The organism is Methanopyrus sp. KOL6, from assembly GCF_002201915.1.
Lineage (GTDB): Archaea > JAADCQ01 > Methanopyri > Methanopyrales > Methanopyraceae > Methanopyrus.
In genome coordinates, this window is record NZ_CP019470.1 from 1,092,247 (window position 1) to 1,430,209 (window position 337,963).

At 58.6% G+C, this 337,963-nt stretch carries 344 protein-coding genes, 4 tRNA genes and 2 pseudogenes (1 of these 350 cut by a window edge); 197 read left to right on the top strand and 153 right to left on the bottom strand.

Annotation, left to right across the window (positions count from 1 at the left end; all coding sequences use genetic code 11):
• The 13 genes from BW919_RS06005 to BW919_RS06080 all read left to right on the top strand — a co-directional run.
• On the top strand, positions 1-201 hold the 3' end of the coding sequence (locus tag BW919_RS06005; protein WP_157666113.1) for a hypothetical protein. Its footprint begins 618 nt before the window's first position; only the last 201 of its 819 coding nucleotides appear in the window; its start codon lies beyond the left edge, outside the window; the stop codon is at positions 199-201.
• Between the two features lie 3 nt (positions 202-204).
• Entirely contained in the window at positions 205-1,416 is a 1,212-nt protein-coding gene (locus BW919_RS06010) for a preprotein translocase subunit SecD (protein ID WP_088336122.1), read from the top strand.
• Positions 1,417-1,440: 24 nt separating this feature from the next.
• Complete coding sequence (locus BW919_RS06015) at positions 1,441-2,913, top strand: TrkH family potassium uptake protein (RefSeq protein ID WP_088336123.1); 1,473 nt, start codon at positions 1,441-1,443, stop codon at positions 2,911-2,913.
• A 40-nt stretch (positions 2,914-2,953) separates the two neighbouring features.
• Entirely contained in the window at positions 2,954-3,622 is a 669-nt protein-coding gene (locus BW919_RS06020) for a TrkA family potassium uptake protein (protein ID WP_088336124.1), read from the top strand.
• A 5-nt stretch (positions 3,623-3,627) separates the two neighbouring features.
• A complete protein-coding gene (gene ahaH, locus BW919_RS06025; protein ID WP_088336125.1) occupies positions 3,628-3,948 on the top strand; it encodes an ATP synthase archaeal subunit H in 321 nt (106 codons plus the stop codon).
• A gap of 3 nt (positions 3,949-3,951) precedes the next feature.
• Positions 3,952-5,922 carry a V-type ATP synthase subunit I gene (locus BW919_RS06030; protein ID WP_088336126.1) on the top strand — a complete coding sequence of 657 codons (1,971 nt, stop codon included), beginning with the start codon at positions 3,952-3,954 and terminating at the stop codon, positions 5,920-5,922.
• A 14-nt stretch (positions 5,923-5,936) separates the two neighbouring features.
• A complete protein-coding gene (locus BW919_RS07995) occupies positions 5,937-9,002 on the top strand; it encodes a hypothetical protein (protein WP_198324583.1) in 3,066 nt (1,021 codons plus the stop codon).
• A 41-nt stretch (positions 9,003-9,043) separates the two neighbouring features.
• Entirely contained in the window at positions 9,044-9,646 is a 603-nt protein-coding gene (locus BW919_RS06055) for a V-type ATP synthase subunit E (protein WP_088336127.1), read from the top strand.
• Between the two features lie 3 nt (positions 9,647-9,649).
• Positions 9,650-10,774 (top strand): V-type ATPase subunit, encoded by a 1,125-nt coding sequence (locus tag BW919_RS06060; protein WP_088336128.1) that lies wholly within the window; start codon positions 9,650-9,652, stop codon positions 10,772-10,774.
• A 12-nt stretch (positions 10,775-10,786) separates the two neighbouring features.
• Positions 10,787-11,125 carry a V-type ATP synthase subunit F gene (locus BW919_RS06065; protein WP_088336129.1) on the top strand — a complete coding sequence of 113 codons (339 nt, stop codon included), beginning with the start codon at positions 10,787-10,789 and terminating at the stop codon, positions 11,123-11,125.
• An 11-nt stretch (positions 11,126-11,136) separates the two neighbouring features.
• On the top strand, positions 11,137-12,915 hold the full coding sequence (locus tag BW919_RS06070; RefSeq protein WP_198324584.1) for an ATP synthase subunit A: 1,779 nt from the start codon (positions 11,137-11,139) through the stop codon (positions 12,913-12,915).
• 37 nt (positions 12,916-12,952) lie between these two features.
• Positions 12,953-13,564 carry a tRNA (pseudouridine(54)-N(1))-methyltransferase TrmY gene (gene trmY / locus BW919_RS06075; RefSeq protein WP_088336130.1) on the top strand — a complete coding sequence of 204 codons (612 nt, stop codon included), beginning with the start codon at positions 12,953-12,955 and terminating at the stop codon, positions 13,562-13,564.
• Positions 13,565-13,658: 94 nt separating this feature from the next.
• Positions 13,659-14,105, top strand: a complete 447-nt coding sequence (locus BW919_RS06080; RefSeq protein ID WP_088336131.1) for a hypothetical protein — start codon at positions 13,659-13,661, stop codon at positions 14,103-14,105.
• On the opposite strand, the gene BW919_RS06085 is transcribed toward BW919_RS06080, so the two are convergent.
• Positions 14,096-14,401: an MTH1187 family thiamine-binding protein gene (locus BW919_RS06085; RefSeq protein WP_198324585.1), complete on the bottom strand. Its 306-nt coding sequence runs from the start codon at positions 14,399-14,401 to the stop codon at positions 14,096-14,098. The two genes, BW919_RS06080 and BW919_RS06085, sit on opposite strands and share 10 nt — an antisense overlap.
• A gap of 140 nt (positions 14,402-14,541) precedes the next feature.
• Between BW919_RS06085 and BW919_RS06090 the strand changes: the two genes are divergently transcribed.
• Complete coding sequence (locus BW919_RS06090) at positions 14,542-14,973, top strand: hypothetical protein (RefSeq protein WP_088336132.1); 432 nt, start codon at positions 14,542-14,544, stop codon at positions 14,971-14,973.
• Between the two features lie 35 nt (positions 14,974-15,008).
• Here the strand turns inward: BW919_RS06090 and BW919_RS06095 are convergent, their stop codons facing one another.
• From BW919_RS06095 to BW919_RS06105, 3 genes are all read right to left on the bottom strand, one after another.
• Positions 15,009-15,209: a TRAM domain-containing protein gene (locus BW919_RS06095; RefSeq protein WP_088336133.1), complete on the bottom strand. Its 201-nt coding sequence runs from the start codon at positions 15,207-15,209 to the stop codon at positions 15,009-15,011.
• A gap of 189 nt (positions 15,210-15,398) precedes the next feature.
• The gene (locus BW919_RS06100) at positions 15,399-16,022 is read right to left on the bottom strand and encodes an acetate--CoA ligase family protein (RefSeq protein WP_088336134.1); all 624 of its coding nucleotides are present in this window, start codon (positions 16,020-16,022) and stop codon (positions 15,399-15,401) included.
• Positions 16,019-17,149: a pyridoxal phosphate-dependent aminotransferase gene (locus tag BW919_RS06105; RefSeq protein ID WP_157666114.1), complete on the bottom strand. Its 1,131-nt coding sequence runs from the start codon at positions 17,147-17,149 to the stop codon at positions 16,019-16,021. Before BW919_RS06105 ends, BW919_RS06100 begins: the two co-directional genes overlap by 4 nt.
• A 93-nt stretch (positions 17,150-17,242) precedes the next feature.
• On the opposite strand from BW919_RS06105, the pseudogene BW919_RS08155 reads away from it, so the two are divergent.
• From BW919_RS08155 to pcn, 7 genes and pseudogenes are all read left to right on the top strand, one after another.
• Positions 17,243-17,701 (top strand): annotated as a pseudogene (locus BW919_RS08155) (HTH domain-containing protein); the annotation flags it as partial.
• Positions 17,673-18,692, top strand: coding sequence for a hypothetical protein (locus BW919_RS06115; protein WP_088336137.1), 1,020 nt, complete (start codon positions 17,673-17,675; stop codon positions 18,690-18,692). The pseudogene BW919_RS08155 and the gene BW919_RS06115, both read left to right, overlap by 29 nt.
• Entirely contained in the window at positions 18,673-19,635 is a 963-nt protein-coding gene (locus tag BW919_RS06120; RefSeq protein ID WP_232452868.1) for a radical SAM protein, read from the top strand. The genes BW919_RS06115 and BW919_RS06120 overlap by 20 nt, the downstream gene beginning before the upstream one ends.
• Before the next feature lie 86 nt (positions 19,636-19,721).
• The gene (locus tag BW919_RS06125) at positions 19,722-20,165 is read left to right on the top strand and encodes an NUDIX hydrolase (RefSeq protein WP_088336139.1); all 444 of its coding nucleotides are present in this window, start codon (positions 19,722-19,724) and stop codon (positions 20,163-20,165) included.
• The gene (locus BW919_RS06130) at positions 20,162-20,803 is read left to right on the top strand and encodes a hypothetical protein (protein WP_088336140.1); all 642 of its coding nucleotides are present in this window, start codon (positions 20,162-20,164) and stop codon (positions 20,801-20,803) included. Before BW919_RS06125 ends, BW919_RS06130 begins: the two co-directional genes overlap by 4 nt.
• Positions 20,766-20,945, top strand: coding sequence for a hypothetical protein (locus BW919_RS07940; RefSeq protein WP_157666115.1), 180 nt, complete (start codon positions 20,766-20,768; stop codon positions 20,943-20,945). The genes BW919_RS06130 and BW919_RS07940 overlap by 38 nt, the downstream gene beginning before the upstream one ends.
• Before the next feature lie 52 nt (positions 20,946-20,997).
• Positions 20,998-21,756, top strand: coding sequence for a proliferating cell nuclear antigen (pcna) (gene pcn, locus BW919_RS06135; protein WP_232452969.1), 759 nt, complete (start codon positions 20,998-21,000; stop codon positions 21,754-21,756).
• A gap of 59 nt (positions 21,757-21,815) precedes the next feature.
• Here pcn and BW919_RS06140 read toward each other — a convergent pair whose 3' ends face one another.
• Positions 21,816-22,268 carry a signal peptidase I gene (locus tag BW919_RS06140; RefSeq protein ID WP_157666117.1) on the bottom strand — a complete coding sequence of 151 codons (453 nt, stop codon included), beginning with the start codon at positions 22,266-22,268 and terminating at the stop codon, positions 21,816-21,818.
• A 181-nt stretch (positions 22,269-22,449) separates the two neighbouring features.
• Here BW919_RS06140 and BW919_RS06145 point away from each other — a divergent pair, with 181 nt between their 5' ends.
• Positions 22,450-23,400, top strand: a complete 951-nt coding sequence (locus tag BW919_RS06145; RefSeq protein WP_088336143.1) for an ATPase domain-containing protein — start codon at positions 22,450-22,452, stop codon at positions 23,398-23,400.
• 75 nt (positions 23,401-23,475) lie between these two features.
• Here the strand turns inward: BW919_RS06145 and BW919_RS06150 are convergent, their stop codons facing one another.
• A complete protein-coding gene (locus BW919_RS06150) occupies positions 23,476-24,315 on the bottom strand; it encodes a ribonuclease Z (protein ID WP_088336144.1) in 840 nt (279 codons plus the stop codon).
• A gap of 499 nt (positions 24,316-24,814) precedes the next feature.
• Between BW919_RS06150 and BW919_RS06155 the strand changes: the two genes are divergently transcribed.
• The gene (locus BW919_RS06155; protein WP_088336145.1) at positions 24,815-27,547 is read left to right on the top strand and encodes a DEAD/DEAH box helicase; all 2,733 of its coding nucleotides are present in this window, start codon (positions 24,815-24,817) and stop codon (positions 27,545-27,547) included.
• Here the strand turns inward: BW919_RS06155 and BW919_RS06160 are convergent.
• Positions 27,544-28,506: a hypothetical protein gene (locus tag BW919_RS06160; RefSeq protein WP_088336146.1), complete on the bottom strand. Its 963-nt coding sequence runs from the start codon at positions 28,504-28,506 to the stop codon at positions 27,544-27,546. The two genes, BW919_RS06155 and BW919_RS06160, sit on opposite strands and share 4 nt — an antisense overlap.
• Before the next feature lie 6 nt (positions 28,507-28,512).
• The gene (gene cbiT / locus BW919_RS06165; protein WP_157666118.1) at positions 28,513-29,079 is read right to left on the bottom strand and encodes a precorrin-6Y C5,15-methyltransferase (decarboxylating) subunit CbiT; all 567 of its coding nucleotides are present in this window, start codon (positions 29,077-29,079) and stop codon (positions 28,513-28,515) included.
• On the opposite strand from cbiT, the gene BW919_RS06170 reads away from it, so the two are divergent.
• The 3 genes from BW919_RS06170 to BW919_RS06180 all read left to right on the top strand — a co-directional run bounded on the left by BW919_RS06170 (position 29,072) and on the right by BW919_RS06180 (position 33,992).
• Positions 29,072-29,734 (top strand): precorrin-2 C(20)-methyltransferase, encoded by a 663-nt coding sequence (locus tag BW919_RS06170; protein WP_157666119.1) that lies wholly within the window; start codon positions 29,072-29,074, stop codon positions 29,732-29,734. The two genes, cbiT and BW919_RS06170, sit on opposite strands and share 8 nt — an antisense overlap.
• Before the next feature lie 56 nt (positions 29,735-29,790).
• Positions 29,791-32,283 (top strand): DNA-directed DNA polymerase, encoded by a 2,493-nt coding sequence (locus BW919_RS06175; RefSeq protein WP_198324586.1) that lies wholly within the window; start codon positions 29,791-29,793, stop codon positions 32,281-32,283.
• A gap of 74 nt (positions 32,284-32,357) precedes the next feature.
• Positions 32,358-33,992: a radical SAM protein gene (locus tag BW919_RS06180; protein ID WP_232452970.1), complete on the top strand. Its 1,635-nt coding sequence runs from the start codon at positions 32,358-32,360 to the stop codon at positions 33,990-33,992.
• Positions 33,993-34,000: 8 nt separating this feature from the next.
• Here BW919_RS06180 and BW919_RS06185 read toward each other — a convergent pair whose 3' ends face one another.
• Positions 34,001-39,106: a cobaltochelatase subunit CobN gene (locus BW919_RS06185; RefSeq protein ID WP_157666120.1), complete on the bottom strand. Its 5,106-nt coding sequence runs from the start codon at positions 39,104-39,106 to the stop codon at positions 34,001-34,003.
• 189 nt (positions 39,107-39,295) lie between these two features.
• Between BW919_RS06185 and BW919_RS06190 the strand changes: the two genes are divergently transcribed.
• Both BW919_RS06190 and BW919_RS06195 read left to right on the top strand, forming a co-directional pair.
• Entirely contained in the window at positions 39,296-40,720 is a 1,425-nt protein-coding gene (locus tag BW919_RS06190; RefSeq protein ID WP_088336152.1) for a prenyltransferase/squalene oxidase repeat-containing protein, read from the top strand.
• Positions 40,721-40,912: 192 nt separating this feature from the next.
• Positions 40,913-42,412, top strand: a complete 1,500-nt coding sequence (locus BW919_RS06195; protein WP_088336153.1) for a hypothetical protein — start codon at positions 40,913-40,915, stop codon at positions 42,410-42,412.
• Positions 42,413-42,477: 65 nt separating this feature from the next.
• On the opposite strand, the gene BW919_RS06200 is transcribed toward BW919_RS06195, so the two are convergent.
• A complete protein-coding gene (locus BW919_RS06200; RefSeq protein WP_088336154.1) occupies positions 42,478-43,299 on the bottom strand; it encodes a mandelate racemase/muconate lactonizing enzyme family protein in 822 nt (273 codons plus the stop codon).
• A 33-nt stretch (positions 43,300-43,332) separates the two neighbouring features.
• Here BW919_RS06200 and BW919_RS06205 point away from each other — a divergent pair, with 33 nt between their 5' ends.
• From BW919_RS06205 to BW919_RS06225, 5 genes are read left to right on the top strand one after another with little or no spacing between them, the layout of a single operon-like run.
• A complete protein-coding gene (locus tag BW919_RS06205) occupies positions 43,333-44,745 on the top strand; it encodes a Mur ligase family protein (protein WP_198324587.1) in 1,413 nt (470 codons plus the stop codon).
• Complete coding sequence (locus BW919_RS06210) at positions 44,735-46,276, top strand: hydantoinase B/oxoprolinase family protein (protein WP_088336156.1); 1,542 nt, start codon at positions 44,735-44,737, stop codon at positions 46,274-46,276. The genes BW919_RS06205 and BW919_RS06210 overlap by 11 nt, the downstream gene beginning before the upstream one ends.
• An 8-nt stretch (positions 46,277-46,284) precedes the next feature.
• Complete coding sequence (locus BW919_RS06215) at positions 46,285-46,572, top strand: MazG nucleotide pyrophosphohydrolase domain-containing protein (protein ID WP_088336519.1); 288 nt, start codon at positions 46,285-46,287, stop codon at positions 46,570-46,572.
• A complete protein-coding gene (locus BW919_RS06220; protein WP_232452971.1) occupies positions 46,569-47,678 on the top strand; it encodes an amidohydrolase family protein in 1,110 nt (369 codons plus the stop codon). The genes BW919_RS06215 and BW919_RS06220 overlap by 4 nt, the downstream gene beginning before the upstream one ends.
• Positions 47,675-48,064, top strand: coding sequence for a universal stress protein (locus tag BW919_RS06225; protein WP_157666121.1), 390 nt, complete (start codon positions 47,675-47,677; stop codon positions 48,062-48,064). Before BW919_RS06220 ends, BW919_RS06225 begins: the two co-directional genes overlap by 4 nt.
• Here the strand turns inward: BW919_RS06225 and BW919_RS06230 are convergent.
• Positions 48,056-49,657 carry a tRNA uridine(34) 5-carboxymethylaminomethyl modification radical SAM/GNAT enzyme Elp3 gene (locus BW919_RS06230; protein WP_088336159.1) on the bottom strand — a complete coding sequence of 534 codons (1,602 nt, stop codon included), beginning with the start codon at positions 49,655-49,657 and terminating at the stop codon, positions 48,056-48,058. The genes BW919_RS06225 and BW919_RS06230 overlap by 9 nt on opposite strands.
• 132 nt (positions 49,658-49,789) lie before the next feature.
• Here BW919_RS06230 and BW919_RS06235 point away from each other — a divergent pair.
• Positions 49,790-49,867, top strand: a tRNA-Thr gene (locus BW919_RS06235).
• Positions 49,868-50,065: 198 nt separating this feature from the next.
• Complete coding sequence (locus tag BW919_RS06240) at positions 50,066-50,593, top strand: site-2 protease family protein (RefSeq protein ID WP_088336160.1); 528 nt, start codon at positions 50,066-50,068, stop codon at positions 50,591-50,593.
• Between the two features lie 166 nt (positions 50,594-50,759).
• On the opposite strand, the gene BW919_RS06245 is transcribed toward BW919_RS06240, so the two are convergent.
• Both BW919_RS06245 and BW919_RS06250 read right to left on the bottom strand, forming a co-directional pair.
• Complete coding sequence (locus tag BW919_RS06245) at positions 50,760-51,341, bottom strand: hypothetical protein (RefSeq protein ID WP_088336161.1); 582 nt, start codon at positions 51,339-51,341, stop codon at positions 50,760-50,762.
• A gap of 19 nt (positions 51,342-51,360) precedes the next feature.
• Positions 51,361-51,627: a hypothetical protein gene (locus tag BW919_RS06250; protein ID WP_157666122.1), complete on the bottom strand. Its 267-nt coding sequence runs from the start codon at positions 51,625-51,627 to the stop codon at positions 51,361-51,363.
• A 355-nt stretch (positions 51,628-51,982) separates the two neighbouring features.
• Between BW919_RS06250 and BW919_RS06260 the strand changes: the two genes are divergently transcribed.
• Positions 51,983-53,062 (top strand): histone deacetylase, encoded by a 1,080-nt coding sequence (locus tag BW919_RS06260; protein WP_232452869.1) that lies wholly within the window; start codon positions 51,983-51,985, stop codon positions 53,060-53,062.
• A 469-nt stretch (positions 53,063-53,531) separates the two neighbouring features.
• On the opposite strand, the gene BW919_RS06265 is transcribed toward BW919_RS06260, so the two are convergent.
• Positions 53,532-55,688 carry a hydrophobe/amphiphile efflux-3 (HAE3) family transporter gene (locus tag BW919_RS06265; RefSeq protein WP_088336164.1) on the bottom strand — a complete coding sequence of 719 codons (2,157 nt, stop codon included), beginning with the start codon at positions 55,686-55,688 and terminating at the stop codon, positions 53,532-53,534.
• A gap of 285 nt (positions 55,689-55,973) precedes the next feature.
• Here BW919_RS06265 and BW919_RS06270 point away from each other — a divergent pair, with 285 nt between their 5' ends.
• Both BW919_RS06270 and BW919_RS06275 read left to right on the top strand, forming a co-directional pair.
• Positions 55,974-56,675 (top strand): hypothetical protein, encoded by a 702-nt coding sequence (locus BW919_RS06270; RefSeq protein ID WP_088336165.1) that lies wholly within the window; start codon positions 55,974-55,976, stop codon positions 56,673-56,675.
• 3 nt (positions 56,676-56,678) lie between these two features.
• Positions 56,679-57,647: a radical SAM protein gene (locus tag BW919_RS06275; RefSeq protein WP_088336166.1), complete on the top strand. Its 969-nt coding sequence runs from the start codon at positions 56,679-56,681 to the stop codon at positions 57,645-57,647.
• Here the strand turns inward: BW919_RS06275 and BW919_RS06280 are convergent.
• Positions 57,638-58,039, bottom strand: a complete 402-nt coding sequence (locus BW919_RS06280) for a hypothetical protein (RefSeq protein ID WP_088336167.1) — start codon at positions 58,037-58,039, stop codon at positions 57,638-57,640. The two genes, BW919_RS06275 and BW919_RS06280, sit on opposite strands and share 10 nt — an antisense overlap.
• Before the next feature lie 67 nt (positions 58,040-58,106).
• On the opposite strand from BW919_RS06280, the gene BW919_RS06285 reads away from it, so the two are divergent.
• From BW919_RS06285 to BW919_RS06315, 7 genes are all read left to right on the top strand, one after another.
• Entirely contained in the window at positions 58,107-58,673 is a 567-nt protein-coding gene (locus BW919_RS06285) for an adenylate kinase family protein (RefSeq protein ID WP_232452972.1), read from the top strand.
• A 12-nt stretch (positions 58,674-58,685) separates the two neighbouring features.
• Positions 58,686-59,630, top strand: a complete 945-nt coding sequence (locus BW919_RS08120; RefSeq protein ID WP_088336169.1) for a DapH/DapD/GlmU-related protein — start codon at positions 58,686-58,688, stop codon at positions 59,628-59,630.
• Between the two features lie 31 nt (positions 59,631-59,661).
• Entirely contained in the window at positions 59,662-60,297 is a 636-nt protein-coding gene (gene pdxT, locus BW919_RS06295) for a pyridoxal 5'-phosphate synthase glutaminase subunit PdxT (RefSeq protein ID WP_343224380.1), read from the top strand.
• Positions 60,298-60,309: 12 nt separating this feature from the next.
• A complete protein-coding gene (locus tag BW919_RS06300; RefSeq protein ID WP_198324588.1) occupies positions 60,310-61,251 on the top strand; it encodes a class II glutamine amidotransferase in 942 nt (313 codons plus the stop codon).
• A complete protein-coding gene (locus BW919_RS06305) occupies positions 61,248-61,940 on the top strand; it encodes a GXGXG domain-containing protein (RefSeq protein WP_088336171.1) in 693 nt (230 codons plus the stop codon). The genes BW919_RS06300 and BW919_RS06305 overlap by 4 nt, the downstream gene beginning before the upstream one ends.
• 6 nt (positions 61,941-61,946) lie before the next feature.
• A complete protein-coding gene (locus BW919_RS06310) occupies positions 61,947-62,666 on the top strand; it encodes a 7-cyano-7-deazaguanine synthase (RefSeq protein ID WP_088336172.1) in 720 nt (239 codons plus the stop codon).
• 431 nt (positions 62,667-63,097) lie between these two features.
• Positions 63,098-64,309, top strand: a complete 1,212-nt coding sequence (locus BW919_RS06315) for a class I SAM-dependent rRNA methyltransferase (RefSeq protein WP_257789236.1) — start codon at positions 63,098-63,100, stop codon at positions 64,307-64,309.
• Here BW919_RS06315 and BW919_RS06320 read toward each other — a convergent pair.
• Genes BW919_RS06320 through BW919_RS06345 form a run of 6 tightly spaced genes read right to left on the bottom strand, consistent with a single transcriptional unit; the run spans position 64,306 to position 70,018 of the window.
• Positions 64,306-65,724 (bottom strand): glycosyltransferase family 87 protein, encoded by a 1,419-nt coding sequence (locus tag BW919_RS06320; protein ID WP_088336174.1) that lies wholly within the window; start codon positions 65,722-65,724, stop codon positions 64,306-64,308. The genes BW919_RS06315 and BW919_RS06320 overlap by 4 nt on opposite strands.
• Before the next feature lie 13 nt (positions 65,725-65,737).
• Positions 65,738-66,691, bottom strand: a complete 954-nt coding sequence (locus BW919_RS06325; protein WP_088336175.1) for a malate dehydrogenase — start codon at positions 66,689-66,691, stop codon at positions 65,738-65,740.
• A 7-nt stretch (positions 66,692-66,698) separates the two neighbouring features.
• Positions 66,699-67,637 (bottom strand): ornithine carbamoyltransferase, encoded by a 939-nt coding sequence (gene argF / locus BW919_RS06330; protein WP_198324589.1) that lies wholly within the window; start codon positions 67,635-67,637, stop codon positions 66,699-66,701.
• Positions 67,637-68,983: a phosphoribosylamine--glycine ligase gene (gene purD, locus BW919_RS06335; RefSeq protein ID WP_343224397.1), complete on the bottom strand. Its 1,347-nt coding sequence runs from the start codon at positions 68,981-68,983 to the stop codon at positions 67,637-67,639. The genes argF and purD overlap by 1 nt, the downstream gene beginning before the upstream one ends.
• Positions 68,961-69,506 (bottom strand): orotate phosphoribosyltransferase, encoded by a 546-nt coding sequence (gene pyrE / locus BW919_RS06340; protein WP_232452974.1) that lies wholly within the window; start codon positions 69,504-69,506, stop codon positions 68,961-68,963. The genes purD and pyrE overlap by 23 nt, the downstream gene beginning before the upstream one ends.
• Positions 69,506-70,018, bottom strand: a complete 513-nt coding sequence (locus BW919_RS06345; protein WP_088336178.1) for a CDP-2,3-bis-(O-geranylgeranyl)-sn-glycerol synthase — start codon at positions 70,016-70,018, stop codon at positions 69,506-69,508. Before BW919_RS06345 ends, pyrE begins: the two co-directional genes overlap by 1 nt.
• A 27-nt stretch (positions 70,019-70,045) precedes the next feature.
• Between BW919_RS06345 and tes the strand changes: the two genes are divergently transcribed.
• Positions 70,046-71,545 carry a tetraether lipid synthase Tes gene (tes, locus tag BW919_RS06350; protein WP_198324590.1) on the top strand — a complete coding sequence of 500 codons (1,500 nt, stop codon included), beginning with the start codon at positions 70,046-70,048 and terminating at the stop codon, positions 71,543-71,545.
• Positions 71,546-71,550: 5 nt separating this feature from the next.
• Positions 71,551-72,303: an NAD-dependent deacylase gene (locus BW919_RS06355; RefSeq protein ID WP_088336179.1), complete on the top strand. Its 753-nt coding sequence runs from the start codon at positions 71,551-71,553 to the stop codon at positions 72,301-72,303.
• A gap of 502 nt (positions 72,304-72,805) precedes the next feature.
• On the opposite strand, the gene BW919_RS06360 is transcribed toward BW919_RS06355, so the two are convergent.
• Positions 72,806-73,510: a 6-hydroxymethylpterin diphosphokinase MptE-like protein gene (locus BW919_RS06360; RefSeq protein WP_088336180.1), complete on the bottom strand. Its 705-nt coding sequence runs from the start codon at positions 73,508-73,510 to the stop codon at positions 72,806-72,808.
• Between the two features lie 15 nt (positions 73,511-73,525).
• On the opposite strand from BW919_RS06360, the gene argC reads away from it, so the two are divergent.
• On the top strand, positions 73,526-74,557 hold the full coding sequence (gene argC / locus BW919_RS06365) for an N-acetyl-gamma-glutamyl-phosphate reductase (RefSeq protein ID WP_088336181.1): 1,032 nt from the start codon (positions 73,526-73,528) through the stop codon (positions 74,555-74,557).
• Here argC and BW919_RS06370 read toward each other — a convergent pair.
• Entirely contained in the window at positions 74,548-75,069 is a 522-nt protein-coding gene (locus BW919_RS06370; protein ID WP_088336182.1) for a V4R domain-containing protein, read from the bottom strand. The genes argC and BW919_RS06370 overlap by 10 nt on opposite strands.
• A 157-nt stretch (positions 75,070-75,226) precedes the next feature.
• On the opposite strand from BW919_RS06370, the gene BW919_RS06375 reads away from it, so the two are divergent.
• Both BW919_RS06375 and BW919_RS06380 read left to right on the top strand, forming a co-directional pair.
• On the top strand, positions 75,227-75,700 hold the full coding sequence (locus BW919_RS06375) for a hypothetical protein (RefSeq protein ID WP_088336183.1): 474 nt from the start codon (positions 75,227-75,229) through the stop codon (positions 75,698-75,700).
• A gap of 51 nt (positions 75,701-75,751) precedes the next feature.
• On the top strand, positions 75,752-76,393 hold the full coding sequence (locus BW919_RS06380) for a molybdopterin-guanine dinucleotide biosynthesis protein MobB (RefSeq protein WP_088336184.1): 642 nt from the start codon (positions 75,752-75,754) through the stop codon (positions 76,391-76,393).
• Positions 76,394-76,534: 141 nt separating this feature from the next.
• On the opposite strand, the gene BW919_RS06385 is transcribed toward BW919_RS06380, so the two are convergent.
• The 8 genes from BW919_RS06385 to BW919_RS06420 all read right to left on the bottom strand — a co-directional run bounded on the left by BW919_RS06385 (position 76,535) and on the right by BW919_RS06420 (position 86,846).
• Positions 76,535-77,806 (bottom strand): tRNA (N(6)-L-threonylcarbamoyladenosine(37)-C(2))-methylthiotransferase, encoded by a 1,272-nt coding sequence (locus BW919_RS06385; RefSeq protein ID WP_157666125.1) that lies wholly within the window; start codon positions 77,804-77,806, stop codon positions 76,535-76,537.
• A gap of 5 nt (positions 77,807-77,811) precedes the next feature.
• Positions 77,812-78,792: a hypothetical protein gene (locus BW919_RS06390; protein ID WP_198324591.1), complete on the bottom strand. Its 981-nt coding sequence runs from the start codon at positions 78,790-78,792 to the stop codon at positions 77,812-77,814.
• A gap of 514 nt (positions 78,793-79,306) precedes the next feature.
• On the bottom strand, positions 79,307-80,833 hold the full coding sequence (pelF, locus tag BW919_RS06395; RefSeq protein ID WP_232452870.1) for a GT4 family glycosyltransferase PelF: 1,527 nt from the start codon (positions 80,831-80,833) through the stop codon (positions 79,307-79,309).
• A gap of 102 nt (positions 80,834-80,935) precedes the next feature.
• A complete protein-coding gene (locus tag BW919_RS06400; protein ID WP_088336188.1) occupies positions 80,936-82,489 on the bottom strand; it encodes a DUF5591 domain-containing protein in 1,554 nt (517 codons plus the stop codon).
• Positions 82,473-83,891: an adenylosuccinate lyase gene (gene purB / locus BW919_RS06405; protein ID WP_088336189.1), complete on the bottom strand. Its 1,419-nt coding sequence runs from the start codon at positions 83,889-83,891 to the stop codon at positions 82,473-82,475. The genes BW919_RS06400 and purB overlap by 17 nt, the downstream gene beginning before the upstream one ends.
• A gap of 93 nt (positions 83,892-83,984) precedes the next feature.
• On the bottom strand, positions 83,985-85,157 hold the full coding sequence (locus BW919_RS06410; RefSeq protein WP_088336190.1) for a radical SAM protein: 1,173 nt from the start codon (positions 85,155-85,157) through the stop codon (positions 83,985-83,987).
• A 42-nt stretch (positions 85,158-85,199) separates the two neighbouring features.
• Positions 85,200-85,541, bottom strand: coding sequence for a P-II family nitrogen regulator (locus BW919_RS06415; RefSeq protein ID WP_088336524.1), 342 nt, complete (start codon positions 85,539-85,541; stop codon positions 85,200-85,202).
• A gap of 66 nt (positions 85,542-85,607) precedes the next feature.
• Positions 85,608-86,846 carry an ammonium transporter gene (locus BW919_RS06420; protein ID WP_157666128.1) on the bottom strand — a complete coding sequence of 413 codons (1,239 nt, stop codon included), beginning with the start codon at positions 86,844-86,846 and terminating at the stop codon, positions 85,608-85,610.
• 168 nt (positions 86,847-87,014) lie between these two features.
• On the opposite strand from BW919_RS06420, the gene BW919_RS06425 reads away from it, so the two are divergent.
• From BW919_RS06425 to BW919_RS06445, 4 genes are all read left to right on the top strand, one after another.
• A complete protein-coding gene (locus tag BW919_RS06425; protein ID WP_088336192.1) occupies positions 87,015-87,599 on the top strand; it encodes a nucleoside recognition domain-containing protein in 585 nt (194 codons plus the stop codon).
• Positions 87,596-87,925 (top strand): hypothetical protein, encoded by a 330-nt coding sequence (locus tag BW919_RS06430; RefSeq protein ID WP_088336193.1) that lies wholly within the window; start codon positions 87,596-87,598, stop codon positions 87,923-87,925. Before BW919_RS06425 ends, BW919_RS06430 begins: the two co-directional genes overlap by 4 nt.
• Before the next feature lie 99 nt (positions 87,926-88,024).
• Positions 88,025-88,306 carry a DNA-binding protein Alba gene (albA, locus tag BW919_RS06435; RefSeq protein WP_088336194.1) on the top strand — a complete coding sequence of 94 codons (282 nt, stop codon included), beginning with the start codon at positions 88,025-88,027 and terminating at the stop codon, positions 88,304-88,306.
• 674 nt (positions 88,307-88,980) lie between these two features.
• On the top strand, positions 88,981-91,023 hold the full coding sequence (locus BW919_RS06445) for a hydantoinase/oxoprolinase family protein (RefSeq protein WP_088336196.1): 2,043 nt from the start codon (positions 88,981-88,983) through the stop codon (positions 91,021-91,023).
• A 392-nt stretch (positions 91,024-91,415) separates the two neighbouring features.
• On the opposite strand, the gene BW919_RS06450 is transcribed toward BW919_RS06445, so the two are convergent.
• From BW919_RS06450 to BW919_RS06475, 7 genes are all read right to left on the bottom strand, one after another.
• Positions 91,416-91,512, bottom strand: a tRNA-Cys gene (locus BW919_RS06450).
• Between the two features lie 45 nt (positions 91,513-91,557).
• A complete protein-coding gene (locus tag BW919_RS06455) occupies positions 91,558-93,015 on the bottom strand; it encodes a hydantoinase/oxoprolinase family protein (protein ID WP_088336197.1) in 1,458 nt (485 codons plus the stop codon).
• Positions 93,016-93,084: 69 nt separating this feature from the next.
• Positions 93,085-93,510 (bottom strand): hypothetical protein, encoded by a 426-nt coding sequence (locus tag BW919_RS06460; RefSeq protein ID WP_088336198.1) that lies wholly within the window; start codon positions 93,508-93,510, stop codon positions 93,085-93,087.
• A 1,227-nt stretch (positions 93,511-94,737) separates the two neighbouring features.
• Positions 94,738-95,865 (bottom strand): hypothetical protein, encoded by a 1,128-nt coding sequence (locus BW919_RS06465; RefSeq protein WP_088336199.1) that lies wholly within the window; start codon positions 95,863-95,865, stop codon positions 94,738-94,740.
• A gap of 464 nt (positions 95,866-96,329) precedes the next feature.
• Positions 96,330-96,617 (bottom strand): hypothetical protein, encoded by a 288-nt coding sequence (locus tag BW919_RS07945; protein WP_157666129.1) that lies wholly within the window; start codon positions 96,615-96,617, stop codon positions 96,330-96,332.
• Positions 96,595-96,837 (bottom strand): hypothetical protein, encoded by a 243-nt coding sequence (locus BW919_RS08000; RefSeq protein ID WP_198324592.1) that lies wholly within the window; start codon positions 96,835-96,837, stop codon positions 96,595-96,597. The genes BW919_RS07945 and BW919_RS08000 overlap by 23 nt, the downstream gene beginning before the upstream one ends.
• Before the next feature lie 262 nt (positions 96,838-97,099).
• A complete protein-coding gene (locus BW919_RS06475) occupies positions 97,100-98,233 on the bottom strand; it encodes a hypothetical protein (protein ID WP_088336201.1) in 1,134 nt (377 codons plus the stop codon).
• Between the two features lie 397 nt (positions 98,234-98,630).
• Between BW919_RS06475 and BW919_RS06480 the strand changes: the two genes are divergently transcribed.
• A complete protein-coding gene (locus BW919_RS06480; protein ID WP_232452871.1) occupies positions 98,631-99,698 on the top strand; it encodes an endo alpha-1,4 polygalactosaminidase in 1,068 nt (355 codons plus the stop codon).
• 130 nt (positions 99,699-99,828) lie between these two features.
• A complete protein-coding gene (locus BW919_RS06485) occupies positions 99,829-101,118 on the top strand; it encodes a hypothetical protein (RefSeq protein ID WP_088336203.1) in 1,290 nt (429 codons plus the stop codon).
• A 230-nt stretch (positions 101,119-101,348) separates the two neighbouring features.
• Here the strand turns inward: BW919_RS06485 and BW919_RS06490 are convergent, their stop codons facing one another.
• Positions 101,349-101,702 carry a hypothetical protein gene (locus BW919_RS06490; RefSeq protein WP_088336204.1) on the bottom strand — a complete coding sequence of 118 codons (354 nt, stop codon included), beginning with the start codon at positions 101,700-101,702 and terminating at the stop codon, positions 101,349-101,351.
• 400 nt (positions 101,703-102,102) lie between these two features.
• Here BW919_RS06490 and BW919_RS06495 point away from each other — a divergent pair, with 400 nt between their 5' ends.
• Positions 102,103-103,020 (top strand): TIGR00269 family protein, encoded by a 918-nt coding sequence (locus BW919_RS06495; protein ID WP_157666130.1) that lies wholly within the window; start codon positions 102,103-102,105, stop codon positions 103,018-103,020.
• Here the strand turns inward: BW919_RS06495 and BW919_RS06500 are convergent.
• Both BW919_RS06500 and larC read right to left on the bottom strand, forming a co-directional pair.
• On the bottom strand, positions 103,012-103,752 hold the full coding sequence (locus BW919_RS06500; protein WP_088336206.1) for a DUF4234 domain-containing protein: 741 nt from the start codon (positions 103,750-103,752) through the stop codon (positions 103,012-103,014). The two genes, BW919_RS06495 and BW919_RS06500, sit on opposite strands and share 9 nt — an antisense overlap.
• Before the next feature lie 3 nt (positions 103,753-103,755).
• Complete coding sequence (gene larC, locus BW919_RS06505) at positions 103,756-104,943, bottom strand: nickel pincer cofactor biosynthesis protein LarC (RefSeq protein ID WP_088336207.1); 1,188 nt, start codon at positions 104,941-104,943, stop codon at positions 103,756-103,758.
• 72 nt (positions 104,944-105,015) lie between these two features.
• On the opposite strand from larC, the gene BW919_RS06510 reads away from it, so the two are divergent.
• Entirely contained in the window at positions 105,016-105,342 is a 327-nt protein-coding gene (locus BW919_RS06510) for an MJ1244 family protein (RefSeq protein WP_088336208.1), read from the top strand.
• Here BW919_RS06510 and BW919_RS06515 read toward each other — a convergent pair.
• The 8 genes from BW919_RS06515 to BW919_RS06550 all read right to left on the bottom strand — a co-directional run bounded on the left by BW919_RS06515 (position 105,339) and on the right by BW919_RS06550 (position 114,588).
• Entirely contained in the window at positions 105,339-106,310 is a 972-nt protein-coding gene (locus tag BW919_RS06515; protein ID WP_088336209.1) for a V4R domain-containing protein, read from the bottom strand. The two genes, BW919_RS06510 and BW919_RS06515, sit on opposite strands and share 4 nt — an antisense overlap.
• 177 nt (positions 106,311-106,487) lie before the next feature.
• Positions 106,488-107,903 carry an aldehyde dehydrogenase family protein gene (locus BW919_RS06520; RefSeq protein ID WP_088336210.1) on the bottom strand — a complete coding sequence of 472 codons (1,416 nt, stop codon included), beginning with the start codon at positions 107,901-107,903 and terminating at the stop codon, positions 106,488-106,490.
• 33 nt (positions 107,904-107,936) lie between these two features.
• A complete protein-coding gene (locus BW919_RS06525) occupies positions 107,937-108,779 on the bottom strand; it encodes a hypothetical protein (protein WP_157666131.1) in 843 nt (280 codons plus the stop codon).
• A gap of 314 nt (positions 108,780-109,093) precedes the next feature.
• A complete protein-coding gene (locus BW919_RS06530) occupies positions 109,094-110,041 on the bottom strand; it encodes a hypothetical protein (protein ID WP_157666132.1) in 948 nt (315 codons plus the stop codon).
• The gene (locus BW919_RS06535) at positions 109,959-110,591 is read right to left on the bottom strand and encodes a hypothetical protein (RefSeq protein ID WP_088336213.1); all 633 of its coding nucleotides are present in this window, start codon (positions 110,589-110,591) and stop codon (positions 109,959-109,961) included. The genes BW919_RS06530 and BW919_RS06535 overlap by 83 nt, the downstream gene beginning before the upstream one ends.
• A 195-nt stretch (positions 110,592-110,786) precedes the next feature.
• Positions 110,787-111,362 carry a hypothetical protein gene (locus BW919_RS06540; RefSeq protein ID WP_088336214.1) on the bottom strand — a complete coding sequence of 192 codons (576 nt, stop codon included), beginning with the start codon at positions 111,360-111,362 and terminating at the stop codon, positions 110,787-110,789.
• 346 nt (positions 111,363-111,708) lie between these two features.
• Positions 111,709-111,879: a hypothetical protein gene (locus BW919_RS07950; RefSeq protein WP_157666133.1), complete on the bottom strand. Its 171-nt coding sequence runs from the start codon at positions 111,877-111,879 to the stop codon at positions 111,709-111,711.
• 1,623 nt (positions 111,880-113,502) lie between these two features.
• Entirely contained in the window at positions 113,503-114,588 is a 1,086-nt protein-coding gene (locus BW919_RS06550) for an MFS transporter (protein WP_157666134.1), read from the bottom strand.
• A 762-nt stretch (positions 114,589-115,350) separates the two neighbouring features.
• On the opposite strand from BW919_RS06550, the gene BW919_RS06555 reads away from it, so the two are divergent.
• On the top strand, positions 115,351-115,992 hold the full coding sequence (locus BW919_RS06555) for a DJ-1/PfpI family protein (protein ID WP_157666135.1): 642 nt from the start codon (positions 115,351-115,353) through the stop codon (positions 115,990-115,992).
• Positions 115,993-116,238: 246 nt separating this feature from the next.
• Here the strand turns inward: BW919_RS06555 and BW919_RS06560 are convergent, their stop codons facing one another.
• Together BW919_RS06560 and BW919_RS06570 are read right to left on the bottom strand one after the other, a co-directional pair.
• Positions 116,239-116,628, bottom strand: coding sequence for a hypothetical protein (locus BW919_RS06560; protein ID WP_088336218.1), 390 nt, complete (start codon positions 116,626-116,628; stop codon positions 116,239-116,241).
• A gap of 2,433 nt (positions 116,629-119,061) precedes the next feature.
• Complete coding sequence (locus tag BW919_RS06570) at positions 119,062-120,450, bottom strand: B12-binding domain-containing radical SAM protein (RefSeq protein ID WP_088336220.1); 1,389 nt, start codon at positions 120,448-120,450, stop codon at positions 119,062-119,064.
• Positions 120,451-120,926: 476 nt separating this feature from the next.
• On the opposite strand from BW919_RS06570, the gene pelF (BW919_RS06575) reads away from it, so the two are divergent.
• Together pelF (BW919_RS06575) and BW919_RS06580 are read left to right on the top strand one after the other, a co-directional pair.
• Positions 120,927-122,402 (top strand): GT4 family glycosyltransferase PelF, encoded by a 1,476-nt coding sequence (gene pelF / locus BW919_RS06575; RefSeq protein ID WP_088336221.1) that lies wholly within the window; start codon positions 120,927-120,929, stop codon positions 122,400-122,402.
• Between the two features lie 6 nt (positions 122,403-122,408).
• A complete protein-coding gene (locus tag BW919_RS06580; protein WP_088336222.1) occupies positions 122,409-123,926 on the top strand; it encodes a hypothetical protein in 1,518 nt (505 codons plus the stop codon).
• 848 nt (positions 123,927-124,774) lie between these two features.
• On the opposite strand, the gene BW919_RS06585 is transcribed toward BW919_RS06580, so the two are convergent.
• Complete coding sequence (locus tag BW919_RS06585; RefSeq protein WP_088336223.1) at positions 124,775-124,972, bottom strand: hypothetical protein; 198 nt, start codon at positions 124,970-124,972, stop codon at positions 124,775-124,777.
• 1,906 nt (positions 124,973-126,878) lie between these two features.
• Between BW919_RS06585 and BW919_RS06590 the strand changes: the two genes are divergently transcribed.
• Positions 126,879-127,406: a hypothetical protein gene (locus tag BW919_RS06590; protein WP_088336224.1), complete on the top strand. Its 528-nt coding sequence runs from the start codon at positions 126,879-126,881 to the stop codon at positions 127,404-127,406.
• Between the two features lie 294 nt (positions 127,407-127,700).
• Complete coding sequence (locus tag BW919_RS06595) at positions 127,701-128,150, top strand: ferritin family protein (protein ID WP_088336225.1); 450 nt, start codon at positions 127,701-127,703, stop codon at positions 128,148-128,150.
• Between the two features lie 526 nt (positions 128,151-128,676).
• Here the strand turns inward: BW919_RS06595 and feoB are convergent.
• Genes feoB through BW919_RS06615 form a run of 4 tightly spaced genes read right to left on the bottom strand, consistent with a single transcriptional unit; the run spans position 128,677 to position 132,622 of the window.
• Entirely contained in the window at positions 128,677-130,629 is a 1,953-nt protein-coding gene (feoB, locus tag BW919_RS06600) for a ferrous iron transport protein B (RefSeq protein WP_088336226.1), read from the bottom strand.
• Positions 130,630-130,633: 4 nt separating this feature from the next.
• A complete protein-coding gene (locus tag BW919_RS06605) occupies positions 130,634-130,861 on the bottom strand; it encodes a ferrous iron transport protein A (protein WP_232452872.1) in 228 nt (75 codons plus the stop codon).
• 44 nt (positions 130,862-130,905) lie between these two features.
• Positions 130,906-132,246, bottom strand: a complete 1,341-nt coding sequence (locus tag BW919_RS06610) for an acetate--CoA ligase family protein (RefSeq protein ID WP_088336228.1) — start codon at positions 132,244-132,246, stop codon at positions 130,906-130,908.
• A gap of 4 nt (positions 132,247-132,250) precedes the next feature.
• Positions 132,251-132,622 carry a CBS domain-containing protein gene (locus tag BW919_RS06615; protein WP_088336229.1) on the bottom strand — a complete coding sequence of 124 codons (372 nt, stop codon included), beginning with the start codon at positions 132,620-132,622 and terminating at the stop codon, positions 132,251-132,253.
• Positions 132,623-132,702: 80 nt separating this feature from the next.
• Here BW919_RS06615 and BW919_RS06620 point away from each other — a divergent pair, with 80 nt between their 5' ends.
• From BW919_RS06620 to BW919_RS06665, 10 genes are all read left to right on the top strand, one after another.
• Positions 132,703-133,107 carry a hypothetical protein gene (locus BW919_RS06620; protein ID WP_088336230.1) on the top strand — a complete coding sequence of 135 codons (405 nt, stop codon included), beginning with the start codon at positions 132,703-132,705 and terminating at the stop codon, positions 133,105-133,107.
• A gap of 39 nt (positions 133,108-133,146) precedes the next feature.
• Positions 133,147-133,329 (top strand): 4Fe-4S binding protein, encoded by a 183-nt coding sequence (locus tag BW919_RS06625; RefSeq protein ID WP_088336231.1) that lies wholly within the window; start codon positions 133,147-133,149, stop codon positions 133,327-133,329.
• Positions 133,330-133,335: 6 nt separating this feature from the next.
• Positions 133,336-133,575 carry a hypothetical protein gene (locus BW919_RS06630; protein ID WP_198324593.1) on the top strand — a complete coding sequence of 80 codons (240 nt, stop codon included), beginning with the start codon at positions 133,336-133,338 and terminating at the stop codon, positions 133,573-133,575.
• Positions 133,576-133,905, top strand: a complete 330-nt coding sequence (locus tag BW919_RS06635; RefSeq protein ID WP_088336232.1) for a NifB/NifX family molybdenum-iron cluster-binding protein — start codon at positions 133,576-133,578, stop codon at positions 133,903-133,905. It begins immediately after the preceding gene.
• Positions 133,906-133,912: 7 nt separating this feature from the next.
• Positions 133,913-134,701, top strand: a complete 789-nt coding sequence (locus tag BW919_RS06640) for a 4Fe-4S binding protein (protein WP_088336233.1) — start codon at positions 133,913-133,915, stop codon at positions 134,699-134,701.
• A 15-nt stretch (positions 134,702-134,716) separates the two neighbouring features.
• Entirely contained in the window at positions 134,717-135,505 is a 789-nt protein-coding gene (locus BW919_RS06645) for a 4Fe-4S binding protein (RefSeq protein WP_088336234.1), read from the top strand.
• Positions 135,506-135,595: 90 nt separating this feature from the next.
• Positions 135,596-136,270, top strand: a complete 675-nt coding sequence (locus BW919_RS06650) for a hypothetical protein (RefSeq protein ID WP_148689205.1) — start codon at positions 135,596-135,598, stop codon at positions 136,268-136,270.
• A gap of 3 nt (positions 136,271-136,273) precedes the next feature.
• Positions 136,274-136,954: an RNA ligase partner protein gene (locus BW919_RS06655; RefSeq protein WP_088336236.1), complete on the top strand. Its 681-nt coding sequence runs from the start codon at positions 136,274-136,276 to the stop codon at positions 136,952-136,954.
• Positions 136,951-138,387 (top strand): thiamine pyrophosphate-dependent enzyme, encoded by a 1,437-nt coding sequence (locus BW919_RS06660; protein ID WP_088336237.1) that lies wholly within the window; start codon positions 136,951-136,953, stop codon positions 138,385-138,387. Before BW919_RS06655 ends, BW919_RS06660 begins: the two co-directional genes overlap by 4 nt.
• Before the next feature lie 113 nt (positions 138,388-138,500).
• Complete coding sequence (locus BW919_RS06665) at positions 138,501-139,316, top strand: YraN family protein (RefSeq protein WP_088336238.1); 816 nt, start codon at positions 138,501-138,503, stop codon at positions 139,314-139,316.
• Here the strand turns inward: BW919_RS06665 and BW919_RS06670 are convergent.
• A complete protein-coding gene (locus BW919_RS06670) occupies positions 139,292-140,326 on the bottom strand; it encodes a hypothetical protein (protein WP_157666136.1) in 1,035 nt (344 codons plus the stop codon). The genes BW919_RS06665 and BW919_RS06670 overlap by 25 nt on opposite strands.
• Before the next feature lie 222 nt (positions 140,327-140,548).
• On the opposite strand from BW919_RS06670, the gene BW919_RS07955 reads away from it, so the two are divergent.
• From BW919_RS07955 to BW919_RS06685, 3 genes are read left to right on the top strand one after another with little or no spacing between them, the layout of a single operon-like run.
• Complete coding sequence (locus BW919_RS07955) at positions 140,549-141,262, top strand: ABC transporter ATP-binding protein (RefSeq protein WP_157666137.1); 714 nt, start codon at positions 140,549-140,551, stop codon at positions 141,260-141,262.
• Positions 141,247-142,170, top strand: coding sequence for a SufD family Fe-S cluster assembly protein (locus tag BW919_RS06680; protein WP_088336241.1), 924 nt, complete (start codon positions 141,247-141,249; stop codon positions 142,168-142,170). Before BW919_RS07955 ends, BW919_RS06680 begins: the two co-directional genes overlap by 16 nt.
• A gap of 5 nt (positions 142,171-142,175) precedes the next feature.
• Positions 142,176-142,835 (top strand): peptidylprolyl isomerase, encoded by a 660-nt coding sequence (locus BW919_RS06685; protein ID WP_088336242.1) that lies wholly within the window; start codon positions 142,176-142,178, stop codon positions 142,833-142,835.
• Here BW919_RS06685 and BW919_RS06690 read toward each other — a convergent pair.
• Positions 142,825-143,886, bottom strand: coding sequence for an NAD(P)-dependent glycerol-1-phosphate dehydrogenase (locus BW919_RS06690; RefSeq protein WP_198324594.1), 1,062 nt, complete (start codon positions 143,884-143,886; stop codon positions 142,825-142,827). The genes BW919_RS06685 and BW919_RS06690 overlap by 11 nt on opposite strands.
• Before the next feature lie 29 nt (positions 143,887-143,915).
• Between BW919_RS06690 and proS the strand changes: the two genes are divergently transcribed.
• The 4 genes from proS to purM all read left to right on the top strand — a co-directional run bounded on the left by proS (position 143,916) and on the right by purM (position 149,071).
• Positions 143,916-145,319 carry a proline--tRNA ligase gene (gene proS, locus BW919_RS06695; protein WP_088336243.1) on the top strand — a complete coding sequence of 468 codons (1,404 nt, stop codon included), beginning with the start codon at positions 143,916-143,918 and terminating at the stop codon, positions 145,317-145,319.
• A 43-nt stretch (positions 145,320-145,362) separates the two neighbouring features.
• Positions 145,363-145,995: an archaeal proteasome endopeptidase complex subunit beta gene (psmB, locus tag BW919_RS06700; RefSeq protein WP_088336527.1), complete on the top strand. Its 633-nt coding sequence runs from the start codon at positions 145,363-145,365 to the stop codon at positions 145,993-145,995.
• Positions 145,996-146,058: 63 nt separating this feature from the next.
• Positions 146,059-148,017, top strand: coding sequence for a beta-CASP ribonuclease aCPSF1 (locus tag BW919_RS06705; protein WP_088336244.1), 1,959 nt, complete (start codon positions 146,059-146,061; stop codon positions 148,015-148,017).
• A gap of 22 nt (positions 148,018-148,039) precedes the next feature.
• Positions 148,040-149,071: a phosphoribosylformylglycinamidine cyclo-ligase gene (gene purM / locus BW919_RS06710; protein WP_088336528.1), complete on the top strand. Its 1,032-nt coding sequence runs from the start codon at positions 148,040-148,042 to the stop codon at positions 149,069-149,071.
• 10 nt (positions 149,072-149,081) lie between these two features.
• Here the strand turns inward: purM and BW919_RS06715 are convergent, their stop codons facing one another.
• The 10 genes from BW919_RS06715 to BW919_RS06760 are packed head-to-tail and all read right to left on the bottom strand — an operon-like array spanning position 149,082 to position 153,607.
• Complete coding sequence (locus BW919_RS06715; protein ID WP_088336245.1) at positions 149,082-149,477, bottom strand: 50S ribosomal protein L32e; 396 nt, start codon at positions 149,475-149,477, stop codon at positions 149,082-149,084.
• A 12-nt stretch (positions 149,478-149,489) separates the two neighbouring features.
• Positions 149,490-150,068 (bottom strand): 50S ribosomal protein L6, encoded by a 579-nt coding sequence (locus BW919_RS06720; protein WP_394334949.1) that lies wholly within the window; start codon positions 150,066-150,068, stop codon positions 149,490-149,492.
• A 49-nt stretch (positions 150,069-150,117) separates the two neighbouring features.
• Positions 150,118-150,510: a 30S ribosomal protein S8 gene (locus tag BW919_RS06725; RefSeq protein WP_088336246.1), complete on the bottom strand. Its 393-nt coding sequence runs from the start codon at positions 150,508-150,510 to the stop codon at positions 150,118-150,120.
• A gap of 15 nt (positions 150,511-150,525) precedes the next feature.
• Positions 150,526-150,672 carry a 30S ribosomal protein S14 gene (locus tag BW919_RS06730; RefSeq protein ID WP_011019590.1) on the bottom strand — a complete coding sequence of 49 codons (147 nt, stop codon included), beginning with the start codon at positions 150,670-150,672 and terminating at the stop codon, positions 150,526-150,528.
• 14 nt (positions 150,673-150,686) lie between these two features.
• Positions 150,687-151,247 (bottom strand): 50S ribosomal protein L5, encoded by a 561-nt coding sequence (locus tag BW919_RS06735; protein WP_088336247.1) that lies wholly within the window; start codon positions 151,245-151,247, stop codon positions 150,687-150,689.
• A gap of 11 nt (positions 151,248-151,258) precedes the next feature.
• On the bottom strand, positions 151,259-152,041 hold the full coding sequence (locus tag BW919_RS06740) for a 30S ribosomal protein S4e (protein ID WP_088336248.1): 783 nt from the start codon (positions 152,039-152,041) through the stop codon (positions 151,259-151,261).
• 14 nt (positions 152,042-152,055) lie between these two features.
• Entirely contained in the window at positions 152,056-152,502 is a 447-nt protein-coding gene (rplX, locus tag BW919_RS06745) for a 50S ribosomal protein L24 (RefSeq protein ID WP_088336249.1), read from the bottom strand.
• 13 nt (positions 152,503-152,515) lie between these two features.
• Complete coding sequence (locus BW919_RS06750) at positions 152,516-152,917, bottom strand: 50S ribosomal protein L14 (protein ID WP_088336250.1); 402 nt, start codon at positions 152,915-152,917, stop codon at positions 152,516-152,518.
• Between the two features lie 19 nt (positions 152,918-152,936).
• Entirely contained in the window at positions 152,937-153,269 is a 333-nt protein-coding gene (locus BW919_RS06755; protein ID WP_088336251.1) for a 30S ribosomal protein S17, read from the bottom strand.
• Positions 153,270-153,283: 14 nt separating this feature from the next.
• Positions 153,284-153,607 (bottom strand): ribonuclease P protein component 1, encoded by a 324-nt coding sequence (locus tag BW919_RS06760; protein WP_088336252.1) that lies wholly within the window; start codon positions 153,605-153,607, stop codon positions 153,284-153,286.
• Between BW919_RS06760 and BW919_RS06765 the strand changes: the two genes are divergently transcribed.
• Complete coding sequence (locus tag BW919_RS06765; RefSeq protein ID WP_088336253.1) at positions 153,607-154,038, top strand: hypothetical protein; 432 nt, start codon at positions 153,607-153,609, stop codon at positions 154,036-154,038. The two genes, BW919_RS06760 and BW919_RS06765, sit on opposite strands and share 1 nt — an antisense overlap.
• On the opposite strand, the gene BW919_RS06770 is transcribed toward BW919_RS06765, so the two are convergent.
• The 3 genes from BW919_RS06770 to BW919_RS06780 all read right to left on the bottom strand — a co-directional run bounded on the left by BW919_RS06770 (position 154,028) and on the right by BW919_RS06780 (position 156,734).
• Positions 154,028-155,035 (bottom strand): isocitrate/isopropylmalate dehydrogenase family protein, encoded by a 1,008-nt coding sequence (locus BW919_RS06770; RefSeq protein ID WP_088336530.1) that lies wholly within the window; start codon positions 155,033-155,035, stop codon positions 154,028-154,030. The genes BW919_RS06765 and BW919_RS06770 overlap by 11 nt on opposite strands.
• A 68-nt stretch (positions 155,036-155,103) precedes the next feature.
• Positions 155,104-156,456 carry a PFL family protein gene (locus BW919_RS06775; protein WP_088336254.1) on the bottom strand — a complete coding sequence of 451 codons (1,353 nt, stop codon included), beginning with the start codon at positions 156,454-156,456 and terminating at the stop codon, positions 155,104-155,106.
• A 5-nt stretch (positions 156,457-156,461) separates the two neighbouring features.
• Entirely contained in the window at positions 156,462-156,734 is a 273-nt protein-coding gene (locus tag BW919_RS06780) for an ACT domain-containing protein (RefSeq protein WP_088336255.1), read from the bottom strand.
• 224 nt (positions 156,735-156,958) lie between these two features.
• Between BW919_RS06780 and BW919_RS06785 the strand changes: the two genes are divergently transcribed.
• Genes BW919_RS06785 through BW919_RS06800 form a run of 4 tightly spaced genes read left to right on the top strand, consistent with a single transcriptional unit; the run spans position 156,959 to position 159,699 of the window.
• A complete protein-coding gene (locus tag BW919_RS06785; protein WP_157666138.1) occupies positions 156,959-157,768 on the top strand; it encodes an undecaprenyl-diphosphate phosphatase in 810 nt (269 codons plus the stop codon).
• Between the two features lie 8 nt (positions 157,769-157,776).
• The gene (gene crcB / locus BW919_RS06790; RefSeq protein ID WP_198324597.1) at positions 157,777-158,166 is read left to right on the top strand and encodes a fluoride efflux transporter CrcB; all 390 of its coding nucleotides are present in this window, start codon (positions 157,777-157,779) and stop codon (positions 158,164-158,166) included.
• 2 nt (positions 158,167-158,168) lie between these two features.
• A complete protein-coding gene (locus tag BW919_RS06795; RefSeq protein WP_157666139.1) occupies positions 158,169-158,501 on the top strand; it encodes a DUF190 domain-containing protein in 333 nt (110 codons plus the stop codon).
• A gap of 4 nt (positions 158,502-158,505) precedes the next feature.
• Positions 158,506-159,699: a homocitrate synthase family protein gene (locus BW919_RS06800; protein ID WP_088336258.1), complete on the top strand. Its 1,194-nt coding sequence runs from the start codon at positions 158,506-158,508 to the stop codon at positions 159,697-159,699.
• Here BW919_RS06800 and BW919_RS07960 read toward each other — a convergent pair.
• A complete protein-coding gene (locus BW919_RS07960) occupies positions 159,620-160,186 on the bottom strand; it encodes a hypothetical protein (RefSeq protein WP_198324683.1) in 567 nt (188 codons plus the stop codon). The genes BW919_RS06800 and BW919_RS07960 overlap by 80 nt on opposite strands.
• Positions 160,187-160,215: 29 nt before the next feature.
• On the opposite strand from BW919_RS07960, the gene BW919_RS06805 reads away from it, so the two are divergent.
• The 9 genes and pseudogenes from BW919_RS06805 (at position 160,216) to BW919_RS08160 (ending at position 166,302) form a co-directional block, all read left to right on the top strand.
• The gene (locus BW919_RS06805; RefSeq protein WP_232452874.1) at positions 160,216-161,424 is read left to right on the top strand and encodes a 3-isopropylmalate dehydratase/homoaconitate hydratase family large subunit; all 1,209 of its coding nucleotides are present in this window, start codon (positions 160,216-160,218) and stop codon (positions 161,422-161,424) included.
• 5 nt (positions 161,425-161,429) lie between these two features.
• Positions 161,430-161,903 carry a phosphate-starvation-inducible PsiE family protein gene (locus BW919_RS06810; RefSeq protein ID WP_157666141.1) on the top strand — a complete coding sequence of 158 codons (474 nt, stop codon included), beginning with the start codon at positions 161,430-161,432 and terminating at the stop codon, positions 161,901-161,903.
• On the top strand, positions 161,887-162,393 hold the full coding sequence (locus tag BW919_RS06815) for a 3-isopropylmalate dehydratase (protein ID WP_088336261.1): 507 nt from the start codon (positions 161,887-161,889) through the stop codon (positions 162,391-162,393). The genes BW919_RS06810 and BW919_RS06815 overlap by 17 nt, the downstream gene beginning before the upstream one ends.
• A 92-nt stretch (positions 162,394-162,485) precedes the next feature.
• The gene (locus BW919_RS06820; protein WP_088336262.1) at positions 162,486-162,902 is read left to right on the top strand and encodes a UPF0146 family protein; all 417 of its coding nucleotides are present in this window, start codon (positions 162,486-162,488) and stop codon (positions 162,900-162,902) included.
• Between the two features lie 57 nt (positions 162,903-162,959).
• Positions 162,960-163,601: a hypothetical protein gene (locus tag BW919_RS06825; RefSeq protein ID WP_088336263.1), complete on the top strand. Its 642-nt coding sequence runs from the start codon at positions 162,960-162,962 to the stop codon at positions 163,599-163,601.
• Complete coding sequence (locus BW919_RS06830) at positions 163,591-163,914, top strand: hypothetical protein (protein WP_157666142.1); 324 nt, start codon at positions 163,591-163,593, stop codon at positions 163,912-163,914. The genes BW919_RS06825 and BW919_RS06830 overlap by 11 nt, the downstream gene beginning before the upstream one ends.
• A 15-nt stretch (positions 163,915-163,929) precedes the next feature.
• Positions 163,930-164,463 carry a nickel-dependent hydrogenase large subunit gene (locus BW919_RS06835; RefSeq protein WP_088336265.1) on the top strand — a complete coding sequence of 178 codons (534 nt, stop codon included), beginning with the start codon at positions 163,930-163,932 and terminating at the stop codon, positions 164,461-164,463.
• 137 nt (positions 164,464-164,600) lie between these two features.
• Positions 164,601-165,965: pseudogene (locus tag BW919_RS08005) on the top strand (twin-arginine translocase subunit TatC); the annotation flags it as partial.
• A gap of 241 nt (positions 165,966-166,206) precedes the next feature.
• A complete protein-coding gene (locus BW919_RS08160; protein WP_343224398.1) occupies positions 166,207-166,302 on the top strand; it encodes a hypothetical protein in 96 nt (31 codons plus the stop codon).
• On the opposite strand, the gene BW919_RS06850 is transcribed toward BW919_RS08160, so the two are convergent.
• The 3 genes from BW919_RS06850 to BW919_RS06860 are packed head-to-tail and all read right to left on the bottom strand — an operon-like array spanning position 166,299 to position 168,755.
• Positions 166,299-166,985, bottom strand: a complete 687-nt coding sequence (locus tag BW919_RS06850; protein ID WP_157666143.1) for an NTP transferase domain-containing protein — start codon at positions 166,983-166,985, stop codon at positions 166,299-166,301. The genes BW919_RS08160 and BW919_RS06850 overlap by 4 nt on opposite strands.
• 5 nt (positions 166,986-166,990) lie before the next feature.
• Positions 166,991-168,157: a GTP-binding protein gene (locus BW919_RS06855; RefSeq protein WP_088336268.1), complete on the bottom strand. Its 1,167-nt coding sequence runs from the start codon at positions 168,155-168,157 to the stop codon at positions 166,991-166,993.
• 4 nt (positions 168,158-168,161) lie between these two features.
• Entirely contained in the window at positions 168,162-168,755 is a 594-nt protein-coding gene (locus tag BW919_RS06860; protein ID WP_157666144.1) for a MarC family protein, read from the bottom strand.
• Between the two features lie 63 nt (positions 168,756-168,818).
• Here BW919_RS06860 and ilvD point away from each other — a divergent pair, with 63 nt between their 5' ends.
• Positions 168,819-170,468 carry a dihydroxy-acid dehydratase gene (gene ilvD, locus BW919_RS06865; protein ID WP_088336269.1) on the top strand — a complete coding sequence of 550 codons (1,650 nt, stop codon included), beginning with the start codon at positions 168,819-168,821 and terminating at the stop codon, positions 170,466-170,468.
• Positions 170,465-171,064 carry a precorrin-8X methylmutase gene (locus BW919_RS06870; RefSeq protein ID WP_088336270.1) on the top strand — a complete coding sequence of 200 codons (600 nt, stop codon included), beginning with the start codon at positions 170,465-170,467 and terminating at the stop codon, positions 171,062-171,064. Before ilvD ends, BW919_RS06870 begins: the two co-directional genes overlap by 4 nt.
• Here BW919_RS06870 and purE read toward each other — a convergent pair.
• The 5 genes from purE to BW919_RS06895 form a co-directional block, all read right to left on the bottom strand.
• Complete coding sequence (gene purE, locus BW919_RS06875; protein ID WP_088336271.1) at positions 171,045-171,530, bottom strand: 5-(carboxyamino)imidazole ribonucleotide mutase; 486 nt, start codon at positions 171,528-171,530, stop codon at positions 171,045-171,047. The genes BW919_RS06870 and purE overlap by 20 nt on opposite strands.
• A gap of 6 nt (positions 171,531-171,536) precedes the next feature.
• Complete coding sequence (locus tag BW919_RS06880) at positions 171,537-172,079, bottom strand: YqaA family protein (protein WP_088336272.1); 543 nt, start codon at positions 172,077-172,079, stop codon at positions 171,537-171,539.
• 4 nt (positions 172,080-172,083) lie between these two features.
• On the bottom strand, positions 172,084-173,352 hold the full coding sequence (locus BW919_RS06885; RefSeq protein ID WP_088336273.1) for a 2,3-bisphosphoglycerate-independent phosphoglycerate mutase: 1,269 nt from the start codon (positions 173,350-173,352) through the stop codon (positions 172,084-172,086).
• Positions 173,353-173,567: 215 nt separating this feature from the next.
• Positions 173,568-174,314, bottom strand: coding sequence for a Nif3-like dinuclear metal center hexameric protein (locus tag BW919_RS06890; RefSeq protein WP_157666145.1), 747 nt, complete (start codon positions 174,312-174,314; stop codon positions 173,568-173,570).
• Positions 174,311-174,856, bottom strand: a complete 546-nt coding sequence (locus BW919_RS06895) for a phosphatase PAP2 family protein (protein ID WP_088336275.1) — start codon at positions 174,854-174,856, stop codon at positions 174,311-174,313. Before BW919_RS06895 ends, BW919_RS06890 begins: the two co-directional genes overlap by 4 nt.
• Before the next feature lie 153 nt (positions 174,857-175,009).
• Here BW919_RS06895 and BW919_RS06900 point away from each other — a divergent pair, with 153 nt between their 5' ends.
• The 4 genes from BW919_RS06900 to BW919_RS08115 all read left to right on the top strand — a co-directional run bounded on the left by BW919_RS06900 (position 175,010) and on the right by BW919_RS08115 (position 177,510).
• Complete coding sequence (locus tag BW919_RS06900) at positions 175,010-175,297, top strand: ribbon-helix-helix protein, CopG family (RefSeq protein ID WP_232452876.1); 288 nt, start codon at positions 175,010-175,012, stop codon at positions 175,295-175,297.
• 4 nt (positions 175,298-175,301) lie between these two features.
• Positions 175,302-177,008 (top strand): ATP-binding cassette domain-containing protein, encoded by a 1,707-nt coding sequence (locus tag BW919_RS06905; RefSeq protein ID WP_088336277.1) that lies wholly within the window; start codon positions 175,302-175,304, stop codon positions 177,006-177,008.
• Between the two features lie 124 nt (positions 177,009-177,132).
• Entirely contained in the window at positions 177,133-177,348 is a 216-nt protein-coding gene (locus tag BW919_RS06910; RefSeq protein ID WP_088336278.1) for a hypothetical protein, read from the top strand.
• A gap of 27 nt (positions 177,349-177,375) precedes the next feature.
• The gene (locus tag BW919_RS08115; protein WP_257789214.1) at positions 177,376-177,510 is read left to right on the top strand and encodes a hypothetical protein; all 135 of its coding nucleotides are present in this window, start codon (positions 177,376-177,378) and stop codon (positions 177,508-177,510) included.
• A 96-nt stretch (positions 177,511-177,606) separates the two neighbouring features.
• On the opposite strand, the gene BW919_RS06915 is transcribed toward BW919_RS08115, so the two are convergent.
• A complete protein-coding gene (locus tag BW919_RS06915; protein WP_088336279.1) occupies positions 177,607-178,584 on the bottom strand; it encodes an endo alpha-1,4 polygalactosaminidase in 978 nt (325 codons plus the stop codon).
• Between the two features lie 422 nt (positions 178,585-179,006).
• On the bottom strand, positions 179,007-179,243 hold the full coding sequence (locus tag BW919_RS06920) for a hypothetical protein (protein WP_088336280.1): 237 nt from the start codon (positions 179,241-179,243) through the stop codon (positions 179,007-179,009).
• A gap of 1,402 nt (positions 179,244-180,645) precedes the next feature.
• Here BW919_RS06920 and BW919_RS06925 point away from each other — a divergent pair.
• The 4 genes from BW919_RS06925 to BW919_RS06945 all read left to right on the top strand — a co-directional run bounded on the left by BW919_RS06925 (position 180,646) and on the right by BW919_RS06945 (position 184,193).
• On the top strand, positions 180,646-181,008 hold the full coding sequence (locus tag BW919_RS06925) for a hypothetical protein (protein ID WP_088336281.1): 363 nt from the start codon (positions 180,646-180,648) through the stop codon (positions 181,006-181,008).
• 450 nt (positions 181,009-181,458) lie between these two features.
• The gene (locus BW919_RS06930) at positions 181,459-182,247 is read left to right on the top strand and encodes a 4Fe-4S binding protein (protein ID WP_088336282.1); all 789 of its coding nucleotides are present in this window, start codon (positions 181,459-181,461) and stop codon (positions 182,245-182,247) included.
• 494 nt (positions 182,248-182,741) lie between these two features.
• Positions 182,742-183,149, top strand: coding sequence for a hypothetical protein (locus tag BW919_RS06940; RefSeq protein ID WP_088336284.1), 408 nt, complete (start codon positions 182,742-182,744; stop codon positions 183,147-183,149).
• Between the two features lie 594 nt (positions 183,150-183,743).
• Positions 183,744-184,193 carry a hypothetical protein gene (locus BW919_RS06945; RefSeq protein ID WP_088336285.1) on the top strand — a complete coding sequence of 150 codons (450 nt, stop codon included), beginning with the start codon at positions 183,744-183,746 and terminating at the stop codon, positions 184,191-184,193.
• A gap of 331 nt (positions 184,194-184,524) precedes the next feature.
• Here the strand turns inward: BW919_RS06945 and BW919_RS06950 are convergent, their stop codons facing one another.
• Both BW919_RS06950 and fdhF read right to left on the bottom strand, forming a co-directional pair.
• Positions 184,525-185,688: a Coenzyme F420 hydrogenase/dehydrogenase, beta subunit C-terminal domain gene (locus BW919_RS06950; RefSeq protein WP_088336286.1), complete on the bottom strand. Its 1,164-nt coding sequence runs from the start codon at positions 185,686-185,688 to the stop codon at positions 184,525-184,527.
• Positions 185,689-185,700: 12 nt separating this feature from the next.
• The gene (gene fdhF, locus BW919_RS06955) at positions 185,701-187,737 is read right to left on the bottom strand and encodes a formate dehydrogenase subunit alpha (protein ID WP_232452976.1); all 2,037 of its coding nucleotides are present in this window, start codon (positions 187,735-187,737) and stop codon (positions 185,701-185,703) included.
• Positions 187,738-188,312: 575 nt separating this feature from the next.
• Between fdhF and BW919_RS06965 the strand changes: the two genes are divergently transcribed.
• Positions 188,313-188,828 carry a hypothetical protein gene (locus tag BW919_RS06965; RefSeq protein WP_157666148.1) on the top strand — a complete coding sequence of 172 codons (516 nt, stop codon included), beginning with the start codon at positions 188,313-188,315 and terminating at the stop codon, positions 188,826-188,828.
• A gap of 693 nt (positions 188,829-189,521) precedes the next feature.
• Here the strand turns inward: BW919_RS06965 and BW919_RS06970 are convergent.
• Positions 189,522-190,106 carry a hypothetical protein gene (locus tag BW919_RS06970; protein ID WP_088336290.1) on the bottom strand — a complete coding sequence of 195 codons (585 nt, stop codon included), beginning with the start codon at positions 190,104-190,106 and terminating at the stop codon, positions 189,522-189,524.
• Positions 190,107-192,098: 1,992 nt separating this feature from the next.
• On the opposite strand from BW919_RS06970, the gene BW919_RS06980 reads away from it, so the two are divergent.
• Positions 192,099-192,263, top strand: a complete 165-nt coding sequence (locus tag BW919_RS06980) for a hypothetical protein (RefSeq protein ID WP_198324599.1) — start codon at positions 192,099-192,101, stop codon at positions 192,261-192,263.
• Positions 192,264-192,614: 351 nt separating this feature from the next.
• Here BW919_RS06980 and BW919_RS06985 read toward each other — a convergent pair whose 3' ends face one another.
• Positions 192,615-192,875: a hypothetical protein gene (locus BW919_RS06985; RefSeq protein WP_088336293.1), complete on the bottom strand. Its 261-nt coding sequence runs from the start codon at positions 192,873-192,875 to the stop codon at positions 192,615-192,617.
• A gap of 171 nt (positions 192,876-193,046) precedes the next feature.
• Between BW919_RS06985 and BW919_RS06990 the strand changes: the two genes are divergently transcribed.
• Together BW919_RS06990 and BW919_RS06995 are read left to right on the top strand one after the other, a co-directional pair.
• A complete protein-coding gene (locus tag BW919_RS06990) occupies positions 193,047-193,907 on the top strand; it encodes a hypothetical protein (protein ID WP_157666150.1) in 861 nt (286 codons plus the stop codon).
• Positions 193,908-194,042: 135 nt separating this feature from the next.
• Positions 194,043-194,360, top strand: coding sequence for a hypothetical protein (locus BW919_RS06995; RefSeq protein WP_088336295.1), 318 nt, complete (start codon positions 194,043-194,045; stop codon positions 194,358-194,360).
• A 376-nt stretch (positions 194,361-194,736) separates the two neighbouring features.
• Here BW919_RS06995 and BW919_RS07000 read toward each other — a convergent pair whose 3' ends face one another.
• The gene (locus tag BW919_RS07000; protein WP_157666151.1) at positions 194,737-195,657 is read right to left on the bottom strand and encodes a hypothetical protein; all 921 of its coding nucleotides are present in this window, start codon (positions 195,655-195,657) and stop codon (positions 194,737-194,739) included.
• A gap of 404 nt (positions 195,658-196,061) precedes the next feature.
• Here BW919_RS07000 and BW919_RS07005 point away from each other — a divergent pair, with 404 nt between their 5' ends.
• The 3 genes from BW919_RS07005 to BW919_RS07015 all read left to right on the top strand — a co-directional run bounded on the left by BW919_RS07005 (position 196,062) and on the right by BW919_RS07015 (position 199,270).
• Positions 196,062-196,499, top strand: a complete 438-nt coding sequence (locus BW919_RS07005) for a hypothetical protein (protein WP_088336297.1) — start codon at positions 196,062-196,064, stop codon at positions 196,497-196,499.
• Positions 196,500-196,700: 201 nt separating this feature from the next.
• Positions 196,701-197,948, top strand: coding sequence for an FIST signal transduction protein (locus BW919_RS07010; RefSeq protein WP_198324600.1), 1,248 nt, complete (start codon positions 196,701-196,703; stop codon positions 197,946-197,948).
• 605 nt (positions 197,949-198,553) lie between these two features.
• Positions 198,554-199,270, top strand: coding sequence for a thermonuclease family protein (locus BW919_RS07015; RefSeq protein ID WP_088336299.1), 717 nt, complete (start codon positions 198,554-198,556; stop codon positions 199,268-199,270).
• Between the two features lie 243 nt (positions 199,271-199,513).
• Here the strand turns inward: BW919_RS07015 and BW919_RS07020 are convergent, their stop codons facing one another.
• The 4 genes from BW919_RS07020 to BW919_RS07035 all read right to left on the bottom strand — a co-directional run bounded on the left by BW919_RS07020 (position 199,514) and on the right by BW919_RS07035 (position 203,899).
• Positions 199,514-200,899, bottom strand: a complete 1,386-nt coding sequence (locus tag BW919_RS07020; protein ID WP_157666152.1) for a hypothetical protein — start codon at positions 200,897-200,899, stop codon at positions 199,514-199,516.
• Between the two features lie 173 nt (positions 200,900-201,072).
• Positions 201,073-201,426 carry a hypothetical protein gene (locus BW919_RS07025; RefSeq protein WP_088336301.1) on the bottom strand — a complete coding sequence of 118 codons (354 nt, stop codon included), beginning with the start codon at positions 201,424-201,426 and terminating at the stop codon, positions 201,073-201,075.
• Between the two features lie 1,319 nt (positions 201,427-202,745).
• Entirely contained in the window at positions 202,746-202,886 is a 141-nt protein-coding gene (locus BW919_RS07975) for a hypothetical protein (protein ID WP_157666153.1), read from the bottom strand.
• A gap of 755 nt (positions 202,887-203,641) precedes the next feature.
• Positions 203,642-203,899 carry a hypothetical protein gene (locus tag BW919_RS07035; protein WP_088336303.1) on the bottom strand — a complete coding sequence of 86 codons (258 nt, stop codon included), beginning with the start codon at positions 203,897-203,899 and terminating at the stop codon, positions 203,642-203,644.
• A 669-nt stretch (positions 203,900-204,568) separates the two neighbouring features.
• Between BW919_RS07035 and BW919_RS07040 the strand changes: the two genes are divergently transcribed.
• Both BW919_RS07040 and BW919_RS07045 read left to right on the top strand, forming a co-directional pair.
• The gene (locus BW919_RS07040; RefSeq protein WP_157666154.1) at positions 204,569-205,549 is read left to right on the top strand and encodes a polysaccharide deacetylase family protein; all 981 of its coding nucleotides are present in this window, start codon (positions 204,569-204,571) and stop codon (positions 205,547-205,549) included.
• Positions 205,550-205,585: 36 nt separating this feature from the next.
• Positions 205,586-205,978, top strand: coding sequence for a hypothetical protein (locus tag BW919_RS07045; RefSeq protein WP_088336305.1), 393 nt, complete (start codon positions 205,586-205,588; stop codon positions 205,976-205,978).
• A 39-nt stretch (positions 205,979-206,017) separates the two neighbouring features.
• Here BW919_RS07045 and BW919_RS07050 read toward each other — a convergent pair whose 3' ends face one another.
• The 4 genes from BW919_RS07050 to BW919_RS07065 form a co-directional block, all read right to left on the bottom strand.
• Entirely contained in the window at positions 206,018-207,064 is a 1,047-nt protein-coding gene (locus tag BW919_RS07050) for a metal-dependent hydrolase (protein ID WP_088336306.1), read from the bottom strand.
• Between the two features lie 5 nt (positions 207,065-207,069).
• Positions 207,070-207,579: a hypothetical protein gene (locus tag BW919_RS07055; protein ID WP_157666155.1), complete on the bottom strand. Its 510-nt coding sequence runs from the start codon at positions 207,577-207,579 to the stop codon at positions 207,070-207,072.
• A 66-nt stretch (positions 207,580-207,645) separates the two neighbouring features.
• A complete protein-coding gene (locus BW919_RS07060) occupies positions 207,646-207,876 on the bottom strand; it encodes a hypothetical protein (protein ID WP_088336308.1) in 231 nt (76 codons plus the stop codon).
• Positions 207,877-209,157: a hypothetical protein gene (locus tag BW919_RS07065; RefSeq protein ID WP_157666156.1), complete on the bottom strand. Its 1,281-nt coding sequence runs from the start codon at positions 209,155-209,157 to the stop codon at positions 207,877-207,879.
• A 286-nt stretch (positions 209,158-209,443) separates the two neighbouring features.
• Between BW919_RS07065 and BW919_RS07070 the strand changes: the two genes are divergently transcribed.
• The 4 genes from BW919_RS07070 (at position 209,444) to BW919_RS07085 (ending at position 211,862) form a co-directional block, all read left to right on the top strand.
• A complete protein-coding gene (locus tag BW919_RS07070; RefSeq protein WP_157666157.1) occupies positions 209,444-209,869 on the top strand; it encodes a hypothetical protein in 426 nt (141 codons plus the stop codon).
• A gap of 1 nt (position 209,870) precedes the next feature.
• The gene (locus BW919_RS07075) at positions 209,871-211,070 is read left to right on the top strand and encodes a hypothetical protein (RefSeq protein ID WP_088336311.1); all 1,200 of its coding nucleotides are present in this window, start codon (positions 209,871-209,873) and stop codon (positions 211,068-211,070) included.
• 241 nt (positions 211,071-211,311) lie between these two features.
• Positions 211,312-211,566 (top strand): hypothetical protein, encoded by a 255-nt coding sequence (locus tag BW919_RS07080; protein WP_157666158.1) that lies wholly within the window; start codon positions 211,312-211,314, stop codon positions 211,564-211,566.
• Positions 211,545-211,862 (top strand): hypothetical protein, encoded by a 318-nt coding sequence (locus BW919_RS07085; protein WP_088336313.1) that lies wholly within the window; start codon positions 211,545-211,547, stop codon positions 211,860-211,862. The genes BW919_RS07080 and BW919_RS07085 overlap by 22 nt, the downstream gene beginning before the upstream one ends.
• A 408-nt stretch (positions 211,863-212,270) precedes the next feature.
• Here the strand turns inward: BW919_RS07085 and BW919_RS07090 are convergent, their stop codons facing one another.
• The 3 genes from BW919_RS07090 to BW919_RS07105 form a co-directional block, all read right to left on the bottom strand.
• Positions 212,271-213,011, bottom strand: a complete 741-nt coding sequence (locus BW919_RS07090; RefSeq protein ID WP_088336314.1) for a hypothetical protein — start codon at positions 213,009-213,011, stop codon at positions 212,271-212,273.
• A 195-nt stretch (positions 213,012-213,206) separates the two neighbouring features.
• Positions 213,207-213,569, bottom strand: a complete 363-nt coding sequence (locus BW919_RS07095) for a hypothetical protein (RefSeq protein ID WP_157666159.1) — start codon at positions 213,567-213,569, stop codon at positions 213,207-213,209.
• A 322-nt stretch (positions 213,570-213,891) separates the two neighbouring features.
• A complete protein-coding gene (locus BW919_RS07105; protein WP_088336317.1) occupies positions 213,892-214,380 on the bottom strand; it encodes a hypothetical protein in 489 nt (162 codons plus the stop codon).
• Positions 214,381-214,833: 453 nt separating this feature from the next.
• Between BW919_RS07105 and BW919_RS07110 the strand changes: the two genes are divergently transcribed.
• On the top strand, positions 214,834-215,325 hold the full coding sequence (locus BW919_RS07110) for a hypothetical protein (protein ID WP_088336318.1): 492 nt from the start codon (positions 214,834-214,836) through the stop codon (positions 215,323-215,325).
• A gap of 114 nt (positions 215,326-215,439) precedes the next feature.
• Complete coding sequence (locus tag BW919_RS07115; protein ID WP_088336319.1) at positions 215,440-216,063, top strand: hypothetical protein; 624 nt, start codon at positions 215,440-215,442, stop codon at positions 216,061-216,063.
• A gap of 8 nt (positions 216,064-216,071) precedes the next feature.
• Here BW919_RS07115 and BW919_RS07120 read toward each other — a convergent pair whose 3' ends face one another.
• Positions 216,072-219,587, bottom strand: coding sequence for a cobaltochelatase subunit CobN (locus tag BW919_RS07120; protein ID WP_088336320.1), 3,516 nt, complete (start codon positions 219,585-219,587; stop codon positions 216,072-216,074).
• A 195-nt stretch (positions 219,588-219,782) separates the two neighbouring features.
• Between BW919_RS07120 and BW919_RS07125 the strand changes: the two genes are divergently transcribed.
• The 5 genes from BW919_RS07125 to leuS all read left to right on the top strand — a co-directional run bounded on the left by BW919_RS07125 (position 219,783) and on the right by leuS (position 226,044).
• On the top strand, positions 219,783-220,349 hold the full coding sequence (locus BW919_RS07125) for a hypothetical protein (protein WP_088336321.1): 567 nt from the start codon (positions 219,783-219,785) through the stop codon (positions 220,347-220,349).
• On the top strand, positions 220,316-221,197 hold the full coding sequence (locus BW919_RS07130) for a hypothetical protein (RefSeq protein ID WP_088336322.1): 882 nt from the start codon (positions 220,316-220,318) through the stop codon (positions 221,195-221,197). The genes BW919_RS07125 and BW919_RS07130 overlap by 34 nt, the downstream gene beginning before the upstream one ends.
• Positions 221,198-221,408: 211 nt before the next feature.
• The gene (locus tag BW919_RS07135; protein ID WP_232452877.1) at positions 221,409-221,939 is read left to right on the top strand and encodes a hypothetical protein; all 531 of its coding nucleotides are present in this window, start codon (positions 221,409-221,411) and stop codon (positions 221,937-221,939) included.
• Positions 221,940-222,022: 83 nt separating this feature from the next.
• Positions 222,023-222,625 carry a LysE family transporter gene (locus tag BW919_RS07140; protein ID WP_088336324.1) on the top strand — a complete coding sequence of 201 codons (603 nt, stop codon included), beginning with the start codon at positions 222,023-222,025 and terminating at the stop codon, positions 222,623-222,625.
• A 581-nt stretch (positions 222,626-223,206) separates the two neighbouring features.
• The gene (gene leuS / locus BW919_RS07145) at positions 223,207-226,044 is read left to right on the top strand and encodes a leucine--tRNA ligase (protein WP_232452878.1); all 2,838 of its coding nucleotides are present in this window, start codon (positions 223,207-223,209) and stop codon (positions 226,042-226,044) included.
• A 53-nt stretch (positions 226,045-226,097) separates the two neighbouring features.
• Here leuS and BW919_RS07150 read toward each other — a convergent pair whose 3' ends face one another.
• From BW919_RS07150 to thpR, 3 genes are all read right to left on the bottom strand, one after another.
• Positions 226,098-227,078 (bottom strand): H(2)-dependent methylenetetrahydromethanopterin dehydrogenase-related protein, encoded by a 981-nt coding sequence (locus tag BW919_RS07150; RefSeq protein ID WP_232452977.1) that lies wholly within the window; start codon positions 227,076-227,078, stop codon positions 226,098-226,100.
• A gap of 92 nt (positions 227,079-227,170) precedes the next feature.
• Positions 227,171-228,628, bottom strand: a complete 1,458-nt coding sequence (cca, locus tag BW919_RS07155; protein WP_088336327.1) for a CCA tRNA nucleotidyltransferase — start codon at positions 228,626-228,628, stop codon at positions 227,171-227,173.
• Positions 228,629-228,708: 80 nt separating this feature from the next.
• The gene (thpR, locus tag BW919_RS07160; RefSeq protein ID WP_157666162.1) at positions 228,709-229,275 is read right to left on the bottom strand and encodes an RNA 2',3'-cyclic phosphodiesterase; all 567 of its coding nucleotides are present in this window, start codon (positions 229,273-229,275) and stop codon (positions 228,709-228,711) included.
• A gap of 158 nt (positions 229,276-229,433) precedes the next feature.
• On the opposite strand from thpR, the gene BW919_RS07165 reads away from it, so the two are divergent.
• Positions 229,434-230,417, top strand: a complete 984-nt coding sequence (locus tag BW919_RS07165) for an AAA family ATPase (RefSeq protein WP_157666163.1) — start codon at positions 229,434-229,436, stop codon at positions 230,415-230,417.
• A 64-nt stretch (positions 230,418-230,481) separates the two neighbouring features.
• Here BW919_RS07165 and selD read toward each other — a convergent pair whose 3' ends face one another.
• The 3 genes from selD to pdxS all read right to left on the bottom strand — a co-directional run bounded on the left by selD (position 230,482) and on the right by pdxS (position 233,285).
• Positions 230,482-231,486, bottom strand: a complete 1,005-nt coding sequence (gene selD / locus BW919_RS07170; protein WP_088336330.1) for a selenide, water dikinase SelD — start codon at positions 231,484-231,486, stop codon at positions 230,482-230,484.
• Positions 231,487-231,671: 185 nt separating this feature from the next.
• Complete coding sequence (locus BW919_RS07175) at positions 231,672-232,301, bottom strand: thymidylate synthase (protein WP_157666164.1); 630 nt, start codon at positions 232,299-232,301, stop codon at positions 231,672-231,674.
• 96 nt (positions 232,302-232,397) lie between these two features.
• Positions 232,398-233,285 carry a pyridoxal 5'-phosphate synthase lyase subunit PdxS gene (gene pdxS, locus BW919_RS07180; protein ID WP_088336332.1) on the bottom strand — a complete coding sequence of 296 codons (888 nt, stop codon included), beginning with the start codon at positions 233,283-233,285 and terminating at the stop codon, positions 232,398-232,400.
• Between the two features lie 69 nt (positions 233,286-233,354).
• Between pdxS and BW919_RS07185 the strand changes: the two genes are divergently transcribed.
• Genes BW919_RS07185 through cobJ form a run of 6 tightly spaced genes read left to right on the top strand, consistent with a single transcriptional unit; the run spans position 233,355 to position 237,518 of the window.
• The gene (locus tag BW919_RS07185; RefSeq protein ID WP_088336333.1) at positions 233,355-233,903 is read left to right on the top strand and encodes an ATP/GTP-binding protein; all 549 of its coding nucleotides are present in this window, start codon (positions 233,355-233,357) and stop codon (positions 233,901-233,903) included.
• Between the two features lie 21 nt (positions 233,904-233,924).
• On the top strand, positions 233,925-234,866 hold the full coding sequence (locus tag BW919_RS07190) for a hypothetical protein (RefSeq protein ID WP_088336334.1): 942 nt from the start codon (positions 233,925-233,927) through the stop codon (positions 234,864-234,866).
• Positions 234,867-234,885: 19 nt separating this feature from the next.
• Positions 234,886-235,353 (top strand): hypothetical protein, encoded by a 468-nt coding sequence (locus BW919_RS07195; RefSeq protein WP_088336335.1) that lies wholly within the window; start codon positions 234,886-234,888, stop codon positions 235,351-235,353.
• 47 nt (positions 235,354-235,400) lie between these two features.
• The gene (gene cobM / locus BW919_RS07200) at positions 235,401-236,159 is read left to right on the top strand and encodes a precorrin-4 C(11)-methyltransferase (RefSeq protein ID WP_088336336.1); all 759 of its coding nucleotides are present in this window, start codon (positions 235,401-235,403) and stop codon (positions 236,157-236,159) included.
• Positions 236,156-236,818, top strand: coding sequence for a hypothetical protein (locus BW919_RS07205; RefSeq protein ID WP_088336337.1), 663 nt, complete (start codon positions 236,156-236,158; stop codon positions 236,816-236,818). Before cobM ends, BW919_RS07205 begins: the two co-directional genes overlap by 4 nt.
• On the top strand, positions 236,760-237,518 hold the full coding sequence (gene cobJ, locus BW919_RS07210; protein ID WP_088336338.1) for a precorrin-3B C(17)-methyltransferase: 759 nt from the start codon (positions 236,760-236,762) through the stop codon (positions 237,516-237,518). The genes BW919_RS07205 and cobJ overlap by 59 nt, the downstream gene beginning before the upstream one ends.
• Here cobJ and BW919_RS07215 read toward each other — a convergent pair.
• Genes BW919_RS07215 through BW919_RS07230 form a run of 4 tightly spaced genes read right to left on the bottom strand, consistent with a single transcriptional unit; the run spans position 237,482 to position 240,856 of the window.
• Positions 237,482-237,886: a Zn-ribbon domain-containing OB-fold protein gene (locus BW919_RS07215; protein WP_088336339.1), complete on the bottom strand. Its 405-nt coding sequence runs from the start codon at positions 237,884-237,886 to the stop codon at positions 237,482-237,484. The two genes, cobJ and BW919_RS07215, sit on opposite strands and share 37 nt — an antisense overlap.
• Before the next feature lie 12 nt (positions 237,887-237,898).
• A complete protein-coding gene (locus BW919_RS07220) occupies positions 237,899-239,071 on the bottom strand; it encodes a thiolase domain-containing protein (protein WP_394334947.1) in 1,173 nt (390 codons plus the stop codon).
• 13 nt (positions 239,072-239,084) lie between these two features.
• Positions 239,085-240,137 (bottom strand): hydroxymethylglutaryl-CoA synthase, encoded by a 1,053-nt coding sequence (locus BW919_RS07225; RefSeq protein ID WP_088336341.1) that lies wholly within the window; start codon positions 240,135-240,137, stop codon positions 239,085-239,087.
• Complete coding sequence (locus BW919_RS07230; protein ID WP_088336342.1) at positions 240,134-240,856, bottom strand: helix-turn-helix domain-containing protein; 723 nt, start codon at positions 240,854-240,856, stop codon at positions 240,134-240,136. Before BW919_RS07230 ends, BW919_RS07225 begins: the two co-directional genes overlap by 4 nt.
• Before the next feature lie 29 nt (positions 240,857-240,885).
• Between BW919_RS07230 and BW919_RS07235 the strand changes: the two genes are divergently transcribed.
• Complete coding sequence (locus BW919_RS07235; protein WP_088336343.1) at positions 240,886-242,553, top strand: glycosyltransferase; 1,668 nt, start codon at positions 240,886-240,888, stop codon at positions 242,551-242,553.
• Complete coding sequence (locus BW919_RS07240; protein ID WP_088336344.1) at positions 242,550-244,094, top strand: radical SAM protein; 1,545 nt, start codon at positions 242,550-242,552, stop codon at positions 244,092-244,094. Before BW919_RS07235 ends, BW919_RS07240 begins: the two co-directional genes overlap by 4 nt.
• On the opposite strand, the gene BW919_RS07245 is transcribed toward BW919_RS07240, so the two are convergent.
• Positions 244,073-244,651 carry a VIT1/CCC1 transporter family protein gene (locus BW919_RS07245; protein WP_088336345.1) on the bottom strand — a complete coding sequence of 193 codons (579 nt, stop codon included), beginning with the start codon at positions 244,649-244,651 and terminating at the stop codon, positions 244,073-244,075. The two genes, BW919_RS07240 and BW919_RS07245, sit on opposite strands and share 22 nt — an antisense overlap.
• A gap of 13 nt (positions 244,652-244,664) precedes the next feature.
• Positions 244,665-244,955 carry a DUF211 domain-containing protein gene (locus BW919_RS07250; protein WP_011019752.1) on the bottom strand — a complete coding sequence of 97 codons (291 nt, stop codon included), beginning with the start codon at positions 244,953-244,955 and terminating at the stop codon, positions 244,665-244,667.
• A 31-nt stretch (positions 244,956-244,986) separates the two neighbouring features.
• Here BW919_RS07250 and cfbD point away from each other — a divergent pair, with 31 nt between their 5' ends.
• Positions 244,987-246,036 (top strand): Ni-sirohydrochlorin a,c-diamide reductive cyclase catalytic subunit, encoded by a 1,050-nt coding sequence (cfbD, locus tag BW919_RS07255; protein ID WP_198324604.1) that lies wholly within the window; start codon positions 244,987-244,989, stop codon positions 246,034-246,036.
• Here cfbD and BW919_RS07260 read toward each other — a convergent pair.
• Together BW919_RS07260 and BW919_RS07265 are read right to left on the bottom strand one after the other, a co-directional pair.
• On the bottom strand, positions 246,021-246,479 hold the full coding sequence (locus BW919_RS07260; protein WP_157666165.1) for a hypothetical protein: 459 nt from the start codon (positions 246,477-246,479) through the stop codon (positions 246,021-246,023). The two genes, cfbD and BW919_RS07260, sit on opposite strands and share 16 nt — an antisense overlap.
• Positions 246,476-246,799 carry a hypothetical protein gene (locus BW919_RS07265; RefSeq protein WP_088336348.1) on the bottom strand — a complete coding sequence of 108 codons (324 nt, stop codon included), beginning with the start codon at positions 246,797-246,799 and terminating at the stop codon, positions 246,476-246,478. Before BW919_RS07265 ends, BW919_RS07260 begins: the two co-directional genes overlap by 4 nt.
• Positions 246,800-246,859: 60 nt before the next feature.
• Here BW919_RS07265 and BW919_RS07980 point away from each other — a divergent pair.
• The 4 genes from BW919_RS07980 to asd all read left to right on the top strand — a co-directional run bounded on the left by BW919_RS07980 (position 246,860) and on the right by asd (position 249,912).
• Positions 246,860-246,989, top strand: a tRNA-Glu gene (locus tag BW919_RS07980).
• A gap of 44 nt (positions 246,990-247,033) precedes the next feature.
• Positions 247,034-248,017, top strand: a complete 984-nt coding sequence (locus BW919_RS07270) for a YbhN family protein (RefSeq protein WP_157666166.1) — start codon at positions 247,034-247,036, stop codon at positions 248,015-248,017.
• Positions 248,018-248,022: 5 nt separating this feature from the next.
• Positions 248,023-248,718 carry a metallophosphoesterase gene (locus BW919_RS07275; RefSeq protein WP_088336350.1) on the top strand — a complete coding sequence of 232 codons (696 nt, stop codon included), beginning with the start codon at positions 248,023-248,025 and terminating at the stop codon, positions 248,716-248,718.
• A gap of 129 nt (positions 248,719-248,847) precedes the next feature.
• Positions 248,848-249,912, top strand: a complete 1,065-nt coding sequence (gene asd / locus BW919_RS07280; RefSeq protein WP_088336351.1) for an aspartate-semialdehyde dehydrogenase — start codon at positions 248,848-248,850, stop codon at positions 249,910-249,912.
• Here asd and BW919_RS07285 read toward each other — a convergent pair.
• Positions 249,903-250,376: a TIGR00725 family protein gene (locus tag BW919_RS07285; RefSeq protein ID WP_088336352.1), complete on the bottom strand. Its 474-nt coding sequence runs from the start codon at positions 250,374-250,376 to the stop codon at positions 249,903-249,905. The two genes, asd and BW919_RS07285, sit on opposite strands and share 10 nt — an antisense overlap.
• A 35-nt stretch (positions 250,377-250,411) precedes the next feature.
• Between BW919_RS07285 and BW919_RS07290 the strand changes: the two genes are divergently transcribed.
• Together BW919_RS07290 and BW919_RS07295 are read left to right on the top strand one after the other, a co-directional pair.
• On the top strand, positions 250,412-251,401 hold the full coding sequence (locus BW919_RS07290; RefSeq protein WP_394334950.1) for an indole-3-glycerol-phosphate synthase: 990 nt from the start codon (positions 250,412-250,414) through the stop codon (positions 251,399-251,401).
• Positions 251,398-252,219 (top strand): hypothetical protein, encoded by an 822-nt coding sequence (locus tag BW919_RS07295; RefSeq protein ID WP_088336354.1) that lies wholly within the window; start codon positions 251,398-251,400, stop codon positions 252,217-252,219. Before BW919_RS07290 ends, BW919_RS07295 begins: the two co-directional genes overlap by 4 nt.
• A 183-nt stretch (positions 252,220-252,402) precedes the next feature.
• On the opposite strand, the gene BW919_RS07300 is transcribed toward BW919_RS07295, so the two are convergent.
• Positions 252,403-252,975 carry a DUF2119 domain-containing protein gene (locus tag BW919_RS07300; RefSeq protein ID WP_148688074.1) on the bottom strand — a complete coding sequence of 191 codons (573 nt, stop codon included), beginning with the start codon at positions 252,973-252,975 and terminating at the stop codon, positions 252,403-252,405.
• Between BW919_RS07300 and priL the strand changes: the two genes are divergently transcribed.
• A complete protein-coding gene (priL, locus tag BW919_RS07305; protein ID WP_157666168.1) occupies positions 252,966-254,186 on the top strand; it encodes a DNA primase regulatory subunit PriL in 1,221 nt (406 codons plus the stop codon). The genes BW919_RS07300 and priL overlap by 10 nt on opposite strands.
• Here the strand turns inward: priL and BW919_RS07310 are convergent.
• The 7 genes from BW919_RS07310 to BW919_RS07340 are packed head-to-tail and all read right to left on the bottom strand — an operon-like array spanning position 254,156 to position 258,277.
• Positions 254,156-254,542: a hypothetical protein gene (locus BW919_RS07310; protein ID WP_088336357.1), complete on the bottom strand. Its 387-nt coding sequence runs from the start codon at positions 254,540-254,542 to the stop codon at positions 254,156-254,158. The genes priL and BW919_RS07310 overlap by 31 nt on opposite strands.
• Position 254,543: 1 nt before the next feature.
• Positions 254,544-254,768, bottom strand: coding sequence for a hypothetical protein (locus tag BW919_RS07315; protein WP_088336358.1), 225 nt, complete (start codon positions 254,766-254,768; stop codon positions 254,544-254,546).
• 14 nt (positions 254,769-254,782) lie between these two features.
• Positions 254,783-255,115, bottom strand: a complete 333-nt coding sequence (locus BW919_RS07320) for a hypothetical protein (protein WP_088336359.1) — start codon at positions 255,113-255,115, stop codon at positions 254,783-254,785.
• Positions 255,112-255,786, bottom strand: coding sequence for a 3,4-dihydroxy-2-butanone-4-phosphate synthase (gene ribB / locus BW919_RS07325; RefSeq protein ID WP_088336360.1), 675 nt, complete (start codon positions 255,784-255,786; stop codon positions 255,112-255,114). Before ribB ends, BW919_RS07320 begins: the two co-directional genes overlap by 4 nt.
• On the bottom strand, positions 255,762-256,205 hold the full coding sequence (locus BW919_RS07330; RefSeq protein ID WP_088336361.1) for a DUF120 domain-containing protein: 444 nt from the start codon (positions 256,203-256,205) through the stop codon (positions 255,762-255,764). Before BW919_RS07330 ends, ribB begins: the two co-directional genes overlap by 25 nt.
• Complete coding sequence (locus BW919_RS07335) at positions 256,174-257,049, bottom strand: RIO1 family regulatory kinase/ATPase (RefSeq protein ID WP_088336362.1); 876 nt, start codon at positions 257,047-257,049, stop codon at positions 256,174-256,176. Before BW919_RS07335 ends, BW919_RS07330 begins: the two co-directional genes overlap by 32 nt.
• Before the next feature lie 43 nt (positions 257,050-257,092).
• Entirely contained in the window at positions 257,093-258,277 is a 1,185-nt protein-coding gene (locus BW919_RS07340; RefSeq protein ID WP_088336363.1) for a nicotinate phosphoribosyltransferase, read from the bottom strand.
• A gap of 121 nt (positions 258,278-258,398) precedes the next feature.
• Here BW919_RS07340 and BW919_RS07345 point away from each other — a divergent pair, with 121 nt between their 5' ends.
• Entirely contained in the window at positions 258,399-258,764 is a 366-nt protein-coding gene (locus BW919_RS07345; protein ID WP_157666169.1) for a putative zinc-binding protein, read from the top strand.
• Between the two features lie 196 nt (positions 258,765-258,960).
• Here the strand turns inward: BW919_RS07345 and BW919_RS07350 are convergent, their stop codons facing one another.
• The 10 genes from BW919_RS07350 to BW919_RS07395 form a co-directional block, all read right to left on the bottom strand.
• Positions 258,961-259,746: a hypothetical protein gene (locus tag BW919_RS07350; protein ID WP_088336365.1), complete on the bottom strand. Its 786-nt coding sequence runs from the start codon at positions 259,744-259,746 to the stop codon at positions 258,961-258,963.
• Positions 259,743-261,014, bottom strand: a complete 1,272-nt coding sequence (locus BW919_RS07355) for a hypothetical protein (protein ID WP_088336366.1) — start codon at positions 261,012-261,014, stop codon at positions 259,743-259,745. Before BW919_RS07355 ends, BW919_RS07350 begins: the two co-directional genes overlap by 4 nt.
• Positions 261,011-262,063, bottom strand: a complete 1,053-nt coding sequence (locus BW919_RS07360) for a GTP-binding protein (protein WP_157666170.1) — start codon at positions 262,061-262,063, stop codon at positions 261,011-261,013. The genes BW919_RS07355 and BW919_RS07360 overlap by 4 nt, the downstream gene beginning before the upstream one ends.
• A 68-nt stretch (positions 262,064-262,131) precedes the next feature.
• A complete protein-coding gene (locus BW919_RS07365) occupies positions 262,132-267,972 on the bottom strand; it encodes a cobaltochelatase subunit CobN (RefSeq protein WP_088336368.1) in 5,841 nt (1,946 codons plus the stop codon).
• A 13-nt stretch (positions 267,973-267,985) separates the two neighbouring features.
• Positions 267,986-269,356 (bottom strand): prenyltransferase/squalene oxidase repeat-containing protein, encoded by a 1,371-nt coding sequence (locus BW919_RS07370; RefSeq protein ID WP_088336369.1) that lies wholly within the window; start codon positions 269,354-269,356, stop codon positions 267,986-267,988.
• A gap of 53 nt (positions 269,357-269,409) precedes the next feature.
• On the bottom strand, positions 269,410-270,393 hold the full coding sequence (locus BW919_RS07375; RefSeq protein ID WP_157666171.1) for a permease: 984 nt from the start codon (positions 270,391-270,393) through the stop codon (positions 269,410-269,412).
• Between the two features lie 115 nt (positions 270,394-270,508).
• A complete protein-coding gene (locus BW919_RS07380) occupies positions 270,509-271,714 on the bottom strand; it encodes a 3-dehydroquinate synthase II (RefSeq protein WP_088336371.1) in 1,206 nt (401 codons plus the stop codon).
• A 6-nt stretch (positions 271,715-271,720) separates the two neighbouring features.
• A complete protein-coding gene (locus BW919_RS07385; RefSeq protein ID WP_088336372.1) occupies positions 271,721-272,533 on the bottom strand; it encodes a 2-amino-3,7-dideoxy-D-threo-hept-6-ulosonate synthase in 813 nt (270 codons plus the stop codon).
• Between the two features lie 6 nt (positions 272,534-272,539).
• A complete protein-coding gene (locus tag BW919_RS07390; protein ID WP_198324605.1) occupies positions 272,540-272,857 on the bottom strand; it encodes a hypothetical protein in 318 nt (105 codons plus the stop codon).
• A gap of 46 nt (positions 272,858-272,903) precedes the next feature.
• On the bottom strand, positions 272,904-273,881 hold the full coding sequence (locus tag BW919_RS07395; RefSeq protein WP_157666172.1) for an ornithine cyclodeaminase family protein: 978 nt from the start codon (positions 273,879-273,881) through the stop codon (positions 272,904-272,906).
• Between the two features lie 142 nt (positions 273,882-274,023).
• Between BW919_RS07395 and BW919_RS07400 the strand changes: the two genes are divergently transcribed.
• Complete coding sequence (locus tag BW919_RS07400) at positions 274,024-275,076, top strand: NAD-binding protein (RefSeq protein WP_088336374.1); 1,053 nt, start codon at positions 274,024-274,026, stop codon at positions 275,074-275,076.
• Here the strand turns inward: BW919_RS07400 and BW919_RS07405 are convergent.
• Positions 275,073-275,582 (bottom strand): hypothetical protein, encoded by a 510-nt coding sequence (locus BW919_RS07405; RefSeq protein WP_088336375.1) that lies wholly within the window; start codon positions 275,580-275,582, stop codon positions 275,073-275,075. The genes BW919_RS07400 and BW919_RS07405 overlap by 4 nt on opposite strands.
• A gap of 26 nt (positions 275,583-275,608) precedes the next feature.
• Here BW919_RS07405 and BW919_RS07410 point away from each other — a divergent pair, with 26 nt between their 5' ends.
• Both BW919_RS07410 and BW919_RS07415 read left to right on the top strand, forming a co-directional pair.
• On the top strand, positions 275,609-277,093 hold the full coding sequence (locus BW919_RS07410; protein WP_157666173.1) for a cobyric acid synthase: 1,485 nt from the start codon (positions 275,609-275,611) through the stop codon (positions 277,091-277,093).
• A 2-nt stretch (positions 277,094-277,095) separates the two neighbouring features.
• Entirely contained in the window at positions 277,096-277,677 is a 582-nt protein-coding gene (locus tag BW919_RS07415) for a methyltransferase domain-containing protein (RefSeq protein WP_157666174.1), read from the top strand.
• Positions 277,678-277,743: 66 nt separating this feature from the next.
• Here BW919_RS07415 and BW919_RS07420 read toward each other — a convergent pair whose 3' ends face one another.
• Positions 277,744-278,568, bottom strand: coding sequence for a P-loop NTPase (locus BW919_RS07420; RefSeq protein WP_088336378.1), 825 nt, complete (start codon positions 278,566-278,568; stop codon positions 277,744-277,746).
• A gap of 32 nt (positions 278,569-278,600) precedes the next feature.
• Here BW919_RS07420 and BW919_RS07425 point away from each other — a divergent pair, with 32 nt between their 5' ends.
• From BW919_RS07425 to BW919_RS07455, 7 genes are all read left to right on the top strand, one after another.
• The gene (locus BW919_RS07425) at positions 278,601-279,404 is read left to right on the top strand and encodes a DUF1002 domain-containing protein (RefSeq protein ID WP_157666175.1); all 804 of its coding nucleotides are present in this window, start codon (positions 278,601-278,603) and stop codon (positions 279,402-279,404) included.
• Between the two features lie 119 nt (positions 279,405-279,523).
• The gene (locus BW919_RS07430) at positions 279,524-280,378 is read left to right on the top strand and encodes an NAD+ synthase (protein ID WP_088336380.1); all 855 of its coding nucleotides are present in this window, start codon (positions 279,524-279,526) and stop codon (positions 280,376-280,378) included.
• 17 nt (positions 280,379-280,395) lie between these two features.
• Entirely contained in the window at positions 280,396-280,779 is a 384-nt protein-coding gene (locus BW919_RS07435; RefSeq protein ID WP_088336381.1) for a hypothetical protein, read from the top strand.
• Positions 280,776-281,519, top strand: coding sequence for a hypothetical protein (locus tag BW919_RS07440; protein WP_088336382.1), 744 nt, complete (start codon positions 280,776-280,778; stop codon positions 281,517-281,519). The genes BW919_RS07435 and BW919_RS07440 overlap by 4 nt, the downstream gene beginning before the upstream one ends.
• A 12-nt stretch (positions 281,520-281,531) precedes the next feature.
• Positions 281,532-282,569 carry a hypothetical protein gene (locus tag BW919_RS07445; protein ID WP_088336383.1) on the top strand — a complete coding sequence of 346 codons (1,038 nt, stop codon included), beginning with the start codon at positions 281,532-281,534 and terminating at the stop codon, positions 282,567-282,569.
• A complete protein-coding gene (dapB, locus tag BW919_RS07450) occupies positions 282,566-283,393 on the top strand; it encodes a 4-hydroxy-tetrahydrodipicolinate reductase (protein WP_088336384.1) in 828 nt (275 codons plus the stop codon). The genes BW919_RS07445 and dapB overlap by 4 nt, the downstream gene beginning before the upstream one ends.
• A gap of 35 nt (positions 283,394-283,428) precedes the next feature.
• Positions 283,429-284,310 carry a hypothetical protein gene (locus BW919_RS07455; RefSeq protein ID WP_088336385.1) on the top strand — a complete coding sequence of 294 codons (882 nt, stop codon included), beginning with the start codon at positions 283,429-283,431 and terminating at the stop codon, positions 284,308-284,310.
• 476 nt (positions 284,311-284,786) lie between these two features.
• Here BW919_RS07455 and BW919_RS07460 read toward each other — a convergent pair whose 3' ends face one another.
• Positions 284,787-287,513, bottom strand: coding sequence for a valine--tRNA ligase (locus BW919_RS07460; RefSeq protein ID WP_232452880.1), 2,727 nt, complete (start codon positions 287,511-287,513; stop codon positions 284,787-284,789).
• 75 nt (positions 287,514-287,588) lie between these two features.
• Here BW919_RS07460 and BW919_RS07465 point away from each other — a divergent pair, with 75 nt between their 5' ends.
• Positions 287,589-288,305 carry a DUF1614 domain-containing protein gene (locus BW919_RS07465; protein WP_088336387.1) on the top strand — a complete coding sequence of 239 codons (717 nt, stop codon included), beginning with the start codon at positions 287,589-287,591 and terminating at the stop codon, positions 288,303-288,305.
• Entirely contained in the window at positions 288,266-289,444 is a 1,179-nt protein-coding gene (gene hisC, locus BW919_RS07470; protein ID WP_088336388.1) for a histidinol-phosphate transaminase, read from the top strand. Before BW919_RS07465 ends, hisC begins: the two co-directional genes overlap by 40 nt.
• A gap of 69 nt (positions 289,445-289,513) precedes the next feature.
• On the opposite strand, the gene BW919_RS07475 is transcribed toward hisC, so the two are convergent.
• Positions 289,514-290,356: a hypothetical protein gene (locus tag BW919_RS07475; RefSeq protein WP_157666176.1), complete on the bottom strand. Its 843-nt coding sequence runs from the start codon at positions 290,354-290,356 to the stop codon at positions 289,514-289,516.
• Positions 290,357-290,382: 26 nt separating this feature from the next.
• Between BW919_RS07475 and BW919_RS07480 the strand changes: the two genes are divergently transcribed.
• From BW919_RS07480 to BW919_RS07490, 3 genes are read left to right on the top strand one after another with little or no spacing between them, the layout of a single operon-like run.
• Positions 290,383-291,024, top strand: coding sequence for an SAM-dependent methyltransferase (locus tag BW919_RS07480; RefSeq protein WP_157666177.1), 642 nt, complete (start codon positions 290,383-290,385; stop codon positions 291,022-291,024).
• 31 nt (positions 291,025-291,055) lie between these two features.
• A complete protein-coding gene (locus BW919_RS07485; RefSeq protein WP_088336391.1) occupies positions 291,056-292,564 on the top strand; it encodes a radical SAM protein in 1,509 nt (502 codons plus the stop codon).
• Positions 292,565-292,882: a winged helix-turn-helix domain-containing protein gene (locus BW919_RS07490; protein WP_088336392.1), complete on the top strand. Its 318-nt coding sequence runs from the start codon at positions 292,565-292,567 to the stop codon at positions 292,880-292,882.
• Here the strand turns inward: BW919_RS07490 and BW919_RS07495 are convergent.
• Genes BW919_RS07495 through atwA form a run of 3 tightly spaced genes read right to left on the bottom strand, consistent with a single transcriptional unit; the run spans position 292,866 to position 295,818 of the window.
• Positions 292,866-293,678, bottom strand: a complete 813-nt coding sequence (locus BW919_RS07495; protein WP_088336393.1) for a metallophosphoesterase — start codon at positions 293,676-293,678, stop codon at positions 292,866-292,868. The genes BW919_RS07490 and BW919_RS07495 overlap by 17 nt on opposite strands.
• Positions 293,675-294,199 (bottom strand): methanogenesis marker 9 domain-containing protein, encoded by a 525-nt coding sequence (locus BW919_RS07500; RefSeq protein ID WP_088336534.1) that lies wholly within the window; start codon positions 294,197-294,199, stop codon positions 293,675-293,677. The genes BW919_RS07495 and BW919_RS07500 overlap by 4 nt, the downstream gene beginning before the upstream one ends.
• Positions 294,200-294,204: 5 nt before the next feature.
• Positions 294,205-295,818, bottom strand: a complete 1,614-nt coding sequence (gene atwA / locus BW919_RS07505; RefSeq protein ID WP_394334951.1) for a methyl coenzyme M reductase system, component A2 — start codon at positions 295,816-295,818, stop codon at positions 294,205-294,207.
• 67 nt (positions 295,819-295,885) lie between these two features.
• Here atwA and BW919_RS07510 point away from each other — a divergent pair, with 67 nt between their 5' ends.
• Genes BW919_RS07510 through BW919_RS07520 form a run of 3 tightly spaced genes read left to right on the top strand, consistent with a single transcriptional unit; the run spans position 295,886 to position 300,203 of the window.
• On the top strand, positions 295,886-296,581 hold the full coding sequence (locus BW919_RS07510; RefSeq protein ID WP_088336395.1) for an RNA 2'-phosphotransferase: 696 nt from the start codon (positions 295,886-295,888) through the stop codon (positions 296,579-296,581).
• Positions 296,578-297,219, top strand: coding sequence for an endonuclease V (locus BW919_RS07515; protein ID WP_088336396.1), 642 nt, complete (start codon positions 296,578-296,580; stop codon positions 297,217-297,219). The genes BW919_RS07510 and BW919_RS07515 overlap by 4 nt, the downstream gene beginning before the upstream one ends.
• 29 nt (positions 297,220-297,248) lie before the next feature.
• A complete protein-coding gene (locus BW919_RS07520) occupies positions 297,249-300,203 on the top strand; it encodes a helix-hairpin-helix domain-containing protein (protein ID WP_088336397.1) in 2,955 nt (984 codons plus the stop codon).
• Positions 300,204-300,210: 7 nt separating this feature from the next.
• Here the strand turns inward: BW919_RS07520 and BW919_RS07525 are convergent, their stop codons facing one another.
• From BW919_RS07525 to hacA, 3 genes are all read right to left on the bottom strand, one after another.
• On the bottom strand, positions 300,211-301,395 hold the full coding sequence (locus BW919_RS07525; RefSeq protein ID WP_088336398.1) for an aminotransferase class V-fold PLP-dependent enzyme: 1,185 nt from the start codon (positions 301,393-301,395) through the stop codon (positions 300,211-300,213).
• Positions 301,396-301,495: 100 nt separating this feature from the next.
• A complete protein-coding gene (locus BW919_RS07530; protein WP_088336399.1) occupies positions 301,496-302,284 on the bottom strand; it encodes a hypothetical protein in 789 nt (262 codons plus the stop codon).
• 471 nt (positions 302,285-302,755) lie between these two features.
• Positions 302,756-304,012, bottom strand: a complete 1,257-nt coding sequence (gene hacA, locus BW919_RS07535; RefSeq protein WP_088336400.1) for a homoaconitase large subunit — start codon at positions 304,010-304,012, stop codon at positions 302,756-302,758.
• A 76-nt stretch (positions 304,013-304,088) separates the two neighbouring features.
• Between hacA and BW919_RS07540 the strand changes: the two genes are divergently transcribed.
• The 3 genes from BW919_RS07540 (at position 304,089) to BW919_RS07550 (ending at position 307,515) form a co-directional block, all read left to right on the top strand.
• Positions 304,089-305,387, top strand: a complete 1,299-nt coding sequence (locus tag BW919_RS07540; RefSeq protein ID WP_157666178.1) for an OB-fold nucleic acid binding domain-containing protein — start codon at positions 304,089-304,091, stop codon at positions 305,385-305,387.
• Positions 305,365-306,318, top strand: coding sequence for a DNA repair and recombination protein RadA (radA, locus tag BW919_RS07545; protein WP_088336402.1), 954 nt, complete (start codon positions 305,365-305,367; stop codon positions 306,316-306,318). The genes BW919_RS07540 and radA overlap by 23 nt, the downstream gene beginning before the upstream one ends.
• A gap of 69 nt (positions 306,319-306,387) precedes the next feature.
• Positions 306,388-307,515, top strand: coding sequence for an NAD(P)/FAD-dependent oxidoreductase (locus BW919_RS07550; protein ID WP_088336403.1), 1,128 nt, complete (start codon positions 306,388-306,390; stop codon positions 307,513-307,515).
• On the opposite strand, the gene BW919_RS07555 is transcribed toward BW919_RS07550, so the two are convergent.
• Both BW919_RS07555 and BW919_RS07560 read right to left on the bottom strand, forming a co-directional pair.
• A complete protein-coding gene (locus tag BW919_RS07555; protein ID WP_088336404.1) occupies positions 307,512-307,718 on the bottom strand; it encodes a 50S ribosomal protein L24e in 207 nt (68 codons plus the stop codon). The two genes, BW919_RS07550 and BW919_RS07555, sit on opposite strands and share 4 nt — an antisense overlap.
• A 13-nt stretch (positions 307,719-307,731) precedes the next feature.
• Positions 307,732-307,956, bottom strand: a complete 225-nt coding sequence (locus tag BW919_RS07560) for a 30S ribosomal protein S28e (RefSeq protein WP_011019813.1) — start codon at positions 307,954-307,956, stop codon at positions 307,732-307,734.
• Positions 307,957-308,071: 115 nt separating this feature from the next.
• Here BW919_RS07560 and BW919_RS07565 point away from each other — a divergent pair, with 115 nt between their 5' ends.
• From BW919_RS07565 to BW919_RS07615, 11 genes are all read left to right on the top strand, one after another.
• Entirely contained in the window at positions 308,072-308,467 is a 396-nt protein-coding gene (locus tag BW919_RS07565; protein ID WP_088336405.1) for a 30S ribosomal protein S6e, read from the top strand.
• Positions 308,468-308,503: 36 nt separating this feature from the next.
• Positions 308,504-309,742 (top strand): translation initiation factor IF-2 subunit gamma, encoded by a 1,239-nt coding sequence (eif2g, locus tag BW919_RS07570; RefSeq protein ID WP_088336535.1) that lies wholly within the window; start codon positions 308,504-308,506, stop codon positions 309,740-309,742.
• A 6-nt stretch (positions 309,743-309,748) separates the two neighbouring features.
• Entirely contained in the window at positions 309,749-310,144 is a 396-nt protein-coding gene (locus BW919_RS07575) for a nucleotide-binding protein (protein WP_088336406.1), read from the top strand.
• Positions 310,145-310,148: 4 nt separating this feature from the next.
• Entirely contained in the window at positions 310,149-310,739 is a 591-nt protein-coding gene (locus BW919_RS07580) for an RraA family protein (RefSeq protein ID WP_088336407.1), read from the top strand.
• A 9-nt stretch (positions 310,740-310,748) separates the two neighbouring features.
• Positions 310,749-311,276 (top strand): inorganic diphosphatase, encoded by a 528-nt coding sequence (locus BW919_RS07585; RefSeq protein ID WP_088336536.1) that lies wholly within the window; start codon positions 310,749-310,751, stop codon positions 311,274-311,276.
• Positions 311,277-311,282: 6 nt separating this feature from the next.
• Positions 311,283-311,834 carry a DNA-directed RNA polymerase gene (locus tag BW919_RS07590; protein ID WP_157666179.1) on the top strand — a complete coding sequence of 184 codons (552 nt, stop codon included), beginning with the start codon at positions 311,283-311,285 and terminating at the stop codon, positions 311,832-311,834.
• 242 nt (positions 311,835-312,076) lie between these two features.
• Positions 312,077-312,271, top strand: coding sequence for a transcription elongation factor subunit Spt4 (spt4, locus tag BW919_RS07595; RefSeq protein WP_088336409.1), 195 nt, complete (start codon positions 312,077-312,079; stop codon positions 312,269-312,271).
• On the top strand, positions 312,268-312,843 hold the full coding sequence (locus BW919_RS07600; RefSeq protein ID WP_088336410.1) for a GTP-dependent dephospho-CoA kinase family protein: 576 nt from the start codon (positions 312,268-312,270) through the stop codon (positions 312,841-312,843). Before spt4 ends, BW919_RS07600 begins: the two co-directional genes overlap by 4 nt.
• Positions 312,786-313,136: a 30S ribosomal protein S24e gene (locus BW919_RS07605; protein ID WP_088336411.1), complete on the top strand. Its 351-nt coding sequence runs from the start codon at positions 312,786-312,788 to the stop codon at positions 313,134-313,136. Before BW919_RS07600 ends, BW919_RS07605 begins: the two co-directional genes overlap by 58 nt.
• A 14-nt stretch (positions 313,137-313,150) precedes the next feature.
• Positions 313,151-313,333, top strand: a complete 183-nt coding sequence (locus BW919_RS07610) for a 30S ribosomal protein S27ae (RefSeq protein ID WP_011019823.1) — start codon at positions 313,151-313,153, stop codon at positions 313,331-313,333.
• A 36-nt stretch (positions 313,334-313,369) separates the two neighbouring features.
• Positions 313,370-314,026, top strand: coding sequence for a KEOPS complex kinase/ATPase Bud32 (locus BW919_RS07615; protein WP_088336412.1), 657 nt, complete (start codon positions 313,370-313,372; stop codon positions 314,024-314,026).
• Here the strand turns inward: BW919_RS07615 and BW919_RS07620 are convergent.
• Positions 314,023-314,883, bottom strand: a complete 861-nt coding sequence (locus BW919_RS07620) for a hypothetical protein (protein WP_088336413.1) — start codon at positions 314,881-314,883, stop codon at positions 314,023-314,025. The two genes, BW919_RS07615 and BW919_RS07620, sit on opposite strands and share 4 nt — an antisense overlap.
• A gap of 30 nt (positions 314,884-314,913) precedes the next feature.
• Between BW919_RS07620 and kae1 the strand changes: the two genes are divergently transcribed.
• The 6 genes from kae1 to BW919_RS07655 all read left to right on the top strand — a co-directional run bounded on the left by kae1 (position 314,914) and on the right by BW919_RS07655 (position 322,210).
• Positions 314,914-315,963 carry a KEOPS complex N(6)-L-threonylcarbamoyladenine synthase Kae1 gene (kae1, locus tag BW919_RS07625; RefSeq protein WP_232452883.1) on the top strand — a complete coding sequence of 350 codons (1,050 nt, stop codon included), beginning with the start codon at positions 314,914-314,916 and terminating at the stop codon, positions 315,961-315,963.
• A gap of 1,054 nt (positions 315,964-317,017) precedes the next feature.
• Entirely contained in the window at positions 317,018-318,601 is a 1,584-nt protein-coding gene (locus BW919_RS07635; protein WP_088336415.1) for a serine--tRNA ligase, read from the top strand.
• 57 nt (positions 318,602-318,658) lie between these two features.
• The gene (locus BW919_RS07640) at positions 318,659-319,294 is read left to right on the top strand and encodes a 30S ribosomal protein S3ae (protein ID WP_088336416.1); all 636 of its coding nucleotides are present in this window, start codon (positions 318,659-318,661) and stop codon (positions 319,292-319,294) included.
• A gap of 35 nt (positions 319,295-319,329) precedes the next feature.
• Positions 319,330-320,373, top strand: a complete 1,044-nt coding sequence (locus BW919_RS07645) for an SPOUT family RNA methylase (RefSeq protein WP_088336417.1) — start codon at positions 319,330-319,332, stop codon at positions 320,371-320,373.
• Between the two features lie 386 nt (positions 320,374-320,759).
• Positions 320,760-321,539, top strand: coding sequence for a BtpA/SgcQ family protein (locus BW919_RS07650; RefSeq protein ID WP_198324607.1), 780 nt, complete (start codon positions 320,760-320,762; stop codon positions 321,537-321,539).
• The gene (locus BW919_RS07655; protein WP_088336418.1) at positions 321,536-322,210 is read left to right on the top strand and encodes a nucleotidyltransferase domain-containing protein; all 675 of its coding nucleotides are present in this window, start codon (positions 321,536-321,538) and stop codon (positions 322,208-322,210) included. The genes BW919_RS07650 and BW919_RS07655 overlap by 4 nt, the downstream gene beginning before the upstream one ends.
• Here BW919_RS07655 and BW919_RS07660 read toward each other — a convergent pair.
• Both BW919_RS07660 and BW919_RS07665 read right to left on the bottom strand, forming a co-directional pair.
• The gene (locus BW919_RS07660) at positions 322,201-322,737 is read right to left on the bottom strand and encodes a UbiX family flavin prenyltransferase (RefSeq protein WP_088336419.1); all 537 of its coding nucleotides are present in this window, start codon (positions 322,735-322,737) and stop codon (positions 322,201-322,203) included. The two genes, BW919_RS07655 and BW919_RS07660, sit on opposite strands and share 10 nt — an antisense overlap.
• A 69-nt stretch (positions 322,738-322,806) precedes the next feature.
• A complete protein-coding gene (locus BW919_RS07665; RefSeq protein WP_088336420.1) occupies positions 322,807-323,421 on the bottom strand; it encodes a PrsW family glutamic-type intramembrane protease in 615 nt (204 codons plus the stop codon).
• Between the two features lie 121 nt (positions 323,422-323,542).
• Here BW919_RS07665 and BW919_RS07670 point away from each other — a divergent pair, with 121 nt between their 5' ends.
• The 17 genes from BW919_RS07670 (at position 323,543) to BW919_RS07750 (ending at position 333,870) form a co-directional block, all read left to right on the top strand.
• Positions 323,543-323,818: a DUF749 family protein gene (locus BW919_RS07670; RefSeq protein WP_157666180.1), complete on the top strand. Its 276-nt coding sequence runs from the start codon at positions 323,543-323,545 to the stop codon at positions 323,816-323,818.
• A gap of 17 nt (positions 323,819-323,835) precedes the next feature.
• On the top strand, positions 323,836-324,369 hold the full coding sequence (locus tag BW919_RS07675; RefSeq protein ID WP_232452979.1) for a DUF2096 family protein: 534 nt from the start codon (positions 323,836-323,838) through the stop codon (positions 324,367-324,369).
• A gap of 51 nt (positions 324,370-324,420) precedes the next feature.
• Positions 324,421-325,041, top strand: coding sequence for a metallophosphoesterase (locus BW919_RS07680; RefSeq protein ID WP_088336423.1), 621 nt, complete (start codon positions 324,421-324,423; stop codon positions 325,039-325,041).
• Positions 325,038-325,640: an HD domain-containing protein gene (locus tag BW919_RS07685; protein WP_088336424.1), complete on the top strand. Its 603-nt coding sequence runs from the start codon at positions 325,038-325,040 to the stop codon at positions 325,638-325,640. The genes BW919_RS07680 and BW919_RS07685 overlap by 4 nt, the downstream gene beginning before the upstream one ends.
• 95 nt (positions 325,641-325,735) lie before the next feature.
• On the top strand, positions 325,736-326,191 hold the full coding sequence (locus BW919_RS07690) for a 30S ribosomal protein S13 (protein ID WP_088336425.1): 456 nt from the start codon (positions 325,736-325,738) through the stop codon (positions 326,189-326,191).
• Between the two features lie 12 nt (positions 326,192-326,203).
• Positions 326,204-326,764, top strand: coding sequence for a 30S ribosomal protein S4 (locus tag BW919_RS07695; RefSeq protein ID WP_088336426.1), 561 nt, complete (start codon positions 326,204-326,206; stop codon positions 326,762-326,764).
• A 17-nt stretch (positions 326,765-326,781) separates the two neighbouring features.
• Positions 326,782-327,195 (top strand): 30S ribosomal protein S11, encoded by a 414-nt coding sequence (locus BW919_RS07700; protein WP_088336427.1) that lies wholly within the window; start codon positions 326,782-326,784, stop codon positions 327,193-327,195.
• 5 nt (positions 327,196-327,200) lie between these two features.
• Positions 327,201-328,019 (top strand): DNA-directed RNA polymerase subunit D, encoded by an 819-nt coding sequence (locus BW919_RS07705; RefSeq protein ID WP_157666181.1) that lies wholly within the window; start codon positions 327,201-327,203, stop codon positions 328,017-328,019.
• Positions 328,016-328,399, top strand: a complete 384-nt coding sequence (locus BW919_RS07710) for a 50S ribosomal protein L18e (protein WP_088336429.1) — start codon at positions 328,016-328,018, stop codon at positions 328,397-328,399. The genes BW919_RS07705 and BW919_RS07710 overlap by 4 nt, the downstream gene beginning before the upstream one ends.
• A gap of 16 nt (positions 328,400-328,415) precedes the next feature.
• Positions 328,416-328,895, top strand: a complete 480-nt coding sequence (locus BW919_RS07715; RefSeq protein ID WP_088336430.1) for a 50S ribosomal protein L13 — start codon at positions 328,416-328,418, stop codon at positions 328,893-328,895.
• A complete protein-coding gene (locus BW919_RS07720; RefSeq protein WP_088336431.1) occupies positions 328,896-329,300 on the top strand; it encodes a 30S ribosomal protein S9 in 405 nt (134 codons plus the stop codon).
• A 15-nt stretch (positions 329,301-329,315) separates the two neighbouring features.
• Complete coding sequence (locus BW919_RS07725; protein WP_088336432.1) at positions 329,316-329,534, top strand: DNA-directed RNA polymerase subunit N; 219 nt, start codon at positions 329,316-329,318, stop codon at positions 329,532-329,534.
• A gap of 44 nt (positions 329,535-329,578) precedes the next feature.
• Positions 329,579-329,668: transfer RNA gene (locus tag BW919_RS07730), tRNA-Pro, on the top strand.
• 148 nt (positions 329,669-329,816) lie between these two features.
• Positions 329,817-331,178 (top strand): hypothetical protein, encoded by a 1,362-nt coding sequence (locus BW919_RS07735; RefSeq protein ID WP_088336433.1) that lies wholly within the window; start codon positions 329,817-329,819, stop codon positions 331,176-331,178.
• 291 nt (positions 331,179-331,469) lie between these two features.
• Positions 331,470-332,399 carry an aspartate carbamoyltransferase gene (gene pyrB / locus BW919_RS07740; RefSeq protein WP_088336540.1) on the top strand — a complete coding sequence of 310 codons (930 nt, stop codon included), beginning with the start codon at positions 331,470-331,472 and terminating at the stop codon, positions 332,397-332,399.
• Positions 332,399-332,866, top strand: a complete 468-nt coding sequence (pyrI, locus tag BW919_RS07745; protein ID WP_088336541.1) for an aspartate carbamoyltransferase regulatory subunit — start codon at positions 332,399-332,401, stop codon at positions 332,864-332,866. The genes pyrB and pyrI overlap by 1 nt, the downstream gene beginning before the upstream one ends.
• Positions 332,867-332,955: 89 nt before the next feature.
• Entirely contained in the window at positions 332,956-333,870 is a 915-nt protein-coding gene (locus tag BW919_RS07750; RefSeq protein WP_088336434.1) for a selenium metabolism-associated LysR family transcriptional regulator, read from the top strand.
• Here BW919_RS07750 and BW919_RS07755 read toward each other — a convergent pair.
• From BW919_RS07755 to BW919_RS08065, 6 genes are all read right to left on the bottom strand, one after another.
• Positions 333,845-334,348 (bottom strand): hypothetical protein, encoded by a 504-nt coding sequence (locus BW919_RS07755; RefSeq protein WP_088336435.1) that lies wholly within the window; start codon positions 334,346-334,348, stop codon positions 333,845-333,847. The genes BW919_RS07750 and BW919_RS07755 overlap by 26 nt on opposite strands.
• A complete protein-coding gene (locus BW919_RS07760; protein ID WP_157666182.1) occupies positions 334,345-335,889 on the bottom strand; it encodes a dihydropteroate synthase-like protein in 1,545 nt (514 codons plus the stop codon). Before BW919_RS07760 ends, BW919_RS07755 begins: the two co-directional genes overlap by 4 nt.
• A complete protein-coding gene (locus BW919_RS07765; RefSeq protein WP_088336437.1) occupies positions 335,864-336,604 on the bottom strand; it encodes a dihydromethanopterin reductase (acceptor) in 741 nt (246 codons plus the stop codon). The genes BW919_RS07760 and BW919_RS07765 overlap by 26 nt, the downstream gene beginning before the upstream one ends.
• Before the next feature lie 38 nt (positions 336,605-336,642).
• The gene (gene mtrF / locus BW919_RS07770; RefSeq protein ID WP_088336438.1) at positions 336,643-336,870 is read right to left on the bottom strand and encodes a tetrahydromethanopterin S-methyltransferase subunit F; all 228 of its coding nucleotides are present in this window, start codon (positions 336,868-336,870) and stop codon (positions 336,643-336,645) included.
• Between the two features lie 124 nt (positions 336,871-336,994).
• Positions 336,995-337,396, bottom strand: coding sequence for an aconitase X swivel domain-containing protein (locus BW919_RS07775; protein ID WP_088336542.1), 402 nt, complete (start codon positions 337,394-337,396; stop codon positions 336,995-336,997).
• Positions 337,397-337,640: 244 nt separating this feature from the next.
• On the bottom strand, positions 337,641-337,963 hold a 323-nt coding region (locus BW919_RS08065; protein ID WP_232452887.1), incomplete at its 5' end, for a hypothetical protein.

Genomic DNA, 337,963 nt, shown 5'->3' on the forward strand with positions numbered 1-337,963 from the left:
CGGGCGATCGCGGACTCGTTTAAGACTGGTATCGTCATGGTAGCCACTACCGCAGCGGCCGCGTGCGCACTGTTCTTACTATCTATGTCCCAAGCCATGTTCGAAATCGCCGCCGTCGTGATCTTCGGGCTAATTGCGGACGTCCTCAACACTTGGATCTTCAACGCTTGGGTCATCCGCGAGAAGATCGTGGGGAGGTGATCTTTGTCCGGGCTGAGATGGATGAAGGAGAACTGGAGACTACTCGTGATAATCGCCGTATGGGTCGTAGCGGCGACGTCCCTCGCGGTGAAAGGTGTGAACCTGGGTCTGGAGCTTAAAGGTGGCACCATGGTCATAGCCAAGACGGACCATCCGCTTAGTAAGAGAGAGATCGACCAGACCGTAACGGTGCTCGAAAGTCGTCTCTCTACCTTTGGCTTCAAGGGCATCAAGATCCAACCGGTCGGACACGACCATATCATCGTGATGCTTCCGGGCACACCGCCCAAGGAGGCGGTCGAACTTATTACCAAGCCGGGACGTTTCGAGGCCAAATACAAGGGTAGAACGGTCATCACCGGCCAGGATATAGAGTCAGTGGAGTCTCCGAGGATAGAACGCGTCGAAGGCGGTTACCAATGGTCGGTCCCGTTCAGGCTGACAGCAGAGGGCGCCCGCAAGTTCGCGGAGGTGGTCAAGAACGCTCCGGGCCAGCCGATCGACATGTACCTAGACAACAAAAAGGTGTCAAGCCCGCGAATCTCCGAGGATCTAGCCATGGCTGCGGCATCCGGTCACATGGAGCGGGAGATCGAGATCGTAGGTGGTGCCAAGACTAAGGAGCATGCGGAACGTGAAGCCAAGGAGATAATGGCGGTTCTACGTTCCGGTCAGCTTCCGGCGAAGCTCGTTCCAGAGGGTGTTTACTCCGTGTCCGCCACGTTGGGTCAGAACTTCCTCAAGATGGCGATGATCGCCGGAGCGATCGCGTTCGCGGCAGTGTCGGTGATCATCGCGCTGAGGTACAGGGACATCAGGATCTCTGGTCCGATACTGTTTACTGGATTCTCCGAGGTAGTCTTCCTCATAGGTCTTGCCTCGCTAACGGGTTTTACGATCGACCTGCCCGCGTTAGCGGGAATCATCCTATCGATAGGTAGCGGCGTGGACGATCTCATAGTGATCACTGACGAGATCGTCCGCGGTGAGCGTAGGAAGGAAGAGGTCGCACTCCGTCAACGGATCAAGCGGGCTTTCAGCGTAGTACTGGCGTCGTTCGCGACGCTGGCGGCGGCGATGGCGGTATTGTTCGTCGCCGGTATGGGTCTCCTGAAGGGGTTCGCGATAATGACCATCGCCGGAGCGTTTTACGGTGTCGTCATCACCAGACCGGTGTACGCGGACCTACTGAAGAAGGTACTCGGAGTGGAGTAGGGGGGGATAGAAACGGATCCGATCGTGGATGTGAAGCTGGTAAGCAAGATCCTGGGAACCGTCGTGAAAGTCGCCGCCGTGCTCCCGCTACTACCTCTCCCGATTTCGCTACTTTACGGGGAATTAGATTGCATCGCTCCTCTCCTCTTGACTTCCACCCTCATGTTCGTCTTCGGGATCACCCTCGAGCGGATCGCGAGGGTTGAGCGTCACGTCCGTCCGAGACATGCGATCGTCGCCGTGCCCATAATTTGGCTCGTTATTCCACTCTTCACATCGCTTCCTTACCGGTTCTGCGAACACATGTCGTGGCTAGACGCTTACTTCGAAAGCATGTCCGGATGGACTACGACAGGTCTCACCGTACTCCCTGACATCGATCACGCGCATCGTACGATCCTGTTCTGGAGAAGCCTCGAGCAGTGGGTAGGAGGATTAGGCATCGTCGTGTCGATTATCAGTATCCTCAGGTTCGAAACACCGAGCCTTCTGTACGTCGCCGAGGCCCGTGAGGAGCGGATCAGACCGAACGTCGTTAACACAGCGAAAGAGATGTGGAAGATTTACATTACGATCACCGCGGTGGGTTTCCTAGCCCTGTGGGCCGCGGGAATGAATCCATTCGACGCGCTAAACCACTCCATGACCGCTGTTGCCACCGGAGGGTTCTCCACGCGGTCCGAGAGCGTCGCCGCGTGGCACTCACCGGCCGTTGAACTAATCACGGTTGTTCTCATGGTGCTCGGAGCCACCAGCTTCGTAACTCACTACAGGGTAGCCAAGACCTTCCGTACGTCCTCCATTGAACTTCCAGCGCGGATCATTAAGGCACTTCGACAGTACCTCCAAGATCGACAGTTCCTCACCATGATCGGTCTCGTCATCGCTGTCACCGCGTATGCGAGCTCGGTATCCGGCGACCGAGCGTGGGACATCGTCCGATACTACGGGTATCAGGCGGTGTCCGCCATCACCTGCTGCGGATTTTCCAATGCGGACGTTCAATCGTTTCCCGAATACGTCAAGCTGGCCATAACCGTACTCATGATAATCGGAGGATCCACGGCCTCTACGGCAGGAGCCATCAAGATTCTGCGCTTCCTGATCATGGCGGAAGCCGTGAAGGCGGCCATAGCACGCAGGACTCAACCTATCCGAGGCATCGTCGTTCCTCGCATCGGCAGTAGGGTGCTCTCTTATGATGAGATCTCCGACGCGTTCGCGATCGCCTCAGCGTACTTGCTCTTCCTGCTCATAGGCACGCTGCTGCTCACGGCGTACGGGTACCCTCTGGTCGACGCCCTGTTCGAGGTCGCGTCAGCACAGGGCGGCGTCGGGCTGTCCTCGGGGATCACGGCGCCTAATGCGCCGGCGTTCGTGAAAATCCTGCTTATCTTCCATATGTGGATAGGTAGATTGGAAGTCCTTCCGTGCCTAGCGGCCCTCTACTGGCTGGCTTTGATCCCGAAAAGGCTCGTCGTCAAGGGTAAGGACTGACCCTTCGCCCTCCAGGGTGAGGTTCTCCGGGGGCAGTGTCATGTACGTAGTTGTCGTGGGGGGCGGACGCGTCGGTAGGATACTGGCCGAGTTGCTGATAGCTCACGGTCATGACGTCGTCGTGATAGAAAAGGATAAAAGGAGAGCCAGGGAACTCGCGCAGTCCGAACTGGACATCCTGGTCATCCAGGGAGACGCCACCGATCTCGACGTGTTGCAGGACGCCGAGATCGAGACCGCGGACGTCGTCGCGGCCGTGACCGATAAGGATGAGGTCAATCTCGCCGTATCCCTAATAGCTAAGGAGGAATTCGGTGTCGAGCGGGTCGTATCCCGTGTGACTGATGACAGGTTCGTGGACGTATTCCGACGCCTAGGAGTAGACGCAGTCGTAAACCCCGATCGCAGTGCCGCGCAACTTATAGAGAAGGCGATTACGAGGCCTAATCTCGTAGATATGATTATGTTCGGGCGCGGCGAGGCCGAGCTCTTGGAGTTCGAGGTAACCGAAGACTCTCAAGTATCCGGGAAGAAAATCTCGGAGATTCCGGCCGACTGCGTGATAGTAGCTATATATCGGGATGATGAGCTGGAGCTGCCCCGCGGCGACACGGAAATAAACCCTGGTGATCGGGTCCTCGTGCTCGCGCTACGTGACAAACTCAAGAAGGTCGAGAAGCTCTTCAAAGGCCGCGACGAAGGGGAGTGACTCACATGGCGTCCGTCGCTCAGGTCCTAGACCGCATCCGATCCGCCGAAACTGAGGCGCAGCGTAAGGTCGAGGAAGCTCGTGAGAAGGCCGAGAAGATCGTCGAGGAGGCCGAGAAGGAAGTCGAGGAAATCGTCAGGAAGGCTCGCGTGGAGGCCGAAGAGGAGGCAGAGAAGATCCTCCAGCAGGCGTTGAAGGAAGCCCGTGAGGAGGCTCGTAAAGTCCGCGAGGAGGGTGAGCGGGAGATCGAGAAACTTCGAAGTCAGGCCGAGGAGAGACTGGATGAAGCCGCAGATGCCGTCGTCGGGCTAGTTCTGGGGGAGTGAGTAGTGGCCATCGAACCTATGCGTGAGGTCTTCGTGTTCTGCTTGGACGAGAAAGTGTCGGACCTACTCAAGCGGGTTCAGCTCGAGGGTTGCCTCCATGTCGAGGATTTCTGGGAGGCTCATGGAGTCGAGAAGTTCTACGGTGTGAAGCGCCCGGAGGTACCTCAGGAACTGATGAAGCTCACAGACGTACTCACACGGCTCGCTAGGATCGAGGAATCGCTCCGTCGCATCCATGAGGAGGTTCGGTCCACTGGGTTACTCGACGCATTGAGACCGATGTTCAGTGCGGAGCGGCCCGAAACCGTGGAGTTCGAGCTCAAGCCGACCGAAGAGATCGTAGAGGACGCGAACGAGTTCCTCGAGGAACTGGAGTCCAAGGCCATGGAGAAACTGAATCGGCTGAACGAGCTTAAGGACGAGCTCGAGCGACTCAAGGAGGCGCGTTCCTTCCTGGAATATGTCGAGGAGGATTTCGACGTCTCCAATTTGGGAGAAGGACCGCGTGTGGTCGCTCGACTCTACACCGTACGGGCCGACTCTTGGGACGATCTAGTCCAGGAGCTCGACGGCGGACCCGCGTACGTGGGTAAGGTAGGGGAAACCGAAGACGGTGACCCCATAGCAGTGATAGTGTTCCCGAAGGGTAGCAGGATAGAGTCCGAAATCCGCAGGTTCGGAGCCATGGAAGAGGAGGTAGTGAACGAGGTTCTAGAAGGTCGTGAAGGTTCCGTTCAGATAGTCCACGAGGAGTTGGCTGAGGAGATCGAAGAAGTCAAAGACGAGCTCGAGCGAACGAAGCATGAACTCGCGGAATTCTACGAGGAGCATGGTACGGAGATCCGGGCGTGGGTGGAGCTTCTGGAGAACGAGCGCGAGCTGTTCGACGTGTTGCCTAAGCTCGCCATGACTGACAGAACCTACTTGATCTACGGCTGGGTGCCGGAGAAGGAAATAGACAGGTTCAAGGAGGTCGTGAAGGAGGCTACCGAGGGACTATGCGAGATAGTAGTACGAAAGCCATCGGACCTCGAGAACATGCCCGTACGCCTACGAAACCCGAGGTTCATCCAGCCTTTCGAAACCCTCGTGGAGATGTTCTCCCTGCCGAAGCCTACTGAGATCGATCCAACACCGATAGTGGCGGTATTCTTCCCGATATACTTCGGTTTCATCCTGACGGATGCCGCCTACGGAGCCATTCTCACGGCGCTGGCCGCAGCGATCCGTATCGGAGCAGGACGGGTCGACGAGAGCATCCGGAAGTTCTCCGAGATACTGATGTACGCTGGTATCGTCACGATCATCCTAGGTGTACTCACCGGCGGTTACTTCGGGAACCTGTTAGGGATCAAGCCCCTATGGATAGACCCGATGAAGGACCCGATCACGATACTCATCGTGGCGTTGGGCTTCGGAGTTCTCCATGTCGGTATCGGGTTGATACTCGGAATGTACATCTCCCTCAGAAAGCAGCGTGACATGAGATCCTTTATGCTCGACTACCTGTGCTGGTTCCTGATCCTTCTCGGCGGTTTGCTGGTGGCGGTAGCGTACAAGACGGGTGGTATTTACACACCACTCGGATACACCGGAATCGCCATCGCGGTAATGGGCTTCGTCCTCGTACTGGCCGGTCACAATCTCCTGGGTGTTCTGGACACTATCGGGTTCATGGGCGACATACTGTCCTACTCACGACTGCTAGCCGGGTGTCTGTCAACCGCCGGTATTGCGCTGGTGGTTAACCTGCTGGCTAAAATGGTCGAAGGACTCGGCGTGGCAGGGTATGTGATCGCAAGTATCATCCTCATTGGTGGACACGTGTTCAACATGGCAATGAACGGGCTTGGAGCCTTCGTGCACAGTCTACGATTGCACTACGTCGAGTTCTTCAGCAAGTTCTACGAAGGAGGTGGAAAGCCGTTCGAGCCGCTAGAACTCAAGGGTGAGCACGTAAAAATACGCGCTTGAGGGGGAAATCCGGTATGGTGAGTACCGAACTCATGATCGCCGCCATCGGAGCGGGTCTGGCGGCCGGCGTCGCGGGTGTGGGTTCCGGTATAGGTCAGGGTATCGCCGCTGCCGCCGGTGCCGGGGCGGTAGCTGAAGACGAAGCGACGTTCGGTAAAGCGATCGTGTTCTCGGTGCTCCCGGAGACTCAAGCGATCTACGGACTACTCACCGCGATCCTGATCATGGTCGGAGTTGGATTGCTCGGAGCTGTGAAGGCCGTTACCGTGGGTGCCGCACTGGCGGCCCTGGGTGCTGGTCTCGCCGTGGGACTCGCCGGCATATCCGGTATCGGTCAGGGTATCGCCGCAGCCAGCGGAATAGGGGCAGTACTCAAGGATGAATCCCTCTTCGGTCGAGCCATCGTCTACGCCGTATTGCCTGAAACCCAAGCCATCTACGGACTGCTGGTGTCGATCATCATCATGGTCGGCTCCGGCCTGCTCGGCGGAGCCGGTGGCAAGGTCTCACTGGGAGCGGGACTGTCGGCGATCGGTGCTGGACTGGCTGTAGGGCTTGCCGGTACTTCTGGTATCGGTCAGGGTATCGCGGCTGCCAGTGGGATCGCGGGGGTCCTACGTAAGGAGGAGCTTTTCGGTAGGTTAATAGTCTTCTCGGTGCTCCCGGAGACTCAAGCGATCTACGGACTACTCACCGCGATCCTTATCGTCAACTTCGTCGGTCTGCTGGGAGGCTCCGCCAGCGTTTCAGTCGGTGCGGGTCTCGCGGCGATCGGTGCTGGACTGGCTGTAGGGCTTGCCGGTACTTCTGGTATTGGTCAAGGTATCGCCGCGGCCAGCGGGATCAAGTCCCTGATCGAGGAGGAAGGAGTGTTCGGCCGGGCGATCGTATTCTCGGTGTTGCCGGAGACTCAGGCCATTTACGGGCTGCTAGTAGCGATTTTAACGCTGTTCTCATTGCTCAAGCCGGATCTAAGTCTAGCGGCGGGACTCGCGGCTTTAGGAATGGGTCTCGCAGTCGGAATCGCTGGTACTTCTGGTATCGGTCAGGGTATCGCGGCTGCCAGTGGGATCGCGGGGGTCCTACGTAAGGAGGAGCTTTTCGGTAGGTTAATAGTCTTCTCGGTGCTCCCGGAGACTCAAGCGATCTACGGACTACTCACCGCGATCCTGGCGATGTTCTTCTTGGGCTCCGGAAAGCCGACACTGGCCGCGGGACTAGCTGCCGTCGGCGCGGGTCTCGCCGTGGGCTTCGGAGGAACGTCTGGTATCGGTCAGGGTATCGCCGCGGCCAGCGGGATCAGGGCGATGATAGAGCGTGCCGAACTTTTCGTACGGGGGATGGTCCTCTCTGTACTCCCGGAGACGCGAGCCATCTACGGGCTGTTAGTGGCGATACTGGCGCTCTTCATGATGAAGTCGGGCTCCGTCGGTGCCGGCTTGGCGCTCATCGGAGCTGGTATGGCGGTAGGTCTCGTGGGTGTTTCTGGAATCGGTCAGGGCTTCACCGCGGCGACGGGCGCCTCCACCCTAGTGAAGAACGAGGGCTTCTTCGGTCGAGCTATCATCTTCTCGGTGCTCCCGGAGACTCAAGCGATCTACGGACTACTCACCGCGATCCTGATCATGATGTTCGCCGGAATACTTGGTGGATCGGGAGCTAACATCGGACTGGGAGCGGGCCTCGCCGCGGTCGGTGCCGGTTTGGCGGTCGGACTGGCGGGTAGCTCCGCGATCGGTCAGGGTATCTCCGCGGCGGGCGGTATAGGAACGTCCGCGGAGATGGAGGAACTCTTCGGCAGATCGGTGGTGTTCTCGATCCTGCCGGAGACACAGTCCATATACGGACTACTTATCGGCATCCTATTAGCAGTGTTCGCGATGAAGGCCGGTTCCCCGGTAGGCGCGGGACTCGCGGCTCTTGGAGCGGGATTGGCTGTCGGAATCGCCGGCTTTTCCGGTATCGGTCAGGGTATCGCCGCGGCAGCTGGTATTGGAGCATTGAAACAGGATCCGGGCTCGTTCGGTCGCTCGCTGATCTTCTCGATCCTGCCGGAGACGCGATCCATTTACGGGTTGTTAGTGGCGATACTAGTAATGGTCGGACTCGGCCTGATGGGAGGAGCTTTCAGCGGTAATGAGGCCGTCGGCCTAGCGGCCCTCGGCGCCGGTCTGGCCATCGGTTTAGCGGGTCTATCGGGAGTCGGTCAGGGAGTTACGGCCGCCACGGGTATCAGCAGCGTGGTGAAGGACCCAGGGATGTTCGGCCGTTCATTGCTATTCTCGGTGTTCCCTGAGACTCAGGCGATCTACGGACTGCTGATCGCCATCCTGATCATGATGTTCGCCGGCATACTCGGAGGTCCCAAGAACCCGGCCTTGGGTGTGGGACTCGCTACCCTCGGTGCCGGCCTAGCCGTCGGAATGGCCGGTAGTTCGGGTATCGGTCAGGGTATCTCCGCGGCAGCGGGAGCTCGGGCGACCGCCGAAGATCCAGGTAACTTCGGCCGGTCCATCGTGTTCTCGATCCTGCCGGAGACACAGTCCATATACGGACTGTTAGCTGGGATCTTGGCTCTAACACCGGTGCTGACAGGGGCCGGAGCTCATCTGGCGGCCGCAGCCGGTCTGATCGGTATAGGCGCCGGCTTAGCCGTCGGAATCGCTGGTACTTCGGGTATCGGTCAGGGTATCGCGGCAGCAGGAGGTACCGGTGCACTCGCGGAACGTACGGAGATGTTCGCCAGGTCACTGATCCTGTCCATCTTACCGGAGACACGATCCATCTACGGACTGCTGATCGCCATCCTGAGCATGTCACTAGCTGGAGTGCTTGGAGGTGCTGGCAAGGTGAGCATAGCCGTAGGCTTCGCAGCCGTCGCCGCTGGAATTGCAGTAGGTTTCTCGGGACTATCCGGAGTCGGACAGGGTATCACGGCAGCCCGCGGTTCCGCCTCGATGGTGAGGCGGGAGCAGGTGTTCGGAAAATCCCTTGTGTTCTCGGTGCTCCCGGAGACTCAAGCGATCTACGGACTACTCACCGCGATCCTGATCGTGTTCGCCGCCCTCGCGGCTTCCTAATCACCATATATTATATTCTTCGCTAAGTTGGGGTGTCACACATGGGTGTAGAGGAGCTCGAGCGTAAGATCCTGGAAGATGCCGAGAAGGAGGCCGAAGAGATACTAGAGGAGGCGAGACGAGACGCGGAACGTATCCGTGAAAAGGCGGAGCGTGAAGCCGAGGAGGTGCGTCGAGAGATTTTGGACCGTGCTCGGCGTGAAGCCGAGACCAGACGGAGACGCGAGATAGCACAGGCAAGGCTGGAGATCCGTCAGGAGAGGCTTCGGGTTAAGGAGGAGTACATCGAGAAGGCGATCGAGCTGGCCGAGAAGAAGATCAGGGAGCTGGCGGAGGAGGGTCGGAAGGAGTACCTAGAGTTCCTCAAGCGTTCCGCCATCGAGGCCGTGAACGCGATTTCCTCCGATGAAGTCATGCTCCGAGCCAACGAGAACGATCTGATGCTGCTGGACGAGATGCTCTCGGAGATCCGTGACGAGACCGGTAAAGACGTCGAGCTGGGCGAGCCGGTGGAGGCCGTGGGTGGTGTGATCGCGGAGAGTAAGGACGGCTCCGAGGTGTACGACAACACCGTCGATGCTCGGCTCCGTCGCAGACGCTCCGAGATAGTTAGACGAGTCTCGGAGACGCTCTTCGGGGGATAATCCTTGCTAGGACTGACCGGCCTGCAAGATTATGTCCTTCTTGCCGTCGGGATCATCGCGCTGGTTACGGTGCTCTCGATAATCTTGTCCATACCGATCACCGACGTCGTTTGGCGGTACGCCCCCTACGCTTACCCGCTCCCCAGGGCCAAGGCCGTCGAGGCGGAGACACTATCAGATGAGGATTACGAGGAACTCAAGGACGCTTCGATGCGGGACCTGGTCACAAGGCTCGAGGAACTCGGAGTCGAGCCCGAAGCGGCTCGGTCAGTACTCGACGGGAACACGGCCCCCCTCGAGATAGAGCTCAAGCGCCGTGCTGTCGAGTCTGTGATGGGGAGGATCGTCGAGACCAGCCCGGAGGACGTTTCCGAGCTAGCACGGGCCCTGATGGCCAAGTACGAGCTAGAGGACATCAAGGCGGTACTGCGTGCGCGTCATGCGGGTGAGGAACCAAAATACCTCGTGGACGCGCCCGTACTGCTCGAGGAAGAAGCCTGGCGAGAGCTAAAGGAAGCGCGTTCAGTTCCGGAGGTCGTAGACCATTTACGCGGAACTCCGTACGACTGCGGATTAGAGGAAGCCCTGCGTGAGTACGAGGAGTCGGGTCTTCTACTACCGCTAGAGTTGGCCCTCGATAGGGCTTACTACGAGCATTTGTGGGATCTGGTGGTGAGCGAGAAGGTTGACGAGGAACTGGCCAGACTGGTCGGTCTTGAGATCGACCTATACAACGTGGAGGTTGCGCTTCGAGGTGCGATCCTGAACCTGGACCCGGAACGTGTGCTCGAGGCTATGGCGGAAGGCGGTTGGGAGCTAGCCGAGTGGAGGAAGCGGGAGCTGGCGGAAGCAGAAGATCCACTAGAGGTCGTTGAGAGACTCTCAGGGACCTCCCTCGGGTCGTACCTGGAGGAGGCCGCCGAGGAGTACTCAGAAGGACGTGGAGTCCAAGTTTTCGATGAAGCCCTCCGTAAAGCCCGCTATGAGCTAGCCCGAGAGGTGGCGGGATCCGATCTCATCGGAGCACCGGCCGTAGTACATGCGGTGTACGAAAAGCAGCGTGAGGTCGATAACGTGATCTCCCTCGTCAACTCCAAGGTGGCGGACGTCGAGACCATGTTAGTGTAGGGGGAACGACCCGTGTACGTAGTGGCCGCCGTGGTGAACGGGTCTGTCGCCCCTGGGTTCAGACTCGTTGGTGTGCGAACGATCGACGCGGACCGTGAGGATCCTAAGGAGGCCGTGAAAAAGCTAGCTTCAGACCCTGAAGTCGGGATAATCATTCTCACCGAAGATGTGGCCGAAAAGGTGAAGGAAGAAGTAGAGGAGATTCAACGGGAGAAGGTCTCTCGAGGTGAGGCTACTCCTATTTTCGTGACCGTTCCCGGACCGGAAGGCCCGGCCGAGGAGTTCGAGATCGAGGAGATAGTTAAAAAGGCCGTAGGGGTGGAGATCGACCTCGAACGCATCGAGCGTTAGGGGGATCTTCCGTGTCCAACGGCGTGAAAGGTGAGATAGTTAAAATCGCGGGACCCGTCGTGGAAGCGGTGGGTTGTGAGGGCGCGAAGATGTACGAGGTATTCCGGGTCGGCGACGAGGGTCTAATCGGTGAGGTCATCAACATCGAAGGTGACCGGGCTACCATACAGGTCTACGAGGAGACTACCGGTCTGCAGCCCGGTGAGCCCGTCAAGGGGACTGGAGAGCTCCTGTCCGTGGAGCTAGGCCCCGGACTGCTTACTCAGATCTTCGACGGAATCCAGCGTCCGCTGCCCGAGATCCGTAAGGAGGTTGGTGACTTCGTCGAGCGTGGTATCCTCGTGCCGGCCTTGGACCGGAAGAAAAAGTGGGAGTTCACTCCTAAGGTCAAGGAAGGAGAGAAAGTCGAAGGTGGCGACATCCTCGGAACCGTGCCGGAGACGGAGCTCATCGAGCACAAGATCATGGTTCCACCAGGAATATCCGGTGAAGTAATCGAGATCGCGGCCGACGGAGAGTACACTGTGGAGGATACCATCGCCGTCATCGAGGACGAGGAAGGTGAGGAGCACGAAGTCACAATGATGCAGGAGTGGCCCGTGCGGAAGCCGCGACCTTACAAGCGCAAGCTCGACCCAGAGGAGCCCATGATCACGGGTCAACGTGTCATTGATACATTCTTCCCCGTAGCCAAAGGTGGAACCGCCGCCATTCCGGGGCCGTTCGGGAGCGGTAAGACGGTTACTCAGCAGCAGCTGGCGAAGTGGGCGGACGCCCATGTAGTGGTGTACATCGGATGCGGAGAGCGTGGTAACGAGATGACCGAGGTGCTTGAGGACTTCCCGGAGCTCGAGGACCCACGAACGGGTAGACCCCTGATGGAGCGTACGGTCCTGGTAGCGAACACCTCCAACATGCCGGTGGCGGCCCGTGAGGCCTGTATCTACACCGGTATCACAATAGCGGAGTACTACCGGGACATGGGATACGACGTGGCGCTCATGGCTGACTCCACGTCGCGGTGGGCTGAGGCGCTGCGTGAGATTTCGGGTCGACTGGAGGAAATGCCGGGTGAGGAAGGTTATCCGGCGTACCTAGCCTCCAGATTGGCCGAGTTCTACGAGCGTGCGGGTCGAGTCGTCTGTCTGGGTTCCGACGACAGAGTAGGTTCGGTCACCGTGGTAGGAGCTGTATCCCCACCGGGTGGCGACTTCTCGGAGCCAGTGACGCAGAACACTCTCCGTATCGTGAAGGTCTTCTGGGCGCTCGACTCTAAGCTGGCGGACCGTCGGCACTTTCCGGCGATCAACTGGTTGCAGTCGTACTCGCTGTACTTGGACGACGTAGAAAACTGGTGGCACGAGGAAGTCGGCAACGATTGGAGGGAACTACGCGACGAAGCCATGGAGATACTTCAGCGCGAATCGGAGCTGGAGGAGATCGTGCAGTTGGTAGGGCCTGACGCGCTACCGGAGAGCGAGCGCTTGATCCTGGAGGTAGCGAGGATGATCCGTGAGGATTTCCTGCAGCAGAACGCGTTCCACGAGGTTGACACGTACTGCCCGCCCGAGAAGCAGTACGAGATGCTCAAGACCATCCTACACTTCAAGGAGAGGGCCGAGGAGGCCGTGGACAAGGGAGTACCGGTGGACGAGATCCTCAAGCTCGACGTCATCGACGACATCGCCAGGATGAAGGTGATATCCAACGAGGAAGCGGAGGATAAGATACAGGAGATCCGGAAGAAGATCGATGAGCAGTTCAAGGAGCTTATAGAGGAGGCCTCGTGAACCCCCCTCCCACCTAGATCGTTACGGGGGTCGTAACGTGAGAGAGTTCCTCGTACTGTTCAACCACGCACCTACGTCACCCGATCGTGTACGGCTCAAGGATCTTCCCGGCTCCGGACGCTTCGATCTGGTGTGTCGCGTTACGACCCAATCTCTACTGTATTCCCACGGGGTTCGTACGGATACGGTGGTACATCTCCTACTGCGCGGTCCTAACGATCCCCCGAAAACCATCACCGTGACGGGTCGTCGTGTGCGCCGTTTGTACCCTGACGAGCGTACCACTGCGATCCATCTTCGGCGCGCCCTCGCGGCAGACCCGGACACCGAACCTCATCCCGGGATCTTCGTCCGCCGCGCGGACCTCCAGGACTTGCTCGATGAGATGAAAGGTACCAAGCTCTACTATATGAGTGAGGACGGCCGGGATTTAGAGGAAGTGGAACCGGAGCCCGATGCCGTGTTCGTCCTCGGAGATCATGAAGGTCCTACGCCGGAGCAGGATCGACTGTTGAGACGGCGTGCCGATGCTGTGATATCGGTTGGGCCGATCCCCTATCACTCCGACCAATGCATCGTGATCTTGCACCGGTACCTGGACGTAAAACGGCCGCCTGAATACGCTCACAGCACCTCTAACGTTATGTAATCCGTGACGTACCTCAATGCGCTTTCGCAAAACTCTGTCGGGAAAATTGCTAACAATCGGTGACCGGCACGGTAGTTTAGATACGGGGGCGCAGATGCGACACCTTTACCTCACGGCTCTCCCTGATCGCACCCTCTTCGCGGCTCTAGACGAAGAGTCCTTGCCGGAACGTACCTACCTCAGCCACCGCGGTGACAAGCTCAAGTTCTCTACGGAGAAGACCGAACTCAGCCGCGAGATCGAAGACGAAATTCTGTTGGAGGCCCGCAAGACGCTGGAGCGTAGCGTGGGGAACATCTTGGGGGAGAAACCGAGGCTACTGCGCGTCGAAGAGAGAGAAGACTTACCCAAAGGACATGCGGTGGAGGTGTACGGTCGGGGAAGGACTAAGGAGGTCTTCGCTGGAAAGGTGAAGTTGGGAGAGAAGGTTCTACTGGCCTCGCACGGTACGGACTCCGAGGAGGCCAAAGAGGTCACGGAAGTCGCGGAACGTGTACTTAGTGATCTGCTCGGTCGCGTTATCGACCTCTACTACTCCTGAATCTTCTGTTCCACAGACCGCACTTTACCCTCCGCGGTTAGCTCCTTATCCCTGCGCTCGTCTATCTTGACAACGAACACGGCACGGTCCACCGCGCGCAATGCGGCCTTCCTAGCGATGCGGAGAGCCTCTAAAGTGTCCTCGAAGGTTTCCACCTCCACTACGGTGCTCATCGGGCCTACCTGCGGCTCGAATCCGGCTTCCTTCAGAGCTTTCACTACCTCGGCTATCTCATCGCTAACGCTCGGTGATCCGGTCCCGATCGGGTAGAACGAAATCTCCATTACTACCGCCACGGGTTCCGCCCCCTCAGCATCAGAATCGACGGGAGCAATATTGAAACTACCGGGCGGTCCCTAGCTATCATCACCATGAGTACATCCTGGAGGGCATGCCGAGCTCGCCGCGGAGTTGGATACGGTTCAGTCCCTAACACTTGACACTGGTTGACGATCCCGACCTAATAGTCATCGAGCTCACCATCGAGACCTTGGGAGAACTCGCCGATGAGGTCCGCTCGTTCGGTGCCGAGCCGCTCGTTGAGAACATGCCGGATCACTCGATACTGCTGGGCACCAGCGCGGATGAGATGGAGGAGATATTCCGGGCGTCGGGATATGGGTTCACGGACGTCGGTCACGCTCTAACCGCGGAGGGTAGCCTTCGTACGTACTTACAGCCCGATCTCCTCCGTTCACGACAACTCGGGCGATGGCGACAAGCACCTATAGTCCGGGACGAAATCTTAGATTTCGAGGAGTTACGGAGGGCACTGCACCAACGGGTGCTGTCCGTGGTGGGAATCCGGGAGAAGGAACGTGAGGTCGTGAAGACGATTCGCGAGATCATTGAACGTCCTGAGGATTGAAACTATACGTGCGGGTGGCAGAGAAAATTGCCCCGCTAGATTTCAACAATTCTGCCTATGGCGTACGTGTCACGTACTGACACTATCCTCACTAGCACCTTATCACCCTTCTCCGCTTCTGGCACGAATATTACGAACCCATTGACCTTCGCGACACCATCACCTCGCTTCCCTACGTCCTCGATTTTCACCTCGTAAACGTCCCCAACATCCACGGGCTTGTCCTTCCCTTCCAAGCTTTCACACCTCCTTCACCTAGAACATACATCTCCCGCGAACCCACATTACTTATAGTTTTCCCCAGTGTGTCTCCCGACGGCTCGGATGCGGACGCGGAACGTATTCCGACGTTAGCGCTCGCCATCCGCTACTTGGCAGCAATGGATGGGAAGACTCGATATGCCGATCCATCGTAGGGTGAGCGGTCAGTCGGCTTTCTTGGCCAGACCGTCTAACGCTATCGCTTCACCGTCGATCAGAAGGAGTGGGTTCACGTCGAGTTCGGACCATCCTTTCCCCTTGTACACCTCGTGGGCCGCGTTGACGACTTCGGCGAGTCGGTTAGGACATATCTCGGAGAGTAATCGTTCACCTCCGGGCACTCTGCAGAGACCTCTCTCGACGTCCTCGCCGTCAACCGGTGGTCGCCGAACGATGTAGGCTCGAAGTTCTTCGACGAGTTTCCCTCCGAGGCCGAGCAGTACGACGGTACCGAAGGTGTCGTCCTCCTTTATACCCAAGAAGGCCTCTATACCCTCGACGACGTTTAAATGCTCTTGAACGATGACACCGACTGCGTCGGGCCAGCGCTCTAACAGTTCGGCCACACGTCGTTCGAGTCGCTTCTTGGATGGTACGGCCGTGTATATGGCACCGACACGGGCCCGATGCGTGACTCCAGGATGAAGGAGCTTGACTGTGTAGGGTGGATCGAACGGTACGTCGGATGCCTCCTCGGGGCGTTTGAGGACAGTGAATCGTGGCGTTTCGAGACCGCCCTCACGAAGTGCAGTGAGTACATCGTGCTCCAGAACGATCTCAGAGCTCACGACTTGATCAACTCCCCCATAACCTCGTTGAAGGCTTCACAGAACTGCTCTATGTCCTCCCGTGGAGCCGAAAACGCCACTCGGATGAACCCCTTACCGCGGCGTGGGCTGGTGTAGTAGCCCGTTCTCACGAAGATACCGTACTCGGAGTACAGTTTACCCACGACGGTTTTCGAGTCGATGTGCCCGTACTCGGAGAAGTCGATCACGAGACAGTTAGCGTGCGATGGATACACTGGTATCTTTATTCCGTCCCCTTCACACTCACGCTTGATCAGACGCTGATTCCGCGTGACCTCCCTGAGCAGTCTCGGGATCCATCGATCACGAACTCTCAAGGCGGTGATGGCGGCCTCCTGAGCTATCATGTTTATCCCTAGCTTGCTCACCTTGTATTTAGATATCTGCTCCAGCAGTTTCCGCTCTCCGATCACAGCCCCGATCCGAAGACCGGCGAGTCCGTACGTCTTGGAGAAACTGTACAAGTCGACGCAGCGTTCCGGGTCCATTTCACAGGCTACTGGCTGTTCCGGAGCGAAGTCCCTGTACGTACAGTCGTGTACTAGGAACGCGTCCGAGTCTTGGGCGAGCTCCACGAGACTCCGGAGCTCTCGATCGGACATGGAGCTGCCGAGCGGGTTGGAAGGGTTTATTACGAAAATGAGATCGAGCTCCCGGAGGTTGCCATCGAACTCCTCCATCACGGCGTCTGCAGTCATCTGATAGTTGAATTCCTCGGAATATATATCGACCTCCTGGACGTGAACTCCCTCCGCCATCATCATACTGTCAATAGTCTTGTACCCTGGATCCGGAGTTACGGCCACACCGTTGCTAGCGAACGCCCTGATGACGGCGTGGACGCCTTCGATAGCGCCGTTGGTTATCACAGCGTCGAAATCGTCGTCGAGTTCGAAGTACTCCAGGAGTCCCTCTCGAAGTCGACGGTCGCCCTGCGGGTGTGCGTACACGTTGTACGGTGCCTCCAGTACGGCGCGCACCACCGCCCTGCGTACCTCCTCGGGCGGTCCCAGCCGGTTGGTGTTCTGGCCGAGCTCTATCACTTCGCCGGAATGTATCTTCCGAAATAGTTCGTCCGGTGAATCGGGAATCCAGTCGGCTGACACCGGCCTCACCCCGAGGACTTTAGACCGCCAGACTTTTGTGTAAATACCGAAAGGTATTGGGGGGTATCGGGATCGCGCCTTAGCGGCCGCGCCCGTGACATCTTGGAACTGGTGGTGAATAACTCCGGGATTACCGTCTCAGAGATCTCGAGACAGTTAGGACTCCATAGGAGTACGCTGGACCGATACATCAAGATCCTCAAAGATCTAGGACTCGTCGAGACTAAACCGGGGCGCGGGGGTGGTGTTTATCCGACCAAGGACGCCGTTCTTCTCGTGCGATCGGGTGGTAGAGTCACAATCGCCCGACGCGGCGGCGGTCATGCTAGGATATTGATCGAGGCAGAAGATCGGCCGGGATTACTCGCAGACGTCACCAACCGGTTGGCGAGCGCCGGCGTTAACATCTTAGAAACCGAGCTCAAGGTGGAGGATGGAATCGCCATCATGGAATTCGAAGCGGAGAACGTCGTTCATGAGGAAGTCCTTCAGGAACTCGATGGGCTGAAAGGTCTGATCCGCGTTGAAGTCGAACCGCGGGGGCGAAAGTAATCTGCCGCTCACTCCCTCCGAGGCGCTTCTGGAGATCTTAGGGGCGGCTAACGTCCTAGTTCCGAGATCGTACAAACCCGGGAGAGCTACAGGCCGCGCGGCGGTGAACAGGTTCGTACTGTACGCAGTCCGCAAGGGGCTAGGATTCGAGGCCGAAGAGAGACCCGTCAGAATCTACACCTCCTGGCGTGGGCTGTCGCTCGCGGTTCCCGGCGATGAGATTACCTCCGATTACCGGGCGACGCCGAGTGGTCAGGATGTACCTCCTGAAGAGCTCGCGGAAGCAGTACCGGACTACCCAGCCCGTCCACATTTCGTGGTAGACTACCGGTTCTGGGGTGAGCATTCCGACTTCGGCCGTACCAACCTGATACGTCAAACCGCCGTGACGGCTTCGACGCTCCGATTGTACCTTTCGGACCATCATATGAGCTTGGTCAACGTCACCCCCGAAGCCGAGGAGAGGTTCCTGAAGGCTTTTCCCTCCTTCGAGGGAGGGTTGTACAAGGACTGGGAGGACTTGATCGCCGAACTCAGTGTGGATAGAGTCATCCTCTTAGATCCCAACGCCGAGGAAGAACTCGACGAGAACGAAATACGGGAGGATACCGTCTTCGTACTGGGTGGGATCGTCGACGAGAATATGCGCGGATGGACTGCGAAGCTAGCTCCCGGCATCCCATGCGATGTCGAGCGACGTCGTATCACGCTCGGTGGTAGCATCGTCGGAGTTCCGGACAGGATCAACGCGCTCGTGGAGGCACTCTCTCGCGTAATCGTTGATGGTGAGTCACTGGAGCGGGCGATCCTACGGGTACAATCACCACGGTTTGCCAGACGACGTCTGAACATGGAACTGCGTAGGCTCGATGAGCTCACAGGGGAGGAGTTGCGCCGGCTGCGAGAAGTGGTTAACCTCCCGAAGCGTGAGATACTGCTCGAGGCGCGCCGCCGGGGGATCGAGCTGAAGGTTGACCTGCAGGATGACTGAGCTCGGGTACGGAAAGGCCGAGAGATGCGAGATCGGGGACAAACCCGCCTGTAAGGTCGGCTTACGCGATGGGAAGCGATTGATACACGACGCCCACCTGTCGCGACCCGAGCATTACTACTCCGTGTACCAGAGCTGCTGCAATTGGGAATGCTTGTTCTGTCATTCTTGGAAGTTCACGCAGCGTCCCGTAGGTACGTGGTGGAGCTCCGAGGACTTCGTCCGACACGCCCTGGAGTACCGCGAAACAGTCACAGTCTGGGAACCGCGGAGTCGCGCCACGTCGTTCCACGCTATAGATCTGTGCCTGGGATGTGGTCAATGTGTGACGCTAGATGAGAGGCCGGAGTGGTGTCCGGGCGAATTGGACCCGGATCAAGTAGTCCCCAGTCCCCAAGGGTGGGGGCCCGCGCGCAACATCGTGGCGTTCACGGGCGGTGACATCGTGTGTCGTCCCGAATTCTACGTTGAATCGATAAGGGGGCTCAAGTCCAAGACAGACGATCTCTGGGTTCTTCTCGAGACGAACGGGTTCGGATTGGTCCGAGAGAACGTGGAAGAGCTAGTCGCGGCTGGCTTAGACGCCGTCTGGCTCGATGTGAAGGCGTGGAAGGAAGACGTGCATCGAAAACTGACGGGGGCGACGAACCGCTATACCCTCGAGGCAATCGAGTTACTCGTCGAGCACGATGTGGTCCTCGAGGTGTGTACACTATACATTCCCGGCTACGTGGAGGCCGATCAGATCCTCAGAATCGCCGAGTACGTGGCGGACGTTGACCGGAACATTCCGTTCACGATCCTGGCATACTTCCCCGAGTACAAGCTCTCCGTGAGACCTCCAAAACGCTCTGAACTCGAGACAGCCGAGCGGTTGGCACGGGATGTGGCCGGACTGAAAAACGTGAAGATAGGCAACGAAGGCGTGGCCCTACCGGGTTAATTGGGAAACGCGTCCCAGGAAGGAATAAACGTAATCTGCTCCCCGACGAGTGTAGCCCCGACTAACGTGGGGGGTGTTCGAAGGGATTGTCCGAATCCGAGATCCGGTGTCCGTGCATCTGCAACGGGAAGTACCCGGCACCTGCGCTTACCGTGGACGGCATAGTAGCCTATCGTGAGGGCATCGTGCTAGTACGACGGGGAAAGAAACCCTTCAAGGGCAAGCTGGCGCTGCCCGGAGGATTCGTGGAGTGCGGTGAAACGGTAGAAGAAGCGGTGGCTCGTGAGGTTAGGGAGGAAACGGGGCTCAAGGTCCGGCCTGTCGAGTTGGTGGGAGTGTACTCGGACCCAGAGCGTGATCCGCGAGGTCACGTCGTATCGGTGTGCTTCAAATGTGAGGTGGTAGGGGGTGAGTTACGAGCGGGCTCGGACGCGGCGGATGTGAAGGTCGTAGACCCTTCGGACTTAACTCCCGACGACCTCGCGTTCGACCACTACGATATGCTTCGGGATGCGGGGATCGTGCGTTGAGGAGGGGGTTGAAGATAGTAGCTTACGTAGCCGGCGGTCTGCTTCTGTGTACGGTGTCCGCGAACGCACTATTCGGCATACGTGAGCCCCCTAGGTTCGCCGAGATCGACAACCCGAGCTTCGGAGACCGAGTATTTCTTGCGATTTCAGGCCTGGTGGTGGGCGTCATGGGGGTCAGTAGGGGCATCTGGGAACTGAGGAACGTCGAACGAGTTCGGGCGGCGCTCGGTCTCCTGAAGAAGGCCGAGCGTTACCTAGAGGAGGGTTCAGAGAGGATCCCGGCGAAGTACAACGCCGTGACTTACGCGCTGAGAGCTCTAAGATGTGTGAAAAACGCCGTCGGAATCCTGGAGGAGATTGAAGAGGAATTGGAGAGTCAGGAGAGAGAGCTGAAGGAAAAAAAGGAGAAAGAGGAAGAAAAGTCGGAAAAAGAGTGGAAGAAGGAGAAAGTCGAGAATCGGGGTAGTTCCGATGTACGAACCGCTGAAAGAGGGGACGGAATCGGGGACGAGGATAGTGACGGTGGGTGTAGTCGTGGGGACGGAACCGTTGACAGTGGACGACGGGAAGAGGATCGTGGAGTGTCCGACAGTGGGGAAAGTGAAGGTTCTGGACGAGCGAGGTGTGGAGATCGATGATCCGCCTGAGACAGGTGAGGTAGTGCGGGTCTTCGGTTCGATTACCGAGATCGGCGAGACCGTCAAGGTTGAGCCTCACGCGGTGCAGCGGCTGGGGATAGACCTGAAGTTGTGGAAGGACATCCGGGAGGTTTTGAGGTAAGAGTTTATCTCTTACATCGTTCGCGTCAGAATGCATTGGGGTGCTCAAGTTGGTGGAGTTCAGAGCCTACCAGGAGGAGGCTAGATACTTCAAGTACGCGTTCAACGCGGCGGGCAAGGTGGTCGAAGAGGCCCCCTTGATCGTGACGGAGAACGGGATCGTGTCTAGGGCGATGGACGCCTCTCACATCGCTATGGCCGTGCTAGAGATGCCCTGGGAGATGTTCGACGAGTACGAACCTCCGAGCGACGAGCTGATGTACGGTCTCGACATGGAGGAGGTGACACGGATAGTGCGGCGTGCGCGAGTTACGGACGAGATCACCTTGGAGGGTGAGGACGAAGATGAGGTGATAATAAAACTCGGATCCAGCGGCTACGAACGTGAGTTCAGGCTCCGGAGCATCGACGTCGATGACATTCCAGACGAGCCCGAGCTGGATTTCGCGGTCGAGGTTACCGTGGTGCCTGACTTCATCCAAGATGCCGTACGGGACGCAGATCTCGTCAGTGACACGGTCAAGGTCGGGGCGAAGGGTAACACGTTCTACTTCAAGGCAGAAGGAGAGCGTGGTCGCGTAATCCCGAAGGTCCAGGAAGGTGCGGAAGCGTTACTGACGTTCGAAGTCGAAGAGAATGTCGAGACCGCTTACCCGTTGGACTACTTGAAGGATATGATCCAGGCCGCTCAAGGTGCGGAGAGTGTTAGGATCAGGCTAGGTCAGGACATGCCTTTGGAAATGACATTCAGGATCGGTCCCGCAGGTGAAGGTAAGTTGACGTTTTACCTCGCGCCGAGAGTGGAGGAGTGAACTCTTCTTCCTTCTCGTCAGAATTCCGCATTGTCCGGGACAGGACTCTGGGCGGGGGGTTAGCCCCCGTACAGGTACCTGTCGATGAGCGCTTTCGGGTACCCTACGTATGGTATTCTGAGAACTACCTTACCGCTGATCTCCTTGGGCCGGATTGGGCACCATGGGTCGGGCAACGGGTTGTTGTCTCCCTTGGTGATGACACCTTCCGGTGTTTTGGCTATCACCCTGTGGACAATGGGAATCGGTTTCCCCGGCAGTCGGTATACGATGACGTCTCCGACTTTGATGTCCCGGTACGGGACCCCAACGACCAGGAGCACGTCGCCGACGTTGTAGTACGGATACATACTCTCGGAGATCACTGTAACCACCGGATCGGGCGTATCCAGTACGAATCCGAGCCCGTACCTAAAGCCGTACCCCAGGGCCACTCCTAGGACCACGTAGAAGATCGCGGCTTTCCAGCCCCTGAGTTCTCTCACTTTCCTCCAAGCCCTCTTGACGTCCAACGCGGACCACCCCATGGACCACCGAGACGGGTCGAGAAATAGCCACCGGACCGTGTGAAACCCTTACATACCGTTCCATTGCTGAAACTCTGCCACTTCAAACATATTTCATAGCTGATATCAATCGAAGATAAGCTTAATATCTCGCTCGAAGCTTACCGAGGTGTGAGGGGGTGATAACGTGGTCGAAGAGGACGTCGTCGAGATAACCTCGCGCTATCTGCGTAGGGATCCCGAAAAGATCGTCGAGATCTACGAGGCCCTCGGAATCGAGACGCTCTCGGATCTGGCCGCTGTCGATCCATCCACTATTTCGGACGCTTTCGGTGTGAAGGATAGTACAGCCAAGAAGATCGTCGCAGACGCCCGCGAGGAAGCCAGTAAGGGTATCATGGAAGCTAAGACCCTGGCGGATCTCCTGGAGGAAGAGAAGAAGCGTGACGTCATTCCCACGGGTATACAAGGTTTCGACGAGAGGATGGGTGGCGGACTGCCGACCGGCGTTATCGTCGGAATGTACGGACCGCCGGGTGCCGGTAAGTCACAGTTTGCCACTCAGGTGGCCGCGCACGCACTTAAGGAGGGAGAGTCGGTGCTCTACATCGACACCGAGAACGCCTTCCGACCGCAGCGTCTCTTAGAGATCGGAGGATTCAAAAAGGATGAACTGAAAGAAGTCTCCGATAGGTTCGTGCTGCGGCGCGTCATCGACGCTGCTGCGCTAAGACAGTACTTCGACGAGAAAGAGGGAGAGTTCATCAGCGAAGCTTACGAACTGACACCGAAGGTCGTAGTTATCGATTCCATATCACAGCCGTTCCGTCCGTACAGCGCCCGCGACAAGCTACCGGAGCGATCGCGGATGATCGCCCATATTTTGAACACACTGCTCAAGTACTGCACTGCTTACAACTCCCTCGGCATGGTCACCACCCACGTCCAGGCGAACCCGGATGCTTGGGGTAAGCGCTGGCAAGACGTGGCTCCAACGGTGCTCAAGCACATCGCCACGTATCGGTTCAGCATCGATTACAAGGGTAGGACTGAGCGGGTTATCACGCTCGAAGACGCCCCAGACAAGCCACCATTCGAGGTCGAAGTGGAGCTCACGGACCGTGGCTTAGTGGGTTAACCGCGCGATCCCCGGATGAGGATACAGCCGGGACCCCGAGGACCGATGCGGAGTGTGGCCGTAGCTGACGGGCCTTCACCTCCGCACACGCACTCTGAGCCCGTCGTGCGCTACGACTACCACTGGAAACACCTCTCGAGCCTCCTCCCTCATTCTTTCCGGATCTGCCTTAGTGGACAGGTGCGTCAACACCAGTAGGTCGACTCCCGCCTTTCGAGCGACCTCGGCAGCCTCTAAGTGGGTCGAGTGCGAGTATCTTACAGCTTCCTCCTTGTTTTCGAAGCATGCCTCGTGCACCAACACCTGACAACCGCGGACGTTCTCGGGGTTGGCCGGACGACCGTCTCCCTTCACGTATACGGATATCTTACCGGGTTTCGTCAGTGAGTAAGGGCGCTCACCACGTAAAAGTACTTCACGCCGCTTCCATGTGGGTACCTTCCGTATATACTTCGGATCCGCCTTCCCGGGTATCTTCGGTGTTTCGATCCGATAGTCAACCGTGGGAACCTCATGTTCCGACTCGTACACCAGCACCCGGAGGTCACCGATCTCCACCTCATCTCCCGGATTCACCTCCCGGTACTCAATCATCTCAAAGTCGGAAATGTCCAAAGTGGACTCAGAATCCGCGGCGGGACCGTAGACCCTCAACCTACGCCCGTGAAGAAGGTCCACGGTAGTCGCTAGGGGTAAGAGGCCCGCGACGTGATCGATGTGACAGTGGGTGAGCAGCACAGCGTCCACGTCGTAAATCGAGACACCTTGCTCCATAGCCTGACGCTGGGCGCCCTCCCCGCAGTCAATCAGGAGTTTAGTTCCGGAGAACTTCACCAACAGTCCCGGATGGTTCCGGTCCTTCGACGGGACAGCGCCGCCCGTTCCCAGAAAGTGCATCACCAGCTCACGGTCCACGACACATCCCCCGAACCTGTAGGGAAGACAAATCGATGTCCTCCTCCAGAAGCAGCGATTGATAAATCGTCTCAAAGTTCACTCCCTACATGGCCTTACCGTCGCTTTCATTACCCGCTCGGTCCTTCCTCGAAACGCCTCGCCCTCCGTTAGTTCTCGTAAAATGAATTGGCCGCGTAATCTGCGTAGAGCCGTTTAGCCTCCTCGTGTTGAAGAACTCTGAATCCCGAGCCTTGAGATACGCTGGCTCCATCCCGTAGACGCGGAAGACCGTCAACTACCCGGCGACTACAACCCGGTGCTCGGACCCTAGGATGCCGGCCTGTACAGAATCCAGGCTTCTTGGGGGTAAGTTTCCACCATCGACGATCGATCGAACCCCGAAGTCTCGCTGGAAATAGCGTTGCGGTTTCTGCATGACGTCTACCGAAGGCAACATGAGTCCGCCGTTCGGCTGGTATTGAGGGTTGCCGTACCGATTCGGTCGGGGTCAACGGCTATGACCGAAGGGTTCGAGGCGCTACCGGACGACGTACAGAGAGTGGTGTACTCGAGGTTTAAGGAGCCCACTCCACCCCAACGCGTAGCGATACCCGAGATTATTGACGGGAAGAACGTCTTGGTAATAGCCCCTACCAGCTCCGGCAAGACCGAGACCGCAGTGCTACCTGTATTCTCCATGGTACGTGAACTCGACGAGCCTGGAATCAAGGCGCTCTACATCACTCCGTTGCGGGCCCTTAACAGGGACATACTACGAAGGATTCGATGGTGGGGGGAAAAGCTGGGTCTCGAGGTCGCGGTGCGCCACGGCGACACCCCGCAGAGCGAGCGGAGGCGTCAGGCGGAGGACCCACCGGACGTACTGCTCACGACTCCCGAGACCCTCCAAGCTATACTACCGGGTAAGCGCATGCGTGAGCACCTCTCCCACGTACGTCACGTTATCGTGGATGAAGTTAACGAGCTCGCCATGGACAAGCGCGGTGTACAACTGACGCTCGGACTGGAACGACTCGCCGAAGTGGCGGGTGATTTCCAACGTATCGGCCTCTCCGCCGCAGTAGGCTCGCCCGACCGCGTGGGTAAGTTCCTCGTAGGTGATCGCGATGTCGAGGTGTTGGAGATCGAGGCCGAGCGTTACCTGGACGTTTCCGTAGCTCACCCGACCGGACCGCACGAGGTTAAGGAACGGCTGGAACTGATCCACGAACTGGCGAAGGAACGTGACTCCGTTCTCGTGTTCACCAATACCAGACAGATGGCCGAGCTACTCGCAACTCGTCTAAAAACTGAGTATGATGACGTTGAGGTGGAGATACATCACAGCTCAATATCGAGAGAGAAGCGCATGGAGGTCGAAAAAAGGTTCAAAAAAGGTGAGATCGACATCCTCGTATGCACCAGCTCACTGGAGCTCGGTATCGACATAGGTCACGTGGACTTGGTGATCCAGTACGGCTCGCCGCGTCAAGTAACACGACTCACGCAGCGAGTGGGGCGCGCGGGCCGTCGGCGTAAACGGGCTGAAGGTCTCGTGATAACGTCGAACCCCGACGATCTTGCGGAAGCTGCAGTGATATGTCGTCGGGCTCTGAAGGGATCTTTGGAGCCCACTGATATCCCTGAAGGTTGCTTGGACGTCCTCGCCCACCAGCTCGTGGGGTTGTGCCTGGACGGGCACCAAGTCACCATAGATTACACGCTGGAGGTGTTCAGACGCGCTTACCCATACCGCCACCTCGACGCTGAGACGCTCCGAGAGGTGGCCGAGTTCCTGGATGATATCGAGGTGCTCCGGGTGCGCGGTGACCGAGTGTACCGGACGAAGGACGCCTGGAAGTACTACTACTCGAACTTGAGCATGATCCCCGACGAGCGACACTACAGAGTGGTTACGGAGAACGGTGGACACGTTAGCGTCCTCGACGAGCCGTTCGTCCTCGAGTATTTAAAACCCGGTATCAAATTCATCTGCGCCGGTAGACCGTGGATCGTGCAGGACGTGGATCACGACCGCTACGAGGTGTTGGTGACGCCGGCCGAGGCTGTGGAGGGCGCCATACCCTCATGGGTTGGCGAGGAGATCCCCGTCCCGTACGAGGTGGCGCGCGAGGTGGGGGAAGGAATCGGGCGGGTCGAGGCGGCGCTGGAGGAGGGGTTCACCGAGGCCGTCGAGGTTGCGGCCGAAACCTTCGGTCTAGGACGTCGCGAGGCCAAGGTACTAGCCGACCTAGTCCGTAGACAGCGGGATCACTCATCGGTGCCGCTTCCAGGGAGGCCCGTCATCGAGGATCTGGGTGGGACCCTGGTTATCCACGTGTACGGTGGCACGAACCCCAACCGCACCCTGGAGAAGGTCCTCGGGACTCTGATCTCGGGACGTCTGGGGACGACGGTCAGAACGTACTCGACTCCGTACAAGATCGTGATCTCGGCGGAGAAGCGGGCGGGACTCGACGCGGACCTCCTAGTGGAGTGTTTGGAGACGCTGCCTTCCGACGAACGCGGGTTCCACACCCTCACGCTCAGAATCGTCGAGAAATCCGAGGTCTTCAAGCGTCGACTGGTGCATGTCCTGAAGCGCTTCGGCGCGATAGAGCCGGACGCCGACTACAGGGACGTCTCACCACGACGTCTACTGAAGGCGTTCAGGGGAACTCCCCCGTACTACGAGACAGTCTCGGAAGTTGAGCGGGATCTCGACACCTCCGTGGCGTTCCGACTGGTGAAGGAGTTGGAGGAGAAGGCGGAGATCGTTCGAGTGCGTGACCCTTCCCCATTCGCTGAGCACGTGTTGGAGGGACTCGGAGAGGTGGGGCGCGTGACCTCAGGACTCCTAGCCGCGCAGGTTGAGACACTCAAGCGGGATCTGGAACGACGCAAGCTGTGGCTCGGCTGCCCGAACTGCGGCTGGCGTGGTCGACGCTCCGTCAGGACCGTCAAGGAGGAGGGTCTTAAATGTCCCGACTGCGGCGCCACGTACCTGATCGCCGCCAAGACAGAGGAGGGCTTAGAAAAGCTGCTGAAGAACCCCGAGCGCGCCCAGCGGGTGGCCGATCTACTTGAGTCATACGGTGTCAAGGCTCTGGAAGCCCTCGCGGTGCCTGGTGTCGGGCCCGAGGCCGCGGCCAAGGTGCTCCGATCGACCGGCGGACGTGAGCCGCACTTCTATCGTGAGCTGCTGCAGGAGCGTCTCCGTTACCTCCGCACCCGTCGGTTCTGGAACTAGATCGGTAGGTAAGAGAGCCCGAGAAACGTCAGCAGAAGGAAGAACAATCCCGCAATCCCGACGGTCCCGATGAAAGGTACCGGTATCCCTATAGGAGGTGATGGGCCTTCCCCGCTCTCCACACCGTTCAGCGGTGTCCGTGTCTCAACGTCTCCCGTTACCGGTTCGTCGTAGCTGATTCGGGTTACACCGCCGAGATCCATGAACGGTTTGGAAACCGTGACGGCGACGGGATACCCTTCCAGAACGGCCTTCCACAGCTCTTCCGTGAACGCCACCAGGGAGTCGTCGGGTAGGCCGGTCAACAAGACGACCGTTAGGGTACGACCCAGCTTAGAGGACACGACAACCGTCAATGGGGAGATAGCGCCGGAGATTGCCGAGTACAACCTGTTCACGACCTCCACGGGCCCGAAGAACTCCAAGATTCCGGGGTGAAGGTTGGAAAGGAAGAGGTCGTAAGGGACTAGCAAAAGCCTCCCTACACTGCTCGTGGACTCGTCGTCCACGACGAAGTATCGACTAGATCCCTGTTGAACGACCCCTAGGACGAGTACCGCGTGGTACGCCGGAGGACGACTCAACAGCGAGACCACAGTTACCTCGAACACCTTCGAGATGGCATCCGGGCTCGCGATCGCCTGAAAGGCGTTGATGATGTCGAGGTTATCGTCGTCGTGTTCCCCCGTGGCCGAATTCTCGTACTGTAGTGGGGTCACGGGGTCTCCGTTCCACCATCCCATGGCGACGCCTAGGTTATACAAGTCCACAGCACACGCCTCCGCACACCAGATCCTGTCGACGCGCCCATCCCCGTCGATATCGGACCCAAAAGAGGTGTTCGGAGCGTCGAACTCCGGGTCCAAGTAGTAATGACCGGAGATGAATCCTCCCACTCGAGCGTGAGCGGGCGTCATCGCGATGGATACTGCGACTATTAGCACTAGGGTGGGCAACATTCGTGTTCACCTCTCGGGTTCGAAGAGCGCCAGATAGGACGTTCTCATCCTCGAGAACAGCGTCCCTCGTCGGAGGACCTTTCCTTCCCCCCACACCATGCATATGCAGGATCGTCGCCAGCCGTCGAGCGCCTTGACAGCCACGGAGAAGGTCTCGGGCGTGACAGCGTTTAGCAGTATCGCGCGTCGCACGCGCTCGGCGAGGGCGAGGAGAACTTCTTCTAGCCGCTCGGAACCGGATACGACGGCGGCATCCACCTTGCTCACATCCTCCAGGACCTCTGGGGCCCACCCGCGTACTATCTCTATACGATCCTTCAGGCAGAAGTCTCGAACGTTCCGCTCCAACGATCGGATCGCTTCCTCGTCTCCTTCCACCGCGTACACGCGGCCCAGAGGCCCTACCGCCCGGGCCAGCTCGAGGGTTAGCGAGCCCGACCCCGCGCCGATCTCGAGGATTCTCTCGCCCGGCCGCGGTCGAAGTACGGCTAGCACCGTCGCTTTCATCACCGGCTTGGTGGGGCCTGGGACACCCTCTATGATCAAGTCGGAGGGGTCTACGATATTGAACACTGGAGCACCCACCCTATACGGAGTGGGATTGGGCCCTGGGGATCCCGACCTGCTGACTCGTAAGGCGATTAAGATTATAAAGAAGGTACCTGTCGTGATGGTGCCCTTCGTAGGCTCGGAGAGTCGAGCCGCCAGGATAGTGCGTGCCGTCGACCCGGAAGCTACAGTGGTCGGTTACTACGCACCGATGACCAGAGACCCGGAGGAACATGACCGAGCGTACTCGAAGGCCGCTAAAACCCTGGCGAAACTGCTCGAGCGGTTTCACGAGGTGGCGGTCTGTAATCTCGGAGATCCTACCCTATACGCCACATTCTGGCACATCGTGGAGCGGATCCCGCTAAAGAACTTCGAGATAGAGCTGATCCCTGGGATTCCCGCGGGACTCCTTTGTGCGGCCCGCATTGGCCGTCCCTTAGCGATGGAGAGTGATAAGGTACTCATCTGTACTCGGGAACCGCCGGAAGACCTTGAAAGCACGGACACGGTGATACTCTATAAACCGACCCGGCGAGGCATCGAGAGGCTCCTCCGGAAGGGGTTCGAGGTCTACGCGTGCCGGGATCTGGGGTTCAAGGGAGAGCGAGTGGAGCGTGTAAGCGCGGCCGAGTTCGAGCCCAATTACCTGTGCACGATAGTCGCCCTCCGACCTTGAGGTGGCGGGGGCCGGATTTTTACACGGTGACTACCCGAGAAGTTCGGGGGCGAGTGTTGCTCCGTACGGTGTGGGTAGATTACGCCAGGAAGGGCGAACCCGATGTCATCTTAGTAGGTCGTCGGGAGGACGGGAACCCGGCTGCCCTCGTCGTTAAGGGGTTTCGTCCTTACTTCTACGCGGAGGTGGAGGATGGGCTCGATCCGTACGAGGTGGAGCGTCTGAGTGGGGTAGTGGAGGTCGAAGAAGCCCTGTTGAAGCACCCCTACGGCGTCGACCAGGTGGAGCTCCTACGGATCGTCGCCACGCACCCTAAGGTCGTTCCCAAACTGCGCGAGCAGGTCAAGAAGCTGGACGGTGTGAAGGAAATCTACGAAGCGGATATCCCCTTCGTACGCCGTGCCGCCGTCGACCTCAATCTGCCGCCCGCGTCCGAGGTCGACGTCTCTGACCTGGACAAGGGATCCTGGTCCGGACTTCCATCGTACTTCGCGGACGTCGAGGACGCCCGTGAGTTGGACCACCGCCCCTATCCGATTGAAAACCTCGTCGTCGCCAGCTTCGACCTCGAGGTGTTGGCGGAACCTGGAACGACGATTAAGGGAGCTTCGGGCCCTATCATCGCCATCAGCTTCGCGTACAGGACGCCTGATGGGGAGCGCCATAACTACGTGATTACCTGGAAGGGAGAAGACGAGTCGTTCGAAGTGGACGGAGTGGAAACCGAGGTCATCGTGTGCAGGTCGGAAGCCGCCGCACTGCGGAGGTTCTTCGACGAGTTCCGCCGTGTCGATCCCGACGTAGTGTTCACCTACAACGGGGACGAGTTCGACCTGCCGTACCTGCAACATCGGGCCAGGAAGCTGGGTATCGACGTCTCTCCCCTGGCGCGGCCGGCGGGCAAGCGTGGGATCATACTGAAACACGGGGGTGGCCGTTACGCCTCCGATATTTTCGGACGGGCTCACGTCGATCTTTACCACACGGCGAGGAAGAACCTCAAGCTGGAACGCTTCACGCTTGAGGAGGCCGTCAAGGACGTGCTCGGTGTGGAGAAGGGGGAGATGGAGCTAGCCGACATCAACGAGGCCTGGAAGCGCGGTGATCTGGACGAACTGATGAGGTATTCGGCCGAGGACGCTCACTACACCCTCGAGCTGGGACTCGAGCTGGCACAGGTCGAGCTGGAGCTCTCCTACCTGACACGACTGCCGCTGCCGGATGCGACTCGCTTCAGCTTCGGGCAGCTTGCGGAATGGAGGGCCATTTATAAAGCGCGCAAGGAGGATATCCTGGTACCGAACAAGCCGACTCGAGACGAGTACAAGCGGCGGCGTCGCAAGGCGTACAAGGGAGCGATAGTGTTCGAGCCCGAGATAGGGCTCCACGAGAACGTGGTCTGCGTGGACTTTGCCAGTCTGTATCCCAACGTGATGGTCGCACACAACATCTCGCCCGACACGTTCGACTGCGACTGTTGTCCGCGCGTGACCGTCGAGGATGTGGACAACCCTACGGACGCGACTGTGGCGCCGGACGTGGGTCATAAGTTCTGTAGTCGGTGTAAGGGTTTCTTCCCCCGGCTCGTGGAAAGACTCATCGAACGCCGGCGTGAACTCAAACGCCGTCTCCGGAAGCTCGACACTGAGCCGCATCCTCACGAGGCTAAGATCCTCGACGTACGACAGCAGGCGTACAAGGTCCTGGCCAACAGCTACTACGGCTACATGGGCTGGGCTAACGCGCGCTGGTACTGCCGTGAGTGCGCCGAGAGCGTCACTGCTTGGGGTCGCTACTACATCAGCGAGGTTCGAAGGATCGCGGAGGAGAAGTACGGGTTGAAGGTCGTGTACGGGGACACGGACTCGCTGTTCGTGAAGTTGCCTGATGCGGACTTGGAGGAAACCATCGATCGGGTAAAGGAGTTCCTGAAAGACGTCAACGGCCGCCTCTCCGTGGAACTGGAGCTGGAGGACGCCTACAAAAGGATCCTGTTCGTGACTAAGAAGAAGTACGCTGGGTACACCAAGGACGGGAAGATCGTTACGAAAGGTCTGGAAATGGTACGACGGGACTGGGCGCCCGTCGCCAGGGAGACGCAGCATCGAGTCTTGAAGCGGATCTTAGCCGACAACGACCCTGAGGCGGCACTGAAGGAGATTCACGAAGTACTCGAGAGGCTGAAGTCAGGCGACGTCGACATCGAGGAGCTCGCGGTTACGTCCCAGCTCACGAAGAAGCCCTCGGAGTACGTTCAGAAGGGTCCCCATGTTAGGGCCGCGTTACGGCTCGCTCGGCATCTCGGAGTGGAGCCCGAACCGGGCACCATCGTGAGGTACGTCATCGTCCGCGGTCCAGGTAGTGTCAGCGACAAGGCGTATCCTGTGGAGCTGGTGCGGGAGGGGGAGAAGGAACCCGACGTCGATTACTACATCGAGCACCAGATACTACCGGCCGTGGAGCGTATCATGCAGGCGATAGGTTATTCCCGCGGACAGATCGTCGGTGAGACGGCCTCGCAGAAGACGCTGGATCAGTTCTTCGGCTGACGGGATGACGAGAGCGCCCCTAAGTGATCCGTGATCGGCTTCACCCTGGCCGACCGTGGGTGTTCTCCTTGCGAGTGGCCATTCTAGACGGATACACGGACGAGCCGGCGGGTTTAGGTGTACCACCCTACCTCGGTACTCACCCCAGGTACGCTTACGGCGCGGCTCGGGCCGCGGGAGCCACTGAGGTGCGGTACGTACCCATCGAGCGGGTGAGGTCAGGTGACGTCGATCCGAACAGATTCGACGTCGTGGTAGGTATCTGCGGAGTGCACACGCCTGGGAAGTACCTCGGCGCCCGACCGGCGGACCTCTCCGAGATGCTTCGTATCCTCATCGAGGTCGATGCCGTCACAGTTCTAGGCGGACCCGCGGCTCAGTCCGGGCACGGTCGAGTCGGCGGTAAGCTACCCGAGACCGAGGTCGAGGGCGTGGATATAATCGCCAGAGGTGACGTCGAGGCCGTGGTGTACGATCTGGTTTCCGAGGGCTCGCCTGAAGCCGTCGATCCCGATCGGAGGAGATCGATCGAGGAACTTCGGGAATACTCCGTGAAGGGGGCACTCGCAGCCCGCGAGCACTTGGACTATCCGGACGCGGTGATCGCTGAGCTAGAAACGTACCGTGGTTGCCCACGTTTCATATCTGGTGGGTGCTCGTTCTGCACCGAGGTTCCTAGGTACGGTAAGCCCGATTTCAGACCGCCGGAGGACGTTGTCAAGGAGGTGAAGGCACTGTACAGAGTGGGTGTCCGCAGGTTCCGAGTCGGACGACAACCTTGCGTGTTCTCTTATATGGCAGAAGGGATCGGAGAGACCGAGCGACCTCGACCGAACCCCGAGGCATTGAGGAAGCTCTTCAGAGGAATCTGCACCGTCGCCCCCGACCTCGTGACACTTCACGTGGACAATGCGAACCCGGCAGTGATAGCGGAGCACCCCGTCGAATCCCGTGAGATCGCGAAGGTGCTCGTCCGCTATGGCACTCCCGGCAACGTCGTGGCATTCGGCGTCGAAACATTCGACGAGCGGGTGGCGAGGAAGAACAACTTGAACGTGGAGTCCAAAGAGGAGGTGTTCCGGGCCATCGAGGTAATAACATCCGTAGGCGGGCACCGCGGCTGGAACGGGATGCCGTACCTCCTGCCGGGGCTCAACTTCGTGTGCGGTCTCATCGGTGAAGACAGGGAGCGTTACCGTCGCGACGAAGATGTCCTCCGAGAGATAGTGAAACGTGGTCTCCGGGTGCGCCGGATCAACGTCAGGAACGTTGTACCCTTCCCGGGTACGAAGATGGAAGAGCACGGTACGAAGTGGCTCGAGCGCAACAGAGAGCGAGTGACCGCGTTCAAGCGCTTCGTCCGGGAGGAGGTGGATCCCGTCCTGCTCCGCCGAGTGCTACCGAAGGGCACCGTCTTGAGGCGCCTCCGAGTGGAACCCAGAGAACCAGAGTTCGCGCGGCAGGTGGGCTCTTACCCCGTGGCTTGCAGGTTGCTCGCAGAGCGGAAACCCGGTGAATGGATAGACGGCTTGGTGGTAGATCACGGGGCCCGTTCCGTCGAGGTGATCCCGATACCGATACGTCGAGAGGACGGTCCGGACGTCCTAGCGAAGTTACCAGGAGTTGGTGATAGGGAGGCCCTGAATGCGTTCCTAAAGGGTCGGAGACCGCGAGTTCCCTACGCCTTGCGATCCTGGTTCACGTTCTGAATCACGAATCACCAATTCCACCCACGGAATCTCCACCTAAACCAGATGGCCACAATCAAGGAAGTAGCGAGTAATCCGATCACCCACTCCCATATCACCTTATGTGATGGCGCCTGGGAGCTTTCCCTTACCATGGTCACAGGGTTCGACCTCCTGACGGCGTTCGACCCGGGAGTGGACTCTCCGCCCGCGTGTCTAGTCTTCACTAGTTCGTGAGTGAGCTCGGTCGTGACCCTTCCTCCGGAAGGTATCCGACCGTAAAAGACCTCACCAACCGTCGACACCACTGTCTTGCACATCGACTTAAAGTTCGACCCGACCACTGTAGGACCGATCCCTAGTAGTGGGGATTTAGTGAACATCGACCGTTGTGATTTGGACAGGTTACGTCGTCCTACCGGGGTTCGGGATGCCCAACTTTCTGTCGCTTTGGCCACATTTGTCGTCGTAATCTTCACCGAGGTGATCCACACACTTCTGGTAGACTGCTCTGGCACATTATTATTGGAGTTCCTAGACGTAACTAACCTCGACGATGCCATCTCCCTAACAATCTCAGAAGCTATCCGTGAATTGTCCAGTGTGCGGTATGTCTTGATTATCTTCGGAATCATGTTCAAGACATCATTGAGACCCAAGTACTCCGCCAAGTTTCGGACGAACGGCACTGTAGACGGGTTAGGACTCGTGTGGTGGCATGTGGATGGACCGTATCGGGCCGTAACCCCAGCCCAAGTCCTGATCAGGGCTCCAAGGGTGTTTCGGTCAGGTCTCCATAGACCTACACGTATTGCCTCCACTAGCCACGATAGTGTCGACTGTACCGCGGCCCATCCATTCGGAGTGGTTGGCCTGTATCGTTCTAGAGCCGAAAGTACTGTCGATGCCACTTCTGTTAACAGCGTTTGAACCATCGGTCTGGCCTGAGCCATCGTCACCGCGGTGCCGACGATATTCTGGACGCGCTTCATCACTTCGTGCCATCCCACATCCGGTCCGTGTGACATCAACGCCTTCCACCAGCTAGGACTCAACAGTTCCGTTCTTACTTCGATCGCCAGTCGCTCCGCCAGTGTCTGGACGTGCGCGGTGGTCGGGTCGCGTGCGACTGTGAGAAACACCGTCGGCTCCTTCCCTCGGATTGACCTCACGTACGTAGCTATCCCGCCGATCCACGAGTAGTAGTCGTTCACGTCTATCACGTTGAACGCGTTTACTACTTGATCGATAACGGCGTCAATAGTGCCGGCCAGGTACCTGAAGACCTTCACTGCCCTAACAGCTGCCTCATAACCTTCCAGATCCTCCATACGCAGCCCAGGTCCGCTCGAATTACCTAGAACTGAGAAGGCGTACGCCACTCTGGACTCGAACGTCCTCACGATACGCTCTGAGAACCTTTCGTCTACCGACTCCGCTTTCGATACTCCCAGCCCCTCAGTGAGTTCGGACCAGCCCATTTCCACTAACCTGTTAACACCAGTCCCCTGGACGTCACCTGGGGGCTCCCCGAACACCCCAGTGACCGCCAACGGCTCTGGTACCCCGGATCTCAGGAGTTCTAGGTAGTGCTTCCTCCGGTAATTGTACTCGATTGGTTCTTCGGCTCTGGAGACCAGCCGGAACGCGGCCGCCAGTAGCTGGACTACCGGTTCGATAGAATCCAATACAGCGGTACACAGCGCCACCACATCTATCCTCGGCCTGTTGATCCACCTACCGTCGACTTTCACCTTCAACTCGCTAATCGGTATCAACCTGATTCCCAAAACCTTTCCACCGTCCGGGTCCCACACGGGTTCGACACCAAGTAGGTACAGGACTTCAGCTATACCGAGTCCGCCGGATGTCAGCTCGTGTGAGGCGAAGAGGATCACTGAAACCGTCTCGGGCCATCTGCCGTGTTCTCTGTAGTATCTGGCTAGCATGTCGTCTACCAGGCGCTTCGCGATCTCCCACGCCTCCGGCGTTGGGAGGGTATACGGGTTGAACGTTACACCGTTCCTACCGGTCGGGTAAGCTTTGGGGTTCCACAGAGGTTCTCCGAAACCTCCCGTCGGGACATGGCCGCCCCTCAAGAAGTTGATCAGGCTGTCGAGCTCATATTCACCGGATTTGTACACATGAACGAACTCTCTGAATGCCTCGGCTATGAGTTTAATGATATTCTGATCGTACTGATCCGTAGTCTTTAGTAGCCCTATTTCAGATAGAACTGATCGATACAATGCCAGTAAACTAGGTTTAAGCTGCTGCAGTATACTATCGGCTTTCGACAGTAATGACGCGTCATCTTTCAACTCTCCCTCGTCCTTGAGTTCAACCCACTGCAACAGAACGGATCGCATGAATGGGTCCGTCCATATCCTGAGGACGATCGATCGAAGAAGCTCGTACGTCCTCATCTTGACCTCATGATAAAAGTCCGGATCCTCGTCCGCCAACCTCCGAAACAGCTCGAGATCGGCCTTTGGGATCAACCCCGAGGTGACCGCTAAGTAGGGAGCGAATTTCGGAGCGAAAAGCAGCGCGGCTTGATCTACTGCTACTCCTGTCGGGAGATTCCCCCCTATCACGTGTAGACCGTAGAACACTTTCTCGTCCCGAAGTGCTAGCAGGTAATCGTGCAGGCCGTCGAGGAACTCCTCCAAGTGTCTTTTTGCCCAAGATTCAGGGTCCTTCGGGGTACTCTCCCCGCGCTCCGCGAAGATAGACTTCACAACGTCCTCGAGGATCCCCAGGTCCCTCGTCTTTTTCAGGATCTTCTCCGCAATGAGTTCTCGCACGGTTTCGTCGTACACCGAGGAACTCACGTACTGCGACCACAACCTCTCCAGCTCCGCGTATCTGTGGAAGTCCCTGAAATATCCTGACGGTGGTGACGGATAAGTGATGATAACGGACCCGCCTCGGTACTTAGCCAACGTCCCCTCGCCAGGGTTACTTACGATGTAGAAGTACGCCTGGGGAACGTCCGGGAGCAGTAGGTACGTCCAGTCGGTGATCGTGAGCCCGCGGTCGTGACCCGGAAGGAACTCGAAAGTGCCGTGGGTCCCCACGTAAACTACGGCGTCCGCGTGGAAGACCTTACGTAGCCATTCGTACGTGGCGATGTACTGCCAGTGCGGAGGCAGTTCCCGGGAATGGTACACTAGCTCGGGACTCCCCGACCAACCACGGACTGGCTGCAGTACTACCGCTACATTGCCGAACCTGAGGGCGGGGACGAGGTACCGGTGGCCGTCCGTCATGATTCCAAGATTGTCGGTCACACTCTTCCATGTTCTCAGGAATCCCTCGATCATTTCCTCCACGGTAGCTCTGGCCGCTTCGTACCGATCGGGATCCAACCTGCGGACGATGTCTAGGTATGCGTTCAGCCGCTTTACGACGTCTTCCTCGAACCATTCTCGGACGTTTTCGGCCGGAATCAGTTGGTCACGGGAGACGGAGCATAGCACGAACGAGCGACCGTCGAACCTTATCACCACATTTCCATCACGCACCTCGATTTCTACATCACGTCCGTCGACGTTTAGAGACCACTCACCGTACCCTCCCTCGTACAGATCGAACATCCGTCGAAGCTCTCCCCTGGCCCACGGCCCTACGTTAGCGAGCAGCAGCACCGACCGACGTGGATCGTTAGGATCTATCGCTGAGGATAGCGCGTTGAACACCGCGACGAACACGTCCTCGAGGAACCGTGCCGTCTGCGAACTCTCTCTGTACTCCACGTAGAGTTCCCGAAAGAACCCAGTTCCTGGACCCAGGTCAAAACCTTCGCCGGCCAGCCTGGCCAGGATCCGCGCGAGACTTCTCGGGACATCTAAATACGCCGCTCCCAGCTCCGAGCGTCCAGGGGGGTAGCAATAAACGACGAGCGCTACCCTCTTCTCACGATCCGGCAGCAGCCTGAGTCGGAGCAGGTGTTCGATCAGCCTCCCGAGATCGTCCAGTGTCCCTGGTAACAGCACTGGCTCATCGTCCTTCCCGTTCAACCACAACACACGGTACCAGAAGGACCCCTCCATCTCGGAACCTAGCTGCACCTGGTAGGTCCACTCGAGTGAGGGTCCCGATTTATTGGTCACGTACTCCCCCAGCCCCATGCTGGCGTCCCCGGTGAACGGGAACACCACCTGAATCATCGGTACGTTCAACCTGATGACGGCGTACTCTGCCGGTTTCGGGAAGTTCAGTGTGAACGCACGAACACTGATCACAGCCTCCACGCGCTTGCCCTGCTTTTCCAGCTCGGAAAGTATCTCGAAGGGTTTCACGAACGACGACTCGCAGAAGACGGCGACGGTCCTGACTCCGTACCTCCTCGTGATGCCGTCTAACGCCTCCGTGAGCCGTAGGATCGCTTTCCTCCTAGGACTAACGGCGTCGATCCCGTGGGCGAGCACCAAAACTAGGTCGTTTGGAAGATGAGACGCGAACGCACTCAGATTCATCCCATGAAGGGTATCTATTACCCAACTCGGTAACTTCCGCCTGTATCCGAAGAGTACTACGGTCCCCTTGACTTCCCCGCGAGTCAGACGTTGTAACCAACTCCGGAAGGTCGCGATGTCGGGGCGTGGAATCCCATCTATCCATCCGGTCCCAGGGACGTAAGCTGAGAGGACAGTCCTGGAGATCGTCCTAGGCGGTTCCACGGCGTCCGTCGGGAAGGATGGATTCGCTAGCCATAGTAGGAACGTCACAAGGGCGCGCGTATCTCCCGCCGCTAAACACAGCCAGATGTGCGCCGCGACGGCAACTTTGGACTTTACGGGCCGACCGCGGATGACGACCAACGCGCGCTCCGGATCGGACGTCGCAACCACGACCACGCGCTTCGTTGAGGCCAGGGTTTCTGCCAGCACGTCGAGGTTGTCTAGGGCAGCCCCCAGTGTCCTCTTAGACAACTCTCGGACGAAGGACGCTGGAACCGTACCCATACGCTGGATCACCAGTACATCTGCTGATATAACATCCTTCGAGATCTCCTCCCAGTTTAAGTTTCCAATGCTTACCGGATTCTTCGGAATCCGATGAACGTGGACTTGGACTCCCAGCTCCTTACCTACTTCATCGGCGTTCGGTATCGGTGTGATACTCAGCACCGTTATCTCGAAGGCGGAAGCGGGGCCGGAATATAAAATTTGAATTAATACGATTGACATGAAGAATAACACAGCTAACGTGGTTCGTAAATGTTTTAACATTCCCTTGAGTACCCCTGAGCCGAAGTGAGGACTATCTAAATAGATAACCGTTTCGGTGGGGGGTGGGAGGGTCTGCGCACGATATCGATGACGGCCCTTATCGTTGCCCTGATGGTGCCGACGTCCGCGTATGCGGTTAGTTGGGGAGAGATCATCGACAAATCGGTTAGGTTCTACTTCGCGATCGATAAGGCAAGGGAACTTGATGTACCCGTTAAGGAGTTAAAAATGGTTCAGGAAGGCGATTCACTGTACTGGAAAGGTAAGTTCGGAAGATCTAAGTGGGAGACGTCAGGAGAGGTAATTTACGGTAACATGTCGGCCTTATCTGGGATATATCTTGGATTACTTAGCGGAGAAGTAACACCGAAGACGTGGCCCGAACCAGAACGATCTAGGTTTGAGAAAGGCATCACCACCGGGCTAGCTAAGATTCTATCACTTCAACAAGAAGATGGTGGTTGGGGATGGAAAGTAGTTTTAACTGAAGGTAAAACTAGATTTCCATCTGGTAAGGGTCACGTCCTGCGTACTTCTCAGGTGTTAGTTCGAGTGTTAATACCGGCACTGAGGTTGAACATTAAGAACGTAAATTACGATGGTACTACCTACGACGTAGTTGAACACGCGCGTTCAGCTGTGAGGTTTCTGATCGACCAGCAGTTGGAAGACGGCGGATATAGCGCCAACAAAGAGTGGTCCACGACCGGAGATCCACTGTACACTGGATGGGCATTGCGTGCGCTGTGCGAGGCATACCGGTACAGGGACCTTCTTAAACTCGACGACGCGACCGTCCAACAGGTAAAAGAGGCGATCCGTAGGGCGGTTGACTGGTTACTCTCTCACCAGGAGAGAGAAGGTGAGCACGTCGGGCTGTGGAAGATGGAGTCTTCAGCCATCATGGGGTCCTCGTACGCACCACCTTCGGAAGCCCAGGTAGTGCTCGCGTTGATCGACGCTTACTCGATATCGGAGGAACTGGGGCTGAATAGGGCCGAGCTTAAGGAGTCGATAGACAGGGCGTTGGAGGCTATCGTGGACTGGGCGCTCAAATACAAGGACATTTCAGTAGTGGAGTTCGACGGGAAGAAGGTCTTAGGGTGGGCCTACTCGTCGACGCGACTGGAGAGTTGCGGTCCGTACCTCGGGTACACGGCTCTCATAGCGGCCACTCTGAAGTTGGCGCGGGAGTTAGGCCTTGGATCAAGAGCCGTAGATAAGATGAAATCAGTCGGAGTAACATTGGAGAACGAGGCGGAGTGGGTAGCTCACGAGTGGAGGGAGACTGACGGGATCGGATACTTCCCGTACCCGAACTCGGAAGTGTTCAAGTACGTGACACCGTCGAGCCAGCTTTTCGGACTGATCGGCGCGGTGGCGTTCTCGCACCCCGAAGTGCTGTTGAAGCGTACGACGGCGGACGTCTGGAAGTTGGTGCCTAAAACGAAAACGTCGAAGGTTCCTGTGTGGCCGGTGTTGGCTTTGCTATTCGCACGACGACGCCGCTGATTCCTTCCTTTTATCCGCACTTCTCCCTAACAAGCGGCCGCTGGTAAAATAGGTCCGACAATTTCTCCAGTCACCGTGTTCACAAATTTGAATTACTATTTCTCACATACAGTGTAGAAGTTTAGTTGACGAAAATTCATATTATTTTAATTTAAAAAAATCTGTATGGGCTCCCGAGTCGGGGGTCAGGCATTGAGAACCCACGCGCTCATAGTCGGACTGCTGGTGGCACTGAGTCCAGTTACGGCAAGCGAAAGTCCTAAAATCGCCGTAGTGATGCCGTATCACGGTAGTTACGATCCGCACTGGGTCTACATGGCTCACGAACTTCCAAGTAAAGTCCAGGAGATCTTGAGTTTGACCTACGACGAATACAAAATCCAAGTGTACCCAGGCAGTTTCGAAACCTTCGACACGACCATGGTACAGCTTCAGGGCGGTAAGGAGTACGTCATTCATCAGGAGGAAGTGAACACGGGTGAGGAGGTTTTGAAGACAGAGTTCGGCTACGCTCTCAAGCAGGCTGAGGAGTTCACGAACTCCGGTAAGGATGGTCTGATCGTTGTGCTACCGGCTTTCGTGAATGAGGGAGGACAGCACCAATGCGTGGAAATCCCGGAAGTTATCGATATCGTGCTCAGAGATAAGGTACCTAAATGCGCGATCCACTACGAGCCATTCGGTATCACGGATTGGGATCGCAAAAACGACATCGGTATCGTACCGGAACTGTTCTTCATGAACATCCAAGAAGAGGCCGATAAGGACCTGGTAGGACCGAACGGACAGGGTGACCCCGAAGACGTGTTCTCGACGTACAAGGGCAAGAAACTCCTGGATTTCCTGAGAGACCACAAGGATGAGGTCGGTCTCCTCGAGTTAATGTTCGGTACTCTACGGATAGGTTACTGGGACGATTTCAAGGCGAACGCAATGTACGTGCTGCGTGGCGTCGCCGAGAGGCTCGGTGACTTCCTGGGGACGACAATTCCGGTAGGTGAGGTCGATTGGGCGTTGAGGAACCCGTTCGTAAAGGAGGGTAAGGCTTACTTCTTCGCGTTCCAAAACCCGGAGATCGGTCCGGAGAAGTGGGAAAAGTCGCGCTGGGAGATCCGGTACGAGCAGTTCCAGAAGTTGATGCAGAGTCTCTGCAAGCATGGCGTTAGGTACGTGATCGCGTTCCCGTACACCACAGTGACTGGTATCACAGATCGCAAGCTGTTCGAGGGTAACCCTGAGCACGGCCCCGAGGGTGACGAACCCGAGGCTTACGACTACTCGGAGGCTATTCTACGGCACTTCGGTGCGGAGTTAGTGGCGGAGACTGTGGCCGATGTGAAGAAGTACACGTACGTACAAGGCGGTCGGAAGAAGACTCGAACGGTGTACATCAACACGAGAATTTACAGGATTCCAAAGGATAAGCTGGGCACTGACGCTGACATGTACGTGATTTACGTGAGGCGCGGTTTGTTGGATGCTCCGAATGCTGTGGAGAAAGTGGCCCGTGTGTACGCCAACTACATCGCCGTTCACCTGCCGACGTGGATGATGGAGTACGAGGCGGCGAAGCAAGGAGCTGGGAAGTACAATCAAGAAACTGGCGCTCAAAGGGAGAGGAAGAAACTTTCAGTGTATCCCTTGATGCTCGCTCTGGCGTTAGCGGTATGCCGACGGCTCGGGTGCCGCTAATGTTTCTCTCCCACGCCCACATCTAGGTAAATGTTACGAACACATTAACGATTTGACTGAGGGCGTCAAGGAGCTTCCGCGAGCTCGTAAGGATCATGATTCACCCTGACTTCCCGTCCCGGACCCGTCAACTCCACCTCGGGTGCGTACCCTAGGGACTCCAAATCTTCGTACAGGGCTAGATGTCCTGAGAGGTCGCAGTATTCGGCCTCCAGTGCGCCCGCCACGTGAGCCGCCGCCTTTACGGAGATAGCACTTTCCACTTCCGTTAACACGATGATCTTGAACCCGAGCTCTCTAGCCTTGCGTCCAAGCAGCACCACGTCCAAGAAACCCACCTCTTGAACGCTCAAGGCTACCCCCTCGGCTGAGCTCAGCCCGTGGATGTCTCCTTCCGACGTCACGCGGACGTAAGTGGGAACATCCGCGTCGAACTCCTCCGGCGAGATCACGACTATCTCCGCATCGGACACGGACCGCACTTCCTCGAGGATCCGCTCGGAAGGTTTGTCCGTGAACTCTAGGAGTACGGTTTCGAAGTCCAGAGCGGACACCGAGGACAACCCCGCCGAGTCGGCGCGTACACGGACCACGGTGTACCCGACGGAGAGGTTGTCACGCGCCTCCCGAAGTGCCCCGTGCTTCCCGATCTCGTGAACGGAACACGCGGACTCGATGGTTCTCGGTTCTCCTCCCAGTAGTTCCGCGAGCGGGAGGCCTTGGGACCGGGCCTCGGCGTCCATCACGGCTATCTCGTGGGCCACGGTCGGGTCGAACCCGAAACCGGTCCCATAATGACCCTCCGATGAATAAACTCGGCACACGTAGCCGTCGACGCGACCGGCGGCACCGTTTAAGGTGACACGACGAGTCTCGATAGGTCTCAAGGTAAATCCTGCCCCGCTGGGAGGGTGAGAGAGTTGAGCCGGGTTATAGTTGTCGGAGCCGGCAGTGCTGGACGGTCGGTGGCGCGGCTGCTGAACCACGCGGGGTACGACGTCGTAATCAACGATGTCCGCGATTGGGAAGACTTCACCACGGAGGAGCGCGAGTATCTTGAGATTCTAGAGCGCGAGGGCGTCGAAGTGGTTCTCGGGGGACACTATCGAGATCTCTTCGAGTCGGCCGATGCGGCTTTCGTATCTCCTGCGATACCCGAAGATGCCGAAGGTAGGAAGCTCGCGGAGCTGGTTCCTGAGGAGATCACCGTCGAAGATGTTGCCGGACTGTTGAGGGACCTGTTCCCCGTGCCCGCTATCGGGATCACCGGGACGAACGGGAAGACCACCACGACATGGGCGGTGGCACATCTCCTGGAAGCCTCCGGGTACGAGGTTTGGCGGTGCTCGTCTCTCGATAGACACCTCGTCATCGAGGCGATAGTGGAGGGCGTGGTAACGGGCGAGATCGAGGATTACGATGTGGCCGTCGTGGAGCTCCCGCATGGAACGATCAGACTGGCTGCCGGCATCGAGCTGGACGTCGGCGTGTTGACGAACGTCTCACCGGAGCACCTGGACGAGTTCGGAGGTTCCTTCGAGAGGTACGTCCGTCGGAAGCTCACGATAACCGAGATGAGCGAAGTACTGGTGGCCTGCTACGACTGCGAGGAGCTGCGGAAGCGCCTGAACGACGCAGTCTGGTACTCCGTGCGGGATCCCGACGCCGATTATTACGGGAGTAGGGAGAACGGACGCCTTGTGGTAAGAGGTCCTGATGTCTCGGTGGAGGCCGACTTCCATCTGATCGGTTACTACGTCGAGAACTGCACTGGGGCCGTCGCCGCCTGCCTAGAGTTCGGTGTCGATCCTGAGTGCCTCGTCGATGGTCTCGCCACGTTCGAGGGTGTTCCCGGACGCATGGAACTGCTTGGAGAACTCTCGGGCCGTGTCGCCTATATCGACGCGGCGCACAACCCAGACGGTCTGAAGGCGTCGCTTCCATCGTTCCGGGAGCTCGCGGACGAACGGGACAGAAGACTGCTCGTCAGCGTAGATAATCCAGACACTGTGACTGAGCGCGATAAGTTCGAATTCGGGCGGATAGTGGGGAAATACGCGGACTTTGTGGCGGCCAGCGGGTACAACGAGACCCTGGAACGGCTCGACCGGTCGGCCGCCGAGGAGGTAGTGAAGGGTGCCGAGTCGGCAGGTTGCGAGGGGGTGGCTGTGGACTCGGTCCGAGAGGCCGCTGAGGAGGTGGCCACACGGTCCGAGGAGGGAGATGTACTGCTCCACGTAGGACCAGGAGTGGTGAACGCGTACGACCGGGTCAAGCGCGCCTTCTTGCGTGGTCTGACTTCGGTGCTGGGGGGACCTTCGGATGAAGCATGAGATCGTACGGCAAGCTCTCATATACGCCTGCGAGGAGATGGGGGCCCTGCTCCGTCGTAGCTCCTTCTCCCCGAACATTCGCGAGCGGGAGGACTTCTCCTGCGCGATCTACGATGCGGACGGTGAGCTAATAGCCCAAGCGGAACACATTCCGGTGCATCTCGGATCGATGAGGTGGGCCGTACGAGCCGTCTTAGATGAATTCAAGCCCTCAGAGATGGAACCGGGAGACGCCTTCTTGCTCAACGACCCGTACTCCGGAGGTACCCATCTTCCCGACCTCACCATCGTAGCTCCCGCGTTCCACGACGACGAGCTCATGGCGTTCGCCGTGGTTCGTGCGCACCACGCCGACGTAGGTGGAAAGGTCCCAGGGAGCATGCCTCACGACGCCGAGGACGTATACTCGGAAGGGCTCCGAATCCCTCCGATCAAGGTCGCAGAGGACGGTGAGACCCGAGATGACGTGCTACGTCTCCTCGAGGCGAACTCCCGTGGCGGTGAGGAGCGACGATACGATCTCACCGCTCAGATCGCCGCGGCGTTTCGAGGATGTCGTCAGGTAAGGAGGATCATCGACGAGCACGGATGTGAGGCCTGGGAGAGGGCTTGCGAGTGGTGTAAGGACTACGCCGAGCGTCGAATGCGCGTCGTTATCGAGCGGGTTCCCGACGGAGAGTACACCGGGGAAGATTACCTGGAGGGCGATGGAATCTCGGAGGACCCTGTGCGTATATCCGTGACCGTGCTTGTGGAAGGGGATGAGGTGACCGTCGACTTCACTGGGACTGACGAGCAGACCCGGGGTCCCGTGAACGCGCCTCTGCCTGTCACATACTCCGCGGTCTTTTTCGCTCTCAAGGCGGCTTTAGACCCGGAGACACCCGTTTCAGAGGGTACGTATAGACCGATCGAGGTGATAGCACCGCGCGGGACGGTAGTTAATCCCGAGCCGCCGGCTCCGGTATGTGCGGGCAACGTTGAGACTTCTCAGCGAATAGTGGATGCCATCTTAGACGCACTACGCGAAGCAATCTCGAACTTACCGGCCCACTCGCACGGTTCCATGAACAACGTAGTTATCGGTGGGGTAGGGTTCGCGTACTACGAGACGGTAGGCGGTGGAGCCGGCGCGTCCCCGGACGGTGACGGGGAGAGCGCCGTGCACGTGTATATGACTAACACCGCGAGCACTCCGGTCGAGCACGTGGAGCGCGAGTACCCGATTCGGATCCTCGAGCATACGGTCCGGCGTGGGAGTGGAGGCGAAGGTAAGTACCGCGGTGGTGACGGTATCGTCAAGCGATACCTCGCCTTGGAGCGCTGTCGCGTGACCGTGATAGGTGACCGGACCATGCACCCGCCGCGCGGCGTCGACGGTGGGAAGCCTGGGAAGACCTCTGAGTACGAGGTCGAGCGATCGAACGGGGAGGTGGAGAGGCTCGGCCCGAAAGATTCGACCGTGCTCGAGCCCGGTGACATGTTGGTCGTGCGCACAGCTGGCGGTGGAGGTTACGGGAGCGGGGAGTGACATTGAGAATGGAGATCTCGGAGTTTCAGCGTCTGATGGATGAGTTGTACGGGGAGAAGGATCGGAAGCGCGGTCCCGAGCGGACGTTGCTCTGGCTCGTGGAGGAGATCGGTGAGCTGGCGGAGGCCGTGCGCAAGAACGATCGACGGGCGGTGCGTGAGGAGTTGGCGGACGTGGTGGCGTGGACGTTCTCGCTGGCCAACGTTCTCGGGATTGACGTGGAGGAGATATTGAAGGAGAAGTACCCAGGTCGGTGTCCCAAGTGTGGTGAGAAACCGTGTCGTTGCGGCGAGTGAAGGACGGTGTGCTGACCGCGGATGCGGGACTCGTCGGTGAGGATCTGGAGTTACTGTCCCCGATAACGATCGAAGTCGAGGATGGTAAGGTACGACGGATCGAGGAGGGACGCGAACACGGTGCGGACGACTTCGACGTCGTTCTGCCCGCACCGTTCAACGCACACGTCCACGCCGCTGACTGGGCGTTCCGACACGCTGGCCTCGGGATGCCGCTCGAGAAAGTCGTTGCTCCGCCCGACGGCCTGAAACATCGGCTACTCGAAAAGGTCGGGGAGAGGGAGCTCGAAGCCTCGATCCGGGACTTCCTCCGGACCTCGTTGAGGTTCGGGTGTCCTGGAGTCGCCGATTTTCGGGAGGGTGGTGTCGAGGGCCTGAAGCTGGGCCTTAAGGCGGCCAAGGGCTTCCCGACCTACGTTCCAATGGGCCGGCCGAAAGCCCTCGACGATCCTGAGAGGGTCGAGAAGGAACTTCGAGCCTTGTCAGAGCTGACGGAGTTCGTCGGGGTTCCAGATGTGCACTTGCCGGACGACGTGTTGGAGGCCGTGAGGGACTCCGGTCTCCGGGTGTACGTGCATGCGAACGAGAACTGGCGATCCGTCCGAAAGTGCATCCGTGAACACGGCGTCACCGAGATCGAGCGGGCCGTAGAGCTGCTCGAACCGGAGGGTATCGTCCACTGTGTGATCCTCACGGACCGCGACCGTGAGCTACTGGAGGGCTTGGATCCCGTCGTGGTACTCTGTCCAAGATCCAACGACTACTACAGGCTCGGGAACCCGGATCCCAAGCGATTTCGGGATCTTCGAGTGCTCCTAGGGACCGACAACGGGATGTCCGTGGAACCTGACCCGTGGGCGGAGGCTTACCACGCGTGGATTCGTACTGGCCTCTCACCGCTCAGGGCGCTTCGGGCGCTGACCGTTGAAGCCGCATCCGTCTTCGACCTGCCGATCTTGGAGGAAGGACGGCAACTCTCGGCGGTTGGGTTAAAGGGTCTCCCGCTCCCGGAAACAGTGCTCGAGTCCAGACAGCGTCTAGCCGCTCACGTCCTCCAGTTGATCAAAACGTCGAGGGTCCACGTGCTGTTGGGGGTCGAGAGTTGACCAGATATGTCGTGCTCCTCGACGGATCCGAGGCGTCTTTCGAGGCGCTGGAGCACGCGCTGGAGGAGGCGGATGAGGTGATAGGAGTCTACTTAATCGACTGTCGGGCGTTCAAGGGACTGAACGAGGACATGGCGAGAGCGCTGGAGGAATTCATGCGGCAGGAGGCGGAGCTGATCCGGGAGACTGTCGAGAGGCGCGGTGGGGAGTTCGAGATAGTGCGAGGTGAGGGTCCCGAGGCCGTGATGGAGTACGCCAGGGAAGTGGGTGCGGATGCCGTGGTGGTAGGCGTGGGTCACATCCCAGGGTTTGAGGATATAACGTTCCGACGGGGGATCGAAGGGCACGTGAAGGACGTCCCCGTGATCCTGGTACCTTCACGTTAACTCCTTACCCATGTAAGGGCCGACGCGCTCGTACCCGAGCTTCCGGTAGTACTCGCGCGTTCCGATGGCGCTGATCACGATGATCTTGTCCGCATCCAGCTCGCTGGCGGCGAGCTCCTCCGCCTTCCTCATCAGTCGCTCGCCGAGACCACGATGTTGAACTGCGTCCGTGTCCCGCTCGCCGATAGGCACCGTCGGTCCGACTACCTTAAGCTCGCGTACGACGGCTGTCTCGGGGTCGATCTCCGGTCTGTGTGCTAGTTCCGTTGGCCTCCTGAGCCTCAGATAACCGAGTATAGCATCTGCCTCCGGGTCCTCGTACATTAGGAAGTAATCCACACCTCCCTTCCACGCACGTTCTCTGATGATCCTGAGCTCGGCTCGCCTTGGATCCACCTCAACGCCTTGACGCATCTTGTGGCCCGCCTCTCGGCAACGGATACACCGGCACTCCCAGCCCTTCTCCTCTAGGTAATCTTGAACTAGTTGGCGTAAGTTCGTCTTCCGGATGCCGGCGGCGGCCAGATGGGCTGGAATATCACGCTGAACCCGCATGATGCGGCAATACTCCGGTACGTAGCGGTTTTTCGCCTCGGCGATGACTTTCACCGCGGTTTCCTCATCGTACGGCTCGTACTCGCCACGTTTCCACGCGTCGTACAGGGGCGTATCCTCGAAGACCATACACGGGTAAATCTTCAGCATGTCCGGCTTGAACCGGGGGTCTTTGAACAGCCGCTTGAACATCCTGAGGTCGCGTTCGGGGTTCGAGCCCGGAAGACCTGGCATAATGTGGTAACATACCTTCAGACCGGCGTCCTTGAGGATACGTGTCGCCTCGACGGTGTCTTTCACGGTGTGACCGCGGTCCACGCGCTTCAATATGAAGTCGTAGATAGTCTGGACTCCCACCTCAACCCTGGTAGCACCCAGCTTGAGCATGCGGTCTACATGTTCCTCCTTACAATAGTCGGGCCTCGTTTCGAAGGTGATCCCCACGGGTCGGCGTTCTGAAGTCTCCGCGTACTTCTGCGCTTCCTCGATCGTGAGAGCGTCCTTCCCGGTCATCGCGTTTAGACACTCCCGCACGAACCACTCCTGGTAACACAATGGTGTCGCGGGGAACGTACCTCCCATCACGATCAGCTCGATCTTGTCGGTTGGGTGGCCTGAGATCTCCAACTGCCGTATACGCGCCTCGACTTGCCTTCTCGGGTGGAACTCGTGCTCCTTAGCCCGACGGCCGGCCGGCTCCTTACCCGTGTAGCTCTGTGGCACGCCCTTCTCGGGTCCACCCGGACAGTACGCACAGCGGCCATGTGGACACGGATAAGGCTTCGCCATCACCGCGACGACGGCCACGCCCGAGATAGATCGGACTGGTTTCTTCACGACGATCTCTCGGAGCTCTTCGCGCTCCTCGGGAGTTGCGCGTTCCAGGATGTCCGCATCTGTAGGGAACTTCGAAAGACCGTATTCCCTGCAGACTTCGCGTTTGGCCTCCTGTAGCTCACCTTTCGTCCGGATCTCACCTGACAGCATCTTCTCCACGAGTTCGCGGCACGCTCTGTCAAAGGCGTCGTCCTCGGACATGTCTCTCACCCCCCGCGCGGTTCTACGGTACCGTAGTGGGCGCAACACATTTAATCGATCGTCGGGTGGAGTACGGCTGGCTCGGGTGGAACTAGTGAAATCCACCAGTGAAATCCGGCGTTTGTGGGGATCGCCGCGGCAGCTCAGCCTGGTTAGAGCGCCGCCTTGGTAAGGCGGTGGTCCCGGGTTCAAATCCCGGCCGCGGCTCCAGCTCGGTTCGTTATGAATTTTATAACGTTCACCGGAGCGGTGGGGCGCGGTTCCGTTAAGGTTGTGTGGAATCCCACGTGCTGTTTCCCGAGATGATGGTGCCTACCTCACCCGACCATAGGTGTGCGCCTTGATGCGCCCGCTGTCTATATCGTGATTTCGACGATGACCTTGGATCCCCATCGGGGGTCGCTGTCCATGGTCCCTATCGGCTTAGGGTACAAGCTGGCGTATAAGGGCGCTAAACTGGGATTCTGGAAGTGGGGAACCACGGTGAAGACTGGGTTCTTCTCATTGGTACTCCACTCCTTGATCTTCGGACCTCTGGGTGTGGCGATTGTCATCGCCACACTCTTCCATGAATTAGGCCACTACCTGGCGTGCAAACTGCTCGACGTTCCCGCATATCCTCCGGTGTTCCTTCCTTTCGGAGGTGCGTTCGTTCAGCACGGGTGGACGGATCCGGATAAGGAAGTGTTCATCGCGGCGGCCGGGCCCTTCGGTGGGGCTCTGGCCGGAATCCCGCTTCTGGTAATCTATCCGAAGGCGGCCGTGTGGAATGGAATGATACAGCTGTTTAACTTGCTTCCCATACCACCCCTGGATGGGAGCAAGGTGCTGCGTGGGCTTTGGACGCCCAGTCCGACAGCGTGGATCGGCGTGTTGACGGCGGTACTCGCCGCAGCCATCTCGATGGTATGCATCCTCATGGGTTTGCACGCGTAGTATCCGCCCGAGGTAACCGATCCGTTCGAGGATACGTCCCCGGTACGGTTCGGATCTCCACTGTTTCCCCGATCGCACAAACCCGACATCCAGCCCTGATGAACTGACGCTCGTCACGGTACCGTCCCTCGTCCAGAACTTCCGCCCGTATTTCCTCAAGGAGGTATCACGAGGTAGGTATCTTGAGCCTCTCACGCCCACAGAGGACGTCTGCGAGCGTCATCCTAGCCAGACCACGGGCCAAGTTCTCGACGGCCAGCTCGTCACGAACCTTGGCCATTTCACGTAGTCTCTTTACCAGCTCCGAAGCCGTACGCCTGGGTGAGTCCGAGCTCCGGTACCGCTTCGCGTAAGGGCATTCGGGCTCAACCTTTGGGAGACCAAGTCTGGAAGTCACATCATGATACACTCGGACAGTCCGAAGCTCGCTCACAACGTACAACGGTCGCAGTAGTAGGGCGTCGTCCTCCTCCAGCAGGTCCGCCGGCGGGAAGGTGCCGGCGTCCTGCTTTCGGTTCACGCTCATCATCAGGGTCTCGATCGCGTCTTCGGCAGTGTGACCGTAGACTACCACGTCATGTCGCTCCGCGAGGATTCTACGCCTAATCGCCGAGCAGATTTTGCACGGTGGCTTGTTCAGCTCCTCCGACAGCTCAGCCACATTCTCTTCGGCATGGACCAGCTCGAACTCGTATCCAAGAGCCTTCGCCATTCGATTGATCTCCTCTCCTTCTGATAAGGTCGCCAAACGCCCACTCCTCAGACTCTCACGTCCACCGTGACGAGCTTTGGGGGTTCACGTCCCACTCCCGGAGGAACGGCTCGAGTGCAAGGGCGCAGGTGAAGCTATCCTTCCCGCCGCTGAACCCTATCGCCAAGTCACCCTTTGGCTCGTCGAACGCCTTCTGAACGATCTTCAGCAGGCTAGCCACGTTCCAGTATTTTCTCATATAATCCTCACCGTAAATCGAGTCGGGAGCGAGAGGGCGTGCATCCCACGATATCGTCAGCCCTTCCAGCTCGGTCACCTCCATTGTCCCGCCCCCCTCGAACCGCACGACCGCCCCGGAGCCGACCTCCATACGCTCGAGAACGGGGCTCAACCTAACCACATTACCTCCTGTCGTGACGAATGGTTCCGACGCTTACAAGGCAGCCGGCGGGAAGAAAACGATGTGTCGACCGAGGGCCGTTGGTGGAAGTGCACCTCCTCCCGCGGCCGGTAGTCGGTATCGAGCGGGGCTTCCTCATCGAGTCGGTCGCCACCACCATCCCCATCATCGTTTCCACAGCGCTCGGCAGCGGTCTCCTCGATCATCCTACCAGCCGGTCTCTCCCGCCTGCTCCTCATAGCCCCCGGGATTACCTGACGTTGGGTGGTGATACACCTTGTGGGAGGCTGAGAGGACGCTGGCCTTAGTATACCATGAGGATTACCTACGGCACGAACAGTATCCCACGCACCCGGAGCGTCGTGAACGTCTCTCCTACACGGTGGACAGGTTCTGGGAGGAGGGATTGTTCGAGATCGAGGGGGTCGATCTCGTCGAGCCCGAGCCCGTCGATCGCGAAGTGATCGAACTCGTCCACGATCCCGAGCACGTGGAGTTAATCAGACGGATGAGCGAATCCGGTGGTGGTACGATCGATCCGGATACCGCCGTCGCTCCGGAGACTTACGATCAGGCTCTGCTAGCGGCCGGAGGCTCCGTTCTCGCCGTCGAGCTAGTTATGCGGAAGGAGTACGACACGGCTTTCGCGATGGTCCGACCGCCGGGTCATCATGCCGGCCGCGCCAAGGCCGCAGGTTTCTGCTACTTCAACAACGCGGCGATCGCTGCAGAGTACGCGATACGCGAACTGGGCGCGGATTCTGTCGCCATCCTGGATTGGGACGCCCACCACGGTGACGGGACTCAGGAGATCTTCTACGACCGTGATGACGTGCTCTACGTCTCGATACACCAGGACGGGCGTACCCTATATCCCGGCACGGGCTTCCCGTACGAGGCGGGTGATGGGCCAGGTGAGGGGTACACCGTGAATATCCCAGTGCTCCCACGTTCCGGTGATCGGACGTACTGTGAAGCCTTCCAACGGATTGTGGAGCCCGTGGTGTGGGAGTTCGACCCCGATCTGATCCTGATCTCTGCGGGTCAGGACTGCCACTTCACGGACCCGATCACGGACCTCGCGGTCACGGCCGAGGGATATCGGTGGATGATGGAACGGGCGACCGAGCTCGCGGAAGACCTTGGGGCTTTGGGACCAGTCGCCGTACTGGAAGGGGGTTACTCCGTCGAGGACGGGCTCCCGTACACTAACTTGGGCGTCGTGTGTGGTATGTCGGGTGTCCCAGCCGATCTGCGGGAGCCTATTGATCCACCGGAGGAGAACCCGAGGGGGCTAGAGAGGATTCGAAAGGTAGCCCGTGAGTACTCCAGGTACTGGACTTCCGTGAAGGCGTGAAACCTTCGGGTGGTTTCTAGGACTTATGTCAGGCGATATAACTCGAGCGTAGCTCAGCTACAACCGGTGATGTCCGGCAGTTCGTAGTCGATCTCACGCGGTAACTCGCGCCGGCGCCGACGCTTACTCCGACGCTTCTTCGCCACATTTATTACCCCCCTCAGGCGATGAGGACCGGTAGATAGGGTGAGTGGATGACCGGGACCGCCGTTGCCGAGCCAGGTCCTGGAAGTTAAGGTTGATACTCGTAAGTCCTTTAACCACCCTTCTTCGAAAATCCAAGCGAACCGAATCGATCGGAGCTAGGATTTCGGATCGTTCCTAGGACGACGGCTAGATACGGCACATCGACGCTCGTTCCGGACGTTTACTTGCCCGGCTTGATCTTGAGGTCCCTATTCATCCCTGCGGTTCTGGGTAGGGCGTAGCTTGAGTGGGGTGGAGGGTCGAGCGCCGGGGATGCTGACGGTCAATGGACTTCACCGCTCCGACTGAACATGCGGCTGATTACCACGTACATCGCCGGGAAACCTATAATCACCAGGGTCAGCGTCGAAAGTACTCCTATCCCTTGATAGAGGCCCATGTTCCTCATGATGCCCGTGTGGGATAGTAGCAACGAGAGGAAACCGATCGCCGAGGTCAGTCCGCTGAACAGTACACCGGGTCCTGCTCGCTCCATCGTACGGGTCCAAGCTTCCTCGACTCCGTGCTTCTTTCGCTCTTCCCTGTAACGTGAGGCCATGAACACACAGTAATCCATCCCGATACCAAGGAGTATACACATCGTGGTTTGCATGGCCAGGAACGACGGCACTATCCGCAGTATGCCACCCAGGAGTCCGATGGCCCACAGGATGCCCGAGCCGATGGCGACGAGTCCGAAAACCGGCGGTATCGGGCTTCGAAGAGCGATCGTCGGTATCGCCAATACGCCGATCGCCGACGCGATGGTGGACCGACGCATATCCTCGTTCACCTGTGCGTACATCTCAGCGAACGCCACCGGGAGACCCGTGGCCCCTACCTTCACGCCCTCGGGTGGGTGTTCGTGCCGAACCACGTCCATAATCTTCCGGCCTTGTACCTTCGGGTCCCCTGGTTTCAGTTGTACCTGAATCACCGCGACTTTTCCGTCCCCAGAAATAACCCCTTCCTCCATGTCCTTAACTTTCGGTTCGAGGGATGATCGGACCGGCGCCGGCAGACGCTCTACGGTCTTCTCCATCCAGATCACGTCGGGGGCCCCGAACACGCGGGCGACCACGCCGGTGCTCTTCGCGTCTCGCTCCAACTTCTCCATGAAGCGGACCACCTTAGGGTTCCGGATGTCCCGCGCTTCCACGACGATCGTGGCGAAGTGATGGCTCACGTCCATGTGCTTCTCGAGCATATCCCGAGCTTTCAGGGACGGTAAATCGTGTCCTAGGAACTTCTCGATGTTGACTTCCGGCTTCACTCCGGCTGCTCCGTACCCGAGCAGGCCCGTGATGGCGAGCAGCGCGGCGATCGCCGGGAGCGGATACTTAACTGGCACCGAGAGTGCCTTCCATCCCTCCTCCTTCTCGGAGTTCCTCCCCCCGATCGGTACCGACTGAAGTAAGCTCGGTAGGACGAGCAGTGTCAGCGCGACGGCCGTGAGAATACCGGCTACGATACCGAACCCTATCTCCGATACCATCCTGAACTCCGACAGGGTCAAGGCGGCGAAACCCGCGGACGCCGTGAGACCTGTGATCAGCACAGCTCGACCCGCGCGTCGAACCGCCGTAAGAATGGCTTCACTCTTAGCGCGTCCCTTGATATCGTACTCCTCATGGAAGCGTGTCAGCGTAAATATCACGTAGTCTATACCGACACCGAGCATCAGTACCACGGTCAGCAGAACCGTCGCGTAGAACGGGGAGAACCCCATCCAGTACATGATCCCTAGAACCCATGCCACGGCGGATAGGATGATCGTGAGTCCAAGGATCGGAGCCCACCATCGTCGGAAGTCAACGTACAGAACTGCGGCAACGGCGGCGGATACGAGGGCGGTCACCTCGACTACATCCTTTAGGAAACTTCGATAGAAGTCGTAGTTGATGGCAGGAGAACCCGTGACGTCGGCGAACTTGACGGACTTCGGTTTGCCGCGCCCGAGTGATCGTCGAACGTCTGGCACGACCTTACGGTAGTCCGCGTCCGACTTCAGTCCCACTCTGATAATAGCGATCTTGCGGTCTTTGCTGACGAACATCTCCTTCGACCGTTCCATCTCCGATATCAGAGGTCGAAGACCCTGAATGTTGACGGTGGTCGTGAAGTTCGTCGAGCTCTCCCGGAGAACGTCCGGAGCTCCTCTGACGTACTCGACGTAAGGCTTGGAGCGCAACCTGTTCTCTACACAGCGCATGTAATCGAGGACTGGTTTTCGGGTGACGTCGTCTGCTTCGACGACGATCAGCAGTGTCTTCGTTGAAGTACCAAGCTCACGCTCCACAACGTGCTGCCATTTCATGGACTCGAACCGATCCGGTAAGTACTTCGTTTGATCTACCTCCACGTTCAGGTGGAGCGCTCCGTACGCCATGACGGCAGTCAGAGCCAGGAAGGACAGTATTATCGTTGTCCTGAATCTCAAGTTGACGACCCTCGAGCCGGGAGACCATACCGTGCTTTCATCCCTTCACCCAGTCACCTCGGATGCATCGAGGTTAGTTACGGGTTCCGTGACGATTCGACTGAGGGGGGACGACCGTTACGCGTCGTAACGTACCTCGGTACCTATCCCACGGAGCCACAGTCTCGAGTCCATCTTCAATGTGGTAGTCCCCTTTCCCTACGCAGTCACTCGGATTGCGGTTGGTGTGCGCGTCCCGCGTCTCTCAAGATGATCTCAGACTAAGCCTTCTTAGGGGAGGATCGGTTGTCTCTCGTAGCGGCCAGAAATCCCAAAGATCCACAGAAATTGGGATCCTTCAAGGTGCGTCGGTGCGCAGCCTGCGGGCGGTTGATGCGGATAGAGCTGTCGGAGTGCAACTGCGTCCGCTGCAACGACCTCCGCGGTGAATCCCTGGAGGAAGGTCCTTACGTCGAGAACTCGGGTCCGTACTGCGATCGGTGCCGAGGCAAGGTCGAACCCACGAGCCGGTTGTCGGAGGTAGCCGTCGCGGTGTGTTTCCTCACGGATCGCAGGAACCACGATGTCCTGTACCGGGTGGCGAGTGCACTGACCGAGGTGGTCCAGAGACTCCGGGAAGAACGTCGGTTCGTGGCGGTGGGGACACCAGTCGACGATCTGTACTTCAACCTCCGTTGCGGGATGGAAGCCGGGATCGACTTCGGAATCCGTGCGCAGATGTCCTCGATTTTCACGCATATGGAGCCCGAGTACCTCGTGATCGCCCACAATCCCGTGCGTAAGCTGCGAGGTCGGCCACGGGAGCGCTTCAGGTACACACTCGAGAGTAACATCGAGGAGCTACGTCGCGTGATCGTCCTCGAAGACGTCGTCCGTAATACCGACTTTAAGTCCGTATACCGGGACCTGGGTCGGGAGTACCCGGGCGTGTTCGTTTTCGTGAGCTCCGAGTGGGTGGAAAAGCTCGTGAACGAACTCCGGAAGTAGGGGGTGATCCCGACGCTTACCGGTCGCACGGACAACCCGGACCGGTTGATACGCGGTCTGGTGGAACTGGGTTGGACCGTCCGCGAGGAGGGTGACCGACTGATCGCGATCTCACCCGCGGGTCAGCAGGTGGAGGCGAATCGGGAGACCGGTGAACTCAGGATCACAGGACGGGGAGAGGGAACGGCGGCCCGGGCCCTCGTCAAGTTAGCGGTCAAGCTCGGAGCCGAGGTCGAGCTCGAGGGACTAACCTTCGAAGACCGGCGCCCCTTAGTGTACGGCCCGGTACCCTCGCGCAGGCTCGGCACATCTCTGGGCATCGACCTACCGCGTGGAGTGTGCACGCATGACTGTGAATACTGCAGTGTTGGGGTCTCGAGGCGCGTTTCACCTCACAAGCGGTTTACGGTAGACCCGATCACGGTCAGGGAGGAGTTGTCCGAGACACTGCGGCGCTGCGACCCTGATGCTGTTACCTTCGCCGGAGTGGGTGAGCCGACGCTCTGCGCGAACCTTCGGGAGATAGCCGAGGAGATCCGCCCGCTCGTGGAAGGTGTCGGGGCGGAGATGGTGCTTTTGACCAACTCAACTTGGGTTTCGGAGTGCGCGGACGTAGTGGACGTGGCCGTGGCTAGCCTCGATTGCGCCCGTGAGGACCTGTACCGGACGATCAACCGACCGCATCCGAACATGTCGTTGGAAGACCTAGTGGAGGAGCTGGGCCGGTGCGACCCCGGAGACGTGGTGGTCGAAGTGTTGCTATGTCGAGTAGGAAGGGTGACGAACGCTGACCCGGACCACCTGAAGGAGCTGGCGGGTCTACTCGGTTCCATCGGTCTCGAAAGGGTACAGCTCAACACCGTGGCGAGACCTCCGGCGCGGGGTAGGGCGGAGCCGGTGAGTCGTGAAGAGTTGCTCTCGGCTCGTCGGACCTTGGAGTTGTGCGGACTCGACGTCTCGGTCTACGAATAACTCAGGACGCACCACACGACGGCGGTCGTGGGTAACGACGCGATCAGCGATGATACGAACACCGTTTTAGCCATGCTTTCGGAGCGCCCCAGCGCGTAGGAGAGGAACAGCATTACGGGAGGGGTGAAGACGAGCGCGAGCCCGGTCCACGCGGCGAGCTCCGGGCGTCGGGGCAGGGTGGATCCCACGGGTAGCGTGTACGCGGCCGCTACGCCGGTACACGGTGAGGCGAGCCCCAGGTAGAGACTCGCCCGCCTGGCGACAGCACGCGCCTCGCCCTCGGAGGTCACTCGGGATCGGAGGATGATCCTCAACCCGGGTAGACCGAGAAGCGCCAACGCCGGCACTAGCACTGGTAACCACTCCAGCACGCGTTCGGTTAACACCTGCATTCCGGGAACCCCCGTGATTTAATCCACCTTAATCGGTTACGTTAGTCCGGGGATGGTCCGATTGAAGGTGGCGATCACGGGAACACCGGGTGTCGGGAAAACGACGGTGTGTAGGGCACTCCGTGAACTCGAGTTCGACGTGGTTCACTTGAACAGGGTCGCGCGGGAAATGGGCGCGATACTGGAGGAGGACGAGCAACGCCAGGTTAAGGTGGTGGACGTTCATGCGCTTAGACGGTACGTGGAGGAGTGGGAACCCGAGTCCGATCCGGCGTTTGTGGAGTCCCATTACGCTCATTTAATGCCGACGGACCTCGTAGTCGTCCTCCGACTTCATCCCTCTGAGTTGGAGCGACGATTGAAGGACAGGGGTTATCCTCCCGAAAAGATAGCGGAGAATCTGGAGGCGGAGTTCGTCGGTGTATGCTACGGGGAGGCCGTGGAGGTGAGGTCCGAAGGGTGCCTCATCCGACCGCCAGAAGACGTAGTTCAAGTGGACGTCACGGGCTTGAGCCTCGCCGAGGCGGCCGATCGAATCCTCGAAGCAGTGAACTACCGTCGAGGTGACGACGTGGACTGGCTTTCAGACGAAGAGGCGCAACGGACCGTCGAGCGTTACCTCAAGTACCGTTAAGGGGGTAGGGACTTGCGCCGACGAGAGGTGTTGCGTCCGCTGAGAGAGGACGACAAATACCGCCATCCGGCGGTGTTGGACGAAGAGGTCAGAGTGATCGGGGACAACTTGGCCGACGTGACGGCTGAGATCGGTGCGTACGCCGAGATAGGTCCGTCGGTGGTAATCCGGAGGAAAGCCGCAATCTACGGGTTCTGTCGGGTGTTCGACTCGGACGTGGGTGAGCGAGTGAGCGTATCCCCATTCTCCGTTGTGCGCGCGGACGTTGGTAACGACGCGTTCATAGGCGACGGGTCCATGATAGGGGTGATCGGCGGGGATAGGGCTAGGTTGGGTTACGATTGTTTCGTCGGTATGAGGTGTGTTGTGTACGGCGGCGTGAAGGTGGGTGACGGAGCGATCGTAGGGGCGGGATCGGTCGTTGAAGAAGATGTTGAACCTTATACGGTCGTGATGGGGCGACCGGCCGAGTACGCTGGTGATACAGTCAGGATAAGCGCCAACACGTTCGTGGGCGGCGAGGAGACGTTGGCGGAGGTTCGAATGGTCACGAGAGGTTACGACACGGGTTGGGAGACGTTGGGGTGTACGGAGAGTCGCGGTGTGAACCTGACGGTCGTAACCTTCGACCGTGAAGTGTGGGAGAGGCTGATGGGACTGCTCGGGAGGTTCCGTGGCGAGGTGGACCACGGAACGTTTCGGTTCGAAAGTGCGGAGTACTTCGGGATCGCGGCGTCGTCTGAACGACCACCTCGTCGAGTGGTGGATAAAATCCGTGAACTGCTACTAGAGCGGGCCGAGCGGTTGGTGGCATGCATCCTGGATTGCCCTAAGGGGTACGGTAGAGACGTGGTAGTTCGGAGCGGCCGAATCAGCGATGAACGGGTGGCCGGTCCGTTACGCGCCCGCGGATCTAGGTACTACCGGCGCACCGAGGTGGGCTTACGTACCGTTTGAACCCGTGGCCGGTGCGTATTATATCTCCTCGATGTCGGACACCTGGGGGTCGTCTGATTTGAAGATAGCCGTCGTTGCCGTTCAGGGAGGCGTAGAAGAGCACGAATCGATCCTGAAGGCGGCCGGTGAGCGAGTCGGCGAAGACGTCGATGTGGTGTGGGCGAGGTACCCTGAAGATCTCGAGGACGTGGATGCCGTCGTGATTCCAGGAGGAGAGAGCACTACGATAGGACGTCTGATGGAGCGGCACGACCTGGTTAAGCCGCTGCTGGAGCTGTCGGAGTCGGATACTCCCATCTTAGGGACCTGCTCGGGGATGGTCCTCCTCGCGCGTGAGGTCGTTCCGCAAGCTCATCCAGGGGCTGAGGTGGAGATCGAGCAGCCTTTACTAGGTTTGATGGACGTTCGGGTGATCCGGAACGCGTTCGGCCGTCAGCGTGAATCGTTCGAAGCGGATGTCGAGATCGAGGGGTTCGAGGACAGGTTCCGTGCTGTCTTCATCCGGGCCCCCGCCGTGGACGAAGTTCTGTCCGACGACGTGAAAGTACTCGCGGAGTACGGGGATCACATCGTGGCAGTGGAGCAGGATCACCTGCTCGCCACAGCTTTCCACCCGGAGCTCACCGACGATCCGCGTCTTCACGCTTACTTCCTGGAGAAGGTGTGAGGGGAACTGACCTTGGCGTGCGGCATCGCCGGTATCGTGCTGCCCGAGCCGGGGCCCGTCGGCGCTATCCTTACGGAGATGCTGGACGCGCTGCAGCACCGGGGTCCCGACTCGGCAGGTTACGGTCTGTATTTAGACGTCGACACGGCGGTTTTCGTCCTCGAGCTGCCGGCCGAAGACGGGGAAATGGAGATACTAGGTGAGGTCGAGCGAGCGCTGGAAGGGCGTCAACTGAAACGAGTAGAGCGGATCGCCGAAGACACGAGTACACGGGTGTACCGACTGTTCGTGGAGGGATTCTCGACGGGACGACAGGGTCAGCGAGAGCTGGCGGAGGTAGTGGAGAGGATCGAGAACTCGGATATCACCGTATTGAGCGCGGGTCACGGCTTCGAGATCCTGAAGGACGTGGGTACGGCAGCAGAAGTCTCGGAGCAGTACGGGGTCGAGGCGATCGAAGGTACCCATGGGATCGGACATGTGAGGTTCTCGACGGAATCGGAGGTCGATAGATATCACGCTCACCCGTTTCAAAGTCACATGGTACCTAACATGGCAGTGGTTCATAATGGTCAAATCACCAACTACTACACGATCAGAGAGCAACTCGAAATTAAAGGATACCAGTTTAAGACCAACAACGACTCGGAATGCATAGTGGTGTACGTAGCGGACAAGTTGCGGGATGGGTACTCGCTGGAGGAGGCGATGGAGGAGGCCATTCGTGACCTCGACGGGCCGTTCTGCTTTATTATCAGCACTCCGAACGCGATCGCGGTTGCGAGGGATCCGCTGGGGCTCCGTCCCGGTGTGATCGGATTCGGTAAGGACGGGGCCGTCGCCGTCGCCTCGGAGGAGGTCGCGCTGCGTCGGATCTTCGGCGACGAGCTCGAAGGTATCGAGCAGATCGAACCGGGCGAGTACGAGGTGTTCGAGGTGGGTGGCCGGAGTTGAAGGAGAAAATTATCGACTGTCGCGACAAGGAACCCCGAGACATCAACAGTGCGCTGAAAACCTACGCTCGAGAGTACGACCGGATCGTGCTCGAGAACCCCGGCGCCAAGCACTACATCGCGGCCGGACTGACCGAGGAGGTCGAGGTGATCATCAAAGGAAGTGTCGGCTATTACGTGGGCACGATGATCCACGGGCCGCGGATCCTCGTCGAGGGGAACGCGGGTTGGTACCCGGGCGATAACGTCACGAAGGGAGAGATCGTGATCGAGGGTCACGCGGGTGACGGAGTAGGTCAAGGAATGTACGGTGGTACCGTCGTCGTCCGTGGCGACGCAGGTTCACGAGTTGGTCAGATAATGAAGAACGGGACGGTGATCGTGGGCGGCGATGTGGAGATCATGATAGGCATGTACATGATGGGCGGAACGATCATCGTACTGGGCGACGCCGGTACGTACACCGGAGAGAGCATGCTCCGCGGCGAGATCTACGTGTTGGGCGAGGTCGAGGGTCTGGGTAAGAACGCCGAAGCCGTCGATCCCGACGGCGAGGATATCGATCGCGTCTGGGAGCTCGTCCGCGCGTACGACTTCGACGTGACCCGTGACGACTTAAAAGCGTTGACGAAGATAGTACCCAGGTCGAAGCGCCCGTTCTACGGCCCCGAAGAGATGGAGGAGGGGTAAGAACCCGTGGCCACGACCGTTGTGTTGTGTAGCGGCGGGCTGGACTCCTCGGTTATCGCCAAGTGGGCGGCAGAGGAGCTTGGAGGGCGCGTGATATGTCTTTTCGTTGACTACGGGCAGCGGAACGCACCCTTCGAGCGGAAGGCTGCGGAACGTATAGCCAAGGCGGTGGGGGCTGAGTTCGAAACTGTCGGCACGTTCTGGCTGAGGCGCCTCTGCCCGGATAACCCAATGTTCGCCGGTGGACTGCCGCGTGAGGCCGGGACCGAAGACCTCTCGGCGAACTGGCTTCCGGCGAGGAACTGGAACCTCCTGGGGATCGCGGCAGCGCTCTGTGACCATCTGTACCTCAAGGGGGAAGACGACGAGTTCCACATCGTTTGGGGTATCAACGCTGAGGAGGCTGAACGATTTCCGGACAACACCAAGGAGTTCGCCGATGCTGTAGCCGAGGCGCTGAAGCGTGGACTGCCATCGCGGCCGCGGCTCCACAGTCCGTTGGCCGAGTTGTACAAGCCAGGTATAGTGCGTCTGGGCTCGGAGCTCGGTGCCCCTATGGACCTCTCCGTAAGTTGCTACAACCCGATCTGGGAGGACGACACGCCGGTGCACTGCGGAGAGTGTGAGGCGTGTTACCACCGTAAGCGGGCTTTCGAGAGGGCTGGGATCGAAGATCCCACAGAGTATTCTGGAGTGACCTCGCCTCCCTCGAGACCATCGCCCTGATCGTGGCGATCCACATCGGCTACTGGACCGCCATCGCCTATGGGCTCGCTCACGGCCTTCCCGACCCTGTTTATCGTGGTACCTGGCACGGTGCCGGTTGGACTGTGCCGATTCGTGCGCAACCCCCGGCTGAATACGTCCGGTAAGCGCGCCGAGCAGCTAGTACGACGATACGACCCGTACCTGGGCGTGCTGGTTTTCGGATCTTACATCACAACAACACTAGACACGATGGCGGTCGCGGGACTCGGTGGTGACCGGCGAGCCCACTCTCGGTCTTGATTCCATGCTCTGATGGGATACAGGTTAGACCAACATGACGTTAAGGGCGCTACAGCCGTGGTTAAAGTGGGGAAGAACTCCTCCGACGGTTCGATACACGTCGAGGTGCTACGAAGGGGGGAGTAACCGTCAGACGAGACGTACCCTCCATAGTAGTCGACAAGCACGCTCGGGACGCGATTCGGTCGGGAGCCCTCTCGGTTTTCGCGCCGGCCGTTCGGAGAGTCAGGGGACGGTTCCGACCCGGTGATGTGGTGAAGATCGAAACCGCGACCGGCGACTTCCTGGGCTACGCCTTCGCCCAGACTTCGGACCGCGACGTGCGTAGGGGTCGGGCCCCGGGCATCGTGGCTAGGATCTTCGATCGGAAGGGAGAGTATCCAGAACGCTCACCGGACGAGATCGTGCTGGAGCGTATCGAGAGTAGATATCGGTTCAGGAAGCAGTGGAAGATCGACGTGCATAGGAACCACATGAGAGTGGTGTTCTCGGAAGCCGACGATGTTCCCGGCCTCATCCTGGACAAGTTCAACGACATCGCAGTGTTTCAAACCACGTGCCCGGCCATCGAGAGGATTATCCTGAGGAACGCAGCCGAACTGCTGGAGGTATTGGATGTGGACACGCTCTACGAGAAGAACGATTCGAGAAAGCGGCGACAATTGGGTATGGGGGTGCGAAAGAGAGTGGTGTCCGGAGAGGAGCGGGTCGAGACCGTCGTGGAAGAGTACGGGGTGCGCTTCGCGGTCAACGTCGAGGAGGGTCAGAAGACGGGGTTCTACATCGACCAGGTGGAGAACCGCGCGAAGGTGCAGGAGCTGGTGGATGGAGGCAGGGTCCTCGACACCTTCACGTACGTGGGTGGGTTCGCGATTCACGCTGCGGTAGGTGGCGCTGAGGAGGTAATAGGTATCGACAAGTTTGACAGGGTAGTCCAGGCCGCGTACCGTAACGCCGATATCAACGATGTCCGGGACCGCGTGAAGTTCCTCGTAGGGGACGCGTTCGCCCTGCTCGAGAAATTCGAGCGGCGTGGGGAGAAGTTCGACGTCGTGGTCTTGGATCCGCCAGCGTTCGTCACGTCCAAGGAGCACCTGAACAAAGGACGTAGGGCGTACTTCGACGTGAATTATAAGGCCTTGGGGTTGGTCCGGGACGGTGGCCTCTTCGTGACCTGCTCGTGCAGCCACTTCTTGGAACCCTCCGACTTCGTGAGACTGGTTAACGAGGCGGCGGCCCGGCGAGGTGTGAAGCTCAGGATGCTCGGTCCGCTGCGAGGCCAACCCCCATGCCATCCGATAGTGCCAGGGAACCCCGACACCAGGTACCTTAAGGCAATGTTCTGTGTAGTAGAGCACTAGCCGATCGGTAGTGCGATGTAGAGCGCGAAGATGTATGCGGGCAAAGTGAACACGAGGAGCATCGGGTGGATAGCCCAATCGTGGGGACGCTCGTCGGCTGGTTTCGGATCTTTCATCCACCTCAGTAGATCTAATAGCGTCTTCGTAACCACGAGTGTATATGCAATGACTAATACTAGTTCCACTTGATGCATATGATAGTACCATAATCGCATGAAATTGGGTGCGACTAGATACAGCTGGCGAGCCTTCTCTACAGCTAATGGTGTGGAAAAGTTCAGTAATTGAAGCGCATGGTACCATCGCACATCTTCAGGTACGAATACGGGAGCGTTACATACAGCGGCAGGAAGTCTGCTAAGTGCGAGGAGGAACGGGGCGACGTTGAGGAACCCGACACGCCATGATGGCAGTAACCAGACGGCGAATGGGAACACCCATAAGTAGATCCAGGAGATGTAGTAAGGGTTTCCTACTTTGGTAGTTAGGGCAAACCATAACATGAATAGAGCCGCAGAACCCCAAATAGAGTATTTTAAGTTAGATATCCTAATGGATTCTCGTAGGATTTCATGACGTTTCCAAAGCCACAAAGCTAGGGTTATAAACCCGAGAATTATAAGTGGCCCTGATAGCTTCCCTATGGTGAAGTGGTAGGGGTACACGTGCCATCTAGTTAGGAGTAATGGAATGTTTAGAGGAGTGAGGTCTTGAGGAAGTCTAAGCATATGAAACAGAAATGCCTGTTTCCAAAAGGCTTCCGGATCGTATAATATAAAGGGTGACCAAAGTAATGCAGTGGTGATTGAGGAAGTTAATAAAAATATCCTTGCTGGGTGTGAACCGTACTTTTCTTTGAGAATTAGAGTGAATGGAATCACGAGTATTCCAGGTACATACTTGAAACTAGAAGCTAAAGCTAATGATACTCCAGCGGCGATGGGTCGACCACGGTGTATGCATATAGCAGTAAGTGCTAGGAAAAACGCGATAATAGTATCGAACTGGTAGCCCCACACGACCACGCCCATAGGTACTGATATGATTCCCCACTGAGCTATCGGCCACTCGAACTCCCGAATTATTACCAGACATATAAGCAAGTAGAATATGACTAAAAATACCTTAAGAGAAAATTGGAACGTCCATGGGTTAGAGTCTAAACCTAAGTTATGGATAAGATCGCGCGTGATTACGTAGAAGACTACGGCCATCGGTGGGTAGTGTACTTTCTCGCACTCCGGGTATACGTGTAGGAGGCCTTTAGACGTCGCGACGCGGTACCACTCCTCGAAATAGTGGACGTCGTACCAGTTCATCATCACTGGGGAGGATATCAGGAGGAAGACCGTCACAAGGAGTGAAACCGCTACCGCTAGGTACCGCTCGTGCCGCTCGTCACGGATTCGAAACAACTTCCGCCCTCCTTTATCCTTCCGAAATCGTTTCCATCGCTTCTTTCGTGGCCTCCTTGACGACTTTAACCGACCGTCTGAACGCTTCCATCTCGTCCTCTTCGAGCTCTATCGGTACTATCTCTAGGACACCCTCCCGGCCTAGTCTGGCTGGGACCCCGATGCAGACGTCGCGAATGCCGTCGATCTCCCCATCCAGGTACGCGGAGACCGTCAGCACGCGGCGTTCGTCTTGCAGTATCGTCCGGACGAGGTTGGTGATCGCCTGTGCCGGCCCGAACTGTGATCCTCCCCAGGTCTCGATGATGCGCTGACCAGACTCCTTCACCTCTCTCACGGCCTCTTCCACATCGAAATCCTCCCACTCCGGCATCCTAGTGACCGGAATACCCCCGACACTCGTAGAACTGATTACCGGTACCATGGTGTCGCCGTGCTCACCGATTATGCGGGTGTGCACCTCACTCATATGCACGTTGAAGTGCTTGGCGATGAGGACTTTGAACCGCATAGAGTCAAGGTGAGTACCGAGGCCTATCACGCGATTCTTGGGTAGCCCGGAAACCTTCAGAGCTACATAAGTGAGCACGTCGACGGGGTTCGTAACCACGAGCACTATCGCTTCTGGATTCTCCTCTGCGACATTTTCCAGGTACTTCTTGATGATCGCGACGTTGTCCTTGGTGAGGTCGAGACGGGTCTGGCCGGGCTTCCTCGGGATTCCTGCCGTCATCACGATGACGTCCGCATCGACGTAGTCGTCGCGCTCGCACCCGATGATGATTTCGGCGTCTTTTTGTGCGGCCGCTAGCGAGTCCAGGATATCTCGCCGGAGTCCGCGCAGCTTATCTACGCTTTTAGGTCTAGCGATGAGGGCGACCTCGTTTACGCAGTCCAGTAACGCGAGGCGGGCGGCCGCGGTCGAACCGACACGTCCGGTCGCACCGATCACTGCCACTTTAGACACTGTTCAGTCACCCCATGAGGAGAGCCAGGATAGCCTTCTGCACGTGCAATCGGTTTTCGGCCTGGTCGTAGATAACGCTCCGCTCCGAGTCCGCCACGTCGTCCGTGAGCTCGTACCCACGTTGTATGGGCATACAGTGCATTACGATCGCGTGTTCGGGGGCGTATGACATCAGTTTCTCGTTGACCTGGTACGATCGGAATACAGACAATCGTTTCTCCCGTTCGTCTTCGTCGCCCATGCTCACCCAAACGTCGGTGTACACGACATCGGCCTCGCGTACGGCTTCCTTAGGATCTCTAACTACCCGAATCTCCGACCCCGACTCCTCGGCGCGACGCTCCGCTTCCCGCCAGACTCTGTCCGGACACTCATACCCTTCGGGCACTGCGTGCACGAAATCCCAACCCAAAGTGGCACACACGAGGGCCAAGGACGAACAGACGTTGTTCCCGTCTCCGACGAAGACCACCGTGTGGGGACCCCGACCGAGCTTCTCCCGGATCGTGAATGCGTCCGTAAGAGCTTGACATGGGTGTTCGAGATCACTCAGGCCGTTGATGACGGGTACTTCCGAGTACCTGGCGAACTCCTCGATATCTTCGTGGCGGTGCGCTCGGATCATGACTCCGTCTAAGTATCTGCTCAACACGGCCGCCGTGTCCTTGATAGCCTCGCCTCGACCCAACTGCAGCTCTTGTTTCGTGTACGTGAAGGACTGCCCGCCCAACTGATGCATGGCCACCTCGAAGGAGACACGGGTGCGGGTGGAAGGCTTCTCGAAGATTAGGCCGAGCGTCTTGCCTTTCAGTACCGGTATTACCCTCTCGCCCGCTAGGTAGCGCTCCTTGAACTGTTCGGCTACGCGGAGGACGGTCTCGACTTCCTCCTGATTTAAATCCATAATGGAGAGTAAGTGGTCGATGTTGAGGCGCTTCAACCTCACTACTCCCCACGGATTCGCTCCATACGGCGCACCCGCTTCTCGACGGTCTCACGCCTCCCGATGTCCGACCGGTGCCGAATCCTTTCCCCGCTCACGCACTCACGGATCGCACTCTCCGCGGCTTCTTCCGCCCGCTCGAGCTCATCACCTATACCCACGATCGCCAGGGCGCGGGAGGAGGTCATTCGGATCTTTCCGTCCTCGTCAAGGTTCACGGAGGCGTAGTATGGGATAGCGTCGTACCTATGGATGCACTCCTCGTCCACCTCGATGACGTCTCCCTCCCCTTCCGACGACTCCGGGTACCCCTCGGGTACGACGTACTTGCACACGGTGGCCTTCTCGAGGAACTCGACCTCTCCCTCCATCGATCCTTCTGCGATCGACGCGTGAAGTGTTACGATGTCGCCTTCGGCGATCGGGAGGATGTTCATGGCCTCGGGATCTCCGTACCGGCAGTTGAACTCGATGACGACGGGACCTTCTGAGGTCAGCATGAACTGCCCGTACAGGACCCCCCGGTACGGCTCACCGGTTTCCTCCTTGATCGCTTCGACAGCACGTTCCAGGATCTCGACGGAACGTTCGTAATCCTCCTTGGTCATGAACGGCAACAGACCGTCGGGACACGAGTACGAGCCCATTCCACCGGTGATAGGTCCCTTATCACCCTCGTACGCGTGTGGGTGATCCTGTACGGCCGGTGTGGGAATCACCTTTTCCCCGTCCGTGTAGGCCTGGATTGTGTACTCTTCACCCACGCACTTCTCCTCGATAATCACCTTGGGGATCCCGCCGATATCTTCCTCGAAGATCTCCCTCACGTATTCCTTCGCCTCGTCGAGGTTCTTCAGCTGGTCGCCGACTACCTTCACTCCCTTACCACCGGTTAGACCCGCCGGCTTGACGGCCACGGGTTTACCGAGCTCGTCGATGAAGTCGCAAGCTTCATCTGGATCCTCGAATATCCCGAACTCCGGACAGCCCGGGATGTCGTACTTCTCCATCAGCTCGCGCGCGAAGCCCTTATCCCACTCGATCCGAGCCGGACCCCGCTTCGGGCCGAACGTAGGGACACCTTCCTCCTCTAGGCGGTCTGCCACTCCCTCGGCCAGCGGGTCCTCCGGTCCCACCACTGCGAAGTCCACGTTCCAGTCCGCGGCGGCTCGAGCCACCGCTTCTACGTCGGTCGGATTTCCTACGATGTAGTCCTCGGCTAATCGGATGATGCCCGGGTTCCGGTTTCCCATGAACGCGTAAAGCTGTACGTCCTCGTCCGGAGCTCCGCAAAGCGCCTCTGCGATCGCATGTTCTCGGGCGCCACTACCCACGAGCAGTACTTTCAGCATCCCGCAGCCCCCGCAGGTCGTCGGCCGTCAGCACGCTCGAGAGCCTCACACCCCGCTCTTTAAGCGCTTCTTCCGCACCCTCCTGTCGATCAACCACGACGACGGCGTCCCGCACCTCTCCCCCCTCCTCCTCGATGGTTTCCAGAGCGTTCAATAGTGACCCCCCGGTCGTTGCGACGTCGTCGACGAGTACGACCTCCTGTCCCCTCACGTCCCCTATAATCTGCTCTCCGATTCCGTACTCCTTCTTCCGCTTCCGAACTATCGCCATGGGTAGTCCGGCCTTCACTGAGAGCACCGAAACCAGCGGAACCGCTCCGAGTTCCGGTCCAGCTAGTACATCTCCATCCGGTAGGACCTCGAGGAGGGCGTCCGTGAGCACGTCGAGAACTTTCGGGTGTGTGCAGGCCTCCTTGATATCCACGTAATAGTCGCTTCGCTTACCGGAGGAGAGCACGAAATCCCCGAACTTCAATGCCCCTACCTCCAACAACATCTCGGCGAGTTCCTCCCGATCCATCACCACGGCACCTCCTTCAGCTTCAGGAGGTATCCGATGACGTTGGTCAGCCAGTGGAGTGCCAGGGTCAGGATAGCCAGACTGACCAGTACCCAACCCGGTGGGTGCCACCCGTACAGCAGGTAGTACAGTAGCACCGCCCCAGCGAAGAAGTCGAGCTGATCGAGAACTGGAGCCGGTGCCCCGCGTTCGAGCCCGATCCTGCGCTTCACGAAGCTGCCTACCGCGTCGCCGACCATTGCACCGAGTCCTAGGATAAACCCATCACCGGCCTTCCAAGGATCCCCAACCACGAACCCCTCTCCGAGTCCCACTACAGCTCCCGCCAAGACACCCACGATAAAGCCACGGATCGTTACACCACCACCCAGCAGTCGGCGCCCGTCGGAAAGCTTTTTACCGAAATCGAGCGGTCTTCCGCCGCCGAAAAGACACGCGCTCAAGTTCGCGATGTACGCCGGTAGGATGAACCAGAGACCCTTTCCGAGTTCCAACCATGCCCCGCTTCCCATTTCAACCATCCCCTCGGGGGTCCGGTAGTGAGCGACACCCTGTACGAGACCGAGAGCCTCTGCCCAGAATGTCTCCGAGCTGTACCGGCGAGACTCGTTCGGACTGCTGAAGGTTCCGTGGAAATAGTTAAGAAATGCCCGGAACACGGTGAGTTCCGCGAAGTCGTATGGTCCGATGCCGAGTTCTTCAAACGCGCCCTCGAGTACGAGTTCAATGGTCTCGGAGTGGAGAATCCACAAACGGACAACGAGAATGGCTGTCCGTTCGACTGCGGTCTCTGCCCGTACCACGAGAGTACTACCGCTCTCGGTATCATCGACGTCACGAACCGGTGTAACCTGAACTGTCCCGTATGTTTCGCCAACGCAGAGGCTAAAGGTTACGTGTACGAGCCGCCCCTCGAGCAGATCGAGGAGATGCTCGACTTACTACGCTCGGAGCGCCCCGTGCCGGCTCCAGCGGTGCAGTTCGCAGGCGGTGAGCCGCTAGTTCGCGAGGATATCGTCGAGATCGTCGCCGCCGCGGACGAGCGCGGCTTCCACGTACAGATCGCGACGAACGGTGTGGAGTTTGCTCGGAACCCGGAGCTCGCGGAGGATCTCCACGCCGCCGGACTGAACGTCGTGTACCTGCAGTTCGACGGGCTGAGCCCCGATATCTACGAGGAGATACGAGGTTCCAGAAAGATCCTCGAGTTGAAGAAGGAGGCGATTAAGGTCCTCGAACGCGAAGGTATCTCCACGGTCCTCGTACCCACACTGGCCCGCGGGGTTAACGACGATCAGATTCGGCCCATGCTGGACTTCGCCCGAGAGTTCGAGGTCATCCGCGGGATCAACGTGCAGCCTATCTCGTTCACGGGTCGAACGCCGCGCGAGGAGCGGGAGCGCATGCGCATCACCATACCTGACTTCGTTAAGCTCGTCGAGGAACAGACGGACGGCCGTATACCAGCCGAAAGCTTCTATCCGGTCCCGATCGCGGCGAAGATATCCCGGTTGATAGGACAACTCCACGGGGAGCGGAAGCCGGAGTTCTCCGCGCACCCCATCTGCGGAGTCGCCACTTATCTACTTGACGAAGGGGATTGGTACCACCCCATCACCGACTACGTCGACCCGGACGCGTTCATCGATGCGCTGGAAGAGGTCGCGGAGAAGGTGGGCGCGTTGGGTCGAAAGCGGGATCGAGCGAAGGCCGCTTGGATCGTGACCAAGCATCTACGTCGCGTCTTCAAGGGCCTCACCGGCAAACGCAAGCTGGCCCGACTGGTCCTCGACGTCGTGACTAAGGGAACCTACGACGCCCTCGCGGACTTCCACTGGAACGCGCTGCTATTGGGTTGCATGCATTTCATGGACCCGTACAACTTCCAGACGGACCGTGTGCGACGGTGCGTGATCCACTACGCGACACCTGACGGACGGATCATACCGTTCTGCGCCTATAACTCCATACACCGTGAAGAGATCGAGCAGAAGTTCGGCGTGCCGCTAAAGGAGTGGAAGGAACGCAGGAACGGGTGACACGGTTGTCCCTCCGCGAGACAGCCGAAAGGTTGGTAGAGGCCGAGACAGTCGTCGCGCTCACCGGGGCCGGCGCATCGGCGGACTCCGATATCCCAACGTTCCGAGGGAAGGATGGACTCTGGAACAAGTACGACCCTCGGGAACTGGCCACACCCGAGGCCTTCGCACGTGATCCGGAGAGGGTTTGGGAGTGGTATCTTTGGCGTCGTCGTAAGATCGCTGAGGCCGAACCTAACCCTACTCACACGGTCCTAGCGCTCATGGAGCGAGACGGCCTCCTCGAAGCCGTCATCACGCAGAACGTGGACGGACTCCACCAACGTGCCGGATCCCGTCGCGTGATAGAGCTCCACGGCAACATCTGGCGGGATGAGTGCGTATCTTGCGAATATCAGAGGGTGAACGATCCAGAGCGCGGCGAGGGACTCGAGTACGACAAACTGCCACCTAAGTGCCCCGATTGCGGAGACCCGCTGCGCCCCGGCGTCGTCTGGTTCGGTGAGCCACTGCCCTATGACGCGCTCGTGGAGGCGGAGAACCTCGCACGATCCTGTGACGTGATGCTCGTGATCGGAACCTCGGGCGAAGTCCGGCCCGCCGCCGATCTTCCGCTCGTGGCTAAATCCTGCGGAGCCACCTTGATAGAGATCAACCCGAGTGAGACCGCGCTCAGCTCCCACATGGACGTTATCATCCGAGAACGAGCATCCTCTGCCATGGAAGCCCTATGGGGCGAGATCAAACGACTCTCGTGATTGTACGTGGATTTTCTTCCGGATATAGACCCTACCGGCAGGTTTCCATGTTCCTGCGCGATGATTTGTGCGACAACCGCTTCGCAACTTCTGCTCTCAGATCGCCCGAAGACGTCGAGGTCTGCCAGATGTGGGTACTTCTTGCCGGCAATCCGCTAGGACATGATTTCTTCGTGCTATCACGATCTACGAGAAGGAACCGCACGGAGTTCCGAGTTCTCCGTTGAACATCCGTAGTAGAGCGCGTGGGGAGACTCAATCTCCCCGACGAGTCCGCCTACCTCGAGTACCGGCACGGTGATACGGTCCGAGGAGCGTCCTAGGCGTCGCACAGATCCGTGGGAAGGGCTCGTTCCTCCCCGAGAGTTCGCAGCGGTCATCCTCGCCTCTACGGTGCTCCAGCACTCACTCGTGATCGCACTGAGTAAAGTTGCACCATGTAATATGACAAGCAGGGGACCCAAAGCGCTCACCCACCTCCGGCATCCGCTCATCACTCCGATCATCGCCGGGCCGTGTGGGACTCCACCTCGACACCTAACTCCCGCGCCACGAGCTTTAGCACGCGTTCGCCCCAGGCCAGCTTCTTCCTCTTCACGGGGTCTGCCCGGAAAACCCCCTCACCTTCACCGGGTCGGGAGTATTCAGTCGTTAGATCCCCGAAGTCCATCCCCACGGTGAGTACGCGCTCCGCACCCAATCTCGCCGCCATGACCACCGCCCGATCTCCGTCCGTGAAACCACCGAAGTTGTGCAGAAGATCACACGGTGGCTCGACTTGACACGTTCCCAGAACCCTGCCAAGAGTGGGTACAAGTTCCGCCATCTGGGTCACGTTATCCCCGTGGGCGTGTACGACCGTGATGGAACCGCACTCGCTGGACATCAGTAGGTACTCCTTCGGCCCGTCGAGATCCGTCACTACGACATCCGGTACGATTCCGAGCTCGAGGAGGGCTTTACAGGCGCCGTCGGCGGCGTAGACGACACTGTCCTCCAGCTCTTCGACTATCCCAGGCAACTCGACTATCGAAGGACCTGCTCCCACCACGACCACTTCTTCTTCGACTGGCAGGTCCTCCGGGCGTAAGACGTGAGGATGATCGTGGAGAAGCTCGCACAAGAACGAGGCGGCCAACATATCCTCGGACTCCTTATAACCTAAATCCGCCCGGATTTCCTCGATTATCCCCTTCAGCGGGTCCAACAGGGGGGACCCCACGTGGTTGTGGTAGGTGTCGTGGGTGCATCGGGTTACACCGGCGGTGAACTCCTTAGATTCCTCGCCCGACACCCGGAGGTGGAGGAGGTCCGCTACGCGACCTCCAGGAGGCTCGAGGGAGAACCCGTCTGGAAGGCACATCCGAACCTGCGGCGTGACTACCCCGATCTCGAGTTCTCGGATCCCGATCCAGTTGAAATCGGAGAAGACTGTGACGTCGTGTTCACAGCCGTCCCACACACCGCCGCCATGGAGATAGTCCCTGATCTACTGGAAGGAGGAGCCGTGGTGATCGATCTCAGCGCCGATTTCCGGTTCGATGATGTGGAGGTCTACGAGGAATGGTACGGTGTCGAACACGCGGCCCCGGAGCTGAACGCCAAGGCCGTTTACGGGCTGCCCGAGCTACACCGCGACGAAATACGGAGCACGGATCTCATCGCCAACCCGGGATGCTACCCGACCGGTGCGATTCTGGCCGCCGCGCCGCTCGTCGAGAAAGGGCTTGTCGACGTCGTGATCTTCGACTCCAAGAGCGGTACCTCCGGGGCCGGTGCGAAACCTTCGGAGATCACTCACCATCCGGAGTGCGCCGAGGACTTGACACCCTACAACCCGACGGATCACCGTCACTTGCCCGAAATACGACAGGAACTGGGGAAGTTAGGCGACGTCGAGGTTCACTTCACCCCACACCTAGCACCGCTCGTCCGGGGTATTGAGACCACGGCCCACGGTCTAGGGGACGTAGAAATCGAGTCGGAGGAACTCCGGGAGCTCTACGTGGAATACTACGACGGTGAACCTTTCGTCCGCATCTGCGAGGTCGGTGAAACCCCGAGGCTCTGGGCCGTCCGTGGGACCAACTACTGCGACGTGGGTATCTTCGCGGTCGGTGATGGCAGGATCGTCGTAGCGTCGGCGATCGATAACCTCGCCAAGGGCGCGTCCGGCCAGGCAGTTCAGAACATGAACGTGAGGTTCGGGTTCGAGGAAACCTCTGGATTAGAGGAACCCGGGTATCACCCATGAACCCGCTCCCTTACGAGCTCATGGACCCTTCGACACCCTCCATCGTCTTCCTTCGGTACTAAGGCGAAGGCACAGCGCCCGTCCCCGAGCCCCCAACACGCGTACTCGATCGCGTAGTACTCCCGGCCTTCAACGGCGGCGACCATCCCCTGAATCAGGCCACCTTCCAGCGCACACAGAGTCTTACCAGTCTCCGGTGCTCCACAACACGAGATGCAGTCGTACACGACGACGTTATCGTAACCCATGTCCGCGACGAGCTCGTCCTCTTCGTCCTCCTGGACGTCAACTTGAACCTCACCGCACCCTATCCCTTGCAGCCACTCACACACGTCCTCCACGTCCGAGAACCCCATCCGCCCGACGATCTCGTGTCCGAGTTGTTCCGCTCGCTTCCTGACCTCACCGTCCGCTTCGAGGTCCCAGATCGCCGACCTCACGATCAAAAACGCCGTACGATCGATCCTCCGGCTACACGTTTCCGCCATCTGTAGAATTGTCTTCAGCCTCACGCTAGCCCCGCGGAGTCCGAGGTGATCATGGTGATATCATTTACCTACGGGACGTTGCGCTCACACGCGTATCACCGGCCCGGGATCGAGCTAATTTTTCCTTACCCTGAGGGAAAGAAAGATGTCTTCCCGGTAAGAGACGCCGGGGGACAGTGAGGTGAGAGGAGATGGGCGGATGGAGAAGTTGCGTGAGGATATCGCCGAAGAGCTCAAGTCCCAGCCGAAAGATAGGAAACTGGCGTTCGTGTTACTCAGCGCGTTCAGGACTGCTGTGCTGAGACACTTGGGCGAATCGTGGGAACCGATCATCATGGAGGCCGGTAGACAGTTCCTTAAGATCGTCGAGATCGCGGAGGGTAGGGAAATAGAAAGTATTGAGGACGCTTTGAACGTCGCCACGAAGTACGGACTAATCAGCGGTTTCGAGATGGACGAGGATAGCGTCACACTGGAGGGCGTGTTAGAGAGCCTCGGCTGGGACGAGCGAACGCATCGCGGCGAGGCAGCCTGCGTAGTGACCAAAGGGATCGTCTTGGAGGGACTCCGCCGAGAAGGCTTGGACGTGGTAGAGCTGGAGGAGGACTCGGACGGAGACAGTGTCACGTTCCGGTGGAAGTCTCGCCCCCCTTAACTTTTCACCGTTCCGATTTCCATCTCACAGTTCGGGGGATTCACGCTGCGTGTGCTTCAAGTCGTAGGACCAAAGGACTCCGGTAAAACGTCGTTCTGTGAAGAGGCAGTGGAAGGATTACGTGTTAGTGGTTACAGGGTCGGGTACGTGAAGTCCGTGGGCGAACATCACTTGGACCTCCGGGATCGAGACACGGGTCGCGTTCCAGCGGACGTGCGGGTCGGTATGGCTAAAAAGGAAACAGTTCTGCTTCTCGATTTGGATATAGATTCCGTCCTCGGACTCCTCGCACTGTTGGGGTTCGACTACGTACTGATCGAGGGATTCAAGTCCCGTGAGCTCGGTGTCAGGGTGGGGTTCGGCGGCTACACGGAGGGTCCCACCGTACCCGCGGAGGAACTCGATACTCCACCTGCGGACGTGGTCGAACGTTACGCGGTGAAGTACACAGCCGATATCAACTGCGGGAAGTGCAGTCCGGGGTCCTGTAGTGATTTCAGGCGGGCGGTGGCACGAGGGAAAGAAGACCCGGACGGATGCGCCGTCCCGGAGGACGTCACTGTGCTCGTCGACGGGAAACCCCTAGGCCTCAATCCGTTCGTGGGTGACTTGGTTAAGAGCGTGGTGGAGGCACTGGTTGGGAATCTGAAGGGCGGAGATGGGAACGAAGTTATCGTATCGATCCGTCGTTGAAATAGGGCTCCCGTCGGAACCGCTCCTATTTAATGAGCGCCGCCCGGACGCCAACCGACACGGATCGACTACGTGTCGGAATCGGATGACGATCGGTTGCGAACGGAGCGTTCGCGATGAAGAGGGCTGTACTCGCCGACCTCATACCTCTGCCACGAGTCGCGCGTGAGACGCACCCACGATACGACACTCCAACCGCTCGCCTGGTTCCGGAACTTCACCCCGAAACACCGTCTTCTTCGCGTGCTCGTCTCGTCCCCATCTCTCCATTACCATCGTCACCTCTACGGTCTCTCCGATCAGCTCGCGGTTCGCCTCTTCAGCCCACTCGAGGCGCTTACTGTGAAGGATCCGGCTCCTCCGTAGCTTTACATCTTCCGGTACCTGATCTTCAAACCGCGCCGCCTGGGTCCCTGGACGTCGGCAGAACCTGGAAGCGTGCAGGATATGTGGTCTGGTTCTCTCCAGGAACTCGAGGGTGTTACGGAAGGCCTCCTCAGTCTCCCCCGGGAACCCCACAATAACGTCCGTGATGAAGGAGAAGTACCCGAGTCGGCGCTCGAAGGCACGGTACACCTCCAAGGCCTCTTCGACCGTATAGTTCCTGTTCATGCGACGCAACACTTCGTTGTCACCGCTCTGCACGGGCATGTGGATGGAGCGGTACAGCACGTCGTCTCGGCTCGCGAAGAGATCGGCGAGGTCGTCCGCGATAGGGTAAGCGTGACCGGGGTTGAACATACCCAGGCGAACCCGGGCTCCGTAGCGCGAGCAGAGATCGACCACGTCCTCCAGTAGATCGACGACGTTTGTCCCCCTGTCCAGTCCGTACGTCGCGGTGTCCTGTGCGGTGAGGTGAATCTCAACGGCCCCACGCTCTAGCTCCCGCCTCACACGCCTCAGAATGCGTTCCGGTGGAAAACTGCGGAGGTTCCCACGTGCGAGCTTCACGGCGCAGTACGCGCATTTATTCGGACAGCCCTCCGCAATCGGCACGATGGCGGCGAGGTTAGGTAGCTCACGTGGAGCGTCGGCCTTCCAATCGAGGTCATCGCGTTCGCCCAGGAATTCCACTCGATCGCCGCGCAGCACGGCTCGAACGGCTTCCGGTACTCGGTCGAGGTGTCGAGGACCTACGAGGGCGGCGTCTGGGCGAAGCTTGCGGGCGCGCTCTGGGTAGGCTTCCGGGAAGCATCCGGCTACGACGGTCGGCACACGCTCCAGCTCACACATCTTATTCACCATTCTGGCGTCTACGCTGTCCCGAACGATGCAGGTCAGGAGGACGACAACGTCCGCGTTCTCAGCGTCTTCGACAATCTCGAAACCTTCTCGGCGTAACAGCTCCCTCACCAATCTACCGTCGTCATGGTTGGCAGCACATCCGTACACTTCGACGGTGACTCTAATCACCGTTATCACCCCCAGCGTCTAGGTATTTCCGTGACGTACGAAACGAATGCGTTGTAAGCCAGTACCCGGTAAGCCTCCCTGCTGATCCTCCGGTACATCCTAATCGAGAAGATCATGGAAAGCCCGGCTGCCAAAGTGGCTCCCGTCAGGTAGCTCATCGGGAGAAAACCTTCCCCGAAGTACTTCCATACTAGCAGTTCCGTAGCCGGTACTGCAGATGTTACGAGCAGTGCCTCGAAGTCCTTACGGAAGGTGAGGAGCTGCGGGTAAGTGTAGACGATGATAGCTCCCGGCAAACTCCCGATTAAATACGTCGTCAGGACACTCACGCTTGGGACATTGACTTTTAAGAACAACGCGCCGGTGGCCGTGAGCAGTAACGGTATCGCGTACTTCTTAGGCAACTTCACCGCCCCGAGTCCCATGAAGAACGACAGGGCGCCGAGAACGGCCATCGAGATGTACCCTAGAGTCCGATGCGCGGAGATGCCGATCGCGAGCATGATCGAAGCCGTGATCAGGCCGGCGAGCACGAGCGTCCAGGCGAGGCCTCGCCAGTACGCCTTCATGACGAACTCGCGGAGTGCGTACATCCCGTCCCAGTCCACGCGGTACAGGAGGTCTAGTTTCCCCTCCACGGAGTCCCAGAACCTGATCGCTGCCAGGGTACCGGCGAACAGTGGCATCATGCCGATGAACGACGGGGAGTCTAGCGGGAAGTACGGGAACCCGTACTTGGACCAAATCAAGAACTTGTCGAGGAACATCACCGAGTAATACGCGATTGCGGACATCATCATGAGCGAGTAGTCCACGACCGCTGCGATGGCTATTTTTAGGCTTTTAGTCAGTAAGTTACTACGTGTGAATATGGAGATCCTAGAGACTCTACTCACGCCTTGTATGACATCTATAAAAGACAGTAACATTGTGAATACTAGTATAGCGGAGGCTATTAAATACGCCTGGTTCGCCTCTGTTATCATCAAAGAGACTATGAATGAAATCACGAAAAGTGTCCATGGTATTGCTACTCGACGAGCAATTAATTCCGGACGAGTCCAAGAAACGGCGGAATGGGCGGCCGTAAATATGTACGCTAATGCGGCCATAGGGGTCGCTATAGTGGCTGCTAGTGATATTTTTATGCTGAACAGCCGAGCTAGTTCGTCGTAAAGAACAATTGAACATACGGTACAAAGAATGGTCGATAATATTATGATTCCAGGTATGGGTATGAACGTTTCTAGAAACAGAGCGTCTAAAATCACGCGTGAAACAAGCACTTGAAAGGGGGCAGAAGTGAGAACAGCTGCGATTAGTGAAAGGCTTACTGGAGCTAGTTTCATCGATCCTAAAGCTGTGAGTGTAGACAGCACGAAAATAACTCCGAGTACAGGGGAAGTTCCCAGGACGATTTTTATGAGCACAACTGAGTTACTGGTAGCTCCACCTATTGAGCGAATTATCGTTACTAGTGTGTCAGATATTGCACCCAATTCAGTCACCACCGGTGTATTTATAGTACTCCTGGAAGTAGTTATGACACATGCGCATTACATCGTACTGTTTGGCACGTTCGACTGCATGATGAGCCATATCGAGCATCAACTCGGGATCGTAGAGTAGGCGTACTAGGTGCTTAGCGGCTTCGTCTGTGTCCTCGGACCGGAAGGTGCGACCGAAGTTCCTGTCAACTATGTACGGCACTGCGCCGACCTCGGAGGCTACTACCGGGCACCCACAGCTCATCGCCTCGAGGAGTGCCATCGGTAGTCCTTCCGAGCGGCTCGGTAAGAGGAAGACGTGGAATCTACGAAGCCATTTGACTACTTCATCTGGGTTGCAGGGACCGTGGAACCTCACGATGTCTTCCAGGCCGTATTCCTTCACGAGTTTCCTACACTTCTCATAGTACGCTTTGTCTTCCACTGGACCTACCACGTGGAACACTACGTTACCTATGTGCTCGACTGTGCGGGCCGCGATCTCGATGAGTACGTCGATGCCTTTAACACGTTCGATCCTCGTGATCGTGCCGACTTCGAGAATCTCCGGTTCGCTGTATTTCCTCTCCAGGTCGCCTGGGGAATACTTCCAGGTCTCTATCCCCGAGTAAATGACTTTAATTTTATCTTCGGGGGCTCCCTGCTTCAGTGCCAACTCCGCGTGGTAATCCGAGATTTCTATTATCTCTTCGCACTGCTCATACGACGTGAACATCATCGAACGGAAGCATTCCTTGAATAACTCGCGTGCCGTCTTCCCGAACCCCTGCAGTCGCATGTCGAGCTCTCTAAGCAATATCCCGTGCTCGGTGATGATGAAGGGGACGCCTCGCGCGGCCTTCGCCACCGAACACAGGAATCCGCATACTCCCGAGTTCTGTGCGTGTGCAACGTCACAGTTCGGTAGTCGTCTAGCGCCGGCAGCCGCTCCCAGCACGAAGGAAACTACGTTCATGGCTACCCAGAACACGTCGCTGAACGGGTTATTCTCGCACTCGTCCTCGTACTGGGAAGTTAGGTAGTGAACGTATCGTGCGAGCTCGTACATTGTGGAGCTGGCGAGTATATTCGTGGGTGACTTGGAGGCTTTCCATAGCTCCTTCAACATCGGCTCCGAAAGCGGTTCACCCTCCACCATCCTTTCGAAGACAATCCGGAGCGTTTTCGATACTGTAGACCACCTGAGGCGGTGTGCTGGCGTCATCCTATCGAGCCACCGGCGCAGTTTGTTCACCTTAGGGGTGATCTCCTGAATTACAACGTCCCGGACATTCGCCGGAATTTCCACGACTGGTTCGGTCCTTCCCTGCCCCGTCATGCATAACACGTTGAACACAACGTCCGGTGAGTACTTGATGAGGCGATGGACCCAGGTAGTGACCCCGCCTAAAGCTACGGGATATGTAGCTTCAGTTACCACGGTGACGGTGGGCCGTCTGTACGCCTCGATTCTCCGAAATCCCGTCATAGTGGTTAGCCCTGAAACTAGATACGCGCCTCTTCCGTTTCTTACTGTCACCTCATAGCCCCGGCAATATGAGTTACTCCATTCCGGCGCACTTATCGCCAGGTGAGGAAACGACACCGAGTACTCTATTCTTTGACTGGTGGAAGTATGGGACTACCTGGTCTCGACTACCGTTGTGTCGGGTGGAACGTCTTCGGGCCGGGCGATCACTCGACACGGTCGGATCTCGTCACCGAGGTCGACCGGCCAGTGGAACCCAGGGAGCACGTCTTCGGGAACATCCACCACCTCGGCTTTCGTTCCCTCCTCGGCGTGGACCGGCGGTACCCGGGAGCTCACACACAGTTCGGCGCCTAACTGAGATAAGGTCAGGAGACCAGAAGTGGGGGGGACCGAAAAGGCCCTCTCCCCGTCGATGAGTACGCGCTGTCCGTCGAATCGGTAGTCCACGTCCTCCAACACGTCGACACCGAATTGAAACTTCGAAACGGCTCGGGGTACGTGCTCACGGAGATCCCCGGGTTCACCTTCCGTGAGATCCTTTAGGGTCCGTCGGAGCTCCTCGAGCGCCCCTCTGGAGGCAGGGTTCCCCTCGGGACGGCACGTGTAAACGACGTCGTATCCTCTTTCTTCCAACTCTTCTCCAACTTTCCGGTAACCGTACGAAGCGTGGCATACTATCGGGAGATCTTCCACTATCTTCTCAATAAGCACCGCCGAGCGCTCGATCTCTTCCCGACTCCACTCCCCGGTGACTCGGACGTCATAGTGGGCAGCTGGAAACGTCCTCTCCAGCGTCCTCGGCACGGCACCTAGTGGGCTGGTGATAATTATCTCGTCCACGGGGAAATTCCACGTTATCCGAGTGATACGTCGGTGCGTGGGCGATCGTGAGTAGGGTTTCCGGGCGGAGCACGGGAGCAGAACGACTGCCTCCGCCCAATCCGGTGGTTCGTACCGACGGACGCGATGGAGCCACTCGGTGACCTCCGGACGATCGAACGATAGGTCGGTAGCGCAGGCGATCTTGGTGTTCCGGTTCAGGTTCACGTATCGGGCAATGACACGTTTCCGATCACAGAATCGCAGGACTTCGGCGATCCTGGGGTGTCTCGCGGCCACGGACTCGACCAGTTCCCTCAAAGTGCCCTCACGGATCGCTTCGCGGAGCCTCAGCAGGCAGAACTGTAGCTGTGTCCAGTTTTCCCTGAGCAACTCTTCGCGGTCCTCCGTCTCTACGGTCTCGGTCGAGAAATCATCCAATAGCAACCGGTCCTCCAGCGTCAGACGTAGACACAGTGCGGCGTCGAAGAGGTCGAACCCGAGGTAGAATAGTACGGGTATCCATTCAGGATCCCGCACCGTCACGGCACGAACCGAGCCGCTCCGACGTATCTTGCTCACTACCTCCGCGAACTCCCGGGCATCTGGGATCGACTCGAGCCTGTACACCGTGATCGATCCGCCCGAGGGGGCTTCGGCAGGGTTCGTCCACGGGGACGGTAGATCGACCGGCGTGAGTCGTACGGAGTACGGCCGTGCCAGTTCCTCGAGCTCCTTCACGAGTTCTCGCACTTCTGGGACATTCTCCACAGCGATGGACAGTCGTTCGGGGATGAAGAAGAGGGCCGGGGTTTCTACGCCCTTTACCTCGAGGACGCGCGCGCAATCACACCGAATTGCCCTGACTTTATCCGGCACCGACACTCAACACCTCCTTCATCTCGCGATCGATCTCTTCCAGGTCGCGTCGGGTCTTCTCAGCGGCCCCACGCGCCAGGTCGGGAGCCACTCCCAAGTACTTCTCGGGGTTCAACACCTCTTCCAACTCCTCTCCCTTGAACAGCTCACGGATGCGCTCTTCCTCCTTAACTACTTCCGCGAAGTCGCGTCCTTCTTCCCAAGCCCTCATCGCGAGCCGTCTCACGAGCTCGTGCGCCTCCTGTCGCCCCATTCCTCGCTTAACCAGTTCGACCATCAGCGCCTCCGCCATGTTAAGCCCATTCGTCAGCCGAAGGTTCTCCCGTATGTTTTCCTCGTAAACGCGTAATCCCTCCAAGTTGTGGATCGTCAGCCGTAGCATTTCGTCCAACAGCAGGAACTGTTCTGGGAGGATCACTCGCTCACTCGCGGAGTTCGTGAGGTCCCGCTCGTGTTCGAGCGGCACGTTCTCGAGCGCTACCTGCACGTTCGACCGTAGTACCCTCGCCAGACTACACACCCGCTCGGAACGGATTGGATTCCGCTTGTGTGGCATCGTCGAGGATCCGACCTGCTTCTTGGGATCGAACGGTTCCTCGACTTCCCGGATCTCCGTCCGCTGGAGATTTCTGATCTCGCGGCCGATCTTATCCAGCGTCGAACCGATCAGCGCGAGTAATGCGATCAACTCCGCGTAGCGATCACGCTGAATGACCTGGTTGGATACTGTCACCGGCCTGAGGTTCAGCAATTCCATCACCCTACGCTGCACCTCGGGACCCTTCTCGCCCAGCGCCGCCATCGTTCCGACGGCGCCGGACAGCTGCCCCACCAGTACCCGGTCCGCGCACTCCCGGAGTCGCTTCAGGTGTCTCACGATCTCCCGTGCCCAGATCGCGAACTTCATACCGAGCGTCGTGGGGACCGCGTGCTGACCGTGCGTACGACCCACCATTGGGAGGTCGGCGTACTCTTCAGCCCGCTCCGCTAGCACTTCCGCCAGACGATGCAGCCTGCGGTAGATTATCGATAGTGCCTCCCTCAGTACCAACGCGTGCGCGGTGTCTATCACGTCGTTACTGGTAGCGCCCAGGTGCACGTAGTCCCCTCCCACCTCGCACCGCTCCGAGAGCGCCTTCACTAGGGCCATCACGTCGTGTTTGATCTCCGCTTCGATCTCCTTGACGCGTTCCACGAACCGTCGTAGCTCTCCCTCGTCGCCGGTGATCTCCTCGACGACGCGTTCCACCTCATCCGCTGCCTCCTTCGGTACGAAGTCGAACACCTCGGAGAGCGCCCGTACCAGGGCCGCCTCCACCTCGAGCATCTTCGCTACTTTGTTCTCCTCCGAGAACACCCGGCGGAGCTCGTCCGACCCGTACCGTGACTCGATCGGATGAACAGGCAACTCAGAGCCCCCCTCCGGTCGGGACGGCTCTCCGCATCCATTCTCGTAGTCGACGGCAACCTACCCTTTCGTCATCGGGGGTAAGTTATCCCTTCACCGGCGCACCGAGACCTTCTGGGCGTGCACCCTACGGAAACCCAAAGATCTGGCGTACTCTTCCAGCTCGACCATGTCCTCGTACTTGGGAAGTGGCAGATCTCTACGCCGAAACTCCGGTCGATAGTCCAGGTAACACACCTGGACGTCCTCTCCCAGGCGCTCGTATAACCAATCCGTCAGCGCGAAGACCTCCTCCTTGTCGACCAGTTCGGGGTTGTACGGTATCCCGACACCTACGAAGACTCCCTCCAGGTATTCGTCCGCCAGGTACTTCAGGATCCGTAGCACCCTATCTACGTACTCGTCCGCCTCCTTCACGTCTATCCCGGCCACCTCTGCGAACGTCTCGGGACGGAACCCCTTCACGTCTATCCCTATATCCGTCATGCCCGCCTCGACAAGCTCGTCAACGTAGTCTGGGGAGAGGACCGTACCGTTCGTGTCGACGTGCACGCGGAGATCGGGCCCGCCGTACTCACGGCACTTCCTGACGAATTCCACGAGGAACTCTCGGTTCAGCGTCGGCTCCCCACCGGAGATCGCGACGCGGTTCACGCCGTACTCTCGGGCCGTCCCGAGCAGCAGTCGGGCCGCTTCCTCCGGCCGCATCCGCGCGCCCATTGCTGCTCCGAAGGCGATCGAGTGGTTCTGACATTGGGGGCATCTAAGGTTACAACCGTGCGCGAAGCACGCCGCCTCGACATAGCCCGGCTTGTCTTTCAGTTCGACCGGTGTTCCTACACCTCCTACTGGATGCGGCTGGAAACCGCTGACGACCCGGATCCTCCGGTCGACGTCCTCCGACTCGACTTCGTCACCCTCGGTGAGCTTGGAGTTACAGGCCGGAACCACCTCGCCGTTGATCCGGACAGCGCACGCGTAACAACCTCCCACACCGCACGGGGCATCTACTTCATGTCCTATCTCCTGGAGGGCCCCCTCCACCCACTGGGATTCAACATCCACTTCTTCTCCGTCCATCCGCACCGTGATCGGCTCTTCCTCGACTTCGACTAATCTGCGGGCGCCGTACGGGCAGGCCGGAACGCACGCGCCACATCCGACACAGTCCTCACGGTTCCACACAGGATCACCGGCGGGGCAGTCTACAACCTGGGAGCAATAGCCGCAGTGTTTGCACCCGACCAGTCGGACCTTCCGGGCCAATCCATACCCTTGAATTATGAGGGGTGTAAGGGAAGAAGTTCGTTACGACAGTGCGTCCTCACCGCGCTCTCCGGTGCGCACGCGGACGGCGTCCTCGATTGGGATGACGAAAATCTTACCGTCACCTGGCCTACCCGTTCTCGCGTGCTCGCAGATGATGTCGATGACCTTCTCGACGTCCTCGTCGTCCACTACGATCTCGATCATCACCTTATCCAACAGATCGATCCGGTACTCCTCGTCACGGTACCGGTGTACGATTCCCCGCTGTCGACCACGACCCTTCACGTCGATCACGGTCATACCCGGGTAGCCGGCCTCATCCAACGCCTCCTTCACCTCGTCCAACTTCTCCGGCCTGATAACGGCCTGTATCATCTTCAACCCCATTCGCCTCCCCCGGTCCCTGGACCCGCAGGGGACGGTATATAAGGGAAGACAAGGCGCGGTTTACCGGACTTCGAATTCCGGATAAGGTGACGTGGAGAAGAGCGCGTCGTCCAAGCCCTCCCTCTCCGCCTTCTCTGACACTCTCAGACCCACAATCGCGTCGATTGCCTTGTAGACTATCAACGCCGTTACCGCTGAGTACGCCATACACACCAGTACGCCGGCGATCTGCGCCGTGAGGCTCACGCTACCGACACCTTCGAGCACCTTGGCACCAAAGATTCCGGCTGCGATACCTCCCCAGGCACCGCACACTCCGTGTACCGGGAACGCTGCGACCACGTCGTCGATCTCCAGCTTCTCCAGCATCCGGAACGCCGGCTTAATGATCAATCCCGCCACGATGCCGGTGATCAGGGCTCCGATGGGGCTCATGACGTCGGCTCCCGCACAAATGGCCACGGCTCCCGCCAGGATACCGTTTGCAGTCCATAGCGGGTCGAACCGCGAAACCAGACCCGCCGACAGCAGGGCACCACACATCGCCAGCGTGGTGTTCGCGGCTACCAGCGAGCTGATCCACGACTCGTTCGTTGGGTCGTAGAGCACCGCCGAGCTACCCACGTTGAAACCGTACCAACCTACTACCAGCATCAGCGTACCAAGGAACACGTGTGGGATGTTGTGTCCCGGGATCGGTACCGGCTTACCGTCCTTGAACCTCCCGATCCTCGGACCAAGCAGCCATGCCGCGATCAGGGCGACGGTGCCTCCGAAGGCGTGAACCACGGTCGAACCGGCGAAGTCGTGGTACGGTTGGCCGAAGACCTTGGCGAACAAGCCGGTGTCGCCGCCCATCCAGCCGCCGCCCCAAGTCCACAGCACGAAAATCGGGTACACCACCGCCGAGAGGACCAGTGATCCCAGCATGTAGGCCTTGAAGTCCATCCTTTCGGCGACGGATCCCGAGATGATTGTCACTGCCTTGTTGCAGAACGACCATTGAAACAGTGCGAACGCCAAAGCGTAAGGTAATATCGACTTCATCGGGTCGGCAGCCCATGCTTTGGCCGAGAATAGGTTCGACAGCCACCACCCGAATCCCTTTGAGTACTCGGGGAACGCGATCACGAAACCCAGTAGCATGAACGCGATGGCTGTGATCCCCACATCTACCAGACACTTCATGAAAATCGAGGTTATGTTCTTGCTACGGATCTGACCTGATTCTAAGAACATGAAACCTACTTGCATCATTACGACGAGTACCATTGCCCAGATCAGGGAAAAAGATCGCACCCGGTCCCTGAGCTCCCCACGTCGCGAGTACTCGGTATAAATCGCCCATGTCTGCCGGCAACGATCTCCCCCCAAGAATTTCCGGCTCTTCCCTCCGGATGGGCTTGACTATTGGATTTATCCTACGATCATTTACCGGAAAAATTGACCGGAAAGAGGGTGCCGGTAATGGACGTCATAGGGCTCGTCGTACACTACCTACTGGTGATCGCGAAGGTGGCACCTCTCGTATTCTTGGGGTTCTTTTTGGCTTCAATGATGATAATCCTCCGAGTACACGAAAGGTTAGGAAAACTGATGGGTAGGAGGCTAGCGAGGCTGGGATTGACCCCCGAAGCCGCTTCCGCGATGGCGGCCTCGCTCGTGAGTCCCAGCGCGGGATATCCCGTATTAGCCGAGTTCCGGCGTGAAGGTCGCCTGGACGATCGTGACGTGGTGTTGCTAGTCGTCGCTACCACGTTCCCTACTACGGTGGGCGAAATGTTCCTGAAGGGGCCGTTCTTCGCGGCCCTGGCAATACTCGGCCCGAAGCTAGGAACGGAGTACATGGGTGCGCTCTTCGTCACCGCGCTGCTCCAGACGCTCCCCGCCCTGATACTGTACGGAGTGCGCTCCGGCGACGGTCCCGATATCCGTCTGCCGTCGACGTCTCGTGACGACATCCCACCCTTCCGCGAGGCCGTGATCGAGGGGCTACGGCGTGCGGCCCGGAGGATGAAATACGTCCTACCCAGGATGATCGGGATCGGGTGATCCTGGCGGAAGTCCTTCGGTCGTGGGTCCACGGAGGCCTCGGTCCGGTGGTGGCGATCATCCTCGCCAACGTCGGTCACTACACGGTCGGATACGCCACGGCGGCGGAGCTGGTCCACAGAGGAGTGCTCTCGGATAGCGAAGCGGTGGCGGCCCTGCTCATCGCGGGATGCGCCAACGTCCTGATGATATTCTTGAAGGCGTCGTTAGCGACGTACATATCGATCTTCGGCTCCAAGCTTGGTCTTCGGGCGTGGGCCGCGAACTTAGGATCCAGTATCGGGGCCCGGCTCCTAATGGCGTACGCGATACTGAGGTGGTCGTAGCTGGGGAGTCAACTTTATAGGACCGAACGCGGCGGCTCGGTCCGCCTGCGAAAGACACCGCCTGCGGTGATAGGGAAGAGATGCAAGCGGGGTGTTCTCGTGGCTGAGGAGAACGTAATCTACGTCGGCAACAAGCCCGTAACCAACTACGTCCTGGCGGTGATGACGCAGTTCAGTGAAGGCGCCGACGAAGTGAAACTCGTCGCTCGTGGTCGTGCGATCAGCCGTGCAGTCGACGTCGCTGAGTTCATCAGGAACAACGTCATGCCGGAGGTCGAAGTCAAGGACATCGAGATCGGCACCGAAGAGATCGAAACGGAAGAAGGTGATACCATCAGTGTGTCCACGATCGCCATCACCCTGGCTAAGCCGCCCGAATAACGCCCCTCCTTCCCCTCCCATGAGAGTACCCGATTCACCTGATCTCCCATCCGTAAAGGACCTGATAACGCGAAGTCAGGTCACAATGGACGCCGATCAGCCCCTCAAGTTCACCCGAAGACCATACACGGACGCAAGGTGAACAGGTTGCCCGTCGCCGAGCGTGTCTCGACTCGGTCTTGGACGTCGCAAATGCTACGTTCGTGGACCTTCATCCTGGGGAATTGAGGTCTCGTAGGCCATGTCATCGTCCGTGATCATCTCATCCAGAATCATCTCATCAAGAGCCACTGTCTTCGACGCCACCCAGACCATGCTAACCCACGATATCTCCGGGCTTCTTGATGGCGACCGCCTCGTCGGGACAATCAATGAGACCGACTTACCGGAGCTCGTGCGGTCCGAGGACACGGCACTTCACATGGTCAATGGTCCGATCACGGTGTAGGACGGTACCAGCCTGCTTCAAGCACGTCGACTCATGTTCGACGTGATGAGAACGCCGATCTCCGCACGGACCGACTATGGTCTGATCGACGCCGCCGAGCTCATCGCCCGGAAACGGGTCCTCGGGTCCGGTGATCAACTACCAGGACTGATCTCCTGCACCTATTTGGAGGTGGCCGGCTAATTCTTAACCTCCACCAACCGCTCGTCGGACGGGCTCACCCGGGATGGTCGAGCGCGCCGTCGGCATCGATGTAGGAGGAACTTTTACCGACTTGGTGGAGTACGACGGACAGGAGCTCCGTGTCCGGAAGGTCCTGTCGTCCCCCCGGCGGCCCGAACGGGGCTTCACGGAAGCTCTTAAAACCATCGAAGCTAGTCCAAGTATCGTCCTCCACGCTACGACTATCGGAACCAACGCGTTTCTGGGTCAGAAGGGAATTGAGTTGCCAGAAGTTGCTCTTGTGACGACACTCGGGTTTCGCGACGCGATCGAGATAGGACGGCAGGTTCGTCCCCAGACCTACTCGTTGTCACCTCAAAAACCAGAACCGCTCGTACCTCGACGACTCAGGTTCGAGGTCAAGGAGCGTACCTCACCCGACGGCGAGATTATAGTACCTGTCGACGAGGACGAGCTCCGCCGCATCGCCCGCCGCATCTCGGTCGAGGGCGTCGATGTGGTAGTTATCGCCTTCCTCCACGCCTACGCTAATCCGGCCAACGAGTGCAAGGCGAAAGAGATCTTGGAGGAGGAGCTCGATGATGTCGAGGTAGTATGTTCACACGAGGTATGTAACGAATACCGCGAGTACGAGCGGACTTCGACGACCCTCGTCAACGCGGTCTTACGGCCGATCGTCACGGAGTACGTCGAAAGGACTTGGGACGTCGTCCGCGACGCCGGTGCCTCTGAGTACTTCCTGATGCAGTCGGACGGGTACGCCGTGCCGGCCGAGCTCACCCTCCATACTCCGGCCAAGCTCATCGAGTCGGGTCCCGCCGCCGGAGTCGTCGCAGCCCGATACCTGGGTGAAACACTGGGCAGGGATCGCTTGGTCTCGTTCGACATGGGAGGAACGACGGCCAAGGCCGGTACGGTTGTTGAAGGTCGTTACGAGGTGACTAAGGAGTACGAGGTGGGTGGTGAGGTACACAGGGGTCGTAGGATTCGTGGTTCGGGGTATCCCGTTCTTCATCGCTTCATAGACCTGACGGAGTGTAGCGCCGGCGGCGGTACGATACTTTGGATCGACGAGGCCGGCGCGCTCCGGGTGGGACCGCTGAGCGCCGGAGCCGACCCGGGTCCGGTTTGCTACGGGAAGGGAGGTACGGACCCTACGATAACCGACGCCAACGTCGTCCTGGGACGCCTCAACCGACGTGCCCTTCTCGGCGGCGAGATGCCCATCGACGCCGAAGCCGCCGATCGTGCGCTCTCGGAGCTCGCGGACGAGCTCGGGCTCGAGCCGGAGGAAGCCGCGTATCAGGCCCTGCGCCTCGCCGTCGAGGAGATGGCTCGGATCGTGCGTATAGTCACGGTGGAGCGCGGCCACGATCCCCGCGAGTTCTCGATGGTCGCTTTCGGTGGTGCGGGACCATTACACGCGGCGGAGCTGGCCGAGATCTTGGAGGTCGAGGAAGTAATAGTGCCCTTGCACCCTGGCGTGTTCTCGGCGTACGGACTCCTCGCGGCTGAGGTCGCCTGGGAACACGTTACCCCTATCATGAGGACGCTCGAGGAGCTCGACGATGAGGAGTTGCGCGCGGTCGTGAGGAGCACAGCGGAGAATGCGGCTAAGCGCCTACCGAAGGAGCCGGACGACGTTCGGATCGTGGTGGAAGCGAGGTACCGCGGGCAGGCGCATGAGCTCGAGGTTCAGACGGGGCCGGACGTGACGACAGACGAGCTCGATGAAGCTTTCCACGAGCGGCATCGCAACGTTCACGGGTTCCAACTCGATGCTCCAGTAGAGATCGTCAACGTCCGCGCCATCGCAGTGATTGAACGGAAACCACCCGAACCGAGTCCGCTCAAGAAAGGTGGGGAAGGGAACCCCGAGCGTGCACTCTCCGGAACCCGGGAGGTGTACTTCAAAGAGGAAGGTTACCTGGAAACTCCTGTGTTCGACAGAAACACCCTGAGAGCTGGTGATATCATCGAAGGACCGGCGGTAATCGAGCAGTACGATTCGACCACTCTCATACCGCCCGGCTGGAAGGCGCGTGTTCACGAGTCAGGTGCTATTCTGCTCCGCCGGATCGAGTGATACGAGAACACCCTGAACGTGCTCTCACACCCTCTCATCCATAACCATCGGATGCGTCGGAGTCCTGGTGGACCCTTGAGGTCATCCCCGCACCGCCGATCGTTTCAGTGATGATGATCCTAGGTGAGGTAGCACTGTGCGTGATCTACGGCCACAGGGTGGCCGATGCTGTATCGGAAGTAAGTCAGTCTCTATCCTCGCACTGGCATGGACACGTGCGATCCATGGAGGACCTAGCTGTGAGGATCGTAGAGGAACTCGGGAGATCGCTCGGCTGGGAATCGGAAGAAGTGCGACGATGGCAGGCGATCGTGCGGACCATTGGTGATCTCGCAAGGAGGGGGACTTATCTGATTCCTGGATATTGTTACGCCTTCCATAACGATTCCGGATGGAGCCGCGGCCGGGATTTGAACCCGGGTAACGGGATATCCGCCGGGACTGTGCCTGGCTGCAGTCCCGCGCCCAGCCAGGCTAGGCTGCCGCGGCGACCATCCGAACCGTGGAACCTGTCCACCCACCAGTTTTTAAGCCTTACCCTGGTGAGGGTGGCTCAACGCCGGGTGTTCTGTACAAGTATACCTCGGCCCACTGGCCCACGCGAACGCCCCCTCGTACGATCTCGAAGGCACGGACCCTGATCTCGTCGGGCTCGAAGCCGGCAGCTTCGGTGGCGAGCTCAACCAATTCTTCGCGACTGTACACGCGACCCCGATCGACTTTGAACTTCTCCCCCGCGGGAGCGACGTGTCCGTACCCTCGCTCGGTATGTACGTAGACGACGGCTTCGCGGGCGCGGCGGGCGACGGCGCAGCCGACGGCGTTGCAGACATCGTGGTAGGGAACCACTTCGCCGACTCCGGTTAGCTCGCGGAGGGCGGGCGCGAGGGCACCGGCCCAGAGGACGGGACCGTCGTACGTCTCGAACCTCCGAAGCAACTCCCGACGTAGAGTTTCGAGAGTATCCTCGGCTACCTCGTGGGGATCGCCAAGCTCGCGAAGAACGCGACGAGACTTACATGGATCGCCGTCTGGCTCTGGATCGTGGTACCCGGCGACGACCAGGGTGTCGGTCAAGGTGGGTTCGGAACCGCCGTAGCAGGCCGGGGTGGCAGTGTCGTCTGTGATTCTCTCACCGGTGAGGACGACGTTGCCGCCGTACGGGAGAGAGCGGACGTTGGCGGCTCGGACGGCGGTCGGGTACCCGAAGAGCTCGGCACCTTCCTCGATGGCCGGGCGCCCGTCACGGGCCTTTGTAATGTCGATGGTAGCACCACCTACGTCGGCGAGTAGGAAGTCATCGAGACCTGTGAGGTAAGCAGCACCTAGGACGCCGGCAGCTGGTCCTGAGTGAAGGACGTTGACAGGAACGCGGAGAGCCTCTTCGGGGGTCTGGAGTCCACCGTCACCACGAAGCACGCCGTCGACGCGACCAAGGGCTTCGAGAAATCGGCGGGTGATCCGTTTGACGCGGGCGCTGAGTACCGCTGTGGCGACGCGGCGTGGGAAGTTACCGTAAGGTATGTGGTAGCCGGGGATCGTCTCGACGTAGGCATTTCGGTGAGCTTCGATAATCTTCCGCTCCAGATCCGCGTTACGATGGGAGTACTTCGCGACGACGGCTAGGGCGTAGCCCCTTTCTGGAGGCTCCACAGCGTCTAGGTCTGGTTCCTCGACGACTTCACCTCGATGGTCGACGTAACCGGGAAGAACGTCGGTACGGTCGGCTAAGTCGAGGAGGGGGTCGGGGTCTAGGCCAGGACCGGGGATAAGGACGAGGTGAACGGGGTCGGTACGACCGCGTGTAAGGGCGTTGATCGGAAGGGTGGTACTAACACGTCGCTCGTCGGCGTCAAGCGTACGGAGAGCGTGGCGGGTCGGTTCGAGGAGCTTACCGTCTCGCGGTACCTTGACGCGATCCTCGACTTCTCCGTCCTCGAGGACGACGGCGTCGACGTGAGTGCTGCCAGTGTCGAGACCGAGGATGCGCATGCTCAGTCCCCCGGTGACGGGGAGTCTCGGTGCGTGACTGTGAGCGTAGTGTGCGTCTGGGCCGGTAGACTAATCATCGATCTGGAGCTGGAACTCCTCCTTGACTGTGCCGTAAGGACCCTCGTAGCGAACTACGAGCCGGTACTTGCCAGGTTCTTCCGGTGTGTGGAACTCAAACTCCACCCAATCGTCGGCCCAAACCTCGGGCTCGCTCAGGTCGATACGACCTAGTCCGGAGTTTTCGGCACCGTTAAGACTGAATTCTAGAGTACCCTCCCACAGAGGACCGCCGCCGCGAAGAGTGAGTAAATAAGGTCGAATGAACACTATTGCTGACGAACCGGCCGGGGCCGAGACTGGTGCGAAGATCTCGAGCATCAGCGCTACTCCTCGGACGCGTGAGATGACGACGGTCGGAACGTACTTAAAACCCAGTCGAGCCATCACTCTTTCCCACTCCAGCCACGCGTCCTCCTCTGGATCGATTGGAGTCAATCTCCGGCCCCCTTCGACCCCGTTTGGGCGACGGCGCTGGCCCTTGGGCTCCGCCCTGTTTCTCCAAGAAAAAGCCTTGCGGACAGTCAAAGCGATCACAAAGCGATCACAATCCGCGTTTAGTGTACAAATGGCCGCATGATGTTCGCACGGCAGTTCGCCCCACGGTAACTGGTCGTGCCCGCATGACGCTGCGAGAGTTATGGGGAACCCGTTCGGTCGACGGTGGATCTTGATCCGCAGTTGTTCGTCCCTATTCTCAGCGACACCGATGCAATGTACCGACGGAACACCCACGTCCGCGCAGCTTCCGAGGCCGATGAGAGACACTGCGAGCGACGCACGTGCGATATGATCCAGTTCATACCGTGGATGTAGTCCATCACAACCCATCGACTAGGACGGCGAGCTGGACTGGAAGCATCGAACTTTCGGCACCGGGGCTTCCGTCATCCGCGCGGACTTCCTCATGACCTCTGTGGTACCACGGTCTATACCCCGCCGTTCGAAGCCAGCCGTGTTCTGACCTCGAGTATCGAGATCAAGAAGGCCGCCACGAGCTCCGATGGTCCGTTGCGCAGCGCGCTATGTACCCGAAGCTGCTCCCAGCTCGGATGCGTGCCTCTCGAACTCCTGTGGGCCGTGACGCGCGTCCCACGTGGCGACGAACATCAGCCCACGATTCAGAGGGCCCCCGAATCGGCTCAAGATGCGATGGTCGGCCTCGGATCCTCGTCGTGGACGTGCGGATCGGCACCACGAGTTCCGGATCATCCACGTCCACTAGACCGGCAGGTCGGTCGGAGAATAGGAGTAAGTGCCTATGTTCCCCTTCCACGGTAGTCCTCACAAGGTAAATACTTCGACTGCTAGGACGCGGGATTGAGAGTGTGACGGGATGTCGGAGGTCGAAGCGAGGTTGGCTCGCAGTCCCGGCTATGAGTAACTGGGTACGCACGCCACTCGACGCCTCAGCAATAAGGGACGTCCTCACCTGTCGGTAAGCCGACCTGTCATCGGAATGTGCTTCCGCGGAAGTTACGGCTTCGGAAATTCGGGCATGCGGGTGGGTGGTTGTCACTCCACGATCCTGGTCGGCGCCTAGTGACCTTTCGATGCGGGGTGCGGCGCACGAGATCGGACCGGCGCTTGGACTGAAGGTTAAAGTTCAAGTGAGTTTTAAGTAGCATAAGCTGTCGCGGCCGCACTGTCGGTGAGGCGGTCATGTCAGCCGATCATCCTCCGAAGTGTCTCGACCGATGACCTTACCTCCTCCCCTCCACCGGCCGGGAGTTCCACACCACCCAAACCTAGCGCCGAGGCACGCTCGATAACCTCGTCCGCATGTTCCACTCCGATGAGGTTCTGAATCCTCTTGATCCTCGAGTACAGACTCTTCTGAGCACCTTTCTCTTCCCACAGGGGGTCGTACTCCTTTGGCTCTATCTCGATCCATCCCACCCTTACCGTCGCTCCCGAGTTCAGGATGTTCCCAGCAAGCTCCGTCGGCCGTGACAGAACCTGTACAAATTCCGCGGCCCTCTCCACGGTGTCTACGAGTATGTCCGATATCCATTTCTCCACCTGCTTGTCCTCGATTTCTAGGGCTGCGATGACTTCCTCCAGGTGTCCGTTGAGGAGCTCCAGTTCCTCTACGGGGCCGAGCTCGAGGTCCTCCAGAGGCTCGACCAGCTCTTCGAGTGAGAGAATCCTGTTCGCGCACGTGTGGCAGAGGAGTGCGAAGATAGCCCAAACCCGAGCCGGTGATGCGAACCTCGGGACGATGTCCCCGTATTGAATCTCCAGCGACGAGAGCGCCTCGACGATGCATGGATCCGTATCTACCGCCTTGGCTACGAGCTCTGCGGCTTTCCCGAGGTCCTCGTCCTCCAGTAACCCCTCCGTACACGCTATGAGCGCGGCTTCTACCATCAATGGACCCGCTACGGTTTCTAAGCAGGGTTTTTCGAGGTACCTAGGTACTGCCGACAGGAAGGTACGGCGTAGCTCCAGTAGGTATCCGAGTGCGACGTCCGGTGTTTCTGTAACTTCCTTGAGGGCTACGTGAAGCTCGAACACACCGCTCAACGACCATCGGGTGACTCGCTCCACGGCATCGACTAGCGTATCGGGGTTATCCAGGACCTCTTCTAAAAGGAACCGAATCGGATGAACGTGATGGATTTCTTCCCCCCGAAGTACGCGGACGAGCGGTTCGTCCGAGCCGAGCGTCGAAATCATCACGCACCGAAAGAGCTCGAAGTCCTCGAGCACCTCACAGGGTTCCGATACCGCGGCGTGTAACTTCTCCAGCACCGACGGTTTCGGACGGATCGGAACCTCCCACCACTTCAACCGACATTCCCCGGTACTCCGGTCGACGTATTAGGGTATAAGATATTACAACAAAAATTACAACAATTAAGTTTACAGGAACGTTCGGTCGGGTGGTCGTGGTCTTAAGAGAGATATCATGTGCGGGTAGGAAGCTGGTACGATCCCTCGACTGGTGAAGTCAGCCTCTGGAGGCAGGCGCCTCCTCATCCCTTCAGCGTCTGGGACGTTCTTCATCCGTGGAGAATTACCTTGAACCGAGCGACCTCTCGAGTAGGTTCAGTAAATTGGACCACTTCTTGTAACCCGAGCTCTCGGACGAGCTCCCAGAAGGCGGGTTGGATCTGAGCCTTACCACTTCGGACCCACCCCACAAGCGCCTCACGGACCGGTGGAACGAGATTTGGCCCCCTTATAACCTGTGAGATGAGATAATCCGTCGAAAATCTTTCGGGCTTCACACTACAGTGCTCATATACATGGTCTCATATGCGAGTTCGGGATGGTTGGCTATCCCATAGCAGTACTCGCGCACACCGAACGGTGGTTAGGCTCGGAAAGCTTTCAGGGCCCCGGAACGTTAGGGTAATCTCCCGGTCGTCGACGCGCTCCCTGAACTCGGCGATCAAACCCACTGAGAGCGTCTGCATGGCCGATCTCAAGGCGACGAGTTCCCAGAACTCCGCGAGTGTCCCATCGTCCTTGAATAGATCGGCGGCTAGCCAGGGACACGATATCCCCACCAGAAACCTAGATCTTCCGAGTCCTTCCACAACTTCCGTGCCACTGAAGCAGCGTCCGAGATGAGGCTACGTCTCGAGGGTAGTCTCTCACACGGTCGTCGAAATCGGATGCACCGTATACGGTCGTGGGAATGGTGACCTCGGAGAGCACCTGTAAACCGTGCTCCGGACCTACTAGGTCTTCACTCAGACGTTCCCAGCGGCCGGAGATGAGCTCCCACGTGGCGGCTCCGAACGCGGTCAGGTTCATTACCACCGTACCGGGAGCCCGCGGTCCCCATAGCGGCCGGGGCAGGACTATATGACATAAACCACCAATAGCCCCACTTAGGATGGTACGGAGGCACACTGAGTGGCTTCCATTACATCCAACGCTACCGCGCCTATATCGACGCTGCGTCGCGTGGTGTAAGGTACGCGGCCGTACTCCCACCCTCATGGCGCGATATCGGTTAAGACCTTCCCTCGGTGATCCGGGATCCTCGTTTGCAGTCCTCTAAGTGGAGCGTGGTTCACTTCATCCTCCTCTTCCTGAGCTCCTCGATAGAGTCGTTGAGGAGGTCGTCAAGTGCGTCGTCACCCACTAACTCAACCGCTTCCACAGTATCCAAATCGTACAACCGCTTGACCGCTTCGCTCGCTTCCTCCTCCATGAACTCACGAACACGCTCCACGACCGACTCGTGTACGTCCTCCTGTGGACCCGGTTCCCAGAGTGGGTCGTACTCGCTCGGTTGTATCTCTACTTCGTCCAAACGGATCACGGCACCCGCTCCTAGCATCTTCACCGCCAGCTCCTCCCATCGGGAAAGGGTGTTCGCGAGCTCCAACGCATGTTCCACGCTGTCCACTAGAATCGAGCTCACCCATCGCAGAACCTCCTCGTCGTCGACCCTCAACCCGCCTACCACTTCGTGAAGTACTTCCCGCACCGAGTACTCTATTTCATCTATCGGCCCTGATTTGAGCTTTTTCAGCGGTTCCACCAGTTCCTCCGGTGGGATGGCACGGTTCACGCATGTGTGACATAGCAGTGCGAAGATAGCCCAAACCCGAGCCGGTGATGCAAACCTCGGGACCAAGCTCTCGTACCGTACCCCCAACTCCGGAAGGAGCTCTAAAACACGCTCGTCCACACCCACTCCGTCGGCCACGTACTCGGATGCTTCCTTCAGATCTTCACGTTCCAAGAGTCCTCCCGCGCACGCCATGAGCGCGACTTCTACCGATAGTGGTTCCAGCACGCCCTTCAGACCCGGGTCCTCCAGGTATTTCGGGGTCTTCCGCGCGAAGAACCGCCGTAGCTGAAGTAAATGTAGGAAGACTATTTCCGCAGGATCGACGGTGCTCCTCAGTACCTCCCAGAGCCTAGATACGTCGCTTATCGCATAGTGTATCAGCCGCTTTGCGGTTTCCGCCATCGTACTCGGGGTATCCAATACCTTTAGGAGAAACCGGACAGGATGTGTCTCCTCGATCCCACCACCATTCAGCAGTCTTGCGAGACCCTCACGGGACCCGAGCGTCGAGAGCACTACCCGTCGGAAAATCTCGAAGTCCCCAAGGGCCTCGCATGGCTTCGGCATCGCCACGTGTAGCTTCTCCAATGCGGATTCTTCCGGTTGGAACGGGTCGTTCCGATCCAACACGATCCCCCGTAGACCTATGGTAGCACGTTCAGCTTACAAAGCTTCGAAAGCCCCGCCTCCCGAGGCTGAACTCGATCGCCGGAGATGGAATCGGAAGAGTGGGAGTACCGGCTTCCAATCGCTGATTATCGGTTATAGCATTGAAGTCTCGGGACAACTCGGACTTAAGATTGTTGAAACCGATTGAAAGACTTTGGATGCGATCTCGGTTCCCGGGACCCGGTTCAGGAGAGGGTCGGAGACCGACTCGGAGCTAAACTCGGGAACTTTTCCGTCACCTTACGGGTTCCTAATCTAGGGTGATGGGATTAACCTCCGGAAAGTACCGTCACGCCGTGAGAGAGTCACATCGTGGAGTCCAGGACCGCCGGATCATCGAAGGGTTTAACCTTCCGTGGGAGCGGCGTGTATAGGGGTCTCCGAAGTGCTCGGTACCGTACTCCTGGCTACTATCGCTTGGACGATCCAGGACCACGATCAACCCTTCGCCACGTACTGGCAGGAGGTGAATTTTCGGGAGATCCTGGAGCGACACCCGCGCACGCTTGTCGTCGATCCTTACTGCGGTCCCGAGGATAGACCTTGGACCGAGGATGAGCTCCGTGTCCTTCGAGAGCATGGCGTGAAGCCCGTCGCGTACTTGTCGCTCGCCATGGTCGGTGAGCACCAGACGGACTTGTACCATCTCGCGGAGGAAAAGGGGCTTCTCGGTCCGTGGGACCCGTACTGGGAAGGTGACCGTGCGGTTCGGTTCTGGGAGCGTACTTGGCTCGACGCCCTCTGCACTAAGCTCGAAGAACTGCGACATCTAGGTTATGAAGGGGTGTTCATCGACATTGTGGATCCGTGGACTCTGGACTGGTACGTTAAGTGGTTCTGTCGTGAGACCGGTGAGGACGCGGAGAAACTGCGTGAGCTAACTTACGATGCACTCGAAGAACTCGTTCAGGTGGCACTACACCTCGGCCTCGAAGTCTACGTGAACGCCGGGGGCGCGATCTTCGACCTTGAACTCGCCGAGCTCAAGGAACGTTACGGGTTCAAGGTCGTCGTTGAGGACGTGATCACCGACGACGAAGGTAATTTCGTCCCGGACGACGTATTCCGTGATTACCTGCGCGCCCTCGCACACTTAGGCTCGGGTGCGTACGTGATCGAGTACGACCTGATGGTGACGCCCGAGGTGAACGAGCGGCTCGAAGAACTCTTCACGGAGACGGAAGTGGAGGCGGTGTACGTGACCTCTCTCGACCACGATCGACTCGGGATCGATATAGTCCCAGTCAAGGTCCCGGTGAACTCGTCGGACACCTCGAGGGAGGAGAAAGTGTCGTACACGCGGGAGAGCGAGGAAGGCGTGGAGAAAACCACCATAGAGGAGCTCGTGGAAGAGGGTAAGGAGAGACTGCCGGTGATCCCGATAGTTCTATCGGCGCGTCGACGATGCCTATCGCATGAGTAACACCATGGCTCCTTCCACTTCACGAAAAATCCCCCTCCGAAGCGCGGTGCGTCTCGGAACTCGACGGCACCAATGTGCCTCGAGGAGACGCGAGATGGGTCGCACTGTGACACGGTCCTGGGGTTCGGGCATGTGGTCGCCGGGGGCTCCGGTCCGTCGGCTCACCGGCTCGTTGTGTTTGGTGCTCGTAGAAGAGGCTACTACCGTGCCCACGTTCCCAGGCGCGCTGTACGTTCTGGACCCACCCAGTGAACCGGGACGACTCCGTGAGGGTCCCGAGCTCACCGACGAAGAGGGAAGATCCGTCGTCCCGTTCGTGGCCCTCATCGAGCCGCCGCTACGAGAAGTCATCCGGGTCGAAGGGATAACTCTCCAAGTACACCCGGACGCCGCCGTTCACGTGGACCCTGATCAACCGGTCGTACTAACAGGATACGCGTGCGACAATCGCTACACCGTCACCGCCTCCCTTCCGTTTCGCTCCTTCCTCGTAGCACTGGATCACGCCCGCCACGGACCACCTGATCCCTACGAACTTTTCGAGGCTTTTGCGATCCTGTACGATCCGATTCAGGCAGCTGCCTTCACTCTGAACGCCCGTGGTCATGCACTCTTGATCGACGAGCACGGGGTGAACGAACATAGTGTACTCTACACGACCCCGCCGGGTCACCCCGGACCCGACTGCGTCTCATCCCGGTACGCGCGGCCGAGTGACTTGCAGGGGACTCCGAAGCACGTCACCGGCAACGAGCCACCCATCCTCCCACGCGACAGTTACCTCGATCTACTCGCCAGGACTCAGTTGATCACCGGTGTTCCGGAACTCGGACGCGTCGACTTCCGTATGCTCGAGAGCGTGCACGAGTACGTTAGGCCACTCCTTACCACGATCCACCTAGCACACCATTGGGAAACGAGACAGGTTCACGAAGAAATCGGACGCCTCGTCGCCGATGTTCTCAGGGAACATCTTCACAGAGAAGTCGCCGATGCTCACAAGCGGGCGGTACGCGCCCTCGGGTCCAGATATCCAACTCCGGCTTACACTCCCGACGCCCGTGTCCGCTGGGCTCGTCAGCTTGCCGGGCTAGCCTCTGACCGCGTCCTCACGAAGGTGCAGGATTTCGCCCGTCTCGTCGCCCACCATCGACTCGTTAACCGTCTTTGGACGTTAGCCGATACCGTAACGCTTCTCGGATACGAGAAGTGCGTGGATCTCGTCGAGATGGCATACAGCTACACTGAACACGACCTCCCAGGACACGAGATCGAGAGGCTTCTCCGGCCCTGGATCGACGTACTTCGAGACCCCCACTATCGACGTTTGGAGCGAGGAACCTCACCGCCACCCAAGTTGCGGCTCGTCGAACCCGAGAGGCCCGAGGACTTGCTCGTGTGTTACGATCGTCTGCTGTGATCCGGCTACCGGAGGCTCGGGCCGGATCGTGGGAAGGGGGATCTAGAAAACCTTTACCGATAGAGTTCCGATAGAGCTGGTGTGCTCCCGACACCGTCAGGGCCGTCGACGCTCGTGAGCGGTCCCTTGCGACACGTCCGTCCGCTAAACCTGGCTTCCTTAATACCCCCCTCATACGGTGCAATGCGAACCATCGTAAGATAGTTTGCATTAGACCGAAATCTCCAGTATTAAACTTCTTCTAAGGCTTTCAGTAAATTCTCCGCCTCAACTGACTTCGTCTTCCCTAACACCCTCTCAATGGCTTCATCCTCGTCTTTGATAGTATAGATGGCACGTCCAGAGACCCGGTTCGACTCTATTAATCCTTCTTTTTTGAGTCTACTTGCTAAGGAATAGATCTTGTGTTTGGTCACGTTATCGTAACCTAACTCACGGAGAACTTTTACGATTTCATCACATGTCATTCCCATATTAAATTCCATACATGCCACACATATAGTCGCTAAGACAGCATCAGTTAATGATAACTTACCGCTTTTTAACGCTTCTTTGACCTTTATTAGTCTCTCATCTTCTGACAAGTGGGTGGCCCCCCCATAACTCCAGATTCCGACGCGGAGCCACCTATCCTCGTAATGTTGCTGTGGGATGTTCCATATATAAATCCCGCGGAATGTCTGTTGGCTATTTGTAATGGGTTGGAAAATAGCAGGATAAAGTGTGTGATTGTGTGGTCGAACGTTTTCTCGACGGAGTGTAACATCTGCTTACTATTCCATCAAACCTTCATGATGGGGTAGGTTACCGTCAATGTTGTAGGATCGAGGGAAGCTCGGCCCTGCCCAGTCCTGTCATCCCCTAGTGGGTCGACGTTACAACCCTTCCCCATCGCCGGCGGATACGTATACTCGCGTAGATAGAGTTTAACCGATTCCGCCCATCGTTTCGTCCGTCGTAACGGCGGGGGAGGGGGAGGGTTCGGTGCGTTGTACGCGTTGCGGCGAGCGGAGCGCCGAGTACAAGCGTCCGTACGCGGGTGACGCGGTCTGCGGTCGGTGTTTGGTTGGACTGGTTCGGGATAGGGTGTTCCGCGAGATCAGACGGTGGAGGTGGTTCCGACCGGGACAGCGGATCGTAGTGGCCCTTTCTGGTGGTAAGGACAGTTCCCTAGCCCTGCGGCTCGTGACTGAGTACGTGGAACCGTTACCGGACATCGAGGTGATCGCGTTAACGGTGGATGAGGGAATCCCGGAGTTCCGGGAAGCGTGTATATGGGCGGCGGAGCGGGTCGCAGACGAGCTCGAGGTGGAGCACGAGGTTGTCTCGTTCGAGGAGGAGTACGGGTTCGCGCTGGAGGAGGTCGTGGAAGATGTGGACGTACCCGCGTGCACGTTGTGTGGCGTCCTGCGGCGACGATTGCTGAACAGGCGGGCTCGGGAATTAGGGGCGGATGTCGTGGTGACAGGTCACAACCTGGACGACGAGGCGCAGGCAGCCCTGATGAACTTCGTGAAGGCCGACCTGGCGCAGCTGGCGCGGTTACACCCGGAGGTGAGGCCGGAGGACGGCCTGATCGTGCCTCGGGTGAAGCCGCTGCGAAGAGTGCTGGAGCGTGAGGTGCGATGGGTGGCGGAGGAACTCGGTCTACCGTTCCACGCCGACCCGTGCCCGTACGCGCACTCCTCGGTGCGATCGTTTTTCAGGGAAATACTCGACGAGATGGAAGAGAGAATACCGGACGTGAAGTTCGGGTTGGTGCGGGCGTTGGACAGGGCTGGTCCGGTATTGGCTGAGGAGTTTCTGGAGGATAGACTCGGACGTTGCGAGCGATGTGGCGAGCCGGCAGCTGGAGATATCTGCAAGGCGTGTGAACTGCTAGAACGAGTTGGGTTAGTCTGATAACGCTAGCTCGATGCTCTCGATCAGGTCGCGCTCGAGACGGCGGTGGGTTCGGAAATGACGGTTGGGATCCTGAACGACGGTGTACCACCAGTAGAGGCCGAAAATGCCGGCTGTTAGTATGGTGAGCACGGAGTACAGGAAGGTATTGCGGCGGGGTACAACGTAGAACGTCTCGAGCTCAAACGGTGGCTCGTACGGGTTCATGTCGAGTAGACGTGCGATACTCTCGAGGAAATCCCGCTCTCGGACCGAGTGTTCGTGGAAGTCTCTGTTCAGGAAGTGGTAGATGTAGAGAGCCACGAGCCACCCTATGGGCGGGACTAGGGTGAGGAGTGCGTAGATCACGGGGTTCCGGTGCTCGGTGCGGAGACGCATCTCCTCGAGTTCTGATCTCAGGATATCGACGTCGTACCCCACTCCGGCGAGGAGCTCCGTGAGGTATCGTAGGAACCCCATGGACCTCATCAAGTGCTCGTTCCTACGCTTGATCATGAGGTACACCATGTATACGGCAATCGGGTACCCGACGAGCATCTCAAAGAAGCCCAAGACGGCCAGGAACGCCCCGACAGCGTATCCTTGGAACGTTTTAGCTACTACGATAGTGGACAATCCCAGAAACGTGAGTACCTGCGGGAAGAAAGCGAACCACACCGGTACTATCCTGTCTTCTTCGCCGTAAACCGTGCTGTGTCCTCGGAGACCCTGGAGCGCTATCTCTGGGTCCACGGTTCATTCCCCGACCCCGTTCTCGTCATTACCATCATAACGCTTCCGAAGACCCCAGACTAAGCGGGCTCGGGTCAGCGGAGCGGATTCCCGATCGACCTCCCGGCGTACGTCCTCCCACTCGGGTTTCGCGTGATGCACGTCCTCGAACCGCGAGACCTTGACGCGGATCCCGTCGACGTCCACGACCCTCCGGTCGGCCGTGACGCGCGTGCACCGGTACACGCGGGCTCCTAACGTACCCGTCCAACGGAAGAGCTCCCGGAAGACTTCTCGTTCGATCCCTGGCCGATCCTCCGTCACGACTCGGATCACGAACCTCGGACGCCCTTTCTTCCCGAACCCGTGGAGGATCTCCACGTCACGCACACCTTCGAGCTGTAGCACGGCCTCGATCAGCTCACCGACCGCTTCCCCATCGACGTCGTCCACGGAAGTTTCGACGATCCGAACGTGCTCGTCGGATCCCCCGGGCTCGCAGATGAGCGCCCGGAGGACGTTCGGACGGTCTGGTAAGTCCCTGGCACCGGCCCCGAACCCCTGTCGCTTCACCATGTAAGGAGGTGACGGATCCGGGAGGAGCTCGTCGATCGTTCTGAGTAGAGCGGCGCCCGTGGGTGTGAGGAGCTCCCCCTCCCCCTCCCAGACTATCCCCACGTCCCATCCGGACAGTACTTCGACAACCGCCGGAGCTGGGACGGGAAGACGGCCGTGCTCCGCTTCCACAGTTCCGGAACCCACGTTCGGGGGGAGGACCTCGGAGGCTTTGGGATTAAGATCCTCGAGGAGCGCGGCCGTCCCGACGAGGTCCACGACGGTGTCAGACGAGCCGAGCTCATGAAGATGGTAGAGGTCACCGTGAACGCGTTCTTCGGCCCTCAGCAGGTACTTCAGGGCGAGTTCAGGAAGCTCGCGCCAGCGATCCTCGAGTACGTTCTCGGCGACCGTTTTCACGGATTCTCGGAGCTCGTCCGGATCGCGGAGATCTCCCTCAGCATCGACCTCCACCCTGACGGCGCGGACTCCGCGCTTCCGGATCTCGTGGACGTGCACGTCGACCTCGTGACCTAGAGAGGAGACCTCGTGCACGACCTCCTCGAGACGGTTCGGGTCCGCGCCTACGGCGATCAGAGCCCCCAGGACCATGTCCCCTGAGGCACCGGCCACCTGCGGGTCGAGTGTGAGGATCATCGGGAACACCCCGCGCCGCAGATCATAACGTTGTAAACCGATCGGTAACCTATCACGGTGGGGGTATCCGGAGTGAAGGAGGTGCGCCTCTTTGTGGATCCTGAAAACGTAGGACGCGTCATGAACGCGATGGCGGACGTCGGTGTGACGGGTTTCTACGCGATCGAATACCGGGGTGTGGCCCCGGATCGATGGGCCGGTTTCGAGATCCGTGAGGATCCCGAGAGTGCGATCAAAGCGCTAAACGACCTGTCGGAGCGGGCGGTGATGATCGTGACGGTGGTCCCGGAGGAGTGCGTCGAGAAGTTGAAGGACGCCGTCGCGGAGCGCCTGGCGGGTGAGCGATACACGACGATAGTAACCGACGTGGAGGAGATCCACGTGGAGTACGGGCGTTAGTGGAACGCACGCTTCACGGCATCGACGACACGTTTCGCCTTCCAAATGGCTCCTTTCGCCTTGACCACGCAAGTCCCCACGACCTCGCCTTCCTCGGCCGCACATCTCGCCTCCACAAGGCCCTTGAATGGTACTTCCCAGTGCTCTAGGATCTCGGCGAGTGCACCGCGGACCGCGTGACAAATCGGTCCCTTGAACGGCATTCCCGCGCACTCCAGGCACTTTTCGACGATGAACCTGTCACCTTCGAGGGAGTACGAAGATCCGCTTATCCCTTCGACGTACCCGATGAGCTCGTCTGGGTCTTCTGGATCTAACGCGTTGATGAACGCGCGGGCGTACAACCGACCCGCACGGAAGAACATGGGTCGGGCTACATCGCCGAGGGCGCACCGCAGGAGACCCTCAGAGACTATCTTGAACGCCGCAACCTCGACGGCGTCACGACCGTCGGCGCTCATGACGATCTCGATGTCCTCCGCCGTCATCTGGTCGACTTCGGTGCAGAAACCACCGACCTCACCCCGCTCGCCTAGGATGAACTCGCATCGCCTATCCCCTGTCGCCTCGCACGCCACTTGCGCTACGGACACTACTTCACCCAATTCGTGTTCCGCCGCCCGTGAGATGAAGCCCCGTAGGAAGTTGCAGACCGCTCCCTCGGCGTTCACGTATCCGAGGCATTCTGGACAGCTTTCGATGGCCACGTAATCTCGGTCCAAGTCGTAGTCCGCTCCGGTAAGCTCACAGAAGATGTGGAGGGCGTTCTCGAGTGTTTCAGCACCGAAGGAGCCTGCGAGCATCCTACCAGCTCTGAACACAGAGGCGCAGCTCCGTTCGCCCCCGAGCGAGTAGAGGGCCATCATCACCATCTTATTCGTCGCCAGAAGCTCCTCCGCGGTGAACACCGAGCCGACCTCCTCCGCACGTTCCCGCAAACTCTCTGGACTGAATCCGTCGTCTATCATGCTGCGAGTATCCCCCCTGTGTGCCGCGGCGCGATCACTCTGAAACGGTGAAATTTCCACCGAGCCGGACCGACCGCGCGACAGCTGTGAGCTTTCCAGGAAAAGACTTACCTCTTCCGGGATGGGGAGAACCCTTGGGGTGGAGGCACGCCAGTGACGTGAGGCCGGCTTTCTTACCTACCTCCGACCGACCACCACGGTCTTCTCCTCCGTGAACCTCCGGATCGCCTGCGGTACACCTTCCCTGCCCACGCCGCTCGCCTTCACTCCACCGAACGGCATGTAGTCGGCCCGGTAGATGGTGGACTCGTTGACGATCACACCACCCGTCTCGAGCTCCCTCGCGGCCTTCACGGCCCTGTCCAGACGTTCCGTAAACACGGCGGCGTGCAACCCGTAGTCGGTCGAGTTCGCGATCCGGATCGCCTCCTCGAAGTCCTCCGCCCGGATGACCGGGAGGACGGGTCCGAACGTTTCCTCCCGGGCCACGAGTGCGTCCTCCGGCACATCGGCCAGCACTGTCGGCGGGAAGAGCCTACCCTCCGGCTCGCCACCTGTCAGGATCCTCGCTCCCCGCCCCACGGCGTCCTCGACGTGTTGTCGGACCTTCTCCACCGCACCGTCGTCGATGAGCGGTCCCACATCCGTGTCCTCGTCGAGCGGGTCTCCTACCTTCAGCGACTCCGCCACTTCGACGGCGGCCTCCAGAAACTCCTCGTACACGTCTTCCACCACTATCGCCCTCTCGACCGCGATGCAGACTTGGCCCGCGTGGTAGCAAGCCCCGCGGACCGCCGCCTCGGCGGCCACCTCCACGTCCGCAGTCTCGTCCACGATCACCGGGTCGTTGCCGCCCAGCTCCAGTGTGATCCTGGGAATCGAGGAGATCTCACGCAGGCGCTTTCCAACCGACCGGCTCCCCGTGAACGAGAGCGCGTCGAAATCCGCCCGAGCGAGTTCCTCACCGAGCTCGGACCCAGGGCCGACCACGACCTGCAGCGCCAGCGGTTCCACGCCCGCATCGAGCAGAATCTCGGCCAGTCTGAGCGAGGAGAGCGGGGTCACGGTCGCGGGCTTGTGTACCACTGAACACCGGGCGGCGAGGGCCGGTCCGAGCTTATGTGTCGGCAGTAGGAGCGGGAAGTTGTACGGAGTGATCGACAGTACCACGCCGACCGGCTCACGGACTGTGAGAATCAGCTCGGCCGTCCGACCGCGCTGCGCGTCGCCCGGTAGCGTCTCACCGTACAACCGCTCCGCTTCGGCCGCGCTCAGTCGTAGGACCTCCCGCGTCCGGTAGACCTCGTACCGCGCGTCCCGGATCGGTTTGCCGCCCTCGAGTGAGATCAGCTCCGCCAGCTCGTCCTCGTACTTCTTCAGAAGGTGTGCGGCCTCCGCCAATGCCTCGCGTACTTCGTACGTGGGTCGATCTCTCCACCGCCGTTGGCCTTCTTTGGCGTCCTTCAATAGCGCCTCGACGTCCACTTCCGGAGCGAGGATGCGGCCTACTTCCGAACCGTCGTACGGGTTCTCCACTACGATCTCTCGGTCACCTTCGACCCACTCTCCCCCGATCAGGCACCCGTACTCCAACGAGGACCCCGCCGCTCAGGCCGGACCCACACCTTAGAAGCGGATCGGTCTCGATCGACGGCTCGACTCCGCCGCTAAATCGAGCAACTTCGGGAGTGTCTCCCAGCCTACGTCCGAAAACGTTACCGCGGCCCGTTGCAGTTCGACTCGTTCCCGTGCGTGACGCGCGAACATCACGGCAACTGGGAAATGGAGCCCGTCACGCGTCCGCTTCACCTGGAGTATCAGTCGGAACCGGGCCCGTGCGAGCCTGTTGTAAACGTCTTCCACACGACTCAGTACCTCGTATAGGTCCCCCGTGGGACCGACCGCGATGAGGAAGTAACCGTCCCGGAACGCCGAGAACTTCGGTGGTCGGTTCGACACGTCCCCGAACCTCGCTTCCACCCACCTCAACGCAGCGTCCGTTCGCGAGAGTACGTCCCCGGGACGACGTGGTTCCCGACCCTCCCATAAGAGCGAACCCGCGCAGAGGTCCGATTGTGCGCCGACTCCTCCAATCAGTGATAGGAGCTCTAGCGCCCAACCCAGACACTCAGACGCGAATTCCACGGGATCGTCCGAGTAACGACCCAGAATTGACCATGGTAATTCTCGATTCTCGATCCTTACCTCCAACTCGAACACCGAGCCGGGCGAGTATCTAGGGAGCTCGTCCCCGATCAGCCGAAACTCCACCGCAGGGAAGATCGTTTCACCCTTTACCGTCCCACCGAACAGTGCGGTCTCCACCAGGCGTACTTCTTCTCGCCCCAAACACCGCCCCAGAAGCGCTCGAAGGTACCGACGCAGGTCTTCCCGGAGATCGACCACGACTGACTCGCCAGTACGGGATATGACGGGGCTGACGGCCCGCAACCGTACAGTCCCTGACAACCCCGCCACCCTATGTCACGTTTGTTACGTTCCTGAAAGTAAAGGACCCTAGACGCGAGTCTGACGCCGTCCCGGTAATGCGTTCTGACGGTGCTTAGAACTCCCACTTATCTCTTATCATCCACGTGTCCCTCGGTGGGCGCAGTGGCTAAGTGTGCCGACCTATCTAACTAAGCTTTAGGAAAAGTTTCCGGTACCTGGAGGCGTTTCGTTAGTGATTAGGGACTAAATTCGGTATTCATTGGGTAATGGTGTGGGACGCCGAGCTGAGTACGGCCTCGTGCCGTTGGGTAATAAATTTCGGCTAGTTCTGGTTACTGATACCTTTCACTGAACCGTCTAAGTCTCAGACTACGTCTCAACCGGAGTGGGGAGGGCAGCACCGGCAGTCCGCGTTTCGACTCCTCTTTTTCAGCCCCCTGAAGCTCCCGTTCTAACGACCCGATCCGACGTTCCAGGTCTTGTTGTTTCTCGTTCAGCCGACCCACCATCTCGGCGTGAAGTGTTAGTATCTCCCGATAAGCGGTGTCAAGAGATTTCCGCTCTTTGAGGAGGATCCAACGGGACGAGCTCGGGTCACTGTACTTCAGATAGTCCTCGAGGAGTGCTTCGTCCCAAACCCACTTCACGGCACGGTATAGATCCTCCAGGATGGAATCATTGATGACACTGTTCACGGTGAGGTCCCAGAGAGCGGGGTCTAAAAACCACCACCGTGATACCGTGTCCAGCCACTCCCACACGATCTCCGACCTATCCGGGTACAGATCGATGAGTTCCCACCAATGATGGTGGCTGGTCGCGTGCAAGATGCTGGAGTAATCGGGCTCCGGAAGTGCGACGAGTTCAATGTTGGTGCCCTTCTGAATAGCGTCGACCACCTCACGAGGGTCGCTGAGTTCGAACGTTACCGCGATACCTTGGTATTCGAAGTTGAATGATCCACTTCCGACTTCCGAGAGGAAGTTCTCGAACTCACTGCGGATGTTGGCGTCCGCGAGCTCCCAGGGATGTACGAGTATCCATAGGACCAGATGCACGTCGCCGGCCGTGCTTATGGCACCGCCGTCGATGAGATTTCTAACTGCGTTCTGGAGGAGCTCTCGAACCGTCGTCCCGCGATCTTCCGCCCCTTGCACCAGGTCTGATACGTAGCTCAAGGCGGGTACGTAGTATATCTTACCCCCACAAACGTTGAAGTACCCTACCAGCATGTGTCTGGCTATAGGATCCAGTCGATCCCATGTTGGATCGTGATCCACAAACGTTGAAGTACCCTACCAGCATGTGTCTGGCTATAGGATCCAGTCGATCCCATGTTGGATCGTGATCGGGATTGATCGCCGTGATATCAACGCCACAAACCATCACCCGTATCCCGAGCTTATGGCAGGCGTATAGGGTGTTGGCGTCGAATGTCCACGAAGGGACCGATAGAACTTTAGAGACGTTGCTTCCCACTCGGTTCCTGAGGAACCGTAGGTTGAACTCTAGTTCCCAGTATTGAAGGCTGAGTGGGAGACCTCCTAGGGCGTGAGATGTTGAGTGCAATCCGACCAGGCTGATTGTACCCCGCCCGGCGTACTCCCGGATCAAATCCGTGATACCCGGCGCCGCATCCTCACAGACGTTGTAGTGGAACACCGCGACTTTGATGCCCCGCCCCTCGCACCACGAGAGGAACTCTTTCAGTGCGGTGACATGGTCTTTGGACCACGCATCACTGTCGATGTAGGGAACTACGTGCACGTATACCGTAGCGGTGGAGGGCGACAGCATACCGCCTATGATGAACACCAACGATGGGAGCATCGCCGAGCCCCGGTACATATCCGAAGGACCCAGGGTTAACACGTGTTGTCTGAATTCATGCAAATCTTCTTCGTGGAATCAAGCTTCGTAGATGTTCCCGCAGATATCGTAACTCACTGAGTTCGAAAAGTACGGAGAGGGAGGAGTTGAGAAGTTGCTGCGACTCATCGTGTGACGGAGGAACCATGCGAGGCCTCATCTGTACCTGTGTACCTTACGATCCCAATCGTGCGCCGCCCAATAGGTGTATTCGTAATAAGTCCCTCCCTCGGTCCAACGTACGCTCACGATGGACTTCCGAGCTGTCTCGAAGGAGATTTCTAGGACGAACGGGCCACTGTATCGGTGGATCCGAATGCGTTCACCCAGGAGCGCGTGCGCACCTTCGGGTAGGGGACCGCCCTCCAAGAACGTGGAGTCCTCGGTCACGGGAACTCCGTCTTCACTGGGTACTAGTAGAAGTACTTCCGCGAACTTAGGGCACTGAACGTGGAGGTACCCATCGTTCCACCGGATCCGAACACCTGTGAACCATCGAGAAAGTCCGGATTGGACACCGATTTCTCCCATCGTCTCCCTCCAACTGTCACCCTTCCGCACGAACACTGCTCCCTCATCCAGTTCAGGTGTAGTTAAGAATGCCCTAATGACGTTCCACTGGACAACGACTCCCGTGTGGCCTGACGTCAGACACATTAGGCCGTCGTCGACGAATCCTGCTACGATGATTGTGGAAAGTACAATCAGGAGGAGTCCGAGTAATTCGTTCAATTCGATTCCCTCCTTTTGCCGGATAGTGCCGTCATTGTCATCACACGTCCCAGCAAGTCATGATAAATCTCATGATAAATCCAATAGTACAATTCGGGGCTCGTCCGTCAGCCAACATTTGATTACGTTCCACAAAGCGAACCGTGTCGACAACTTCGAGTGTGTTGGGTGACAACGAACATCGACCCTCGGCACGTGTTGACTGGCTAGAACATAACTTATCACACTCATGCCTGCGATTTAGGATATCCTGCATAGGAGCCACCGTATCGATTCCAAAGTTCGCAGCGTTCTAAAGGATTAAAGTGAAAGAAGGGTTAGCCGTATCGGCGTCGTATAATTGGGACTATCGATAAGATCGGAGAATCTTAGTGATCTCGTCGGTAGGGATCCACCCATTGTACATTACCCTGTGCTCGTCACCCTCCATACACAGATTAGGCAATTGGGTGAAGTCTACGTCAATGAATTTCTTGATGTTCGAAGCGATCTCATTATGCTCCCTCTCGTTAGCCATCCAGTTGTCCACCATAACGAACAGTGAATATCTGGCATTATTAGCGCTTATCAACCATTTGAATTGGTCGTGCACTAGTCTACTCTCATCCTCCTTGAGAGAGGGAACTATACAATGGTTAATAGTCGCGATTTTATCCATAAGTATCCTAGCTGTTGCAGTCCCAACCGCTCCATCTAACCCGAATACTACATGTATTGGCTTTTTAGTCTCGCTGACGTACGAACATCCTGCTTTAACAATTTTCTTAACTCTTATATCATTCTTTATTTGTCTATAAGCACGCTTGTAATCGCGATGAGCGCCAGTCGAGCTGCCCGCATCTACCACAATCTTCGCCACACCCTTCCTCTTACACCTCTTGACGTCCAACTTTGATCCAATAACTATCTCCTTTTACCTTACAGGTACGTCTACGTAGTTTGACTCAGCACATCCATGCTTTCCAGCATATATTACCATTACTTCTTTCATATTCCCTCCCCCATGAATTTACAACACGATCAAACATATAAACTCTTCCCCCCTCACAAAGTACGGACGCATAAAAGGATATTTAATTCAAGCAATTTAATTATTGATAATTGGCGCTATACTTACGATGTTAGTTATCCTTCCTACGGATTCAAATCGCACATCTACACTTATCTTAGATGTAGTTATAATTTAGTTAGTTTACCACTAATACTCACTTTAAGTGTCGGAATAAGAATATCTAAGATTATCTCTTCTTAACCTTACACTTTTGCCTTTAATATGAATCGTACAAAGCTAGTCTATTTATCACTCTTAAGTCTAATTGTAATACTACTTTTGAGATTATCCAATTTAGAATGAACTTTTGTAATAGTATCTTCGTTTTCGTCATCAACAGTAATATCAACTTTATCGGTTATTACATTTAACCCTACTAGGACTATTTCACCTTTAACTACAAGATTACTTACCTTACCGCATGAGTATCTAAACATTACTATAGTTTTGTATTGCTCATTCTGTTTGACAAGGATAGGGTGAGCTTGTCCATATAGGTAATCGTATAATAACTCTATTTTAATCCCTATAGGCTGTCAAAATGATTCAACTACATTCTTATTATTACTCATTATTTTCATAATCTGTAACTTATTAAGCGAGCCAAGTAACGTATCTCTAACCAGTAGTTTCACGTTTTCATCCGCAACTTTTTGCAACCTCGAGCTTACCAAGCTTAAAAGATTTAGGCACTTTTTCCATAGTTTTTTCAACGTTACTGTCGTTAATTCTAACATCCTCATATGTCGAAATTTTTCCATGCTCGTAGGTATGAGTCTTGTCTATGTTACTTACTTCCTCAACAAGCTGTCACTGGTGGACTAGTATGAATATAACCAGTGTCCCGCACCCATAAATGAACCCGTCATCAAGTAGTTCTTTAATTGCTTTTTCTTCGAACACCCCGATGTACTATTTTTTATTAGTTTTTTCCCTTTCCGAGGTGTTAGATCCCCGACTAAGTAGTATTAACTGGTACCACTTCAGCAGTACGATCGCGACTAACCGTGCTGCATTGGCTCTCTCCGGCTAGCTTAGCTCTTGTGGTCATCGATTCACTCCAGGCAATGTTGTGCCTGCGTGTTTGAATTACTTTGGACTTCTGAGTATCAAAGGGACGCTCGCCAGTGGTATTATACCGGAGACGTAGAACACGTAATCCAACGAGACGTCCGCCATCAGTCCTGGTAGTGAGCCTATCATTCTACCTAGGGACATGATCGATCCCCACCATCCCATTCCAAGTCCTCGTCTTTCTCCCGAGATCATAGCCACCAGTTTGAGTGACGACGGTTGGGCTAGCGAGTACCCGAGCCCTCCAACGCACAGTAGGGTTACCGCGACGGGAACGCTCTTCACGGTAGGCAACGCCAACACTCCGGTGGCGGCGAGCACGCACCCGGACGCGGCCAGGACGACCGGACTGTACCTGTCGGCCAACCACCCGCAAGGTGTCTGCATGATCACAGCCACGGCGTTACGGACCGCCAGTACCAGTCCGATCTGTGCCGGGTCCGCGCCGAGCTTCTTCAGGAATAGTGGGACGAACGATTCGATCGTGGGCTGTACGGCCGCGGTCGCGAACGCCGGTAGCGAGGTTCGGAAGAGCTCCCGGTCGACTTCTAGTGACCCCTTCAACGCCTCCGTGAGTGGGACTTTCTCCCGGAACGCTTGAACGTCGGGAAGACGTACAGCTATCGGAACGACGAACAGTGCCGGTAGTGCCAGGATGGCGAAGGCCAAGGGTCCGACGCTCCGGTAGAGGTAACCACCTAAAGGAGGTGCCAGGATCATCGGGAGCTGGGTGACCGTGTTAAAGATTCCCAAGGAGCGTCCGCTGTCCGCAACGATGTACAGGAGCGGAGGCCAGAGCGCGCCCATACCGAGACCCAGCGAAATCCGGCTAACCAACAGTGTCCCCGGATGCGGAAGTAGGATCAGGAGGTCGGACAGTGCGTATCCAAGTGCACCGATCGGTGCGAGCCTCCTGGGACCGTACGCGTCCGTCAGGGACCCTCCGACGGGTCTGGCTAGGAGTTGCGTGACGTTGTGTACTAGATTCATGACGCCGACGAACGAGCCGGGGTAACCGGAGTCCACCACGTAAAGAGGTAGGATCGGTAGGACGGAGGCCAAGGACACCGCGCACGCGACTCCCACGACGTGTGCGATCAATCGACACACCCCGTGTTACGGGCGAAGCCGATCTGGGCACTCTGCTACCGTGTCCATACGTGGTCCGTCAGTCTGTGTTTCTTTCGCACGCAGTGCCAGGTTGGGGTGCTATGCATACATAAAAGTGTAATTCCGAACGGGTGGCGACGGTGCGGTAATCCCGATGTTACCGTTCATCGTCACGGTCGTCCGGAGGTACCGACGCGACTACGGTCGTTTCGACACCTAAAGTGGTAGGTCCGCCGCAGATAACATCGAAACTATAACGATTCCACTTTTTCTGCAGGGAGCTCGAACTTGATTTTCGGCAAGTGAATACAGGTTTTCTGGCCTTCTGGGCCTTGACGATACCAGAAACTTTTAAGTACTATGAGCTCGCCATGTGTTCGTGAGAGATCCGGTAGTAGAGGTGAAGATGACTCCACCCGCACGGCACAATCGTTACAATCATCGTAACGTTCCTGCCGGAACTAGTTGAGAAGCACCGATTGGTGTCCATCCGCGGGTGTCGGCAATGGACGGTTCGATCATCGGGGATATCACCGCTCACCCGTCTCCTCATCCCGTACGCGCACGTTGGGTATCTCATGGGGACCTTCCACACCGGTTTCGTGCCAACCTCCAGTTTTCGGCGGGTAGCACCGTCCTCCGATAGGTACTTCGGTCGTCCACTTCCGGTACTAAGCCAGATGGAGGCCCGGTGGTTCCAGCATCTCGAAACGCACAAGTGCTTCGTCGTCCTTCGACCGACTCGGGGGGCCTTTGAGGCTTGCTGCGGTCGCATCCGGACTGCTGGTACTCCTCTCCCAGCCGGCAAGCTGCTTGAAGGTGGCTGTGTTCGCGGTCGATGACGTGGAACCCACGTGCCTCAAAGCCATCGAGAAGGTGCTTAAGGACGCTGGCGTATCATTCGACGAGGTCAATGAGAAGGACATAGTCGACGGGACCATCGTCGGGAAGTACGACGTCTTGATCTTACCAGGTGGCGCGTATTCCGAGCGCGTCGTACATCATCCCGGATTCATCGAGGGACTCAAGGAGTTCGCGAGGGCGGGAGGCAAGATCGTAGGTATCTGCGCGGACGCGATCACACTGGTGAAGGGAGGACTGGTCAGAGCTAGGGTAGAAGAGGCGGGTCTCGGAGTCGGCAGGGTGACGTTGAAATTGAAGCGCTGTTCGCTCACGGAGGAGTTGCCCGACCACCTCGACGTTACGTACATCAACGGACCTGTGATGTGGTCCCAAGGGGCCGAGGTAGTGGCCCGGTACGCTGGAGGTATCGTGGGTCGTGGGGACGCGATCCTCGTGGACCGTTACGGTAAGGGAGAGGTGATCGCGATCGGACCGCACCAATGTCACGACGAGAGTGGACCCGGGGCGCCAAGCTACTGCTCAACGCTTTAGGAGTGAAGAAGCGGATCGAGAGTCGAGGGTGGGGGTGGCTCCCGACACCGGTTCCGGTAGCGGCGGTGATCTTGGGATCGGTAGCGGCCTTGGTGGTCCGCGGGCTGATCTGTGGATCCTAACGCTAACGGTTACCTCACCAGATGTCGACCTGAATCAAGAACTATAGAATTTGGTTGATGTCAATACGACCGTTGGCGGGAGTTCAAGTTAGTAACGATATTCCTCGGCGCACACACCGGAATTTCATTCTTTGGAGATTACGATCTTGCATCCACTATCACCTAACCTACGGTACCCCGTAACATCGCCATCGAAGACGTACTCCAGGAGACCCACCACCACGCACATAACGTCTCTCACTTCACCCTCGAGCAGCTCCCGTACGGAGCAGAACGGGCACGTCGGGATACGCACGGTCACCCTATCTCCCTCCTCCTCGATCTCCACATCCTCTCCGAAGATCAAGCGTAGCTGCTCCTCGGGAGTTTCGTAACCCATATCCTGGAGCTTCCGCGCCAGTGTCCTGGAGAAGCACCGAATAAAGGCGTCACGACCCTTGCCGAGAACGACCCACGAGGACTCCTCTAGGGAAGCTATGGCGGCAGTCAGGAGATCTATGGGTTCTTCTTTCAACCCCCCAAGTTGGGGCCGGTGCGGCACTAAAAAAGCCTAAGGTCTTGCTAGCAAGTGTCCACGTGCACTCTACGTGTGCCCACTTAAGCTCGGTCAGTTATCGGGTGGTGGGTACCTAGATACACTCACATATACCTGAGTCGTCCCGTGGATGTGTTAATGTGTTCTCACGGAGGACGACAGGACCGAAAGAGATGATAAAGAGACGACACGCGAGAGACATCTAAGGACCGACGTCGTCTTATGTTCAATGTTTTTTCCAACAGTTGCCGCCATTTTATAATAGTGTTGACATCCCTAGTCTAATCTCCGATCCGTGTGTAATCCTACGCAGAACGAGAGCTAGCACTCCTAGTGTGAACCCTACGACCCCCACCGAGTACAGCTATGTCGGGAATGAGAAATACAGAATTACCCGTGACAGAGATGAATTTACTAAGATAACCATCGTTCCGCCAGGTCCAATGAATGCCCTTCCATTCCGTCATGCCATGCCGGAAAATGCTTTACTTTAATTAAGACCCATCTATAACCGCGTGTATCCACATCAATCGTACACCAGTTAACTTTCGCAGGTAGTGGTGATAGATTAGTTCTAAACTTCTCAAGTATTTTAGAGTATAAACAGCGCTCACGCTTACCAGGAAGTGGTGGAATACAACTACACGGGATTATTGTTACTGAGTGTGGTCGTACCGCTACCATTGGTAAGTCTATTCCGACCACTCTAATTATCCCAGCACCTGCTTTAATGTCCTTGAACCATCTTCCGTTTACCATATACACTTTCGGCAACTTCCTCGACTGTCGCACAGGTAAATTCCATTGATTACCGGCGTTAGAATACCTAAGATGTAGCCTAATATTTACCTTTATTAATTTTATTTTGAGTACTTTAGACAATTTTTTGGTAGTCCTACTATCCAGTTGTAATGGTAGTATTAAAATAACTTACCTGCTTTCGCTCGCTAGCTTCACCGCCAGTTTGACATCTTTGTAAGATTTCGGTCTAACTATTATCTTGTGGAACATACTGAGATCTTTTGGTTTCTGTACTGTGGCAAAAATGTACTCGTATCCATACTTAGGTACAATGTTAAGGGCAGTAGTGTAGTCTCGTGCTAATGATCGTACGTCGTTATAGTTCGGGTCGCACACTCCGATAGGATCTACAGCTTCCGCATCAGACACTTTACTGTTCTCTAACACCAGCACATGTCCTACTCGATATACTAGTGCCATTCCGGCGCGACGACTGACCTCAGAAACTTGAGACGTTGCGGTCACTAAGTATTGAATGTTGGCTAATCGACATATTGTTCTTACGAATTCCTTGTCATACCACTAGAATACCTCCCATTCTGATCTTTCAGTCAGTGCGTGGAAGTATGGATCCCTTGTGCGAAGTATCCAGTGAACCTAGGTCCAATTCGTATGGAACTATGTGGGGATAGATTGGCCTCGTTATACATCCTAAGCAGCGGTCCCACTCCTATCCTTACCATGGGGCCCTTCATACGATGCTTAGAAATCCAAACAGATACCATTTTGGTCTCAGGTATTTCCATAACATGAATAGTTAAAATGTGGTTCCATGATATCAAGATCGTAGTTACCACAGATAATATGGCTGAAAGATACGCTCCCTTATAGCCGTGCTCCAGTAAATAACATGCAGGTAATGCCGTCAGAGGCGTTAGAAGTGCACACGTGAATCTATCTAGAAGTATATTTACCCAGTGGCAGCCTGGTTATTATTCCGGTTATACAAGTGACTGCCAGTCCATACGCAATCACCCAGCATATAAAAACTATTCGCATCCACGACTCTCGACGTGCTTTCCATAAACCTAACACTCCTAACGTGAGTAGAAATATTACAGGAGACATAATCACCAGATCTTCTTTTGAATCCAAAGCTCATGGTAAGCTTATATATACTGTAAGAAAATAATATAGAGGCTGCTAGTAATCCCAAAGCGAATGCGTGTGGTCCATCGGTCAGCCTAGCTAATGGAGCTATTAAATAATAAGGTAAAAAACAGTAGAAGATGGGGTATGGAAACCATGCGTACCAATAATAACATAGGTTTGGCGGAGTGCGCCCTATCAGGATCTCCCATGCGTACTCTGCCCCGAACGCGTGTGCTGGTGCGTCTCTCGGGGCCAGTGGTTTCAACAGCACCGGTCCTGACGCCATCATCGCGGCTACTAGTGGTATCAACCACCTGGTCCGGACAGACATCAACTATCTCTTCTGGTCAATTAGGACTCCCGTATGGGGACTCCGGATGTAGCGCCGGTACGTTAATTTCCTTTACCCTCCGTGTGGCGTGATCGTCCGGTAAGATATAGGTCCGGATGGCCACTCCACACTGAACGAACCGGCCGGTGGGCGCGTCTTTGACATAGGTCAGTTCGGAGTCACGCGGGTTAGAGGAGCCAATCCCTAACGTAATGAAACAGCGCTGAAACGGTCGACCTGAGGACGTTCTTACCGATCCTGAAGCCCGAGTCCTTAGCTATCTTCAGGAACCGGAGATCGTCGAGGTAGAACCTCACGTACGCCTTCCTGAGTAATTTCTTCAGTTCTTTCCTCGAGAGGTACAGCGTCCTCATCACAGGGTGTAGCGTGGTGTATTTAGACCAGTCCTTGGTTTCTATCAGGCCTTTCCTCTCAGCCAGGTCGTAGAGTGGTGTCCCTGGGTACGGAGTGCACACCGTGAACTGGGCGTAGTCCGGCTTCAAGTCGATGGCGAACCGGATGGTCCTCTTGATGTCATCCCGATCCTCCCACGGGAACCCGAGTATGAACGAGAACAAAACCCCGAGCCCGTACCTGGCTGCTACTTTCCTACACGCGTACACGTCGCCCGTGGTGATCTGTTTATTGATCTTCCTTAGCGTCTCGTCACTCGCGGATTCGGCGCCCACGTACACGTACCGACATCCGTACTCCTGGAGCGCTTTCGCCATTTCCGGTGTCATAAGGTTGGCCCGGGTCCCGCAGTCCCAAGGTACGTCGATTCCTTCCTTCCGTAATTTCTCCCCTATCTCCTCTACCCTGGAGACCGTGATCGCGAACACGTCATCCACGAACTCTATACGCTCCACGCCTTTTTCCTCCACAAGGTACTCTATTTCACGGACCACGTGGTCCGCGCTCCTGGCCCTCCATTCCCTCCCTAATAACCTAGAAGAAGCGCAGAACGCGCACTGGAACGGGCAACCTCGACTCGTGATCACCGGGGCGTACGGCTCGTCGGGATCAGGAGCGTACAACGAGATATCGATCTTGTCGTACGCCGGTAGGGGGAGCGAGTCTAGGTCCTCGATGGGTCTCCGGTCGTCGTTTCGTATCAATTTACCGCGCTCGTCTAGGTACGAAATGCCCGGCACATCCGACATGTCAGGATCCTCCCAGCCGTCCACGTGGTCCAACAGGTCGGCGGTCGTGAGCTCACCTTCTCCCCTCACCACGGCGTCCGCGTGACTCTCCCGAAGGGCCTCTCCGTCCATGAACGTCGGATGCGGACCGCCTAGAAACACGAACACACCCTTTTCCTTGACGCGCCTGGCGATCTCGTACGCGTACGGGGCGGCGGGCGTCGTGACGGTGATCCCTACGGCGTCGTACCCTGAGGCCATCTTCACCACTTCCTCGACGTCCAACCCCTCGGCTGGGCAATCCACGATATCGACCGAGAACCCCTCTCGCTCCAGGTAAGCTGATAAGTACAGTAGCCCGACGGGAAACGCCGTAGCACCTAGGACTTTCCTGATATCGTCGTTATACGGGGGTTGAACCAGTAAGACCTTCAACGCTTAGGACTCCCCTGGAGGGTTCGGGCAGGGGTCAGTGAATCCTAGACGATCCCTTGAACGTTTCGCGTTCGCATAAACGCGACTCGTAACCCCAGATCATGGTTTACGAATAAATACGATGCACGACTGCGGTCACCCCGTCCATCATGCGGTACCCTACTCGACTGAATTAGTCGAGCGTACGGAAAGTTGAATGTCGTTAGCGGGACATTGGGTTAGACCCCGCACGACCGGTTACAGGTACGTACGCGTCAAGGGATCTCTTCTCTCTCGGTGGATCCGGGGACGGTAATGTGCCACGTCGGGCGTCACCCGAGGGAACCAGTACGTACCTACCTATCGACGATCCTACAGGTTGATGTTTTCGAAACATTAGCTCAGTTTAGCCCAGGTGAGTTAACGTTAGTTTAGTAGAACTTGCACGAGAAATGCATATTATCGGGTTGTACGCTCGGCAACAGACACCGGGGACCATGTTGGGCAAGCCTGAGGTCACCATTGTAACGGAGGGAACGTATCCCATCACTCTCGGCGGGGTCACCACCTGGGTACAGCGTCTCATCGAGCACTCCTCAAACGTCAGGTTCAACGTGCTCTGTCTGGCGCCCTCAGGGAAAGCGGAACCTGTCGTTGATATCCCGGAGAACGTCCGGGACGTGGTCGTTCGAGAGCTGGTACCGAGACGAGTTGGGAAGCGCCGCTGGGTGGCCCGCGTGTTCCCCGTCCACAGGATACGGTGGCTACTTGGGCGACGGGGTGAGCGGGCTCCTGAGGGCTTCCACGTCCTGGAGCGAGCCTTCGAGTACATATTGGAGGGCGAGCCACTGGAGGGGGAGATGCTAGAACGGTTGTACGAGGTCTCGGAGAACCCAGTGAGAGTGTTAGAAGGGCCCACGGTTTACACGCTGGCTCAGTACGTGGAGGACCAGTTGGGTTCGGATGAGCGGTTCAGCGACTTGTACTGGGCGGTGGCGAACGTCTGCTCATTCGTCATGGGGGCGGCCTCTGGCGCCCGCCACATGCCAGAGTGTGACGTGGCTCACCCTCAGAACTGCGGCGTGTGCGGCTTCCTGTGCGCCGTCAGGAAGGTTGTCAAGGGAACTCCGTACATCATCACGGAGCACGGCGTCCTGGTCCGAGAGCTGGACACTCGCCTCGAGGGGCTCGGGGATACAGTCCGGGAGCTGTACCGGAGATGCTTCGAGTCAATGATCAAAACCTCTTACCAGTACTGCGATGAAGTTCTTGCGATCTCCGATTACCACCGGGAACACGCCGTGGAGCAGGGTGCGCCGGAGGACCGTGTCGACGTGATCTACTCTGGGATCGAGACCTGGAAGTTCCCACCACCCTCGGACGTAGAGAAGAAATTCTGCGAGGCGGACAAGTTCCACGTGGGGACGGTCGCCCGGGTCGAACCCATCAAAGGGATCGACGTGTTCGTCCGGATGGCGGCGAAGGTGGTTGAGGAGGTAGGGAAGAACCGGGTCCGATTCCACGTGGTGGGGCCCATCGACGACCGGGAGCACTACGAGAGGTGTCAGGAGATCATCGAGCGGCAAGGGCTAGAGCAGGTCGTGAGGTTCCACGGGTCTCGACCTCCGGAGGAAATCCTGAGGTTCTACCACAAGTTCCACGTGTTCGTGCTCTCGAGCAGGTCCGAAGGGCTCCCCATGGCCCTTCTCGAAGCGATGAGCGCCGGATGTCCCGTGGTGGCGTCTGAGGTAGGTGCGGTCCCCTACATCGTCGAGGAGGAGATAGGGCGGACGTTCCCTTCGGAGGATCACGAGGCCGGCGCGCGGGTCCTCCTGGAACTGCTTCAGGACCCGGAGGCCCTCCTCCAAATGTCTTACACGGCGACTAGGAAGGCTCGGAAGTTCGACATCACCCGGATGTGTGATGAGTACGTGCGACGATACGTGAAGTACGCGATCCCCGGTCCTGGGTGAGGTCGAATGGGGTTCCTGTCGGATGCTATCGACAAGACCATTCGGGACGTGAAGAAGGGGAGGGCGGACCTCAAATCTGTCGTTAGATCGGCGCTACTCTTCACCCCCGTCTGGAGCGTCATCACGCTGTTGACGCTGTTAGAGTCGATGTCCATGAACGATCTACCCGAGCTCGGCTTCAGCCTAATCGTGGGTTTGCTCTCGTCATCACCTTTCCAGGTCCTGGGTTCGCGAATGGTGGCGGACGCTAGGTACCTACGGGTGCTGTCCCCCGTCATCGGCGTTCTCGCGTTGGTGGCGGTTGTCTACCCGCCCGTGCCGTGCCTTCTGAGCTGGTTGCTCTCGGCATCTTTCGGCGTGAAGCTCTCGCACGACGTCGTCCTGGCTGCCGAGTTGACGGGTATCGTTTACACCCTGACCTGTATGGTAGAGGCCAGCTGTGGGGAGTGCCGGTGGAGGTCCGTCCTGCAGATCGTGATCTCGTGGATGGCGTTCTCGGTGTCGTTCGCGGTCCTCTCGGCGCTAACTTCCGACGTCCTGAGGTCGTTCGTGCTCTCGTCGTCCCTCCTGGCGGTCGCCCTGACGGTGAGCCTCGTCGCGAACGCGCGGAAGCACCTCGAGAACAATCCCGAAATCACCAAGGAGTACCTGGTAGGGTGCTTGGTCGTGGCCGTCGCTGCGGCGCTGGACTACTTCGTAATCATGCTATCCTCGATCGCGTACTACGCCATGATGTTCCTCGACAAGATCGTCATCTGGTGCTGTCGGGGATTCCCGTACCCACCACTTGACGTCCCGGCGTTCGTGGGGATGGTCCCCTTACTGGCCGGTACGTTCGCGGCCGGGGTCTTCTGGACCGACGTCGGGAACGATCTGGATATGATCTACAGAGTCGAGTCGAGGGAGCTCGAGGGGATAGGGCGTCGGATGTTCTTCCGGTTCCTCAAAGGTACCTGGATAGCCCTCGCACTCTCAGGCGTCCTGGCACTGGTGCCCGCCTCGTTCGTGAAACCATGGTTCCATCACTGGATGTCGGAGGGCGCCATGTACCTCCTCGGACCGGCCCTGAAGGCGTCGTCCACCCTGATCCACACACTGAGCCACGCCCCAGTCCCGACGTTCGGGATCCTGGCAACGTTGATGAAGTGGATCGAATGGAAACTTGCCGGTGCGAACCCGGACCTCCTGATCCTATACCTGTTGGGGAGCGTCCCGGGGGCGCTGGTGGTCTACACGTACCCGCAATTGATCATGTTCCGCCGAGAGATCGAGGCGACGGTGGCGCTATCCCTCGTCTCCGTCGCGGAGATCCTGGCGTGGCATCGATGGGGTGTGGAGTGGCTCGCCCTCGGCTACCTGATTGGGACTTGCATCTCTGCGACCGTATGCGCGCTGACCGCGGTCCGCATGTGGCTCAACCTGCACACGGAGGCGTACCGGGTGCTCTCCTACAACAACTTCGTTTCCTACGTGATCGAAATCCGGCGACGCGGGATCGAAGAGGTCCGCCCACGGGGTCTGTAAACGGTCCGGGGAGCAGGACAACGGTCCGCCCGGCAGGTCGCGTTCGTGTCCTGGGTACTCCCACGGTCGTAGTTGTTCGGCTCCCATCCGAGTGGTCGGTTTCCCGATTCACCTGAACATTGCGAAAAGAGTCTCCATCACCGCACCTCGGCCGTGGTCTTCCCGCATGGAGGGGGTTGAAGATCCTCTTACCGGTTCTGCCGGGCTGGCCCTGCAGGCCTCGGCGTGAGACGGACTACTCATACCCAATCACTCCCGGTTCAGGACCCTTCGAACTCTCACTAACTCCCCTTCGCATCCGATCTTTCTCGGTGGACGCCGTCACTACGGGGCACGAGCTTGCCGTTCCACGTTCCAGAGGTGATTGACTTCGAAGCTGTTCTCCCAGATCCCGGTACCGCCGGTGGTTCTGCAGAGGCGCCGGGTCCGCGCCTAAAGACCCCCCTCGCCGCTCCCGCTTCCGTTGCTACCTTCCTTGTTTCCTTATCCTCATCCTCTTTTCCACTACCGCTAAGCGTCCCTTCCCATGATGCGACGTTGCGCCGGCCCGTCTCCGTCCCAGTCTAGTCAGTAGTCTGATGAGTTTCGCATAAATCATCCATGAAGGCCTTGGTGAGAGCCGCGAACTTCCGTATCAACTCCGCCTCCGGATCACTGTGATGGCGCGCCGCCCGGGCCACCGCCAGGGGCAGCGCGACCGGCGATTTGGAATCCTAGTAGGATCTCGACCGGCGATCCGGCCACGCGTTCGCACTCTTCCGAGACGTTTTTCCCAGAATCAGGTAAGGTTCCGGGACTCTCACCCGACGCCCGTCTCCGTCGGACGCGACACCGATCGGTGAGAATATTTACGTACGATCATCGACTGGCACTCGTATTGACATCGCATTATTCGTGTATGATCTACGCATCATCGTCGGATGGTAGCAACACGATTTCAGCTCGCGGGCCCGCTCCGTGATGACGAGCACGTCCACGTCGGAACCGCCCGTAACCATTCCCTTGATCACGCTGTCGAGAGCGATCACCTCGGACCGCGGGTCCACCCGCTCCCGGATCACCCCTTGCGATCCGGCTGATCCAGTACTTCCATCTCCGAACGTACTCCAGGAAGAGCCGGTACTACCTCCGGAGGTGTCCCACGTACCACTCCGGGACGTCCTCCTGGGTCACGGGGCGATCCCACGTGGGATCTTACGAGGAGGCGTGATAGCTGCGTGATCATGCCGGTGAAGCGCTCGAGCTTGCGAGGTTCATCCTGGAGTAGGGTATGTGCAGGTAGACCGCGTTCCACGCCGAGTAGGCTGTGCAATTGGGTATCAAGGCAACACTGGCGTTCTTCTGTCCGACGCGTACACGGACGCTCGTTACCTGGTAGAGTTCCCCTACGACACCGACAGAGAACGCGAAACGGTTCGTTGAAGTTGCCGATCGGATACTCTCCGCGCTCGAGGAGGTCCTTCGGGGGCACGGGTTCGAGGTGCGATGTTGAACACATTTGTTTCATTTTACTTTACGCGATCATCCGTCATGGGGTACCGTGCGTTGATGACACCAGTACTGTAGCCGTCACCGTGGCCTTCGACCTCCGAGTGGGTAATATCCTCGTCGACCGTTGAGAAAACGGACATGACGCCGATCGAAAGGCTGAGGAACAAAGCCGCTCGAAGGAGGTGTCTTGCGTACGGGCTTAGGAGTCAGGGAGCTCCAGAAGGTGATGAGGTAGTACCCGGAACGTCGAGTCCCTGTTCCCGGAGAGGATATCGTGGGGCCGGTCACGGCGGAACACCGATCGGTGGGCTGTGCCCGGCACTACAACAGCTCCGTATGATCACGGACACCTACATGGCACGCGGAGAGGCATCCGTCTACCCTCCTGAGAGGGGAAACCGGTTGCGTCTTCCGATTCCTTACGACCGACCCACCCGGTTCGTTACGGCGTCCGTCCTGTCCTTCTCCTGCGCGGCTACGGCTTTTACGGCACTATGGAACGTCACCGTCGGCCTCTCGGTAGCGTCCTAGTATCATCCCTAACCGCGGCCTGGCTCCTGGCCCCGACGCACGTGGTGGTATGCGAACGCCGTATCACGATCGTCTCCACGGGACGACGCGTCACCCTGGCCGTGAAAGGAACGGTGGGCACGATCGATCTCCAGGTGTCCGACTTCTGGGTTTCGGGGGCGTCTTCGGCTACGTCGGCCTCTACTGGGTGAGGGGCGTGGGCCGATGTTATGTGTACTCGCGCCGACGATCGCGCCTGGCCGTCTGGAGACGGACCGGGGGACCGTCTTGGTGGGTGCCGAACCGACAGAGGAGCTGCTGGATGCCTTGACCCGATGACGTCCGAAACGGGACGCTACGTCACGTCCAGCGATCGATCGACACGTGTACGATAGCGCCCAGTGGAGCCGGGGACGGTCGCATCACGCCTCTTAACTCCGGTCTCTGAGGGGGGTGGGGATGACGACTCCTTTAGTCTACTGAACGGTGATGATCGGTGCAGCTGTTCGACCGGGAACATCGGTGAGGAACCCTTCGGGCGCTGACGGGTGATGAGGGGCAGGCGTTCCCGAGCCACCCATTACCACATCCGAGAGAGGAGTTCGGATCACCACTCGGCGAGCCGGTGCCGGTCCAAAAGAGATCGCCGTCGGTATGTGCTACCCTCATCATCGATAGGCGTCCCTCGACCTCCTCATCCGCGTTCCCCCCGCCGGGTCTCGGCCCGTTACCCGGAGGTCATCGGAGCCTCCCCGCAGAGCCACTCCGCATCGGCCCGATCTACCGTGTCCCGATCACATCGACCGAGTTCTGACCTACGGTCCGGCCCGCGCCGTTTCACGACCGAGGAACCGACAGCACCGGGACACGGTGACACCGCGTGTGTGATGGAAAGTCCCACTATCCTTAATTACCTCATGTTCGAACGGCTTAGTACGTGGGAACTGAGGTTTGCTGGCTGCCATTCTTGGTCTGCTGGCGATCCTGTCACCCGCCGCGGCGGCAGGCACGTTGGACGTGAAAGACGTCGACTACCCTAGTCAGGTAGACGTGTGTTCGAGGTTGTCGGTCAAGTTCAAGATCGTCGACGCGTCGACGGGCCAGCCGGTACCTGATGCTTCAGTTGTGATCAGGATAGCGGGTGATGAACACAAGGATTCTCCGCCCGAGGAGTGGACCAAGGGTCACTATGTGAAGACCACTTCTGGTTCTGATGGTAACGTGACTGCCCAGCTCACCGCGCCGGGTAAGGAGGGCACGTTCTACATCTGGGTCAAGGTCGAGAAGGAGGGCTACGAGCCTCTGGTGAAGTGCCTAGGAGAGCTGAAGGTCACGGGTACGTCGACGTGCGAGCACGAGGGCGAGCAACACCAACATCGGGGTGAGTACGGTGGGAACCCAGCCGACGTACCGGTCTCGCCACTAGTGGTCGTCGGAGCGCTCTGCGCGCTGGTACTGGTCGGTGCGACGAGGCGGTGAACGCCCTCCCGCCGCCTCGAACCACCTCAGCCCCGCGACTTTCGGTCGTTACTTCCGAAGTGAAACGGTCTTCATCGGTTCCCGGGGTCCGTGGGTGGAACCTCGGAATTACGAATTCTCAAACGACGACCGTCGACCGTTCCGGGTGGGCCGTGGTGGTTGTTAACGTTGGGGAACCAAACGTTGGGAAACCATCGGTCGGTACGAGGCCGGTCGCGCCTTATCACTTTCCTCGTTACCGGATATCGAAGTTTATAATAGCCTCGCACGCGCCGGTACGCCCGGGTAATACCAATGTCCGGGCTGGAGGAACATCTCGAGAGGTGGTTCAAGAACGAGAGCGAGGCCGTGACCGTGTATCGTACGATAGCCGGACTGGCGGAGGAAGCGGGCATGTCCGAGGTCGCCGAGACGTTCAGGAAGATCGCGGACGAGGAGCTGAGACACGCCGCGATCGTAGCCCGGATCGCCGGGAAGTTGAGCGAGGACATCAAGTCGGAGGTCGAGCGACTGGCGGAGAGGGAGGCGCAGGCCGCCGAGCTCAGGAGGAACGTGATCAAGGAGTACGGGGACGAGATGGGTGAGGACGTACGGGCGTACCTGATAAGCACCGCGCACGACGAGGAGCGACACGCGAAGATGCTGAGGAACCTGTTAGAACGTCTGGAGCGAGGGTCGGTAACACCGACCCTCGTCACCGGTCGGCGTTCCTCGGCCTCCTCATTCCTCTTCCTCTTTTACTGATCCCGACCGTCGGCTCAGCCAGGCGAGATAAGGTTAGTGAGGATATTTAAGCAACGCCGCCCCCTCCCTCGCGATACCCGGAACCTCAGAATCTTAACGGACGCCGACGGATCGAAGTGAACGTGGAAACAATTTGGTTTCAAAATCGAATGATATGTACCGAAGCGTGGGCTCGCCGTCGTGAAGGTCGATCTCGTCGTGACGGCTCGAATCCGAGATTGAGCTAAGGAGCGTCGAAGATGTTCAAGTGTCGATGTGGGAGAGATTGAGGTGTTAAATCCGCCCTTGAGACGGTGTCGCCCTAGATCGCCGATGAATGCAGCCGTGAACACAAACCGTGAGCTCATAAGCCGACCTCCGGACTTGGAGTAGGCTGACTTACCACATCGTGGGCCTCAGCTCCCGTTACCCCAGGTCATCGGGAGGTCCTCGTCCCGGCGCCATTCCTCATCGGCCGGGCTCCCTCCTGGGTGAGAAGGAGTGACAGTCGGGACACCATTCACGGGAAAACAACGTAACTGCGAGTTCAGCCGCTGAGCGCTACGAGCGCATGGTGCGCTGCCGCGCCGACCAGGGTCGCGAGGGATAGGTTCGCCGCGACGGAGAGCGCGGTGTATCTCAAGGAACCGGTTTCCGAGTAGACCGCACCTATCGTGGCGGCACACGGGATATACAGCACGCTCACCAGGGTGAGCACGTAGGCGTTCTCGGGTGTGGGGTGCGCGTGCAGCATGGCGAGGGTGGAGATGACGGTCTCTTTCGCAACAATCCCGTTGAGGAGTGCCACGGCTTCCTTCCAGTCCAGCCCTAGGAGGGCTACCGTCACCGGCTCTAGGGACTTACCGACTAGCTCGATCGCGCTTCCACCGGTCCCTAACGGTTTCGGGTACCGTGTGGCGGTCCAGAGCAGGACCGAGGCCGCCAAGATGATCGTACCGGCCTTCTGGAGGAACTCGTTCGAGCGTAGCCAAGTAACGGTGAGCACCGTGCGTAGGTGTGGCTTACGGAGGCGTGGGAGCTCGATCACGTGCCCGTGGTGGGGCTCCGGCTTACCGAAGAGGAGGCGGTGTAGGACGTAGGACGTGACTGCGAACAGAGAGAGGGCGACGACGTAGATGGAGACGGCGGCCGGCACGCGCCAGGGGTCCGGTAGCTTCGCCGTTAGGTACGTAATCACCTCAAGGCGAGCACCGCATGGGATCATCGGTACGACGATTGCGGTCAGTAGACGGGCCCGTTCATCCTCGATGATCCGGCTCGCCGTGATCCCTGGCACATTGCAGGAAAGGGACAGGACTGCGGGGAACACGGTCTTGCCGTGGAGACCGAGGCGGGCGAGCAGACCGGACGCTAAAGCGGCGAGGCGGGCCGTGTAGCCGATGTCCTCGAGCACGGTGAGGAGCAGTAACATGACGAACACGTACGGATACATGGCGAGAACTGTTCCCACGCCTGGGATCACGCCCTCGGCGAAGACGTCGGACCACGGTGCGGGCAGACCCCGAGCGAACCAGACGAGGTGGTCGAACGCCCCCTCCACGAGCTCGGAGATGGGGTCACCCAGGAAGAACGACAACGCGAACACCGTCCCGAGCACGCCCAGGGCGAAGGGGGTGCCCCACACAGGGTGTGTGAGGACGCGATCGATCCGGTCCTGACGGGAGAGCGAAGGCCGACCCGTCACGCAGCTCCGGGCGATCCGCGTGGCGAGCTCGTCTCGGGCCTGTGAGATCAGGACGGCCGGGTCGTGGGAGGTCCGCTCGGCGATACGTTTCTTGACTTCTTTAACCCGTTTTAGAAGTTCGGGATCGCGTTTTTCGAGTTCCTGGAGGAGTTCGGGGTCCCCCTCGAGAAGCTTGAGGATGGCCCAGCGCGGTGGGTACTCACGGAGCTTCCCGCCGACCTCCGGGGCGAGTTTCTTCACGGCCCTCTCGACCTCGCGAGGGTATCGGAGGGATATGGGATTCGGCTCGACCCTTCCCTGCACGACGTCCGCGATCGTGCGCTTGAGGCGCTCGATCCCGTACCCTCGCTTCGCGGAGAGGCCAACCACAGGAGCTCCTAGTTCGCGCTCCAGTCGCTTCAGGTCGATGCCGATGCCCGTACGCTCCGCTTCGTCGAGCATGTTCACGGCCAGGATGACGTGGTGGTACCCGAGCTCTGCGATCTCGAGGAACACGCGAACGGCTCCGGCCACGTTGAGCGCGTCCCCGACGACGACCACGGCATCCGGCTTACCGTCGGTCCGGCCGAGCAGGTAGTCGCGGGCGACGCGCTGGTCCTCGGAGAAAGCCGTGAGGCTGTACGTGCCCGGTAGGTCGATGAGACGGTACCGCTTCCCTCGGAACTCGTACGTGCACGTCTTCCTCTCGACAGTTACTCCTGGCCAGTTCCCGACCTCCAGGTTCGCGCGGCAGACACGGGACATTATGGTGGTCTTACCCACGTTCGGTGGTCCCGCCAGCGCTACCGTCCTCATCGCCTCACCCCTGTTCCTCCTCGACGATCACTTTGGCCGCAAGGCCGCGACCCAGGGAGTACTTCGCACCGCCGACGCGCACGATCACGGGACCCGGACCGGACTTCACGACCTCGACGCGTGCTCCGGGCCGGATCCCGAGCTCGTACAGCATAGCGGCCGCTCCCTTACCGGCGGCCACGTCTACGACGCGGACCGTCCTCCCCTCTGGCACCTCCAACAGCGTCCTCACGGCACCACCCACCGTTGATATTTAATTGTTAGGCGTGCCTAACATTATAATACTTCCGCCCACCTGGCCGCATGGTACAGTGCCCTCGCAGCGCGCTCGGGTGAGGGGAACGTAGGCACTCCACCCTCCTCTAGAACCCTGATCCCAAGCGCCACGGAGTGTCGTCCCATCCAGACACCGATTACCGGTCCTCGGAACTCCTCGGCGAACTCTACGACCGCCCGTGCGGTTTTCACGGGCTCCGTCACGCTCTGCGGCGTGAGGATAACCATCACGGCCCCGTACCGGTCGGAATCAGCGAACTCCTCCAGCGCGACCCGGTAGCGCTCCGCGTTCGCGTCACCCAACACGTCGACGGGGTTACCCGTGGCCGCCTCCGGTGGCAATACCGAAGGGTCTCCCGCGGGCTCCGGGAGCTCGAAGCCCAGTTCGTGCAGGGCGTCCGTCGCCAGGATCCCGCCGCCCCCGGCGTTCGTCACGATCAGCACACGGTCCGAAGTCGGGGGACCTGCCTTTGCCAGTAGCTTCGCCGCATCGAACGCCTCCTCGAACCCTCTCACGAAGATACCACCCTCCCCCTCGATGAGTCCCTCGTAGACCTCTCCCGATCCCGCCAGTGAACCGGTGTGGGTGCCGACCGCCTCGGCCCCAGCCTCCGTTCTGCCACCCTTGAGCACGATCACTGGCTTACGCCCGGAGCACTCGGACAGCGCGTCCAGGAACCGCGACCCGTCCTTGACGCCCTCCAGGTACAGCACGACCACGTCGGTATCGTCGTCCTCCGCCAGGTACTCGAGGAAGTCGGGGAAGTCCAGGTCGGCCGCGTTACCCAGGCTCACGAACTTGCTGAATCCCACGCCTACGGCCCCGACGTCCCCGGAGGAGATCCAGTCGATTACCGAGGTCGCGAGGGCCCCGCTCTGCGTCACGAACGCGATGTTGCCCGGAGGAGGGGACTCCGCCGAGAAGGACGCGTTCAACCCGATCTTCGCGTTGATGATCCCGAGGCAGTTGGGGCCTACCAGCCGGACGCCGACCTTCCGGGCGGTCCTGACCAGCTCCCGCTCGAGGTCTTCGTTGCCAGCCTCGGAGAAGCCCGCGGAGATCACCACGCAGTACGGTACTCCTGCTTCCCCGGCCTCGCGTACCACTTCCGGGACGACTGGAGCGGGGACCGCGATCACCGCGAGGTCAACCCGTTTGGGGAGCTCGAGGAGCGACGGATAGCAGCGTCGACCTAGGAGCTCGTCGGCGTGGGGGTTCACCGGGTACACCGGCCCGTCGAAGTCGCGTAGCAAGTTCCGGAAGACACCGTGACCTACTTTCGAGGGATCTCGGGAAGCGCCGACCACGGCGACTGCCTCCGGGTGGAAGAGCCGGTTCAACGGTTCACTCCCCTAACAGCACGCGGATAGCGTCCAGTACGGTGAGTACTCCGACGACCTCCCCGTCCTCGACCACTACCGCACGGTCCTCACCGACGGCCGCCATCAGGTCTAATGCGGTCTCGAGATCCTCGTCGGGGTTCACGGTCACGGCCTTCCGGGTGACCTCGCCCGCGGTCAGCTCCCTCCACTCGCCCGAGGCCAGGGCGCGGACAACGTCGACCGACGTCACGATCCCGATCAATCGACTACCCTCTTCGACGACGGGCACCCCGTGGATCGACTCGGACGCGAACGTTCGGAGCACGCGCTCCAGGGGCTCGTCCGGCCTCACGACCACTACGTCCTCGGTCATCGCGTCCCGGACCGTGGGCACGGCCTCTCCATCCCCAAAGTTTTATTACCGCGTTAGGTCACCCTAATCGCGGCGTTAGGAGAGCCTAAGGGGGGAGAGGCATGGCGAGCCGACGATATAGGTACATCGGCCCGTGCAGGTGCGGATTAGGTCCACACGCGTTCTACGAGGACACGGAAACGGGAGAGATAAAGCACGCCTGGCAGGTATTGGGTGAAGGAAGTACGCCGGCACCTGCGTGGCCCGGTGGTTGGTGGAGAGGAGGCTGGCGCGGTGGTCCCGGTTGGGGAGGTGGTTGGTGGTGGCTAGCAACGGCGGACGAGGAGACCAGGAAGGAGGTACTAGAGGCGATACGCGAGGCTTTCGGGGAAGACTTCGCCAAGGCCGTAGAGAAGCTCGCGGAAAGCGTGCCGAAGGGCTCGGAAAGCGGGAAGACGGTGGAGGAGCTGCGGAAGAAGCTCGAGGAACTCGAGAAGCGGCTGCGAGAGATGGAAGGGGAGAAGTAACCAGGGAGAGAAGTAACCCGGGCGAAGACACCTCAGGCGGTGTTCGTGCACGACGCTTCGGAGTGCGAGGGATGTGGTGAGTGCATGCGAGCCTGTCCTACCGGTGTTCTCCTCGTCTCCGTCGGGTACGTCGAGGCGGACGCCTCCAAGTGCCGTGCCTGCGGAGCGTGCGACCGGGCCTGTCCGGCGAGTGCGCTCCGGATGGAACCCAAGAGGGGGTGATCGGGCTTGATCCGACGCGACGTGAAGGTCTTCCGGTGTTCCAGGTGCGGTGAGATCATCGAGGTGCCGTACGGTGCTCCCAAGCCCTCGAGCTGTCCGAACTGCGGAGCCCCAGCCGTGTTCATCCACCGGCTGAACCCCGGACCTGGTACTTGGGGAGGCTACGCCGGTCTCGGACGCGGTATGGGCCGTGGCGGTCCCGGCCGCGGAGGTCGCGGTGGTCCGGGGCGAGGGGGTCCCAGGTAAGTGCGTGTGGCTGTAATGGTGGAGGGTGATGGGGTGTCCACTCGGTTCGCCCGAGCTCCGGAGATCCGCGTGTACGAGGTGAAGGATGACGACGTCGAGCTCGTAGAGTCCAAGGGTAATCCGGTCGCGAACGTCCCGCGCGGAGCCGGTAGGCAGATCCTCACGGTCCTCACGGAAATGAACGTCGAAGCCACGGTCGCCGCGCGTTATGGTCCCAACGCACTCCAAGGTCTCAAGGCCCAAGGGATAAAGGCTTACGTAGCGGAACCCGGGACCGATCCGGAAGAGGCGGCCCTGAAGGCCGCCCGCGGCGAGTTACCCGAGGAGTGATCCTGGAATGTGGCTGGCTATCACGGGCGGTAAGGGAGGTGTCGGCAAGACCACGGTCGCTGCCCACGTCCACAGGATCCTGGGTTGGGACGCCCTAGACCTGGACGTCACCACCCCCAACCTCCATCTCTACCTCGACTGCGAGGAGATCGATCGGTCCGACGTGTACATTCCGTGCCCGAAGCTTGAGGACGAAGACGAGTGCGATCTCTGCGGGACGTGCGCGCGGGCCTGTGCGCCTGGTGCCCTCGTGGTCGGGCGTTCGTGGGATCTGGACCCCGATCTGTGTCATGGCTGTGGACTATGCGTCGAGAGCTGTCCCAACGGCGCCCTAGCGTACGACTGCGTCCGGATCGGTGAGGTGAGGAGATACCAGGTGTCCGTAACCGGGGCGATTCTAACCTCCGGAACGCTCGACGTGGGTGATCGACGGTCCCGACACCTGGTTCGAATCCTTCTGGAGGGTGCGGACGACGGAAAGGACCTTATCCTCGATACGCCGGCCGGTGCAGGTAAGGACGTGTACGACGCGCTCAAGGCCGCTGACGCCGCGATCGCCGTGACGCAGCCGACCCCGGCGGCCTACCGCGACCTGAGACGTCTGATGCGCATCGCCGACCGCGCCGGGACCGATGTAGTCATCCTGATCAACAGGTCCGACCTGTCGGATCTCTGGAGATGTAGGATCGAGGAGGAAGTCCGAACCCATGTCGTCGAGGCCCCTACCGTGGACGATCCGCTCCGATCGGGGGTTTTCAGGGAGGCGGTGGAGCTTTGCCTGGATGAGGTCGTGTAACCGGGGGGTGCCGCGTTGGATCCTGAGTTCAGGGTCGTCGTCTTGGGAGGAAAGGGCGGCGTGGGGAAGACGGTTTTCTCGATCGCCCTGGCGGCGGAGCTAGGGGTACCGCTGGTGGATGCCGACGTGACCGAACCCGACGTACCCGCGTACCTGGAACTGGAAGTCGAGAAAGCATTGGGGGAGATCAGGGCCCGTTACGCGGTCAGAACCGACGATTGCGTCGGATGCGGGAGGTGCTCGGAAGTCTGCCCTTGGAACGCCGTCGAGGATCCCACGGCCTGCGACGGGTGCGGGATTTGCGCGATCGCCTGTCCCGAGGACGCGATCGAGTTCGAGTCGGAGGTTCTCGGTGAGATAGTCAGGTCGCGCAACCCGGACTTGGACCTCGAGGTGATCCATCCGGAGTCCGATCCCTGGGTACCCGAGCTGGCGCACTTGATCCACAGGATGGTTCCTCGACGCCCGTGCGTGATCGACTGTCCGGCTGGGCTGGGATGTCCCGTGGTCGCGGCCCTCTCCCACGCCGACGTCGCGGTACTGGTAACAGCTCCGGACCCCGCGGCCCGTCACGACTTCGAGCGCGCCAGGATCCTGGTCGAGAGGTTCCGAATACCCGCCGTTACCGTCCTGAACCGGTCGGACGGATCGGACGGTGACTTCGACGTGGTCGTCCCGGAGTCGGAGGACGTGCTGGACGCAGCGCTGCGAAGAGACGCGCGGGCGCTGTACCGTGCGCTCCGACCCTACGCGCGGGAGGTCGTCGAGGAGATCCGGTCCGAGGCATCGTTTCAGGACGCGTAACGTCGACCCTGAGGCCTTAAACCCTGGAACCCCGCGTGACCACCAATGGGGACGACCACCCTGCCGGTGAGGGAACCTTCCCGCGGGGAGTTGGAGGAGTACCGGGAGGTGCTCGAGGAGCTGACCGGCTCGGACCTCGGGATCGCAGACCGGGAGGTGACCGTGGAGCGTATCCGGGGACCGGTCCGGGCCGACCGCGTCTTCGTTGATGGTCGTCCGGTGCTCACGGTCACGTTCGACCCGTGGACAGCCTCATGTGTATACACGCTGACCCCCCACGGCGCGAGGGAGGCGGAGGAGATAACCGGGGAGCGCCCGGAACGCCGCCGCCTGGCCCGTCGCGACCCGTACGGCCTCCTGGATTTCGAGTCGACCGGAACGAAACGGGACCTGAGGAAGGCGGTGATCCGCGCCTTGGAGGAATGCGACGTGGACGTCCTGGAGATGGAAACCGCCACGGAACGCGTGAACGGCGTCGAGCTGACGGGTCTGGCCGTGTACACGGCTCGGGAGTTCCTCTACGTGGACGTCGTCCCACCTGATCCCGCAGGACGTCCGAACCCAGTGAACGCCGTCGCCCGGATACTACATGCGTTCGGTGGCGAAGAGACGCGCCCATGGACGCACCCTGAGTACAGGTTCCTCGGCGTTCGCAGGGTTCGCGACGGTAAGGTCGCGCGGTGCCGCCTGGGCCGCGAGTTGATCGAGTTCGAAGCCAGGATCACGCGGACGGGTCTGGTATTCCTGTCCGCTCGGGGTGACTGACGCGTGTACAAACAACGGTTCGTGCTAGACACTACGGCGTTCACCGACCGGGGCGTGGTGGATGAGCTCGGAGAAGGTGACCTATGCGAGGCGGTGACTCGGATACTGGACTTGATCGGTAGGGCTCGGATGGAACTGGCCATCAGCTGCTACATCCCGTACCCCACGGTGTACAGGGAGCTGAAGGGGTTCCTGGAGCGGAACGGGTGTCCGGAGTTGTTGTCCAGGATCGACACGTGGATCGTGAAGAAGACCCCGAACCGGTACGAGGTCAAGGTCCCGGCTCGGTTGTTCATGGCCTATGTGAAGGATATGAGGGAGCGGCTGGACCGTGGGAGGAAACGGGCCGAGAAGGCCATCTGGAAGGCGGCCCTGGAGGCGTACGAGATCATGCTACGTGAGGAGGCGGACGTGCCTAAGGAGCGGATCATCCGGGAGGTGATTGGGGAAACGGTGCGACGCTTCCGGCGGAAGTATCGTCAGACGGTGCGCCACGGGACGCTGGACAGCACGCCGGATCTGGACGTGCTCCTGCTCGCGAAGGAATTGGACGCGGCCGTGGTGGCGAGCGACGAGGGTATCGAGCGGTGGGCCCGGGAGCTCGGGCTGCGTTTCATGCCCGCGGGTTCGTTCCCAGATATGATCGAGGAATACCTGGAAATGTCGAAGGAGGTGGAAGGATGATCTCGTTCCGGCTACGTCCGGTGTTCGGAGTGCCAGGGGACGACGTGGCCCGACCGTACCTGAGACTCGCGGAGAGTGACGAGCTGGTCCGGACCACGCGGGAGGACGCGGCCGTGTACGCGGCGATCGGGGCCGCCGAGGTTTCGGGCGAGCCTGCGGCTGCCCTGGCGACTCGAGGCCCTGGGGTGGCGGTCGCGCTGGCGGGGCTGGCGTGCGCGCTGGCCGATCGCGTGCCCGTGCTCTGCGCAACCGGGGAGATCACCGAACGCGGATTCCAGTCGCTTGTACCCTCGATGGCGTCGGACGGCGCGGAACTCACGGTGACGGACGACCCGGGGGAAGCCGCGCGGACCCTAGCCCGCTCGGAGCCTGTACTGTACGTCGATCCGGGATTCGACCCGGACGAAGTCTCCTCGGAGCTTGAGGGGATCGAACCCGCCGAGCCGGATCCCGAGGACGTGGAGCGCGTCCGTGAGCTCCTGGAGGGCGAGCGCGTGGCGATCCTGGTGGGAAGGGGTTGTTACCGCGCGCAGTGCGGGGAGCTAGTAGAGCGGTTATGTGGGATCCTGGAGGCGCCGGTCGTGGAGACTATGCGCGGCCGAGGCGTGGTACCTGAGTACCATCCTCGCAATGTCGGGGTCGTAGGTCTCAGGGGCTGGGCGAACGACGTGATAGAGGAAGCCGACGTCGTGCTCGCACTGGGGGCCCGACTGTCGGAGCGGACGCGTGCGAACCTCGACTGGCCCACCACGGTCGCGATAGGTTTCGAGGTGAAGGACGCGGACGAGGTCGTGGAGTGTGACGTGCGGGCCTTCGTGGAAGCGCTGCTCGAGGATCCTCCGAGGACGGAACCATGGGACCCGAAGCCGAGTGAGCCGCCGGGCTTCGACCTCGAGCTGTACCGGGTCGTGAAAGCCGCCCTGAAGGGCTGGATCGGACCGGCTACGGTGGACTCGGGTCAGATTACCCCCACCGCGCTATTGGCCGCTCGGGTTTCCTCCCCGTCCGAGGTGATCTACTCCGGGTCGTTCTGTCCTATGGGGTTCGCGATCCCGGCTGCGCTAGGGGCTTCGGCCCGAGTCCCCGAGATGGTGCTCGCCCTGACCGGAGACGGAGGGTTCATGACCTCCTGCCAGGAGCTAGAGACGGCGGCCAGGGAGGACCTCCAGATCGCGGTGCTCGTCACCCGCAATGGGGAGCTCGGGTTCACCCGGCAGGTGATGGAAGAAAAGGAAGGTAGGGCGGCCAAGATGGGGCTGGACGCCGACGTTCCGAGTATAGCCGAGTCCTTGGGCGTCGAGGTCGAAGTGATCGGGAAACCGGACCCCGATGAGGTGAAAAGAACCCTCAGGGACGTGGAGATGAGCGGAGAAACCACCGTGGTGGTCGTCGAGCTCCCGCACGAGGACGTCCCGATGCCAGGGTCGGGATGAGGAGAACCCCGGTCACCGAGTAGATGAGGAGGGACAGGTGCCCCGACCGGTCGGGACGACGCCCGGATCCGATCTCGGTCCTGATGATGAGTACGGGGCCCGTAAGGTGATCGATGATCGGACATCCGCCTGCCGAGTCGGGCGGTGGTCCGTTGCTCCGCCGCGGTAAGAGCGCCGAGGAGATCGCGACCTCGATCCTGCGGAAGGAAGGCTTCGAGGTCGTGGCTAGGAACTACCGGGTGGAGCTGGAGAACGAGCTGGTCGCTGAGATCGACATCGTGGCGGAGAAGGATGGGGAGCGGTACGCCGTCGAGGTGAAGGCCGGAACGGTGGGCGTGGACGCGGTGAGGCAAGCATACGTGGCGGCGGAGCTCACGGGTTATCGGCCGCTCGTGATGGGGAGGCGGGTACACCCGTCAGCGGAGGCGCTCGCGGACCACCTCGGGGTTGAGGTACGGGAGTTCTCCGAGTTCGTGGAGGTCGAGCCGGTGGACGAGCTGGGAGCGGTAGTGTCGGACTTACTTCAGGATAAGATGTTGGAACTACTCTCCGCCGCCTCGAACGTGTCGTGGGAGGGTCTCTACGTAGCCTTCCAGGGCGACCTAAGGCGGGTTACGGAGCTGATCCGGGTTCGGGACCGCTCCCAGGCCGAAGATCTGGTTGAGGCGCTGGCCTTCCTGAAGCTCATGGCCTCGGACACCGTGGGGGCCGTCAAAGAGGTCGAAGGGGACGAATTCCTGCTGAAGCTGGACCCCAGGGTGAGGGTCCCGGACGGTACGACGCTCGTCGTGTTGAACCGGTGGGGATCCCCGGCGTTCGTCGTCGCCGAGCCGGTGAGCGTAGGGACGCACCGGGTGAGGATGCGCTCGTGGGAGGGGGAAGTCGAGACGGGTGAGCGCGTGGTCTACCTGGGCGAGGTGGAGGGCTGAACCGTGCCGAGTTGTCGGGCCCGCTTGAGGATGCTCTCGAGGGGCGGATCGTCCACCTCCTGAACCTCCTCCGGGTTCCCCAACTCCCACCTATCGGCGAGCTCGTCGAAGGCCGCCTCCGCGGCCCGCTGAGCGTCGCGGTTCCATCCCCAAGGCAGCGGGATCAGCACGGGGTACACACGCCCCCCGTCGTACAACACGACGGCCGTGTCGTAGTGGTGACCGCACCAGGCTCCCTCCTCGAGTAGGACCCGGTGGAACGTGTCGTTGGCTTCGGCCGCCTCCAGCACCCCTTCGGGATCGGGATCCCGTAGGTAATCCCGCACTCCGCACCCGCTCTCGTTCTTCCACCACTCGAACCTGGGAAAATGGAGATCCACCTCACGTAGGGCCGCCACCACATGACCTTTGTCGAAGCCCAGATCGAGGAGGGGTCGGTACTCGACGACCTGTCCGTGGTGCGTGATCGCGTCGAGTCGGGCCCTGTGCGGGGCTTCGCCGAAGTTCGCGCCTCCGAGTATTACGGAATCCGGAAACGCCTGGGCCGCGACTTCGAACCGGAGCCGGCCGCAGAGCTGGCAGAGTTCGCGCTTGGACCCGACCGGAGGTGGCACGTCGAGGTGGTACAGGTAGACAGGGGTCTCATAGCGGCTGTCGAGTTCGGAGGCGACTAGATACGCCCGCGCGTGGACGAGCTCGCGTGGCATCCCGGGATAGAATCCGACGGTGTAACAGACGAGCTCCACCCCGTACTCCTCGCAGGCTCGGGCGGCTGCCGCCGCACACAGGGTACTGTCCATACCCTCGAGTCCCACGCACACCCGGGCGGCTTCGGTCTCATAGAGTATTTCCCGGACCGCGTGGACTACCTCTCGGAACAGTCCTTCTTCGTGCCGTTGGTAGGGATACACAGCGTCCCACGCAGGGGCCTCCGTGACGGACGGGACATCTCGGAGCAGCTTCAGGAGCTTCCGCTCCGGTTCGATCTCGTAAACCTCGATCTCGGGCATCGGAAAAGCCCCGGTGGATACCCTTTATTGTTCTACAATTTTCGACTGAGGAAGCGTAACTGTAAAGGTGCGAGGCTCCCCTGTGCCCGGGTGTCGGCAGATGGCATCATCCCACCTGGCCGGTCGGTCCGGCGGTGTCCCGGGCCGTTGGGCCGGGCCCTCATCGGCGGCGCGAAGCGCTTCCTAGGGGCCCGGGTCGCGGGCGTACGGGGGCCTGAGACGTTGGCTCTGCTCGAGGTTAAAGACCTGCGGGTGGAATCCGAGGACGGGACGGAGATCGTTCGAGGTGCCTCCCTGACTGTTGACGAGGGCGAGATCGTCGACCTGATCGGTCCCAACGGGTCGGGGAAGAGCACGCTGGCGAAGACCATCGTGGGATGCTCCGGGTACGAGGTAGTCGAAGGTGAGGTCCGGTTCAAGGGCCGGGATATCACCGACCTCCCAATGTACGAGCGGGCGAGGATGGGGCTGACGATGTCCTGGCAGGAGCCCGCGAGGTTCGAGGGCCTGACCGTGGGTGAATACCTGTCCGTCTGTACCGACGACGAGGACTGGGCGCGACGGTGTCTCCGGATCGTCGGCCTCGACCCTGAAAAATACTGGGACCGCGAGTGTGGTGAAAACTTGAGCGGGGGCGAGCGGAAGCGCGTCGAGCTGGCGGCGGTGATGGCGATGAGGCCGAACCTGGTGATCCTGGACGAGCCGGACGCGGGACTGGATATGTCGTCGATGGAGGATTTGGCGAAGGTCATCGAGACTATGAGGGAAGAAGGTTCCGCAGTGCTGTTGATCACGCACAATCGCGACTTGGCGGAGCAGGTCGGCGACAGGGCCTACCTGATGATGGACGGTAAAATCGTCGATGAAGGAGACCCAAGGGACGTGGTGCTCAAGTGCCTGATGTGCGGGGGTGGCTTGGTGTGCGGGGCGGAGTGAGCCCCAAGGAGGTGTTCAAGCCCACAGGTTACCACGCGGGCCCGGACACGCCACGGATCGTGATCATCGAGAACAAGGTCGTGAACGTTCAGGGTGCGGAAGGCCTCGAGCTCAACGCCGAGGAGGAAGACGACACCGTCGTCGCCGAGCTCGTGGTGAAAGAGGGATACGAGTTCGACGAGCCCATCCACATGTGCGTGGGGGTCCCGTGGCCGGAGGGAGTCCAGCGAATCGTGACGAGGCTGATCGTGGAGCCCGAAGCGAAGATACGGCTGATGTCCCACTGTTCGTTCCCGAGGGCACGCGACGTCGTACATGAGATGGAAGCTGAGTTCGAGATCGGTGAGTGCGCGGACGTGAAGGTCACTGACGTACACTATCACGGGGAAGGAGGCGTACGGCTGAAGGCCGAGTACGACGTGTCCGTGGGGCCCGAGGCGTCCTTCACGACCGAATTCAAGCTCACGGAAGGACGGGTCGGCGAGCTGGAGTGGGGGATGGACGCTCACGTCGAGGAGCGGGCTACTGTGGAGGGGGTTGCGAGACTAAGGGCCGTCGAGGAGGATCACGTCCGGGCGGTGGAGAGCGTCCGGTTGATCGGGGAGGATGCGCGGACACTCCTGGACTTCAAGGCGGCCGCGATCGACGGCGCATTCATCGAGCTGGTCGGTGAGATCTCAGGGGAGGCGGACGGCGCCCGCGGCCACGTCGAGTGCTCGGAGATCATTAAAGGGGGCGGAAAGGTCGTCAGCGTTCCCAAGCTGCGGGTAGTCCACCCCGGCGCCAGGTTGACGCACGAGGCCGCCCTCGGTACCGTGGAGAAGAAGGAAGTTGAGACCCTGATGTCCCGAGGTCTCTCGGAGGAAGAAGCCGTCGAACTACTCGTGAATGCGATGTTAAGGGGTTGATCGTCGTGGCCGTCGAGAAAGGTGACTTCGTGAAGATCCACTACACTGGACGCATGAGTGAGTCCGACGAGGTGATCGACACCACGCGGAAGGAGGTCGCGGAGGAGTACGGTCTGAACGTCAAGCCCGGTCCGGTGGTGATCGTGGTCGGGGCCGGGATGGTGTGGGAACCAGTCGAGGAGGCGCTGATGGGCTCGGAACCGGGGGACGAGCTGGAGGTCGAGGTACCTCCGGAGAAGGCCTTCGGAGAGCGTGACCCTTCGCTGGTCCGGACGTACCGTAAGTCCGAGTTCGAAGGGAGCGTGAAGCCCGGGGACACCGTCGTGAGTCCTGACGGTCGGCGCGGTCGCGTGCTCAGCGTCGACGGTGGACGGGTAAGGGTCGACTTCAATCACCCGCTGGCGGGCAAAACGCTGACCTACGAGGTGGAGGTCGTAGAAGTACTGAAGGACACGATGGAGCGGGCTGAGGGCCTGCTGGAGACGATGGTACCGTCCGTCGACGCGGAGCTGGAGCTGGACGGTAACACACTGCGAGTCAGGGTAGAGGGCGACGACACCGCCAGCCCGGCGTGGGCACGGGCGAAGCAGAGGTTCGCGAAGTTGATGATAGAATACGACGACGCCGTGGAAGAGGTTGTGTTCGAGGAACGTTTCACTGAATGACGCCCGTATCCTCGGCCGCCCTCTCCGCGGCCTTTCGCGTTAGCCCTTTATCCCCTAAGATGGTGTACCGGTTCGGACGTATCTCGTGCGCCATGCAGAGTGCCTCGATGATCTCCTCGTCGCTCACCCCTAGGTCCTCGGCCGTGGTGGGCGCGCCCGCCGTTTCGAGCGTCTCACGGATTTCCCGCCAGTTGCCCCCGTGGAGGTACTCCATGATGATGGTGCCGACACCGCACTGCTCGCCGTGAAGTGCCGGACGTTCCGCTATCACATCCAGGGCATGGCTGAAGAGGTGCTCCGACCCACTGCACGGTCTAGAGGAGCCCGCGATACTCATAGCCACCCCGCCACTGATGAGCGCCTGAACCAGCTTCTTGATGCCTTCCGGTAGGAGATTGCCGATAGGCTTCGCGTTCTTCATCACGATCCGGGCCGCCATCAGCGATAGGGAAGACGCGTACTCGCTGTAGGGCTCGTTCCTGAGCCGGTGCGCCAGTCGCCAGTCCTTTACAGCCGTCACGTTGGAGACGACATCCCCGACCCCGGCGCGGATGAGGCGCTCCGGGGCCTTTCGGATGACTTCTATGTCCGCCAGGATGGCCAGGGGTGCCTGGGCGGGCTCGGAGTACGGTCGTCCCTTCCGTCGGATGGAGGCGAACGGTGACGCGATACCATCGTGGGAAGCGGAAGTGGGAACGCTGATGAACGGGATATCCCGACGGTACGATGCTACCTTCGCCACGTCGATGACCTTACCGCCGCCCACAGCGGCCACCACGTCCGCGTCGATCTCGTCCAGCGCCTCCAAAGCTTTTTTCACGTCGTCCCCGGTCGACCCCTCGACGATCACCGGTGATGTCTGGTACCCGGCTTCCTCGAGGTAGTCGACGACCTCGTTCCCCGCGATCTTCATGGTAGTTCGTCCGGAGAACACCGCGACGACTCCGTTCGGTATTCCGACGCTACGTAGGACCTTCGGAACTTCGGGGAGTACGTTCGAACCCACGACGACCTCTCTTGGGAGCTGCATGCGTTTCTTGGGAACGCTCAACTTCCGTCGACCCCCAGAGGGGTGATCGATTGGAGTTCTCGGAGTGGTACGCGGAGGTCCTGCGCAGCGCGGAGATAATGGACGTGAGGTACCCCGTTAAGGGTGTGTACGTGTGGCTACCATACGGGTTCGAGATCCGACAACGGGTAGTCGAGAAGCTGAGGCGAAAGCTGAGGGAGACCGGGCACGAGGAGGTGCTGTTCCCGACGCTGATTCCGGAGACCCAGCTGAAGAAGGAATCCGAGCACATAGCAGGGTTCGAGGACGAGGTGTACTGGGTGACTCACGGGGGACTCAAAGAACTCGACGAGAAGCTGGCGCTGCGACCGACCAGCGAGACCGCGATCTACCCGATGTTCGCGCTGTGGATCAGGTCGCACGCCGACCTACCGCTTAAGATATTCCAGGTCGTGAACACCTTCCGGTATGAGACAAAGCACACCCGACCGCTGATCCGGATGCGGGAGATCACCACGTTCAAGGAGGCTCACACTGCCCACGCGACCGAGGAAGAGGCGGAGGAGCAGGTCAAGGAAGCGGTGGATATATACTCGTCGTTCTTCGATGAGCTCGGGATCCCGTACATCGCGTCGGTGCGGCCGGAGTGGGACAAGTTCCCGGGCGCCGAGTACACGGTGGCCTTCGACACGCTGATGCCGGACGGTCGGACGCTGCAGATCGGTACCGTCCACATGCTCGGTCAAAACTTCGCGAAGACATTCGAGGTCACCTACGAGACGGAGGAAGGCGACCAAGAGTACGTGTACATGACCTGCTACGGTATATCGGACCGAGTGGTGGCCTCGATGATAGCCATACACGGGGATGAGCGTGGCCTGGTGCTGCCGCCGGACGTGGCACCGTATCAGGTAGTAGTGGTCCCTATCCTGAAGAAGGGAGTTCGGCGGAAGATCCTGGAACGTGCTGTGGAGGTCGAGGAGATGTTGCGGGAGGAGGAAGTCCGGGTCAAGGTAGACGACCGCGACATGAGCCCGGGACGTAAGTTCCACTACTGGGAGCTGAAGGGTGTCCCGTTGCGTATCGAGCTCGGAGCCCGGGAACTCAAGGATGGGACCGCGGTAGTCTTCCGTAGGGACGAGCTCGATCGTGAGACGTACGCGTTCGAAGAACTGCCCGAGGTCGTTCCCGATCTGATGGAGGAGATCGCGATGAGGCTGCGGAAGCGGGCCCGCGAGAAGTTCGAAAATGGTATATTCCGAACGGACTCCTCTGAGGAGGCACGAAGACTGGTTGGTGAGGGGATCGTCGAGACCGGTTGGTGTGGTTCCAAGCGCTGCGGTATGCGTATGGAGGAGGAATTCGGTGGAGACGTTCTCGGTACTCCGTACCCCGAAGAAGACACCGAATTCGAAAGGTGTCCGATCTGTGGTGAAACAGCCGAGTACACCGTCCGTATCGCGAAAACGTACTGAAACTGGGATCAGGGGTTGTCCGGTTTTGCAGTTGAGCGACGTGATGAAGGAGCTGGACCAGCTCACTAAGGGAACCACGACAGTCGGCGTATTGGCCGATAAAGGAGTCGTGTTGGCCGCCGACCGGCGAGCCGTAATGGGCAACCTGATCGCGGGCAAGCAGGTGAAGAAGATCTTCCGCATCCACGACTACATCGGCGTGACCACGGCCGGCTCGGTAGCCGACGCCCAGAAAATAGTCGACCTCATGCGGGCGGAGGCCAGACTATACGAGCTGAGGCATAACCGGACGATCAGCGCAAGAGCACTGGCTAACATGACCTCGCACGTACTGCACTCAAGCCTCAAGGCGTTTCGCCCGTACCTCGTGCAGCTGATCGTCGGCGGGTTCAACGACGACGACCCGACGCTGTACAACCTGGATCCCAGCGGATCTATCATCGAGGAGGACTATACGGCCACGGGTTCCGGCTCTCCGACGGCCTACGGTGTGCTCGAGGCCGAGTACGAGGAAAGGATGTCTTTGGACGACGCGATCGAGGTAGCAGTCCGTGCCGTGAAATCCGCGCTCGAACGCGATACCGGTACCGGTGAGGGGGTGACTGTGGTAACTATCACCCGGGAAGAGGGGTATCGAGAGCTACCAGAAGAGGAGGTGGAGAAGCTCCTCTCGTAATCCTCATCCCCTTCCTCGGGCAATCGAGCCCGGTGATCACCGGTGAAGCCAGGGGCGGATGCATTGAGCGAGCGAAGAAGCGGCGAAAAGACGTTGGAAGAAGTCAAAAAGAAGGTCATGGAGAGAGTCGAGGAAGTGCTGCCATCGGACATCGTCGTGACCGACATAGACTTCGAAGGTCCCGAGGTCGTCCTATACACTAACTCGCCGCACTCTTTCGTCAAGGACGATTCGGACTTGGTCACGAAATTGGCTAAAGCCCTGAGGAAACGCGTCAAGATCAGGCCAAATCCCGCCGCGCTCTCCCCGGCTAAGGAGGCCAAGAAGGTCATCCTGAAGATCATCCCCGAGGAGGCCGGGGTCAGCGAACGGGATCTGCTGTTCCTGGACACCGGGGAGGTAGTGATCTTCTCTAAGAAACCCGGACTGGTGATAGGCAAGCGCGGGAAGAACGTGCACAGGATCTCCCGGGATACAGGTTGGGTACCTCGGATCTACAGGCAGCCACCAATTCCGTCGAAGACAGTGAACACGACGCGACGATTGATACTCTCGGACGACTCGCGCCGTAAGTTCCTGAGGAACGTCAGCGCCCGGATCTTCTGCGGTCGAACGCGGAGCCGCGGCATCGAATCACGCTGGGCCCGGGTCAGCGCTCTGGGAGGCTTCCAGGAAGTCGGACGATCCTCGCTGTTCCTGCATACCGAGGAGAGTCGCGTGCTTCTGGACTGCGGCGTGAACGTGGCCGCTAACGGTACGGACGCTTACCCGCACTTCAACGTCCCGGAGTTCCGTATGGACGACCTCGACGCGATCGTGATCACGCACGCGCACCTTGACCACTGCGGCTTCCTTCCGTACTTCTACCGACACAAGGTCATCGAGACCCGGGTCCCGGTCTACTGCACGCCACCGACCCGCGACCTCATGTACCTACTGTTGACGGACTATATTAAGGTCCTTGAGAAGCGTGGCCAGGAGCCGCCGTATACCGAGAAGGACGTCAAAAAGGTCATCAAGCGCACGATCACGATAGACTATAGGGAACCCACAGACATCACACCCGACATGAGTATCACATTCTACAACGCCGGTCACATCCTGGGATCGGCCTCCGTGCACGTGTTTCTTCAGGATAAAGGTCACAACTTCGTGTACACGGGCGACATCAACCCGAGCACGTCCAGGTTGCTCGAAGGCGCGGATAACAGGTTCAAGCGAGTCGACTCGATGGTCGTCGAAGCCACCTATGGAGACTCGCGGCACGGGAGCCGTCGCAAGGAGGAGAACCGGTTCAGGAAGATCGTGCGGAACACGCTGAAGAAGGGTGGTAAAGTGCTCATACCGTCCTTCGCCGTCGGACGCGCTCAGGAGGTCATGCTCGTTCTGGAGGACATGTACCGTAAGGACGAGCTCGAGTGTCCGGTGTACCTGGACGGTATGATCTACGAGGCGACTGCCATCCACACGGCGTACCCGGAGTACCTCAACCGCCGCCTGCAGCACAGAATACTACACGAGGACGACGACCCGTTCACCTCTGAAATCTTCGAGCCCGTGGAGGGGTCGGACCACCGTCAGGCGATCATAGAGGACGGCGAACCTGCGGTAATCCTCTCTACCTCTGGTATGCTTGAAGGGGGACCGATCTTGGAGTACCTGCGCGAGCTCTCCGACGATTCCAAGAACACGCTAATCTTCGTGGGTTACCAGGCCGAGGGCACGCTCGGAAGGCAGATCCAAGAGGGTGCTAAGGAGGTTCCGCTACCCGCTCCTACGGGCAAGACGGAGACCTTACGGATCGAGCTCCGCGTCGAGACCGTGAGCGGGTTCAGTGGACACGGCGACAAGATCGAGATCACCAAATACGTACAATCTATACACCCGTCACCGCCGTCGAAGGTCTTCACGAACCACGGCGAGCCGCGCGCGTGTAAGTACTTCTCCAACCACCTACGCCGCAAGATCAGGAAGGTCTTTTCCATGGCGCCCGAGAACCTGGAGTGCTTCCGTCTCACTTAGGGGGTACGGCGAGTTGTCCGAGATGATGACCTACAAGGACGCAGGAGTGGACATCGACAAGGAGGCGCTAGCTGTCCGGGCGATCCGAGACGTGCTGGAGAAATACAAAGTGGAACCGGAGGGCTGCCGGGAAGTCGAGGGAATCGGACACTACGCCGCCGTGCTCGAGGTGCACGGGGAGCTGCTGACGCTCAACGTTGATGGCGTGGGATCCAAGGTCCTCGTCGCTCAGCTGGTCGGACAGTATGACACCGTCGGCATCGACGCGATCGCCATGAACGCAAACGACGCGGTGTGCCTTGGGGCGCGACCGCTGGCCTTCCTCGACTATCTGGCTATGGAGGACCCCGACCCTGACATCTGCGCGGAGATCGCGGAAGGACTCGGTAAAGGGGCTCGGGAGGCAGGCGCTCCGATTGTCGGAGGAGAGCTGGCGACGCTCCCGGAGGTGATCCGCGGGGAGGAGGAAGGGCGTGGGTTCGACCTCGTGGTCGCCTGTCTGGGTAGGGTCGAAGGTGACCCGATCACGGGGGAGGACGTGGAACCCGGAGACGCGATCGTGGGATTGCGGAGCTCCGGGATCCACAGCAACGGCTTAACGTTGGCTAGGAAGGTTCTCCTCTCGGAGTACGACGTGCACGACGAACTCCCGCACGGTAAGACCGTGGCCGAAGAGCTTCTCGAGCCGACGCGCATCTACGTCCGGCCCATTATGGAGGTACTCCGGGACTACGAGGTGCGTGGGATCGCCCACATCACCGGAGGTGGAGTAGAGAACCTGAAGCGGCTCCGAGATGACGTGCGCTACGTGCTAGACGATCCGTTCGAGCCTCATCCTGTGTTCGAGATAATCAGGGAGCTTGGGAACGTACCGGTCGACGAGATGTACCGTACGTTCAACATGGGGATGGGGATGGCGTTGATCGTCCCGGATGAGGAGGCCGAAGACGTCGTCGACGAGGTGTCGAAGCACGTGGAGTCGAAGATCGTGGGACGCGTGGAGGAGGGGCGTGGGGTGGTCGTTTACGCGGACGGGCACGAGGTGAAACTCTGACAAAACCAGATTACGCGTTCAGTACGACGATCCCAAGTTCTTCGGCCTTATCGAGGATCTCCTGGCGCTTCCTCTTCCCCACCCGGCTGGCGATGCGCGCGGCCTGACGCTTCGGGTCGATCTTCTCCAAGTCCTTCGGGTTGTACACCAGCACCTCCTCGTACCCGGACGGGTGCAGGCCGCGGACCTTCTTCGGGGAGCCGTACCCCGGATTCGGCATCTTCGGCCTGTTCTTAAGCTTCCTACGCATCTTGCTGTGACGGCCCTTCGGTCGGCGCCACTTCTCACCCAGCCGCTTGTACCGGTGCCACTCCTGTCGACGGAACTTCGGCTTCTTCCGCTTGAGTTCCTCCCGGAGCTTGAGCAGACGCTTCTCCTCCTTGGAGAGGTTCGGGTTCCGTACCAATGCATCTCACCCTTACACGATCTTCTTGCCGTCCTTCTCGACGATGTAAATACCGTCCTGGAACACACGCGGGTCCCGATCCTTGATGTATGTGGCCTGCTCCAGGTTCGCGGCGGTCTGTCCGACGGCCTCCTTATCAATACCGCGTACGATGATGTCCTGGCCCTGCACGATGACCTCGGTGTTCTTCGGGTCGACGATCTCGGCGACGCGCGGCACGTTCTCACCCATGAAGTTCTCGATGTAGACCTTACCCTCCTTCTGGTCCACCTTGACCTCCGGCGGGAAGTGCGAGTACACCAGCTTTAGCTTGTATTCGTGGCCCTCGGTGACGCCCTTCTGCATGTTCTTGATGTAGGCCTTGATCATGCCCAGGATGGCCTTCTGACGCCGGTTAGACTTCGTGGCGGCGATCACGACCTCGTCGTCCTCGACCCAGAGGTACACGTCTGGGTAGTAAAACTCCTTCGTGACTTCTCCTTTCGGACCCTTGACGGTGACCTCGTACCTCCGGTCCTCGCGCTGGGAGATCTCGATCTCGACGTCGTCCTTGATTTTGACGCGTTCCTCCATTACGACGACGCCGGGAATGGCGTCTTTCGCAGGTTCTAGCTTAGCCTCCGACACAGTCCAGTCCCCCTCAATACACGTACGCGAGCAACCGTCCCCCGATGCCTCTCTCTTTCGCCTCGTAGTGGCTCATGACGCCCTCGGGGGTGGTCACGATCAGGAGGCCGAAGTCTCGGGCCGGCAGGTAGCGCTGCTCCCAGTACTCCCACTCGTCCTTCTTGACCGGGTGTCTGGGCTTGATTACACCGCAGTCGTTGATCCTGCCGACCAGCTTGACTAGGAACTTCCCGGAGCGACCGTCGTCGATGAACTCGAAGCTACCGATGTAACCGTACTCCTGCATCACTTTCAGCACACGACCGATGAGCTTGGACGCTGGCTCGATCACGCACTCCTTGTTACCTACCATCTCGTTGTTCTTGATCGTGGCCATCGCGTCCGCGAGTGGGTCCATCATGGTCAAGCGATACCAACCCCCTCAGTTGTACTTCTTAAACCCCATCTTTTCAGCTACTTCTCGGAAACACTGCCTGCACAGCATGATACCGTACTTTTGTATGACTCCGTGCGTATCACCGCAGCGCCGGCACCGGCGTGCGCCCTTGCCGAACTCCCTCCTCGCCATTCTGGGTCACCCCCTCAGGGTAGGACCTCCACGTCGAACTCCTCCTCCATGAAGACTATGCCCTCCTCCTTAGTCAGCCGGTGCCGGCGCGGGACGGGGCGACGACAGCGACGCCTCCTCATCACTCGGAAGCCCGGGCGCTCCAGGGTCACGGCGATGTCCATACCGAAGATGCCTATCTCCGGATCGTACTCGACGCCCTCAAGGGCGATGTGTTCCTCCAGACCGAAGCACACGTTACCGAACTCGTCGAACTGCGACTCGTGGAGCTCCCTGTCGACGGCGTCCAGTGTCCAGTCGAGGAACTCGATCGCCCGCTCTCGTCGCAGGTCCACCTTCACTCCGATAGGCTGGCCGCGTCGGATCCCGAAGCTCGGGTTCGTCTGCTTAGCCCTGGTATAGACGGGCTTCCGTCCGGTGAGCTCCTGGAGGAGCTCGTAGGCCTTCTGCAGCCGATCCCCGGACTCGCCGACGCCTATGTTCACGGTGACCTTGCCCACGTGCGGCTTCCGCATCGGGTTGCTCTCCCAGTCCTCCAGGATCTTACGCCGGATCTCCTCGTCGACGACGGCCAACTGGGGACCCCCTATTCCTCCTTCCTCACGGTGACCATCGGCTCGTCCTTACCGATCGCAATGAGCCGGCCCTTCGTGGTCTGGAATCTGTCTCCCTCCAGGTTCTCGACGGTGACGAGGTCTTCTTGCGGACCCTCGAAGGTTTGGATCTCGACGACATGACCTACCTCGCCCGAGTGTCGGCCGGTCATCGCGTACACCCAGACGTCCTCCTCGAACGGGATGTGGTCCACGACCTCCCATCTCTCACCGCTGTCCGGTTCCGGGAGCTCGAGCACGAGGCTGTCTCCCACGCTGTAGACGTCCTCCTTCGGATCCGTCGGGTCCTCGATCTCGACGAGCCAGTTCTTGCCGTCGTGCATCGTGATCTGGAGGTTACCTCCCTTCACGTAGGTCTTGTTCTTGATTCGGCAGACTTTCACCCTGGCCTCTTCCTCTGAGATCGGGACGACGTCCAGGCGGTGGTGCTCGTTCATGATCACGCGATACCTATCTCCGGTACGCGGGATTTCTACCACGTCCATGATGCCCACCGGAAACTTCGGCTCCTTCCTCACCACGCCGTCAACGTAGATTTCACCGCGCGTGATGATCTTCCGGGCTTCCCGCGCGTAGTCGGCGTATCCCAGCATGTCGCGTACCAGGATCAGCAGCGGTACGCTCGTATCCATGGTGTGCGGTCCAGGGTACGGCCTCGGTGCGAACTTACCACCTTCCTTCCTAGGGATCGGCCAGGCGTACGGGGCTGCGAGGCGCTTCACGTGACGCTTCGGACCGCTACGCGCGCGACCCAAGCGGGTTCACCCCCTCACTCCTCGGACTCTTCCTCCTCCGCTTCTTCCTCTTTCTCCTCCTTCTCCTCTTCGGGTACGGACTCGACCTCAGGAGTACCGCCGGAGCGCTCTATGATCTTACGCCGCATCGGGTCGTCCAAGTTTGGCTCGATTATCATCACGTTAGAGGGGTGAATCGGGTAGTACACCTCCTCTCCGTTCGCCCGCTCGATCGTGGCGCCCTCCACGTAGATACGTAGGCGTTTCAAGTCCACCTCGACGACCTCGCCCTCGTGATCCTTGAAGTCACCTCGCATGATCCTGACCACGTCTCCCTTTCGGACCGGCAGGCTCCGTCGGTTGAACTTCTTCCTGAGCTCCGGGTGGAGCGTAGCGCTCATGAGCTTCTGGCGCTTGTGCAGCGGGGCGTTGAAGAAGGCTTTACGCTGTTTCCTCGGCTGACTGGACTTCGTCCAGCGCAAATGTGACGTCCCCCTAAACTATGATGCTCGCGATGCTACCGATCCTGGGCCAGCGCTCCGCGGCCTCCTTGGCCACGGGGCCCCTGATCTCGGAGCCTCGCGGGGCGCCGTCCGGCGTCACGATGACGGCCGCGTTATCCTCGAACTTCACTCGAGTTCCGTCGGGACGACGGTACTCCTTGCGCTGACGTACGATGACGGCGTTCACGACCTCCTTCCGCATGTCCGGAGTACCTTCCTTCACCGAGCACACTACCATGTCGCCGATCCCGGCGTTCGGTAGCCTCCTACGGACACCCTTGTAACCCTTCACGGCGATGATCTGGAGCTCCCTGGCGCCAGTGTTGTCCGCGCAGGTCAGTCGTGCGCCCACGGGTAGCGCGGCACGCGAGGATTTCGCCTTGATCGCCTTCACGGCGGCTCACCCCTAAACTCTACTGTGTACGTTCGAGGACCTCGATCACGACGAAACTCTTAGTCTTGCTCAAGGGACGGCACTCCGCGATCCGGACCTTGTCACCTTCCCGGGCGTCTATGCAGGGAGGGTTGTGGGCCGGGATCCTGGAGCGTCTACGCTCCCAACGCTCGTACTTCCGATCGTACCGGTAGTACTCGCGCTCCACGATCACCGTCTTGTCCATTCGGTCGCTCACTACGACACCCTCGAGGACCATCCCACGGACCCTCAGGTTACCGTGGAACGGGCAGTTCGGATCATCACACTCCCTCCGCGGTGGCTTGACACCGAGCCCGATGTCTTTCGCCATTCGATACTCCCCCGTCAATCCAGGTAGTCCTCAGGATCGAACCTACCGCGCACGATCTCCGCGTATTTGATCCGCTTAGAAAGCCTTTCCTCCGGACGACCTACGAGCAGGGCACCGTCAACGCGTACCCTCTCGCCCGACGGAAGCTTGAACTCGAGCAGCACCCGATCTTTCACTATAACCTTTTCACCGGACTCCGTCTTCAATACCAGGGTGTTCTTCGTTTCGTCCACGATCTTGCCTTCCAAGCCCTCGTACGGAGGTCCTAGCGACTTCACCACTCGGCACTTCAGGCCGATGAGCTCGTGTCGGACGATGTTGCGTGGGGTGATCGGCAATGTCCGGAATCCCCGAGGTTAAGGTCTTCCGGTCCGCGACATGTCGGGACCTCCTGAGGCTCGCGATGGAGAGCGCGAGGAAGCTGGAGCCGGTTTCCGGGGACAGCGTCAGGTACGACGCGGACTCCCGGGTGTTGAAGCTCACGGAGGACCCGACGTACCTGGATGTACGATCCGGAGAGGCCGGCAGGAAGCTCGGTGGGGAAGAACCCGTGATGATCACATTCAACGACCCGGCCGTGGCCGAGACCGAGAGGTGCTGCTTCCGGGACAAAATCGAGCTCGCCTCGGAGCTGGCCGAGCTGCTGATCGAGGGGCGCAGCAGGGAGTTCGCACGCAGGGTTAAGGGACTACCCGAGGCGGCCCTCGTGGAGCTCGGAGGCGATCCTAGGTACGAGCCGGTTTCCCTACGCTCTCCACTCACTCGGTAGCCACGCGCTTCGCGATCGCCTCGGCCATCCCCTCCGTGGTCTCGGAACCTCCGAGATCTGGGGTCCTCACGCCCTCACGCAGTACTTCCTCAACAGCACGCTCGATGGCACGGGCTTCCTCCCCATAACCGAGGTAATCCAGCATCATGGCGGCCGAGAGGATCGCAGCTACCGGGTTCGCGATCCCCTTGCCTGCGATGTCGGGTGCCGATCCGTGTACGGGCTCGAAGAGGGCCGCGTCGTTCCCTAGGTTCGCGCTGGGCGCTAGGCCGAGGCTCCCCATCAGGCCCGCAGCCAGGTCGGAGAGGATATCCCCGAACAGGTTGGAGGTGAGGATCACGTCGAAGCGGTTCGGCTCACGCACCAACTTATAAGCCGCCGCGTCCACGTACTCGTCGTCCCACTCCAGACCGCGGCGCTCCACGGTTTCCGCCGCGACGCGCTTGAACGTCCCGCACGTGAGCTTCAGCACGTTGGCTTTGTGAACTATGGTCACGCGACCGGAGCGTTCCTCGGCTAAGTCGCAGGCGATCTCGGCGACCCTACATGTACCTTCCTCGGAGATCTTACGTAGGGCTACGGTGACACCGTCGTGTACCTCGCACTCACACCCGGTGTAGAGGCCCTCGGTGTTCTCCCTGACGATCACTAGATCGAACTCCGTGTCGACCGGTCTCGGTACGGGCCAGGAACGGGCCGGGCGGACGTTGGCGTATAGCTCGAGCTCCTTCCGCAGCGTCACGATGGGGCTCTCGGCTTCCGGATCCTCCGGTGTCGTGCACGCGCCGAAGAGAACGGCGTCCGCCTCGCGGCAGCGTTCGACCGTCTCGTCCTCGATCGTGATCCCTCGTTTCTTCCACAGCGAGTACCCGGCCTGTTCCTCCACGATCTCCAATTCGTCGCCCAGGACCGCCCTAACGACTTTCAGGGCCGCGTCGATGACCTCCGGTCCGATCCCGTCCCCTGGAATGACCACGACGGTCGGCGACGCGTTCACCCCCCGTCGGGCCTCGGAAAGGCCAACCCTCGTCACCGATCTCGCAGAGCCGGCCTCGTCATCGGCCATCATCGCGGGAACTTGGGCGGTATCCGACCGTCCCTGCGGAACATGGTCGGTCGGTAGTCCGATACGTCCATGACCGGGGCCCTGCCGAGTAGTCCGCCCATCTCGAACTCGTCCCCGGGCTCCTTGCCCGGCGCTGGGATGATCCTGACCGCCGTCGGCTTGCCCGTAGCCACGCCGATCGCCGCCTCGTCAGCGATGATACCCGCGATGGTCTCGACCGGGGTGTCTCCGGGCACGACAACCATGTCGATTCCAACGGAGCACACCGCGGTCATGGCCTCGAGCTTCTCGAGGGTGAGGACTTCCTCCGCCGCTCGGGCCATCCCCGCGTCCTCGCTCACCGGGATGAACGCCTCGCTGTAACCGCCGTGTCTCGAGGTCGCGGCCGCTCCACCCTTCTTGATCGCGTCCATCAGCAGGTACAGCGCGGCCGTGCTTCCGGGACAACCGCACGATTCTAGGCCAATCCTCTCCAGGATCTCCGCGACACTGTCGCCGTCCTCTGGAGTCGGGGCCAGCGACAGGTCCACGGCCCCGAACTCCACCCCTAATCGCTCCGCCACCCGATGGCCCACCAACTCGCCCACTCGGGTGATCTTGAACGCTGTCCGCTTGATCTCGTCGTGTAGCGTCCGGAAGTCGGCGTCCTTCAACTCCTCGACGACTGCTCGGACGACGCCCGGTCCCGAGATCCCCACGTTGACGCACGCCTCGGGTTGTCCGACCCCGTGGAATGCTCCGGCCATGAACGGCGTGTTCTCAGGAGCGTTGGTCAGCGCCACGAGTCTGGCACAACCGTGCCCCTCGGTGCGTTCCGCGGTCTCCTTGACGGCCTCCGCGGTCCTGTACACCGCGTCCATGTTAATCCCGTAGCGCTCGTCCGCGACCACGACCGACGCGCAGAGCCGCTCCGTCTCCTCGATGGCTTCCGGGATAGTGTCCAGTACGGCCTCGTCAGCCTCCGTGAACCCGTCGTAAACGAGCGCCGTGTACCCACCGAGGTAGTCGACACCAACCTCCTCCGCCGCCTCGTCCAACGCCTCCGCGATGGTCAGGACGGCCTCACGCCCCTCTTTCCGGATGGCAGACGCGGCCACGAGTGAGCATGGTGTGACGGCGATTCGCTTGTTCACCACAGGCACTCCAAGCTCGTCCTCCACCTCCTCTACGACCTCCACGAGGTCACCGGCGACCTCGGCGATCTTCTCGCGAACACCCCGCGCCAGCTCTTCCGGATCCGGGTGGGCGCAGTCCAGGAGGTTGATCCCAAGTGTCACCGCTCGGACATCGAGGTTCCTCATCCGGATCATCTCGATAGTCTCGATGACCTCCTCCACGTCCAGACTGGACATGAGGCCTACACCCGGTGCATCGCGCGGTACACGTCCTCATGCTGAACGATCACGTCGACACCGAGCTCTTCGCCGGCCTTTTGAAGCTCCTTCCTCAGCTCACCCACACTCACGTCGGCCTCTGAGAGGTCGACGAGCATGACCATCGCGAACAGGTCACGTAGTACCGTCTGGGAGATGTCCTCGATGTTCGCGTTGTGTTCGGCAAGAACGCTCGAGATCCCGGCTACGATACCTGGTCGGTCCGCACCGATCACGGTCACCACCGCGCGGGTCAACTCGATGCCCCCAGGAGCGTGATCGCGACCGTCAGAAAGGTTTTCCTCGAAGGGCCCGAGGACCGGGACGGAGTGCGGACGCCGCTTCGACGTCGAACTACGGAGCCGGGTCTTCCGACAGCTCGTGGAGGCACCCGACCCGCGACGTCAGATACCGGTAATTGCCTTCCGACTCCGAATTCCGAACAGAGATTTAACTTCGGGCAGTCTTGGTGGTGGAGGGGGTGCGGGAGATCGAGTTATTGACCGCCGTCCTGGCCGGCGTGGTGCAGGGTATCACGGAATGGTTACCGATCAGCAGCGAAGGTCAGGCGACAATGACGATGATGAAAGTACTAGGTATCCCACCCTCGACCGCGATGGACCTGGCGCTCTGGCTCCACGCCGGCACATTGCTCGCCGTGCTGTTACGGTTCGGAGTCCCGTACTGGATGACGGTGAAGGACCTACTGACGGGCGGACCGTGGCGGCGACCGGGACTGTTCTTGATCGTCGCCACGGTTTGTACGGCCGTCGTCGGGCTTCCCGTCTACAAGGCGTTGAAGGGTATCTTCTCGGCCGCCACGGGAGACGCGGTCCAGATGGCTATCGGAGGGGCCCTGATCGTCACGGGACTCCTCCTTCGGATATCGCCAGAAGGACTGAGGGACCGCAGAGATGTCAACGTCGTGGACGCCATCACCGTAGGCTTGGGGCAGGGGTTTTCGGTGATCCCCGGGATCAGCCGATCAGGTACGACGATGGCGCTCCTGCTCTGGCGTAAGTTCGACGGTAGAGAGGCAGTATGGTTGTCGTTCTACCTTGCCGGTCCGGCGATGTTAGGCGCGACGGCTCTGGAGTTTAAGGAGGGGCTGAGCGCGGCCACGAAGATGGGCACGACGTGGATGGTGACGGCGATAATGGTGTCCTTCGTCGTGAGCTTGATCTGTATGGAGGCGCTGCTGCGGGTGGCGAGGCGTCTCGACTTCTCGAAGGTGTGCCTGCTATTGGGTGGAATCGCGCTCCTAGTGCCGCTAGCGGCCAAGATGATCTGAGAGGGGTGATGAAAATCTGGGTCCGGGAGTTGGCCGCCGTGGCGGTCGGAGGCGCGTTGGGAGCTGTCTGTCGCTACTTGCTGTCAGGTCTTGTGCCGCAGGTGCGTGGGTTCCCTGTGGGGACGGTCCTCGTGAATACCCTCGGGTCGTTCATCTTCGGATTCCTAGCCTGGTTGATGATGTTCGGCTCGCTCTCCCCCAAAATCCGAGCGCTCGCGATGGTGGGGTTTTGCGGGAGCCTCACCACGCTGAGCACGATGGCGTACGAGACCGTGGAGCTGCTAAAAGCCTCGCCGGTACTCTCCATTCTCTACTTAACAGCTAACATCGTGTTCGGGATCGCAGCCATGATCGGTGGTATGGCGGCGGCACACGTGGTATGGTCGGGGAGGGCGTGAGGTTGGTCAGGGAGATCGAGGAGCCGGTGAGACTGAAGGTGTACCTGCTCGAGGGGGACAGAGTCGATGGAGTGCCTGCGGTAGACTGGATCCTCGAACGCGTACGCGAGCTCGGACTGAGAGGAGCCACCGCATACCGCTGCTTCGCGGGCTGCGGCCGTCGCGGGCGCTCAGAGGCGCGTATCCTCAGGACGTCGATGAACCTGCCCGTGGTCGTCGAGGTGGTGGACAGTCTGGAGAAAGTCGAGCGCCTTCTGGAGCTCCTCAAAGAGCGTCTCGACGTGGGCGTCGTAACCCTGGAGCGGTTAGAGGTCGCGTACGACCTGGAGGGGTGAGCACGTGCAGAGTCCGTACGTACGCGAGGCCGTGAGGGAGATGAACCTGCCGGACGAGGTTATAATCTACGACACGACGCTGAGGGATGGTGAGCAGACTCCGGGTGTCAGCTTCACGCCCGAGCAGAAGCTGGAGATCGCACACCTACTGGACGAACTGGGTGTGCAGCAGATCGAGGCCGGGTTCCCGGTGGTGTCCGAGGGTGAGTGGGGCGCCGTGCGCATGGTAGCTTCCGAGGGATTGGACGCAGACGTACTGTGCCTGGCTAGGACGCTACGGGGTGACGTGGACGCGGCGCTGGATTGCGATGTGGATGGTGTCATCACCTTCATCGCGACCTCCGAGCTGCACCTGAAGTACAAGCTCCGGATGTCGAGGGAGGAGGTGCTCGAGCGGATCGCCGACACGGTCGAGTACGCGAAGGACCACGGACTGTGGGTGGCGTTCTCCGCGGAGGACGGGACAAGGACGGAGTTCGAGTTCCTGAAGAGAGTGTACCGGACTGCGGAAGAGTGCGGGGCGGACCGCGTCCACGCGACGGACACCGTCGGCGTCATGATCCCGGCGGCGATGCGCCTTTTCGTGACGAAGATCCGCGAGATCGTGAACCTACCCATCGGCGTGCACTGCCACGACGACTTCGGTATGGCCGTGGCCAACTCGTTGGCCGCCGTCGAGGTGGGGGCACAGGCGATCTCCACCACCGTGAACGGGATCGGTGAGCGCGCGGGCAACGCGGCCCTCGAAGAGGTGATCATGGCACTCAAGAAGCTGTACGGGATCGACCCGGGGTTCAACACCGAGGTACTTGCGGAACTCTCGAGGAAGGTCTCGGAGTACTCCGGTATCGACGTGCCCCCGAACAAAGCCGTCGTGGGCGAGAACGCCTTCAGGCACGAGTCCGGGATCCACGTGGCTGCGGTCCTGGAGGAGCCGCGCACTTACGAACCTATGGATCCCAACGAGGTTGGTATGGACCGGAAGATCGTCCTCGGTAAGCACACCGGACGTAAGGCGGTGGTCGCGAAGTTGGAGGAGCTGGGTGTGGAACCGGAGGAGGAGATCGTCGAGGAGGTCCTCAGGAGGATCAAAGCTCTCGGGGACCGGCGGGTCAGGGTCACCGACTCCAAGCTCGAGGAGGTCGTCCGGAACGTGCTGGGATCGAGAGGTGACCGAGACGATCCAGGTAATCGATGAGTCCCCGGGCCTCCTCCGCGTACTCCAGGAACGCGTCCGCCTTATCGGGCCAGGACCCCTCGATCGACGCCGAAGGGTTCGCGGCGAGCCATCTCAGGGCAAGTTTCACCAGCCCGTCCTGTCTGTCGTCTCCGGTGGGCGCTATCCGTAACCCCGAGACGCGCCGTCCCGACCTCTCCAACGGTTCCATCGGCAGCGCGCACCTACCCACCGGTCCGAGGAGGTGGCACACTAGACATGTCACGTAAAGGTCTTCTTCGTACAGATAACGGCGACCCGACTCAAGGATCCTGCCAGCCGCCTCTAGGTCCCACATCGAGAGGTAGCCCCGCGGCCGGTACTTACCGACGTCTCGCGGATGACAGTAAGGAGGTCCCCCGATAGGACATGCGAAGGCCGGGCGACCGACTTCCCGCAGTACCACCTCGCACAACGCCCGACGGAGGAGCTTCCTGCAATCCTCCTGCCGAGATCGTATCACTATCAACCCAGCCTACCCCCGAAGGGGGGGCGGACGTGGCGTCCGTCGCGGAGAGGATCCTCTCGGAGAGGGTCGGAGAACACGTCGAAGCCGGCGAGACCGTATACGTGGAACCCGACGTGATCATGTTGCACGACGGGTCCGGTGCGACCGCCCTCAGGACGCTGCGAGAGCTCGGTGTGGAACGCGTCGAGAGTCCGGAGAAAGTCGTTCTAATCTTCGATCACTCAGTACCTCCCAGCTCGGTGGAGGCGGCGAACCGCCAGAACGAGCTCCTCGAGTTCGCCCGACGCCATGGGATCGAGCACGTCCACGTGGACGAGGGTGTATGCCATCAGGTGCTCGTCGAGGAGGGGTACGCTGGGCCCGGTAGGGTGATTTTCGGCGGTGACTCTCATACCCCGACCGCGGGAGCCGTTTCCGCTCTCGCGTTCGGGTTCGGAGGCACGGACATGGCCTTCGCCCTCCTCTACGGCGAGCTCTGGATTAGGGTCCCAAGGACCGTGCGAGTGCACGTCGAGGGCGAATTGAGGGAACCCACCACCGCCAAGGACCTGGCCCTGACAGTGGTCGGCGAGTTGGGTGCAGGGTACGCGGACTACGCGGTCCTCGAGTACACGGGGTTCCCAGAGCGCATGCCGCTCAGCGACCGTATGTGCCTGTGTAACCTGGCCACGGAGGCCGGGGCGAAGTCCGCGTACGTACCACCGGAAATGGGTCCCGAGGAACTCCGACCTGGGGACGCGGACGAGGTGATCGAGCTGGACGCCTCCGAGGTCGAGCCAGTGGTCTCGGTCCCATACCGAGTCGATGACGTGCGACCCGTGGGCGACGTTCAAGGTGTGGAGGTGACCAGGGTGTTCGTGGGATCCTGCACCAACGGTCGCTACAGAGACGTGAAGATCTTCACCGAGATCCTGGAGGAACTCGACGGTCCCCACCCCAATGTGCGGATTGTAGTCGTACCGGCGTCTCGCCGAGTGTTCGAGCGCATGACGGAGACTGGGATAACCCTGAAACTGATCCGTATGGGCGTCACGATCGCCCCACCCGGCTGCGGGCCCTGCTTAGGTGAACACCTCGGAGTGCTCGGAGACGACGACATTTGCGTCTCCACGGCGAACCGGAACTTCCCTGGTAGGATGGGATCCCGGGGGGCCGAGATATACCTAGCGAGTCCCGTGACGGCCGCAGTCGCAGCGGCAGAGGGCGAGCTGGTAGACCCCAAAGACATCCTGAGATGAGCGTCTTGAGCGAACGGCTGAACCGGCTAGCGTACAGATTCCTCGACGCTACGGTACATATCGTAATGATTCTGATCCTCGTCATCACTCTCTTCATCTTCAGTATAGGTGTATACGACATCGTAAGGACGTTCCTCACCAACCCTTATCAAGTCCGTTTCCGTATGACCTTCGGCCTTATCGTGGAGTGTGTGTTCGATGTGCTTCTACTCCTTGAAGTCTATCAGAGCGTACTCGAAACTCTCAGCCACCGACGCGTGCCGCTGCGGTACGTCGTGGATATCACCATCATCATGATACTTCGGGAGACGTTCCTGAAATACTACCAAGGAGTCATACAGCCTGTTGAGCTGCTCTCGGTGACCGTTATGTTGACAGTACTCGTCGTGTCACGCGTCGTCGTACTCAAGTACTCACCAGACTACTTCGAAGCTCATTTCAAGGAAATACGGGGGCAAGAGCGTGAAGTGGAGCGGTAGGGGACACGTGTTCGGAGACGACGTCGACACCGATCAGATTATCCCCGGACGTTACCTGAGGAGGGTCTCTTACGATGAGCTCGGCCGCTACGCCATGACCGGTGTTGACCCGGAGTTTCCTGAGAAGGTCCGTGAGGGCGACGTGATCGTGGCCGGGAAGAACTTCGGCTGCGGTTCCTCCCGCGAACAGGCCGTCATGGCCCTCCAGCAGGCTGGGGTCGCCTGTGTGGTAGCTAGGTCCTTCGCCCGTATCTTCTACCGGAACGCGATCAACCGCGGGCTACCCACAGTCGAGGCCGAGAAGGATCCTACCGAGGTGGTGGAGGATGGCGACCGAGTCACCGTAGACTTGGACGAGCTGGTTCTCCGGGTCGGGTCGGAGGAGGTACCGCTGCGCGAGCCCCCCAAGTTCGCGCTACGAGCCTGGGAACAGGGGGGTTTATTGGAGATGGCCAGAAGGAATCCGGATAAGCCGCCCTGGAGGGACTGACTCGTACTAGCGTACGGATCGGAAATCGTCGGCGTTCCTTAGCCCGTCGCCCACGGGAATGTTACGATGACCGGAACGTTCGGGGCTTGGGAATGAGGAGTCTTCTGAAAATCGTAGGTTGGTTGCGCGCACGACGCGTGGTGGAGGTGGGTCACGGGAGGAACCTCCGATACCTCAAGGAACTGATGAAGCTCGGAATTGACGCGTGTGGGGTAGAGATCGATATACAGCACGTCCGACGGGCGTTGAATGAAGGAATACCTTCGGTCAACGTGGACGCTATCAAGGAGTCAAGATGGATACTGCGGACACTACGTCCTGATCTGGTGTACGCCGTGCGACCGCCGGTGGAACTGGCGGTGGGACTGATCGAGCGGTACCCGACGGTCGCACTGAAGATGAGGGAGGAGGAACGGTACGAGTTGCCGGAACCGTTAGTACGGGTCGGAGGTTGGCTTCTACACTGTGTTCGATTTTCACACTTTCGAGAAAAACCGAAAAAGCCTTGAACGGCCCGGTGGAGGGGCGGCGCGGAGGCGAGTTCCGCCATTTTCTGGGAGTGCTCAGTGAGTTTCGATGATCTCCTGGAAACTCCCGTCGACAGGAGGACGTTCTTGAAGCTTGCGTTCACAGGCGTGTTGTCCGTCCTGGTGTCGGAAGAACCTGTTCGGGCGCTGATTAAATCCGTCCCGAGGTCCGTGGCCATGGTTTTCGGAGGGTCGTGTGGAGGTTGTACTACGACGTTGATCGAGATCGGTATTGATCTCAAGGCGCTCGCCAACGCAGATCCTGTGTTCGGAACTCTCAGGCGCTCATTGATCTACTATCCCAGTTTCACAGATCGGTCATTGGATGATTTTCTCCGACTGAGCAGTGTAGACGTTACGCTGATCACGGGAAGTATAGGGCCCACAATCCACGATTTCGAGACAGTTGTGGAACACGCACGTGAAATCTCCAATACGGTGATAGCGGTGGGTAACTGCGCGTGGACGGCCGGAGTGAACCGTCTGAGTCCGTACGGGTTGAGACCTGTATCCGACGCGGTTGTGGTGGGCGAGTATGTGCCGGGGTGCCCTCCCAGGCCTGAGCACATCTGGTACGCCATGACCGGCGGAGCCATCGGTGAGTCACCATCTTCGACGGAGCTGGGAGGTAGTCGCTCCGAACCGGGGTTCAAGACCGTATGTAGGACGTGTGTGGCGTAGGACGAGGAAGATTGCGAACACCTTAGCCGAACCCGGATGTAGGGGAGCTATCGGCTGCAAAGGGGCTGAAACCCCAAACTGCGCGGCCTCGAAAAGCACCGCCGGTGTTTCACCGTGCACGGCGACGGGCGACCTGTGCATCGGGTGTTACTCGGATCAGTTCCCTAAGCTGCCGTTCTACGAGTACCTGGCCCGAGTGCCGTCGAAGCCCGTGACCACAACGGAGAAGGGTCCCTCTACCATCCCCGTACCGTTCGTCGGTATCCCGGCTTACCATAGTATTGCCGAGTTCTTCAGGAACTTGCTCCAATGATTGGGGGAATAACGGGTGGGTAAAGTGGAAGTGCGCCCACTGACACGGGTCGAGCATCACTGTGAACTCCTACTGCTGGAGGAGAACGGTGTGGTAGTCGGGAGGAACATCGAGCGGGACGGGAAGCTGAATCACTTCGATCCTGAAGGCAGGTACCCGAAGTACGTGGTCACCGACCTCCGTGGGATCCAGGAAATCGCGAAAGGGAAGGAGCCGGAGGACGTTCCGAAGCTCGTCTCCCGCGTCTGTGGTCCATGTTCCTTAGCCCATTGTTTAGCCTCCGTTCAGGCTGTCGAGGACGCATACGACACGGTCCTCCCTACCGCCGCCTGGAAGGTTAGGAGGTTCCTATGCGCAATTCACACAATTCAAGACCATCTACTGTGGTCGCTACTGATCTCGAGGGACTTCCTACCCGACACCGTGGTCGACGACTTCTACGACCAATTCGTGAAGTATCACGGCGACGCGCAGGCGTTGGTGGCGGTCTTACGGGTAAGCCGGTGCATCCCGCCTCCGTGTGCGTGGGTGGCTACACGGGAGACGTAGAGAAGCTGTCGAGCCTATACTCGACCGTGAGGAGCAGGTTGGAGTCGATGCAGTCCTTCCTCGAGTCGGTAATACCGACCTTCTGGAAGTACCTGAGCGCGTATCTGCCGGACGACGTCGGCGATCGTCCCGCTCACATGATCAGCTCGGGTACTCCGTTCTATTCCGGTCTAACCTCAGGATACGTCCACCCGTACCTTGCGACGTCCGGAGGTGTACTGATAGCCGACACCAAGGACCAGGGGAGCGTGGAGCGTGCCCGACTGGTGCCGTTCTACCACGATAGGGTGGGTAAAATAAAGCTGGCTCGTGGGTCGAACCTGAACGAGCGATGCTACTCCTACTCCGAAGTCGGGTATTACGAGTGGAACGGTACCAAGTACGCGTGCGAGGCGGGACCGTTAGCCAGGTTAGCGGTAGCTTACAAAGCTGGGGATGAAAACGTCAGGTGGTTCCTGGACTCTTGGAGTGAGAAGCTTGACGTGGAAGTGTGGGGACTCTTGAAACCGTGTGCCCGTAACAGGAATATGGCGAGAATACTGGAGGCGTTGCTCCTGACGCGTCTGGCCTTGCACTGGATAGACGACCTCCCAACCACGGGCTCCACGTACAAGGATCCCTCGCGCCGCTCCGGGTGCTTTGGCACCGGTGTCATCGAGGCTCCGAGGGGAACCCTGATCCACAAGGTGTCCATCGGGTCGGACGGCAAGGTGGTAGGTTACGAGATAATCACGCCGACAAACCTCAACCACGCGCCGATCGAGGAGTCCATGGTCGGGGAAAGAGTGTACATCGACGAGAAACTGGCGGCCGTGAAGCGTCAGGTGTCCGAATCCGAGCGCCTGCTGCTCGGGGATGCGTGTAGGGCGGCTCGGAGCTTCAACCCGTGCAACTCCTGTGCGTCCCACACAATCGTGAAGGTGGTGAAGAGGGGGTGGACGAACTCCCGGAGCCCCCCGTTGAGGTACCACGTGGAGGAACTAAGGAAGAGAGTTCTGAGGTCGTTGGTGGCCGTGGCGCTCGCATCGAGCGTGGCTTTCCCGTACTCCGACGAGATGCTGCGCCGGGCCGTCCATGAGCTCGTACCCAACACGGTTAGGGTCATAGTTACGGGACCTATAGAGCCACTGTGGGCTCGGCTGGAGTTATCGCTCCTCGTAGGGTTATTAGTTACCCTACCATACCTTATCTACGAAGGGTACCGGTACATCAGGCCGGCACTCTACAAAGAGGAAGCCTGTGTGGTACGGTATATGTTGCCCTGTTCGTACCTACTCTTTCTCATCGGGGCAACTTTTTCATACATAGTGTTGAAGGTCTCTATAAGGGTGTTGTACTCGTTTGCTCCCGGAGTAGGTGCCGAACCCTTCACATCGCTTGAAGAGTTCGTATCCTTCGTGGTAACCGTGATCTTCATCATGGGAATCGTGTTTCAGCTTCCATTGATAACTTACTTAGCCGCACGCTCCGGGCTGATAGATCCCGAGACGCTCAAGAGGCGCAGGAAAGAGGTGTGTGGCGGTACTGACGATAGCAGGCGTAGTCACCCCAGACCCTACCCCGTGTACGCAAGTGCTGGTATCGGTCCCAGTACTGCTCCTCTACGAGGTAGGGGTGCTAACCGCGAAAAATGGGGTGAAAAGAGGATGATAGGAGGGCTGGGTACCTCGGAACTGCCGTTGATCCTGGCGGTGATATTGCTCCTGGTTCGGCCCGAAGAAGCTTCCAGAACTGGCACGTGCGATAGGGGAGGCGGTAGGGGAGTACAGGCGAGCGCAGCGGCGCGTCGAGTGGGAGTTGGAGGCTGAGGAGCGTCGAAAGGAGAAGCGGGATGACTAATCGGACCTAAGAAGTACGCGTTCCACCTCGGGGAGCTCGTCCGGGGTGTTGACGTTCAGGAGTTCGGCGTCGTCCCGGGGTGGTACGACCCGGAAGGTCAGACCGCACTCCCGGAGAACCGGGTTCAGGTTGAGGGTGTTGGGACCGCGGACGTCGGCGGCGAGTTCTTCAATCGTTTCTAGGAACTCGAGGACGGCGTCCTTCCGGAGGGCGAGCGGCGGCCCGTGACCTAGGAGATCGTCGCCGGAGATCTCCTCGTCCGGGGCGCCACGATCGAGTACAGAGGCCCCGTGTTCGGCGGCGGTCTCGGCGAGACGACGCATGGTCTCGGCCGTGACGGTGGGCTGATCGCCGGCCAGGATAAGACTTACGTCAGCGTCGGAGCGTCGGAGGAGGTTGGCTGTAGTACAGGCCATGGGGACGTCGACGGGGTCGTTGAGGACGGGGCGTGCGGGTACGGTCGCGTGCCGCCGGACGACGTCCCAGACGAGTCCTGCGTCGTAACCGAGACCGACGAGGAGCTCGTCGACGACGCTGGAGGCCCGCTCGACGACCCAGGCGACCATGGGCTTACCGGCGACTGGGTACACGAGCTTACTCACGGGCTCCTCACCGCGCTCCTCGAGGGCCTCGCGGAAGCGGGTGGAACGTCCGGCCGCGAGCACACACGCGGCGACCCTCAAGGTCCTCACCCGTGGAGTTCGACGACGTCACCGTCCTCCAGGACGTGATCACGCCCGACCATCATACCGTCTTTTTTGACGGACTTACCCCAGACGCGGGCGTACTTGAGGTTCTTAGCTAGGTCGGAGTGTATCTCTCGGGCGACGTCCTCGACCGTAGCGCCTTTAGTTAGGACTATTGGCGGCTTCTGCGGTTTCCCACCGGGTTTCTTCGTGTAGACCCGAATGATGCCGAGCGTATCGTAGAGGCGACGCTTGAACTCGTCCAGGTTGATGCCCTTCTCGGCGGAGACGGGGACGACGGGGAGATCGAACTCCAGGTCATCGACGCGTTCCACGAGCCGCTCGTACGATTCCTTCGAGCCCGGCGCGTCGCCCTTATTGGCGACCAGGAGGGCCGGCTTGTATTCGATACGCTTGTCGAGGGCGTCCGCAACATCTTCGAGGGTGATACCGTCCTCCTCGATGATGACGACGGCGCTGTGGATCCCGGCATCGTGGAGGAGCTCCTTGACGTCGTTCGGGTCGCAGTCGAGGCGATCCTCGCCGCGTATCTCGATACCGCCGGTGACGCGTTCCTCGATGGTGACGGCGGGCGGGTCCTGGTTGAGCTTGATGGCCGCCGACTCGAGCTCGCGGAGTACCGTCTCGAGTTGTTCCACGGGGTCTTCGGTGAGGTCTATAATCAGACAGAGCGCGTCGGCGTTGCGGATGACACCGACGAACTTGGAGCCGTCACCGCGGGTGAACCCCTCATAGATCGGCGGGATCTCAACCAGTTGTATCTGAACATCCTTGTATTCCATCATACCGGGCACGGGCTCCTTGGTCGTGTAAGGATAAGGGGCGGTGTCGGGGTCGGCGTTGGTGAGCTCGCGGAGGAGTGTAGACTTACCGGCGTTGGGGGGTCCGACGAGGACGACTTGGGCCGCACCCTCCTTCTTCACGTTGTAATCGGGCCCACCACCCGACTTCTGCTGACGGCGCTTCTCGACCTCCTCGCGGAGCTTGGCTAGTCTACGCTTAAGTAGGGCACGAAGGTTCTCGGTTCCCTTGTGCTTGGGGACGACTGCGAGCATTTCCTCGGTGATCCTAAGCTTCTCCTCAGGGGAGCTGGCCTTCCGGTACTTCTCCTCGAGCTCGTGGTACTCGGGGGGTAGGTTGGCGGGCACACAGTCACCCCCGCACGAAGGCGCTGACACCGTCGAGGACCATCTGAACGCCGATCGCCGCGAGCAGGACTCCCATGACGCGCGTAAGGACTCGGATGCCGGAGCGACCGAGGAACCGGGCGAGACGCTCCGCGGCTCGGAAGATCACCAAGGTGAAGAGCATGACGATAAGGCAGGCCAGCATCGTCTCGAGGCGACCATGACGGTGGAGCATGATGATCACAGTGACGATTGCGCCGGGACCCGCGAGGAGGGGCGTTCCAAGGGGGACGTAAGCCACGTCGATGCGTGACTCCGGTTCTATGCGGAAGCCTGTGGGATCTCCCTCGACCATACCGAAGGATGCACGGAGTAAGAGGATACCGCCGGCTATCATGAGTGCCTCGACGGAGATCCCGAGGTAATCGAGCGTTGCTTTACCGGCGACCGCGAAGCCGAGGATGAGCACGGCGGCGAATGCGACGGCTCTATGGACGACGCGTACGCGATCCCGTGGTCGGAGTTCCGAAGTGACCGCGAGGAGCGCTGGCACGTTCCCGATGGGGTCGACGACCACGAAGAGCTCGATTACACCCTTGAGCACGCTGTACGGGTCCAAGACCTTCAACCCCAGCCATAAGCGTTTAACTTGCGCGCCTCTGGGTTGGCCGGGGGTCTCCGGTTGCGCAGTGGTGATATCAAGGAGGGCGTAGAACGGACGCCGCACCGGGCGCTGCTTCGTGCGTGCGGACTCACTGACGAGGAGATTGACCGACCGTTCGTCGCAGTAGTGAACACGTACTCGGAGGTCGTCCCGGGACACATGCACTTGGACAAGGTGGCGGAGGCCGTCAAAGCCGGGATCCGCATGGCCGGCGGGGTACCGTTCGAGGTCGAGACGATCGCCCTGTGCGACGGTATCGCGATGAACACTCCAGGTATGAAATATTCCCTCCCGAGCCGTGAGCTCGTGGCCGATACTATCGAGACCGTGATCGAGGCGCACCGGTTCGACGGGTTCGTGGCGATCGTCTCGTGCGATAAGATGGTGCCTGGAGCGTTGATGGTGGCGGCGCGGCTGGACCTACCCGCGGCGGTCGTGACCGGAGGCCCGATGGAACCCGGGCGCGTGAACGGCGAGCGGGTCGACCTGATCGATGCGTTCGAGGCAGTGGGAGCGTACGAGAAGGGGAAGATCTCGGAGGAAGAACTCGAGGAGCTGGAGCGGCGCGCGTGTCCTGGACCCGGATCCTGTGCTGGGATGTTCACGGCGAACACGATGGCGTGCATGACCGAGGTGCTGGGAATGTCTGAGTTCAACTGCGCTGCGACCCCGGCGACGGAGGCGGAGAAGCTGCGGGTCGCGAAGCTTACGGGCATGCGGATCGTGGAGGCGATCAGGGAAGGGATCACAGCACGGGACGTGCTCACGCGGGAGGCCTTCCTGGACGCGATCCGTGTCGATATGGCGCTGGGTGGGAGTACTAACACCGTGCTGCATCTGCTCGCGATCGCGCGTGAGGCCGACGTCGAGCTCTCACTCGACGACTTCGACGAGCTGAGTAGGGAGACGCCGCATTTATGCGCAATGCGTCCGGGTGGCCCCTACACGATGCGGGATTTGTACGAAGCGGGTGGCGTCCCCGCGGTCATGAAGGAACTGGCGGACGACCTGCACCTGGACAGGATCGACTTCGCGGGCCGATCTATGCGGGAACGGGTCGAACTGGCCGAGGTGAAGGATCGTGAGGTGATCAGGCCGAAGGAGGATCCCGTGCATGAGGAAGGTGGTATCGTCGTCCTGTACGGGAACCTCGCTCCGAAGGGAGCGGTTATCAAGACGGCGGCGCTCTCGGAGGAAATGTACGAGCACGAGGGTCCGGCGGTGGTGTTCGACTCGGAGGAGGAAGCGACGGAGGCTATATTGAACGGCGATATCGACTCGGGTGACGTGGTCGTGATCAGGTACGAAGGTCCCGCCGGCGGTCCCGGGATGCGTGAGATGCTCACACCTACGGCGGCACTGTGCGGGATGGGACTGGACGACTCCGTGGCGCTCGTGACGGATGGGAGGTTCTCCGGCGGTACGCGAGGTCCGTGCGTGGGGCACGTGTCACCGGAGGCGTACCGGGGCGGACCGATCGCGGTCGTGGAGGATGGGGACACAGTCCGACTCGACGTGCGGGAGCGACGGCTCGAGGTGGACGTCGAGGACGAGGAACTGGAGGCCAGGTTGGAGGAGTGGGAGCCCCCGGAGGACGAAGTCACGGGGTACTTGAGGAGGTATAGGGAGCTCGTCCGCGGAGCCGATGAAGGGGCCGTACTGCGGTGACTCTCGGAGAGCGGACAAGTCGGGGCCGTTCGATCGCCGAGCGCAGCCTCGAGCGGTGGATCGAGAAGCTCGGTGAGCCCGAGAACTTGGAGGACCTTCTCTCCCTCCGCATATCTCATGCCACGTGGGATCCGTTCGTGTCGGAGACCCTGAGGATCGAGCCCTCGGAAGAAGCCGTCGTGGAGGGTTTGGAGTCCGCTGAAGTAGTGGCGGTGGACGTGGGCATGGTGGCGGCCGGAATCCGTCGATCGGTAGATCGCATCGGGTTGGAAACCGTCATCGCCTCGGAGGTCGGCGAGCGGGTCCACGAGGACACCGTAACCGGGGATGGCATGCGTCGGATCCTGGAGGACCACCGGAACGTGGCGGTCGTCGTCGGGAACGCCCCGACGGCCGCGGAAAAGGTCGCCGAGTACCCGGAGTCGATCGCTGTATCGGTACTGTTCCCGGTGGGGATCGGTGCGATAGAGACGAAGCGAGCCGCAGCGGACACCGGGGTTCCGGTAGTAACGAACGTCTCAGTCCGCGGTGGAACACCGCTCGCGGTAGCGGCGTTCAACGCCCTGGTGGACTACGTCACCGGAAACGCTCTTTGATCGTGTCGTCGTCCCTGGTCACTTGCTTCTTCATCTCCTCCCTGTATTCCTCCAAGAAGGACCGGGTGTCCTCGTTCTCCAGCGCCAGGATCTGCAAGGCTAATAGAGCCGCGTTCTCCCCACGATCCACGCCGACGACCGCCACCGGTACTCCCGGAGGCATCTGCACGGTCGAGAGGAGCGCGTCCAGGCCACCCAGTTTCGCCTCCACCGGCACAGCGATCACGGGCTTCAGGGTCTTGGCGGCGATCACACCAGGTAGATGAGCTGCCAGACCCGCGATCGCGATGTACACCTTCACGTCGGGCTCGTACTCCTCAATCAGATCGTCGATACGCTCCGGAGTCCGGTGAGCGGAGGCCACCCGCACGTCGTAATCGATGCCGGCTCGGTCGAGAACCTTAGCGGCCTTCTCAGCAACGTCCCGATCGCTCCTACTTCCCAGGACGATCAGAACGTCGACCATTTCCGGTCACCCCGTACTCATGAGCATCTTCAGGACCTTTGGCCCCAGATAGTAGGAAATCCAGTTGCGGACTGTCTCGGACTGGGCTACGTATCCCAGGAATAAGAACCGTAGGAAACGACCCATCACGACTGCGGTTATAAACAGTCGCAGGTCCATCTCCACCAGGCCGGCGCCGATCGTGAACGGCTTGAACGGGACGAACTGCAGGAGACCGGCCAGGAAGACGGCGGCCCAGGCGGAGAACCTGTGCTCGGTCAGTTTGGACTCGGCCCTCGTCAGGTTGGCCTCGCCCACCATCCTGACGGCGATCGGTCGTCCTCCGAAGTAACCGATCGCGTACCCGAGCAGGCTACCTGCGATCGAGGAGAGAGTCACGAGAGTCGCCAGAACCCACGGGTTCATCCGCATCGCGAACGGGAAGACGAACGGTTCTGGCGGGACAGGGAGCACGCTGCACTCCAGAGCGGTAATCACGAGCATCCCTGGTAAGCCCATGGCCCGCTCGAAGTCCATGAAGTAAGCCACGAGCGTCTCCGTGATCGACATCCGACTACGCCCCGAACTTCTCGATGCGGTCGGCCAGGTCACGGAGCACGTTCAGCAGGTGGAGCCCCGAGAAGCGCCCGAGGCACCCTCGTGCCGCCGAAATCTCGTCGTACCTTTCCACGGGGTCGCGCCGCGCGTCTGCGGTCCAGACAACCACTGGTACGGGATCCGCCGTGTGATCACCGACGACCACCGGCGTCGAGTGGTCGGCGGTCAGGCACACCACAGTCTCCTTCGGGTCTACCCCCTCCAGGAGCGTTCCTACCAGCTCCCGGTCCATCCGTTCGATCATCTCGACCTTGCCGCGGGCGTCACCGTCGTGCCCGGCCTCGTCCACAGCGTTGAAGTTGACGAGCACGAAGTCGTGGTCGTCCAGGGCCTCCAATGCTAGCTCGGCCTTCCTCTTCAGGTCGGTGTCCCTACGACCCGTGATCGCGTCGTCCTCGGGCACGTCCATCCCCAGCATCCGGCCGATCCCCTTGATCAGGGACGCACCCGCGACCACGGCCCCGCTCATATTGTAGCGGTCCGAGAACGGCTTGACTTCCTCGAGTTGACCGGCTCCGCGAGGGAGGATCACGTTCGCTGGCGGCTTACCGCGTCGCTCCCTCTCTCGGTTGATCGGGTGGTCCTTCAGCACCTCGTACGCCTTGCGGACGAACTCGTTGACTATATCCGCCGTCCGAGCCGCCGCTGGATCGTCCGAGGTCGGCTTCACGTCCTTCACGGGCTCGCCGGCGCGCTTAGGGTCCGCGTCCGTGATTTCGGCGGAGAGATCGTCGCCTCGCAGCACCAGGACGGCCCTATGACCGACAGCCTCCTTGAACTCGAACTCTACCGGCAGGTCGACTTCTTCGTTGATCGTCTCGGCCAGCTCCCGCGTGCCCTCGTCCTCGTTTATCCTGCCGGCTCTGCGGTCCACGACGACCAGCTCGTCGTCCCGTTCCTCGGCCGTCGCGAAGTTGCAGCGGAAGGCCACGTCTTTCGGTCTCACCTCGACACCGGCACCCAGGGCTTCCAGTGGGCCGCGTCCTGGGTAGACCTCGAACGGGTCGTAACCGAGTAGGGCGAGGTGTGCGGTGTCGCTACCCGGACGTACTCCGGGCCGGATCGGGTCGAGCAGACCCACTGACCCCTCTCTCGCGAGCCGGTCCATGTTCGGAGTGTCAGCGGCCTGAAGCGTGGTCTTTCCGTCGAGCTCAGATACAGCTCGATCCGCCATTCCGTCTCCTACGATCACCAGGATCTTCTTCTCCAATCCGGTCACCCTCAGCCGCTCCCGTGGTCGTCACGGAACGCTCGGCGTGCTGTAGGTACATCATCGGATCATCGTGAAGTTCGAGGAGTGCGGACCTCCGACCGCCGACTCTCGGACTTACCTTTTACGCGGTTGGATCCAGGTGCGGGGCCGGAGCCTCGGATCACGACCCTCGAACACCGACGACGGCGTCGACGGGGAACGCACGCAGTTCAACCGTGGCGACACGGTCACCGGATGATCGTGAGATCGGGTGGCGGCGCCACCTCCACGTTCAGACCACGGAACTCCTCCCGCACGCGGCGCGCCAGCTCCTGGACACCGGGCAATTCGCTGTACTCGTGGCCCAGCTCGACCACGGTGATCCCCTCCTTGATGAGCTCGGCCCGCGCGTGGTACTTGATCTCACCCGTGATCACCGCGTCGACCCCGCACCGCAGGCACTCCGTCACGAGTCCGTCCGGCGCGGCCCCTGGCACCACGAGCACCCGACCGACACCCTCCCATTCCCCGTGGACCGTGGTCAACGGTGAGAGGTTCCGGAGCGCGTTGAGCAATTCCTCCTCCGATCCGGGCACCCTGCACAGACGCCCAAACCCGTCGCACGCCTCGCATTCGACGCGCAGGTTCAGACGACGGGCGAGCGTGTCTGCCACGCCGCCTTCGGCCCGGTCCAGATTGGTGTGGGCCGCGTAGAACACGGCATCAGTCTCCAGGACCGCCCGGAGCACCCGGTACCAGCGACCGCTGATCCTCCTAGGGAGTCGGAACAGGAGCGGGTGGTGGGTTAGCACCAGGTCCGCGTCTCCGGCTCGCTCGAGCGCGTGGGTGGCGTCCAGGGCGACCATGACTCGCTCCGCCTCACTGTCCAGACCGCCGGGAGGACAGACCTGAATCCCGGGATTATCCCAATCCTCAGCCAGGTCCGGCGGGGCCAGCTCCTCCACGAAATCGATCACCTCCTGGACCGTCGTCAAGACCGAACGCCCCGGGTGAGCGGGTCGATGGTCGATAGGAACCTAACCCATAACCAGGCGGTCCTGTGCGTGGCGACAGCGATCATGATACCGATTAGGGCCCCTCCGATCACATCGTGCGGCCAGTGCACGCCGAGGACCACTCGAGAGCATCCCACGAGTGCTGCCCAGGTCCAGAGGATCGCGGTGAGCGCGTCCCGACGCTCCAGGTGGTAAGCGGCCGCGAGGGCGAAGGAACGGGAGGTATGCCCGCTGGGGAAACTCCCGTAGGGCTCGCCAGGGTTCGTGAGTGGTGAGACCACGTGAAGGACGAAGGGTCTCGGCTCACCGATCAGCCCTTTAAGAACGACCGTGATTAGGATCGTACCGACGACGGCTGTGGCCAGCACGTAAGAGGTACGGCGGTCCCGAAGGTACGTCCAGCCGAGGATGATGAGGATGACCATGAACGAGGTCTCGGAGAGGAAACGCATCCAAGGGTAGAGCAGCCCGTGGCTTTCCCTCAGGATTCCGGCATCGATCCCGAGAAGGTCCGGTACCAACCCGATCCCTCGGCGCACGGTCGGGGGTCGTATGCATAAGTTTTGCCGCAGTACTTTAATAGTTAAGCATCACATGTGATGCAGGGCGTTTTGCGAGTCACGGTTCGGCTGCCGGGTCCCGTACACCGGCGGATCCGGAGGGAACACGGGAGCGTGGCAGGTTACGTCCGTAAGTGTCTGGAAGACGAGCTTACGCGGGTAACGCTACGGGAGCTGGCCGATATGGGTAACGGTCGTCGCCTATCGACATCGTTGGAGCTCCCCGAAGACCTCGTGAGGGAGCTGGATGAAGTCGCGGACCGGCTCGGGATCTCCAGGAACGAGCTCGTGATGTGCCTCGTGTTGCGGGAGTTCTTGAACGAGATGACCGCACGTAGGATCGTACGATCGGACGTGGTAGGCGCCCTGCGCGAGCTCCTCGACGCGCTGAAGGAGGGGTAGGAACTTGACCTCGTCGGTCGTTGTGGAGGGGTTGACGAAGATTTACGAGACCGAGACACGCGGTGAGATCGTTGCGCTCGACGGCTTCGATATGGAGGTGGAGGAGGGCGAGATTCACGGCATCCTGGGTCGGAGCGGGGCCGGCAAGAGCACGCTTATCAGGATACTACGCGGGGTCGAGCGGTTCGACGAGGGTCGAGTCGAGGTGTGCGGGATCGAGCTCACTCACGACTCCCCCAAGTCGCGGTTCACCGAGGTGAAGCGGATTACGGCGATCCACCCGCAGCGCGAATTCGGCCTGTGGCCCGAGACCGCTGCCGAGAACGTGATGCGTAAGCTCTACTGGAAGCGCCGCGGTGCCGAAGAACTCCCCCCGAAGGACTCCTCCGAGTACGAGGAGCTCTACGAGGAGGCCCTCGAGTACCTGAGGATCGTCGGGCTTGAGCACAAGGCCGACCATTACGCGCCCGTGTTGTCCGGAGGTGAGAAGCAGCGCCTGCTCCTTGCGCGTCAGCTCGCGAAGGACCCCGAGGTGCTCCTCCTCGACGAGCCTGCGGCCATGGCGTGTCCCGGCACCAAGCAGCAGCTGCTCGACGCGGTGAGGAACGCGAACGAGGAGAAGGGGATCACCGTGATAGTTGTATCCCATTTGACCGAGATCATCGAGTACTTGTGCGACTCCGCGACTCTCCTCGAGGACGGGCGAGACGTCCTACACGGGAGTCCGCGTGAGGCCGTCGACAGGCTCACCCGAGGTATGCCCGAGCCCGAGCGGGCGCCGGAGCCACGGGATGAGGTCGCCGTCCGCGTGCGGGACCTCGAGAAGCGGTACGCTCTAGTCCGCTGCGGTGAGACCCTCCACATGCGCGGGATCGAGCTCGAGGTGAGACGTGGCGAGATCCTCGCGGTCGTCGGACCGAGCGGTGCGGGTAAGACGGTGCTCCTCCGCATGATAGCCGGGCTCGAGTTTCCCGACTCGGGCGACATTGAGGTCCGCGTCAACGGCGACTGGGTCAGCATGACCGACCTCGGCTACGGCAGGATGGAGGTCCGCCGCCGCGTCGGAATCGTCCATCAGGAGTTCGGTTACGTCCACCACGCCACCGTCCGGGACCTGTTCGCCGGTCGCTTGGGAGTTAAGAGTTCCACCGTCCTCGAGCAAGCCAGGCGCCGCGCGGAGGAGCTCGGGCTCGGAGAGGAGGCTCTCGACGTGCTCTACGCGCTGACCGACCTACCCCGAAAGGAGGCCGAAGCGAAGCTCAAGGAGCTCGACCTCAGTCCCGACATCCTCGACGAGCTTTTCCCCAAGTTCCCTTCCGACGAGGTCGAGAGGTTCGCCCGTCCGGTGTTCGAGGAATTCGATCTCCCCATGGAGGTCTTAGACATGAAGTTCGGCGAGCTATCAGGTGGACAGCAAGTACGTGTCGCCATCGCTCTCGAGCTCGCCACCGAACCAGAGGTGCTCCTCCTCGACGAGCCCTTCGGAGATCTAGATCCCGTCACGCTCCGCAGCGTCGCTAACTCCATCAAGCGTATCGTCGACCGCGAGAAGATCGCTACGATCCTCGTCAGCCACGACGTCAGGTTCGTCGAGGAGACGGCCAATCGCGTCGTCCTCGTCGACGATGGTGAGATCGTCATGGAGGGCGACCCGAAGGAGGTCTGCCGAGAGTTCATTGAGCTCAGTGAGGCCCGGTTCCTGAAGGGATGATCCATCTCCATCCTCAACGACTGATGAACTATCCTCGTTAGACGACATACGACATCATGATCCCTGAGACGAATCTGGTAATGCTGTGATGGGGGTGAACCACCTGAACCGCTGGGTGGCACCTGTGGTAGTAGGCCTCTTGGGACTGGCTATCCTCGGGCTTGTGACGACTGGACACCACGCCGGAAACCCCACGAGAATCCGCGCCTGGTACGCAGGTAACGACCGCGTGTACGTGGCCGTGGTGGACGCCAGGACCGGCGACGCCCTGCCGGGTACCACGGTACGGATGTACGCCCGAGAGGGAGGACGTTGGCGGGTCATCACCGAGGAGGTCTGAGGGTGAACCGGGACGGCGGAATTCGACGTGTCCAACGTACACTCAGACCTGAGGTTCGTGTTCCAGGGCGGAGGTGGATACGCCCCGTCCGAGAAGATAGTAACCGCCCAGGCGCTGGAGAGGGCCAGAAGGGAATACGGGGGTCAGCCCATACCCCTGTGACCCGCGGGGCAAACCCGGGCGGGGAACCCCGTCGGGGAGGGGGCGGGGACGCCCCGCCCTCTGGACGATGAATCGTGCCCCGGGTGAAGTGGTAGCTCACTGACCGCTCTTGGTCCAGGAGAGTGATTCCCCGAGCAGCGGTCCTAGCGTCACGTCCCAGAGCCACTTCCGGAAGGGGACGAGTGCGACTCCTATGCCGTCGTGCTTGACGGAAGTTATGTACACGCACGTGGCTCGTGTTCCATCGAACAGTCTCTCGGCGGCCTTACGGACGTTGGGGTTGTCGGGATCGAGCCCGTACTCGATTACGTATACCGGTCCTTGGAACCGGGACAGTGCCCGTAGGTTGCTCTCAAGCTTGCTCCGTGAGTACAGCCTCCCGGAACCGTCCGAGATCACACTCTCGACGACTAACGCGAACCCAAGCTCTGACTGCAACCTGGCCATATCATCTCCCTCGAATGCCCACGCACCCGCGTTGACCATAACGTGAAGACCGAGACCGTGGGCCGTTCGTGTGATCCATTTCACGGCGTTCAGCTCGTCCTTCCTGAGATCACCGTGCGGATTGACTCGATCGTACCACCGCACGTACCAGCTATGTGAGTGTGCATCCACGACGTCCAGGAACACGCCTTCGAAGCCCAACTCCTTGAACCTGACCAACTCGGAGCGGAGGACATTCCTCCACGCCGGTTCCCAGAACTTGACGGCGTAGTCCCCTGGCCACTCGGGATCGTCGACACCAAGCAGACTCCGCCTTTCGGCCTCGCGGTACATGGTCGGATGGTACTCTGCGACAACACACACTGGGAGATAGGCGATAGGTTTCACCCCTGTGTTTTCGACCTTCTGGAGCTCTTCCTTCGTCCACGGGCGTCCATTAAGGCCGCACCACGGGTCGAGGACGAGGACTCTCGGCCGCTTCTGCAGTACCTCGTTCATCTTCACGTCCTGGTAGTACGTGGCGAAGGGTATGCCGGTGCTTTCTACCATTACCTCCCCCACGATCCACTTGGATAAGACGGGCACCCACGCTAGGAGTACCATCAATAAGACAAGGTACGTCCTCAAGGTGTAACCCCCATATCACACCGCCACGGTCGGTCGGGCCCCTCTCCTCATCCTTGGGTCGGCTCTGCGGGACTTCTTCATCCCGGATCCCGCGATGCGAATGGATTGCGGAACTCGCCCTGGCCGCACCACCAGTACACGTCGGCCCGTTTATAGCGACTTCTCGAGGGGAACGCCGTGAGCGGTTACCGCGCTATCCCTACAGGCTACGCTACCTGTCAGTATGTCATCGGTGAGAGGGCCTAGTCCCGGACCGTTCGTGCTTCGCGCGAACGTTTCACCGCGAGCTGACTGTTGGTGGTGTCGTCCCTAGACGCTCGGCGCCCCACCGGATCGTTCTGAGGTTGTGTAATGGTGTCATTTGGTAAAAACTGAGTACGAAATCGAATTAGCTCTGGTCGACGGGGTGGCTCAGGACGCGATCATAAGAGGGACCACCTACTATCCCTCTCATCGGACTCTAGCTCCAGGTCGATATCTTCAACCGCTATCTCAGCCGCTCGTTCTGCCCGCTGGAGCAAGTCCGAGATGTCGTCCTCGGGTTCCACCTTTTCGACTTCGCCGCGTAGCCTTTCGAGCTCCATCCTTAGCATGTATATCTCGTGTCGGAGGGCCCGGAGCTCCTCGATCAACTCCCGGACGAGTTCGACCTCACTCACGGAAGCCTCGCCCCTTTAGGGCGGAAGAGGGAGCTATTCCTAGTTTTTTGTTTCCTATAGGAGCCGTCGGTTGGTGATGATCCACGGGGATCCTTGGGTATGTTCACCGCCGGACTCCTCCGATGTGGGGATCGCTTCGACCGGTCCGACAGCCGATGAAAGGGTTGGATCGAACGGGACCGAGCTACCGCCTCCACGGCTCTTTTTCCAGTATGGGTATCCGGGTTGTCCCGCGGTTAACGATCTCGTGTGTTCATCGTCTGGCTGCGAATCTCGCGAGTGTGTCGCGCGCTTTCCGGGAGCATCGGGACCTCGTCGGGAGACGCTGCCTGTCCGTGAAGGGTATGGATATGGGCTCCAGTCTCGTAGGAACGGTTTTAACCCCAGGTTGACGGTGCCGGGGACGGCCGCGCGGAGGATGACGGCCTTGTGTGTCAACGGGACCTTGGAGCTCCCCGATCGGCAGCGTGAAAGAGTGTGGTTTGGGGCTGAGTCTCGGGGAGCGGTTAAAAGAGTTGGGGTTGCGGATCGGTAGGCTACCGAAGTACGGGTTCGGGAGCGTAGCCGGTCGGGGGTCGTCGACCGAAGGGTGTGCGCTACGCGGAGGATGGGGAATTGCGATTGGAAACCGTGGACTGTCGGGAAGGTAAGTTGGCCGACGCGACCGAGGTGTTCCTGGTCTGAACTCCTCGACGAGCTCGCCAGCTATACGGTCCGACCCACGTCCAGTGCGGAGCTAGAGCGAGCTTAGGGGAAGCTCGAAGGGGAGATCGTTCCCAAGGACTACCTCGAGGTGCTCCGTGCGTTGTCGGGCGGACACCCCGGGGCGATGATCGGGAGAGCCGTGAAGAACGTGGGTCCCGGGACCGCGGTTGCTCGAGCTGCTCGTCTTGAGGCTCCGGGAGACGTGGACGGGAAGGGAAACGGAAGCACGTTAACTTGAGGCTCCTACGTGAGGTCCCTGGGTAAAGCCACATCGGAGGGGGATGAGATGAGAGAGTCTCGCCCGGATGCGCCTTCGTGTTCGAACGATGATGGTGACGTATCGTGTCGTGCTACTGTCGTTTCCGGATTCTATCGAGATGTCGATCGCGGCTCGCGTTGAGAGCTTTGAGAGCCCATCGGAGCCCTTAGATCTCACCCGCAACGCGCCGTTCGTTCGGGAGTGGAATCCGACGGACGGTATGGGGCCCTGTGTTCATGTGGGAAGAGTCCGGTTCTTCTACTTCCGAGCGGTATACGGGCGCTTTCGGGTGGTGTGCGGTTCAATCGTAGCATTCTATCGGCGTACCAAAGGGCACTATCGTACGTCGAGTTGGGCGGTGCACGGACTTCGGACAAACCTTAAAGCGTAGGGACACATGTTCGAAAGTGATTGAAAGACGAACATTGGGGGATAATCATGCGTACCATCGCCTTGCTTATCGCAGCGCTGGCGATCCTAGGTGCCGCGTCCGCGACGACGTACTATTGTCCGGTCACCGGTCGGTACTTCGACGACTCCACAGCCCCAGGGAAGCACTGTGGCAACTTCGTGGATGAAAGCAACTTCGTGGATGAAAGCGGTGATGGATACTGCGACAACCTACGGGTTCTGAGCGGAGAAACGAGTGCAGAGACGAGTGAGTCTGGAGAAGTCTCGACGAGTAGCACGTCGGAACAGCAATCTTCCGCCACGAATACGACCTCATCAACAGCTCCTGTGGGCCTTGTCGCCGTGATCGCAGGTCTTGTAATCGCGGCGGTGCTGCTGCGGCGCCTCTAGCCCCACACGCCCTTTCAGTTTATCTCCTGACAAGGGATCTCAAGACATGCTGGACATTCGGGTCCAGGGCGGCGATCGTGATGGTCATTCTGGCCTATATCCTGATGGTTCCCTCACACTTGACGTGGGCCGGGAAGCCCGCCGAAGACGCCAAAGAGGCGATGGCGGAGAAGAAGAACGATTAGAACGATCAAGGGATTCAACAGGAACAGCGATCGGTGGGAGGGAGCAAGGGCCCGGAGGGAGAGTCTCCCGGCTCGACAGGTGGAGGGTCGTCCGGCAGCGGCTCGTCCGGTAGTTTCGTTTGCACGGGTAACTGCGCGGCGTGTCCGAACCCGTGTCACTGAGCTCCGCTCTTCTTCCGACCGTAAATTGTCCGTTATCCGCCTATTTATCCGACCCGTGAACGTCCGTCTAACGGTACCGGACGTGTAGGGTAGGATATCGGGTATGGAGATCCGAAAGCTGAGAGTGGCAGCCCAGCTCATCTCCGCCGGTGTGGCTGCCGTCGGTGTAGCGTTCGGGCTCAAGGTTGTGGTACCCGGAATCGCGGCGGGCTGCGCCGGTATCATCGACACGGGCACCGTGCTCTTGATCCTGCCGGTCGTGGCGGCCGGGCTCGTGACCCTGACGCAGCTAGCGGCGATCGCACTGGTGGGTTGGATCGTACCGGCGATCCTCGTCGGAGGCTCCATTTGCGGTTGGATCTGTCCACTGGGGTTCGTCCAAGACGCGCTCGCGGGTCTCGGTAGTAGACTAGGCCTGATCGTGCACCGCCCGCCCGGTCATGAGGTGCTCCTATACCTGAGGTACGTAATCCTGGTTGCCACTCTGGTGCTCGGACTATTTGCCACGTACAAGCTCTGGTACAAGGTCTGCCCGATGCACTACCTATCCTACATCCTGCTGGGACGGCAAGAGATCGGCCTTTACTCGGCGCTCAAGATGTCAGCAGCGTTCGGTATACTGGGAGCGTCCGTGTTCGTTCCACGGTTCGTATGCCGTTACATCTGTCCGGTCGGTGTCCTCCTGCGCCTGGCGAACGGCTGGAGTCTACTCGATCCGCTCCTTAAGGGCAAAACGGAACTCGTTCGAAAGGGTTGCAAAGGCTGCAAGGTCTGCACGGTATGTCCCAAAGCCCTCGACCCGGCTGAAGCGTTCCCAAACGATTTCGACTGCATGAGGTGTGGGAGATGCCTGAACTGCCCTATCCATCTGAGGATGGTCGGTGAAGGCTGACGCTCGGCCGAGGGAACCCCCTCGTCACCTCCGACCTCGTCTTCTGTCCGATGGGGTCGCGGTCGAACTTCACCTGGTCTGAGGAAGGGTCAGAGACAGAGGTCCGCTCCGGATCGTTTTGTAACTCGTAACGACCCACTGGTTGAATTGGAGATCGGCGGCGTCGGAGCGGGTCATAGTCTTCTGGATAGATTTCACGCCTCCGATCGGACCGTCGGGTCCACCTTGAGACAGGATCGAAGCCGAGTCGGACGACCAGGTCCGGATTTACGGGAGAAGGTCGTAGGATGGGCGAGAGGAGCGCCGAGCCCGAGCTCACCACATCCGACGTTCGGTGTAAACCGACTGAAGATCGAGGAATCCGACGCCGAAGAGTTAAAGTGGAACGACCGTAGGTTGCTGTTAGATTCCGGAAAAACACAACCCCTAACGGGGGATACCCTTCGCGTGTAAACCTGAACGGGCTGGAGATCGAGGTCACCGAAGGGAGCTTCGTGAACGAGGTATATCACTGGTTTCGGAAGGAAGGATTAGCCGCAGTCGCTCAGGTGAGGATCCCTGGGGTTAGAGGTCGTGTAGACCTACTGGTCGTGGATCGCAGGCCCGTAGTCGTGAATGTGGGGTTCCCAGGCGTCGAAATCACGGACGAGGACCTGCGTAGGGCGCTCCGGTACGTCCGAGCGATCATCGAACGGAACTCGGACTTGGAGCCGGCGGCTGTCGTAACGAACATGAGGGAAGCGTGGTACCGGGACGACCCGATAGGTGAGTGGAAGAAGGAGGAACTGGAAGACCCGATGTCTGACCTAGTCATGCTGGTTCGGAAGCTCGTGCGTACCGGGATCGAGACGGAGGAGCGTAGATCGGAAAAAACCGTGGACACCGAGAGGATGTTGCCGTGATCACGTCGTTCACAGCCCTCGGTGTGAGTCATCGACGGCGGTCTAGATTGCACTCGATCGTCCCGAGGCATCTCGGTCAGATAGCCACCTCACTATGGGTTACGTCAGGCAGTACTTGAATTAGAGTGGCGGCACGGTCTGGGGTGGACCGCGCCAGGAGGTTATACGCGTGGAAACTCCCCTCCGATCCCTCAACCGCCGTCGGGCAACTACCTTTCAACACTATTGTCCTTTCCACGAGTTCCCAGACGACGGTAGCTCAACGGGCTCGAACCGACCTTCCTCCACGCTAATGGACTGGGGTCCACGAGTCACAGTAGGTTTCCCGTGTCACCGACGCGGTGTCTACATCTACATACGCACCAGGGACGTCCACGTCGATGATAGTCGATACTTCACTTATCTCACCCGTTTCGGGTCAGTAGTACCGGTCCGTGGGTCCGGTGACAGGCGGTTACTCGGATAATGGAGTGAACCCGCGTCGTGGCAGGATCGAAGCCTTGGGCCGGAACACTCGACCAAAGTTCGTGGTGTATGGGCCCCGTGCACAGAAGAGGCTTAAAGTCGAACCGTCGACGCCCGGGAGGGAGTTCGATGGCTGTCGAATGGGAGTTCGTGAGGGCTATGGAGTGTGCGATAACCTTGGCCACGGTTAGGCTGTTCGGAGAGCGTGGGAACGCGACTCGTCGAGTCATGGCAAGGATAATGGTGGAGTTGCTCCACGAAGATCTACCCGACGATCCACGGGAGGCGCTGATCGAGCTACTGGAACCGTTTGCGGAGGTGGAGTTGGAGGAAGACGAACTTCGGGTGGAGGGCTGTCGTCTGTGCTACTCGAGCTTGATCCGAGACGTGGCGGATCCAGAGGAACTCGAAATTATACGCCAGGTCCCGCCATGTCCGTTCGTATTACTGTTCAATGAGCTCGCGAAACGGAAGGGATGGGACGTACGGATGAAACCCGAGGTTACTCCGTTGTCCGGTGAGACGGAGCCAGGGTCTTGCGTCCAACGGTTGATCTCCGATCGGTCAGGGACGGAGTGACGACAGTCGTCCCCTGCCGGTTCCACGGTTTCCCGATCCCAATTATTGCAGTGGTACAAGCACTTCGAAGTGAATCGGCCCCCATCGTGCCGTACATGTACATGAAAACACATGTGATACACGTTCCGGCGTACGTTCCCGTCCGTCAAAGGACGGCAATGTCGGGTGGTAACGCCTAAGCTTCCTGGCGCCGTCTCAAGGACCTATAGTACTGCAAGGAAAACGGGTGAATCAGCCGGGCCCGTATCTCGGTGGTTCGTGGTGGATGTGAACACGCACCGGGCGGTGGCCACCCTGAGCTTGCAAGTCTCGCGGTGGAGAGTTGTGGTAGTCACGCCATGGAATCGTGAACATCTTCCGAGTCACTCTCCCGCCGACCCGTCATGCGCTCGACGATGTCCGGGAGCTCCCGACGTAGGGTGTGGTAAACCCGCGTCAACGGGATCTCGGCCGGGCATGCCGTCTCGCACGCCCCGCACTCCACGCAGTACAAGGCGACGCATTGGGCCACGTGAGCGTGCCAGAACCGGTTAGGAGGTATTCTACCCCGACCCGAGAACTCCCAACAACCCTCCTCGCACGCCGAGCATACCGGACACACCTCTCGGCAGCTCCGGCACTTGACGCACCGGTCGAGAGCTTCCAAAGCCTCCGTCAAGGAACCTTCGTCCAGTGTCTCGCTCCTCCAGCACTCGGCCATCTTCCGCATTATCCCGTCGATCTTCTCCCTGGTCCGTATCGACTCGTCCGGTGCCTCCCTGATCTCCACCCTACCGTCCTCCCGAGCCCCCGCTAACAGCCCGGCACCCACTTCCGTCTTAACCTCGACGAAAGTCCACTCGCCGCGGAGATTCTGTGGGACTCCCCAGTTACCGCAGGCCAGGTCGACGCTCTTAGGCACGTTTTCGTCGCACCTTCGGCAGTTCTCCCTGCGTCCGGAACCACTTCTCTCCAACACGTCGATCGGGACGGAGACCTCGGTACCGTCCTCCGTTTCCAGGATGAGGCGCCCCTTGACGATCTCCTCTCGTTCGACGTTCGAGGGATCGACACCGTGCTCTTCCAAGATCTCCAGCACGACCCACGGTTCAAAGGTTCCACCGCAGTTGAGGCCTATCCGGTACACCCTGTTCAGGTCCACGAGGTCCCTCTCGGCGAGCCTCTCGAGAGCTCTGGCGTCGCAAGGTCTACAGGTGACCGTGACACGCAGCGTTGGGTCCTCCCGGTGCAGTTCCGCCACGATCCTGGCCAACTGGACCGGCGCGCAGTGGTACGAACCCGAAGGGACCTCGGACGGATCGTCCACGACCACTGGCCGTCCGTCCAGTACGTCGGCACCGCGCTCCACGCAGACTGCGACGTCCGACAAGCCTTCTTCCAGAGCGTACCTCAGGAGCTCCGTGACGGCGCCACCACACGCGGCTACCTCTACGGTCTCAGGGTCCGAAGACCTGACGAGGTAGCATCCGCCGACTTCAACGTCGAGACGGGACATCGAGAACCCCCTTCAGGAGTCCGTGGAGGCTGGTCTGATGCGAGCTGGGACGTGCTTGTACTCCGGGATACCGGACTCTGGGTCGCGGACGTTATGGGGTGTTAGGACGTTCTCTCCGAAGTGGAACGGCGTGAAGACCACGCCCTTCCTGACCCGATCGGTGACTTCGGCGCGGCACTTCCACTCCCCGTACGGTGTCTCGACGACCACTGGATCGCCGTTTCGCACGCCGAACTCATCCGCATCCTCCGGATGAACCTCGACGAACGGTTCCGGGACTTCCCTACACAGGAGCAGCGACCGCCGGGTGACCGTCCTGGTGTGGAAGTGCGCGAACACGCGGCCCGTGGTGAGAATCAGCGGGTACTCATCGTCGACGTCGCGGTCCGGTTCCTCGTACTCCAGGTCCTCGGGTGCTGGGAACTTGGCTTTCCCGTCTTCGGTAGCGAACTTCTCGGTGTGGAGGACTGGTGTGCCTGGATGATCCTCGCTAGGGCAGGGCCAGTGGATCCCACCCGGCCGCTTTCGCAGTCGATCGTACGTGATCCCGCGGTACTGGGGGACGACACGGCGGATCTCCTCGAAGACCTCCCGGGGAGACGAGTGGTCGAAACCCTCAAGACCTAGCCGGCATGCCACCTCCTCGAGTATCCACCAGTCGGGCCGGGCCTCACCCGGTGGCTCCACGGCCTTCTCCGCGAGCTGGACGCGGCGATCGGTCGCCGTGAACGTACCCGTACGCTCCGCCCAGCCAGCCGCCGGCATCACGATGTCCGCCAACTCCGCAGTCTCCGTCAGGAACAGATCCTGAACTACCAGGAACTCGAGGCTCTCGAGCTTCTCGATCGCGTGGTGGATGTTCGGCTCCGAGACAGCGGGGTTCTCGCCGACGACGTACATGACGGTGACTTCATTCGTGTCGAAGGCCTCCGTGAGCTTGAGGCCGGGTTCGTCCGGTACCTCAAAACCCCAAATTTTCGATATTTCATTCGCTGTTTCCGTGTTGATCGGCCGGTACCCGGGGAACAGGGTCGCCAGGGCGCCCACGTCGCACGCTCCTTGGACGTTGTTCTGTCCTCGGAGAGGGTTGACGCCCGTGCCCTGCCTTCCCACGTTGCCCGTCAAGAGGGCGAGCGCGCACAACGCGCGGACGGTTCGGGTGGCGATATCGTGGTGCGTGATCCCCATGCAGTAGAGGATGCATCCGCGGTCCGCCTCGGCGTAGCGCACGGCGGCCTCACGTACGTCTCCGGGATCCACGCCGGCGATCCCACGAACGTCCTCTTCCGAGACTGCCTCGAGGACGTATTCTCTGAACGTCTCGAACCCGGTGGTCCTCTCCTCGATGAACGTCCCGTCGTACATGCCTTCCTCGACGATCACTTTGGCCATGTAGAGGAACACGATCAGGTCGGTCCGCGGCTTTACCTGCAGGTGTATATCGGCCAGTTCCGCGATCTGCGTACGCCTCGGGTCCAGGACGATGAGGTCCGCGTCGTTCTCCTCGATGCTCTGAAGGATCCGTCGGTACACGATCGGGTGTTGCTCCGACGTGTTCGAACCAGCGACCAGGTAGCAGTCGGCCTCGGTCAGGTCCGGGATCGAGTTAGTCATCGCTCCGGAACCCATGAGCTCGGACAGTGCGACCACCGTAGGAGCGTGTCATAGGCGCGCGCAGTGATCCACGTTGTTCGTTCCAATGGCTCGTGCGAGCTTCTGCGCCACGTAGTTGTCCTCATTCGTGGCCTTCGCTGAGGTGACGAAGTACACCTCCTCTGGTTCGTGTGTCGAGAGGACTTCGGCTACCTCCTCGAGCGCCCTGTTCCAGGAGATCCTGCGTGGCTCGCCCGACTCGCTCATCTTGACCGGTCGTTCCAATCGATCCCTCCGCACGGCCTCGGGCAGCTCCCAGAGCTTAACACACTGTCTACCTTCGTTCACGGGGTGTCGCCTCCAAGGTTCGAGGAACTTGACCTCCTCGCCGTCGGTGCCCACGAGGACGCCGCACCCGCACCCGCAGAAGGGGCACACCTGTGGGACGAACCGCATCCGGACCACGGGTTCTCACCCCCTTCGGTAGCGGAAAACCGGGAGTGGGACCGGGGTTTCGGCCGCGGTCCCCCGGGCCCGAACCCCCGCGTAGGGGCCCTTCGGGTCGACGGTCCCCTCGTTCGGGGTTCCCGCCGACCTACATCGGGACGGGCCCGGATTTCCCCGCGGCTTACTCCCCCGGCCCCCGACCGGTAGCCGACGGCGAGCTGATATAAAACCTAAGAGTCCGCGACGCCCTATTCGGAGGGTCAGGAGGCGACACCCGGATTAACGTACTGCTTTCTAACTTACCGACCAGTGTCTGTGTTCGTAAGTTCTCAGTCTCCGCATTACCTGAGTACGAGTACCGGAACGATCCCGACACGACGACGGGGCATGATCGTCGTCGAACTTTCATGAGCACTCATATAGTCCAGAATTTATGTTACTTTTGACGTAATTTGCACCATGTTACAGTCGCGTAGCTCATCAAGGTCTCGACGCGACTTCATACCGTTCGACGCGCGTACCACGATGGGGATGGGATCCCGCCGAAGCTCGTCGTCGTTCTCGCTATCGTCGTGCTCGTCGCAATGACAAGCATCGTCGCGGAGAGATACCCGGCCGTGGAAGTGCGGGAAGCGAGCCCTGACCCTCGAATGAGGGTAAGCGTCAGCCCGAAAGCTGGTACGTGGTCCGAGACGGCGAGGTTCGACATGAGGTGGAACTTCCAGAGAGTCACTGACGAGCTTTACGTGTACGTGATCTCCGAAGAATCTGTGCACGATTCACCGTGGTCGCTGAGAGTCGACTGTGAGGTGCTTTACAGTACGTATTGCGTCGGTAAGGGAATTATGGACCGGTTCGGACACGTGGAAATGTCATCTGGATCTCATGATGTCGGAGTTTACCTCTATCTGGACGGTGAGGGGGGTGAGGCGATTCGGGTCTGTTGTGAGGACGGTGATCGAGTGGGGGCATGTCCCGTCGGGAGATCACGGCGAGCAAGAACATCACTTGGAAGAACACGGCAACTGGAGAAAAGACGAGGAAGAGCCCGTACATCAACCTTCGAAAGAGTGACTTTCCACAGCCCGGGAATCGCTTGAGGGCAAGTATGAACCTTCAACTCCCGGTAACTCAGGTTCAAGCGTCTGAGACGTTTACCGGGACTTCCACCTAGCTCACGAAAGCGGGCTCACCTCGGAAGGAGGTGCTCTCAACGCACGACACTCCGAGCGAGTCACGACCAGTGAAACCATCTCCGAGCGCCCCCGTCGGCGCCAAGGGCGAAGTACGAAGAGCGCGATATTGACTATCGAGATGAGATATGGCTTCGGGATCATAGCCACTCCTCACCGGGTTCAGTCCGGACAGGTATCCATCGTCGACACCCGCCGTAGTTCCCGGGGTTCTTGGGACTTTAAGTGTTTCCGAATCTAGAAGTATGTATCATAAAATTAGAGTTTGGTTTCTAAATTGTTCAACGCGAGCGTGGTCCGCACGTGAGTGTGGGGTTCGCACACCCAAGATAAGATGGGTTTAAACCTGTAGTGCAGTACATGGACTGGATCACATCATTCACAAACTACTGTCAACTGTCGTCGAACTGCCGTGCGAGATCTCGTACTGTCTCTCCGACGACGGTGCCCGAGCCGTGCACAGGCGTACGGATCCACGACTCCGAGTCGCATGGGGTCGCTCCTGATTTTCGTTGGGTCGTAGCGTTTCGTAGCGTTCAATCCGAGTGTAAGGAGCATAAGAGCTTTCGAAGGAGGCGCGTCTCGGGAGGCCGGGCACGCTTACTCACCCTCCTTGAGGCGGCGGGCGAGCTCCACTTCCGGATGATCAAAGGATAGCTCGGCAACGTCACACACAATCCGCCACGCGTTCGGCCCGACGTAGCCACCTTCCCACGACCCTTCCTCGAACTCCAGTAGGAGCTTATGGAATTTGTCTATGGGGTCCCATCCACCCGGATTATTCCGCTCGTTGTAGGCTGCGAGGTACGCAGTTCCATCCAGCAGCTTGAGGGCCGGTGGAAGCACGTCAAGGTGACACTCCTGGGCGAGCTTCAGGACCTCGTGCTTGGGAGCCTCGTCGTATCCCCAGCGTCTTCGGTACTCGACGTAGAAGCGATCGTACTGCGGGATGAAGGTGCCGAAAATGTAAAAGAGCACGGTCGAGACCAGTAGTGTGATCGCCGCGACCGTGACCGTCGGCACGGAGAGGTAGAATACCGTTAAAGCCGCGAGGGACGTCAGGATGGAGGACATTCGGACGGTGTTCCCGGCGCGCCACGCCCACTTGAGAGCCAATATCCCCCGGCCCACCGCCGCGAGGTAGAACGGTATCGCGACGAACGCCGGGATCGGCACCCCGTACAAGGGCCATCGGCCCCGTCGATTCGGTGGCGTTCGTGAAACCACGAACTCCACGGGAAGTTCGACCGGTGTGGACTTTCCGTCTTTCGGTCGCTTCAGAGGGTTGCAGTTCCGGTGTAAGAACGATGTGGCCCGAGCTCCTCGGTGGGGCTTCGGTCCGTGCCCACGGTCCCGTCGCGCACCGTTCGACATCAGATCGGCAAGGATACGGACTCATCGCACTCGTCCGGGCTCGGGCCAGGAGCGACCGAACCCACCGGAGGTATTTTCGGACGGCGCGATCCGGCCCGAGTTGGTGGCGGGATGAGGATTCAACCTGGCGCTCGCGGACTCGTGACGACGGTGGGGGTCACCGACCGCTAACGAATCACCTCTACTGGTCTTCCTCGCATACGATCGGCTACGTGCCCGTCGACTTCACCCACCTCGGAACCACACGAGCCCCATGATATAGTCCCGTCGAGGAGGGTCCTGACGTCCATGTCGGGATGACAAGTCGAGACGAGCGTCCAACCCACGGACCACCGACCCATCCTCATCCCAGAGGATCCATCCGACCTGTTATGGGCTCGACGTACCTCGTGAAAGAGCTCTGCGGCGACCGAGGAGAGAATCCAGAGTAGAGGATCGTGCGATCGAACCGGTGGACGTCCGAAACGACGGCGAGACCTGACCTTTCGACAAGGACCGGGATGACCCGATCGGATCTCGACCCGCGATTTCGTCCGAATCTGAGTCGAGAACGGTCCATGGAACGTCTCGACACACCTTCCACTTCTGGTGGCGCCAAGTGATTCCTGACGTGTCAACGCGGTGTGGGGGACGCTACTTTGCCGATCTCCTCATGGGACATGGTCGGATCATCGCGAGAACGGGGGACCGGGACGACGGGCCTCGGACACCCCGTCCCTCGTCACGGTTCAGCCTCGGGGTAGGTTCCTCATCGGTATCGGTCCGACTGGAGACGTCCCGACGTGCGGAGTCTGATCTTATCACAGCTACCGAGGCCGGCGGCAGGAACCGGTAGCGGCTTTCACGTCGTGCTAACCTCCGGGTGTCTTAACGCACGAAGTCATCCGGGCGAGGGTGGGTCCTGACGGTCACGTGATGCCCTATTGGGTGTGCGTTTGGCCGGGGACGGTGTCCCCGGGATTATCAGCGGGACCCTCACGGTGGCGGGGGGACACCCCGCCCTCGGGCCCGCCGGGACGACCCGGGTTCCGTCCCCCTTCGGTTCCCGAACGGTTGAGCTTAATACCTACGCGGGCATCGGAGCCGATACGTTCAAGATTCCGCCCGCCTGGACTCACCTCCGTCCTCATCTATGTATAACCTTCCTGCGCTGGTCCCGGTATTGACCGCGTTGGCGGTCATCGCGATAGTATATGACCTGGAAACGCGTTTCTACGTCCTTCGATTCCGACAGGCTCAGATACGGCCTGCGCATCCCCCATCTGGAGTGCGAGAAAGGAGTTCCGAGGACGTCGTCGCGGACGGTACGCAAGCTCGGCGAGCTCCCAGTCATAGTGGTCGTAGGCTCGATTGGTGGCGTCCCGCTGAATGAGCTCCGAGTAGAACCGCCATCTTCCGAGGTAACCTCACGATGTGGTCCTCGTTTTAGAGGAAGAAGTGTAAGACGTCGCCGTCCGGGCGCGAATCGGGACCGTAGCTACGTTCCCCCTTTCACCCGGTGATTGTGCTTCAGAGGGTTGAACAGGCGGCTCTAGCGATGTACTTAGAAGCCACTGGTGAGCCGCGACGGAACGGGTAAGAACGTTCTGCACACGGGAGGATCGTGAGATGTCTCACACGGTGCCCGACGGATGGAAACTCGCAACGGGTCGGCGTTTCGGGATAACCTTATTAACGCCTCCGAACACTATCGAACGTTAGAACGGACTGGTGTGAGCTCGGATGCCACCCTTCGGCCACATGTTCTGCCCCATGGGATGCCCTATGTGTGGTTACGGAGGATCGATGATGGGGTTCGAATGGATGCTGTGGCCGGTGTTCGCGGCCCTGAAGCTGACCGTCGGTTTGGCTGTGCTGGGACTGATAGAGTACGTGGTGCTGCGCCTGCTGGGTCTGCGACCGGCCGACGTGGTGCGAGAGCTAAAGCGGGATTATAGGGACCTCAAGACTGAGCTGAAGCGAGGGTAAGCACACCCTCTTCACCTCCCATTTTCGAAACTACGTGAACAGCAACGGATGCGATCCTACAGTTACCTCTTCCGAGTTTAGGGAGCTGTTTCCCGGGATCCTCACGGTGTTCCCGTCCGACCGAGCCGGTATCGGAAAACTCTCTCAGCCGTGTAGTATCAGGGTTTTCGTTTTAACTCCTTATAATTTGACTTTATTCGGTACCTTCACGTGGACGCCCGCATCTCCACGGGAGTACAAGAGTGTGACCGGCACCGGAGATTCCGAGGTCGTGCCGAGCGTACGGGCGGAGGCAGGCGTTACACATTCCAACGTGTGGGAGCTAAAACTCGATGTCGGTTCGTGAGGTGACTACGTCGCTGGCTGATGTTCTCGTCGCCTTCGCAGGAGTTTCAGGATCAGGTATAGACCAAAGGCCATCAGCAGTAGGACTAGCAGTCCTACGGCGATGATCGCCAGAAGCCCTAGTTTCAGCAGGCTTCCCAGCAGGCCGGTCTTGTGTCCGTAGAGGTGGTATCCGTGGTAGTAGTGGTGTCCGTACCCAGGGTAACCGTAGTAGTGGTAGATAATCACTTTTTTCCTACCGAACAGTGCGGTCAGGTCGAGGTCCAAGTATGCACCCCCTACGCGCCCGAGCGCGTACAATCATGGCGCAAAGTTATAGATGTCGGCTTCGACCGAGTGGCGCAGGAACCAGTATGCGGAAGGATGCTGTTCCCGACGGTCCTGGTGACGCGTAATCACTGGGGAGAGTCAGAACTTCGGGGGGCAAGAGTGCCACTCATGACCTCATTAGAAAGCGAACTTCGCGAAGCCCTCAGGGAGCGCAGACTTCGCAAGAAGTGGGCTGTGGCGGCGGTCGTGTACTTGGCCTGGAAAATGTATGGGAAGCACATGTCCGCGGGTGACATCCGTGACGTGCTCGAGTCAGTGGGTTACGAGATCAGCGAGCACGCCGTCCACGCGTACATGTCCGGTCTCAGGGAGCTCATCGGGAGGCGGAGATCCGGTCGTAGGACTTTGTACATCGTGAAGAACGAGGAGGAGATACGACGCAAGCTTTGGGAGGCGCTCAGGAGCAGCATGGGACGGATATCGAATGAAGAAAAGGAGGCGCTGATAGAGTCCATACTTGGGAGAGATCGCAAGAGAAGGGATCCCGAAGTCGAGAACCTCGTCCTCATTTGGAGAAAACCAACGGCTGAGTATAGGAGGAGAATAACCAACAGCGTGTACCCCGGGAACCGGCTCCGGAAGATCCCTAGTACCTTCGGGACGTTCAGGGGTGTGTGGGGATTCGACCCCGGCGAGAAGGTGTGGGAAAGTCTCGGTGAGGGAGACGTGCTTCTCTTCAGGGACGATGGGGGTGAGGACCGCTACCGGTACTGTGGCGTGATTGCAAGCAAGTGCAATGATCCTAAAGTCTCCACAATCCTGTGGGGAGACGATAGATGGGAGAGGCTGGTCATGCTGGCGGAGGTCCGGCTTGTGTCGCTGCCGGCGAGTGAGCTGAACGAGTTGCTAGGATACCGAGCAGGGTTCCGGCCCAGGGGCGCGATGAGAGTGGATCCGGATCGCGTGAGTAGGCTCGTGGAAAGACACAGCAGTGTGCTCGAATTTCTGAAAGAGTACGAGAGCGAGTGACCGTGAAGTTAACCTAAGTTTACTTAACCTAAGGTTGTCAGAGAAAGGGTAATTAGGGTCCGGATCTCGTTTACATTAGTGGACGTTCGTTTGAGTTCGTAGTGGGGACCCCCACCGGTCGGGGGTGAACACGAGTTGCCGGCCAAGGTCGTGAAAGACCACGTCGTACCACTGGAACTTGAGGAGATGGACGAGAAGGATGAGGTCGATAAGGACCTCCCGAGAGGACGTAATATACTGGAGAGGATCGTCAGGGTGGTCGCGATGGCGATCCTCCGGGGGTACTCCGTGGAAGATGTAGCTAAGATAGTCCGGAAAGCCTTGAGTTTGAGGCCCGTGGATGAGGCCTTGGATCTCCTTGAGATTGTCTTCTCGTTGAAACCCTGTATGGGAGTGCAGGGAACTCGCACGTTCGTAGAGAGGAGACGCAAGGTGGCCGACGTGGAAGTGTAAGGTATAACGCGTACGCAACGACCCGCGCCCCGCCCCTCGGACCGCCTCTTCACCAAAGATATTCGTTTTTTAACACCTAGCGGGCTTGGGAGACTTGCCGCCTTAGCGCGCGTGATATACGAGATTTCGACGCGAGATTCGATGACGAGAAAAATGTCGGTTCGGTTAAGTCCGCCTTCATCATCCTAGAGTCAGGACCGAGGGCGTTCCACATCACTGGATCACTACTCTCATGGGGGATCGAAGTTCGAGTCTCTCCCGCCTGCCCAGAAGTGTTGACCTCAGGTTAACGTTCCAGAGTCAGTCGAGCTCACGAAAGCGTCGTCGGTATTGTTTCGATTTCCATGACGATACCGCGTGGGAGGGGCACCCTGACTCATGGACGGCGCCCGGAAATCGCCAGCACAACCAGCGCCATCACCGTCACTATCGGCGGAACTGGAACTTTCCCTAAAACGCCCTTCGCCGTTTCGTACACTTCTTTCGCCGTCTGCGCAGCCGTAACCACGTCACTCAGGTGCCGCTCGACGAAGTTAAGCGCGTCCCGCGCGGTATCGATCATCCGCTCCAGTTCCTCTTTACTGCTGAAGAACTCGAGCAGCTGTCGCGCCATCTCGTCACCTGCTTCCGCGAGCTCCTTCAGCTCGCTCCTGTTTATATCGAAGAAAGCCTGCGCGTTCACCTGTACCGTCGCGTTCACGTCGATCCTCACTCTGGTATCGACGTTCACACGCTCTGGGATGGCGGCCTCCGTCATCCATACTATCGTTTGGGAATCCCTCTTCCACTCCTTCGGGTCGACTACCCCATCCACGCGGTAACAGACGGCTTTAACCCACTCCGGGGTGAGATGCCGCTCCTCGATATGCGTACCTTCCGTGGTTACTACCTTGATCCCAACGCACCTCGCTTCGATCTCGCTCCATCTCGGCACTACCATCTCGCCTCTCGGATGACGCCCCATCGGGTTCAGACAGTACGCCGCGAACTCCTCATCTAGGCCGTTCTGGAACTTGACCAGTGACCCGCACACTTCTACTTTCTTAATCGGTACGGGCACCAGGAATGGTTGCGTCCTGAACTCTCCAGAACTTGCTAGATCGTCCTTTTCCACCATGACTAGGTAGAGATATTCCTTCCCGGGTATTACCGCATATTCTCCCGCATCCACCTGCGTACCGGGGCTCACTTCGACTCGTACTTCGAACGTCCCCGACACCTCACCCTTGATAGGGTACTCCGCCGCCGCGGTACTCAACACCGCGAGGAACGCGGTCAGGACGGCGACTGTGGCCATCAATGTCGGTGGGCCCCAGTCCGTTCTTTGCATTCGTAGGGATAACAGTTTTGGGTCCACATTGCCACGCATGCGAGTACGACACGTCGGTGATCGGAATCCGATCCGACGGGACTTCCTGGTTCATCACCGGGACAGGATTTCACCCTCCGACCGACAGGGTCTACGCCCACGCGTTGGAACGGGGCCCGCCCCTCTCGTCGATTCAACTGCCCTGCTCACGCCGACCTAACTCCGTCGACTATAAGGGCAGAAGACGAGTCCATCAAAGGTTGAGTACTATTCTGACTGTTCGCAGGCGGGATGAGGCGACGCTAACGATAGGACCGGTTACCGACCATGCTCGTCGACACTCCTATCACGGTAAGACTGATAATATAGAACGCCCCCCCGGACGGGGTCGGTTGGTTCATCGTGACGTCTATTTGGCGTTCATGGTAGGCCTTCAGGAAGCTCTCTTCGAAACGCACGGTAAGATGGCTCTAGCGTTGAACCGGATTGCCGGTCTACGGATGCTCGAGTTGCTCGAAAAAGACGGACTTCTAGAGGTATCCGGGGAGAACAAGAACTCCCTCTCCGAAGATATCGAAGAGGCCTTAAGGCACGCGGACGACGCTGAAGTGCGCGTTGAAGGGTCCGAAGACGAGCTCGAAGTTGTGATCGAGTTGTGCCCGTTCGAGAAGGTACGCCGTGAGCTCCTGGATCGGGATAAGATGCCTGTAGTGTGTCCTTACGTCACGACCATCCTGGAGCTCGCAGAGATGACTTTCGGCGCCAAGTATCGACTCGTTGAGATGAACGTCGATGAGGATCTGTGCGCGTTCACGTTGAAGCGTGTATAGGTCTACAAATCTGGATCACCCTGTAGGTGACTAGAGTGCGGTAGTTGCCAGACTCGCCATCTTCGCGTGCCCACCCACATGTTCCCGTTTTTGATACCGCTGCGGCCGTATCGGAATCAGTACGTCTTTAGTTCCCGTAAAGAATATGTCATCCATCGCGTTAACCGACGCGTTCCGGCCGCCTTACGGGGGAAGGAACGCATGTCCACCCCGTTTAAAGCTGGGGCCGGAATGTCGAAATCCAGCCCGGAAGAAGCGCTAGAAGAAGCCGCCGAGGATCTCGACAGGATCGACGTCGTTCTCTGCGCCTTCTCGCCCAGACACGACCCTCACGAAGTCCGTGAGGCGCTCGTAGAGTACCTGAACTATGACTGCCTGATCCTAGGTCTCTCGTCCGCCGGTAATATCACCACGGACGGGTTCAGCGACGGATCTGTGGCTATACTAGCGATGGAGCTGTCCAAGCTCATGGCCTTCGGAATGGCGATCGGCACGGGCCTCTCGAAGGACCCGTACCGAGTCGCGAGGGAGACCGTGGCTAGAGCGGTTAGGAGCGTGAAAGTAGACGTCTCCGCATCGCTCGCCCCGGTGGCAACGGGACTCGTAACCGGTAACATGGACGTGGTCCGACACTCCCTGGTCGACGTCTTACTCTTCGCCGATGGTTTATGCTGCTTTAACAGTCCGGAGGCGTCAATGGGTGTGCTCAATGGTGTGATGGACTGTCTTGGTACGGTACCAAGAATCGTCGGCGGAATGACCGCGGACGAGTACGAGTTCGAACACACGTACGTTTTCGATAATTCTGGCGTGTACGAGGACGCGTTGGCGGTACTGGTCTTGTACTCATCAGTGAAGCGCGGGCACGCGGTCGATCACGGTTTCGTCCCGTTATCTGATCCGATGATCGTCGAGATCGAGGGTGTAGATGTGATCGAGATGAACGGCGAGCCAGCCTTAGATGTCTACGTCGATATCGTGGGAGAGAAGCCCGAGATGGAAACCCTCCTGAAGCACCCGTTGGGGATCATGGACCCAGGACCGCGTCCTTACTACCTAGTCAGAACGCCGATCGACGCGGACGTGGAGAGAAGGGCCATGAGACTGGTGTCGCCACTCCCGAACAGCGTCGCCGCCCGGATCATGGAGCCAGGTGACGTTGAGGGATCGTTCAAGATAGCGGTACAGAGGGCGCTGGAGGACGCCGGCTCGCCAAAGGAGCTAGGGGTCGTGTTCGTGTTCAACTGCGCGGCTCGACATCTGATCGTCGACACTGACGACGCTGTGCGCCTTCTCCGGGACTTGGTAGGCGAGGACGTGACTATATTCGGATTCAACTGTTTCGGCGAGTACGGGCTGACACCATCCGGTAAGTTAGTCCAGCACAACCAGACAGTCGCTACGTACGTGCTCGGGAGTGAGGTCGTGAGTCGGTCCAAGAGCGCGTGAGCTGTCGACGTGTAAGCCTTCGGTGACTCGGGTTCTCTGATGATGAGATAGTGATCAATGGGGAGGAGTATAAGGTCTCAGATCCTAAGACCGCGCTCGATGATAAGCCGATATAACGAAGGTACCGAACCGTTAGTCTCTACGGTAACGGCCCGTACGACGTGATGGTAGTGATCGTGCTGACACCGAAGGACGACTCAGTCCGTCGTGTGGATTATAGGATAAAGGGATCGTCCGGGGTATGAGGGACGAGCGGGTTAGGTGACCGTCGATGGTATCTCCACATCGAACTAGGTACCTGTCAGGATACACCGTGAACGTGAAGGTCACGAACCATGATGGAGCGCACACGTAGCCCTAGGTGACGGTGAGTGTCCCACCGACAGAGAGAATACCGCACGAACCGGTGCCTGTTTCTGGCTGTACCTGAGTTTTAGGTAGTGACTCATCGACGGCAAGACGAGTCCTTCGGGACGAAGTCGACCGTCTGGGATGAGGTGAGAATAATTCGAAAACCCGTGTCGGCGGGTCCGGAAGATCCGCGATTGACTACGAACGAAGTAACCTTATGAACCGACGACGCGCCGACGACTAGGGGGAGCGCCTTGCGAAAGGTCGTCGGAGCCCTGCTCGTGGCCCTGGCGACCCTACTGGCGCTCTCCGGGACGACGACGCTGGGAGCTCCGCCATGGGTCAACCCAGAGGAGCCGGAACCCGCACCCGGTAACGGTGTTCCATGGCTGAATCTCACGGACAACCAACTCAGGCAGCTGGAGGCTCTTGGTGTGCCAGTGAGGTACTTCGACGGGAAACCCGCCGTAAGGGTCCGGTTCGCACGGATCAACGCGCCGGAGATATTCCACCCGTCGAGCGAGGAGGAGTACCGGCTCGGGCTGAAGGCTAGAGAGTTCGTGGAAAAGAAAATCCGTGATTCCGGCGGCTACGTGAAGTGCCGGGCGTACGGTCTAGGGAAGTACCACCGTATCATCGCGGACGTCTACCCAGATGACGAGGAGATAACCCTCTCAGAGATGCTCGTCGAAAAGGGGCTCGCCGAGTACCGCAGGTACCCGAAGCCAGACCCGCTCCCAAGATGGTTCCCCAGGGAGTTTAAGGCCCACGTGGCGAAGGTGGTAGACGGGGACACAATCTACGTCTATGCGAGGAACGAGGAAGAGGGGCCGACCCAGTTCGAAGAGAGTAAGATCACGAAGGGAACCGTCGTGGGAGAGTACAAGACCGGGACTCCGACTGTGCCGGCAGTACTCGCCGCGATCTCCGCGGTGATCGGAGTCAGGCTGCTGATCTCGGCACGGCGGTAAGACGCTCATTCTCGTCCTACACCCATCTCCCGGTAAGTGGTAATAAAGTAGTATAATTGTAGAAAGGTTCGGGTACTCCACAAGGCCGTGAACGGCATTTATGGAAGAGTCGCCACGGACGGTTTCTGAGTACTCATAGGTACTATGGACGTCTTCACGTTGGTATCGGTATCTAGTTAGCATCTTCTAGTGAGCATCCCATGAGAGTGTGAAGGAAGTTAGGCTGTGGTGGGTTGTCATCGCCTATTTCAACCCGGTTACTATACTTATTATAACTCCTCCTACCGTAGACAGTATTGGTCTCAGTAGGCTTGTCCAATTATCTAATGATATCCCTGAGTCGTAAAGTGAGTGAAGTAATGTTCCTATTAATAACGGTAGAGCCCTTGATTTACTTAGAGCTTTCTCTTTGTAAGTTAGTTTATAAATTGATTCCATTAATATATAACACTGGTCAATTAACAACTTAGGTAGCCTAGTAATTTTAACAACCAAGCGTTTTAATGGTTCCCAGATCACTGGAACACCGACTCCTACACTCACATCATCCCAAACCTTAGAAGCTAGCTTATCATCACCCAACCAAACCTTAGCTAATAACTTCGAAGTCCAATCCGCTATATAGTGGCTTATTGACGGTAGTTCAAACAGTACAATTAATGGTATTTTAGGCTTCCACAAGCGTTCTAGTAGTATTGAACAAGCGAGTGATGTCATTAGGTACGGTATGCTAGTGATAACGTACGCGCTCGGTAGTAACCATGGGTGTAATAATAATCTAACCGGTTTCGACTCGATCAACCCGAGTTCTTCTAACAAGTCCTTGAACTCGAACGCTTTAGCACAAAGCTCGAAGTAATTCCACGAGGAGTAAGAATCATACAGTGAACCGACCGAGTTCAAGAACTCAACAAACTCGTATAATCTAGGATTACACTCCTTGATAACCCCAGTAATATCAATACTGCCCGTATCGATATCTCTAACACGCGCATTCCAAACTACCATGATTACTTTATCGTCATCCATATCATACAGTATGTTCATTCCAACTCTTTCAGGCCTCCAGAACTCCTCCTCATCGACTCTATTGGCTAAGTTCTTCAACTTCTCCAACTCCTCACTCGACGGTGAACCCCTCCAAACCCTACCACTCGACAAGTCACAGTATAACTTGAAGAACTCCTTACTAGAACTCCTATAAACGTAGAATACTATAATATCACCCTGATGATCAACGCCTAAGATGAAGTCGGGTTGATACACGCCCCCCTTCAGATATTCTCCAAAGTCAATTCCCACTACTTGGGTAGTAATAATATTTTCTGGAATTGGGATTGTAGTATCTGTACTAAATAGATGGTAAAATACATAAACCTTACTGTTCTTTATTATGAGTAAATTAGCGGGAACGTAACAATTGTGTTCTATATCAGGCACAATTGGGATGCCACCAGATTCTCCTATCATATACATATAAGCATAAACGTGGTTCGGGTCTAGTCTTATGGTGTCGATTGTCTCACCATCTACTATAACCGATAATTTATCATTCTCGAGCTTGAGTTCAGCAGTTGGCTCATTGGATATTATAATCTCCTTCTTGTTTTTAGAATAGTATGGTATCACGCAATGTGAACTCGTAATCCTCTCGATCGCCTTTTTCGTCGCCGTGATTCTCGCGTGTTTTAGGACTTCCTTCTCGAGTGATAAGGCTTGATCGTACACGTCCTGACAGTAAAAACCAGAGGATGGTGTCATCATAACGAGCACCGAGATCAAAACCATCACACAACCTAACATTAACCACCATCCCCCACACCAGTTCTTATTGATGATTTAATGGAGTTAGAACCCGCCCACGCGTCGTAAACTTCTCGGCACGCCTCCTTGTACTCATCGTAATTACTCCTCTTTGGGTGCTTCTTTGGGAATACGTACAGCACGTACTTTGCAGCCCTTACCCAGTTAATGTAATGCGGTGCCCAATTGATTTCAATACTGTTCAACGTTGCATATTTCCTATCCGTCTTGTCATTCTTGACCCAATCAAACCATGGTGGTACTGCCAAGTTACTAGCTTGATCACTCGCATAACCCGGGTTGCAACCATCGAGTACTATCACGGGCATGGTGAGGACGAGTGACGCCCTCACCCCGCATTACCCCCCAGAAAGACAACCACCTACGTTATAAGAATAAAAACCACGAATCGATAGGAGCGTACACCCTAAAGTCAACACTACTAGTACTATTAGGCACACTACACAACGTATATGTTTCCGGAGTGATTGTTCGGAAGGTCGCACTATCTGTCTTGGTGAACCGGTATCGAAACGATTGTCGCTCATGGTCACCTGAGGTCTCTCGGACCTTAGGTATTAGAAGTCGGCACGTTCCGAACGAGACCCAAAAACGGCGTTAGAATACGTCCTCCGCTGTGGCCAGTACGTTCGCTTACAACACGCCGGTTCGGATGCTCCTCGGACAAAGTTCATCGTTCCGAGACCGTGACCACCAAGGAGGTCGCGGTAAGAAAACATCGGGACGTGTGAATCTGTCCTGAATTCATTCCATATCCTGAAGATGTGCTCGAGATAACGATACCTCACTCGGCACGTTCTGGCCCACCGAATTGCTGTCGACGTGTAGTGTACGGCTCGACCGTGGTGACGTATTCCGAGGCGTGCTATCGGATGTGGTAAAACTTAATTGACAGGATCAACGCCTTGGGTTTATGATGATGGAGTGATCGAACTCGGCGAGGTCGTAGAACTTTGATGAACGCGCGCGTTGAGAACCTGAACGTAATAGTACTGGTACTTCAGCACGGTCTCGAGCTTGGGGTAAGCCATTCAGCAGCCGGTAGTACCTCGTCCCGAATGTCCTCGGGTTCACTACCGGAAATACACTCTATAATAGTGGGAGTGTGTTCGGCTTGAATAGCGGCCGGTTTGACGCGTGATGCCGGTGAGCCAGCTCGGAGGGTGGAGTCACGACCGTGGTCCGTACTGAGTCTGGAATGGGAGGGCAGAGGCTCAGAGACGACGGTTGAGGTGGCGTCCGGACTGACACTCGTGCCCTATCCGGAAGGGTTCGATAACCGGGGATCCGACATTCCTAGGGAGTGGATCGTTACCCGAAGGCGCGCGTGTTCATCGGCGAGACTTCTAGGATGCACATGCAGGAACGATTCCCCTTCGAAGTCGTCGGGAGTTAGTGAGTGTACGCTGGATCGAGGGTACTACGTACTACGAGCACACCGACTGGAGAGCCCACGACCGATGAAGTGACAGTATCGCACCTGGCGGGGCCGAATCGACGTCGTCAAGGTTCTCGCGTGCAGTACGAGATCACTCGCGTCGCGTCCGGTCGCCACCGGTACGACCGTAGCCAGTCCTTACTGCCTGAGAGCCGCTGAGGAAACGTTCAGTATTGTGATAAATGGATCCGAGGAGTCCCAGGTACGACCTAGTCACCCGACTCGCTTCCGAAACTCCTCAACGGCGTAATCCAGCTCGGTTGTTACCCACCGCCGTCCGAGCCTACTCCCGGTACAGGTTGCCACGTAGCCTCCCCTCGACACTCTAGGAGCTCCCTTTACCAGCCAGCCCATCAAAGAACCCTGATTCTGCTTATCGTGTTCCGACTCGAGATACGGATGGTAACTACTGTATCTTCTACGAGAGCTCGACCTTCACGGGTCATCCGATCGGGTCACATTTCGCCACCAAGTGATGAGTACTCGGGAGGTGCTTCTCGATGGGGTACGAGAAGTCCTGATTAGGGTCACGACGTGGAAAACGATACCGTTTAGATCAGGGTAAAGGTCACCGATAGCCAAACTGATAAGACACTAGTCTTAATCTAAAACAATTGTATTACTACCATTCCATGATACAGCATAGACCGTACATAGACAGTGCGATATCAGTATGAGTATCAATCGACAACAGTACGTGAACGATCTTATCAGCGCCGACCTCACTATAGTCCTTATCGTCCTAGTCGATCTCCACGTCCGGGATCTTGCGTCTACGTTCGGTGGATCACGGTGACGGATTACTTCGAACGGTGTACGGGTCGGTCACCGGCCTGGGGGGTCAACCCGGTCCTAGGATTCCTCGTAGAGGTCTCGTAGCCTGGTAGTCGATCCAGTGTCGAGGATCGGGCTAGACCCGAGGCTATACCTCTCCTTAGTATGCCATACCAAAGAGGCAGCACTAGATGACTCACGGGAACGGATTCGAAACTCCCGAATCATCACACCCCCGAAAATGTGTGTAGCTCGGACACCGTTCGGAGCCTTGCAAGTCCAGGGAACCGATCGGTCCGTGCTCCTCCTAGAACACCACGGGACACGAAGACCACTCACTGCTCACTGGCACTGGACCTACCCCAGATCAGGACCGGAACCAGCGCCGCCGCAACCCCTATCACACACGCCGAGTACCCGAAGGTCGCCCACGGCGAGACCGACTCCCATAACCACCCCACGACCAGTCCGCAGACCAGGGAACCGACGCCGACGAGCGCGTGATAGACGCCGTACGAGGTCGCTGTCCCCGAGAGCTCGGCCACGACAGCCCGCTCGACAGTGTCGACGACTCCGTAGGCCATCCCGTACAAACAGGAACGCGGCTACCGCACAACCACAGCCGGCCAGCGCTGCCGCGACCGCAGTCACCACGTAACCCAAGCACAGCGCGATCCCTGATCCAAACCTATCCGAGATTCTCCCAGCCGGCACCGATGTCAACGCGTGTATGGTGGAAAACCCCGCGTATGCGAACGCGGCCGCAGCCGGCCCCTGCGCACCTAGGACCGTAATATAAATGGAAGTACTGCGAACACACCTTCCGAACTCACGTCGTTCAGAAAACTGACTACCCCGAACAACCACACGTCCCTAGGTACCCGACCCGACAAATATACCACCCGTAGTCCCGAACCGTACCCGAACTTAAACGATAGTCAGAGGACGACCGGTCCAACGACCGACCGTCTCACGAACTACTCATTCGTGTGAGAAACCGCGGGGCGTACCCACGCTTACACGTCATCAGTTCAATTTGAAATACAACAAGATCATACACAAGATCGGTTCCCACCGACGTCGAGCTTCCGACGGGGGACCAGTTCGGCCGACCATCGAAGCGAAACTTGAAAAATTTCTGGTGTTACACTACGAAGTGAACTATGACCACCACCGACCGCAGGATGATCGAAATCACCACTGTGCCGTTTTACCATCGTTCATTTCCACACAGTCATACGCGGGGGGTTACGTGGGGACTCATGAGCCATTTGCTCCCTGAAAACAACGGACGCGTGCTGGTATCCGAGAGGTTCTTCGTCCTGATCTTGACAGTGGTAGCCCTCGCGGCGATGGTAGGGTCGATCCACTTTAAACACATCCACCACAGGAAGTGCAACAGGATCAGCCGTCTATCCCACGCCAGGTGCATCGTCGTCGTGACGGAGGACCTCTGCGGCGGGTCTAAGTATTCAGTCCGGCTCGCAGAGATACTCAAGAGGAAGGGTGTACCGATGACGTTCGCTGTCCCGGCCTGGGAAGCTTACGTTTACCCGGACAGGATGAAGGAGCTACACGAACTCGGAGGAGACATTATCAACCACGCCAACGACGGGGGTGCCTCGTACGCGTTCCTAGGTCATCCAGGTAAGATAGCCGGATTGCCGAAGGAGGAACAGCGCAAGATCATCCACACGGCTCAGGAGTGGATCAGCAAGGCCACCGGAGTACGCCCGGACGCGTTCAGGGCACCCGGTCTGGCGATCGACGAGAACACGTACCGTGTCCTCGTGGAGGAGGGTATATGGGTCGACTCTAGCAAGATCTACACAAAACCGGGGACCAGGGGCGCACCGAAATGGATAGAAGGTGGTAAGATCCTGGAGATACCCATAGCGTGTTACACGGAGTGGGAATACCAGAATCGTCAACCCGTGAGGCCGAAGTTCCTGTGCTCCTTCGCAGACGACCTGTTCGTGCGTCCCAAGATCGCTACGGGCCATCCAGAAGAGGCCTTGGAGAACCTGAAGCGAGGGTTCGACCAGTACTACAGGCACGGTCGACCCGGTAGACCCACAGTGTTCGTAGTACTCTTCCATGAGAACATCACGGCGAACCCGAAACACTGGTGGATAATCCTGGAATTCGTCGACTACGCACGATCCCATCCGGGCGTCGCGTTCGCCACAATCGACGACGTCGCGGAGTTGGCGCGTCACGGGCAACGGTTCACGTCCTTCTAACCGGACAGTACAGTGAACGACACGGGGTGGTCCGAGATGTCTAATCCCCAAGTCCTAGCCATACCTGTGATAACGATATTAATAGCATTGGGGTTATTCCATTCGTTCACTCCAGCACTAGCCCAGGTATACTCAGACGAATACGACCTTGAAGAAGAGTACCAACCTAAATATTATGATGATGAATACGACGAAGATTACGATGAAAATTACGGACATCAGAATGATAGCGAAATTGAATATACGAACTACGATCAATCATCTGACGAATCTGATTTCGTAGATGTTGGAACGGCACCAGTTTCAAGTAACAGTAGTAAGCATGGACGAGGACATAAATGCAAAAGTTTTAAGCCGAAAAAATGGACACTTATTGTAGGTTTGATACTGCTCCCGATCCTGATTTTATACTACATCATTTCGGCGTAGCTCATAAGAACCACTCCTACTGTCGAGCGCGAGGCAATATCACGAGGCGTCGGACGAGATCACGAAGGTAACCTTACACCACGACGGTCCGGGAAGCCTTCGTAGTGTCCTGGCCTCCACATCGAACCCCTCCAGGATAACGACCCCAGAGACACTGTCCTCGTGTCTGACCCTGAGCCCTAGGATCACAGCCTTCCTGATCAACGTCTCGAGTGCAGCCCGGTCCAGTCCATCGTACGCCAGGACCGCCCGGAGCACGAACGCGCCCTTAGGTACTTTCCAGCACCGAACCGTCTTCACCACGTACGACACTCGCTCGTATGACATTGACCTTACGGAGTACCCGTACTCAGGCGGCGAATACCAACGCCCGTCATCCCCCCTCACCCATCCCGGCGGCGTCCAAAACCCTGAGATGTCCCTAATACCGCCATAGTACTGGAGTACGACCCTAACGTGCGGGAGACGACCGTACCTCGAAACCCTATACGCCTCACGATTCATCCCTTCTACCGTGTGCAAGAACGGTTTCAAGACGATCGATCTCGAGGTCCAGTACACGCGTTCCAGGTACTGATTATCGTCCATATGGGTCGCGTGGAACTCCGAAGGGTCCAAGAGGAACAGAGCCCAAGTGACGGCTAGGGAGAGCGGCGGTAGAATCGCGTCCCAAGTATCGGACGACAACCCAGTCAACGAGAGCCTTATCGAGCGCCACGAGCTACCCTCACGCCTCCACAGGACCGGTACACCCATGGTCGTAAAGGCATCCTCAAAGCAGTGAAAGAACCCACCCAAAAACGGTAGAGAGAGGTCCTGATGCCCAGTCGCCCACAGGACGTAGGAGAGCGAACCCCACAACCAAGGACAATGGAGCACGCCACGATGCTTCAACCTCCTAGAAACGGCCAACCTGATATTACGACCAGTTAAGACCTCGATAGGGTACATGGAAGAGGAGACCAGTGAATTCGGATGATCTAGATCAGGCAATATCGACGAAAACGCCACAGTAATCGCGCGCTCCACACCGAAGAACGGGGCCGCCAACATGTAGGTGAGAAGGATATGAGTCCTCGCTCTCACTCAGATCACCCCAACTTCGAGACCGCTAGACCGAAGAGCCCCAGTGCAGTCAGAACCCAGAAATCAACGCTCTCGTCGACCATAGTTCTCAGGATCAAAAGCCCGATACCCGCGACCGCGACAGCTTTCAGCAACCGTGAAGGATCTTCAACTAGCGTGACCGTACTACCGTCATCGAACACCGCACCCACCTCCACCGACTCACCCTCCACGAACTCCCCGGTGATGTCCTCGCACTCGACGGCCGGTAAATATCCCCTATTGAACACTAGAACCGGAACGCCGTCGGCTAGCCTCTCAATCGCACGCCTAGCGTAGCGGTTCAACTGAAAGTGATCCGAAGCCTGGAAGACCAGCGGCGCTCCAACCTCATCCAAGTACCTGTCGACTAACACTCGGTAGGTGGAAGCGGAAGAAAGACCGAGCGCATCCCGAAGAACATCACTGAGCAGATCGTACTCAGGTACTCCATCGATCCGAGCATTAGCCACGTAAACACCCGGCTTTAACTTCAAGACGATCTCCTCTACCTCAGGCGGCAAAGGCCAGGGCATACTCACCACCACCAAGACTAGAAGTGATTATCGAGGGCGCGAAGAGCGCCCAGGAACACGCCAAAACCCACGCGGAAGCACGAACGGCAACGCGGGCACGACGTGGGACCCATCGCCTCCAGAACCACCACGACCCCCGGATGCGTGTTGTTCCAACACCTCCTCCAGATACTCACGATCCTCCTCCGGAACACCGTCCGACCAATCACACAGACCGACCGACGCCGACAACAGTGCGAGGAACACCGAGCACAACATTCACCGATCACCCCCGACCACCTTGGCCAGAACGTCGAGAACTCGAACACCCGAGACTACACGCACAACACGCTCACTGTCCACTTCTCCCACATCCACCACGACGAACACACGACCACTGGGCAGAACACCTTTCTCAACCACCTCACCGCCGTCCACGCTCACATCAACGCCCTCGTCCGTCGAGTCCAGTATCAACCCTAGAAACACTCCGCCGGCATGCCCCCTCAACCGGACGTCGGTAGCGATACCTCCAGATACTTCAGAACTCGACCACTTCAACCACAACCCTCCAGCACCGGACGAAGGACGTAGCGATACCCCGACACGATCCCTGACTTCGAACGACACCTTTGCGGGCTGCCTCAAGTACACGCTCACGAACTCCGGGTCACCACCGAGATCCACCGACACCACCCCACGACGATCGCACTCACCGTTCAACACCTTAGGAACCATACGACCATTCTCATGCACTAGACATCGTACCACGTACCCTACGCCCGGAGCGGGAGCCCAGAACGAGACTCGACTCCCCTGAACACCGAACCCGACAGGCCTCAGCACGCTCACGTCCAGACGTGCGGGCACTGGTGACTCCGACGACAGAACCCTCCTGATCACCGTCACCTTGCCTGGAGAACGTCCGTAACCGACCTCCAAGTGTAGAACTACATTCTGCCCAGGAAGCACCCTCACGTACGGGTAGCTGAAACCGTTCGAATCCGTCCGGACCAAATCAGCACGAACGAACTCCGAACCACGGACCGAGAACCGCTTCAACTCCACTTTCCTACCATCGAGTCTCAGTGAGACATCTTGATCCAAGGACCTGTCGCCGAAATCGAGATGCGCCCAGTTCGAGTAGACGACCCTAATCATGACCGGACGCTCGGTACCGTTCGACACACTGACGACTGCTCGGCACGAGCTGTCACCACGATCCACACTCGCTTTCACCCTAACACCATCCAACAACCCGGAGAGCTCCGGGGCGTACTCGTCCACGCTCACAACTCCTACACGCACCGGACCACCGACGAGCTTATCCTGAAGACTCAAACTGTAGCCCACTACAGAACCGGTAGCACTCACGACAACCTGCTTGCCCCTAGGGGGATAGTAACGGATCTGAGCAATCCAACCACTGGAGGACGGAACGAACCTGACCACAGCCTTCCCAGCACCCAAAGTCGGATCGGGCACGTCGACAGCCTGAGCACAACCCGACGAAGACAGGACCCAGAGACCGATCAGAACACTTGTCAGCAATTTACTCAATGACGACCACCCAACCAATACGCGACGACACGCGTTAAATTAACTCGACGTTCTACACCACGAGAACGATCATTTGGACACTTCGGAAACGCATGCGTGTGGTACTCCTAATAGTGTTGACTCCGAGTACACGCTCCCGGAGACCCATGACCATTTATTTTTTCCGAAGTGTACACCGAAGGGCAGGGGATCCCTCTAGTGCCACAATGATCGTGATTCGAGCTGCGATCGGACTCTCATAGTGAAACGCGAGGGGTAGTGGTTAATGTTAGGTTGTGTGATGGTTTTGATCTCGGTGCTCGTTATGATGACACCATCCTCTGGTTTTTACTATCAGAACGTGTACGATCAAGCCTTGTCACTCGAGAAGGAAGTCCTAAAACACGCGAGAATCACGGCGACGAAAAAGGCTATCGAGGCTATCGAAGAAGGTCCACTTCACGCGACACTGTACTACTCTAAGGACAAGAAAGAGGTTATAATATCCAATGAGCCAATCGTCGAACTCAAGCTCGAAGGTGATAAAATATCAGTTACAGTAGACGGTGAGACAATTGATACCGTAAGACTAAACCCGAATCACGCTTATGTATACACAGTAATGAGAATAAGCAGTGGTATACCAGTCATAACGGTACCTACGCCACTATTGGCATTGTTCTCTGAACATACTGTAATCGAACTGAATATAATAAATAATAAGAGATGGTAAAGTGTACTCATTCGGTGATGATTACGTAAGTCCATTATATGTCCACATCATCGATGATACAGATAATGTTGTAACGATTAATATAAAGAGATACTTAGGATTAGGTGATTTCATCCTAGGTATTGATTATCAAGGTGACATTGTAGTATTCTACGTTTATAGGAGTTCTAGTAAGGAGTTCTTCAAGTTATACTGTGACTTGTCGAGTGGTAGGGTTTGGAGGGGTTCACCGTCGAGTGAGGAGTTGGAGAAGTTGAAGAACTTAGCCAATAGAGTCGATGAGGAGGAGTTCTGGAGGCCTGAAAGAGTTGGAATGAACATACTGTATGATATGGATGACGATAAAGTAATCATGGTAGTTTGGAATGCGCGTGTTAGAGATATCGATACGGGCAGTATTGATATTACTGGGGTTATCAAGGAGTGTAATCCTAGATTATACGAGTTTGTTGAGTTCTTGAACTCGGTCGGTTCACTGTATGATTCTTACTCCTCGTGGAATTACTTCGAGCTTTGTGCTAAAGCGTTCGAGTTCAAGGACTTGTTAGAAGAACTCGGGTTGATCGAGTCGAAACCGGTTAGATTATTATTACACCCATGGTTACTACCGAGCGCGTACGTTATCACTAGCATACCGTACCTAATGACATCACTCGCTTGTTCAATACTACTAGAACGCTTGCCAAAGCTTGGAGAACCGCCCGAGTTCAAACTCGATCCTGGGGTGATTATAGATTATGCTAAGCGAGCAGCTTACGCTATCGTGATATTCGAATTACCGACGATAGAGTACTATGTAGCGGATCATGTTTCGAAGTTATTGGCCGGGGTTTGGTTGGGTGATGATAAGATGGCCTCTAAGGTTTGGGATGATGTAGGATTTGGGGTTGGTGCTCCGGTGATTGAGGAGCCTTTGAAACGCTTGGCTAGCGAGCTCACGGGGTTGTCTAGATTATTGACTGGAGTATTGTACGGGTTTTCCGAATGGGTTTACCATGAGGAGGCTCCGAATAACTTACAAGCTTTATCATATAGGTTGTCGTGTCACATATCTTACACTGTGGTTCCACTACTAGTAGGAGTGTTACTCCACTCACTCTACAATTCGGAAACATCACTAGATTACTGGACTAGACTACTAATGCCAGTACTATCCATAATAGAAGGACTTGTAATAAACGCGATAACCGGGGTGTGGTAAGCGATGGACTAGTCTCATAGTACTAACAGTCACACTCTCCATACTCTCACTCTCGACGTCGGTCAGTGCTGATGAGATTGATGTTAAGTACTGCATTAACTTATGCCACACCGTGCAGGAGGATGTTAAGAGGTGTAGCGATATGTGTTCCAATGTGATCAGCTTACTCAATAAGATAAGTGCTAGTAAAGGAGTTAATGTTAGTCATGAGATCCACGATATTAAATTGTGTAAAAGGTACTTGTCGGAGTCTTACAAAGTGTTAGGCTGGAGTCATTCTAGGTTAGAGGAATTGGATGGTATCATAGATAAGTACGATAGTATTCGTGAGAGGTTGCTGGTAGAGGCTATGGATGGGGAGAACGGCCTTTTGTCGGGTCTATCCTTATTGGAAGATATGAGGTGGAACGTTCAGGAGCTATCTGACAGGTTGAGTAGACTGAGGCTATATGTCGTGATTTCCTGGAAGGAAAATTGGGTGAAGACGAGTTCATGAGGGAGATGGACGAATATGTACCCGACGCCGTTGGATACGCTATGAGTGTCAGGGATTCCTCTTACCACTTCGGATCCGTTGTGAACGCCAGCCTGTGCAGGGTGAAAGAGATAGTAGAGACTTGGGAAGAGAAGCGTTCGAAGGAGGAGGAAATGAAACGCGTTGAGACGTCGAGATTCAGGAAAACTCTCACAGCGTTGGTGGCGGCGCTGATCTTGTCGATGCTCCCTGGGTGGGTCCAGCAGTACGTCTCCTCGATCATAGGTTTAGTGGCGGCGCTGATACAGTTTCTGTAAGCGCCGCACTGCTAATAACACGCCTAATACCGCGACAGCCGCATCCATCTTCTTCTTGGATCCCTCCTTCTTGGTATCCATCTTCTTCGTCTTAGTTTAGTCAACGTGACGTTCTCGCTATTCCTATTACCTTCACCGGCAGGCACAGTCTTGCTCGTTTCAGACAGTACTTTCAGCGGGCTTAGTACACTTTTCAGATAATTGATCTCCTCCTTAATCTTTCCTATAAAGTCTTTTCACCTCATTATTTTCATTACTACTACTGATCTTACTGCTAAACTCTTCAATCCTATTTTCAATCTCCTTGATTTTTCTCTCTAAGCTCGTAATTGCATCACCGTAGCTCTTCTCTATGTCGCTAGTCTTACCTTCTAGTGATTTCACCCTCTCCTTAATGCTGTTAACGTCTTAGGTTACCTTATCTACAGTACTCAGTAATCCGCTAAGTTTACTCTCTATCTGACTAACTCTATGATCAATATTTAACATATTCTCATCAAGTTTCGATACGTAATCGTAAACTTCTTTAATCTTCTTGTTCACTTCTTCACTCATATTGTTAATTCTATTATATATCCCAGATACGTCTTTTTCGATCTTTAATATCCGATTCTCGATACTCTCAATATTTCTGTCTGTTTCATCAAACATTGGGTTAACCCTACTCACCCAGTCTTTAACTTCTGACCTCAGATCGCACACTTGAACCTTAATATCTGACACCTCGCCTTTAACTGCTAATATCTCATCCTTCACTGTCAATACTTCGCTACTGAGCTTACTTATACTGTAGGTAATATTCAACAGTTTATGTATAGATCCAATTACTTCGTCCACTGGATTACCCACTTTAGGGACTTCAATATGCAACCTATTGTCACCATCTAAAAGAGCCAATACTACCCTAGCACTTGTGGGATTAGCCACTATCGCGATTATCTTAACATCAGTATTAACACCACATTCAAGGTCGCTGCTGTCGTATATCGACAACACTTCGATCTTCTTGTACTTAGCTCTAAACAACACGCCGTAGATTTTACCATCGACAACGAACGTCGTGAGATAGTACTTCCCACCATTCTCATCCTCGTAGACCGGTACCATACATAGGCTTGATACTCGTCCGCTGTGACGGTAGAGAACCACGTTCTGAACCAGCTAACAGTTATTATTTGTCAATTCTATCAGAGCGGCTCTCACTGCATTCATTGACGTATCCTCGTACACCATGACATTGTCTACTACGTACGGATTGATACTCCTACTCAGCTTCAGATCTTTTACGATCTCACAATTATTACTTATATTCAGTGCTACAACTCTCACCATTGGTTTATCACCTCAATAATCAGTGAATACCAAAATCAAATAATTATTGCCGTAAGTGGAGATCACTAGCTTCGGGTACCGGTAAGAGTCTCCAACGGCTTCGCTCACATTGTCGATAGTAGTTATAGACTCGATCATTCCTCTATTTATTGCCACTGTAACCGCCGAGCAGGAATCTCCTAGCCACTTCTCGTACGCGATGTATAAGCGCTCTCTACCCTCATCTTCTACAGCCCATGGATAAGCGGCGTTTTCGTCGATGGATTTTCTTCCATAGGGATTAATAATCACTAGCTTCTCGCACCAGTTAGTATCACTGCCACTTACGTCCACCGCAACTATATCTGTATCATTCACTAAAGTGGGCGATACCAATCTCCCTTTCACATTGTGTATTCATACGATATACTCCCATCATTGGTGAAAATTCTGAGTGTTTTTAGCCCGTCTGTGGCCTCGAACACAATCTTAGCAGAGTCATTGTTGCTGAACAACGACATGGGCCTATAGGTTACTGGAGTTACTTCGTAATCTGAGTTGATCGAACCGATAACCGAGATGGAGGATGCCGTCCCGCACGCTGCTAGGATCGCTGACAACACGGTAATGGTAGTTACCTTCCAATTCAACTGTCGGACCTCCAGCCGGTGTCGGAACCGAAACACCCTATAATAATTTCCCTATGAAAATCTATCGCTTATAACCGATGCCACGAGGTGTGAAAGGAGTCCCACGACAACGTCTCCCCGGGCTTGATGTTCCACATGTCCGGGATCACGTACCCTGACAGTAACGCCGTACCCGCACCCACGACGCACCACATGTCTCCAAGCACGTCCAGGCTCCTAGACACCACCGCTCCATCTGGAACGACCGTCTCTAGGTAATCCACGACATCACCAGTATCCTCACCCCGAACCCCCTCCACGCGATCCGATCCGAGAACCCTCGACACCGACTCGATCACGGACTCCGGGTCCGTCTCCGTCAACAGTACCACTCCCACGTCACCGGTTATCGACTCGAGCACTACGCTCGACGACGAGAACTCTACACCCAACAACTCGTCCACCCGATCCTCCAAGGACTGGAGTACCAAATCCGCCAAGTACATCGCGTCCGAAGGCACCACACCGTAAGTACAGGACACGAACCCTTCCTCCGGAACCGATCTAATCAAGAACACACTGGCTTCCCCGCGTTGTTCTTTAGGACTATCTAACTATCCGGAATGTATAAATACTGTCCAGTCATTGGTAGTGATGGCGAGACGGCGCGGTGGGTCCAGGATCTGGATGGGGTCAATGGTTCGATGGTCGACGTGGCCAAGGAAGTGGACGAATTGGTAAGCGATGTTTATGACCATGTGCTGAGATACGTAAGGAGCAGACCACTAATGATCGAGAGTGAAAATAAATAATAGGAAGAATGAGTATGATAACGAGGGTGAGAGTGGAAGAGAAGAACTTGAAGAACTGAAGGACGAGTTGATGGATTACTAAAGTTATAGGATTATGGCGCATAATATTGAACACTCATCCCTAGCGTGTTGTATATATTGACTTTCCCTATACTATCGTCATAGCATCAGTAAGGAAGAAGTTAAGAAGAGAGAAAATTAGAAAAGGGGTGAGATTTAATGACAAAAGATTATATAAAGACGCCAATTAACTTACCAGATGATTTGGTAAAGAGAGCGAATAAGAGTATAAGTAGCACTTTAAAGGGGGCGGTAGGAGGAGAAATAGGAGAGCTTTTCGAGTTCAGAGAGGGCAATATATTTATTCACAGCTTAGTACTATGCTCGACCTCTATCACGTGCGTCTATTACTCAATATACCCATCACTAAGACATAAATATAAGATACGTGAGCTCCTCATCGACCTGGGAAAGGAAAAAGAAGTCAAGATGCCGACCTCATACTTTAAGTACGCGTATGGTGAATATTCATTTACGGAATCATTAAGAGAAGGATTTAGATCTATGGAGGATTATCCTTATTTGATAAAGCTCCTTAAAGCTAGAAAGAATTTAGTGTCGTCGGTAATAAAATTCTTTAAAAATCCGAATTATAAGGAGTACAATAGATTGATACTAGGAAGCGCTGGCGATGCTTTGCGTAAAATCTGAGGTGAATATATAGAAATAGAAATAATGGATTGCATAAATAGCGTAGGTGTAACCGAACTGTTTTCTATACAGTGCCACTTCTTATCGTATAGGACTGGGAGTTCCATCGAAGGTATGGTCTATGATATAGAAACGACTGTTAATAAACTTATGTCTATGATCGACATGGAAGATTTGTCCGAAATAATTATTGAAGAGTCGTCTAGATTATACAAGAGTATAGTCGAAAGCTTTTTTAATAAGGTAGTGGCTGAGGACCTTGAGGTGCCGTCAGACTTTGTTGATGAGGTTACTTCGGGCACGTTGGCGAAGCTGATAGCGGATAACGTCGCCGCCCCGATGGAAGTTTTGACTTATTTAGTCGAATCTGACCATCACGATGTTGCGGAGAAGTGGATGCCCGATGACTATACCTTCGAGATCGTTGGTGTAAAGATAAACCATGAGGAGCACGATGTTTCATGGAACATTATAGGAGGTAAAGGAGACGCGGAGAGTTTGATCTCTGAAGTTGTAGAGAATGTTATCGGAGATTTCACGTCAGGATCTAGCTCCGGAGGTTTCAGGGATTCCACCGGTGAGGGTGGGCGAGAGAGTAAGACTGGGAGGGTGCGTGACACCGGGAATGAACTGGATCAGTTGCTTGATGATGCTCTCGACATGGCTAAGGATATGATACTAAGGATGGCGTCAGATATACTGTTTGGGAGTGATAGCAGAAGCAGGAAGAAATCGTAATGCTTCAACTATCGCGATTCCCTCGACATTTCTTCGATCTTATTTATGTTTTCCTCGTCTGCGTCCCAGTATCCTCGTTCGTGCGCTTCTAGTAGTCTCGAGGCTATCTCGCGTACGGCCGCTGGGTTCAGTTCTTCCATCCGTTCTCTCGTCTCGTCATCTAGCAGGTACTCTCTCGCTACTCCTTCCCATATCCAGTCTTCTACGGAGTCGGTTGTGGCGGCGAGTCCTATCAGGTTCTCCACGCGTTTTGCTATCTCTCTGCACCCGTCGTACCCGTGTTTCAGCATGTGTTCTTTCCACTTCCTATTGAGTAGTCTGGACGCGGCTCCCGATCTGATCACTGTCTTGAGGTCATGGACTTCCGGTTCTTCGTTCGAGCATGAGTCGATCACGTACGTTTTCGCGTCTTCGGCTGTGGCCGTCAGTCCTCCTAGGAACTCGTAGTAGTGGTCCAGGTCGATGATGTCGTAGGATCTGTGCGATCTGATCTGTACCGTGGCGTCCTGTCGGCTTGTCACCGTCTCGAACAGTTCTCTGTGTTCTTCACCGTGGACTCCCTCACCGTACGCGTAACCTATGTCGTTGAGGTACGCGTCGATGAGTTCCGATTCGTCGTCCCATCGTGACGATTCTACCTTCGACCGCATGTTGTCCGCCGCGTACAGGTCGGGTCTCGGGCCGAATATTCGGGTTTCAGGTCGTTCGTGCCCTTCTTCCTTGAGTTCTCTCACGTTCTTCTTCACCGGGTTGACTTCTTCCGGCTCGTCGAGCTCCGCTACCTTGCGTACGGCCCGGTCGATGAGTTCGACGATGTTCGGGAAGGTATCCCTGAATATCCCGCACATCGTCACGACGACGTCCACTCGCGGTCGTCCCAGTTCCTCAGCCGGTACTGGTTCGACGTCGATCACGTTGCCCGCATCGTCCCTCACCGGCCTGACCCCGAGTAGCTCGAGGATCATGGCGACGGTCTCTCCACCGGTCTGCATCGTCTCGAAGGCCCATAGGACGATACCAACGGTCTTCGGGTATTCACCGTGCTCTTCGAAGTGGCGTTCCAGGAGTTCTTCGACGGCTTTCCTGGCCCGTTTCTCGGCCTCCGGCGTGGGTATCCTCCTAGGGTTCAGTGACGTCAGGTTGCGACCCGTCGGCACGACCTCTGGGTTCCGTTCTATCTCGCCTCCTGGTGACGGTTCTAGGTACTCGCCTCGGAGCGCCTTTAGGAGCGATTCCTGTTCGCGGCGGTACGATTCCACTAGTCCGTCCACGAGTTCCCGGGCGGAGTCCGGGTTGTTGAAGGCGTTCGATAGCTCGTCCTCGCCTTCTTCGAGGTATTTCAGTACGGTATCGACGGCTCTCTCGCGGTCCGTCTTCAGAGCGTCTCTCGATTCCGCGTAACTTACTACGGTTTCCGCGATCAGTTCTGGGTCGGGGTTCGCTCCGATTACGTGTAATCCGCACGGGATACGGTCTCTGATGGCCCTCCGGATCATCGATTCTACCGCGCCGACGTACGCGTCGTTGTCCTCGATTTCGATGTCGATTCCAGCCGCTTCGACGATTTCTCGGAGTTCTTCGACGTCCTCTCGACCTTCGCGGACAGCCTCGCACAGCCGCAGTAGTTCTCGGTATCCATCGAGCTCCGGGTCGGCGAGCGGTGGGTGCAGATGGGAGACAGTGTACGTGTACGTCCTGTGTTTGGCGATCGCGGCCTCCGACGGGTTGTTTACGTTGTACAGGTAGACGTGTGGGATCGGTGTTATGAGGAGGTCTGGGAAGCACGAGCGTGATAATGCCTTCTCTTTGCCGGGTAGGAACTCCAGGGTCCCGTGCGTGCCGAAGTGCAGTATTACGTCGGCGCCCCACTCTCGACTTAGCCACTCGTAGAAGCAGACGTAGTAGTGTGTCGGGGGAGTGTCGTCGTGGTACGATTCTTCGGATTCGTGCAGGCCCCTGGTGGGTTGGAACCCGACGAACACGTCCCCGAGATCGAGACCGAAGATTCGGAACGACCCGTCGACGAGTAGCGGGTCGTCTTCCGGGTCGCCCCACGCTTCGAATACGCGTTCTCTGGACTCATTTGGTAATTCCTCTAACCACTCCAGATACCGGTCTACCGAGACCTCGTCGGCCGCCGGTACGTCTTCCGGTCGTTTGTGCTTCAGGTCTGGGTTACCGAGTCGTCGGAGCGTGTCGTCGGTGACTTTGTCCAGGTCGACTTTCAGACTCATTTCGTCCTCCAAGAGCTCTAACACGTTACGTAGGCTCGAGAACGTGTCAAGGTACGCCGCTTCACCTACGTTCTCTTCGCCAGGTGGGTAGTTGAACAGGATGATCGCGATTTTTCTCGGGCCGTGACGTCGCAGCTCGATCCATCTGTACACGAGCTCCGCCGCGCGTTCGACGTTCTCCGGTATCGGCTCCATGGCGTGTAACGGGACGTTCCCGAATCGACCTACTTCCGACTGGCAGGCTACGGGTGGTAGGAAGATCGCGGAGTCGAGTTCCGGGAGTGACACGTTGATGATCAGGCTCAACGGGTCCATCCCGAACTCGCTCTCTTCCCACTCTTCTCGATCCATGTACCAGAGTTGAGGAGCCACGAAGTACAGGGTGTTCCAGTCCCTGAATAACTCCACGCCGCGCTCGACCTCGCCACCCATCGGACCGCCGACGATCCTGAAGCAGGTTAGTGCCACCACCGAGTCAGGGCGCTCGTCGGCGAAGAATCGGGTCAGGGATCCGTACGCGTCTACCGAGCAATAGCAACCCACCGCGCCAATGCCCTCTTCCCGTAATGCCTCTATGACCGCGTCTACGTGCTCCGTGTTCCCGTTCGTGTAGAAGAACTTGTAGAACGTGACCGGTACGAGGGTCCCGTATTCTTCGCGGAGTTCCTTCAGGTAATCCGCGTCGACGATACCGTCCTTCGGATCGTACAGGGCGCGACTAGGTACCTCCTTCGGTGGGTCGGGTTCACGGACGTCAGCGTCCGCGAGCTCCCTCGCGAGATACAGGAGCATGTTCTCAACGTTATCGGGCCCGCCGTAATCCCAGTATCGGAACGCCCTCATCGCGATCTTCAACCTCCTGAGCGGTCCGAACCATCCCATTTTTTCCGCGAACTTGGCCCCACGTTCCAACGCCTCGTCCATTCGGACTCCGGACAGGTTGTCCTTACGACGCTCCATCATTCGACGGAATAGTCGGAAGAATCGGCTCTTCTCGATCCCGAGGCTCTTGAACGACTCTCGCATAACCTCAAAACAGGAGTTAACGGCGACGAACGGGGTCTCCTGTCCTATCCCGTCCAGGTCGACGGCCTTAGCCGTGGCAGAGTCCATGACGTTCAGGACGGCAAAGTCGGCCTTTCTCGCAGCCCTCTCGAACTCGCCAGGTCGCTCGCGTAGATCCCACATGTAAAACATCTCGACGTCAATTTCACCCTTGAGCCGTTCCGCCGCCTTCGCGACGCTGAGTGAGTACGGCTGGTGACCCACTACTACGACCGCCTTGACCACAGGACGGCCCCCTCAGTGGCGCGAGTTCCCAGAGTATTTAGTACTACCTCATACCAGCTATCGAAGATGTACGATGAAGGGAGACGTCACGGTAGTCCTGGAGCGGCTCTTATCGTTCCGTGATGTATTTGAGGCTCAACCAGCTATCAGGAAACGCTCCGAGGGCGTTCCGAACCCCGTCGTGGGGTGGTGTATGTGCTCATCCCGGTAGGAGGTGAAGTCGCGTTGGTCGCGATATCCTTGTTCATAGTGGCGATCGTGCCGACGATCGTGGCCGCCTTGGTCGGTGGTTCGTTCGGTAAGATAATGGGATACTTAACCATGTTCTTCCTCATAATGATAGTCGTACCGATCACTTACCTCAAAGTGAAGAGCTTCGGATTCTGGGAGCTGCTAACGCTAGATCTTACGGCATCGAGTTGCTCCCTCGCGATCCTAAGGATATCGACCTCCGGGCTCGGGTTCGACGTCGGGTCCATCGTGGCGATCTCGAACTTATCGTTCGGTGTCGCGCTCCTGGTCGCCACGACCATGGGTGGGTGGAAATCGTTCAAAGCCGCACTCCACTCGAAGATATGGTTCCGTTTGATGATGCTCTCTGGAATCGGGTTAGTTATGGCGTACTGGTCATATCTTGCTATTCTAGACTTCATAGATTGGTTATACGGTAGAAAGGCTGATCCGAGGGACTTAGAGGCGGCAGAAGCCCTCCTTCGGGGTGTCCGCGATTGCGAGAGACGATTGAAAGAGGTTTCTGGGTAGGAGGTGGGTTCCTTTACCTAGCCTCTAAAATATCGTCCGACCGCAACGGTAAGTCAAAGGCTTACGCGTTGGCCACCTTCGGTTCATCATTACAGACCATTTCCGTAGGGATTGCGTCCGCGCTATGTAAAAGGATTGAAGAAGAATATGTAGGGGTTACAGGACGTGCCGTCCAGTCCTTCGATATCGACCCACCATTCGATCGAAAAACGTACTTGTTAGGTCTGAAAATGGTTCACGATAACGTTCATAGTGCTTATAATACTATGTACCGAGCTCTCTCTGATGACTCTAGGAACGCATTTGCTATGCTTCAAAAAGTGCTTGAGGAAGATCCTAACATGTTTTCGGGTGTAGTCAACTACCTACACAACGAGGTCAGGAGACAGGCGGAGAAGTCCCCGGCTCTATCGGAGTTCGTTCGCGAGACCATTGGGACCGTAACACTCGAACGACCCGCATCCGACACGACCGTTATGGACGTTTTTCAACGGACGTTGAGTTGGCTGCAAGGGGAGTCCGACGAAGAAGGAGAAACGAGGTCACCCACGAACACCTCGGGTCCGCGACCCTACTCAGATAGACCCTCAACGCGTGGTCGAAAGATGGTACCTCGAGCACAGGGTCGGACCACAACTTCCCACCGTAAGCTCGAGTACCCACGTCAGCGTCAAACGTCGTTGAGGACCCCCGAAACCTTCAATGATTCGGATAGTTCGGAACGGTCCTTCGACCTCATGGCCGCCTTCTGGGAGATGATAAGGGGATTGTACGAAGGGTTGTCCTCCTGGAGCTCCGAGAATGGGTACCAAAGGTACAAGTGTGGTGGCGATAGGTCCTCTCGATAGCTTCGTTTGGGGATACAGTGTTGCTAGAGCTACTGATTCTAACCTCTCTAACCCCATTGTGCGAAGACATCAACCACTAATTGTCGGACTTTCATTGGTCCACTCCGGCACGTTGGACGCTAAGATCTGTGGACTGAAGGGTGGGATGAAGTGAAGGTCGAAGTCGACAAAATCGAGGCTGGCCAGATCGATCATAGAAGCCTATGATAAGTTGTCTAAGGTGGGTAAGATGTTAAGATCGCGGAAAATCTGCAAGCGCCCTGGGCATGAGAAATTTACATCTATATATCGGAGAGTCCTACGGTATCATCGTACGAACTTCAACCTGGGTGCGCTACTGAGCCTATCGTTCTTGGTATTAGCCTCAGCAACACTAATCTCCTCACTGCTTTACGGTAAGGAAAGCACCGTGACACGCACCCTAGCGGCAGCGATGTTATGTACAGCGTTATCGGTGCTATTCTGTACTATCGCAGACGTCGCAGTGGTGGAATTCGCGGACGCGATCCTGCGTGGAGAAGGAACCCACAAAGCTGTTGAGGCTTTTCGACGGTTGATGCTCGAGCTTTCGATCGTTGTAACAGCTTACATAGGGTTCGTGGTTGGCGTAATGATATACTCGGCGTACCTTGTGAAAGTGGAAGGACGTGACGTAGTAACGATGGCGCCAGCACTTACTTCGATACTCCCAATGATGATAGGATTGTACTTGGTATTTCTAGGATTCCAATTAACTGGGTGAGACTTAGAGCCGTTTCCGACTGACATCCCTCCTAGGTGCCGTTGCCCTTAAGATGTGGCTCTGCCGAGTAGTGGGTGATTCCGTTGAATTCCATAGACTTGATGGCTGTAGGGGTAGCGTCGGGTGTCGGTGGTGGACTAGCACCCGGCCCCCTGCAGGCGTTGATAGTCGCTGAAACGCTTGAAAACGGCCTCAAAGCCGGGCTTTCCGTCGCCGTGGTCCCGGTAATCACTGACATTCCACTCATAGTGATTGCTAGTATGATAGCGACTCGTCTTCCGGATCTAGTGCTCAAGCTCCTAGGAATGGTTGGATCTGCCGTCCTGGCTTATATGGGCTTGTCTATGATCGTAGGTGCAGGTTCCGTGGAAAGTGTCGAATCCGGGAACACCGTTCACACTCACACTCTCCGACGTGCTGTCGTTGTCAACCTGCTGAACCCTCACCCCTACGTGTTCTGGTTTACTGTTGGAAGTTCCGTAATGGGATCGGCACGTTCGACCTGGAGTTCGATGATGTTCCCGCTGGGTTTCTTCCTAGGGATAGTGAGCGTACAGACCATCATATCACTGGCCGTCCACTGGACGTCATCCATCTCTCCAATGGAACGGTCCGTCGCCCGGAGGTTGTCCGGTATCTTATTAATAGGGGTCGCAGCCTACTTTGCCTGTACTTCCGTTAAGTGAAGTAGTCCCGACTCCCACATTTTCTCCAACGGCGCGATGTGTCCCTTCACCCGTACGGATTTCGACTTAGAGTGGTCCGTACTCTCCGAAGCGTCGGGCTGTCGGTACTCTCGAAGTAGAGAGATAGTAGCGGCGGTGGTGGTAACTAGGGACCTCACCCGACCGTCGAGAAGTTCACGTGATCTGGATCAGTACCGGGGTTAATCCTCATCCAGCTCGGACGTCCGCCACCTTCATCACTTCCCGGATGCGGTCAACTCAAAGATGGGCGAGCCCGCCTCTCCGTTCTGGGTCGGTGATACAAATGGCGTAATATAACTAACCTACCATGAGATCCTCGACTTGGCGTACAGTGATGGTACTCTCGTGAACACTGTCGGGGGATGAGGAAGCGGGAGATCGCCGAGTCGATGATGTCACCCAGGGGCACCGACCTACTGGCGTTTCACGCGGTTACTCCTCTCTCAGTCTAATTAACTTTACGAAAATCAATGTCGAGAGTTTCCAACAGTTTGACCCGATACCGCCGGAGGTCTCCGCGAGTACACTTTAAACGGGATGGCCTGTCCCAGCCGGGGGCAGTGAAGTTGGCCGAGCGTCCCGAGAAGCTCCAGTGGAAGGAGTGGGAAGAAGCGGGCCTCTTCGAGGCGGACCCGGACGACCGTGAGTCGGTTTACATCACGGTCGCGTACCCGTACCCGTCCGGTTCGATGCACGTGGGTCACGCGCGGACGTATCTGGTCCCGGACATCTACGCCAGGTTCAAGCGGATGCAGGGCTATAACGTCCTGTTCCCGATGGCCTTCCACGTGACGGGTACTCCCGTGGTCGGCATCGCGGAACGGGTCAAGGAGGGAGACGAGGACACGATAAGGCTTTACCGCGACCTTTACGGGGTCCCTGAGGAAGAGCTCGAGGAGTTCACGAAACCTGAAGCGATCGTGGAGTACTTCGCGCGCGAGTACGAGGAGAACATGAAACGCATGGGTTACTCGATCGACTGGCGTCGGAAGTTCACGACGGTTGATCCGGAGTACCGATCGTTCATCACATGGCAGTACCTGAGACTCAAGGAGAAGGGACTCGTCGACAAAGGCGAGCACCCGGTCCGGTACTGCCCGTACTGCGAGAATCCGGTAGGTGACCATGACCTCCTGGAAGGTGAGGACGCGACGATCGAGGAACTCACCCTCGTGAAGTTCCCGGTAGACGGTGACGACATGATACTCGTGGCAGCCACGTTCCGCCCGGAGACGCTGTACGGAGCGACGAACGTGTGGGTGAAACCGGACGAGGAGTATCTGATCGTGGAGGTAGACGACGAGCGGTGGGTGGTTTCGGAGGAAGCTTACCGGAACCTCAAGCACCAGAAGGTCGGTGTCGAGAAGGTGGGTAAGGTGCGGGGCGAGGAGCTGATCGGTGAGAGGGTCGTGAACCCGATCACGGGGGAGGCGCTGCCGGTCCTACCGGCGGAGTTCATCGACCCGAAGTTCGGAACCGGTGTTGTTTACTCGGTGCCCGCGCATGCTCCGGCGGACGCTGCCGCGCTCGAAGACCTGAGGGGGGACCCGTCGGTACTCGAGGAGTACGGCGTGGACCCGTCGGTCGTGGAGGAGCTCGAACCGGTACAAGTCATCGAAGTGGAAGGGTACGGGGAGTTCCCGGCGTACGAAGCGTTGGAAGAGTATGGGATCGAGTCGCAAACGGACCCGGAGCTCGAGAAAGCGACCCAAGAAGTCTACCGGACGGAGTTGCATAAGGGTGTGATGGTCGTCGACGAGTTCGAGGGTACGTCGGTGCGAGAAGCGCGGGAGCGGATTAAATCGCGCCTCATCGATGCGGGCGAAGCGGACGTCATGTACGACTTCTCGGAAAAGCCGGTGATCTGTCGATGCGGTACCGAGTGCGTGGTCAAGATCCTGGAGGACCAGTGGTTCCTGAAGTACTCAGACGGAGAGTGGAAAGAGAAGGCTGAAGAGTTACTCGAACGCATGGAGATAATCCCGGAGGAGGTGCGCACGAACTTCGAGGATACGATAGAATGGCTAGACGACTGGGCGTGCGCGCGTAGGGTCGGTTTGGGTACCCCGTTACCGTGGGACCAGGACTGGATCGTCGAGCCGCTGAGCGACTCGACGGTGTACATGGCGTACTACACGATCGCGCACCGACTGAAGGGCAAGGGCGAGCTACCACCTGAGGTGTTCGACTACGTCTTCCTTGGCGAAGGCGACCCGGAGAGGATCGCCGAGGAGACCGGGCTGGACCCGGAGGAGCTCGAGGCGATGCGCGAGGAGTTCGAGTATTGGTACCCGCTGGACTGGCGGCTGTCGGCGAAGGATCTGGTTACGAACCATCTGACGTTCTTCATCTTCCACCACGCGGCGCTGTTCCCGGAGGACAAGTGGCCGAAGGGTATTGTCGTGTTCGGCATGGGACTTCTCGAAGGTCAGAAGATGAGCTCATCCAAGGGTAACGTGGTCCTACTGTCCGAGGCACTCGACGAGTACGGTCCGGACGTGGTGCGACTGTTCCTCGCGACCTCGGCGGAGCCCTGGCAGGACTTCGACTGGAGGGACGAGCACGTCCGTGGCGTCCAGCGGCATCTGGAGCGGTTCGAGACCCTGATTCGAGACCACGCCGACGAGTCGTTGGACGGTAAGGACGCGGTAGACAGGTGGCTCCTGCACGAGTTCCGTGAGATCATCGAGGAGACTACGGAGGCCCTCGAGGGGTTCCAGATCCGGCGGGCGTACAACCGGGCTTTTTACGGGGTCATGAAGCTACTCCGTGAGTACGAGACCATGAAGGGACACGTGAAGATACTGGGTGAGATCGCCGAGGATTGGTTGAAGCTCCTCCATCCGGTAATCCCATTCGCGACCGACCGTTTATGGCGTGAGGTACTGGGTGAGGACTCGTTCCTGATGGAAGAGAGGTGGCCCGACCCGTCGAAGTACCCGGAGGAACCCGAGCTCTCCGTCGCTAAGGAAGTCCTCGACCGGCTGATCGAGGACGTCCGAGACGTGGAGAAGGTAATCGGTGCGGAACCCGGGTACACGCTGCACGTGTACCTGGCGCCGGAGTGGCAGTGGCGGGCGCTGGAGTTGGTCGCGGAGGGTAAGGAGTTCGGGGAGGTCATGTCGGAGTTGATGAAAGACGAGGGGCTGAGGGATAAAGGGGACGAAGTTGCTAAGGTCGTGCGGGAGTTGGTGAAAGAGGATCTACCTGAAGGTGTCGACGCGGGCGCGCTCAGGGAGTCCCTCGCCGAGTTTCTGGAGGACGCGGTACGGGTCCTCACGAACAAGACGGGCGCTTCGGAGGTGGTAGTCCACACGGACCCGGAGGAGGCACCGGGACCGACGGATAGGAAAGCAGGGGCTCGGCCGCTCAGGCCGGGCATCTGGCTGGAAGAATAATTCTGGTTCTACCTATCCTATTCTACTTATTATAGTCCTTCCTATATCCTACTCTACTTATTATAGTTCTTCCTATACAAATCCATCCACGCCCTCATCCTCACCGTCTTCCAGCCTCGCTCTCCAACCAGCTCGATAACGGCTTCCCGCGTCGCCTCGCCCGGCAGCACGACGAACCTCTCGACCGGTTCTCCCTCGAGTTCTGGTTCCTCCACGCCGTCGAGGAACGGCTCCATGTTCGAGTACGATACCTCTACTGCTTCCTCATCGAGTGTCTTCAGCAACCCGCCAATTCCGCCTTCCTCGATAAGAGCCGCGAGTGTCGCGAGGACCATCATAGCCTGTCGGTCGATCATTTTCTGCGGTGCTCCGAGTTCCCTCACCGCACAGAACTCTTTTAGCGCCTCGATCACGCGCCTCAACAGGACGACGCTGAGGTCACCGATCACCGATACCAGCTCCACGTGCGGTAACTCGAATACTTCCTTGCCCGTGGAGGACAACACCTCTTTGACTAACTCCGCCTGCTCTTCCGTGGCGAGGACGGTCCCGTTGCCCGTACCCCGCGCGGTGATGTAAGCACGATGGTTCTCGGTGCCTGGGATACCCGCCGGGTGCGCGGGTGTCACGCCAACGGCCTCGGGTACTTCCATTCCTGCCTCGTATAGGCTCTCCTGAATTTCGAAAGCGGAAGACGTACAGGTAGGACAGACGACGGCCCCTTCCTCCAGATGTGGTGCCATCTCGCGGACGATGCCACCGGTAGCGCCGAACGGTGTGAACAGTACGACCATCTCTGCCCCTTCGACGGCCTGAGCGTCGTCCTCGGTCAACTCGACACCGGCGTCGACGACCCGGTCCACGTGCTCGGGGTCCTGTTCACTCAGGTTCGGATCAGCTAGTACGACGTCGTGACCCGCCTCCGCGAACTCAATCGCCATGGCCGCACCGCCGAAGGGTGGCTCCCCACCCAGCTTCTCGGCGGCGCCGATCCTCTCGTACAGGCGCTGGTTGCCGAAACCGAGGACGGCCACGGTGGCCAAGTGCTGCCCCCTAATCACGACCTCAGATAAGGTGATAAATGCTACGGTTTGGAAACGCCCTTCGTCAAAATTGGGGTCGGGGGTCACAGTCGGTCCCGAACGAGTTCGGAGAGCGGGTCGCCACGCATGAATTCGGCTAGGCCCTTACCCAGCTCCGGGTCCCGATCAGCCAGCTCGGCCAGCTCTTCGGAAGAAAGCAACCTTACCTCACCTTCGGAAGACCGTGCTAGGTCCTTCCCGAAACCGTGGGACAGGAGCGTCTGGCGGTCGGCTCCCTCCAGGCGCCTCAAGAGGTCCTCGGGACGTACGAACTTGCGCTCGGCTCGAGTCGCTAACTTTCCGTCGTCTTCCACCCAGAACCTCCCGTGGGCGCGGACGAACCCGCGGACCCTGTCTTCCCGTACCCAACCAGCCGGACCCACGCGCCACTCGAGCACTGGCAATCTTCCGTGCTCGAACTCCAACAGGACGTATCCATGTTCCTCCTCGGAATCCCGCATGACGTACCATCGACGCACCTCGAACCCCTCGTTCTCCAGCACCTTACTAAGGCTCCTGGCCGTCTTCTCCAGCTGCGGCCAGTAAATATCTTCTACCTCGTCCGGCAGCCTAACCTCGATCGCGACGACGTGGGCGGGATTCTTCTCGAACCAACCTCTGATCTCCTCTCCACTCGCGGGCTCGAACTTCCTCCCTCGGAAGAATTCTGGTGACGGGTCCTTCAGGAACGCCCTGGCCGCCAGAATGAAGCGAGTGAGCTGGCGTTTCGAGAGGGCCGCTGCCACGTTGCGTTGGGGATCTACGGGGTCTAGGACGATCAGTGCCGGGTCCTGATCCTCGAACTTCTCTCTAACCTCTCCGTAGTCTTCGTAAACTTCACCTACGAACCCCTCGAGGTCGATGACGAAACCTGGCCTCCAGGTCATCACGGCCTCCCGGAGTACCTCCTTGAAGGACCCGTAGTGGATCACGAGAAGCTCGCAGAGGTAGCCGGAAAATCCCTTCACGCGGGCCTCCGCACCGTACGCGTCGATCGCCTTGACGAAAGCCTTGAGCAATCTCACCTCTGCCGTGTTCTCTAAGCGCTCCTTGACGTATCGGTTGTGGTGAGGCGTGCGATCGACTGGGGTGATCACCTCGCCCGGTTCGGTATCGTAGCACGGTACGACGTCGACTTCGAAGGTCCGACCTCGGTACTCGACCTCTCCTCCGATGTAAGGGTGATTCGCGTACTCCTCCAGTGCTTCTCCACCAAGTTCCTCGATGGCTTCGCGTCCCACCTCCAGTGTGATTTCAACGATCTCGTCCAGGTCGCGGTCCTTCGGAAACACGCAGAACACGTCGATATCCGAGGCGCCCGGTAGCCAGGTATCTCTAGCTACCGAGCCGATTAGCTCGACCTCGGCGTCGGGGTCGCGCCCTTTCAGCCTGTCCCTAACCTCGCTCAGGACCCTGCGTGCGAAGCCTTCCACCACCTCTCGCTCCTCTGGGTCCGGCGTGACCTCCCGTCTGACCTCGTCGAGGACCTCCTCGAGGATCACCTAACCCGGCCCCACTGTGCTACTGTAGCGATCATCGGATCATCCTCTCGTGACGACGGCGTCGCGCTCGGTATATCGGCTCAGATCTTGACCTCCTCGACCGTGTGGTACTCGGGACCCTGAGGCCTGAGGATACTCTTCTTGAGCCGAATACGGTCGACCTTCACCTCACCTATTTCCACGTTCGAGAGCTCTCGGATGGCCTCTACCAATCGGTCCTTGTTGCGTCCGCTTCTGACCCTGGCCACGGTCACGTGGGGCACGAAATCCTTACGCTCCCGTCGGAACCCCATTCGGCCTAGCTCCTGCTCGAGCACCGCGGCCATGGCTTTGGTCTCGTCGGATCCCTCCTCCACGCCGATCCACACCACACGCACGTAGTTGGGGTTCGGGAACACCCCGATGCCCTTCAGTCGCATGGTGAAGGGCTCGACGGTCTCGACGGCTTTCTTCATCGCGTTGACGACGTCGGTGACGCGCGACTCCGGGATGTCACCCAGGAACTTGAGTGTGAGGTGCACGTTCTCCGGCTCCACCAGCTTCAGGTCGGCTCCCGAGGCCTTCAACCGCTCCTGCACCTCGACGATCCGGTTCACTAACTCCTCTTCCTCTATATCGATCGAGATGAACGCCCTGAACCGCGACATACGTTCCATCCCCCGGCGAAGTTAATTACGGGTCCGTGGTGGTCTTCACCGAGGAGGCGACCGGGGGGCTTAGTATCCCCGCCGAATCCTGTGATCCGGTCCCGGACGCCAAGCTCGTCGAGTTAAAACCGTTGGGTTATCCCGTACGGGAGCCGGGGATGAGTAACGAGGTAATCGTGGATTCGCTCGAAGCTTTCAACGCGTACGCTCGTGAGCAGTGGTTAGGAGAGGTCGTGCGGGAAGGTACGATACTCTTCGACACCGGCGTCGTTCACAGTTACGCCTTCAAGGTCGTGCGCGTCGTGCCCTCCGGGGTGGGTCGGATAACATCTTCCACTAAGTTCGTTCTTCGTACTCGATTCGATGAAGACCGCATGGAGATACCGAACGTGACGCTCGACGACGTGGTGGGGCACGAGGAAGCCAAGCGTGCGTGCTCGCTCCTCGTCGAGTACCTCAAGAACTCGGAGGAGTTCCGGGACTGGGCCCCGAAGACCGTCCTCTTCTACGGGCCAACGGGTACCGGTAAGACCCGTACGGCGAGAGCCGTGGCCGGGGAGGCGAAAGTCCCGCTCCTCCACATGAACGCTGCCGAGATCCTCGGCAAGTACGTAGGTGAGGCTAGCGAGAAGATCCGGAGGGCCTTCACGCGGGCCCGTAGGGCGGCACCCTGCGTGTTCTTCCTCGACGAGATCGACGCGTTGGCGCTCGACCGACGGTACCAGGAGCTCCGGGGCGATGTGGTGGAGAGTGTGAACGCGCTGCTCACGAACCTCGACCGGCTCAAGAGCGTGGACGAGGGTGTCGTGTTCATTGCGGCCACCAACCAGCCCGACATGTTGGACCCCGCGGTGAGGAACCGGTTCGAGTACGAGATCGAGTTCACACTACCGGACAAGCGCGAGCGAGAGGAGTTGGTCCGTTACTACGCGAAGAAGCTACCTATGCCGCTCGAAGTCGATCCCGCGTACATCGCGGCCCGTACAGGAGGGATGTCGCACAGGGAGATCAAGGAGAAGGTGCTCAAACGCGCGCTCCTCGAGGCGTTACGTGAAGGAGCAGAGAGAATAGAACGGAAGCACGTCCAGAAGGTCTTGGATCAGGAACGGGAGCGCAGGGCTGTCCGCATATACCACAGGTAGTAGCCCGCCGCGTGGCGGGCCCTCCCCCGCCGGGTCCCCATACCTACGGGGTTCCCCGGCGGGGTCACGGGTAATCCTCCACTTCTTCCACGTTCCTACGGATTTTCACGCCCGAACCCTCCTCGACGCGGCCGATCCGTCGGTACCAGACATCGCGTCGCTCGAACGCATCTTCCAGGTCCTCGGCGCGTTCCTCCGGAACCGCGACCATTAGCCCCCCGGCCGTCTCCGCTGACTCACCTCGCTCCAGACCGTACCCGAGCGCCCGTGAGAGTTCCGTCGTCCCTGGGATCACCGGTAGTCGCTCGATGACCACACGGACGCCGCTGGCCTCCGCCATCTCACCTGCGTGTCCCCTAAGCCCGAATCCTGTGACGTCCGTCATCGCGTGAACCCCGACCTCGAGCGCTGCCTCCGCCGCGTCCCTAAGGGGCTCCGTCATTACCTCAACGGCCAAGTCTACGACTTCCTCCAGCTCGGAGTCCGTCAGGAACTGCCTTCGGACGTCCTCGGGCATCCTCAATGCGGCCATCGCCGGCTGCGTACCGAGCGGTTTCGTGAGGTACAGAACGTCTCCGGGCTCGGCTCCACCGACCGTTACGTACTGCTCGGCGAACCCGGTGACGCAGCCGCCGAGGATGGGCCACGGGTTCATGATCGTATGACCGCCGACGACCGGAGCGTCCACTTCACGACACTGATCCGCGAATCCCTGCAACATCTCGCGCGCGTCTTCCTCCGTGAGCTCCCTGTTGAACCCCGAGACCACCAGTACCGAGAGCACCTCGGTGGCTCCCATCGCGAAGACGTCGTTGATGGAGTTGTTCGCGGCGATTCGTCCTTGGGTGTACGGGTCCGGGTGTATCGGGGTGAAGAAGTCCACAGACTGAATCAAGTAGCCTCCGTCTACGCGGATCACCGCGGCGTCGTCGCCGACACCGACCTCCACGCGCTCGCCTTTCTCCGGTAGCTCGACGCCCTCTATCAGGTCTTCTAGGTCTCCTTGTGGAAGTTTACAGGCTCATCCGTGAAGGTCCACCATCTCAACGAGGCTCTTCTTCCTGCCCATGTTTCGGATATCCCCCGCCTTACCTGATAGGCGGCGCGACTTAAGACGTGCCCGGGGTCGCACCGATGGCTATGAAGTGCGTCGATACCGTACCGAATGGGAAACGACAGTAGGACCGAGTGCCGATGAGGAGGATGGGTTGAAGCCAGGCAGAACTAGCCGCTGAAGATTCCAGTCGGAATTCTTCAGGGTAAGACCGAGAGGTCCTCCTCGTAAACGTGCGCGTTGGCGGCGTACACCGTCAACGTCGTCGGCTTCAGTCCAGCCCGCTCCGCCACGTGCTCCTGGAACCTCCTCAAGGCGATCATGTTAGCAACCAGAGCTTTCCCTACGTCCCACGAGCGGTAGAACGCGTGGAGCTCGAGACCATGATCACCGTCGGACTGCAGCTGAAGTGCGGTGAGGCAAGGTACCTCCTCCTCGTCGAGATCCCGGCGTGGATCCCAAGTTACGGCGACGGCGCGTCTGGTGTTTCGGGACGTGCTCAATCGTTCCGAGATCTTTTCGACCTGATCTAGGCCGAAATACCGTCTGAGCCGATTACCGTAAGTGTATTCGAAACCCCGCGGTTCGGGGTCGAGCAGCTGATCCTCGTACGCCCGCACGGAGTGCTCGTCGAGCGGATAGTCGTCCGGAATATCGAAGGATTCCGGTCCGGAAGGCTCGAGGTGTGCTATTAAGCCGCGTACTTCCTTGACAGGACCCCGCTCCCTCTTCACCTTCTCACCGTGGATCTTGATACCGGTGACGGCCTGCCGCCACACCTGCTCCAGAGTACGCCCGCGTACGACCAACGGTCTGTCTTTGCTTAGCACGTCGGTACCCCGGTCGGACGCTGGGGCGGTCAGTTAAATGAACGGTCAGCGCCTCGTCATACCAGGACTGGAACTCGCGCTTCAGAGGGAGAGAGGCTACTCACCGCGCAGCTGCATCTTTTCCTCCTCCGGAATTTCCGAGATCTCCAGACCCCGCATTGCAACCTCGTCGCCCAGGTTCTTCGACACTTCCGCTACGACCTCCGGATCATCGTAGTATGCCGTCGCTTCGACGATGGCTTCTGCCATCTCCCGCGGTCTGTCCGACTTGAAGATGCCCGATCCCACGAAGATCCCGTCAGCACCGAGCTGCATCATCAGGGCGGCGTCGGCCGGCGTCGCGATACCACCAGCGGCGAAGTTCACCACCGGCAGCCTGCCCAAGCTCGCGACCTCCGCGACGAGATCGAACGGTACCCCGTACTCTTTCGCCTTTCCGTAGAGTTCTTCCTTGTCCAGTCGGGTTAGCTCCGAGATCTCGCGCCTGATGATCCTCATATGCCTGACGGCTTCGGCCACGTTACCCGTACCCGCCTCGCCTTTCGTTCGGATCATCGCGGCGCCCTCGGCGATCCTACGTAACGCCTCACCCAGGTTCCTCGCACCGCAGACGAATGGCACCTCGAACTCCCACTTGTTAATATGGTGCTCCTCGTCCGCCGGCGTGAGGACTTCCGACTCGTCGATCATGTCAACGCCGATCGCTTCCAGAACCTGCGCCTCGGCGACGTGTCCGATCCTGCACTTAGCCATCACGGGGATGGTCACGTGGTCCATTATTTCCTCGATCTTGGCGGGGTCGCACATGCGGGCGACGCCACCCGCAGCTCGGATGTCCGCGGGAACTTTCTCCAACACCATCACAGCGACCGCGCCGGCATCTTCCGCGATCTGAGCCTGTTCGACGTTAGTCACATCCATTACGACGCCTCCCTTCAGCATGCGTGCAAACCCGGTTTTCACACGCCACGTACCGGTCTTCATCCGAGATCCCCCGATTAACCTGCTGTGAGCATTTATATAGCACTGTTACGGGTGCTAGAGGGGGTCCTGATGATTTCGGAAGGTAACGACGATGACAGTCGGAAGGTCAAGATAGCCGTGATCGGACCGGAGGACGCCGGCAAGACTACCGTGGTCCGGCAGTTATCCGACAAGTTCACTACGGTATCGCCCCGTGGAAAGACCGTAGGGATCGACTTCGGGAAGTGCAAGTACTACGAGGACGTATACATGTTTGGCGTCCCAGGGCACCTTAGATTCAAGTTCGTGATGCGTCTCGGGGCGCGGAACGCCGACGGCATGATCTTGGTGATAGACTCGGCCGACCCGCACATAGACACGGCGGTCAAAATATACAACGTTGTGAAGGGCGTCGTGAAAAACCCACACCGCGTCGTGGTATTCGCGAACAAGCAGGACCTCCACGACGCCCTGTCGCCGGAGCAAGTCGAAGAACTCGTCGAGAGGGCACTTGGTATCTCTCCACCCGTGATCGGAACCGTTGCGATTAAAGGGAAGGGGTTACGGGAAGGTCTTGACATCCTGCTATCCCAGTCTAACACCTACGATGAAACTATCGAGATCAACGGGATTCGCTAGCCACTTGCAGGGGTTCCGACGTTGCCCGTCTCCGTCAAGAACAGAGCCACCATCGCCCAACTGATGTTATCTTATGGGATCACGATATGTGTAGACGAGGATGTCCTTCGGGCCATCAACGAGATGACGTTCGGGCAACTGCCTATGGTACTGGATGAGTCTGTCGACGTTCCCTTAGAGTATGAGGAGAACATCATGGACGCAGAAGTGGCGTCACTGTTGAAGTTCGGTGAGGATATTGTATCCTCACTCCTCGACATGATCGTGGTCGTGAGGGTGAACGCTGTTAACGGTGTTGAAGGTACCAGCACACCGTGGGAGCTGTTAAACACCATCCTGCTAGCCGACAACCCGGGAAAGGTAAAGTTGAGCAGTTCTCACTTTTCCATTTTCGCTATCGACGAGAGACGGATCGTATACACATCGAGCAGCGGGAGACGTCGGATACCGTACACTGACCTCACCTACATGAGAGACATATCGGAATGGGTGAATGCGCGCGACATCACATCCCCTAATTACGCGTATATATATGACGAGAGTGCGCTCAACATTACGAGAGACGTGCTAAAGAAAAGACACAGAGCAAGTATCAAAGGATTATCAGAACTACTTAATAGACCTAAACACTGGGTACGAATCGACACTACTATCACGGAAAAGAAGGACGGTATACTGATTAGAGATAGACTTCTTGATTGGATGGAACCGTTAGAATTTACTAAGATAACAGTAAGACGTGATGTTGATGAGCCTGCTATCGAGGCGATTACTGGCGAGTCAAAAGTGAACAAAGTGTATGCACTCAGGGTATTTAGAGAGATCAAACCTGGATTTAAAACGTATCGTGAACTTGTGGAGCGGGTTCAGTTACCGGATTCTATAGTGAAGTCAACTTTAGCACTGTTCACAAGGTTCAGCTTCCTTATGTATTCATTCAAGTACACTCCTCCGATAATTTAGCTCCGAGGGGGAACGTGAAATGACTTCTGAGGTATTCACTGGGAAGTGTACTCAAGTAATACTCAAAGTACCTGTGTATAGGAGTGCGGGTGTGGAATACAAACCGTCATTGTACGTGATTCCGATGTGTTTTCAGGGCGATCTGATAGCGGGAGAGCTGGCCGTCGCCACCCTACTTTTCGTAATAATCGTAGGCTCTCTCTCATTGATCTCCCTCCGGAACGCCATTCACGCCAGGGATAAGGGACGGGTCGTACTCCACATCGGGATGCTGACGTTCCTGGCGTCGTTCACGTACGCCGCGTTCCGAATGGTCCAGTCGTCCCTTTTCGTGCCAGCGGGACCACCGTCACCAAAGGCGGTCGCAGTACCCCCGACGATCGTGGGCGGTAGCGAGATCAACATGGTTTTCGTGGCGTCGTTGATCGGCCTCGGTTTGGTCGTGGTTGGGGCTATCGCGTCGATGACACGGCGCATCCGTGTGTAGTTCCCTCCTCCTCGCCCATCGTTAAGACTAATGTAACGTTAGGAGGGATGCCAATGACGAAGGTTTACTTCGTCGGCGCCGGTCCGGGCGACCCCGAGCTGATGACGTTGAAGGGTTTACGGGTGCTCCGACGTGCTGACCTCGTGATATACCCCGGTTCGCTAATTCCCCGTGAGTCCGTGGAAGAGTGGTGTCCGAACGCCGAGCTCGTTGATAGCCACGGCAAGACACTGGAGGAGCTGGTGGAGACTATGGTCGAAGCCGTGGAGGACGACCGTACCGTGGTACGGCTGGTTTCTGGGGACCCGTTCATCTACAGCTCACTGTATGAACAAGTCCTCGAACTCAGACGACGGGGAGTGAATTACGAGGTGATCCCCGGCGTGAGCTCCGTCAACGCCGCCGCGGCGGCGCTAGGCGAGGAGTTGACGAAACCTGGGATCAGCCAGACGGTGATACTCACCCGCCCGGCTGGGAGGACCGGGAAACCCGAAGGTGAGTCACTCTCAGAGCTCGCGAAGCACGGTTGCACGATGGTGATCTTCCTAGGAGCCGCTTACCTGGAGCGCATCGTGAAGTCGCTGCTCGAAGGCGAGTACGACGAAGATACTCCAGCCGCCGTCGTGTATAAGGTGTCCACACCCGAGGAGAAGGTGATCCGGGGTACGCTGGGGGACATCGCTGAGAAGGCGCGTGAAGAGGGTATCGACAGGACCGCCTTGATCATCGTGGGTGACGTCTTGAAGGAGGAAGGTGGGAGATCCCATCTGTACTCGGAAGAATACGCGAGGAGGGTGCGGGGATGACTGGGCTGGGATTCTCGCCGAAACGTCGTCTAGACCGAGTCGTGGTCTACGAGTTTCGAGATCTCCCGATACTCGACGACGTTCTGGAGTTCTTCGAGATCTTGGATGTCGAGGTTGACGTCGAGAACAGGTTGGGGTTCGATTCCGACGCGGACGCGCTGGTGTACGTGTGTTCACCCGGGATCGCAGCCAGGGCGTTGAGACTGCGGGAGAAGGGTGAAGACCCAGTGGTAATGGTCGTGACGCCCACCAAAGAGGTGATGTGCCTCTCCGGCCACCACTGGGGCGGGGACGAGCTCTCCATAGCGCTGGCGGGATGGTTGGGCGGCCGTCGATCTGGTCTCACCACCGCGGAGGCGGAGTCCCGACCGTCGGCCGAGGACGTGCTGGACGTTATTGGGGTGGACCCACGCCGACACCGGGACGAGATCGTGGAAATCGTAGATGCGTTAGAACGTGGAGTATGGATCGAGAAATCGCCTCATCCGGGACTCGTCCGGTACCTGAAACTACTGGGGGTCAAGGCGTGGAGCAGAGAAAAAGCGGGGCTCGTGGTGGACCCCGAGCGCGGTGAAATCGTGGAGTTACGGGGTGGTGATAGTGGGCAAGCTGTACGTGGTCGGTACGGGACCCGGAGATCCGGACCTGATGACGGTTAAGGCACGGAAAGTACTACGGAACGTGGACGTGGTCGTGGGGTACCGGACGTACGTCGACCTCGTCGAGGAGATACTACCGGAAGACGTCGAGGTAAGGCGGTACGGCATGCGGGAGGAACTCGACCGGGCGCGGGAGGCCGTACGGCTGGCGGCCGATGGGTTCGAGGTGGCTCTCGTCAGCGGTGGGGACCCGGGCGTCTACGGGATGGCCGGCGTCGTCCTCCCGATCGCGGTCGAGGAAGGCGTCGAGGTCGAGGTCGTGCCCGGGGTCACGGCGGCCTGTGCGGCCTCCTCGCTACTCGGCGCGCCGCTCATGTTGGACTTCGCGGTCGTGAGCTTGAGCGACCACCTCGTACCGCTAGAGGAGATACTGGAGAGAGTCCGGGCGGCCCTCGAGGCCGACTTCGTTCTGATCGTGTATAACCCGAGCAGCTCCGAGCGTAGGCACGTCTTCGACGCGTTCGTCGACGTCCTAGAGGAGATAGTGGAGGGAGACAGGCCGGTGGGGGTAGTTCGAGACGCCTATCGCGAGGGACAGAGCGTCGATGTCGTACGAGTTCGCGAGCTGCGCGGTCTGGCCAACAGGATTGATATGCGGTCCATCCTGATCGTGGGGAGCTCTCGGACCCGGGTGATGGGAGATTGGTTGGTAACGGAGCGTGGTTATCCTTCGCGCACTGGTCGGAACTCCAGCGAGTAGTAGATCACACCGTCCTCACCGTCCTCACTAATACGGCGGAACACGGCTTCCACCGGCATGCCTACGTCGATTTCACCGGGCTCGCAGTCCACGATCATCGCCGTGACCAGCGGCCCCTCTTCTAGTTTCACGACAGCCACGACGTAGGGTGCCTTGTCCTCGAAACCCTCAGGAGGTACGCGCACCACCGAGTACGTGTATACCTCGCCACGACCCGAGAGTTGTACCTCTTCCATCTCACCGTCGCTGCGGCAGTTGGGACAGACCACACGCGGTGGGAAGAACACCTCGCCGCAGTTCTTGCACCTCGTCCCGATCAACCGGTACCTGTTGTCGATGCTCCGCCAGAAGCGAGGTACGCCACCCATGACGGATTCCCCCTAATCGGCCCGCTCGAAGATATGGACGACCACGGTACCACCAGATCCTCCGACGTTGTGGGTGAGCCCGATCTCGGCGCCGTCGACCTGGCGTTTCCCAGCTTCGCCTCTCAGCTGTTCCACGATCTCGACCACCTGGGCGACACCCGACGCACCCACCGGATGTCCCTTCGCCTTCAGCCCGCCGCTCGGGTTCACCGCGACGTAGTCGGAGTCGATCTCGAACATCCCATCGTGATACGCCTCACCGGCCTCCCCCTTCCCGACGAAGCCTAAGTCCTCGACGGCTACGAGCTCCGCGATCGAGAAGCAGTCGTGCACCTCGGCCACGTCCACGTCCTCTGGCTCCACGCCCGCCTGCTTATACGCGGTCTTCGCGGCCTCAACCGTGGCCTTCAGCGTGGTGATGTCATCTCGATCGTGCAGTGCTATGGAGTCCGAGGCCTGGGCCGTCGCGCGGACCACTATCGGCGTGTCCGTGAACTCCTTGGCCATCTCGAGCGGGCAAACTATCACGGCGGCGGCACCGTCCGACACCGGAGAACAATCGAGTAACCGGAGCGGGTCGGCGACGAGTGGGCTCTCGATCACCTGCTCGACCGTGATCTCGAACTGGAACTGGGCCTTCGGGTTCTTAGTGGCGTTACGATGGTTCTTCACCGGTGGAAGCGCCAGGTGTTCCCGAGTGGTTCCGTACTCGTACATGTGTCTCCTGGCTATCATCGCGTAAAGGGATGGGAACGTGATCCCGTGGAACGCCTCCCATTCCTGGTCAGACGCAGTGGCTAACGTCGCGGTCGCCTCCTCCGTGGTCACGTCTGTCATCTTCTCGACGCCACCGGCCAGCACGATGTCGTACATCCCGGAAGCTACTGCGAGGATCGCTTGACGCACGGCCAGACCGCCGGATGCGCACGCCGCCTCGACCCGTGTGCACGGGATAGGCGTCAGACCTGACCGATCCGCGATCAACGAGGCTACGTGCTCCTGGTCGATGAAGCGGCCTGCGCTCATGTTTCCGACGTACATCGCTTCGATCTCGTCTCCTCCCATACCCGCGTCCTCGAGAGCCTCCAACCCGGCCTCTACAAACAGGTCGTCGAAGGACCGCTCCCACAGTTCTCCGAATCTCGTCATACCCACGCCGACGATGGCTACGTCCCGACGGAGCACGTACACCATCCCCTCAGAACTTGAGCTTCCTTTTCATCTTCGCGTACTCTCCGTACGTCACGTACACGCGGTCCTCTAGGTACTCCTCCAGCAGCGGGGCTTTCTCCCGGACCTCTTCGATACGTTCAGTCACGACGAAGCTGAACGCGTCGCTACCCGCACCCGAACCGTACGACACGACCAGGATGCGATCATCCGGCTCGGCGCGGTCCAGTGCCGCCGTGAACCCGAGCAGCGACGATCCAGAGTACGTGTTACCCACTCGGTCTACGACGATGGTCGGTTCGACTTGCTCGGGATCAAATCCTAGACTACGTGCGACCTTCCTCGGGAACTTACCGTTTGGCTGATGGAACACAGCGTAGTCGAAGTCCTCTGGGCTCAGGTCGAGCTCCTCCATCAGTCCGCGGGCGGCTCCGATGATATGCTTGAAGTACGCCGGGGCACCGGTGAACCTCCCACCGTGACGTGGGTAGGGCTGTCCTTCGCGGCGCCAGAAGTCCGGGGTGTCCGTGGTGTACGAGTAGGTGCCTTCCATCTCGGCGATGAGCTTCTTCTTCCCGATCACGAACGCGGCTCCGCCGGCCGCCGCAGTGTACTCTAGCGGGTCTCCCGGAGCCCCCTGAGCAGTGTCCGCGCCGATGGCGAGCCCGTACTTGATCATACTCGAAGCCACGAGACCCGCACACGTCTGGATGGCCGCAGTTCCGGCCTTGCACGCGAACTCGTAGTCGGCCGCCGTGAGATCGGGTGTTGCCCCGATTGCAGCTGCGACGATAGTGGCGGTGGGCTTGACGGCGTAAGGTGGTGACTCCGACCCCACGTATATCGCACCGATGTCTTTAGGGTCTATCCCCGCCCGCGCTACTGCGTTCTTCGCTGCTTCAACGGCAATCGTGGCGGAATCTTCGGTCTCCGATGGGACGCTCTTCTCCTCGATCATTAGCCCTGACTTGATGGAATCTACGTCATCTCCCCAAACTGCCGCGATCTCCTCCACCTTAATCCGATACCTTGGAACGTAGGCACCGTACCCGACAATCCCGACGCGCTCCGAAGGTATCAACCATGGCCCCCCGACTGAACTTCGGTAAGTTCCTTAAGCCTTTTCGAGATCTTCGAAATGGACTCAGTAGTGGTGGCGAGGTTGATACCTTCTACCTCCGCGATCTTGATACCGATGTCATCCACCTCGCTTTTATCAATACCATGTAGTATCACCGCGCTCGGTTTCACCCCAGCAGCCTTTATGGCCACCATCGGGGAGCGCCCTCGGTCGATCCTCGTGAACACCAACACCCTGTTCGGGCACTCCCCGTACACCCGAATTAGGGACCGTGCTGGGACCTCCAGTATCGTCTTCACGCTGTCGATCACGGTATACCCGAACACATCCACGTTACCGTGGTGGACCACGGGCTCCGCCTCGATCGCTTCATAGACCTCTTCGAGTTTTCTCGGGTAGGGGAACTCACCGATGCCGATTAAGGTGACCAGTAACTCTTCGCTGAACAGAACGTTCTCGAGCGCGGAAACGATGTTACCGCCACGCTCCTCGTCGATCTCTATAAGTGATTCCACGAACTTTCGCACTGTATCGACCCGAGGGGATTTAGTCTTCCCAGTTTCGTACTCGCTGATAACCGAAGGCGACACACCCATCCGCCTGGCGACCTCGACCTGTGAAGCGTGGAACACCTTTCGCCACTTCCTCATCACCTTCCCCGGGTGTTCCGACGCGGCGATGTCGCCGACGATCCTTTTTAGCACGAGGCTCCTCGGCAACGGGGATCACTCCCCGTGGGTGATTTCAAGTGCTCGACGGAGGGATGACGCTGTTAGTACTCATCGCCATGGCACTGTTCAAGGGGAGGAAGAAGCGGCCGCAAAAGGTCTCTGTGGTGATCCCGGCGTACAACGAAGAGAAGACGGTAGCCCGAGTCGTTCGGGCTGCGAAGGAATGCGATCTGGTCAACGAGGTAATAGTTGTAGATGACGGTAGTGAGGATAGGACCGCGGAAGAAGCCGAAGCCGCCGGTGCCATCGTGATCTCACACTCGGTAAACCGTGGCAAGGGAGAAGCCATGAAAACCGGGTTAAAACATGCCTCCGGGGAGATCGTGGCCTTCGTGGACGCCGACATCAAGAACATTCGACCCGAGATGATCGAGAAAATGATCCGGCCAGTACTCGAGGGGGAGGCGGACCTCGTCAAGACCAAGTTCAAGCGCAAGGCAGGCAGGGTCACACTCCTGACCGCTAAACCCTTGCTGAGGTTCTTCTTCCCAGAGATCGCGCACTTAGAGCAACCGCTCAGCGGGCAGATCTGCGCCCGTAGGAAGCTACTCGAGCGCGTCGACTTCGAGCCGGATTACGGTGTGGATATCGGCATAATCCTCGACGCCGTAGCTCTCGGTGCTAGGATTGAGGAGGTGGACATAGGTGAGATCAAGCACGAGATGCAACCCTTAGAACGACTCCATCGGATGGCCTTACAGGTCGTCCGGACGATCCTGGATCGGGCCCACAAGTACGGTCGTGTGGTCCTCAGGTGGAACGTCGGCAAAGCGCTCAACCGCGTGAACTTGGGCGTGTCCTTACTCGCCCTGGCCCTCGCCACCCTGTTCTACACGGAGCTCCCGTTAGCGAGCGTACTAGCGCTGGGGATTCTAGGGATGGGAATCGCGCTATTCTCCCTGGCCCAACTCGTCTACGAGCTCCTCCGCGTCGAGGGTAAGAAGCGGCGTGTCCTCCGCCCGTTCCTCCACATGCACGCTTCCGTTATTATGTCGTTGTCGGTCGTCGCCGTGCTCGTCGGTGCGATGTTCTCGTCGATACAGATCGCCCACGACCGTGTCGAGGTAAACCCACTACCCAGGAAGGTCGTCTGGGGAGAACGAGAGGTTAAAGCCGAAGGTCCGTACGTGGTGCAGTACGGTCGTGAACTGAAGATGGGGAGAAACGTCCTCAAGGTGCTGGACCTGAAGCCCGACGATGTCCTCGTTTACCAACGCGGGGAGTACAGAGTCGAGAGCGCGGATCGTGATAACCTCCTCATGATCCCGACGGAACTGGCCCGACAGCTCGGAATCAAGCCGGGGAACGCCACGGATTCAGAGATACGGTTGGCGTTCCGGAACATCACGGTCAAGCGTAAGGTGGAGGGCCCTGACGTCAACATTCGAGTGACCGCGGTTCTGTCCGCGACCCCAGACCACGCCGAGGCCTTGGCGGTGTACGTGGACGGTAGGAAGGAGGCGTGGATTCCGGTGGCGACCAGGGGTGGATCCGTCTACGTGTACGTCTCTGGATACGGGCTGATAAAGTTGGAAAATCGGAGTATCGTCTATGTGAGCAACAGGGAAATCCTCCTGAAGCTCGAGGACACCGACACCGAGACGCTCCTTCTAGCCCCGGCTGAGCCGACACCCTTCGCGGTCATCGAGCTCAAGGTTCCGTCTGTTAGGGCAGTGGTCGAATGAAGGAGCTTCTCGCCGTCGAGCCGAGCCAGGACGCCGACCTCCGCGTGTGTCTCACGTACCCGAATGAGTACCGTGGTATGGCTTCCAACCTCGGATTTCACATCGTACACAAGATACTTGCCGGGATTCCCGGGGTTTCCGTGGAGCGTTCGTACGTGCCGACGGACGCTTACGAATCCTTCGGCCCGAACCGCACCTTGGTGAGCCTGGAGACGGGTTCCCCACTGTCCGAGTTCGACGTCGTCGGTTTCTCGTTACAGTTCGAGCTCGATTACCCCCACATGCTCGAAGCCCTGATCATGGGTGGGATTCCCCTCAGGCGCGAGGATCGAGATGAAAACGACCCATTGGTGCTCGCCGGCGGTCCTTGTACGGTGAACCCTAGACCGCTGGAACCGTACGTCGACGTGTTCTACGTTGGGGAGGCGGAAGCAGGCCTGAAAGAGGGTATTGAAGCCATCCTGACAGCCCGCGATCGTCGCGACGCCCTGGAAGATGTGGCCGACCTCCCTGGTTTCTACGTTCCGGAGTACCCAGGCACCGTCGATCGAATGACGGTGAACGATCTCGGCGAAACAGATCCTCCGAAGATCACCTTCGCCCCGGAAGACACCGACCACGCCGGTCTCCGCGCGTACCCAGTGGAGTTGGGGAGGGGTTGTCCCTACCGATGCACGTTTTGCCTTGGAGGTTTCACCGCGGGACACATGCGCTACCGCCCAGTCGAGCAGATCCTAGAAGTACTCGAGGACGTCGAGAAGTCCCCCTACGACCGTGTGGCTATGATCTCCACTTCCCCGACGCTACATCCCGAGTTCGAGGAAATACTGGAAGAGTGCCTAGAGCGAAGATTCGAGATTTCACTACCGTCCACCAGAATCAACGATCTGGATCCCGAGCTACTACCCGAACTTAGGGAAGCGGGGGTCAGAACACTCACGTTGGCTCCGGAATCGGGTTCTGAGAACGTCCTCAAGTTCCTGAACAAGCCTCTAGATATGGATCACCTCCTCGAACTCGTGGAGAACTCTGGAAGACTCGGCATACGGGTGAAGCTATACTTCATCGTTGGGATTCCTGGGTTCTCCCCCGAAGAGGACACCGTGGCATCGGCTCGGCTGGCCCGCGAGTGCGCGAGACTCGCCGACGTCCGTGTTAGCGTCAACCCATTGATCCCCAAAGCCTACACACCGCTTCAATACTCTGAGATGCTGCCCGCACGGGAGATCAACCGCCGATATCGACTGTTCGAGCGGGAATTCGGAGGACGCGTATCGTTCGAGGATCCCGAGTTAGCTCGCGCACAGTGCCTGTTGTCCAGAGGGGACGTGGACGTCTCCCGGATCTTGGAGGAGGTACTGTGGAACGCCAGGAGTTCCGGGACGTGGGCACGAGCGATGAAAGCTCATCGTGTCTCGATATCGCCCGACCGACCACCCGGCGGTCCCGAAGACGTCCCCTACGACTTCGTCCGAGCGGGACCTGACCATGAGGAGTTATATCGGATCTTCACGTCACTTCAGTGCGCTCCCATGAAATGAGTCACGAGACCTACCAGCCCTCCGATGGCAGCTGTCTCGCACCCGCGCAGGATGAGGTCCCTACCCCTCTCCTCACAGAGTCGACCTAGGTAAACCCCCAGTAGGAACAGGAAGGCTCCGGAAACGCATGTGCAGGCGATCACGCTCCACTTCTGGTCCTTGAGTATCAGCACCGGGAGAATCGGCACCATGGAGGCTACGAAGCTGGATCCTCCATGGGAGACCACGCTAGTGTAGATCCGGATCCTGGCCAGGTCGTGCACGCGGGTGTGCTCCAGACCACCTCGTCTCATTATCATTTGACGTTCGAGTTCCCTGATCTCGCGCAGTTCCTCAATCTTTTCACCTAAATAAGACCCGAACCCATTGGAGAGGGCGAGTGCCACCGCCACGCTGAGCCCGGCGCTAGCCGCATCTTGTGCTGAACCACCACGGGCCACTACGCTGAGCACGGCACCCATACTCGCTAGTACACCGTCCATGGATCCTAACGCCATGTAGCGCCCCGTCGCCAGGGCCTCCTTGAGTACCCTCTTCAACAACTCCTTCCTGTTCAACGGTGACTAGCCCTTAATCGTCTTGTGGGGTTTTTACCTCCTCGACTATCCGAGAGCCGGCCACTACCTCATCTATGCTGTGGATTGCGCCTCCCATGTCCTCAATCAGGTCCTTTATCCGCTCGAAGTCCAAATCCGGTCCCTCCACCGTAACCTTCACGTTCTCGACGTCGCGATCCACCTCGACCAGAACTATGTTAACGCCATCGACCCCCTCCAGTTTTGCCAGCGAGCGCGCCAGCTCCGTGGTATCGGGCTCCATCGGTTTCATAACGTCCAGTACCAACCTCCGGATCTTCGCCATGGGAGACCCCCTTCGGAAGGGTGATGGAGTTTTGAGCACGTGGCACCCACGACCCGGACCCATCCCGGCAGCCATGTACACGCTTCGGGATCTTCTCGCAGATGCCGTGGTGCTCCACGGACCTAAAGGATGTTGCTTCCGGACCGCGCGACTGCTCGAGAAGGACGGCGTCCGGGTGTTCGTGACTGGGATGGAGGAGGACGACTTCGTGTTCGGAGCCCTGGAGAAGCTCGTCGAGCTCCTCGAGTACGTGGAGAAGCGTCTCGAACCGGAGCTGATCGGAGTCGTCGGAACGTGCGTCTCGTCCATCATCGGAGAGGACCTCGAGGCCGCCGTCGATGAGGCGAACACCGATGCGACCGTCGTCACCGTCGAGGTACACAACGGCATGGGGCCTAACACCGAAGGGGTCATTAGGACATTAGAGCGGGCCGCGGAGGCGGGGGTAATCCCCAAAGGGGAAGTGGAACGCCAGAAGAGACTGATGAGGGCGGCGGCCGAGCTCGAGCGTAAGCGTGGGATGGCCAGCCGGAAGTACCTCAAACCGTGGTCCGGACACGATCCGTCCGAGGTCGCCCGGGTGCTGCTATCCTACGAGGACGTACTCGCCATCCTCAACGCGAAGAAGGAGACCGCCTACATCTTCGCGGACCCTATCCTCGAACTCGGTAAACGTGGGGCTTGGGTCCTGGCCAACCTGTCCCCTGAAAGCGGTCTCCCTAAAGTACGGCGGGACGCGGAGGTTATCGGATCAATTTTTCGGGAGGAAGGGATCGAGTTCGAAGTCACCGGTTCCCTGGACGAATACGCGGTCACCGGCGAGCTTCTGGCCAAGAAGATCGAGGAGTTCGACCCCGATTCCGTGCTGATCACCGGGATACCCCACGCCGTCGCACCGGAGGAGCTCAACGTCGACGCCACGTTCGTCGCCGTCACCGACGGGCTTCGCGAAGCCTCCGCCCTACGAGAGCTGGGGTATGATTACGTAGTCGTCGAGGAGGAAGCCCACGCCCGGGTGCTGGGGCGGCGCGAGATTGTGCCGTCAGACCTCGGGGAGGCCATACGTCAGCTCAGCGCATAGTGTGACAGAGTCCCCAACACCAGGCATGAGCACTGTAGCACAGCGTAGTCGCGGAGAACACCGTGGCTCCCCACGGCCCTCAGCGCTATCAGGTTGGCCACAGAGGCTACCGGCGTCCCGTAGCCACCGACTGTCACACCGTGGAGTAGGTCCCTCCAGTCATACGTCATGGGTGTCACCAGCACGGTAGCCGGTACGTTGCTCACGACCTGAGACAGCAACACGGACCACACGAATGGATCGTCTATCCGCGGGTTCCAACTCAACGGCCCGATCACGCTCGGAACCAAGACCCCGACCGTCAGCATGCCGATCACGATCCAATCCACCTGCCGGACGGCATGCGGGCGGAGAACGGCGTAGCATCCGAAGACCGCGGGAAACCATAGGTACACCGGGACGTGGGCCAGTAGACAACCGGCCGCCGCGATCATCACCGTCACGTCCAGGACGTCCGGAGCCGGCCCGGAGCCCGACTCGATCCGCTCACCGTGGGCCCACGCGTACAGAAGAATGGCAGGACCACACGGTGAGGTCGGCTGGCACCCGGAGCCAGCAGCGACAGGACGATGATGAGCGCGGCATCGTTCGTGATCAACATGGACAACATCCCAGTAACTAGCATCACCCGCACGGTACCCGCTCTTTCCCCGAGTACCGCCCTCCTGACCCGATGGATCGCCCCCGTCCTGATCCACTCCGCGGTGACTGCCGACTGGACCGCTACGAACCCGACAGCGTTCAGATCCACCAACACCGACATGTCCTCGCCCCCGAAAATTTTAAGTAACGAGGGTTCGGGCGAGGCCGTGGATGAAGAGACGCCCCGGCGGTGTAGCCCGGTCAAGGGCCCGTGGGTGACCGCGGGCCCGCCGATATCATGCGGGACTTTCGAGGCCCACCCGGGCCGGAGACATCCCGCGACCCGGGTTCAAATCCCGGCCGGGGCACCAAACCCTAAATCGTTACGAGAAAACTAACGATTGGGGAGCGTTCCTTGGAAAGATCTCTTCACATCAAAACCGTCCTCGGAGCCGTCGCTGGGGCGATATCGCTTTACATCACCTTGTTCCACCTAGCGGACGTGAACAGAGTCCTCAGAACCCTCCAACGGGCCGACGTTGCTTGGATCCTGGCGGCGGGTGCATGCGAGGTACTGTGGTTCGCGGCGTGCGTGGGGGGATGGAAGAAAACCTTCGAGCCGTTGAGAAGCAGCCCGCCTAGAAGACAACTCTTTCTTATGTACTGCGTCAAACTGATGGTCAACAACCTGGTCTCCCTCGCCAGGGTACTCGGCGACGCCGTTCGGGTGTACTACGGAGTTCGGCTCGGATGGTCGGCCGCCACCGTCATCCCAACTATCGTGGCCGACATCGTGCTAGGCAACGCGGGCTACTTAGCGGTGATCCTGCTAGGGTGCGTCGTAATATGGTGTTGCACCGAGGTTTCCCCGTACCTGATCGCGGCGAACGGTGTCGGAGCCGCGGCCGTGGTGGGGCTCTGGGCGCTGTTCGCGTCCGAACGCACGTGCCGCGAAGCCTACGAGAGCGTACGCGACCTCGTCGAAGCGCTCGTACGCCGCGTAGGGTACTCCGTGGGAACGGTCGATGAGCTCGTGGATTCCACGGTGCGGCTGTTTCGGTCCAAGGAAGCGCGATCGGCCCTAGTTCAGTACACCGTGGGATGGGCCGCCAGGGTGCTCCGGTTGTACTGCGTCACCTGGGCGGTCTGGCCAACGGCGTCCCCGTTGATACCGTTGGTCATGTCCATCGCGATCCGAGGGTCTGCCGTCGTTTCGGTCTCTCCGGGAGGGCTCGGTATCGTGGAGGGATTGACTACCGGAGTCCTTACCGTGTTGGGGGCGGACCCGAACCGGGTGATGGCGGCTCTGCTCCTGGACCGGCTCTACTCGTTCGTGATACCCGTAACTTTGGGGGCTGTCAGCGTGCCCGTACTGGAAAGGTATGTCTGTCGGGGGTAAGATGGGTGGAACTCTACCACGAGGTGATCATGTTCAAGGATATCGCGGCGTTGGCTGACGTGCACGTGGGTGTGGAGATCGAGCTTCGTAAGCGTGGAATACGGGCCGTGAACCGTACAAAAGACCGCGTCGAGAAGCTTCGAAAGTACCTAGAGGTGTTGGACCCCTCGATCCTAGTGATAGTGGGTGACCTCAAGCACAACGTACCGTCCGCCAGTCGTATCGAGTTCCGGGGCGTCCCGAAAATCGTGGACGCCGCGCTCGAGATCGTGGACGAGGTAATCGTGGTCAAGGGGAACCACGACGGCCTGGTGGAAGAGCTCCTCCGAGATCAGCGTGGGGTTCGAGTGGTGGGCACCAGGGGGATACTTATCGACGGGTTCTACTTCCTCCACGGGCACGCGGAACCTGATCACGAGCTGCTCCCACGGTCCAACGTCCTGGTGTTCGGTCACGAACACCCGGTATCGGATGCTGTTCCCGGCGTATCTGTGAAAGTACTCGTCGAGCTGGAGCTCGACCTCGATGGACTCACTCGGGGTGAGGTCTCTGGACGGGTCCCGGGGTTCGTACTACCGGCGTTCGACGACCTGGTTGGTGGTACCGAGGTGACATCGAATGACCGGTTACTCCTCGCCCACCGGCGCGGTGCTGTGATCGACGAGTCGTACCTCCCCATTCTGGAAGCCGAACCGTTCTGAGGGCTCACCCCAGGAAGTTCTCCTCATCGGCGTAGCCCTCGGGAGAGGGCGCGGACGATCACGGCCCGGTCGGCCCGGCTGCGGTCCTTTTTTAACGGTGTTCACGGTCCGCGACGGGGGTCGCGAAGATTGGCGAGGGTCCGGGTCGGAGTCCTGGGCGCCACTGGCATTGTAGGCCAGCGGTTCATCAGCTTGCTGGCCGACCATCCGTGGTTCGAGCTCGAGGCCGTGACGGCGTCGCCACGTTCCGCCGGGAAGACTTACGCAGAAGCCGCTAAGTGGTACTTGGAAGAGCCGATGCCGGAGGACGTGGCGGAGCTCACCGTATTGGAGACCGACCCGGAGGAGGTGGAGCGCGAAGCGGACGTAGACCTGGTGTTCTCCGCGTTACCGTCGGACGTGGCGCGCAACGTCGAGCCGGCGTTCGCGGAGGTGGGCTTCGCCGTCGCCAGTAACGCCAGCGCGTACCGCATGGAAGAGGACGTCCCCCTGGTGGTACCCGAGGTCAACCCTGATCACTTGGGACTCATCGACGTGCAGCAGGATGAGCGTGGTTGGAACGGCTTCATCGTGACGAACCCTAACTGTTCGACTATTCAGATGGTCCTGACCCTCAAGCCACTGATGGACGAGTACGGGATTGAGAGCGTGGTAGTCTCAACGATGCAGGCGGTCTCCGGCGCCGGTTACGCGGGCGTACCGTCCATGGCCATCATCGACAACGTGATTCCGTATATCGAGGGCGAGGAGGAGAAAATGGAAACCGAGACCCTTAAGATTCTGGGCGAGCTGGACGGAGACCGCGTCGAATTCGCGGATATCAAGGTCTCCGCGTCGTGTCACCGAGTGCCCGTGTTGGACGGTCACACCGAGGCTATCTTCGTAGCGACCGAAGAAGAGTCTGACCCGGAAGAGGCGGCGGAGATTCTGGCAGGGTTCCTGGGAGTCCCGCAGAAGAAGGATCTACCTAGCGCACCGGAGCGTCCCGTCGTGGTCATGGAGGAAGAAGACAGACCGCAGCCGAGATTCGACCGTGACGTCTACGGCGGTATGGCCGTGGTCGTCGGTAGGATCCGTAAGGACCCGGTATTCGGCGGCCTGAAGTACGTGTGCGTTGGCCACAACGCGGTGAGGGGCGCTGCTGGCGCTTCCGTGCTGAACGCCGAGCTCCTCGTCGAAGAAGGTTATCTGTAACCGACCAGACGCTCCGCTTTCTTCACGGCTTCCTTGGGTGATCCCGCCCCCTCGATCTCACCTCGCCTCGCTAGCTCCTCGGCCCACCCTCCCGATAACGTCAGGCCCACAACCGGCTTCCCCATCTTCTTGGCCAGGGAGATCTCGGAGAGCGTCCCCCATCCGCCCGCGACGGCGATTACGGCGTCTCCCGCCCTGACCACCAGAGCGTTCCGTGCCTCTCCCAGACCCGTCGGGATGACCACGTCGACGTATGGGTTGGCCTCGTCCTTCATCTCACCCGGCAAGATACCTACGGTGACACCACCCTCCTCCCGCGCTCCTCTGCATACCGCCTCCATCACGCCCCCTCTTCCACCGCAGACCAGGACGTGGTTTCGTCGAGCGATCTCGCGGCCAAGTTCCTCAGCGAGATTCAGGACATCCTCCGAGGCCCTTCCGCTCCCGATCACCGAGATCTGCAACGAGGTCTTCCCCCCGCGAAGGAGTTTTTGCTATGATGACGACTTCAGCTGGCGTAACAATCCACATCGTAGGTATCCTCCGGACAACCGGGTGTTCATCATCAGTCGTGGAGTCCCGGGATCGGTCCCGGGACCCAAAGTCATCCGTACGATCCTCTATCATCCGTTTCATCATCTCCCTGGCTCGGTCGGGGCGCAGCCACCACATCTGGACGTCGTACCAAGCCGATATCGTCATCGCCGGGGGGTGTTCCGAGCTGCTTGACGAGATCCTGGAGCGCGTGAGGGAAAGGGTAGAGGAGATCCGTGACCGCACGTTCACGCCGAGGGCGGGAGGAAGATCGCTACGGAAGGCCCTTTCTGGCCCCGGTGTGGCAGTGATCGCTGAGGTGAAACCAGCTTCCCCCTCCCAGGGCAGGCTACGCGACGTGGACACGGAGGATGTCGTCGAGAGGGCCCGTGCGTACGAGCGAGGTGGTGCGGCGGGTATCTCCGTGTTAACCGAGCCCGAGTTCTTCGACGGTCGGCCTAAGTACGTCGAGGTCGTCCGGGAAGTCGTGGATGTTCCGGTGCTTCGCAAGGACTTCATAATCGACCCGGTGCAGGTAGAGGAGAGCGCGCACTACGGGGCCGATGCCGTACTGATCATCGCCGCGGCCGTAGGTGGAGAGGCCCCCGAACTGATCGACCTTTCACACGAGCACGGTATGGAGGTCCTACTGGAGATCGACCGTCGGGAGCACTTCGAACTGCTAAGCGAGTGCGATCCCGACGTCGTAGGGGTGAACAACCGGGACCTCCGCACGCTCGAGGTGGATCTTAGTCGGACCTTCGAGCTGAGTCCCGAGATTAAGGACCTCACGAACGCCCCCCTCGTCGCCGAATCCGGCGTTTCCGGACCTGAGGATGTCGTCCGGCTGGGCGAAGTAGTCGACGCAGTGTTGGTCGGTACGTACCTGATGCGGGCGTCCGACCCGAGTGAAGCGGTAAGAGAGCTCGTGGAAGCGGGGCGGTCGACGGAGTGATCGATCCGCACAAGCTGGCATGGTCGGTGGTTTTCGGTATCTCCAGAGGCCTCTACGTGTTCGCGGGGTCGTTCATCGCGGCGGCCCTGTACCGGTACGTTGCGGAGGAGCGGATAACGATGACAACGGCCATGTTCGTAGGACTCATCACCGCGGGATTCGCGTCGGGTCCGCAGAAGTTGGCCGCGCTGGCCATCAGCCAGCCTAACGTTGAGGTGCTCTCCTGGACGGTCGCGGCCCTGTTCGCGATACCCGCCAGGACCTACGGAGACGCACTGGGTAAGCGACTACTGGAGGCGCGGTTGTCCTCGATGAAACCCACGACCAAAGTGTACCGGCTTCCCGAGGATCCAGACAATATCGAAGACGTCCCTGGGGAACCTCCAGCGCCTCGAGAGGTGAAGAAGCGGATCGCGGGACGTGAGTACGAGTTTCCGCGGGGAACCTCCCGGGAGGACGTGGAGCGGGTGATCAAGCGGGACTTAGAGGAAGAGGGGGGCGTGGGACGAGCGGTGGTGCGTGTCGACGGTGACGAGGTCAAGGTGAGGCTCGCCGGCGCGAAGCCACCAGTCTCGCACACCCTCCCCCCGGATAAGGTCGCCGTCTCGGTAAAACCCAAGGGTGGGTCGGCTCACATCGGTGAGGGGGACAAAGTGATAGTGTACGCCGACGGTCAAATGATCTGCGAGGCGGAGGTCTGGAAGCGGTCCAAGAGTGGCGTCGTCTTGGTCGTGGATCGGGATCACGCGGACGAGCTCATGCGCCTAGTTACCAAGGGTAAGGACGTGTCCCTTGTGGTGGAACCGACTGAGGAATGACTGTGCCCCGCGGTTAGCCAGACCGGTCATCCGTCGCCTTCCGGTCGTCACCCGTCCCGGTCCCAGCCTCGGCCGCGGGGCTCATCGGCGGCCCCTACTCCCCCTCATCGGGTGTGCCACCCTCAGGTTTTCGGGGCCGTCCTCTGGCAGAGGCAATGGGCGTTCGAGAGTTAACCCTTTCGATCAGAAGGGTTCCAGATCGGGGTAGTAATCCCTGAACCTCCGGAGGGCCTCCTCGGTCGCCTCAGGGAAACGTCGACGTAGCTCCTTCACGAACTCTCCGCGTGTCCTTCCAGGGATCAGTCCCAATATCTCGGAGACGACACTCAACGCCCGATCCGATGGCTCCCTGGGTACCTCTAGGGTGAGCGTGAGCACGTCCCCGAGGACGCGCTTGTGTTTGCGTGGGACGGAACCTAGGAGTATCCCGGCGCCGAAGTCGACTAAGCCGGGAACCCCACTACTCCGTCGCTCCGCAGTCAGCTTCCCGTAAGACTCTGGTCGGTAGCAGTGGAACTCCACGTAAGCGTCGAACGGTCGAAGGTTCTCGACGACCCGTCGCCAACGCGCACCGACTTCGGAACGGTGGAACGACGGATCCACCGTACTCACGTAAGGTCCGTTCTTGAACACCCTAGAGGTCCGGAATCCATCGGGTAATACCCTGCGAACCACAGGCTCGAGGGCACGACCTTCATCCCCGTGGACCCCGTACACGGCTACGGGTCTGCGAATGGGGTGATCGTTTGCGCTCATGGTTTCCCCACGCCCCGACGGTATCCGTTCCGGAGGTAGGACCGGAGGAGGTTCTGTCGTACCGTGATGAAATCAGGACCAGGGTCAGGTCCTACGCGTTCGGGCTCGACGACTGGATGGCGAAGGTGAAGACGCGCCGTGCTTACCTGCGCAAGATCAGGGACGAGGATGAGTCGGAGGTTTTACGCGTGTACGGAGCTCTCCTAACCGTAGCGGCCGCCGGACCGCGCCCAGTCCGTCACCTGATAGCCGAAGGTGAGTCAGCGATGGCCGAGACAGCGCTCTACGACCTCCGTCGCGAGGACGGGTCCGCCATGTCCTACCCTGAGGAACGTGTCCTCAGTGATCTGTACCTGTGGGACGTACGGGTTCTCGAGCGTGACCTTGGCCTCTACGCGGTCCATTTCTCGTTTCCACTCATTCATCGATCCCCCGAGGGGCAGAAGTTGAAGGTGTTGGTGTGGGAACGCGCCCCGTTGGAGAAGGTTCTGAAGGAGGTTAGGTCGAACAGGGTCCTCGGGGTGAGAGTCCTCGATCCCGCAGGGTGGAACGACGTCTGGATATGCACGCGATGCGGGGCCACGAGGCGGGGAGGAACGGGGGACTTGGAGCAGGATCACGCCCGCAGGTGCTCCAACTGCCGTGGGCGAATGCGGAGACCTGACCCCAACTTGCTCGAGATGCTCAAGGAACCGGAAGGATACCTGATCATGCATTTCAAGACACTGGCACGGACATTCCGCGAGGATGTCCGCCGGTTAGTGATCTCCGACATCGAATCCTTGGGTGACGTAGAGGCCGAGGAGCTGCGGGAGTTCTGCCTCAAACTGTTCCCGAAGGTTCGGAAGCGCTTGGAGCGCGTTGAGAAGGGGGAGGGCGGCCGGTTTCCGCCGTGTATCCGGGAGCTCTTACGGAGGGCTCAAGAAGGGGAGAACTTGCCCCATGAGGCCCGCTTCGCACTGGCTGCCTTCCTAGTCAACGCGGGGTGGGACGTGGACCGCGTGGTGGAAGTGTTCTCGAACCTTCCGGACTTCGACGAAGAGCGTACCAGATATCAGGTTCGCCACATCGCGGGTGAAGTGGGTGGGGGCACACGGTATTTACCTCCGAATTGCGAGAAAATGAAGGCGTGGGGACTATGTCCCTGTGGGGATTGCGGTGTGAAGAACCCGCTCACGTATTATCGCCGACCTAAGGCCGACGATGGGTGAACTGTTATACGAACCGGGGGCACTCCAAGCTCGTCCGCCAACGTTTCGAGATTCTCTTCAACCTCCTTCACGCGGCTGCCATCCTTGCCGATCGCCCTGTGATGGTCGTCCACGTACACCGTGGCAGCTAAGTAACCAGTTCCCTTACCCCTGGGTCCTCTCACTATAACCTCGGCCACACCGCAATCATCGAATTCTTCCCGTAAGAACCGTCTAGTATACTCCTTCATCCACTTGAGCCTCGTGTCCCTCCTGGGTTTACTCCGGAGTTTTTTGAACCACTCACACTCCTCACACTCCAACTGATCGAGCGATGGACGAACGGGACCTCCGCACCGTGGACACCTCAGGGACACTTCAGCCCCCCTCCTTTAACCGCTTCCACAGTTTCCTAATCTTCTCTACTTCATCCTCTTCAGGCTCCGTCTTTCTGAGCTTACGCTCGACTTTTGGCGGCTCCTTCTGGGCCTTTTCGGCCTTCTGTGCTTTATCACCCATCGACTGCTGGGAGAGCCGTCGCTCGAATTTCACCAATCCGTATCCCATTATGACTGCTATGGTCGCCAGCCCGACCGCCGTCACCAGCGCGTAGTACCTCAGTTCACGCAGCGATCTAGTAAGTCCCTGCAGACCCGCCTTGTGGGTGTGTTTCCTTTCGGGTTTCTTTTTTCCTTCTTCTTGATTTCTTCGACTTTCTTTCCGGACTCGGCTTCCTGTACCTTACCGGTCGTGGATATGGATCGAGGCTGTGAGACGCCAGCGTAACCGCCGCCCTCGCCGGTTATCGTCGTCGGTCCATTGGGCGTCGTAGACGGCTGGACTGTAGTGGTAGCCTGTCCAGTTCCCGTCGTGGTGCTCCCCTCCTGAGCTGTGACCGGGGCTATCAAGAGGGACGATATCACCAACGCGACGATAACGGGGTGGATCACCCATCGCCCCCCTTCCACGCTTTCAAGATGTCCTCACCGGTCAGGAACGGAGCGCCACGCTCTCTCGCGACGTGCTCGGCTTTTTCACGCGGGAGGGCTCCTCCACCAGATTCCAACATCTCACATATGACCGCGACCTTAGGTTTTAACTCGACTAGTTCGAGTAATGCCGCGGTGAGCTCGGTATGTCCTCGACGCTCCTCTAAAAGCCCGTCGAAAGGGCGCAGCAGGTGCACATGTCCCGGAGACCTGAACTCCTCACCGAACTCACGTACTGGGTCTTCATGGTCGCGGGTGAAGAACTCCGCCAGCTTCCGTATAGTCAGAGCACGATCCTCGTCGGTAACCCCTGTAAATGTGTCTCGGTGGTTAACGGTAATCGAGAACGTGGAACGCTCATCGTACGGTATATCGTCGGGCCACGTGACACGCAGTAGTGGATGATCCGACCGCTCGTAAACGTCCACCAGGAAGGGTAAGCGTATTTTCCGGGCGTGTTCCGGGTGTATTACAACGCAGATCAATCCACCCGCGACCTCCCGGAGTTCCGCGACGTGATCCGGCGTAACCTCAGGAGCCCAAAACACCATATCGGTTTCTCCTTCACGGTCCTCTGAATCGAAAATGAACACGGGCTTTCCACGTCTCAACGCCCGCCGGACGGATTGCAAGTCAATTTCCTCACCAACTCCCAAATCGACGGTCCCCACACCTCGATCTTTACCGTATCACCGTGGGTCACGTTGATCTCACGTCGTAGTTCAGTCTCGGATATCAACTCCACTTGATCCCGATGCTCCGTTAGGTCCGGAAAGACCAGCCATGCGGGCCTTCCGTCCACTAAACAGGGGTAAAGCCAAGCTCCTCCGTACTCACCGTGCGGTTCTATTCTATACCCGTACGAAGAAGCGAGCTCACGGAGCGACTCGCGCTCCTCACGCTCCACCCGGACGTTGAATGTTCCCGGGAACGGTCGTGTCCCGATCACCCTCTCGATTTCTCTCCGGTAGTACGGGATGCTGACGTAGCGACGGCCTTCACCCAACCCCTTCACGTACTCACCTACGACCACAGTCGGTCCCGTAGACACCTCGCCTCACCCTCTCTACGACCTCGTCTACGTCCGCCGACACTCCGTATTTTCGCTCAAAGAACGATACGAGATTCTTCACGTCTCGCTGGAGTGTCTCAAACGCCCCCGGCTCCTTCACTTTCACGGCCTCGGATAAGTCGATGATGTACGGCGTACCGTCGTCACCGACTAGGATGTTGAACGCGCTTAGATCACCGTGGACCAACTCGGCGTCCACTGCCAACCGTACAACCTGGTTCAACAGATCTTCCAGTACCGACCTCGGATCATCCAGGTCCGGCGCCCGGTGTAGGGGTTCACCCGGGATGTACTTCATCACGATAAGACCAGGACGCGCGTCGTAAGGCTCCGGTACCTTTACACCGGCTTCGTACGCGCGCCGCAATCGGGAGAACTCCCTCAGAGCGGCGTCCCCACGTCTGATCCTCCGCACCTCGCCGCCCTCCACCCGGTAGATTCTCTCCTCGTACCGCTCCTCGTACCCGGTGTACGCACGGTACACCTTCAGGGCGACCTTCTCCCCGTCACGCTCCGCCAGCAGGACGTCCGCCTCCTTCCCCGTCATGATCGTTCCGAGGATACGATCCACTCCGGCGTACTCCGCCAGCGGATCGGGTTCCAGGATTCCACGTTCCTCGGGTTCTAACACCTCAGAAAGCGTGTCCTCGATGACCCTCAGGGTTTCCTCGGAGATTCTCCTCTTCTCCCTCTGTATCCGCAACGCCTCCAAGAATCGATTCGCGTCCTCTGGACTCACCTCCGCCCCCTCCAATGCCTCTAAGAACGGCTCGGGATCGTCTTTCTGCACCGTTTCTAACAGTGCGCGTCCCAACTGCTCCAACTCCGTGGACCCCCTGTGGACGCCGGAGCCACGGAGGGGGACCTCACTCCGTCAGATCGAGTCCTTCGAGCTCCCCGACGGTCTTTAGCACGTGCCTACGGGCCTCCTTGGGGGACTTCGGTTCTCGGATCACCTCACCCTCCTCCATGAACTTCCGCAGCAGCGGCTCACGTTCCGACCCGCACTCGGAACATGGGTTTGGTTCCTCATTCCTGGGGAGCACGACGTCGTCAAGGCAGTTCGGACACCTCCAGACTTGCTTGGCTCCGGAGAGCTTCCCCCTCTTCGACCTCGGTTCTCCTTCGACCTCCACCAAGTCCATCGCAAAGTCCACCGCCGGAGCGTCCGAGATAGCCGTACCCACGCCGAACGCGTCGGCCCCGGCCTCCGCGAGCCGCCGGATCTCTTCCTCGTCCAGCCCGCCGGACACTACGATCTTAACGTGCTCGTGCCCGCGGAGGTTCAGCTCCCACCTGACCTCTCGTACTATTTCCGCCATGTCACCACGGCGAGAGGATGGTGTGTCGAGCCTCACCCCGTAGAGCCTATCCCCCAGCTCTTCGACCGCCATCAGCGCCTCCTCTACCTCGTCGTACAGTGTGTCCACTAGGGCTATCCTGGGAACGTCCTCAGGTACGTGTTCGTCGAACGCACGCCACGCCTTTCGCTGATCCCCGAACACTAAGATGAAGGCGTGCGGCATAGTGCCCACGGGTCGCTCTCCGATCAACTCCGCCCCCTTAATCCCAGAAACACCATCGCATCCACCCACGAACGCTGCTCTGTCCACCATCGGGGCTATCGCAGGATGCTGCCGACGAATCCCGAAGCTGTACACGGGTTTGCCACCTGCCGCGACCTTGCACCTAGCTGCTTTCGTGGCGATCCCGGTGGCTTTCGCCAAACATCCGATCAGTGCAGTTTCAAGCTCACAGAATTCAACGTAAGGCCCTTCGATCCTCATCACCGGCTGCTCGGGTCGGAACAACTCCCCTTCGTCCATCGCGTACACCGTCACGTCCCGACCCTCAAGTAGCGCCAGCGCTTCCTCGACGCCACACAGGACACCCCACTCCCAACCCTCAGGCAGTGATCGTGTAGAAATCTCGGCGACGACCTCGGTATCATCTAGACCCTCTTCTTCCAGCACCTCCCTGATCCTCCTGAAGTACACGTCCGCGGTCTCGCCACGCCGTATCTCATCCTCTGCAGCTACGTGGAGACGCACCTTCTCAACCCCTTCGCGGACCGTTTCATAAGGATCGAAAATTTTATCCCTACACTGCAGCTGAAGGCCAGTTCCCGGACGTGCCTATGGTACAATATTGACGTGTATGGGGGCGCCCACTGTGTCCAGAAGAGCTCTGATGCCATGCACCGGTATGTCACCTAACGGATTTGTTTCCCGAGTAGCGGTCGCAGAGCTATCCGAGGAGGAAGGAGTTCCGTCGATCTGTCCGCCAGCTACCGCCGCAGGTAAGAAGAAGTTCCTAGACCTTCTAAAACGCGTCGAAGTTTTAGTGATCGCTGGCTGTGACCATAACTGTCCCGGGAAAATATTGAAGGAGAAAGTAGGGAAGAGTCCGTCCGAAACTGTGTCCGTTTCCGAAGTATCGGAAAAAATTGGGATGAACGCCGACAGTATGTACGAGCTCACGGAGTCGAACAGGAAACTGGTAGAAGAGGTCAAGAAAAAAGTTAAAGAACTCCTTTGAAGACCTGCCAGAGTAACCAGAACCTCACGACTTTACTCGCTGCCTACGGACGGTATAGTAAGTATGGTACAAACTAACTCCGACTTTAATTTCGACAATATCGACTTCTCTTTCAATTAAGGGCACTTCCCATGTGCGTTGATAATTTGAAGAAATAATTTGAAAATCCAAGTTAAGGTGATGATCATTTCTTTCACTACTTAGTAATGCGAGTGGCGTCTCCCCAACGTGTGATTATCTTCTCATTCATCCAGTAAATCAACCCTTTCCTCTCGTCTTCGCTCAGTTCTTCGAATCTCTTGACCTCAATGTCTTCGAGGTCTTCGAGATCCTCCAACGGCACCTCTGACCCAGAATCCAAATCGTAGACGCACACTTCTGGGTTCAAGTCTTCACCTTCAAAGGTTTCAACGAAATTCTCATAGATATCCATCGCTTGATCCGGGTGGTTTTGAACCACACGGACGATAGTTCCTGCACCTAGAAGGACAGTGAACGGGTACCCGTCCTTCTCAGATCTTACGGCGCGACCAGCCACGACCGTCAAGTCGTACAGGACGCTTTCCAGCGCCTCTAGTCTAAGGGCGTCGAGAGGGTTATCGTCGAAGACACCTTTCGGTTCCAGCCGGATTTTGTACAGCATTATGGGGACGATAATCGACCTTTGTGCTGCGTAGTTGGAGAGATACGTCCGACATATTATCACGGATTCTATTCCCTGGACGTCGGCTCCGACTAGTCCTTTGAGGATTTCTGCTACTCCTATTCCTCCCCCTGACCCGGCGAACTGCTGCAGATCCTCGATCTTCTGAATCCAATCTGCATCCCGTAACGCCTCGTGAAGCTTTTTAACGAACGACCTCGACCTGTCCAAGACGAGTACCCTATGGTTTCTAGTGTCCAGGCCACGTAGCAGCTTTCCGAGCCTCCACGCATCATTCGACTTTATGTACAGTGGGAGCATATAGAACGTTGCTTTCATCGTCCCATTCCCCTCCGGTTCAAATCACTTAGAGTGGGTCGGTTCTCAGCCACGAGGTATATCGCTGGAAGCTTGAAGTACTCAGGACCCATGAGTAGTTTTAATAGCTGTTCTAAGTTCTTCACGATAGGTGCGAACGTCAAAGTCGGCTTACCTGACTTGCGTGGACTTTTCACTAACACCCACTCTCTAATCCCAGCTTCATCAGATCTTTCTATCAGTTCGTTCAGAAGTGATAAATTCTTTTTAGCATTTAAGTAGTCGGCACGACATTCTTTCTCTACCAGCTCTCGTAGTTCCATTATCCAATCTTCGAGCTCGTACGTCAACCGTTCGTATAATTCTCGGAATTTTGTCTTCTCCTCCAATGCTTTCTTCACTTTTCGGATATCGCGGTCCCAATCAACGACACTCCACATGTGAGATTGATCTAAGGCTAGGTCGTCCAATTCCCTTTCCAGTGTGCGCGATCCGACGTATACGTACCCTGGGACCTCGACCACGAGCGTCCCGGGTAGCACGTGTGCGTCGTCCAATATCACCAGAGATCCTTCTAGCGCTTTTTTCCAGTCTTTTTCAGAAATGAAAGGTTCCTTATCCAACGCTTGGCGTGCACGACGGTGCGACGCGTACAGGAACGGAACCGACACCAGCTTCCTGAAAGAAATACAGATTATCCTTTTCGGGTCGCGTAGCTGGTCGATAATGGGGCAGTCCCTGCATGAATCCCATGGAGCGAACCCGTTGATGAACGGGTTCCCTTTGTACATGGCTTCACGGACTTTCTCCCGCAACTTCTCGTCGTTTTTAAGCGCCCCCAATAGTGGACCTTCCGTTCTGTAGAACCACGGATAACACTTAGGCTCATCCTGGGCGGAACCCGCGTGCATCATGACACTGATGAGCTCCTCCTGCTCCAGTTCATCACCCAGGAGCTCCGGCAGCTTGACCTTGCATTCGTCGTAGTCCTCCACCCTGCGCCAAAGGTCGACACTGAGGTCCCATTCCCTGAACTTCTTGTACTCCCGCTCAGCCAGGTCCGGTGACGGAACGGAATAGAACACCCTTCCCCTGTACTCCCTTGCCACCCTTCGCAGCAACCAGGTTTTACCCGACCCGGGTCGCGTTGTAAGCACGGCAACGTTATCATGTTCCAACTGGTCTCGGACGTCTTCCAACATCTCGTACTGCGGGCCTCTCAGATCGTACTCCTCCTCCACAGCGTCTAGAGCGTCGAACAGGACATCCTTACCACCCTCGCGGCTCAACGCGCCGCCCCCTCCACGACCCCAAGCACCGCCGGTTCGTCGCCCACGGTCACCAGGAACCGGTCGCCGGGTTCCACAACTACCTCACGGTCCAGCTCCAAGAAGACGTGTGCCACGTTGTGACCCTCGGCGTAGGGTCGTATCACTTCCGTTCCTGCGTGCGTCTCGACTTCCACGAACTCGACGTTCGCGGCCGCTGAGAGCACGTGTACCTTCCCCATCGTCCCGGGCCGAACCTTGGCGCCTATCGAGAGGACTTCCGCCCTTATCCCGTCGGAGGTCGATAATCCTTCCCCGAGGCACATCCCACGTGTGATCGATCCCTCCACCTTCAGCCTAGCCCTGAACGGTGCTCCCGGTCTGAATCCGCCCGCCGACTCCACCTCCAACACTTCCGCGTTCAGCCCACCCGGCTGAACTTCGACCCACCCTTCCTCCAGCATACCTCGATCCACTACTCCGAACACATCAACGGTCGTCTTACCCACCCTCCGCGTGGATTCCACCGGAGCCCGCAGTGAGTCCGACTCGGACGGTCGAGGTGGTTCTTCCAGCTCGGCCAGCGCGTCGAGCAGCTCTTCCGCCCCTTCCCCGGTCTTTGCGGACACCAGGACCGGTTCTCTGACAGTTTCCACCCCGAGCAGCTCCAGAAGATCCATCACCTCGTCCGCGACCTCGGATACCCGGTTACGGTCCACCAGGTCCACCTTGTTCACGACCGGTAGTACCCTCGCCCCGTAGAATGAGACCACGAGCGCGTGATCGATCGTCCCTGGACACGGTCCCTCGTCGGCCGCGACCACTAGAATCGCGTAGTCCGCGCTCCATGCGGACGCCAGCATGTTACGGATGTAGTCGCGGTGACCTGGCACGTCCACGAACGAGATCGTGGTGTCACGGAACTCCAGGAACGCGCGTGCGGGTTCTATTGTGACACCCATTTCCCGCTCGTGGGGCAGCCTATCCAGCCATTCACCGGTCAACGCTTTCACGAGCGTAGTCTTCCCGTGGTTGAAATGTCCACAGACGACTACATTGACTACATTCACATCGCCACCCTCCAGCCGCTCCGCGCTCGCTTCCGTGCGGTTTAGCTCCGGGGATACCTCCTATTTATTCACCATCCCCTAAGATCCGGCTCGTGACGCTTCGCCAACCATACGGCTAGGAAGAAGCTCACGAGTAACGTCAGTGCTAGCAACCACCTCGGGAAGTAGGATATCGGGGTCGCCTGATACTCCCGCGTCAGCACTCTCCCGCTCATTGCGACGGTCGACCCGACACCCTTCCCGGTACCTCCGGCGACCTTATCCGCAACACCTTCTAGGGACACTCCTACCCCGGTGTGCCCCAACGACTTCGGACTTACCCCAGTCCCAGTCGCCATCGCGACACGCGAGACTGTGGCCACAACCTGGGAAACCACAGGCGTCATATGAACCGCAGTTGTCACATGGACGGTTGGTCTGAGCACCGGACGCGTCATCGGCGCGGTCCCGGATACCGGGGTAGCAGTCTCTACCGCCATCCTCTCGACGATTCCGGACTGGAAGGCGCAGAGTTCTGGGCAACAGCAGGCTACTGAAGCGATCCAGGATAACGCCTCTCGCGGGCAGGGGATGCCCAGATCGGTCGAGATTCTGACGAGCGAGAACGCGGCCGAAGCCAGGGCCGTCGGCACCGACGCTAACCAGTCTGCGTTGGCTTTGACTGTGGACCAGACGGTCGGGAGGATAGTTGCGAAGTCGTGCCGCCCTACCGCGACGTACCCGAGGGTCGCGAACCGCTTGAGCGAGCGCAACAGGTATAGGGCGCCCGAGGCACCGAACCGGCGGAGTCCGGTGGTAAAGCTCCTGTTATACAACGTCCTAAGCAGACTCCGCATGAGATACGCCCGAGTTGTGACCAACGGACCCGAACCACGCTCGATCTTCCTCGCCGTCACTCTCAAGTCGTTCACAGTGCGGAGGAGGGCCTCACTCCACCCGACGAGCCTCGCGAGGCGGCCCGCACCCTTGGCAACGTTCCAGCCAGGTTTGAAGGCGCCGAGGTCGACCTTCGAGACGTCGAGCGTCCACCCTCTGACGGAATTCTCACGGAGCAGGTAATCTAGGAGCGCCCTCGCCGACGCCTCGAGGTTGACGGTGCAACCGCAGCAGAAGAGGTTCGAGTAATCGTCGTACGAGTCGAACACCTGCAGGACTGCGTCCGAGGTGACGACAGCCAAGGCTAGTGCGAGCGGGCAGTGTAGAAACGGCTGCCGCATTCCCACGAGCTCCGACCGCACATACGGTAGGACTGTGTAAGAGAACCCGACGAGCGCCCGGAGCCCTAGGGACTCTACACTGTCACTCGTGTACATACCGGCCTCGATCATCGGGAGTACCGGCGCGATGAACTCACCCGGACACTGCGTGAAGACCGCGGCGCCTGCCATCACCGGAACGTTATCCCACGTCAGCTCCCCGAGGAGCCAGTCGGGGAGCCTATCCTTCAACGCCTCCCGGAGGACCAAGTATGAGACGGCCCAGTGCAGGAACGGAACGTTTCGGGACGGTGGAATCCACAGGCCGGTACCGATAGCAACCGACCACAGGAGCTCCGCCAGGTTCCACCCGACCAAGTCTCGAAGACCGACGACGACGTAGTCGTTTAGCTCCTTAAGCCCTTCGTGTAGTTCGCGGAGCGTACCCAGCGGATCGCGCTCCAGCTTCGTCATGACGTCATCGAGGAGCTTCCTGAGGACTTCAGGGACACACCCCCGATCTCGAAGTCTCTCTTTCACCTCCTCCAACGATCTCTCGAGTGCCTCGAGCACGTCTCTTAGAACATCCCATCGCCCCGCACCGTGAGGCCTCACGGTCGGTGAGAGGTGCGAGCGTTTACCGATGGCCAGGGCGACCCACGGTTCCGCCGCGACCACGTCCAGCATGCGGCACATGTTGACCAGCGAGAGCGCGGACGGGCTGATCCCTTGGAACGTCGCCCCCGACACTAGCAATAGGACATCTTTCCTGACCCTGGGTGAATCGAGTACCTCGATTCCCACGATCCGGACCGTCCGGGGATCGAACGTCAACTCACCCACAACGACTACTCTCTCTCCGATGCGTAGGTTCACTGGATACCTGAACGTGACGGTGATGCTCGCGCTCGGATCGTACTCGGATCGTAGGACGATAGTGTGATCGTCTAGAATCTGCTTCACGATACCGCTCACGCACGCACTCGTACCTCCGCATACGGTGGGCATTGCAACGAGGTCGGCTACGTCTACTATATCCTCCTCACTGTACGATATCACGAGGTCCGAGCACAGCAGGCGCACGTTCTCGGCCTCGAAATCTGGGATACCGAGCACGACGAGCTCCTGGCCCACGCTCACCAGAGTTCCTTCCGGGATCACGATTTCAACGCGGGCCGTGCCATCGTCCACCACGGCCGTTAGTGACCTGCCTGAGTACCGGACTTCCGTGACCCGACCGCGAACCAGGAGGGTCTGGACGGGTACGTTCGGGTGTCGGACGTGCACGAGCGGTAGTTCCCAAGGGAGGACGCCGATCACCTCACCGGTTAGGTTCGTCCTGTATGAGGTCCGACCCGTCGTCGTGGGAGTATAGCTCCTGAAAGAAGTCTTCACAGGCACGTAACCGAGTAATTCCAGGGCGAGCGCGTACTGGAGGCCGCCAGTGGCTAAATCGGTCGGCCCCATCACCATGATCACACGATCCTCCGTACGCCGGTACAGTTCAGTCGCGACCACCGACGACACGGAGACGGCAGTTTCGTCAGGGAACCTCCGCGTATCGTAAGCGCAGGTATTCCTCCCGGTCGGGGCGACGTAGACGTATCGGAGCGGTGAGCCGCCGAATCCCGGGCGTATGTACTCCGCGTGCAGTGCTTTGAGGAGGTTCTTGATCTCGTACTTAGCACTGAGCAGAAACCTTCTGAGCACTTCGCGGGCCAAGTGTGAGGTCTCGTCGCAGTACCTCCCTGCCCACACTGCCTCCCAATTTACGTTTATCTTCCTCCACAACGCCCGTCGTAGGGTGAGCTCGACCATGCATTCGAGCGAGTGGAACGGGTCCTCAGGGTCGATCGATGGCAGGCCGTACACGTGTAACCCACACATTCCAGATTCTTCCTCGACCTCCCTTAGGAACCCGTACAATAGACTCGCACACCGGTCAAAGTCCCGCTCGAATTCCTCGAGATCGTTCGCGACTGCCGCGTACAGTCCCGTGGATCGAACTACTTCGAGAATCGCGTCTCGGAGCGCGGGTGACCGTGACTGCAAGTACTTCTCCAATATCTCGATCAATCGCTCTACCTCAGGATCGAATCGGACCTCGTTCCTAGGCGCTGGGAAATAACCGAGGACGATCGCGCCAAGCCGGCGCCTGGCCGTGACGCATCCGGTCGGATCACCCACGTGGTACAAGCAGACGATGGGAGTACCGTCGGGTAGGACTATTGGGAATTCCCAGCCGAGTGGAAGGATCGGTTTCAACGGAGTCCACTCGAGGTTACCGCGGCCTCCGATCCTAACTACCACGTCCGCGTCGAACTTCCGCGTGAGGTAGTACCAGAACGCCAGGTAGAGGTGAGTGGGCGGGAGCACGACCGTCCGGAGCTCCGCCTCCGACTTCATCCGCAACAGAGGTGGTTCTGGAAGTACGATAATATTTCCAAATCTCATTCCCGGTATCGGAAACGCGCGAACTCCGTCCACGATCCTCAGAAACGGGGATTTCTCAGGCGGACCCCATCCGAAGAGCCCGCCCAGCTCGTCCAACCGACCACTCCACTTCTCCCACAACTCGTCCAACTCGCGCAGTACGTCTTTCTTGTCCACTTGGCGACCTAACGCGATATCGACGAGCAGGCCTGTCACCTCCGCGAAGACGTCCCGTAACCTATCCACCAGAGCCTCTCGAGCCTCATCGTCGAGATCCAACAGGTTCAGACACGAAACCGCGGTATCCATCAGCGCTTTCATCCTTACCCTGAGGAACTCGAGGTAGCGTTTGTCTGGTGGTAACTCCCCGTAATCAGCTCTCTCGACGAGATACCTGAGGTATCCCAGTATCCCCCGCTCTACGTACAGTCGAGTGGGTTCGGGGAGGGAATGATACCATCCTAGGTACTCGTCGAGGGGAACCTTGTCGAGGAGTAGTAACTCGACCTCGCGCGACCTACCACCCACTCGCTCGACGAACCGGTTCAGACCGGTGTGGAGGGGCGGGGTCTTCACGTACGGACCCACGTGATAAGCTTTGGACAAGTGCTCACGATAGAATCGATCCGATAGTCCTAGCAGCAGCACATTCATTGCATCACGGAAGATCTCGACTGCCCGACGGAAATCACCTAGCTCGAGAAGTTCCCACGCCTCTCGGTCCAACTCGACAACCCGGTGTAGCACCTCGTCCCACGGTGTGCTGACCGAGTACCCATTCTCGCGCAGCCAAGCCAGGATGTGTAACACGCTCGCGGGCACGTCCAATTGATCAGCTACCGCTACGAAGTCCCGACCGAAGGTGTCGACGCCGTACACCAATGCCACTCTCTTCTCACGGTTGGGGGCCTCACGCAACCGGCGGAGCTTCTCGACTAGACGGACGACGGCGTCGATCGTTTCCTCGACCGCGCTACCGCTGATTCGGAGTACTCCACCTGGGACGTGTCGGGCGAGCCCCGGTGGTAACCTGATAACGCGCGATGTCCCGACGAGGAACGGACCTAGGAAGCCGAGGTTCTCCGGTACGATCACGTTGAACACCATGTAATGGTCGGCAGCGCGCTCGGGCATATACAGGCATTCCCACTGCAGCTTAGTCATGCCCATGTGGTTGCTATCCAAGCCGATCACAGGGACGTTCAGCCGCTCGAACAGTCTCACGAGCCGGCTGTCGGGACCGTGGTACCTCATCATACTGTGGTTGACAGCCCACATTATACATACAGGATGCTCTTCCTCGATTAGTGGCTCCAGTGCCTTGAGAAGTTCTTCGGGTAGCATGTACAGGATGTCGTAGTGCAGGGCGATGGGTACCACGTTGTACCCGCGTTCGTGGAGCTTCCCTGCGAGCACCTTCAACCAGTCAAGGTAGCCGAGGTGTCGGCCCAAGAGGTTGGCCGAGTCGAAGACGACAAACACTGTCGGGGCTCTCGGGGAGTAGAAACCTTTCGACTCACCCAGTTTCCGGTAGCGGTCGAAGATCTCGTGAAGCCTGGGAAGGACCTCGCCGCGGATCAGCTCCACGAACCACCGTGGGTACACGGTGATACCGTGGTAGCTGGATAGTACCTCGCCGTGTGGGAACTCGCGCTGGTACCTCCGGATCACGATCGGATCGACGGGATGGTCGTAGGAGACCACGGTATCAGTGAGCGGGTCGTACAGGGACAGCAAACCGTCGAGGTAGAACGCTCTGGGTGGTTCTCCACTTCCCACGTACCTGAAGAACTGAACCAGGTTACGCTCTGAGAGCGTAGTTAGGAACATGTAAAGTGGGATCTCGGCGCCCCCTACGTCCACTGTGCGGTCCACCAGCGGTACCATTTCGGCCTTGGCCGAACCGATCGGGATGTTGATGTCGTTCTGATACACATAGAATGGGACACCGCGCGACAGGGCCTCAGCTAGAGCCGCGTACTCCGGCGCCGAGTACGGGTCCAACACCGTCAGTCCTGACGATCGATATAGTATCACGGCCGAAGCGTTCCGGATGCGCTCGCAGGTTTCTTCCCTCACCTCCTCGAGGTTCGCACCTACGATGAGGGAGTCGTACGAACGCGGGTCGATGGCGAGGAAGTCCACTCCGGACTTCGATAACGGTTCTATGAACTGACCGGCGTAACGTGAGATAACTACCACCTCACCGCAAGAAACCGGTACGAACGAAGTAAAGGCTGTGATGAGTAATAGCGAGAGAATTAGGAGGGGACACGGCACCGGAAGAACCCCCTCAGCGGCGTCGGGTTAGGAGCGACGCTGCGAGGGCCAGTGCCAGGACCCCTGGAGCCACTGGGAAGCGTTTCCGCTCGGTGATACCCTTGACGCCCAGTTTCTCGGCCAACGCGAAGGCTGCCAGCGCGTACGAGGCCGCCAGCGTCTGGCTCCGGTAGCGCAGCTCCGGGCTCCAGACGCTCCGGATGAAGTACCAGTAGAACGGTAACCTCAGTCGCTTGGCCCTCAGGTACTGGTCGTGCAGCACCTCAAGTGCTTTCACGATAGCCTCGTGGTTCGGGTCGATGAGACCCAACTTCGCGCACCTGAGCAGCGCGACCAGCGCGGAGGCCGTGCTACCGTAGTCCGGCGGGTACTCGGTCAGCGGGCCGCGGCCCCACATGCCGGACTCCTGGTCCCGAAGAGATAGCAGGTAGTCGATAGCTTTCTTGAGCGCGTTCCTCACGCGCTCTACTAGTCCCTTCAGCTCGTCTTCCTTGCCCGCCCGCTGCACGGCTTCGAGCCAATCGCAGAGGGCGATCACAGCACGACAGTGTCCGGTCGTGTACAGCGGGTACGGGCAACCTGTATCCCTCGGGTCGGTGTAGAAGTTGCCCTTCTCGTCCTGGTTGTTCAGGAACCACTCGACGACCTTCAAGACCAGATCGTCGTCTGGAGGCGTTCCGGCCGCCAGCAGCGTCCGGAAGCAGTACGATGTCACGTCCGTGATACCGTGAGCACCACCCGGACGGTCCGGGTAGTCTATCCAACAACAGCCCTTATCCTCCTTCTGCAGGTTCGGACCCTCACGGAGCCATCTGATCACCTTCTCCAGGAACGGCTTGTACTCGTTCCACTTGTCGTCCGGAACGATGCCCGCCTGTCTGGCCCGGAAGAACGGCAGTGCGAACTTCGCTGTCAATCCCGCGCTAGGGATTTCCTTACCGTCTTTGATTCTGACCCAGTACGCCCACTTCCCGTTGGGATCTTCCTTGCGCTGGTACTTACCCTTCACGTTCCACATATACCGGAGGGCCTTCAGGATCATGTCCTTGTCGACGGGGTACCCGGCCTCGACGGCCGTCAGTAGGGTGTCCATGACCACGTACGTGTGCAGGTTCGGCAGGCAGTAGTACGTGACGTCCGACTTGTACGACATCGGGAACGCGCCGACGTCTTCCGGCTTGACCTGGTACGTGGCCTTCTGTCCGCTCCTATCCTTGTACTCGATGATTTTTCCCACGTCGTCCTCAGTGTACTGCTGCCCCTTCAACCAGTTGTGAGCGGCTCTGGCGCACTCCTGGATCTGCTCGGCCGTGATGGCGGATCCCGGAGCGGTCGATAGACCAGCAGCGACGAGGGCGAGTACTAACGGCCTAAGGATTCCCATCGCGGTATTACCCTCGCCCGCCCCCATGTTATTACAAAATAAATTTTGCTGGTCTATGTTCTACTTCGTGCTAACCTCCATATGGCTCCCACCACTATAAGTGATAGTAGTATCACCGCGGGAACGGCGTCCAGGCTCGGGTGACTGGACACCTCGAAGACATTAGCGGGAACTACCGGCACACGTATGGTATCCGCAGCATATCCGGCCGCGACCGCGCAGAGGGTGATTCCGACCAGGTAAGCCGCGACGATCCTCCATCCCAGGAACCGTAGGATAACGGACAGCGTGGCTACATTGGTCCCAGGGCCGACCACGGTGAACGTCAGCATCGAGCCTATGGAGGCTCCCTTCGCCACCAGCGAGGCTGCTATTGGGATCGCGGCGACCGAACACACGTAGAGCGGTAGACCTATCAGGGCGGCGAGGATAGACCCGAGGAGACCCTTGAGGTATCGTACCGTCGGACTCGGTACCAACAGTTCCAGCAGGACTGAAGCTACAAGTCCTATCAGAAGCCACGGCCCTACGGTGCCCGATAGCTCCAGAAGCTCACGTGGGAAATCCTTGAAGGAACGCCCTCGGCAGCATGGTCCGTGTTCTCCGCACAATGGGTGTTCTTCCGCCTCTTCGCTTCGGTCCTTCAGGGCGAGCTCGGCCATGTAACCGACCACTACGGCCGCAACTACCGCGGTCAGCACCTTAGCCGCCATGAAGTACGGCCCGAGCAGCGCGTAGGCCAACAACAGGGAGTTCACGTCGGTTTGCGGGGTAGCTACAATGAAGGCGATGACTGGGCCGACACCGGCCCCACGGTTCTTGGCCGCTATCGCGAGCGGGAGGACCGAACACGAGCAGAGGGGAAGCGGAACTCCGAGAAGCGTTGCAATTATGCAAGCCTTGAGGCCACCACGCAGATGACGGGCGAGGTAGTGTTCAGGAACCATAGATTGTAGTGCAGCTCCTAACACGAGACCGACGAGCAGGTACGGTGAAATCTCCGTTAAAAAGCCCACGAACGCGTTTAGGGGATCCAAGTGCCGTCCCCCGACAGCCAGTAGTTCTGGAGTGCACATATACTAAAAAGACTGATGTGGGTGAGGTGTGGGATTCGTTACGATAACTGTAACAATGGCGGGGGCGGGGAGGGGGTTACTCCTCCACTATGGTCTCTTCGACCTCCATCCCGAAGTGACGGCCCTTACCTTCTTCGGTCTCCACGTATGCGAGCACCTTGTCGCCTGGTTTGAGATCGACTACGGATACAGGCTCGCCGTCCTCACGTACCAGGTGAATGGTTTCGGCGTTCTGGACTATAGTTTGAATCTCCAAACCTTCGTACTCAGCGCGGATTAGCATTAGCGGTCTCCGTTCGATCTTCAGTCGGCCCACTACCGCGGTCCTTGTACGTCCCTCCGTGTCGACTATCAGCACCTCATCGCCGGGTCTCAGCTCGGCCAGGTACTTCGTCTTCCCGCCGGGCACACGGATGTAGGCGTGGACCGGACCGGCGTTCACCCGGAAAGGTCGCGGCTCGACGTACGGGTTCTCGAGGCTCTCGCTGTGGATGAGGAACATCCCGCGAGATGTCGACCCTACGAGCATCCCTTCACCCTCGGACATGAGCGAGCAGGTGTCCACGCAAACCCTGTCGCCCTTACCTATCGGTTTGACCTCCTTCACCTCGACCGCGACGAGCTCGAACCGCTCCGCCGCGGCCCGCTCCGCGATCTCCGCGGTTTTCTTGATCTCTGACGGATCGATCCGCTCCGCGTCGAGCAGGACACCATCCGAACCCACCTCGAGCGTCTCGAAAGCTATACGTGCCTCCTCGGTATCCCGAGCCCCGGCGATGAGCTGTGTCTTCTCACTCTGGAGTTCCGCGATGAGGTTCTCCAGCGGGATGATTTTCCAATCACGACCTATCGCGATCACGTAGTCGGGTCCCACGTTCTTCGCAATCTCCGCGGCGAAGCGCTCGTAAGGCTTGTCCATAATCTCTACGTACTCGGCGACCTCGAACCCGCGATCCCGCGCCTTCTCGATGAGCGCGGCGTCGATGGACTCGGATACGTCGTCCGGCAGGTCGATGGACCCGTCTCCCTCACCACCTTTGCCAACAATCACCACGTCGGCGTCGATGGCATCCAGCTCCTCGAGAGCTAGGTCGGGAGAACCTGGGTCCGGCATCAGCGGCACCGCGACCTTAACGTTTCCGAGCTCTTTCACGCGCTCTACGTCCTCGGGAAGGCAAACTATCACGTCAACACCGGCCTCGATCGATTCCGTGACGTAGGGCTTTTTCTCGCTCCACTCTCCTTCGAATGCGACCGAGACCCAAACCTGCTTGGTCTGCATCTCGACTTACACCCGCTCCAGCTCCTTCATCGCCTCTTCCACTTCCGCGTCTTCGTGTATGATCCTCGCGATAGCCCGGGTCATCGCCTCACGCATGCGTGGAGACTTGTGCGCGAAGATGTTACGACCGATGGCCGCACCGGCCGCTCCCGCCTCGATGGCGCCCTTAACCATCTCGAGGACTTCCTTCGGTGTCTCCGCCTTCGGACCTCCCGCGATCACCACCGGCACCGGACAACCTTTCACGACCTCACGGAAGGAGTCCGAGTCGCCCGTGTAGTTGGTTTTCACGATATCCGCACCGAGCTCGGCTCCCACCCTGGCGGCGTGCTTAACGTACTCTACGTCGAACTCGTCCTCGACCTTCGGACCTCGTGGGTACATCATCGCGACCAGGGGTATACCCCACTCCGAACATCGGGCGGCGATTTCACCCAGCTTCTTGAGCATTTGAGGTTCGTCCTCTGCACCCACGTTCACGTGCACACTGACGGCGTCCGCACCGAGCTTTATGGCCTCCTCCACCCGGGATACCAGGACCTTGTTGTTCGGGTCGGGTCCCAGCTCGGTGCTGGCGGACAGGTGAATGATCAGACCGACGTCTCGTCCGTAACCCCGATGACCCGCTTTGACCATACCCTTGTGGAGGAGGACGGCGTTAGCCCCACCGCGAGCCACAGCGTCGACGGTCTCTTCCAGATCCTCAAGACCCGTGATCGGACCTAGGGTCACCCCGTGGTCCATCGGTACGATTAGAGTGCGTCCGGTCTCGCGGTCCATTATTCGCTCCATCCGGATCTGTTTACCGATATGTACCAATCCGGATCACCCCTCCTCGAGCTTCCGGGCTAAGGACTGATAGCGTTTGGAAATGTCCTCGAACTCTCGATTGAGCTCGGACAAACGTCGGGATATCTCCGAGATGCGCGCGGGAGCGTCCTCGGTGAGCACGGCCCCCCTCTTCGAGGGGCGTATGATCCCTTCCTCCTCCAACACACGAAGCGAGTACCTAACCTTATGCCATTCCATTCCGGTCACATCCGCTATCCGACCGATCCCGATAGGTTGATGCTCGACCACGACCTCCAGGACCCGGACGTGCCGGCGCAGGGTTTCCATAGCTTCCCTGAGCGACCGCAGCACCCGCGGACCATCCCCTGCTCTGTGCTGTCAAGTGTCATGATCGTGACTACTTAAAATTTCCCGTCGACAATTCGAACGGCTTTATCTCCACCCCCACGCCGGCTTTCTCGGCACGTTCGTACGCCAACGCCCCGACAGCCACGTCGAGGATAGCGATCCCTGTGGAGTCAAACACGGTCAACTCCGAGGGATCTACCATTATCTCTCCTCTCACCACGTCCGAGAGTTCGACGAGTTCTTCCGGATTCAGTTCGTTCCGCTCCACGGGTTGGCTTACGTCCCCTGATTCTACGCACTGCTCGCGGTCATCGACCACGACCACTGCGCGCTTCAGCAGCTCGGTCTTCACCTCCTGCTTCTCCGGGGCGTCCGATCCTATGGCGTTCACGTGGACGTCTTCCGGAACGTTCTCAGGGCCTAGGTAAGGCTCGGTGGCTGGAGTGCATGTGCAGACGACGTCGACGTTCAGCTTCGAAAAGTCTGTATCGTCGAGTATCTCGGCGTCGACACCGAGGTCCCGCTCGGCCCATTCGGCGAGCCTCCGGGCCACCTTACACGCCTTGTCGTACACGAACACCGCCTCCAGGTCAAAGACCTCCGCGTGCGTGAGGAGCTGGTACCTCCCTTGTACTCCCGCACCGACTATCCCGATAGTCCGCACGTCCTCAGCCAAGTACTTCGATGCCACCGCTCCAGCAGCTCCAGTCCTCAGCGATGTGATCTCCGTCGCGCTGACCAGACAGAGCGGCCTCCCCGTTTCCGGTTCGATCAAGCACATGACAGCCATGACCGTCGGAAGACCGCGATCTGGATTGCCGGGATGTGAGTTTACGATTTTGACGCCGGCCACACCTAGCTCCGGTAAGTAGGCGGGCATCGCCCTGAAGTCGCCACCTTCCAGTGGTACGATAACCTTCGGTGGCATCTCGCACTCGGGCTTGATCCGAAACGTCTCTTCGACACGCTCGACGACTTCTCTCACGTCGAGGAGTGCTCTGACGTGATCTTCCGAAAGGAACAGCATGATGACCCCGGTAACGTAAAATTCGACCATATCCGGAAATCGTTTTCCGGAGCGCTTTGTTCGAAAGTTCGCGGTGGTTCGGGGGTAGCGCTTCATCAGGTCGTCCGACAGCGTTACTGGACTGCGGTGGCTGGTCCTGTACGTGCTCGGTGTGATCGCGACCAGTGCTCTCGTTTACCATCTGATAGAGGGGTGGTCACTACTAGACTCCCTGTACTTCACGATCACCTTAATGAGCTCTGGTTACGGTGCCCTCACTCCTCGCACAGAGGCAGGTAAACTGTGGACGATGACCGTCACACTGTTGGGCGCCGGCGCTATGGGATGGCTCGTACTCACCGCGGTCGAAATCGGTGTGAGGGGCGGACTCCGTGAGTTCGTACATGATATCAACCAAAGGAGGTGGTTACAGGACGTGAGGGATCACGTCGTCGTGTGCGGATTCGGACGTGTGGGGGCTCAGGCCGCCGGGCGGCTCCGCGCCCACGGGTTCGACGTGGTCGTGGTCGATACCAGCAAGGAGCGTGTGGAACGGGCGAGACGCGAGGGATTCCCCACGGTCGAGGGGAACCTTACAGACCGTCGGACGCTGGAGCGTGCGGGTGTGGATAGGGCCAGATTCGTGGTGATCTGTACGGACTCCGACGAGACCAACGTGTACGTGACGCTGTTAGTACGCAAGCTCAACCCCGACGCCCGGGTGATCGCCGTAGCCCGAGATCCGGAGAATGCCGATCTCCTCCCGCACGCGGGGGCCGACGAGGTGGTCGATGCCTACCGGGTCGCGGGCGAGGAGGCCGTGGAGCGTGTGCTGGCCGAACACTCGTTCACGGTGACCGTCAGGCACGATCTCAATGAAGTTGAGAAGGAGTGGCGCGCGATCGTCGAGAACGGCGGCACGATCTTGGACGTACGTTTCCACGTCCCCGAGTCACCAGAACCAATAGTGAAGGAGCTCCCGATAGAGTCGCCCGAGGACCTCCAGCGCCGGAAGGAGCTACTGGAGACCTCGAAGGAGTTCAGGTCGACAGTGGAGGCCCTTCACGAGCTGTGTCGAGGGGTACATTCACATAGGGTGTTCGTCGCGGACCCTGGCGATAAAGAGAGGATCGTCAAGGAACTCGAGAAACTAGGGTTCCTGATCGGTGTCGATATGTCTCACAGGGAAGTGCTGGACCGGGCTTTTCGGAACTAAATCGGCGGTGCCAGTGCCAGCTCCCGTCTCCTTTTGAACGTACCCAGGAGTTCGAAGACGACGACGCCGAGCGCCGTCGCCAAGCCCACACCGGACACCAAGAAACCCGTGGGTCCCACCTCCGAGGATCGTGCGATCGGTGCGAACGACCACGAGATTCCCTTCGGACCCAGAAGCACGTAGGCCTCCAGTCCGTACGATTTTAGCGAGAAAGGGAACATCGCGGGAACGCCGGTCCCTGCCCCTTTCATCCCAGCTAGAGCGTCAGTCACAAGGTGAAACACGTACATAGCCAGGACGAGTCCCGTCCTCAGTCCGGCCGCGTACGCAGTGGCTACCCCCGCTAGCAACGCGACGGGCGAGTGGAGTATCCAACGGTATCGAAGGAGGTGATCGAGGTCGATCGCCACGTTTATTCCGAAGGCGTACACCAGGGAAGTGCGGACGGTGTACCCAGCAGCCCGCGCCAGCGCATACGAAGCTGCCACATGGAACACCGGGTCCAATGGGACTCCCCCGAGGGGTTTGTGACTTGTCGGCGATCATGTTCGTCGGTACGGCCTCGAACTCCGGTAAGTCGTTCTTGGCGGCGGTTACGTGCGCCTACCTACGCCAGCATGGCGTGGACGTGGCTCCGTTCAAATCCCAGAACATGTCGCTGAACTCGTGTGTGGCAAAGGAAAACGGGGAGATCGCCGTCGCCCAGGCGTTCCAGGCCGCGATGGCAGGTCAGGAGCCCTCTATCCACCATAATCCCGTGCTCCTCAAACCCAAAGAGGAGCTCCGCTCGGAGGTCATCGTCCATGGAAAGTCTATCGGGACGATGTCGTATCGCGAGTACCGGGAAATCGTCTTCGAAGATCCCTGGCAAGCCGTCTTGGAATCCGCCGAGATCCTCTCGGAGGAGCACGAGGTCATCGTCGCCGAGGGTGCAGGGTCGCCCGCGGAGGTCAACGTCCTTGACACCGATATCGCGAACCTTCGGGTAGCCGAAGCCCTGGGTGCGGACGTGATCCTGGTCGCGGACATCAGTAGGGGCGGAGCCTTCGCGGCCGTCTACGGCACGATCGAGCTCTTACCGGAGCGATGGCGACGGTTGATAAAGGGTTTCCTGTTCAACAAGTTCCTCGGCGATGAGTCCCTCCTCGAGTCTGGGATCAAGGAGTTGGAGCGCCGCCTAGGCATACGTTACTTCGGAACCGTGCGTCACATCGGGAACTTCTGGATGCCTTGGGAAGACTCGGAGGCTCTCGACACCCATTCCCCCGGGCGCGGTTCCGTACGGATCGCGGTCATCAGGCTGCCCCGGATCTCCAACTTTACCGACTTCGAGCCTCTCGCGATGGAGCCGGACGTGAGAGTGGAGTTCGTGGACCCTAGGGACAGCCTCCCTGAGGACGCGGATGCAGTGATCCTACCCGGAACCCGTACCACTATCTCCGACCTCGAAGAACTTCGGAAACACGGGATGGACGAGGAGGTAGTTCAGGCGGCCGGCGAGGATACTGTGGTGCTCGGGGTGTGCGGAGGATACCAGATGCTCGGCAAAGAGCTCGTCGACGAGTCGGGGAGTGAGCTCGACCCGGGGGAGTCGGTCCCGGGGCTCGGACTTCTCGATGCCGTGACCGTGTTCCCCAGCGACACCGGTAAGGTGACGGTGCGATCGGAGGGGGTCGTGAACCATCCGCACCTCCGCGGCATCCGAGTTGAGGGGTTCGAGATCCATGAGGGACGTACCTATACCGGCGGCCCACACTTGATCCGTTTACGGTCGGGGTATGGAAACAGAGGATGTCTTCTAGACGGTGCGTATCGCATCGATCGGCCCGTTCTCGGTACCTACTTACACGGGATATTCTTCAACCGACGCTTCCGCCACGAGTTCCTCAGATGGGTATCCGGAGGCAGGTGGAATCCTCCCGAGCGGGACGTAGTTCGGGAGGCGGTGAAGCGGAACCTTCAGGTCGCCCAGGAGATCGTAGAATCGACGGATCTTCCAGAGCTCCTGGGGGAGTAAGGGTGGATTTAGATCGGTTGAAGGTAAGTTCCTTCGAGCGCGTAACTAGGCCTATCGAGCCGAAGGATTCGGGCCTAATCACGGAACGACTTGGGCTACTCCCAGGCCATCGCGTGTTCGAATCGGGTGTCGGATCCGGGTTCCTCACAGCTTCCATAGCCCGGATAGTCTACCCAGATGGTGAAGTAGTCGGGATCGAGATCGACGTCAGGAAGCTCAAGAAGGCTCGGGAGAACCTCGAACAGTTGGGAAAAGTCTACGAGAGGAGCGTGACGTTGAAGCACGGTGACGCTAGGGAGTACCTCGAGGGGTTGGAAGACGAGTTCGATGCGATGGTGTTGGACCTACCCGAGCCCGACCGCGTACTTGAGGTGGGATTAAACGCCATCAAATCGAACGGGAAGGTCGCTGTGTTCTGCCCGTTTTTCGAGCAGGTGAGAGCCGTCTGGCAGATCTTGGAGGATCGGTGCACCTGGTTGGAAGCCGTTGAACTGATCGAGCGAAAACTCCAGGTGGAAAAGCGTGGGATTCGACCCGGCCGTACTCTGGGTCACACGGGGTTCATAGTTTTCGGTAGGGTCTGACTCTCCATACCCACAGGACGGTCCACCGGTTCTCCAGGTCTTTGCGGAACGATCAGTCGAGGGACTTCACTTTATCTTCCTAGGGTTTGTGCAGGGCATCACACCTGCAAGTTCAAGTACTTCATCTTCTTCGAGCGGTTTAGGCATGACACCTTCCGTCTCGAGCATTCTGTGCGCGAGCTCGCGGAACGCCTCGGCCGCGTCCGAGTCCGGGAACTCTCTGATCACAGTACGATACCGAGACTCGGCCTTCCGTACCTCATTCATGTAGGGCAGATCGTAAATCAACTCGGCCCGGATTCGCCGGCAGAACTCCGTCACTACGCTAGAATTTGAGTCACGGGAGCGTCGGTTGTGGACAATTCCCCCGAGTTTCGCACCACCTCGATCGGCGTACTCGGCGATCCCGCGGCAGATGTTGTTAGCGGCGTATAGGGACATTGGTTCGCTGGACGTGACCACGAAAACGGTATCCGCGTAGCCGTGGCGGATCGGTAGGGCGAATCCACCACACACCACGTCGCCGAGGACGTCGAAGATCACCACGTCGACGTCCTCGAACGCCCCACTTCGAGTCAACATCTCGAGGGCCTTCAGCACACCGCGCCCCGCGCATCCGACCCCTGGCTTCGGCCCACCGGACTCGACGCACAAGACACCGAAATCACCTTCGACGATAACGTCCTCGAGCTCGAGGTCTTCCCCTTTCTTCCGGTACTCGTGCATCACCGTCGGAATTCTACGTCCCGCGAGCGTCAGGGTCGAGTCCGCCTTCGGGTCACACCCTACCAGCATGACCAGATAACCTTCTTCGGCCAAAGCCGCGGCCACGTTCGCCGCGATCGTGGACTTTCCTATCCCACCCTTCCCGTAGACAGCGATCCTTTTCAAGCGCTGTCGCCCCACGATCCGGGGTGAGATGCGTGAGGAAGGAAATCGCCGTAATCTTCGTGATCGCCGTTATAGTCCTCCCGGCGGCCGGATACTACGAGGTCAACTACGGACGTGGTTCGATCGAACGGCCCGCAGTGACTTACGGAGAAACCACATGGAGGACCGAGCGTCCTACCGTGGTGGAACTGTTTAAGGAGGTTGGGGTCGATCCGACTAGGTTCCACAGAACGATCGTGACGGCTGAAGAGACTAACCGAGTAGCGGCGGAGGTCACCGGACATAGATACACTCCATCTCAAATATACAGCTGTGCCGCAGTCACACCTTACGACGAACCACCGCGGCGCTATCAGGAGGTCGATGGGTACCGCATCTACGTGGGCCCCGAGATCATGGTATGTAAACCGGAGACATACGCCGAAGCCCTAGCGTCGATAGGCGCACCTCCTTGCTGCGTGACCATCCGTAGTCCCGTTCAGGCCACGGGCGAGGCGGCTCTCGCCGGAGTGTACAAAGCCATGAGGGAGGCCGGTGTAGAGATCACGGAACGTGACGCTAGATTCTCCCAGGCGGTGCTCGAAGCCGTGAAGGGGGCCGGGGACGATCCTCAAAGGCGAGCTGCGGCCGTAACCGTAGTCGCAGTGTGCGTGTTCCGAGGTGCCGACGATCCGCAGAAGGCGAGGGACGTTCAGAACGAAGTCGAGGACGTCTACGGGGTGAACTTACCGCCCGAAACCGCGGTTCACGCCGCGCAAGCGACGAAGTTGGCCGAGGAAGGGGCAGAGTATTCCTGGTGGTGGCTCTTCAAGAGACTCCTGACGTACTGGATCTGACCTCCCTGTCCCGAGTGACGACACCTTTAGAGTTTCGCGAGGACAATGTAGGCTCAACGGGAGGAAACAAAGAAAAAGTGTTTAGGGATAGTTTTATGGTGAGTCCCGAGGGGCAACCGATGGCAAAGTACGAGCCGATCATACCGGAGCTCGAGGTGAATCCTGAGGAGGAAGTGAGCAAGATAGCAGAATTCCTCCGGGAGAAGTTCGAGGAGGCTGGTCGGGAGATCGCGGTAGTGGGTTTGAGCGGCGGAGTCGATTCATCTACGACCCTCGGACTTGCGGTCGAGGCGCTGGGTCGCGAGAACGTGGTGACACTGATACTACCGGAGCGTGACACTCCGCGGGAGGACGTTGAAGACGCCGTGGAAGCTGCGGAACGGTTCGGTGTCGAGTACTACGTCCACGACATCACCGAGGTCCTGCGAGCCTTCGGCACCGGTTCATACGTCCCCTGTCACACGTTCAGCCGTAAGAGCGACGCTAACCTCAAACCGCGGGTCCGGATGTGCATACTGTATTATTTCGCGAACAAGCTCGGCGGTCTCGTCCTGGGTACCGGTAACCGTACGGAGTGGCTTACTGGGTACTTCACACTTCACGGAGACGGCGCCTGCGACGTGGCCCCTATCAGGCACCTTTACAAGACGCAGGTTTACGTAATAGCAGAGTATCTCGGCGTACCAGAGCGTATTGTGGAGGAGAAGGAACCCTCGGCACGACTCTGGCCTGGCCAGACGGATGAGGGTGAACTCGGGATCGATTACCCTACTCTCGATGCTCTCCTGTACGCGCTCGTCGACGAAGGTTTGAAGATTCGGGAGGCTGTCGACTGGCTCGGGGAGCGTGGGGTAGAGGTGACTGAGGAAGACGCTGAGAAAGTCCTGGACCTTGTGCGAAGTTCCTCGTTCAAGCGACGACCTGCTCCTGGTCTGGACTTGCCAGAGCCCGAGGATCCTGCGATGCCGAGGTGATAGGGAGTTCGATCTGTATGGAACCACGGAAGGTAGATGTGGTCCTAGAGTTCGGGTGTGAGTTCGGTGCGCGCCTATGGGTAATCCAGCAGGTGGTCTGCATCTTCGTTTCGTCACTAGTGATACTCATCCTCATCTACCACACGATCCGTGCCGTGCGACGCCACGACCTCGACTGTGCGCTGGCCAGCTTCGGGATGCTCCTACTGATACTGGCCGCCGGCGTGATCACTCCCCTGAATACCCTCCTCCACCTTTATTCCCATCCTCGCATCAAGTGGGGTATCATCCTCTGGACATACATCGGATCCCTCGGAGTGGGGATGGTGACGTTCGGCATTGGCATATTCAACGTTCTCACCAGACGGCCCGCCGCCCCGTTCGGGGGCGAGGAGAGTTGATCGGCGCACTTCTCGCATCTCACAGTTACCCAGCAGCCGTGACTTGGGATATCCTCGCGGAAATAGTAGAGATACTTCCATCTTCGATCAAAATTTCATGCGTGAACCGAGACATTTGGGAGTTCTGCGTCGAGCTTAGGGATCGCGTCGAATTCTCGGAAGTGGAGGAAGTAGATTCCCTCGATGATCCTACCATCGTCGTCGCACTCGCGGAGGAAGAGGCGCACATAGGTCCTAAGGTGCTGCGCACGCGAGTACGTGGGGTCGTGATAGTTACGGACGATCCCGAGCGGGCGGCGGAAGATTGGCGACTCCCTGCCGTCAGTGCTCGTGAAATTTACGTTCCAGTGGTACGCGTCGGTGGGAACGTGACCGTCCACGTTTACGAGCACGGGGAAGCGTTATGGCGCTTCGGGCTTAGGGAGGGGAGGACCATGCTACCACCCGATTACAAATCGCTCCGCGAACTACTCTGGAACGAGTTCCCCTACGTGAGGACCATAGGCTCGCTGGCCCAACGAACGAACTGGCACGAGGTTCTCGTCCGGCTGGCACTGATCGAGGAGTGGATTAAAGGAAACAAATTAGTGTCCGAATTTTTGGATTGGATTCCGAAGAGCACTAAGGTGATCCCCAGAGGCACGTATTCACCCACCGATAGATCATCGGGAGAGGACCTACTAGAAGGCCGGCTGATATTATTTCCGACGTTTTCCTCCGCCTTAAGCGCTCTAACGTGAGGGGGTCCCTCGTTGTTCAGGTCCAAACGTCTCCCCTCGTTTCTAATTGAAGGCAAAGTGGACGAGGAATTGGAAGATTTCACGGATGACTTCGGGCAACCTGATCTGGACGCGATCGTCCGAGCCTGCGTGGATAGACTTAACCCTCATCCTGACCTAGAGGAGAAGGTGTTGAAAACAGCCCGGAAGGCCTGCGAACGGATCGGATTTCCGATGGGAGAGCACGCGGAGTTCGACCTGTGCCCGTGGCTAGCCCCACAAATATTCCACGAGCGAGTGATCCGAGATGTCTACTCGGGTGAGAGTCGGGAACCCGACGAGGCGCGGGTGGCCTTCGTTTCGATCCATCACGACAAACGTGGCGTCGCCGAGTACGTGTACCGGACTCTTGAACGTCTGGAACCAGAGGCTGTGTGTTTGGAAACCAGCCCAGCTGGACTGGAAACCGCACTCCACTACACACTCTCACCGCTACCGCACGCCGGAATCGAGGTGATGGCACGGGTACCCACTAAGATGCTCATGGGGCCGTTCCGGGACCTCTACGGGGCTTTAGTGTACTGTTTAAGGGAAGGTGTCCCTGCGATCCCCGTCGACGTGCCATCGTCCTTGAAGCTCGAGAAGTCTAGGAAAAATCCCGAGTGTCTCCGAGATCCTATCGTGTTCGAGTACACTTCGGAAGTCGAGCGCGTCTTGGGACCCACCGGTGAGTTGTTCTTCCTCGAGTACGAGGAAGTCGAGCCCGTGCTCAGGAGGCTCGGCGAAGAAATTCGCACCAACGTCTCCCTCGTGGCCTCGGAGACCTTCGTCCGCTTTCACCTAGAGTTTCGAGAGTGGTACATGCTCAGCCGCATCGCCGACGTAACCGAAGATTTCGATCGTGTCGCGGTGGTGGTGGGAGCCGTACACACCTCAGCGATGGAAAAGGCTTGGAGCGAGGATGAATTCCGATACCTGAAACCATCACCTGAGGACTTCAAGGGTGTGGAGTGGGAGCTCTCACCCAGGTACAAACGCCACAAGCTCGTGGTTGGGGGCAGACGGAGGTGATCGGGATCGTCGTCCTCGGGGCCACTGGTAGGATGGGTCGCCGGATATGTCGGATGGTGATAGAAGATGAAGAGCTCGAGCTGGTAGGCGCTATCGCATCACCCACCTCCGAGCACCTTGGGAGGGACGTGGGACTGCTCATAGGAGTGGGCGAGACAGGTGTAGAAATCGCCCCTCCAACCGCTTTACCTAACATCGCTAAGGACGCGGACGTCGCGATCGATTTTACAGTCCGTGAAGCGACGTTGGAGAACGCGCCCAAAGCCGCCCATGCGGGGTTGGACCTCGTAATTGGTACCACTGGGTTCAGAGGTGAAGACCTCAGGATGCTCGAACACGAGATCGAGGAGGCAGGAGTTTCGGCAGTGATCTCCGCGAACATGTCCTTAGGAGTCAACCTGCTCTTCGAGCTCACAAGACAGCTCGCTAGGGTGCTCGGAAACAACGGGTTCGATTTCGAGATCGTGGAGATCCATCATCGGCACAAGGTGGATGCACCGAGCGGGACGGCCCTCGAATTGGCGGCAGTCATAGAGGAAGAGCTGGGTAAGGGAAAGAAGGTCTTCGGTCGTGAGGGGAACGTAGGACCACGTGATGACGACGAGATCGGTGTGTTGGCAGTTCGAGGAGGTGAGGTCGTAGGCGATCACACCGTCATGGCGTTGGGCGAGCACGAGAGGATCGAACTCACGCACAGGGCCCTCTCACGTGACGCCTTCGCCAAGGGAGCTTTGGTGGCCGCGAAGTTCGTCGTGGAGGCCCCTCCGGGGATTTACTCGATGAGGGACGTACTGTTCGGCGGGAAACGGGAGGAAGGGTTATAAACCCGGAACTCCGGCTCCGGCTTGGGGGTGAAGGTGTGAGGCGCGTGTTGGTAGTCCTCTCCATCGCCCTGGTGGCTCTGGCGGCTCCGGGACTGGCGGAAGACAAGGTCGCAGCGGTGACCGAGCAGCAGACACAGGCCAGCGAGCAGCAGTCACAGCAGGCGCAAACCACGGAGCAGCAGACCGAGCAGAAGGCTACCGCGTCGGCGCCCAAAACGGTGGCGCTGAAACTGACGCCGAGCCTCCAGGCGGACTTCACCGTGGACCTGAAGAACGGAGAAGCGGTCTTAACTCTGACCGGAGGCTACTCGCTGGTTGCCGAGGGACAGGACCTGTTGTCAGACGTCCTGACGGCTGCCCTAGCGGGTGCTATCAACGCTATCGTGGCGCCTATCGACGGTAAGGAGGTACTCCCAGGCGTGAAACTGGAGGCCGGAGTGGAGATTCCGACCGTGACCGCGGAGCTGGCAGAGGACTGTGGTGTCAAACTGACAGCGACGGTTCTCAATATCGAGGTACCAAAGCTGGACCTCGATCGTGAGTGGAGCGAAACCGTGGAGGACCCGGTGAAAGCCTGCATCAGCGTGGCTCTACGGCTGCTGCACACGGCCGAGGAACCGTTCATCAAGGCCACTCTAGACCTGCTGACCGGAGCGCTGAAAGTCGTCGTGCACCTGTTCGAGCTAGAGGTTGGCAGCCCGTCAGAGGACTACGAGGGGCCGTATTTGGAACTCACACCGGTGAACGTGTCGGAGGAACTGATCGACAACGCGACCGTAACCGCTTACCTGGGAGCGAGCCTATCAGCGTCGACACTGAAATTGTCGCCGACGATCACCTACGAGACGACTACACCACTGAAGCTGCCGGTGACACTGCCGGAGATTACACTGTGCACCTTCCAGCTTCCGGCCTAAAGGTGGCTCCCTTACTAATCTCTCATTTTTTAGGATAGGTTTCGTCTCAGGTTGCTCCATGCCACAACTCCAGACGAATCTTCCAATAGTAGAAAGAATTGTTTGCTTTTCGGGAACTACCTACCCGTCGCGATCTTCGTCGTGAAACCCGACGGGTCGGTGAAGTTGAGCTTTGGTGTTAATCGAATGTTTGTATAAGGAGGCGCTTAAACCTGTCACCGATTGCGTCGCCGGCTGTAGGGTCTCGTGTTCCGGATGGAGGTCCAATGGGACTACTCGACGGAACCGTCCCACGCTAACGAGCGGGGCGGGCGAAGGGTCCAGCGTCACGCTGGCACGGCAATGTGGACCCGTGTTTCAGCGTCAGCACGCCCGACGGCCTGCGAGTGTCACTGATCGGCACGTACACGCCACCGCCGCCGGAGGATTACGTCGGTCCACGAGAGGTCGAGTTATCGAGTTACTCCGGAAAGGAGTTACGTGGAGAGGCCTAGGATTTCCACGACCACGCCAGGCCTGATCTCCACGGCCTTTCCCTCTCCTCCCTTAACTTTCAGCTCCCACTCCACGTCGACGCACTCTTCGTCCAGCATGACTCCTTTCCCGTTGATTTTTAGCTCCACTTTACCGTCTTCCTTGATCGCTGACGCGACTTCTTCCGGGTTGTTCTCCACGTACTCGATGATATCCCGTGTGAGCTCCTTATACCTCGGACCAATGACATCCATCCGCGGTTCGACTTTCACCGGGACCATCTCCAATTCCGGCTCGCCGACTTCTACTTCGACTTCTTCCGCACGAGTGGCGCTCTTGAGGTCCGGGATCGCTTTCTCGAGGCTTTCAGCCAGCTCTTCGTCCTGAACGTGTACCGTCAGGCCCTCGAACTCCGCGCCCATCCTCAATCCGGCGTCCGTCTTCGCTTTCCTCACTTCGGTCACGATCTCGCGGAGGATCTCACCGACTTCCTCGACTCCTTCCTCGATCCATTTCTCGCTCGCCTTAGGCCACTCCTGGTCGTGTACGCTCTCATTGAACAGTCGGTGGTAGAGTTCTTCCGTCACAAACGGCATGAACGGTGCCAGCAACCTCAGGAGACCTTCCAATACGTGGCGTAGTACCGCTCTGGCGGCTTCCCGTGAACCCTCACCGAGTTCCTCGGGTCGGTACAACCTTAGCTTCGCCATCTCCAGGTAGTCGTCGGCAAGTTCCTCCCATGCGAACTCTTCGATGGCCTTAATCGCGTCGTTGAACCGATACCCCGACTCCAGATATCTCGTCACCTCGTCTATAAGTCGGTGGAACTTGGAGAGGATCCACCTGTCGGCCGGTGTCAAGTTCTCCTCGACATCGTTCACCGACGGTGCGTCATCGATGTGGTCTTTAGCCAGTCGGCACACGTTCCAAATCTTCTTCGCAAACCTATAACCGCGCTTGATGGTCTTCGTCATATACTGAACGTCCGATCCGGGCGCCCCGGACGACACGGCCCAGTACCTGAGCGCGTCCGCACCGTACTCCTCTATCACTTCGGTGGGCTCGACCACGTTACCCCGGGACTTACTCATTTTGTACCCATCTTCGCCGAACACCATGCCGTTGATTAGGATCTCCTTGAATGGTTCACTGTCAGCGTGAACTAACGCTCGTACGGTCGTGTAGTACAACCACGTACGGATTATGTCGTGACCCTGCGGGCGGAGGTCTACCGGCAGGTTCGGCTCCTCGTCCGGCCAGCCGGTGATCACCAAGGGAGTGATCGAGCTGTCCATCCAGGTGTCCATTACGTCCGTCTCCGGCTCGAATTCCGAGCACCCGCACTTCGGACACTCGTTCACGGGCGGATCGTCCCGTGTGGGATCCACCGGGAGCTGGTCCTTCTCCGCCGGGATCACCTCACCGCACTCCTTGCAGTACCAGACTGGGATCGGCGTCGCGAATATCCGCTGCCGAGAGATGCACCAGTCCCAGTCCATTGATTCCGTCCAGTCCTCGAGACGCTTGCGCATGTGCTCTGGTATCCAATCCATCTTCCGTGCCGCTTCCTTGACGTCCTCGGCCAGCTCCCTGACCTTCACGAACCACTGCTCCTTGACGAGGATCTCGATGGGAGTCTTACATCGCCAGCAGACGCCGACATTCTGCGTGATCTTCTCGCGCTTGATCAGGTACCCTTCCTCCTTCAGTGCCTCAACGATGGCGGCACGCGCATCCTCCACCTCCATCCCGGCGAACTCGCCCGCCACCTCCGTCATCTTACCCTGCTCGTCGATCGACCTCACGATCGGCAGGTCGTGCCGCTTGACCCAAGCCACGTCCTGCTTATCACCGAAGGTACAGATCATCACGATACCCGTTCCGAACTCGGGATCCACCTCCTCGTCCGCTATGACCGGAACCTCCCAGGGGATGTCCCGGTCTCCGAACCGCTCGTGGAGGGGCACCACGAGCCTCTTCCCTATGAGATCACTGTACCGGTCGTCGTCCGGGTGAACGGCGACCGCCACGCACGCCGGAAGCAGCTCGGGTCTCGTGGTGGCAATGGTCACCGAACCGTCGCCGTCGGCTACGGGGAATTCGATGTAGTTGAGGTACGTCTCTCGGGTTACGTACTCCACTTCGGCGAAGGCGATCGCCGTCTCGCACCTAGGACACCAGTTGACGGGGTGCTCCTCACGGTACGCGTACCCTTTCTCGAGCAGCTCGAGAAACCCGTACTGACTGCGTCGGATGTAATCGGGGTCCATGGTCACGTAGGAACCAAGTTCCTTCAGCTCCTCGTTCTCGTAGTTGATGCAGTCGGTCCACCAGTCGATCGAGCATCCGAGCTGTATCAGCTGCTCTCGCATCTTCCGGATGTTCTCTAAGGTCAGCTCCTCGCAGAGCTTCCGGAACTTCTGTCTAGGCACGTCGCGCTTCGTGATCCCGTGGATCTCTTCCACCTTAACCTCGGTGGGCAGACCATGACAGTCCCAGCCCTGTGGGAAAAACACGTCGTACCCACACATACGTTTGTACCGAGCCACCACGTCCATGTAGGTCCAGTTCAGCACGTGACCCATATGCAGCTCTCCGGTCGGGTACGGCGGTGGGGTATCGATTACGAACGCGGGTCGGTCCTCGCCGCCCTCGAACTTGTACTTCCGCTCCTCCAGCCACCGCTCCCTCCATTTCGGCTCGACATCTTTCGGGTCGTAGTCCTCCACCGGCGTCTCCCCCGGCACGACCCCGGGAGCCTAAATATCACGGTTCCGGCTGAGCCACCCGATGGGGTGACGGTGTTGAACGGTCATGTGATCCATTCACCCACCTCCAGGGCTTTCCTGCTCTTCCTATCGGCCTGGCTGTTCCTGTCATTTTTGATGACGTTCCTGTACTTCGTGAGCATCCCCGGGTTCTTCCACGCCCTAGGACTGGAACCCAAGACGGCACTGCTACTGTCCCTCCTATCCATCGTGGGGAGCGCGGTCAACGTCCCGGTCAAACGTATACGCAAGCTAGTCACGGTGCAGCACGAGACCTTCGGGTTCTGGGGTATCTCGTACCAGGTACCGGTCCGGCGCTCCGAGGAGATCGTGATCGCCGTGAACGTCGGGGGCTGTCTGATCCCTATCGCTGTCTCGGTGTACCTCATCGCCACCAACCTCGACCTGTGGCTCCAGTACCTGCTGGCTACCGCCGTCACCACCGTAGTGTCCTACGCTACCGCGCGAGTCATACCGGGGGTCGGTATTGCGGTCCCGTTCTTCCTCCCCGCGACCGTGGCCGGTACGGTGGCCCTGCTGACGGCTAAGGGCGGCGCCGCCAGCGTCGCGTACGTGGCCGGTACGCTCGGGACGCTCATCGGGGCCGACTTGCTCAACCTGAGGAAGGCTGTGAATTGGGGCGATGCGCCGGTCCTCAGTATCGGAGGGGCCGGCACGTTCGACGCCGTGTTCGTGACGGGTCTCACCGCCGTATGGATCGCGTACGTCCTCTCACCGGGGGCCGGAGCGTGAGGATTCGGGAAGCCGTGCTGAACATCGACCCGTACGTTCCCGGCAAGTCGAAGGAGGAGATCGCTCGGGAATACGGTATCGAACCGGATGAGATAGTGAAGCTGGGATCCAACGAGAACCCACTGGGTCCTTCACCCAAAGCCGTGAAGGCCGCGAAGCGTGAGCTGGAACATCTTCACGAGTACCCGGAGCCGTTAGCACCTCCGTCCCTGTACGAAGCCATCATCGATTACCTGGCGGACCCCCCTTATCCCGCCGGAAAACCAGTGGAGGTCACGCGGGGGCACCTAGTGGTCGGTGGGGACGGTGCCGACGAGATCATCGACGTGCTGACGCGCGTACTCGTCGACCCGGGCGACCCCGTGGTGATTCCCGTACCCACCTTCTCGCAGTACGGTATCTCCGCACGGGCGTGCGGTGCCGAGGTCAGGAAGCCCCGCTTCGACCCGGAGCGGGGGTTCGAGCTGGACGAGGACTCACTGTTCGAGGCCCTCGACCGGAAAGTGCGTCTAGTGTACCTCTGCACCCCGAACAACCCCACTGGCAACCGGATCCGGGAGCGGGTCGTGAGAGACGTCGTGGAGGAGTGCCGCGGAGTCGTCTTGATCGACCACGCCTACGTCGAGTTCGCCGACCACGACTACACACCGCTGGCGCTCGAGTACGACAACGTCCTCGTGCTGCGCACGTGTTCCAAAGCGCTGGGCCTGGCCGGGGCCCGGGTCGGTTACGGGATAGCCGATCCCGAGCTGATCGAGCACTTACACCGGATCAAACCCGTGTTCAGCCTGACTAGACCTAGTGCGGCCGCAGCCGAGGCCACGTTCCGCGATCGGGACTACGTCGAGAAGTCCGTACGGTTAATGATAGAGAGTCGAGAGTACCTGTACCGGGAACTCCGGAAGTTAGATCGGTTAACACCGTTCCCCTCGGAGGCCAACTACCTCCTGGTGGACGTTTCCGACACCGGGATGAACGCGTCGGAATTCACGGGAGAGCTCCTGAAGCATGGCGTAATAGTACGCGACTGTTCCAGCTTCGAGGGTATAGAGCCGTTTTACGTCCGGGTGTCTACCGGCACGCTCGAGGAGGATCGAAGGTTCATAGAAGTCGTGAAAGAAGTGCTGCTCGAGGAGTGACGCAACGCGCCGTAGTAAGCGACACTACGATCCGTGCACATAAGTCGCAGCTACGGCGCTCTGAGTTGCTTAGCGCACTAATTCATCGAGTAGCTCGTGTAGAGGTGTGAAACGTCGTTCAGGGGCTGGAGTGCCGGGATTCGGGGAGTACCGGACGTTCCGGAGGTCAACGAATCCCAGCTCGTCCTCCATTCTCTCCTCGAGCCTTCCGAGACTGTCGACCCAGCACGCTGGGAATCTGACGTCGAATCCGAGCTCTTCGAACTTTTCGGCCCAGTCCAGCAGGGATCCGACCACGTTGTAATGGTCCCGTAAGCCGATCCGTTTGAGTCTCTCTACGGATTTTTTCCCGAAGGGTATCAGGGGTTGTACGAAGACCTCAGCGGGCTCTATCTCGGTGTTGGCGAGCCCCTGGGGCAGGTCGTCGTTGATACCTGGTAGGTACAGTGAACGGACCACGGGACAGTCCGTGTTCTCGGCGAATCGCAGCGTCCTTTCGGGCCCTACACCGTGGAGGCGCTGATGAACGTCGGGACACGTGACGTCGATGCTCACCATCACCAGGTCACAGATCTCCGACAGCTCCGGGGCCAGATCGGGTCTGTATCCCCTGGTCTGGAGGTCTATCCTGTCGAAAAGTCCGGCCTCTCGGACAGTTTCCAGGATATCGATCAATTCTCTCCCGAGGACCGTGGGTTCCCCGTACTGAGAGACTGTAAGGCACCCACGGGGTTCCCCGTACAGTCCCGGTTTCACGACCACACCCACGTTCTCCGCGTAGCGTGCGTAGCAATGAGGGCACTTGTACGGACAGGATGTGGTCAACTCGAGCGTCGGATGGTGAGGACCTTTCCCTTCGGCCCCAGGGCACCCCTCGCAGTGACTTGATGTCGGCAGGCTTAAGCGCGTCACGGTCGAGATCCCCCAAGGGGCTTCCGGTGCAGATAGTCGGGGTCGGTCCGAATCCGGCGAGGTTTCTGACGGTCGAGGCGATAGAACGAATCTCGCAAGCGGATCTACTGATCAGTAGTGAGTCGATGCTCCGAGAGATCGACGGATTCAGGATCGAGGCGGAGATAGACCTCTCCGACAAGGAGATAGTTGTCTGGGACGGTTCCGTTCGGGAGACGCTGACGGAGTACGCGGACAACGATCCGGTGGTGATCGCCAGAGGCGATCCGACCTACATGGGTGTCGGGAGGCTGGCGTCGTTACTTTTTGACGACGTCAAAATCGTGCCGGGGGTATCCTCACTGCAGGCGTTGACGGCCCGGTTCGGTCTGGGCTTTCACGAGGTCGAAGCGCACGTCAACCTTCACAGCGGGAAGGACGTTAAAAAGGTCGTAGAGAACCTAGGAGCCGGTCGTACCACAGCGGTATTGTTCGGTAAGGTTCGACCGGCGAAAGTCGTCGAAGTCATTGAGTCGACGGGCCTAAACGTAAAAGTGATCGCTGGAGAGCGATTATGGTACCCGGACGAGCGTCTCGCAACCGAACTGCACTCGTTACGGGACTTTTCCGAGTTCACGGTGGCGATATTCGAGCCGGATCATGCTAGTTCGAAACCCACGTTAAGGTAACTATCTATCACGGTATGAGGGGGAAGAGATCTTGGCGGAAGTCGTGTTGACAATGGATCGTACGTTGGCCAGCAATTACCGCGGCGGCATGTTCATGGGGTTCAGTGCCTGCGTACCGAAGGGTATCATACCCGACTGGCTATACTTCTCGGTGTTCTGCCCAAGCGTCGAGTACGACGGGGAAACTGGGGAAGTTAAGGAAGCCCCCTTGGGTATACGGCGTATCGAGGCGCAGCTGCGTCGGGAAGGTTACGACGTGACCGTGGTCCACCCGGATGCCGTTCACAAAGCCATCGACGAGGACACCATCGCGGTCGGAATTTCCGAGATAGATCCCCAGGGGATGGGTCCGGCTACGACGACTTTCACGTCCTTCTCCGGTAAGCCGGCGTACATGAAGGTGTGCTTCGAGGACCTCATGGATAGAATCCGCGAACTAAAGAATCGCTACGAGTTCGGAGTGTTCATGGGAGGACCGGGCGCTTGGCAGGTGGCCGAGACGTTCCCACGCTTCGGAATCGACTTCCTGATAATGGGTGAAGGGGAGTACGTGGTCGGAGAGGTTGTACGCAGGATTGAGGAGGGGGACCGCGGTCCCGAGATCGTCCGCGGCGAGCCGGTAGCGGCGGAGGATATACCAACCATTGTCAACCCTACTACCAACGGAATCGTCGAGGTGGCCCGTGGCTGCGGTCGTGGATGCAAGTTCTGCAGTCCGGACATGCGCGAGCTCAGGAGTTTCCCGCTGAGTAAGATTCTGGAAGACGTCGACGTTAATGTACGCAGAGGCCATGAGGAGATATTACTCCACGCGGAGGACGTATTGCGATACAAGGCGGACGGGTGGCGGCCGAACGTCGAAGCGGTGCTGGAGCTGTTTTCGGCCGTAATGGATCAACCGGGAGTTAAGCGCGTCAGCGTTAGTCACGTAGCACTTTCGACTGTCTGTCAGTTCGACGAGAGGCTAGGGGAAATCTCGGAGGTGGCGGGTGTGGGTGAACTCATACCCTGGATGGGAGCACAAGTAGGTGTGGAAACAGGCAGTCCGAGGTTGATGGCTGAGCACATGCCTGGGAAGGTGTCCCCGTACAAGGTGGAGGAGTGGCCAGACATCGTCGAGCAAGCGTTCGGGATCATGAACGATCATGGTTGGGTGCCTTGCGGAACCCTCATCTTGGGACTACCGGGTGAGACTGAGGACGATGTAATGATGACAGTCGAACTCTTGGACCAATTGCGGGATTACAAGAGCTTCATCGTGCCGCTGTTTTTCGTGCCGATCGGCGAATCCAGACTGAGCGATCACGATTTCTTCACCCCGAAAAAACTCACCGAGGCGCACTGGGAGATCATCTTGAAGTGCGTCGACCACGATCTGAAGTGGTTGCCGGAGCTATACGAGGAATACGCTAGAGCCAACGGACACGGGCCACTAGTGAAGTTGGCGATCCGAGCGCTGACGTGGTACGGACGTCGGAAGATCTTCAAATCTGCCCTCAAGTGGTGCTCGAGAGAAATCGTGGAGGCGGTGTTAGGGTAGATGGAGTGTCGTGTGAAAGTGTTCATCTGCGCGGACGGACGACCCGTGATGGGTCCAGGCCGGTACGCACTGCTGAAGGCAATTTCCGAGGAGGGAACTGTCAAAAAAGCGGCGGAGCGGCTGGGCTGGTCGTACGGGTACGCCAGGAGGAGCATCGAGGCCCTCGAGAGAGCGTTCGGTCGCAAAATCGTCAGAACTGAGAGGGGAGGACCCGAGGGCGGTCGGGCTTCACTCACGGACTTCGGCCGTAAGTTGGTCGAGGAGTACGAGCGGGCCGTAAAGGAGGTCCGTGAGAAGGACCTCAAGCCGATTCTCTGAGGATGTCCGATATTCCCTTAACGCGCATTAGGCGGTACTCTCCTCCCTCGACCACCGGTTTGTATCGGGCTAGCTCCAGTTTGCGCTCCGTCGTTATTTCGTACAGGTTGACGCTGACGGCGTCCTCCGAGAACTCGATCACGTTGAAAGAGTTCCTGCTGTACCCACGGAGTTTGGTAGCCGAGAACGTGCCTGCGTTCACCACCACGGTATCCTCCACCTTCGCCGCGAACGGCACGTGTCGGTGACCACACAGGACTAGGTCAACACCGTACTTGATACAGAGGTTGATTATCTCGCCGGCATCCACGAGCACGTTCCTCTCCCTACCCGCACCCGGTACAGGGAGCAAGTGATGGTGCATCGCGACGCACTTGCAAGCGCTGTTCGGAATGCGTCCAAGGATCTTTTCCAACCATTCCTGTCGTTCTCTTCCGAGCTGGCCGTAATCGACGTCCGGCTCCGACGAGTCTAACCCTACCACGTAAAGATCTGCCGAGATACGCTCGACCCTGTATCGGTCTCCGAACACGTCTTCGAAGATCATCCATCCGAGGTTTCTCGCGTCGTGGTTGCCAGGGACGGGGACCACTGGTGCTTCTATCTTTTCAAGCAGCGAGGATGCCTCCTCGTACTCGCGGACTACCCCGTTGTCGGTGAGATCGCCGGTGACAATAACCACATCAGGTCCGATCTCGTTAACTTGATCGATACCATGATAGAAAACCTCGGGGTTCCAGCTCTTTCGGTACGGTGAAATGTGGAGGTCGGAAATGTGAACGATCTTGGCGTTCAATCACCCTTGCCCCATGACTTCAACAGCTTCACGGCCCTCACCGGGTCTCCGTCCGCCTCCTCCAACGCACGTCTCGCCTCTTCTTCCGATACTCCGGCAGCCTCTGCCACAGCCTCGACGGTCTTGTCATCCGGCTCGGATTCCTTGGTCTCCCGTAGGATTTCCTCCAGATCCTTCTTTCCGAGGAGGTACTCCGACAGCTTCTTCTTCCACCACATGTACTCCTCAGGACTCATTCCGATGCGCTGCAGCGTCGAGTCCCGCAACGGACACGGCTTGGTAATCTTACAACACCATACTAAACTACCGAAGCACGTGTTCTTCCCAGAACCCAGCGGGGTCTTCTTCGCGAATTCCTTTTTCCTCCGTACGTATTCCTCTGGATCTAGGTCCGCCTCGTCCAACGCGTGAAAGATCGGACAAGGTTTTACGGGTGGGCAGCAGAAGGCGAGCGCTTCCGGGGGTCCTCCACGACACACGTGCGACGGGGCGTCTGGCCAACCTTCCTTAACAGCGCTCATACCTATCACTCCTGTCGAATCATTTCCTCTCGCTCTTCGGGTGTCAGTTCGCGGATGATCTCCTCTGGATCTCCGGTTTTAACGAATTTTCCATCCCGCATCAGTGAAGCACGGTCGCAAACCATGAGAACGAAGTCCATATCGTGCGAGACTATCACGAACGTCTGGTCCATCTCCTTCCTGGCATTCAAAATCGATTTCGCGACCTTGCGCATAGTGATCGGGTCCATGGTACCCGTCGGCTCGTCGAGGATCAGTATACGTGGTTCCCTGATGAGTACCTGAGCTAGTGCCACTCGGTGCCTCTCGCCTTCTGAGAGCTGATCCGGGTACTTGTCCAAGATGTTACCAGCCTTCTTCTCGTCGAACCCGACCGCCTTCAGGACGTGAACGGCCTTCATCCTGGCGAGCTCGTCCGGCAGCTCGATACCGATGGCCTTAGTAAGGTTCTCCAGCACGGTGCGGTGTGGATAGAGCGTATACTGCTGGTGCAGCATCCCGATGTACCGTTTCGCTCGACCCCGTTCACGACGGTCGGTCATGTCAACCCAGTCGTCACCCACCCGAACGTACACCTCGCCGTCGGTCGGCTCCAGCACACCCGCGAGGATCTTCGCCAGCGTGGTCTTGCCTGCTCCGCTCCTTCCGACGATCCCGTAGATCTCGGCCTCCTTCACGTCCAGTGAGACTCCGTCCACGGCCTTCACGACGCCACGCTCGATCGAGTAATAGTACTTCTTGGCGTCCCTAACCCGGATGATGTCCTCTCCGACCTCCACCTCTTCCCGCTCAACCTCTTCCACAAGCTCCAAGTATTTGCTGACGACCTCGGAGGGTCTACCCACCTCTTTCACACACCCGTCCTCAAGCCACACGACCTTATCGGAAATGTCTTCGATAACCTCGGGCCAGTGGGACGTGATCACCATAGTGATGCCCTCTTCCTTCACACCTTCACGGAGAGCCTTGTGCACGATGTCCGCGGTTTCCGGGTCTAAGGTACCGGTAGGTTCATCGGCCAGGAACACGATCGGCTTCTTTGCCAACTGCCGAATCAACACCACACGCTGCTTCTCGCCACCGCTCAAATCTCGCGCTAGGTGTGTGATGCGGTGCTCGAGTTGTACCATCTCGATGAGATCCACCGCACGCTGTACGGCTTCCTCTCCAGAGTAGCCCGACTCTTCGAGCGCCTCCATGACGTTCTCGAGGACAGTTTGCTCCTCGTACAGGGCGAAGGTTCGCTGGAACATGATGGCGATTCTTTTACGGAATCTACGGCGCTCTGTGTCCGAGAGTCCCCACAGGTCGACAACTTCCTCCTCCAGTTCTCCCTTCTCACACTTAGGACATGGTTCACCGATGAACTCCGGACGCTCTACCCAGCCGCATTCTGGGCACATTCCCACCCTGTAGAGAATGCTTCCTTCGTCGGGCTCGTAGTCGTCCAATCCCTTTAGCGCGTGGATGAAGACGGACTTACCTGCGCCGCTTTCTCCGAGGACTCCGAGGACTTCGCCTTCCTCGATCTCGAGCTCCGGGATCTCTAATCGGAAATCCTCGAGCTCCTTGACTAAGTCCTCCACGTGGATTACCCACGACACCGTTGGTTCCCCCATCCCATCGCCGGGTCGCCGGAAGAGACACTTCAACATCTTATTAGGTTGTCCGAACGGGGTGAAGTCCTTGAAACCCGTCCGGGTGTGCCCGGAGTGTGGCAAGTACACGGAAAGATACACATGCGAGCGGTGTGGTCGGCGCACCGAGGAGTTTTTGGACGGACGGCGAAGGCTCGCGCTCAGCAAACTCCTATCGGGTATCCTCCGGCACTTTCCTGAGGAGGTGAAGGTGAAACTCGACGAGGAGGGTTTCACGGACTGCGACGTACACGAGCTGGCGGAGCGGATCAAGAAGTACTGGAAGAACCGCGAGTACTATCGCTGGCTCACTGGAGAGCACATCATCGCGGTCGTGGAGACCTGCCCCAAGGGCCGGTTCGAGATCGACGAACATGGCCGTATTCGAGCTAGGTACGGTCACTCGAAGCGTCTCAACGTCAGGCCGACACTCCCCGAAGCCGAGAACGTTAAGGGACTGTACCACGGCACGGCGCGTGAGAACCTAGAGTCCATACTTCAGCACGGGATCAAGCCGATGGGTAGACGTGCGGTGCACTTGACGGACGACGAGCGTGAGGCCCTGATCACGGCGCTCCGTCACACCCGAAACCCGGTGATACTCGTCATTGACACGGAGCGACTAAGACGGCATGGGTTGGTTCCCAGGAAAGCTGGTAAGAGCGTCTACGTGGTGGAAGGCACGATACCTCCGGACTGCATCACTCGCGTGATCCGGAACCCCAAGGAGGTCCGCCGAGAGTGAAAAGCACTGAATGGTTCGAGGCCGACACCGAGAAGGAGCGCGTAGAAATTCAGCGGAAAGTAGCCCGTGAAGTCCGACTGGAACCGCTCGACGACGTGGACACCGTCGCCGGGGTGGACGTCTCTTACCGTGGTGAAGAGTACAAGGCCGCCGCGGTGGTTTTGGACCCCGAAACCTACGAAGTGGTTGACCGTCGGGTGGTCCAAGGGACTACGAGCGTCCCATACGAGCCCGGGTTCCTCGCGTTCCGCGAGGGTCCGCCCGCCCTGAAGGCCCTCGAAGGCCTGGAGTTCGATCTGTTGTTCGTCCACGGTCACGGCATAGCCCATCCCAGGCGTGCCGGTCTCGCTTCCCACCTCGGGGTAGCCCTAAACGTCCCGACGATAGGGGTAGCGCGACGTCCGCTCGTGGGTAGGTCGAAGGAGGAACCGAGAAGGGTGGGAGACACCACACCTCTCGTACATAGAAGGGAGGTAGTCGGCTACCTCGTACGAACCGACGCCGAAGCCCGACCCGTAGTAGTGAGCCCTGGTCATCGGTGTAACCTCGAGGACGCCGTGAGATGGACGTTACGCCTCACCCGAGTAGGTAAGTGGCCAGAGCCGCTGCGTCTGGCTGATCTGCTCTCACGTGCGTAGAGGAGCATTACGGGTAGAGGGTGAAGGTCGTGGCTCTGGTGTACGACGCTGAGTTCGTGGGCTCGGAGCGAGAGTTCGAGGAAGAACGCGAGACGTTCCTCAAAGGTGTCAAGGCTTACGACGGCGTTCTGGCCACCCGTTACTTGATAGAGAGGTCTCCCAGCGCAAAGGACGACGAGGAGCTGTTAGAGCTTCACCAGAATTTCATCCTTCTCACGGGATCGTACGCCTGCTCGATAGATCCGACAGAAGATAGGTATCAAAACGTCATAGTTCGTGGTGTTAACTTCGATGAACGAGTTCAACGCCTGTCCACGGGCGGTTCGCCGGCTCGCTACGCGATCGTGTACAGGCGTGGCTGGAAGGCGATCGCCAAGGCCTTGAATATCGACGAGGAAGACGTTCCTGCCATAGAGGTGCGTGCTGTGAAACGCAACCCACTCCAGCCGGCATTGTACCGGATCCTGGTACGATACGGGCGAGTCGACCTAATGCCCATAACCGTGGACGAGGTGCCACCTGAGATGGCCGGCGAGTTCGAGCGACTGATCGAACGGTACGACGTCCCGATCAACGAGAAGGAGGAGCGCATACTCGAGATCCTCAGGGAGAACCCATGGACCCCACACGACGAAATCGCGAGACGGCTCGGGCTTTCGGTTTCGGAAGTCGAGGGTGAGAAGGACCCGGAGAGCAGCGGTATCTACAGCCTGTGGTCTCGAGTCGTCGTGAACATCGGGTACGACGAGCGTGCGGCCGAGCGACACGTCAAGCGCCGGGATCGAATTCTCGAAGAACTGTACGAGCGCTTGGAGGAGCTCTCGGAGAGGTACTTACGTCATCCGTTGACTAGACGGTGGATCGTCGAACATAAGCGCGACATCATGAGAAGGTACCTCGAGCAGCGGATCGTCGAGTGTGCGCTCAAGCTCCAGGACCGTTACGGGATCCGTGAGGATGCGGCACTGTGTCTCGCAAGGGCTTTCGACGGGTCCATCTCAATGATCTCTACCACTCCGTACCGGACGCTTAAGGACGTGTGTCCCGACCTGACACTCGAGGAGGCCAAGTCCATCAACCGCACCCTGACGACACTGATCGACGAGTACGGTCTCAGCCCTGACGCCGCGGACGAACTCATCGAGCACTTCGAATCGATCGCCGGTATTTTGGCTACCGACTTGAAGGAGATAGATCAAATGCACGAGGAAGGAAGGCTATCCGAGGAGGCTTACCGGGCCGCCGTCGAGATACAGCTGGCGGAGCTCACGAAGAAGGGAGGTGTGGGTAGAAAGACTGCGGAGCGTCTCTTACGCGCCTTCGGAAACCCCGAACGCGTCAAGCAGCTGGCCCGCGAGTTCGAGATCGAGAAGCTAGCCTCGGTGGAAGGGGTCGGCGAGCGCGTCCTACGCAGTCTCGTCCCGGGGTACGCTTCGCTGATCTCAATCCGTGGCATCGACCGGGAGCGGGCGGAGCGTCTGCTCAAGAAGTACGGCGGCTACTCCAAGGTCCGTGAGGCTGGCGTCGAAGAGTTGCGCGAGGACGGCCTCACCGACGCCCAAATCCGGGAGCTCAAGGGTCTAAAGACACTCGAGAGCATAGTAGGGGATCTAGAAAAGGCCGACGAACTAAAGCGGAAGTACGGATCCGCGTCCGCAGTTCGAAGTCTACCCGTAGAGGAGCTGCGCGAACTCGGGTTCTCCGACGACGAAATCGCCGAGATTAAAGGAGTACCTAAGAAGCTCCGGGAGGCCTTCGACCTCGAGACCGCTGCGGAACTCTACGATCAGTACGGTTCGCTGAAGGAGATTGGTCGTCGATTATCTTACGACGATCTACTCGAGCTCGGTGCGACTCCGAAGGCCGCAGCTGAGATCAAGGGACCGGAGTTCAAGTTCCTCTTGAACATCGAAGGGGTCGGACCGAAACTCGCCGAGCGGATACTCGAGGCCGTGGATTACGACCTCGAGCGATTGGCTTCCATGAATCCAGAGGAACTCGAGGAGAAAGTGAAAGGACTGGGTGAAGAACTCGCGGAACGCGTCGTGTACGCCGCTAGGGAGCGCGTAGAAAGTCGCAAAAAGTCCGTCCGCCAGGAGCGATCGGAGGAAGAATGGAAGGAGTGGCTCGAGCGTAAGGTCGGTGAGGGGAGATCTCGCCGGCTGATCGAGTATTTCGGATCCGCGGGTGAGGTAGGAAAACTGGCCGAGAACGCCGAAGTATCGAAGCTGCTGGAGGTCCCTGGTATAGGCGACGAAGCCGTCGCCAGGCTCGTACCGGGTTATAAGACCCTACGAGACGCCGGTCTCACACCGGTTGAAGCGGAGCGCGTGCTGAAACGGTACGGGTCGGTCTCCAAAGTCCAAGAAGAAGCCACTCCGGACGAGTTACGCGAACTCGGCCTCAGCGACGCCAAGATCGCGAGGATCCTGGGCCTGCGCAGCCTGGTGAATAAGGGCCTGGACGTGGACACCGCGTACGAGCTCAAGCGTAGATACGGTTCCGTCTCCGCCGTACGGAAGGCACCGGTGAAAGCACTGCGCGAGCTCGGCCTCTCCGATCGGAAGATCGCGCGTATCAAGAGTATCCCGGAAACTATGCTCCAGGTACGAGGGATGAGTGTAGAGAAAGCGGAGCGGCTACTGGAGCGTTTCGATACCTGGACTAAGGTGAAGGAAGCACCCGTATCGGAGTTGGTGAAAGTTCCGGGCGTCGGATTGAGTTTGGTCAAAGAGATCAAGGCTCAAGCGGACCCGGCCTGGAAGGCACTCCTAGATGTCAAAGGGGTCAGTCCGGAGCTGGCCGACCGACTCGTCGAGGAATTCGGCAGCCCCTACCGGGTGCTGACGGCGAAAAAATCCGACCTGATGAAAGTCGACGGAGTCGGGCCGAAGCTCGCCAAGCGAATCCGGACCGCGGGCAGACGATACGTGGAGGAGCGTAGGTCGAGGAGGGAGAGGATCAGAAGGAAGCTCCGAGGATAGGATGATCTCACGACCCGCGTGTTATATCCTCCATAGCCGACAGGAATATCTCCGCTTCCTCGATGTCGTTGTAGAACGCCACCGAAGCCCGAACACAACCGTCGAGCCCGAGCTTCTCGAACACCAAGCTCGCACAGTGCCTTCCCGTTCGCACACAGATTTTCCGCTCACCGAGCTTTTTACCTACCTCTGCGTGATCCACGCCGTCGATGAGGAACGGGACGATGGTCTTCCTCTCCGCCTCGGGTGCTAGAATCTCGACTCCTTCAATCTCTTCTAGTCCATTGAGGATCCGATCGGTAACCTTGCGGATACTCCGCTCTACGCGGTCCAACCCGACCTCCTCCAGGATCTTGACGCCTTCCGCCAGTCCTATCACACCCGGGAGGTTCGGCGTTCCGGACTCGAAGGAGAGTGGAGGTTCTCTGGTGACGACCTCGAGATCTCTGGTCACGTAGTCCGTCGACCCTCCACCTAGGAGCCGCAGCTCCAGCTCTTCCATCACGTCCTCTCGAATGTAAAGGATTCCAGTACCATGAGGTCCCAGGAGGCCCTTGTGGCCGGGTGCCGCTATGAAGTGATACTTCGACCAATCGTGATCCATGTGGCCTAACGACTGGGCCGCGTCGAGCAGCACGTACGCGCCGAACTCTTCGGCGAGTTCTAATATCTCGTCCACGGGCTGCAACGAACCCAGAGCGTTGCTCTCGTGAGTTATGGCGATCAGACGTGTGTCGTCGTCGACCACTGTCTCCAGCTCGGTCATGTCAATTTCACCGTTTTCCCGGTTGAACCCTACCACCTCGACTTCGAACCCAAACGTCTCGGAGAACTTCAGCCACGGCACCAGGTTCGAGTGGTGCTCGAGGGCCGTGGTAACGACGACATCGCCTTTCTCCCAGCGGATCGAAGCTAGCACGTAATGGATCGAGTGTGTAGTATTCAGCGTGAAGGCGAGACACTCCGGCTCAACTCCAAGGAACGAGGCGACAATATACCTAGCACGCTCGAACTCCTCGGTGGCACGCTCGCCCGGGGGATGCGCCCCGCGACCCACGTTCACGCCGAACTCCCGTAAGGCTCTTTCCATGGCTCTTATAACGCGTTCATGCTTCAACGACGTGGAGGCGTTGTCGAGGTACACCCATTCCTCCTTGAGTGGAAACCCGTTCACGATTTCATCCAGACCCAACGCTTTCCCCCTCGGCCGACCTTTAACCTTGGTTCAAAGTCGTTGCTCCACCGAAAACACATCGCTATCAGACGTCTTTGACACCCGAGTCGAGCACTCACTATCCTTTGAGGAAGCCCCTCAAGAATTCACGTACCCTGTTCGTGTTAGGGACCTCCCAGACGTGCCAACCACTTTCGTAAGGGGTGACGAGGGAGTACCGGTCGGCTTCCGGGTCGAGTTCCCCGCCTTCCCAGGTGACTAACACCTGGCCACCGGCCGCTGCGACGGCGCTCTCACGATCGTCATAGTAGTCCCGATGGTCCTCCGACCGGAGTACGAGCACCGCCGCCTTATGACGTCGTTTTACCCTGTCCAAGAGATATCCTCGCTCCGACATGTGGTTCACGATATCGTCGATGAACTCTGGCGGACACCTCGTCACAAGACGACCCGTCTTCGGACGCAAGACGTCCACACAGGTGTCCAGGAACGACAGCACGAACTCGAGATCGGGTGTTCGGGAGATGCCGCTACGGGGTCCCCACGGAGGATCCGTCAGCACCTCGTCGACGGGACGTCTAAAATCTTCGATGCCGCATTCCAGCTGGAGGACGTCACCCAGAAGGACGTCCCGATTCGCGGAGATGTTGGCCGACAAAGCTGCGGAGTGCTCCTGATCCGGTTCCACGGCGTACACGGTGTAAGGACCGAGGGCGGCCACCGTCAGGGCGAAAGATCCGCAACCCGCTCCGGCATCGAGGATCTCTCCTCTCCACGGAGCACGAAGGTCGCGAACTACTTCCATGATGTACCTGGTGCTGGGAATTATTACACGCGAAGGGGACATGGTGAGAGGATCTTCGAGGAAGGGTAGGAGCACCGGTATCGAGCGCTCTGACCTTCCCATTTGCGGTCACCCGGCGCCGAGAGATTAAAACGGACGGAATTTAAGGTACCTGGCAGCCACGGAGTAGCGGTCATACGAATTAATGCCTCAAGAAGCGTTGAAAGATCCGACGACCCGGGCGAACGGGATCTTTCAGAGCGGAGTCATTGGCAGTGTAGTACTCAGGTTCGGTATTCGGCTGTGATCGACGCGCTCGTCGGGATCACGGTAACCTGAATCCATCCAGGGAGATGGGGTCTGGTCTCCTGCTCAAACTGGAGAGAAGGTAAGAGTTCGGGTGTATGAAGGTTCGTCGATCGAGCGCGTCACACGAACGCTGTACTACCGGGGGTACCTACTACCTCCGAAGTAGGGATCATAGTTCGATAGACAGGGTTACGCGGCTCAGGGTTCATACGGTGGAAGAGGATGTTGTTGGGGAGCGCCCGCGGTCGGCTCGATAGGATCTTCACGGATGTACCTTAAAGGACCCTAAAGGTAGGAACGAGGGTCAGTGATCTCACCCTCGATAGCGCTAGCGGCGGCCGTCGCCGGGCTGGCCAGGTACACTTCCGACTCACGGTGTCCCATCCTGCCAGGGAAATTCCTGTTGGACGTCGCCACGCACCGCTCGCCTTCCGCGAGAACCCCCATATGACCACCCAGACACGGACCGCAGTTCGGCGGGCAGATCAGTGCTCCCGACTCGTGGAGTACTTCGAGTATGCCATCCTTGAGCGCCCGGTCGTAGACTTCCCTCGACGCCGGGATGACGATCAGCCGGACGTCGTCGTGGACTTCCTCGCCTTCAAGTACCTCCGCCGCGACCCTCAGGTCCTCGTACCGACCGTTGGTGCAGGAACCGATGAAGACTTGGTCGATCGCGATACCTTCGACTTCCCCCACGGGCACCACGTTGTCCGGAGAGAACGGCTTCGCGACCTGCGGCTCGAGGTCACTCACGTCCAAGGTCAACTCGGCCTCGTACCGGGCGTCTGGGTCTGGCTCAACCGGGCGCCCTTCCGTACCCGCACGCTTCTTGACGTACTCGAACGTCTTCTCGTCGGGCGGGATCATCCCCGTCTTCGCCCCCATTTCGATCGCCATGTTACACAGACACATACGGTCCGATACGGACATTTCTCGGACGACCTCGCCGTGGTACTCGATCGCCATGTACGTCGCGCCGTCGGCACCGATTTCTCCCGTCACCTTGAGCACGACGTCCTTAGCGTACACACCCTCCTGAAGTTCTCCCGTAATTTCTACGCGGTACGTTTCCGGGACACGGAACCACAACTTACCGGTCGCGAAGACCGCCGCCATGTCGGTGGAACCGATCCCGGTAGCGAAGGCTCCGAGAGCCCCGTGGGTGCAGGTGTGGGAGTCGGCCCCTACGATCACGTCCCCAGGACGCACGTGACCCTTCTCGGGGAGAACCTGGTGACAGACACCTTCCCGAACGTCGTAAAAGTGCTCGATACCCTGTTCTTCGACGAACTCCCGCATCATCCTGTGGTTCTCCGCGGCTTCCACGGAGTCCGCTGGCACCTGATGGTCGAACAACACGACGATCTTGGACGGATTCCACACGCGCTCGACTCCCATCTCCTTGAACCGCTGAACTGTGATCGGACCCGTGATATCATGGACCATCGCAACATCGATGTTGGCGACGACGATATCCCCCGCTTCGGCGTCCTCCCCGGACGCTCGGGACAGTATCTTCTCGGCCATCGTCTTCCCCACGGTACTCGACCCCCGGCCGCCCCCGGGCGGCAGTTGAAAAAGGATCGGGGACCCGAGCTCCGTATAACAGGTGGAAGTGCCAAAGTTTAGAGGGGCGATCCTGACCTCAGACATTGACCGGCTGGTAGAAAAGCTGGCTGAGAAGGTCGGAAAGCGCAAGGAGGAGGTGCGCCGGGAGATCGACAGAATCCGGAAACAGTGGGGAGTGTCGGAGCTTGGAGCGCTTCTCGCCTTCGCCGACCGAATGGGTGTGAAGCTGATGCGAACGGGAGAGGAAAAACCGGGGAAGGTGACTCTGGATGAAGCAATTTCTCAAGAACTGCAGTCTTTCGACACGGAATTCATCGTCGTACGCGTATCGGACCCCACGGAGACCAGGTCGGGCGGTAGAATGGTGACTTTAGTGGTAGGAGACGAGACGCGATCCGCCGCGTTGGTAGCGTTCGACGAGGTCGTCGAGAAACTCGAGGAACTTGATGAAGGCGACTTGGTACTGGCTAGGAACCTGACGGTGGGTTCGTTCCGCAACAGCCCGCAGCTGGTGGTCACCCGAGAAACCGAGCTTGAAGTAGTAGGCCACGAGGAGAATCCGGATCGGATCATCGAGCGAAACATCTCCGAAGTGAAACACGGAGAGTACGTACGCGTGCGAGGTGTCGTGGCGAGCGAGCCCGCCGACACGGGAGAACGCGTGTACTTTTGGCTCTCCGACGAGACAGGTTCGACGCGTGTCAACCTGTGGGGTGAGGAAGCCGATCGTGCGATGGACCTCGACTACGGCGACGGTGTGATCGTGGAAGGGTGGGTTTCTACCCGCAGTGATTACCCGGTGATCAACGTACTCAGGACCCAAGGTCGTGTGGAGCCCACCGAGGTTTCCATCAAGCCCGCTATCCGGAAGCGTGTCGAGGAGCTCGATAAGGGGGATATAGCAGAGGTATCAGGCGTCATCGTCACCGTGTACGCACGCCGTCGGTACTACGAGGCGTGCCCCACCTGCGGTCGGGCCATGAAAGAGGGGGAGTGCCCCGAGCACGGGGCCGTGGAACCCGAACGGAGACCCGTACTGAACGTGGTAGTAGACGACGGCTCCGGGACTGTAAGGACGGTGTTCTTCGGAGAACACGCGGTCGAGTTCGTGGGATACGAGACCACGAAGGAATACCTGGAAGCCGACGAATCCGACATCGAAGAGAGACTTTTAGGTGAAAGCGTTTCCGTGGTGCTCAGGGTTCGGGGAGAAGGGGTTGTAGAGGACTACGATGCCGTCGCACTGCGGGCTAGGATACTCACCGAGGAGGACTTCAAACGTGAGATCCAGATCTTGGCTCGGGAGCTAAAGGGGGAGGAGGGTGAAAGAGAGGAAGCTGAGTGATCTGGACTTACTACCAGATGAAACCGTCAAAAAGCTGGAAGAGAGGGGGATCGTAACTGTCGAGGACTTCATTTACGCCGACCCGAAGTACCTATCGGAGGTGACGGGGATGTCCGAGCGGGATATGGAGGACATACAAGAGGAATTGAGGAATATCGAAGTGGAGTTCGAAACGCTAGAGAAGCTGGAACGGGAACGCAGACGCATAACCACGAGCTCCAGCGCGCTAGACGAGATCTTGGGAGGGGGCGTCCCGTGCGGAGAGTTGACGGAGTTCGCGGGTCCCTTCGGCTCGGGTAAATCCCAGATCGCGTTCCAACTATGTGTGAACGTACAACTGCCTGAGGAGGAAGGCGGATTGGAGTCCAAGGCTATCTTCATCGACACAGAGGGTACTGTGTCACCCGGTCGTATCAAGGGAATGGCGGAGGCCTTAGGACTCGATCCCGGGGAAGCTCTACGCAACGTCTTCGTGACGCAGGTGAGATCCGTGGAAGAGCAAATGCGAGCCGCGGAGGAGGCGCACAAGCTGTGCGAGCGTGAGGATGTCGGACTCGTCGTTATAGATTCCCTCACGGCACACTTCCGCGCGGAATACTCGAAGCTGGGGGATGTCAGCGAGCGTCAGGCCAGACTGATGAAGCACGTGGATCAGCTCAGGAACCTGGCCATGGATCACGACGTGGCCGTAATCTTCACTAACCAAGTGCATGTCGACATTGAAGCAGCCACGAAGGGTAAGGGCAGGCGTTACGAACCCGTCGGAGGAACGATCGTAGCCCACCAAGCAACGCATAGGATCATGCTAAGGAGGGCTAAAGGTGAGGTCCGAATCGCACGGATCATCGACTCACCGTACCTCCCACAGCGTGAGGCGCCGTTCAGGATCACGGAAGAAGGCATTCGGGACGTGGAACTACCCGAGCGATGAAGACAGGCCCAATAGCCGAAAACCCGATGACGAGCTCCCGGTCCTATCCGAGCCCAGCGGGTGAAACTCGTGGAGTTCGATGTGGTTGTGGTTGGTGCTGGTCCGGCGGGTTCGGTCGCGGCGTGGGCTGCGGCGGAGGCAGGTTGTGATGTCTTGGTACTCGAGCGTAAGGCCGAGGTCGGTGTCCCAAAACAGTGTGCCGAGGGTATCAGCGCACGGGCTCTCGAAGAGGTCGGAATCGAGCCACAGGACGAATGGGTATCTGCGGAGATAGAGCGTGGCATCCTCTCGCTGCCGGGTGGCTTCAAGTTCGAGGTTGAGGTCGAGGGGTGTATGTTGGAGCGTCGTGTGTTTGATAAGTGGTTGGTTGTTCGGGCTGTTGAGGCTGGTGCGGAGGTTGAGTTGTTGGCGCGTGCTCGTCGGGCGTTGGTTGATGATGGTCGGGTGGTTGGGGTCGAGTACGAGGGAGTGGATGGTGTGCATGAGGTTCGAGCACGCGTCACCATCGCCGCGGACGGGATCGAGTCTCGCATAGGAAGAACCGCAGGACTAGTCCCACCACTCAAACCCACAGAGATGTGCACATGCGCACAGTACGAGATCGTCGGTGATCGGCACGATCCAAAGGCGTTCGTGATCCACTTCGACCCTGAGAGGATACCAGGTGGGTACGCGTGGGTGTTCCCGAAGGGTGAAAACAGGGCGAACGTAGGGGTGGGAATCCGGGGATCAGAGTCCCACCCCGGTCTAGCCTTAAGAACGCTCGACGAGCTCGTTAAGGGCTCATTATCCGAGCTCGTAGCGGGGACCCCAGTGGAGGTGAATGTGGGTGGTGTGCCGGTGTGTGGGCCTGTTGGGCGGACGTATGGTGATGGTATTCTCGTGGTGGGTGATGCGGCTCGTCAGGTTAACCCGGTGACCGGTGGTGGTCTTCACACTTCCCTGGTTTGTGGTCGGATCGCGGGCGAGGTCGCGGCCGAAGCGATCGAAGAAGACGACACGTCCGCCACCTTCCTAAAACAATACCAAGACCAATGGAAAGAAGAATTCGGTGACACGTTCGAATGTGCGCGTGAGGTGGCGGAGATACTCCCAGAACTTAACCTGGAAGAGGTCGTCGAGTTCTTGTCGTCGGTGGAAAACTTGGAAGAACTGCTTAGGACTTCGGGCATCTTGGAGGACATATGGTGGGGTTAGAGTTCTCCGCGCTGTCCAGCCATGAACTCCCGGTGCTTCTCCGTCCATCGAACCTTCTTCGGATCCCTTCCGAGCTTCAGCATGTTACGCTCACACTTGCTGGAGCAAAACCATAGGATAGTACCATCGTTCCCAACGAACATCTTTCCTGTCCCTGGTTCGATGATCCGACCGCAGAAGTCACAGCGCCGAACATCGGGCATTTTAAGTTCCCCCTTACTCGATCGGTCGCGCCTCCCTTTCAGTCTCCCTCAGCAGTAGGATATCTCCCTCTCGAACGGGTCCTTTGACGTTTCTAGTGATTATCCTACCCTTATCCGGTCCTTCCAAGATCCTGACCTTCACCTGTGTCACTTCGCCGGCCATTCCGGTGCGCCCTAAGATCTCCACGACTTCCGCTGGTGTCGCATCCTCCGTCGGGTCGTAATCGCACTCTACCATCCTACTCACCCCTAAACGAGACTTTCCCTGATCCCGGTTATGAAGTTTCGTCGGGGTTCGGACGCGGTACAAGACTTAAAGTGAAGGGTGGGTTCGGCGCGCTGGGGGTGGCCACTTGCCCGAGTTCAAGGTGGTAGTGGCGGATCCGGAAAAGGCCCGCTCCTACCAGGTGGACGTGAAAGGTGAGGACGCTGAGAAGCTGATCGGGAAGAGGATCGGCGATGTGATCGACGGCGAAATCGTCGGTCTACCTGGGTACAAGCTCAAGATCACTGGCGGAACGGACAAGGATGGGTTCCCGATGCGACCCGACATCCATGGACCGGTACGCGTTCGCCCACTCCTCAGTGGTCCGCCGGGTTTCCGCCCTGAGCGTAAGGGTGAGCGTAGGCGTAAAACCGTTCGAGGAAACACGATCAGCGAGGATATCGTTCAAGTGAACACCGTCATCGTCAAGTACGGAGACAAGCCCGTAGAGGAGTTACTCGGCGAGGGCGGCGAGGAGGAGTAACTGCGGGTGGGTACCGTGCCCGTCGACTTACGACGAGTGGACGACGAACGGTTCCAACAGGCCGAGATGAACATCGGAATGGTGGGGCACGTAGATCACGGTAAAACCACGCTGACGAAAGCCCTTTCCGGTGTGTGGACGGACACGCACAGCGAGGAGACTAGGCGCGGCATCTCCATCAGACTAGGTTACGCGGACACCGTTCTCACTCGGTGTCCCGAATGCGACACGTACTCGGTGGAAGAGAAGTGTCCAAAATGTGGAGCCGAAACCGAGTGGCTCCGGCGGGTCTCCTTCGTCGACTCCCCGGGCCACGAGACGTTAATGGCGACGATGCTCTCCGGTGCCGCGATCATGGACGCTGCCATCCTGGTAATCGCCGCGAACGAGCCCTGCCCGCAGCCTCAGACCCGAGAACACCTGATGGCACTGGAAATAATCGGAACCGAAGACGTGATCGTCGTTCAGAACAAGATAGACTTAGTCACTCCGGAGGAAGCTAGAGAGCATTACGAGCAGATCGTGCAATTCCTAGAGGAGGAGACGCACCTCGATCCAAATAAAACCCCCATCATACCAGTATCCGCCCAGCATAAGGCGAACTTAGACGTTTTAGTCGAAGCCATGTACGAGCACTTCGAGCCCCCCGAATACGACCCGAACGCACCATTTCGTATGCACATAGCCCGATCGTTCGACGTCAACAAGCCCGGCACTAGACCGAGCGAACTCAAGGGTGGCGTGATAGGAGGGGCTATTGTCCAGGGAGAAGTCGAGATCGGTGACGAAATCGAGATACGACCGGGAATCCGAGTGGAGCGATACGGTCGCACCGAGTGGGAGCCAGTATACACAGAGGTGGTGAGTCTCCACGCGAACGTGACGCCGGTGGAGCGTGCGAGACCTGGCGGTCTGGTCGGTATAGGCACGAAGCTAGACCCTACCATGACCAAAGCGGACCGGTTGTCGGGCCAAGTTGCCGGAGAACCCGACACGCTGCCACCCGTCCGCCACGAGTTGCTGCTGGAGGTGGAGCTGCTCGAGCGAGTGGTAGGGACAGAAGAGGAGCGTAAGGTGGAACCTATCCGGACGAACGAGGTACTGATGCTCACCGTGGGTACGGCAACCACAGTGGGCGTGGTGACCAGTGCACGGGACGACGAGATCGAGATTAAGCTGAAGCAACCGGTGTGCGCCGAAGAGGGCAACATGATCGCGATAAGCCGTAGGATCCAGCGGTGGCGTCTGATAGGTCATGGCGTCATCAAAGGGTGAAGGGGCGTGACCATCAGAGTCGTGTTGGACGCCAACTTCCTAATGATACCGCACCAGGAAAGGGTGGACGTGTTCTCCGAACTCGACCGCCTCTTAGGCTCCTACCGACCCATCGTTCCACGTCAGGTCCTCGAGGAACTGGAACACGTGAAACGTGCGGCTACCGGTCGGGACAAGATCGCAGCGAGGGTAGCCATCTCCCTCGTAGACGCTAAAGGAATCGAAGTAGTAGACGACGTTGAAGGGAAGGACGGAGACGAGGCCATCTTGAACCTCGTCCGACGGTGGGATCGAGTGTACGTGGCCACCCGAGATAAGGAGCTCAAAAAGCGCTTGTGGAAACTCGGTATTCCGGTGATAACGTTGCGTCAGCGCACACACTTGGTGATCGAGCGGGGTTGACACCTTGGAAGTACCGCCTTCTCCTGTCTTGAGCGATGCCCTAGGGAAGCGCTACGTACTCCGGGGAATCAATCACATCGTAGGCCCGGTACCGATCTGCGGACGAGCGGTGACTGTGCTTGTGGAAGGAACGGACTGGGGGACCGTGGTGGAAGCTATCGACGAGGCCGAGGAAGGTGACGTACTTGTAATCCAAGCCAGAGACAGGGCGAGGGCGTATTGGGGAGGTCTCTCCTCCCTATCAGCCAAGCGGAAAGGATTGGCCGGGACAGTCGTGGACGGGTTGGTGAGGGACGTAGACGATGTACGCGAGATAGGCTACACCGTTTTCGCCCGCGGCGTTACCCCTAGAGCGGGAACCCACCGTCGATCCGGAAAGATTAACGTCGACCTGTACGTCTCGGGTGTGCTCGTGCGTCCCGGTGATGTTATAGTGGGGGACGAGAGCGGCGTCGTGGTCGTTCCCGATGAGGAGTGGGAAGATGCGCTCAAGCGGGCCCGTGAGACACTCGAATTGGAGGATGACATTAGGGCCGACATCGCGGCTAACCGTGCATGGTGGGAGATAGTGCTGGATAAGTTAGGGGGATGGTGAGGAATGGTAATGAACTTATGGAAAGACCTGGAACCGGGCCCGAATCCACCCGACGTAGTGTACGCGGTGATAGAAATCCCACGTGGCTCGAGGAACAAGTACGAGTACGACGAAGAGCGTGGGTACTTCAAGCTGGATCGGGTACTATACTCACCGTTCCATTATCCGCTGGACTACGGGTTCATCCCCAGAACGCTGTACGACGACGGTGACCCACTCGACATCTTAGTGATCATGCAAGATCCCACGTTCCCCGGATGCGTCATAGAGGCACGACCGATCGGTCTGATGAAGATGTTGGACGACAGCGATCAGGACGACAAGGTTCTGGCGGTGCCCACTGAGGACCCCAGGTTCAAGGACGTTAAGGACCTGGATGACGTTCCAAAGCACCTGCTCGACGAAATCGCCCACATGTTTTCCGAGTACAAGCGACTGGAAGGCAAGGAGACCGAAGTACTCGGTTGGGAAGGTGCGGACGCGGCTAAGGAAGCCATAGTTCACGCGATGGAGTTGTACGAGGAGGAGCACGGGTGAATTCCGTTGTACGAGCTCGTGGAACTTGAGACCACGGTTAGAATTCCTCCCACTCAATTCACCTCCGACGTCGAGGATGCCGTGCTCAAGGCCTTAGAGAACGACGTCGAGGGGAAGCTCTTCCGGGAAGACGACACCGGTGAGCCCATCGGATTCGTGGTCTTCGTGGACGAAATTCTTGATGTGGAGAACGAGGGCATTTTCCCCGGCGATGGTTCTTCCTACCACCGCGTAAGGTTTAGGGCTCTAGTATTCCGCCCGGTGGAGCGCGAAGTGGTAATGGGCGAAGTAACTAAGGTAAAGGAGTACGGAGCCTTCGTGCGTCTGGGACCGCTAGACGGTCTTCTGCATGTTTCCCAGATCCTCGACGAGTATATGTACTACGACGGAGCCCGAGAGGCGCTAGTCGGTGAGGAGACAGGCCGAGAGCTCAAACGGGGTGACATAGTTAAAGTGATGATTATCGGCGTAAGCCTCAACGAGGAACGGCCCAGAGACTCGAAAATCGCATTGACAGTGAAGAGACCTGGTCTAGGAAAGCCGGAGTGGTGGGAATGACCCCCTGAGCGAGCAGGATGATCCATTCCGACTCTATTCAGGACATCTTTCATCTCAGCAAAAGATCCACAACATCCGAAAGTATCGGGCGTCAAGGACCAGGGCAAATCCTGCGGGTTCACGCTTCATCACCTCCCAACACGTCACGTCATCAGTATCAGTACCAAAAAAGAACTCGTATACACACTACACGCTTCCCATCACCTGAAGGGCGGGACTTTCCAAGGGGGTCGTGAAAGCCGTTGTCCAAGCTAAAAGCGTGCGTCAAGTGCGGGTATCTGGTGGAAGAAGATACCGAGATCTGTCCCGCCTGTCACGGGGACGAGTTCACGGAGAACTGGTGCGGTATCGCAGTGATCCTCGATACTGAGTCCCAGACTGCGGATAGGTTGAACGCGAAGATCCCAGGCAAATACGCCCTGAGGGTTGAGGAGTGACGGTCGTGCTGAGGCTACCTAGGGAGCTACGCCCCGAGCTACGTCGACCCTGGGGCACACTATACCCACGACCGTCCGTCAAGACCTACCGACGTCTCCATGAGGACTCAGAAGCGCTGATTACAGTCGGCGACATGACTACTCGAAGCTTCCTCCGATGTGGTATCCGGCCGGACGTCGCCGTCGTAGACCGGAAGATGCTCAGGACGGTCCCAGTGGATCCGGGGAATAAGTTCCCGATTACTCTCAACGTGAACAACCCGCCCGGAACTATCACCAAGGAAGCTTGGGAGACCGTACGGCAGGGTATCGAATACGCACTCGATGGCGACGCGACCCTCATCGACGTAACCGGAGAGGAAGATCTACTAGCCATCCCTGCTATCCTGGTCGCTCCCGAAAACTCGATAGTCTGCTACGGGTTGCCGGGCGAGGGAATGGTGGCGGCGCGGATAACCCGACACCTCAAGGATTCTGTCCTCCGACTGCTGACGAGGTTTCGGGGGTACGACGAATGGAAGTCGAGATCTTGGATCAGCGGGATAACCCACTACTGTACCGCAAAGAGGTGAAGTTCGTCGTACGTCACGAAGACGGGGGTACGCCCCGAAAGTCAGAGGTCCTTCGGAAGCTCGCGGCAATTCTCGATGTCGACAGGGAGGTAGTCTTGATCGACCGCATGGAATCGGAGTTCGGGAGTCGTAAAACCAAAGGGTACGCGAAGATCTACAAGAGCGTGGAGCACCTGGAGGACATCGAGCCCGAGTACATGGTCGAGCGACACAAGAAGGTGCTTGAAGAGCTAGAGTCCGAATCCGAGGAGTCCGAAGAGTCTGAGTCGGAGGAGTCTGAAGAAGGCGAGTAACCGGGGGGTAAAGGATGGGAGTGCCTAGAAGGGCTAAGCTGTACGAGGTTAAGGATGGTAAGGTGGAGCGCAAGAACCCGTTCTGTCCGAGATGTGGACCCGGCGTGTTCATGGCGGACCACGGGAACCGGTACGCGTGTGGTAGATGCGGATACACCGAGTTCAAGGACCAGCCGGAGCCCAAGAAAAAGAAGTAATAAACGAAGTAATATTCGCGAGCGAAGTGAGGCGTCTTGAACCTGAGAGTTCCCGACCGACTGCGCGACGTAGTGGAGGCCGGTGACGTCATAGCCCTCGGCGCTGAGTCGCTCCTGGTTCGGCACGACTGGCTCGGGCTCCCCGCCGTCTACAAGATCCGTCTCCCCAAACCCTACCGCCACCCGTCCTTGGACGAGCGCCTCCGTCGCCTCAGGACCCGACGAGAAGCCCGAGCGTTGATCAGATTACCCGAGATAGGTGTGCCTACTCCTACCCTATATGAGGTCGACTTAGACCTCAACCTGCTGATCATCGAGTACGTTCCCGGGAAAACTCTCAAGCAGGCAACCGAAAGTTCCTTCGATTCGGACCGTTATCGGGAGTTGGGCAAACTCGTCGGGCGGATGCACGAGCACGGATTCGTCCACTACGACCTGACCACATCGAACGTCCTCGTGTCCGGTGACAACCTCTACATCATCGACTTGGGACTGAGCGAGGACTCCGACGATCCAGAAGACCATGCCGTAGACCTGCGCGTGTTCGAACGGTGTCTCGAGAGCTCCCACCCCGAAGCTAAGGAGAAGGCGTGGAAGGCTTTCCTGCGAGGCTACAGGGAAGAGAGGGAAGAAGCCACCGACACTGTGCTCCGGGCCCTGAAGGGCCTCAAGTCCAGGGTCCGGTACATTTAAACCCTCGCCACCACGAGGCCACTTTTAACCTCGATCTCCCCACGTTCTTCGAGCTTTTTGAGGGCGATGTACGTGACGTCGTACGGGACGCCGAACTGTGCGAACAAGAACTCGTAGACCTCGTCTTCGGGTACCCTGCCCCGATTCTGCAACCACACCAGCAAAGCACCGAGTACCTCAGACAGGCGCTCCGGCACGTGCATTAGTTCACCATCCTCTGTCATTTCTACCTCATCGCTCATCAGCGCCGAATACAGGGCTTCGGAAAGTCTCTCACCGGAGTACCCTGACCATCGGAGTCTCATCACGAGGTCCCTCCAGTCTAGGCTCACCTCACGCTTGACTATCTGTACCACATCATTCGGAGTCACCGGGCGGTCTCCCACCAGAAGGTCCTCCAGTGGTTCGGTGTCCGGCCACTCCGGGATCATTCCGAGCTTCGCCTCGAGAAACACTTCAGTCGCCGAACCGTAGTCCAGTTTAAGCGGGTCCTCAATAACTTCTAGGGGTAGCGTCTCCCACTCGGTCACTGCTAACCCGAGACTGTAGTGCTCACAGAATGCCGATACGGACATCACTTCCTCCCTCGGCTCACGGGGAAAGACTACCAAAGCTCCCAAACCCAGTGCCTCCGCGTCACGTGCGATCTCGGCCAGTCCCTCTTCCCACTCCCCTAAGGCCGACATCGAAGCTAGATCACTGAGACCTCCGACGCATACCAGCGCGAAGCAGAAATCGTCCGAACGGACCACGAAGTCCAGCCGGTAGTCGCTGTCTACATCCTCCACGATGCAGCCCAGCTCCTCCAGTACGAACCTACAGTCCCGACGGAACAGGGACAAGTTAAGATCCGTCATCGCACCTTTCCCCGCAGGCGGGGTGCCGTGATGTCGACGATGATCTGTGTAGGTATAGAGTCTACGGCCGAGAAACTCGGCGTAGGTGTCGTGACGGACGATGGGGAGATACTGGCTAACGTGAAGGCCCAGTATGTCCCCCCTCCGGGTTCTGGAATATTACCCAGAGAGGCGGCTGAACATCACTCCAGAGAACTGCCGGAGCTCCTCGAACGCGCGTTGAAGAACGCGGGAGTAGAACCCGAAGACATCGACCTAGTAGCTTACTCGCAAGGGCCTGGGCTGGGACCTTGCTTACGTGTCGGCGCCACCGCGGCCAGGACCCTGGCACTAGCGCTCGAGGTTCCCCTGGCACCGGTCAACCACTGCGTGGCCCACGTGGAGATAGGGAAGTTAGCGGCACGCCAGGACGGGCTCGACTTCGACGATCCGGTAACACTCTACGTGTCCGGAGGGAACACCCAGGTGCTGGCCCTCAAAGCCGGACGGTACCGGGTGTTCGGGGAAACCTTGGACCTACCCGTTGGTAACATGCTGGACACCTTCTCCCGCAAGGTCGGACTCCCACATCCAGGTGGACCCGAGGTAGAACGCCTCGCCGAGAAGGGTGAGCCAGTAGAACTCCCTTACACTGTACGAGGCACCGACGTGTCGTTCTCAGGCCTTCTAACTGCGGCACTGAGGAGATATAAGCAGGGAGACAGGCTCGAGGACGTGTGTGCAGGGCTTCAGGAGACAGCCTTCGCAATGCTGGTGGAGATAACGGAGCGTGCCGCGGCCCAGCTAGGCCGGGATGAGATCCTGCTCACGGGTGGGGTGGCCGCAAACCGTCGTCTCTCCGAGATGATACACGAAATGGCGGAAAGCCGCGGTGCGGAGGCGTACACGGTGCCCCAGGAACTGGCCGGAGACAACGGAGCCATGATCGCTTGGACTGGGATCCTTGTCCACGAACACGGCCTCTCGATACCGCCAGATGAGATCCCGGAGAAGGCTATCGTCAAGCAACGATACCGTGTAGACGAGGCGTCCGTCCCGTGGGCTGCCCATCCTTCCAGATCTGCCGATTCCCAAAGGTAGAGGAGGTAGTTCATAGGACCCACGCCGTGGTGGTTGGAACGGTCCGTAAGACGACGGTGGATACCATCCTCCAGTGGAAATCAGTCTCACAAGCTCAGAGTTATGAGCTCGTAAAACGGATAAGACGGAGCACGACTGAGCCTGGTTTAAGCACTCTTGTCTGGTTTCAGGCAGAACGTCGAGGCCGGAGGAGGTTCTCGTCACTAGCAATGTGTGTGGACCCATGCCGACCCCGCCTGTATGCACTCGTCCATTCCAGGAACGTCGAAAGTACGGATATCGAGTACGTCGAGCCCCGGTGCCCTGCCTAAGTTCGAAGGGTGTTCACCGTCCTCACCCGATCCCGGGCCGTGAGCCAAGTCCCACCGCTAAACCGGCGAGATGTCAGTGCGGGGAGACATAGTGAACTTCCGCCCGAACCTCTTCGGAGACCCTGTTGACAGAGACTATGAGATAACCCTCGTGCTGGTGGACGGCGGGTTGTGTCTGGGATCGCAAGTTCGTGCTGCGACGCGTCGAACACGCCGAGACGAGAGATCCCGTATGGATCCGCGTACCGATGCGTGAAATCGGAGAAGCTCGACGCTCGCGAGTCGGTGGGGAGGAACTTGGTGACCACTTCTACGCCTACTCACGTCGCTCACGGCGGGAAACCTAAGTTTACGAGATGTGATAGCTCGGAACGAAGTCAGGAAGTCCACCGTGCTGCACTGAAAGTTCTGTCTCGAGGGAACCCGGCGCCAGGTCAGTAATATCATCGAGTGGATCGAACGGGCCGAAACAACCCGACATGGATTACGGGTTTCGAAATCCTCGAGCGTAGGTCGGCCCAACTGGGGAAGCACGTGTCCCACACGATCGTGGGAACCTTCGTATACGAGCTTCCCTCTTTCCCTCTAAAGCTCCCAGACAGCGTCGGTGAGGTGGTCCTTCTCCGACGTTTATAGTGATGGAGTGGGGAAATTCAACACGGCGGGACTCGGACATCTCATCGAAGAGGCCGGATGAACTAAAACTGGACCACCGAGGCCGACCGGGAGAGGGGGCAGCTTAAGTGGAGCTGAAGTTCTCGGCTGAGGTCGAGCTCACTCTCTCGCGTGAAGTCGACCCCGACGAGATCGAGCCTACGGTTGAGGAGTTCGTCAAAGAGGCTAACGAGGATCTCCTCCAGCGAGGTGTCCCAACTGGGGAGGAGGGGGCCAAGATTGAGGGTTATCGAGTACTCGAGGATATAATCGAGATGGAGATAACCGGAACGAGGTACCTACGTCCTCACGAAGCAGCTATGAGGGTCCGTAAGCGACTTGCCGAACGTCTCGGAAGGGAGCACCGGATCGGCGTTCGCGACCTGAAGATCCCTCGGTACGAGGTCGTGTTCCGGTTCGATCGTGAAGTTACGCGGGACGACGTCGGGTACGTACCAGTAGCCGACGACGTGGTAGTGGAGGACGGGACCGTACGGCTGACGTTCCAAGACGTCGACGAGGAAATGCTCCGCCGGCACGTCATCGACCGGGTGATACGGTTAGTAGCTTGGACAGTCGAGGAGAGATCGGAGCTAGTGGAGCGCGTCACCAAGGTCGAACCAGGTACCGTGGTGGATGAGAGCGGTCCGCGAGAGATTCGGTTCGATGGGGACGTCACCGAAGAGGCGCGTCGACGGGGCTGGGTGAAGGAGTTCCCCGGCCGCGGACAGTGGATTTACAACCCCCCGATGGCCGCCCTGTTCGAAGTTCTCCGTGACTTTCTTCTGGAGCGTGTGACGCGTAAGTTGGGCTTCGAGCCCGTCCTGTTCCCGAAGCTGGTCCCATTGGAAACTATGTTCCGGATGCGTTACCTTCACGGTCTACCCGACGGTATGTACTACGTGTGTCCCCCGAAGCGTGACCCGGAGTTGTTCGACGACTTCAAGCGGGAGCTTTACGTGTGGGGAGAGCTCAACGAGAGGATTCTCGGATCGTTGAGGGAGAAGCTCCGCGATCCCGGATACGTTCTAGCACCTGCCCAGTGTGAGCCGTTCTACGAGCTGCTGCGGGACGAGGTAGTGGACCCTGAGCGACTCCCGATCAAGCTTTACGACTGCAGCGGTTGGACGTACCGATGGGAGGGTGGTGCAGCAAAGGGTCTGGAACGCGTAAACGAGTTCCAACGGATCGAGCATGTATGGATCGCCGAGCCGGAGGAGGCGGAGAGGATCCGAGAGGAGTTACTGGAAGCTACCAAACGTGTCGCGGAGGAGCTGGAGCTCGAGTGGAAGGTAGTCGTATCAGACGATCCTTTCTACCTAGAAGGTCGGCTGCTGGAGGATCGAAACATCGAACTCCCAGACGTACCGTCGTACGAGTTTGAAGTCTACTTACCGTTCAAGGGAGAGCGATCGTCGAAAGAAGCCTGGATTTCTGTGGGTTCGTTCAACGTGCACGGTGAACACTTCGTCGATGGTTTCAACGTGAAGGAGAAGTCTGGAAGGACATTGTTCACGGGCTGTGCGGGTTTGGGTGTCACCCGATGGATGGTTGGGTTACTGGCCCAACACGGGTTCGAACCTGAGGAGTGGCCGGAGCCTATCCTTGAGAGGATCAATGAGAGGTTCGGTGGGTTACCCGAGGTACCGAAGACACTAACCTGGCCGAAGTAGTCCGATCCCGATCCTTTTTTCAACGGCGCCTTCCGGCGGGCCTGGGGGCTTGCGAACTTGGTCAGAGACAAGTGGAAGGACAAGGTGTGGTACACGATCCTCGCGCCGGATATGTTCGACAATGTAGAGGTAGGTGAGACGCCCGCCGATGATCCGGAGAAGGTAATCGGTCGAGTGCTCGAAACTACCCTAGGTGACGTCTTAGACGACATTACTAAGCATCACATCAAAGTGTTCTTCCGCATTTACGACGTCGAGGGGACGACCGCGTACTCCAAGTTCGAAGGACATAGACTTATGCGCGACTACGTTCGCAGCCTGGTGAGACGCGGAACGAGCAGGATCGACGGTGTCATCGACGTCGTCACCAAGGACGGGTATAAGGTACGCGTCGCGGGACTAGCGTTCACGACGCGACGCGCCAAAACCTCCCAGCAGCGGGCCATCAGGAAGGAGATGTTCAAGGTGGTCGAAGAGAACGCGAAGGAGTGCGACTTCGACGAGTTCATCCGCAGGTGCCTGTCGATCAGCGAAGAGGAGAGCATCCCGGAGCAGATTAAGGAGGCAGGTCGTAAGATCTACCCGATCCGGCAGGCCGAGATCAGGAAGACGGAGGTCCTGGAAGAGCCGAACGGCCTACCACCGTACGAGGCAGTGGGGGACAGGGCCACCCCGGAACTGGCCAGCTACTGAGCCTCCCTTCGCAACGGTTTTCGGGCGCGTGCGAGATGTTCCTAGTGAAAACGCAACGAAACCTGGAGAATGTGGCGGCAGCGAGAATCGAGGAAGAAACCGGGGCCGAGACCGAGCCAAGGCCCTTCGGTTACCTCGGACTGGTTATCGTTACGGGACATGTTACTAAGGAGGAACTCGAGAGGATCCAAGAGGTAGAGCGAGCTATACCGGTAGAAGCCGAGTGCCGCGCGGATCCGAAGGAGATTGCCGAAACCGCGGCCGAACTGGCGAAGACCAAAATTTCGGAGGACGAGACCTTCGCGGTTAGGACTATCCGTAGGGGTGAACACGACTTCACCAGCGTCGACGTTAACGTCGAGGCCGGTGACGCGGTCCGGGAGGTTACCGGCGCCTCCGTGGATCTAGATGATCCCGATAAGATAGTGTGGGTCGAGATAATCAGGGACCGGGCGTACCTGGCGGTCCTACACGGCGAGGAGGAGTGGAAGAAGCTACCTCCGGGGAAACCCGAGGCCGATCCGCTGCTGGCCAAGGTAGAGTTGGCGCAGATACCCTATCTCGGGGACCCACGAGCCGCCTATTCCATGGGTGAACGGATCGGACGAGCGGTTCAGGGGTTCGAATTGAAGTCGTACATCGTCACTCCATACGAACCTGTGAACGCCGTCGAATTACTACACTTTTTGCGGGGCCTACGGGACGGAGTGAAATCCAGGATGGAAGTACAGCGAGAATCGTACGGGCGGAAGTTCCGACGGACGGAACTGCTAGTCTACGACCTTTACCAGCTGGTACGGATGAAGCGGGACGCTCCGATCGTTGGAACGGATCCGAAGGGCAAGCCGTACACGAAGGTTCGGGAGGAACTGGGGGAAACACTCCGAGAAGCTGACGAGGTGGTCGTGCTGGCGGGATCGCGGGTAGGGCTACCGCGGGGAGTGTTGAGAACCTGTGACTTCGTCGTGGACCTATGCCCGGGGGTAACGTTCGCGACAGAACACGTCGTGCCTTCCGTCGTGACGGCGCTGGTTGACTCTTACCTGGAGGTCGAGGGGGAAGAGGATCGAGAGGAGTGAACGTTGAATGCAGTGAATATAGCGTCTTTTTGAACGACACCGAGCTCGATAGGAAGTAACCACACAGAACACGCAGGGATGAGTGGGATCCGATCCGAAGACATCGACCCGTTGTTGAATACGTAGCCGTAACGTCTTAACCTCGAGAGATGAAGCCATCGTGTCCGCCGCACTCACAGGGAAACGCCCGATGGTGTACTGGGGTGATAGTTCGAACAACCGATCCTCTCCACCCTCGAATCCCCTTGCCAGAGGCCCAGTTCGATACGAGAGAATTCTTTCGACGGTAGACCTTCGACGGACCGAGAAACCGCGGGGGTTCAGCGTGCCGTGTACCCGCTGTGACGCGCGTGAACTGCACAGGCGACTCACCGGGGGCGTTGCCGTTGGAAGTTGTAGGCGTGGTACACTTACCGCCTCTACCAGGGTCTCCGAGGGCTAAGTCCATCGAGGAGGTAGTTGAGCGAGCCCGCCGGGATGCAGCGCGTCTTGAAGACGGTGGTGTCGACGCGGTCCTCGTTGAGAACTTCGGAGACGCTCCATATTACCCAGATGACGTGCCTAAGATTACCGTCGCCTGTATGACCAGGGCGGTGGCCGAGGTCGTAGATACCGTGAGCGTCCCCGTCGGCGTGAACGTGCTACGCAATGACGGTGTAGCGGCTGTCGACGTGTGTGCTGCGACCGGCGCCTCCTTCATCCGTGTTAATGCGTACGTGGAGGCCGTCGCTACGGATCAGGGCGTCCTCCAACCAATCGCACATATGGTCTGGCGCGAGATCGACCGACTCGGAGTGAACGTCGAGGTATACGCTGATATCAGAGTGAAGCACGGACGACCCCTGGACGACAGGCCTGTCGAAGAGGTCGCACGGGACGCTGTGGAGCGAGGATTAGCCGACGCTGTGATAGTCACTGGTTCCGCCACCGGGTCCCCTCCACGGCCTGAAGAGGTGCGCAAGGTCTCCAGGGTCGTCGATCGAGTTCTGGTGGGTAGTGGCGTGACTCCGGAAAACGCTCACGTTTTCCTCCGAGCCGGGGCGACGGGTTTCATAGTGGGGACATACTTCAAGAAGAACGGGATCACCGAGAACCCCGTAGACGTGGACCGAGTGCGCGAGCTGGTGCGGTCCATCCGACGCTCAGGGGTAGAACGCTGGCCTTGATACAGAAGAGGCTAAACCGTAGGGAGCTCGAATGGGTGAGGAAGAGGGTGGCACGTGAGGCGGCTAGACTCCTCTACGAGGGTGCCGTCGACGAGTATATCGACGCAAAGAGACTGGCCGCTAGGCGCCTAGGTGTCGATGTGATGCCGTCCAACCGTGAAGTTGCGATAGAACTAGACCGAATCGGAGACGAGCTGGAAGGTGAGGAGAAGTTGCGCCGGTTGAAGAGGCTAAGGAAAGAGGCACTCGAAGTTATGGAGGCCATAGAGGACTTGGAGCCGCGGCTGATTGGAAGTGTGTGGCGTGGGAATATCAAACGGGAAAGTGACATCGATATCGCTGTTCTGGGGACGACGGACCCCGAAGAGGTCATCGAACGCTTGAAGGAAGCCGGGATCGAAGTGTTGGACGTGGATGAAGTGGTTATTACGGAGCGCGGTGGGAAACTTCTTGACATCCCGGAGCACTACGTCAACATCAAAGTCAGAACCCCGGGCGGCGAGAAAGCCGAAATCGGTGTCACCGTTAGCAGTCCGGAGCTGGAGCGTAAAGGTCGTGTAGACCTCGGGAGGTGTGACTTCTTCGGGGACAAAATCACGGGATTGAGCGTAGAAGAGCTACGGAAACTGCTTCAAGAGGATCCTTACCGGAAGTTCATACCTCAAGGTTGATACCGGACGAGATCGACCTCAACCCCTATCGCGTCCAGTACCTTCTGAATCACGTAGTCCACTAAGTCGTCGATGGTCGTCGGGCTGTGATAGAAAGCCGGACACGCCGGCAGTATCACGGCACCCTCCTCCCTCAACTTCAACGCAGCCTGCAGGGCGGACCTTGGCCACGGCGTTTCCCGGACGACGAAAACCAACGGACGATCCTCCTTCAGCGCAACTACCGCAGCGCGCTTGATCAGATCTCCGGTCACTCCAGCGGCCACACTCGAAAGGGTGTGTAACGTGCACGGGCACACGACGTACGCGTCGATCCGGTATGTGCCGCTAGCTGGCGGTGCCGTGAGGTCCTCGGGATCGTACTTCCGCACGTTCTCGGGGAGGTCGACCCCCTCCCGCTTCATAACGTACTCCGCGGGTCTAGTGACCGAGATCTCTACGTCCACCCCCTCCTCGTGCAGCACTTCGATGAGCCTTTTGGTGTAAATCTGCCCACTGGCTCCCGTAACTCCTATGAAGACTCGCAAACCTCCTCCCCCGAGGACCGAGATGACGAGTGATGGGCGGACCGAGTACACGATGCGATGACGATTCCTTTAAGTGCCGATCAACCCGTGCGCTACCTTGTACCTGGCGTACACTGTGGCGAAATTAAACGCCGCGTGAATCGAGATCGCCGTTGAATACCCTAACGTGAACCCAAGCCATCGTCGCCTTAAGAATCCGTACAATAGTCCGAAAGAAGACGTCGCGATCACGTGAATGGGTAACGACGTGAACGTTCGAAGGAACCCCACTATTATAGGGCCTAGAAGTCCGAACTTCAGCCCTACCAGCGCGTAGAACACGTTCTCTATGGACCCGAACCCCAAGGCGGTGGTGGCCGCGACCGTAACGATTCCCACCGGACGCCTACCACACTCCCGTACGACGTTCGCGGCCGCTTCAAGAGTCGGTCCGATCACGGGAAACCCCGATGCCAATCGAAGAGAGCCGGCCAACACTCGCGGGACTACGAGGAACCCGAGCCCTTTGGATAGTTCTTCAACTATCGGAGCTACAACTACGGCCGCTATAACTAGCCGATGGGGGCCAGCGTTTAGGCCCGACGTCAGGACTGTTTCTACCATGAACGCTATCACCACGGAAATCGGGGCGTAGAGGAGCCCTAACAGGACCCCGATCACCGCGATTACCGGAGTCAGGATCAAGCGTCTATCCCCCGGTGATGGGGAGAGGGCCTGGACACCGACTGAGGGATGACGACAACGGCCGTCGCCGACCGTTTCCCTCTTAAGTCTTCGTAGGAAGGTCTATCATGGGATACCCAGCGTGTTCGTGGCGAAGTACCTGGGCTCGGCCCGTTACTCGGAGCTCGACGAAGAACTGAAGAACTTCGCACGATTAAAGGCGCATTTGGCCGGCGTGGACTTGGACAAGGACCCCGAACTGATTGTATTCAACATCGAAGGTACAAGTAGTTACTACATAGTGTTTCTCGAGGAGGTAGAGTCCGAAGAGGACGTCGAACGACTGTTAAGGGAGGATATGGGGGCAGAGCTATCACGGGATTCGAAAGCGTCGGTGAAGAGAGCGCTGAACCGCTGAAGGCCCAATGGGTCGCCCTGAACGAGGTAGTAAGCGAGCTCCGAGCACGTGGAGAAGAGGTGCCGAGAGAAGTACTCGAGAACTTGCGGACGGCGCGAGTAGTCCTCCATCATTACGAGTTCGACCCTCACACATCCGCCAAGACCCTGGGAAAGGCCCACAAGTACCTAGACAGGGCTCAGCGGGCGCTCGCCAGGATCTGTGAATCCCATCCGGATCTACTGGATAAGTTGGTAAAGTGGCCGAAACGCGTGAAGGAGCTAGCTGCGAAGTTCCGGGAGGATACCGCCCGCTCTAAGTTCGAACCGATGCCTAATCGACCGGTTTTCAGGGCCGGTGACGGGTTCGCCCGTGTGAGGCTCCCGGAACCGATTGAAGTCGAGAGGCTTCAGGACGTGTGTGAGTTCGCTGGAGTGATAGTCGAAGTAAAAGAGGTGGACGTAGTGGAAATATCCGGGGACAGGGATCGCGTCGGGACGGCGCTCAAAGAGCTCAGAGAGCTGCCGGAATCCTGGAAGAAGATGCTCGAGAAACGCAAGAGCAATGAATAAGTAAAGATCGATGGACGGTTCCGCTGATCGCGAAATCGGGGTGATGCGCTCGTGATCGGTATCGCGACGGCTGACTTCCACGGAGACGTGGAGAAGGCAGAGCAGGTCGCGGAAAAGGCCGCCGACGAGGATGCCGACGTTATCTTCGTAGCGGGAGACGTATCCGACTTCAACTTGGAGGATCCCGTGCAGGTGGTTGAGGAGATCGTTGATGTACTGAAGGAGCACGGTCAGGAGATCATGGCCGTGCCAGGTAACTGCGACACTCCGGAGGTTGTCAGAGTCCTCGATACCAGCGGAGTCTCGGTGCACCTGAAGGTCAAACACATCGGTCGCTACGACGTGGTCGGAATGGGTGGGTCCAACCCGACACCGTTCGATACGCCGCTGGAGTTCGAAGAAAACGTCATTGAGTCGAGGCTCAGTGAACTTATGAACTCGGCCGGTGAGCCGGTGATACTCCTGACACACGCACCCCCGAAGAATACGGCGGTGGACAAGATCGAGGCCGGCGACCATGTGGGGAGTGAGGCGATCCGAAAGATCGTGGAGGAGTTCCAACCCGAGCTCCACATCTGCGCGCACATCCACGAGGCGGCTGGCGAGGACGAGCTCGGTAACACCCGGGTGATCAACCCAGGCCCGGGTGGTACGGTGGTAATCGAGCTGTGAAGGTCAACCCCAAATTCCCTTGGGAACGAGAGGTGATCGAGTTCGTTCGGACGGAGATGTCCGAGGTCTCGCCTTCCCACGACTTCGAACACGTGAAGCGCGTAGTGGAGCTCTGTGAGCTCATTAGGCGCAAGGAGGGAGGAGATCCGGAGATACTCCGCGCGGCTTCCTGGTTACACGATATTGGAAGGCGGGCGGAGGAACGATCGGGTGAGGACCATGCGGAAGTCAGTGCCGAAATAGCGGAAGACTTACTCCCACGCGTGGGATTCCCTTCGGACAAGTTAGAGGAGGTAACGCACGCGATCCGAGCTCACCGTTTCTCCAGTGGACCCGAGCCGCGGACTTTAGAGGCCAAGATACTTCAGGATGCAGACAACCTCGACGCACTGGGGGCCGTTGGGATAGCCCGATGTTTCTGCGTGGTCGGAGAGCGGAGGACATCACTAGAATCCGGTGTAGAACACTTCCACGAAAAACTACTTCGACTACCGAGGTTGATGCACACTGAAACGGCCCGCCGATTGGCGGAGAAGAGAAGGCGGAGGATGGTACTGTTTCTGGAATGGCTGGAAAAGGAGTGGCGGATGAGGAGTTAGGGGTCGGCCGATGGGAAGATGGGGATGACGGGGTTTACCCGACGCCTCCGCGACTTTTTTAAGACTATCGAATCCGGCGTCCGGGGGGTGTTCTCGTGGCGGACGACGAGGTGAAACCGATCGTCCGGATAGTTGATGTCGACCTTGACGGGCATAAAAAAGTCCCGTACGCGCTCACCGGAATCAAAGGTATCGGGATCCGAATGGCATACGCTATCTGCCGGGAGCTAGGCATCGACGAGGAGAAGAAGCTCGGAGAACTCTCAGACGAGGAAATCGAGCGCATTGAGGAGGAGATAAAGAAGTTATCAGAAGGAGAGTCCAATATCCCCTCCTGGATGTACAATCGTCAGAAGGACTATGAAACGGGCGAAGATATGCACTTGGTCGGCGCTGAACTGGAGATGACGGTGAAGCAAGATATCGATCGGTTGAAGAAGATCCGCGCCTACCGTGGTATACGCCACGAGCTGGGACTCCCAGTCCGTGGTCAGCGTACGAAGTCCTCGTTCCGCCGAGGTAAAACCGTAGGTGTGAAGAAGAAGCAGTAGGGGGCAAACCGGATGGGCGATCCCAAGAAACCACGTAAAAAGTACGAGACCCCCAGACATCCATGGGAAGCCGAGCGACTGGAGTACGAGCGAAAGCTGATGCGCAAGTACGGACTGCGGCGTAAGAAAGAGATATGGCGACACCAGACGCAACTCAAGCGATGGCGTGAGAGAGCCAAAGAGCTCATGGCTAGGACAGACCCCGAAGCACAGCGTGAGCGGGAAGCCCTCTTCCGCAAGCTGTACGATCTCGGTATTTTGGACAAGAAGCCAGAGGAGGCCACGCTGGACGACGTCCTCAGGCTGACCGTAGAGGATGTTTTGGAGCGTCGTCTTCAGACGATTGTGTACCGAAAGGGTCTCGCCAAGACTCCACTACAAGCCAGGCAGCTTATTGTGCACCGTCATATCGCGATAGGCGATCGAATCGTCACCGTCCCGAGCTACTTAGTGTCTCGCGAGGAGGAAGAGGAAGTAGACTACTCTCCGTACTCTCCGCTCAAGGATGAAGATCACCCGATCAGGTGCGAAGCACGAGGTGAGTCACCGGAAGAAACCGTGGCTGAAGAGTAAACTTCGGGGGTTGACGGATGACCGAGAAGGAGGGTAAGAAGGAGAAGAAAGAGCGGTGGGGAATCGCTCACATCTACGCCTCCTTCAACAACACGATCATCACGATCACTGACCTCACAGGTGCCGAGACGTTCGCCCGTTGGTCCGGAGGTATGGTCGTCGACGCGGACCGAGAAGAGAGCTCACCGTACGCCGCCATGAAGGCCGCCAGACGCGCCGCCGAGGAAGCCATGGAGAAGGGTATCACCGCAGTCCACGTGAAGGTGCGCGCTCCCGGTGGTCACGGTCCTAAGACACCCGGACCGGGCGCCCAGGCCGCCATCCGAGCTTTAGCCCGTGCAGGCCTGAAGATCGGACGGATCGAGGACGTCACGCCGATCCCGCACGACGGTACCAGGAGACCCGGAGGTAAGAGAGGACGTAGGGTATGAGTCCCTTGCGCGTCCGTCTCTACGACTACCGGAAAGCCGACGTCGAGCGCGCCACGTTTATCATCGAGGACACGTCCGCGGAGTTCGTCAACACCATCCGCCGCGCCCTCTACACACTCGTTCCCACCTTACGCATTGAAGAGGTCATTATCTACGAGAACGACACACCTATGTACGACGAAATGCTGGCCCACCGACTTGGGCTGATACCGCTGCGCGCCGACGACATCGACCAGTTCGAGTTACCCGACCTGTGCGACTGTGGTGGGAAAGGTTGCGAGAAGTGCCAGGTGCGGGCGGAGCTCGAAGTAGAAGGGCCAACCAAGGTTTACGCTCGAGATCTTGAATTCGATCATCCTGACGTAGAACCGGCCTTCCCCGACACGCTCATCACCGAGGTCGGAGAGGGCCAGCGGATCAGGCTCGAGGCGATCGCCGTACCGGGTCTGGGCCTCGAACACGCGAAGTGGAAGCCGGTGAGCGCAGTCGGGTACAAAGGCCTCCCCGAGCTCGAAATCGATGAAGACAAACTCAAGGAAAATAAGGTCACGTACGAGTGTCCTCAGGGTATTATCAGAATCGAGAACGGTGAAGTAGTTCATATCGATGAGGATCGTCTTCCCGAGTGTCGGATGTACAAGGAGTACGAGCGCGAGACTGACGGGGCCGTCCGCGTCCGTTTCCGTGATGACGCTTTCGTGTTCAACGTTGAGACCGACGGCTCGATGTCGCTCGACACCGCGATCTTGAAAGCTCTTGATGCGATCGAGCAAAAGCTCGAGTCTCTGAAGAAAAACCTGCAGAAGGAGGTGAGCGGAGAATGACTTGGGCGCCCACCGGACCCACCAATGTGGAACTAAGGAAACTGATCCGTGACCTGAAGAAGGCGGCACGTGAGTACAACGCGCCGGTCTGGCGAGATGTGGCGGAACGCCTATCCAGACCCAGAAGGCAGCGAGCTGAAGTTAACGTCGGAAAGCTCGACGGACTAGCCCGCCGCGGTGTCATCCAGGAGGAAGAGACGGTTCTCGTGCCTGGCAAGGTATTAGGTGACGGAGTGATCACCCAACCTCTACGAGTGGCCGCCTGGAAGTTCAGTAGGACCGCCAGGGCGAAGATCGAGGCCGTCGGCGGAGAATGTCTGACGATTCGTGAGCTACTCGAAGAGAACCCAGAAGGATCGTACGTTCGGATCATCGAGTGAGGGGGGATATGGAGCCTTGGTGGAGTACGCCCACTCGAAACCCGTCGACCCGGAAGAATGGACCGTTATCGACGCCGAAAACGCGGTGCTCGGCCGCCTAGCCAGCGTAGTGGCGAAGAGAATCCTCAAAGGTGAGAGGATCGCCGTCATCAACACCGAAAAAGCCATCATCACCGGCAAGAAGAACACTATTAAGGAAGAGTGGCTCCAGAAGATCCAGCGAGGTGACCCGAAGAAAGGTCCGTTCTACCCGAGGAGGCCTGATCTGATTTTCCGACGGGTAGTCCGAGGCATGCTTCCATGGAAGACCAAGCGCGGGCGTGAAGCCTTCAAGCGGCTCCGAGCGTATATCGGTACTCCGAGATGGGTCGAGGAGGCGAACATCGAGCCCGAGCGGGTTGCCGAGGCTGACATGAGTCGATTGGGACACCTTTGGTACATAACTCTCGGCGAGCTATCAGAGGAGCTCGGTTACCAAATACCTGGGGGCCAGTAAATGGTTAGGGTAGTTCAGACTACGGGCAAGAGGAAGACCGCCATCGCCCGGGCCATCGTCAAGGAGGGGGAGGGTAGGGTCCGCGTGAATAAGCGTCCGGTGAACATCATCGAGCCCGAAATGGCCCGAATGAAGATCATGGAGCCACTTATCATCGCAGGTGAGGACATCGTCAGTCAGGTCGACATCGACGTGAAGGTTCAGGGAGGAGGATGGATGAGCCAAGCCGAGGCCGCTCGTATCGCCATCGCTCGAGGCCTCGTCGAGTGGACCGGTGACCCGGACTTACGGGACGCTTACATGGCCTACGACCGCCATATGCTGAAAGGTGACCCACGCCGTAAGGAGCCGAAGAAGTTCGGTGGCCGCGGCGCCAGAGCGCGGAGACAGAAGAGCTACCGTTAAGGCGGGTGTCTACGGATGATCATACCGATCAGGTGCTTCACTTGTGGGCGTCCTATCGCCCACTTATGGGAGAAGTATGTGAAGTTAATCGAAGAGGAGGGAAAGGAACCCGGGGAGGCACTGGATGAGCTAGACATCGATCGGTACTGCTGCAGGAGGATGTTCCTATCCCACGTAGACCTGCTTGAGGAGTCCCTTCCCTACACGCCACCACGACTCGGAATGCCCCGCTAAATTCTTAAACATGATCTTTCGTGGGCCCTCTGGCCCACGCCAAGGGGGCCGTGGGGTAGCCTGGTCTATCCTCCGCGGCTGGGGAGCCGCGGCCCGGAGGCCGCGGGACCCCGGTTCAAATCCGGGCGGCCCCACCTACTAATTGTTACGTTAATTGTAACGATGCTAGTAGGCCGATCCGGCTTTAGGACTCCCGTGCATAACGGTACCGCACACTGGTTACGAACGGGATAATACACTCAAGCCCATGGTAGGATCAACGGTGGATGGGGGTGAGATCACGTGCGAGCCGTAGCTACGATCCTGGCCTGCATGCTGGCCCTAACCGGAGCAGCGTCGGCGGGTAAGTACTTCGAGGTAACCAAGACGCCGGTCGTCGTCAGCCTGCAGGGAGTTCCGCTTTCCGACGTCCGAGTGAAGTTCACCGACGAGGGTAAGCAGGTAGTAAAGGACATACTGTCAGAACTGAAAGTAAACGTCGACGGCAGGGAGGTTCAAGTGACCAACGTCGCTCGCAAGATCGCTGAGGCGCGCGAGGGTAACATCACCAACGAGGAATACGTAGTAGGGGCATTGGGATATGAAGTGCCCGAAGGCAAGTACTTCGTAGGTTACCTAGGTGTTAGGGGAGGCGAAGGTGAGACGAAGAAGTACGTTGTCCGCTACGAGGAAGAGCAGAAAGCCGTGACCAAGTACGCTCCTGGATTCGGCGGCTTCACAGCGACTGTCGTCCAGGTTCTGGGCCATTACGACGAAAAGGGTCTACCGCTGATGGCACCGTCGATCGATCCGACGGAGGCGAAGGACGAGGTCTTACTGTGCTTACCGGTGATCAAGGAAATCACCCTAAAGCCGGCAGTGCTCCAGATGGACTGGTACAGGATACTGGAGAAGGCGGAACCGGGTAAGGTGTTCGTGAGGCTGGCCCAGGTACATGCACACGGTGATGGCGACAAGATTGAAGTGATATACGCACCGACGAAAGTGGACGCACTACAGCTGCTTGTAAGTGGTGAGGAGCCGCTGGTACCGAGCCAGGAAGATATGATATCGATGATCGTGGATCCGTACATGGAAGAGATCGAGGCGGTAGTGAACACGAAAATCGACGAGTTCCTGAAGCCGATTCAGGATAAAGCACACGGTAATCCTGCCCTCGAAATCCTTACAGAGAAGTTCCTACCGACGTTCCTGAAGACGCTGGCCTCGAAGCAGATCCTCAGGATGAAGGACGCCATCATCAGCACCATGGTACCGTATGCCCAGCATATCAGGATGTTCCTAGTTGGCCTGTACCTGTCTCAGTACCCGAATGAGGTTGAGGTAAACACGTTGACGGTGCGCAAGGCCGCGTACGGCAGTCCTCTGTACGACTTCCTGGTATCGGCCGTTAAAGCGTCTTACGACATGGTAATCGAATCGCTGGAAAACACGCTATCGAGCATCGTCGATAGTATCATCGGCAAGTACGCGGACGACATCGCTAAAATAGTGAGCACGACCGCCGACGACGTCAAGCAGACCGTCAAAAGGCTCACGGTAGGCGTCCTGAAGGACCTACTAACGGGCGAATACATCGATTACCTCATTAAGCTGGTGGCACTGAACGTACTCTCGGGTATGAGTTCCGCGGGCATACTTTAACCCCCCACACGTTTTTCGCGCCCAATGTTAGCATTCTCGTAACAATTGGGCGGCAGCTTCATTTACCCAGTGCGATACCATCCGTGGCGGTGCGGCCGAGAGGGCCGGTGAGGTCACGGGTGTTCCGATGAGCCGGTGCTCCGGGCCTCCGGTACATTCGACGGCGGCGTCGGGAGGTAGGTGGTGAGAATCACCTCCGATGACCTCCCGCCCTCCAGCCGGAGGTACAATCATTACTTTTTCAACCGCGAGCCGTTTAAGGCCCAGTACACGTCGTGTTGGAGGGCCTTCGTGTCGTCCTTCGCGAACAGGGACGTGATTTCCGTCCGGGATTTCACCCGGAAAGAGTTAGAGGAGCTACTCAGCAACGCGGAAGAGATGGAAAGAGTGTACGAACGGGGAGGAGACGACAGACTCTCCGGCAAGATCCTAGCCACTCTCTTCTTCTCTCCTAGTACGAGGACCCGACTCTCGTTCGAAAGCGCCATGCACCGTCTCGGAGGTGACGTAATCTCGTTGGGTGGCAAGGAGGCGGCGTCTACGGCTAAGGGTGAAAATCTCGCGGATACCGTCCGTACAGTCGAACATTACTGCGACGTTATCGTATTGCGACACCCGAAGGAAGGTGCCGCCCGACTCGCCGCAGAACTCACCGACGTCCCAGTGATCAACGCGGGCGACGGCGCCAACCAACACCCGACGCAGACGTTCCTAGACCTCTACACGATAATGAAGGAGAAGGGACGTATCGGAGGACTCAGAATCGGGCTGTTGGGAGACCTCAAATACGGACGAACAGTTCACTCGCTGGCGTACGCCCTCGCACTGTTCGGGGCGAGGATCCACCTGATATCACCGGAGGAGCTTCGGATGCCCTCCCATATACTGGCAGAGCTCGAACGGATAGGAGCGAAGGTCGAGGAGCACCGGGATCTGGAGGAGATCCTGCCCGACTTGGACGTACTCTACGTAACCAGGATTCAGCGCGAGATGTTCCTGGACCCGGAGGAGTTCGAGCGTGTGAAAGGTAGTTACAAGGTGACGAGGGATCTCATCGAAGAACACGCGCAGAGCGACTTGGTAATCCTGCACCCTCTCCCCAGGGTAGACGAGATCGAGCCCGAGGTGGATGAACTGTCACAGGCCCGCTACTTCGATCAAGTTCGTAACGGCGTGATCGTACGGATGGCGCTCCTCGACCTCATCCTCGGGGGCGAGTGATCATGGCCCTCAAAGTGAAGAGAATTGAAATAGGCACCGTCCTTGACCATCTGCCGCCGGGCACCGCCCCCAAGATCATGCGCATCCTGGACATCGACCCGACCGAAACTACCCTGCTCGTCGCCATAAACGTGGAGAGTTCGAAGATGGGTCGCAAAGACATACTGAAGATCGAAGGGAAAATCCTGAGCGAGGAGGAGGCGAACAAGGTCGCGCTCGTGGCCCCCAATGCCACGGTCAACATCGTTCGGGACTATTCTGTCGCCGAGAAGTTCCAAGTCAAACCACCCGAACGGGTGGAAGGGTTTCTCCGCTGCCCCAACCCCAACTGCATTACGAACGACGAAAGGGAACCAGTGAACACGGTTTTCATTAGGGAGTCCAAAGAGCCGCTGGAGTATCGCTGTCTGTATTGCGAGCGTACCGTCCGGGAGGATCATATCCGTGAGCTGATACGCCCTAGTTAGCCTCTGGGACCAGTTAATGCAATAAAAACGAGGGGGTGAGTGAAAGTCAGAATACCCGCCATCATACAACCTGATGGGTAGGTGATACATTGTCCGACCCGAGGTTCAGCTATTTCCGGACCTTCCGGGAGGTCGTCAGACAGAAGAGTTTCTCGAAAGCTGCGGAATCGCTCGGAATAACTCAAGGAACCGTCAGCAATCAAATCGCCTCGCTAGAGCGGTTCTTCGACGCGCGTCTCTTCGTCCGGACACCGGAAGGTGTCGAACTGACCGAAGAGGGTGAAATAGCCCTAGAGGCTATTGAGACGGCCCTGGACGCCGTAGAACGAGCCAAGGACAAGATCGCCGCTGTGTCCAAGGAACCCTCGGGTAAGGTCCGCGTCTCGACCAGTACGGTACCGGGCGGATATCTACTTCCCGGTAGTGTCAAAGAGTTCCGCTCCGAGTACCCGAAGGTCGACGTGATAATCCGCGTGTGTGATTCACTCGAGGCGACCGAGCACGTGCTCAGCGGCGATGCCGACGTCGCGATAGTGGGAACCGACGCGTTCGTGACTAGGAAGAGTGTAGAGGTCGTACCGATAGCCTCCGAAGAACTCGTCGTAATCCTTCCGCCGGACCACGAGCTCGCCGATGCCATGGAGGTCAGCATCGACGATATCGTGGGCGAGCCCTACGTCAACCGTGAGCCCGGTTCCGGAACCAGGAAGGAGGTGGAGAAATACCTCAAGAGCCACGGGTTAGGGTTCGAGGATTTCAAGATCGTGGAGGAGACGGGAAGCACCGAGGCCGTGATTACCGCGGTATCTCAAGGCGTTGGGATCAGTATCATTTCTGAGCGAGCCGCCAAGCGTGCCGAATCCGCCGGCCTGATCCGAATCGCCCGGCTCGAGGATAGGCCCCGCAGGTTCTTCTACGCCCTAAAGTCGGACAGACCGCTCCACGCCAGCGCCACGGAGGCGTTCTGGGAGTTCCTCCTCAGCGAGTTTCGCGGAAAAAGTTAGCGAGGTACTTAGCTCGAGCCCTCAACGCCTCAAGAGGATCCTCGAACACGTGTGAAGGTAATCCCCCTCCCTCGTAGTCGGGTTTCACTGGCGTCCCTCGTTCCGAGACCTTCACCCCGAGGTCCCAACACAACTCTCTCAAGAACCGTTTCTCGGAACGCACTGTACCCTTCAGTGGAGCGAACTCCGACCACACCTTAAGAATCAAAGAGGTGAACCGCACGAGGTCCTCTACGTCGTACCCCGATAACACGCCGACCCTGAGTCCCGTCTTCAACGCTTCCGAGAAAGAAGCGACCGAACCGGGAACTACATGCTCGGCTCGGTACTCCGCCTTCGTATCGAGTAAGTCCCAGGGGACTACCAGGATGTCCGCCTCGGTCTTCTGTAGAACTTCCGGGTTCGGGTCGACCACGTCGACATCGGAGCTCAGACGCTCCAACAACCTGGCGTAGTACGGTGTCGCTACGATCTTCAACTTTCCTCGACCTCCTCCAAGATCTTTAAATCACGTAACAGACGGTCGTAGCGTTCTATCCCGTCATCTTGTATGTATTGGCCGCACGACTTCAGCCGCTCCTCCGCACGTGCCAGTTCATACCCCAAGTACACGGCATGATGGAGGTCAGATAATAATCCCAGAGATACCGCCGCCGCCCCCAGTTTCAAGCCGTCGTCGGATTCCAGGCGTAACGGTTCGTCGTCACCGTATCTGTGCTCTAAGATCAAGATACGACGGTCATGGTCAGTCAGTATCACGAAGTCCCCACGAACGTCCCGGTGCGGCTCCGAGGTGAAGTACTCGGCGTCGAGACCAGACGCGCTAACATTATCGATGCGCTTGTCTTTGAACACGACTAGATCCAACCCAACGTCCTTTGGGAAACCGCCGAACTTGTGTGCTACGTAACACATCCTGGACGCCACAGCGAGCTCGAGCGTGCTCATCTTGGTCTTCCCACTGGCTTCCGGTGTGAAGATTATAGAACATTCCAACTCGACCGCAAGCTGAGCGCAAAGAGCCGAGACTCCGGGAGAATCTGCGTCTATGAGCTCGAGTACGTTTCCAGCACCGAAGAAGAGTGGTGCTTCCGGAAACTCCTCGGCCACGACTCGGTACCTTACTATCGACTCCACGATATTTCCGGGTGGGTCCATCACCGGGTCGAGAATGTAGTCGACATCGCGACGTTCGCACAGGTGGATCAGCTCTCGGAGCTGCCGTACGACTGTCTCGGGTCTCCTGCCCCCGGGGACCAGAACTACCGGTACGTCGTACTCGGCCGCCAGGTCTACCGGCTCCTTCAGGTCCGGAGACGCGTTGAGGATGAGATCGGCACCCGCCTCAACGCCCGCCTCGAGAACCTCCGGATCACCCGAGTCGACACTCACAGCGACACGATCTCCTACGCGATCCAGTACCTCCAGTACGATCCTACGGACATCCCCAGGAGGCCGCTCGTGGAACCCTATGTCGACGATTTCGGCACCCAGCTCCGCCCTCTTCTCAGCCTCGGATGCGGCCTCCTCCGGGGACAGGTCGTCGGCGAACACTTCCGATAAAACCCGCGGTCTACAACCGCGTGCAATCTTCACGGGCCCCACGTCGATCCAATTCCGCTCGGGGATATCCCTCTCGGCATCACGAACTTTCTTCCCCAACTCCTGTAGTATCTCATCACGGAGCAGCACGCAGGCCGGCACGTCCTTAGAAGGGACAAACCCCTCCTCCATCTTGCGGAGAACCAGAGGCAGGTCACGTACCTCTCGAGAACTCAACCTGAAGTCCGCGCCTAAAGCTTCGTCCAGCTTCCTGACATCGCCGCGGAACCAACCGGGTAGCAGAACGTAATCGTACCCAGTGAGGTCCTCCCCACGCAACTGCCCGAGGACAAAGCTCGTAGTCATCAGAGCGGCCACGTCGATAGGTAGCACCTTGACTTCTGCCCACTCGAAATCCTCAGCCGCCTTCCTCACATCCTCGGCGGCTAGTCTACCGGTCAGAAGTAGTACCCTCACCGGCGAGTTCCCCAAGTCTCTCCAAGATCTCATCGGGTCGTCGTAGGACCTCGATACCCTCGATCCGATCCAGTTTCCTCACGTTCTCCGCGTCGACGGACCTAACCCTCATTTCGTACTCAATACCTCCGTGAATGGCGTTCTCGGGACAGGCTTCGGAACACCTGCCACACCCCACGCATCGCAGCAGCCTGATGAACGCCTTACCATCGACTATGTCGATAGCGCCCCTCGGACACGTGTCCACGCAGATCCCACATCCTTCACATCGCTCCCTGAGCACCATATACGGCGTGATCGTGCGGACTTTCCCTTCCTCATAATCGCACGGAACAACCCAAACAGGAACGTCTCCTTTACCGGCCTGCGCCACCGCGTTCGTCACCAGGGTATCCGCGATCCCGTATGCGATCTTAGCCACCGTGTTGGCGGTAGCCGGCGACACCACCAACAGGTCGTACTTCCCAAGCGCGAACCTACCGATGATAGGACAACTTGCACCCTCATCCGATTGCGTGAACACCTCACGGTAGAATCCGCCCGGACAGATCTCCCTCAAATCCTCCCATAGCCCGAACATTCGAACGACTTCTTCACCCGCTTCCGAGAGGAACGCGCTAACTCGGTGCTCCCGCGACACCTCTTTCATAACTTTAAAACTTTCCACCAAAAAATGCGCTGCACCTGTTATACACCAGCCTATACGGAGTCCCAACAACCAACACCCGTTAAGGCTTGTAAAAAAGATTTGGCCTAGAACGAGAGGAGCAACAACGGTATCAGCAGCACGCCCGCGAAGACCATGCCGCAGGCCAGACCTGCGAACCTATTCACGTTAAGACCGAAGTATAGCCTGGCGTCACGACCGAAGAACTGGCTGGAATCACGGACATCTTTCACGTAAGCGTCTGCTCGATCCGTGTCCGCCATCGCCGGTGCCCCTATGATGACCTCCTTCAACTCGGATTCTTCCTCCGCCAACTCGGTTCACCCCACACCGGTCCACTGACCCGGTACCTTTTCAACATTGCGACTTCATCTTACACCGGGCGATGATGAAGTGGGTCCGACCGAAAGAGATGAGGTAGGCTGGCGTTCCCGAGCCCTATACTTCAACCTTACCACCCGGCAAGATCCTCACAACATCACCGTTGTCCAGTTCCGACACGAGGTCGCACTCGGGCTTGTGAAACAACGGGATATCACCCAGAACACACCCTACTACTAAAATCGGTTCGGCTTCGCGTACGACGATACCGGCAGGTGCAGTACCACAATGGGCCATCTCCATCAGTACATACGACCCTACGGTAGAACCACGCCCACCCGGCAGGACCAAGACACGATCCGTTAACACCTTCCCACAGAGCTCGTGGGACGGATCCACTACCTCACCTGTTTCCGGATCCACTCCACCCAAAAACGAGAGACGCCGCGAAGATACCAGGACTTCCGCTTCAACTGGCTCATCAACGTCGACGATCGGTTCACAACGTACCACAGGCATATCCGCGTGTCCCATGTGTTTCCACCGGTAGTGGAGTATTTAGAATCGCTGGAGGACAACAATCGGACCGTATATATACCACGAGAAATTTCGGGTGACAGACAAATCCACGGTTGTTGGTACCTCCACGGTTGACTGTATGTGACGGGGAAAATGAGGTAATGAATGCACAGGCCCCAGCCAGGACCGTTAATATTCTCAAGTGATGTGAGTACGGAACAATCGATATAATAACACTTACTGCTCACCACACCCTGGTTATCGCGTTTATTACAAGTCCTTCTATTATGGATAGTACTGGCATTAGTAGTCTAGTCCAGTAATCTAGTGATGTTTCCGAATTGTAGAGTGAGTGGAGTAACACTCCTACTAGTAGTGGAACCACAGTGTAAGATATGTGACACGACAACCTATATGATAAAGCTTGTAAGTTATTCGGAGCCTCCTCATGGTAAACCCATTCGGAAAACCCGTACAATACTCCAGTCAATAATCTAGACAACCCCGTGAGCTCGCTAGCCAAGCGTTTCAAAGGCTCCTCAATCACCGGAGCACCAACCCCAAATC

What these genes read in the sequence shown, in the direction of transcription:
- BW919_RS06020 (WP_088336124.1), top strand. Translation starts at nt 2,954, where the DNA reads ATGTACGTAGTTGTCGTGGGGGGCGGACGCGTCGGTAGGATACTGGCC.
- ahaH (WP_088336125.1), top strand. Translation starts at nt 3,628, where the DNA reads ATGGCGTCCGTCGCTCAGGTCCTAGACCGCATCCGATCCGCCGAAACT.
- BW919_RS07995 (WP_198324583.1), top strand. Translation starts at nt 5,937, where the DNA reads ATGGTGAGTACCGAACTCATGATCGCCGCCATCGGAGCGGGTCTGGCG.
- BW919_RS06055 (WP_088336127.1), top strand. Translation starts at nt 9,044, where the DNA reads ATGGGTGTAGAGGAGCTCGAGCGTAAGATCCTGGAAGATGCCGAGAAG.
- BW919_RS06080 (WP_088336131.1), top strand. Translation starts at nt 13,659, where the DNA reads ATGCGACACCTTTACCTCACGGCTCTCCCTGATCGCACCCTCTTCGCG.
- BW919_RS06155 (WP_088336145.1), top strand. Translation starts at nt 24,815, where the DNA reads ATGACCGAAGGGTTCGAGGCGCTACCGGACGACGTACAGAGAGTGGTG.
- BW919_RS06160 (WP_088336146.1), bottom strand. Translation starts at nt 28,506, where the DNA reads ATGTTGCCCACCCTAGTGCTAATAGTCGCAGTATCCATCGCGATGACG.
- BW919_RS06190 (WP_088336152.1), top strand. Translation starts at nt 39,296, where the DNA reads ATGACGGCCCTTATCGTTGCCCTGATGGTGCCGACGTCCGCGTATGCG.
- BW919_RS06210 (WP_088336156.1), top strand. Translation starts at nt 44,735, where the DNA reads ATGAAGCATGAGATCGTACGGCAAGCTCTCATATACGCCTGCGAGGAG.
- BW919_RS06215 (WP_088336519.1), top strand. Translation starts at nt 46,285, where the DNA reads ATGGAGATCTCGGAGTTTCAGCGTCTGATGGATGAGTTGTACGGGGAG.
- BW919_RS06230 (WP_088336159.1), bottom strand. Translation starts at nt 49,657, where the DNA reads ATGTCCGAGGACGACGCCTTTGACAGAGCGTGCCGCGAACTCGTGGAG.
- BW919_RS06240 (WP_088336160.1), top strand. Translation starts at nt 50,066, where the DNA reads ATGGTCCCTATCGGCTTAGGGTACAAGCTGGCGTATAAGGGCGCTAAA.
- BW919_RS06250 (WP_157666122.1), bottom strand. Translation starts at nt 51,627, where the DNA reads ATGGAGGTGACCGAGCTGGAAGGGCTGACGATATCGTGGGATGCACGC.
- BW919_RS06280 (WP_088336167.1), bottom strand. Translation starts at nt 58,039, where the DNA reads ATGCAGGTGTTAACCGAACGCGTGCTGGAGTGGTTACCAGTGCTAGTG.
- pdxT (WP_343224380.1), top strand. Translation starts at nt 59,662, where the DNA reads ATGTCGGACACCTGGGGGTCGTCTGATTTGAAGATAGCCGTCGTTGCC.
- pyrE (WP_232452974.1), bottom strand. Translation starts at nt 69,506, where the DNA reads ATGGATCGGGAGGAACTCGCCGAGATGTTGTTGGAGGTAGGGGCATTG.
- BW919_RS06345 (WP_088336178.1), bottom strand. Translation starts at nt 70,018, where the DNA reads ATGGGAAGCGGGGCATGGTTGGAACTCGGAAAGGGTCTCTGGTTCATC.
- BW919_RS06390 (WP_198324591.1), bottom strand. Translation starts at nt 78,792, where the DNA reads ATGATAACAGAGGCGAACCAGGCGTATTTAATAGCCTCCGCTATACTA.
- BW919_RS06425 (WP_088336192.1), top strand. Translation starts at nt 87,015, where the DNA reads ATGGACGTCATAGGGCTCGTCGTACACTACCTACTGGTGATCGCGAAG.
- BW919_RS06445 (WP_088336196.1), top strand. Translation starts at nt 88,981, where the DNA reads ATGGTCGAGCGCGCCGTCGGCATCGATGTAGGAGGAACTTTTACCGAC.
- BW919_RS06455 (WP_088336197.1), bottom strand. Translation starts at nt 93,015, where the DNA reads ATGCGCATCCTCGGTCTCGACACTGGCAGCACTCACGTCGACGCCGTC.
- BW919_RS08000 (WP_198324592.1), bottom strand. Translation starts at nt 96,837, where the DNA reads ATGAACCTGACCGCGTTCGGAGCCGCCACGTGGGAGCTCATCTCCGGC.
- BW919_RS06485 (WP_088336203.1), top strand. Translation starts at nt 99,829, where the DNA reads ATGTGGTCGCCGGGGGCTCCGGTCCGTCGGCTCACCGGCTCGTTGTGT.
- larC (WP_088336207.1), bottom strand. Translation starts at nt 104,943, where the DNA reads ATGATCCTCACACTCGACCCGCAGGTGGCCGGTGCCTCAGGGGACATG.
- BW919_RS06515 (WP_088336209.1), bottom strand. Translation starts at nt 106,310, where the DNA reads ATGATAGACGACGGATTCAGTCCAGAGAGTTTGCGGGAACGTGCGGAG.
- BW919_RS06535 (WP_088336213.1), bottom strand. Translation starts at nt 110,591, where the DNA reads ATGCTCCCATCGTTGGTGTTCATCATAGGCGGTATGCTGTCGCCCTCC.
- BW919_RS07950 (WP_157666133.1), bottom strand. Translation starts at nt 111,879, where the DNA reads ATGGCTAACGAGAGGGAGCATAATGAGATCGCTTCGAACATCAAGAAA.
- pelF (WP_088336221.1), top strand. Translation starts at nt 120,927, where the DNA reads ATGTTGGGCAAGCCTGAGGTCACCATTGTAACGGAGGGAACGTATCCC.
- BW919_RS06580 (WP_088336222.1), top strand. Translation starts at nt 122,409, where the DNA reads ATGGGGTTCCTGTCGGATGCTATCGACAAGACCATTCGGGACGTGAAG.
- BW919_RS06595 (WP_088336225.1), top strand. Translation starts at nt 127,701, where the DNA reads ATGTCCGGGCTGGAGGAACATCTCGAGAGGTGGTTCAAGAACGAGAGC.
- feoB (WP_088336226.1), bottom strand. Translation starts at nt 130,629, where the DNA reads ATGAGGACGGTAGCGCTGGCGGGACCACCGAACGTGGGTAAGACCACC.
- BW919_RS06620 (WP_088336230.1), top strand. Translation starts at nt 132,703, where the DNA reads ATGGCGAGCCGACGATATAGGTACATCGGCCCGTGCAGGTGCGGATTA.
- BW919_RS06640 (WP_088336233.1), top strand. Translation starts at nt 133,913, where the DNA reads ATGTGGCTGGCTATCACGGGCGGTAAGGGAGGTGTCGGCAAGACCACG.
- BW919_RS06660 (WP_088336237.1), top strand. Translation starts at nt 136,951, where the DNA reads ATGATCTCGTTCCGGCTACGTCCGGTGTTCGGAGTGCCAGGGGACGAC.
- BW919_RS06665 (WP_088336238.1), top strand. Translation starts at nt 138,501, where the DNA reads ATGATCGGACATCCGCCTGCCGAGTCGGGCGGTGGTCCGTTGCTCCGC.
- BW919_RS06670 (WP_157666136.1), bottom strand. Translation starts at nt 140,326, where the DNA reads ATGCCCGAGATCGAGGTTTACGAGATCGAACCGGAGCGGAAGCTCCTG.
- psmB (WP_088336527.1), top strand. Translation starts at nt 145,363, where the DNA reads ATGAAGGAGCTGGACCAGCTCACTAAGGGAACCACGACAGTCGGCGTA.
- purM (WP_088336528.1), top strand. Translation starts at nt 148,040, where the DNA reads ATGATGACCTACAAGGACGCAGGAGTGGACATCGACAAGGAGGCGCTA.
- BW919_RS06730 (WP_011019590.1), bottom strand. Translation starts at nt 150,672, where the DNA reads ATGGCGAGGAGGGAGTTCGGCAAGGGCGCACGCCGGTGCCGGCGCTGC.
- BW919_RS06755 (WP_088336251.1), bottom strand. Translation starts at nt 153,269, where the DNA reads ATGGCGAAAGACATCGGGCTCGGTGTCAAGCCACCGCGGAGGGAGTGT.
- BW919_RS06765 (WP_088336253.1), top strand. Translation starts at nt 153,607, where the DNA reads ATGTCCGGAATCCCCGAGGTTAAGGTCTTCCGGTCCGCGACATGTCGG.
- BW919_RS06775 (WP_088336254.1), bottom strand. Translation starts at nt 156,456, where the DNA reads ATGTCCAGTCTGGACGTGGAGGAGGTCATCGAGACTATCGAGATGATC.
- crcB (WP_198324597.1), top strand. Translation starts at nt 157,777, where the DNA reads ATGAAAATCTGGGTCCGGGAGTTGGCCGCCGTGGCGGTCGGAGGCGCG.
- BW919_RS06820 (WP_088336262.1), top strand. Translation starts at nt 162,486, where the DNA reads ATGAGGAGTCTTCTGAAAATCGTAGGTTGGTTGCGCGCACGACGCGTG.
- purE (WP_088336271.1), bottom strand. Translation starts at nt 171,530, where the DNA reads ATGGTCGACGTTCTGATCGTCCTGGGAAGTAGGAGCGATCGGGACGTT.
- BW919_RS06880 (WP_088336272.1), bottom strand. Translation starts at nt 172,079, where the DNA reads ATGTCGATCACGGAGACGCTCGTGGCTTACTTCATGGACTTCGAGCGG.
- BW919_RS06925 (WP_088336281.1), top strand. Translation starts at nt 180,646, where the DNA reads ATGCGTACCATCGCCTTGCTTATCGCAGCGCTGGCGATCCTAGGTGCC.
- BW919_RS06930 (WP_088336282.1), top strand. Translation starts at nt 181,459, where the DNA reads ATGGAGATCCGAAAGCTGAGAGTGGCAGCCCAGCTCATCTCCGCCGGT.
- BW919_RS06945 (WP_088336285.1), top strand. Translation starts at nt 183,744, where the DNA reads ATGGCTGTCGAATGGGAGTTCGTGAGGGCTATGGAGTGTGCGATAACC.
- BW919_RS06950 (WP_088336286.1), bottom strand. Translation starts at nt 185,688, where the DNA reads ATGTCCCGTCTCGACGTTGAAGTCGGCGGATGCTACCTCGTCAGGTCT.
- BW919_RS06965 (WP_157666148.1), top strand. Translation starts at nt 188,313, where the DNA reads ATGACAAGCATCGTCGCGGAGAGATACCCGGCCGTGGAAGTGCGGGAA.
- BW919_RS06980 (WP_198324599.1), top strand. Translation starts at nt 192,099, where the DNA reads ATGCTGTGGCCGGTGTTCGCGGCCCTGAAGCTGACCGTCGGTTTGGCT.
- BW919_RS06990 (WP_157666150.1), top strand. Translation starts at nt 193,047, where the DNA reads ATGACCTCATTAGAAAGCGAACTTCGCGAAGCCCTCAGGGAGCGCAGA.
- BW919_RS07000 (WP_157666151.1), bottom strand. Translation starts at nt 195,657, where the DNA reads ATGGCCACAGTCGCCGTCCTGACCGCGTTCCTCGCGGTGTTGAGTACC.
- BW919_RS07010 (WP_198324600.1), top strand. Translation starts at nt 196,701, where the DNA reads ATGTCCACCCCGTTTAAAGCTGGGGCCGGAATGTCGAAATCCAGCCCG.
- BW919_RS07975 (WP_157666153.1), bottom strand. Translation starts at nt 202,886, where the DNA reads ATGGGCTGGCTGGTAAAGGGAGCTCCTAGAGTGTCGAGGGGAGGCTAC.
- BW919_RS07040 (WP_157666154.1), top strand. Translation starts at nt 204,569, where the DNA reads ATGAGCCATTTGCTCCCTGAAAACAACGGACGCGTGCTGGTATCCGAG.
- BW919_RS07045 (WP_088336305.1), top strand. Translation starts at nt 205,586, where the DNA reads ATGTCTAATCCCCAAGTCCTAGCCATACCTGTGATAACGATATTAATA.
- BW919_RS07060 (WP_088336308.1), bottom strand. Translation starts at nt 207,876, where the DNA reads ATGTTGTGCTCGGTGTTCCTCGCACTGTTGTCGGCGTCGGTCGGTCTG.
- BW919_RS07110 (WP_088336318.1), top strand. Translation starts at nt 214,834, where the DNA reads ATGACAAAAGATTATATAAAGACGCCAATTAACTTACCAGATGATTTG.
- BW919_RS07115 (WP_088336319.1), top strand. Translation starts at nt 215,440, where the DNA reads ATGGTCTATGATATAGAAACGACTGTTAATAAACTTATGTCTATGATC.
- thpR (WP_157666162.1), bottom strand. Translation starts at nt 229,275, where the DNA reads ATGTCGCGGTTCAGGGCGTTCATCTCGATCGATATAGAGGAAGAGGAG.
- BW919_RS07165 (WP_157666163.1), top strand. Translation starts at nt 229,434, where the DNA reads ATGAGTAACGAGGTAATCGTGGATTCGCTCGAAGCTTTCAACGCGTAC.
- pdxS (WP_088336332.1), bottom strand. Translation starts at nt 233,285, where the DNA reads ATGAAGACCGGTACGTGGCGTGTGAAAACCGGGTTTGCACGCATGCTG.
- BW919_RS07185 (WP_088336333.1), top strand. Translation starts at nt 233,355, where the DNA reads ATGATTTCGGAAGGTAACGACGATGACAGTCGGAAGGTCAAGATAGCC.
- BW919_RS07195 (WP_088336335.1), top strand. Translation starts at nt 234,886, where the DNA reads ATGACTTCTGAGGTATTCACTGGGAAGTGTACTCAAGTAATACTCAAA.
- cobM (WP_088336336.1), top strand. Translation starts at nt 235,401, where the DNA reads ATGCCAATGACGAAGGTTTACTTCGTCGGCGCCGGTCCGGGCGACCCC.
- BW919_RS07205 (WP_088336337.1), top strand. Translation starts at nt 236,156, where the DNA reads ATGACTGGGCTGGGATTCTCGCCGAAACGTCGTCTAGACCGAGTCGTG.
- BW919_RS07215 (WP_088336339.1), bottom strand. Translation starts at nt 237,886, where the DNA reads ATGGGTGGCGTACCTCGCTTCTGGCGGAGCATCGACAACAGGTACCGG.
- BW919_RS07240 (WP_088336344.1), top strand. Translation starts at nt 242,550, where the DNA reads ATGAAGGAGCTTCTCGCCGTCGAGCCGAGCCAGGACGCCGACCTCCGC.
- BW919_RS07250 (WP_011019752.1), bottom strand. Translation starts at nt 244,955, where the DNA reads ATGGCGAAGATCCGGAGGTTGGTACTGGACGTTATGAAACCGATGGAG.
- BW919_RS07265 (WP_088336348.1), bottom strand. Translation starts at nt 246,799, where the DNA reads ATGTCGGTGTTGGTGGATCTGAACGCTGTCGGGTTCGTAGCGGTCCAG.
- BW919_RS07290 (WP_394334950.1), top strand. Translation starts at nt 250,412, where the DNA reads ATGACGACTTCAGCTGGCGTAACAATCCACATCGTAGGTATCCTCCGG.
- BW919_RS07300 (WP_148688074.1), bottom strand. Translation starts at nt 252,975, where the DNA reads ATGAGCGCAAACGATCACCCCATTCGCAGACCCGTAGCCGTGTACGGG.
- BW919_RS07350 (WP_088336365.1), bottom strand. Translation starts at nt 259,746, where the DNA reads ATGAAAGCAACGTTCTATATGCTCCCACTGTACATAAAGTCGAATGAT.
- BW919_RS07370 (WP_088336369.1), bottom strand. Translation starts at nt 269,356, where the DNA reads ATGGGAATCCTTAGGCCGTTAGTACTCGCCCTCGTCGCTGCTGGTCTA.
- BW919_RS07380 (WP_088336371.1), bottom strand. Translation starts at nt 271,714, where the DNA reads ATGCAGACCAAGCAGGTTTGGGTCTCGGTCGCATTCGAAGGAGAGTGG.
- BW919_RS07395 (WP_157666172.1), bottom strand. Translation starts at nt 273,881, where the DNA reads ATGCTGTTCCTTTCGGAAGATCACGTCAGAGCACTCCTCGACGTGAGA.
- BW919_RS07430 (WP_088336380.1), top strand. Translation starts at nt 279,524, where the DNA reads ATGGCAAAGTACGAGCCGATCATACCGGAGCTCGAGGTGAATCCTGAG.
- BW919_RS07435 (WP_088336381.1), top strand. Translation starts at nt 280,396, where the DNA reads ATGGAACCACGGAAGGTAGATGTGGTCCTAGAGTTCGGGTGTGAGTTC.
- hisC (WP_088336388.1), top strand. Translation starts at nt 288,266, where the DNA reads ATGGATCGCGTACGTCCTCTCACCGGGGGCCGGAGCGTGAGGATTCGG.
- BW919_RS07490 (WP_088336392.1), top strand. Translation starts at nt 292,565, where the DNA reads ATGGAGTGTCGTGTGAAAGTGTTCATCTGCGCGGACGGACGACCCGTG.
- BW919_RS07500 (WP_088336534.1), bottom strand. Translation starts at nt 294,199, where the DNA reads ATGAGCGCTGTTAAGGAAGGTTGGCCAGACGCCCCGTCGCACGTGTGT.
- atwA (WP_394334951.1), bottom strand. Translation starts at nt 295,818, where the DNA reads ATGGGGGAACCAACGGTGTCGTGGGTAATCCACGTGGAGGACTTAGTC.
- BW919_RS07530 (WP_088336399.1), bottom strand. Translation starts at nt 302,284, where the DNA reads ATGGGAAGGTCAGAGCGCTCGATACCGGTGCTCCTACCCTTCCTCGAA.
- BW919_RS07555 (WP_088336404.1), bottom strand. Translation starts at nt 307,718, where the DNA reads ATGCCCGATGTTCGGCGCTGTGACTTCTGCGGTCGGATCATCGAACCA.
- BW919_RS07560 (WP_011019813.1), bottom strand. Translation starts at nt 307,956, where the DNA reads ATGGTAGAGTGCGATTACGACCCGACGGAGGATGCGACACCAGCGGAA.
- BW919_RS07585 (WP_088336536.1), top strand. Translation starts at nt 310,749, where the DNA reads ATGAACTTATGGAAAGACCTGGAACCGGGCCCGAATCCACCCGACGTA.
- BW919_RS07605 (WP_088336411.1), top strand. Translation starts at nt 312,786, where the DNA reads ATGGAAGTCGAGATCTTGGATCAGCGGGATAACCCACTACTGTACCGC.
- BW919_RS07610 (WP_011019823.1), top strand. Translation starts at nt 313,151, where the DNA reads ATGGGAGTGCCTAGAAGGGCTAAGCTGTACGAGGTTAAGGATGGTAAG.
- BW919_RS07620 (WP_088336413.1), bottom strand. Translation starts at nt 314,883, where the DNA reads ATGACGGATCTTAACTTGTCCCTGTTCCGTCGGGACTGTAGGTTCGTA.
- kae1 (WP_232452883.1), top strand. Translation starts at nt 314,914, where the DNA reads ATGTCGACGATGATCTGTGTAGGTATAGAGTCTACGGCCGAGAAACTC.
- BW919_RS07645 (WP_088336417.1), top strand. Translation starts at nt 319,330, where the DNA reads ATGTTCCTAGTGAAAACGCAACGAAACCTGGAGAATGTGGCGGCAGCG.
- BW919_RS07695 (WP_088336426.1), top strand. Translation starts at nt 326,204, where the DNA reads ATGGGCGATCCCAAGAAACCACGTAAAAAGTACGAGACCCCCAGACAT.
- BW919_RS07700 (WP_088336427.1), top strand. Translation starts at nt 326,782, where the DNA reads ATGACCGAGAAGGAGGGTAAGAAGGAGAAGAAAGAGCGGTGGGGAATC.
- BW919_RS07710 (WP_088336429.1), top strand. Translation starts at nt 328,016, where the DNA reads ATGACTTGGGCGCCCACCGGACCCACCAATGTGGAACTAAGGAAACTG.
- BW919_RS07720 (WP_088336431.1), top strand. Translation starts at nt 328,896, where the DNA reads ATGGTTAGGGTAGTTCAGACTACGGGCAAGAGGAAGACCGCCATCGCC.
- BW919_RS07725 (WP_088336432.1), top strand. Translation starts at nt 329,316, where the DNA reads ATGATCATACCGATCAGGTGCTTCACTTGTGGGCGTCCTATCGCCCAC.
- BW919_RS07775 (WP_088336542.1), bottom strand. Translation starts at nt 337,396, where the DNA reads ATGCCTGTGGTACGTTGTGAACCGATCGTCGACGTTGATGAGCCAGTT.